Here is a 461,373-nt window from a genome sequence, read left to right as displayed (position 1 = left end):
ACGTTATCGGGTGATTGCCCGCCTTGGGCAGCGTACCGATACGTCCGATGCGGATGGGCAAATCGTTGAAGAGCGTCCATTGACCTTCAGTGCCGAACAACTGGCGACTGCGCTGGACAGTTTTCGCGGTGATACGCAGCAAGTCCCGTCGATGTACTCTGCCCTGAAATATCAGGGAAAGAAGCTCTACGAGTATGCGCGTCAGGGCATTGAGGTTCCGCGTGAAGCCCGCCCGATTACGGTTTACGAACTGTTATTTATCCGCCATGAAGGCAATGAACTTGAGCTGGAAATTCACTGCTCGAAAGGGACTTACATCCGCACCATCATTGATGATTTGGGTGAGAAACTTGGCTGCGGCGCACATGTTATTTATCTGCGTCGCCTGGCGGTGAGCAAGTACCCTATCGAACGTATGGTAACGCTTGAGCAATTGCGTGAACGGGTTGAGCAGGCCGAACAGCAGGGTATCCCGGCGGCACAATTGCTGGATCCGTTATTGATGCCAATGGATAGCCCGGCGTCAGATTTCCCGGCGGTTAATATTCCGTCAGTCGTCGCGGCATACTTCAAAAATGGTCAGCCGGTCCGGGCATCCGATGCGCCAAAAACGGGGCTGGTGCGTGTCACAGAAGGTGATGATGCGACGTTCATTGGTATGGGCGAAATGGACGACGAAGGCCGTGTTGCGCCGCGTCGTCTGGTGGTCGAGTATCCTGCACAATGACGGGCTTACCTTGCGGGAAACCGTGACTACGAGTAGAATATTGCCGCTTAACGCCGGGCTATGTATTTAACATCACCCGGCGTTAATCCTGAGGCCGCTGAATTAGAGATCGGCGCCTTTTCATTTTTTTATCACTGGAGTTTAAAATGTCTCTAAGCGTTGAAGCTAAAGCAAAAATCGTTTCCGAGTTTGGTCGTGGTTCTAACGATAGCGGTTCTACCGAAGTTCAGGTTGCACTGCTGACTGCTCAGATCAACCACCTGCAGGGTCACTTTGCAGAGCACAAAAAAGATCACCACAGCCGTCGTGGTCTGCTGCGTATGGTTTCTCAGCGTCGTAAACTGCTCGACTATCTGAAACGTAAAGACGTTGCACGCTACACCGCGCTGATCGAGCGTCTGGGTCTGCGTCGCTAAGTCTGGCGAGTTTCAAGAAGGGGGCCTACAAGGCCCCTTTTTTCAACCAGGCGGCAGCAATTGGCAGTAAACTAATGTATTGTTGCCAGGTATGATCTTCACTGCAGAGGTTCGCGCGGCTAATGAGAGGCTTTATCCGCAATGGGCGGGTTAGGGTTGTCATTAGTCGCGAGGATGCATGAAGATTCGGTTAAATTGTCAGCATGCCAAAGGTGTGCTGACTTTCATTAAGAAAGGACAGAACTTTGCTGAATCCGATCGTTCGTAAATTCCAGTATGGTCAACATACCGTCACGCTGGAAACCGGCATGATGGCGCGTCAGGCGACTGCTGCCGTTATGGTAAGCATGGATGACACCGCAGTATTCGTGACCGTTGTTGGCCAGAAAAAAGCAAAACCAGGTCAGGATTTCTTCCCGCTGACCGTAAACTATCAAGAGCGTACTTACGCTGCCGGTAAAATCCCTGGCGGTTTCTTCCGTCGTGAAGGCCGTCCGAGCGAAGGCGAAACGCTGATCGCGCGTCTGATTGACCGCCCGGTTCGCCCGCTGTTCCCGGAAGGGTTCGTGAACGAAGTGCAGGTTATCGCTACCGTGGTTTCCGTTAACCCGCAGGTTAACCCGGATATCGTGGCAATGATCGGTGCTTCCGCTGCGCTTTCACTGTCTGGTATTCCGTTCAATGGCCCGATTGGCGCTGCGCGTGTTGGTTATATCAATGACCAGTACGTTCTGAACCCGACTCAGGAAGAGCTGAAAGCAAGTAAGCTGGATCTGGTGGTTGCCGGTACTGAAGCCGCGGTTCTGATGGTGGAATCCGAAGCGGAACTGCTGAGCGAAGATCAGATGCTGGGCGCGGTGGTGTTTGGCCATGACCAGCAGCAGATTGTTATCCAGAACATCAACGACCTGGTGAAAGAAGCTGGCAAACCGCGTTGGGACTGGCAGCCGGAAGCGGTAAACGAAGCGCTGAACGCGCGCGTTGCTGCGCTGGCAGAATCACGTTTGAGCGATGCGTACCGCATCACTGACAAACAAGAACGTTATGCTCAGGTTGACGTGATTAAATCCGAAACCATCGCAACGCTGGTGGCAGAAGATGAAACCCTGGACGCCAACGAACTGGGCGAAATCCTGCACGCTATCGAGAAAAACGTTGTTCGTAGCCGTGTACTGGCAGGTGAACCGCGTATTGATGGCCGCGAAAAAGATATGATCCGTGGTCTGGACGTTCGTACCGGTGTACTGCCGCGTACTCACGGTTCTGCGCTGTTTACCCGTGGCGAAACCCAGGCGCTGGTTACTGCAACGCTGGGGACCGCTCGTGACGCGCAGATCATCGACGAACTGATGGGCGAGCGCACTGACTCTTTCCTGTTCCATTACAACTTCCCTCCGTACTCCGTAGGGGAAACCGGGATGGTTGGTTCGCCGAAACGTCGTGAGATTGGCCACGGCCGTCTGGCAAAACGCGGTGTGCTGGCAGTGATGCCGGATGCAGATAAATTCCCGTACACCGTACGTGTGGTGTCTGAAATCACCGAATCGAACGGTTCTTCTTCTATGGCTTCCGTTTGTGGCGCATCTCTGGCGCTGATGGACGCTGGCGTACCGGTGAAAGCGGCCGTTGCGGGTATCGCAATGGGTCTGGTGAAAGAAGGCGACAACTTTGTTGTTCTGTCTGACATCCTGGGCGACGAAGACCACCTGGGCGATATGGACTTCAAAGTAGCGGGTTCCCGCGACGGTATCTCTGCGCTGCAGATGGATATCAAAATTGAAGGTATCACCAAAGAGATCATGCAGGTTGCGCTGAATCAGGCGAAAGGTGCTCGTCTGCATATTCTGGGCGTTATGGAGCAGGCGATTAACGCGCCGCGTGGTGATATCTCTGAATTTGCGCCGCGTATCCATACCATCAAAATTAATCCAGATAAGATCAAAGACGTGATCGGTAAAGGCGGTTCCGTTATTCGTGCGCTGACCGAAGAAACCGGCACCACCATCGAAATCGAAGATGATGGTACCGTAAAAATCGCAGCAACTGACGGCGATAAAGCGAAACATGCCATTCGCCGTATTGAAGAGATCACGGCTGAGATCGAAGTGGGCCGTGTCTATAGCGGTAAAGTGACCCGCATCGTTGACTTTGGCGCGTTTGTTGCCATCGGCGGCGGTAAAGAAGGTCTGGTACATATTTCTCAGATCGCGGACAAACGCGTTGAGAAAGTGACCGATTATCTGCAGATGGGCCAGGAAGTGCCGGTTAAAGTTCTGGAAGTTGACCGTCAGGGCCGTATTCGTCTGAGCATTAAAGAAGCGACTGAGCAGACTCAGCCTGCTGAAGCGTCGGAAGCGCCGCAAGCAGAGCAGGGCGAGTAAGGTTGCCTTTGCCCTCCGCGAAAGCGGAGGGCTTATTAGCAGGCAGGACGCCATGTTTGCAGCCGGGGGACAGGACGTTCATCCAATTGTTGTCTTCGGGAGTGGGAAATGAAGCCTTTTTTGCGCTGGTGTTTCGTTGCGACAGCTTTAACGCTGGCAGGATGCAGCAACTCTGCCTGGCGTAAGAGCGAAGTCCTCGCGGTGCCATTGCAACCGACTTTGCAGCAAGAAGTGATTCTGGCGCGCATGGAACAAATTCTTGCCAGTCGGGCTTTAACCGATGACGAACGCGCACAGCTTTTATATGAGCGCGGAGTGTTGTATGATAGCCTCGGTTTGAGAGCCTTAGCGCGAAATGATTTCTCGCAAGCGCTGGCAATCCGACCCGATATGCCGGAAGTATTCAATTACTTAGGCATTTATTTAACGCAGGCAGGCAATTTTGATGCTGCCTATGAAGCGTTTGATTCTGTACTTGAGCTTGATCCAACTTACAACTACGCGCACTTGAATCGCGGGATCGCACTGCATTACGGCGGTCGCGACAAGTTAGCGCAAGATGATCTGCTGGCGTTTTATCAAGACGATCCTAATGATCCTTTCCGGAGTCTGTGGCTTTACATCGTTGAGCGGAAGCTTAATGAGAAGCAGGCTAAAGAAGCACTGAAACAGCGCTTCGAAAAATCGGACAAGGAACAGTGGGGATGGAACATTGTCGAGTTCTACCTCGGCGACATTAGCGAAGCAACGCTAATGGATCGCCTGAAGGCAGACGCAACGGATAACACCTCGCTCGCTGAGCATCTCAGTGAAACCAACTTCTATTTAGGTAAGTACTACCTAAGTCTGGGGGATAAGGACAGCGCTACGGCACTGTTCAAACTAGCGGTTGCCAACAACGTCCATAATTTTGTTGAGCATCGTTACGCATTGTTGGAATTAGCGCTCTTGGGCCAGGAGCATGACGACCTGGCAGAATCGGACCAGCAATAGCTGACGAACATATCAGCCCGTAATCTTTTTTTGATTGCCATCACCTTCGCGGGTGAGGGCTTCATTGTTCGTTAATTAACCTACTTTGAGCCGGTTCACACTTTTCAATGAAAATTGCTAATTTTTTTCACGATGAGTTATGTAGACTGGCCGCCAATGACATAGAGGCACTTGTACTACATGGCTGAATTCGAAACCACTTTTGCAGATCTGGGCCTGAAGGCTCCCATCCTTGAAGCTCTTAACGATCTCGGTTACGAAAAACCATCTCCGATCCAGGCTGAGTGCATTCCGCACCTGCTGAACGGTCGTGACGTGCTGGGCATGGCCCAGACTGGTAGCGGTAAAACCGCGGCGTTTTCTCTGCCGCTGCTGAACAACATCGATCCGGACCTGCGTGCACCGCAGATCCTTGTGCTCGCTCCGACCCGCGAACTGGCGGTTCAGGTTGCTGAAGCCATGACCGATTTCTCTAAACATATGCGCGGTGTAAGCGTGGTAGCCCTGTACGGTGGCCAGCGTTATGACGTGCAATTACGCGCTCTGCGCCAGGGGCCACAGATTGTCGTCGGTACGCCGGGCCGTCTGCTGGATCACCTGAAACGCGGCACGCTGGATCTCTCTAAACTGAGCGGTCTGGTGCTGGATGAAGCCGACGAAATGCTGCGCATGGGCTTTATCGAAGACGTAGAAACCATCATGGCACAGATCCCGGAAGGTCATCAGACCGCTCTGTTCTCTGCAACCATGCCGGAAGCAATTCGTCGCATTACTCGTCGCTTTATGAAAGAGCCGCAGGAAGTGCGCATTCAATCCAGCGTGACGACTCGTCCGGATATCAGCCAGAGCTACTGGACTGCATACGGCATGCGTAAAAACGAAGCACTGGTTCGCTTCCTGGAAGCAGAAGATTTTGATGCGGCGATCATCTTCGTTCGTACCAAAAACGCAACGCTGGAAGTGGCTGAAGCACTGGAACGCAGTGGCTATAACAGCGCTGCGCTGAACGGTGATATGAACCAGGCACTGCGTGAGCAGACACTGGAGCGTCTGAAAGACGGTCGTCTGGATATCCTGATCGCAACTGACGTTGCGGCACGTGGTCTGGACGTTGAGCGTATCAGCCTGGTCGTTAACTACGACATCCCGATGGATTCCGAATCCTACGTTCACCGTATCGGTCGTACCGGTCGTGCGGGTCGTGCTGGTCGTGCGCTGCTGTTCGTTGAGAACCGCGAGCGTCGTCTGCTGCGCAACATCGAACGTACGATGAAACTGACCATTCCGGAAGTAGAACTGCCGAACGCAGAGCTGCTGGGCAAACGCCGTCTGGAAAAATTCGCCGCTAAAGTTCAGCAACAGCTGGAAAGCAGCGATCTGGATCAGTACCGCGCGCTGCTGGCAAAAATCCAGCCTTCTGCTGAAGAAGAGATGGATATTGAAACGCTGGCCGCTGCACTGCTGAAAATGGCGCAGGGCGAACGTCCGCTGATCCTGCCGCCGGATGCACCGATGCGCCCGCGTCGCGAATTCCGTGAACGTGATGATCGCTTCGAACGCCGTGGCGATCGTAACGATCGGGGCCCGCGTGGCGAACGTTCTGAACGTGGTGGCGAAGATCGTCCGCGTCGTGAACGTCGCGATGTTGGCGAAATGGAACTGTACCGTATTGAAGTAGGCCGCGATGATGGTGTTGAAGTCCGTCATATCGTTGGTGCTATCGCCAACGAAGGCGACATCAGCAGCCGTTACATCGGTAACATCAAGCTGTTCGGTACTCACTCTACCATTGAGCTGCCGAAAGGCATGCCGGGCGAAGTTCTGCAGCACTTCACCCGCACGCGTATTCTGAACAAGCCGATGAATATGCAACTGCTGGGCGATGCACAGCCGCGTGAGCGTAGCGAACGCCGCGGTGGCGGTGAGCGTCGTGGCGGATTCGGTAGTGAACGCCGTGAAGGTGGTCGTGGTGAAGGTCGTCGTTTCAGCGGTGAGCGTCAGGAAGGTCGTAGTTTTGGTGGCGAACGTCGCGCACCGCGCCGCGATCGTGACGACAGCGCTCCGCGTCGCCGTAACGACGCATAATCTGCGTTACAGCCTGTAAAGAAATAGATACAGCCCCGATCGAAAAGATTGGGGCTTTTTTTATCCGTAATGTACTCCTGTACTGGTACAATGCAGCAGCCTGAACTACTGGCATTGCTCATCACAGGAGAATCACTCAGATGTCGACACTGACAACCACACAAACTTCCCCTTCGCTGTTCGGCGGGGTAGTGATTATTGGCGGCACGATCATTGGCGCAGGCATGTTTTCACTGCCGGTGGTGATGTCCGGCGCGTGGTTTTTCTGGTCATTGCTGGCGCTCGTTTTTACCTGGTTTTGCATGTTGCATTCCGGGCTGATGATCCTTGAAGCCAACCTGAATTACCGTAGCGGCGCGAGCTTCGATACCATTACCAAAGATCTGCTGGGGAAAGGCTGGAATCTGGTTAACGGTATCTCGATTGCTTTCGTGCTCTATATCCTGACTTACGCCTATATTTCGGCAAGCGGCTCTATTTTGCATCACACCTTTGCGGAAATGTCGCTGAATGTCCCGCCGCGCCTGGCCGGGCTGGCCTTTGCGCTGCTGGTGGCGTTTATCGTCTGGCTCTCCACGCACGCTGTCAGCCGAATGACGGCAATTGTTCTGGGGGCGAAGGTCATCACCTTCTTTCTCACCTTTGGCAGCCTGTTGGGGCATGTTGAGCCAGCGACCTTATTTAACGCCGCTCAGCGCGATGCTTCATACACGCCTTATCTGTTGATGACGCTGCCATTCTGTCTGGCTTCGTTTGGCTACCACGGTAATGTGCCGAGCCTGATGAAATACTACGGCAAAGATCCGCGCACTATTATTCGTTGCCTGGTCTACGGCACGCTGCTGGCGCTGGGGTTGTACGTTATTTGGTTGCTGGTCACGATGGGCAATATCTCGCGTCCCGCATTTATTGAGATCGCGGCAAAAGGCGGGAATATTGATGTGCTGGTGCAGGCGCTGAGCGGCGTGCTCAATAGCCGCAGCCTGGATCTGTTGCTGGTTGTCTTTTCAAACTTTGCGGTCGCCAGTTCCTTTCTTGGTGTGACGCTGGGGCTGTTTGACTACCTGGCGGACTTATTCAAGTTTGATGATTCCCCGCTGGGACGCTTTAAAACCGCAGTGTTGACCTTTTTACCGCCGATTGTCGGTGGCTTGCTGTGGCCGAACGGCTTTCTGTACGCGATTGGTTATGCGGGCTTAGCAGCAACAGTATGGGCGGCCATTGTTCCCGCGCTGCTGGCAAATGCCTCGCGTAAGCGCTTTGGCAGCCCGGCGTTTCGCGTATGGGGTGGCAAGCCGATGATTGCGCTGATTCTGCTGTTCGGCATTGGCAACGCGGTGGTGCATCTGCTTTCCAGCTTTAATTTGTTACCTGTCTATCAGTAATCATTTTCTCTCCTCTCCCATATGGGAGAGGAGGATCTCTGCGCTAACCGAGCAGTTCTTCTTTCACCTGCATCGCCAGCTCAAACGAGTAAAGCCGTGCCTGGTGATCAAAAATCTGTCCGTTAACCATAATTTCGTCGGCATCCGTTTCCCGCAGAATTGACTCCAGCCCGTGGCGTACTTTCGCTTTATCACCCACCAGCGACATACTCAGCGCCTGCTGTACGCCATACTGTTCCGCCGGCGACCAGAACTGATCCATATTTGGGATCGGCGGCGGCAACTGCGCACTTTCGCCGCGGCGTAATTTCACAAATGCCTGCTGCATTGATGTAAACAGGAATTCCGCATCGCGGTTGCTGTCGGCGGCGACAATGTTGATGCACACCATTGCGTACGGTTTTTCCAGCCGTTCAGAGGGTTTGAACTGCGTACGATAAAGATGCAACGCCTGGAACAACATATCCGGCGCGAAGTGCGAAGCAAAGGCAAACGGCAAGCCCAGCTGCGCGGCCAGTTGCGCGCTATACAGGCTTGAGCCCAGCAGCCAGACGGGGATTTTCTCACCGTAACCCGGCACCGGTCGTACGTGCGGATTTGGATCGCGGGCATCAAACCAGTCCACCAGTTCAGCGACATCACGCGGGAAATTATCGATATCACCGCTCATATGGCGGCGCAGCGCCATCATGGTGCGCTGGTCACTGCCTGGCGCGCGGCCAAGGCCAAGATCGATACGTCCCGGATAGAGGGTATTGAGCGTGCCGAACTGCTCGGCAATCACCAGCGGCGAGTGGTTTGGCAGCATCACACCGCCGGAACCCAAATGCAAGGTTTGCGTATTCGCCGCCAGATAGCCAATCAACACGGACGTTGCCGCGCTGGCGATACCGGTCATATTGTGGTGTTCTGCCAGCCAGTAGCGATGATAACCGCGCTGTTCGGCCAGTTTCGCCAAATCCAGCGAATGCGTGAACGCCTCGCGGGCGTTAGAGTTTTGTGGGATCGGCGCGAGATCAAGCACCGAAAAAGGGATCGTTTTATCAGACATACACACTCACTTTGCTACAGCATTGTCATCAGATTGAAGGTCTTCTTCCAGCCTGGCGCAATGTGCCGCGCCCGGCCAGAAAAGCTGCAACTTTCATACTGCATTAACTTGTGACAATTCTTGTTAACAAAGTGAGCTTTTTTACGGCTCCAGTACCAGGCCCGGCAGCCTGCGCCAGTAGCCGTTACAATCGCTATTAGACGCCAGCGGCAGCGGTGCATGACCCGTTTCATTCGCCTTAAACGCGTCGAGCATGGCAAACGTCTCGTCACCCATCGGCGACAGACGCACCATATCCACAAGTCCCTCCATTGAGGTCAGCTCATTACCCAGGTTGTAAACATAGCCGCTCATCGTCTGGATACCGTTCAGCACAAAGACTTGCTGGTTCTCTTGCGAAAGGATGCTGCGCCCGTTCGGGTATTTAATGCAGCAGGTTTCGCACTCATCTTTAGGCCTGTCTTCGGAGCGGGCGGTAAAGCAGCGCGCGGAGTAAGCCAGCGGCAGATGACCGTAACTCAGCACTTCCACTTCAAATTGCTGACGAATACCCAGGGAATCACACTGATCGAGTAAGTTTTTCAGCCAGTCGCGCGAAAGCTCAACCGGCATGCACCAGCGCACCATGCCTTGCTTGAGCAGTAAACGCAGCGTCACCGCGTTATAGCAGTTGAGCGCATGCCCGGCGACAAACGGCAGTTTGCGCTCGGCACACATATTCACCACGCCCAGATCGCTGGCTTCGAGTAAAAACTCGCCGTTATCAACATAACGTTTGAGTTCGTTTAATTCGGAAGAGGCCTGCACCAGCGCCAGCGTGGAAAGTACAACCTGTTTGCCGCTGCCCGCCAACGCTTTTGCCATATCCAGCCAGTCGCCCACTTTGGTCGCGCGGCGCTTGCTGCAGACGGCTTCGCCAAGGTAAATCACATCGGCGTGGCTGGTGGCTGCCTGGCGGTAAAAATCTTCCAGCGTCTCTTTTGGCCAGTAATAAAGCACCGGCCCTAATGAATATTTCATGATTTTCCTACTGCCATTTGCGGTGATACGCGCCGAGGGTGGTTTGGGTGCCTTCCGACATCGAACCCAGCGTTTCCATCCACGCCGGTTGCGGCACAAAGTCTTGCGGCGAGGCCATACAGCGGTCGATTGCCTGACGCCATACTTTTGCTACCTGGCTGACATAGGCCGGGCTGCGCTGGCGCCCCTCGATTTTTACCGAGGCAATATTGGCGGCCAGCAGCTCTGGCAGCAGTTCCAGTGTATTGAGGCTGGTGGGTTCTTCCAGCGCGTGATAACGCTCGCCATCCACCAGATAGCGGCCTTTACATAAGGTCGGATAACCGGCGTTTTCGCCATCCTGATAACGATCAATCAGCACGTCGTTGAGGCGGGATTCCAGCCCCTGCGGCGTTTGCTGCCAACGCACAAAACGTGCCGGAGAACAGGCGCCTACGGTATTGGGCGATTCGCCAGTCAGGTAAGAAGAGAGGTAGCAGCGGCCTTCCGCCATAATGCACAAGCTGCCGAAAGCGAACACTTCCAGCGGTACCGGCGTGACGCGCGCCAGCTGCTTAACCTGGTGAATCGATAACACGCGCGGCAGCACCACGCGCGCCACGTCAAAGTGGCGATGGTAAAAACGAATCGCCTCTTCGTTGGTCGCAGAAGCCTGGACGGAGACGTGGCGCTCAATATGCGGATAGCGCTCAGCTGCATATTCCAGCATCGCTAAATCTGCCAGGATCAGCGCATCAGCGCCAATCTGCGCTGCCATATCAACGGCACGCTCCCAGCGTTGATAGCCATCAGGATGCGCAAACGTATTAATGGCGATATGCAGCTTGCGGCGATGTTGGTGAACAAAGCTGACCGCTTCCTGCAGCTTCTTCTCGGTAAAATTGAGACCGGCGAAATGGCGGGCATTGGTATCATCTTTCAGGCCGATATACACAGCGTCGGCACCGTTTTCGATGGCCGCCTTCAGCGCCGGAAGGTTTCCGGCAGGGCAGAGCAACTCCATAGTGTATCCTGCAATCAGGGGCGTTATGGCCCGGATGTACCCCGTGGGGTCGCTAAGTTGTTAATGAACTGGGATTTTAGTTAACCTGTCAGCGACAATTTTTGATTTGAGGCAGTTAAATGCGTATTGATGGCGCCAATAATCCCCGGCTGTTTATTCGTAATTGTTGATTTGTGCCGCTATGCCATTTGGCGATTGTGGCAAAATAACAGTCATTATCATTTCAGGGAGTAAAGCTCGTGTTGGATAAATTGCGCTCACGTCTTGTTCAGGTTGGCCCGTCGTTACTGAGCGTGCCGGTTAAGCTGACGCCTTTCGCCATCAAACGTCAGGTGCTGGAGCAGGTGCTGCGTTGGCAATTCCAACAGGCGCTGGCGGACGGAGAACTTGAGTTTCTGGAAGGCCGCTGGTTAAGTATCCAGGTTCGGGATATTGGCCTGACGTGGTATACCTCTGTTGCAGATGGGCAGATGATTGTGCGTGAATCTGCCGATGCGGATGTCAGCTTCAGCGCGGACGCCAGCGATTTGCTGATGATTGCTGCGCGTAAGCAGGATCCCGATACGCTGTTTTTCCAGCGCCGTCTGGTGATTGAAGGCGATACGGAACTTGGGCTGTACGTGAAAAACCTGATGGACGCCATTGAGCTGGAGCAGATGCCAAAACCCCTGCGGGTGATGCTGCTGCAGCTGGCGGAATTTGTTGAGGCTGGCCTGCAAGCGCCGCCTGCAACGACACAACCTTCTGTAGGTGAGCCATGCTGATTAGAGTTGAAATTCCCATTGATGCTCCCGGTATCGACGCGCTGCTGCGCCGTAGTTTTGACGGCGAAGCGGAAGCGACGCTGGTGCACGATCTGCGCGAAGACGGGCTGATCACGCTGGGATTTGTTGCGACCGATGACGAAGGCCAGGTCATTGGCTACGTGGCGTTTAGCCCGGTTTCGGTCGCCGGTGAAGAGCTGCAATGGGTCGGGCTTGCGCCGCTGGCCGTTGATAAGCAGTACCGCGGGCAGGGTATTGCGCGTCAGTTAGTGTATGAAGGGCTGGATTCACTCAACGAGTTTGGCTATGCGGCGGTGGTCACTTTAGGTGATCCTGCGTTTTATAGTCGTCTCGGGTTTGAGAAGGCGGCGCAGTATGATTTGCACTGCCGTTGGCCAGAAAGCCACGAGGCGTTTTTAGTCCATCGCCTGGCGGATGACGCGTTCAATGGCGTCAGTGGCCGGGTTGAATACAGCGATCATTTCAATCGTTTTTAACGGTCACAGATAACAAGCTTTCCCGCAGCGCCTCGAATGAGCCATCCCCGGCGACGAGGCGCTCTTTCTGGCGTTTGGTTAACTGCTTAATGCGATACTCCAGCCGTAGCGCCAGAGATCTTTCCCCCACCTCGGCCGAAAAAGCCAACGCCAGCGCGCCTTTTCCCCGCAACGCTTTTGCGCCTTTGCCGGATTGATGCTGAATAAAACGCCGTGCGACATCGGTGGTAATGCCGGTGTAGAGCATGTTGTCAGCGGTGCGAATAAGATAAAGAAACCAGGACGTCATGACGATGTTCAGTATGTTAATGTGAAAGAAAAATAACATGGGGAAGGGAAAAAATGGAGACTCTTGCAGCCATTAATCGCTGGCTGGCGAAACAGCATGTTGTCACCTGGTGTGTGGCGAATCGGGGAGAATTATGGTGCGCGAACGCGTTCTATTTTTATGATCCACAAGCGGTCGCGTTTTATATCCTGAGCGAGGATCAAACCCGCCATGCACAGATGACGGGCCTGAAAGCGCAGGTGGCGGGCACGGTAAACGGCCAGCCAAAAACCGTGGCGCTGATTCGCGGCGTGCAGTTCACCGGCGAGATCCGCCGCCTTGACGGCGAGGAGAGCGCGACGCTGCGTGCGAAATATAATCGTCGTTTTCCGGTTGCCCGCATGTTATCCGCCCCGATGTGGGAAATTCGCCTTCATGAACTGAAGTTCACTGATAACACGCTGGGCTTTGGTAAAAAACTGCACTGGATCCGCGACTCAGGCGCCGAGTAAGCGCAGCGCTTCGCGATTAAACGCGGGTAAATCATCGGGAGTTCGGCTGGTGACCAGCTGATCTTTATCGACCACCACTTCCTGGTCGTAGAACTCACCCCCGGCGTTTTTCACATCCACCACAATCGGTTTCACCGCCGTGAGCTTACGCCCGCGTATTGCATCGGCGCTGATCAACAACTGTGGCCCATGGCAAATGGCGAAGACCGGTTTCCCGGTGCTGATGAAGTCCCGCGTGAAAGTCACAAAACGGTCATCGCCGCGCAGATAATCGGGCGAGTGCCCGCCGGGCAGCAGTAGTGCATCAAAGTCTGCCGGGCGCACTTCATCAATGGCTTTATCAATCACCACTTCCGCTTCACCCTTTTTGCCGTGAATGGTTTTCCCGGCCTGTTTCTCAATCGTGATAACCTCATGACCAGCCTTACGAAATTCATGTGCCGGAGAGGTGAATTCTGAATCTTCAAACTCGTCGGTGATCAAGACAGCAATTTTCTTGCTCATACTTCCTCCGTTGTTTTGGCTTCAGAAAGGGAGTTATGCATACTGATAACTCACCAGCACACTAAGCCTGGTTCAGCAGGCTGACATTGCAACACAGATTCATCTGCAAAGGGGGAAACGATGCAGCGTGTATTAATCACCGGTGCCACCGGTCTGGTTGGCGGGCATCTGTTGCGATTGCTGAACAGCGACTCGCGTATTGATTCCATTATTGCCCCCACGCGTCGCCCGTTGTCCGGTGTCTCAGGCGTCGAAAACCCACACGATCCGCAACTGAGTGACGCGCTGGCACTGGTGACGGAACCCGTCGATACGGTTTTTTGTTGCCTCGGCACCACCCGGCGTGAGGCGGGGAGCAAAGAGGCGTTTGTGCTTGCCGATTACACACTGGTGGTGGATACCGCGCTTACCGGCCTGCGGCTTGGCGCCACGCAAATGCTGGTGGTCAGTTCAATGGGCGCAAACGCGCGCTCGCTGTTTTTCTACAATCACGTCAAAGGTGAGATGGAAAACGCGTTGATGGCGCAACAGTGGCCGTCGCTGACTATCGTTCGCCCGTCAATGCTGCTGGGGGATCGGCAGAAAAAACGGGTAAATGAATCTTTGCTGGCACCGCTTTTTCGCCTGTTGCCGGGCAACTGGAAGTCGATTTCCGCACACGACGTTGCCCGCGCCATGCTGGCACTGGCCTTTTCGCCCGCAAGCCAGCCTACGCGTGTCGTGAAATCCGCGCAGCTACGCGCGATTGCAGCAGATAGCACATTGGCAAAATAGTTATCACGGCGTACTATTCTCGGGCTTATAAATATATCCCCGGGGAATGTTATGACTGGTCAGTCTTCATCTCAGGCGGCAACACCTGTTCAATGGTGGAAACCCGCTCTGTTCTTTCTTGTTGTTATCGTTGGTCTTTGGTATGTGAAATGGCAGCCTTATTACGGCAAAGCCTTCACCGCCGCCGAGACACACAGCATCGGTAAATCCATTCTTTCCCAGGCCGATTCCAGCCCGTTTCAGGCGGCGCTTGATTATGCCATGGTCTATTTTCTTGCGGTCTGGAAGGCAGCGGTACTCGGCGTGCTGCTCGGCTCGCTAATTCAGGTGCTTATCCCGCGCGACTGGTTGCTGCGCACGCTGGGGCAAAAGCGCTTTAGCGGTACCCTGTTTGGTACGTTGTTTTCTCTGCCTGGCATGATGTGTTCCTGCTGTGCTGCACCAGTGGCGGCGGGCATGCGGCGTCAGCGCGTTTCCATGGGCGGTGCGCTGGCGTTCTGGATGGGCAACCCGCTGCTGAACCCGGCAACGCTGGTGTTTATGGGATTTGTGCTTGGCTGGCATTTTGCGGCAATCCGCCTGGTTGCGGGGCTGATCACCGTACTCGGCGTGGCAACACTGGTACAGATGCTGGTGAAGGACAGCCCGCAACAATCAGAAGCGGTTGAGATCACCTTACCGGAACCGCAGGGCAGCTTTATGGCGCGCTGGGGTAAGGCGTTATGGCAACTGTTCTGGAGCACCATTCCGGTCTATATCCTCGCGGTGCTGGTGCTCGGCGCGGCGCGTGTCTGGTTGTTCCCGCATGCGGATGGCGCGGTGGATAATACCTTGCTGTGGGTGATCGCGATGGCGATTGTCGGCTGCCTGTTTGTTATCCCTACGGCGGCGGAAATTCCGATTGTGCAGACCATGATGCTGGCGGGAATGGGCATGGCGCCTGCCCTGGCGCTGCTGATTACATTACCGGCGGTTAGCCTGCCATCGCTCGTTATGCTGCGGAAGTCTTTCCCGGCGAAAGCGCTGTGGCTGACCGGCGGCCTGGTGGCACTGTGCGGCATGATCACCGGCATTATCGCCTTGCTGTAAGGTAAGTTTTTGCGCGAAAAAAAGCCCGGTGAGAACCGGGCTTTTTCGTCACGGTGAGGTTATTTCAGAATCGTAAAGGCGGTGGTCACGTGTTTCACCCCGCTGACGCGGCTGGCGATGTCCGCGGCGGCCCGGCCTTCACGTTCAGTGACCAGCCCCATCAGGAACACTTCGCCATTTTCCGTGGTCACTTTTACGTTTGACGATTTCACCTGGTCGCTGCTCAACAATTGCGAGCGAACTTTGGTCGTGATCCAGGTATCGGAAGAGGCCGTACCCAGACCAATCGGCTGGCCCTGACGGATCTCGTTGAAAACTTCAGTTGCCCCTTCCACACCCACGGCAATCTGTTTTGCCCGCGAAGCGAGTTCGGTATTCGGCGCCTGGCCAGTCAGCAGCACTTTCCCCTGGTAGGCGGTGACATTAACACGCGCTTCTTTCTTAATTTGTTCGTCTTTCGACAGCGCGCTATTCACGCGTAGTTCCAGCGTGCCGTCATCCACCTGGGTGCCCACAGTTCGCGGATCCGTCGCGGCTTTTGTGCCTACGGCTGCGGAACCTACCACCACTGCGCCAACACAACCCTGTAACAGCAGCGCGGAAATAAGGACTGCGAGGGGCGTAAATGCCTTCATGTGTACTCCTTAATCATCCTGGTGAGGAAAAAGCGTGTTATCAATCAGATCGCATAAGCAATTTACCGTCAGCATGTGCATTTCCTGGATGCGCGCGCTGCGATGGGAAGGAATACGAATTTCGACATCCTGCGGCCCCAGCAGACCCGCCAGCTCGCCACCGTCGTAGCCCGTCAACGCAATGATCGACATATCGCGCGTCACCGCCGCTTCGACGGCTTTAACGATATCGCGACTGTTACCCCGCGTTGAGATGGCCAACAAAATATCGCCGGTATGGCCGAGCGCCCGAACCTGCTTGGCATAAATTTCATCATGCAGACGGTCATTTGCTATCGCGGTTAAGACCACATTATCGGTATTAAGTGCAATGGCAGGTAAACTAGGACGTTCTGTTTCAAAACGGTTGATCATGCTGGCAGCAAAATGCTGTGCATTGGCGGCAGATGTGCCGTTGCCACAACAGAGGATTTTGTTGCCATTTAGCAGGGAGTGAACCATCGTCATGGCTGCTCGGGAAATGGCATCAGGTAGCGCTTCCGCCGCCGCAATTTGGGTTTGAATGCTTTCCGTAAAGCAGACTTTAATTCGTTCGAGCACGGTAATCCCTATCATTGAGCCAATCATGAGTGGTCGTTAAAGGCGTTGGCTATCCACTCAACATCATTTTCGGTGAAGGCTACCACATCAAACCGGCAATCCACAGTGTCAAAACTCCCATTGTGCCGGGCCAGCCATAAACGCGCGGTATGCAGCAGTTTGACTTGCTTGGCGCGGGTGACGCTGCTTGCCGCACCGCCAAAACGCGCCGATTTTCGATAGCGCACTTCAATAAACACGGTGGTCTTGCCGTGCCGCATTATCAGATCGATTTCGCCGCCGCGCTCGCGCACATTGGCGGCAATAAAGTGCAGTCCTTTGCTTTCAAGCAGGCGACGCGCTTTCGCTTCCCACACGTCGCCGGTCTGCTTACGGCTTAATTCGCCGGGACGATTTGCCCCTGTTGGTATTTGAGCCATGACAACTTCCTGTTGATCACGCAGTCCTGTGTCGCCGTTAAATCGCCGGTATTGCCATTCAGCTCAAAACCCGGCACCTGACGCATTTGCGAGAAGTTATTCGCCAGTGACCACGCATCCGCGCCCATGGCATACAGACGCGCCAGCGAATAGTCGTTATTCACGCTTCTCAGCGCTTGCTGCATCAGCGACGGGTTTGCCCCGGCAAGCATCGGAATTTCGTTGAATTGCAGGCCTTCCATTTCAAGGCGGAAATCCGGCCCTGCGCCGCCCTGCGCGCTGCGTGAGCTGGCGTACAGCATCACGCCGCTCTGGCTGCCGGTCCGCAGGGTGATCATCGGTTTAATCAGCGCGATTTCATCCTGCGTGGCGACGATATAGACCGCATCAACGCTGCCGCTACCGCTAATTTGCGCATCCGTCGGCGGCGCCGGAATATTCAGACCGCCAACCGTCACGCCTTGCTGCTGCGGCAGGCTGGAGGCGACCGGGCTGCCGGTCAGGGCGATACCAGAGCGACCGTTCAGCCCCATGCGCAATTCAGCGGTGGAGCCAAATTTCTGTGCCAGCACAACGCCACCACCCAGTTTTTTCCACTCATCGGCAAACGCAGTACTCACGCGTTCACCCAACGCGCTACGTGGCACCAGCAGCAGCGGCGCGTGACGGCCCTGCTCAAAGATATGGCGTGCGGCATCGTGGGCTTCATCCTCAGGCGAAAGGGCGAAGTAACAAATGTTGGCGCGGTTTTCGACATGCTCCGGCTGGTTGAGCGCCAGCACGTTCAATGATGTGTTGCTGCGCATCAGCTCTTCAACGTTGTTTTTCAGCAGCGGGCCAACCACGATGCTGGCACCGTCCTGTTGAACCTGGTTGAGGATCTGATCCATCGGCTGCGCGCTGGTATCGTAAACTTTCAGCTCAGCGCCAGGGTTCGCCGGCGTGCCTGTCGCAGCAGGTGCGGCGACCGGTTGGGTCGCATTGGCGTCGGTCGGCTGAACGGGCGTAGTGGCCGCCGGATCCGGCTGAGCGGCGGCGGAATCCGTTGTTGCTGCGTCACTTTGCGCTGCGCTATCCGGCGCTTGCGCTTGCTGAGCATCCGGTGCCGCCGCATTTTGCTGCGCCGGGGCGTTCGTCAGATCATTCACGTTAGCGTCTGCCGGGCTGACAACGGCTGCGGTGGCGGCCTGGGCAACTTGCTGTGGAACTGCCGGGCCGGAAACCGGGGCAATACCGTTTTTCGCCGCTTCAAAACCTTGCTGGATAGCGCGGCTAAAGACCGACGCCTGGCCGTTTAACGGCAACAGCAGGGCAATTTTATTCGTCGATGCCGGTTTAAAGTTTTGCAGGTTCGAAAGCTGGGTTGGCAGCATTTTCGCCGCCGGGTTTTGCGGGTAGCGCGTTTGCCAGTCGGTAATGCCCGCTTTCAGCATATTGGGGTCGTTGCGGTTGTCGAACCACATGCGTTGCAGATCGAGCCAGCCTTGCAGCGTCACTTCATCGGCGTTGATCACCAGCGCTCTGGCCTGATCTTGCGTCATGGAGGCCAGCGCTTGCCAGGTGGCGTCGATGTTTTTCTGCTTCTCTTCCGGTTTACTCAACAGCGGTTGCTGAGCAATGTACGCACGCAGCAGCGTCAGTGACGGTTTGCCCTGCGAGGCGGAAATGCCAATTTGCCAGTAACGCGCTTGCTGGTTTTGCTCAAGATCAGCGGGATCGAGTTCGTTGAGTTGCGCTTTCGCACCGGCAAAATCCTTCTGCGCCAGTTTCATTTCGGCAGCGAGCAACGTGCGTTCTTTGCGCTGGTTATCGCTCAGATCCTGCGGCAACTGAGCAAACAGTTCGCCGGCCTGCTGGGTTTTCCCCTCTTTTAGCAGTGCACGAATGGCGAGTAATTGCCAGTTGGTCTTGCTATCATCTGTGCTTTGCTGCATCTGCTGCAGGTAATAGCCAGAATCGGCCTGGGCTTCGCCCTGCATATGCGAGGCGCTTTGGTCTGTCGATTGCGTGCCACAGCCTGCAAACAGCAGGGCGGCGAGCACCACAGGCAGGCAGCGCGTGGCTTTCGAACGTAGAAATCTTGACGGTAGCATACTGTATCCAGTGATAATTTTTACGCAATGCTCAATATTAAATCGGCAATACGGATGAAACAATGAAACAACACGAATCGGCGGAGAATTCTCAAGGTCAGCTCTTTATTGTACCTACTCCTATCGGGAATTTGGCTGATATTACGCAGCGCGCGCTTAACGTGTTACAAGCCGTTGATTTAATTGCCGCTGAAGACACTCGTCATACCGGTTTACTGCTCCAGCATTTCGCCATTAACGCCCGTTTGTTTGCACTTCACGACCATAACGAGCAGCAGAAAGCAGAAACGCTGGTGGCGAAGCTAAAAGAGGGGCAGAACATTGCGCTGGTCTCCGACGCCGGAACGCCGCTGATTAACGATCCGGGCTACCATCTGGTGCGCACCTGCCGCGAGGCCGGTATCCGCGTGGTGCCATTGCCGGGTCCGTGCGCGGCCATCGCCGCGTTAAGCGCCGCCGGGTTGCCGTCGGATCGTTTCTGTTACGAAGGTTTTCTGCCCGCTAAATCAAAAGGGCGTCGCGATACGCTCAAAGCGCTGGAAACCGAAAGCCGTACGCTGATTTTCTATGAATCCACTCACCGCCTGCTGGAAAGCCTGGAAGATATGGTCGCCGTATGGGGCGAATCCCGTTACGTGGTGCTGGCGCGTGAACTGACCAAAACCTGGGAAACCATTCAGGGCGCGCCAGTTGGCGAGCTACTGGCATGGGTGAAAGAGGATGAGAACCGCCGCAAAGGCGAAATGGTGCTGATCGTCGAAGGGCATAAAGCGCAGGAAGAGGAGCTGCCCGCCGACGCGTTGCGTACGCTGGCGTTACTGCAAACCGAGCTGCCGCTAAAAAAAGCGGCGGCGCTGGCGGCGGAAATCCACGGCGTGAAGAAAAATGCGCTGTATAAGTACGCGCTTGATCAGCAAGACTAAGCTGCATTACGAGCGGGGCGCAGTAGTTATGCGCCCCGGCTCCGTCAGAGAATACCCAGTGCGGATGCAAGAATTGACAGCACAAATGTCACCGCAATCAGCACTACCGGGTGAGTCTTTTTCGCACGCAGCAGGTAATACATCAGCAGCGTATAACCCATTGGCAAAATGTTTGGGAACACCTTGTCAAAAAAGTCTTTTTGTAGCGCGACGCTGTGTGTTTCATCAATGGGAAAGGTGGTGATCACATTGATATGCACATATGAGGCAATCAGACCGCCGATAACGGTAATCCCCAGAATTGTCGCCGACCGTGCGATCATTTGTGAGTTTTCACGCACTTTATCAATCGCTTTAACACCCACTGAGTAACCAACGTGGGTCCAGCCGACGCGCAAAAAGAAAATAGCCAGGTAGACTGCGAAGAAAAGTATCGGGCCAAGCAGGTTGCCCTGGCTGGCAAAAGAGGAACAGATACCCGCCATAATCGGTAACAGCGTAAACCAGAAGACGGCATCACCAATCCCTGCAATGGGGCCAAACAGCGCCACTTTTAGCCCCTTAATGGTGCTGCGGTTTTCTCCTTTCTCTTCCATGGAGATAAGCAATCCCATCAAAAAACCAACCAGGTTGGGGTGGGTGTTAATAAATTCCAGATGGTCTTTCATTGCCGCGCTTAAGCCGTCTTTATCATCCTTATAAATCTTTTTCAGCAGCGGCAGCATCGCCCAGGTAAAACCGCCAGCCTGCATCCTTTCATAGTTAAAACTGGCTTGCAGCACGGACGAACGGAAACCTAAACGGGTAATATCTTTCTTACTGATTTCAGATGCCATTGCTGTAATCCTCTTTATCGCTGGGATTGCTTTCGACCTGCGGTTGAGACTGGTTTTTCGCCCGCGCATTGAAGAATTCATAGACTGCGAAACCGGCACCTAAAACGGCAACCGGCAGCAGGTTGCTGACCTGGATATAACAGACGAACAGAAAACCGGCGATCAGGTAAGGAATGTATTGCGCTTTGAACATGACGCGTAAGAGTAAGCCGAAGCCGACTGCTGGCAAAATACCGCCCGCCACTTCAAAGCCGTGTGTCAGCCAGCCAGGCATTGCTTTCACCAGCGCCTGCATCGCGCCCTGTGCCATGTAAGTACACAGAAACGCGATAATGGCGTATGAACAGGCGACAATCAGCGTAGTGAGCCAGTTAAGGCGCGCAAAGGCCCGGGTATCACCTGTACTGGCATAGTTATCCGCTTTCGACATAAATAACGAAAAAGCGGAGTAGAAGAACAGGATGATGTACTGCATTAACAGGCTAAACGGCAGCCCAAGGCCGATTGCCGTTTTGGCGTCGACCCCTGTAGACCAGGCGATGACCGTCGTCATTACGCCCGCCATAATCGGATTTGGCGGTTGTACACCGCCTGCCGGGGTTAAGCCTGCAAAAGCGAGTTCGGTTAAACCGCCGGTGATTAACCCGATATGAATGTCCCCGAGTATTGCGCCAGTCAGGGTACAAACAATGATGGGTCTGAACAGGAATAATGCTTCCAGCCAGAAATCAATACCGAGGATAAAAACCAGAGCAGCCAGGGATAACCCCTGTATTAGCGTTATTTCATGCATTTTTCGGCCTCATCAGAGAGCGTTGCTTACCATCGTTTGCCGACAAAAAAGCTCAGTCGGGAATATCGGTTTTTGTATCGCCGGGAACATCCTGAATGAAAATATGTGCCCCGTGATGTTTGATAAAACGCAGATCGTCCAGGTCCTGTTCATTGACATAGACTTTGCTGCTTATCTGTTTTTTCCCCGCAGAAAAATGCATGTTGCCGACGTTAACTTCGCCAAGCCTCACACCACCTTCAATCAGTTTTCGTACCGTTTCCGGTGTGCGGCAGATGAGAAAAATCTTTTGATGAGGCGCAGCTTTATCGAGGATATTTATCGTTTTTTCCAGCGAAAAGAAGCGGATACCAAAGCCGTAGGTTTCTGCTGTTATCCCCATTAGCTTTTGTTGCAATGTATCTTTTGCGACGTCATCGTCAACGACGACAAGCAAATTGGCACCGATAGCCGACGTCCAGGTAACGCCCACCTGTCCATGGACGAGACGGTTATCGATACGGGTTAGTAAAATATTCGGTGAGCTCATCTTATTGTCCTGTCATTAATTAATACGGATATGTTCCTTTGTAATATTTATTCCAGTAATGCTTTCAACATGGTAATGACGTAAAGGCAGTGTCAGTGCCCCAAAATAGTTTCTTATTTCTCCAGTCTGTCGGCAGAACCGCAGACCGTTACCTTGCTTCTCACAACCTCTTTCATCGCATCCATACCGACCCGCATGTAGTAACGCGGATCGTTACCGTCAGGATTCTCGTCAAACCACTTTCTCACCGCCGCAGCGAACGCAATTTTCAGTTCCGTCGCGACGTTGACCTTACAGATGCCTAATTCAATCGCCCGACGGACAAATTCGTCGGGAACATCACTGGCACCGTGCAGCACCAGAGGAACTTCCACCACGTTACGGATTGCTGCCAGGCGCTGAAAGTCGAGTTTCGGCGGCTTCGTATACAGGCCGTGCGCCGTACCAATAGCGACGGCGAGGCTGTCAACGCCGGTTAAATCGATGAAACGCCGGGCATCCTGTGGCGACGTCAGAAAGGCGCTTTCCTCATCAACATCCATGTCGTCTTCTGCGCCGCCAAGGCGCCCAAGTTCTGCTTCAACGCTGCAATCCTGGCGATGACAGAAATCGACAACGGATTTAACCAGCCGGACATTTTCGTCGAAAGGGAGATGGCTGCCGTCGATCATGGCGCTGCGCACGCCGATATTGACCTTCCGGCGGATATCATCCAGCGATTCATGATGGTCCAGATGGAGCGCCACAGGCATGTGGTAACTGGCAGAGTAGGCCTCGCACAGCGCGTAGATCTCTTCGATGGCGATGTGTTTATAAGTGCCAGGGGTTCCGGCAAGGATCACCGGTGAACGCATCTCCTGGCAAACTTCAAGGATGGCCTGGATGGTCTCTGCATTATGGATATTGAACGCCGGGACGGCGTAGCCTTTCGCCTGCGCGTCCTGCAAAAGATATTTGGTCGAGATAATACTCATTATGCCCCCTGCCACGGATGAATGACGACGCCCTGTACCACCCGGTTAACAGTCCCGCTCTGGGACGGGGTATCAGGGGTGATCCCGGCTTTTATCGATTGAGTAAGTGCAAAGACCTGCGCGTACATCAGGAAACAAAATGCCTGCTCGACATCCAGAAATTCGCGGGCGGGAGGCAGCGTAATATGTGCTTCTGCCGGGATAACATGCTCTTGTGAGGCACTGACAGAGACAATACGCAGTGCCTGGTTCTCACGATGAAGCTCTGCCAGTAGATCGCGATCGTAGAGGCGTGTGTAAGGGTGGCTCGACATAAACACGACAACCAGCGTTTCGTTATCAATCAGTGATTTGGGACCATGGCGAAAGCCAGCAGGGGAATCGTAGAAGGCGACCAGTTTACCGGCGGTTAATTCCAGCACTTTGAGCGCTGACTCTCTCGCGACACCCTGCAACCCGCCGCTACCGAGATAGACAACACGTTTGAAGGGGAAATCCCCGAATACGCTGGTGGAGAAATCCCCGAGCGAGTGGATGATTTGCTGGCAACGTGAGGCAACATCACGAAAACGTGTTGTGCTAAAGAGATCGGGGGCAAAGAGGGCAAGGCAGCTTGCCATCATGGTGGTGATACTGCTGGTCATGGCGAAACCACGATCGTGCGTTTCGGCAGGCATCAACAGCGCCTTGCCGTGGTTGCTGGTTTCAGCATTCTGGTACAGCGCACCGGCTTCATTGCAGGTAATCGCGAGGTGATAGCACTGCTTGACGAACTGGTCTGCCAGCTTAACGGCCGCGACGCTTTCCGGGCTGTTGCCCGAGCGCCCGAAGGAGACCAGTAGAGTCGGTTGCGTTTCCTGCAGGTAGTCCATGGGATTGGTAACCAGGTCGGTAGTCGGTACTGCGGTAATATTTTTCCCGGTGTGGCGCGAAAGCCAGGGGCCAATAATGTCGCCAATAAAGGCGGAAGTCCCTGCGCCTGTAAGAATAATTTTAAGATTTTGTATGGATAAAACGGGCTGCAAAAACGCATCGATCTCATCGCGCTGGCGATCGATATTTTCAAGCGAGGCAATCCAGCACGCCGGTTGTTGACGAATTTCTCGTTCGGTCCAGGTTGACGTTGTTGTTCGCCCGGAAATCATTTCACTCATAGCGTATTCCTTAGTCATGCACGCTCACGAAAGTGAGCAGGAAAGAAATCTTTCATTTCGTTTCATTAAAATAATTTTCTCGTTAAATGAAACCTAACGAAAGTTAAGTGAAAGATCAATGCGAAAATATCAATAAATCGAAAACTGTGATCTTTAAAGCAAAGGAAGTGAAATTTAAAAAAACAAAAAAAGAGTACTGAGAAAGTGAAAGCGGAAACGAAAGAAAAGGCATGGCGTGATAACAGCGTCATGCCCATAAAACAGACAGGAAAAAGGACGACAAGAGGGGAGCCGGGTTAGTGCATTACTCGCGCGCTCATCTGTCAAATTCCTTCTTCGATCTGTTTTTCATCGCGGCAACGCCCCAGTTCATCGGCCAGACTTGTCAGGCCACGATGGCCGCACTCAAGCGCTTGTGAGCGAAACGCTTCACAACTTAATGCATCCCGTTCAAGTGCCATTTCCAGCAGCAGTTGCAGGTTGGTGCCGGTAATGACTTCACGGTTCGGTTGCTGCATGGCTAAAGTGGACGCGACACGAAATGGCGTGCCGCCCAGTAGATCGGTGAGAAATACCAATCCCTCGTTGCCACTCAGCGTATTGACCGCCTCTTCCAGTTGTTCTGTCAGCAAGGCGGTCGTTGAAGTTTCTGGAAAATCGATAGCGATAAATTGCGATTGCTCACCCAGAATTTGGGTCATTGCTCTTGCCATTCCACTGGCGAAACCACCGTGTCCACAAAGAATAATTCCCAGCATCGTGACTCCTTAATTCAGAGAAGGTGTGCAAATTTACCGACAATACCCAGCGCGGCAGACTGCAACAAGCTGATTTCCATAAGCGTGCCTCAAAGTAGGGTGAAGACATCCGGCGCGGGCTCTGTCGGCACACCTTGTACAAGTACCGGGTTCGCCCCGGCAAACCCAGCCCACTTCATGCCTGCCGGGCCGTGGAGTAAGCACTCATCAATACGGCTTAACACAATGTTTGGCATAGTGTTTTCCTGTTAATTGTTATCAAACGAAACGCCCTGACAGGCGGCGTGGTACTGACGCAGCACGTCCTGAATGTGGTCAATAATCAGTGCGTTGGGCGTTGCGCTCAGCCTGTGTTCACGCACTCTCGCGTACTGGAGCGGCAAGTACTGGCTGATGAGCGGAAGCGGAATGATCTGCTCGGCCAGATTACGTACCAGTCGTGCGTAAGATTCATCAATTTGGCTATCCGGCCAGTAGTAACGCACGCGGTCTGAATAACTATAATCCCGCGCCAGGCGGCGGGCATGGCTGTCACCGTGATAATGGCTTTGCCAGTACTCTGGACGGTCAAGCATGACATTTTCCAGCACATGACGAAGATCGGAACAGGCGCGGGCGGGAAGCAGTTCCTCTTCGATCGCCGCCAGGGCGAACAGCGCCTCGCGCAAGGCGAAGGTGAGCGCCGGGCCAACTTTCAAAACAGCAAAGTGATCGTGAACCAACTGACGCAGTGCCTGAGGCGTCTGGTAATCCGTAGAGTGGGCTTCAAACACCAGTGTCGGCTGATCTTCAACCATTTTGCTCAGGGCGCTGGCTTTGTGTGGCTGGTAATCCACGACCTGGCTGTTATCAAATTCAACGCCAGGCTGGACCACCAGCGCGATGATGCGTGGCCAGATGTTGCTTAGCCCCTGGCGTTCAAATGCGATGCGATGTGCCTGTAACGTGGCGCGCGCGGCATCGGGTGAGGTAACGGCAAGTTCGGCCAGCGTTTCGTGGGCACCGCCAGGAACGGGAACTTCAGTGCCGATGACGTAGACCAAATCGCTTTCACCCGATTGCGCGATGCAGGCCGCTTCCGCCACTTGTGCCAGCCTTGCGGCGCGTGTCGCTACAATCTCATCGGTAAGCGGCGTGGGATCGTCGGCGCACGACATGCTGCAATCGAGATGGATTTTTTTGAAACCCGCCGTGACGTAATGCTTAATCAGCTCTTCAGCATGCAACATGGCTTCGGATGCGGGTAACGTTTGCCAGCGATTCGGGCCAAGATGATCGCCCCCCAAAATCAACTGCGCGCGTGGGAAGTTCAGCTTATCGGCAAGCTGGCAAACGAAAGCGTGAAACTGCGCCGGTGTCATGCCGGTGTAGCCGCCAAATTGATCGACCTGATTTGATGTCGCTTCAATGAGTAAGGGATGGTGATGAGTGGCGGCAAAGCGGATTGCGGCTTCTAACACCAGGGGATGGGCAGAACAAACGGCGTAGATCCCTTTCTTGTCGCCCTCTTTGTGGTGCTTTATCAGCGCGGTAAGATGTTTCACTTTCCTCTTCCTCTTAGCGTTATTAGGTTTGTTTCTTTCGTTTTGTTTCCTTTCATCCTGATCGATGTTGTCTTAAAAATAAAATGAAAGATAATGCTTTTCCGATCTGTTTCACAAAACAAACATAATGAAAGGTTCTTGCCGGTGCTTTCCGAAAGCAACTTGCCATATCACGCTTGCATTCCTTCTGAAGTCAGGTTTAATAAGTAAATCGAAATGAAACGAAAGTTCAGTTAAAGGATTACTTATGGCCAGCACCAGTTCCTCACCCGAAAAGCGCACCATCGGTACGAGCGAAAGGCGTGAGCAGATCATCCAGCGGCTACGGCAGCAGGGAAGCGTTCAGGTTAATGATTTATCTCTTCTTTTTGGTGTATCCACCGTCACCATCCGTAACGATCTCGCTTTCCTGGAAAAACAGGGAATTGCCGTGCGTGCGTATGGCGGGGCGCTTATTTGTGATGGCAACGCACCAGCAACCGAGCCTTCTGTTGAAGACAAAAGCGCGTTAAATACCGGGCTGAAGCGGGGGATTGCGCTTGCGGCGGCTGAAATGATAAAGCCAGGGCACCGCGTTATTCTCGACTCGGGAACCACAACCTATGAAATTGCGCGCATGATGAAGCAACATCAGGACGTTATTGTGATGACGAATGGGATGAACGTCGCGAATGCATTGCTCGATGCTGAAGGGGTCGAGTTGCTGATGACAGGAGGACACTTGCGCCGTCAGTCGCAGTCTTTTTATGGCGATCAGGCGGAGCAATCATTACAGAATTACCATTTCGACATCCTTTTTCTCGGCGTCGATGCTATCGATCTTGAACGCGGTGTCAGCACGCATAACGAAGATGAGGCGCGGCTGAACCGACGGATGTGCGAAGTCGCTGAGCGCATTGTCGTAGTAACTGATTCCAGCAAGTTTAACCGTTTGAGTTTGCACAAAATTATTGATACGCAACGGATTGATATGATCATTACGGATGAAGGCATTCCGGCGGAAAGCCTGCACGGGTTGCAGAAAAGCGGGATCGACGTGCTACTGGTGAAACAATAAAAAAAGCATGGCCGCAGCCATGCTTAAGGTTGAGGTTTACTGCTTTCTTATAAAAATCAGGTCACCGGAGCCGGGTTAAACACCGCCAGTTGGTTGTGCAGGCCCCATTGATCCGAGAAGGTTTTCTTACGGCCGCTGGCGACATCCAGAATGAAGTGGAACAGTTTCCAGCCCACATCCTCAATCGTCTCTTCGCCTGTGGCGATCGTCCCGGCGTTGATATCCATTAAGTCATACCAGCGGTTCGCCAGCTCGGTACGCGTCGCCATCTTAATTACCGGCACCGCAACCAGGCCGTAAGGCGTACCGCGACCGGTGGTGAAGACCTGCACAGTAATCCCGGAAGAGACTTGTTGCGTCCCACACACGAAGTCACTCGCCGGGGTTGCCGCGTAAATCAGGCCACGTTTGGTCGGGCGTTGACCTGGAGAGAGCACTTCAGAAATGGCGCTCTTACCGGATTTCGCGATGGAGCCCAGCGCTTTTTCGACCACGTTCGCCAGACCGCCTTTTTTGTTTCCCGGAGATGGGTTGGCGCTGCGGTCGGTTTTGCCCATATCAAGATAGTTATCGTACCAGGCCATCTCTTCCAGCAGGCGTTTGCCCACTTCTTCGTTAATGGCGCGCGGCGTCAGTAAGTGGATCGCATCGCGAACTTCGGTCACTTCAGAGAACATCACCGTGCCGCCGCAGCGAATAATCAGGTCAGATGCAAAGCCAACCGCCGGGTTAGCGGTGACGCCGGAGAAGGCATCGCTGCCGCCGCACTGCATGCCGACAACCAGTTCAGAAGCCGGGCAAGTTTCACGTTTGCGCTGATTAAGCTTCACCAGGTGACGCTCCGCCACCTGCAGAATGTCGTCCACCATGGAGCGGAAACCGACATGGTGCTCATCCTGCAAACGCACGATGCTGGCGCTGTCGACCGGAATGGCCTGCACATCTTCAGTGCCCTGCAGCAGACGCTCCGGTTGTAATTTTTCACAACCGAGACCAATCACCATCACTTCACCGCCAAAGTTCGGGTTCAGCGCGAGGTTGTGAATGGTACGAATCGGGATCACCGCAGCCGGCGCATTAATCGCCACGCCGCAGCCATACAGGTGGTTCAGACCCACAACGCCGTCGACATTCGGGTATTTTGGCAGCAGGTCGCGTTCGATAATCTTCACCACATAATCGACAACACCGGCCACACAATGCACGCTGGTGGTGATGCCCAGCAGGTTCTTGGTGCCGACACTGCCGTCCGCATTGCGGTAGCCTTCAAAGGTGTAACCTTCCAGCGGCGGCAGTGGCTCTGGCACTTTGGTCGCCAGCGGCAGCGTATTCAGCGGCGGTGCTTTCGGCAGCTCAACCATGGATTCATCAATCCAGCTACCGCGTGCAATGTCGCGTACAGCGTAACCAATGACTTCGCCGTAACGTACGATTTCACCGTGCTGGGGAATATCGACCAGCGCCACTTTATGGCCTTGCGGAATATGTTCAATAAGCTCAAGTCCATCCGGAAAACGGGTTCCCGCTTTTAAGCCATTGTCATTAACGATGATCGCGACATTATCCGTGTCGTGTACCTTAATATAAAACGCCCCTGGCGGTTGCTGTCTAATTTCAATGTCGGACATTGTTAAGTAATCTCCAGCTAACTGTACGATGCATTACTCAATAAAAAGAGGAACCATTCTTTATTCTGTAATTAATATCAGAAAGAAAAATCTCATTTGCTGAAATAAGAATGTCAGGAGTTTAAATAATAAAATGTGATCTACATCACTTATTATTGTGATCTCCCGTCTGGCGGGGCTGTCTAATGCAAGATCTGTGCATTAGCGCCCAGGCGTATGTGCATATGCTCAAAATATTCTTTTTGTAAAAGGTTAAAATTGAGCAACTCTCCAGTGTATGACATCATGGCGCTGATTATACTGAGAGCTAATAAAATCGAAGTGCCAATTATCTGATATTAGTTTCGGGTGCTTAAATAAAATCAGATAAGAAACATCACAATAATTATATTTTAAAGTTAGCGGTGCCAGAGGAAATTAAAATGACTGTTGAACATGCCGTTGAAACAAAACGGGGCTTACCCACCCGTTATTTAATTTTGCTGATTATATTTATTGTTACTGCTGTGAATTATGCCGACCGCGCTACGCTGTCGATTGCCGGGACAGAGGTGGCGAAAGAGCTGCAACTTGATTCTGTCTCGATGGGCTATATTATTTCGGCATTCGGTTGGGCGTACCTGCTGATGCAAATCCCTGGCGGCTGGCTGCTTGACCGCTTCGGTTCTAAAAAAGTCTACACATACAGCCTCTTTTTCTGGTCGCTCTTCACCTTCCTGCAAGGCTTTGTTGATGTTTTCCCGATCGCCTGGGCCGGGATTTCGATGTTTTTCATGCGCTTTATGCTCGGCTTCTCCGAAGCGCCCTCATTTCCGGCGAACGCCCGCATTGTTGCGGCCTGGTTCCCGGCAAAAGAGCGCGGTACGGCGTCGGCGATTTTTAACTCCGCGCAATATTTCTCGCTGGCGCTGTTCTCACCGCTGCTGGGCTGGTTGACCTTCGCCTGGGGCTGGGAACATGTGTTTACCGTGATGGGCGCGATCGGTTTTGTGTTGACCTTCGCCTGGGTGAAATTTGTCCACAACCCGACTGACCATCCGCGTATGTCCCGCGAAGAGCTGGAGTACATCGAGCAAAATGGCGCGGTCGTGGATATGGACCACAAAAAAACGGACGACAGTAAAAATGCTGGTCCGAAAATGGATTACATCAAGCAACTGTTGTGCAACCGCATGATGCTTGGCGTGTTTTTTGGTCAGTACTTCCTGAACACGATTACCTGGTTCTTCCTGACCTGGTTCCCGATTTATCTGGTGCAGGAAAAAGGCATGTCGATCCTGAAAGTCGGGTTTGTTGCCTCCATTCCGGCGCTGTGCGGTTTTGTCGGTGGCGTGCTGGGCGGATTTTTCTCTGATTACCTGATTAAGCGCGGTTCCTCGCTGACCGTCGCGCGTAAATTCCCTATCGTGGTCGGCATGTTACTGGCTTCAAGCATCATTCTGTGTAACTACACCGATAACACTGCACTGGTTGTTGCACTGATGGCGCTGGCGTTCTTCGGGAAAGGTTTTGGCGCCCTGGGCTGGCCGGTTATTTCTGATGTCGCGCCGAAAGAGATTGTGGGTTTGTGCGGTGGTGTATTCAACGTGTTCGGTAACGTGGCTTCTATCGTGACGCCGCTGGTTATCGGATACATGGTTAAAGAGTTGCATTCTTTCAACGGTGCGTTGGTGTTCGTAGGCTGTTCAGCGCTGATGATGATGGTCTGCTATCTGTTCGTGGTTGGTGACATCAAACGTATGGAACTGAAGAAATAAGCAACAACTCATTAAGGTACAAAAGATGAATAACGATATCTTCCCAAACAAATTCAAGGCCGCGCTGGCGGCCCAACAGATTCAAATCGGTTGTTGGTCTGCGCTGGGTAGTCATATCAGCACTGAAGTTCTGGGCCTGGCGGGCTTCGACTGGCTGCTGCTGGACGGCGAACACGCCCCAAACGACGTGCTCACTTTTGTACCGCAATTAATGGCATTAAAGGGCAGCGTTAGCGCACCGGTGGTACGGGTTCCGACCAACGATCCGGTGATTATCAAGCGCCTGCTGGATATCGGTTTCTATAACTTCCTGATCCCATTCGTCGAAACCGAAGAAGAAGCGGTGAACGCCGTGGCGGCGACCCGCTATCCGCCGGAAGGCATTCGCGGTGTCTCTGTTTCGCACCGCGCCAATATGTTTGGCACCGTGCCGGATTACTTCCGCCAGTCCAACGCCAACATCACCATTCTGGTACAGATCGAAAGCCAGGCGGGCGTGGATAACCTAGACGCCATTCTGGCGACCGACGGCGTAGACGGGGTGTTTGTTGGCCCGAGCGATCTGGCTGCCACGCTGGGTTATATCGGTAATGCCGCGCACCCGGAAGTGCAGCGCACCATTCAACACATTTTTGCGCGCGCCAAAGCGCACAACAAACCGAGCGGTATTCTGGCGCCGGTTGAAGCCGACGCACGCCGCTACCTCGAATGGGGCGCGACCGTGGTGGCCGTTGGCAGCGACCTTGGTGTGTTCCGTTCCGCCACGCAGAAGCTGGCCGACACCTTTAAGAAATAATCAAACCACCATTAAAGAGAGAGACGCAATTATGACGATGAAAGTTGGTTTCATTGGCCTGGGTATCATGGGTAAACCAATGAGTAAAAACCTCATTAAAGCCGGTTACTCACTGGTGGTCGTGGACCGTAACCAGGACGCCGTGGCTGAAGTGATTGCCGCAGGCGCCGAAGCCGTAACCAGCGCGAAAGCCGTTGCTGAGCAGTGCGATGTGATCATCACCATGCTGCCAAATTCCCCGCACGTAAAAGAGGTGGCATTGGGCGAGGGCGGCATCATTGAAGGCGCGAAACCGGGGACGGTACTGATCGACATGAGCTCTATTGCTCCGCTGGCCAGCCGTGAAATCAGCGACGCGCTGAAAACGAAAGGTATCGACATGCTCGACGCGCCGGTGAGCGGCGGTGAACCGAAGGCCATCGACGGCACGCTGTCCGTGATGGTGGGCGGTGACAAAGCGATTTTCGACAAATATTACGATCTGCTGAAAGCAATGGCGGGTTCTGTGGTGCACACCGGTGACATCGGTGCGGGCAACGTGACCAAACTGGCAAACCAGGTGATCGTGGCGCTGAACATTGCGGCGATGTCCGAAGCGCTGACGCTGGCGACCAAAGCGGGCGTGAACCCGGATCTGGTCTACCAGGCAATTCGCGGTGGTCTGGCGGGCAGCACCGTGCTGGATGCGAAAGCGCCGATGGTGATGGATCGCAACTTCAAACCGGGTTTCCGTATTGATCTGCACATCAAAGATCTCTCCAACGCACTGGATACCTCGCACGGCGTGGGCGCGCAGTTGCCGCTGACCGCCGCCGTGATGGAGATGATGCAGGCGTTGCGTGCTGACGGTCTGGGCAATGCCGACCACAGCGCGCTGGCATGCTACTACGAGAAACTGGCGAAGATCGAAGTGACTCGTTAATCAAAAGGGCGCGGCGCTGCGCCCTTGACTCCTTATTTATCCATCTCTTCAGGCCGCTGTTGGCCTGAAGGGGGAAGTGCGCGGCACTATCAGGCTCACAACTATGAAAATCGTAATCGCCCCAGACTCTTATAAAGAAAGCCTTTCAGCTACCGAAGTAGCGCAGGCGATAGAAAAAGGATTTCGGGAAATTTTCCCGGATGCTCAATACGTTTCCGTTCCGGTCGCGGATGGTGGCGAAGGTACGGTTGAAGCCATGATTGCCGCCACGAATGGCACGGTGCACACCGCGAGCGTCACTGGACCGCTGGGTAAACATGTTGAAGCCTGCTGGGGGATGTCTGGCGACGGAAAAACCGCGTTTATTGAAATGGCGGCGGCGAGCGGACTGATGCTTGTTCCACCTGAATTACGTAACCCTTTGATTACCACTTCGCGCGGCACCGGGGAACTTATTTTGCACGCGCTGGAGCAGGGGGCGACCACGATTATTATTGGCATTGGCGGTAGCGCGACTAACGACGGCGGCGCGGGTATGGTGCAGGCGCTGGGCGCGAAACTGACCGATGCGAACGGGACGGAAATCGGCTACGGCGGCGGTAGCCTGATAAGCCTGAACGGCATTGATATTTCCGGGCTCGATCCGCGTTTGCAGCACTGTACGCTGCGTGTTGCCTGCGATGTCACTAATCCGCTGATCGGTGAGCAGGGCGCATCACGCATTTTTGGCCCGCAAAAAGGGGCGACGGAAGCGTTGATTGTCGAGCTGGATCGCAACCTGAGCCATTTCGCCGATGTCATTAAAAAATCACTGCGCGTGGATGTGAAAAATGTGCCTGGCTCCGGCGCAGCGGGCGGGATGGGCGCGGCATTGATGGCTTTTCTCGGCGCGGAATTGCGCAGCGGCATTGAGATCGTGACGCAGGCGCTCAATCTCGAAGAGCATATTCACGATTGCACACTGGTAGTGACCGGCGAAGGGCGCATCGACAGCCAGAGTATCCACGGCAAAGTGCCGGTGGGCGTGGCGCATGTCGCCAAAAAATATCACAAGCCGGTGATCGGTATCGCCGGGAGTTTGACCAGCGATGTGGGCGTGGTTCACCAGTACGGCATTGACGCGGTATTTAGCGTGCTGAGCAGCATCGGTACGCTGGAAGAGGCGTTTCGCGGCGCATTTGACAATATTTATCGCGCGTCGCGCAATATCGCCGCCACCTTGCAGGTGGGAATGTTGACGGAAGGGTGACAGGCGCAAGCAAACCCTCTATACTGCGCGCCGAAGCTGACCAGACAGTCGCCGCTTCGTCGTCGTCCTCTTCGGGGGAGACGGGCGGAGGGGAGGAAAGTCCGGGCTCCATAGGGCAGGGTGCCAGGTAACGCCTGGGAGGCGCAAGCCTACGACCAGTGCAACAGAGAGCAAACCGCCGATGGCCCGCGCAAGTGGGATCAGGTAAGGGTGAAAGGGTGCGGTAAGAGCGCACCGCGCGTCTGGCAACAGTTCGCGGCACGGTAAACTCCACCCGGAGCAAGGCCAAATAGGGGTTCACAAGGTACGGCCCGTACTGAACCCGGGTAGGCTGCTTGAGCCAGTGAGCGATTGCTGGCCTAGATGAATGACTGTCCACGACAGAACCCGGCTTATCGGTCAGTTTCGACTATTAATAAAACCCCGCTTCGGCGGGGTTTTTGCTTTCTGGTGCAGGCGAGATGAATGACTGTCCACTCCGCTTTCGATGAAAGAACGCGGCTTAGCGGTCAGTTTCGACTATCACGTAAAAACTCACTTCGGCGGGGTTTTTGCTTTCTGGTACAGGCGAGATGAATGCCTGCCCACTCCACTTTCTATGAAGGAATGCGGCTTAGCGGTCAGTTTCGATTCTTCAAGTCCTCCGCAGGCGTAATCTTGCGGGGGTTTTGCGCTCAGAAGCTGACAACGTGCAGGCGTTTTGTTTTTGCGTGCGCCGTACCGTTAAGCACCGGCACTTCTAACCTTATAAATAAATATCCCGTCGGAAGTCTGGCGAAAAGCACTAACATGTTCTTAAACGGTTTTGAAACTAACATCGCGGGAGTCGCTGCCGTCATGGAACAAAAATCATTGATCATTATTCAGATGGGGGATGCCCCGAAACCTTTACGTGATGCCCACGGGGATATTCCGCATTGGTTTTGCCGGGCGATTGGTTGTGATCCTGAAGAGGTGGAAGTGGTTCGCGTCTTTGAAGGCGAAACGCTACCAGCCCCGGATGCGCGGCGGGCAGCGATCATTACTGGTTCATGGGCGATGGTGTCTGACAGGCTGCCGTGGAGCGAGAAGACAGCAGAGTGGATCCGCGAAGCCATTGCGGTTGGGATGTCGCTCTTTGGCGTTTGCTATGGTCATCAATTGATGTCCTGGGCCCTGGGCGGGAATGTTGAATACCATCCGCAGGGCCGTGAAGCGGGGACAAAAACCGTTTATTTGCATGTGGCGGCGGCTAACGATCCGCTACTAAGCCATTTGACAGAGAGCTTCCCTGCGCATTTAACGCACCGACAAACGGTGACACGCTTGCCCATTGGTGCAACGGTACTGGCCTCTTCCGCGCATGATAATCATCAGATTGTTCGCTACGGACCTCGGGCCATTTCGGTGCAGTTCCACCCGGAAATGACGCCGGAAATCGCTACCGATCTGCTGCGTTTGAACCGCGCGCACATCGAAAAAGAGGGCACCGATGCCGACAGCTTAGTGGCCAGCGTGCTGCCCGCCCCAGGCGCGGCGGAGATCCTCCGCCGTTTCGTGCAGGAAGTGACCGAGCGTAACAAAACCCTGTTATCTGACGCTGCCCAGTGAACGGTCTTGCGCCGTGCCCTGCACCAGCCGGGTTAACTCCTCGCAGCGGGTGATTAACCCGTTTTCCAGCGTGAAATGCGCAAACACGTCAATGTGTGCCTGAGTGCCATCTTTCTTACTTACCGCCACACGATGGTGGGTCAATACATTATTGTTTTGCCCGGCAATAGCGACCACAGTCACATCAATGGCGTGCGTCAGGTGTTTGAGCCTGGCCATATGTTCAACAAAGCCAGTGAAGTCAAGCGTCTGTCCGTCGACAATTTGCTGATAATCCGGCGAGAAGAATTCACGGATTTTCGCTTCGTTATGGTCAGGGTGGCAAACGACACTGCGCAATGCCAGGGCGATACGTTGGGTGATATCCATCTTTGTTCTCCTCATTTGTGCTTATAAAGAGGATATCGCCACACCGCGTTGGTATATTAACCGTATCAGGACATTAAATACTGTTTATCAGCCATGTTGATCGTACAAAACCAGCGGCTCACGCATCACAACAAGCACACCACCGAGTGGCACCAGCACGTCACCGGCCAGCTGTTTTGCATTCAGCGGGGGATGATGATTGTGAAAACGGAGCAGGCGCAATGGGCACTAACGCCCGCGACAGTCGGCTGGTTTCCTGCGCATATGCGCCACTGCGCCTGGAGCGTGGGCGACGTGGAAGGGCATAGCCTGCAATTCAACCATGATGATGCCCCCGCTTTCGCGGGCGTGTGGCCTGCCGATCCGTTTATGATGCTGTTGATGGAGCGTATAACGCAGTGCGACCCGGCTCGCCAGGCATCGCTTCTGGCGGTGATGATGGAGGAGATTCGCGTGGCGCCAGGCGCGCCGTTGCAGTTAACGCTGCCGCAGGATCGCCGGGCGAAGCGGGTGGCTGAACTGCTGCTGTCGGAGCCACACAATGCGGCAAATCAGGCGCAACTGGCGTGTTGCTGTGGTTTGAGCGTCAGAACATTAAGCCGCTTGTTCAGTGAACAAACCGGGCTGAGTTTTAGTCAGTGGCGACAGCAGGCAAAGGTCCTTGCATCCATGGCGCATCTGCTGCGCGGGGAGTCGGTGAGTGAGACGGCAGAACGCTGCGGGTACGATAACGTCAGTGCTTTTATCGCCGCATTTAAGCTGCGCTTTGGCAGCACGCCGGGGCAGTTTCAGGCGCGAAACCGCGTGCGCTAAGTGCGCGTAAAACCACAGTATGTTCCGGAGAGATTTGCCCCGGTCTTATGCGCCGGGGCTTATGGGTCAGGCGGTGGCTTCTTCTTCCGCAAGGCGGATTTCGGCTTCTGCGACAATAGCTTCCAGCTCTGTCAGCATCTCTTCATAACCGAATCCAGCCAGGGCGGGGAGTGGGGTTTGCTGTGTAGGGTCTGTCATAAAATTCATTGTGCTGCTCATTTCATTTACTCACTTACGTAACGCAACTATCACACGGGTAAATCTATCAGCAAAGCGCGAAGCGGCGTATCGGCAACGAGTGTTATGTTAGCCTCGTCACGAATAAACGCACCATCACCGCAGGTCAGGGCTTCTTTTGCTTCGCAATGTGTCACGGCGTGCACCGTACCGTGAATCGATTGCAAATAGGCGCGCGGGCCATGCAGTTGAATCTGCAACTCTTCGCCTTTGGCAAGTTCAATATGGTGCAGCCACACTTGCTGGCGGAGTTGCAAACTTCCCTGGCTGCCATCAGGGGACGCCAGCAGTTGCTGCGCCACATCGGCAATGGTCATTTTTTGCACCGGCGGGTTTTCACGCTCGGGGCAGGCATCCAGCCATAACTGCATGCGCGTTAATGATTTGTCTTTGCTCAGGTTATGCTCGCTGTAGCTGATACCGGGCTGGGTGGCAATTAACAACGCTTCACCGGCTTTCGCCTGAACATGGTTGCCCTCGCTATCGCGATATTCCGCTTCGCCTTCCAGAATCAGATTTAAAATATCCACTTTCGGGTAGGTGCGTGGCTGGAACGATGCGCTTGGGGCAAGCACTTCCTGGTTCAACACGCGCAGGGAGGCATAGCCCAGCAATTTCGGGTCGAAGTAATGTCCAAAAGAAAAAGTGTAGCGGGCCTGAAGCCAGCCGAAGTCAGCTTGTCCGCATTGTTTCGCAGTACGCGTAGTAATCATAATTGTTGACCTCTCTTTACTTAAAACAATGTTAAAGGTATGGACGCTGCATTGTTAGCCAGATATTCTGCCCGGTATGTTCAAATTTCCTGAATGAGAACACTCATGGCTAAAGAAAGGGCGCTGACGCTGGAAGCGTTACGTGTGATGGATGCGATTGACCGGCGTGGAAGCTTTGCCGCGGCGGCGGATGAGTTGGGACGCGTGCCTTCTGCGCTCAGCTATACCATGCAAAAACTTGAAGAAGAGCTGGATGTCGTGTTGTTTGACCGCTCCGGGCACCGAACAAAATTCACCAATGTCGGGCGCATGCTGCTGGAGCGCGGTCGCGTGCTGCTGGAAGCCGCCGATAAACTGACGACTGATGCAGAAGCGCTGGCGCGCGGCTGGGAGACGCATCTCACACTGGTCACTGAAGCGCTGGTGCCGACGGTCGAGCTGTTTCCGCTGGTCGACCGGCTGGCGGCAAAAGCCAATACGCAGTTATCGCTCATTACTGAAGTGCTGGCCGGGGCGTGGGAGCGGCTGGAACAGGGGCGCGCCGATATTGTTGTCGCGCCGGATATGCACTTTCGCTCCTCGTCGGAAATCAACTCACGCAAGCTCTACTCGGTGATGAATGTCTACGTCGCTGCGCCGGATCACCCGATCCATCAGGAGGCGGAACCGCTCTCGGAAGTGACGCGCGTGAAATACCGCGGCGTGGCCGTTGCCGATACCGCCCGCGAGCGTCCGGTGCTGACGGTGCAGTTGCTGGATAAGCAGCCAAGGCTGACGGTCAGCACGATTGAAGATAAGCGCCAGGCGCTGCTGTCCGGCCTGGGTGTGGCGACCATGCCTTATCCACTGGTGGAGCAGGATATCGCTGAAGGCCGCTTACGTGTTGTGAGCCCGGAATATACCAGCCAGGTGGATATTATTATGGCCTGGCGTCGCGACAGTATGGGTGAAGCGAAAGCCTGGTGTCTGCGGGAAATTCCCAAGCTGTTTGCCGGTAAATAAGCCATTGCTCCACGTTGGTGGAGCAATGTATTTCAGGGGAACGCTTTCGGTTCGGGGCCAAAGGGGTTTTCTACCGGTGTGCCGCGCTGGCTGTAAAACGCCAGCAGCATCAACCAGCCAATCACCGGAAACAGCAGCAGTAACAGCCAGCGCCAGCTCCGGTTGGTATCATGCAGGCGGCGCACCTGAACCGCCAGGTTTGGCACCAGCACCAGCAGGGCGTAAATCTGGCTTAACAGGTGCCAGCCGATGATCCTGTCGACCACATACAGCACGCCAAAGAGGATAAGGTTGACCAGTGTGAACATCCAGAATTCGCGGCGGTGCGCGCGTCCGTGAAATGTCGCGTAGTTGCTCAGTACCCTAAAATACCAGTCCATTTCCCACCTCGATCAACGGTCAATCCGTTGTTTTCTCAACGATCCCTGTAAGAATAGACGGCAAAAATACAAAGCGAAAACCCGGCGAGAAATAATTTGGGCGCGGTGAAACGCGCCCGGAAGATCAGGAGAAACGCAGGTCGCGTCCGTGTGGCTCATCCAGATCCTGCCACGGCCCGATAGAGATAATTCCGGTCGGGTTAATGGTTTTGTGGCTGCGGTAATAGTGGTTGCGGATATGCGCGAAATCGACCGTTTGCGCAATGCCCGGTATCTGATAAATGTCGCGCAGGAAGCCGTGCAGATTCAGATAGTCGCTGATGCGGTGTTTATCGCACTTGAAATGCGTGACATAGACTGGATCAAAACGTACCAGCGTTGTCCACAGGCGGATATCCGCTTCTGTTAATCGATCGCCCGTCAAATAGCGGTGCTGACCGAGGATCTGTTCAAGGCGTTCCAGCGCATTGAAAACATTGACTACCGCTTCGTCATACGCCTGCTGGCTGGTGGCGAAACCGGCTTTATAGACACCGTTATTCACGTTGTCGTAGATCCAGCCGTTCAGGTCATCGATCTGCTCGCGCAGCTCTGGCGGATAATAGTCCCCCGCTTTGGCACCCAGACCGTCAAAAGCGGTATTGAACATGCGGATGATTTCCGCCGATTCATTGCTGACAATGGTGTGATTCTTTTTATCCCACAGCACAGGCACCGTAACGCGCCCGGTATAGTGCGGGTCGGCATGCAGGTAAAGCTGATAGAGGAATTCGTGTTGGTACAGCGTGTCGCCAGTTGCCGCCGGAAAATCATCGTCAAATGTCCAGCCGTTCTCCAGCATCAATGGGTTGACCACGGAAACAGAGATAAACGATTCAAGGCCTTTTAGCGTACGCAGAATAAGTGTGCGGTGCGCCCACGGGCAGGCGAGTGAAACATATAAGTGATAGCGGTCTTTTTCGGCGGCAAAGCCACCTTCGCCAGAAGGACCTGGTGCGCCATCTGCGGTAAGCCAGTTGCGAAATGCGGATACCGAGCGCTGGAAACGTCCGCCGGTGGATTTGGTGTCATACCAGGTGTCGTGCCAGACGCCGTCTATCAGTTGTCCCATTTTGTCTCCTCCTTCTGAATAGCAAAAGCGAGGAGTGGTCTCCTCGCTTTAATCTCTTCACTCAGTATAGAGCGCTTACCATTTTTTATTCAGGACGCGGTCGATGCTGATTGCACCCGGACCCGTAATACCCAGTAGCAGGTAACCGCCAGCGATGGTCAGGTTTTTCATGAACATCAGCGAGTTCACGCCTTCCGCAAAGTTGCTGTGAAAGATGAACGCGGTCAGCAGCGTGAAGCCTGCGGTGAACAGTGCTGTAGTACGGGTCAGGAAACCAAACAGAATCGCCAGACCGCCGCCAAACTCAAGAAGAATGGTCAGTGGCAGGAAGAACCCCGGCACGCCCATCGCTTCCATATATTGCTGAGTACCTGCATAACCGGTGATTTTGCCCCAGCCTGCGGTAATAAACAGAATCGGCATCAGAATACGAGCAACCAGGAAACCAACATCTTCTAATTTTTTCATCTTTCTCTCCAGGGAACCACAATAGCGGCTTTCAGTAAAAGGTCTGCAATTACGGGCGGATGCCGCGTGCTTGCTGTCGATGGAGAGGATAGTAATCGTGACGGGAAAAGATTGTTAGCAAGGAAAACTGTCGAAATTTTTCAAAAAAACTGAGCAAACAGAAAAGCAAACGGGCGATGGATAACCATCGCCCGCGTAAGCCGTGCTGTGATTGTGTTTCAGTGCGTTGCGTTGAGCGTCGATTTGACCAGCCGCCATAAGCTCCACGCGCCTAAACCGCGTTTAGCCCAGCGCACAAGCATATTGGGGTGGCGAACGGACCATATCGCCATCGCGCTGCTGCCCACCAGCGCCCAGGAACGCAAGCTGAGCAGCGTATTCCAGCCGCGATCGTAGGCTCCGGTTGCTTCCAGCCATTCGCGACGGCTGGCTGTGAGATCCAGACGTTGTTGTTGGATCTCACTGAGCAAACGTGCTTTGCGCTTCAGACGTTCCGCTTTGCCGCTCACTTATCCTCCTCCAGCAAGGCACGGTCGTTTGCCAGCTCCTGGCGAGTATGACGCAGCAGCGTCGAGGCCCGCGCTTTACGCAATGTCCAGATGCCGCCTATTAATGCCAGCACCAGCAACACGACGGTGGTTGCAATCATCGCGTTCAGGCGATATTGCGGATCGATGGCCCAGATAATCAGCACCATCAGACTCATCAGGCCAAATGCGGCGAAAAGCATGGTCAGCCCTACCATAAGCAGCAGCTGGAATAAGTTCGCTTTCTCTTCTTCCAGCTCGACAACCGCCAGCCGCAGGCGGGTCTCAACCATTTCAACAAGAATGGTCACAATGCGTTGACCAATTCCCAGTACGCTTTTGCCCGGCCCTTGCGCGTTTCGCAAATCCGTCATCTTAGCGACGCGACAGCAGTACGCCCAGCACCACGCCGACGGCGGCGCCGATACCTACGCTGGCCCACGGGTTTTCACGTACATACTCATCGGTACGCGCAGCCGCTTCACGGGTTTGGCGGGCGAGCGCATCGCCGGTTTCGCCCAAACGGTGACGGCTGTCGCGCAGCGCCTGTTCCGCTTTGGTGCGTAATTTACTCAGCTCTTCTTTCGACTTATCGCTGGAATTGCTCAGCACTTCTTCCAGCGTATCCGCCAGGGATTTCAACTCAGCGCGCAAATGGTCAGCATTATCTTTCGACATAATTCTCTCCAGGTGAGTGAGTGGTTATTTCCATTAAATCAGTAGTCACGCGCTTCCAGGGCTTTCAGTTCCGCCTGCGCCTCTTTCAGCTTGTGCTCGCGTTTGCTTATTTTGTCCGCATCGCCTTTTTGCCTGGCCTCATTCAGATCGTGGCGGCGCTCGGCCACCTCGTCTTTCATCTCCGCGATTTTTTTGTGATGGGCGGCGCGCAGCTTGCTGTCAGAGCAGTTGGCGCGCACTTCTCGTAGCGCCTTGTTCAGACCGTCAATTCGGCTCTGATTGTTATGCTTTTCGGCATAGCTGATTTCACGCTGGATCTCATGTTCCTTTTCCTGGCAGGGCGAAGCCGCCTGGGAAAATGCGCTCAGCGAAAAAAGGGCCAGCGCCAGTGCGATGCGGTTTTTCATAATCGAGAACCTTCCATTGTTGGCCAGCGAAACGATGGTTACGCCAGCGTCCAGTGACATAAAGCGAACTCTGGTTCCGTGTACTCAAGCATAGTAAGTAAACGGCTAAACACCAAAGTGAGTGAAAAGATTCAGAATCCTGGAAAGGTTAACCGAATCGATGTGTGCTGTTGCGCAGGCGGGTCAGCCACGCGGAAGTTTGGCTGTTATCATCGTCCTGAGCGGCAATGATGTAACCATGAGGTAAGGTGCGATCGAGCACGATTTTCGCCGCCGCGCTCTGCTCACTGGATTCAAACTTGATTAACAGCGTGTCGTCCTGCGGCGTAATACTTTTAAAGTGAATGCCGTTGGCATCGAGGTGGTGCCAGACAGAGAAACCATCCGGCACGCTGACATTTTGCGTAATTGGGCGGATCGCCAGCGTTGATTCACGGTGTTGCAGCGTCGTCCAGGCGAAAAACATCACGCTGAAAACGGCTATCGCCGCGACACCCATCAGTAACCAGCGTAAAAAGGGACGTTGCAATTCCATGGTCTTAACCCCGATTGCGGTATTTTTTCTTCCAGAGCACCACCAGTGAGCCAGCAAGGCCAATCACCAGTAATACTACCGGAAGCAACATCAGGCAGGACATCAGGGCATCTTCGTATTTACGAAACACCGGCGTCTTGCCCAGCAGATAACCCAGCGTGGTCAGTATCAGCACCCACAGCAGGCCGCTCATCCAGTTGAAAAACTGGAAGCGGGCATTACTCAGACCAGAAAGTCCGGCAATAGTTGGTAACAGAGTGCGAACAAATGCAATAAAACGACCAATCAACAGGGCGGAGAGGCCATGTTTGTGGAAAAGATGGTGCGCGCGCTGGTGATAATGCGCGGGAAGATGCGATAACCAGTTTTGCACAATGCGCGTATTACCCAGCCAGCGCCCCTGAATGTAACTGAGCCAGCAACCCAGACTTGCCGCCACGGTCAGCAGCAAAATGGTTTGCGGATATCCCAGCGCGCCTTTTGCAATCAGCACGCCAATCAGTACCAACAGGCTATCACCCGGAAGAAACGCGGCCGGAAGCAGGCCGTTTTCAAGAAATAAAATGACAAATAAAACAAAATAAAGCATGCCGATCATGCCTGGCTGCGAGAGTGTCGCGAAATCCTGGCTCCAGAGGGCATGAAGTAATTGGCTTAAAAGTTCCATTCAGTGTTCCTGGTACATCGGTTTACGTCACGCCCGGAACGGCACGGCGATTATCTTTAATACATTATGGTCGCTCGTGGCACACTCGATACGGCATATTCTGGTAACAGACGTTGTGAGCAAGCACTAACTTATATGATGACAAATGCATCTAATTGTAACAAATGCCGACGTTATGAGTCAGTCAGAAAAATGAGTTTCAGTGATGATTTTGCTTGTCGCGGCAGGGGGAGGCGAGGCTATTTACAAAGGCTGACACTCTAGACGGTTTACTTACCTTAAACCGGGTCAGGCGCAGCGTAAGTGTGCGCCTTGTGGGACATTTTTTACTTACTGCCGGTTGCGGCGGTATCAAGATGCACCACCGGGTTTTCCGCAAACAAATAGCGATCGGCGTTGAATTCGAAATCATCGCTGGTTTCGTTAAACAGCATCTGTTTGGTATTTTCCAGATGTTGCCACATCGCCAGTTTCGCCGCGTGCGGGTCTTTGCGAATCAGCGCGCGCAGGATCTGGTCATGATCGTCACACCAATTGTCCACGGTGCGTAAATCAATGTGATCGTGCAATTTTTTCCAGTACGGGTTGTGCACACGCTGCGTCCACATTTTTTCGACGATGGCCGCAAGTGCCGTGTTCTGCGTAGCCAGCGCAACCTGCACATGGAACTGCAAATCCCACTCAGAATCGCGAAAACACTTCTCTTTACGCGCATTATCCTGAATTTCCATCAGCTTCATGATGTCCTGTTTCGTCACCTGGGTGGCGGCGAATTCAGCAATGTTACTTTCGATAAGCTGACGAGCCTGCAGCAGTTCAAACGGGCCGTAATTGGCGAACTCAAGGTTTTCATCCGGTGCCTGGGTGTGGCGTGCCACGTTGGAGATCACGTGAATGCCGGAGCCTTTGCGAACTTCAACATACCCTTCCACTTCAAGCATGATAATGGCTTCACGAACCACGGTCCGGCTTACGCTTTTTTCATCGGCGATGAAGCGCTCGGCGGGCAGTTTGTCTCCCACCAGATAGACGCCTTGCTCAATACGGCTTTTAAGCTCCGCGGCAAGCTGCTGGTACAAACGTCGTGACTCGGAGATTTCCATATGTGAGCTCCAGGAAAAAGAAGGGCAATAATAGATTTGTTATACCACTTTTACTGCTTTCTCACCATCGCAGATAGTAAAAAAGCCGCACCAGGCGGCTTTTTTAAGTATCAAAATTGAGGTTTAGCTTTGTGCGGCGGGGCCGCCAAGCGAATGCTCTTTCACGACCTCTTCGGCTGATTTGTTTTTCAGCACGGTCCAGATAACCACGGCACCCAGCAGGTCGAACAGCGCCAGCACGGCAAACAGCGGGCTAAAGCCGATGGTATCTGCCAGCGCACCCACCACCAGCGCAAACAGGGTACTTGCTGTCCATGCTGCCATACCGGTCAGACCGTTCGCGGTTGCCACTTCGTTACGACCAAATACGTCAGAAGAGAGGGTAATCAGCGCACCGGACAGAGACTGGTGAGCAAAACCACCGATACACAGCAGGCCGATTGCCACATACGGGCTGGTGAACAGGCCAATCATACCCGGGCCAATCATCAGTACCGCGCCCATGGTCACCACCATTTTACGGGAAACAATCAGGTTCACACCGAAGACGCGCTGGAACAGCGGCGGCAGATAACCACCCACAATGCAACCCAGGTCCGCGAACAGCATCGGCATCCAGGCAAACATGGCGATTTCTTTCAGGTTAAAACCGTAAACCTTGAACATGAACAGCGGGATCCAGGCGTTAAACGTACCCCATGCTGGTTCTGCCAGGAAACGCGGCAGCGCGATACCCCAGAACTGACGGGTGCCCAGAATCTGCCAGACGGACATTTTCTTGCCGTTGTTGGTCTGGTGTTGCGCTTCCTGACCACCAATGATGTACTCGCGCTCTTCTTCGCTCAGTTTTTTCTGATCGCGCGGGTGTTTATAGAAAATCAGCCAGGCCATCGCCCAAGCAAAGCTCAGCACACCAGAGATGATGAACGCCATTTCCCAGCTATGCATGACAATTGCCCACACCACCAGCGGCGGCGCAATCATCGCACCAATAGAAGAACCGACGTTGAAGTAGCCCACCGCGATAGAACGTTCTTTCGCCGGGAACCATTCGGACGCCGCTTTCAGGCCCGCCGGGATCATCGCTGCTTCAGCGGCACCCACCGCGCCACGCGCCAGTGCCAGACCACCCCAGCTTCCCGCCAGCGCAGTCGCGCCGCAGAACACCGCCCAGGTGATCGCAAAGAAGGCATAACCAATTTTGGTGCCCAGAACATCCAGTACATAGCCTGCAACAGGCTGCATAACAGTATAAGCCGCGGAATAAGCCGCAATGATGTAAGAGTATTGCTGAGTGGTAATGTGCAGCTCTTCCATCAAGGTTGGAGCGGCAGCCGCTACGGTGTTACGTGTCAGGTAGCCCAGCACGGTGCCGACCGTCACCAGTGCTATCATGTACCAACGTAATCCTTTGATTTTACGCATGTAAACCTCATCGTTATGTTATTACCGCCTGCGCGGCCATCCTGCGATCGCGTTCGGAGGATGAAACGGGGAGGACGTAACCGGGAGAACTCCCGGTACGGCCCAAACCTTGCCATAAGTAAGCGTGTTTAAGTCGGTATCCGTACCCAAAAAATCCGATTAACTTTTTATCGGGAATGCATTCCGTCGGCTTATGTGTTCGACGGCAGGAAAGATAACTTGTCATACAACTTGAAAAGGTGAGTGACATCACAAAAGTGTTTTTCTTTGTGTGGTCTTTAACTTTGCCGGGATAAGCCAGAAACGGCGCGGGTTAGCGGGATATTCAGGCGCATGGATTGTCAGTTTTTGTCTGCTTTTATTGATCCAACTCACGAAAATATCTTCGGTCTATGGAAATTGGTGTGATAACTTTGTCAGCATTAAAGGTAAGCATCAGACGCACTCGTTTAGAGGAAGACGATAATGACCCCGTTTATGACCGAAGATTTTCTGTTAGATACCGAATTTGCTCGCCGTCTGTACCACGACTACGCAAAAGACCAGCCGATTTTTGACTACCATTGCCACTTGCCGCCACAACAGATCGCAGACAACTACCGCTTTAAGAACTTGTATGACATCTGGTTGAAAGGTGATCACTACAAATGGCGCGCCATGCGTACCAACGGCGTACCTGAGCGCCTGTGTACCGGTGACGCTTCCGATCGTGAGAAGTTTGACGCCTGGGCCGCGACCGTGCCGCACACCATTGGTAACCCGTTATACCACTGGACGCATCTGGAACTGCGTCGTCCCTTTGGTATTACAGGTAAGGTGCTGTCGCCGTCTACCGCCGACGAAATCTGGAACCGGGGTAATGAACTGCTGGCGCAGGATAAATTCTCCGCGCGCGGCATCATGCAGCAGATGAACGTGAAAATGGTCGGCACCACCGACGATCCGATTGACTCGCTGGAACACCACGCTTCGATCGCCAAAGATGGCACTTTCCACATCAAAGTGCTGCCGAGCTGGCGTCCGGATAAGGCGTTCAACATTGAACAAGCCACGTTCAACGATTACATGGCGAAACTGGGCGAAGTGTCTGATACCGACATCCGCCGTTTTGCCGATCTGCAAACTGCGCTGAGCAAACGCCTGGATCACTTCGCGGTTCACGGCTGTAAAGTTTCTGACCACGCGCTGGACGTGGTGCTGTTTGCTGAAGCCAGCGAATCTGAACTGGATAGCATCCTGGCGCGTCGCCTGGCAGGTGAAACGCTTGGTGAGAAAGAGGTGGCGCAGTTTAAAACCGCGGTACTGGTATGGCTGGGCGCGGAATACGCCCGTCGCGGTTGGGTGCAGCAGTACCACATCGGCGCGCTGCGTAACAACAACCTGCGTCAGTTCAAACTGCTGGGGCCGGACGTTGGTTTCGATTCCATCAACGACCGTCCGCTGGCGGAAGAGCTCTCTAAACTGCTGAGCAAGCAGAATGAAGAGAACCTGCTGCCGAAAACTATTCTGTACTGCCTGAACCCGCGTGATAACGAGGTGCTGGGCACCATGATCGGCAACTTCCAGGGCGAAGGTATGCCAGGCAAAATGCAGTTCGGTTCCGGCTGGTGGTTTAACGACCAGAAAGATGGCATGGAACGTCAGATGACACAGCTGGCGCAACTGGGTCTGCTGAGCCGCTTTGTCGGCATGCTGACCGACAGCCGCAGCTTCCTGTCTTACACCCGCCACGAATATTTCCGTCGCATCCTGTGCCAGATGATTGGCCGCTGGGTCGAAGCGGGCGAAGCCCCGGCGGATATTCAACTGCTGGGCGAAATGGTGAAAAACATCTGCTTTAACAATGCGCGTGACTACTTCGCGATTGAACTGAACTAAGGCCGTTTGAGGTTGATATGCAATACATCAAGATCCATTCGCTGGATAACGTTGCGGTAGCACTGGCGGATCTCGCTGAAGGCGCGGAAGTCGTTATCGACAACCAGACCGTTCGGCTGCGCCAGGCGGTGGGGCGCGGGCACAAGTTTGCCCTGCAACCTATCGCCAAAGGTGAAAATGTTGTCAAGTATGGTCTGCCAATTGGTCATGCGACTGCAGATATCGCGTCGGGCGAGTACATCCATTCCCATAATGCCCGTACCAATCTGAGCGATGTGGACGAGTATAGCTATCAACCTGATTTTCAGGAGGAAGGCGCACAGGCGGCGGATCGTGACATTCAGATCTACCGCCGCGCTAACGGCGAAGTCGGGATCCGCAACGAGTTGTGGATCCTGCCGACGGTCGGCTGTGTGAACGGTATTGCCCGTCAGATCCAGAGCCGTTTCCTGAAAGAGACGCAGGACGCCGAAGATATCGACGGCGTTTACCTGTTCAGCCACACCTACGGTTGTTCCCAACTGGGGGATGACCACATTAATACCCGCACCATGCTGCAAAACATGGTGCGTCACCCGAACGCAGGCGCGGTGCTGGTGATTGGTCTGGGCTGTGAAAACAACCAGGTCGACGCCTTCCGTCAGACACTCGGTGAATTCGATCCGGAACGCGTCCACTTTATGGTCTGCCAACACCAGGATGACGAAGTGGAAGCCGGTCTTGAGCATTTGCATGAACTGTATCAGGCGATGCGCAACGACAAGCGTGAGCCGGGCAAACTGAGTGAGCTGAAATTCGGCCTCGAATGCGGCGGCTCTGATGGCCTTTCCGGCATCACCGCCAACCCGATGCTGGGGCGTTTCTCGGATTACGTAATCGGCAACGGTGGCACTACCGTGCTGACCGAAGTCCCAGAGATGTTCGGCGCGGAACGCATTCTGATGAGTCACTGCCGCGACGAAAGTACCTTTGAAAAGACCGTCACCATGGTCAACGACTTCAAACAGTACTTTATCGCGCATAATCAGCCGATTTACGAAAACCCATCACCGGGTAATAAAGCGGGCGGGATCACCACGCTTGAAGAGAAATCACTGGGTTGCACGCAAAAAGCGGGTGCCAGCCAGGTGGTGGACGTGCTGCGTTACGGTGAGCGTCTGAAAACCCACGGTTTAAACCTGCTGAGCGCACCCGGTAACGATGCTGTTGCCACCAGCGCGTTGGCCGGCGCGGGCTGCCATATGGTGCTGTTCAGTACCGGTCGCGGTACGCCATACGGTGGTTTTGTGCCGACGGTGAAAATCGCCACTAACAGCGAACTGGCGGCGAAGAAAAAACACTGGATCGACTATGATGCCGGTCAGTTGATTCACGGCAAAGCGATGCCGCAACTGCTGAGCGAGTTCGTGGATGTGATCGTCGATATCGCGAACGGCAAAAAGACCTGTAACGAGAAAAACGATTTCCGTGAACTGGCTATTTTCAAAAGCGGCGTCACGCTCTGATTGATGATTATCTTTCGCGCCACGCCTGAGTTGGCTGCGTTCATTCACCCCGGTCGCTTACTTGTGTAAACGACCGGGGATTTGTGAGCTTGCCGCTTTGGCTGGCGCGAAATCTTTTGGTAAATGCCTCCCGGCAGGCATTGAGTGATGTGCTGCTTTATCCCAAATCCTACAAGGAATTTTCATGACCACGTATTGGCTTGCCCAGGGCGTTGGTGTCATTGCCTTTCTGATTGGTATTACAACCTTTATCAACCGTGATGAACGGCGCTTCAAAAAACAACTCTCGGTCTACAGCGCCATTATCGGCGTACATTTCTTTCTGATGGGCGCATTTCCTGCCGGCTCCAGCGCCATGCTTAACGCCATTCGCACCCTGATTACTTTGCGTACCCGTAGCGTGTGGATAATGGCGCTGTTTATTGTGCTTACCGGTGGCTTAGGGCTGGCGAAATTTCACCATCCCATGGAGTTGTTACCTGTTGCCGGTACGATCGTCAGCACCTGGGCGCTGTTTCGTTTTAAAGGCCTGCCGATGCGCTGCGTGATTTGGTGCTCAACCGGTTGCTGGGTGATCCACAATATCTGGCTCGGATCGATTGGCGGTTCGCTGATCGAAGGCAGCTTTTTAGTGATGAATGGCCTGAACATTATCCGCTTCTGGCGCATGCAAAAACGCGGCATCGACCCGTTTAAAGTCGAGACCGCGCAGCAAGAGAAACCGGCTGCCCGGTGAAGGCAGCCAAAAAGATTAGTTACGCAGAGGATTATTCACCAGCCGCTCATCTTCCGCCTGGCACACCGCCGCGGTAAACAGCACATCGGTAGAGGAGTTGAGCGCGGTTTCGCAGGAGTCCTGCAATACGCCGATAATAAAGCCGACCGCTACCACCTGCATCGCCACATCGTTGGAAATACCAAACATATTGCAGGCCAGCGGGATCAGTAGCAGCGAGCCGCCCGCCACACCGGACGCGCCACAGGCACAGAGCGACGCCACCACGCTCAGCAACAGCGCCGTCGGCACATCAACCGTAATGCCCAGCGTATGCACTGCCGCCAGCGCCAGCACGGTAATGGTGATTGCCGCGCCCGCCATGTTAATGGTGGCACCCAGCGGGATAGAAACTGAATAGGTATCGCGATCGAGATTCAGCTTCTCGCACAGCGCCATGTTCACGGGAATATTCGCCGCTGAACTGCGGGTGAAAAAGGCGGTGACGCCGCTTTCGCGCAGGCAGGTAAAGACCAGCGGGAAAGGATTGCGGCGGATCTTCCAGTACACCAGCAGCGGGTTAACCACCAGTGCGACAAACGCCATGCAGCCCACCAGCACCACCAGCAGTTGCGCATAGCCTAACAGTGCGCCAAAACCGGATGTCGCAAGGGTAGATGAGACGAGGCCGAAAATGCCGATCGGCGCAAAGCGGATCACGATCCGCACCATAAAGGTCACCGCGCCGGCCATATCCTGTACCAGATTTTTGGTGCTCTCGTTACTGTGGCGCAGCGCGAAGCCCAGCCCCACGGCCCACACCAGAATGCCGATGTAGTTCGCGTCCATGATCGCAGTCACCGGGTTGGCGATCATGCTGGTCAGTAAACCGCGCAACACCTCCACGATGCCGGATGGCGGCGCGACATCATTGGCGCCTGGCACAAGCTGAAGCGTGGAAGGGAAGAGGAAACTGACCAGCACGGCGGTCAGCGCGGCAGTGAACGTGCCTAACAGGTAAAGCACCAGAACCGGGCGCAGATGCGTCTTTTGCCCTTGTTGATGACTGGCGATGGAGGCCATTACCAGCATTAACACCAGAACCGGTGCCACCGCTTTTAACGCGCTGACGAAAAGCGTGCCCAGAATACCTGTCGCAATAGCGGCGGGAGTGGAGATCCACGCCAGTAAAATACCCAGAATTAAGCCAATAAGAATTTGTTTCACCAGGCTGCCATCAATCAAGCGTTGCAGTAACCCGGTGGAGCGGTGCGTTGTCATGCCATGTTCCTTTCGTGTTGTGGAGTCGCATCCCGCATGCCTTTTTAGGGTGGCATTTGTCAGGATGTAACATTTGATTGCAGAAAGGAGTATATGGACTCTGTGGCAACACGGAAGGGGTAACAGCGCACTTTTCCGGCCTGGCGCGGCTTTTTGATTTTTTGTGTTAACGTTTTGTGATAAAGGCGACAAGGCTGATGAAATGGCCGCTCCGCACACTGGCAGAGCGGCCATTTACGGCTTACGCCCTATTTTTCTTGTCGTTCTGGTGGTTAACCCACGCGTTGAGCAGCATGGTTAGCACAAGGATGCCGCCCACCACGCCAAGCGAGATGGCGATCGGAATATGGAAGAAATCGACAATCAGCATCTTAATGCCGATAAACACCAGAATGACCGACAAACCATATTTGAGCATCGAGAAACGCTCCGCTACGCCCGCCAGCAGGAAGTACATCGCACGCAGGCCCAGAATCGCAAACAAGTTTGAAGTCAGCACGATAAACGGATCGGTGGTCACGGCAAAAATCGCCGGGATACTGTCGACCGCGAAAATCACATCACTCAGCTCAACCAGAATCAGCACCAGCAGCAGCGGCGTGGCAAACAGCAGGCCATTTTTACGCACGAAAAAGTGCTCATTTTCGATGGTGTCGGTCATGCGTAAATGGCTGCGCAGCCAGCGCACCAGCGGTTTGTCGCCGATCCCGGTTTCGTCCTCTTTCGCCAGCGCCATTTTCACCCCGGTAAAGAGCAGGAAGGCACCAAAGACATACAGCAGCCACGAGAACTGGGTGATAAGCCAGCTGCCAGCGAAAATCATAATCGTGCGCAGCACAATCGCGCCGAGCACGCCGTAAACCAGCACCCGGCGCTGCAACGCGGCCGGTACAGCGAAGTAGCTAAACAGCATCAGCCAGACGAAGACGTTATCGACCGCCAGCGCTTTTTCAATCAAATACCCGGTGAGAAACGCCAGCGCCTGCGTGTCGGCAACGGCGCGTCCTTCGGTTTGCGTGAGATACCACCAGAAAGCGGCGTTGAATAGCAGGGAGAGGCTGACCCAAACCACAGACCAGGCGGCCGCCTGCTTCATGGTCATCGTATGGACGCCGCGACGCCCCTGAAGCAGAAGGTCGATGGCCAGCATAATCACGACCACAATCGCGAAGCCGCCCCATAACATCGGTGTGCCGACAGTATTCATTGTGTGAATCCTTACCTGAAAACAAAAAAGGCTAACATCGGAAGAGGTTAGCCGTTTGCTTTAGGTGCAATGGATCCTCGCCTTCCGGCAAGGTCTCACTTACGTCTGGAAAGACGCCCGGCGACCGGATGCATATACGCATCGTAATGACGATCCACCGGCAATGAAGTTACTCCCCTTTGCAGGTAACAAAATATGTCAGCACATTGATTCCGTCAATGTGAAACCCTGCAGGCTTTACGAACCTTTACGCCGGAAGCTGTTCGCCAATGTCATCTGCCGGGAACACAACGCCAATCTGGCGGCGAATTTCCGTCAGCAGTTTTGCCGTGACCCGGCTGACATCCAGCCCTGGATGGTTGACTTCGTTCTCTTCCACCAGGCGGGCAAAGGTTTCCGCTTCATACAGCATGGTATTGATGTGCTGCGGCTGTGTCAGTTCCTGCGCTTTGCCGCCGCGCGGCACGAACGAGACTTTCTGGCATTCAGAGATTTTCTCAATCACCAGCGATCCGGCTTCACCCTGAATTTCGCTCGGCAGCACTGAATCACTCACTTTTGAGTGTTGCAGCGTGACGCTGAAATCACCGTAATCCATCACCACTACGCCATGCGCATCCACGCCGCTTTCCAGCAGGCTGGCGGTGGCCTGAACGCTGTGCGGCTCGCCCCACAGCGCCACGGCGGACGCCAGACAGTAAAAGCCGATATCCATAATTGAACCGTTAGAAAACGCCGGATTGAAGGTGTTCGGGTTTTCTCCGTCCAGGTAGCGCTGGTAGCGCGACGAATACTGGCAGTAGTTGATAAAGGCTTTACGGAGCTTACCCACTTTGGCCAGCGTTTGTTTCAGCAATATAAAATTCGGCAGGCTGGCGGTTTTGAACGCTTCAAACAGCACCACCTGATTTTCCCTGGCGCAGGCGATAGCCGCTTCCACTTCACGCAGGTTGGAGGCCAGCGGTTTTTCGCAGATCACATGCTTTTTGTGACGCAGAAAAAGCTGGGTCTGCGGGAAGTGCAGGGAATTCGGGCTGGCAATATAAACCGCGTCAATCGCATCGCTTTGCGCCATATCCTCAAGCGAGGTAAACAGATGTTCGACCGGGTAGTCGTTGGCGAAAGTTTGCGCCTGTTCAAGGCTGCGGGAAAAAACGGCGGTGAGTTTATATTTGCCCGTTTCATGGGCGGCATCGACAAACTGGCGGGTGATCCAGTTCGTACCTATGACAGCGAAACGTATCATACAGGCGCTAATTCTCCGTAAAAGGGATCTTTGGCCACTCTACCACGACGAGATGACAAAACCAGTGCACTGCCCCGCACAAGCACAAAAGGCCATGGTCAAAATGTCACCCGTTGCGATCCAGCGTAAGCTGCGTCAGCCACAACCGCGTATCAAACTCAAGCTGGTGGTACTGCGGCTCCATATAGCAGCACAACTGGTAGAACGCTTTGTTGTGCTCTTTCTCTTTCAGATGCGCAAGCTCGTGAACTACGATCATCCGCAAGAAGGCTTCTGGCGCGTCGCGAAACACCGTGGCGACGCGGATTTCCGCTTTGGCTTTTAACTTGCCGCCCTGCACACGCGAGACCGCCGTATGCAGGCCGAGCGCGTTGTTTAACACATGGATTTTACTGTCATACATCACTTTATTCACCGGCGCGGCGTTACGCAGATACTGATTTTTCAACTCTTGCGTATAGTGATAAAGCGCTTTATCGGTGGTGATGTCGTGGCTTTCCGGGTAGCGCTTTTTCAGCACCTCGCCCTGCCGGTTCTGTTCAATCAGGGCAGTAACCTGCGTCAGCAGGGATTCAGGGTAGCCCTGAAGATAGGTCAGCTTGTTCATGGCGAAATGTGTTTACATCTCCGGATAATTAAGCGATAAAACGCGCGAATTTTAGCATTACGGAGGGGCGATGAGCCAGGTTGAGTTAAACGGACAATCATTCACTTTAGACAGATTCCCTGTCGGCGTGGAAGAGGCGTCGCTACAGGCGTGGGACGCGGCGGATGAGTATCTGCTGCAACAGGTGAATGAGGTCGATGGCCCGGTTCTTATTTTTAACGACAGCTTCGGCGCGCTGGCCTGTGCGCTGGCGTCGCATCGCCCTGTTTCCGTCAACGACTCCTGTATCGCGGAGCTGGCGACGCAGCATAACTTGCGCATTAACGATCTGGACGAAACCGCCGTTACGCTGCAAGACAGCCTGCGTCCGCTGCCTGCAAACCCGTCGTTAGTGCTTATCAAAGTGCCAAAACAGCTGGCGCTGCTTGAGCAGCAACTGCGTGCGCTGCGCAACGTGGTGACACCGCAAACGCGGATTATCGCCGGGGCGAAAGCGCGCGATATCCACAACTCGACGTTAGCGCTGTTTGAAAAAATTCTTGGGCCGACTACCACCACGCTGGCATGGAAAAAAGCGCGGCTTATCAACTGTACGTTTAGCGCGCCTGCGCTTGACGAGAGTGCCATGCTCGCCAGTTGGAAACTGGATGGCACGAACTGGACTATCCATAACCATGCCAACGTCTTTTCCCGCAGCGGGCTGGATATAGGCGCGCGATTTTTCCTGCAACATCTGCCGGAAAACGTTGACGGTGAGATGGTTGATCTGGGCTGTGGTAACGGTGTGATTGGTTTAACACTGCTGGCGCAAAACCCGAACAGCCGTGTGTTGTTCACCGACGAGTCGGCGATGGCGGTAGCTTCCGCGCGGCTTAATGTGGAAACGAACCTGCCGGAAGCGGTGGAGCGCAGCGAATATATGATTAATAACTCGCTGTCCGGCGTGGAGCCGGACAGGTTTGATGCGATAATGTGTAACCCGCCGTTCCACCAGCAGAGCGCGATTACCGATCATATTGCCTGGCAGATGTTTAACGATGCGCGTTACTGCCTGAAATATGGCGGCGAGCTGCGCATTGTCGGCAACCGCCATCTCGACTATTTCCGCAAGCTAAAACGCGTATTTGGCAACTGCGAAACCCTCGCCACCAACAACAAGTTCGTGGTGCTTAAAGCGGTGAAAGTGCGTAAGAAACGCTAACGGAAAGTGGCCCGCTTTGCGGGCCACTTTGTTATCCATAGAAACCCCCCAGCCAGGCTGGGGTCGGAAAGCTTTAAGCCAGTTATTTTAAATTACCAGCGCCAGCTTTGTTCCTTGCGCAATCGCCCGGCGGGCATCCAGCTCCAGCGCCACATCGCAGCCACCGATTAAATGCACTGTTTTACCTGCTTCGCGCAGCGGTTCCGCCAGCTCGCGTTTTGGCTCCTGGCCTGCGCAGATCACCACATGATCGACGGCTAACAGTTGGGGTTCGCCGCCGATCAACAGATGCAAACCGGCATCGTCGATCTTTTGATAACTGACCGACGGGATCATTTTTACCCCGCGCGACAGCAACGTGGCACGGTGGATCCAGCCAGTCGTTTTCCCAAGGCCTTCACCAGGTTTACTGGCTTTACGCTGCAACATCACAATGCGCCGCGGGCTTTTCGGCAACTGCGGCCCTTCCGGGCGCAAACCGCCGACTTCATTCAGGCTGGTATCAATACCCCATTCCACACAAAACTCGGCGATGTTCTGGCTGGTTGGCTCGCCCGGCTGGCTTAAATACATCGCGGTATCAAAGCCAATCCCGCCGCAGCCAATAATGGCCACACTTTCGCCCACCGGCGCTTTATCGCGCAGCACATCGAGGTAGTTCAGCACTTTCGGATGATCGATCCCGTCGATCGGCGGCATTCGCGGTTCAATGCCGCTGGCAAGGATCACCTCGTCAAAGCCCAGCAGGGTGGTCGGATCGACGCGTTGATTCAGGCGCAACGTAACACAGGTCAGATCGATCATCCGCCGGTAGTAACGCAGCGTTTCGTAGAACTCCTCTTTGCCGGGGATCTGTTTGGCGACATTAAACTGCCCGCCAATCTCCGCCTGGGCGTCAAACAGCGTCACGCTGTGCCCGCGCGCGGCGGCATTAATGGCGAACGCCAGCCCGGCGGGGCCTGCGCCGACCACCGCCAGATTTTTCTTTTGCACAGCGGGAAGCACCGGCATCAGCGTTTCATGGCAGGCGCGGGGGTTTACAAGGCAGGAGGTGACGTTGCCAACGAAGATCTGATCCAGGCAGGCCTGGTTACAACCGATGCAGGTGTTGATCTCATCCGCACGGCCAGTCTGCGCTTTCGACATAAACTCGGCATCGGCCAGAAACGGGCGCGCCATCGACACCATATCGGCATCACCGCGCGCGAGGATCTCGTCGGCAACTTGCGGATCGTTAATACGGTTGGTGGTGATAAGCGGCACCTTCACTTTGCCTTTCAGCTTACGTGTGACCCAACTAAACGCGCCGCGCGGCACTGGTGTGGCAATGGTTGGGATGCGCGCTTCGTGCCAGCCAATACCGGTATTAATAATCGTCGCGCCTGCGGCTTCCACTGCCTGCGCCAGCGCGATGGTTTCCTCAAGCGTACCGCCGCCTTCGACCAGATCCAGCATCGACAGGCGATAGATAATGATAAAGTCGCTGCCGACGCGCTCGCGCACGGCGCGTACCACTTCCAGTGCAAAGCGCATGCGTCGGGCATAATCACCGCCCCATTCATCTTCACGATGATTGGTGCGCGCGGCGAGAAATTCGTTAATCAGGTAGCCCTCAGAACCCATCACCTCAACGCCGTCGTAACCGGCCTGCTGCGCCAGCGCGGCGCAACGGGCGAAATCATCAATCAGCGTCAGAATCTCATCATGGCTCAACGCGTGTGGCATAAAGCGGTTGATCGGCGCCTGTAACGCCGACGGCGCAACCAGGTGCGGCTGATAACTGTAGCGCCCGGTGTGCAGAATTTGCAGGGCGATTTTGCCGCCTTCCTCGTGCACTGCGTCGGTGATTTGCCGGTGATGGGGAAGCTGGCTGACATCATGCAGCACCGCGCCGCCCTCCATAGTGACGCCGGAAAGGGCTGGCGCAACACCGCCAGTGACTATCAGCCCGACACCATGACGGGCGCGTTCGGCATAAAATGCCGCCAGCCGCTCTGCGCCGTCCGGACGCTCCTCCAGACCGGTGTGCATTGAACCCATCAGCACACGGTTTTTTAACGTGGTAAAGCCCAGATCGAGTGGGGCGAACAGCGACGGGTAGTGGCTCATGCTCTCTTCCAATGTAAAATTATTGTTATGTGGTCGGATGAGTTCTACTTTAGCCGTCGCGGCAGAAAAGGGAAAAGGCGGAGCGAATGATTGTGATGGGATTCAAATATCCCTCTCCCACGCGGGAGAGGGAAAAGCGCGTCAGGCGCCGGTTGTTAAGCCGGGTGCCTGCCACAAAGAGGTGGTTAAACCGCTGTCGACCAGCCCGAGCTGCTCGGCGTAGACTTTCTGCCACTTCAGCATCATGGTGTCGTACAGCTCGCGATATTCCGGGTTTGGCGTAAATTCCCGACTCCAGCGCACCAGCCGTTCGCCGGTGGCGGCCATATCGTCATACAACCCGGCGCCGACACCCGCGGCGATAGCGCAGCCCAGCGCGGTGGCCTCCTTCACTTCCGGCACGCGTACCGGCAGGCCTGTGACATCACTTAAAATCTGGCTCCACAACGCGCCTTTCGCACCGCCACCGGCGAAGACCAGGCTTGCGAACTGTACGCCGGAAAAGCGCGAAATCTGCGCCAGATTGCAGGCGGAAACAATGGCGGCGTTCTCTTCCAGCGCGCGGAACAGCGTGGCTTTGTTGCATTTTTCCGGGTCGATGGAGAGGTTAATAAACGACGGCGCGGCGTGATACCACTGCTTAAAGTGCATGGCATCGGAGAAAATGGGCATCACGCCCCATGAACCCGCCGGCACCCGGCCAGCCATCTCTTCCAGTAAGGTATAGGCGTCAATGCCCATCCGATCGGCAATCAACTTTTCTTCGGCGCAAAACGCGTCGCGGAACCAGCGCATGGTCAGGCCGGTAAAAAAGCTTATCGACTCGGCTTGCACCATGCCTGGAATAACATGCGGATTGACGCGGATATTCATTTCCGGATCGGTGCGCACCTGCGGCAGGTTCACCACTTGCTGCCAGAATGTGCCGCCGAGCACGGCGGTTTGCCCGGCGCGAACCACGCCAAGCCCAAGGCTGCCGAGCTGTACATCACCGCCGCCCATCACTACCGGTGTGCCTTCCCGCAGGCCGCACTCTTGTGCCGCCAGGTGAGTGACTTCGCCCAACAGGCTGCCGGTCTCTTTCACCGGTGATAACAGATCCGGACGTAACCCGGCCATATCCAGCAAATCAGGTCGCCAGTCGCGGGTAAAGAGATCGAGCATACCGGTGGTTCCGGCATTGGAAGGATCCACCGCTAACCAGCCGGAAAGACGCGAGGCCAGCCAGTCGCTGATCATGGTGATAGTGGCGGTATCGCGGTAAATGTCGGGACGGTGATGCGCCAGCCACAGCAAACGCGGCATGGCGCTGAGCGCCAGTGTCTGCCCGGAAACGCTGTAGACTTCGGCTTCAAACTGCCAGTCATGGATCTCTTTTAACTCGGCAACTTCATGGCTGGCGCGGGAATCCACATTGGCGCACGCCCAGATGGCGTCGCCATTGGCGTTATACAGCACGATGCCTTCGCGCATGGAGCAACAGGCGACTGACTGGATATCCGCGCCGCTCAGACCGGCGTTTTTCAGCGCCTGACGGATGCACTGGCAGGCAAGTTGCCAGTTGGTGTTGAGGTCGAACTCCATTGAGCCGGGGACGTTTTCCACGCTGAGGTGTTTCCACTCGGCCTGGCCGACGGCAATTTGCCGTCCGCTTAAGTCGAAGATCACTGCCCGAATGCTGCCAGTTCCTGCATCTAACGCTAAAAGGTAACTCATGGGTTTTGCCCCCTCGCAAGCATCATAGATAAAACTGTGATCCTCGTACGGTCGTAAATATAGTTCAGCGCCTACGCTTTTGAACATTCTTCAGTCACAAAATCACTTGTTCTATCACAGCTTTTTGCGGGAGGCAGGATGGCGGATGTAGATGACATCAAAGATGGCAAAGACTTTGGACTGGGCACCGCGCAGCAAAATGTGCCTTTCACGCTGAAGGGCTGCGGTGCGCTGGACTGGGGCATGCAATCGCGGCTGGCAAGGATCTTTAACCCACAGAGTAACCGCACGGTGATGCTGGCGTTCGATCACGGCTATTTCCAGGGGCCGACCACCGGGCTTGAGCGTATTGATCTGTCGATTGCACCGCTGTTCGCGCAAACCGATGTGCTGATGTGTACGCGCGGCATTTTGCGCAGTGTGGTGCCGCCCGCCACCAATAAACCGGTGGTGCTGCGCGCCTCCGGTGGCAACTCAATCCTCGCCGAACTCTCTAACGAATGTGTGGCGGTGGCGATGGAAGATGCGCTACGGCTGAACGTCTGCGCGGTAGCGGCGCAAATTTATATTGGCAGCGAGTATGAGCACCAGTCGATCAACAACATCATCAAGCTGGTGGATGCGGGCAACCGTTACGGTATGCCGACGATGGCGGTGACCGGCGTGGGGAAAGAGATGACGCGCGACGCGCGTTACTTTTCGCTGGCCAGCCGTATCGCCGCCGAAATGGGCGCGCAGTTTGTGAAAACCTACTTTGTTGAAGAGGGGTTTGAAAAAGTCACCGCCAGTTGCCCGGTGCCGATCGTGATTGCTGGTGGGAAAAAATTACCCGAGCAGGAGGCGCTGGAGATGTGTTTCCGCGCGATTGATCAGGGCGCGTCGGGCGTGGATATGGGGCGCAATATTTTCCAGTCCAGCGCGCCGCTCGCCATGCTCAAGGCGGTAAAAAAAGTGGTACACGAGCACATGCACGCCCGTGAGGCGTACCAGTTCTGGCTGGAGGAGAAACAAGGAGAGCAACCATGAATGTGACGCTGGTAGAAATCAATATTAAACCGGACAGGGTAGATGAGTTTTTACAGGTGTTTCGCGCCAATCATGAAGGCGCGATCCGCGAGCCGGGGAATCTGCGTTTTGATGTGCTGCAGGATCCGAAAGTGAAAACCCGCTTTTTTATTTATGAAGCGTATTGGGATGAAGCCGCAGTGCTGGCGCATAAAGAGACGCCGCACTACCTGGCGTGTGTGGAGAAGCTGGAAGAACTGATGTCGGAACCGCGCAAAAAACGCAGCTTTATTGGTTTACTGCCGGAGTAACCATCCGCTTTCCTGGCGGCATTGATCGCGCCTGCAAACGATGTTTTAACGTGAGATTCAAATCTCAACACAATAGGGCAGAAAAGCTGAACGTATTGATAACCACTCATTTTCCATAAGCAATAAAAAACCCTCTCCCGGCGGGAGAGGGTTTTATGCGTCTGTTTACGCCAGCTCTTCGGTAACCCGCAGTGCTGCCAGCGCATTGGCTGCCGCTTTCAGCACTTCCTCACACTGCTCGATGGTCAGCGTCAGCGGCGGTTCGATACGAATGGTTTTCGCGTTATTCAATGTTCCGGCGACCAGCACCCGCTGGCGGAACATCTCACTGGCAAAGTTGTAGCCCGTTTCGTTATCGACAAACTCAATCGCCATCAGCATCCCGCGACCGCGCGCATCCTGCACCAGATCCGGATATTGACGTACCAGCGCTCGGAAGCCGTCCAGCAGCATGTCGCCTTTCTGCTCCGCCTGAGCAGGCAGGTTCTCTTCCAACAGCACATTGATGGTTGCCAGCGCTGCCGCACACGCCAGCGGGTTACCGCCAAAGGTGGTGGTGTGCAGGAAGGGGTTATCAAACAGCACCGAGAACACCTCTTCAGTGGCGACAGTGGCACCAATCGGCATCACGCCGCCGCCCAGCGCTTTCGCCAGGCACAAAATGTCTGGCTGCACGTTTTCGTGTTCGCAGGCGAACATTTTGCCTGTACGACCCATGCCGGTTTGCACTTCGTCAAAAATGAGCAGTGCGCCAAACTCATCACACAGCTTACGTACCGCTGGCAGATAACCGGCAGGTGGTAAGATCACGCCACCTTCACCCTGGATCGGCTCCAGGATCACGGCGGCGACATCATCACCGGTTTTCCGGCATTCGCTAAGCAGCGTACGCATCGCTTCTATGTCGCCAAACGGCACATGGCGGAAGCCCGGCAGCAGCGGCATAAAGGGTTTGCGGAAGGTCGATTTCGCCGTTGCCGACAATGCGCCCAGCGACTTACCGTGGAACGCGCCGCTGGTGGCGACAAAGGTGAATTTGCCGCGCGGTGACTGGTACGCTTTGGCCAGTTTCAGCGCCGCTTCGACGGATTCTGTTCCGCTATTGCTAAAGAAGCTGTATTTCAGTTTGCCGGGCGTCAGTGCCGCCAGCGTTTTGGCCAGCATCGCGCGTAATGGATCGAGCAATTCCTGGCTATGCAGAGGTTGTTTCGCGAGTTGATTCTGTACGGCGGAAACCACAACTGGATTACGGTGCCCCACATTGAAAATTCCAAATCCACCCAGGCAATCTAAAAACTCCTGCCCCTGGGTGTCGACAAGCGTGTTCAAACTGCCAGCTTGCCACTCTACGGCTCCGTAATCCCCGCCGGCGGTAACAGATTTTCGATACTCTAAAAACCCCGGATTGACATGCTCTTTAAAGTAATCCACCACCTCTCGGTTTAATGCTTTCATCTCCTCATGGTCGAGCGTTCGCTTTTCAATGAGATTCAGTGCGTGAGCGCTGCACGCTAATGCCGATGCGCTGGAAGGTAACCTGTTCAAAATGGGCTCCAGGGGCTCGCGTATCACATGATACCGATTTAAGTATTGCAGGGATTACGCCACTTCGGTGCGGGAAGCATAAATCGGGATAATTGCCAGGGGAAAATGAAGGTGCGCAAAATTTAATCATGCCGTTACGTTAATATTTTGTATCTTTTGTGATTAAAAATTGTTCGCTTGCAGAGAGGAGATGAGTGGCATTGCGCTCATATGGTGCAATAAATGCGCGATTATAGGGCGTTTGTGTTAGGAAAACTCAGTGATAACATGACGAAATTATTAAAATCATAGGGTTAACGAGCCCACGAAAATCAGGGTTTTATTGCAAATTGCGATCTAAATCAAATTTAACAACTAAAGATAAACCCATTATCGCCGAAATAACATTCGCAGTAATTTTTAACAGCAATATAACCTGCATAGGACGCAATCATGTCTTCTCCTCCTTATGTCAGCCAACAGCGCTTTATGCTGGAGGATGACACCACGCTGATGTCGACAACGGACCAGCAAAGTTACATTACCCACGCCAACGACGCGTTTATCCATGCCAGTGGCTACTCCCACAGTGAGTTGCTCGGCCAACCCCATAACCTTGTTCGCCACCCGGATATGCCTAAAGCGGCATTTGCCGATATGTGGTACACCCTGAAGCAGGGCGAGCCGTGGAGCGGCATCGTCAAAAACCGACGTAAAAATGGCGATCATTACTGGGTGCGGGCCAACGCCGTTCCCATGGTGCGCGATGGCAAAGTCACCGGCTACATGTCGATTCGCACCGAGGCGAAAGATGAGGAGATCGCCGCTGTTGAACCGTTGTACAAAGCGTTAAATGAAGGGCGCTGCAACAAACGTGTCTATAAAGGCCTGGTCATTAGCAAACACTGGTGGGGGAAACTGGCAGGCATGCCGCTACGCTGGCGTGCGCGTGGCGTAATGACGTTGTTGTGGGCTGCGCAATTTATCGGGTTGTGGTTTACCGGCGCAGGCGGCCTGCCGCTGGCGGTGAGCACCCTGGCGATGCTGCTGGGCTGCCTGGCATTTGAGTGGCAAATTGTTCGCCCGGCGGAAAATGTGGCGCGTCAGGCGCTGAGTGTCGCCACCGGGGAGCGCAATAGCGTGCAACCGCTGAACCGCAGCGATGAGCTGGGGCTGACATTGCGGGCGATCGGGCAACTGGGGCTGATGTGCCGTTGGTTGATCAATGACGTTTCAACTCAGGTTCACAGTGTGCGTAGCGGCAGTGAAACGCTGGCGAAAGGTAATGAAGATCTGAATGAACGCACGCGCCAGACGGTGGTAAATGTGCAGCAGACGGTTGCCACCATGAGCCAGATGGCGGCATCGGTACAAAACAACTCGCAAACGGCATCGGCGGCAGATGAGCTCTCCAGCTCCGCCAGTAGCGCCGCGACGCACGGCGGCAAAGCAATGGAGACGGTGGTGAAAACCATGGACGAGATTGCCGACAGCACCGGACGCATTGGATCTATTACCAAGCTGATTAATGACATCGCTTTCCAGACCAATATTCTGGCGCTGAATGCCGCGGTAGAAGCCGCCAGAGCAGGCGAGCAGGGCAAAGGATTTGCGGTGGTGGCGGGGGAAGTGCGTCACCTGGCGAGCCGCAGCGCCAGCGCGGCGAATGATATTCGTAAGCTGATCGACGCCAGCGCCAGTAAAGTGCAGTCTGGTTACGACCAGGTGCATGCCGCAGGCCGGACGATGGAAGATATTGTCAATCAGGTGCAAAACGTCACCGCGCTGATTGGCCAGATTAGCCAGTCGACCTCTGAGCAGGCGACGGGGCTTTCCGAATTGACGCGTGCGGTGGCGGAGCTGGATGCCATCACCCAGAAAAACGCGGGCCTGGTCGAGGAGAGCGCGGCGGTGTCGGCAATGGTTAAACACCGCGCAGACCGCCTGCAGGATGCTGTATCCGTCTTGCACTGATCGCGTTTTAAAGAACAAAAAACCGTCCGTCACCTTACGGGCGGTTTTTTATTAATTAATTTTCCTGCCGCCATCATTTTATGTGATGGTGATGTGTATTATTTGTTAATTTATTATTAAATTAAATTCATTTTGCGAAGTATAATTATATTCCACGTTTGTTTATTTAAATTTTAATTAACTTTAATGTAGTGTCATTAATATCTGTTGTGAATATATATAGCTGAACACATATAACGATCGATAAATAACAATTAATCGTTGCTGGCTATCAGAAGATTCATTAAGTAACTAAAAAAACGATCAAACTCATAAAGTTAGCGCTAACGTTACCGATAACGGCTAGTGGCTGCATTCTTTTAATTTGCGCCAGGGACTTAAGCGTGCCATTTGGGTGAAGGCGCGGAACTTTCGTCAATAAAATAATCAAACCCATGGAGAATATATGTTTTTACACGATGTAAAAATCAGCACGAAATTATTTCTGGCGTTCGGCTTTTTTATTGCGTTAATGGTAGTGAGTTCCTGTCTGTCACTCTTCAGCCTGAACCGCGCGAATAACGGAATGCAAGAGATCGTATACGAAGATTATCCAACCACGGTAAAAGCCAATCAGCTTATTGATAATTTCCAGACCTTTGTCAGCACTCAGCAGTTGATGTTGCTGGATAGCGACGGCAAATGGAGCGGGGAGTCGCAAAAGCAACTTACCGAGATTAGCGCCCATATTACGGCTCTGCTGGAAGACTTATCCAAAAACCTGCGCGATAGCAAATCACAGCAAATCCTCGCGGATATCCGCACTGTTCGTCAGCAGTACCTTGATTCCCGCTTCCGTATCCTCGATCTGGTGAAAAAGGGCGATCGCGGGGGGGCGATTCAGGAGATGATGACCAACACCATTAAAATCCAGAATGCGTATAAAGAGCGTGTACTGGCGCTGATAGCGATTCAGGATGGACAGATGCGCACGGCGGGCACGCAGGTGCAGAACGACTTCGTTTCTAACCGTTTGATGCTGATCCTGCTGGCGGTTGTTAGTATCGGCATGGGCAGCCTGATTGGCTGGTATATCGTACGCATGATCACTCGCCCGTTGAGAGAAGCGGTGACTTTTGCTGAAGCGATTGCCGATGGCGATTTAACCCGCACCATTGATTCCCGCCATCGCGATGAAACCGGCGTGTTGCTGCGTGCGCTGATGGAGATGAAAAACCGCCTTGTCGAGATTGTTCACCAGGTGCAAAACGGCTCTGAGAGTATCTCCAGCGCGGCGGCGCAGATTGTGGCTGGTAACCAGGATCTGGCGGCCCGAACCGAAGAGCAGGCCAGTTCCGTCGAGCAGACGGCGGCGTCTATGGAGCAGATCACCGCAACAGTGAAAAACACCGCCGATCACACCGCCGAAGCGACGCACCTTTCCGCCGATGCCGCAACGGTGGTGAAAAACAATGGCGAAATGATGAAGCAGGTTACCGAGAAGATGCGTGTGATTAACGACACCTCGAACCGGATGTCGGACATCATCAACCTGATTGACGCGATTGCCTTCCAGACTAACATTCTGGCGCTCAACGCGGCGGTCGAAGCGGCGCGCGCCGGTGAGCACGGTCGTGGCTTTGCCGTGGTGGCCGGTGAAGTACGCCAGTTAGCGCAAAAGAGTGCCTCCTCTGCCAACGACATTCGCCATCTGATTGAAAGCTCAACCAGCCAGACCCGCGAAGGTATGGCGCTGGTCGAAGAAGCCAGCGCGCTGATTAACGGCATGGTCAGTAATGTGGAAGAGATGGATGTTATCCTGCGCGAAATTGGCCAGGCAAGCCGCGAGCAGACCGATGGTATTTCGCAGATTAACAGCGCGATTGGCCTGATTGACTCGACTACCCAGCAGAACTCCAGCCTGGTGGAAGAGTCTGTGGCGGCGGCAGCAGCTCTGAACGATCAGGCGTTGCATCTGCGCGAGCTGGTACAGGTATTCCGCCTGCGCGACGTGCCACAGGCAGTTTAATCGAGTTGTGAAATCTCCAGCGCTGCGCGGTCGATAATGCCAATTATCTGTTTAAGCTGCGTGGCGCTGACTTCCCCCTGATTCACCCGTAAATCCAGCACGGCTTTAAAGTTCTCCAGCGCCCGCTTCATCTGCGGGTTTTTGCGTAACTGATAGCCAACGTTGCGCGCTTTAATGCGCTCCTCAATTTGCGTCAGCAACGGCTGATTTTCCGCCAGCCACTGTCTGCCCGGCGGCGTGATGGCGATCATTCTGCGCCCGTTTTCTTCATCGCCAACGGTAATAAATTGCTGCTCTTGCAGGAAATCCAGTGTCGGGTAAATCACGCCTGGGCTGGGTGTGTAGTTGCCTTGCGTCAGCGCTTCAATGGCTTTGATCAGCTCATAGCCGTGGCTGGCGTTCTGGCTGAGCAGATGCAGGATCACCAGGCGTAATTCACCGTGACCAAAAAAGCGCTGGCGGCGGCCGCTTCCGTGCCCGTGATGGTGCTCGCTATCGGCATTGCCGTGATGATGGCGCATAGCTGCTTTCTCATATAATTTGATATATCTAATTTATATCTAAAATACTCTGCTTAAACAATGTTGGCGACATTATTTATATTAATTATTTGATTTATAATTGTTTTAATTGTTCTGTTAGCAACCGGTGCGCTTTCGCGTTGCTATATCATAAAAGATCTTGCCTTCTGTCTAATCAACAATCATTATCATTTGCGCAATATTTAGATATATCGTATTCACGTTCACGAAGGCCGATTATGACTACCAATCCTCAACGCTATCCCCGGCGAGTGCGCAATGAGCTGCGCTTTCGCGAGTTAACTGTTTTGCGCGTCGAACGTGCGGGTTCGGGCTTCCAGCGCATTGTGCTCGGCGGCGAGCAACTGGATGGCTTCACCTCCCGTGGCTTTGACGATCACTGCAAAGTTTTCTTCCCGCAACCGGGCACGCACTTTGTGCCGCCAGTGGTGACCGACGAAGGTATCGTCTGGGGCGATGGCCCGCGACCGGCTTCCCGCGACTATACGCCGCTGTACGATGCCGGCCGCCACGAACTGGCGCTGGATTTTTATATTCACGACGGCGGCGTAGCGAGCAGTTGGGCGATGCAGGCGCAGGTGGGTGATCAATTGACTATCGGTGGGCCTCGCGGTTCGCTGGTGGTGCCGGAAGATTACGCCTGGCAACTGTACGTTTGTGACGAGTCCGGCATGCCCGCGCTGCGCCGCCGCCTGGAGGTACTCAGCTTGCTGGCGGTGCGCCCGCAAGTGACGGCAGTGGTAAGCAGTGCGGATGCTGCTTATAAAGACTATTTCGCGGATGTAAACGGTTTTGATATTCAATGGGTGCAGGGGCATAACCCGCAGGCCGTTGCCGACAAGCTGGTGGCGATAAGCGTGCCGGAAAACGACTATTTTATCTGGCTGACCGGGGAAGGGGAGGTCGTAAAATCGTTGATGACGCGCTTTGAATCGGCTGACATCGATCAACACCTGGTGCGTGCGCAAGCTTACTGGCACAAGAAATAAGCGTTAAGCCCGGTGCGATTACCGGGCTCGTTGCGCTCAGGCCACTTCGTCGTACTCGGCTTCGCTGACCTGCTGTTCCAGCGTCTGGCGGATCTCCGCCAGCGCTTTCTCCTGCTGGCGGAAGTAGGTTTCCCTGTCGCCAAGCGTGGAGATCAACTGCCAGGACTCCTCTTTTTCCAGCGTTGCCAGCTCTTCAATCAGGCTGGCAATATGCTGTTTGACCTCAAGAATACGCTGGCGCAGGCGCTGCAGATCGTTGAGACGATCGCTTGCCATTAAGGGTTCCAGCCCTTTTTGCAGGCGGGTCAAAATCGAGCGAATGGTGCTAAGGTCGCCGCGCTGGCGCGCCTGGTTAAGCTGCACCATCATGCTGTGCGCATCGTTTTTCAGTTCGTTATCCACCAGATCCGGGTGGCAAAGCTTACTGGCCTGACGCCACAGGCGTTTCAGCTCATGACGCTCGTCTTCGCTCATCTTCTGCTCAAAGCTAAAGCGTTTTTCCGCGTCGTGCTGCTGCTCCTGGTAGCTTTCATACTCCTGACGCGCTTCGTCACGCGCCTGGCGCGTGGGCTCTTCTTCCCGCGTGAGGCCACGTTCCAGCTCCTGCGCTTCGGCAAGCAGCGAGGCAATCAATTCGCTTTGTTGTTGCAGATGCTTACGTGCTTCTGCCGCCTGCAATGAGTGGGGCGGCATGCTCTGCCAGCGTTTCGTCAATGTCACTAAGACTTCCACCGCTTGCGACAGGTATTTCTGGCAGCGCAGATAATCCGCCTCGCGACGGCGCGCTTCCGCTTCCTGGCGGCGTACCGCCGCTTCAGCCAGCGTTTTACGCAGCCGCAAGATCTGTGACATCAGCGGCCCAAGGCGGGTTAAATAGAGATCGTTGAACTCATCCAGCAACTGGATACGCGCATTGCGTTTATCAATGAGTTCGCGCATTTGCTCTTCCAGCGCTTTCAGCTCCAGCTTGCTGGCGGCCACTTGTGGATCCTGCCAACTGACCACTGAGCGCTGGTTTTGCAGCCAGACGGTGATGGCGCGCATCGCTTCGCTGTAATTTTTCTCTTCAAGCGCGTGAACGATAAACGCTAACTCCGGGTCCGTAACTTCATTTTTGAGTAAAGGAAGCTGGCTGAGGATGATACCGTCATCCTCCAGTTCAATGGCGTATTTGATGATTTCAAGCCGTTTTATAGGTTTGTTCATGGCGTTTCGTCAAAGCGCGTTGAGTGTGTTAAAGGGAGTTGTTAATTCATCAAATCTGGACCATGGATGCAAATCTCGCAATAGCCCGGAGCCATATTACATGGGACATATTTCAATGCGTTAGTCTTTCTGTGAAAATTGCGTTTATGGCGTCTTTTTGCCGCGAAACGAGCGAAAAGTTGCTTTATGGCGGGGAGTTTGCCCCGCCTGTCACGGTGTATCCGCTTGCAGCATAACGACGCGATTACTCTCCCGATCGCTTGCCGATCATACCGATGCGCTGCTGTCTGGCAGCCCGCGAACCCGGATGGGTTCCTCAATGGCGTTCGCTGCGAGCAAGCGCTGCAGAGCCGAGATCGCGGTGTCGGTCAATTCGTGCCCTTTGGTCAGCACCATCAAGCCATTAGTGGTGCGGATATCTTCATCAACCACCCAACCCGGCATCAGCTCGCGAATACGCGCAGAGCGCACGCCGGTCACATTGGAGCGGAAATCTGACAGGGATTTAATAATGTATTCGGGTAACGGTGGGTGCGCCGCCCGTAAGATTTCCCATGGCCGCTCCAGACTCCATCCCCGCGCCGCATGCCGCTCCAGCTCAAGGGCTGCGCGTAGCAAATGGGCGCCGCGTAAAACCTCAAGCGGTACATTCGGTGCCGGCTCTTTTGCCTGGTGGCGAATGATCCCGGCGACCAGTTCAAGACGGGGAATATTTTCTACCAGTTTTCCCGCGACGTCGGGATGCCCGAGCAACAGCTTTTTCTCCTCCTCGGAGAGTTTGCGTTGAGCGGCATCAGCCTGAACGATATCGGCAGGAATACCGACACACCCAATTTGGCTTAATGATGCGGCAATGGTGTAAATCCACTCATCAGGCCACTCCAGCTTCGGCAGTGCGTGGCGGACGCAAGATTGTGCGAACGCCGCCCGCTGAAAGGCCCACGGTGCGACCATGGCAAGCACTTCCGTCAGCGTTTTGACCGAGGCGGTGAGGGTGGTTGCCAGCAGCTCTTTTTCTGCACAGACGAGACGATACTGGCGCACGGCGTCATTAAGCGCCGCGACCAGTTCGTCTTTCGGACACGGTTTGCAGAGATAGCGGAAAATGGCGCCTTTATTGATGGCGGCAATAGAGGACTCCACATCGGCCTGGCCGGTAAGCAGGATCCGCACGCTATCGGGCGAGAGCTCCCGCGCTTTCGCCAGAAAAGTGGCGCCATCCATACCGGGCATGCGCATATCGGACATGATCACCGCAAAACGTTCTCCCCAACGAACAGCGTCCAGAGCGGCTTCGCCGCCCGGTGCCACGACTACATCAAATTCACCAAACAGGTTTCGTTCCATCGCGGCGAGCACGTTAGGTTCATCATCTACGCACAGCACCCTGGGCAAGGCGGTATCAGTCATGAAGAGTGTCCTGTAGGTTAGCGAGCATCTGTTGCCATAAGGGGAGCTGGTCAAGCACGCCTGCGTTTTCAAGGTAATCGCGATCGGGGGGGCTGTTGTTGGCCAGCGCCACAGCGACATGCACCACACCAGGCGCACCAAATACACCATGTGCGAAACGTGCGGGCTGAGCGTGCCCCGCCACGATGTCGACGATATCCAGCGGTAATCCCCACACCGCCAGCAGGTAAGCGCCCACCGCTGCATGCATGGGAATATCATTACAGGTGGTTGTTTCGCTACCGATCTCGCTCATTTCGGGGATCAGCTTCGCAATATTGGCGAGTAGCGCGGCGGTGGATTCCAGCCCCTGATGGCCCGCAATCCGGGCGGCGAGTGAAGAGGCAAGAAGAGAACGCCGGCGTAACTCGCTGACAAAAGGATCTCTTTTCGCATCGGTAAAACAGTGTGACGCCAGCACCAGCAATTTCACCTGCTCCATGCCGAGCAGCGTAATAGCGCTACCGATATCGTGGATCGGCGAACCTCTGTTGAACCAGACTGAGTTTGCAAGCTGCATGATTTTGGCGCTCAGCGCCGGGTCGCTGCTCAGCAATTCGGCAATCTGTCGGGCATCGCTCTCGGGATTATTGAGATGATGCTGAACGTCAGTAAACACCTTCGGCGCGGCTGGTAATTGATTGATTCGTCCGACCACGTCGAGCACTAACGGATCGTTGAACATCGTGCGCAGAGAAAGCGCGCTTTCAATCATCTCTACTAACTTCGCATTGTCGCAGGGTTTAGAGACAAATCGATGCGCGACTTCGAGCATACGCTGGGTGGCACCTGGTTCTGAGTAGCCGGATAAAATGATGCGTATCGTACCTGGCCAGCGGTTACGCACCTGCGCCAGTAACTCTGCGCCATCCATGAAGGGCATGCGCATATCGGAGACCACGACATCCGCCGGCGTCTCTTCCAGCATGATCAGCGCTTCAGGGCCGCTGTTGGCGAAGCGGCACTCCCATTCGGTATCTTGCATCATGATGGCGCGCTCAATGCCTGAAAGCACCCGGCTTTCGTCATCAACGAACATCACTTGCATGCAGGCTCATCCTCGTTGCGGCAATTGAGCGGAAATTGCAGGATAAATGTGGAACCCACGCCTTCTTCTGACTCGCAGCGAATCTTGCCATTATGTTTGTCCACCACGGTGGAATAGACAATCGCTAAGCCCTGTCCTGTTCCTTTACCCACCGCTTTAGTGGTGAAGAACGGATCGAAAATGCGATCGCGAATGGCGGCGGGTATACCGCTGCCATCATCCTGGACACGGAGTTCTAAATAATCGCCGTTTTGGAATGCTGAGATAACGATGCGGCCTTTCTCTTTCACCCCTTCCTGCAGGGTATCCGCAATGGCGTGGGCGGCATTGACCACCAGGTTGAGAATCGCCTGGCCGACCATGTCACGCAGGCAAGGGAGCTGCGGTAAGTTGTCGGCGACGTTGGTTTCGAGCTCCGCCACATATTTCCATTCGTTGCGGGCCACCGTGACCGTGGTATTAATCACATCGCGCACATCTATCCGCTCCTTCACATTCTTCGAAGGGTGGGAAAATTCCTTCATCGCGGCGACAATCCGCGCAATATGTTCAAGCCCTTCCAGAGACTCGTCCAGTGCGCCTGGAATTTGCCGACGCAGAAAATCAATTTTTGTGCGCTTCAATGTGGTATCGAACTCTGCCATTGCCGGATCGCCGGCCATTTTTTCGCGCGCAACGTCAGCGAGCGCGAGGGCAGCATTCAGCAGTTTTAGCAGCGAGTCCGTGGCTCCCTTTATGAAGCCGACATTATCGGACACATACTGCGTCGGGGTGTTAATTTCGTGGGCGATACCGGCGGCGAGCTGACCGATAGACTCCATTTTTTGCGCCTGAAGTAACTGAGTTTGCGCCAGACGCAATTCGGCCAGCGCTTTTTCCAGCTCATGCCGTTCGTTTTCTAATTCCATTGTCTTGCGCGCGACCACTTTCTCCAGCCCGACGTTTTGTTCGAGAATGGCAAAAGGGGTGGCGTGACTGTGCCGGGCTTCCTGGGCGATGCGGCGTTTCAGCACATCAATGGTTTTATCCCGGGCTGCGAGTTTGCGCTCGTAGTCGGCAGGGGTAAGACCCGGGGTAGAGGCTTCGGAAAACAGCGACATGAGATTTACCCTCCAATGGCGACACCGGTAAATGTCTGGTTGACATGCAACCCGTTGTACTGCTCACCGTAGGTTGAAAAACCCACCACCCGGTTCTGCACCATGATTTCGCCAATCTGTTGCTCCAGCCCCTCTTTTTCGAACTGGAGACGGCGCAGGATACAATCGCAGCCGATGATGACCGCAGGGTTTGGGATCGTCTCGTGCACTTTTTCAAACGCCTGACTAAAGGTCTGGATCGGATCTTCCGCTTTGCCGATCGAAACGATCAGCCCCTCTTCGATAGCGCAATAACAGGTCAGCGAGAGATCGTCATTCATTTTCTGAATGGAACGGACGTAGGGCTCATCTCCGAAGGAGAGCACCAGCGGGTTGCGGGAAAAGACGGTTGGCGTCAGTTCGTCGACGGTAAGACCAAGGGATTCAGCATAGATCTGCGCGGCAGGTTCACCGTTGATCTCCATAATGAGCCGTTTTTCCGCGTCCGCCTCGGTGATAACCAGCTCGATGTCGCTGGGTACGAAATGTTGGATCTTAAACGTGGCGACCGGTGAACTGGTTTCGATAACCGCGAAAACGGCAGCGTCAGATATGAAATTGCCATCCCCATCATAAATAAAGCTTTTTTCGAAACGCAGATCGTCACCGGCGGAGCCGCCAATGAGGGGCACATTACCAATCTGTTGATAGAGATTGGCCACCAGCCGCTCTTCGGCCATCGACAGACCGTCCACCAGCAGCAGACCAAAACGATGCAGGTTGGGTCTCTCTTCGCTGTCGCGGCGAATGGTTTCCGCGATATCGGTAATGACCGAGGTGTAATCAAGCAGCGGGTGAATGATAAATGCGCGGGCGTGAAAACCACGGCTCAGCCCAAGACCCAGCAACCCCGAGTGCTGAAAACCTTCCGTACCAATATGACCGGAGGAGGTACAGCCGATGCAGGTGCAGGAGAAGGTGTTTTTTAATTCGCGGCCTAGCACCTGCAGATCGTAATCCGGAGAGCAAAAGAAAAGAATGGTTTCAACATCTTCATGACCGATTTGGGCTGCAAACTGGGCAACAGCTTCGACCGGATCGGGAGATTCACTGCTGGCATATCTGGGCTGGAAACTCACGGTAAATTCTCCCACTCTGTGCAGCGGTTTTAGCCCCTGCGGTAGCATGGCCCAATGTGTTGCGCATTGGTCTGATGAAGGAAGATTAGGAGTTGGGTGAGTAAATATCAAATCGGCAGGTTGATAATTTGACAGGCTTTTTACTTCTCTTTTCTTTTTGTATCGGCAGGGTTAATTCAGCGCATTTCCGCGGGTACAGACGCGGCTGAAGGGCTAACTTTTTAAGCGCAGAAGTTGCTCGGCGAAGAGATGAGGAACTTGTTGATGAAGTGATTCGGGGCCATGAGTCATGGTCGATATGCTGTGGCGTGTGGGGGCAATTACCCAAAGAAATCATCGCTTAGCTCATTTTGAACGCCACTATTTCATTCCTCACTTACTGCGGCGGGATTATTGGCAACGGGCGATCAGATTATTGTACTGGTCATACGAGACCGCGCATTTCTGCGCCGTTGCCGGAACCATCAACCCAACGGTTTGCCGCGTATTTTTATACCGGCATACAATGTAGAGCGATGTTGTATGCTCCCTGGCTTCGTCCTGGTAATCAGCCAATGTCCAGACCGTGTCTTTATCTGTATCTGGCATCAGTTCGACTAGCTCATTTGGCGGACCGACAAACAAGCTGGCATCCGCCAGGGCATGCTGCTTCATATTCGCGTTCGCGGACGGAAATTGCGGGCACTGTATGCCGTCTGCCTGCGCAATTCTGGCGAATGACAACACGGCGACAGTGAAAAGAGTACGTTTACTCCACAACATAATGATTATCCCCCAGTTTTGCGCACGTGATGGCCTATGAAAACGAATCATACGTTTGCTGACACGATCAGGAGCTGCCACCTTTTCACCAGAGGGTACGTTCGGCGAGAAACTCACTGTAACATCCTGCCCTGGATAAACAGGCACATGAGAGATCTCATCGATCAACATGAGGCGGTAGAAATGAATTATAAATAGGTCGGCTATCCTAATACCATCTATTATACTTAACATAAAAATATGTAACGATAATAATCCATGTAAGGGTTAGTATTCCGAAATAATTAGGTATAAAACGAGCGAATATATAAGCGCCTGCAACAATAAGCACTAAGGGAATATAATAAATATATGATTGTAGAAACCATAATATTGCTTTTTTCATCTTTTTAAAAGCTCATATAAAGCATCGCCAATTATTTCTTCATTATTTCCGCCTGATTCTATTTGGTAAATTATCTTTGTCATTTGCGGCTCAATAAGAAAATAAAGCATCTCAAGGTTTTGTTGATACAAAGCCTGATAATAAGCTGCATCCTGAAATTTGAGTTTGTTAGCAGCCAGAGCCGCTATTTGTGCCTTTGAATATATTATTGCACCGTTAACATACATTGATGACAATGAGTTAACCATCCTGATATGTGATTCGTGAAAGTCACCGCTACTGAGGACAAGCTTTGCGATAGTCATGGACAGAGCTAGTTTGCTGGATTTCTCTGCGTACTCATAAGCCTTGTCGCCTATTTCCTTTTTAAGGAATTCGGCAAGACTTGTGCTCTTTTGTTTACCAAGTTTTTTAAGAGTTTTCCGAAAATAAATCTCGACCATATCCAGAGCGACATCGTTTCGATTATAGATCTCGGCAAGTGCCAGTGCGAGACGGCGGTCTTCATTTATTAGCTCACGACAAGCGTTTCGGTAGTAATCGTCTGGTATTAAGCATGAACCATAGTTGATCATACGCTGCGTGCCAAGCTTCACATTTTCAATAGTGCGCATATTGGTCGCATGTATTTCGCGTAATGCTTTCGTTAACGCTAAAGCTAGCTGTTTGTCAGCCTGAGCCTTCATTTTTAAGTAGCTTTCTGCCATTTTAATTTCCCTTGATATAACATTAGCAATCAATAATTGATCATCATCGTCAGAGGAGGCAAGGAAGATAATGAAAAAAAGCGGTAAGGTGATAATTTATGTTTTTGTAGTGATTATTTTTTTCCTAACTATTCCGGAGATCGTGATTCGTGTCCTGACCCCGGAGCAGTTTGCACGTCTGAGTGATTTTACAAGTCTTGGGGGATTGTTAAGTCATCTCCTGTCAGTACTGATTTTTCTTGGACTTGCATCTATTTTACTAGGTGTGCTCGCAATTTTTTTAACGAAAAAAATTTACCGATATCTCACGCAATCGAGAAGCTAATCGGCATGTCTTGATTGCACCTGCGGGCAGCCGCTCTTCGCAAGCATTTGGTAATTTTTTATCGGTATGGAAGGGAGACTGGCGGAGTAAGAGGTCAGTGCTCTGATGCGGCAAACCCGTCGTCTCACACATCAATGCTACGGTTTTGCGCTTCTGGTTTGTCGTCAGGACTTTCGGCCCAGTGCAGTTTGAAGCGCCTCCTTATTCAGCATCGACTCAGCAAGCAACTTTCTGATCCTGGCATTCTCGTCCTTAGGCGTCTTTAGTTGCTTCACCTCTGCTACCTCCATACAGCCAAACCTCTTACACCATGTATAAAACGTGGCATTACGGCAAAGATCGCGAGCGGAAACACCCGCCTCGGCTTCGTGGAGAATACTGATGTTCTATTCGTCGGAAAAACGCTTCTTCATGTTGCTGATGAATACATTACTGACATCGCGGTGTATTAATCAACGGGGAGCCGGTCACTCCTGAGTATTGCCCATATATGGCTCATAACAGACAATTATTGTTAGTCAGGCCTTAAAGATAGATACAGTCGAAACGGGAAGACGCCAGTAGTTCTCCATTGTTACTATGCCTCAATTACCCGTAACCAATTTGTTTTCAGACATAAGACAAGATTCTGAGAGGTGGTTGGTAAAAGTGATTGCGAGGACGTAAAGCGGATATAGGCAACCAAAAAGGGGACATTGATTATCAAAACAAAAAAGCCACTCGCAGGAGTGGCTTAGATATATGATTTTAAAGCTAAAATTTGGTGGCCCCTGTTGGGTTTGAACCAACGACCAAGCGATTATGAGTCCCAATTTGAAACGAGTAAAATCAGTAACTTACTGATTTTTATGTTTTCTTTAGGCCGAATAGTGATGAAAAGTGGCACATAGCGTTGCGCTCTGCTGCCACTTTGCTGCCAAACCAGTGAGCGTAAAATCTAATGTTCATAGATCCTCCTCATATGGCAGCATGTGCAAATTGCTGGATATTATTATATTATTAACTTCAAAATACCTATTGCAATTCCGCTACCCAAAAGAGTTATATTCCCTTTAGATTTGAAACTTGTTGATTCACCAATACTTTCATTTTCTATTTTTAACTTTTTAAATTGTTGTTTTTGATATTTAGTCACTATATTGAAAGTTATTTCTTTATCATTTGATATGATTTCTGACTTAAGATTCAGTAAGGAATTAATATCTTGCGAAACAATGTCGTTAATAATTGAATTTTTCATCCCGATAAATAAAATGTAATTCTTTCTAAAGAAGAACCAGTCGCCAGATATTTTGTTTTCACCTAACTTAATGGTTGTTTTGTGCAAAAAGAAACTTTTATCAAAGCTTCCACTTTCATTGCTTTTAATATAGTAAGGGAGTTCATTTGCTGTTTTAATATCTACTCTGTTTTCGGATAGATCTATGATCCTATCACGTAATAAATGAAGTAACTTTGACTGAGGAGATAAGAAATTCATTACTTTATAATAAAATCCGAGTCTCTTTGATAACTTTTCTTCTTCTAAATTAATATCAGATGAACCTGAAGGTGGGTCAAGTAGGTAGCATTTCAATTGCTGATTCCTTCCTTCAGGACAATAAGTTATTGTTCCATAATTAAAATCACCGGGATAAGGATGAGTGTGATTAGAAGACATTACTTGCTTTTTTTTACCTATATTGCTTGCGTGAGTATATATGCTGCTACTTTTCGAACTAATATCAATTGAACTGGAGCCTTTCGTCTCAACCTGAACTACTCCTCCGGATGTTACAGCATAACTAAAATCAAAGGCCTTCATTTCTATTTCGGGAATTACGGCCCAGTCTGCTTCATTAACTCCAATTATTCTAGAGATCACAGATAGTCCAATAGATTCACCAACTCTTTTCATTACAATCGCGGCTTCTGGGGTAGCGCCTTCTTGCACGCGCAGCGAGTTGTTAGAAATTTCAAGGTCGTCGATGAAATATTGTGTTGCACAATCTATGGCGTCAATCAAATCATCTCTTGTAGTATATTTTTTTGAGTTAGTGTTTTTTTTATATAATAAGGAGTTTATTAAGTATTCAGCCCCAGTAATTTCTATTCCATTAGATATTACTTTTTTCATGTTATCTATGAAATGTTGGTCATATCTATTTGTATCATTCAGAAGTTGTCGGTGGCTATCATTGTAATATTCCACTGAAACTTTAATCTTTGATGAGGTTAGTTTTTCAAGGTTCAAAACAAATTCCTTTTTTAAGGTTATTGCATTGTGTGATTTTTATTGCAACATTTTAGTTAAATGCCATTGGTGATTTTTTAAAAATGTTGAATGAAAATAGATTAAGTAAAGTATGATTAAGACTTCTCATTTTGTTTAACCAATAAAATTTAATGGATTAAGTGACATTGCTTCAGACAAATGATCTGGTGCAAAGTGTGCATACCGCATTGTGACCTTTATATCTGTATGCCCCAAAATTCGTTGTAGCACAAGGATGTTGCCGCCGTTCATCATAAAATGAGAGGCGAAGGTGTGGCGTAGCACATGCGTCAACTGCCCGGCAGGTGTCTCAATACCGGCGCGTTGCATGGCCTTTCTAAAGGCGGAATAGCATGGTTTAAAGAGCGACTGCGCTTTCCTGCTCATTGGCAGATCAACCTGTAATTTTTCTGTTATCGGCACCGCTCGGTTTTTCTTGCCTTTAGTTTTTACATAGATGATCTGACCAGCACGGATTTGGTTTCCCTTCAACCCTTCCGCTTCACTCCACCGTGCACCAGTTGCGAGACAGATTTTAACAACGACCGTTAAGTCCTTTGACCGGCTTTTCTCACATTCGGCGAGTAGCGTGCGGATTTCTTCAATAGTGAGATACGCCATCTCCGATTCACTGATTTTAAACTCGCGAACGTTTTCAAGCGGGTTTGGGGCGCTCCATTCATCTAACCGCCGCAGCTCATTAAACATCGCCCTGAAGTATGCCAACTCTAAATTAACCGTGCGCGGCGTAACAGTCTTCACTCTACTGGAGCGGGTGATCTTCCCGCTTAAGCGCTGCTCACGATATGCCGCAAAGATTTTCGCGTTGAATTCGGTAGCGAGTGGATTTCCCATCGCCTCACAGGCGAATGCCATTGTGGTTCGCCGCTTCTCACCATCCGCTAACGTGATGCCGTGCGTGTTGAACCAGAGTTCAACCAAGTCAATTACCCGGCGTTTATCCGCTTTCTCACCCAGCCAGGGCTTGTCCTGAGCCTGATCTTTTACGAACTTCTCATAAGATTGTGCTTCGCCTTTGGTGACAAATTGGCGGCGAATCCTTTTGCCGTCGCGGCCATTAGGGAAAACCTGCACCTGCCATTTTCCGTTGGATAATTTGCTTATTGCCATGTTGAGTCTTTAAAGATATTCAGTTCTGGTAATTACTTTGCCTAAAACAACGATATCAGTCGATTGGCATTCAAATGACGCCTTTCCATTCTCGACACGTATTCTTCCACCCGGAAAACGCACTAATTCGCGAATGCTCACCAACTTGTCAATCTCGATAAGCCACAGTCCATCTACGATCTCGCCTTTGTAGGTATCGACCAAGTAAGACTTTCTGTCAGCGTTGATTACAAATGGTGCATTTAAGCCTTCGGGAAGTGAACTTTTATCCAGAATGTAATCTTCCATTGGCTCCAATATCCCATTTGAGATTTTTTTCTGCGTGGTTATCACAACTCGAGATTCTTCTACTTCCATAAAGCGTGCACCTTTACCTGTAGCAAGCCAGGTTATTGATGCTCCTGTTTCCATATGACAGATGATTACCCAATCAGCCGGGAAGGTATCACGCGCTGAACGGTTAGCTAGCGTGCTTTGCGAAACGCCCAGATGCGCGCACAGCGCCTGACGACTGCTGAAACCATACGCGTCAACTAGGCGCTGGATGACTTCTTTTCCACCTCGGTTGCTCTCAACTGATTCACGAACCAGTTTTGAATTATGGTGATTTGTGTTTTCTGTCGTTGACATATCCGATTTGTGATCCTATTCTTCGATCTGTGATGAGATGAATAGCGTTTAATAGTGAGATTTAATACCTAAACCGAGGAATAGTGCATCATGACCCGTAAACTTTCAATGCGCCCTTCAATCAATCTCGTGATTTCAGAACCGTACATTACCGTAGAGGAGTTCTGTCGCCGCACGGGTTACAAGAAAGGCACTGTTCGCCAGATGTACCGCGAAAACCGCTTACCTATCAGGAATAAGGATGGGGTTAACGGCCTCATCGAAATCAATATGCTTGCCCTAATTATCGAAGCAGCAGCAGGTTATGAAATCACAATGCAGGCGTGATGCATCCATATTGAGATAACGTGAGGCATTATTCATGTTTGATTTTCAGGTTTCCAAACATCCCCACTATGACGAAGCGTGCCGGGCTTTTGCGCTGCGTCATAACATGGCGAAGCTTGCCGGGCGTGCGGGTATGAATGTTCAAACGTTACGTAACAAGCTTAACCCGGAACAGCCTCACCAGTTCACGCCTCCTGAGCTATGGATGCTGACTGATCTAACCGAAGACTCAACCCTCGTTGATGGTTTTCTGGCGCAGATTCATTGTCTGCCTTGTGTGCCGGTGAATGAGTTAGCAAAAGACAAATTACAGATATACGTGATGCGTGCCATGAGTGAATTAGGTGAGCTGGCAACAGGTGCTGTATCGGCTGAGCGTATGACCTCCGACCGCAAATACAGCATGGTCGAGAGTGTGAATTCTGGTATACGCATGCTTTCGTTGACAGCTCTGGCACTACAAGCGCGCCTCCAGGCTAACCCGGCAATGTCCAGTGTCGTCGATACCGTTAGCGGCCTCGGCGCGTCATTTGGCCTGATGTGAGGTAATGATGAAAAACGCACCTTCATTTGCGTCATTACTTGTTAAACAAAGCCCTGCCATGCATTACGGACACGGCTGGATTGTCGGCGAGAACGGTAAGCGCTGGCATCCGGTGCGCTCACAAACTCAGGCAAAGCCTGTTTCTTTCAAGGGGGCTACATGGCTATCGAAGCTGTTTCCACAACGGTTCCGCTGAGCACTGGTGCGCGCATGGCTGGCCTGAATCATATCGCTGAAATACGCGGGCGCTTCTGGGGTGATAGCTGGAAAGAGGTCGAGCAATTCGTCGCGAATATGCGCGATACACGCGACCCACAGCATGAAGACAACGAGCGCGCACTGGCCGCTATTTTCTTTCTGGCAAAAATACCGGCAGCTCGTCACGGGCTCAAATTAAGTGAGCTGACTACTGACGAGAAAAAAGCGCTTATTTCAGCAATGAACCATTTTCGCGCAGTCGTGAGCTTATTTCCCAAACGGCTAACCATGCCGAATTAATACCAACAGAAATTTAATGGCGTAAACCCGCCGGGCATTTCTTTGCCCAAATTCAGGAGAAAGCAAAATGCAAAATATCGAAACCCGCAATTTTGAAGCTGATAACGATGTACTGGTCAGCTTGCTTAATAAAGCCAAAAACGAAGAGCGCCGAGACCGCGCTTTAGCCGTGTCCATTCGTCTTGAGGCGCTGGCTATCCATATCACTAAAAAAGGCCTGAGCGGTAAAGAAGCGGCGGAACTGTTGCGCCTTGAAGCCGTTCGCTACGAAAACGAATCTAAGGAGCTCCACTGATGGCCGATGCAATGGATCACATCCAGCAGCGCGAGCAGGAAGAACGAGAGCGCCATATCAACAACGCACGCAGCCGTATAAGCGCGCCATCGCGTTTTCTCTGCGAAGAGTGTGAATCACCAATCCCGGAAGCCCGTCGCATGGCACTTCACGGCGTAACCATGTGCGTTACATGCCAGCAAGTAACTGAGCTCAAATCTAAACACTACAGGGGCGTATAAATGAGCAATTCACAACAAATAATGACTAAATCCGGTATCGGTATTTTGGATAAAGTCCGTCAAAACATCGCGGAGTTTTGGCCGCGTCAGCATGCCACATCCAGACTGGATGAATGTCCCCCGAAAGAATCGAAGCTACAAACTTTGAAAAAACTTCGGGAACGGCAAAAAGTTCCGTCGCCAACGGTAAATGCCGGGGATTTCCAGAGCGATAAAATTCAACAGCCTGGCGAGTACAGCGAGCCGACACATGAATATCTGTCGATACTTCTTCCCAGGTCTGCCAGTCATCCAGTTGAGATACTGGGGTATGCAAATAACGTTGATTTAAAATTTGTAAGGCGTGCTGAACATGTGTTGACCATTCTTCGAGTGGTTTCCAGCTATGTGGACAATTCCACTCAATTTTCCGGCCTAGCTCGTGCCGACCTGCTACTGAAAGAGGTAGCCGGTCTGTTATGTGGCATTGAGTCTCAGCAAGAAAAGCATCGCAAACAACCAGCATGTCGGATGCGGAAATGATCTTCATTGGTTCTTTTTTGGCTTCGAAAGCCGTCATTTCAGTAATCAAATCAACATAGCGGTGTTGGGTGGGATCTTCTTCAGTGAATAAAGTCATAGACACTCCCTTCTCTGCAAAGGCTACGGATGAGACTGATTATGCCTATGTATGGAATTTTCCAAAACAGGCAATAGCCAGCCCATACCCAACCTATGAAGAACAGCATCGCCGCGATCATATGATTGCGGCGTTGCTGCATGCGCGCAAAGCGTTATCGCTTCAGCCTGAATGCGTCCGTTATGACGTGTACCGCACCGCCGCCACTCTGGAACAGCATCACGACAGCCAGCGAGCCAATGCCTTTTTAATCAGCTTTTGCAAAAAAGCATTGCCGCGCCTTGAGCTGGTCGCCAAAAAATATAAGTCCACTGGCATTAGCCGCGATGTCTCTGCCGCTATTTTTAACGGCCATTTCGATACTGGCGTGTTGCAATATCTGGCCTCACGCCTGGTGAATATGGTGGCGCGGTTTAACCGGCTCCCGGATATGTCGAAAGCCGACATTGACCTCCTTGCCGCCGACATTGCGAATTTTATTCGCGGTGAGCTGGCGAATAATGACGATGCTGAAGCCGGAGAGCTTAAGGCGCTTTATCGCTGGTACATGCGCGCCGGTATGATTGCGATGCAATTCAACGTCACTCCGCCGCACTGGGAACGCATTACAAACAAATATGTCGGCCAGGATGAGATTGCACCGGCTGTAATGCGCATGTTTAATGAAACGTGGTGGCGTGGTCGGTTGCGTCGTGTTGCATCGGCATGGCGCGAACATCTGCAAATTGCCGTCGGCAACGTCAGCAAGAAAAAACACGCCTATGCCAGCAAATCATGCGTGACAGACTGGCGCGAGCAAAAGCGCCGAACCCGCGAATTTCTGAAAGGTCTGGAGCTGGAAGACGAAGACGGAAACCGCATCAGCCTCATAGAAAAATACGACGGGTCGGTCGCGAATCCGGCCATTCGCCGCTGCGAGCTGATGACCCGCATTCGTGGGTTCGAAAATATCTGTAATGAGCTTGGTTATGTCGGTGAATTTTATACGCTGACCGCACCGTCGAAATATCACGCCACAACTAAAGCGGGCTACCGTAACCACAAATGGAACGGCGCGAGCCCGTCCGATACGCAGAATTATTTAACCTCTCTCTGGGCGCGCATCCGCGCCAAACTTCACCGCGAAGAAATCCGTATTTTTGGCATCCGCGTCGCCGAGCCACATCACGACGCCACACCACACTGGCACATGTTGATGTTTATGCTGCCGGAAGATGTTGAGCGTGTTCGCAGGGTCATTCGTGATTATGCGTGGCAGGAAGATGAGAGCGAGCTCAGCAGCGATAAAGCCAGAAAAGCCCGTTTTCACGCTGAGGCTATCGACCCGGAGAAAGGCAGCGCTACGGGGTACGTTGCTAAATACATTTCCAAGAATATTGACGGTTATGCGCTCGATGGCGAGAAAGATGACGAAAGCGGCGAGCTGTTGAAAGAGACGGCTCCCTCTGTTTCAGCCTGGGCGGCTCGCTGGCACATCCGGCAATTCCAGTTTATCGGTGGCGCGCCTGTGACGGTATACCGCGAATTGCGTCGTCTGGCTGACACTGAAACCGCCCACGGTCTTAGCGTGGAATTTGCTGCCGTACATGATGCCGCTGACGCCGGTGACTGGGCGGGCTATGTCAACGCACAAGGCGGCGCGTTTGTCCGTCGTGATGATTTACAGGTTCGCACGCTCTATGAGTCTCGCGCCGAGTTTAACCAGTATGGCGAGGAGACTGTCTGCATTCGTGGTGTATACGACGCTACGGTCGGCGCAGGTTCGCCGGTTCTGACCCGCCTCACTCAGTGGAAGATTGTCCCGAAACGCGCCGTTGATTTGGCCGTTGACCTTAAGGGCGCGACCGCGCCCTCTCGGAGTTCTGTCAATAACTGTACGGAAGGCGAAGGTAATCCGCCGGAACTCGATTTATCAAAACCTCTAACGCGGCGCGAAAAACGCGATCTAGCCAACCGGATACGAAAGAAAAAACCAGCTGCGCGGAAAAAGTTCATTCATGGAACGGATAAGCAAGGCGCTGCAATAGTGAAGACGATTAATGAAATATATCTTACAACCGGCATTACCATAAGCCGGGGTGAGGCGCTACACCTGATTTCCGGTGGGCGTGCTAATTACGGCCGAGGATGGGTTAAAGGCTCGGCAAGTGGTGAGCTGTTCTCTGCCGCAGCGCCTAAGGATGAAGAGTATCGGGAGCGTGCAAAAGGGATCATGGCTAGGGTCAGAAATATACAAAGGGCAGGTGTACATCAGATGCATCCCATTGAAACGCAAAAGTAGTTTACAACTTTTTCGGGGTGCTATACTGTATATATAAACAGTGGATATATATACATATCTTTAGCGTTCAATGTAGTGGTGGGAGGATAGATGCAGGATTACTTTTTGGAGTCGTTGAAGCTCCAGCGCATTGATTTTTTTATAAAGCTTGTAGCTGAGAGTGATTGCAGCGAGGAAGAAAAAGGGCTCGCCATTCAGTGGGTTTCTGAGCTTACTGACGAGCTGATGGCTAAAATCCGCAACCATGAGTATGGGCGGAATATGGACGTTATGAACTAACGAGGGAGGGGATATGCGCATTGAAATAATGATCGATAAAGAACAAAAAATCAGCCAGTCCACTCTTGACGCGCTGGAGGCTGAAATTTACCGGAATCTGTCGCCGATTTACTCGAAAACCGCAATCCGGATCAGACAGGCATCGGCCAATGGCCTGCAACTGAGCGGCGTTCGGCTCGATGAAGATAAAAAACGGGTAATGGAAATACTGCAACAGGTCTGGGAGGACTATAACTGGCTACATTAAGTTAACCGTGGTGGCGTTGAAACTTGCTTTCGGTGTTGCCGGGATTGAACAACGAGCATCGCGAGGCATTAGGAATGGGCGGAAAAGACCAGAATTTCCAGGTGGTTTACAGAGGCTAGGTGCTTGAACGTTGGGTTCCGGGTGGGGGGGGATTTTTTCAGCGTCCGAAAAAGTGTGGCGGCGGTTTCTGGTTGGGTAAGGCGGAGGATGGTTTATTTTTATTTGGTATCGATCACCCGGTCTCCCTGGCTGATGGATTAGCGTTTTTAATGGCGTGCGCTGCAGAAGAAAAACGGCGCTCCGCTGAGCCTGAAACTGACCCGAATTATTCCCTTTTTTAGATAAGACGGAACGTGCCTCCTTCTTTTCCCCATAACCCCATAAATAGGAAAATATATTAATCAGTCGGTTGTTGATGTTTTATCCAGCATTTCTAATCATTTGATATAGAGCACACTCTTAAAACTCCACCCTATGATAAGTTGGTCGAGGATGTTTGTTTAGTGGGGCCATGTTAATTCTTAATCACATGCAGCAGTAATACATTCACTGGAGGTAAAATGATAAGTGATAACCTCATAATTACTCATGAAGAACTGGATAGCATAGACTATGACATTTTTCTAAATGTTCCAATTACCTTCCATGAACATGAAATAAGAAAGTACCTTGATGAGCTTGTTGACCCAAAATTGAACCCTAAGGAACACAAGGTCGCTTCTCTTTTATCCTTGCTTTTTATTTTTCACTTGCAAATTAGCGGCACCAATCCTGTTTTTGAGCCTCAAATGATATTAGGTAATAAACGAACTATCTTACCTGAAGATTTTGATGAGAAAATAAATGAGTGCCTTTTGATTTTATCAGGGAAAATAACAAACCCTTTCTTGTTATCAAGGATATGTGATGTAGTATGGTGCAATGATAAAAAAAATAGAGCGATTGCAATTAAAGCTATAGACTCATATGCAAGCATGATTAATGAAGTAATCAACAAGATAATCTTGAAAAACGAGACTGTTACAGAGAATGACTTAAATTCCTTTATATTCATTAGGGAGTATATTTCAAGGTCATTATTTATAACCTCTAGAGTTTACCCAAGAAAATCCCATGGAAATCAGAATATTACTACTGCAATTCATTCTCTCTATAATTTCCAGAATGAAAGGTTGATATTTGAAGGCTTCAACAATCTGACTCATACCATGATGAATTATTATCCAGGGGATAACAGGTTACAATATGCCAAAAATGCTGAGGCAATGGCTAATGCTCATCGAGGGAAGAAATATTATGATGCCGTTAAGGCATTGTATTTTACCAGCGCAAATATATATGAAAAAAACGGCGATCAAGAAAGTGCCAAAAGATGCAGATTGAGTGCAGCGAGCATAACAATTGAGGTGGCTAATGCTCGTTCGGATAAAATGGGCAAGGTTTCTTGGTTGAGAACTGCTATTGGCGAATTAAGACAATTTGGTGGTGATGGGCAATTAATTGAGCGACTTAAAACAGAATTAGCTGATTTAAGAGAAGAGGCAGCGAGTGAGTACGTTACTATAAGTAATGAAGTTGATATTAGTGATTTGATTGAAAATGTAACCGAAAGCTTAACAAACCGCAGTTTGTCCTATATCTTCAAAAAAGTGATAGCCGACACCCCTATAGAGAATATAGATAGCATGAGGGATGAGGTTCGAAGATTCGCGGGCCAAAGTTTTTTTTCAAGTTTCTTCGGGATGGAAGTGCACGATGAGTCAGGGCGAAAGGTGCATAAAGCGCCCCCTTTAGACATTACAAAGGGGATAGATGATGAGGCTGTCATAGATAATTATTTAAGAAATTTTGAAATAGGACATCAAATTTTTGTTAATGGTATTTTTGAACCAGCCAGATACGTTGTTTCTCAAGAGCATAATTTGACTCAATCAACATTCAGTAAACTGGTTGCATATAGTCCACTAATTAAGCCCGAGTTTAGAGATGTTTTCTGTCTGGGGTTTTATAGGTTGTGGTTGGGAGATTACATTGGTGCTAGTTATATTTTAATTCCTCAAATGGAAGGGCTGCTTCGTTGCGGTTATGAACTTAGCGGTAAGGATGCAACACGTTATCTTGATAAGGGGTTGGAGGAATCAACCAGTATCTCGGTGTTACTTGATAAATGCAAAGATGACTTGGAAAGTATTTTTACCAAAGAGTTGATTTTAACTATCGATCTTGTGTTTAACAGAAAAGGTGGCCCAATTCTAAGGCATAAATTAGCGCATGGTAATATGTACACAGGGGTGTGTTACTCTGAAACGACAACCTATGCTTGCCTGCTGGTTTTCTTCCTTTGCGCCTACCCATTGCTACCAAGTTTCGATAATGTTTTTGGACAAGAAATATAAGGCATAGTATGTAAATTATTTAATAGCTCACATGAATACTTAGTTGCATGAGTTTGCATGTAATCCTTCGCCCTGATTTACTGGTGATAAGCTAGTACTGGCGCGACTACTCATCCTTAATGCAACTGCATTAAAACCGACCCGAAAAGCGGGCAGGCGAGGCGGGGAAAGCACTGCGCGCTGAGGGCGTTATTTATTTTATTTTTAGCGCGTCAGCGAGGCGGTGCCGCCATTAAATTGCGATTGCTGAACACAGGGAAGGGAAGAGCAATGCGCGCCGTGTGCGGGCGCTGGCGCGGTCTGGTGAGGGGCATTAAAAAGCCGCCCTGCGGCGGCTGTGGTGGGCTATTCGTTGTCGGGGTCGAGCGAGTATTTCTGGAACCGGATTATTTCCTCGCCCGCCCATTCGTTCAGCTCCAGAAACCGCGATTGCAGCGGTATCAGCTCATTGCGCACAAACACCTTTGCCACCTTCTCAACGTCCCCGATTGAGCCCGCATTCTCAGGTTTGCCGCCCATCAACTGAAACGGAATGCGGTGCGCATCGAGCAGGTCGCCCGCACTGACTTTCTTGATATTAAAAAAATCGTCTTTGGTAGCGACTTCACTCAGCGGCACGATTTTAATGCCGTCGGCTTTTCCGTTCGGCGCGTAGAAAAACAGGTTCTTAAAATTACCGAGCCCTTTCGAATCCCGCATCGCCTTGCGCAGCGCCTCGACGTCCGTGCTGCTTTGCGCGGCATCGGTGACATACATGATGTAACCCGCATGCGCGCCGTTCTGATAATACTTGCGGCGGAATAACGTCGCCGACTCATTCAGCCAAGCCGAGTTAAGTGCGCTGAGATATTCCGGCATCCCGTAAATCTCCTGGTTAATATCGGGCTCCAGCAGGTGGAACACGGAACCGGGCGCAAACTGATGCGGTTTTGTGAAGTTCTGAATATACCAGTAGGTATCCTCCTCCACGCCGCGTCGGGTGTATTTTGCCGGTGAGGTTTCATATTTAACCGGCTTGCCGGTGTAGCTCCGGCGCTCCTCAATAAACGCGTTACCGAACACCATATAATCGAGCGCAAAGCGGCTGAAATCCTGACGTGATAACAGCGGGTGCGGGATATACGTCGACACCAGAATGTTGCGTTTAACGTACACCGGCGAGCTGTGGTGTACGGCGGCGCGCATGCTTTTTGCCAGCCCCGAAAAACTGATTGGCGGCTCGTACCACTGGCCGTTGTGGACGCATTCCACATAATCAAGAATTTCGCGCTTATCGAGCACCGGCACCGGCTCGCCGAAGGTAAATGCCTCCATGCTCTGCGCGGGCGCGGCGCTGTGCTGGCGCGGTTTCGGTGTGTATTTTTGCTTTTTATTTTTGCTCATCAGTTGAAGTCCAGAATGGAGGAGGACGACTGGCCGGTCGCGGCGGTCAGCGGTTCGTTAATCAGTACGTGCATGGTCGCCCAGGCGAGATCCGCGTGGCTGGCTTCCTCGGTGCGGCTGGCCTCATAGGTGGCGCTGCGCCCGCTGCTGGTCATGGTTTTGCGGATGGACATAAACGACTGTGTGATGTCGGTGGCGCTGACGTCGTATTCGAGGCAGCCGCGCGTGATGGTGTCCTTTGCCTTGAGCACCATTGCGGTTTTCATTTCCGGCGTGTAGCGGATGTCACGCGCTGCCGGGTAAAACGAGCGTACAAGCTGGAACACGCCCTGACCGAGGCCGGTTGAGTCGATGCCGATGTATTCCACGTTGTATTTTTGCGTGAGCTCGCGGATGGATTCGGCCTGTGTGGCGAAGTCCATCCCCTTCCACTGGTGGCGCTCCAGAATGCGGAATTTGCCCCCGGCAACCACCGGCGGCGCGATAACCACGCACCCGGCGCTGTCGCCACGGTGTGACGGGTCGTAACCAATCCACACCACGCGATGCCCGAATGGCCGGTCGGCAAAGGGCGTGAAATCCTCCCATTCCTCCATACTGTCGACCATGCAGCGTTGCAGCTCCTCGAACGGAAACACCGACGCCTTGTCATCGACAAACTCGCACATAAACAGGTTACGGAAGTCATCCGCGCTGTTTTCCCGCCGCAGTGCATCCAGGTCAAACAGGGTACAGCCCCCGGCGAGCGCGTCCTCAATGGTGACAATCTGCCGCCACTGCCCGTCTGCGCACGCCACGCCGCGCGCTAACGCCGCGTGACTGATATCGATATCCACCCGCTCGCTGGCACTGGCGCGCCCCCGGTTAAACAGGTCGCCCGACCAGAACGGGTAAGCACCGTGACCGAGTGAGGAGGGCGTCGAAAAATAGGTGGTGCGCAGGTGTTTTTGCGACGCCATGCCCGACGCCACTTTGCGCAGTTTCTGGAAGTTGGGGATCCAGAAAATTTCATCGACATACAGGTCGCCGTTATGGCTCTGCGCGGTGTTTGAGTTGGTGCCGAGAAATAACAGCTCCGCGCCGTTGTTGCCTATCACAATCGGGTCGCCTGACAGGTCAACATCGACAAGGCGGGCAAAGGCGATGATGTATTTGCGGAACACATACGCCTGTGTTTTCGACGCAGATAAAAATATCTGGTTCTGGCCGGTTTGCAGGGCGCGTAACAGCGCCTCGCGGGCAAAATAAAACGTCGCGCCAATCTGGCGGGATTTAAGGATGTGCCTGATGCGGTGCTCCAGTCCGGCCTTGTGCCAGCCGAGCTGATAGGCGAAAGACTGGTCGAAGAAAATTTCCTCCAGTTTTTCGACAGCCTCCTCGCTGAAAAAATTCTTTTTCGGTTTCCTGCGCTCCCCTTTATTACGGTTCGCCACGTTCGGATTCAGGTCGGCCTCGTTGCCGGTCTGGCCGTAACGGTTGATGCGCGCAAAGCGCTCCATCTGGCGCGCCAGAAAATCAGCAACCTTGAAATCGTGCGCGGTCAGCTCCGGTTTGGCGTAAAGCTGGATTAACCGCGCTTCTAAGGTATTTCCCACCCGGTCTAACGGGGCGGTGTCGTCCCATCCGTCGCGCTGTTTCCAGCTCTGCACCGTCGGGCGTTTGGTCTGCAATATTTCCGCGATTTGTGGCACGGAAAACCCCTGCCAGTACAACAGCGCCGCCTGTCGTCGCGGGTCGTTCAAGAGTGTGGTGTCGGTGGTGATGGTCATGCCTGCCTCGCCGTCATGGATACAGGGCAAGGCTACTGAAGCACGACCGGCGATTCGCTAAGGCGCTGATGTGCAGGGGGCAAGCCATCCGTGACTGATGGCGAACCAGCGGACGAGCCGGGAAACTAGCCCCTGAAATCAACGTGACTCCTTCACACACAATCAGGACTGCTGACGATGGCAAAAAAAGTCTCAAAATTCTTTCGTATCGGCGTCGAGGGTGATACCTGCGACGGGCGCATTATCAGCGCGGCCGATATTCAGGAAATGGCCGATTCATTCGACCCGCGTGTTTACGGCTGCCGCATCAACCTCGAACACCTGCGCGGTTTTCTGCCTGACGGCGCTTTCGCCCGTTACGGGGATGTGGTTGAGCTGAAAGCGGAGAAAATCGAGGACGATTCCGCGCTTAACGGCAAGCTGGCGCTGTTCGGCAAAATTGCCCCACTCGACACGCTGGTCGATATGGTGGCGAAAGGCCAGAAAGTTTACACCTCCATGGAAATTCAGCCGAATTTCGCCAACAGCGGCAAATGCTATCTGGTTGGCCTCGCCGTTACCGATGACCCGGCAAGCCTCGGCACCGAATATCTGGAATTCTGCCGCACCGCAAAACACAACCCGTTACAGCGCTTCAAGGCCAGCCCGGAAAATCTGTTCTCTGTTGCCACCCTGGCCGAGCTGGAATTCGAGGACGCCCCCGAAACCCTGCTGAACAAACTGACTGACTCGGTGAAAGCCATTTTCAGCCGCCGCCAGTCCTCTGATGACGCCCGTTTTAATGACGTTCACGAAGCCGTGACCACTATTGCCGAACGTGTCCAGACCAGCCAGGACAACGCCGAAACGCGTTTCGCCTCGCTGGAGACCGAGCTCACCGCACTTAAGAAAAGTGTGGCTGATGAGGCGAGCAAAACCACTGAGCAATTCAGCGCGATCACCGCCACCCTGGACAAAACACCGGGTAACACGCAGCCGCGCCGCAAACTGAGCACCGGCGGCGACGGCGCGACCGCTGCGCTGACCGACTGCTAAGACCGCTGAGCGGCCTCCCTTTTTCATCACAGGACAAACGACACAATGCGTAAAGAAACCCGCTTTAAATTTAATGCCTACCTGACCCGCCTCGCTGAGCTGAACGGCGTCGGCGTGGACGACCTGAGCAAGAAATTCAGCGTTGAGCCGTCAGTGACGCAGACGCTGTTTGACAAGATTCAGCAGTCCTCTTCGTTCCTGCAAAAAATCAACATGGTGGTGGTCGGCGAGCTGACCGAGGAGAAAATCGGCATCGACGTCAACGGCACGATTGCCAGCACCGCCGACACCACGAACGGCGTGGAGCGCAAGACCGCCGATTTTTCGAAAATGGACGCTTACCGCTATTTCTGTCAGCCGGTGAACTTCGATTTTCACATGAAGTACAACAAGCTCGATTTGTGGGCGCGTTTTCAGGATTTTCAGACCCGTATCCGCGACGCCATCGTCAAGCGCCAGGCACTGGACTACATCACCATCGGCTTCAACGGCGTGAGCCGTGCGCCAACCTCAGACCGCCAGAAAAATCCGCTGTTGCAGGATGTGGCCGTCGGCTGGTTGCAGAAGTACCGCAACGACGCACCGGCACGCGTCATGAATAAGGTCGTCGACGACACCGGCGCGGTCATTTCCACGACTATCAAGGTCGGCAAGAAAGGGCATTACAAAAACCTCGACGCGCTGGTGATGGATGCGCATGAAACGCTGATTGCAGAGATTCACCGCGAAAACCCGGAAATGGTGGTCGTGTGCGGGCGTCGCATTCTTACCGACAAATATTTCCCGATGATCAACAAATTCCAGCCGAACACCGAGCAACTGGCCGGTGAGCTGATTATCAGCCAGAAAACCATCGGCCAGTTACAGGCGGTGCGCGCGCCGTTCTTCCCGGCCAACAGCATTCTGATCACCACGCTGGATAACCTCTCGATTTATCTGTACGAGGACGGCCACCGCCGCCACATCATCGAGAATCCGAAGCTCGACCAGGTGGAAAACTACGAGCAGGTGAAAGTCGACTTTGTGATTGAAGATTACGAAGCCGGTTGCCTGATTGAAAACATCGAAATTCTTGAGCCGGAAGAAGAGGAAACCCCGGAAGGCACCACTGCCACCGTGTTTGCAGCGGCAATCGTTGACGCCATGAAAACCCTGATGGCTGATAACGCCACCCCCGCTGGCGGGTCGGAAACCGCCACCACCGGCGAAGGAGCGTAACCGATGGCGAGCCCCGCACAGCGTCACGCGATGCGGGTCTCGGCCATGCTGGCCGCGCAGCGGGATAACGCCCCGCTGCGCCATGCCACCGCTTACGAGCAGATGCTCGTTAAGCTGGCCGCAGACCGCCGGACGCTGAAAGAAATCCATTCGAAAGAGCGTAAAGCCGACAAAAAGCGCGAGCTGCTGCCGTTTTATCTGCCGTGGGTGACGGGCGTGCTGGAAAACGGCACCGGCGCGCAGGATGCCATTTTAATGACGGTCATGCTGTGGCGTCTCGATGCCGGTGATATTCCCGGCGCGCTGGAAATCGCGCGCTATGCGCTGCGCTACAACCTGTCGATGCCGGAAAACCATGTGCGCACCGCGCCTTACATGCTGGCCGAAGAGGTGGCGCTCGCTGCCCTGCGCGCCCGCGATGCCGGTCAGCCGGTCAGTGCGGCGATCCTTCTCGACGTCATCAGCATGACCGCGAAAGCCGACATGCCCGATGAAGTGCGCGCCCGGCTGCATAAGGTCGCCGGTCTGACACTGCGCGATGCCGGTCAGCTCAGTGACGCCATGACGCATCTGCAACGCGCGATCCAGCTCGACCGCAACGCCGGAGTGCGGAAGGACATCGAGCGGCTCACGCGCGAGCTGAATCCGAAGCCTGTTGTCGCAAAACCCGCGCCGAAAGCGCCCGCGAAAGCGGCGACACAGAAAAAAACAGCCACACCGGCGAAACGCGGGCGGGGACGCCCCCGCAAAAACGCCGGTTAACAGAATGCGCCCCGCGCCAGGGCGGCACGCCGGTCAAAGTGGGTATTTCACCTTATCTGCGACCGGCGTCCACCGCCCGCCTTTTCAGAGGTAGTCATGACGACGCTGATTATTAATAAAAACGAAGAGCCGCAGCCAGATAACACCGTGGTCATCCCGCCGCCAGTGGGCGACGAGCCGGTGATTAAAAACACGTTTTTCTTTCCCGACATCGAGCCGAAGCGTGTGCGTGAGCTGATGCGCCTTGAGCAGACCATTGCCCCGGCGCGGCTGCGCCATGCCATCAAAACCGGCATTGCCGAGACGAACGCGGAGCTGTTCGAGTACCGCGAGAGCCAGATTAAGGCGGGCTTTGCGCGCCTTGCTGATGTGCCCTCGGATGATATCGACGGCGAGAGCACGCGGGTTTTTCACTACCAGCGCGCCGTATGTGCAATGGCAACCGCCACCCTGTATGAGCGTTATCGCGGCGTGGATGCGAGCGCGAAAGGCGACAAAAAAGCCGACAGCATCGATACCACGATTGATGAGCTGTGGCGGGATATGCGCTGGTCAGTGGCGCGCATTCAGGACAAACCACGCTGCATCGTGGGGCAAATCTGATGAAGGTCATCGCGCACCAGGGTGACACGCTCGACGTCATCTGCGCCCGCCATTACGGGCGCACGGAGGGGGTCTTCGAGGCGGTGCTCGCTGCGAATCCGGGGCTGGCTGAACTCGGCTCGGTGCTGCCTTACGGCACGGCGATTGAGCTGCCGGACATACAGACCGCGCCCGTACAGGAAACGGTGAATTTATGGGACTGAGTATGGAAAAAATCACCTCCTCGCTCGCCTACTGGATAAGCGTCGCGCTGACCTTCTTTGGTGCCATGACGCCGCAGGACTTTGCCGCGTATTTCGGCGCGCTGGGCGTCGTGGCGACTGTCGGGGTGAACTGGTATTACCGGCGCAAAAGCTATGCGCTGTTAGCGCTACAGCTCGGACAGAACGCCCTGAGCAGTAAGGAGATTAACAATGTCATCAATCGTTAAGCGTTGCAGTGTGGTCGCGGTGCTGGCACTGGCGGCACTGTTGCCTGATTTTCGTTTACTCCGTACCTCCCCGGACGGGCTCGCCCTGCTGGCAGACCTTGAGGGATGCCGTCTGCGTCCCTACCAGTGCAGCGCGGGGGTATGGACATCAGGCATCGGCCACACTGCCGGGGTCGCGCCGAAACGCGATATCACGGAGCAGGACGCGGCAAAAAATCTTGTCGCTGACGTGCTGAATACGGAGCGCCGTCTTGCGGCCTGTGCGCCGGTCGACATGCCGCCGCATGTTTACGACGCCGTGGTCAGTTTCGCCTTTAACGTCGGCACCGGCGCGGCGTGTAAATCCACGCTGGTCTATTTCCTGAACCAGAAAAAGTGGCAACAGGCCTGTGACCAGCTCCCGCGCTGGGTCTATATCGATGGCGTGAGAAATACCGGGCTGGAAAACCGCCGCAAGCGCGAACTGGCCTGGTGCATGAAAGGAGTAAACCCGTGAACACACGTTTAATTTTACCGGCTGTCAAAGCGCTGGCCGGTCTGATGTTACTGCTGGGGTTAAGTTACCCGGACAGTGTGGCGGTGAATTTTATTGTGATCCTCGCGCTGTTTATCTGCCTGGCCTGTTTCGCTGGCGGCCTGACCGGCGCGGCGGTGTCTGAATACTGGCTAAGGCACCGGCGCGACAGGGTTGCCAACAATATTTACGCGGTGCTGATTGTGAGTCTGATTTTCTTTCATCAGTCGCCCGCCCGTCGCAAATTCTGGTCGGTTCTGATTCTGGCATTCACCTTTCCCTGTCTTGTTTCAGGCGGTCATCTCTTTTTAGCGCTGTTTTATCTGGCTTGTCTGGCGGGATTTATGGCGGTGCGCGCCTCGTATTGTCAGCGCATCCGGGAGGCTGGCCTGTGTCAAAACTCATGATGATGTTAATCGCTGTCGTGCTGGCGCTTGCCGGGGGGCAGTGGCTGCGCCATGAAAACGGCAACCTGACCCGCTCGCTGGAAAAGGCTAACCGTGTCGCCAGCGAGCAGAAAACGACGATTGGCATGCTGAAAAACCAGCTCATGGTTGCCCGTGACCGGGCGGATAAAAACGAACGGGCGCAGGTGGATTTACGCCAGAAGCTGAATGCCGCCGGTGAGCGGGAAGCCCGGCGGGAACAAACTATCACGAGGTTGCTCAATGAAAACGAAGCCTTTCGCCGCTGGTACAGCGCTGACTTGCCTGATGCTGTGCGCCGGTTGCACAAGCGCGCCGCCTGCGCCAGTGCCGGTGACTGTTTACAACGGCTGCCCGAAAGTGAGCCTTTGCCCGATGCCGGGAAGTGATCCGCGTACCAACGGCGATTTAAGCGCGGATATACGCAACCTTGAGCGGGCGCTGGAAAGCTGTGCGCTTCAGGTCGAAACCGTCAAACAATGCCAGGATGATATCGATGCTCAAACCCGACAGTCTGCGAAAAGCCCTGATTAATGCCGCGCCGGTGCTGGCGACTAACCCCGATATGCTGCGCCTGTATGTGGACAGCGGCAATATTGCCGCCACGCTGGCGACCTCGTTGTCGTTTGAAAAACAGTACACACTGAATGTGGTGGTGACCGATTTTACCGGCGATTTTGATTTGATCCTCGTGCCGGTGCTGGCCTGGCTGCGTGAACATCAGCCCGATATCCTCAGCACCGACACCGGGCAGAAAAAAGGCTTTGTCTTTGAGGCTGATATCAATAACGACAGCAGTTTCGATATCAGCATCAGCCTGTTACTGACTGAGCGAACGCTCGTTGAGGAAGTCGGCGCGGCGCTGCATGTGCGATGCATCCCGGAGCCACCGCCGCCGGAGCCGGTGACGCGCCCGGTCGAGCTGTATATCAATGGCGAGCTGGCGAGCAAATGGGATGAATGAATTTAAGCCATTCGACGATAAGCTCGCGGGGTTGCTAGCGGCAATGTCGCCCGCTGGCCGTCGGCGTCTGACCGTCGACATTGCGAAGAAGCTGCGCCAGCGCCAGCAACAGCGGATTAAATCGCAAAAAGCGCCCGACGGGACGCCATACGCACCACGAAAAAGCCAGCCACTGCGCGCAAAGCAAGGCCGGATTAAGCGGGAGATGTTCGCGAAGCTGCGCACTAACCGCTATATGAAAGCCAGCGGTAATGACAGTGCAGCAGTGGTGGAATTTACCGGCAAAGTGCAGCGTATTGCGCGGGTTCACCAATTTGGCCTTAAAGAAAAGCCCGGACGAAACGCCCGTGAAGTCCATTATGAAAAACGTGTCCTTTTAGGTTCGAATAATCATGATGAAAAGGATATTGAAGATATAATTATAGATATGTTTCGTGGTTTTGAATAATAAAGCCACAGTGTTGCTGTGGCTTTTGGTGTGTCAGTCGTTTTCAGAGGAAGCTTTATATTCCCTTACCTTGTTGCCTGCTCGTAAATATTGAACTAATGAAAATAACCATATTACACCAAGTGTTAAATAAACATAAGCCAGCATTGCTAAATCGTTTTTGGCTTCGCTGATAGATTTGATTTTATCATCTAACCACCACTGGTATGATTCCCTTTCATCAAGAAACTTAGTGCAGGCTATCGCGAGTATTGATGTTTCATCAATAGCTTTCAACGCATTCCTGCAATCTTCTTTACTGCGAATATCAGGGGGAGTGTCGTAATCATTTGAACTGGTGATAAATAATTTGTCTTTTGAAATATAATAACTAAATTCTTTATAATCAAATTTGGCATAGCCACCAATAATAGGCTTTTGCACATACCATGCTACAGAACCAAGGATAATTAAAGTGAACCCCATCAGGTATGAAAAGATTTTCCTGCGAAGAGGCATTGGGAGTGTTATGTCTCCCCATGAGCTTGTTAGGAAAAATGATGATGTTTTTAAATGACCTTCATTCAGGCCTTTTTGGATTAGTCTCGCATCCTCTATTTTTGTGATGTTGATTCTGTTTATTATTTTAAAAAGCTGAATGTTAAACCATTTCTCATCGAGCGATTTCATCTTCCTGTCTGAGTAGCCAATATTCAGATAGCGAAATAAAAAACGTAATAAGTTGGCTATCCCATAAGCCCGGCTCATTACAAAAAGAAAAACAACGATGTAAAGGATGTAAGTTAATATTTCTTTTTTTTCAACTAATGACTCTGGCATAACTCCCTCTCCAAATGATGTGTGGTTATCCATATAACGGTTTTCAATACCATACCTTTAATGTTTTAGGCAGTCTTTGGTGTATGAACATACCAGCAAACATTAACGAACTTGCCCGCGCCATCCGCAATATGGTACGCACCGGCGTCGTGGTCGAAACCGATCTGGATGCCGGTCGCTGCCGTGTGCAGACCGGCGGCATTATTACCGACTGGCTCCAGTGGCTGACCCAGCGCGCCGGTCGCGCCCGCACATGGTGGGCTCCTTCCGTCGGCGAACAGGTGTTAATTCTGGCCGTCGGCGGCGAGCTCGATACCGCGTTTGTGCTGCCGGGTATTTTTTCCGATGAGAATCCCGCCCCGTCGGCCTCGGCGGATGCCCTGCATATTGCTTTCCCCGATGGTGCGGTTATCCAGTACGAACCCCAGACCAGCGCCCTGACCGTCAGCGGCATCAAAACAGCCGACGTCACCGCATCTGAGTCCCTCACCGCCACCGTGCCGCTGGTAACGGTTAAAGCCGCTACACGTATCACGCTCGATACGCCGGAGGTGGTTTGCACGAATAAGCTCATCACCGGGTCGCTGGAAGTGCAGAGAGGCGGCACGATGCGCGGCGACATCGAGCACAGCGGCGGTGCGCTGTCATCCAACGGCAAAGTGCTGCATACCCACAAACACCCCGGTGATAGCGGCGGCACGACAGGAGCGCCACTATGACAGCCAGTTATATCGGTCTGAGCCGCAGCACCGGCGGGACAATCACCGACGCGGAACACATCAGCCAGAGCCTCAGCGATATCCTGCGAACGCCGGTCGGCTCGCGCATCATGCGCCGGGATTACGGCTCGCTGTTGTCTTCCATGATTGACCAGCCGCAGACCCCGGCGCTGGAGCTGCAAATCAAGGTCGCCTGTTATTTCGCGGTGCTGAAATGGGAGCCGCGCATCACCTTAAGCACGGTGACTACCGAGCGTCAGTCTGATGGCCGCATGATGGTCAGCCTGACCGGCGAGATTACCAGCACCGGCGACGCCCTTTCGTTAACCATCCCTGTGAGCTAACACCATGCCGATTGTTGATTTAAGCCAGCTCCCCGCGCCGGATGTGGTTGAGGCGCTGGATTACGAGAGCATCCTCGCCGAGCGCAAGGCGACACTGGTTTCGCTGTTTCCGGCGGAGCAACAGGACGCGGTAGCCCGTACGCTGGCGCTGGAGTCCGAGCCGCTGACCAAGTTTCTGGAAGAGAACGCCTACCGGGAGGTTATCTGGCGGCAGCGCGTCAACGAAGCCGCCCGTGCGGTGACGCTGGCAAGCGCCGAAGGGAATGACCTTGATGTGATGGCCGCGAACAACAACACCGCACGGCTGACCATCACCCCGGCAGACGATACCGCCATCCCGCCGGTGGCGGCGGTAATGGAGTCCGATGCCGATTTGCGTCTGCGCGCTCAACAGGCGTTTGAGGGGCTGAGCGTGGCCGGTCCGGTCGGCGCCTATGAATACCACGGGCGCAGCGCCGACGGGCGCGTCGCCGATATTTCTGTCGAAAGTCCGACACCGGCCTGTGTGACCATCACCGTACTTGCCCGCGAGGGTGACGGCACGGCTGCCGGTGACCTGCTGGCCGTGGTGGAAAAGGCGCTCAACGCTGATGACGTGCGCCCGGTGGGCGACCGCGTGACGGTGCAGGCGGCGGAGATTGTGCCGTATGAGGTGGCCGCCACACTCTGGTTTTACCCAGGCCCCGAAGCGGAGCCCATTCGCGCCACGGCTGAGCAGAAACTGAAAGCCTATATCACCGCGCAGCACCGGCTGGGGCGTGACGTACGCCGGTCAGCCATTTATGCCGCGCTGCATGTTGAAGGTGTCCAGCGTGTGGAACTGAGCGAGCCGCCAGGCGACATCGTGCTCGGCAAACATCAGGCGTCTTACTGCACCGGGTACAGCATCACCGCCGGGGGTAACGATGAATAGTGACCGGCTGTTACCCGTCGGCTCATCGCCGCTGGAGGTGGCCGCCGCAGCCGCAGCGGCTGAGATTGCCCGCGTTCCGGTGCCGCTGCGCACCCTGTGGGATCCGCAGACCTGCCCGACTGACCTGCTGCCCTATCTGGCGTGGGCGCTGTCTGTCGACCGGTGGGACGCTGACTGGCCGGAAGCCACGAAACGCCGGGTGATAGCAGCCTCGTTTTTCGTCCATCAGCACAAGGGCACCATCAGCGCCCTGCGTCGCGTGGTGGAGCCGCTCGGTTTTCTTATCGAGGTGCGCGAGTGGTGGGAGCTTAACGAGGAGCCCGGCACGTTTCGCCTGGTGGTCGGCGTGCTTGATGGCGGTATCACCGACGAGATGTATCAGGAGCTGGAACGGCTTATCAATGACGCCAAACCGGCCAGCCGCCACCTGACCGGGCTTGCCATCAGCCTGAGCACATCGGGCGAGTGTTATGTCGACGCGGGAAGCTATGCCGGAGACGAGCTGGTCGTTTACCCGTATTTGCCTGAGGACATCACCGGCGGCGGGGAGTATTTCCCGGCCTCGGCCATTCATTTTATCGACAACGTGAGAGTAAGCGCATGACCGCGAAATTCTTTGCCATTCTGACCAACCAGGGCGCGGCACTGCTGGCAAACGCCACCGCGCTCGGGACTAAGCTCAATATCACGCAAATGGCCGTCGGCGATGGCAACGGCACACTGCCGACGCCGGACGCCACGCAAACGAAGCTGGTTAACCAGAGACGCATTGCGCCGCTGAATATGCTGAGCGTTGACGCGAACAACTCAAGCCAGATTATTGCCGAGCAGGTTATCCCCGAAAACGAGGGCGGTTTCTGGATCCGCGAAATCGGGTTATATGACGATAACGGCGTGTTAATCGCGGTCGCCAACTGCCCGGAGACGTACAAACCGCAGCTCCAGGAGGGCAGCGGACGCACCCAGACCATCCGCATGGTACTGATTGTCTCCTCGACCGCTGCCGTCACGCTGAAAATTGACCCGTCGGTCGTGCTGGCGACACGTCAGTATGCTGATGACAAAGCTATCGAGGTAAAAAACTACGCCGACAACCTGATGAAGCAACATGTTGCCGACGCCAACCCGCACAAACAGTATGCGCCGGTTGCCAGCCCGGTTTTCACCGGCATACCGAAAGCGCCGACGGCAGCAAAGACATCAAACGACACCCAACTCGCGAATACGGCGTTTGTTCAGGCTGCCATTGCCGCACTGGCTTCCGGGGAGCTGGCAAAAAAACAGCCACTTGATAAAACGCTGACTGAGCTGTCGGGGAAGAGCGTTGAGGCGATTCTCGAATACCTTGGTCTGGGAGCCGCGGCAAAACTTCCTTCTCCCATATTTACGACCGGGCCGGGTTATACGCTGTTTAAGTCACCTTATTATGATGGTGCAACGGTACGCTGGTTCGCAACTTTGTCTATGACTGTAACACCGCCAGACCTGACCAATAATCAGCCTTTCTCTGTGACGTTCCCGGTTGCTTTCTCCGGTGATGTGAAGGCTGTTTTATCAAGTGCGAGCGGAGAGCTTACCAGCACTGCTGTGGTGCAGGATTTAGGCTGCGCAATATTTTCTTTGAGCACTACTGGCATCGTCATCATATCCAAATGGGGTGCGCGTTCTGCTTTGAATAACGGTGATTTTCAATTTATTGTGACGGGGATTATCAATGTCTAAATTCTTCACAGCAGGAACAACCCCACCTGGGTTTTATGCGACCAGGCCAGCACTTGAGAGTGTAGAAATTACTGATGAATTGTGGCTGGAACTACTGGCCGCACAGTTTGCAGGACAGCAAATTATTGCGGGCGAAGACGGGATGCCAGTTGCTGCTGATTTCCCACCTGTACCTGAAGCCACTATGCATCTGGCCGGGTAGGCCATCCGGGTGCTGCTGTATCAACTCGCATCAGCAGCACAGCCAGGGAAATTCCCCGTAACACGTAGCGCGGCGATGTATGGTATCAGGCATAATCTCTTTTTTGCCGGATTTAAACCATGCATAAGTCTCTGTTTTTCTATGTGAATATTTTTGCCGCGCTAAAGTGAGTGAGCCGCTTTACTCAAATACCGGTAGCCACTCTTTTCGCCAGAAGCGGGGCTTCCCTTCTCCAGTGCTTAAATAGTTGTTGTATCCCTGCCCCAACGCCAATAAATAGCCCCGCGCCCGCACAGCCTGGAAAATACACTCACCCCAACACCACGGAGTTAAACGGATGAGTGATTTTCATCATGGCGTGCAGGTCGTCGAAATCAACGACGGTACGCGCGTCATTTCCACCGTCTCGACCGCCATTGTCGGCATGGTCTGCACCGCCAGCGATGCCGATGCCGCGACCTTTCCCCTTAACGAGCCGGTACTGATTACCAGCGTACAAAGCGCTATTGCAAAAGCCGGTAAAAAAGGAACGCTGGCGGCGTCCTTACAGGCCATCGCTGACCAGGCAAAACCGGTGATTGTCGTTGTGCGTGTCGCGGAGGGCACCGGCGACGATGAAGAGGAGGCGCTTGCGCAGACGATTTCCAACATCATCGGCACCACGGACGAGAACGGCAAATACACCGGCCTTAAGGCACTGCTGACCGCTGAAGCCGTCACCGGCGTGAAGCCGCGCATTCTCGGTGTGCCGGGCTTTGACACGCTGGAAGTGGCGACTGCGCTTGCGCCGGTTTGTCAGAAGCTGCGCGCGTTCGGTTATGTCAGTGCGTGGGGTTGCAAAACGGTATCCGATGCCATCAAGTACCGCGACAATTTCAGCCAGCGCGAGCTGATGGTTATCTGGCCGGATTTTCTCGCCTGGGATACCGTGAAAAATGCGACCGCCACGGCATACGCCACCGCCCGTGCGCTCGGTCTGCGCGCCTACATCGACCAGTCGGTCGGCTGGCACAAAACCCTGTCTAACGTCGGCGTCAATGGCGTCACCGGCATCAGCGCGTCGGTGTTCTGGGATTTGCAGGAGCCCGGCACCGATGCGGATTTGCTTAACGAGGCGGGGGTCACGACGCTGATTCGCAAGGATGGTTTTCGCTTCTGGGGAAACCGCACCTGTTCGGATGACCCGTTATTCCTGTTTGAGAACTACACCCGCACCGCGCAGGTGATTGCCGATACGATGGCCGCCGCGCACATGTGGGCGGTCGACAAGCCCATCACCGCGATGCTTATCCGCGATATCGTCGACGGCATCAACGCCAAATTCCGCGAGCTCAAAACGAATGGTTACATCGTGGATGCGACCTGCTGGTTTGACGAAGAGGCCAACGACAAAGAGACCCTGAAAGCCGGAAAGCTGTATATCGATTATGACTATACGCCGGTTCCCCCACTGGAAAACCTGACCTTACGCCAGCGCATTACTGATAAATATCTGGCGACGCTGGTTTCCTCGGTCAACAGCAAATAAGGAGCCTGACTAAATGGCAATGCCGCGCAAGCTCAAATACATGAATGTGTTCCTGAATGGCTACAGCTATCAGGGTATCGCCAAATCCATCACCCTGCCGAAGCTGACCCGCAAGCTGGAGAACTATCGCGGCGCGGGGATGAACGGCGTCGCGCCGATTGATATGGGGCTCGATGATGATGCCCTGTCGATGGAATGGTCGCTCGGCGGCTTCCCCGATTCCGCTATCTGGGAACTGTACGGCGCAACCGGCGTCGATGCTGTGCCAATTCGTTTTGCGGGCTCCTACCAGCGCGACGACACCGGCGAAACGGTCGCCGTCGAGGTGGTCATGCGTGGCCGCCAGAAAGAGATCGACACCGGCGAAGGTAAACAGGGCGAAGACAGCGAGTCAAAAATCTCGGTTATCTGCACGTACTTCAAACTGACGATGGACGGTAAAGAGCTGGTTGAAATCGACACGCTGAACATGATTGAGAAAGTGAACGGCACCGACCGGCTGGAGCAGCACCGCCGCAATATCGGCCTGTAATTTTCACCCGGTCAGCGGCGCTGGCCGGTTACCCCCATTCCCGATTAAGACGAGAACACCATGACGAACGAAAACGTGATCACCCTGGAAAACCCCATCAAACGCGGCGAGCAGGTCATCGACCAGATTACGCTGATGAAACCCAACGCCGGAACGCTTCGCGGTGTCAGCCTGGCCTCGGTGGCAAACTCCGACGTCGACGCGCTGATTAAAGTGCTGCCACGCGTGACTGCGCCGTCACTGACCGAGCAGGAAGTCGCCGCGCTGGAGCTGCCTGACCTTGTGGCGCTGGCCGGTAAGGTGATTGGTTTTTTGTCGCCGGGTTCGGCGCAGTAACCTTCCCGCCCGACCTGTCAGTCGATGACCTGATGGCGGATATTGCGGTGATATTTCACTGGCCGCCATCGGAGTTATTTCCCCTGAGCCTGACCGAGCTCGTTACATGGCGCGAAAAAGCGCTCCAGCGAAGCGGAAACACCAATGAGTGATGTGAAATTACAGGTATTGCTCAGGGCTGTTGACCAGGCGACCCGCCCGTTAAAATCCATCGAAAAGGCCAGCAAAACGCTGGCCGGCGATATCCGGGCGACGCAAACCACATTACGTGAACTCAACAGCCAGGCATCCAGAATCGAGGGGTTTCGCAAGACCAGCGCACAGCTCGCCGTGACCAGCCAGTCGCTGGCGAAAGCAAAACAGGAAGCCGCCGCGCTGGCCGTGGCGTTTAAACAGACCGAAAACCCGACCCGCGCACAGGCCGCCGCAATGGAAGCCGCGCGCAAAAATGCCGCCGCGCTCCAGCTTAAACATAACAGCCTGCGTGAAGCGGTACAGCGTACACGGCAGGAACTCAGCCAGGCGGGCATCAACACGCGCACGCTGGCCGCTGATGAGCGCCGCCTGAAAACCAGTATTGGTGAAACCACCTCGCAACTTAACCGGCAGCGCGAGGCGCTGGCGCGCGTCAGTGCCCAACAGGCCAAACTGAGCGCGGTTAAGCAGCGCTATCAGGCGGGAAAAGCGCTCGCCGGTCAATCGGCGGCGGTCGGCGCTGCCGGTGTCGGGATTGCCACAACCGCCACGCTGGCCGGTACAGCGCTGTTAAAGCCGGGGTACGATTTTGCGCAGAAAAACTCCGAGCTTCAGGCGGTTCTCGGCGTAGCCAAAGATTCAGCAGAAATGACCGCCCTGCGTAAACAGGCGCGCCAGCTCGGCGATAATACTGCCGCCTCGGCTGATGATGCCGCCGGGGCGCAAATCATCATTGCCAAAGCGGGCGGCGATGCGGCTGCCATTCAGGCAGCGACCCCCGTCACGCTCAATATGTCGCTCGCCAACCGGCAGACGATGGAGGAGAACGCAAAATTACTCCTGGGGACGAAAAGCGCCTTTCAGCTATCCAATGACAAAGTGGGTCACATCGGTGATGTCCTGTCAGCGACGATGAATAAATCAGCCGCCGATTTTCAGGGTCTCAGTGACGCCATGACGTATCTGGCTCCCGTTGCCCGTGCGGCGGGGGTAAGCCTCGAAGAAGCGGCAGCGATGACCGGTGTTCTGCACGATAACAACATCACCGGGTCAATGGCCGGGACGGGCAGCTCGGCGGTTGTCAGTCGTTTACAGGCTCCCACCGGGCAGGCTTTCACCGCCCTGAAAGAGCTTGGCATCAAGACGTCCGACAGCAAAGGCAATATGCGGCCTGTCTTCACCATTCTGAAAGAAATCAGCGCCAGCTTTGCGAAGCACAAGCTGGGTAACGCCCAGCAGGGTGAATACCTGAAAACCATTTTTGGCGAGGAGGCGCTGAAATCAGCCAACGCCCTGTTGCAGGGCGCGGCATCCGGCAGACTTGACGCGCTGACCGCGGCGTTAAAGGCGTCCGATGGCAAGACCGAGGAACTTGTCAAAGTCATGCAGGATAACCTTGGCGGCGACTTCAAAGAGTTCCAGTCAGCTTATGAGGCGGTCGGCACCGACCTTTTTGACCAGCAGGATTCCTCCCTTCGCAAACTGGTGCAGACCGCGACCGGGTATGTGCTTAAGCTCGACGGCTGGATCCAGAAAAATAAGGGACTGGCGCAGACCATCAGCACCATCGCGGCGGTGGCAGTCGGGATTATCGGGGTTGTCGGCGCAATCGGTCTGGTGGCGTTCCCGGTTATCAGCGGTATCAACGCCATCATTGCGATTGCCGGGGTGCTCGGCACTGTCTTCAGCGTCGTGGGTGGCGCGATCATGACGGTACTCGGCGCGCTCACCTGGCCGATTGTCGCGATTGGCGTCGCCATCGTCGCCGGGGCATTGCTGATTCGCAAATACTGGGAGCCGATTTCGGCTTTTTTTGAAGGGGTGATCGAAGGGCTTAAGGCGGCGTTTGCGCCGGTCGGGGAACTGTTCTCACCGCTGAAACCGATGTTTGACTGGCTGGGGGAAAAACTCAAAGCCGCGTGGGACTGGTTTACCAACCTGCTTGAGCCGGTGAAATCGTCTCAGGAGCAACTCAACGCCTGTAAGGATGCCGGGATGCGATTCGGGCAGGGGCTGGCTGATGCGCTGATGTTTCCGCTTAAAGCGTTCAACAAGCTGCGCGCAGGTATCGAGTGGGTGCTGGAAAAACTTGGTGTCATTAACAAGGAATCGGGCGACCTCGATAAAACGGCGGAAAAAGCCGGTGCCGCGCAAGCCGATGCCGCGCAAAATCCGTCAATCAGTAATGGCGGGTATATCCCTGCAACCAGCACTTATGGCGGTTATCAGGCGTATCAGCCCGTTACCGCTCCCGGTGCGGGGAAAGCGTACACCGACAACCGGCAGAGCCATTACAACATCACGGTACAAAACGGCGGCGCACCGGGCGGCGACCTCGGGCGTCAGTTACAGGATGCCGTTGAGAAAGCCGACCGGGACAAGCGCGCCCGCGAACGCGCCAGTATGCGAACCGACGGATAAGGAAACACTGAGATGATGCTTGCACTTGGCTTTTTCGTTTTTATGCGTCAGACGCTGCCGTTTCAGAATATGCAGCGCGACGCGGAATACCGCTGGCCGTCAAACAACCGCGTCGGCAAGCGTGACGCCTTTCAGTTTCTCGGTGTCGGTGAGGAGAAAATCACGCTCAGCGGCGAGCTGTTCCCGGAACTTACCGGCGGACATCTGACGCTGACCGCGCTGCGCCTGATGGCGGAGGAGGGGCGCGCCTGGCCGTTGCTGGCAGGGACTGGCCTGATTTACGGGATGTACGTTATCAACAGCATCAGCGAGACCGGCACCGAGTTTTTCGCGGACGGCTCGCCCCGCAAAATCACCTTCACCATGACACTGACCCGCGTCGATGAGTCGCTCGCGGCGGTGTATGGCGACCTGAATAAACAGGCCGACAGCCTGGTCGGTAAGGCGAAAGAAGCTGCCACGAAATTAACATCAAGCCTGGGGTTCTGATGTCAGAGATACTGTATAGCGAAGCGGGGAGCTCGCTCACCCCCGCGTTTATGCTGAAAATTGACAGCAAAGATATTACCGGCAATATCAGCGACCGCCTGATTAGCCTGACCATGACCGATAACAGGGGGTTTGAAGCCGACCAGCTCGATATCGAGCTCAACGACGCCGACGGGCGTGTCGTCCTGCCGGTGCGCGGGGCGGTGCTGACGCTGTTTCTGGGGTGGAAAGGTTCGGCGCTTATCGGCAAGGGCAGTTTCACCGTGGATGAGGTTGAACACCGGGGCGCACCGGATACCGTGACCATCCGGGCACGGAGCGCCGATTTTCGTGGCTCCCTGAATTCCCGACGCGAGGAGTCATGGCACGATAAAACGCTCGGTATGATTGTCGAGACCATCGCGACACGCAACAAACTGACGGCGGCCATTGCGCCGGAGCTGGCAAAAATCGTGATTCCGCACATCGACCAGTCGCAGGAGTCCGACGCCAAATTCCTGACCCGGCTGGCCGACAGGAACGGCGGCGAGGTGTCTGTTAAAGCGGGAAAACTGCTGTTTCTCAAACCGGGTAACGCGGTCAGCGCCAGCGGTAAACCCATCCCGCAGGTGACCATTATCCGCAGCGATGGCGACCGGCACCAGTTTGCGATTGCCGACCGGGGCGCTTACACCGGCGTAACGGCGCAATGGCTGCATACCAAAGAGCCGAAGCCTAAAAAAGTGAAAGTGAAGCGCAAGCCGAAAGAGCAGCACCTGCGCGCCCTGCAACACCCGAAAGCCAAAGCGAAAAAGAAAGAGGCCAAAGTCCCGGAGGCGCGCGAGGGTGAATACATGGCCGGTGAGGCTGATAACGTATTCGCCCTAACCACGGTCTATTCAACAAAAGCCCAGGCAATGCGCGCGGCTAAAGCAAAGTGGGACAAGCTACAGCGCGGCGTGGCAGAGTTCTCGATAAGTCTTGCGGTCGGTCGTGCTGACCTGTACCCGGAAACGCCGGTTAAAGTGTCGGGCTTTAAAAGCGTCATAGATGAGCAGGCATGGATAATTACCAAAGTGACTCACGCGCTCAGCAACAACGGCTATACGACGGCCTTAGAACTGGAGGTGAAACTATCCGACGTCGAGTATGAGGCCGATGATAACGACGATGATTCAGACGAAAGCGAAGATTAAAAATAACCCGCCTTGCGCGGGTTGTTTATTTCTCAGTCCAGTTTATTTGGCTGGTTTAAATAACCGGGTTTTGGACAGCAACAAAGCTTTTGCTGGCTCGTCCATCAGCTTACCCATTTCACTGCAACTCGCCGCTGGGTTCTCAAATGTGTAACCAGTTGCTTTAAACTGATTAACGATATTGATCTCAGTGATATTTTTTAAGAAAGACGCGGGAACATCTTTTGTCCATATAGGGGAACATATACCTGATGTGGCTAAGGCTTCGTATGCTTCGGAAGGGATACTTTTCTCAGGCAGGACGATTGTTAAGGCTTTCTCAGCCTGCGTGATGGCTGTTGGCTGCCAAAGTTTCAGGCTTTTTTGCAATAGCCTAACCGTATTGTCAGGCGTTCTTGCCATAACTGCAGAAGGTATTAGCAACAATGAACATAGCATGCAATTTTTCAAAACAGACATAGAACATCCTTTTTCGGTTAATCAGAAAACATAGATTACGATTTGTGAATAATAGGGTATGATGCTTTCACGTTTCGTGAATGGGAGTGAATCATGTTCCATTGTCCACAGTGTAAGCACGCTGCGCATGCTCGTACCAGCCGCTATCTTAGTGAGAACACAAAAGAACGCTACCATCAGTGCACCAATATCAATTGCAGTTGCACCTTTGTGACGATGGAGTCGATAGAGCGCTATATTGTGACGCCAGGTAAAATTGACCCTGCACCACCGCACCCAAATCAGACCGGACAGCGCCAATTATGGTTTTAAATTTACCCGCCTTGAGCGGGTTTTTTTATGGGCTTTTCTGCAATCGGGAAAAATTCTGCTGCCATTTTGCTGCCAATTGCGAATCGGAAAATAAAAAAGCCACCGTGAAAGGTGGCTTAATTAGATGATTTTAAAGCTAAAATTTGGTGGCCCCTGTTGGGTTTGAACCAACGACCAAGCGATTATGAGTCGCCTGCTCTAACCACTGAGCTAAGGGGCCGTGGCGGGGAATTATAAAGTAACTTACCCCTGCAATCCAGCATGAATCACCTGGCTGATGTTTTTATAAACAACGCATTTTCAATCTCTTATACTGGAGTTTATCGCTTTTATTCGGGAGTTAAGCATGATCCACGATATTCTGGCGCCGGGGCTGCGGGTGGTATTTTGCGGCATCAATCCGGGTAAATCATCTGCCCATACCGGTTTCCACTTTGCCCATCCGGGTAATCGTTTCTGGAAAGTTATCCACCAGGCCGGTTTTACCGACCAGCAACTGCGCCCGGAAGATGAGCGGCATCTGCTGGACACCCGCTGTGGCATTACCATGCTGGTTGAGCGTCCAACCGTACAGGCCACCGAAGTCGGCTTGCATGAGCTGCGTAGCGGGGGCAGGGAACTGGTCAGGAAAATTGAGGATTATCAGCCAGCTGCGCTGGCAGTTTTAGGAAAGCAAGCCTTTGAGCAGGCGTTTAGCGTACGCGGTGCGAGCTGGGGCAAGCAAAATATGACGATTGGCGTGACGCAGGTTTGGGTGCTGCCAAACCCCAGCGGGCTTAACCGCGCAACGCTGGATAAGCTGGTGGAAGCGTATCGTGAACTGGATGAGGCACTGGTGACGCGCGGCCTGTGATGGCAAATTGCGGGCAAAAAAAAGCTCCCGAGTGGGAGCTTTTTAACGCATAACGAATTAATCGTCGAGGAAGCTACGCAGCACTTCAGAACGGCTCGGATGACGCAGTTTACGCAGCGCCTTCGCTTCGATCTGACGGATACGCTCGCGGGTTACGTCAAACTGTTTACCCACTTCTTCCAGCGTGTGATCGGTGTTCATATCGATACCGAAACGCATACGCAGGACTTTCGCTTCACGAGCGGTCAGGCCTGCCAGAACGTCGTGCGTTGCGGCGCGCAGACTTTCAGTGGTAGCAGAGTCCAGCGGCAACTCGAGGGTGGTATCCTCGATAAAATCACCCAGATGCGAATCTTCATCATCACCGATCGGTGTTTCCATGGAGATCGGCTCTTTGGCAATTTTCAGCACCTTACGGATCTTATCTTCCGGCATCAGCATACGCTCAGCCAGCTCTTCCGGCGTCGGTTCACGGCCCATTTCCTGCAGCATCTGGCGGGAGATACGGTTGAGCTTGTTGATCGTCTCAATCATATGCACCGGAATACGAATGGTGCGCGCCTGATCCGCGATGGAACGGGTGATCGCCTGACGGATCCACCAGGTTGCATAGGTAGAGAATTTGTAACCACGGCGGTATTCGAACTTATCAACCGCTTTCATCAGACCGATGTTGCCTTCCTGAATCAGATCGAGGAACTGCAGACCGCGGTTGGTGTATTTCTTGGCGATAGAAATAACCAGACGCAAGTTCGCTTCCACCATCTCTTTCTTCGCACGACGCGCTTTCGCTTCGCCGATAGACATACGACGGTTGATGTCTTTTACCTGCTCAATGGTCAGGCCGGTTTCTTCTTCAATCTGTTGCAGCTTCATCAGGCCGCGTTGAACTTCTTCTGCCACTTCATGCAGTTTTTCCGACCACGGTTTATTCATGGCCAGCGCAGCGTTGAACCAGGTTTCGTTGGTTTCGTTGCCGGTAAACAGCGTAATGAAGTTTTTCTTCGGCATTTTGCACTGTTCAACGCACAGTTTCATGATGATGCGTTCCTGGGTACGTACGCGATCCATCATGACGCGCATGCTGTTAACCAGGTAATCGAACTGTTTTGGCACCAGACGGAACTGTTTGAACACTTCAGACAGCTTCAGGATCTCTTCCTGCGCGGCAACGTGACTGCGTCCTTTGGCTTTGATAGTGTCGCGAGTCAGTTCGTACTGGGTACGTAGCTCAGCGAATTTTTCACGCGCCAGTTCAGGATCGATGCTGTTGTCATCATCGCTGTCGTCGTCTTCTTCATCTTCTTCGTCTTCGTCATCATCCATCTCTTCGCTGGAGAGTTCAGAACCGACGTGGGTCGCGGTTGGCGCCAGGTCTTCTTCAGCGTTTGGATCGACAAAGCCGGTGATCAGATCAGAGAGGCGAGCCTGCTCAGCTTCAACGCGATCATACTGCTCCAGCAGATAGGTGATCGCTTCCGGGTATTCGGCAACAGAGCACTGAACCTGGTTGATGCCATCTTCGATGCGTTTAGCGATGTCGATTTCGCCTTCGCGGGTCAGCAGCTCAACGGTGCCCATTTCGCGCATGTACATGCGCACCGGGTCAGTGGTTCGCCCGATTTCAGATTCAACGCTGGAAAGCACTTGTGCGGCGGCTTCTTCCGCATCTTCGTCAGTGTTGTTGGAGTTTTCGGCCAGCAACAGATCATCGGCGTCCGGTGCTTCTTCCATCACCTGGATGCCCATGTCGTTGATCATTTGGATGATGTCTTCGATCTGATCGGAGTCGACGATATCTTCCGGCAGATGGTCATTGACCTCGGCATAGGTCAGATAGCCTTGCTCCTTACCACGGGTGACAAGAAGCTTCAGCTGTGACTGCGGGTTTTGCTCCATAAGACGGTATCCACACTTAATTCATGAGGGTTGGTGTCGGTCGGCGAAATAAACCGCCAACATTTAACGCGAGGGTTTATTTATATTTTTGCCGCTGGCCCTCATCGCGGCTGTCGGGATCTTCCCGATCGGTTATCGGCACTTAAGCCGTTGAATTCACTTTTTTGCCAGTTCCTGGTTCAATTGCCAGAGTTCCCGGCGTTCTTCGCTGCTTAAACCATGTGTGCGGTCACGAGCTATTAACTCTTCTTGCCGCCGTTCAAGCATCGAATCAAACATATGATTGAGCGCGTCGGTGAACGTTTTTTCAGCGATGTCTTTATCTGCTATATCGTCCCACATCGACAGTTTTTCAAGGGTTGCGGCCTCTTTTGTGCCGCGATAGTGCTCAAGCAACTGGCCAGTCGTCAGGCCTGGCTGTGACAAACAAGTGTTGACCAGTTCTGTAAATAAGCCAAGCCCGGCAAGCCTTGAGTGATCCAAACCCTCTAACGGCGGCACCTTCGGAGCCAGTTCCGGGTTCTGGATCAATAACCCTATCAGTATACGCATGGTTGTGCGTTTTAGCTGCGGAGCGGGGCGCGTCGTTGCGCTTTCCACCTGTTTTGGCATTAATCGATCAAGTTGCGCATCGTCGAATATGCCAATTTTATTCCCCAACAGCTGGCGCAACTGGATGCGTAGCGTTTCGCCCGGCACCTGGTTGATTAACGGTAACGCTAATGCGGCAAGCTGCGTTGTACCGTCCGGCGTGGTTAAATCCGCTTGCGGCAACAGGCTGTTAAACAGAAACGTGGAGAGCGGCAGTGCCTGCTCCATCCGCGCTTCGAACGCCTCTTTGCCCTCTTTACGCACCAGCGTGTCCGGATCTTCGCCATCCGGTAAAAACATAAAACGCAGCTGACGGCCATCGCTCATATAAGGCAGCGCGGTTTCCAGCGCTCGCCATGCGGCGTCACGACCGGCACGGTCACCGTCGTAACAACAGATAACATTTTTAGTTACGCGAAAAAGTAACTGAATATGATCCGCCGTTGTTGACGTTCCGAGCGAAGCCACCGCGTAGTTGATGCCGTATTGCGCCAGCGCCACCACGTCCATATACCCTTCAACGACCAACAGTCGCTGGGGCTCGTCATTGTCCTGCTGCGCTTCATAAAGGCCATACAGCTGACGGCCTTTATGGAAAATATCTGTTTCCGGGGAGTTCAAGTATTTAGGCGTATCGTTACCCAGAACGCGCCCACCAAAACCAATTACCCGGCCACGTTTGTCGCGAATGGGAAACATGACCCGTTCGCGGAAACGATCGTAACTGCGTCCCTGATCGTTTGTGACCAGCATACCCGCATCAATCAGTGATTTACGGTTTTCGCTGTTGCCGCCAAAACGCTTTAATACGTTGTCCCAGCCGGGGGGCGCGTAACCAATGGCGAACCGCTCAATGATTTCGCTGCTCAGGCCGCGTCTGGACAGATACTGGCGTGCAGGCTCTGCGGCAGGTTGTGTCAACGATTGCTGATAAAACGCGTTTAGCCCATCCATTAATTGATAGAGCGTTTGCCGTTGATGGCGCTCTATCAGGCTGGGTCCACTGCCTGCTTCAAACGGCACTTCAAGGTTGTGCATCGCCGCCAGTTCTTCGACACTTTCCACGAACTCGAGCTTGTCGTAGTTCATCAGGAAGTCGAGAGCGTTACCATGCGCGCCACAGCCAAAGCAGTGGTAAAACTGTTTTTCACCGTTCACGGTGAAAGAGGGGGTTTTCTCGTTATGGAATGGACAACACGCGTGATAATTTTTGCCCTGCTTTTTCAGCTTTACACGCGCGTCGATGAGATCGACGATGTCGGTGCGCGCCAGCAGGTCATTAATAAAGACACGTGGGATTCGTCCAGCCATAAGCCCCGTTTTGATCTTTTATAGCCGTTGTTTTCCAGGCCAACATATATACGACCGAAATCCGCAGGTTATATCAGGTTATAAACGAAAATAAGCCGCGCATTCCTTTCGGAAGCACGGCCTTACAACTACAACTCGGTCTAAACGAAAGGGCGCTTGCCCTGACAGATTAGTACAGACGAGTACGGCGTGCGTTTTCGCGAGCCAGTTTCTTCGCGTGACGTTTCACTGCGGATGCTTTAGCGCGTTTACGTTCGGTAGTCGGTTTTTCATAGAACTCACGACGACGAACTTCCGCCAGAACACCTGCTTTCTCGCAGGAACGTTTGAAGCGACGCAGAGCTACGTCGAACGGCTCGTTTTCACGTACTTTAATTACCGGCATGTGCCTCTCACCTTTGATTAATTCGGTTTGCCGCTGGCGTTCACGCCAGCTTATTTCAAAATGGTGCGGAATTTTACTGCAAGTGCTGCTGCTTTGTAAAGCACCGCCGCCCTTTTTGAAAGGGGACTTTTGTAAGGGTGAGGAGTATACACGAACTCCGCTGCATGAGTGAGCAAAGTTTTACTTCGACCCGCATTCGCCCTACACTGCGCGCTATTGCAAAGAGGTAAACAGAGTCATGCGCATACTGGGCATTGAAACATCCTGCGATGAAACCGGCATCGCAATTTATGACGATCAACAAGGGCTTCTGGCCAACCAACTGTATAGTCAGGTAAAACTCCACGCCGATTATGGCGGTGTTGTGCCAGAGCTGGCTTCGCGCGATCACGTGCGTAAAACCGTGCCGCTGATTCAGGCCGCGTTGAAAGAGTCCGGATTAACCGCGAAAGATATTGATGCAGTGGCTTACACCGCAGGGCCTGGTCTCGTCGGTGCGCTGCTGGTTGGCGCGACGGTTGGCCGCTCGCTCGCCTTCGCCTGGGACGTTCCCGCTATTCCGGTTCACCATATGGAAGGACACTTGCTGGCGCCAATGCTGGAAGAAAACCCACCGGCGTTTCCTTTCGTTGCGCTGCTGGTTTCTGGCGGGCATACGCAGCTCATCAGCGTAACTGGTATTGGTCATTACGAGCTGCTCGGTGAGTCGATTGACGATGCCGCCGGGGAAGCTTTTGATAAAACGGCCAAACTGCTGGGGCTGGATTATCCTGGCGGGCCGATGCTATCGAAACTGGCGGCCCAGGGCACTGAAGGCCGTTTTGTTTTCCCGCGCCCGATGACCGATCGTCCGGGGCTGGACTTTAGCTTCTCCGGTCTGAAAACCTTTGCGGCAAACACCATTCGTAATAATGGTGACGATGAGCAAACCCGCGCTGATATTGCGCGTGCGTTTGAAGATGCCGTGGTTGATACGCTGATGATCAAATGCAAGCGTGCGCTGGATCAAACCGGTTTTACGCGTCTGGTGATGGCGGGCGGTGTGAGCGCCAACCGTACGCTGCGCGCGAAACTGGCGGAAATGATGCACAAGCGTCGTGGCGAAGTGTTCTATGCGCGCCCGGAGTTTTGCACCGATAACGGCGCGATGATCGCTTATGCGGGGATGGTGCGTCTGAAAGCGGGTAATGATGCAGGGCTGGGTGTGACGGTGCGTCCGCGCTGGCCACTGGCGGAGTTGCCTGCGGCGTAAACCGTGATGGCCCGGTAGCACAAGGTGCGCCGGGCACTGTTACGACGTTTTTTCTTTCTCTTCTTTTTTCTTCTTCAGCTTCGACCAGATTTTGCCTTCCTGGTGTCGCCACAGGCGCTGAATATTGTCGTGATGGCGTAGCAGGATCAGGCAGGACAGCATCGCGACCGGGAAAGTGAACTGCGGTTTGAACCACCAGACATAAAAGGGGGCGATCAACGCGCTGACAATCGCTCCCAGCGATGAATAGCCGCTCAGTAGTACCGTTAACAGCCAGGTTCCCGCCATCACGCCCGTTAAATCCCAGCCGATAGGTGCAATAGCGCCAAATGCCGTCGCTACGCCTTTACCGCCCTGGAACTTAAAGAAAACCGGCCAGATATGACCAAGACAGGCGGCAATCGCGATAAGGCCGAGCCAGAACGGCGTTACGCCAAGCGCGTATGCGCCCCAAACCGGCAGCATACCTTTTAAGACGTCAAAAATCAGGACCGTTAGCGCAGCACCTTTGCCGCCAATGCGTAATACGTTGGTCGCTCCGGGATTGCCGGAGCCACTCTCGCGCGGATCGGGCAGACCGGCGATGCGGCAGACCAGAATGGCGCTGGAAATAGAGCCACAAAGGTATGCAAGGAGAATCATCCCAGGCGCGATTGCACTCATAACGCTGTTCCGTTGTGAAAATGTCGTTTTATTCTCTGCATCCATGGATAATACGCATAAATGATGGAAAGTGGTATCCAGGTTTTGCGCAAAATCTGACAGGTAGCCACTAAAGATGCGGCCTGGCGGCGGCAATGGCGTGGCAAATAGCAGGCGAGGTGAGATGGACATTGTATTTATAGAGCAGCTTTCGGTTATCACCACCATTGGTGTTTACGACTGGGAACAGACCATTGAGCAGAAGCTGGTGTTCGATATCGAAATGGCCTGGGATAACCGTGTTGCGGCGAAAAGCGACGATGTGAACGATTGTTTGAGCTACGCGGATATCGCCGATGTGATTATCGGCCATGTCGAAGGCGGGCGTTTTGCGCTGGTTGAACGCGTTGCTGAGGAGGTCGCTGAGTTGTTGCTGACGCGCTTTAACTCGCCCTGGGTGCGTATCAAATTAAGTAAACCAGGCGCGGTTGCGCGGGCGCTGAATGTGGGCGTAACCATTGAGCGTGGCTTAAATCCGAAAGAAAGTATTTAAATTCATAATAGTTAAACCAAGCGCTAGTATTCAGGTCATAGATCTCGGTCTTTCACGGCTTCTCCGCGGGATAAGCCGTTTTTTATATCTTTTTAGGGGTTTATTTGATGGGCGATATGCATTCATTGCTGGTAGCAGCCATTCTGGGTGTCGTTGAAGGTCTGACAGAATTTCTGCCCGTATCCAGTACTGGTCACATGATCATCGTGGGGCATTTATTAGGCTTTGAAGGTGATACAGCAAAAACGTTCGAAGTGGTGATCCAGTTAGGTTCGATCCTCGCGGTAGTGGTGATGTTCTGGCGGCGTTTGTTTGGCCTGATTGGCATTCATTTCGGTAAGCAGCCGCATGAAGGGACGGGTACCGGCCGCCTGACGCTGATTCATATCCTGTTAGGCATGATCCCGGCGGTGGTGTTGGGGCTGGTATTCCACGATACCATCAAATCGCTGTTTAACCCGCTCAATGTGGCTTATGCGCTGGTGGTCGGTGGTTTCTTGCTAATTGCCGCCGAAGTGCTGAAGCCAAAAGTCCCGCGCGCGCAGGGCGTGGATGATATGACTTATCGTCAGGCGTTTATGATTGGTTGCTTTCAGTGTCTGGCGCTGTGGCCGGGTTTTTCCCGCTCCGGGGCGACAATCTCTGGCGGCATGCTGATGGGCGTTAGCCGCTATGCCGCGTCCGAGTTCTCTTTTCTGCTGGCGGTGCCGATGATGTTGGGCGCCACGGTGCTGGATCTCTACAAGAGCATGGGCTTTCTCACCGTGGGTGATATCCCGATGTTCGCCGTCGGTTTTATCACTGCGTTTATCGTTGCACTTATCGCCATCAAAACCTTCCTGGAGCTGATTAAGCACATCTCCTTTATTCCGTTTGCGATTTACCGTTTTGTGGTCGCAGCAGCGGTTTATCTGGTCTTCTTCTAAGACTTGCGCCCTCAGTCTTTTGGCTGAGGGCAACGGTGTTCCTTCCAGACCGCCAGCGCGGCAATCCGCCGACGCGTCAGCTCTTCACGCACTTCCGCTCCCGTAAACCCTGCCTCTATGACGGCTTTCGTCGGCACGGCGCGTGCCACTTCCCAGGCTTCACGCAGTAAGCGCCCCTGCGAATAGTCGCAGGCTTCAAAACCAGTGCGCCCACGCACGTCCGCTTCGCTGGTCAGTGCGATTTGCTCAACACGCTGCGGTTTACGCCATGCGTCGATGGAATCGAACAATTTGACGATGGTTTTCGGCTGCAAAATAGGAAAGGTGTGGATCAGATCGTGGAACTCCGCCACCAGTTTGGCTAAATCGCGGATCTCGTTGGGAACGCGCAGCCGCTGGCACAACCCATCGACCAGTTTGACGCCCGCCGGGCCGTGCCCGTGGTGGCGCGGCCAGAGCGCTTTTGGCGTTAGCGCTTTGCCTAAATCGTGGCACAGCGTGGCGAAGCGCACATCCACTTGCGGGCTGAGCATTGCCGCCATCGAAAGTGTCATCAGCGTGTGTACGCCGGTGTCGATTTCCGGGTGCCATTTCGCCGGTGCCGGGACACCAAACAGAGCGTCGATTTCCGGGAACAGCACTTTCAGCGCACCGCAATCGCGTAGCACCTGGAAATAAACCTGAGGATTGCGGGTTTGCAGCGCGCTTTCGGTCTCTTTCCATACCCGTTCGGGTGTCAGGTGCTCAAGTTCGCCCGCCTCGGTCATCGCGTGCATTAAGGACATCGTTTCATCGGCGATACGGAAACTGAGGTGGGCGTAACGGGCGGCAAAACGCGCGACGCGTAACACGCGCAGCGGATCTTCACCAAACGCCGGCGAGACGTGGCGCAGAATGCGGTTACGCAAATCCTGCTGACCGCCATAGGGATCGATAATCTCGCCCTGGCTATCTTGCGCCAGCGCGTTCACGGTTAAATCACGGCGCAGCAGATCCTGCTCCAGCGTGACGTCTGGCGCGGCATAGCAGGTGAAACCGGTATAGCCGGAGCCTGATTTGCGCTCGGTACGCGCCAGCGCATACTCTTCGTGGCTTTGCGGATGGAGGAACACAGGAAAATCGCGGCCTACCTGCTGGTAACCCGCGTCGAGCATCTCTTGCGGCGTCGCGCCAACAACAACCCAATCTTTGTCTTTGACCGGCAGGCCCAACAACGTATCACGTACTGCACCACCGACCAGATAACTCTTCACGCCGCCACTCTCCTCTACACATTTGCCGACAGATAATACGTAAGTGTAGAGAAGATGGCGAATCTGCTTAGTTCATCCAGCGATCTTTGCGTTTACGGGTGGGGATCATATGCGGTAACAACAGGCCGAGGATCAGGCCCGCGCCCAGCACGCCGCCGCCATACATAAACCACTGCATAATGATGGTGCGCTGTTTGTCATCCAGTTGCAGGTTCGCGGCGTTCACCTTCTTCTGCGCCACGATTAACTCATTTTTAAGCTTTTGATTTTCATCTTTCAGACCGCTAATGACGCTATCGCTCTGGGCGACTTTTTGCTGCATCTCGGCGGTTTTCTGGTTCCAGGTATTGTCGATATTGCTCAGTTTATCGGTCAGCGTTTTTACCTGGTTTTCCAGTTCTGGCACGCGGGTGCGCAGGCTTGGCTGGCTGTTCAGCTCTTTCAGTGGGATCCACGCGGTACGCCCGGTGCTGTCGCGCACCTGGCCGTAATCACTGTTTTCCTGCAACAGCATGACTTCCTCGCCGGCATTCACCGTGCCGACAAGGCGATAATTATCGCCTGGGCCGCTACGTACCCAGGTATTTAATTCATCGGAAACGTAACGTTTTTCTTCGGCGTGGGTACCAACAGACACGCTAAGTGCAAAAAGGGTCAATCCAATCAGGCGTAATTTTGGCATCAGGCAGTCATTATTTTCATTAAACGTGAGTGATAAACAGTGGCAACAGTCTGACGACACCCGGCTGCTGGCATCAATCGGAATCTTCCAGGTCAAACTGCGCACTTACGCGAACTTTTGCACCCGTCAGATTGCGCATTGCATGGCAATTTGACGCAAAATACTATCTACTGACAAACATCGGGCGCGTTAGTTCGCCGAAATTTTCACTGATGTGACATAACCATAAGTGCAAGGCCATGGCTCAGGAAATCGAATTAAAGTTTATCGTGAAGAGCGACAGCGTGGAAACGCTGCGTCAACATCTGCACACGCTGACCGAAGAACATATCGCGTCCAGCCAGTTACTCAACATCTATTACGAGACGCCGGATAACTGGCTGCGCGGCCACGATATGGGGCTGCGCATCCGCGGTTTCGACGGTCAGTACGAGATGACGATGAAAATCGCCGGGCGGGTGATTGGCGGCTTGCATCAGCGGCCTGAATACAATATTCCGCTTACTCAGCCGGAACTCGATCTTGCACGCTTCCCGGCGGAAGTATGGCCTGATGGCATACTGCCTGCGGATTTACAGGCGCGAGTGCAGCCGCTGTTTAGTACGGACTTCTATCGTGAAAAATGGCTGGTTAACGTTGGCGAGAGTCGCATTGAGATTGGCCTTGATTTAGGTGAAGTCAAAGCGGGTGAATTTGCCGAGCCGATTTGCGAACTGGAGCTGGAACTGCTGAGCGGTTCTCCGGCTGATATCCTCAAGCTGGCGCGCCAGCTAGTCAATGTCTCCGGGTTGCGTCAGGGCAGCCTGAGCAAAGCGGCGCGCGGTTATCACCTGGCGCAGGGCAATGCCGTGCGCGAACGTCGCCCAACGGCGATTCTGCAAACCCCTGCTAAGGCCAGCATTGAGCAGGCTTTTGCCGCCGCGCTGGAACTGGCGTTGTCGCAATGGCAATACCATGAAGAGCTGTGGGTGCGTGGCAATGAGAAAGCGAAAGCCGATGTGCTGAGCGCCATTGCGTTGCTGCGCCACACGCTGACGCTGTTTGGCGGTATCGTTCCTCGAAAAGCGAGCGCTCACTTACGTGATCTGTTGACGCAGTCCGAAGCGACCATTACTTCAGCCGTTTCAGCAGATACGGCGGTGTGGAGTGCGCAATCAGCCCTGGCGAAACTGGTGCTCACCGAGTGGTTAGTGACGCAGGGCTGGCGAACCTTCCTTGATGAAAAAGCGCAGGCTAAGTTTGCCGACTCCTTTAAACGCTTTGCTGACGTTCATCTGTCACGCAGCGCCGCCGAGCTGAAAAAAGCCTTTGCCCAGCCGCTGGGCGACAGCTATCGCGACCAGTTACCGCGGCTGGCGCGTGATATCGACAGCGCGTTATTGCTGGCCGGACATTACGATCGCGCGCGCGCCGTGGAGTGGCTGGAAAACTGGCAGGGGCTTCAGCACGCTATTGAAACGCGCCAGAGAGTTGAAATCGAACATTTCCGTAATACCGCCATTACCCAGGAGCCGTTCTGGTTGCACAGCGGAAAACGTTAACGAAAGGATATTTCGCATGCCGCACCACGCAGGATTGTCGCAGCACTGGCAAACGGTTGTTTCTCGTCTGCCGGAAGCGCTCACCGCGCAACCATTGAGCGCGCAGGCGCAGTCAGTGCTCACTTTTAGTGATTTTGTTCAGGACAGCATCATCGCGCATCCTGAGTGGCTGGCAGAGCTTGAAAGCGCACCGCCGCCAGCGAACGAGTGGCAACACTATGCGCAATGGCTGCAAGCGGCGCTGGATGGCGTCACCGATGAAACCTCGCTGATGCGCGCGCTGCGGCTGTTTCGCCGTCGCATCATGGTGCGCATCGCCTGGAGTCAGGCGCTACAGTTGGTGGCGGAAGAGGATATCCTGCAACAGCTCAGCGTGCTGGCGGAAACCCTGATCGTCGCCGCGCGCGACTGGCTCTATGACGCCTGCTGCCGTGAGTGGGGAACGCCGTGCAATCCGCAAGGCGTTGCGCAGCCGATGCTGGTGCTCGGCATGGGCAAACTTGGCGGCGGCGAACTCAATTTCTCATCCGATATCGATTTGATTTTCGCCTGGCCGGAAAATGGCGCCACGCGCGGCGGACGCCGTGAGCTGGATAACGCACAGTTTTTTACCCGCCTTGGTCAACGGCTAATTAAAGTCCTCGACCAGCCAACGCAGGATGGCTTTGTCTACCGTGTCGATATGCGCTTGCGTCCCTTTGGCGACAGCGGCCCGCTGGTGCTGAGTTTTGCCGCGCTGGAAGATTACTACCAGGAGCAGGGGCGCGACTGGGAACGTTACGCGATGGTGAAAGCGCGCATTATGGGGGACAACGACGGCGACCATGCGCGAGAGTTGCGCGCCATGCTGCGCCCGTTCGTTTTCCGGCGCTATATCGACTTCAGCGTGATCCAGTCTCTGCGCAACATGAAAGGCATGATTGCTCGCGAAGTGCGGCGTCGTGGCCTGAAGGACAACATAAAACTCGGCGCGGGCGGTATTCGCGAAATAGAGTTTATCGTGCAGGTTTTCCAGTTAATTCGCGGCGGTCGCGAGCCTGCGCTGCAATCGCGTTCGCTGTTGCCGACGCTTGCTGCCATTGATCAACTGCATCTGCTGCCGGATGGTGATGCCCCCCGGCTGCGCGAGGCGTATTTGTGGCTGCGACGGCTGGAAAACTTGCTGCAAAGCATTAATGACGAACAGACACAGACGCTGCCGGCCGATGATCTGAATCGCGCGCGCCTCGCCTGGGGAATGGGCAAAGAGAGCTGGGAAGCGCTCTGCGAAACGCTGGAAGCGCATATGTCGGCGGTGCGGCAGATTTTCAACGATCTGATTGGCGATGATGAAACGGATTCGCCGGAAGATGCGCTTTCTGAGGGCTGGCGCGAATTGTGGCAGGATGCGTTGCAGGAAGAGGACTCTACGCCCGTGCTGGCGCATCTTTCCGAGGACGATCGCCGCCGCGTGGTGGCGCTGATTGCCGATTTTCGCAAAGAGCTGGATAAACGCACCATTGGTCCGCGCGGGCGACAGGTACTCGATCACTTAATGCCGCATCTGCTCAGCGATGTATGCTCGCGTGACGATGCGCCAGTGCCGCTGTCGCGTCTGACGCCGTTGCTAACCGGGATTATTACCCGCACCACTTACCTTGAGCTGTTGAGTGAATTCCCCGGTGCGCTGAAACACCTCATTTCCCTGTGCGCCGCGTCGCCGATGGTGGCCAGCCAACTGGCGCGCTACCCGATTTTGCTCGATGAACTGCTCGACCCGAACACGCTCTATCAACCAACGGCGATGAACGCCTATCGCGATGAACTGCGACAATACCTGTTGCGCGTGCCGGAAGAGGATGAAGAGCAGCAACTGGAGGCGCTACGGCAGTTTAAGCAGGCGCAGTTGCTGCGCGTGGCGGCGGCGGATATCGCCGGTACGTTACCCGTCATGAAAGTGAGCGATCACTTAACCTGGCTGGCGGAAGCGATTATCGATGCGGTGGTGCAGCAAGCCTGGAACCAGATGGTGGCGCGTTACGGCCAGCCGACGCATCTGCACGATCACGAAGGGCGCGGTTTCGCCGTGGTCGGTTACGGCAAACTTGGCGGCTGGGAATTAGGTTACAGCTCCGATCTGGATCTGGTGTTCCTGCACGACTGCCCGATGGATGTGATGACCGATGGCGAGCGTGAAATCGATGGCCGCCAGTTCTATTTGCGCCTCGCGCAGCGCGTGATGCACCTGTTCAGCACGCGCACGTCGTCCGGCATTCTTTATGAAGTCGATGCGCGTTTGCGCCCGTCCGGCGCGGCCGGAATGTTGGTGACCACTGCGGAAGCGTTCGCCGATTATCAAAAAAATGAAGCCTGGACATGGGAGCATCAGGCGCTGGCGCGTGCGCGCGTGGTATACGGCGATCCGCAACTGACCGCCGAATTTGACGCCATTCGCCGCGATATCCTGATGACCTCCCGCGATGCCGCTACCCTGCAAACCGAAGTGCGGGAAATGCGTGAGAAAATGCGCGCCCATCTTGGTAACAAGCACAAAGACCGTTTCGATCTGAAAGCCGATGAAGGCGGTATTACCGATATTGAGTTTATCGCTCAGTATCTGGTGCTGCGCTTTGCCCATGAGAAGCCGAAACTGACGCGCTGGTCGGATAATGTGCGCATCCTCGAAGGGCTGGCGCAAAACGGCATCATGGATGAGCAGGAAGCGCAGGCATTGACGCTGGCGTACACCACGTTGCGTGATGAGCTGCACCACCTGGCGCTGCAAGAGCTGCCAGGACATGTGGCGCTCTCCTGTTTTGTCGCCGAGCGTGCGCTTATCAAAACCAGCTGGGACAAGTGGCTGGTGGAACCGTGCGCCCCGGCGTAAGTGTGGTATCATCGCGCGCAAATTTTGTATCTCTCAGGAGACAGGAATGAAAGTTACGCTGCCAGAGTTCAATCAAGCCGGTGTCATGGTGGTGGGTGATGTGATGCTGGATCGCTACTGGTACGGCCCAACCAGCCGCATTTCTCCGGAAGCGCCAGTTCCGGTTGTTAAAGTCGATACCATTGAAGAGCGACCGGGTGGTGCGGCAAACGTGGCGATGAACATTGCCTCGCTGGGCGCAACGGCGCGTCTGGTTGGCCTGACTGGCATTGATGATGCGGCGCGCGCGCTGAGCAAAGCGCTGGCGGATGTTAACGTAAAATGTGACTTCGTTTCTGTTCCGACGCACCCCACCATCACTAAGCTGCGTGTGCTGTCGCGCAACCAGCAGCTGATTCGCCTGGATTTTGAAGAGGGCTTTGACGGGGTCGATCCGCAACCGCTGCATGAACGCATCAGCCAGGCGTTGGGCAACATTGGCGCGCTGGTGCTGTCGGATTACGCCAAAGGGGCGCTGGCAAGTGTTCAGCAGATGATCGCGCTGGCGCGCAAAGCGGGCGTGCCGGTGCTTATCGATCCGAAAGGCACTGATTTTGAACGCTATCGCGGCGCCACGCTGCTGACCCCGAACCTTTCTGAGTTTGAAGCGGTAGCCGGGAAGTGCAAAAGCGAAGACGAGATCGTCGAACGCGGCATGAAAGTGATTGCCGATTATGAACTTTCTGCACTGTTAGTCACTCGTTCCGAGCAGGGGATGACGCTGCTGCAGCCGGGCAAAGCGCCACTGCATATGCCGACCCAGGCGCAGGAAGTGTATGACGTCACTGGCGCGGGCGATACGGTGATTGGCGTGCTGGCGGCGACGCTGGCGGCCGGGAATTCACTGGAAGAAGCATGCTATTTCGCCAACGCTGCTGCAGGCGTGGTGGTCGGTAAACTCGGTACCTCAACCGTGTCGCCAATTGAGCTGGAAAACGCGGTGCGTGGTCGTTCAGAAACCGGTTTTGGTGTGATGACGGAAGACGAAATGAAAGTCGCCGTCGCGGCGGCGCGTAAGCGCGGCGAGAAAGTGGTGATGACTAACGGCGTGTTCGACATTCTGCATGCCGGGCATGTCTCTTATCTGGCGAATGCGCGCAAACTGGGCGATCGCCTGATTGTTGCGGTTAACAGTGACGCGTCTACCAAACGCCTGAAAGGGGAAACTCGCCCGGTTAACCCGCTTGAGCAGCGCATGATTGTGCTGAGCGCGCTGGAAGCCGTGGACTGGGTGGTGTCCTTTGAAGAGGATACGCCGCAGCGCCTGATTGCCGGGATCCTGCCGGACCTGCTGGTGAAAGGTGGTGATTACAAACCCGAACAGATCGCCGGTAGCGAAGAAGTCTGGGCGAACGGTGGCGAAGTGCTTGTGCTCAACTTTGAAGACGGTTGCTCAACCACCAACATCATCAAAAAGATCCAGAAAGATAGCCAATAACGGCGCGGCTGGTGAATGGTGAAAAAGAAAAAGCCCTCTTTACGAGGGCTTTTTACTATTGTTCATCAACCGGTGGAATAGCGGGAGCCGGTTTCACTTCAGTGACATTGCCGCTGTTGCGGCTTTCCAGCTCGCTGAGGCGCTGTTCCAGCAACGCCAGCTTTTCGCGGGTGCGCAGCAGAACCTGCGTCTGTACGTCAAACTCTTCGCGGCTGACCAGATCGAGGCGGGTTAACTGCGATTGCAGCGTCTGGCGGATCTTCTTCTCAACGTCTTCCCCAAACTCACGGATCCCTTTCGGCATGGATTCGTGAACCTGACGCGCAATCTGTTCAATTTTCTTCGGATCAATCATGTTGGGGTCCCTGTTCGGATAGGTTCATGGAGTTATTGTAGTGTGATAACCCCAGGTGATAAACCAGAATTGTTTGAAGCTTATGCATTGCCGAAGATTATCAATGGCGTTATAGTTATCGCGCTTATTCTCAGGGCGGGGCGAAATTCCCCACCGGCGGTAAATCAGCGCATGCTGAAAGCCCGCGAGCGCTTCAGGTTACCGCCTGAAGGTCAGCAGATCCGGTGTAATTCCGGGGCCGACGGTTAAAGTCCGGATGGGAGAGAGTAACGAATCTGTCGGGCAATGACGCCCGCTCGCGTTATTTTTTTGCCGCATTGCGACACTCCTAAGACTGCCCTGATTCTGGTAACCATAACTTTATTGAGGTCTTTTACCATGAATCAGACGCTGCTTTCTTCTTTTGGCACGCCTTTCCAACGTATTGAACACGCTCTTGCCGCGCTGCGCGAAGGCCGTGGTGTGATGGTGCTCGATGACGAGAACCGCGAAAACGAAGGCGACATGATTTTCGCCGCTGAAACCATGACCGTTGAGCAGATGGCGCTGACCATTCGCCACGGTAGCGGCATTGTTTGCCTGTGCCTGACCGACGAACGCCGTAAACAACTCGATCTGCCAATGATGGTAGAGAACAACACCAGCGCATTTGGCACTGGTTTTACTGTGACCATTGAAGCGGCACACGGCGTAACCACCGGCGTTTCGGCGGCTGACCGTCTTACCACCGTTCGTGCGGCGATTGCTGATGGCGCTAAACCGTCCGATCTGAACCGTCCTGGTCACGTATTCCCGCTGCGCGCGCAGCCGGGTGGCGTGCTGACTCGTGGTGGTCACACAGAAGCGACTATCGATTTAGTGACGCTGGCGGGCTTCAAACCGGCGGGTGTGCTGTGTGAATTAACCAATGACGATGGTTCGATGGCGCGCGCGCCGGAATGCATCGCCTTTGCGAAACAGCACAATATGGCAGTAGTGACAATTGAAGACCTGGTGGCTTATCGCCAGGAACATGAGCGCAAAGCCAGTTAATTAATCGTTCGCCTTATTCATAAAAATCCGCAGCTTTTAGCTGCGGATTTTTTTTGCCTGTTCTGCGTCAAAGTTTGGCGCGCTTCTGGTCAGCACGCATTGAAAATCTGCTGTTCTACTTATAAAGTGGTAAGCGCTGCGGCGAGTATTAAAACGGACTTGAGATTTTTCTAACTCGTTCAAATTAAGTGGCTTTGTGATTCATTTGTGAAGCAATTTTTGCCGAATATATGACGGAGGCAATGTGTTTATTTCCTGGTATTGGATTGTGGCTATTGTTGTGCTGGTTGTTGGCTATATCCACGTGCTTAAACGTAATTGCAAAGCCTGCCGTCACGATCGCGAAGCGATTTATAAAGGTTATTTACGCGTGCTTGATGAGGTGAAAAAACTGCGGCGCGTTGGGCAGGGCGATTAAAACACCGCTGCCCGCAATCACCTTATTTAACCGCCAAATCCCATTGCCTGTAGCGCCACCAGGCTTAACCCCATCACCGACATGCCGCACAGTACGCCGTAGCTCGGGTTGTTATTCGGATCGATCTCTTTTGCCAGCGGCATTAATTCATCAACCGACAGCGCCACCATGATCCCGGCAACCGCCGCCATAATCGCCGCCATCACTACCGGCGAGACCAGGCTTCCCAGAATCAGCCACGCCAGCACGCCGCCAAGGATTTCCGCCATACCCGAGATGCCCGCCCAGAATACCGCACTGCGTTTTGACCCGGTTGCCGCATACACCGGCCCGGCGACCGCCAGCCCTTCAGGAATATTGTGTAACGCGACCGCGAAGGCAATGCCAAAACCGAGCTCCAGATCATTGCTGGCGGTAACGTAAGTGGCGATCCCTTCCGGAAAGTTATGCAGGCTGATACCGAGCGTCAGCAAAATGGCGGTACGGCGAATACCGCGCGGAAAAGTTTGCTGTGTGCCCTGCATTAAATCTTGCGGATGGGCGTGCGGTAACATGCGATCCAGCGCGAAATAGCCCAGCAAGCCGACGACAAACATGCCATAGCCGAGCATAGGCGACATATTTTCCGTTGCCAGTGCGGCGGGCAACATCTCCATCAGCGAGATAAGCAGCATGATCCCGGCGGCAAAACCGAGCGAAAACGCCAGTACGCGGTTTGAGGGCTTCTGGCCGATAACACCAAGAAGCGCGCCAATAAACGTCGCCGCGCCTGCCAGGATGGTCAGAATCAAAGGTACTGACATAGGTTGCTCCTTTATGATAATCATTCTCATTAATCTACGTTTTTGTTGCACGAAAAGCGAGACGGGTTGGCTGGCTTTACGCATTCCTTACATTCAAAATTACTGATGATCTTCATCACGGTTATCTGAGTTCTTCACCTACCGAAAAAGCGTAATCTACGTTTATCAAATAGACACACTCAGTAAGGATATCACCATGTCAGCACCTCGCATGCCCGCACTGTTTTTGGGCCACGGCAGCCCAATGAATGTGCTGGAAGATAACGTTTATACCCGCGCCTGGCGCGCTCTGGGCGAGACGCTGCCACGCCCGAAAGCGATTGTGGTGGTATCCGCGCACTGGTTTACTCGCGGAACCGGCGTAACCGCCATGGAAGCGCCAAAAACTATCCATGATTTTGGCGGTTTTCCGCAGGCGTTGTACGACACGCATTATCCGGCACCTGGCTCGCCAGAGCTGGCTCAGCGTTTGGTGGAGTTGCTCTCGCCTGTGCCAGTAACGCTGGATAAAGAAGCCTGGGGTTTTGACCACGGTTCATGGGGCGTGTTGATCAAAATGTACCCGAACGCGGATATTCCGATGGTGCAGCTCAGTATCGACAGCACCAAACCGGCGGCATGGCACTTCGAAATGGGCCGCAAGCTGGCGGTGCTTCGCGATGAAGGCATCATGCTAGTTGCCAGCGGTAACGTGGTACATAACCTGCGTACCGCGCGCTGGCATGGCGAAAATACCCCTTATCCGTGGGCAACGGCGTTCAATGATTATGTGAAAGAGAACCTGACCTGGCAGGGGCCAGCCGAGCAGCATCCGTTAGTCAATTATCTTGAGCATGAAGGCGGTTCGCTCTCTAACCCGACGCCGGATCACTTCCTGCCTCTGCTGTATGTGCTTGGCGCATGGGATGGCAAGGAACCGGTGTCGATACCGGTCGAGGGTATCGAGATGGGATCGCTCAGTATGCTTTCGGTCCAGGTTGGCTAAATGAATGGCGCGTTATGCGCCATTTTTTTCGCCTGAAAATAGAAAACTTCGAGGAGGATCGCAAAAAAAAGCACCTGAAATACGGTTTTTTTGAAAATAAAAAGAGCTTCGCTACAAAAATGAAACGCCGTGCTGAATTTCGGCTCTTTTTGTGAACATCATCGTCGCAATAACCCACCTGAGTGACTACGCTTCAGAGTGTCTGGTTTTCAGACATACCCATAAAAACAATCCGGTGTAATGCCACGAACATTCTGTTCGCGGTCGGTCTTTTGCGCCTAAAAATTAAACCCTCTGGAGACACGGAAATATGAACTCAGCGAAAACCTTACAAAAAGTCTGTATTAGTTCCGCTCTGCTGTTTATCTCCCACGCCTCTGTCGCCCAAACCTTTCGCGCTGCCGATGTTCATCCCGCCGACTACCCGAATGTGGTGGCGGTAAAACATATGGGTGAAAAACTCAGCAAGGCGACAGATGGTCGGCTGGATATTAAGACCTTTCCAGGCGGCGTATTAGGCGACGAGAAGCAAGTCATTGAACAGGCACAAATTGGTGCCATTGATATTATTCGTGTCTCGATGACGCCAGTCGCGGCGATATTACCGGAGATCAACGTCTTTACGCTGCCTTATATTTTTCGCGATGAAGACCATATGCATAAAGTTCTGGATGGCATGATTGGCCAGGAAATTGGTAATCGCCTGTCGGAAAGCAGTAAATCGCGGCTGATCTTCCTGGGCTGGATGGACGCCGGAACGCGTAACCTGATCACCAAAGCGCCAGTCACTAAGCCGGAAGATCTTAAAGGCATGAAAATCCGCGTGCAGGGCAGCCCCATTGCGCTCGATACGCTGAAAGCGATGGGCGCTAACTCAGTGGCGATGGGGGTCAGCGAAGTGTTCAGCGGAATGCAAACCGGCGTAATTGATGGCACCGAAAATAACCCGCCCACATTCGTCGCGCATAACTATTTACCGGTCGTCAAAAATTATACCTGGAGTAAGCACTTTATTATTCCCGAGCTGTTTTTGTTCTCAAAAGCCAAATGGGACAAGCTGAAAAAAGAGGATCAGGAATTAATTCTCAAACTGGCGAAAGAGGCTCAAGCTGAGCAGCGCGAATTGTGGAAAACCTATAACGAAAAATCGCTGGAAGCGATGAAAACGGGCGGCGTGCAATTCCATGACATCGATACCAAAGCGTTTTTTGAAGCGACCCAACCGGTGCGCGATAAATACGGCAAAGCGCATCAGGAGCTGATTACCCGTATTCAACAAGTGCAATAACTTTTGCCGGGCAGGCTTGTTTTATCTCCTGCCCATTTGCAACTTTCACCGGGAAAACTGCTATGGCTGAACGCTATTCGTTGTTGATGGATATTCTGTACCGGATATCGATGTGGATTGCTGGTCTGGCGCTGTTAATTATGGTGGCGATTATTCCGGTGGGCATTTTCGCCCGCTATGTCATGAACAGCGCGTTATCGTGGCCGGAGCCGGTCGCGATTATCTGCATGGTGACCTTTACCTTTATTGGCGCCGCCGTGAGCTACCGCGCGGGTTCGCATATTGCGGTCAGTATGGTTACCGATCGTTTAAGTGAACCGCTGCGCAAAGTCTGCTTTGTGTTTGCGGATTTGATGCTGCTGGCGATCAGCGTTTTTATTCTCTGGTATAGCACGGCGCTATGCGCGGAATTATGGGAACAACCGGTCGCCGAATTCCCGCTCTTTACCGCAGGAGAAAGCTATTTACCACTGCCTGTCGGTTCTGCCATTACCATCTTGTTTATTATCGAAAAAATGCTTTTTGGCGCGCAATATCACCGCCCGGTGGTGATGCTGGGTTCATCGAGCTAATCCCCGATCACATCCCGTAAGGAACGTTTATGGATGCATTTATTCTGGTCTTTACGCTGGCCATTATGCTGGCGGTGGGTGTACCGGTGGCTTACGCCGTGGGCATCAGCGCGGTGCTTGGCGCGTGGTATATCGATATTCCGCTGGAAGCGGTGATGATCCAACTGACTAACGGCGTGAACAAGTTCTCGCTGCTGGCGATCCCGTTTTTTATTCTCGCAGGCGCGATCATGGCCGAAGGGGGGATCGCCCGGCGGTTGGTCAATTTCGCCTATATTTTTGTCGGCTTTATTCGCGGCGGGTTGTCGTTAGTCAATATTGTCGCTTCCACATTTTTCGGCGCGATTTCCGGATCGTCCGTGGCAGATACCGCCTCGATCGGTTCGGTGATGATCCCGGAAATGGACAAAAAAGGGTATCCGCGTGATTTTGCCGCCGCGGTTACCGCCAGTGGATCGGTGCAGGCGATCTTAACGCCGCCGAGCCATAATTCGGTGATCTACTCGCTGGCGACGGGCGGTACGGTTTCTATTGCCGCGCTGTTTATTGCCGGGATCCTGCCGGGTTTGTTGCTCAGTTTTACCCTGATGGTGATGTGCGTGGCATTCGCTCATAAACGCGGTTATCCAAAAGGGGAGCGCGTGCCGTTTCGCCAGGCGTTGAAGATCTTCGTGGATACGCTGTGGGGGCTGATGACGGTGGTGATCATCATGGGCGGCATCCTGTCCGGGATTTTCACTGCGACAGAGTCAGCGGCGATCGCCTGCCTGTGGGCCTTTTTCGTCACCATGTTTATTTACCGCGATTACAAATGGTCGGAGCTGCCAAAGCTGATGTACCGCACGGTGAAAACAGTGACGATTGTGATGATCCTGATTGGCTTTGCCGCCGCGTTCGGGGCGGTGATGACCTATATGCAATTACCCGCTCGCATTACGGAAGCCTTCACCCAAATCTCGGATAACAAATACGTTATTTTGATGTGCATTAACATCATGCTGCTCTTGCTCGGCACGCTGATGGACATGGCGCCGCTGATTTTGATCCTGACGCCGGTGCTGCTGCCAGTGACCAATGCGCTGGGCATCGATCCGGTACATTTCGGCATGATCATGCTGGTAAACCTGGGGATTGGCTTGATCACACCGCCTGTCGGATCGGTGCTGTTTGTCGCCAGTGCGGTCAGCAAACAGAAGATCGAACAGGTAGTAAAAGCGATGCTGCCGTTCTACCTGATCCTGTTTTTAGTGCTGATGCTGGTAACCTATATTCCGGCGATCTCGCTGTTCCTGCCGAAACTGTTTGGTGTGTTGTAAGGCAATAAAAAACCCGGCCTGAGTTGCCGGGTTTTCGCTTATTCCACAAAGATGTGCGGATAGAAGCGGGAGAGATCCTGCGTTATCAAGGCGCGATCTTCGCGAATGCCGATCCCGGCAGGTTGATCGTTGATAAGCCAGCTGCCAATCAGCGTATAGCTGTCGCCGAACTTAGGGAGCTGGCAGAACTGCTGCACGATCATGCCTTCTTCGCCGTACGGCCCTTCGACGGCTTCGACCGTTTTGCCGTTCTCAATGATCGACACATTGGCGCCTTCGCGGGAGAAAATAGGTTTAACAACGTATTTTTCCATCTCCGGGTGCGCGTCTTCGGCAAAATAAGCCGGCAGCAAGTTCGGGTGGTCCGGGAACATTTCCCACAACATCGGTAACAGTGCTTTGTTGGAAATAATGCTTTTCCAGGCGGGTTCCAGCCAGCGTACGCCTGCGTCCTCCAGCTTGGTAGAGAACATTTCGCGCAGCATATATTCCCACGGATAGAGCTTAAACAGGTTACCAATCACCTGGTCTTGCAAATCCGTGAACTGACCTTTTTCCCCGAGACCAATATCTTCGATATAAAGGAATTCGGAGGCCAGCTCTGCCTCGGCCGCACAATCCTGCAAATACTGCACCGTACCGCGATCTTCGACCGTATCGCGGCAGCAGGTGAAATGCAGGAGCTGAAAACCGTGCTGCTCACGCAACTCGGCAAAGCGCTCAATCAGCTTCTCTTGCAGACTATTGAACTGATCGCTGCCTTGCGGCAGGTTGCCGGCATTGAGTTGATCTTCCAGCCAGATCCACTGAAAGAAGGCGGCTTCATACAGCGAAGTCGGCGTATCCGCATTGTTTTCCAGCAGCTTCGGTTCGCCAACGCCATCCCAGGCGAGATCGAGGCGCGAATACAAAGAGGGTTGATGCGTGGCCCATGACTGGCGCACAAAACTCCAGGTGTGCTTAGGGATGCGAAACTTCGCCATCAGCTCATCACTGGCGACGACTTTCTCTACCACTTTCAGGCACATCTGGTGCAATTCTGCGGTCACCTCTTCCAGCTTCTCAACCTGCGCAAGCGTCAGCTTGTAATAGGCATCTTCACACCAGTAGGGCTCGCCGTACATGGTGTGAAAATTGAAGCCGTACTCGGTGGCTTTTTCGCGCCAGTCCGGGCGCTCGGTAATACTGATTCTTTCCATGGCGCTTAGCCGCCCATTGAACGGGTGGTTGTACCGCTGGCGCTACGCTGCATGGTGTTCTGCTTCGCCACAGATTCACCAAAGCCGCCGCGCGTTACCGTGGTGGTAGTAGCCGGTTTCGGTGCCATCGCCGTTTTCGGCACGTTGATGGTACGGCCAGGCTGCGCTGCGCCATAGCCTTTTCCGGAAGCATCGGTGTACTGACCATAAGCCGGGCTTGCCGGATTACGCGAGCTGAACAGCGGCTGCTGTGCAAAGCCCGCGCCGCCGCCCATCATACGGCCCATCATGTAACCAGCCATCAGCGGCATCCAGAAGCTGCCGCTGGACTGCGCCTGCGCCTGGTTTTCCGGCGCTACGCCAGCCTGTACCGGTGCGGCCTGGCACTGACCTTCACCGAACTCGGCAACGCAATCTTCACGCGTGGCGTATTTCGGCGCGGTGCGCTCAGCTTCTTTCAGCGCGTTGTTATACGCGGCGGTACATTCCGCGCTTTTCCCCGGGTTCGCCGATGAGCAATCATCCGCGTTTTGATAGAGGGAAACTGTCTCGTCACTTTTTTCACAACCCGCCAGCATAAAAACAGCGGTAACCGCCAGCGCGACAGGCGTCAGATGGCGCGCGCTCCAGCTTTTGCGGAACGTTGCGTGTTGGATGTTTTTTGTCCGTTTCATTGTAATATTCCTGGACCCCAAAGGCATGAGTAAACGCTCAGGATAGAGGATGCGGGGGGGAAGTTAAAGCAAGGAGGGGAGGCCTTTACGTTGCCTTACGTAAAAACGGGGGCTTGATGCCCCCGTTGTCGAAAAGTACTGATTAACGTTTCACGCTGGTGCGTGCTGCGGCAGGTTGTGCGTTGCCGTTGAAGTTATCAACACTTGCTGCCTGCTGCGTATCTTCCGGCGCGACGCTTTCCGGCGCGGTATCGACCGGTTTACCCAGCGTGCTGTTCAACGCCAGCAAATCCTGCTCGTTCAAAGAACCCAGCGCGGATTTGATGTTAAGCTGGTTGATCAAGTAGTTGTAACGCGCGCTGGAGAGCTGCTGCTTGGCGTTATACAGCGTAGTGGTCGCATCCAGCACATCGACGATAGTACGCGTACCCACGGAGTAACCCGCTTCCATCGCATCCAGAGAGCTCTGGGCAGAAACCACCGCCTGTTTGTAGGCGTTGATGCTGCTGATGGAGGCATTCACGTTATTAAAGGAAGAGCGCACGGTCTGCACCACGTTGCGGTGCGCGCTTTCCAGTTGCTCGCTCGCGCCAACAAAGTTGTACTGCGCCTGTTTCACCTGCGAACTCACTTGACCGCCCTGGTACAGCGGCAGGGAGAAGCTCAGGCCCACTTTATTCTGACCGGCGTCAACATCCGGGTTTTGCGCGCTTTTGGAACCGCTGTAAGAGGTGTTAGAAACACCCGTCGAGGCGGTTAAATTCAGCGTTGGCAAATGACCATCTTGCGCCTGGCGAATTTGCTCGCGCGCCAGATCCTGGCTCAGACGCGCCTGCAGCAGGGTCAGGTTACGGTTTTCCGCTTCCTTCAGCAGCGCATTAACGGCTTGCGGTTTCTCGGTCTTGAAATTGTCGACGTTCAGCGAGGCCAGTTGCGGGTAGTAATTACCGGTGACCTGACGTAGCGCTTCCACCATGTTATCGAGATTGTTGCGCGCGGTCACTTCGTTTGCCAGTACGGTGTCATACTGCGAACGGGCGTTTTGCACGTCGGTGATGGCGACCAGGCCAACGTTAAAGCGTTGGGTCGTTTGATCCAACTGGCGGTAGATCGACTGTTTCTGTGCCTCGGTGTAGGAAAGCGTATCAATGGCGCTCAGCACGTTGAAATAGGCGGTGGCCGTATTCAAAATCAACGTTTGCTGATCGGTCTGCCAGGTGACGTCCTGAATACCTGCGGTTTTTTCCTGTAGTGTCAAAGCGCGCCATTTCGACATATCAAAAATGGTTTGCGTTAACTGCAAGGAGGCGCTGGTGACATTCGAATTGACGCCTTTGCTGTCACGGTAGCCATTGGAATAGTCATAATCTGCACCCAAACCAAGCTGAGGCAGTAACGGGCTACGCGCTTCGTTAATCTTTTCAAAAGCAGCATCGCGGTCAGCGGCGGATTTACGCAGATCCGGGTTGCTCAAACGCGCCTGCTGATAAACCTGTAACAGGTTTTCTGCCTGGCTCATGGCGCTGAAGCCGGTCAGGCTCAGGCCGATAAGGAGGGGGAGCAATTTCTTCATTTGCATTCCTTGTTGTGAAGCAGTATTAGCGCTGGTCTAAATTAGAAAAAATAATCGCCGATTCTACCAGATAGAAGCACCGCTTCAGCTTGGCGTAACGTGCCATCGGCGTAAATATGCATCAATCTATCACATAGCACTTGAAACGATAGCTATACAGGCTTGAAATCTACTGCTTTGTCATTATTTCAAAAGAGACGCCGCCCATGAGTAAGCCAGTAGCATCCGCAGTGACTTTCACAAAAAACGATGTAGAAATTATTGCACGGGAAACGCTCTACAGCGGTTTTTTTTCGCTCGATCTATACCGCTTTCGCCACCGGTTATTCAATGGCGAAATGAGCGGTGAAGTCCGCCGTGAAATTTTTGAACGCGGTCACGCCGCAGTCTTGCTACCCTTTGACCCAGTGCGCGACGAAGTTGTGCTGATCGAACAGATCCGCATTGCGGCGTTTGATACCAGCGAAACCCCATGGTTACTCGAAATGGTGGCCGGCATGATTGAAGAAGGCGAAAGCGATGAAGATGTTGTGCGTCGCGAAGCCATCGAAGAGGCCGGTCTGCACGTTGGTCGTGTGAAAAGAATGTTGAGTTATTTGGCAAGCCCTGGCGGCACCAGCGAGCGTTCCGCCGTGTTGGTGGGCGAAGTGGATGCCACGCAGGCCTCGGGTATTCATGGTCTGGTGGATGAAAACGAAGATATTCGTGTTCATGTGGTGAGTCGGGAACAGGCTTACCAGTGGGTAGAAGAGGGGAAAATCGACAACGCAGCGTCTGTCATTGCCCTGCAATGGCTGCAACTGCATCATGAGAGCTTACGAAACGAGTGGAAAAAATGAAGCGTTATACACCTGACTTCCCAGAAATGATGCGCCTGTGCGAAACCAATTTCGCCCAGTTGCGCCGCTTGCTGCCGCGTAATGACGTAGCGGGCGAAACGGTGAGCTATCAGGTGACCAACGCGCAGTACCGGTTAACGATAGTCGAGTCCACCCGCTACACTACGCTTGTGGAAATTGAGCAGACCGCGCCATCGATTAGTTACTGGAGCTTGCCGTCAATGACGGTGCGACTTTATCACGATGCGATGGTGGCCGAAGTGTGTTCGAGTCAGCAGATCTTTCGTTTCAAAGCGCGTTATGATTATCCGAATAAAAAGTTGCATCAACGCGACGAAAAGCATCAAATTAACCAGTTTCTGGCCGATTGGCTGCGTTACTGTTTAGCACATGGAGCAATGGCGATTCCGGTTTGTTAGCGTCGTGAAACCTAAGGACACCATTTGGAAAGCCTGTTAAACCTCTCTCTGGCGGGTGAGCCCAGAGTGAGGGTATTACAAATAACTGATTCTCACCTGTTTGCCGAAAAGCATGAAACGTTGTTAGGGGTGAATACCTGGGAAAGCTATCAGGCGGTACTGGAAGCTATCCGCTCTCAGCAGCGTGAATGCGATCTTATTGTCGCCACCGGCGACCTGGCACAGGACCATACCGCTGCGGCTTATCAGCTTTTCGCTGATGGCATCGCAAGCTTTGACGCGCCTTGCGTTTGGCTGCCGGGCAACCACGATTTCCAGCCCGCCATGTACAGCGCGTTGCAGGATGCGGGGATCTCGCCGGCGAAACGCGTTTTTATCGGCGAGCACTGGCAAATTCTGCTGCTGGACAGCCAGGTGTTTGGCGTACCGCATGGTGAATTGAGCGAGTTCCAGCTCGACTGGCTGGAGAAGAAACTCACCGACAGCCCGCAGCGCCACACCTTATTGCTGCTTCATCATCATCCACTCCCTTCCGGCTGCAGTTGGCTCGATCAACACAGCCTGCGTAACGCGGGTGAGCTGGATAACGTGTTACAGCGTTTTCCGCAGGTGCGGTATCTGTTGTGCGGGCATATTCACCAGGAGCTGGATCTCGACTGGAATGGCCGTCGTCTGCTGGCGACGCCATCGACCTGCGTACAATTTAAACCGCACTGCGCCAACTTTACGCTTGATACCATCGCGCCAGGCTGGCGCTGGCTGGAACTCTACCCGGACGGAACCTTGCACACCGAAGTTTGCCGCCTGGAAAGTACCCGGTTCAGGCCGGACACCGCTTCAGAAGGTTACTGATGTCCACGCTTCTTTATCTGCACGGGTTTAACAGCTCGCCGCGTTCCGCCAAGGCGACGCAGCTTTCGCAATGGCTGGCGCAGCATCACCCGGAGATCAACGTGATTGTGCCCCAGTTACCGCCTTATCCGGCGGCAGCGGCGGAACTGCTGGAATCTCTGGTGCTGGAACAGGGCGGAAAACAGCTCGGGATCGTCGGTTCCTCGCTCGGCGGCTATTACGCCACCTGGCTTTCGCAATGTTTCATGTTGCCAGCGGTGGTGGTGAATCCTGCGGTGCGACCGTTTGAATTGCTGGCAGATTATCTCGGGCATAACGAGAACCCCTACACAGGGCAGCAATATGTGCTAGAGTCTCGCCATATTTACGAGCTCAAAGTGATGCAAGTTGACCCGCTCGAAGCGCCGGATTTAATCTGGCTGCTACAACAAACCGGGGACGAAGTGCTGGATTACCGCCAGGCGGTGGCTTATTACGATGCCTGCCGTCAGACAGTTGAAGAGGGCGGAAACCATGCTTTTGTGGGCTTTGAGAATCATTTCACACAGATTATCGATTTCCTTGGGCTGCATTGAGCCATCAGGGAAACGATGCGGTCACTATCTACGAACAAACCATGACGCAATCCTATAACGCTGATGCCATAGAGGTACTCACCGGGCTTGAGCCGGTTCGCCGCCGTCCGGGGATGTACACCGATACCACGCGCCCTAACCACCTGGGCCAGGAAGTTATTGATAACAGCGTCGATGAAGCGCTGGCCGGCCACGCTAAGCGCGTGGACGTGATCCTGCACGCCGATCAGTCGCTGGAAGTGATCGATGACGGGCGCGGTATGCCGGTGGATATCCACCCGGAAGAGGGCGTTCCGGCCGTTGAGCTGATCCTCTGTCGTCTGCACGCGGGCGGTAAATTCTCCAATAAAAACTACCAGTTCTCTGGTGGTTTGCACGGCGTTGGCATCTCGGTGGTTAACGCCTTGTCCCGCCGCGTGGAAGTGACCGTCAAGCGTGACGGCCAGGTCTATAGCATCGCGTTTGAAAACGGTGAAAAAGTGCAGGATCTGCAAGTGATCGGCACCTGCGGTAAACGCAATACCGGCACCAGCGTGCATTTCTGGCCGGACGAATCCTTCTTTGATAGCCCGCGTTTTTCCGTTTCCCGTTTGACGCATCTGCTGAAAGCCAAAGCCGTGCTTTGCCCGGGCGTCGAGATCACCTTTAAAGATGAGGTGAACAACGCCGAGCAGCGCTGGTGCTACCAGGATGGTCTGAACGATTACCTGAGCGAAGCGGTAAATGGCCTGCCGACGCTGCCGGAGAAACCGTTTATCGGCAATTTCTCCGCGGAAACCGAAGCGGTCGATTGGGCGCTGCTATGGCTGCCGGAAGGCGGCGAGCTGCTGACGGAAAGTTACGTCAACCTGATCCCCACCATGCAGGGCGGCACCCACGTTAACGGTCTGCGTCAGGGGTTGCTGGACGCGATGCGTGAATTCTGCGAATACCGCAATATTCTGCCGCGCGGCGTGAAGCTGTCGGCGGAAGATATCTGGGATCGCTGCGCTTATGTGCTGTCAGTGAAGATGCAGGACCCGCAGTTCGCCGGGCAGACCAAAGAACGATTGTCGTCCCGTCAGTGCGCCGCGTTTGTTTCTGGCGTGGTGAAAGACGCATTCAGCCTGTGGCTGAACCAGAATATTCAAACGGCGGAACTGCTGGCGGAGATGGCCATCTCCAGTGCTCAGCGTCGTATGCGTGCCGCCAAAAAAGTGGTGCGCAAAAAGCTGACCAGCGGCCCGGCGCTGCCTGGTAAGCTGGCGGATTGCACCGCGCAGGATCTGAGCCGCACCGAACTGTTCCTCGTGGAAGGTGACTCGGCGGGCGGCTCCGCGAAACAGGCGCGCGATCGTGAATACCAGGCGATCATGCCGCTAAAAGGCAAGATCCTGAACACCTGGGAAGTCTCTTCCGATGAAGTGCTGGCCTCGCAGGAAGTGCACGACATTTCGGTGGCGATCGGTATCGATCCAGACAGCGACGATCTGAGCCAGCTGCGTTACGGCAAGATCTGTATTCTCGCGGATGCGGATTCCGATGGACTGCACATCGCCACATTGCTGTGCGCATTGTTTGTGAAGCACTTCCGTGCGCTGGTGAAAAATGGCCACGTTCATGTGGCGCTGCCGCCGCTGTACCGTATCGACCTCGGCAAAGAGGTGTATTACGCGCTCACGGAAGAAGAAAAAACCGGTGTGCTGGAGCAGTTAAAACGCAAAAAGGGCAAACCGAACGTGCAGCGCTTTAAAGGGCTGGGCGAAATGAACCCGATGCAGTTGCGCGAAACCACGCTTGATCCGAATACCCGCCGCCTGGTGCAACTGGTGATCGACGACGAAGACGAGCAGCAGACCAACGCGATGATGGACATGTTGCTGGCTAAAAAGCGCTCAGAAGATCGCCGCAACTGGCTACAAGAAAAAGGCGATATGGCGGATATTGAAGCCTGATCCTGTTTAAAGTACAGACCCGGCCTACGTAGGCCGGGTCTGTAAAACGCCACTTCACCAGCAGCCAACCTTCCCGTCAGTTCAGCTTCAGATAATCACTTTTTTCGTAGCGATAGACGTTGACCAATGCGCGACCGCAGTCTGGACTGCCGTGGTGTAATCCATCTGACAGTGCAGTTTTCAACTGCGGAAGCTCATCAATTCTTGCTGAATAAACGGCGGTAATATTTCGGTAATTTGATTCACCGCTTCGTTAAACCCCCTCATTGCGCCGACAGCCCGCCCGGCTTTTCCGGTATTGCAGTGGCGTTTCGCCAATGCCCTTCTTAAACGCGCTGATAAAGTAAGTCACATCGGAAAACCCCACTTCGCTGGCGATATGGTGAATGGCCAGTGCGCTATGCAGTAACAAGTCGCATGCTTTGCGCAAGCGCAGAGTGTTCAGATACTGGTGGATGGGTTCGCCGGTCTCAAAATGGAAACGGCGCGAGACATAGCTGCGGGATTTGCCCAACTCCTGCGCCAGCCGCGCAAGGCTGAATTTCTGCCGGTAATTCTCCTCCAGCCAGAACATCACCGGCGTGGCAATGCCGTTGCGTTCATCCGGTAATTTCTGCTTATCTTCTGGCAACATACTCAACAGATTTAGCAACAAACAGGCGACCTGCTCGCCATTCAGACTGTGGTTTTCGGCAAGCCTCGCGTAGCTGCTAAACAGGTGGTCGATATGCGGGTGAATAGCCGCGACATCCATTACCACCGCCGGGCCACCGCGTAAAGCGAGATGCTGCAATCGCTGGTGATTGTGCGGGAACGCGCGTAGATTTTGCAGCACGGCGTGGTGATCAACGTGAATAATGGTGCGGCGATAGATGGCCTGCGCTTGCTCATCCACCATCACTTTATGGATGGTGAAAGGCGGAAAGAAAAAGAGCCGCCCTGGGCGCATGGTGTACTGGCGGTTATCAACCATCACCACACCAAAACCCTCTTCTACATACAGCACTTCCAGACACTGGTGCCAGTGATGATAACGCACGGTATTGGCGAAAAGTCGGCTAAACGATACCACCGCATCGTTTAACGTGATCAGTTCAAGACGTTCGTTCTGCAATGGTGTCGTCATAGTGCAACCCATCTCAATTTTTACCCCGCAAGGCACATTTATAAACCACGGTTTTAAATTTTCTCAACAGCGGGTTCAGGAAAAGCATGCCGATGTGACAGAGCTAACATTTCCGGCGGTTGTTCATTAACTATCCTTCAGCCACACCATGAGGGAGAGAACGCTATGCAGGCGGCGGAAGTGAAAACATCAAATCCATTGTCATCCCGTGACGATGTAGTCGGCGCGTTGAAGCAGATGCTGGCGGCGCTGGATAAACAGTTTCCTGAAGGGGCGTCGCATTTCTCGCTGGGAGCCACCAGCGCGCATTACAGCGATGCGATTGCCGAAATGGAAGGGCTGTCCCGCGCGTTGTGGGGGCTGTTTCCGTTAATGGCAGGTGACGACGCAGAACCCTTCAGCCACAAATATCTGGCGGCGATCAAGCGCGGCGTCGATCCACAAAGCGCGGGCTACTGGGGGACAACAGAGCCCTACGATCAGCGGCTGGTGGAGATGGCGGCTTATGGTCTGGGGCTGGCGCTGCTGGGCGATAAATTGACCGCGTTGCTGAGCGAAGCGGATGTCCGCAATCTGCACCAGTGGCTGAACCAAATCACCGACGCGCAGATGCCTGACAGCAACTGGAATTTTTTCGCCATCATGGTGCAGCTTGGTTTTAAACGCGCCGGATTACCCTGGGATGCCGCAGCCATTGAACGGCGTTTTCGCATGATGGATGCCTACTACCTTGGCGACGGTTGGTATTCCGATGGCCCAGGACGACCAAAAGATTACTACATCTCAATGGCGTTTCATTTTTACGGGTTGATTTACGCCACGCTGAATGGGGAAGACGATGCATCGCGTGCGGCGACGCTGCGCGAGCGGGCAACGCTTTTTGCCGAAGATTTTATCTATATGTCAGCGGCGCAGGGCGAATCAGTGCCTTTTGGCCGCAGCCTGACGTACCGTTTCGCGATGGTGGCCTTCTGGAGTGCGGTGGCCTTTTCCGGGCTGGCGGTGTTTTCACCTGGCGTGGTGAAAGGGGTTGTCCTGCGCCATTTGCGCTGGTGGTTACAGCAGCCGATTTTCGATCGCGACGGCATTTTAACGCTCGGTTTCGCCTACCCGAACCTCGCGATGTGTGAAGACTACAATTCGCCGGGCTCGCCATACTGGGCGCTGAAAGTTTTCCTGATTCTGGCGTTGCCGTCATCAGACGATTTCTGGCAAGCACCAGAACTGCCGCTGCCTGCGCTAAACACGCAGCGTACGATTGCGCCTGCCGGGCAGATCATTGTCCACAGCGATCGCTCGCGGCATGTCTGGATGCTCACCGCCGGACAACTGGAGCTGAACAACTACGTCAATACCGAGGCGAAGTACACCAAGTTTGCCTACTCCAGCCGTTTTGGTTTCACCATTGAACGCGGGCGGTACGGAATTAAACACGCCGCCTGCGATTCGATGTTGCTGCTCAGTGAAGGAGATAACTATTTTCGTGGTCGCCGTGAGTGCGACGAGGTGGTTGTGACAGAACAGGCGATTTTCTCGCGCTGGTCGCCGTGGGCAGACGTGCATATCGCAAGCTGGCTTATACCGTGCGGTGACTGGCACTTGCGCGTGCATCGCATTGATTCCGCACGTCATTTGCAAAGCGTGGAGGGCGGTTTCGCGGTGCTGAAAGCGCCGCACCGCAACGAGCAGGGCGGTAGCCTGGTTAGCGCGGAAAATGGCGTTAGCGGCATCTTTGAATTAGCGGGCACTGCGCCGCGTGAAGCCGATAGCGTGGTTACACCGCCCAACAGCAGCATTATGTTTTCCCCTTGCGCGTCAATCCCGGTGCTGCGTGGAAATATTGCGCCGGGCAGGCAGTGGCTGGCCTGTGCGGTTCAGGCTGCTATTACGGAGCAGGCTTTTGATTTTGTCTTACCGCAATTGCACATCGAAGAACAGGCGCTGGTAATTAATACACCGGAGCAGGAAAACAATATTGTTATTGCCTTTTAATTCCCGGTTACGGCCGGGCTATGAACTCTGAACCCTACATGCTTTCGTCGAGGATAGTATGGAAAAGATCGCCATAAATAATAAAGCCGAATATTACAAAATCAGTAGCTTTATCTTTCTCTATTTTTTTACCTGGTCGGCAAGTATCGGTCTGCTGGCTATCTGGTTAGGACAAAAAGCCAATCTTAGCGGCACAGTGATTGGTACGGTGTTTGCCATTAATGGCATCTTTTCCGTTATTTTAAAACCGATCTACGGTTATATTCTGGATAAAATCGGCATGAGCAAATATTTGCTCTATTTTGTCGTGCTGATGTCGGCATTAATGGCGCCCTTTTTTATCTACGTTTATCAACCGTTATTAATTTCTAATACTTTGCTGGGCATTATTGTCGGGGCTATCTATTTAAGTTTTGCCTGGTATGCGGGTGTCGCCGCCTGCGAATCTTATACCGACCGCTACAGCCGCTTAAACGGCATGGAGTTTGGCCAAATCAGGATGTGGGGCTCGCTCGGTTGGGCGGTGGCGTCCTCGTTCTCCGGCCTGCTGTTTAACCTCTCTCCGGCGTATAACTTCATCATGGGATCGGTCGCGTCGCTTATTATGCTGGCGGTGTTGCTGAGCCTGAAAGTCAACGTTAACGCCGCCAACGCCAGCGAGGTGCTGACCAAGGAGAAAATCGCCCCGGCAGATGTCTACGCCCTGCTGCGTAACCGCAAATTCTGGGCTTTCTGTCTCTATGTTGCCGGTGTAGCGTGGATGATGTTTATCGCCGAGCAGCAGTTCTCCCGCTATTTCGTCACCTTCTTTGACGACGTTCATCAGGGCAACGCCGTGTTTGGTTACCTGGGCACGGTACAGTCCGGCATGGAATTCGTCATGTATATGGTGATCCCGCTGTTTGTGAATTTCATCGGCGCGAAACGCGGGTTATTGATTGTCGGGCTGGTGGTGGGCGCGCGGTTGATTATTTCCGGGCTGTGCGAATCGCATCTGCTTATTTCAGTATTAAAACCGTTATACGGTCTTGAGATTTGTCTGCTGCTGGTATCGGTATTTAAATATATTGCTGAGCATTTCGATAAACGCGTTAATGCCACCATGTATTTATTAGGCTACCAGGCCATGTTATATGTCGGTAACGTTGTGGTCTCTTCCCCGGCCGGTATTTTGTATGACCGTATTGGTTTTGAAAATACCTATATTATTATGGGCTGCGTGGCGCTGACCTTCACATTAATTTCCCTATTTACGTTATCGGCCTGCCAGAGTAAATGGCGTCAGCATAGCACCCTGGATATTGCGGGAAATAACTAACGCGTTAACGGCTATTTTAAATTATGCACCAACAAGGAACCGAAATATGTTAAGTAAAATCGTTGAGGAAACGTTACGCGATTATCCCGGCGCGCCTGTGGATGCGCAGGTATTTAAAGATGAAATTGCTTCTGCGCGTAGCCATACCCTTGAACTGATTCGCCGTCATTTAACGGAATTCGGAGAATATTTTCCCGCCGAAACCTGCGTGCAGGGTTATTACCCGTTAACCGACAATGTTGAGTGGACCACCAGTTTCTGGACCGGGCAGCTTTGGCTGGCGTGGGAAATGAGTGGTGATGAGCCGTTCCGCGCGCTGGCAGAGCGCCATGTGCGCTCGTTCGGCCTGCGCATTGCCGGGCGCAGCGACACTAACACTCACGATCTCGGCTTCTTATATACGCTTTCGTGCGTGGCAAGCTGGCGGCTGACTGGCAATCGCGATGCGCGCGCTTTCGCCCTGCTGGCGGCAGAAGCGCTGCTGGAGCGCTTTCACCACAAAGCGCAGATTATCCAGGCGTGGGGCGATCTGCGCGATCCCGAACAGGCCGGTCGGATGATCATCGACTGCAATATGAACCTGCCGCTGCTCTACTGGGCAACCGAACAGACCGGCGACCGGCGCTTTGCTGATGCGGCACAAGCCCATGTGCGGCAGGCGGCGAAATACCTGATTCGCGAAGATGCCTCCACGTTTCACACCTACTATATGGATATCGACACCGGTGCGCCGCGTTATGGCAATACGCAGCAGGGCTATGCGGATGATTCCTGCTGGTCGCGCGGGCAGGCGTGGGGGATTTACGGTTTTCTGCTGAGCTTTATCTACACCGGCGATCGGGAGATGGTGGCGCTGTCGAAACGGCTGGCGAACTACTTTCTCAACCGCTTGCCGGAAGATGCGGTGTGCCACTGGGATCTGGCGCTGGTGGGAACCGATGCGCTGCGCGATTCGTCATCGGCGGCGATTGCGGTATGCGGCCTGCTGGAGCTGGTTAAGCATCTGCCCGTGACCGATCCGGACAGAGAACGCTACCAGCAATGGGCAATGCGCATTATGTCGTCGCTTAATAAACACTATCTGGCGGGTAAAAACGAAGCGACCAACGGATTGCTGAAACATTCCGTGTATCACCTGGCGAGCAATAAGGGCGTTGATGAGTGTTGTAGCTGGGGGGATTACTTCTATGTGGAAGCGCTGATGCGCTTTTCGCAGAGCTGGAAACTCTACTGGTGAAAAGCAGTGTCCCTCTCTTTAAACGGAGAGGGACAAACGCTTAGAGACCCGCTTCCAGGATGCGGATATGCGTCTCAAGCACGTCGCCTTTTACTGCTTCACTCCAGGCTTTCATATGCGGTGTTTGCAGGTGCGCTTCAAGATGCGCCACGCTTTCCCACTGTTCCACCATCATGATCGAGTCCGGTGCAGTCGCCTGGAAACTCACATTAGCCGCGTGATCGACCAGCGGCGCGTAGCCATGGCAACCCTCTTCCTGCAATACCACAGGCACAATTTTCGCGAACTCATCGAGTACCGCCTGGCGGTGATGCTGTCCTGGACGGGTACGGATTTCTGCAATTACTGTCAACATGATTAACCTACTCCCTATAAGTCCAGCTTCACAGTTAAGCAAAAATCTCACTGAGATGCTTGCGATATTCTGCGATATAGCGCGGCACGTCCGGCATTTTAATCACGTCGTTAACGATAAAGGTCGGCAGCGCGTCCATACCAAGGAACTGGTTCGCTTTGTGGAACGGCAGGTAAACACCATCAACGCCAACCCCATGGAAGAACTGTTCTTCATCGGTAAAGGCTTCCATCGGCGCGTTCCAGGTCAGCGACAGCATATAGGTTTTGCCCTGAATCAAACCGCCAGAACCGTATTTTTTCGAGGCGTCAGAACGTGTGCGACCATCGCTGGCGTACAGTGAACCGTGGCCTTCAGTAAACACATCGTCCATATATTTTTTAACGGTCCACGGCGCGCCCATCCACCAGCCAGGCATCTGCCAGATAATGGTGTCAGCCCACAGGAAGTTATCCACTTCCGCTTTGATGTCGTAATCGCCGTCGGTACGTACGGTTTTAACATCATGCCCGGCGTCGCGCAGAAAACTTTCCGCGACCTCGGTCAGGGTGTCATTCAGCTGGCCGTTAGAGTGCGCGAATTTCTTCGCACCGTTGATAATTAAGATATTGCTCATGAGAGATCCTCGGTTAAATGCGTTTGACCGCGATTTTAACCGGACCAACGGTGCGGAAAAATTGGCAAAACGTGCAAAGACTTTTGCTTGAGCCGCAATAAACGCCGCTACCAGCTCACCTGCGCGATAAAACCGCCTTGCGGATGATTGCCAAACGCGACGCGCATGTGATGCAGGCGGGCAATACGCTGCACAATCGATAACCCCAGCCCACTGCCGGTTTGCGTTTGTCCCGGCGGGCGGTAAAAACGTTCGCCAATGCGCGCCAGCGCTTCATCGTCAATACCGGGGCCATTATCGCGAACGCTAAATTCGGTGGCGTCCAGCGTCACATCAACCACGCTGCCTGGCGGGCTGTAGCGAATGGCATTATCCAGCAGATTACGCACCAGCAAACTCAACAAAAGCGGTTGCGCCTGGCGGCTGACCGCTGGAGCATTGAGATGCAGGCGTATATCGATACCGGCTTGCTGCGCGGTAGGGTAAATCTCCATCACTGCGGATTGCAGCAGGGAAGCCAGCGAAACCTCTTCCACATCGTCAAGGTTGCTCAGGGAGTCGAGCCTGGAAAGTGTCAGTAATTGATCCACCAGACGCGTGGCGCGATCGATTCCGACGTGCAACTGGGCAAGAGCCTTTTGCTGTGCGGCGGGATCATCATCGGAAAGCTGCGCGACCTCGGTTTGCACTTTCAGCGCCGCCAGCGGGCTGCGTAACTCATGTGCGGCATCGGAAGTAAAGCGCCGTTCACGCTGCATCATATTCTGCGTACGATCAAAGAGCTGGTCCAGCGCATCCACTAACGGGCGCACTTCGTTGGGAACGCCCTCGTTACTGAGCGGATCGGCACGATCCGGCGCCCGTGAGCGCAGCGCCTGCGCCAGTTTTTTCAGCGGCCGCAATTCAAGGCTCAGCAACACGATCAATAGCACCAGCATCAGCGGCAGGGCGATGAGCCACGGCGTGAGCTGCGAGGTGATAATCTCCAGCGCCATCTCGTGGCGATAATCCCACTCCTGGCCGACCACCACACGGAATTTGCCGTTCGGCGCGGTGAGCCACAGAAAACGCCATTGATCGTCGTCATCACGTAGCTGCCCGTTAGCAAATCCTTCCCGCCGGTAGTTGTAAGGGATCTCTTTCCCGTTTTCGCCATCGTGCAGCAGCATGTTGCCGTCGGTTGAGTAGATAGCGAAAGCCAGCGCATCATCATCCAGATGCCCGTGTTTGATCTGCTTTTTAGTGAGCGCCGGCGCGGTGTTTTTTAGCGGCTCAAACTCCATCACGCTGAGTCGTTTGGCGAACAGCGTTTGCTGGGTATCAAAAAGTTTGTCGAGTTTATCGCGGGTTTGCTGCCAGGCAACGAGACTGGCGCTGAGCCAGGCGACCATCGACAGCAGCAAAAACAGCAGTGTCAGGCGCAGGCGTAAACTCAGCGGGCGGGTCAGTTTCATGCGTCTCCCAGCGTATAACCGATGCCATGAACGGTGCGGATAAACGTTGTACCGAGCTTGCGGCGTAAATGGTGTACATGCACTTCCACCGCGTTGCTGGTGACGTCGTCATCCCAGGTATAGAGCTTCTCTTCGATTAATTTACGCGGCAGAACACGCCCGGCATTGCGCAGCAGCAGTTCCAGCAGGGCGAACTCCTTCGGTTTTAGCGCCAGCGTTTCGCCGTCAAGCGTGGCGACCAGATTGCCAGGATCGAGCGTGACATTGCCATGGCGCAGCAAGCTTTGCGTCTGCCCGTGGCGGCGGCGAATAAGCACTTCGAGCCTGGCCGCCACTTCAACCAGCGCGAACGGTTTGCACAGATAATCATCCGCGCCGAGGCGCAACCCCTCAACACGCTGGTCGATGGCATCGCGCGCGGTGAGGATCAACACTGGTTCCGCGCACTTTTGCTCGCGCCAGTCGCGCAGAATATCCAGCCCGTCGATGCCTGGCAGCGTTAAGTCGAGGATCACCGCATCATAAGGCGCGCTAAACAGCGCTTCCCTGCCTTGTTTGCCATCGGTAAACCAGTCGACGCTAAAACCTTTCTTGCCCAGCCCGGCTTTTAACCCGTCGCCGATGAGCGTGTCATCTTCCACCAGTAAAATGCGCATTTTGCCTCCTTTCACTCTGTGTTACTGGCAGTAAAACCGCTGCTGGTCGACAATGTACAGCGGAAAATAATCTTTTTTCCCGTTAAGAAGTCGTTAAGGAGTGACGGGTTAAATGGACGTTAACCATCGTAAGGGAGATAAAACATGAAAAAGATTGCTGCACTTGTCGCTGTTCTCACACTCTGTTCCGCCCCCGCTTTTGCGGCGAATCCTGGCGGCTTTACCGGGCCGGGTGCCACCTCGCAAAGCGGCGGTTTTACCGGGCCGAATGGCAGCAAAGCCACCGTTGAAAGCGCGAAATCACTGCGCGACGACGCCTGGGTGACGCTGCGCGGTAATATTGTCGAGCGCATCTCTGATGATACCTACCTGTTTAAAGATTCGACCGGCACCATCAATATCGATATCAACCACAAGCGCTGGAACGGCGTGACTGTTGGGCCACAAGATACGGTAGAGATCCAGGGCGAAGTCGATAAAGACTGGAATTCAGTCGAAATCGATGTCAAAGAGATCCGCAAAGTCACGCAGTAAGCGCCAGACGCGTGTGAAAAAATCGCTCATCGCTATGACTCCTCGCCGCAGATAAGGTAGTATCTGCGGCAATATTGCCGCCGCACAGGCGGGCGCATACGTTGAGGAATCACGATTAATGAGCGATATGGCAGAGCGCCTTGCGCTGCATGAATTTACGGAAAACGCATACCTGAACTACTCCATGTACGTCATCATGGACAGGGCGTTGCCGTTTATCGGTGATGGCCTGAAACCCGTTCAGCGTCGCATCGTTTACGCAATGTCAGAACTGGGGCTGAACGCCAGCGCGAAGTTCAAAAAATCCGCCCGTACCGTGGGCGACGTGTTGGGTAAATACCATCCGCACGGCGACAGCGCCTGCTATGAAGCGATGGTGCTGATGGCGCAGCCGTTCTCTTACCGTTACCCGCTGGTCGACGGCCAGGGTAACTGGGGGGCGCCGGACGATCCGAAGTCCTTCGCGGCGATGCGTTACACCGAATCCCGTTTATCCAAATACGCCGAGCTGCTGCTGAGCGAACTGGGGCAAGGCACCGTTGACTGGGTGCCGAACTTCGACGGTACGATGCAGGAGCCGAAAATGCTGCCTGCGCGCCTGCCGAATATCCTCCTCAACGGTACGACCGGCATTGCAGTCGGTATGGCGACGGATATTCCGCCGCATAACCTGCGCGAAGTGGCCAACGCGGCGATAACCCTGATTGAGCAGCCGAAAACCACGCTCGATGCGCTGCTGGATATCGTGCAGGGGCCGGACTACCCAACCGAAGCGGAAATCATCACTTCCCGCGCAGAAATCCGCAAAATCTACCAAAATGGTCGCGGTTCGGTGCGTATGCGCGCGGTGTGGAAAAAAGAGGATGGCGCAGTGGTTATTACCGCGCTGCCGCACCAGGTTTCCGGTGCGCGCGTGCTGGAGCAAATCGCCAGCCAGATGCGCAATAAAAAGCTGCCGATGGTCGACGATCTGCGTGACGAGTCGGATCACGAAAACCCGACGCGTCTGGTGATCGTGCCGCGCTCCAACCGCGTGGATATGGAACAGGTGATGAACCACCTGTTCGCCACCACCGATCTGGAAAAAAGCTACCGCATCAACCTGAACATGATCGGCCTGGATGGTCGCCCGGCGGTGAAAAACCTGCTGGAGATCCTCACCGAGTGGCTGGCGTTTCGCCGCGACACCGTACGTCGCCGCCTGAATCACCGGCTGGAGAAAGTGCTCAAACGCCTGCATATCCTCGAAGGTTTGCTGGTGGCGTTTCTCAATATTGATGAAGTCATCGAGATCATCCGTACGGAAGATGAGCCGAAACCGGCGCTGATGTCGCGCTTTGGCATCAGCGAAACGCAGGCGGAAGCGATCCTTGAGTTAAAACTGCGCCATCTCGCCAGACTGGAAGAGATGAAGATCCGCGGTGAGCAGGACGATCTTGCAAAAGAGCGCGATCAATTGCAGGCGATTCTGGCCTCCGAGCGCAAGATGAACAACCTGCTGAAAAAAGAGCTGCAAGCCGATGCCGACGCATTTGGCGACGATCGCCGTTCACCGCTGCACGAGCGCGAAGAAGCGAAAGCGATGAACGAGCACGATATGCAGCCGTCTGAGCCGGTGACCATTGTGCTGTCACAAATGGGCTGGGTGCGGAGCGCCAAAGGCCATGATATCGACGCGCAAGGGCTGAGCTACAAAGCGGGCGATAGCTGGAAGTCTTCCGTGAAAGGCAAGAGCAACCAACCGGTGGTGTTTATTGATAGCACCGGGCGCAGCTACGCTATCGATCCGATTACGCTGCCTTCCGCACGCGGTCAGGGCGAGCCGTTAACCGGTAAGCTGACACTGCCGCCGGGGGCGACCGTTGAGCATATGATGATGAGCAACGAGGATCAAAAACTGCTGATGGCGTCCGATGCGGGTTATGGCTTCGTTTGTACCTTCAATGATTTAGTGGCGCGTAACCGTGCCGGTAAAACTCTGATCAGCCTGCCGGAAAACGCCAAAGTAATGCCGCCGCTGGAGATCGAGAACGACAGCGATATGCTGCTGGCGATCACCGCCGCAGGCCGCATGCTGATGTTCCCGGTCAGCGAGCTGCCGCAGTTGTCGAAAGGTAAAGGTAACAAGATTATCGGTATCCCTTCCGCTGATGCGGCGACTGGCGCAGATAATCTTGCGCATCTCTATCTGTTGCCGCCCCAGAGCACGCTGACCATCCACGTGGGTAAACGCAAAATCAAACTGCGCCCCGAAGAGCTGCAAAAAGTGCAGGGCGAGCGCGGGCGTCGCGGTACGCTGATGCGCGGCCTGCAAAAAATTGATCGCGTCGAGATTGACGCGCCTTCCCGCCAGGGCGCGGGCGACAGCGAAGAGTAATCTTCGCCGTAAGGCTCCCCACCTTCCCGGTGGGGAGATCTTTCTGAGAAAATTTCCCGTAAAAGCGTTGTTAATTCGTGCATTGCGATTAACAATACGTTTTTTTAAAGGCCGCATACCCTACTGCGGCCTTTAAAAAAATAGCCCAGGCCCGTTGCGGGTCGACGGCGACACAGCCAGCTTCAGCGTGAGGGCTCTGGCGTGCATATAATGCTCAAAGGTATGGGCTTCAGAGGTTTGTTATGCTATTCATTTTTCGCGTCATTATTGTCGTCATCTACTCCATTCTGGTGTGCGTATTCGGTTCTCTCTATTGTTTATTCAGTCCGCGTAATCCTAAACACGTTGCTACCTTCGGTCATATGTTCGGCCGCCTTGCGCCGGTCTTTGGGCTGAAAGTCGAAACCCGTCTGCCGCCAGGCGCGGAAAAGTTCGGCAACGCTATCTATATTGCTAATCATCAGAGCAACTACGATATGGTGACCGCCTCCAGCATTGTGCTGCCGCCAACGGTGACTGTCGGTAAGAAAAGCCTGCTGTGGGTGCCATTCTTCGGTCAGCTTTACTGGCTGACCGGCAACCTGCTCATCGATCGCGATAACCGCGCAAAAGCGCACGGCACCATTGCCGAAGTGGTGAAACAGATCCAGAAACGCAATATTTCCATCTGGATGTTTCCGGAAGGCACCCGCAGCCGCGGTCGCGGTTTGCTGCCGTTTAAAACCGGCGCGTTTCATGCGGCGATTGCCGCCGGTGTTCCGATCATCCCGGTGTGTGTTTCCAACAATGCGAACAAAGTTAACCTTAACCGGCTGCGTAACGGGCTGGTGATTGTCGAGATGCTGCCGCCGGTAGATGTTTCGCAATTTGGTAAAGATCAGGTACGCCAGCTGGCGACGCACTGTCGCGAACTGATGGCGGCAAAAATTGCAGAGCTCGATAAAGAAGTTGCAGAACGCGAAGCAACCGGCCGGGTTTAATCTGTTTTATTTCGCAACACCGGAGGAGAGTAAGCCTCCGGCGCATTGAGTTAGTTTTTCACGGAGCAAATATGTCACTCAGTCGGCGTCAGTTTCTTCAGGCATCCGGGGTTGCGCTTTGTGCAGGCGCGGTGCCGCTGAGGGCAAATGCTGCCGGGCCGCAACCGCCGCTGCCCATTCCGCCGCTGCTGGAATCCCGGCGCGGTCAGCCACTGTTTATGACCTTACAACGCGCGCACTGGTCGTTTGCCACCGGCACACGGGCGCAGGTTTCCGGCATCAACGGGCGCTATCTTGGACCGACGATCCGCGTCTGGAACGGCGACGACGTTAAGCTGATTTACAGCAACCGGCTGGCGGAAAACGTGGCCATGACCGTGAGCGGTTTGCAGGTGCCGGGGCCGCTTATCGGCGGCGCGGCGCGCATGATGACCGCCAATAACGACTGGGCGCCGGTACTGCCGATCCGCCAGAGCGCGGGAACGCTGTGGTATCACGCCAATACGCCGAACCGTACCGCACTGCAGGTGTATAACGGCCTGGCGGGAATGTGGCTGGTCGAAGATGATCTCAGCAAATCACTGCCGATCCCTAAGCACTACGGCGTGGATGATTTCCCGGTCATTATTCAGGACAAACGGCTGGATAATTTCGGCACGCCGGAATACAGCGAACCGGGTAGCGGTGGGTTTGTCGGTGATACGCTGATGGTCAATGGCGCGCAAAGCCCGTATGTCGAAGTTTCTCGCGGCTGGGTGCGTCTGCGCCTGTTGAATGCTTCAAACTCTCGCCGTTATCAACTGCAAATGAGTGATGGCCGGGCGTTGCATGTGATTGCTGGCGATCAGGGTTTTTTGCCTGCGCCAGTCTCGGTTAAGCAACTTTCACTGGCACCGGGCGAGCGGCGCGAAGTACTGGTGGATATGACCAACGGCGATGAAGTGTCGATCACCTGCGGTGAAGCGGCGAGCATTATGGATCGCCTGCGCGGTTTCTTTGAGCCGTCGAGCATTTTGATCTCCACGCTGGTGTTGACGCTGCGACCTACCGGCCTGCTGCCGCTGGTTACCGACACGCTGCCGATGCGCCTGTTGCCGTCCGATATTCAGGCCGGTACGCCAACCCGCAACCGCGACATTACCCTGGATAGCGATCCGGGCATTAACGGCCAGCTGTGGGACACGCAGCGTATCGATATTACCGCCCAGCAGGGCACCTGGGAGCGCTGGACGGTGCGTGCGGAGATGCCGCAGTCGTTCCATATTGAAGGCGTCATGTTCCTGGTTCGCAACGTGAATGGCGCGATGCCTTTCCCGGAAGATCGGGGCTGGAAAGATACGGTCTGGATTGATGGGCAGGTGGAGTTGCTGGTGTGGTTTGGTCAGCCTTCGTGGCCGCATTTCCCGTTCCAGTATCACAGCCAGACGCTGGAAATGGCCGATCGCGGTTCGATGGGGCAACTGCTGGTAAACCCCGCGCCATAACTGACCTGGCCTGGTGGCTACGCGCTTATCAGGCCTTGACAAAATCCTCCTTCATTTCGTGCAAGATTACGGCGTATAATCGCCGCCCTTTGATGATTTTTTTACCACTTTTGGAAGCAAGATGAGCGCAATATCCCTGATCCAACCGGATCGTGACCTTTTCTCATGGCCCCAGTACTGGGCGGCCTGCTTCGGCCCCGCGCCGTTTTTGCCGATGTCGCGCGAAGAGATGGATCAACTTGGCTGGGATAGCTGCGACATCATTCTGGTGACGGGTGATGCTTACGTCGACCACCCGAGTTTCGGTATGGCGATTTGCGGCCGTATGCTGGAAGCACAGGGCTTTCGCGTTGGCATCATCGCCCAGCCGGACTGGAGCAGCAAAGACGACTTTATGCGCCTCGGTAAACCGAACCTGTTTTTCGGCGTGACCGCCGGCAACATGGACTCGATGATCAACCGCTACACCGCCGATCGTAAGCTGCGCCATGACGATGCCTACACGCCGGATAACGTTGCCGGTAAACGCCCGGATCGCGCGACGCTGGTTTATACCCAACGCTGTAAAGAAGCGTGGAAAGATGTGCCGGTGATCCTCGGCGGCATCGAAGCCAGCTTGCGCCGCACAGCGCATTACGATTACTGGTCTGACACCGTGCGCCGATCGGTGCTGATCGATGCCAAAGCCGACATGCTGATGTTCGGTAACGGTGAGCGCCCGCTGGTGGAAGTGGCGCACCGCCTCGCTGCCGGTGAACCGATCGGTGAAATCCGCGATGTGCGTAACACCGCGATCATCGTCAAAGAAGCGTTGCCTGGCTGGAGCGGCGTGGATTCCACGCGGCTAGATACGCCGGGCAAAATCGATCCGATTCCGCATCCGTACGGCGACGATCTGCCGTGCGCCGATAACAAACCGGTTGAGCCAAAAGCGCAGGAAGCAAAACGCGTTACCGTTCAGCCACCGCGCCCGAAACCGTGGGAGAAAACCTACGTGCTGCTGCCTTCCTTTGAGAAGGTGAAAGCCGATAAAGTGCTCTACGCGCATGCGTCGCGCATTCTGCACCACGAAACGAACCCCGGTTGCGCCCGTGCGCTGCTGCAAAAGCATGGTGACCGTTATATCTGGATCAACCCACCGGCGATCCCGCTGTCGACTGAAGAGATGGACAGCGTTTTTGCACTGCCGTACAAGCGCGTGCCGCACCCGGCATACGGTAACAGCCGAATTCCGGCTTACGAGATGATCCGCTTCTCGATTAACATCATGCGCGGCTGCTTTGGCGGCTGCTCTTTCTGCTCGATCACCGAGCATGAAGGGCGCATTATCCAGAGCCGTTCCGAAGACTCGATCATCAACGAGATCGAAGCGATTCGCGACACAGTGCCTGGTTTTACCGGCGTTATCTCCGATCTTGGCGGGCCAACCGCCAACATGTATATGCTGCGCTGTAAATCACCGCGCGCCGAGCAGACCTGCCGTCGTCTCTCCTGTGTTTACCCGGATATCTGTCCGCACATGGACACCAACCACCAGCCGACGATCGATCTCTATCGCCGCGCGCGCGATCTGAAAGGCATCAAGAAGATCCTGATCGCTTCCGGCGTGCGTTACGATCTGGCGGTGGAAGATCCGCGTTATGTGAAAGAGCTGGCGACGCACCACGTCGGTGGTTATCTGAAGATTGCCCCGGAGCACACCGAAGAGGGGCCGCTGTCGAAGATGATGAAACCGGGGATGGGCAGTTACGATCGCTTCAAGCAACTGTTCGACACCTACTCGAAAGAGGCGGGTAAAGAGCAGTATCTGATCCCGTACTTTATCTCTGCGCATCCCGGCACGCGTGATGAAGATATGGTGAACCTGGCGCTGTGGCTGAAGCGCCACCGCTTCCGCTTAGACCAGGTGCAGAACTTCTATCCGTCGCCGCTGGCGAACTCGACGACCATGTATTACACCGGGAAAAACCCGCTGTCGAAGATCGATTACAAGAGCGAAGAGGTGGTGGTGCCGAAAGGGGATAAACAGCGCCGCCTGCATAAAGCGCTGCTGCGTTATCACGATCCAGCCAACTGGCCGCTGCTGCGCCAGGCGCTGGAAGCGATGGGTAAAAAGCACCTGATTGGTTCACGCCGTGAATGCCTGGTACCTGCGCCTACGCTTGACGAAATGCGCGAAGCGCGCCGCCAGAACCGCCAGTCACGTCCGGCATTAACCAAACACACGCCGATTGTGCATCAGCGCAGCAACGGTAAAAATGCTGCCGCTGCGCCCGCGAAGAAGAAAGCCTCACGCGTGCGCTAAACACATGAAAATCCCGGCGAGATGCCGGGATTTTTGTTTTCTATAGGCAAAAAAGCGACAACGACAGTGTTGTGGCTTGCTGGAAAAACTTAACCCCCAAACTGATCCGGGTCTGGCCCCAGTCGTTTACCGGCATCCAGTTTGGCGATCTCCGCCAGCTCGTCTTTATCAAGGCGGAAATCCCAGACGTTAAAGTTCTCGGCGATACGCGCCGGCGTCACCGATTTCGGGATCACCACCAGACCGCTATCAAGATGCCAGCGGATCACCACCTGAGCAGGTGTTTTGCCGTATTTATCCGCCAGATCGCGAATAATTTTCTGATCAAATACCCCTTCGCCGCCTTGTGCCAGCGGGCTCCAGGACTCGGTCTGGATTTTATGCGTCGCATTCCAGGCATGCAGTTGCCGCTGCTGCATTAACGGGTGCAGTTCGATCTGGTTGATAACCGGGATCACGTTGGTTTCATCAATGATCTTTTGCAGGTGGTGGATCTCGAAATTACACACGCCGATACTTTTTACCAGCCCCTGTTTTTGCAGCTCTATCATCCCTTGCCAGGCTTCAACGTAATGATCGATAGCCGGAACCGGCCAGTGCATCAGATAGAGATCGACGTAATCCAGTTGTAACTTTTTCAGGCTGGTTTTCAGCGCCTCGGCGGGATGTTTATGATCGTCATTCCACAGCTTGGTGGTAATAAACAACTCTTCACGCGGCACGCCTGCGCTGGCTAAGGCTTTGCCAACGCCCTCTTCGTTCTGATAGGCGGCGGCGGTATCAATGGAGCGATATCCCACCTCCAGCGCCTTTTGGATGGCGGTTACCACTTCCTCGTTGCTCGCTTTCCACACGCCAAGACCCAGTTGCGGCATCAGGTTGCCGTCAGAAAGCTTAATCACGGTTGGATGTGTCATGCATTTCTCCTTTGAATAAGCTTACCGGGACGAGCCCGGTAAGGTGATGTGCATTAAGTGTGGTCGAAAAAACCAAAAACGGAAGGCGGGGCAATACGACCTTAGCGTGCCGCTTCGTAAATACGACGGCTCACATCCAGCGTGATATCCTGGCGTTCGCCCAGTTTCGTCATGCCGTGCTCTTCCAGTTTCGCCAGCAGTGCCGGAATGGAACTGCCATCCAGGCCGTAACCGGAAAGACGGGTCGGAACACCCATGCGTTCGAAGAAGTTGCGTGTGGCTTCGATAGCCGCATCAATGCGCTCACTTTCAGAACCTTCAGTAATGTTCCAGACGCGCTCGGCGTATTGCAGCAGTTTTTCGCGTTTAGTGTCGCGTTTCTCATTCCACAGCGCAGGCAGAACCACCGCCAGCGTCTGTGCGTGATCAAGACCATGCATCGCTGTCAGTTCATGGCCCAGCATATGCGTGGCCCAATCCTGCGGCACACCTGCACCAATCAGGCCGTTCAGCGCTTGTGTCGCCGCCCACATCACGTTGGCGCGTACATCGTAGTTTTCCGGCTCCTGCAACGCTTTCGGGCCTTCTTCAATCAGCGTCAGCAGAATGCCTTCGGCAAAGCGATCCTGAATTTTGCCATTGACCGGATAAGTGACGTACTGCTCAACGGTATGAACAAAGGCATCGACCACGCCGTTCGCCACCTGGCGCGGCGGCAGGGTGTAGGTATAGACCGGATCCAGCACCGCAAAGACCGGCTGAACGAACGGGGAGTGGAACGCCTGCTTGTCGCCGGTCGCTTTACGTGACACCACTGCGCCCGCGTTGGACTCGGAACCGGTCGCCGGTAGTGTCAGCACGGAACCCATCGGGATCGCGCTTTTAATTTCGCCGCCGCGCGTTTGCAGAATGTGCCACGGATCAACGCCCTCGGCATAGTGCGCCGCAGCGGCGATAAATTTGGTGCCGTCCAGCACGGAACCGCCGCCGACCGCCAGCAGGAAGGTGATGTTTTCATCTTTTACAACCTGTACCGCTTTCATCAGCGTTTCGTAGGTTGGGTTCGGTTCGATGCCGCTGAATTCACGCACATCCAGACCTTGCAGCGCGCTGTAAACCTGGTCGAGCACGCCGTTTTTCTTCACGCTGCCGCCGCCGTAGGTGATCAAGACACGAGCGCCAGCCGGGATTTGCTCGCGCAGATTGGCGATGGCACCTTTGCCGAACAGAATGCGGGTCGGGGTATGCAGATTAAAATTGTTCATTGCTCGTTCCCTTCTTAGTGAGGTGAAAAAAAGAGTGCGGCGGTGATTTGCCCAGTGGCGATCATTGTGGGCGCGGGCAACCGCGCTCTCAATGCACATTCCTGCCGATGTCTTGCCTGTTTCTCCATGTGACTGGAGAAAAAGCACAAAAGTTTGCACACTGTACGGGTCGAAATAGCCTGCCGGAGTGGCGAAAAATGAAGCGTGAAGAGATTTGCCTGCAGCTCACTGAAAAGATTAAGCGATTGAAAGTGAATGAAAATAGGCTCAATGCACTGCTGCCGGATATCCGCTTGCTGTACGGTACTCAGCCGGGAACCCGTACGCCAGTGATGTATCAGCCTGGCATCGTTTTTCTCTTTTCCGGTCACAAAATTGGTTATATCAATGAAAGAGTCTTTCGTTATGACACCAATGAATATTTGCTGCTGACCGTGCCGCTGCCGTTTGAGTGTGAAACCTTCGCCACGCCGGACGTGCCACTGGCGGGTATCCGTTTGAATGTCGATATCCTGCAATTGCAGGAACTGTTAATGGATATCGGCGAAGATGAGCATTTTCGCCCGGATGTGGCAGCAAGCGGCATTAATTCGGCGGTGTTGTCGGAAGAGATCCTTTGTGCCGCCGAGCGTCTGCTGGATGTGATGGAGCGCCCGCTGGATGCGCGTATCCTCGGCAAACAGATTATCCGTGAAATGCTCTACCACGTGCTGACTGGGCCGCGCGGTGGGGCGCTGCTGGCGTTAGTCAGCCGACAGACGCATTTCAGCCTGATAAGCCGCGTCCTCAAACGCATCGAAAGCCAGTACACGGAAAACCTCAGCGTTGACCAACTGGCGGCGGAAGCCAATATGAGCGTCTCGGCGTTTCACCATAACTTTAAATCGGTGACCAGCACCTCGCCGCTGCAATACCTGAAAACCTACCGCCTGCATAAAGCACGCATGTTAATGGTGCACGATGGCATGAAAGCCGGGGCGGCGGCCATGCGTGTTGGCTATGAAAGCCCGTCACAATTTAGTCGTGAGTTTAAGCGCTATTTTGGCCTGACGCCGGGAGAAGATGTAGCGAGAATTCGCATGATGCAGGGAATGTAAAACGTCCCCTCTTCATGGCGAAGAGGGGAACGCATTATGCGTTGCAGTACTTTTTCTTCAACACCACCGTGACCGCGCCAACAAGGCCGACAACCAGCAGGAACACCGGCAGCAGCATCAGGAATGTCATCACCTGATCTTCATGGCGTTTCACGAAAGGGATCATGCTGATGGCGTAGCCCAGCGAGGTCACCGCGCCGACCCACAGCAGCCCGCTCAGCCAGTTAAATATCTGGAAACGGCGGTTAGAGAGGCCGGAGATGCCCGCCATCGTCGGCAGCAGAGTGCGGATAAAGGCGAGAAAACGCCCCGCCAGCAGTGCCAGCAGACCGTGACGGTCAAACATATAGGTTGCACGCTCGTGGTATTTCACCGGTAACTGCGATAGCCAGCTTTTCACCACGCGCGTATTACCAAGCCATTTGCCCTGGATATAGCTCAGCCAGCAACCGAGACTGGCGGCGGAAGTGAGGATGGCTAACGTCGCGACGAAATCCATGCAGCCGCGCGCAATCAGCGCACCGGCCAGCAGCAGTAAACTGTCACCGGGTAAAAACGAAGCAGGAAGCAGGCCGTTTTCTAAAAAGAGGGTGGCAAACATTACTAAATAAACAACACCCACAACATGTGGATTTGCCAGCGCAGCAAAGTCGTGATGCCAGAGCGCAGCAATAATATCTTGAATAACAGCCATGGACTTTCCCGTGGAACCGCGTAGAGGAGGCTATTGTACTCCAGTTCGCCTGAAACACCTTGATCGGGGGCGCAAGAAACGAGAATTTTCTGAATACTTACGCCCGTAAGCCTGGTTTACACGATGCGCTGGAAGCCCGCCACTAAATCCTCAATCAGATCGTCAACATTCTCTAAACCAATGTGCACCCGGATTAATGTACCGGTGAAATCCACTTCGCCGTCCGGGCGAATCGCCGCCAGTTGCTCTGGCTGGTTGGCAAGGATCAACGATTCGTAACCGCCCCAGGAATACGCCATGCTGAACAGCGAAAAATGGTCGAGGTAGTTGGCTAATTCTTCATGGCTTAATCGCTTATTGAGCACAAACGAGAACAAGCCGCTGCTGCCGGTAAAATCCCGTTTCCAGAACTCGTGGCCTTTGCTGCCGGGAAGCGCCGGGTGATTCACGCGCGCAACCTGCGGATGTGCGGCCAGCCATTCGGCAATTTTCAGGCTGCTTTCGTGGTGCTGACGCAGACGAACGCCCAGCGTGCGCAGACCGCGGCTGGTCATATATGCCGTGTCGGCATCCACCATTTGCCCCATCAAATAGGCGTTTTCGCGCAGTTGTTCCCAACAACGGGCATTGGATACCGCTGTACCGATCATGCCGTCGGAGTGGCCAATCAGGTATTTGGTCGCCGCCTGAATCGAGATATCAATATCAAATTCCAGCGCCTTGAACAGAACGCCCGCCGCCCAGGTGTTATCGATCATGATAATGGCTTCTGGCGCAATGCTACGCACCGCCTGCACAATCGCCGGAACGTCATGAACTTCCATCGTGATTGAGCCGGGCGATTCCAGGAACACCACTTTGGTGTTTGGCTGAATCAGCCGCACGATGCTGGAACCGATCATCGGGTCGAACCAACTGGTGGTGACGCCCAGTTTGGCGAGAATCTTGGTGCTGAAATCCTGGCTGGGTTCATAGGCGGTGTTGGTCATCAACACATGATCGCCTTGTTCAACAAACGCCAGAATGGTGTTGGCCACCGCCGCAGCGCCACAGGGAAAAAGCGCGCAACCCGCGCCGCCTTCCAGTTCGCACATCGCCTCTTGCAGCGAAAAGTGCGTAAGTGTGCCGCGACGCCCGTAAAACAGCTCGCCGTTGGCGCGGTTACGCGTTGCATGTTTTTTGGCTTCAACGGTGTCGAAGACCAGTGAAGAGGCGCGCTGGATAACGCTATTCACCGACCCTTGCGTGTATTTTTTGCTGCGCCCTGCGTTAACCAGAGCGGTATCAAGATGCTTTGCTGTCATTGTCGCTCAACCTGTTTTTATACGTCTGGATGTCCAGACTACCATGATTGTCGACGGATGCCTCGCAGTGTTATGCCAGTGAGCGAATTTTTTCCAGAAAATGTTCAATGGAGTTTGTTTACTGCGTAAGCGCAAAGAAAATGGCTTTTAATTCAGGCACTATGCAAATACTAATGAGAACTACTATCAATTCGACGACTTTTTGATATCATGACGCACAGATTTTGTGATTTGCGTCTCGGAGATACACTGTGGGTAATAATTTGATGCAGACGGATCTATCCGTGTGGGGCATGTACCAGCATGCCGACATCGTTGTGAAGGTGGTGATGATCGGCCTGATTCTGGCGTCTGTCGTCACGTGGGCGCTTTTTTTCAGCAAAAGCGTTGAAATGATTTCACACAAACGTCGCCTCAAGCGTGAGCAGCAGCAACTGGCTGAAGCCCGCTCTTTGGATCAGGCGAGTGAAATTGCATCCGCTTTCCACGCGCGTAGCCTGAGCACAATGTTGATCAACGAAGCCCAGAACGAACTGGAGTTATCCGCAGGCAGCGAAGATAACGAAGGCATTAAAGAGCGCACCGGTTTTCGTCTGGAACGCCGCGTTGCCGCCACCGGTCGCCATATGGGGCGCGGGAACGGCTATCTGGCAACGATTGGCGCGATCTCGCCGTTTATTGGCCTGTTTGGTACCGTCTGGGGCATCATGAACAGCTTCATCGGTATTGCGCAGACGCAAACAACCAACCTCGCTGTTGTCGCGCCGGGCATCGCAGAAGCGCTGCTGGCCACGGCGATCGGTCTGGTTGCTGCTATCCCGGCGGTGGTGATTTACAACATCTTCGCCCGTATGATCGCCAGCTACAAAGCAACGCTTGGCGATGTTGCCGCGCAGGTTCTGCTGCTGCAAAGCCGCGATCTGGATCTGGCCGCCAGCAACGCTCAGCCGGTTCGCACCGCGCAAAAATTACGAGTAGGTTGATTCGCCATGGCAATGCGTCTTAATGAAAACCTGGACGATAACGGCGAAATGCACGAAATCAACGTCACGCCGTTTATCGACGTGATGTTAGTGCTGCTGATTATCTTTATGGTGGCCGCGCCGCTTGCCACGGTCGATGTGAAAGTTAACCTGCCGGCATCGACCAGTCAGCCGCAACCGCGCCCGGAAAAACCGGTTTATCTGTCGGTAAAAGCAGATAACACCATGTTTATTGGTAACGATCAGGTTACCGATGAAACGATGGTTAACGCGCTAAATACGCTAACCGAAGGGAAAAAAGACACCACCATTTTCTTTCGCGCGGATAAAACCGTGGATTACGAAACGATGATGAAGGTGATGGATACGCTGCATCAGGCGGGATATCTGAAGATCGGTCTGGTGGGCGAAGAAGTCGCGAAAGCGAAGTAATACTGACTCAATAAAAAAGCTGGCGAATGCCAGCTTTTTTTATGCCTGTTATCCGAGGTGTTCGCCGCCCGTCACGCCATGTACTTCGGCCGTGACGTAGCTTGATTCCTGGCTCGCCAGATAGACATAAATAGGCGCCAGTTCCGCAGGCTGCCCGGCACGTTTCATTGGCGTTTGCTGGCCAAACTGCGGCAGTTTCTCCTGCGGCTGACCGCCGGCAATTTGCAGCGCCGTCCAGATTGGTCCTGGTGCGACGATATTAACGCGGATGCCTTTTTCCGCGACCTGCTTCGCCAGTCCGCGGCTGTAATTGAGAATTGCCGCCTTGGTTGAAGCGTAGTCCAGCAGATGCGTGCTGGGTTGATACGCCTGAATAGACGAGGTGGTGATGATGCTCCCGCCCGGTGGCAGCAGCGGTACGGCTTCCTGGGTGATCCAGAACAGCGCAAACACGTTAACGGTGTAGGTTTGGGTAAATTGCTCCGTTGTCAGGTTGGCAATCTCTTCCACGGCAGTTTGTTTGCCTGCTACCAGCGCCAGAATATCCAGCCCGCCAAGCTGCTCTTTTGCCTTATGCGGCAGCGAACGGGCAAAAGATTCATCGGTCAGGTCACCGGGAATTAACACCGCTTTGCGCCCGGCGGCTTCGATTTGCGCCTTCACCTGCTGTGCGTCTTCCTCTTCCGCAGGCAAATAGTTGATGGCGACATCTGCGCCTTCGCGCGCATAGGCAATAGCCGCCGCGCGGCCAATACCGGAATCGCCGCCGGTCACCAGCGCTTTGCGATCTTTTAGCCGCCCGCTACCGACGTAACTGTTCTCGCCGCAGTCGGGAACGGGATCCATCTTCGACTGTACGCCTGGCGTGGGTTGCCGCTGCTTCGGGTATTCGCCAGTGTAATACTGCGTGGTGGGATCCTGCATTTTCGTCTGGTTATTCGCCATTACGTACCCTCCATATCGGTTGTTGAGTACTTAAGGGTAGAAGCCTGAGCTGAAAATGCAGACTAATTCAGGATTATCTTGAGGCGAAATGTATCAGCGTGGGAAAGGTAAAGGGCTATTTGATGTTGGCGGATTGTTTTGCCGCCGCGTCTTCTTCCAGCGCCACGGTCGTTACATTCGAGGTGCGGTATTCGCCATCGCTTAGTTTGCGGCTCAGGCGTAACGTCGCGGTTTCGCGGCTCAGAATGTATTGATAGTTCGCCTCCAGGCGCCCCATGATTTTGTCCCGCAACTCTGGTTTCTGCGCGATGATGGCCTCGATCACCGCACCATAAATCTCTTCTTTCACCTGTAAGGGATAAATTTCGCGACGATTCTGCCATTTCAGGCGCACCAGCGCCGCAGGAATAGAAACCAGTTCACGCGCGATTCGCTCAATAGCCTCGTTTTTACTTAATATCAGGGCTTCTTTATTTTGCTTTAAGATAAATTCATCGCTTTTTTTCTCTTCTAAAGCTAAATAGACGTTATTATTGTCGACCTCTTTCACGTTATTCATCCCCGAACTTATAAAATATGGGCGTATCTTTTTCTCGGGTAATGAGATTAAGCCAAATCTCATTACCGGCTTCATTTATTTGCTGAGTTTTATCCGCAATTATTTGGCTTAATGTTTGGGCATCTATCTCGCCTTCGGCTTGTAAATCATTAAGTAAACGTGCGAAGGTCTCGATTTTTACCACACGCAATAACCGCTCTTTTATATGGCGGTCGCGTTCTTCCAGCAGCATATTTCTCGACTGCCCGGTACGGTTGGCATTCGCTAATATATCGTTAGCATGTTCAGCGAGTGTTCTTTTACCCTGAGTTAAATTAGGCTCTTTTCCTTCTTCTCCAGGCTTGGTTTCAACGGCAGAAATGTGAAATCGTGCCGGGACAAGATTCTCGGGAAGCATTTCCAATGTCCTTTAATATCAACAGGGAAGAGGGTGTTCAGGCGTGAGGTTCGTTGACAATATCATGACGCACTTTTAAAATCAAAAAAAAGGAGCCTGCTCATGAACAGTATTTTTTATTCTGTTATTGCTTTATTGCTGCTGACGGGCGGCGTTCTTTTATTGATGCGCGAGTACAATAAAAAAGCTCCCCTTAGTGAAATTGACAATTTGCCTTTACCACCACAGCCGTTGTCAAAAGAGGAGGGGGAAGATCATTTCTCCGCGTTAATGAATGCGATTACTCCGGTGTGGTACTGGCGCGTTAATCATGAATATATAGATTTTCTTCATGCGACAATTAAGCGCATGAATATGGCGGAATTAAATAGTACGCCTGGGTTATTTGAAGCGCAGCGTCGCTGTAGCGATCTGAATTCTGCGGTGTATAAGTATTACGACAATATAAAAAAGCGCTGCGTAAATGGTGAAAAAGTCCCGCATTCAGATCTGGATGTGCTCAACCTGCGTCAGTGTTTTCGCGAATTCAGTATGGAAGCGTATCCGGCGCTGGTCGTACTGGTGTGGCCCGAGAATCAACGTCCATGGGTCAACCCCGAAGAGGTGTAGCGCCGTGTTGCTTTAGTGTTGCAAATTGTTTGCCTGGCTGGGATATACTGAGCGCCGGTTTAGCAATCTGAAGAGACTTTACGCAACATGGAACGCTTTCTGGAAAACGCAATGTACGCTTCGCGCTGGTTGCTCGCCCCGGTTTACTTCGGCCTCTCTCTTGCCCTGCTTGCGCTGACGGTAAAATTCTTCCAGGAGATTTTTCACGTCCTGCCCAACATCTTCAATCTGGCGGAAGCGGATCTGATCCTGACGCTGCTGTCGCTGGTGGATATGACGCTGGTGGGTGGTTTGCTGGTGATGGTGATGTTTTCCGGCTATGAAAATTTTGTCTCACAACTCGATATCGCAGAGCATAAAGAGAAGTTGAACTGGCTTGGCAAAATGGATGCCACATCGCTGAAAAACAAAGTGGCGGCGTCGATTGTCGCCATTTCGTCGATTCATCTGCTGCGCGTCTTTATGGATGCCAAAAACGTCCCGGATAACAAACTGATGTGGTATGTGATTATTCACCTGACGTTTGTGCTTTCCGCTTTTGTGATGGGCTACCTGGACCGATTAACCCGCCACCAACACTGAGTGCATTGCCGGGCCGCGTTCTGCCGCCCGGCATTACCGTTTTATTTATCTGAAGATGCCTGCCACAGATTCAGCTCGCCATCGGCAACGTGCTTGTCGATCTGCGCTAACTCCTCACTGCTGAAACTCAGGTTGTTCAATGCCTGAACGTTCTCTTCCAGCTGTTCCGGACGGCTTGCGCCAATCAGCACCGACGTGACTCGCGCATCTTTTAACAGCCAGCTCAGCGCCATTTGCGCCATCGACTGACCACGGCGCTGCGCCATGTCATTGAGCAAGCGCAAGCTGCTGAGGTTGCTCTCTGTCAGCATCTTCTCCGTCAGACCTCGCACTTTTTTGCCTTCACGCTGCATGCGAGAACCTTCCGGAATGCCGTTCAGATATTTCCCTGTCAGCAGCCCTTGTGCCAGCGGGGTAAAGGCAATGCAACCCACGCCATTATCTTCCAGCGTATCCAGCAGGCCGGTTTTATCCACCCAGCGGTTCAGCAAGTTGTAAGAGGGTTGATGGATAAGCAGCGGGATTTTCCATTCGCGCAGCAGCGCCGCCATTTGCTGTGTGCGCTCGGTGGAATAGGAAGAGATGCCGACATACAGCGCTTTACCGCTCTGCACCGCCTGCGCCAATGCGGATGCCGTCTCTTCCATGGGCGTTTTTTCATCAACCCGATGCGAATAAAAGATATCAACGTACTCAACGCCCATCCGCTTCAGGCTCTGATCGAGGCTGGCGAGCAGGTACTTGCGTGAACCGCCGGAACCATACGGCCCTGGCCACATATCGTAACCGGCTTTGGTGGAGATAATGATCTCGTCGCGGTATGCGGCAAAATCCTCACGCAGCAAGCGGCCAAAATTCTCCTCCGCGCTACCGGCAGGCGGCCCATAGTTATTGGCTAAATCAAAGTGGGTAATGCCGAGGGAAAATGCTTTGCGCAGCAAGGCGCGCTGTGAGTCCAGGGCGTGCCCGTGACCAAAACTGTGCCACAAACCGAGCGAAAGCGCGGGCAGTTGTAGGCCGCTTTTGCCGCAGTACCGGTACTGCATCTGTTCGTAGCGATTCGGGTTGGCGAAACCAGGCATGATGTCTCCTTTCTTTTTAATCTTATCGATGAAAATTCGAAACAACGTTTCTATCTTACGTCTGTTTTCGGTACATCAAAAGGTGAGGTTGTGTCTGGATATTTTTTGAGCGAAAAGCGGAGCGCTATGCTTTGCTTAGAGAGGCATAAAAAGAGGGGATAACCGATGACGCGTTTAACGGCGAAAGATTTTCCGCAGGAATTGCTCGATTACTACGATTACTACGCGCACGGCAAGATCAATAAGCGTGAATTTTTACAGCTGGCGGGAAAATATGCCGTTGGCGGCATGACGGCGCTGGCGCTGTTCAACTTGCTGAAACCGAACTACGCGCTGGCAACGCAAGTGGAATTCACCGATCCGGACATTCATCCGGAATATATCACTTACCCGTCGCCGAACGGGCACGGCGATGTGCGTGGCTACCTGGTCACACCGACAAAAGCACCGGGTAAAGTTCCGGCAGTGGTGGTCGTGCATGAAAATCGCGGGCTGAACCCGTATATCGAAGATGTGGCTCGCCGCGTCGCCAAAGCAGGCTACATTGCGCTGGCTCCGGACGGTTTAAGTTCTGTGGGCGGCTATCCGGGTAACGATGATGAAGGTCGCGCATTGCAGCAGAAAGTTGACCCGACAAAGCTGATGAATGATTTCTTTGCCGCCATCGAGTTTATGCAAAAGCACCCGCAGGCGACGGGCAAAGTGGGGATCACCGGTTTTTGCTATGGCGGCGGCGTGTCAAACGCGGCGGCGGTGGCTTACCCGGAACTGGCGTGCGCGGTGCCTTTTTATGGCCGGCAACCTCCGGCGGCGGACGTCGCGAAAATCAACGCGCCGCTGTTGCTGCATTACGCTGCGCTGGACAAGAACATCAACGAAGGCTGGCCTGCGTACGAGCAGGCGTTAAAGGCCAGGCAAAAAGTGTACGAGGCGTGGATTTATCCCGGCGTTAACCACGGTTTTCACAACGATTCGACGCCGCGATACGACCAGGCGGCGGCTGAACTGGCATGGCAACGGACACTCGACTGGTTTAAAACCTATTTGCACCCGGTGTGATGAGACGGGCAAGGACGCCGAAAACGCAAAATGGGTCACTATGCTGAATTTTTTGAGTTTATTGATTTAATCGTTTGTTGGTTTGTGTTGCATTGAAATTATTGTTCGGCCAAATAGATAGAAATAGTTAAGTCACGCAGTGTGATTGTTTTTACTTTTTCTTGTTTCAGAAAAAATAGTCGCTTTGATTTACTTTAAAAGCTGACTTTTCTCTACGAAAATTCCTGGAAAAATGCCGATAAAAACGCCGCGGCTGTAATCATTGCGCACTAATCATAATATTTATCAATGTATACAAAAATATCCGGGCGATGATCGTGACTCCCCCACGCTGATGAATGCCATCGCCAAATGCGTATCAGGCAGCATCGCTACAGGCCGCATGAACAAAGGCGTCTCGCCTTTACTCCTTTATGCGTATCTGGCTGGCGACACCTGATTGTTGCATAAAAAACCAACTCCTTTAACCTCGCTTTACAAATATTTAAATAATACTTAACTATGTTTTTTAATGGTTTTTCAGTCAATGTTTAATGATATTTATCGGAATTTTTAAACGTGAAGAGAATAAGCCGATGGATGGCATGGTGATGTCTTGTTTTTGTTATATTCTGGCTGGTTATTTTATTCTTTTAATTCAGGTTTTAATTTTATTGGTCTTTCGTTTTATTCATCTGTGTCTTGTTTTGTAATAACAGTAACTTTATTTTCTAAATAATTAACATAATAAAAATATGTGTAATATCAATGAATTGTTTTTATTTCTTCGTTGGGTTTCATCGTCTTCCAGAAAAGCTTTTATGGCAAATAAGTTAGCAGGGTAACTTTCCCTGATGTGACTTAAATTCCCCTGAAAAATGAAAAGGTAAAAATGGTTTTGGCGCAAAATTTCTAAGCCAGACATTTAATATTTTCCAAACGTTGCCGATAAATGGAGATAACTCTCGCGCGCAGGCGAGAAAGCACCATTACCGCAAGGATAATATTATGAATATGCTTCGCAATTTTACTATACGGGCCGTGATGCTGGTGATCCTTGGGATCTTCGGCGCGCTGTGGTCTGGCGTCGGCCTGTATAGCGTTTTTTCTCTGTCAAAAGTGGCGGAGGGCAATGACGTTGATCGCCAGCTCGTGACACAAATGACCCTTCTTAGCCAGGGCAATGATCAGTACTTCCGATTTGTTACCCGTCTTAGCCGTGTCATGGAAGCCAAAGCTGCGGGTGGCTCGCCGGATATGGCACCGGTACAACAGGCGCTGGATACCATGTCGCGCAAACTGACGGAGTTTAAAGCCGTATCGCCAGGCCCGATGGATCCGAAAGTCTCTGAACAAGTGATTGCCACCTGGCAGGCGCTGCTGGATCAAGGGGTCGCCCCGCAGATGCAGCTTGCGCAGCAAGGCACGCCAGACGCGTACCGCCAGCAGGCGAACAACGTCACGCCGGGGCTGAGCCGCAGTTTTGGCGCCGCAGCGGAAAGCTTTAACAAAGCCGCCAGCAACAGCCTCGACGAGACGCGCGTGATGGTCGATGGGCGCACCAGCACTACGCGCGCCGCGATCATCGTGGCGATGGTGATTGGCCTGCTGATCCTGCTCTTTACCGACCGCTATCTGGTTACCATGCTGGTGAAACCGCTGAACCGCATTCGCGCGCACTTCCGCTTGATGGCGCAGGGCGATCTCAGCCAGCCGCTGGAAGATATGGGGCGTAACTGCGTGGGGCAGGTGATCCCGCTGCTGTTAGCCATGCAGGATAGCCTGCGTGAAGCGGTGAGCAGCATTCGCCACGGCAGCGAGAATATCTGGCGCGGGGCATCTGAGATCTCCACCGGCAATAACGATCTCTCTTCGCGCACGGAAGAGCAGGCCGCGGCGCTGGAACAAACCGCTGCCAGCATGGAAGAGCTGACCTCAACGGTAAAACTGAACGCGGATAACGCCAACCAGGCCAGCGAACTGGCGCAAGTGGCGTCGAACACCGCCAGCAAAGGCGGCGCGCTGGTTAAAGAAGTGATCAGCACGATGGATGGCATCTCTGACAGCTCGAAGAAAATCGCTGAAATCACCAACGTGATTAACAGCATCGCCTTCCAGACCAACATTCTTGCGCTGAACGCCGCCGTGGAAGCCGCGCGTGCGGGTGAGCAAGGGCGCGGCTTTGCGGTGGTAGCCGGTGAAGTTCGCAACCTCGCCAGCCGTAGCGCCGGCGCGGCGAAAGAGATCGAAACGCTGATCGCGGATTCCGTTTCCCGCGTAGAGAAAGGCGCGAAACTGGTCAATGACACCGGCACCACCATGGAAAGCATCCTGCGGGCGGTGAGAGAAGTAACCACCATTATGAAAGAGATTGCTTCTGCGACGGATGAACAGAGCAAAGGCATCTCTCAGGTGGGCGTGGCAATCACCCAGATGGACAGCGTAACGCAGCAGAACGCCGCGCTGGTGGAAGAGATTTCCGCAGCAGCAGCAGCGCTGGAGCGCCAGACCGAAGAGTTGCAGCGTTCCGTTCAGCAGTTCCGCCTTTCCAGTGACGAGCAACAGAAACCTGCTGCCACCGCGCTGGTAAAACCGGATTTATCACGCGGCGCACCGCGTAAAGCGACAGCCTCTTCGGATGAGTGGGTCGCGTTTTAATCAATGCTATCGCCGCCACAAAATATCGCTATATAATTTATTACATAGCGTTTGTGGGGGGGATAACGATGGACAACCATTTTGGTAAGGGCTTGATGGCCGGGCTGAATGCGGCACAGGCGGACAGCGCCAGCAACGTGGCGCATTTCTGCCCGGACTATAAGCGTGGTTTTGTACTCGGGTTTTCGCATCGTATGTTTGAAAAAACGGGCGATCGTCAACTCAGCGCGTGGGAAGCAGGCATTCTTACGCGTCGCTACGGGCTGGATAAGGACATGGTGATGGATTTCTTTCGCGAGAGCCACTCCAGCACTGTGATCCGATTTTTTATGGCGGGTTACCGTCTCGAAATCTAAAAATAAGCTTTGCTCACAATGCCGTTCTCTTTTGTGAAGGTCACTTTTGTCGAGGGTGACTTTCATTTTTTTTGCCGTTTTGTGCCCCTAAGCCCCTCATTTTTCTGTGACTACTGCAACACTCTCCGGCTTTTTGCATAATACCCTTGTTTTTTATGTGATTATTTGTCGGGGCGATCGCAGCATTCATCTGCCAAATAGGTGGAGAATAATCCTAGTCCAGGCTAAGGGATAACAATAAATGGCAGGAGAGAACCAACAATTTGCGTCTCATGGCGTGAGCCGTCGTGATTTTATGAAACTGTGCGCTGCACTGGCGGCGACCATGGGGCTAAGCGGCAAGGCCGCTGCCGAAATGGCCGAAGCGGTCAGCCATCCTCAGCGTCCACCCGTTATCTGGATTGGCGCGCAGGAGTGCACAGGCTGTACCGAATCACTGCTTCGCGCGACCCACCCCACCGTAGAAAACCTTGTGCTGGAAACCATTTCGCTGGAATACCACGAAGTGCTTTCCGCCGCCTTTGGTCACCAGGTTGAAGAGAATAAACACCGGGCGCTGGAGCAGTACAAAGGCCAGTACGTGTTGGTGGTCGATGGCTCGATTCCGATGAAAGACGGCGGGGTTTACTGCATGGTGGCAGGCGAACCGATTGTAGATCATATTCGCAAAGCGGCGGAAAACGCGGCGGCGATTATCGCTATTGGTTCCTGCGCCGCCTGGGGCGGCGTGGCGGCGGCGGGTGTCAACCCGACTGGCGCAGTCAGTCTGCAAGAGGTGCTGCCCGGCAAAACGGTTATCAACATTCCCGGTTGTCCGCCGAACCCACAAAACTTCCTTGCCACGGTGGCGCATATCATCACCTTCGGCAAACCTCCGGCGCTTGACGCCAAAAACCGTCCCCGCTTTGCCTACGGGCGCTTAATTCACGAGCACTGCGAACGTCGGCCGCATTTTGATGCCGGGCGCTTTGCGAAAGCGTACGGCGATCAGGGGCATCGCGAAGGCTGGTGCTTGTACCACTTAGGCTGCAAAGGTCCGGAAACCTGGGGCAACTGCTCAACGTTGCAGTTTTGCGACGTGGGCGGTGTCTGGCCGGTTGCCATTGGTCACCCATGCTATGGCTGCAACGAAGAAGGGGTTGGTTTTCACAAAGGCATCTCCCAGCTTGCGCATGTGGATAACCCTACGCCGCGCGCCGAGAAACCCGACGTCAATCTGAAAGAGGGCGGCACTGTGTCGGCAAGCGCTGTCGGTTTGCTGGGTGGCGTCGTAGGCCTGGTGGCGGGTGTCGGCGTGATGACCGTGCGTGAACTGGGCCGCCAGCAGAAGAAAAACGACACGGATTCACAGGGAGACTAGCCGTGAACAGACGTGATTTTCTCAAAGTGGCGTCCGGCGGGGCGCTGCTGGTGGGGGGATCGTCCGCGAGTTTTGCCGCCGCGCAAAACCGCCCGCCGATCCCCGGCGCGCTGGGGATGTTGTACGACTCCACGCTCTGTGTCGGTTGTCAGGCTTGTGTGACGCGCTGCCAGCAAATTAACACGCCCCGGCGCAATCCACAGGGCGAGCAAACCTGGTCGAATAACGACAAACTTTCGCCTTATACCAACAACATAATTCAGGTCTGGCGCAGCGGCAGCGGGGAAAACAAAGACCAGCTGCGCGACGGCTACGCCTATATCAAAAAACAGTGCATGCACTGCGTAGATGCCAACTGTGTTTCCGTCTGCCCGGTGCAGGCACTGAAAAAAGACGCCAAAACCGGCATCGTTCACTACGACGCCAGCGTTTGTACCGGCTGCCGCTACTGCATGGTTGCCTGTCCGTTCGATGTGCCGAAGTATGACTATGACAACCCCTTCGGTGCGCTGCATAAGTGCGAACTCTGCAACCAGAAAGACGTGGCCCGTCTGGACAACGGCGAGTTGCCCGGTTGTGTGGAGGTGTGCCCGGCGGGCGCGGTGATTTTCGGCACGCGCGAAGAGCTGCTCGCTGAAGCCAAAAAACGCCTTGCGATGAAACCCGGCTCTGAATATCGCTACCCGCGTCAGACATTGAACACCAACGATACCTATCTGCATAACGTGCCCAGCTACTACCCGCATCTGTACGGCGAAAAAGAGGGCGGCGGCACGCAGGTGCTGGTGCTAACCGGCGTTCCTTATCAGGAACTGGGTTTGCCGGAGCTGGATGACCTGGCAACCGGCGCACGTTCCGAGCATGTTCAGCACACGGTATACAAAGGCATGATGTTGCCGCTCGCCGTGCTGGCGGGGTTAACGGCACTGGTGCGCCGCAATACGCGGGACAAGCATGACGGAGGCGATCATGAGTCATGATCCACAAGCGATGGGCGGCAAACTGCTGAGTAAACCGGTGCTGCTGTTCGCCCCGCTGATCGTGCTGTGCGCGATCTTTATCCTTAAGCGTTTGATCTTCGGGCTCGGATCGGTCTCGGATCTGAACGGTGGTTATCCGTGGGGGATCTGGATCGCGTTTGACTTGCTGATTGGCACCGGCTTTGCCTGTGGCGGCTGGGCACTGGCGTGGGCGGTGTATGTCTTTAACCGGGGCGATTATCACCCGCTGGTGCGCCCGGCGCTGCTGTGCAGCCTGTTCGGTTATTCGCTGGGCGGCTTGTCCATCACCATTGATGTCGGGCGTTACTGGAACCTGCCTTACTTCTATATTCCCGGCCATTTCAACGTCAATTCAGTGCTGTTTGAAACCGCGGTCTGCATGACGATTTACATCGGCGTGATGGCGCTGGAGTTTGCGCCGGCGCTGCTGGAAAGGCTCGGCTGGAAAGTCTCGCTGCGCCGTCTCAATAAAGTGATGTTTTTCATCATCGCGCTTGGCGCACTGCTGCCAACCATGCACCAGTCGTCGATGGGCTCGTTGATGATTGCCGCCGGATATAAGGTTTACCCGCTATGGCAGAGCTATGAAATGCTGCCGGTTTTCTCGCTGCTGACCGCGTTTATTATGGGCTTCTCGATTGTGATTTTCGAAGGTTCATTAATGCAGGCCAGCCTGCGCGGCAACGGGCCGGATGAAAAACGTCTGTTTTGCAAACTGATCAACATCCTGAGTGTGCTGTTAGCGCTGTTCCTGGTGCTGCGGTTGGGAGAGATCACGTGGCGCGACAAATGGCATTACGCTTTCGCCGGTGATTTTTACAGCCTGACGTTCTGGCTGGAAATGGCATTGCTGGCCTTGCCGCTGCTGATCCTGCGCGCGCCGCGTCTGCGTCGTGATTCCCGCTTTTTGTTCCTGGGCGCATTAAGCATGCTGCTCGGCTGTGCGCTGTGGCGGCTCTCTTATTCGCTGTTGGCCTTTAATCCCGGCAACGGCTACCACTACTTCCCGACAGCGGAAGAGTTATTGATTTCCATCGGTTTTGTGGCAATTGAAGTCTGTGCGTACATCTTACTGATACGTCTGTTGCCGATTATTCCTCCGTTAAAAACACCTGCGCGACATGAGGCGAGTAAAGCATGAGTCAACGTATCACCATTGATCCGGTCACCCGTATTGAGGGTCATTTACGCATTGATTGCGAAATTGAAAACGGCGTTGTATCAAAGGCCTGGTCGTCAGGAACCATGTGGCGCGGGATGGAAGAGATTGTCAAAAACCGCGACCCGCGCGACGCATGGATAATCATGCAGCGCATTTGCGGCGTTTGTACAACTATCCACGCCATTGCCTCGGTGCGGGCGGTAGAAAGCGCGCTGGCGGTGAAGGTGCCGCGCAACGCCCAGTACATCCGCAACATCATTCTGGCCGCCCATTCGATTCACGATCATATCGTCCATTTCTATCAGCTTTCGGCGCTCGATTGGGTCGATATCACCAGTGCGCTGAATGCCGATCCAGCGAAAGCCGCTGCGCTGTTACAGGGGATTTCCGACTGGCCGCTTAACAGCGAAAACGACTTCAAAGCGGTGCAGGAGAAGATCAAAGCGCTGGTCGCCAGCGGCCAACTGGGTATCTTTGCCAACGGCTACTGGGGACATCCGGCAATGAAGTTGCCGCCGGAAGTGAACCTGATTGCCGTGGCGCACTACCTGCAAGCGCTGGAGTGCCAGCGCGACGCTAACCGCATTGTCGCGCTGCTTGGCGGTAAATCGCCGCACATTCAGAACCTGGCGGTTGGCGGGGTTGCCAACCCGATAAACCTTGATGGCATCGAAGTGCTGAACCTTGAACGCCTGATGTACCTCAAGTCATTTATCGACAAGCTGGAAGGGTTTATCGAGCAGGTTTATAAAGTCGACACGGCGGTGATTGCGGCGTTTTACCCGGAATGGCTCACGCTGGGTAAAGGCGCGGTGAACTACCTGAGCACGCCGGAATTCCCCACCGATGCCAACAACGGCAGCTTCCTGTTCGCTGGCGGATACATCGAAAATGCCGATCTTACGACCTACCGGGAAATCAACACCCACACCGATCCTTTCCTGATCAAAGGTATTCAGGAGAGCGCGAAACATGCCTGGTATAAAGACGACGCGCCGCAGGAGCCGTGGCAGGGTACTACGCTGCCGCAGTACACCGGCTGGCAGGAAGAGGGCAAATATTCCTGGGTTAAATCGCCCACCTTTTACGGCAAAACGGTCGAAGTGGGGCCGCTCGCCAATATGCTCTGCAAGCTGGCGGCAAAACACCCGTCAACGACGGAAAAATTGCACGATATCACCGCCATTTATCAGAAACTCACCGGCAAAACGGTGGCGGTGGAACAACTGCACTCTACGCTGGGGCGCATTATCGGGCGCACGGTACATGCCTGCGAGTTACATCAGGTGTTGCAGCAGCAGTATCAGGCACTGATAGACAATATCGGCAAAGGCGATGTGCAAACCATTACCCATACGGAGATCCCCACCAGCGGCGAGTTTAAAGGTGTCGGCTTCCTTGAAGCGCCGCGCGGCATGCTCTCCCACTGGATTGTTATCAAAGATGGCAAAATCGACAACTACCAGGCGGTAGTGCCGTCCACCTGGAACGCCGGGCCGCGTAACTTTAACGACGACGCCGGGCCATACGAACTGTCGCTGGTGGGTACGCCGATTGCCGATCCGCAAAAACCGCTGGAAGTGGTGCGCACCGTTCACTCGTTCGACCCCTGTATGTCGTGCGCGGTACACGTGGTGGATGCCGACGGCAACGATGTGGTGTCGGTGAAGGTGCTGTGATGTCGATTTTAGTGTTAGGCGTGGGCAACATTTTGCTCACCGATGAAGCGATTGGCGTGCGGGTGGTGGAAGCGCTTGAACAGCGTTACCGCCTGCCGGAGCATGTCGAGGTGCTGGACGGCGGCACGGCGGGCATGGAATTACTTGAAGCAATGGCTAACCGCGATCATTTAATCATCGCCGATGCGGTGGTCAGCCGCAAAAGCGAGCCGGGTGCCGTTATCTGCCTGCGCGATGACGACGTGCCTACGCTGTTCAGCAATAAAATTTCGCCGCACCAGTTGGGGCTATCGGATGTGCTGTCGGCGTTGCGTTTTACCGGGGAGTTTCCGAAAAAACTGACCCTGATTGGCATTATTCCCGCCTCGCTGGAGCCGCATATCGGCATGACGCCGCTGGTGGAGGCGAGCCTGGAAACCGCGCTACGGGCGGTGCTGGAAGCGCTACGTGAATCCGGTGTGGAGCCTGTTTTACGGGAGGTCGAACATGCAGGATGAGGTGATGGGGTTCGACGTTTCGCCGCACCGCGAAGTGCAGGCGGCCTTTGCGGCGATAGCCGAGCAGGAGATGCATGGTCTGCCGTTTGTCCATGCAACGATGCCGGTGTATGTCACGCCGTTCACCCGCTTTGAAGAACAGTGGCTGGGCTGCGTGCTGACGCCGTGGATGCTGAGTCTGCAAATCTACCCCGGCCCGCAGCAGCGTTGGCCTCGCCGCCCGGTGAGCCAGCGGCTGGGGCTGCGATTGCCCTATGGCGATATGACCTTTACCGTCGGAGAACTACCGACGTCAGGGCAATACCTGAGCTGCTCGCTGATGTCGCCGCTCGATCGGGGATTGTCTGTTGATGCGGGGATCGCGCTTGCCGATAACTGCCTGAAAATGGCGCTTTCGTTGCCGGTCACCGATGCCGCGTTAAGCCGTCGCGCGTTGCTGCAAGGGCTGCGGGACAAAGCGCATGCATGAGTTATCCCTGTGCCAGAACGCGGTAGAAATCATTGAACAACAGGCGCGGCAAAACGGCGCGAAGCGCGTGACTGGCGTATGGCTGGAAGTGGGCGCGTTGGCCTGTGTGGAAGAGAGCGCGCTGCGGTTTGGTTTTGATATCGCCTGCCGCGAGACGCTGGCGCAGGGCTGCACACTGCATATCCTGCATAAACCGGCGCAGGCCTGGTGCTGGAATTGCAGCCAGACGGTGGAAATCGAGCGGCATGATGAGTGCCCGCTCTGCCACTGTCCGACGCTGCATATTGAGCGCAGCGACGGCGTGCAGATCAAAAGTATCGAAGTGGAGTAAAGCGAAGATGTGTATAGGCGTACCGGGGCAGGTGGTGGCCGTTGGCGACGATTTTCATCAACTGGCGCAGGTGGATGTGTGCGGCGTGCGTCGCGACGTCAATATCGCGCTGGTGTGCGAGGATTCACCGCGTGAATTACTGGGACAATGGGTGCTGGTGCATGTTGGTTTCGCCATGAGCGTGATTGATGAGCACGAAGCGCTGGCGACGCTGGAAGCGCTGCGCAACATGGAAATAGACGAGTTTGCCCCTCAAAGGTGAGGCGCGTCGATGTTCGCGTCTGTCACCATCTGCGTGACCTGCGCCAGATTGCCGATCTTCGCTTCGCTGGCGCGATAGAATTTACTCTTATCAATCAACAGCAATGATTGCTGCGCCCGGCGTAACAGCTGGGCTTTGAACGCCGCATTGTGGCGGGTGGAATCCCACATATCGCCGCGTGCATCCACGCCTTCGCAGGAGAAGATAAACAGATCAATCTCCAGCGATTTCAGAAGGCTTGCGAGAGCCGGGTTCACATAGCAGCGCTCCGTGCGCGCCAGACGGCCACCCGAGCAGATAAGCTCAATATGTTCGCGGCGCGCCATCTCCTGGCAGACCGGTAAACTGTTGGTCAGCACCGTCAGCGGGATATCCGGTAACTGCCGCGCCAGATGAAAACAGGTGGAGCTGGCATCCAGCGCCAGCGTCATCCCGGCGTCTATCCAGTTCAGTGCATGGCGGGCGATGTCGGCTTTATCCGCATAGTGGCTTTTTAGCCGGGTGCGAAACGGCTCTCCGCCATCATGCAGCGTGCGCGCCAGACCGTGGCGACGCACAATTTTCCCCGCCGTTTGTAGCGCATTCAGATCGCGGCGAATGGTTTCAATACTGACATTCAACTGCGCCGCCAGCGCCTGGGTGGTAATGCTGTGCTGGCGGGTGAGAAGCTGCAGAATCGCTTGCTGGCGCGCCTGCTTCATGGTGTTTCCTCATGCCGTGGCGAGAGCGAAATCAGGATTTTGCCGATAGCCGCGCCGTTTTTACCGGTGTGCTTGATGTGATACATCGCGCGATCGGCGCGCATCAGCGCATTCACGAAATCATCCCCGCCTTGCACTTCATCAATGCCTATTGATGCGCCTACCGACGCTTCGCCATTGTCCAGTTCAAATGGGCTGAGTATGGCGCGCAAACAGCTATGCGCGGTGCTATTAATCAGCAGGCTGCTGAGCGCAAAGGGCAGCAGCAAGACAAACTCATCGCCGCCAAGCCGACCGATGACGGTTCCCTCAGGACAGGCAGCGCGCAGGCGCTGGCTGAGCTGGATCAGCAACTCATCGCCGCTGCGGTGGCCAAACGTATCGTTTACCGCTTTGAAATCATCCAGATCGATAAACGCGACGCACAACGGCCCGGCGAGCGTAAGTTCCGCGAAGTGTTGCAGCAGCGCATGGCGGTTCGCAAGGCCGGTCAGCGGATCGTGGTTTGCAAGCAGCGCCAGTTGCTCTTCGTACTGCTTCTCTTTGGTCATATCGATATGCGTGCCGGTCACTTTCAACGGCGCGCCGCTGGCGTCCCGGTCAGTGACGCGACCGCGATCGAGCACCCAGGTCACGGTGCCGTTTTTATGCTGCATGCGGTGTAATGCTTCGTAAAACAGGGTTTTGCCATGCAAATGGTCATAAAACGCGTCCAGCACCCGTTGCCGGTCATCTTCATGCAGGTGTTCGCGCCAGACATCAAAGTGGGCGCTCAGCGCTTTGGGTTGGTAGCCAAGCATCGAACCCCAGCGGCGGTTAAAGATGATGAGCTTGCCGCTTGGCACATCCAGTTGCCACAAACACAGCCCGGTGCCGTCGAGCGCGGCGCTGAGTTTATTACGCGCATCGCGCGCGATCCGCACCAGCCGGGCGTTGTGCTTTTTCAGATTCTGGATCTGCTGTTTTAACGCGTTTTCAGGCATTTGGCGGGCTACGGGTAAATAAAAGGCATTCTTACGAGTTATTTCGGTTATGTAAATATGGTGTGAAAAAAAGAGCAGAAGGTGTGGTGAATGGCGCGAGAAACCGGGCGGAATGCCGCCCGGTGGGCAAGATTAGGCGTTGCGTTTATCTTCGGTTTTCGTGTCGAAATCGCTGGCGTCGTGGCGCTCATGCAGTTGCTCACTCGGCTCGCCGAAGGTGCGGTTAACCATACGCCCGCGTTTTACCGCCGGACGGTCTGCAATCGCTTTCGCCCAGCGCTGGACATTTTTGTAGCTGCCGGCGTCGAGGAATTCCGCCGCGTTATAGACATTGCCCAGCACCACATTGCCGTACCACGGCCAGATGGCCATATCGGCAATAGTGTATTCATCCCCGGCAACGAACGTGTGCTGCGCCAGTTGTTTATCCAGCACGTCCAGTTGACGTTTGGCTTCCATGGTAAAGCGGTTGATTGCGTATTCGATTTTTACCGGCGCATAGTTATAGAAGTGACCAAAACCGCCGCCGAGGAAAGGCGCGGAACCTTGCAGCCAGAACAGCCAGTTCAGCGTTTCAGTGCGTTTCGCCGGATCTGTTGGCAGGAAGTGACCGAATTTCTCCGCCAGATAGAGCAGGATCGCGCCGGATTCGAACACTCGCGTCGGCGGGTTGGTGCTGTGATCGCGCAGCGCCGGGATTTTGGAGTTCGGGTTAACCTCGACAAAACCGCTGGAGAACTGATCGCCTTCACCGATGCGAATCAACCACGCGTCGTACTCGGCATCACTGACGCCTTTCGCCAGTAACTCTTCGAGCATAATGGTCACTTTCTGGCCGTTCGGCGTACCGAGCGAATAGAGCTGTAACGGGTGTTTGCCGACCGGCAATGCTTTGTCATGTGTTGGGCCGGAAACCGGGCGGTTGATATTGGCAAACGCGCCGCCGCCGGATTTATCCCACGTCCAGACTTTGGGGGGCTGATAGTTGTCTGACATTTTGGCCTGCCTTTTCGTTGATGTGTTGAAGAAGTTAAGCGCTTGCAAAGCAGTGTAGCAGTCGTCTCAGGCGAGAATACGCTGCGCCCAGACCTCGATGTCGTCGCCGCTACCGAGATCGGCCTGCACTAAGCCGTTAACCATAAAGGTTGGCGAAACATGGATGCCATTCTGGCGCGCGTATTTGCAGTGCCATTTGATCTCATTTTGCAGAGCCGGACGGGCAAAAGCCTCTGCCAGCTGCACACCGCTGTACTGTTCGATGCGCTCAATGATTTGCTGCGGTGTGGCGTGCATATTCGGGCCGCTGCAGTGGTCGGTAAATTCAAACTCTTCGCGATGATCGGCAACCGCTTGCAGTACTTTATGTGCGGCGTTTTTGCCGTCTGCAAGCGTCGATGCCGCGAGGATACAGCGGACAATCACACCGGAAAACAGATGCCACGGCTGTGATTGCAGGCGGATTTTGACGGTGACGTTATCTTCGCCGACGTGTTGCAGCAGCGCGTCCAGTTTCTTAAACGCGCGTACAGAAAAAGGGCACGTAGGTTCGATAAATACCTCGAACGTGCGTGGGCCGTGACCCCAACTGAGCGGGGCGGCATGTAGCGGTTGTTGGCTCATTTTCACTCCTGATATTTAATATTTTTTCGCGTTTCAAAGAGTAGCAGCATGCCGCAGCCAGGGGAAAGGCGCTTTGCCGCCGATGCGGTTAAGCACAAAAGCGGTTGCGTTATTTTGCCGATACGGGCGTTAAAACAGTGCGCGCTGCCACAGAAATCTGTTTGTTAAAATTTAGTGATAAAAATGGGCTGTGCTTCTGCTTTTAATTATATGCCCTGACTTAACGTATATTTTTTAATATCCAACTGATTTAAGTAAAATTATTATTTTATTAAATAGTGCGTGCTTATTTAATTTTTGTATGTAAATCATCCTGTTTCAGCGCTATTTGTTATTAATCTGTTTCTTTCGCCTGTCGATAATCGTTATGAGGATCTTTTTTTCGGCTCAGGCAGAGTCATTTGGCGGAATATCTGGTCATTGATAGCGGAGATAATGATGCAGGAGATTCAGGCGATTCAGGCAAGCCCGCACCTTGCCACAACAAAAGAAAATACAAACCATAAATCGGCGGCTCATGCGGATAACGGCGCGGCAAATAGCGCTTCCCATGATGAGAGCACCAAAGTGACGCTCTCCAGCCGCGCGGAAAAACACAAACACAGCAATGAGATAAAAGCCGAGCAGCAGGTTCAGGAAAAGAAAAAGGTGGAAAATCATGAGATTGATTATTCACTGGCGATGACCGGTATTCCGCAATTTGGTGGACGGCTGGTGACCATCGTTAAATATCCTGACGGCAGAACGGAAATGGTTGACGCGTTTTCAGGTAAAAAAGTGACGCAACAAGAGTTAGCCGCAGCGCAGTTACAGAAAGAGAAACGTGTGGCTGAGCAACACAAACTGGACGCGAAAACGGCGGTACAGCAAGAGCCGATAACGGCGGGCGACTCTGAACCGACGGATATGCAATAAAGAACGCAAGTAAATCCTGTCTTATTTCAGGGGTATTATTGTTAGCTGTATTACTCCAGTGTCTATATCTGGATCTTATATTTAGCGGTTGTGGATTACATATATCTTATATTACGCATTCGCTGACCGGAAAATAACATAGCCACAGTCATCTATTTGGCTTAAGGCAGAAATAACACGATATGTTTTCAGCAAAATAGTGGCTGAGGATATCGGCTTTTTGGCGTTTTTATTGGGCTGAATAAAACAGAATGTGCCGCCTGATAGACAGGCGGCAGATCTCATCAGAACAGAACGGAATAATTCAGGCCAAAAGTACGACCGCGGCCTTTATAGGTATATAAACCCGCTGCGCCGTAGGTTGGGCTGTATAAACCCGGTGCGCGTTGTCCCCATGCGGTGGTGTAATCTTCGTCCAGCAGGTTTTCAACGCTAAAACTTAACTTACCGACGGGCAAAAGATAACTGCCGAGCAGGTCAACGGTGTTGTACCCGTCAATATGTTTGCCATCGGCGTCAGAAAGATCAAAGGTCTGGGTGCTTTGCAGGCGTAACGTCCAGTCGCCTGGCGCCCAGTTGATCCACGCGCTCATTTTCGACGGGCTGGCGCTATCCACGGTCAGTTTCTGCCACTTGCCATCGACGCGGGTTTGCGACTTGATGGCGTTAAAGTTCGCGCCGGTGCTCCATTCGCTGTTGCTAAAGAAGTAATCGACCTGGCCTTCCACACCGTAAATACGACGCTGATCATCTTCAATATTGATGGTCATGTCGCTTTTGTTGATGTTGATGGTTTTATCCGAAAGCGAATAGTACGCGGCGATCTGCGTACGCAGGCTATCGCCGGTGTAACGCCAGCCCAGCTCGTAGGCATTCACTTTAATGCCATCCAGCTTCGAATCATTAACGTTGACGCTGTTCACCAGGCGATAGTGGCCGTTTTCCAGCTTGTAGGTGCCGGAACCGTAATATTTCGCGAGGTCCGGGATTTCGAAGCCTTGCGAGAAGTTAAACCACAATTGCTGGCGTTCGCTCAGGTGGCCGAGGATGCCTGCGTTGAACAGCAGATTGTTGTAATCCGTTTTGCCGCCTGGCACCGCATCTGCCGAGGTCGCCTTGCCGGTGGCGATGGCTTGCTGCTGCGCGTAGCCCACAAAGTCGTCGACTCTGTTTTCCGTGTACTGGTAGCGCACGCCACCGCTCAGGGTGATGGCCGCAATGTCATAGCTGCTTTGCAGGAACGGCGCGAGGTTCGTGATGCTGTAGCCGGGATAGCGCCCGACGTTATAAGCGTTATCCAGTTTCATCCCACCGCTGGCGGCGGCGTTGCTGAGATTGAAAAATTGCTGGTTGGCATCGAACGTTTCATGTTCGGCGTCCACGCCCCAGGTTAATGTCAGATCTTCCAGCGGTTTGCTGTTAAGAGTCAGTTTGCCGCCGTAGAAATCGGTTTTTTGCTGCGATGCGCCAATGCTGGTCACCGAGCCGCCGGAAAGCGTCGGGAAGGGGTAATACGTCAGGCTTTCGTCACGGTAGTAAATCTGTGCCAGTAAATCCTGGCCCCAGAAATCGCTGTTGGTGTATTGCAGGTTAATTAAGTGGCGTTCAGTGCCGGGGATGCGGTCGGAATCAAGGTTACTTTTGTTGTACGCGTTGCCGACGCCGCGCACTGCCGAGAAGTTTTCGCCAAGGAAGAGGCCGTGCTTACCGTCAGACTGGCTTTTGTAATACTGCGTAGTGAGCTGCAACTGTTGATGATCGTCGATATTCAGCGTGCCGGTGCCCATGACATCCAGGCGGTCTGAGTACTGCAAACCGGTTTGCGTGTTATCAATAATCACTTCATTGCCTTTGCCGTCATACCAGCCGCCATAACGCTGATAGGCCACAGAAAGACGCCCTGAAGCGTTATCATTACCGCCGCTGACCGCCGCGGCGATGTTCTCGTCGTGATCGTTATGGCTGTTAAAACCGCTTTTTGTGCCGGTCTGGAACTCAACCTGGGTTTCCGGCTGGCCTTTTTTGGTGACGATATTGATTAAACCGCCGGTGCTGCCGCCGCCGTACAGTGATGTCGCGCCGGAAATCACTTCGATGCGCTCAATATTAAACGGATCGATCGCATCAAGCTGACGGCTGTCGCTGCGGGATGAGTTCAGGCGTACCCCGTCGACCATCACCATCATTGACCGGCCGCGCAAATTCATGCCGTAATTGGTGCGTCCCTGGCTGCTGACGTCCATGCCGGGAATCAACTGCGCCAGCACCTCTTTTAACTCTTTGCCGCCCTGAACCTGCTGCTCAATGTCAGCCTGTTCAATGACCCAGGTGGTTTGCGCCATATCCGTAACGCTGTGGTTTGCGCGGCTGGCGGCAACCACCAGCGTCTCTTCTTTTTGACCTTCCGCCGAGGCGTTAACGGAAAACATCATCAATAAACAAGGATTTAATGCCCAAAGATAACGAGATTTCATTGTTATGGTGATCCTGATTTAACAGAAGTACGGCGGCGCTGATCCTCCCGAGCCGCAAGCAGTATCGCCATTTGTTGATAGCGATTATCAAGATGATATGAATTATCGTTACCAAGTAAACGCTTTATGTAAAAAAATGTTGGATTAACCCGGTGATTTCCATGAAGTTTTTAAGGTTTTGGCGCGAGTGACTGAACTGGCAAAGTGCGGGGAGGGCACCGGGTTCGATAATAATACCGCCCGGTATAATAAGGTTGCTGGTATTTATTGCGTGAAGTTTGAACGGTAAATAAAAAGGTATTTTAGCGGGGTTTAGCGCTTCGTTTTGTTATGTTTTTCTTTAAAGTCCGCAATCGCCTGATTGATGTTATCGGTTGCGATGGCATCCACTTTTTCGTCTTCGAAAAAGATTTCATAATGGCCAGAAACATATTTAAAGGTAAATATCTTACCCTGATAGCGCACGCGCTTTTCTTTTACAGACAATCCCCTGCTGCGCATAGCCACTTTTGCCATTGTATCTATCTTTTTATTTTTCATAATTATTTGTCTTACCTGTGCAGGTTGTTTTGCGATGTTTGGTATTAAACCCACTCAATCTGATGTTAATTTGTTATTCACGGAAAAGATAGCCACGGTTGTCTGATTCGCTGGATTGATAATATATGAAACATTTAACCTCATGTTAAGGTTGTCTTAATCTTTAGCGTATCTTGCAATTGCGGGATGGTGGATTAATTCATTTTTTAATTTTTGATGATATTTAATTTCAAACTCGATCGTGTGATAATAATTTTGATTCTCATTTCATTTCCACTACGATTAAAATCCAGCCCGGCTCGTATGTGCTGACGATTACACATAATTTAAAAGGAATGATGATGAAGAACCGCTTTTTGCCGCTCTGTTCACTTGCACTGGTCATCTCTTCAGTTTTTGCTGCTCCTGCGGCGTTCGCCGCTGGTAACAACGACGGTATCGTGGTCTATAACGCGCAGCACGAAAATCTGACAAAATCCTGGGTCGACGAATTCACCAAAGAAACCGGCATCAACGTCACGCTGCGTAACGGTGGCGACACGGAACTGGGTAACCAGCTGGTGCAGGAAGGCAACGTTTCGCCAGCGGATGTGTTTCTGACGGAAAACTCCCCGGCGATGACGCTGGTCGACAACGCCGGGCTTTTTGCGCCGCTTAATGCTGATACGCTGAAACAAGTTCCGGCTCAGTTCCGCCCGGCGCATGGTCGCTGGATTGGCATTGCCGCGCGCAGCACCGTTTTTGTCTATAACCCGGCGAAACTCTCCGCTTCGCAGTTACCTGCATCGATCATGGATTTAGCCAAACCGGAATGGAAAGGTCGCTGGGCGGCATCGCCTTCAGGCGCGGACTTCCAGGCAATTGTCAGCGCGATGCTGACCCTGAAAGGCGAAAAAGCCACGCTGGACTGGCTGAAAGCGATGAAAACCCACTTTGTGCCTTATAAAGGCAATAGCACAGTGATGAAAGCGGTCAATGCCGGGCAAATCGACGGCGGCGTGATTTATCACTACTACTACTTTGTCGACCAGGCTAAAACCGGCGAGAACAGCAAAAATACCCAGCTTCACTACTTTAAACATCAGGATCCGGGTGCGTTTGTCAGCATCTCTGGCGGCGGCGTTTTAGCCTCCAGCAAACACCAGAAACAGGCGCAGGCGTTTATCAAGTGGATAACCGGCAAGCAGGGCCAGGAGATGCTGCGCACCAATACTGCGTTTGAATATGCCGTTGGCGTTGGTGCGGCTTCTAACGAAAAACTGGTTCCGCTGGCGCAATTAGACGCACCGAAAGTGGAACCCTCCGCGCTTAACAGCAAAAAAGTCAGCGAGTTAATGACCGAAGCCGGTCTTTTGTAATCACGCAGGAATGAGTGCCTGATGTCCAGTTTGAGTCTCCCGGCGGCAAGCAATACGGCCAGCCACGCCGCCCGGCACCGCCCTTCGCGGCTGCTGGTGGTATTTGCCCTTTTTGTCGCGGTACTTGCCTTACTGCCCGTTGGTTTTGTCATCGGTGTCGGTATTGATACCGGCTGGGCGACGGTACAGGCGCTCATTTTTCGCCCGCGTGTGGGCGAGTTGCTCGTCAACACCTTCTGGCTCATTGCACTCGCTGTACCCGCCAGCGTCGCGCTTGGCACGTCGCTGGCGTGGCTCACCGAAAGGACGTCGCTGCCTGGGCGGCGCATATGGGCAGTGCTGGCGGTTGCGCCGCTGGCGATCCCGGCGTTTGTGCAAAGCTATGCCTGGGTTAGCGTTTTGCCCGCGTTTCACGGGCTACCCGCGGCGGTGTTTATCGCCGTGCTGGCCTATTTCCCGTTTATTTATATGCCGGTCGCGGCGGTATTGCGCCGCCTCGACCCCAGCCTTGAGGATGTGGCAGCATCGCTTGGCACCCCGCCGTGGCGCATCTTCTTTCGCGTGATCTTACCCCAGCTTCGGCTGGCGCTTTGTGGCGGTGCGTTATTGGTGGCGCTGCACTTGCTGGCGGAATATGGCCTGTTTGTGATGATCCGCTTCGATACCTTCACCACCGCGATTTACGATCAGTTTCAGTCAACGTTCAGCGGCCCGGCCGCCAATATGCTCGCCGGTGTGCTGGCGCTTTGCTGCCTGGCGTTGCTGCTGCTGGAGACAGCGGCGCGCGGAAAAGCGCGCTATGCGCGGGTGGGCTCAGGTTCAGCGCGCAAGCAACAGCGCCGCACGCTTGGGCGCTGGGGAAGCGGGTTAGGGCTATTGCTGGCGGTGTGCACAGTGGTGCTGTCATTCGGTACGCCGATTGCCGTGCTTGGCCGCTGGCTGTGGCTTGGCGGATTCGATAACTGGCATAGCGCCGATCTCTGGCTTTCACTGCGCCAGACTCTTTTTCTGGCCGTTTGCGGGGCGCTGATCACCACCGTGTTCGCCATTCCGACGGCGTGGCTCTCGGTGCGCCATCCGCGGCGCGTATTTCGCTTGCTCGAAGGCTGTAATTACATCACCAGCGCCTTGCCCGGCATTGTGGTGGCGCTGGCGCTGGTCACTGTGACCATTCATTACGCGCGCCCGATTTACCAGACCGAAGTGACGCTGTTTCTCGCCTGGTTGCTGATGTTTATGCCCAGAGCGTTGATCAACTTACGCGCCGGGATTGCGCAAGCGCCGGTAGAGCTTGAACAGGTGGCGCAAAGCCTTGGTACCTCGCCTGGCAGAGCGCTGGTGAGCGTTACACTGCGGCTGGCAGCGCCGGGAGCCTCTACTGCTGCGGCATTAGTCTTTCTGGGTGTGAGTACAGAACTAACCGCCACGCTGCTGCTTTCCCCGCTTGGCACCCGCACGCTGGCGACAGGGTTCTGGGCGCTGACCAGCGAGATCGACTATGTGGCGGCGGCACCCTATGCCTTGCTGATGATTTTGATCTCCTTGCCGTTGACCGGCCTGCTGTATAAGCAATCACAAAAAATTTCGGGTCTTTAAGATGTTAGAACTGGCAACCATTTCGAAAAGCTTTGCCGCCGCGCGCGTGCTGGATGATGTGAATCTGGTGATCCCTGCGGGTAGCCGCACGGCGATTGTCGGCCCATCCGGGTCAGGGAAAACCACGTTGCTGCGTTTGATCGCCGGGTTTGAAGTGCCGGACAGTGGACGCATCGTGTTGCAGGGAAAAACCTTGTTTGGCGACGGCCAGTTTATCCCGGCCCACCAGCGCAACATTGGCTTTGTGCCGCAAGAGGGCGCGCTGTTTCCGCACCTTAGGGTGGGAGAAAACATTGCCTGGGGGCTTAAAGGCTCGCGTCACGAGAAGCAACGCCGTGTCGATGAGTTAATGGCGATGGTGTCGCTGGACAGTAAACTGGCGGCGCGCTGGCCGCATGAGATCTCCGGTGGTCAGCAGCAGCGTGTGGCGCTGGCCAGAGCGCTGGCGCAGAAACCGGCGCTGATGTTGCTTGACGAACCATTTTCAGCGCTGGACACCGGCTTGCGCGCCGCCACGCGTAAGGCCACGGCGGATTTGCTGAGCGAGGCGGGCGTTGCCTCAATTCTGGTTACGCACGATCAGAAAGAAGCGCTCTCTTTCGCCAGCCAGATTGTGGTGATCCGCCACGGCCGCTTTGCGCAGGTGGGATCGCCGTTCGCGGTTTATTCGCAACCGGTTGATGAGGAGACGGCGCTGTTTTTGGGCGATGCGCTGATTTTATCTGCCGATGTGGCGCAAGGGCGTGCGCACTGCCTGCTTGGCGATGTGGCGGTAGATACCCCGGCGCTTTCTGGCACGCATCGCATTATGTTGCGTCCGGAACAGGTGAGTGTGGTGCCGTGCGATGAGCATCAAACCTGCCCGCAGGCACAAATTATCGATATGGATTTTGCTGGCTATCTTTCGTCGTTGACGCTGCGGTTTTCGCAAAGCGGCGAACGCCTGACATTACAAGCCATCACCCGCCCGGACTGGCGACCCGGCATGAACGTGAATCTGCAGGTTAACGGTAGCGCCCGCGTATTCCCCCGCTGAATATACAGCCCGGTTAACGGCGGGCTGATTTATCAATTGTCATATTCTTGAATCCGATCTCAAAACAATGTTTTTACATGTGTAAAACTTCGTTCCGTTTTGTATCAACATAAAAATAAAAGCCTTTATTGATCCGTAACGCCTGCTGGCATTCACGCTTGGCCACTTTTTCCAGAAACAGAAATGCGAAATGACACCGGTGCAGCCTGCCGGGAGAACCTGTTTCAGGAGAATGACCTATGCAATCCCCTCTGGGACTTAGTGTGTTGTTTTGTTGCCTGCCAGTGATGGCGAATGCGGCAACGATACTGGAAGGCGCGGTTTTTGCCGATGCGCCGCTGGCGGGGGCATCGGTAACGGTGACCGACAGTTCAGGCAAGCGCCTTACCACCAAAACGCGTAGCGATGGACGCTATTCGCTGGCGGTTGATGCGCTCACTCCACCGTTAACCCTTTCCACTTTCCAGAGCACGGGAACCGCGCAGTCGTGTTTGCGAAGCGATGAGCCGCGTGCGCGTTGCATGGCCTCTCTGCTCATTACGCTGCAAAAAGAGCGCCGCAATACCGCTAACATCACCCCTTTTACTGACAGGCTGGTCTCCGAAGTGGCCGGTCAGTTGGGCTATATCGGCCCACAGCAGTGGGTTGAACGGGGGGATAACCGCAAGCTGAATGCCGGTTTGTTGGCCGGGCCGCTGGCTAACTTCCGTCATGGCATGGCCGACGCGTTGCGTTTATCTGGTCTGAATGCGAAAACCGCCGATCCGGTACAGACGCCCATTCGCACCGGCAACGGCATGGCGCGGATTTTGTCGGTGATTAACCACAACCGCAATTATGACAACAACAGCGGCGAGGCAGGCGGGACGGTGCTGACCGACAGCGCCTTTCGCCCGATTGTCGGGTTGCAGAACAGCGGGCCGTGGGAACCGTTAGATTTGCCGCGTGCGCTGCGCAATCGGCAGGCGATCAGCAGTGCGAAAACGCGCATTTTGCTGGTCAGCGATTCCACTGCCGCCACCTATGAAGTCGCCCGTTTACCGCGCATGGGGTGGGGACAAGTTTTCCAGCAGGCTTTTCGCGCCGATAGCGGCGTGGTGGTGCTTAACGGCGCGCGTTCCGGGCGCTCCAGCCGGGATTTCTACAACGAAGGCTGGTACCAGCAAATGGCGCGTGATTTACGTCCAGGCGACTATGTTTTTATCGCTCATGGTCATAACGATCAAAACTGCGATGGCGATAAAGCGGTGCGCGGCGCGGCCGACGTGAAAAACCTCTGCACCTATCCCAATGATGCCAGCGGCAATCCGCAGTTTCCGCCGGGGGAACCGTTGTTGTCGTTCCAGCACTCGCTGGAGCGCTATATCACGCTGGCGCGCGCGGCGGGCGCGACGCCAGTGCTGTTGACACCGACCACGCGGGTAAAAAACCGCACGGGGAAAACGGCGTTTCAGCAGGGCACCGACGATGTGGTCGTCAGCAGTCATTACACGGTGAAAAAGCCGGGTTACCGCTTTGCCGGAAACTACATTGACACCATCAAACAGACCGCCCACCGCAACCATGTGCCGCTTATCGATCTGGAAAAAGCGACTATCGATTTCGCCAATGCGCACGCCAGCGACTGGATGGATTACTGGCTGGCCGTGGATGCCAGTGACCCGCGCTACCCCTGGTATAAAACGCAAACTTCCGGGATTCGCAGCAATCCTGATACCACCCATTTCCAGCAACAAGGTGCAGAAGCTGTCGCATCGATGGTGGCTGATCTCATCCGTACCACACCTGAATTGACCTCGCTTGCTGACACATTAAAACCCTAAGGAGAGACTGATGAAAACACTGCACTGTTCACTGCACTATTCCGCGCTGTTGCTGGCGTGTATCAGCGTTTCCGCTCAGGCGAGCGAGTGGAACGCCGTTGTCTCCACCGCGCCGCAAGCCGGTGAGTTCGCCACTATCAGCCAGGCGCTGGCCGCCGCGCCAGACAGCGGTACGCCGTGGCGGATCCTGGTCAAAGAGGGGCGCTGGAACGAACGGCTGGTGATTGAAAAACCGGTCACGCTGGTGGGGCAATCCAGAGAGCAAACGCAGATTGAAGCGAATACGCCCGCCGGTGCATTAGGCAGTGACGGGCAGAAGCTTGGCACCGGGCGCACCAGCACGGTAGAGGTACGTGCCTCGGGCGTGACCATTGAGAACCTGACTATTCGCAATAGTTTTGACTTTCCGGCTAATGCCGCGCTGCCGGATGGTGATGCGAAGAAATTGAAAGACACGCAAGCGGTGGCGCTGATGGTCTCGGAAAACGTTGATAAAGCGCGTTTCCGCCATGTCCGGCTTGAAGGTTACCAGGACACGTTTTACAGCAAGAGCGGGAGCCGCAGCTATTTCACCGACTGTGAAGTGAGTGGGCACGTTGATTTTATCTTTGGCCCCGGCATTGCGGTGTTTGACCGCTGCGAGATTATCGCCCGTAACCGCAATGATATCGCTCCGCCGTATGGCTACATCACCGCGCCGGCGACGCAGGCGGATGAGAAGTTTGGCTTGCTGATCATCAACAGCAAGCTCAGTAAGGAAGCGGGCGTGCCGGCGAAAAGTTTCGCGCTGGGTCGCCCGTGGCACCCGACAACACAGTTCAGCGACGGGCGTTATGCCGATCCGAACGCCATTGGTCTGGCGGCATTTATCAACTGCGAAATCGACGACCATATTTACGGCTGGGATAAAATGTCCGGCAAAGATAAAGCCGGGGAGAAAATCTGGTTTTATCCGGAAGACAGCCGTTTTTATGAGTTTGATAACCGTGGTACGGGCGCAGGGCAAGGCGGTGCGAAATATCAATTAAGCAAGGCAGATGCCGCGCAATATAATCTGGCGGCGATTTTCAGCGGCTGGGATAAAGCGGTGCTCGAGTAAGGGATGTTGCCCCCGTGAGCGGGGGCAATTGATGAGAGTCAGTTGCCGTATTTCACGTTAAACCCGAGCGTATCGCCCACGGTCGTGTATTCGCGGAAATTGAAAATCAGCGGTTTCCATTTGCTTGAATCAACAATACCATTTTCATTTAACAGCGCGTTTTCAACCCATAAGTTCACAATATCGAATTCAGCCAGCATAAAACGGCCTTTGTCGCTGGTGGAGACTAAACGGCACTCCGCCTGGATTGGGCACTCCGCGACGCGCGGTGGTGCGATATCGACAGAGGCTTCTGTGTGTAATCCGGCTTTGGCGAATTTATCGTGGCAGATTTCAACACCCCATTTGGTCTGGTTTTCCGACAGGCTATCGCCACCGGTCAGTTTGCCTATTTGCTCTACCTTTTCCCAAAGTGTGTGATCGGGAATATTGATCACGGCGTCTGAACCGGCCAATAAATTATTGTAGGTTTTCCCGCCTTTACTGATGCCAATAATCAGTTTCTCGCCAAGGGAAATAGACGAGGATGCCGCAGAAATATTTGTGTTGCCGTCTTTATCTTGCGTGGTGACTAAAAAAACGGGAAAGCCATAATAAAAAGAGTTGAGTTTGGATTTGTTTTTCATGGTGCGTTGATTCCTGATTATAAATAATTATCTGTCATTCTTCCCCCGTCGTGGCGTATTTATCAATAACCCTTTCTGAGTAACAAAATTCAACGGAAATAACCCCTAAAAAAAGTAGTCCACAAATTATAAAACAGGTATATCATATGCAACAAATGCTTTTCCCCCTCCCGGCAAACCCGCTTTGCTGAGACACCCAGAGGATGAAACATGCAACGTATTGCGATACCCGCGAATTATGTCCACACCCGTTCAACGCCGTTCTGGACTAAAGAAACCGCCCCGGCGTCCATCTGGAAGCGCCATCTCGACGCCGGAACACGGCAGGGCGTCTACCCGCGTTTAAGTGTGCTGCGAGGGGCGATCCGCTATTACGGTTACGCCGATGAAAACAGCCCGCAACCGGTGGAAACGTTAACGATTAATGCCGGTGAATTTGGCGTTTTCCCACCGGAAAAATGGCACAACATTGAAGCATTAAGCGACGATACGATATTTAGCGTCGATTTCTATGTTGACCCGAAAATTTTGATTGAAGGTTGAGGTAATTCTGATGACAACTGAAAACAAAGGTTATTCTTTAGCAGTTTCTAATGGTGCTAACAATGAAACGCAAGAAAAGATCTTTCTCAAGCCGATGTCGTTATATGTTCCTGATGTTGCTGTACAGGCGGTTGCGGAACTGATTGCGGGTCTTACTGACCCTAAAGAAAGTTCCAGTGAATTTATCCTGACGGTGACCAACAATAATAACGGGGTTTCTGTGGATAAAGCGTTTTCCACGCTTAATGAATTGAAAGATCCGCTAAATGCCGCAGATGCGGTGAAAGAGTTAATTAATATCGTTCGGGGTTATGAATCGGATGAAGAAACTAACGTGTGCGGCTGGTAACCGAACGCTGCCCGAGGAGGTATTATGGCGCATCACATTCCTGTTCATTTCCGTCATACCCGCTCAACGCCTTTCTGGACGAAAGAGACGGTTCCGCAGGCGCTGCTTACTCATCACAACACCAAAAAAGGTGTCTATGGCCGTTTGTCGGTGATGCAGGGGGCGGTGAAATATTTTGGTTTTGCCAGTGAGCACGACACCACGCCGGAAGTGGAAGTGGTAATTGAGGCCGGGAATTTTGGCATCAGCCCGCCGCAATACTGGCACCATATTGAACTGTTAACTGATGACACCTACTTCAATATCGATTTCTTTGCCGATCCCAACGACGCGCTGGAAGGGAAGGGGATTGGCCAGGTGGTGAATACCCACCGCAGCTAACATTTCATGCCCGCGTTGCGGCGGGCGTTTTTAAAAGTTCTCAATAAACCGTTTTACGGCAGGCGAACGCTCGAACTTGCGCCACGCCAGCGCCACATCGGTTTTTAATGTCTGCTCCGCCATCCGGTGAAACGTCACTTGCGGGTGGCTGAAACAGGCCATGGATTGCGGAACGATGGCGAAACCGAAACCGGCGGCTACCATACTCAGCGATGAGGAGAACTGCGAAGCTTGTTGCTGGTTTTCCATATCAATACCCGCGCGCAGACAGGCGTTGTACACCAGTTCATATAGCCCCGGCGCGACTTGCTGAGGGAAAATCACCAGCGGTGTTTGCTGCAGTTCGTTCAGCGAGATATCCGTTTTCGCGGCAAGCGGATGCGAGCGGTGTAGCGCCAGCACCATCGGCTCTTCATCGATCAACTTCAGGTTGAACATTTTGCTGTTTTCACACGGCAGGCGCACAAAGGCAACATCAATCAACCCCTCTTCCAGCTCCTGCATCAGCGTCGCCATATTGTCCTCTTTTTGATACAGCGCCACCTGCGGATAGCGCTGTTGAAACTGGCGAAGCGCTGAAAAAATTTGCGAGTGAAACGCATTGGAGCTGGTCACGCCAAGGTACAATTTTCCGTTAATTCCCCGCGCGATCCCTTTTGCTTTTTCCATTGCTGCATCGCTCAACGCGATGATTTGGCAGGCATCTTCATAAAACGCTTCGCCCGCTTCGGTGAGCTCAACGCCGCGAGTTTGCCGGTAAAAAAGCGGAGTGCCCACTTCCTGCTCAAGACGACGGATTTGCTGACTTAACGGCGGTTGTGACATGCCCAGCATTTCAGCGGCACGGGTGAAGTGTTGCGTCTGCGCAACGGCGACAAAATAGCGTAGATAACGGAGTTCCATATTAAAAACATCTCAAACCCTGATGCTTTGTATATTGGAATCTCTCGCTGAAACGAGTCAATAATTTATCAGCTTTTCTAAACGACTGCTCAGCGAGGTAATGGATAATGAGTCATGTAACCGGTTGTTCTTGCGAGGAAAGTCTGCGGGAAACATTTCGTGCCTTTTCACAAACCCGCCCGGAATGTGTGATATATCAAACATCGCTAATGAGTGCGCTGTTAAGCGGTGTTTACGAAGGAAATACCACGATTGAGGATTTACTTAATCACGGCGACTTTGGACTTGGCACATTTAACGAGCTGGACGGTGAGTTGATTGCGTTCAACAGCGAGGTGTACCAGTTGCGTGCTGATGGCAGCGCACGGGAAGCCAGCCGACAGCAAAAAACCCCTTTCGCGGTCATGACCTGGTTTAAACCAGAACATGAGTTTTACCTGGATAAACCGTCCAGCCGCCAACAGCTGCACGACATTATCGATAAGGCGATCCCCTCCGATAACGTCTTTTGCGCCCTGCGTATCGATGGCCATTTTCGCCATGCGCACACCCGCACCGTTCCGCGCCAGACGCCGCCTTATCGCGCCATGACTGACGTGCTTGACGACCAACCCGTGTTTCGTTTCAACGGGCGCGATGGCGTGCTCGTTGGGTTCCGCACACCACAGCATATGCAGGGGATCAACGTGGCGGGCTACCACGAACACTTTATTACGGATGACCGCCATGGAGGCGGACATTTGCTGGATTACCAGCTCGAAAGCGGCACGCTGACGTTTGGTGAGATCCACCATTTGATGATTGACCTGCCTGCGGATGCGGCGTTTCTCAACGCCGATTTACACCCGGACAATCTGGACGCCGCCATTCGTTCCGTCGAGAACTGATAAACATTTAAAGGAGTAAATGATGAGTAAAGAGAGCCGCACACACCAGTGGGCGCATGGCGCCGATATGGTGGTAGGACAACTGGAAGCGCAGGGAGTGAAACATGTGTTTGGCATTCCCGGTGCCAAAATCGACAAAGTGTTTGATTCGCTTCTTGATTCAACGATTCAAACTATTCCGGTGCGCCACGAAGCGAACGCGGCATTTATGGCCGCGGCGGTCGGGCGCATCACCGGTAAGGCTGGCGTCGCGCTGGTTACGTCCGGCCCCGGCTGTTCCAATTTGATTACCGGTATGGCGACGGCCAACAGCGAAGGCGACCCGGTGGTGGCGCTGGGCGGCGCGGTGAAACGGGCGGATAAAGCCAAGCTGGTGCACCAGAGCATGGACACGGTGGCGATGTTCAACCCCGTCACGAAATACGCGGTAGAGATAACTTCATCCGACGCGATTGCTGAAGTGGTATCCAATGCGTTTCGCGCCGCTGAGCAGGGCCGGCCGGGCAGCGCGTTTGTCAGCCTGCCGCAGGATATTGCCGACCAACCCGCGAGCGGCAATATCCTGCCCGCCAGCGGTGTTCCGCAGTTAGGCGCCGCGCCGGATGCGGCGATTGACGAGGTGGCGAAACTTATCGCGCAGGCGCAAAACCCGGTGTTTTTGCTCGGGCTGATGGCAAGCCGTGAGGAGAATATTTCGGCACTGCATCAGTTGCTGGAAAAAAGCCATATTCCGGTCACCAGCACGTATCAGGCGGCCGGCGCGGTTAATCAGCAGCATTTCACCCGCTTTGCCGGGCGCGTGGGGTTATTTAATAACCAGGCCGGGGATCGGCTGCTGCATCTGGCGGATCTGATTATCTGTATTGGTTACAGCCCGGTGGAATATGAGCCAGCAATGTGGAACACCGGTGACGCGAAACTGGTTCATATCGATGTGCTTCCCGCTTATGAAGAGCGCAATTATGTACCGGATTGCGAGCTGGTTGGTAATATTGCCAGCACGCTCGACAAACTGGCAGCGAAAATCGAAAAGCCGCTGATCCTCACTCCGCGCGCCTCCGAGATCCTGATTGAGCGCCGCAACCAGCGGGAACTGCTCAGCCGTAAGGGTGCGCAACTTAGCCAGTTCGCTATTCACCCGCTGCGCATTGTGCGGGCGATGCAGGACATCGTGAATAACGACGTCACGCTGACCGTTGATATGGGCAGTTTCCATATCTGGATTGCGCGCTATCTCTATAGCTTCCGCGCCCGCCAGGTGATGATTTCCAACGGTCAGCAAACCATGGGCGTCGCGCTGCCATGGGCGATTGGCGCGTGGCTGGTCAACCCGGGGCGCAAAGTGGTGTCGGTTTCCGGCGATGGTGGCTTTTTGCAATCGAGCATGGAACTGGAAACCGCTGTGCGCCTCGGGGCGAATGTGCTGCATATCATCTGGGTCGATAACGCCTACAACATGGTGGCTATTCAGGAAGAGAAAAAATACCAGCGCCTGTCTGGCGTTAATTTTGGCCCGGTCGATTTTAAAGCCTATGCCGAAGCGTTTGGCGCCACAGGGTTCGCTGTTGAAAGCACGGCAGAACTGGAGCCCACGCTGCGAGCGGCAATGGATACGGACGGCCCGGCGGTGGTCGCCATTCCGGTTGATTACAGCGATAACCCGCTGCTGATGGGCCAGCTCAATCTTAACCAGATTCTTTGAAAACCAAGGAGATATGATGAAAAAAGTTGCATTCGTGACCGGTGCAGGTCAGGGCATTGGTAAAGCCATTGCGCTGCGTCTGGCGAAAGATGGCTTTGCCGTCGCTGTTGCCGATTACAACGCCGCAACGGCAAAAGCGGTGGCCGACGAAATTAATCACAACAATGGCAGCGCGATTGCGGTGACGGTGGATGTTTCTGACCGCGACAAAGTGTTTGCGGCGGTAGAGGAGGCCAGAACCAAACTGAATGGATTTGACGTGATTGTGAATAACGCCGGGGTTGCGCCTTCAACACCGATTGAGTCCATCACGCCGGAAGTGGTGGATAAGGTTTATAACATCAACGTAAAAGGCGTGATTTGGGGCATCCAGGCGGCGGTAAAAGCCTTCAAAGCGGAAAAACACGGCGGCAAAATTATCAACGCCTGTTCGCAAGCCGGGCATGTCGGCAACCCGGAGCTGGCTGTGTACAGTTCCAGTAAGTTTGCCGTGCGGGGACTCACGCAAACCGCCGCGCGGGATCTCGCGCCGCTTGGCATTACCGTTAATGGCTACTGCCCTGGCATCGTGAAAACTCCGATGTGGGCAGAGATTGACCGCCAGGTTTCGGAAGCGGCCGGTAAACCGTTGGGGTACGGTACGCAGGAGTTTGCCAAACGCATTACGCTTGGGCGTCTTTCGGAACCTGAAGACGTTGCCGCCTGCGTCTCTTACCTCGCGGGGCCGGATTCTGACTATATGACCGGTCAATCATTGCTGATTGATGGCGGCATGGTCTTTAACTAATTTTTATGGCTCGGACACAGCCTTGCCCTTGCGAAAACGCAGGGGCTTTTTTGTTGATGAAAGTCATTCTCACCTTCATGTTGTTGTGATAAGTTGCATATGAATTGCATGTTATGGTGGGGAGAGTCCGATGGCCGACAGTGATAAAGCAGGGCATACCTTTCTGGCGAGTCTCGGGAAAACGCGTTTGCGTCCCGGCGGGGTGGAAGCGACCGAATGGTTGTTTAGCCAGGCGCAGCTAAATGCGCATAGCCGGGTGCTGGAAGTCGCCTGCAATATGGCCACCACCTCGATTGAACTGGTGCAGCGTTTTGGCTGCATAGTCGACGCCATCGACATGGATAAAAACGCGCTCGCGCAGGCACGGCAGAATGTGATTTCTGCCGGTCTCGAAAGCCACATTCATCTTAGCGAAGCCAATGCGAATAAGCTGCCGTTCGACGATAACACCTTTGATGTGGTGGTTAACGAGGCGATGTTGACCATGTATGTGGACAAAGTGAAAGCGAAGCTTATCAGCGAGTATTATCGCGTGCTGAAACCCGGCGGCCGTTTACTGACGCACGACATTATGTTTATGCGCAGTGGGCTGCCGACAGATAACCAGGCAAAACTGGAGCAGGTGGTGAAATCGAATGTCAGCCCGATGACAGAAGCGGCGTGGAAAACATTGTTTATCGACAATGGCTTTGCCGCAGTAGACACGCGCCACGGGGCAATGTCGCTGATGTCGCCCGTTGGGCTGATTCGTGATGAAGGCTTCGAGCGTGCGCTGCGCATTGTTGTTAATGGTTTGCGTACACGTGATAACCGCACGCGATTTCTGGGGATGTTCCGCTTTTTCCGCGCCAATCGCCGCCAGTTAAATTACATTGCCTGCTGTTCGCGCAAGGCGTAACACATCAGGTTTTGCGCGCCGTCCAGCCGTGAATCAGCAGTGACTGGAAAAAGCGCTGCGGTGGGGTAAAACCAGCCTGTTCAATCAGCGCTTCCGTGGTTTCTGCGGGTAACAGCAGCAGGCGCTGCGACAGTTGCGCTTTTATTTCAGCCTTATCGCGCGGTGCCTGGCTGGCGGTTTCGTGCAGGGTTGTCCACGCTTCAAGCTGTTCATCAAATGCCGGGCTGTGCATATCCCCGGCGATCTCTGCCGTGATCATACGGCCACCGCCTCTTAACTGGTTCGCCATTTGTGAATAGATGCCATCGCGCTGTGGATGCTGAATAAAGTGCGTGACCAGCAGGCAGAGTACTGCATCATAATCGCCGCTGGCGGGAAGCTCATTAAGGTAGCCTTCATGCAATGTGCAACGGTTGGCAATGCCCGCCTGGTCGAGCTTTTGTTGGCAGACAGCCAGCATATCCGGCGAGGGATCAACGCCGGTAAAGCGCCATTGCGGATGGTGCTGCGCAAGGCGAATAATTTCGCTGCCAGTGCCGACACCAACACAGAGAATTCGCGCGTGCTGCGGCATTTTTTTCAGCAACAGAGAGATAAGCAGGTGCAGATTGTTGGCAATTTCGCCCAGCCGCTCGTTGTAAGCATCGTACTGGCGGGAGAATTCGCTGTTAAAAATGTCGTTCGTATTCTGTGCCACGTTATCTCCGGGATTGCTGTAAATCATGTAATTTACGATATTACATGAAGTGGCGCGGTGCAAGACATATGCGTTTTTCGGCAAACCAGCGCAAAAATGATCGTTTTGGTAATGGCTGGCTTTGCGTTTAACTGAGGGCGTCAACCTTTGCTGGAGAACGTGCTGATGAAGACATTGCTGCAACAGTGGCTTAATCGCCTTACCCCGACGCTGCCATTACAGACGGAAGCGGGGGAATATGATTCGGGGCGCCATGTTGCGCTGCTGATCCCGTTCGGCCTGCTTTATGGTCTTGATTATCATCCTTCTGTATGGATTTACGATGAAAAATGAGCGCTTTCATCTGGTGATGCGCTACAGCTACTGGAATGAACTGTGCGCTGAAGCATAAAACCCGTCTGATATCAGGCGGGTTTTTTGTTTGTGCTGCACAAGGTTTTTGTTACTTCACAACCGCCGTTTTTTAACTGTTCTTTCGATCTCATTTCTCACTTTTTTTGAATTTATGAACGTGATTTTTTCTGGCTTATGCCTGAGGTCACATTTTCGACAACGATACTTGTATGGTAGTAGACATAAATTCCATAAGGGATATAACGTGAAGACTGTGATGTTTTCCGGTGGCAACAGGCGTCCGTTATTAGCGGAGCCGTTCTGGCACAAATAATTCTCTTATGGAGTTTTTATGTCCATGATAAATAAACAACAGTTACAGCTTGAGATGCGTATAAAGCTGAGCAATTGCGGGGGGTGGCTATGACCCGTAAAAACAGAAAAGTGACGATTCCTGTCAGCATTGGTTACGGCATGACAGACATAATGGGCGGTGGCGCTTTTACGGTAATTGGTGCCTGGCTGCTGTTTTATTACACCACCTTTGTCGGTTTATCACCGATTCAGGCGGCGTCCATTGTCGCGATCGCGAGGATTGTTGATGCCATCGTGAGCCTGTTTATGGGCAGTTTTACCGATCATTTTTATAAGAATTTTTTAGGCAAGAAATTTGGCCGCCGTCGTTTCTTTTTACTTATCGGCGCGCCGCTAATGCTGGTTTATATTCTGTTATGGCTTAATGGCATGAATTTTTTGTTTTATCTTGCCGTTTACCTGGCTTTTGAAATTATTGCTGCCATGGTTTTAATCCCGTGGGAAACCTTGCCCTCGGAAATGACCAAAGATTTTAACGATCGCACCAAGCTTTCTACTTGTCGTATGTTTCTTTCTGCTTCCGGCACGTTTCTCGCGACCTTTATCCCCGGTGTGCTAATTGGCTGGCTGGGCGAAAAAAACGCCGATGCTTATTTGATTAACGGTGTGGTCTTTGCTGTGTTGTTTATGGTCTGCGTATTTATTTCCTGGAAAGTAAGCTGGGAGCGCGAAATAACACCAGACATGATGCAGGAGATGGAGAAAAAACGTCAAACGGGCAATGCGGCGCAAACGCTCACTGGCGTGATTAAATTATTTAAAGATTATGCCTCGACGCTGAAAATTCGTGCGTTTCGCAAGCATCTGGCTATTTATCTTTTTTCTTTCACGGCGAAAGACATTTATAACACGGTGTTTGTCTTTTTCTGTGTCTATTGCTTGCATGTCTCATCTTCCCTGGCGGGAACCTTGCTGTCGATGAGCATCGTCGGGCTGCCGGTAACGCTCATCGCGGGTTTCGCCATTATCAAATATGGCCCATCCCGTCTTTATGTTTTTGCCTACAGCATGATGCTGCTGTGTCTGGGCGGTTTCTTTCTGGTGTACCAGTTCCCTCCGGAAAACAAAGTGGTGCTGCTGGTGATCCTCGCCGGGTTTTATCAGGTTGGGCGCTGCGTTCTGGAATTCACGCCGTGGAACGTGTTCCCGTTTATTCCGGACATTGACGAAATGGTTACGCGTCAGCGCCGTGAAGGGTTATTTGCCGCCGTGATGACGTTTTCACGTAAGACCACGGTAGCCATTGCGACCTTTGCTGTCGGTTTGCTCTTACAGAGCGGTGGTTTTGTAAAAGGCAGCCTGCAACAGCCCCAGGAAGCAATCACCACCATTGTAATGCTGCTGTTTATCGGCACCGCCGGGCTTTTGCTGGTAGCACTGTGGCAAGCGCTGACCTTTCATCTCAATAAGCGCACGCACCGCATTTTTGTTGATGAACTTGACCGCCTGAAAGCCAACGGAAGTAAACAGAGTGTGACGCCTGAAGCGCGTAAAATTGTCGAAGATTTGACAGGTTACCGTTACGACACGCTTTGGTCTGATGCAACAGTAGATGGCACGGTGATATCAACTGCCGGATTAAGTAAAAGTTATATGCCGAAATAAGATTAATCGCCCGGTGTATATTGTGCTGATGTTTTTAAAAATTGATTGGCTATTTTTCAAGAGCATTTATTGAAGAGTGAATATCATTTTGCGTCAGCGGATTATTCTCGGTGCGTTTAATTTGTGGACGGAAAAAATAACTTACATAATGTTGCACAACTGTCATATGAGGGCTGCGGTTTTCGTGTTTAATAGCCGTGGCTACTGTAACTCAGTGCGTTCCTGCAGAGCGCGCAGAGTTGCAAATTTTAACCGTTAGGTTAATTCATCTTTTTTAAGGTTTGCTTAGACCTCCCGATTGCGATCCGGAGGTCTTTTTTTGCTTGTTGCGCTGCCATTTTTTATTTTTCACCGTTGACACAAAATTGTCATAAATTCGCTCTATGCTGCCCTGGCTCTTAATATTACTCAAAAATTTAATCACTATTTCGATTCGGAGAGACTATGGCAATGCTTAATGCGTCAGTTCGCCTGATGGCTGCTGCTCTTGCACTTTCGACGACTACTGTTTTCGCGGCAACGAATGTGACGGGTGCTGGTGGTACTTTTCCGGCGCCTGTGTATGCAAAATGGGCAGCTGAATACCAGAAACAGACGGGATCTCAGGTGAACTACCAGGGGATTGGTTCTTCCGGCGGCATCAAACAGATTATTGCGAAAACCGTGGATTTCGGCGCATCCGATGCTCCAATGAGTGATGATGATCTGGCGAAAAACGGCCTGTTTCAGTTCCCGACCGTCATTGGCGGTGTGGTGCTGGCGGTTAATATCCCTGGCGTAAAATCCGGTGAACTGACGCTGGACGGCAAAACGCTGGGCGATATCTATCTGGGCACCGTTAAAAAATGGAACGACCCGGAAATCACCAAACTGAACCCGAAAGTCAAACTGCCGGATACGAATATTAACGTCGTGCGCCGCGCGGATGGTTCCGGCACTTCTTTTGTTTTCACCAGTTATTTATCGAAAGTGAATGCTGACTGGGCAAGCAAAGTGGGTAAAGGCTCAACGGTAAACTGGCCGGTTGGCTTAGGCGGTAAAGGTAACGATGGTGTTGCCGCGTTTGTACAGCGTCTGCCGGGTTCCATTGGCTATGTTGAATACGCCTACGCGAAACAGAACAACCTGACCTGGACAAAGCTGTTCGACGCCGATGGTAAAGTGGTTGAGCCGTCGCAGCAGAGCTTCAGCAACAGTGCCAAAGGGGCGGACTGGAGCAAATCTTTCGCGCAGGATCTGACTTTCCAGAAAGGCAAAGATGCATGGCCTATCTCTTCCACCACTTTTATCCTGGTGTATAAAAAACAGGATAATGCGGCGAAAGGTGCCGAAGTGCTGAAATTCTTCGACTGGTCTTATAAAAATGGCAACACCATCGCCAGCGATCTGGATTACGCGCCGCTGCCGGATTCGGTTACCGCTCAGGTTCGCGCTGCATGGAAAGCCAACGTACAGGACACTTCTGGTAAACCGCTGTTCTAATCTCGCTATCTCTTAAAAATAAACCCGGTGCGCTACCGGGTTTATTTATTCGTCCCAGTCTGTTCTCTTACGTAACGTATTATTATTTTATTAAGTTAATCGATGAATGATTGTATTAAGAAGGTTAATAATATTTGAGTTTTTTACGTTAACTTAAAAGATAATTCTGTATCGATATTTCTATCTTCTTAATATTTTAAAGTGCTATTGAAAATGAAGTGACTTGAGTGTTTGTTTTCCACTCGTCAGGTCAAATGAATCATCTGATTTTGAAGTATGGCATATTGTTCTATTACGTAACCCCTGTTAGTTTTCACCCCGGTCTTGGTTTATTCCCCCGCTCGCGGGGCACTGCGATGTTCAATCCTGATGTTAATTCTTTAACAGGCTTTGTAAAAAATCCGCCGTCTCGCGAGATTCCAGGTTTCAATTTTTTATTCTTATCCGGTATGCCTGGTCACATTTACCGATAAATTTATTCGAATAAAAATCGATTCCAGGTTCAGGAAACAAGACTGAGAACGTTTTATTTCAAATGGGTTCTGAAGGTTAATTAAAGGGAAGCAAAAGCGTGATTAATTCGGAAAAGAAAGTTCAACGTCTTGTGAGAACTCAGCTGGCCCCGTTGACGGTAGCAATGATATTGGCATTACCTGCTGTTGCGCATTCCGCTGGTTTAAGTATGAAAAATGGCACGCTATATAATGCGAATGGCGTGCCGGTCGTGGATATTAATAAACCTAACAGCAATGGCTTGTCACATAACGTCTGGGACAACCTCAACGTCGATAAAAATGGCGTTATTTTTAATAACAGCGCTTCAGCATCCGATACGGTGTTGGGCGGCACCATCCAGGGTAACAGCAATCTGACATCCGGGTCGGCAAAAGTTATTCTCAATGAAGTTACCTCCAAAAACGCGTCGACGATCAATGGCATGATGGAAGTGGCAGGTGATAAAGCCGCGTTGATCATCGCCAACCCTAATGGCATTACGGTTAATGGTGGCGGTACGATTAATACCGATAAACTCACCCTGACCACCGGCACGCCAGATATTCAGAATGACAAACTCGCGGGTTATTCCGTAAACGGCGGAACCATTACTATCAGCAAACTGGATAACGCCAGCCCTACTGAAATTTTGTCGCGCAACGTAGTGCTCAGCGGAAAAGTAACCGCAGATGAACTGAATATCGTTGCGGGTAATAACTACGTTAATACTGCCGGTCAGGTGACCGGAACGGTCACGGCGTCGGGTTCACGTAACAGCTATAGCGTTGACGTTGCGCAAGTTGGCGGCATGTACGCGAACAAAATTAATCTTATCAGCACCGAAAGCGGCGTGGGCGTGCGTAACCAGGGCGTCATTGCCGGTGGAGCTGGTGGGATCAGCATTGATGCCAATGGCCAGTTGCTGAACAGCAATGCGCAGATTCAATCAACGGGTTCGACAAAGATTAATACCAACGGCAAGCTGGATAATACAACCGGTCTTATTACTTCCGCTGGTGCTATTTATCTCGATACCAATAAGAACGCTATTGTTAATGCCCGTTCAGGTACGATTTCGACGACGGCAGATATCTACGTTAATAGCGGCGCATTTGATAACACCAACGGCAAAATTGCCGCCAGCGGTGTGCTGGCTGTCGATACCAATAACAATACGTTTACCAACGCGGGTAAAGGAAACGATGTCGGTATCGAAGCAGGTATTGTCACCTTAAAAACCGGGACGCTTAATAACAGTAATGGTCAGATCCATGGCGGCTACCTGGGGCTTGATACCGGCGCGATCAACAACAACAGCGGTATTCTGGAAACATCAGGCGACATGGATATTGCCAGCCTTGGCAACGTTGATAACAACAAAGGCTTAATCCGTTCTGCTGGCGGTCATATCAAGATCACTGCCGGTGGCACGGTTAATAACGGTAGCACCAAAACAGCGGATACCGTCAGTTCCGACTCCTTAGGCATCGCAGCCGATACCGGTGTAGAAATCAACGCAAACAGTATCAATAACAGTGGCGGTCAAATCGCATCGAACGGCGATGTTTCGCTAAACAGCAAGGGGCTGGTCAATAACGATTCCGGCAACCTTCTTTCCAATAACAAAGTGATTGTGAAGGGCGATTCCTATCGTAATGACTACGGTGGCATCGGCGGCAAGAAGGGCGTGGAGGTGTCGGTTAACGGCAACCTGAGTAACTATATTGGCGTTGTAAGCGCGGAAGAAGGTGATATCTCGCTGAGTGCGAATGCGGTGGATACCCACGGCGGTTTCATGATTGGGCAAAATATTTCCATCGACGCGAAAGCCGGCGTAAACACCACCAGATCGCTGGTATTAGCCAATAAAAAGTTGACTATCCATGCGGGCGGGAATGTTGATAACCGCGATGGTAATCGCTTTGGCAATGACTTTGGCCTCTATTTCGGCATGCCGCAACAGACCGGTGGCTTGATCGGTAAAGGTGGCGTTGAGATTTCCGGGCAGAATATTTACAACAACAACAGCCGCATCATTGCCGAAAATGGGCCAATGAGCCTGCAAGCGCAAGGGAACATTGATAACACGCGCGCGCTGATGGTCAGCGGGGCTGATACCGCAATCAAAACGGGCGGGGTTTTCTACAATAACTACGCCACGATTTCCAGCACTGGCAACCTCACACTCGATACCGTTTCCCTGGAAAACTACAGCAGCGGCACGCTTATCGATAATAACGCCACAGGTTTCATCAGCGCAGATAAAGATATTACGCTGAATGTGGACAACAATTTCACTAACTACGGCTGGATCAGCGGTAAAGGCGCTGTGGCGCTGAATGTGGCGAAAGGGGCGTTTTATAACCGTAATACCCTTGCAGCTGATAAGTCGCTTGCGATCAATGCCCTGAACGGTATTGAGAACTTTAAAGATATCTCCGCCGGTGGCAGCCTGACGCTGGATACGCAGCGTCATGTGACAAATAACAGCAACAGCAATATGGTCGGTAACGGGATCACGATTAACGCGGTAAACGATATTAATAACCGCGGTAATATTGTCAGCGACGGCGATATTAACGTTACGACCAAAGGTAATCTGTATAACTACCTCTATATGCTGGGCGCTGGTGATGTCGCTATTACTGCTAACAACGTTACCAACAATAATTCCCTTATTGAAGCAGGTGGTGATCTGACGATTACCGCTAATGGCAATGTGGGTAATAACCATGGCACGCTGCGTTCCCTGACTGGCGATGTAAATGTGGCGGCAAAAGGCACGGTTGATAACTATAGCGGTAAGATCACCTCTGCTGGCGATGTCGGAATCAGCGGGAACTGGTTGCTCAATGACTATGGCCAGATTGCTGGTTTGAGCAATATTAACCTGATGCTGACAGGCAATTTCGACAGCTACAAAGGTTCTGTGACCTCTCAAATGGGCGATATCACGCTGGCTGCGAACTCGGTAGATAACAACAACGGGTTGATCGCGGGTGAAAATATCACCATTGATTCCAAATCAGGTGTCTATAACAACACGGCGCTGATTGCCGCGAATAAAACACTTACCGTCAATGCTGTCGGCAATATTGAAAACAGAGACGGTAATAACTTCAGTCATTACAACGGCGAGTATTTTGGTGTCGAAGGCGATGTAGGCGGCATGGTGGGTAAAACCGGTGTCTCGCTTTCCGCACAAAATATCTACAGCACTAACAGCCGTATTGTGGCAGAAAATGGCCCGCTTAGCGTGCTGTCCCGGGGCGTATTTGATAACACCCGCAGTATGCTGATGAGCGGTGCCAACGCTATCATTAAAGCGGCGGGTGTTTTCTATAATAACTATGCGATGACATATAGCGCCGGTAACCTCAACATCACTTCTGCTTACCTTGAGAACTACAGCAACGGTAAGCTGGAGGATGGAACGGCGACGGGCGTTATCGCGTCGGATAAGAACCTGAACCTGAGCGTGGACAATAGCACCACCAACTATGGCTGGATCAGTGGTAAAGGTGATGTGAATTTCAGCGTGCTGAAAGGTGTGCTGTATAACCGCAACACCATTGCCGCTAATAATGCGCTGGTGATTAGTGCCCTGAATGGTATCGAGAATTTTAAAGATATCCTGGCGGGAACCAGCCTTACCCTGACGACCCAACGGCACGTTACCAACAACAGCAACAGCAATATGCTGGGGCAAAGCATTGCGATTAATGCGGTAAACGATATTAATAACCGTGGCAATATTGTCAGTGATTATGCATTAACCGTAAAAACAGACGGTAACGTGTATAACTACCTCAATATGCTGAGTTATGGCACCGCGAAAGTGACTGCGAATAAAGTCACTAACAGCGGTAAAGACGCGGCTCTGGGCGGTTTTTCCGGCCTTGATCTCGAAGCGAATGCGCTAACCAATACCGGCACCATGATTGGTCTGTAAGTTGTAACACAGGCAGTGGCAATTCGCTGCTGCCTTCCCCGTTTTGTCTCTCGCCACTGCCTTACGCGATCAGCGTAATCACCCGATTTTCCTCGATAAGATACAGGCCATGAAACTGGCATCCTTGTTTGCGTGCAGGCGTCAGCGGTTGTGTTAGCTCAAGGGTAAGGCTTTGTGCCGCCGTATCGATGCTACAGATCCGAGCCGCTTCAAAACCGAAAAAACAGTGCACCTCAGGGTAGAGCGCTTTGAACAGACTCTCTTTGGCGGAAAAGAGTATCAACAACGCCGTTTCATACGCTAAGCCGCAGGCGGCAAGTAACCGTCGTTCATCAAGGCTGGTGAACATCTCCGCCGTTTCTCTCATGGTTTTTGCATCGAACATTTCAATATCAATACCAGGCGTCAGCCCTGCGCTACGCGGGGCAATAACCGCAATAGCGTGACCACGGGTATGAGAAAGGCTGCCGCACCAGCCCGCGGGCCAGACGGGTTCCCGGCTGGGAGACGTATCAACATGACCATCGCAGCCTGCGTTTTGTAATAGTTGCCTGGCGGCATAGCGAGCCGCGAGATACTCCGCGCGCCGTTTTGCTACCGCTTTATCAAGCACCGGGGGAAAAGGGATGGCATATTCGCTAAAAAGCGAATCCTGGTAAGCGGTTACGTCGAATGCGACCTGGCAGTAAGCCATTGCCGGGAATTGCGTGATGAACCCCGTTTCCGAGTGCATCACGAAAGCAGAGGATGAATGGCTTAGTTGTGAAGTAAACATATTATCTATCAATAAGTTAATGAGTTATCTCATCGGTAACGTGTTGCCAGTAAATGCAATCAGTGTAACGCAGGTGCTGTAGCCATCACGCATTTCTTTCTCCGCAAAGGCGCGGTGGTTGAGAATTATTTTGAGGAAATCACACTATTATCATTCATCAACGTTAAGGTTTTCTGTTATATGGTCACTTATCTATCCACCTCATGAATAATTCAAAGAATAATTAAAAACTCTTTTCAGAATTTTTCATTGTGGTGATAAATGGAAATATAAAATATTCTCACCAAATTAAAAATAATAACATCTTTATTATCAAACGCATGGTGCTGTAAATATCACGATGATGGTGTTATGGTGATATATTTTCTTGCCATATAGACTTAAAAGGTATTTATTATAAATTTGTAAGGGTTATTACTCGCGACGGAGGGTTTTAATGAGAAGTAAATAACTTCATAGATAAGAGGATGTGGCTGATTAATCGCGTTTTTTATATGATGTGACGCTGACGTAATGATTTCCCTCGGTATTATTTCCTGCTTTTCAAAATGGATATAGCTGGTGTAGAGAATGGATGGATGCACTAATTGACAGGCTTATCGTTAAAACATGTTGAGTTTTACCTCATTCGGTTCGCAACGTTGGCGACAAGATCTCCTGCGTTTGCAGTGAATAATTAGTTGTTCATTTAAAGGATAAAAACATTCATCAGGAATATTACTTGATAGCACTCTGTTTTCTGAAAAAAATTGTGCTGTCAATTAATTACGACGCTTTGGCTTTCATTCATTAGGTTGGAATATATGGACATATCTCCCAATAATAGCTTTTTAGACAGTGCATCAGTGGCGAAAGAATGTACAGCGCTTCCAGCGTTGCCGTTTCCATTGAGTTCAGATCAGCAAGCAATTTGGTTCGCTCAGACGCTGAATCCTGAATTAACTAACTACAATATAGGGAGCGTCATGATCATTGATGGCAATATCGTTCCCGATATCATGATTAAAGCATTTGACTCTGTCATTAAGCGGCATGATGCATTTCGTTTGCGGATAGTTGCCGGTACGTCGCCAGCACAATATTTTGCCTCTTCCGCTTTGCCATTAATGGAATTTAAGGATTTTTCGGCAACGGATAACCCAATAAATGAAGCTGAACAGTATGTGAAACTAAATTTCACTCAGCCATTTAATTTGGCAGAAAGGTTATGGCGCAGTTCGTTAATCTATGCAGGCAATAACCGCTGGTATTGGCAACTGTGCTGCCATCATATTATCGCCGACGGAACGAGTCTGAGCCTGCTTAACGTGGAGTTGAGCGAAAATTATAGTCGTCTTATTCGCGGGGAGAAATTATCTGCAGGGGCTGCGTTATCTTATGCCGATTTTGTTGCCAGTGATGCGACTTATCTGAGTGCGAAGCAGTGCAACAAAGACCAGGCTTTTTGGCTTGAGCGATATACGACATTGCCGCCGCCATTATTCCCTCCGTTGGCGACAACCCGGACGCCGGCATCATATCTGCCTGATCCCGTGACCTGGATGCTTGAGGAAAATCTTTTTCAGCGCATTGAACAAGTGGCTTCTTTATATGGGCTCTCTATATTGCATTTTATGTATGCCCTTTTTGCCTGTTATTTTAAAAGAATAAAAAACAGTGACGATATTGTTTTTGGTATTCCGCTCCATAATCGAAGAAATGCACAACAAAAAACGGCGGTGGGCATGTATGCCTCTGTTATCCCGGTTCGCATTAGATTAACCGATGAGGATACTTTTTCTGATGTGATGCAAAAAGCAGCCGATGAATTACGTCTTTGCTATAAACATCAGAGGCTGCCGATTACGGAAATTCAGCGGAGAATAAAAAATCAGCAAAAAACCGACAGCGCGAATTTATTTGACATGTCGCTATCTTATGAACCTTACGACGTTAACATTCATCTGGAAGGGGCGTCAGTTCATACCATCAAACCTCATCACCGGGCACAATATCCTTTAGCGATAACCATTAATCATACGCTATTACCAGCAATAATAAACAGAGCCAGTCAGTCTGCGTTGAATTTAATTTCTCCCTCGACTATTTCACCCCTGACGATATTCAGGTAATGCAATCTCGCCTTGCTGTATTACTGGAAGGCGCACTGCAGAATAGTGATACGCCAGTGTCTCACTTACCGATTTTATCGACACATGAACGCCAGAAACTGCTACAGCCTGCTCCCGCTATAGAAAGTGACGCTTCTGACCTATTAATCCACGAAATGTTTGAAGCTCAAGTCCGTCGATCGCCACAGGCTATCGCTGTCGTTTTCGAGGGGGAGTCACTAACCTATGATGCTCTGAACCGCAGAGCAAACACGCTGGCCCATCAGCTCATCAGAATGGGTGTTCATCCGAATGACCGCGTGGCTATTTGCCTGCAACGTGGCCTGGATATGGTGATCGGCATCCTCGGTATCCTCAAGGCGGGCGGGGGCTATGTTCCGTTGGATCCGGTCTATCCGGGCGAACGGCTCAATTACATGCTGGAAGATTCCGCCCCCGTCGCACTGGTCACCCATTCTGGCCTTGTGCAGGCGCTGAATAGCGCTATTCCTGCCGTGTTAATGGATGCGCCGTTTCCAGCCAGTGCTGACGAAGATGATGAGAATAACCCTGTGCCATTATCTCCTGGCCTGGCGGCGCACCATCTGGCTTACGTTATTTATACTTCCGGTTCCACAGGCCAGCCCAAAGGCGTAATGGTCGAACACCGCAATATCACTCGCCTTTTAACCGTCAGCCAGCCTGTTTTTAGCTTTAGTCACAACGATACCTGGTCGCTATGTCACTCTTTCTCTTTTGATTTTTCCGTCTGGGAGTTATTCGGCGCGTTATGTTCAGGTGGGCGGTTGATTATGGTATCAACGGCATGCGCTCGCTCACCCGACTCGCTTTATGCACTGCTATGCCGTGAACAGGTTACGGTGCTCAATCAAACCCCCAGCGCATTCCGCCAGTTGATTGCTGCCCAGGACTCAACTCCACATACCCTGCGTTGCATCATCTTTGGCGGCGAAGCGCTTGAAATGCGCACTCTTGTGCCGTGGATCCACAACGCAGCAAACCGTAATACGCGTCTTATTAACATGTATGGCATCACGGAAATCACCGTACATGCGACCTGGTATGAAATAGCGCCTTCAGATATCACCTCGCAGGGTGCCAGTGTGATTGGCGGCCCGCTCGCCGATTTGCGGATCTACATCCTGGACAATCACCGTCAACTGGTGCCGTCTGGCGTGACGGGCGAACTCTATATCGCGGGCAACGGCGTGGCGCGCGGTTACCTGAACCGACCGGAGCTGACGGCAGAGCGTTTTCTGCCGGACCCGTTCACGCCCGGCCAGCGGATGTACCGGACCGGCGACCTCGGGCGCTGGCTGCCGGACGGCAACATTGAGTTTCTCGGGCGCAATGATTTCCAGGTCAAGCTGCGCGGGTTCCGTATCGAGCCGGGGGAGATTGAGGCCTGCCTGACGGAATGCGACGGCGTGCGCGACGCGGTGGTGATGGTGCGGGAGGACACGCCGGGTGATAAACGGCTGGTCGCCTACCTGCTGGCACAGCCCGGTCAGACGCCGTCGCCCGCCCGGCTGCGTCAGCAGCTGGCACAGTCGCTGGCGGAGTACATGCTGCCCGCCGCGTTCGTCACGCTGGAAAGCTTTCCGCTCACCCCGAACGGCAAGCTGGATCGCCGGGCGCTGCCCGTACCGGATCGCACGGCGGCGGTCACCCGCGGGGATGACGCGCCCGTTGGCGAAGTGGAAAACGCGCTGGCTGCCATCTGGTGCGACCTGCTGGGGCTGTCGCAGGTCGGGCGGCACGACAACTTTTTCGAGCTCGGCGGCCATTCGCTGAGGGTGGTCAGCCTGCTGGAGCGGCTGCGCGGCCGGGGGATGACGCTGGATATCCGCGGGGCGTTCTCCGCCCCGGTGCTGGCTGATATGGCACAGCGCATCACCCTCCGGGAGGCGGATACGCCGGTGCCGCCGCCACGTATCCCGGCTGACTGCCGGGCCATCACGCCCGGTATGCTGCCGCTGGTCAGCCTGTCGCAGGCGGAGACTGATGCGGTGGTGGCGACGGTGGAGGGCGGGGCGGCGAACGTGCAGGACATTTACCCGCTGTCACCACTGCAGGAGGGCATTCTGTTTCACCATCTGCTGCAGGGACAGGGGGATGCCTACCTGCTCAGCAGCCTGCTGGCCTTCGACACCCGCGCGCTGCTGGAGGCATTCCTGGCGGCGCTGCAGCAGGTGATTGACCGCCACGACATCCTGCGCAGCGCGGTGTGCTGGCAGGGCGTGTCCCGGCCGGTGCAGGTGGTCCGGCGTCGCGCCGTCCTGCCGGTGACAGTACTGGTGCCGCAGGCCGGGCAGGATGTCGCCGCACAGCTGCGGGCGCAGGCCAGCCGGCCGCGGCGCATGGACGTCAGCCGCGCGCCGCTGTTCCGCGCACAGACGGCGTACGACCCGGCACAGCCGCGGTGGCTGCTGGCGCTTGAGTTTCATCATCTGGTCTGCGACCACATCTCCATGGCGCTGGTCTGCGACGAAATCACGCAGATTCTGGACGGGAACGCGGCGGCGCTGGCGGCGCCGGTGCCCTACCGCAACTTTATCGCCCGCACGCTGCGGGTGCCGGAGAGTGAGCATGAGGCGTGGTTCCGCGCCCGGCTGGCGGATATCGACACGCCGACCGCCCCGTATGACACGGCCGTCACGCGGGAAAGCGACGGGACGGGCGGGGAAGCGCGGCAGACGCTGGACAGCGCGCTGGCGGGGCACATCCGTGCGCAGGCGCGGCGGCTGGGCGTCAGCCCCGGGGTGCTGTTCCACACGGCGCTGGCCCGCCTGCTGGCGCAGCTGTGCGGCCGGGATGAGGTGGTGTCCGGCACCGTGCTGATGGGGCGTCTGCAGGCCGGTGACAGCGGTGAGTCCGGCCCCGGCATGTTCATCAACACGCTGCCGCTGCGGGTGTCGCTGGCCGGGCTGAGTGCGCGGGAGGCCGTGCTGTCGACGCGGGATGCGCTGGCGGCGCTGTTTGAGCATGAACAGGCGCCGCTGTCGCTGGCGCTGCGCTGCAGCGGGGTGCCGCAGCCGCAGCCGCTGTTCAGCACGCTGCTGAATTACCGTCACAGCCCGGCGCGCAGCGGGCTTATCCGCGAGGGCATCCGGCTGCTGGAGGCGCAGGAGCGGACCCACTACCCGATAGTGTTCTCGGTGGATGACACCGGGGAGGGGTTCATTCTGACGGCGCAGACGGCGGCGGGCATTGACCCGCAGCGCCAGGCGGATTACCTGCGGGCCACGCTGGCGTCGCTGAGTGCGGCGCTGGCGCATGAGCCGCAGCGTCCGGTGCTGAGCCTCCCCGTACTGCCAGAAGGGGAACGCAACCGGCTGCTGGTGGCGTTTAACGCCACGCGGGCGGCGCTTCCGGCTGAGCGCCTGGTCCACCGCCTGTTTGAGGCGCAGGTGGCGCGCACGCCGGATGCGGTGGCGGTGGTGTGTGAAGATATCGTGCTCAGCTACGCTGCGCTGAACCGCCGGGCCAACCGGCTGGCGCACCGGCTGCTGGCGCAGGGGGTACGCCCGGATGACCGGGTGGCGGTGTGCCTGCCGCGCAGCGTCGATGCGCTGGTGGCGATGCTGGGCATTCTGAAAGCGGGCGGCGCGTATGTGCCGCTGGACCCGGCGTACCCGGCGGGACGGCTGGATTATATGCTGACGGATGCCGCGCCGGTGGCGCTGGTGACGCAGCGTGCGCTGGCGCAGAAGCCGGCCACCGCGCTGCCGGTGGTACTGACGGACGCGGAGCCGGAGGAGGGGGCGGCAGAACACAACCCGGAGGCGCAGGGGCTGACACCGGCACATCTGGCGTATGTGATTTACACCTCCGGCTCGACCGGGAAACCCAGGGGGGTGATGGTCGAGCACCGCAATGTCAGCCAGTTTATCCTCAATAACCAGGCCGCCGATCTCAGTGCGCAGGACGGTATTGCGCACTGCGCCAGCATTGCCTTTGATGCCTCGACCTGGGAAATCTGGTCGGCGCTGCTGAACGGCGCGCGGCTGTGCATTATCACGCCATCGGCGTTGCAGGATCCGCAGCAGCTGCGCGACGCGCTGCTGCGCGAAAAAGTCAGTGCGATGTGGCTCACCGTCGGGCTGTTTAACGAATACCTCGAGGTGCTGAAACCGGTGTTCGGGCAGCTGCGCTATCTGCTGACCGGCGGGGATGTGCTTGATCCGGTGAAAATCGGCCATCTGCAGCAGTTGGCACAGCAGCCGGAGCGGCTGATAAACGGCTACGGTCCGACAGAAACCACCACCTTTGTCACCACGTACACCATTGATTCCGCGGTGAGCCGCAACCGGTCAATTCCCATCGGCAAGCCCATCGCTAACACACAGATCTATCTGCTGGATAAGCACGGACTGCCGGTACCGCTGGGGATCTGCGGTGAGATCCATATCGCCGGTGAAAGCGTGGCGCGCGGTTACCTGAACCGACCGGAGCTGACGGCAGAACGTTTTCTGCCGGACCCGTTCACGCCCGGCCAGCGGATGTACCGGACCGGCGACCTCGGGCGCTGGCTGCCGGACGGCAACCTTGAGTTTCTCGGGCGCAATGATTTTCAGGTCAAGCTGCGCGGGTTCCGTATCGAGCCGGGGGAGATTGAGGCCTGCCTGACGGAATGCGACGGCGTGCGCGACGCGGTGGTGATGGTGCGGGAGGACACACCGGGTGATAAACGGCTGGTCGCCTACCTGCTGGCACAGCCCGGTCAGACGCCGTCGCCCGCCCGGCTGCGTCAGCAGCTGGCGCAGTCGCTGGCGGAGTACATGCTGCCCGCCGCGTTCGTCACGCTGGAAAGCTTTCCGCTCACGCCGAACGGCAAGCTGGATCGCCGGGCGCTGCCCGCCCCGGATCGCGCGGCAGTGGTCACCCGCGGGGATGACGCGCCCGTTGGTGACGTGGAAGAAACGCTGGCTGCCATCTGGTGCGACCTGCTGGGGCTGTCGCAGATCGGGCGGCACGACAACTTTTTTGAGCTCGGCGGCCATTCGCTGATGGTGGTGCAGCTGATCAACCGGATTCAGCGTGAGTTTTTCATTGAGGTATCCATTTCCACGCTGTTCCTGTCACCCACCTTACAGGCGCAAGCGGAAGCCATTTTTTCTGCGCAAATAGACGCAATCGCAGAGGATGAAATAGCCGCGATACAGCGCGAACTTGACGGAATGTTACCGGAAGCGTTAGCGAAGATGATAAATGAAGGACACGACAAATGACGAAAAATACAAGGAATGTAGAGGCGCTAAAACGTGCCGTTCTGGAACAAAAAATCAAAGCGCTGTTGCGGGCGCGTAAAGCGGATGAATCTCATCAGGCAAGTGTAATCCCCCTGGTCGATCGGCGAGCACCGCTGCCGCTCTCCTTCGCCCAGCAGCGTTTATGGTTTTTAAGTCAGCTTGATCCTGCCGCCAGCCTGGCATACCACATTCCGGCAACCTTACATCTCAAGGGGGCGCTTAATTATCAGGCCCTGGCTGATGCATTTAACCAGCTTATTGCCCGGCAAGAGAGTTTGCGCACGCGTTTTATTATGGTGGACGGTAAACCCCGGCAGCATATTGATCCCCCTGATACGGGCTTTGTGTTAGCACGCCACGACTTGCGTCATCTGAGTGAAACGGCGCGTTCCCAACGCATTGCTGCGCTGCATGAAGAGGATCGGAAAACCCCGTTTGATTTGAGCAATGACCGCCTTATTCGCGGGGCGTTGTTACAACTTGGCGATGAAGAACACATGCTGCTACTCACTCAGCATCACATTATTTCTGATGGCTGGTCGATTGGCGTATTAGTTCGCGAACTGAGCCATCTTTATGAGGTGGCTTGCGGCAAGCACTCTTATCCTCTGAACGCCTTACCTGTTCAGTATGCTGACTACGCCAGCTGGCAGCAGCGCCATTTTCAGGAAGGCGGCCTGGCAAAAGAGCTCGCCTTCTGGAAACAGTATCTGCAGGATGCGCCAGCGTTACTGACACTTCCCACGGATCGCCCGCGACCGAACGTACAAAGCTTTACGGGGAATAACGTTCCATTGCGGCTTAGTGAACCCTTGGTGGCCTCGCTTAAAGCATTGAGCCAGCGTCATGGTGCCACGCTTTTCATGACGCTGCTCGCAGGTTGGTCGATTGTGCTGAGCAGGCTAAGCGGTCAGCATGACCTGGTGATTGGCAGCCCGGTAGCCAACCGTTCTCACCAACAACTGGAAGGCGTGATTGGCTTTTTTGTTAACACGCTCGCTTTACGTGTGAATCTTGCCGATTGCCCGACAATCAGCCACTTATTGGCTCATGTTCGCCAACAAACGCTTGCGGCTTATGAACATCAAACACTGCCCTTTGATAAAGTTGTCGAAGCCATGCAACCTGCGCGCAGTTTGAGCCACAGCCCGCTCTTTCAGGTGATGCTAGCGCTCAATAATACGCCTGCTGAGCAGTTAGCGCTGGCAGGTGTGAGCCTCTCGTTTATGGAGCAACACCACCATTGCGCCCATTTCGATCTGACTCTTGCGCTCGCTGAAACATCCGGTGTGCTGACAGGCGATCTGGAATACGCCTCCGACCTGTTTGATCACGCAACGGCAGAACGTCTCGTTGGTTACTTTATTAAGGTGCTGACGGAGATGGCTAACGATGAGCACCAGTCTCCGCATGCGCTGCCCATGCTCTCTTCAGCTGAGTATCAGCAACTGGTGGTCAGTTTTAACACTACCCAGGCAGCTTTACCGCACGAGCATCTGCTGCACCGCCTGTTTGAGGCGCAGGTGGCGCGCACGCCGGATGCGGTGGCGGTGGTCTGTGAAGATATCAGGCTCAGCTACGCTGCGCTGAACCGCCGGGCCAACCGGCTGGCGCACCGGCTGCTGGCGCTGGGGGTACGCCCGGATGACCGGGTGGCGGTGTGCCTGCCGCGCAGCGTCGATGCAATAGTGGCGATACTGGGCATTCTGAAAGCGGGCGGCGCGTATGTGCCGCTGGACCCGGCGTACCCGGCGGGACGGCTGGATTACATGCTGGCGGATGCCGCGCCGGTGGCGCTGGCCCCGAAGGGGTGAGCCGCTTGCGGCGAATAATCGAACGTAGTTCGATGGAGAGCCGTATCCCCAAAAGCAAAAACCCGCCTTTTGGGCGGGTTCTCTGAATAAGTGGTGCCCGGACTCGGACTAACGCCGTCAGGCGTTGAACAGCGCGCCTGTCGCGCTGGCCCCGAAGGGGTGAGCCGCTTGCGGCGAATAATCGAACGTAGTTCGATGGAGAGTCCGTATCTCCAAAAGCAAAAACCCGCCTTTTGGGCGGGTTCTCTGAATAAGTGGTGCCCGGACTCGGAATCGAACCAAGGACACGGGGATTTTCAATCCCCTGCTCTACCGACTGAGCTATCCGGGCAACGGGGCGCATTAAACCTGATTCGCCGCGCTCCGTCAACGAAATTTCTTCAATTCGTTGCGGACTGCACAATCTATCACCACTTTGCGCATAATGCACGTTCGCTCAGGCAAAAAATGCTGTCCACAGGGCAGAAATCGGCATCGCAATCACCAGCGCAGGTAGCATATTCGCCACGGCAAACATCTTAATACCGCAGATGCGCAACCCGGTCGCCAGCAACAGAATACCGCCAACGGCGGTGAAATCGCCCATCATTGCGGGCGTGGTCAGCGGCAGGATCAGCGTTGCGCAGGTGGCGAGGGTAAGCTGGATAATCAGCATCGGCACGGAAATCACCGCGACAGCAAAACCGAGAGACGTGGCGAAGATCACGGCGGTAAAGAAATCGAGAAAAGCTTTGGCGATAAGAATACTTGGATCGCCGGTCATCCCTTCACGCATGGCGCCAAAAATCCCGGTACCGCTGGCGCAGAACAGAATGATGATTGCCACCAGGCTCTGAATGAACGACTCGTGAGCGCTGTTGGCATCCCCACCTTTGCGTTTTTGCAGCAGGTTACGTAGCGCATTAACACCGCCGCTGATGCCGCGCTCGACATAACAGAGTTCGCCAATCAGCGTCCCGACCAGCGTAGCGAGCACCATTACCGGCAGATTCACGCATTTAATTACCAGCAAAATACCGATACCCAGCGACGCAAGGCCGAAAATCGAAGGCATGGAGGAACGGATACGCTCGGGCAGGCGGTGGCTGAGCAATGCGCCAAGCGTGCCGCCAATCAGTACTGCGGCAGCGTTAATAAAAGGACCTGTAAGCACGAGTCACTCCTGTGTTTCACATAACTGAATAATATGCCGCGTAGAATAGCATTTTTATGCGCAACCACGTCCGGCCTGGTTGCGCCTCTTTAGGAAAGGTGACATGATTGCGCGAATTTTATTCCACCTTACGGGAGCCGCCAGATGATGCACATGACTGCTGTTTGTCTCGCATTTTGCACCTGCATGCTTTCTCGCGCCCGTGTCATTTTCCCCCATACTTCACTCACCATGCGGTGAGGTTAACGCACGCTCACTGTAGGACAACAGTAAGATCAGAAGCTGTCTGCTTTTACTGATGTCTGGCGGTCGGAGCTGGTTCCAGTCAGACACGTTCGTTGGGCGAAGCAACTGCTTTGTCCGGGGTCTTTTACTCCCCTGAAACGGGTATTCGTGCTTATGAAATCAATGAAAATTGCCGTCAGCCGCGAGCTGATATCCGCGCTTTCCACCCACCGCGAAGTGGTGACGCTGGACAGTACCGATTTTACGGATGTGGCGGCAGTCGTCATGACATTAGCGGAGAGCCGCAGCGGCATTCTTGCGTTACTCAAACGGACGGGGTTTAACCTGCCGGTTTTTTTATTCACTCAAGAGCCGCAGACCGCGCCACAAGGCGTGACAGCGGTGATCGGCGGTAAAGATCAGGACTGGCTGGAGCTGGAAACCGCTGCCTGTGACTATGAAGATAATCTGTTGCCGCCATTTTTCGATACGCTGCGCCAGTATGTCGAAATGGATAACAGCACGTTTGCCTGCCCCGGTCATCAGCACGGCGAGTTCTTTAAAAAGCACCCGGCGGGCCGCCAGTTTTACGAATTCTTCGGCGAGAATGTGTTTCGCGCCGACATGTGCAATGCCGACGTCAAGCTTGGCGATTTGCTGATCCACGAAGGTTCGGCCAAGCACGCGCAGAAGTTTGCCGCGAAGGTATTCAATGCCGATAAAACCTATTTTGTATTGAACGGCACCTCTGCTGCCAACAAAGTGGTGACCAATGCGCTGCTAACGCGGGGCGATCTGGTGCTGTTCGATCGTAATAATCACAAATCCAACCATCACGGCGCCTTGATCCAGGCCGGCGCAACGCCCGTCTACCTGGAGGCCGCGCGTAACCCGTTTGGATTTATTGGCGGCATTGACGATCACTGCTTTGATGAAACTTACCTGCGCGAGCTGATCCGCGAAGTCGCGCCGGAAAAGGCAGATCAGCCGCGCCCGTTCCGTCTGGCGGTGATCCAGCTTGGTACTTACGACGGCACGATCTACAACGCACGGCAGGTGATCGACAAGATCGGCAGCCTGTGCGACTACATTCTGTTTGATTCGGCCTGGGTAGGGTACGAGCAATTTATCCCGATGATGGCCGACTGCTCGCCGCTGCTGCTGGAGCTGAACGAGAACGATCCGGGCATTTTTGTCACCCAGTCGGTGCACAAGCAGCAGGCTGGATTCTCACAAACTTCGCAGATCCACAAAAAAGATAACCATCTGCGCGGGCAGGCACGTTTTTGTCCGCATAAACGGCTGAACAACGCGTTTATGCTGCATGCGTCAACCAGCCCGTTTTACCCGTTGTTTGCCGCGCTGGACGTTAACGCCAAGATCCATCAGGGTGAGAGCGGGCGTCGTCTGTGGGCAGAATGTGTAGCACTGGGTATTGAAGCGCGCAAAGCGATTATCGCTAATTGTAAGATGATCAAACCTTTTGTACCGCCGGAAATCGCCGGGCGACCGTGGCAGGATCACCCGACAGACGTGATCGCCCGTGAGCGGCGTTTCTTCAGCTTTGAGCCGGGCGATAAATGGCACGGTTTTGAAGGTTATGCGCACGAGCAATATTTTGTTGATCCCTGCAAGCTGCTGCTGACCACGCCGGGCATTGATGTGGAAACGGGCGAATATACCGGGTTTGGCATTCCGGCCACCATTCTGGCGCACTACCTGCGTGAAAATGGCATTGTGCCGGAGAAGTGCGATCTCAACTCGATCTTGTTCCTGCTGACGCCGGCCGAAAGTGCCGGGAAGATGGCGCAACTGGTGGCGATGCTCGCCCAGTTCGAACAACATATTGAAGATGACACGCCGCTGGCCGACGTGCTGCCTACCATCTTTAATAAATACCCGGTGCGTTATCGCGACTACACGCTGCGTGAACTGTGCCAGGAGATGCACGATCTGTACGTGAGTTTTGACGTAAAAGATCTGCAAAAAGCGATGTTCCGCAAAGCCAGCCTGCCAGCGGTCGTAATGAACCCGCAGGATGCCAATAGCGAGTTTATTCGCGGCAATGTTGAGCTGGTGCGCATCAGTAAGGCAGAAGGGCGCATTGCCGCCGAAGGCGCGCTACCCTATCCGCCGGGTGTGCTCTGCGTGGTGCCGGGAGAAGTGTGGGGCGGTGCGGTGCAGCGCTATTTCCTCGCGCTGGAAGAGGGCGTCAATCTGCTGCCGGGCTTTTCACCGGAGCTACAGGGCGTTTATTCGGAGACCGACACCGACGGCATCAAACGCCTGTACGGTTATGTACTGAAGTAGTGTTTAGCCCCTCAACCACACGGTGAGGGGCCATCTCACGCGGCCACCCGGCGGTACATGCGTCTCGGGTGGCCAATTTTCCCGTACTGCATCTCCACCGCCAGATAGCCGGCTTCCACACAGTGTTCCAGATAGCGCCGGGTGGTGGTTTTGCTCAACCCCGTTTCGCTCACCACTTCATCGACGGAGAAACAGCGCGCGATCTCATCAGCAAAAAGCTTCTGAATCAGTGCCAGTGTGCTCTCTTCAATGCCTTTACTGCCATTATCCTGGCGGAAATTCTTCGCCTGTAACTGGTAAAGCGAGTCCACGTTCTGTTGGTCGACAATTTTCCACACGCGTTGCTGCTCGGCGAATTGCACAAAGCGCTCCAGCGACTGGCTCAATCGCTTCCACGATACGGGTTTGAGGATATAGTCGAACGCGCCATTGCGGATCGCCTGGCTACAGGTGTCCATATCACTGGCGGCGGTAATAAAAATCACCGAGCAGTTCGCGCGAATAATCTGCGGATCGTTAATAAGCGTGATGCCTTTGCCATCCGGTAAATAGTTATCCAGTAACACTAACTGCGGCTGGGTGTTGCTCAATAACGCGCGCGCTTCGGCAAGCGACGAGGCAATGCCAACCAGCCGCAGGCGCGGGTGTTTGCTGACCAGTTCCGCATTAAGCTGCGCAAGCGTGTTTTCATCTTCTACTATCAGCACGTCTATCAGTTCATGTTGCATAATTCTGATCTTCCAGGGTCGGCACGGGACGCGGTACGTTACCCGTTTCAGGAATAAACAAAGAGAAAATCGTGCCGCGAGGCGTGTTAGCGGAGACTTCAATCGATCCGCCCACCTGCGTTACATAGCTGGCGATCAGGTACAGACCGATACCATGATCGCCACTGCGCTTGGTGGTCATCCCGCGTTCAAAAATATGATCGCGAATCGCCGGATCAATGCCGATACCGCGATCCGCCACTTCAATAATCAACTCCCGTTCGTTCAGCAAAATCAGCACTTCAACCGGTTCGTGAGGCAGCGTTGCGCGCTGGGTTGCTTCAATCGCGTTATCCAACAGGTTACCAATGATTGAGATCAGCTCCGCTTCACCCAACAACCGGCAGGCTCTGTCCATCTGACACAGCGGATCAAAGGCCAGTTCTACCCCTTTTTCACGGGCGCGCGCCGCTTTCCCCAGCAGCAAACCACATAGCGTTGGCGAGCTAAAGCGCGAAGAGATAAAGTCCAGCAGCTCCTGCGCGTGTTCTGATTGCGCCTGAATGTAGCGCACGGCTTCATCGTAGCGTTCCATATGCAGCAGACCAGAGAGCGTGGTCATGCGATTCAGTTGCTCGTGGCGCATAATGCGCAGGTTATCCACATAGCGTTTTACCTGGCTTAGCTGTGCGCTCAGCGTGTCTATTTCGTTGCGATCGCGAAAGGTAATCACCCAGCCCTGCAATTTATCTTCCAGCATGATGCGTACCCGGCTGGCAATCACCGTTAACTGATTAAAACGGCAAATCTCATCGTGCGTGTCGTTTTCCAGCATCATCGAACGGTCAAAAAACGGCACCGGGGAGATCACTTCAGCGATGTTTTGCCCGCGCAGCGCACGCGTTGGCTGGCTCAATCCCAGTAATTTGCGCGCTGCCTGGTTGATCACTTCAATACGCAGTTCGCTGTCAATCGCTATCACCCCTTCATAGATCGATTCCATCATCGCCTTTTGTTGGCGCACCAGCAGGCCAATCTCCCGCGGTTCAAGGGAGAAGATCTGTTTTTTAATGCTGCGGGTAAAGAACCAGGAAAAAATAAACAGCGCAGCCAGCAGCAATACAGCGGCAATAAAAATGTTGATCACTTTACCGAGCGTGATGGTATCGAGATAACTGGTCAGATACCCCACCGACACAATCCCGATCACGCGCCCGGCATCATCAAAAATCGGCGCTTTACTGCGTAACGAAATACCCAGCCCGCCTTTGCGGATAGTGGTGATGCTTTTCCCGTGCAACACCTCGGTATTATCGTCACCCACTAATGTTTTTCCGACCACATCAGAATGGACTGAATGAAATAAATGGATGCCTTTGTCATCGCCAATAACAATAAAGCTTGCATCGCTATGTGCCACCACTTTATGCATAAATTGCGCGATGGCTCGAATATCTTTATCGGCAACCGATTTGCGTAAATTCGGAATGATCGCTATTTCCTCGGCCTGTATTTTTGCCCGTGCGCTCATTTCCTGATATAGCTGGCGGCCGACATCCTTGTAATAATAAACGCCAAGCAGAACGAACAAACCGGAGAAAAAAAGCACCAGTGAAATAAAAAGTTTGATTTGGAACGAGACTTTCATGACGGTTCGCACAGCAGCCAGCAAAGCGCCAATGTAGCATCTTTTTGCGCGCGCGTACGCAGTTTACTGGAAACTTGTGATCCCTTGCACAGCCAGTGCTGAAGCGGAAAAATGGTCTGTTAAATATTCTTTTTTGGAAATGTTATTAACTTGTATTTCTATTTAAAAAAAACCATAAAAACCACGGCAATAATTAAGGCGTAAATCACACAAAATAAAAGAAACCTTAAAAACCATAGGAGCCATTAAAACTCCGGTTTTAATATGCTATTCCTCACATAAAGTACGCATTTAGCCCTTTACTCTACAGACACAAAATAACCAAGGGGCTTAATTATGAGCACAACTGACGATTCATTCTCTGTTACCTCTGAATCGCTGGCGATTCAAAAAACATCACTGAAGGATAAGTGGTGGCACATTATGGATACATGGAAAGTTGGGATTATTCCACTGCCATTATTCCTGCTGGCCGGTGCGTTAATTGCTATCGACTGTCTTGGCGGCAAGTTGCCGAGCGATATCGTCGTGATGGTGGCGACGCTGGCGTTCTTCGGCTTTGCCTGCGGTGAGTTCGGTAAACGTCTGCCGATCGTCGGCAAACTGGGCGCAGCGGCGATTTGCGCCACCTTTATCCCTTCGGCAATGGTTTATTACGGTTTGTTGCCGGACGTGGTGGTTGAGTCCACTACCAAGTTCTACAAATCAACCAACATCCTCTATCTCTACATCTGCTGCATCATTGTCGGCAGTATCATGAGCATGAACCGCACCACCCTGATACAGGGCTTCCTGCGTATCTTCTTCCCAATGGTTTGCGGCGAAGTGGTTGGCATGCTGGTGGGTATGGGCGTTGGCCTGGCGCTGGGTATGGAACCGTTCCAGATCTTCTTCTTTATCATTCTGCCAATCATGGCGGGTGGTGTAGGTGAAGGCGCGATTCCGCTCTCCATTGGTTACGCCACGCTGCTGCACATGGATCAGGGCGTCGCGCTGGGCCGTGTACTGCCGATGGTGATGCTGGGCGGTCTGACCGCAATCATTATTTCTGGCTGCCTGAACCAGTTGGGTAAACGCTTCCCGCATCTGACCGGCGAAGGCCAGCTGATGCCTAACCGTAGCAATGGTGATGAACAAGCGCCGGCTGCTCCCGCGTTTTCCGGTAAAACTGATGTCACCACCATCGCGGCGGGCGCACTGCTGGCAGTGTTGCTGTATATGATCGGTATGCTTGGCCACAAACTGATTGGCCTGCCTGCACCGGTCGGCATGCTGTTTGCCGCCGTGCTGGTTAAGCTGGCGCACGGTGTTTCTCCGCGCCTGCTGGAAGGTTCTCAGGTGGTGTACAAATTCTTCCAGACCTCTGTGACTTACCCAATCCTCTTCGCCGTGGGCGTGGCCATTACGCCGTGGGAAGAGCTGGTTCACGCTTTCACTCTCGATAACCTGCTGGTGATCGTGAGTACCGTTTCCGCGCTGGTTGCCACTGGTTTCTTCGTAGGTAAAAAGATTGGCATGCATCCAATTGATGTCGCCATCGTTTCCTGCTGCCAGAGCGGCCAGGGCGGTACAGGGGACGTTGCCATCCTGACTGCCGGTAACCGTATGAGCCTGATGCCGTTTGCACAGATTGCGACCCGTATTGGTGGTGCGATCAACGTGTCGGTATCGCTGCTGGTTCTTGGCAATTTCCTCGTCTGATTAAGCACTACAGGAACTGATATGAAACTCGCAAGCTTTGTCCATCAGGGGATCCGTAGCTACGGCATCGTGAAGGCTGATGGCGTCATCAATCTGGGCCAGCGCCTGGGCGACCGCTACGGTGATTTGAAATCGTTGCTAGCTGCCGATGCGCTGAGTGAGGCACAACAGCTGAGCGGTGAAGCGACGGATCTGCGCTTTGACGATCTCAACTTTCTGCCGGTTATTGAAAACCCGGGGAAAATTCTCTGTGTCGGCATGAACTACGCCGAGAAACGCAAAGAGTTCGATCAACATAACCCGGCGCCGACGCTGTTTGTGCGCTTCGCCGACTCGCAAACCGGGCATAACGCGCCGGTGCTGAAACCGCGTCACTCCAGCGAATTCGATTACGAAGGTGAGCTGGCAGTAATCATCGGTAAAGGCGGTGAAAACATCTCTCGTGACACAGCGTTAAGCCATGTCGCAGGTTACAGCTGCTATATGGATGGCTCTGCGCGTGACTGGCAGCATACCTGGTTCACTGCCGGTAAAAACTGGCGGCAGACCGGCGCTTTCGGCCCATGGATGACGACGGCAGATGAGATCCCCGATCCGCATCAGCTCACTATCCGCACGTGGTTGAATGGTCGCATGGTGCAGGACGACACCACCGCCAGCATGATCCACAAGGTCGCCGAGCTTATCGAGTACATCAGCACCTTTACCAGTCTGACGCCGGGCGACGTCATCATCACCGGTTCACCGGGCGGTGTTGGTAAAAAGCGCAATCCACCGCTGTTTATGAAAGCAGGCGATCGCATCGAAGTGGAGATCGAAAATATCGGTCACCTCAGCAATGTGATCATCGAAGCGCCAGACCATGCGCTGACGGCAGCACACTAGAGACGAAGGCAATACGATGCAAGCACGACCCTCCATCGACTTCCGCGTTGCGGAAGTCAACGGCAATACTCAACGGCTGGCCTCTATCCGCACGTTGCTCGCAGACAGTGGTTTAGGTATGGACAGCGATATCACCACCTTCGTTGAAGCCTGGTCGGGAAACCGGCTGGTGGGTTGTGCAGGTCTCGCCGCCAACGTTATCAAATGTGTAACGGTTGAAGAACAGTTGCGTGGGGAAAACCTCAGTGCGCGGCTGCTGGCGGAAGTAGAGCACCTGGCGCTGGCGCGTGGACATTTTCATCTGTTCCTGTGCACGCGCCCCTGCAATCGGGAGCGTTTCCAGCACAGCGGTTTTTGGCCGATTGCCCAGAGCGGCAACAACGCGATATTGATGGAGAATACACCGTCTGGCATTCAGCGTTACTGCCGCACTTTGCAGGCGCGCCGCGTTGCCGGAAAGCGCATCGGCTCCATCGTGATGAACGCCAATCCCTTCACGCTGGGCCATCGGCATCTTGTTGAGCAGGCCGCACAGGCCTGCGACTGGCTGCACCTGTTTGTGGTGCGTGAAGATGCCTCGTTTTTTCCTTTCTCCGCACGGCTGAAAATGGTGAAAGCGGGTGTGGCGCACCTGCCCAATGTCACGGTTCACGAAGGCTCTCAGTACATTATTTCCCGCGCTACCTTTCCGGCCTATTTCCTCAAAGAGACCGGCAAAGTGCAGCAGGCGTGGAGTGAAATCGACCTGCTCATCTTCCGTAACCATATTGCTCCGGCGCTCGGTGTTACACACCGCTTTATCGGCAGCGAGCCGTTTTGCGATATCACCCGCCAGTACAACCAGACTATGCATCAGTTGCTGGCAGGTGCGGTCGAGGTGGTGGAAGTTTCGCGCATTAAAGCGACCGGCACCGCCATCTCTGCCTCGGAAGTGCGTCGTTTGCTTAAAACACACCAGTTTTCCCGTATTCGGGAAATTGTACCGGATACCACTTTTGCGCACCTTGAGTCTCATTACAGCGCGGAAGTCGCTTAAAAATCAGGAAAATAATTATGAAAATTGTAAGGGAGGCGCTGGCCGGGACGATGGAGTCCAGCGACCTGATGGTGAAAATCGCCCCCGCAGAAGGCGAGCTGGATATTGTTATCCATAGCGAGGTGATGAAGCAGTTCGGCGATCAAATCCGCAAGGTAGTGGATACCACGCTGCGCGCGATGGAAGTCCGCCAGGGCTTAATCATCATTGAAGATAAAGGCGCACTGGACTGCGTAATCCGTGCCCGTCTGCAAAGCGCCATTCTGCGCGCCGCCGAAGGCACCGAAATCGACTGGGGGAAACTGCTGTGAAAAAACTACGTCGTAGCATGCTGTTCCTGCCGGGCGCTAACGCCGCCATGCTCTCCACCGCTTTTATCTACCGTCCTGATTCGATCATGTTCGACCTGGAAGACGCGGTAGCGTTGCGCGAAAAAGACACTGCGCGTTTGCTGGTGTTCCACGCACTGCAACATCCGATGTATCAGGATATGGAAACCGTGGTGCGTATTAACCCGCTGAACACGCCGTTTGGCCTGCCTGATCTGGAAGCGGTGGTTCGCGCCGGTGTTGATGTGGTGCGTTTACCGAAAACGGATACGCCGGAAGATATCTACGAACTGGAACGCCACCTGGAGCGTATCGAGCTGGCCTGCGGGCGCGAGGTGGGTTCCACCCGCGTGATGGCGGCGATTGAATCGGCGATTGGCGTCATTAATGCCGTCGCGATTGCGCGTAGCTCGCAGCGCTTAATTGGCATCGCGCTCGCCGCGTTTGACTACGTGATGGATATGCAAACCGAGCGTGGCGACGGCACTGAACTGTTCTATGCGCGCTGCGCCGTACTGCACGCTGCGCGCGCCGCCGGGATTGATGCGTTCGACGTAGTGTGGTCAGACGTCAATGATGAAGCCGGTTTCCTGCGCGAAGTCGATCTGGTGCGCAAAATGGGTTTCAACGGCAAGTCACTGATCAACCCGCGTCAAATCGATCTTCTGCATAACGCCTATGCACCAACCCAGCAGGAAGTGGATCACGCGAAAGTGGTTATCGAAGCGGCGGAAGAGGGCGAACGCAATGGCCTCGGCGTGGTTTCGCTGAACGGCAAAATGATTGACGCCCCCATTATTAATCACGCGCAGATGGTGCTGGAACGTGCGGCTGCGTCCGGCGTGCGTCGTTAAGGACAGAACAATGAATCAAACAGAGCTTCTTCACGTTAATTTTCCCCATCTGCGTGATTTAAAACCCTTTGAAAGCGCTCACGCGGCAACACCGTGGCTGGCGGATATCAACACCAAACACACGCGCAAACTCTGCGCGACGCTGGAAGACGCGATTGACCGCAGTGGTCTGAAAGACGGTATGACTATCTCTTTCCACCACGCATTTCGCGAAGGCGATCGCGTGATCAACAACGTTGTGGCAACGCTGGCGCGTCTGGGTTTTAAAAACCTGACGCTGGCTTCCAGTTCGCTGATGACCTGCAACGATGCGCTGATCGAACATATTCAGAACGGTGTAATTTCGCGTATTTACACCTCCGGGATGCGCGGCAAGCTGGCAGATGCGATCTCTCACGGCCTGATGGCGGAGCCCGTTCAGATTCACTCTCACGGCGGCCGCGTGAAGCTGTTGCAGGATGGCGAGCTGAACATCGATGTCGCTTTCCTCGGCGTGCCGTGCAGCGATGAGTTCGGTAACGCCAACGGCACTCAGGGGAAATCCTGTTGTGGCTCGCTGGGTTACGCGATGGTGGACGCGCAGTTCGCCAAAAAAGTGGTGTTATTGACCGAAGAGCTGGTGCCGTTCCCGAACATGCCGGCGAGCCTTGGTCAGGATCAGGTTGATCTGATCGTGCAGGTAGAAAGCGTGGGCGATCCGGCGAAAATCAGCGTCGGTGCGGCGCGCGTCACCAGCAATCCGCGCGAACTGATGATCGCCCGTTACGCAGCGGATGTGATCGAGCACTCCGGTTATTTCAAAGAGGGTTTCTCCATGCAGACCGGCTCCGGCGCAGCAGCGACCGCAGCGACGCGCTTCATGGAAGAAAAAATGGAGCGCCACGGGGTAAAAGCTCGTTTCGCGCTTGGCGGCATCACCGGTAGCCTGGTGGATCTGCATGAGAAAGGGCTTATTGAAAAATTGCTGGATACGCAGTGTTTCGATGGCCAGGCGGCGGCGTCATTGCACCGTAACCCGAACCATGTCGAGATCTCCACCAACGTCTATGCCAACCCGGGCGGTAAAGCGGCCAGTTGCGATCAACTGGATGTGGTGATCCTCAGCGCGCTGGAGATTGATGTCGACTTCAATGTTAACGTCATCACCGGTTCTGATGGCGTGATGCGTGGTGCCTCCGGTGGTCACTGCGATGTTGCGGCAGCGGCAAACCTCACCATTGTCGTAGCCCCCTTGCTGCGTAGCCGCATTCCTACCGTTGTAAAACGCGTGACCACGTTGCTGACACCAGGGGAAAGCATCGACGTGCTGGTCACCGATCACGGCATCGCGGTTAACCCGGCGCGCCCGGATATTCGCGAACGTTTACTGGCGGCAGGGCTGAAAATCGTCGATATCGAAGCGCTTTACCAGCGTGCGATTTCACTGACCGGTGAACCGAAACCGATCGCGTTTACCGACCGCATTGTTGGCGTGATCCGCTATCGCGACGGCAGCGTGATCGATGTGGTTCGTCAGGTTAAAGAGGACAATCTATGACCACACTGACGCCCGTGAGAGCGGGCGTCAGCCTTGAGGCGCTGCTGGCGGCGAAAGATAGCCGCGCGGCGCGTCAGGCTGACTGGCTCACTCACTATCAACAACCGGTTATTTCGCTGACGCTGGTCACCCCTGGCGCGGTAAAAGACAGTATTCGCTACCGCAATACCATGGGCGTGGCACTCCAGGCCTGCGACCAGTTGCTGTGGCAAAACCACTGGCGCGTGCTGGACAGGCAGGTGTTATGGCTGCCAACCGGCGCGGAAGCGCTGTGGTGCGTGGAGCACCCGGCGGTAGAAATCAAAGCGCAGTGCGTGGAGATGGAACAGACTCATCCGCTTGGCAGGCTATGGGATTTTGATGTGTTTTGCCCGAAAGAGGGGCAGGTTGGGCGGCATTCGCTGGATTTAAATACCCGTCGCTGTCTGGTATGTGATGAACCTGCACACGGCTGTGCGCGCTCGCGTCGCCATCCGGTAGAAGACGTCGTCGCTCGCGTGGAGAGGTTAATTGATGGCTGGTTTGCTCGCGACTAAATCCGCCATTGCTGACGTGCCTGAGCTCGCGGCACAGGCGTTGCGCCTTGAGCTGGATTTAACCCCCAAACCGGGGCTGGTGGACAGGGCGAATAACGGTTCGCACCAGGATATGGATCATGCGCTGTTTTTAAAAAGTATTGCGGCGATTACGCCGTGGTTCACGATGTTTGCCGGGGCGGGAAAAGCCCATGCGCAGAAACCGGCCAGTGAGCAGCTACGGCTGCTGCGCCCGATGGGTATTGCCTGCGAGCAAGCGATGTTCACGGCGACAGATGGTGTGAACACACATAAGGGCGGCATTTTTTCTCTTGGCCTGCTCTGTTTTGCGGCCGGGCGTTTGCAAGGACAAGGGCGCATTGTTAGCGCTGACGCGCTTTGCCAGCAGGTAAGTGAAATCTGCTGTGGATTAGTGGCGCGTGAGCTGGATGGCCGCCCACAGGCTATAACGGCGGGTGAAAAACAGTTTCGCCAGTATGGGCTGACGGGCGCACGCGGTGAAGCGGAGCAGGGGTTTATCACCGTGCGCCGCGCGGTGTTGCCGTTCTGGCATCAGGAGCAAGGGGAGCGGCGGTTACACAATGCGCTGCTGCGCCTGATGGCCGCGAACCGTGACAGCAATCTGGTTTCTCGCGGCGGTATTGAAGGGCTGCGCTACGTCCAGGATTATGCGGCGAGATTGCTGGCAACAGGTTGGGATAGCGATGCGCTGCGCGAAATGGATAGTGCGTTAATGGCTCGCCGGTTAAGTCCCGGCGGTAGCGCGGATTTGCTGGCGGTGGCCTGGGTTCTTGGTGAGCTGTAAGCTGGCTATAAAAAACTATCTCATAGCAGATGGCACTGGTTGCACCTCAGAAGGGCGCAATCAGTACCCTAATAAAAAGTCCCTGCCTGTTCTGAACGATTTCACTCAAAAGATAATAAGCTAAAGCCTGCGGCTAACCACCTCCGCTAAAAGAGGGGGAAAATGACCATAAAAAAACCCGGCATTCAGGCCGGGTTTTGTCTTTGCCTCTTTTACCGCCTTCAAAGCGGCGGTGAAGGGGCTCAGGCTTTCTGCGCGACGCCTGCCGGTTCGCGGACGTGTTTGTATTTAAACAGCATTACGAAGGCAAAGGCCAGCACCAGTGAGTAACCCGCGAAAATCAGCCACACGGTTTTCCAGTCGGTGATGCCCGCCGTGGTGTAGATCTCAACCACTTTGCCGCTCACCATCCCGCCGAGAATACAGCCGAAGCCGTTGGTCATCATCAGCAACATACCCTGCGCACTGGCACGGATAGCCGGATTCACCTCTTTCTCCACGAATACCGAGCCGGAGATATTAAAGAAGTCGAACGCGCAACCGTAAACGATCATCGACAGCACCAGCAACACGGTACCGAACGGCGTCGGGTCGCCATAGGCAAACAGACCAAAACGCAGTACCCAGGCGATGATACTGATCAACATGACGTTCTTGATGCCGTAACGGCTCATAAAGAACGGGATCGCCAGAATAAACGCGGTTTCGGAAATCTGCGAAATCGACATCATCACCGAAGCATGGGTCACGATGAAGCTATCGGCAAACAGCGGGTTCGCGTCGAAGCTGTGCAGGAAGGTGTTGCCGAACATGTTGGTGATCTGCAGCTCGGCGCCCAGCAGCATTGAGAAGATAAAGAAGATCGCCATGCGCTTGTTTTTAAACAGCGCGAAAGCGTTCAGGCCCAGCATCTCCACCCAGGTCTGTTTCTCTTTGCTTTTCGCAACCGGCATATGCGGCAGCGTCAGAGAGAACAGGCTCAGCACCAGCGACAGCGCCGCGCCAATGTAGAGCTGCATGTGGCTCAGTTCGAAACCGGAGAAGCTCACCGCCCACATCGCCAGAATAAAGCCGATGGTGCCCCAGATACGAATCGGTGGGAAATCGGTCACAATATCGTGGCCTGCGGATTTCAGGCGGAAGTAAGAAATGGTGTTTACCAGGCCCAGCGTTGGCATGTAGGCCAGCGAGTTAAGCAGGATGATGGCGAACATAGCGCCTGGCGTGGTGACACCCGCGGCGATAAATAACGTAATCGCGCCAACCAGATGACACAGGGCATAAACCCATTTTGCGCTCAGCCACTTATCCGCAACGATACCGAGCAGCGTTGGCATCAGCAGTGATGCAATACCCAGCGAGCTATACACCGCGCCAATTTCCGCGCCCTGGAATTTCAGGGTAACGAACATATAAGAGCCAAGCGTAGTCAGCCAGCTTCCCCACAGGCAGAACTGCAGAAAGATAATGACTTTCAGCTGCAGCTTAAGATTCATGCTAATTTCCTCACAAAGGAGAGTGATAGATGTTGGAATGGGCACAATTGCGTTTGTTATGTGTCAGGATTCTACCATCTACGGGGTGGCGAATTTGTTATGCCCGACATAAAAATGCAAACTTCCTCTGATTGCATTTTTATATGGTGACGGATCTCACACTTTAGCGCAACCGTTTGCATCACTCACATGAATACCTTATGCCTCTTTCGTCGGGACAGACGAAAGAGGCAGCAGATTAGTTGCGACGGTAGGTTTTCTGCGCAGCGTTAACTTTGTAGAGATAGCGGCGAGATTCCGCCGAGGGGTGACGCGTGGTGAGGGTTTGATACACATCTCCCGGCGTCATGGTGTTGATGATATTTGCCGCCTGCACTTTATCGGCGGAAAAGACGCGCAATACGCTTCCGGCACCGCCGTTATAAGCGGTAATGACCGCATAGCGCCGTGATGTTGGGTTAGTAATACCGGCGAGATAAATGTTATTCAACATCGCCAGGTAGGCAGTGCCTGTATCAATGTTACTTTGCGGATCAAATAGATAACTGCGATCGGGCGTACCAGATTTCCCCTGCGCGCGGAATACATCTTTACCCGCGCTGTGCTGCACAACCTGCATTAATCCCAGCGCATCGGAACGGCTCACGGCGTACGGGTTAAAGGACGATTCGGTTTGCATGATCGCCAGAATCAGCGATTCGTCGACGCCATACTTATGCGACGCTTTGCGCACCATCCCGACGTATTTATGTGCGCGTTTATCCAGGTGGTTTGGCACCAGGTTAATCGTCACGCTGTAGATCATGCGTAAACCATTGCTGCGGCTTTTCAGACGCGTTTGCAGCAAATAGTCCGCAAACTGCGCTGCACGCCATTGCCAGCGAATGGCTTCACCATTGTTATCCACCACCTGGCCATACAGGAACGGCTCTTTCGAGATCTGAATATCGTCGACATCGGAGTAAAGATCGATTGAACCCGGATCGTCGCCCATCAGCAATGTTTTGATAATCGCCTGGCGCAGATGCGCCGCAGGTTCGGTGCCGGAGATAGTCTCGACGGTGATCGTCCCCTCATCGAAGTTGATGTGGCTGCGGGTTTGGTACTGATCGGTATATTTAACGTAGTCCTTCGGACCTGCGATCAGAACCTCGTTAAATCCCCATAAATTCTCAATATTATGGGCAAATTGACCCATCAGGATGTCAAAACCGTTGGTGTCTTTAATCCAGGCTTCGTTGTAGTCGTCGCCCGTTTTATTCGAACTGGAACAAGAAATCAGCAACGGCGCAATAATCGCTAGCGCTAAATATTTTTTCATCATTCCGGGATGCAATTGTGTTGGTGTGTTAGCGCCGGTGTCCTCTGCGCACTGGCAATGCCTTCCCATGCTTTCGCGGCATTACCAGCGATTGCGCGTAAACAGCGGCTTATTTTTTTTCTGGCGGCGTATAGCCTTCAATGTGCACATCTTTGCCTTCAAACAGGAAATTAACCATCTCCTCTTCCAGCAATTTACGGTGCTCGGTGTTCATCATGTTGAGTTTTTTCTCGTTGATCAGCATGGTTTGCTTATGCTGCCACTGCTTCCAGGCCTCTTTCGAGATCTCGTTGTAAATGCGTTTTCCGAGTTCGCCCGGATAGAGCTGGAAGTCTTGTCCTTCCGCTTCGCGTTGCAGGAAGGTACAAAAAATAGTTCTGCTCATTAAATAATCCTCTTTGCTTGCGCGCCTAACGGACTTCGGCGCGTAATTGCTGTATCAGGCGTTCCACGGGAGCCGCCAGACCGACGGATGGCGGTTGCGCTAAGTTATACCAAAGACCTGCGCCCTCATCCATGCAAGACGAGAACGAGGACACGCCAAGCCACATAGGCACAATATCCAGATGGAAATGGCTAAATGTATGGCGAAACGCCACAAGTTGGCTGAGATTATCAGCGCTAATCTTCCTCTGCGCCAGCCAGGCCCGCAGGCTGGCCTCATCGCTGAACTGTGGGAAGCAGAATAACCCGCCCCACAGCCCACTTGGTGGGCGCTGCTCAAGATACACCTCGCCTTCGTGCTGCATCAGCAGAAAATACCCGGTGCGTTCTGGCAGCGTCTGTTTCGGTTTTTTCCCCGGATAATGCGCCCAGGTGCCGGAAGCATAAGCTTCACAGCCCGTTTGCAGCGGGCAGAGTTCACATTTCGGTTTCGAACGGGTGCAAACCATCGCGCCGAGATCCATCATCGCCTGGTTAAAGCGCTCGACGCCTTGAGCCGGGGTGACGTCTGTGCTGATCTCCCACAAACGCTTTTCCACCTCTTTTTTACCCGGCCAACCGCCAACCGCGTAGCAACGCGCCAGCACGCGCTTTACGTTGCCATCAAGAATTGGAAAATGTTTGCCCAGCGACAAAGAGAGAATTGCGCCAGCGGTCGAGCGGCCAACGCCCGGCAACGCAGCAACTTCCTCGAACGTTTCCGGAAAACGTCCCGCGTGCTGGTTTGCGACCTGCTGTGCGGCTTTATGTAAGTTGCGGGCGCGGGCGTAATAACCCAGCCCGGTCCATAAATGCAGCACTTCATCCAGCGGCGCGTTCGCCAGATCGGTCACTGTTGGAAAACGCGCCATAAAGCGCTGGAAGTAGGGGATTACGGTTGTCACTTGCGTTTGTTGCAACATCACTTCCGATAGCCATACTTTGTAAGGCGTTTTTTCAATTTGCCAGGGCAGGGTTTTTCGCCCGTATTTGTCGTACCAGCCCAGCACCTGGGCTGAAAATTGAGACGCTTGCATGGTCACCAGAATCACGTAATCAGGGGCGAAGATTGCAGCACAGAGGCGATGAGCTGTAAACCGGAACTTTCCGGTGCTTGCATCGGGCGATGAACTTTGGATAATGCCCGTTTCCTGAACACTCTCACAAGCAGATCACTTTATGAATAACGACGTCATTTCACCGGAATTTGATGAAAACGGCCGCCCGTTGCGCCGCATTCGCAGCTTTGTCCGTCGGCAGGGCCGCCTGACAAAAGGGCAGCAACACGCGCTGGATAATTACTGGCCGGTGATGGGCGTTGAGTTCACAGAACAGCCGCTTGATTTCACCGCGCTGTTTGGCCGCACTTCCCCGGTTACGCTGGAGATTGGTTTTGGTATGGGCGCGTCGCTGGTTGAAATGGCGAAAACGCGACCGGATCAGGATTTCCTCGGCATTGAAGTGCACTCGCCGGGCGTTGGCGCTTGCCTCTCCTCCGCTCATGAAGAGGGCGTGGAAAACCTGCGCGTAATGTGCCACGACGCGGTGGAAGTGTTGCACAAGATGATTCCTGACAATTCTTTGAACATGGTGCAGCTCTTTTTCCCTGACCCGTGGCACAAAGCGCGTCATAATAAACGCCGCATCGTTCAGGTACCCTTTGCTGAACTGGTGAAAAGCAAGCTCAAGCTGGGCGGCGTGTTTCATATGGCGACAGACTGGGAAGCCTACGCACAGCATATGCTGGAAGTGATGACGTCCATCGACGGTTACAAAAACCTGTCGGCGACCAACGACTTTGTGCCGCGTCCAGCGTCGCGCCCGGTAACCAAATTTGAACAGCGTGGCCATCGTCTTGGTCACGGTGTATGGGACTTAATGTTCGAGAGGGTGAAATAATGGCAACAAACCGCAGCCGTCGTTTGCGTAAAAAAATGCACATCGATGAATTTCAGGAACTGGGTTTTTCTGTTGCATGGCGCTTCCCGGAAGGCACCAGCGAAGAGCAGATTGATAAAACGGTTGATGACTTTATTCAGGAAGTGATTGAGCCGAACAAGCTGGCGTTTGACGGTAGCGGTTATCTGGCGTGGGATGGTCTGATCTGCCTGCAAGAGATTGGCAAATGTACTGAAGAGCATCAGGCTATCGTGCGTAAATGGCTTGAAGAACACCAGGTGACCGAGGTGCGCGTCAGCGAACTTTTCGACGTTTGGTGGGACTAACTAAAGCATAAGGGGCCAGCATTTGCTGGCCCGTTTTGTCTCTACAGGAGTTTATATGATGCGCAAAACGCTACTGGCGGCGGCTCTAACGCTTACAGCATTCGCGGCTCAGGCCGACTATCAATGTAGCGTCACGCCGCGTGACGATGTGATCATCAACCCGCAAACCGTGCAGGTGAAAGGGGAGAACGGCAATCTGGTTATCACACCGGATGGCAATGTGATGTTCAACGGCAAACAACCGACACTTACCGCCGCTCAGCGCGAGCAGGCGAAAGATTACCAGGCAGAACTGCGCAGCGCGCTGCCGTGGATTGACAATGGTGCGCGCAGCCGCGTGGAGAAAAACCGCATCGCGCTGGATAAAATCATCGTTAAAGAGGTCGGTGAAAGCAGCAGCATGCGTAATCGCCTGACCAAGCTTGATGCGCAATTAAAAGAGCAGATGAATCGCATTATTGAGCATCGTAGCGATGGTCTGACCTTCCACTATAAAGCGATTGAGCAAGTCCGCGCGGACGGCCAGCAACTGGTGAACCAGGCGATGGGCGGTATTCTGCAGGACAGCATTAATGAAATGGGCGCGAAAGCCGTGCTGAAAAGCGGCGGCAACCCATTACAAAACGTCTTAGGCAGCCTTGGCGGTCTGCAAACCGCTATCCAGAACGAATGGAAAAACCAGGAAGCGGATTTTCAGCAGTTCGGGAAAGATGTCTGTAAGCGAGTAGTGACACTGGAAGAGAGCCGTAAAGCCTTAGCCGCTCAGTTGAAGTAATGCCACGACACAGCCTTCTCTTTTAAGGGATGGCTGTGTGTTTATATATATTCAATTACTCTTTATTATTTTCTTAATTATATACAGATAATCCTTATTTCTTTTTCCCTTAATTATAGACAGGTAATCCTTGTCTCTTTTTCTAACTCACTGTAATTTTTAATATAAATAAAAAATTAGGTGGTCAATTAAAATAAAATCTGCGGAACTACAGAGCCTGGTGGGTTTTGGATAAATAGCGGCAATTTCTGTACCTTAATAGATGTTTGATTTGCTTACGGGAGGTTCCTGTTGATGTTAATATCGTAGCTTCAAATCATGGACTCGATTTTTATGAAAATAATCTTATGTCATCATTAAATACCAAACCTGAACAAGCTCCTTCTTTTTATGAGAATCATCCTGTTCCGTTTAAAGCGAATGAAATTGACCTGCTAAGTTTGGCAGGTATTTTATGGAAAGGTAAAGTTTTCATTATCGCGACGGTGCTGTTGTTTGCTGTTGCTGGCTTTTTGATTGCCGCATTATTGCCACAGAAATGGACCAGTCAGGCAGAGGTGACTGCGGCAGAAAAAATCCAGTGGACGGAATTACAGAAAACGCTGGTTGCGCTGCAAGTACTTGATGTAAAAGTACCTGTTGATGCTAATGAGATATTTAATCTTTTCCTGAAAAAATTTAATTCTCAGTCTTTGAAAGAAGAGTTTCTTGCCTCCTCTCCACTGGTTTTGGGGAAATTACAAGATCAGAATGTTGATCAACACGAATTGCGCCGCGCCGTCGTGTTGTTGTCTGAAAAAATCAAAGCCGTTAATAGTATCAAACCGGGCAGTGTTGACACTTCGCCCTACGCTTTATGGTCGCTGAGTTTCACTGCACCGAGCGCGCCGGAAGCGCAGCAGGTGCTCCAAAACTATATCGACTATGTGTCAGCGCAGGTGGTGAAAGAGACGCTGGATACCCTGCGTAGTGACGTCGAAGTACGTAAAAATTACGAAAAAAACCTGCTGGAAATGGACCGGGTGCGGATTACCACAAAACACGACACCAATATCAAGCGCCTGAATTACTCACTGGAAGTTGCCAATGCAGCTGGAATCAAGCGCCCGGTCTACAGTAATGGGCAATCCGTACAAGATGATCCTGATTTTTCTATCGCGCTGGGTGCGGATGGGATCGCAGAAAAGCTGAGAATTGAAAAGTCGCTCAAAGATGTAACTGAGTTAAACGCGGAATTCCAGAATCGGGAATATACATTGTCGGAGCTGGAAAAGGTGAACATCAAAGATATTGAGTTTTCCCCTATCAAATACCAGCTGACACCCTCCCTTCCAATGAAAAAAGATGGTGCGGGCAAGGCGTTAATTCTGGTATTGGCGGCAATGATCGGCGGGATTATTTCGTGTGGTATTGTGCTGCTGCGCCACGCAATGCATCAGCGTAATATTCTGTAATGACAGGTTGTTCCCAGGCTGGCTGTTCAAATAACCGAACAGCCAGCGTCTTAATTATTCGGCAAGAAATAGTTCCAGCAGGGAATTAAGAAATAACTTACCGTGTTCTGTTATCTGCCAGTTCTCTTCACTTTCCGTCAAATAATTCAGCTTCAGCGCTTCCTCAATTTGCGGACGAATAGCGCGTTCATCCAGCCCGGTATAGCGTGAAAATTCTGCTCGCGGTGCGGGTTCCAGCAGGCGAAAACGGTTCATAAAGAACTCAAACGGTTTATCTTGCGCCTCCACATCGTGCAGCTTATCCCGGTAATTACCCTGCATATAACCGCGTGGATGGCGGGTTTTTGCCGTCCGCAGAATACGCCCATCCGGAAACGTCACTTTCCCGTGAGCGCCACAACCAATCCCCAGATAGTCGCCAAAACGCCAGTAATTAAGATTGTGCTGGCACTGGTAACCGGGCTTCGCGTAAGCCGAGGTTTCATATTGCTGATACCCGGCGGCGGTCAGGATCTGGTGTCCCTGTTCGAAGATATCCCAGAGCGCATCGTCGTCTGGCAGCACCGGAGGCCGTGAGCCAAACAGCGTATTGGGTTCAATGGTGAGCTGGTACCACGACAAATGCGGCGGGTTGAGCGCAATCGCCTGTCGCAAGTCATCCAGCGCTTCTTCCAGCGACTGATCCGGCAACCCGTGCATTAAATCAAGGTTAAAGCTGCGTAGCCCCAGCCCGCTCGCCAGGTTGGCTGCGCGTTTGGCTTCCTGCGGACCGTGAATACGCCCGAGGCGCTGTAACTTCGTTTCGCTAAAACTTTGTACGCCAATAGAAATGCGGTTCATGCCGGCTCGTTGATACTCGACAAAGCGGTCGGCCTCTACGGTGCCGGGGTTGGCCTCCATGGTGATTTCCGCATCAGGCGCGAGCGGCAAACGCGCACGCACGCCATCCAGCAACGTTTGCATTGCCGGGCCAGAGAGCAGGCTCGGCGTACCGCCACCAATAAAAATGGTCTTTATTTCACGTCCCTGCGCCCAGGCGACATCAGCATCGAGATCGTTAAGCAAATGCTGAACATAGTCATCGTGCGGCACTTCGCCCTTCAATGCATGGGAATTGAAATCGCAGTACGGGCATTTCTGCACGCACCACGGAATATGTATATAAAGGCTCAGAGGCGGCAAATCAGCCATTACGCAGTGCTTCCAGTAACAGTTTCAACGCTTGTCCACGGTGGGAGATCGCGCTTTTTTCTTCGCGCGTCAGTTCCGCCGCGGTTTTGCCCTCAGCAGGGACAAAGAAAATCGGATCGTAGCCAAAACCGCCATTACCCGCAGCCTGCCGCGTGATCACGCCTGACCAGCTGCCGTGGCACACCAGTGGGGTCGGGTCATCCGCATGACGCATATAGACCAGTACGCAGTGGAATTGCGCTTTGCGCTCAGCGTCCGGCACATCTTTTAGCGCGTCGAGCAGCTTTTCCAGGTTTTGCTGGTCGCTGGCATCAACCCCAGAATAACGGGCGGAATAAATCCCCGGCGCGCCGCCAAGGGCATCGACAGCGAGGCCGGAATCATCGGCAATGGCAGGAAGTCCAGTGACCTGGGATGCATGGCGCGCTTTGAGGATGGCGTTTTCAATAAACGTCAGGCCGGTCTCTTCTGCAGACTCCACGCCCAACTCAGTTTGTGCGACAACATCAAAGCCAAAATCATTCAGCAGCGAGGCCAGCTCGCGCACTTTACCGGCATTACCGGTAGCGAGGACAACTTTTTGCATAGCGGATCCTAATGTATCAGCGCCGCGACTTCCGTCGGGATCTGTTGCGGATGTGAGATTTTAATCTGTTTGTGGCGGCCCAGTTCGCCTTTTTCAATCACGACCTGGTTTTTTGCCACGCGGAACTGCTTAGCGAGGAATTTTACCAGGTGCGCATTGGCCTGGCCGTCCACTGGCGGGGCGGTGATGGCGACTTTTAGCTCGTCGCCATGCAGCCCGATAATGGTGTCACGGCTGGCTTTGGGCTGAATATACAGCCGCAACACCAGCCCGTCTTCACAGGTAACAACGGCACTCATAGTGCCATCCACAGCCCCGGCAGCAGAATATCGCCGGTAGATTGCAGCAGTTCCGCAATCCCCATATTCAGAACGTACAGCAGCAGCACCAGAATCATCGGTGAAAAATCGATACCGCCCATGGCCGGCAGCAGACTGCGGATCGGCCGCAGCAGCGGTTCGGTCAGCTGCATGAGCACATATTCCACCGGGCTGCGTCCCTGGCTCACCCAACTCATGATGGCCATTACCAGCAGTACCCAGAAAATCATCAAGCCGATGGTTTTCAGTAAAATCAGCAGGGCGGAAATCCAGATGATCGGCTGGAAGGTGATCACCATAAAAATCAGTATCGCTTTAATAAACGACAGAACAAAAGCTATCAGCAGCGAAGCGCTATCCAGCGGCCCCATTGCGGGCAACACGCGGCGCAGCGGTCCGACAATCGGCTGCGTGGCTTTAACCACGAACTGCGAAAACGGGTTGTAAAAATCGCAGCGTGCCCACTGCATCCAGACACGTAACAGCAGAACCATTGTGTAGAGTTCAATCACTGTCGAGAGCAGGAAAGTCAACGTCTTCATGGCGTTCCTCAGTTTTCCTTAATTTTTCGTGTAATCGCGCGCACCAAAAATGGCCGTACCAATGCGCACCATCGTGCTTCCCGCCGCAATGGCGGCGGTCATATCGTCGGACATGCCCAATGACAGGGTATCCACCGTCGGATAGCGTGTTTTTAACGCTTCAAATGCTACAGCCATTTGCCGTGCCACGGCAAACTGGCGTTCGTAATCTGCTTGCGGCGCGGGTATCGCCATCAATCCTCGCAGACAAACGCCGGGTAGCTCGGCCACCTGAGCGGCCAGCGCATCCAGCTCGTTGAGCGCAATCCCGGATTTGCTCTGCTCATCGCTGATGTTGATTTGGATAAGCACATTCAGCGGCGCTAACGTTGCCGGGCGCTGTTCGCTTAAACGGCTGGCAATGCGCAGCCTGTCTATCGTGTGGCACCAGTCGAAGTTCTCCGCCACCAGACGGCTTTTGTTGGACTGTAGCGGGCCAATAAAGTGCCATTGCAGACCCTGAACGCCCAGTTGTCGGAAGTGGTTAATTTTATCCACCCCTTCCTGAACATAGTTTTCGCCAAAAGCATGTTGCCCGGCATTGATCGCTTCTGCGACAGCGCTCGCAGGTTTGGTTTTGCTCACTGCAAGCAGCGTCACTTCTTCTGAAGCCCGGCCGCAGCGTGTTGCGGCGGCTGAGATTTTGTCCCGGACCTGTGCCAGGTTATGCGCAATATCGTTCATGATTCCAGGATGGCTATATGGATATAGAAGAAATAGTGGCGCTTAGTGTAAAGCATAATGTCTCGGATCTACACCTGTGCAGTGGCTCAGTGCCGCGCTGGCGGCAGCAAGGACGGCTGGAACCCGCGCCGTTTGAAATAACCGATCTCGCCGGGCTGATTGAACAGCATCTGAATACTGCTCAGCAGCGTCTGTGGCGAGAGCGGGGGCAGGTGGATTTTGCCCTGACGACAGCCGCAGGACACAGGCTGCGGGCCGGTGCCTTTACGCGTCACGGTGGCGTTTCGCTGGCGTTACGCTTGCTGCCGCAAAGCTGTCCATTGCTGAGTGAACTGGATGCGCCCGTATCGCTGAGTGAATTGCTTGGGCGGGAAAACGGCCTGATCCTGGTGACGGGCGCAACTGGCAGCGGCAAATCCACCACCCTGGCGGCCATGGTGGATTACCTGAATCAACATAACGATGGGCATATTCTCACGCTGGAAGATCCGATCGAGTTTGTTCACACCAGCAATCGCTGCTTAATTCAGCAGCGGGAAGTCGGTCTGCATTGCCTGTCATTTGCTGACGGCCTGCGCGCGGCGCTGCGTGAGGATCCGGATGTGATCCTGCTCGGCGAGCTGCGCGACAGCGAAACCATTCGCCTGGCGCTGACCGCCGCTGAAACCGGGCATCTGGTGCTGGCGACGCTGCATACGCGCGGTGCGGCACAAGCGGTAGAGCGGCTGGTCGATAGCTTTCCGGCGCAAGAAAAAGATCCTGTGCGCAGCCAGCTGGCGGGGAGCCTGCAGGCGGTACTGGCGCAAAAACTTGAGGCGGACAAGCGAGGAGGGCGAGTGGCGTTATTCGAGTTGCTGATTAACTCTCCGGCGGTGGCGAGCCTGATCCGCGAAGGCAAAACGCACCAGTTACCCGGCGTGATGCAAACCGGGCAACAGGCGGGAATGCAAACGTTCGCACAAAGCCACCAACAGCGTGTGCTGCAAGGCTGGCTTTAGCGGATGTTTAGCGAGTAAACCGCAGGCAGCGCGCCTGCTGTTTTCAGGATCTCCAGCCTGACGCTGCGTATCGTCAGCGGCACTGCAAGGCTATGCTGGCACACCGAGTGGTGATTGTTTTCCACGTCAGCCAGAAGCCGTTCGTCGGCCCAAAGGCGGTAGTGCGTGATGCAGTGTGGCGTTACGGCATAGTGATGACCCATCTGGACTGACTCCATCGCGTTATCGAAGTCGTTGTCCTGTACCAGCGTTAAATGCTGCAACGTTTGCGGCTCCGCCCAGCGCCAGATGATTTCCGGCGCGACATCGTCAGCGGCGGGTGTCCATGCATTGATTTGCTGCTCCGGACGCAAGCGGCCATTTAATACATTCTGCGCACACCAGGCATTCAGTGGCTGGCTGAAACGCAGGGCAGGGAAGATCTGCTGCGGGTGACGGCGCGGTAGCCAGAAATCGAACTCGTCGACGCCATAATCGCCGTCTGCGACCTGGCGGGTGTGTTTTGCCACGCGGGCGTTAAGGCTGTTAAAGACCGTCATAATGCCCGGCAGGAGGGTACTCGTGAGCGCAATTTCGATACCTTCCTGCGCGTCGAAAGCGACAAACACGTACTGGTCGCGATCGCTTTGCCAGTTGAAAGCCAGGGTGTACTCGGCTTCACCGGAGACCTGAAGTACGCTTTCGTCGTATTGATAGTCTGGGGTGAAGTTCCCGGCGCGTGCGCTGCCAAGCAGTGAAACCGCCAGTGGTTGCGGTGTTGATGCCCGTAAACGCAGCGTCATCTCGGGTAGTTGCGCGCCCGCGCGTACGGGTAACAGTAACGCCATGCGTTCCGAAAGCGGCTGCCAGGTGCCGTTGGGTTTCAGCTCGCTCAGTTGGTATTCGCTGCTGGCGCTGACGGTGGCGCCAGCAGCCGGGTCGTTCAGCCACTGACGTGGGATATAGCAGCCAGTGGCCTGTAAATGCTGCTGCAAAGCGCTGATATGCTCCCGCTGCGCCAGTTCACGCGGCAGCAGGTTAAGGGCTTTACATTGCGCCGCAGCGCGCCCGACAACTTCGCCCAATAGACCGCAGGTACACATTACGCGAGCGCTGCCGAAGGCGACATGCGAGGCGGAGATGAGCCGCCCGGTAAGCAATAAGTTATCGAGTGAGCGGCTGTAAAGGCTGCGAAACGGAATGGTGTAGGTGCCTTTGCTGTGAAACTGTCGGCAGCCGTCGTGAGTGCTGTAAACGCCATCAGCCGGGTGCAAATCTATCGACCAACCGCCATAACCCACGGCGTCGTAATGATCGCGTTGCTCAATAATGTCCTGCTGGCACAGCATATGATCGCCAAGGAACCGGCGGCTTTCACGCTTGCCGGGGATCGCACCAACCCATTCGATAGTCATATTGGCGGCTTCAGGGAATTCGCCAGAGTTTTTAATATGATCCCAGACGCCCCAGACAATTCTCCACAGTTCCCATTTGATCTCTTCACTTTCGTGCACGGTATCAAGGCGGCCTCCCCACTCCAGCCACCACAAATCGCAGCCGTTCAGCGTTGACGTCAGGCGCTTGTAGCGCGGAATGGTGGTGATATCTTGCAGGGCGAAAGAGGGGGGAACAAAGTTTACCGGCCCGGCGGTTTGCTTAGTGTAGAAATAGATGGAGTGGCCCAGTTTGTGACCAAAATTGTCACCGGGCGCCATTTTTTCGCCCAGCTCTTCAGCTTCTTCCGCGCCTTCACGGTATTCTGCACCGGCCAGAAAACCGAGCACGCCGTCGCCGGTGGCATCGCAGAACTGCGCGGCGCTTATGGTGTAAAAAGTCTCGTTAATCGGGTTGAAGGCTTTTACCCCAGTGAGGGCATTTTCCGTTTTTTCGACCTCAAAGACGGCGGTATTGAGCAGCAATGTCAGCCCAGGCTGGCTTTTGGCAAGATCCAGCAACACCAGGTCGAACATCACCGGGTTTCCCTCTTTGTTCCGCCAGAGGTTCTCTTCCATGATTTCGCCCATGATGCCGCCTTCGCGCGCCCAGCGGTTATTATTGCCCATATGTGAGGTTGCACCGTTGGCCCACAGACGCACTTCGCTGGAGGCATTACCACCGAGCACTGGTCTGTCCTGGACGAGCACCACTTGCAAGCCGTCTCGCGCTGCCGCCAGCGCGGCACAAAGCCCTGCCAGCCCGCCGCCCGCAACTAGCAGATCGGCGTGCAGTTGCTGCGTTGGAAATGTTCTGGCATCGGTTTGAGGAAAGATTTTCATAACCTTGTTTCCTTCTTTACTGGCGGTAGAATCGTTTTTTCGAGCAACCTGAAAAGTGAACCTGCAATGTCTTCACAACCCAATCAAAGCCTGATCGACGGCATTCGCTGCCTGCAATATCTGGTTTCCAGCGATCGCGCCATTGGCTGTCGCGAACTGGCGCGCCTGATGGGCATTAACACAACCCGTGTAAACCGGTTGTTGATGACCATGGCGTCTATTGGCCTGACGATGCAGGATGCACAGCGTCGCTATCTGCCTGGTCCCGGAATCCATGCGCTGGCGGCGCAGGCCATCCGTGGTTCAGCACTCTTCTCCCAGGCGCTGCCGCTACTGGAAAGCCATGCCCCGAAAGATATCGTGGTGGCGATGGGGGTGCTCTGGGAGGATCAGGTGATCTATATCTATCACTCCAGCCCCGGTAGTCAGGTCAGCCAGGCGCTGGCTGGTTTTCATATGCTTCCGGCCTGGCAGTCCGTCATCGGCATGGCGTTACTGGCGGCAGAAAGTGATGAAACCCTGCAACAGCGCTTTAGCGAAGAGCAGTGGCTGCTGCTTGGCCCGCATGTCGCCCGGCAGCGTGAGCACGGTCACGTGGTCTGGCACCATGACGACGGTGAAGTCTCGATGGCAAAACCGCTTGGCGCGCACTCCGCCGCACTCGCCTTTGCCGGAATGTGGCACGTTGACGACACGGTCGTAGAAACACGGCTGCAGGCACTTCACGCGCTGGTTGAACGCCTGACGGAAAAATCCTGATGCTGGCTAACGCTAATATGTTTCTTTTATAGAAACACGCGATGAAATGCAAAAAGCACAGCCGGAAACTGTGAGAACGATCGGCAGAAAGCCGCGAACAGGTCGCGGCTTTCGTCGGGTCAGTAATGGGGAGAGCTGCTGGTCGGGGCAGGTTCAGAAATGTTGTTCGAAGTAGCTCTCAAGGATGATGACGGCGGAAGCGGAATCGACACTTCCCTTGTCGAGCGCGCGAAAACCGCCGCGTTCGAACAGCCCGGCGCGGGCTTCTACGGTGCTTAAGCGCTCATCATGCAGCGTCACCTGCACGCCAAAACGGCCATGAACTTTGTTGGCAAAGTTACGGGCACGAGCGGTAAGTGGTTGCTCGGTGCCGTCCATATTCAACGGCAAACCCACTATCACAGACTCGGGCTGCCACTCTTTTAACAGCTTTTCGATAAGCTTCCAGTCCGGCGTGCCGTCCTGTGCTTTCAGCGCGCTGAGTGGGCGAGCCGTACCTGTGATGCGCTGCCCGATGGCAACGCCAATGCTTTTGGTGCCGAAATCAAAGGCTAACAGGGTTCCGCTCATCAGGCGTGTCCCGCCACGCCAGGCATGGTAGAGATATCGATACCGATAAGTTTGGCCGCGTCACGCCAGCGATCGGCTATCGGCGTTTTAAACAGAATGTTGAGATCCGCAGGCGCAGTGAGCCAGGCGTTATCAAGGATCTCCTCCTCGAGCTGCCCTTTTTCCCACGAGGCATAGCCCAGCGCAACCAGAACTTCGCTCGGTTGCTCTGCCGTGCCAAGGGTCTCCAGTACATCGCGCGAGGTGGTGATGACGGTGTTATCTGACACGCGGATGCTCGACGAGAATGCCGCCGGTGGCGTGTGCAGAATAAAACCGCGATCTTCGGCCAACGGGCCGCCAAGCAGCACCGGTTTATCCAGGCGGATTGCCGGATCGCGTTCTGTGGGCTGGATTTTGAGTTTTTCCAGAACACCTTCCACTTTCAGGTTTTCCAGCGGCTTATTAATAATCAGCCCCATCGCACCTTCATCGTTGTACTCGCAAATGTAAACCACGGAGCGACGAAAGAGAGGATCCTGAAGAGCGGGCATGGCAATAAGAAAGTGATGCTGTAAATTCATTGTCAGAGGTTCTGTTTCCTGGTTCAAAAAAGCGACAGCTTAGTATGGGGGGAAAGCGGAGTGCTGTCACTAGCCAAAGCTGGCGAGGGGCGGGATCCGTCCCGCACCCTTGATATGACAGTTATTTTCCGAGGCGTTTTTCGATAGCGTCCATCAACATACCGGTAATAGAGATCGGGAATTCCGCTTCGATTTCGCGGATGCAAGTCGGGCTGGTGACGTTAATTTCGGTCAGGCGATCGCCGATGATATCCAGGCCGACAAAGATTAACCCTTTCGCTTTCAGCACCGGTGCGACTTTACGTGCGATAGCCCAGTCGCTTTCGCTTAACGGGCGCGGTTCGCCGCGTCCACCTGCGGCGAGGTTTCCTCGAGTTTCACCGCCCTGTGGAATGCGTGCCAGGCAGTAAGGCACCGGTTCGCCATCAACGACCAGCACACGTTTGTCGCCATCTTTGATGGCGGGCAGGTAGTTCTGCGCCATGCAGTAGCGGCTACCCAGCTCGGTCAGCGTTTCAGCGATAACCGAGAGGTTTGGATCGCCCTCTTTAACGCGGAAAATTGAGGTGCCGCCCATGCCGTCCAGCGGCTTAAGAATGATGTCGGTGTGCTTCTGCCAGAAGGCTTTCAGTTGCGCTTTGTTGCGTGTAACCAGTGTTTCCGGGGTTAATTCCGGGAACCAGGCGGTGAACAGCTTTTCGTTGCAGTCGCGCAGGCTCTGCGGTTTGTTCACGATCAGCGTGCCTTTTTCTTCCGCGCGTTCAAGAATGTACGTCGCATAAATATATTCGGTATCGAACGGTGGATCTTTACGCATCAGGATGGTGTCCAGCTCAGCGAGAGCCATATCCTGTTCGCTGCCGAATTCATACCATTTGTCGTAATTATGTTCGACGGACAAGGTGCGGGTACGGGCGCGAGCTTCACCGTTAATCAGATAAAGATCCGCCATCTCCATATAGTGCAGCTCATAGCCGCGGCGCTGAGCTTCCAGCAGCATGGCGAAGCTGGAGTCTTTTTTGATATTGATGTCCGCGATGGGATCCATCACGATGCCGAGCTTGATCATTCTGCTTCTCCTTTCAACCCAGGTCGCCGAAGCGTACCTGAAGCGCGGTGATGGCGGTAAGCGCCGTAGTCTCTGTGCGTAGCACACGGGGGCCTAACAAAATATCGGTGAACTGATAGCGCGCGGTCATCGCAATCTCGTCGGCGGATAACCCACCCTCCGGGCCAATCAGTAAGCGCACGCGTTCAACGGGCAGCGGCAGCGTATTGATGCTCTGGCTGGCGCGCGGGTGCAGGTTCAGCTTTAAGCCTGCTTCCTCTTCGGCGCACCAGGCTTCGAGATCCATGGCCGGGCGAATTTCCGGCACCCGATTGCGACCGCACTGTTCACAAGCGGCAATGGCGATTTTTTGCCACTGCTGAAGCTTCTTATTCAGACGTTCAGCATCCAGTTTAACCCCGCAGCGCTCAGAAAAAAGTGGCGTAATGAGGCTTACCCCAAGCTCAATCGATTTCTGGATAGTGAATTCCATTTTTTCACCACGCGACATCACCTGGCCCAGGTGAATATGCAGCGGCGATTCACGATCGTCCACTTCACTGCCAAGGATTTTCACCACCACGCTTTTTTTATCGGCGCGGACAATTTCGGCCTCAAAAACCTGATTAGAGCCGTCGAAAAGCTGAATGGCCTGGCCTGGCCCCATACGCAGCACGCGTCCGACATGGTTGGCGGCATCGTCGCTGAGGGCGATCTCGTGGCCTGGCTGGATTAGTTCTGGGTGGTGGATGCGGGGAATGCGCATGGTATTTCGAATCCGCTTAGGTTGCAGCCCCGGCCGGGATTGACGGACGGGGCGGACTTTAACAAATGCCGCTAGTGTAGGTTAGCTCTTTCGCGCCATGCAAGCGCGCTGCACGTAAGGGTTATGGTTGCCCTGCACGTTGGCGATGCGCTCATCACGTTTGCACTCCCAGTCTGTGACCGGATAAAGCTTGTCCCAGGCGGTGAAAAGCTGGGTTTGCTGGCGTGAAAGGCTAAGTTGGTACTGGTCACGCATATAGAAATAGGTACGGGCAATTGCGCCACGCGCGCGCGCAGGCGGTTCAGCGAGCTTCGCTTTGAAATCAATTTTCATGCCGCATTGACCGTACTGGCTTTCGCCGCCGTTCCATTGACCGTACATAAAGTTGCCGCGATCGCCGTTTACCTCGCCGACAGCGGGTTGCAGGTTGTGCATATCGCTTTCGATTTTGCGGTACACCGGATCTTTGGCGCAGTTTTTACGCCCGCCATCCTGCCAGCACTGGCGCAGATGGCCGAACTGCCAGGCGGGCATGACATGTTCCCACTCGACCCGGCTGGCGCGGTTTTCGTTTTTACGCACCTGGTAGCCGCAAGACGCGAGGTCGATAACCCCTTTTTTACCCTGCCAGTTGATTTTACAGCCGCAGTAGAAATCGCCCGGCACATCGGCGTTAACTTTGACGCCCGCCGCTTTGGCCTGGGCAAAACTGTTGATGCCGTCCGCTGCGAAGGCGGGAACAGCAATCAGCGCGAAGAAGAGTGAGATAAAACGAAACATGGCGAACTCCCTGTCAAAACGAGTTCGCAACGTAGCGGAAGCTGTTGCCTGATGCAATCAGTTCGCGCGGAAAACTTCTTAATGGATTCAGTTACTCGCGCCAGCAGCCAGTGGCTCGCCGCAGTGTACGCAGCGGTAAACCGCCTCGCCGCGCAGCACGCGATTGTGTCGTCGCACCGTTAACTGGTGCTGCTGACATTTGCAATGGTATAGGAAAGTATTGGATCGCACAGATTCCAGTTCGAACTGATGAGTGCGGCGAGCGGGCACACCGAGCACGCTCTCCATCATCCACTTCCACTCTTTGCCGTGCGGTGCGACACGACCAAAGTGCTTCCACACCAGCAAATGCGCCAGTTCGTGGGGAACCACCTCTTCAATAAAGGCCTGCTGGTTTTCGAGTAGCAGAACGGGATTCAGCCGGATTTCGTAATCGGCCAGCCAGGCGGTGCCTGCCGCCGTGCCGCGCTGCTGATAGACCAGTTTCGGTTCCGGGTAATTACGTCCCAGTTTCAGGTTCGCTTGCGCGAGTTTATCCCGCAGGCTGCGCATCACGGCTTGCTGAAGGGCGATTGGGAGACGGGGTGTTTTCATAAGTGCAGAGAATAGGTGGGGTGGGGCAGGAGTGCAACAGGCAAAAAGTAAAGGCTTCCTCCGCAGAGGAAGCCTTGAAGGTTAGTTGTGGGAGCCAATTTCGCGCAGCGGACGGCCACGCATCAGGTTACGCTCAATGTGCTCGAGCGAAACATGTTTGGTTTCCGGCACCAGCCACAGCGTCAGCACGATGAACAGGACGTTCAGGCCGCCGTAAACCCAGAAGGTGTTGGCGTTGCCCAGCGTGTTGAGCATGGTCAGGAACGTTGCCCCGACAATCATGTTGGCAATCCAGTTGGTGGCGGTGGAGCAGGTGATACCAAAGTCGCGGCCTTTCAGCGGCTGAATTTCGGAACACAGCACCCAAATCAACGGACCGGCGCTCATGGCGAAGCCAACAATAAACATCAGCAGCATGGCGACTGCAAAGTATTGTGCCGACGGCGAATGGATACCCAGATGCAACATCGTGCCGAGGATGCCCATGCCCGCCGCCATGACCAAAAAGCCCAGTACCAACGTCGGCTTACGTCCCCAACGATCCACCAGACCGATGGCGATAAAAGTCGCCAGAACGTTAGTCAGACCCACGATCACCGTGCCCCACATCTGCTCGGTGGTATTGGTGTAGCCCGCCAGTTCAAAGATCTTCGGCGCGTAATACATGATGACGTTCATCCCGGTGAACTGCTGCATTACCTGTAACAATACGCCCAGGAACACCGCGCGGCGGAAGTTGCTGTTCTCTTTGAACAGTGCCCAACCGGTCTGTTTTACCTGCAGGCTTTCGCGGATCTCTTCCAGCTCGTTTTTCGCTTCGGCGCTGGTATCGCGCAGGCGCAACAGCACCCGTTCGGCATCATGGAAGCGGCGCTTGGCGGCAAACCAGCGCGGGCTATCCGGCAGGAAGAACACGCCAATCAGCAACAAAATCGCCGGAATGATGATGACGCCCAGCATCCAGCGCCATGCGCCGCTGTAGCTGAACGCGGTGTCTGAGAGATAAGCGCCCAGAATACCGATAGTGATCATCAACTGATACATGGAAATCATGCTGCCGCGAATTTTTTCCGGCGCGATTTCAGAGAGATAGAGTGGCGCAGTATAAGAGGCAATACCAACCGCCAGACCGAGCAGTACGCGGGAAATAATCAGCACTTCCACGTTTGGCGCGGCCGCAGAACAGAGCGAACCGATGACAAACAAGATAGCGCCAATCATCAGGCTTTTTTTACGCCCAAGGCGCCAGGAGAGCCAGCCGCTGCCGACGGCGCCAACAGCGGCACCGAACATCATTGAGCTGACCACCCACTCCTGCGTGTGTGCGCTAATCTGAAAATCTTTGGTGATAAAGGGCAACGCACCCGCGATTACCCCAATATCCAGGCCAAAAAGCAGTCCTGCCAGTGCAGCGAGGAAGCAAACAAAGAAGGTCATTGCCTTGTTTGAATACCCCTGTTTTTTATTGTCAGGCATTATGCCCTCCATTCATGTCATTGGTTTTTTCGATGTAAAAGGTAGGCCACTCATCGGTAAAAATACGTGATTTACATCACATGAGTGTAATCGGTTACATTGCAGTAAGGCCGTCAATGTAAATAAAAGTGTTAATTATTATAGAATTGTTGGGCGATAAAGGAGAGGGGACGCGATGAGTTTCAGACTAAACCGAAACGGAATGTAACAACTATGTTGTGTTCGTTTTTCAAAAGGAAAAGTCTGAAAAATCAGCGAAGCGCAGCGGTGTAATCGCTTTCAGATAAATGCGGTGCGGGATAAGTGAGTATAGGCGCTGGAAAAAATCGCGGCGAAAGGAACAGGTGTAAAAAATAAAAAGGCCAGCACAAGGCTGGCCTGAATAGCAACGCGGTTAGAGAATTATTCCAGACCGGCGGCTTCACGCAGCAGCGCCGCTTTGTCGGTTTTTTCCCATGGGAAAGTTTCGCGACCAAAGTGACCGTATGCGGCGGTTTGTTTGTAGATCGGATGCAGCAGATCCAGCATCTGAATCAAGCCGTACGGACGCAGATCGAAGAACTCGCGCACCAGCAGCGTCAGCTGTTCGCTGGCAATTTTCTCAGTACCGAACGTTTCCACCATGATGGAGGTCGGTTCAGCAACGCCGATAGCGTAAGAAACCTGGATTTCGCAACGGTCAGCGAGGCCTGCGGCAACGATGTTTTTCGCAACGTAACGCGCGGCATAAGCAGCGGAACGGTCAACTTTCGACGGATCTTTACCAGAGAAAGCGCCGCCGCCGTGGCGAGCCATACCGCCGTAGGTATCAACGATGATTTTACGCCCGGTCAGACCGCAGTCGCCCATTGGTCCACCAATCACGAAACGGCCAGTCGGGTTGATGAAGAATTTGGTCGAGGCATTCAGCCATTCGGTCGGCAGGATCGGTTTGATGATCTCTTCCATCACCGCTTCTTGCAGGGATTTCTGATCGATATCTTCTGCATGCTGGGTAGACAGAACTACCGCGTCGATGCCGACGATTTTGCCGTCGTCATACTGGAACGTTACCTGGCTTTTCGCGTCCGGACGCAGCCACGGCAGCGTGCCGTTTTTACGCACTTCAGCCTGGCGCTCAACCAGACGGTGAGCATAGGTGATCGGCGCAGGCATCAGCACGTCGGTTTCATTGGTCGCATAGCCAAACATCAGGCCCTGGTCGCCAGCGCCCTGTTCCAGCGGGTCTGCACGGTCAACCCCCTGGTTGATATCCGGAGACTGTTTACCAATTGCGCTCAGTACGGCGCAGGAGTTGGCGTCAAAGCCCATGTCAGAATGCACATAGCCGATTTCACGTACGGTGTTACGGGTGATCTCTTCGATATCTACCCACGCGCTGGTGGTAATTTCGCCACCTACCAGCACCATGCCGGTTTTGACATAGGTTTCACAAGCAACGCGTGCTTTCGGATCCTGCTCGAGGATTGCGTCCAGCACGGCATCGGAAATTTGGTCAGCGATTTTGTCAGGATGCCCTTCAGAGACGGACTCGGACGTAAAAAGGTGTTTTGCCATAGTAAGTTTTCACCCTGGAGTAATACGGTTAGCTCGAATTCTGTGTCCGGAGGTCTTCGCGTCTGGCGGACGCGGACTGCAGAAGGTGACACATGAAGTCTGCGTGTTAATCGGTTCTGCGCATACATTCTTCACGTATGGACGGATTAACATCTGGATGGCTATTCTAGGTTAACTCTTGACCTTATTGCCAGCGTTTTTTGATGCTTGCCACATCCTGTCACAAATAGTGACGGAAAATTTTCCTGGCAATGCGGCAAACACAGCTTTTTTATTTTGCATTTTCACCCCGTTATCGGTATAAAACGCCGCGCGCGGCTCATTAAAAAAAGCGCACGGCAGAAACGCTGTGTCGCCACTTCCAGCCGGGTTAAGCAGTGAATTTAATGGCTTTGGCTTGTCGCGGGTCTTAACGGCTTGCGTGGAGGTGATAAGAGATAATGAAGCGCTGTTTTCTACAGGACCTGTCGCGTCGTTCTGACGTGCGTTTATTCCCCGCAACCTGCATTTCGAATCTGCAAACCTGCCGATGTTATACCCATTTCGGCGCTTCTCAGGACTCCAGGGCCGGTAAGGCATTGTGATAACTGAACAAGGGCTCTCCTGTTAACACAGGGGTTTTCTCGTGGTTTCGCCGGGCTGTCATACTCGAGTCCCGATACGTGTTTTACAATGATATGAATAAGAAACCGGTCGCACAGTCGGTGCTTCAGCATATTGCGCTGAAAAGTCAGGCTGTTTATGGGTTGTTATCGCTATGTGTCACTGCGATAGTAGTCAACTATTTTACGCTTATGCATTTGCGCGCCGTAGCCGTTGGGCGTCGTGATATGCACAGGGTATACACTTTCATCTATTGAGGTTCGTTATGTCTGACGACATGTCTTCGTTTTCGCCTTCGTCAGCAGGCGAACAAGGTGTACTACGTTCCATGCAGGAGGTTGCGATGAGCTCCCAGGAAGCCAGCAAGATGCTTCGTACTTATAACATTGCCTGGTGGGGCAATAATTACTACGACGTCAATGAGCTGGGTCATATCAGCGTTTGCCCGGATCCGGACGTTCCAGAAGCCCGTGTCGACCTGGCGCAGCTGGTGAAAGCGCGTGAAGCGCAGGGGCAACGTCTGCCCGCGCTGTTCTGTTTCCCGCAGATCCTGCAACACCGTCTGCGTTCGATTAACGCCGCTTTCAAACGTGCGCGTGAATCCTACGGTTACAACGGTGACTATTTCCTGGTTTACCCGATCAAAGTGAACCAGCATCGCCGCGTGATTGAGTCACTGATCCATTCCGGCGAACCGCTGGGTCTGGAAGCGGGTTCCAAAGCGGAACTGATGGCGGTACTGGCGCACGCAGGTATGACCCGTTCGGTGATCGTGTGTAACGGTTATAAAGACCGTGAATACATTCGCCTCGCGCTGATTGGCGAAAAGATGGGCCATAAGGTCTATCTGGTGATTGAGAAGATGACCGAAATCGCCATCGTGCTAGAAGAAGCCGAACGCCTGAACGTAATACCGCGTCTTGGCGTACGTGCGCGTCTGGCGTCGCAGGGTTCCGGTAAATGGCAGTCCTCCGGCGGTGAGAAATCAAAATTTGGTCTGGCGGCAACCCAGGTTCTGCAACTGGTAGAAATGCTGCGCGAGCGCGGGCGTCTGGATAGCATCCAGTTGCTGCATTTCCACCTCGGTTCGCAGATGGCGAACATTCGCGATATCGCCACCGGCGTGCGTGAATCAGCGCGTTTCTATGTTGAGCTGCATAAGCTTGGCGTGAATATTCAGTGCTTCGACGTGGGCGGCGGCCTGGGCGTGGACTATGAAGGTACGCGTTCCCAGTCAGATTGTTCAGTGAACTATGGCCTGAACGAATACGCCAACAATATCATTTGGGCGATTGGCGATGCGTGTGAAGAGCACGGTCTGCCGCACCCGACGGTGATCACTGAATCTGGCCGTGCCGTAACTGCGCACCATACTGTGCTGGTTTCCAACATTATTGGCGTTGAGCGTAACGAATACACGCCGGCGACGCCGCCGGCAGACGACGCGCCGCGTGCGTTACAGAGCATGTGGGAAACCTGGCAGGAGATGCATGAGCCGGGTACGCGCCGCTCACTGCGCGAATGGCTGCACGACAGCCAGATGGATCTGCATGATATCCATGTCGGTTACTCTTCCGGCACGTTCAGCCTGCAAGAGCGCGCATGGGCCGAGCAGCTTTATCTGAATATGTGCCACGAAGTGCAAAAACAGCTCGATCCGAGCAACCGCGCGCATCGCCCGATTATTGATGAGTTGCAGGAGCGCATGGCGGACAAAATGTACGTCAACTTCTCGCTGTTCCAGTCGATGCCGGATGCGTGGGGGATCGATCAACTGTTCCCGGTTCTGCCGCTGGAAGGGTTGAACCACGCGCCGGAACGCCGCGCAGTGTTGCTGGATATTACGTGTGATTCCGATGGCGCTATCGATCACTACGTGGATGGTGACGGGATTGCGACCACCATGCCGATGCCGGAATACGATCCAGAGAACCCGCCGATGCTGGGCTTCTTTATGGTCGGTGCTTACCAGGAGATCCTCGGTAATATGCATAACCTGTTCGGCGATACCGAAGCGGTTGACGTGTTTGTCTTCCCGGATGGTAGCGTTGAAGTGGAGCTTTCTGATGAAGGCGATACCGTGGCGGATATGTTGCAGTACGTGCAGCTCGATCCGAACACGCTGCTGACGCAGTTCCGCGATCAGGTGAAACAGACCGGGCTTGATGAGACGCTACAACAGCAGTTCCTCGAGGAGTTCGAAGCCGGGCTTTACGGCTACACCTATCTGGAAGACGAATAACGTGTTTTAGTGTCTGACCGGTAACCAACGGAATCCCTTCCTCGCCAGCGCGGTGCGGAAGGGATTTTTTTATCAGTAGAACATGCTGAAGGCAGCTGATATCAGCGGGATAGCGCGCCATCTCACCGCTGACAACATCCTGACGGGGAATCGTGGAATAGAGGTGTTGCCATTTTTCAACGCGTTGCGATCCGCGCGATCAATCTGGTAATTGATGCGTTTTGTTCGCTGTGCATCTTTTTCAGGTGAAACAAAAAGGGAGGCAGATTGCCTCCCTTTGGATTATTTAATGCCATCTGCCGCCATACGGTCACGGATGTGCTGCGCACGTTCAGCCGAGGCGGGGTGATCGTCAAACATTGAACTCTGACGGCCTTCTTCCATCTTCGCCAGTTTTTCGAAGCTGGTGGCTAACCCGGCTGGATTGATGCCGCGTTTGCGCAACAGGTCATAAGAGTAGTCATCCGCTTCGGCTTCCTGACGCTGTGAGAACTGCGAATTAACCAGTTGCTCACCAAGCGCGCCAAGCTGCGACTGCGACAAGCTGCCCACAATCCCGCCGGCGGAGGCCGCCGCCGCGCGCACCGCATTGGTGCCGAGCGCAACCTGCATGCCTTTCTTCACATGTCCAAGCGCCACGTGGCCCATTTCGTGGCCAATCACCGCTTCAACTTCGTTGTCGGTCATCATGTCCATCAGCGCACTGTAAACACGGATGCAGCCATTCGCCATGGCGAAGGCGTTGACGTCTTTCGCCACGTAAACTTTGTAGTTCACTGGCTGGCCATTGATGTTGTCGCCCAGGGCGGCGGCAATTTTATTCAAACGCTGCGTGTACGGGCTGCTCGCCGGCGCGATGGTCGCTTTGCTGTCCATCTGTTTACAGGCGTCATCGCTAAGTGCTTTTACCTGCGCGTCGCTCAGCGTGTAGGCCTGGAACGCTTCCGCTCCTGAGCTGAGAAAACCGTTGGAGTTCATGTTCTGACACCCGGCAAGCAGGGTGGTCATTCCCAGAGCAAGCAGGGCTGGGCGAATTTTCATTTGTTCTCTTCCGCAATGATTGGATAGCTATTCTGTTCATACACCGGTTCAGGCGAACCGGCGGTAAGCCTAAGTATAAGGAACAGAACAGAAGGCGGGCGAGGAGATTGCGCAACATGCGAGCAGCTTCCAGAGATTTCTGAATCGGCAAAAGGATGCTCCATGTACATGACTTGTCGCTTGGGTTACATTGTTGGCACTTTTTTCCGGCGTAGCCCAAAACGCGCTGTCGTCAAGTCGTTACGGGAACAGCCCTTAACAGTCCGATCTGGAGTCAAAATGTCCTCACGTAAAGAGCTTGCTAATGCTATTCGTGCGCTGAGCATGGACGCGGTACAGAAAGCCAAATCCGGTCACCCGGGAGCCCCGATGGGGATGGCCGATATCGCCGAAGTGTTGTGGCGTGATTTTCTGAACCATAACCCGACAAATCCGGCCTGGGCTGACCGTGACCGCTTTGTGCTGTCCAACGGCCACGGCTCGATGCTGATTTATAGCCTGCTGCACCTCACCGGCTACGATCTGCCGATGTCCGAACTGCAGAACTTCCGTCAGCTGCACTCAAAAACCCCGGGTCACCCGGAAGTGGGTTACACCGCAGGTGTTGAAACCACTACCGGCCCACTGGGCCAGGGCATTGCCAATGCGGTAGGTATGGCGATTGCTGAGAAAACCCTCGCAGCGCAGTTTAACCGCCCGGGTCATGACATTGTTGACCACTTCACCTACGCCTTTATGGGCGACGGCTGCATGATGGAAGGCATCTCCCACGAAGCCTGCTCGCTGGCCGGTACGCTGAAGCTGGGCAAACTGGTAGCGTTCTATGATGACAACGGCATCTCGATTGATGGTCACGTAGAAGGCTGGTTTACCGACGATACGGCGAAACGCTTTGAAGCCTATGGCTGGCATGTTGTTCGTGGCATTGACGGCCACAACGCAGACGCCATCAAACGCGCCGTTGAAGAAGCACGCAGCGTAACGGATAAACCGTCTCTGTTGATGTGCAAAACTATCATTGGTTTCGGTTCACCGAACAAAGCCGGTACCCACGACTCCCACGGTGCGCCGCTGGGTGACGCGGAAATCGCGCTGACCCGCGAGCAGCTTGGCTGGAAATATGCACCGTTTGAAATCCCGTCTGAAATCTATGCGCAGTGGGATGCAAAAGAAGCAGGTCAGGCAAAAGAAGCTGCGTGGAACGACAAGTTCGCGGCTTACGCGAAAGCCTTCCCGCAGGAAGCGGCTGAATTCACCCGCCGTATGAAGGGCGAGCTGCCGTCAGACTTCGACGCTAAAGCGCAGGCCTTTGTCGAAAAACTGCAGGCCAATCCGGCGAAAATCGCCAGTCGTAAAGCCTCGCAAAATGCTATCGAAGCCTTCGGCCCGCTGCTGCCGGAGTTCCTCGGCGGTTCCGCTGACCTGGCACCTTCGAACCTGACTATCTGGTCCGGTTCGAAAGCGATTAACGAGGACACTGCCGGTAACTACATTCACTACGGCGTGCGCGAGTTCGGCATGACGGCGATTGCCAACGGTATCGCTTTGCACGGCGGTTTCCTGCCGTATACCTCCACCTTCCTGATGTTTGTCGAATACGCCCGTAATGCGGTGCGTATGGCTGCGCTGATGAAACAGCGTCAGGTGCTGGTCTACACCCACGACTCAATTGGTCTGGGCGAAGATGGCCCGACTCACCAGCCGGTAGAGCAGGTCGCTTCCCTGCGTGTTACCCCGAATGTCAGCACCTGGCGTCCGTGTGACCAGGTGGAATCTGCGGTGGCGTGGAAATACGGTGTTGAGCGCCATGACGGCCCGACAGCGCTGATCCTCTCCCGTCAGAACCTGGCGCAGCAGGAGCGTACCGCGCAGCAACTGGCAGATATCGCCCGCGGTGCGTACGTACTGAAAGATTGCGCAGGTCAGCCGCAGCTGATCCTGATTGCCACCGGCTCAGAAGTAGAGCTGGCTGTTTCAGCGTGGGAAAAACTCTCTGCCGAAGGTGTGAAGGCTCGCGTGGTTTCCATGCCGTCCACCGACACGTTCGACAAACAGGATGCGGCTTACCGTGAGTCCGTACTGCCGAAAGCGGTCTCTGCTCGCGTGGCGATTGAAGCCGGTATTGCTGACTTCTGGTACAAATATGTCGGCCTGAATGGCGCTATTGTCGGTATGACCACCTTTGGTGAATCCGCCCCGGCAGAGCAACTGTTCGAGGAGTTTGGCTTCACCGTCGACAATGTTGTAGCAAAAGCGAAAGCGCTGCTGTAATCATCCTCTGGCCCGGCGGCGCAACGCCTGCCGGGCCAGCATCCCAGTGGGGTCTCTGTTTTATTTAAGGCTACAGGTTTGCAGGCCAGCTAAACATAGCGTCATCCCCCTATAACAATCCCTCAGGCAACCATGCCTCTTTTTAGCTTCTTCAGCCACTTATTACCCATTTAGTCCTCTCTTCACCGCACGGCTTATACACCGTTGAGCTATGTATAAAAATTATACTGGATATTCGTACAGTAACTCGTATAATAATTCTACAAATTATCCAAGGTGAGTATGTGTAAGGAGTGAACCTATGGTAATCCCTGGTGAAAATTTCAATTCGCAACATGCGCTGGCGACGATCAGCAGCCGCGAAATCGCAAAATTGACAGGCCTGACGCACACCGAAGTGAAACGGATGGTGAAAAGCCTGGAGACTGCGCAACGACTCTCCCAGCCTGTAAATGAGCATATGTATGAGCGCGAGGGTGAGATGCGACAGGAGTTCTTGCTCAATAAGCGGGACTCATTGCTGACGGTTTCACGTCTCTCGCCGGGCTTTACCGCAGAAATGCTCGATCGCTGGCAGGAGAAAGAGTCGCTTATCAGCCTGCCCGATTTTACTAATCCGGCAGCCGCTGCGCGCGCGTGGGCCGAACAGTACGAAAAGCGTCAGCGCGCGGAAGCGCTACTTGCCGTTTCTGCCCCAAAGGCGGAGTTCTTTGACCGGTATGTCAGGGTTGAGGAGTCGCTTGGCTTCCGTCAGCTTTGTAAGATGCTTCGGGTGAAGGAATCTCAGTTCCGGAACTTTTTGCTTGAGCGCAACATTATGCAGCGCGTCGACGGGGCGCTGATGCCGCCGCAGTACCATATTGATGCGGGCTACTTTACCGTCCACGGTGGCGTTGGGGAAAACAAGCGTAGCTGGTCTCAGGCGCGTTTTACCGCCAGAGGGGTGAAGTGGGTAGCCGATCTGTGGGCTAAGCAACTCTCCTCGCTGCCGGTTGAGATGCCACGCACAGAGCGTACTGAACCAAAAACGCCGGAACGCAGCTGGTTTTAATCATCCTCAGTAAAGCGTTTGCCGGAATCAACCTTCCTTTATCAACACATCACGCAGGGATGCTTTGTTGCGCTTGTTCCCCTTTCTGTAAATTCTTAACCCCAGCAAAAAGACCTTCGCGCGCGCCAATTATTCCAGTGAAAATGTGATGCAGGTCAGATTACTGGCGAAACCGTCTGGACAATCATTCCTTTTATTCCTGGTTTCGCTTATTCTAGCTGAAGCGTTTCAGTCGGCTAAATGTTCGACAAATAATCAAACAGACGCAGTTTAAGCAGGCGAGGATTCCCCTTCTGTGGTTGCTGGATTACTCTGTCATCCACTTCAGGCTGGCTAGCCTTGCAGGAGAGTTATGACCGTACGCATAGCGATTAATGGTTTCGGTCGCATCGGGCGCAACGTGGTTCGTGCTTTATATGAATCCGGGCGTCGGGCGGAAATCACCGTGGTGGCAATCAACGAACTCGCCGATGCCATGGGCATGGCACATTTGTTGAAATATGACACCAGCCATGGGCGTTTCGCATGGGATGTTCGCCAGGAGCGTGAACAACTGATTGTCGGCGATGACGTTATTCGCATTCTGCACGAGCGCACTATCGATGCGCTGCCGTGGCGCGAATTAGGCGTAGATGTAGTGCTCGACTGTACAGGTGTGTACGGTAACCGTGAGGATGGCGAGGCGCATCTGGCGGCGGGGGCGAAAAAAGTGCTCTTTTCCCATCCTGGTAGCCACGACCTTGATGCAACTATCGTTTTCGGCGTTAACCAAAACACGCTGCGATCCGACGACCTGCTGGTTTCTAACGCGTCCTGTACGACGAACTGTATTATTCCGGTCATAAAACTACTCGACGATGCGTATGGCATTGAGTCAGGAACCGTGACAACGATTCACTCGGCGATGCACGACCAGCAAGTGATTGACGCCTACCATCCCGATTTGCGGCGTACGCGCGCGGCAAGCCAGTCCATCATCCCGGTGGATACCAAACTGGCTGCAGGCATCACGAGAATTTTCCCGCAGTTTAATGACAGATTTGAAGCGATAGCGGTGCGCGTGCCGACAATTAATGTCACCGCTATCGATCTGAGTGTAACGGTGAAGAAACCGGTAAAATCCTGTGAAGTCAATGCGTTGCTGCAAAAAGCAGCGCAGGGAACATTTCATGGTATAGTTGACTATACGGAATTACCGTTGGTTTCAACCGATTTTAACCACGATCCGCACAGTGCCATTGTTGATGGCACGCAGACACGGGTCAGTGGTGCGCACCTGATTAAAACCCTGGTATGGTGCGATAACGAATGGGGCTTTGCTAACCGAATGCTCGACACGACGTTAGCAATGGCGGCTATTGGTTTCAGGTAGGGCGCAACAGCGCTCGCAAAACTTTAAGAATCATTGAGAGGATTCACCATGTCTGTAATTAAGATGACCGATCTGGATCTGGCTGGTAAACGCGTTTTCATCCGTGCTGATCTGAACGTGCCGGTTAAAGATGGCAAAGTGACCAGCGACGCGCGTATCCGTGCTTCTCTGCCGACCATTGAACTGGCACTGAAGCAGGGTGCGAAAGTAATGGTGACTTCCCACCTGGGTCGCCCGACCGAAGGCGAGTACAACGAAGAATTCTCTCTGCTGCCGGTTGTTAACTATCTGAAAGACAAACTGTCCAACCCGGTTCGCCTGGTTAAAGATTACCTGGACGGCGTAGACGTTGCCGCGGGTGAGCTGGTCGTTCTGGAAAACGTTCGCTTCAACAAAGGCGAGAAGAAAGACGACGAAGCACTCTCTAAAAAATACGCCGCACTGTGCGACGTATTCGTAATGGATGCATTCGGTACTGCCCACCGCGCCCAGGCTTCTACGCACGGTATTGGTAAATTTGCTGATGTTGCTTGCGCAGGCCCGCTGCTGGCTGCTGAGCTGGACGCGCTGGGTAAAGCGCTGAAAGAACCGGCTCGTCCGATGGTTGCTATCGTTGGTGGTTCTAAAGTTTCCACTAAACTGACCGTTCTGGATTCTCTGTCAAAAATCGCTGACCAACTGATTGTAGGCGGCGGCATCGCTAACACCTTCGTTGCTGCTCAAGGCCACAATGTTGGTAAATCCCTGTACGAAGCCGACCTGGTTGATGAAGCCAAACGTCTGCTCGGTACTTGCGATATTCCGGTCCCGACGGATGTTCGCGTTGCGACGGAGTTCTCTGAAACCGCCACCGCGACCCTGAAATCTGTTTCTGACATCAAAGATGATGAGCAAATTCTGGATCTGGGCGACGTTTCTGCACAAAAACTGGCTGAAATCCTGAAAAACGCCAAAACTATTTTGTGGAACGGTCCGGTTGGCGTGTTTGAATTCCCGAACTTCCGTAAAGGTACCGAAATTGTGGCTAACGCGATTGCAGACAGCGACGCGTTCTCCATCGCAGGCGGCGGCGACACTCTGGCGGCGATTGACCTGTTTGGTATCTCTGACAAGATTTCCTACATCTCCACTGGCGGTGGCGCGTTCCTCGAATTTGTGGAAGGCAAAGTACTGCCGGCAGTAGCCATGCTCGAAGAGCGCGCTAAGAAGTAAGACATTCAAGGGCAGGGAAACCTGCCCTGTTTTCAGCGCGCTTTCGGGCTCGCTTTAATTCTCTACACAAAATCATTCAGGTTGCATCAAGGCGGCAACGGAGTGAAGCATCGGGAACTGACTGAAATAAGTCTCTGATGTAAGCGAAGGCAGCCAGCGCCGAGTCAGCTTGAAGGATGATGTGTACAACGGCCGAAGATACAGGACTACGTAACATGTCTAAAATTTTTGATTTCGTAAAACCTGGCGTGATCACTGGTGATGACGTTCAGAAAGTGTTCCAGGTAGCTAAAGAAAACAACTTCGCTCTGCCTGCGGTTAACTGCGTGGGTACTGACTCCATTAACGCTGTTCTGGAAGCTGCAGCGAAAGTTAAAGCGCCTGTTATCGTTCAGTTCTCTAACGGCGGCGCTGCGTTCATCGCGGGCAAAGGCGTGAAAACCGACGTTCCTCAGGGCGCGGCAATCCTCGGCGCAATCTCTGGTGCGCATCACGTACACCAGATGGCAGAACATTACGGCGTGCCGGTTATTCTGCATACCGACCACTGCGCGAAAAAACTGCTGCCGTGGATCGACGGCCTACTGGACGCGGGTGAAAAACACTTCGCGGCTACTGGTAAACCGCTGTTCTCTTCTCACATGATTGACCTGTCTGAAGAGTCTTTGGAAGAGAACATCGCCATCAGCTCCAAATACCTGGCGCGTATGGCTAAAATGGGCATGACTCTGGAAATCGAACTGGGTTGCACCGGTGGCGAAGAAGACGGCGTGGACAACAGCCATATGGACGCGTCTGCACTGTACACCCAGCCGGAAGACGTTGATTACGCTTACACCGAGCTGAGCAAAATCAGCCCGCGTTTCACCATCGCCGCTTCCTTCGGTAACGTACACGGCGTGTACAAACCGGGTAACGTGAAACTGACCCCGACTATCCTGCGCGATTCTCAGGAACATGTTTCTAAGAAACATAATCTGCCGCACAACCCCCTGAACTTCGTTTTCCACGGTGGTTCCGGTTCTTCTGCTCAGGAAATCAAAGACTCCGTAAGCTACGGCGTTATTAAAATGAACATCGATACCGACACCCAGTGGGCAACCTGGGAAGGTATTCTGAAGTACTACAACGAAAACGAAGCTTACCTGCAGGGCCAGTTGGGCAACCCGAAAGGCGCAGACCAGCCGAACAAAAAATACTACGATCCGCGTGTATGGCTGCGTGCAGCGCAGTCCAGCATGGTGACTCGTCTGGAACAGGCTTTCAAAGAGCTGAACGCGGTAGACGTTCTGTAATTTGTACTGTTTCTGTCTGAAAAGGCCCGCAAAATGCGGGCCTTTTTTATTGTGAATTCAACAAAATGCCTGCGAAGACAAAATGTGATCAACTTGGCGAAATGGCGGCTTTTTGTTTACCCTTTAGGGATCTCTCCTTGCTGTAAGGGGGGGCCCGTTTTGGAACAACATAAGGAAGCACGAATGGAAGATCTTGACGTTGTCGACAGCATCAACAATGCAGGTTCGTGGCTGGTAAACAACCAGGCGCTGCTGTTGAGCTATGCCGTTAATATCGTGGCGGCCATTGCCATCATCATTGTCGGGATGATTGTGGCGCGCATTGTCTCGAATACCGTTAATCGCCTGATGGTGGCGCGCCACATTGACGCTACGGTGGCGGATTTTCTTTCCGCGCTGGTGCGTTACGGTATTATCGCGTTTACTTTGATTGCTGCTCTGGGCCGCGTTGGCGTGCAAACTGCCTCGGTGATCGCGGTGCTTGGTGCCGCCGGTCTGGCTATCGGTCTGGCGCTGCAAGGTTCACTCTCTAACCTCGCTGCTGGTGTGTTGCTGGTGACTTTCCGCCCGTTCCGCTCAGGCGAGTATGTTGATCTGGGTGGCGTGGCCGGTACGGTATTGCAGGTGCAGATTTTCTCCACCACCATGCGCACTGTCGATGGGCGTATTGTGGTTATTCCGAACGGCAAAATCATTGCCGGGAATATTGTTAACTTCTCTCGTGAACCCGTGCGCCGTAACGAGTTTATTATTGGCGTGGCGTATGATTCAGATATCGATGAGGTGAAACGCATCCTGACTGACATTATTCAGGCTGACGAACGTATTATCAAAGATCGGGAAATGACGGTACGCCTCAATGAATTGGGGCCTTCATCGATTAATTTTGTGGTACGTGTCTGGAGCAAGAGCAGCGATCTGCAAAACGTTTATTGGGATGTGCTGGAACTGATCAAACGCCGTTTTGATGAAAATGGTATCAGTTTCCCGTATCCACAGATGGACGTGAATTTCAAACGCGTGAAAGATTCCACCAGGCAGTAAACATCAGGGCCGGGGTTCCGGCCTTATTTGTATCCTTCATTATTAGCATGACTTATTAACGATAAGTATTATCCATTTCATCTAATGATTATCCCGCGCTATAGTCAGCATTTGAAACGACTCTGATGGAATTACCACGTGCTATCTTATTATTTTCAAGGCCTTATGCTTGGGGCCGCGTTGATCCTGCCGCTTGGACCACAAAATGCTTTTGTCATGAACCAGGGGATCCGCAGGCAGTTCCACATCATGACCGCAGCGCTTTGCACGCTCAGCGACGTATTACTGATTTGCGCGGGCATTTTCGGTGGGAGCGCATTGCTGATGCAGTCGCCGTGGCTGTTGGCAATGGTGACGTGGGGCGGCGTGGCGTTTCTGCTGTGGTACGGCTTTGGCGCACTGAAAACGGCGTTCGGTAGCAAGATTGAACTGGCGAGTGCTGAAGCATTGCGGCAGGGGCGCTGGCGTATCATCGCCACGATGCTGGCGGTTACTTGGTTGAACCCTCACGTTTACCTCGACACGTTTGTGGTGCTCGGCAGTCTGGGTGGTCAGCTTGATGCGGAGCCAAAACGCTGGTTTGCGCTGGGCACGGTGAGCGCCTCCTTCCTGTGGTTTTTCAGCCTTGCTTTACTTGCGGCCTGGCTTGCGCCACGTTTGCGCACGGCGCAAGCACAGCGGGTGATTAACACCCTGGTGGGCCTGGTGATGTGGTTTATCGCTTTCCAGCTGGCACGAGAGGGCGTGCACCATATGCAGGGATTATTCAGTTAAGGTAAGTCCGATGGACAATTCACGCTCAGCCGCTAAGCTTGCTGCCAGGCGTCCTGCAATTCGGGGCGTAACAAAAGCACCATGGAGGAGCAACTGTGAAATATAAAGTGATGGCCCTGGCGGCAATGATCGGTTTCAGCGCGATGGCGGTACAGGCGAGCGAATTGCCGGACGGCCCGCATATTGTCACCTCGGGTACGGCAAGCGTGGACGCGACCCCGGACATCGCCACGCTGGCGATTGAGGTTAATGTCGCCGCGAAAGACGCTGCCTCAGCCAAAAAACAGGCCGATGACCGTGTTGCGCAATATCTTAGCTTTCTTGAGCAAAACGGCATTGCCCGGAAAGACATTAATTCCGCGAACTTACGCACACAGCCCGATTATGACTACCAGAACGGCAAAAGTATTCTGAAAGGCTACCGCGCAGTGCGTACTGTGGAAGTCACGCTGCGAGAGCTGGACAAACTTAATTCACTGCTGGATGGCGCGCTGAAAGCGGGGCTGAACGAAATTCGTTCTGTATCCCTGGGCGTTGCGCAACCGGAGTCTTTCAAAGATAAAGCGCGCAAAGCGGCTATCGATGATGCAACGCACCAGGCACAGCAGTTAGCGGCGGGCTTTAACGCTAAACTCGGCCCGATCTACAGCGTGCGCTACCATGTTTCCAACTATCAGCCGAGCCCAATGGTACGCATGATGAAAGCGGATGCGCCAGAAGCCGCTTCCGCACAGGAAACTTATGAGCAACCGTCGATTCAGTTTGCTGATCAGGTAGATGTCGTGTTCCAGCTGGAACCGACTCAGAGCCAGCCGCAGACTGCGGCACCGGCGAAGTAACCCCTTTCGCCCTCTCCCGGCCGGGAAGAGGGCGTTTTATTAATCCTGCCTTAACACCCGATGCCCATATTCCAGCAATGCGTCCGTGACGTTGCGCATCATCCGGCTTTCTGGCGCAAACCGGTGCCAGTACAGCATCCGGCGCTGTAACAAACCGGGCGTCAGGTCGATCAGATCGCCGCTGTTCAGCTCTTTTTCGATTTGCAGATGCGGGATCATGCAGCAGGTTGTCCCCTGGCGCGCCAGTTGTACAAACGCTTCGGAAGAGTTGACGATATGGCAAGGCACGCTGCCCGGCGGTAAGTCGAAATACTGCTGTAAAAATGCCTGATGCATATCATCGAGATGATCAAACGCGACCGCCGGTGCTTTTAGCAATGCGGAGCGGGTGACGCCGTTCGGGAAATAGCGCTCGGCGAACGCTTTCGAACCGACGAAGAGATAATCCAGCGCGCCGAGTTGGTCGACCAGGCAACTGGGCAGAGCCTGCGGCTGAATACTCACCGCGCCAACAACCTCACCGCGACGCAAACGCTCCTGGGTACGGGTTTCGTCTTCCACCTGCAGATTCAGGCGAATCGGTGAGTCGGCCAGTACCGGGGCCAATGCCGGCAACAGCCAGGTCGCCAGGCTGTCGGCGTTGACCGCCAGCGATAACAGCAGCGGTGTGGAACCGGTTTGTTCGTCGCCAAGCCACTCTTCTTCCAGTAGCTCGACCTGGCGCAGCAACGCCAGCAGTTTTTGCCCTTGCTCGGTGGGACGAGGTGGCACGGTACGCACCAGCAGCGGCTGACCAAACATATTTTCCAGTTGCTTAATGCGCTGCGACACGGCGGACTGGGTAATACACAGCTTTTGTGCGGCACGTTCAAATCCGCGCTCACGAATAACCGCATCAAGCGCCTGTAATGTTCTGTAGTCCGGACGTTTCATTGCTCGGGCATTCTCCTGAAAAAATCGTACTCAGCACTATGACATAAATTTTTGTTCGGTACAGACGAAATTGGACGTCGCGTAATGTGACACTGGTCACAGGGACATTTAGGGTAACGCTGGTCTATAATGCGCCTGAAATTTCACACCACAGGCAAACGACCATGACTCAGGATGAACTCAAAAAAGCAGTGGGCTGGGCAGCGCTGAAGTATGTAAAACCTGGCACCATTGTGGGGGTTGGCACTGGCTCTACCGCGGCACACTTTATTGACGCGCTGGGCACAATGAAAGGCCAGATTGAAGGCGCGGTTTCCAGCTCGGACGCGTCCACCGAGAAACTGAAAAGCCTTGGCATTACCGTGTTCGACCTCAACGAGGTGGACCGCCTGGGCATTTATGTGGACGGCGCGGATGAGATTAACGGCCAGATGCAGATGATCAAAGGCGGCGGCGCGGCGCTGACGCGTGAGAAAATTATCGCCTCGGTGGCGGATAAATTCATCTGTATCGCGGATGCCTCGAAGCAGGTGGATATCCTCGGCAAATTCCCGCTGCCGGTGGAAGTGATTCCGATGGCGCGGAGCGCTGTCGCTCGCGAGCTTGTTAAGCTGGGCGGTCGCCCGGAATACCGGCAGAACGTGGTGACGGATAACGGCAACGTCATCCTGGATGTTTATGGTCTTGAGATCATCGACCCGATTGCACTGGAAAACAGCATCAATGCGCTGCCAGGCGTAGTGACTGTCGGGTTATTTGCTAACCGTGGCGCGGATGTGGCGCTGATCGGCACCGCTGAAGGCGTGAAAACTATCGTGAAATGATCTGACAGGGAGGCGCATGCCTCCCTGTAAAAAATCTGCAATGGGCAAATTTGGTGATATCTGTCACGTTTTTGCCATTGCCATACGTTACCTGCCGCTAGCTTCTTATTTCTTAGCATTTTTCTCTACCATTTCCCGCTGTATGACATTTCTTCAGATGCGCGACGCAAACGTTCATATTGCCGCGATAGTTTTTTTTGATATGTTGACTAACGCGGATTGCAATCTGCACAACATCACAGTCAAGACAAAAAACAGGGTCGGGTAAATGGCAAAGGTATCACTGGAGAAAGACAAGATTAAATTTCTGCTCGTCGAAGGGGTGCACCAGAAAGCTCTGGATAGCCTTCGCGCTGCGGGTTACACCAACATTGAGTTTCACAAAGGCGCGCTGGATAGCGAGCAACTGAAAGAGTCCATCCGTGATGCCCACTTTATCGGCCTGCGATCCCGTACTCAACTGACTGAAGATATCATCGCTGCGGCGGAAAAACTGGTGGCTATCGGCTGTTTCTGTATCGGTACCAACCAGGTGAATCTGGATGCAGCGGCAAAGCGCGGTATTCCGGTATTCAACGCGCCATTCTCCAACACCCGTTCGGTGGCAGAATTAGTGATTGGCGAACTGCTGCTGCTGATGCGCGGTATTCCTGAAGCGAACGCCAAAGCGCACCGTGGTATCTGGAACAAGCTGGCAGTTGGCTCGTATGAAGCGCGCGGTAAAAAACTCGGTATCATCGGTTACGGTCATATTGGTACGCAGCTCGGCATTCTGGCGGAATCGCTGGGGATGCACGTCTATTTCTATGATATCGAAAGCAAATTGCCTCTCGGCAATGCAACCCAGGTGCAACATCTCTCCGACTTGTTGAATATGAGCGATGTGGTGAGCCTGCATGTGCCGGAAAACGCGTCGACCAAAGATATGATTGGCCCGGAAGAGCTGGCGCTGATGAAGCCGGGCGCTCTGCTGATCAACGCCGCACGCGGTACGGTGGTGGATATTCCGGCGCTGTGCGATGCGCTGAAGCGTAAACACCTGGCAGGTGCGGCAATCGACGTGTTCCCGACGGAACCGGCGACTAACAGCGATCCGTTTGACTCTCCGCTGTGTGAATTCGACAACGTCCTGCTGACGCCGCACATTGGCGGTTCCACGCAGGAAGCGCAGGAAAATATCGGTCTGGAAGTGGCCGGAAAATTGATCAAGTACTCCGATAACGGTTCGACGCTGTCTGCGGTGAATTTCCCGGAAGTTTCTCTGCCGCTGCACGGTGGCCGTCGTTTGCTGCACATCCATGAAAACCGTCCTGGTGTGCTGACCGCGCTCAACCAAATTTTCGCCAGCCAGAATATCAACATTGCAGCGCAGTACCTGCAAACCACGCCGTATATGGGTTATGTGGTTATTGATATTGAAGCGGATGAAGATGTGGCGCAGAAAGCGTTGCAGAGCATGAAAGCGATTCCGGGTACCATTCGTTCCCGTCTGTTGTTCTAAACGTTGCTTTTTCCTCTCCCGCAAGGGAGGGGAAAGTTACCACTGCCATATTCTTGATGGCGTAACCACCGCAGGCAGCGGGATATCCCACTCTTCCACTGGTAGTTTTTCCACACCCTGGCAGTCATGCGCGTAACCCACCGGATTCAGGCCATATTCGCGCCAGTTTTGTAACGTGCGATCGTAAAAACCACCGCCCATTCCCAGGCGTTGCCCTTGTTCATCAAAGGCGACCAGCGGCGTAATCAACACGTCGAGCTGGCTCAGCGGCAACACATCACGCACATCCAGCTTCGGTTCCTGAATTTTAAGACGGTTAACCACCAGTTCGCTGTGCGGGTGGTAATGCAGAAACAGCAAATTGCCGGGGCTAAAGGGATGCAACACCGGCAAGTAAACGCGTTTGCCGCTACGCCAGAGTTGTTCAATGAGCGGCTGGGTATCCAGCTCGCCATCAAAAGAGAGAAACAACGCTACGTTATGTGCCATCACCACCGGCGCATACGCCATCATGCGTGCCGCGGCCTGCTGGGCAAAGTGTGTTTGTTGTTCAGGTGTCAGTTCACGCCGGCGCTGGCGAATAACTTTGCGGATTTCTTGTCGTGACGAAAGAAAATCAGGAAGTTGCGTCATGATGGTTGTAAAAAAAGAAGGGAATCTCCGAGATGCCGCCGCTGGCTGTAACCCTTGAACCCTTGGTTCAAGGTGAATGCGTCGTCATAGCTTTAAGGCTTCTCGGACGGACCGAGCATGCTCACCAACCATGGATCGCCACATTCTTGTGGTATGAAATATCGGCTCAGGGGACTGGCCCGCTTGCAAACATCTCAGAGATATTTTTTGGCTTCACGGTCACTCTAACACAAATGACCCTGAAGCGTTATTCAAACTTTGGTCCCGGTCTTTCTGTTATGCGACCTTGATCAAGCAATGCCTGTTCGATGGTCTGCTGTAACATCCGAATACGCTGTTCCATGCTGGCGGCGTATTCGCGGGTCTTTGCTTTTTCCTGAGTCAGCTCGTAACTAATGTTCAACGCGGCGATAAACACCAACTGCTCAGTATTTGTGACTCTAGTGCGAACCTTCAGATCTTGCAACCGCTGATTCAGATCCTCCGCGGCCTGATTCAGAGCATCTCTCTGTTCAGGCGGGCAATTCACTCGCAGTGAACGGCCAAAAATTTGGATATCGACGGGTTGTGCAGACATGCCACCTTCCTGCTGTTTGACTGCGCTCTGCCTTCGCATCCGAGCCCTGGGCTGCGAAGGGGCGACACTATAAGCTACCCCGGCGCGCGCTTTCAAGCTTTTTGCGTCTATACCTTAATGATTCGGAGTGCATGCAAACGCATGGAACGTGAAGCATCACGGGTATATCACCAGGGGCCAAAGTGGTAGCATATCATGAATATTCCCCCCAACGACGACGAATGCGCATGTCTATACAGAACGAAATACCTGGTTACAACGATGTAGCCCAGCTACTCAACCAACAGGGCGTTGGATTACTTCCTGCTGAAATGCACGGGCTTATCGCGGGGATCCTCTGCGGCGGTAACAACGATAGTTCCTGGCAGCCGTTGCTGCATGATTTAACCAATGACGGTCTGGCATTCGGTCACGAACTGGCGCAAGCGCTGCGCAGCATGCATTCAGCAACCAGCGACTCACTGGAAGACGACGGTTTCTTGTTCCAGCTCTATCTGCCGGATGGCGACGATGTTAGCGTTTTCGACCGCGCTGACGCGCTGGCGGGCTGGGTGAACCATTTCCTGCTGGGGCTGGGCGTCACTCAGCCGAAGCTTGATAAAGTGACCGGTGAAACCGGCGAAGCGATTGACGATCTGCGCAACATTGCGCAGCTGGGTTATGACGAAGACGAAGATCAAGAAGAGCTGGAAATGTCGCTCGAAGAGATCGTCGAATACGTCCGTGTCGCGGCGCTGCTGTGCCACGACACTTTCACGCGGCCACAGCCTACCGCGCCGGAAGTGCGTAAACCCACGTTACATTAATTCACCTTGTAGGGAGTCGGTGTCATGACACAGCTTGAGTTTCTCCGTCGTCGCCAGGCATTGCTGGCGCAGATGGTTCCGGGCAGCGCGGCGCTAATTTTTGCTGCACCGGAAGCCACCCGCAGCGCAGACAGTGAATATCCGTATCGTCAGCATAGCGATTTCTGGTATTTCACCGGTTTTAACGAGCCGGAAGCGGTGCTGGTGCTGATCAAAAGTGATGACACCCACAACCACAGTGTGCTGTTTAACCGCGTGCGCGACAAAACCGCCGAAATCTGGTTTGGTCGTCGCCTTGGCCAGGAAGCCGCGCCGGAAAAGCTGGGTGTCGATCGCGCACTGGCTTTTCCGGATATCAACGAACATCTTTATCAATTGCTTAACGGTCTCGACGCCGTGTACCACGCGCAGGGTGAATTCGACTATGCCGACACCATTGTGTTTACCGCGCTGGACAAGTTGCGCAAAGGCTCGCGTCAGAATCTGCTTGCGCCGCCAACGTTAACCGACTGGCGACCGATGGTGCATGAAATGCGCCTGTTAAAATCTGCCGAAGAGATAGACGTGATGCGTCGCGCTGGGGAGATCTCCGCGCTGGCGCATAGCCGCGCGATGCAGGTTTGTCGTCCGGGGATGTTTGAATATCAGCTTGAAGGTGAAATCCAGCACGAATTTAACCGCCACGGCGCGCGTTTTCCCTCCTATAACACCATCGTGGGTTCCGGCGTGAACGGCTGCATCCTGCATTACACGGAAAATGAGAGCCAGATGCGTGATGGCGATCTGGTGCTGATTGATGCCGGTTGTGAATACCAGGGATATGCCGGTGATATCACTCGCACCTTCCCGGTAAACGGCAAATTCAGCCCGGCGCAACGCGAAATCTACGATATCGTGCTGGCCTCGCTGGAACGAGCCCTTGTGCTTTTCCGTCCGGGCACGTCCATCCAGGAAGTGACCGGTGAAGTGGTGCGCATCATGATTACCGGGCTGGTGAAGCTCGGCATTCTGAAAGGTGAAGTCGATGAGCTGGTGGAAAAAAACGCGCATCGCCCGTTTTTCATGCACGGCTTAAGCCACTGGCTCGGATTGGATGTGCACGATGTTGGTGTCTATGGCAAAGATCGCTCGCGTGAACTGGCACCTGGTATGGTGCTGACGGTGGAACCGGGCCTCTATATCGCACCGGATGCCGATGTGCCGGAACAGTATCGCGGTATTGGTATTCGTATTGAAGATGACATCGTCATTACTGAAGACGGCAACGAAAACCTGACCGCCAGCGCCGTGAAAAACGTTGACGAGATTGAGGCGCTGATGGCGGCATCACGTTCATGAGTGTGATTATCGTTGGCGGTGGCATGGCTGGCGCAACGCTTGCGCTGGCTATTTCTCATCTTACTCAGGGCAAATTACCCGTTCATCTGGTAGAAGCCAGCGTACCTGGCGCGTCCACGCATCCGGGATTTGACGCCCGCGCCATTGCGTTAGCGGCAGGCACGTGCCAGCAACTGGCGCGTATCGGCATCTGGCAAGCCATTGCCGCCTGCGCCACGCCGATTTCGACGGTTCATGTCAGCGATCGCGGCCATGCAGGCTTTGTCACGCTGGATGCGCAGGATTACCACCTCGATGCGCTTGGCTACGTTGTCGAACTGCACGACGTTGGGCAGCGGCTGTTCACATTATTGCAAAATGCGCCCGGCGTGACGCTGCATTGCCCGGCGAAAGTTAGCGCGGTTGCCCGTGATGAGCAGCAGGTGAGCGTAACGCTGAAAAGCGGTGAAAGTATTAACGGTCAATTGTTGGTGGCGGCAGACGGCTCCCGTTCACGCATTGGTCAGCAACTGGGTGTGGACTGGCAGCAAGCGCCTTATCACCAGGCGGCGGTTATCGCCAACGTCACCACCTCTGTGGCGCATCAGGGGCGGGCGTTTGAGCGTTTTACCGAGCATGGCCCGCTGGCAATGTTACCGATGTCACAAGGTCGCTGTTCGCTGGTGTGGTGTCATTCGCTGGAAAAACAGCAGCAGGTTGCCGCCTGGTCTGACGAGCTTTTCTGCCTCGAGTTACAAAAGGCCTTTGGCTGGCGGCTCGGGCGCATTCTGCATGTGGGCAAACGCAGCGTTTACCCGCTGACGCTGACCGCGGCCGCTTCGCCTGTCTCGCACCGCGCGGTGCTGGTCGGCAATGCCGCGCAAACGCTGCATCCAATCGCCGGGCAGGGTTTTAACCTCGGCATGCGCGATGTGATGACGCTGGCGGAAACGTTGGCTGAAGCGTGGGCGGCGCAGCGAGATGTTGGTTACTACCCCGTGTTGACGGGCTACCGCGATCGCCGCCATGCGGATAAAAAAGCCACCATCGGCGTTACCGATGGGCTGGTGCATCTGTTTGCCAATCACTGGATACCGTTGGTCGTCGGGCGTAATGCCGGGCTGATGGCGATGGAATTATTTACCCCCGCGCGCGATGCGCTGGCGCAGCGTACCCTCGGTTGGGTTGCCCGTTAAAGACAAAAGGAGCGAAGAGTGCAGAGTGTTGATGTTGCGATTGTCGGCGGCGGTATGGTCGGGTTGGCGCTGGCCTGTGGTTTACAGGGCAGCGGGTTGCGCGTGGCGGTGCTGGAGCAGAATGAACCGACACCGCTGGCGGAAGATGCTCCTCCGGCGCTGCGCGTGTCAGCGATTAATGCTGCCAGTGAAAAGTTACTGACGCACCTTGGCGTCTGGTCAAACATTATTGCCCAACGTGCCGGGCGTTATCACGGCATGGAAGTGTGGGACAAAGACAGTTTTGGCCGCATCGCGTTTGACGACCAGAGCATGGGCTACAGCCATCTTGGTTACATTATTGAAAATGCGGTGATCCACCAGGCGCTGTGGGATAAAGCCCGGCAGTGCAAGGATGTTACCCTCATGGCTCCGGCTGAGTTGCAGCAGGTGGCGTGGGGCGAAAACGAGGCGTTTCTGACTTTAAAAGATGGCACCATGCTCACTGCACGGCTGGTGGTTGGCGCAGATGGCGCAAACTCCTGGCTGCGTAACAAGGCCGACATTCCGCTGACATTCTGGGATTACCATCATCATGCGCTTGTGGCGACCATTCGCACCGATGAGCCGCATCAGGCGGTGGCGCGCCAGGTATTTGGTAACGATGGCATTCTCGCTTTTCTGCCGCTTAACGATCCGCATTTATGCTCAATTGTCTGGTCGCTGCCGCCAGAGCAGGCGAAAGCCATGCAGCAAGCGAGTGAGGAAGCATTCAACCAGGCGCTGTGCGTGGCGTTCGATAATCGTCTTGGGCTGTGCCGCGTTGAGAGCGAACGTCAGGTATATCCACTCACAGGACGCTATGCGCGCCAGTTTGCCGGGCACCGTCTGGCGCTGGTTGGCGATGCTGCGCACACCATTCACCCGCTGGCGGGGCAGGGTGTTAACCTCGGCTTTATGGATGTCGCGGAGTTGATAACCGAGCTGAAGCGCCTGAGCCGCGAAGGTAAAGACATTGGTCAGCATCTCTATTTGCGCCGCTATGAGCGCAGCCGCAAACACAGCGCGGCGTTGATGCTGGCCGGAATGCAGGGTTTTCGCGAACTCTTCTCGGGTGCAAATCCGGCGAAAAAGCTGCTGCGTGATATCGGCCTGAAACTGGCAGATACCCTTCCCGGTGTGAAAACCCGTTTGTTACGCCAGGCGATGGGGCTCAACGATCTGCCTGAGTGGTTACGTTAACTGCGTCACACTTTCCCTTCCCGGTCCCGGGAAGGGATGCCTCCTCCTCATTTGAAATATTCTAATTTCACCTCATTTTTCGGATTAGATTTTCTCATGTCGCGTTTTTTTCTTTTCGGGAAAATCCTCTCTTTTGCAGAGTGAAATGCTGCAATCTCTTCTCCGTTGTCGGTAACACTGATTTTTAATGAAGGGTGAATCGTTATTCACCAGAATAATACTCTGATGGCATTTTGTGCGTGATGGGTCATAAGCTAATGTGATGGACCATTTTTCTTTATGGTTAAGCTCTGCTTTCGATGATAAGTTCAGGCCAAAGAGAACGTTTGCGTCGACGTCGTAAAACGGTGTCGGCACCAGTTGTTTTGGCGCAAATTACGCCGCTGAAAAACGTGATAGCTCAGCTTATTCGACGAGGAAAAGATGGCTCAGCAGACCCCTTTGTATGAACAACACACCCTAAACGGCGCCCGCATGGTGGATTTTCATGGCTGGATGATGCCGCTGCATTACGGCTCACAAATCGATGAACACCACGCGGTGCGCACCGATGCCGGAATGTTTGATGTGTCGCACATGACCATCGTCGATCTCAAAGGCAGCCGCACCCGGGAGTTTCTGCGGTATTTGCTGGCAAACGACGTCGCCAAACTCACGAAGCCCGGTAAAGCGCTCTACACCGGCATGCTAAATGCCTCGGGCGGCGTAATTGATGACTTAATCGTCTACTACTTCACTGAAGATTTCTTCCGCCTCGTTGTAAACTCCGCCACCCGCGAAAAAGACCTCTCCTGGATTTCCCAACACGCTGAACCTTATGCCATCGACATCACTGTACGTGATGATCTGTCGCTGATCGCCGTACAAGGCCCGAACGCGCAGGCGAAAGCCGCCAGCCTGTTTACTGACGAGCAGCGTCACGCCGTTGAAGGTATGAAACCATTCTTTGGCGTGGAAACCGGTGATCTGTTCATTGCGACCACCGGTTATACCGGCGAAGCAGGGTATGAAATTGCGCTGCCCAATGAAAAAGCGGCCAGCTTCTGGCAAGCGCTGGTCAATGCGGGCGTGAAACCTTGCGGCCTTGGCGCACGCGATACGCTGCGTCTGGAAGCGGGTATGAACCTGTACGGTCAGGAGATGGATGAAGGTATCTCTCCGCTGGCCGCCAATATGGGCTGGACGATCGCCTGGGAGCCGCAGGATCGTGAATTTATTGGTCGTGAAGCGCTGGAACTGCAACGCGAAAAAGGCACCGAACAGCTGGTTGGCCTGGTGATGACGGAAAAAGGCGTATTGCGTAATGAACTGCCGGTGCACTTCACCGATGCGCAAGGCAATGTGCAAAAAGGCGTGATCACCAGCGGTACGTTCTCGCCAACGCTCGGCTACAGTATTGCACTGGCACGTGTTCCGGCGGGGATCGGCGAAAATGCTGTTGTACAGATCCGCAACCGCGAAATGCCGGTGAAAGTCACTAAACCTGTTTTTGTACGCGCTGGTAAACCCGTCGCGTAATCTTTTTATCTGGAGAGAATGAAATGAGCAACGTACCAGGCGAACTGAAATACAGCAAAGAACATGAGTGGCTGCGCAAAGAAGCGGACGGCACTTACACCGTTGGCATCACCGAACATGCGCAAGAACTGCTGGGCGATATGGTGTTTGTCGATCTGCCGGAAGCGGGCGCGACCGTCAGCGCGGGCGATGATTGCGCCGTTGCCGAATCGGTAAAAGCGGCTTCTGATATCTACGCGCCAATCAGCGGTGAAATTGTGGCGGTTAATGATCAACTGGCCGATTCGCCGGAGCTGGTCAACAGCGAGCCGTATGGCGAAGGCTGGATTTTCAAAATTAAAGCCAGCGACGAAGCCGAAGTTGCCGCGCTGCTGGATGCGACAGCGTACGCCGCGCTGCTCGAAGACGAGTAAATACGCCTCATCCTTCGCGTGGCAGGCGCGTTGGCTTCCACGCATTCCCGGGCGCTTACTGATGTCAGCGGCCGGGGATGTGCTGCGTCGCCGCCTTCCTGCAATGCGAAGGGCTTAGCATATTCAGGCAATTTCTAAATACGATTCACTGCACGTTTCAGGAACCATCGCTCATGACACAGACTTTAAGCCAGCTTGAAAACCGTGGCGCTTTCATTGGACGTCACATTGGGCCGGATGCTCAGCAACAGCAGGAGATGCTGAACACAGTTGGCGCGGATTCGTTAAACGCACTGATTGGCCAGATCGTGCCAAAAGACATCCAGCTTGCCACTCCGCCGCAGGTTGGGGAATCGACCACTGAGTTCGCAGCCCTGGCCGAGCTGAAAGCGATTGCCAGCCGCAACAAGCGCTTTAAGTCTTACATTGGCATGGGCTACACCGCCGTGCAGTTGCCGCCGGTTATTCTGCGCAACATGCTGGAAAATCCAGGCTGGTACACCGCCTACACCCCGTATCAGCCGGAAGTGTCGCAGGGCCGCCTTGAAGCGCTGCTCAACTTCCAGCAGGTTACGCTCGATCTCACCGGGCTGGATATCGCTTCCGCGTCGTTGCTGGATGAAGCCACCGCAGCGGCTGAAGCGATGGCCATGGCGAAGCGCGTCAGCAAACTGAAAGGTGCCAACCGCTTCTTCGTCGCGGCCGATGTGCATCCGCAAACGCTCGATGTCGTGCGCACTCGCGCCGAAACCTTCGGTTTTGACGTGATTGTTGATGACGCGGCTAAAGTTCTCGATCACCAGGATGTGTTCGGCGTACTGCTCCAGCAGGTCGGCACGACGGGTGAAGTGCATGATTACAGCGCGCTGATTAACCAACTGAAATCCCGCAAAATCGTGGTCAGCGTTGCCGCCGATTTGTTGACGCTGGTGCAACTGACTGCGCCAGGTAAACAGGGGGCCGACATTGTGTTTGGCTCCGCGCAACGCTTTGGCGTGCCGATGGGCTACGGTGGCCCGCACGCGGCATTCTTTGCCGCAAAAGATGAATACAAACGCTCCATGCCAGGCCGCATTATCGGTGTGTCGAAAGATGCCGCCGGTAACACCGCGCTGCGCATGGCGATGCAGACGCGCGAGCAGCATATTCGCCGCGAGAAAGCCAACTCCAACATCTGTACTTCGCAGGTTCTGCTGGCCAACATCGCCAGCTTGTACGCGGTGTTCCACGGTCCGGCCGGGCTGAAACGCATTGCCGGACGTATTCATCGCCTGACCGATATCCTTGCTGCTGGTTTGCAGCGCGGTGGCCTGAAACTGCGCCACGCGCACTACTTTGACACCCTGTGTGTTGATGTTGCGGACAAAGCCGCCGTGCTGGCTCGCGCCGAAGCGCAGGAAATTAATCTGCGTAGCGACATTCTTAACGCCGTTGGCATCACGCTGGATGAAACCACCACGCGTGAAGATGTGCAGGTGCTGTTTAACGTGCTGCTGGGCGACAAACATGGTCTGGATATTGATGCGCTGGATAAAGAGGTCGCGCTTGATAGCCGTTCCATCCCGCAGAGTATGCTGCGTGAAGACGCTTTCCTGACGCACCCGGTGTTTAATCGCTATCACAGCGAAACCGAGATGATGCGTTATATGCATTCGCTGGAGCGTAAAGATCTGGCGCTCAACCAGGCGATGATCCCACTGGGCTCCTGCACCATGAAACTGAACGCGGCGGCGGAAATGATCCCAATCACCTGGCCGGAATTCGCTGAACTGCACCCGTTCTGCCCGCCGGAACAGGCTGAGGGTTATCACCAGATGATCGCTCAGCTCTCTGACTGGCTGGTAAAACTGACCGGTTATGATGCGCTCTGCATGCAGCCGAACTCAGGCGCGCAAGGCGAATACGCCGGTTTGCTGGCGATTCGTCACTACCATGAAAGCCGCAACGAAGGTCACCGCGACATCTGTCTGATCCCAAGTTCTGCGCACGGTACTAACCCGGCATCGGCACAGATGGCGGGGATGCAGGTTGTGGTGGTTGCTTGTGATAAAAACGGCAATATCGATCTGGCCGATTTGCGCGCGAAAGCGGAGCAAGCGGGCGATAACCTCTCCTGCATCATGGTGACGTACCCGTCCACCCACGGTGTGTATGAAGAGACCATTCGCGAAGTGTGTGAAGTGGTGCATCAGTTTGGCGGCCAGGTTTACCTGGATGGCGCGAACATGAATGCGCAGGTGGGTATCACGTCGCCGGGCTTTATCGGCGCGGATGTGTCGCACCTCAACCTGCATAAAACCTTCTGCATTCCGCACGGCGGTGGCGGTCCGGGCATGGGGCCGATTGGCGTGAAAGCGCATCTTGCACCATTTGTGCCGGGTCACAGCGTGGTGCAGATTGAAGGGATGCTCACCCGTCAGGGCGCGGTCTCTGCGGCGCCGTTTGGCAGCGCGTCGATTCTGCCGATCAGCTGGATGTATATCCGCATGATGGGCGCGGAAGGGCTGAAACAAGCGAGCCAGGTGGCGATCCTTAATGCCAACTATATCGCCAGCCGTCTGAAAGAGGCTTTCCCGGTGCTGTATACCGGTCGCGATGGTCGCGTTGCGCACGAGTGTATTCTCGACATTCGCCCGTTGAAAGAAGAGACCGGCATCAGCGAACTGGATATCGCTAAGCGCCTGATCGATTACGGTTTCCATGCGCCAACCATGTCTTTCCCGGTGGCCGGTACGTTGATGGTGGAACCGACCGAATCGGAGAGCAAAGTCGAACTGGATCGCTTTATCGATGCCATGCTGGCGATTCGTGCGGAAATCGAACGTGTGAAACAGGGTGAGTGGACGCTGGAAGATAACCCGCTGGTTAACGCACCGCACACGCAGAATGAGCTGGTGGCTGAGTGGAATCACGGTTACACCCGCGAACTGGCGGTGTTCCCGGCAGGTTTTGCCAACAAATACTGGCCGACCGTGAAGCGTCTGGACGATGTGTACGGCGACCGTAACCTGTTCTGTTCCTGCGTGCCGATGAGCGAATATCAGTAATGCGCTGATTCGACTATCTTTTAAGGGCGCTTCGGCGCCCTTTTACTTTTCAGGAGAACCAGATGGCGATTGCATTAGTGACCGGTGGCAGCCGGGGAATTGGCCGCGCAACCGCGCTGCTGCTGGCACAAGAAGGCTACACCGTTGCCGTCAATTATCACCGCAACAAGTCTGCTGCCGACGACGTGGTGGCGGAAATCAGCGCGCAGGGTGGGCATGCGTTCGCAGTACAGGCCGATATCAGCGATGAAGCGCAGGTACAGGCTATGTTCGCGTCTCTTGATGAAAAACCGGAACCGCTTACCGCGTTGGTCAATAATGCCGGGATCCTATTTCAGCAGAGCCGGGTTGAGCAACTGAGCGCAGAACGCATTAATCGCGTGCTGGCGACCAACGTGACGGGCTATTTCCTCTGCTGTCGCGAAGCGGTAAAACGGATGTCCACCCAACACGGTGGGCACGGCGGCGCGATTGTTAATGTTTCCTCGGCGGCGGCGCGTCTCGGCTCGCCCGGCGAATACGTCGATTATGCGGCGTCAAAAGGGGCCGTCGATACGCTCACAACCGGGCTGGCGCTGGAAGTTGCGGCGAACGGTATCCGCGTGAATGGTGTGCGTCCGGGTTTTATCTACACAGAAATGCATGCCAGCGGCGGTGAGCCCGGGCGTGTGGACCGGGTGAGCAGCGCGATCCCGATGCGGCGCGGTGGGCAACCGGAAGAAGTGGCGCAGGGCATTGTCTGGCTGTTGAGCGACAAAGCGTCGTATGTTACCGGCAGTTTTCTCGATTTAGCCGGCGGCAGATAAGCACTCCTCTCCCGTCAGGGAGAGGAGTTTACTGCGTCAAAGATTTTCGCCGTTGCTGGCAATCACTTCTTTGTACCAGTTAAAGCTCTTTTTACGGGAGCGCGACATATCGCCGGTGCCGTCATCGTGCTTGTTCACGTAGATAAAGCCGTAGCGTTTGCTGTACTGGCCGGTGGTAAAAGAGACGCAGTCGATACAGCCCCACGGGGTGTAACCCATCAGATCCACGCCGTCGTGGGTCACTGCTTTGATCATCTCTTTGACGTGCGCGCGCAGGTAATCGATGCGGTAATCGTCATTGATGCTGCCGTCGGCTTCGACTTTGTCGTACGCGCCAAAACCGTTTTCGACGATAAACAACGGTTTCTGGTAGCGTTCATACAGCTCGCATAACGCATAGCGCAGGCCAACCGGATCAATCTGCCAGCCCCAGTCAGACGCTTTAACATGCGGGTTAGGGACGCTGCCCTGGAAACCGGAGAGTGCATCGCCAGCGCCGCCCTCCGCTTTCACCGCGTTGGTCATGTAATAGCTAAAGCCGAGGTAATCGCAGCAACCTTCGCGCAAAATCGCCTCGTCACCGGCTTCCATGCGGATGGTAAAACCACGGCGTTCCCATTCGTTCAGCACATAAGAAGGGTAGTAGCCGCGCAGTTGGACATCGGTAAAGACATAACGCTCACGCATTGACTCTTGCGCGTACATCACATCGTCCGGCTTACAGGAGAAGGGGTACAGCGGCACCATGGCCAGCATGCAGCCAATTTTCATTTCCGGGTTAATACGATGGCCGATTTTCACCGCCATGGCACTGGCAACAAACTGATGGTGCAGCACCTGATACATGGTCTCTTCGGGGTTTTCATGTTCGGTGTAGACCACGCCGGAACAGCAGTAACCAAACAGCGGCGCGCGCCAGTTGCGCTGGTTGTTGATTTCGTTAAAGGTCATCCAGTATTTGACTTTATTCTTGTAGCGCTCGAAAACCACTTCGGCGAAGCGTACAAAAAAATCGACTACTTTACGGTTGGTCCAGCCGCCATATTCCTGCACCAGGTGCAGCGGCATTTCGAAGTGGGACAGCGTGATGACCGGCTCGATATTGTATTTGAGCAACTCATCAAACATGTCGTCGTAAAATTTCAGCCCTTCTTCATTCGGCTGTTGCTCATCGCCCAGCGGGAAGATGCGGGTCCAGGCGATGGAGGTGCGAAAACATTTGAAGCCCATTTCGGCGAACAGCTTGATGTCTTCTTTATAGTGACCATAAAAATCAACGGCTTCGTGGTTCGGGTAATATTTGCCCGCGACGACTTCCTGCGTGATTTCACGCGGAACACCGTGCGCGCCGCCTGTCAGGACATCGCAGATGCTCGGGCCTTTGCCGCCTTTATTCCAGCCGCCTTCAACCTGGTGTGCGGCAACCGCGCCACCCCATAAAAAGTCTTTCGGTAAGGTCAATTTTTTCATTGTTACTATTCCCGTTATATTGGCTGATAACGAGTCTAACAAAGGCGAATTAAATGTCACGATATAACAAATTGCCGCTGGGGTAATTTGTTACACCGAAAAAACACACTGTTTTTTTATGCTATTTTCTTCGCCAGTTTACGTCCCAGCGATTCGAGAATATAAATAACAGGAATTTGCGTAGTAATATCGTAGCCGCCGCTAATGCGCATTTGCGGCACATGCCAGGAGATATTAAAGTCCGCCAGTTTTGCCAGTCGCGAGTGTTCGTGGCTGGTGATCGACAGTACTTTGCAATGGTGCAGGCTGAACTGGCTGGCGAAGCGCAGGATCTCTTCCGTCTCACCTGAAACCGAAAGGACAATTGCCAGTGCGTTTTTAGCCATATCATTGGTGACCGGGAAATAAGGATCATCGATATGGTTACTGAATTTACCGATATTTGAGAAGAATCTTGCGCCATATTTCGCCAGCGCACCCGATGTGCCAGCACCGACAAATATAATGCGCTCGGAAGATAATATGATATCAACAGTGTTATCTAATAACTTATCAAACTCGTCATTGTTAACGCTTTTAAAAAAACTGATCACTTCGCTGGCGCCGAAATTCGCTTGCGGCGGCTCATTCTGCTCTAAATATAATTTAAAACGCACACGGAATTCCGAGTAGCCTTCACAGTTGAGCTTGCGGCAAAAGCGCAACACGGTCGTGGTGGAGACGCCCGCCGCATCGGCCAGCTCACGAATGGTCATGTACATCACTTTGTCGCGATTTTTGATGACAAAGTTGTAAACCAACATCTCCAGAGTATTCAGGCTGGCGATGGCGGAGTGAGTAAACATTGTCACGGCGATATCCTTTGCTTGCGGTAAACGTAGCCCAATGCCACCCGGCAGGCTTTTTGCGTGCTCACATGCTGCCATAACTCCGGCACTGTTTCCCTGACTTTCGCATTCATGGCATGCAGCCTACGTCATGAAACATTCATCAACGATATTTATTTTAGCGTACAGGTGTGCACTGGAATCATTCTCAGTTACTCTAGTGTTGCGACGTTTTTTTGAGTTTTCCCGGAGTTACCATGGTTAAGAAACCTTTATTCGCACAGGGATACACACTGGCAGAGGAAATTGCTAACAGCATCAGCCACGGTATCGGGCTGGTGTTCGGTATTGTCGGCCTGGTATTGTTGCTGGTTCAGGCGGTAGACAGCAACGCCAGTATGACGGCGATTACCAGCTACTCGCTTTATGGCGGCAGTATGATCCTACTGTTTCTCGCCTCCACGCTGTACCATGCGATTCCGCACCAGCGCGCAAAAAGATGGTTAAAGAAATTTGACCACTGCGCCATTTATCTGCTGATTGCCGGAACTTATACGCCTTTTTTACTGGTCGGGCTGGATTCACCGCTGGCGCGTGGGCTGATGATTGTTATCTGGAGCCTCGCCTTATTGGGGATCCTGTTTAAGCTCACCATTGCGCACCGGTTCAAGGTGTTGTCGCTGGTGACATACCTGACAATGGGCTGGCTGTCATTGATTGTGATTTATCAGCTTGCGACACGGTTATCGGTGGGCGGCGTGACGCTGCTGGCTGTCGGCGGGCTGGTGTACTCGTTGGGCGTCATTTTCTACGTCTGTAAACGTATTCCCTATAATCACGCGATCTGGCACGGCTTTGTGCTGGGTGGCAGCGTGTGTCACTTCCTGGCGATCTATTTGTATGTCGGACAAGTTTAAGCAGTAGTGCCGGGCGGCTTTTGCCAGCCCGGCTATAGCATGGCAGTTGTTTTAACGCGGATTATTCTTCTTCCAGCGAGTAGGGCAGCGGCTCGATGCTTAATGTATTGGCATCGTCGCGTACGCGGAACACGCTGTTTGGTTCCATGTCATTATTCATCACGACCTGAACCAGCACGCGGCCGTCATCTAACTGAGTGGATGCCAGCACCGTACCGGTGCGACGCCAGTTTTCACCCATTTTTAGCTCAAGATCTTCACCCGCTTCCGGCGTGCGGCTGGCAGCGCCTGCCAGGTACCACAGCGCACGCTTGTTGGCACCACGGAATTTCGCGCGAGCAACCATTTCTTGCCCGGTATAACACCCTTTTTTGAAGCTGATGCCGCCCAACGCCTGCAGGTTGGTTGCCTGCGGAATGAATTGCGCGCTGTTTGGCTCGTCAATCACGGGTAACCCGGCTTCGATATTTAGCGCCAGCCACTGTTGGCTGTTGTTAAGCTGCGCTTCACCGCGTAGTTTTTCCGTCACCTGTTCTGCCGTTGCGACATCAGTAACCAGCAGGAAACGCTCGCCCGGATGTTCAAACCACAGGAGAGTTGTTTCCCCTTCCTGCACAACCTGCTTTTCGCTGTCCGGCAGCGTTGTGAAGAGATTAGCCAGCGCGGCGCGAGCCTGAAAACCGGCAACGCCCAGCAGCACATGTTCGTCATCTGCGGCGATAGTGACTTTGGAAAATACGGCGTACTTTTTCAGTTCGCGAAGCTGCGATTCACGCACGCTGCGGCGCAAAATCCAGGCAAATCCTTCCTGATAGTGAAACAACCGCATATTGCTCCACATTTTGCCTTTAGAATCGCAATGCGCCGCCAGCAGATGCTGATCTGCTGCCATTTTCGACACGTCAGCAGTGACCTGGCCCTGCAGGTATTTCTCGCTATCCGCACCGGTAATGGTTGCCAGCGCCCAGTCATCGAGCGTCATAAGCGTCAGCGGCAGACGGGTAGATGCGGTCGGCTGGCGCGGAGGAAATGGAGTAAAAGCCATAATAATGTCCTGATTAGCTTAACGCTGTGTTGGTACTTAATGGTAAAAGAGCCATTGTTCAATGCAAGCGATAAAGCATGCGATTTGTGCCATTGTGCGAGCATTGCGAGGCGCTACGCAGCACTGTGATAATTTTGCAGACGATGCGATTTATTCTGGAAGCAGGTCCGGGAAGCTAAATATTCCGCAAAAGGAATATTAAAAACACGTTACAATAGGCCCTCATGCCTATGAAGGGAGAAGAACATGGATATTAATAATAAAGCCCGTATCCATTGGGCCTGTCGCCGCGGAATGCGCGAACTCGATATCTCCATCATGCCTTTTTTTGAACACGAGTACGACTCGCTCAGTGACCACGACAAACAGGTGTTTGTGCGTCTGCTGGAGAGTGATGATCCGGATTTATTCAACTGGTTGATGAATCATGGCAAACCCCAGGACGCGGAGTTGCAGCGAATGGTGCAGTTAATTCAGACACGGAATCGGGATCGTGGTCCTGTGGCAATCTGATTTACGCGTCTCATGGCGCGCACAATGGATTTCGTTATTACTGCACGGGCTGGTGGCGGCGTTCATTCTTTTTATGCCCTGGCCGTTGAGCTATACGCCGCTATGGCTTTTGCTGCTGTCGCTGGTGGTTTTTGATTGCGTGCGCAGCCAGCGGCGGATCAACGCCTGCCACGGAGAGATCAAACTGCTGATGGATTCCCGCCTGCGCTGGCAAGGTGTGGAGTGGGATATTATCGGTACACCCTGGATGATCCGCGGCGGTATGATGTTGCGATTACGCCGTGCGGAAGACGGGCGGCGCCAGCATTTATGGCTGGCGGCAGACAGTATGGATTCGCAGGAGTGGCGCGATCTACGCCGGATGATCACCCAAAATCCGGCGCAGGGGCTACATTAAGGCGGGGATGGCTCAGCCGAGCCGTTCCGCCATTTCCGTCAGTATTTGCTCGCACCAGCCTTGAATACGTTCATCGCTTAAATCGTACTGATTGGTTTCATCCAGCGCCAGCCCTACAAAGAGCTGCCCATCGGCAATGACCGGTTTTTTACTGGTAAATTCATAGCCTTCTGTCGGCCAGTAACCAATGAATGTCGCCCCTTTGGGGGCCAGTTTGTCGTGGAGCATGCCGAGTGCGTCGAGGAACCATTCGCCGTAACCGAGCTGATCGCCCATCCCGTACAACGCGATGATTTTTCCGTCGAGATTGAGGTTATCAAGCTGATCCCAAACCGCTTCCCAGTCTTCCTGCAGCTCGCCGAAATCCCAGGTTGGAATACCCAGAATAAGCGCGTCGTACTGTTCCATCAGGGCGGGAGCATCATCTTTCAGGTTGTGCAGCGTCACCAGTTCCGGGCCGATAATATCGCGGATTTTTTCTGCCGCCATTTCGGTGTAGCAGGTGCTGGAACCGTAAAACAGACCGATATTCATAACGTAAACTTCTCGACTCTTGATGTGTCTTTTCACGCAGTGTACCAGAATCGTACATCAATCAGGCATAATGCAGCGTTTGAGTAAAGGAGACGCTGGATGGAACAGGATCTCGCACGTATCGAACAGTTTCTCGATGCTCTCTGGCTTGAGAACAATCTGGCGGAAAATACGCTAAACGCTTACCGCCGTGATTTGAAAAGTGTGGTGGAGTGGTTGCACCACCACGCCAGCAGTCTGGAAAAAGCGCAAGGTGATGATTTACAAGCGCTGTTAGCTGAAAGGGTGAGCGGTGGTTATAAGGCCACCAGCTCGGCGCGCTTGCTTAGCGCCGTGCGGCGTTTCTTTCAGTACCTTTATCGGGAAAAAGTACGCAGCGACGATCCCAGCGCATTGCTCGCATCACCTAAATTGCCGCAACGTTTACCGAAAGACTTAAGTGAAACGCAGGTGAGCAGGCTTTTGCAGGCTCCGGTGGTTGACCAACCGCTGGAGTTACGCGATAAAGCGATGCTTGAGGTGTTGTATGCGACCGGCCTTCGCGTCTCTGAACTGGTTGGCCTGACGATGAGTGATATCAGCCTGCGTCAGGGCGTGGTGCGAGTGATTGGTAAAGGCAATAAAGAGCGCCTGGTGCCGCTGGGCGAAGAGGCGGTGTACTGGGTCGAAAACTATCTGGAACATGGTCGCCCCTGGCTGCTCAACGGTGCTTCAATTGATGTGCTGTTTCCAAGCCAGCGCGCGCAGCAGATGACGCGCCAGACTTTCTGGCATCGCATCAAACACTATGCGGCGCTTGCGGGCATCGACAGTGAAAAGCTCTCGCCCCACGTTTTGCGCCATGCGTTTGCCACCCATCTGCTCAACCATGGCGCGGATCTGCGCGTGGTACAAATGCTTTTAGGCCACCAGGATTTATCGACCACGCAAATTTATACGCATGTCGCTACCGAGCGACTGCGCAAGCTTCATCAACAGCATCACCCGCGGGCGTGAATGCTGACAATCTAAGGATGTGTTATGAAAAAAGGTTTAGTGATGTTCACCCTAATGGCGGCGGCGTTTAGCGGCGCGGCACATGCCGATGACGCGGCAATTAAACAGTCGCTGGCTAAATTGGGTGTACAGAGTGGCGAAGTGCTGCCCGCGCCGGTTGCCGGAATGAAGGCCGTATTGACCAACAGCGGCGTGCTGTATGTGACCGAAGACGGCAAACATATCATCCAGGGCCCGATGTACGATGTCAGCGGCGCGCAGCCTGTAAACGTCACCACGAAGATGCTGTTACCGCATCTGAACGCGCTGGAAAAAGAGATGATTGTCTACAAAGCGCCGCAGGAAAAACATGTCATCACCGTGTTCACCGATATCACATGTGGTTACTGCCAGAAGCTGCACAGCGAGATGGCAGACTACAACGCGCTCGGCATCACCGTGCGTTACCTTGCCTTCCCGCGCCAGGGGGTGCCAAGCGAAGTTGAAAACCAGATGAAGGCTATCTGGTGTGCAAAAGATCCTAAAAAAGCCTTCGATAATGCGATGGAAGGTAAAGAGGTGAAACCGGCCAGCTGTGATATCGACATTGCCAACCATTACGCGCTGGGCGTGCAGTTTGGCGTCAACGGCACGCCAGCGATCGTGCTGAATGACGGCTACCTCGTTCCGGGGTATCAGGCTCCGGCCGAAATGAAAGCCTTCCTCGACCAACATCAAAAAGCGACCGGCGGTAAATAATTCGCGTGAAAGCTCAGATACAACTTCGCCGCCGTGAGGTGGATGACGCAGCAGAACTGGCCGAAGACTTGCCGCCGCTGCTGCGTCGCTTATACGCCAGCCGCGGTGTGCGCACGGCCAGTGAACTGGAGCGCAGCGTTAAAGGCATGCTGCCGTGGCAACAACTTACCGGTATCGATGAAGCTGTGGCGCAGCTTTACAACGCTTTGCGTGAAGGGCTGCGCATTATTGTGGTGGGCGATTTCGATGCGGATGGCGCCACCAGTACCGCCCTCAGCGTGCTGGCCTTGCGTGCGCTCGGTTGTGAAAATGTCAGTTACCTGGTGCCGAACCGTTTTGATGACGGCTATGGGCTTAGCCCGGAAGTGGTCGATCAAGCGCATGCGCGCGGCGCGCAGCTCATCCTGACGGTGGATAACGGCATCTCTTCACATGCAGGCGTGGCGCGGGCTCATGAACTGGGGATCCCGGTGGTGGTAACCGATCACCACCTGCCAGGTGACACGTTGCCCGATGCCGAAGCGATTGTTAACCCTAATTTGCGCGACTGCGATTTTCCGTCGAAGTCGCTGGCCGGGGTTGGTGTTGCGTTCTATCTGATGCTGGCGCTGCGCGCTTTTCTGCGTGACAGCGGCTGGTTTGAGGCGCGCGGCCTGGCGATGCCAAATCTGGCGGAACTGCTTGATTTGGTGGCGCTGGGAACGGTGGCGGACGTGGTGCCACTGGATGCCAATAACCGCATTCTGACCTGGCAAGGGCTCAGCCGCATTCGCGCCGGGCGCTGCCGTCCGGGCATCAAGGCGCTGCTGGAAATTGCCAACCGCGATGCGCAAAAGCTGGCAGCAAGCGATCTCGGTTTTGCGCTCGGGCCGCGCCTTAACGCGGCGGGCAGGCTGGACGATATGTCGGTGGGGGTTGCGCTGTTACTGTGCGATAACCTTGGCGAAGCGCGTCAGTTAGCCAGCGATCTCGACGCGTTGAACCAGACGCGCAAAGAGATTGAGCAGGGGATGCAGGCCGAAGCCCTGACGCTGTGCGAGCAGCTTGAGCGCAGCGGTGAAACGCTGCCCGGTGGCTTAGCGATGTACCATCCCGAGTGGCACCAGGGGGTGGTCGGTATCCTCGCTTCGCGCATTAAAGAGCGCTTTCACCGCCCGGTGATCGCCTTTGCGCCAGCCGGAGACGGCGTGCTGAAAGGTTCGGGGCGTTCGATTCAGGGGCTGCATATGCGCGATGCGCTGGAGCGTCTGGATATGCTGTTTCCGGGCATGATGCTCAAATTCGGCGGTCACGCAATGGCGGCCGGTTTGACGCTGGAAGAAAACCGTTTTGACGAGTTCCGCCAGCGTTTTGGCGAGCTGGTGACAGAATGGCTGGATCCGGCGTTATTACAAGGTGAGATTGTCTCTGACGGCCCGTTGTCGGCGCAGGAGATGACGCTGGAAGTCGCGGAGATGCTGCGAGAAGCGGGTCCCTGGGGACAAATGTTCCCGGAACCGCTGTTTGACGGCGAGTTTCGCCTGCTGCAGCAGCGGCTGGTGGGTGAGCGTCATCTCAAGGTGATGCTGGAGCCGGTTGGCGGCGGTCCACTGCTTGATGGAATCGCTTTTAACGTCGATACCACCTGCTGGCCGGATAACGGTGTGCGGCAGGTAAATATTGCTTATAAACTGGATGTGAACGAGTTTCGCGGCAATCGTAGCGTACAGCTGATCATCGAGCATCTCTGGCCACTTTAGCGCCAGTATTCGCTATAAAACAGGGCGGGAATCCGGTAAACTTCCGCCCTTATCACCGCCTTTTGACTAGTCCATTAAAAGAAATCAGACCATGTTTGAAATTAACCCGGTAAAAAATCGTATTCAGGACCTCACGGAGCGCTCCGACGTTCTTAGGGGGTATCTTTGACTATGACGCCAAGAAAGAGCGTCTGGAAGAAGTAAACGCCGAGCTGGAACAGCCGGACGTGTGGAACGAACCTGAGCGCGCACAGGCGCTGGGCAAAGAGCGTTCCTCACTCGAAGCTATCGTTGATACGCTGGATCAAATGCGCCAAGGGCTGGAAGATGTCAGCGGCCTGCTGGATCTGGCGGTTGAAGCCGAAGACGAAGAGACCTTTAACGAAGCGGTCGCTGAACTGGATGTGCTGGAAGAGAAACTGGCGCAGCTGGAGTTCCGCCGCATGTTCTCTGGCGAGTACGACAGCGCCGACTGCTACCTGGATATTCAGGCAGGTTCCGGCGGCACCGAAGCGCAGGACTGGGCGAGCATGTTAATGCGCATGTACCTGCGCTGGGCGGAAGCTCGTGGCTTTAAAACCGAGATCATCGAAGAGTCCGAAGGTGAAGTTGCCGGCATTAAATCCGTCACCATTAAGATCATCGGTGATTACGCCTACGGCTGGCTGCGCACCGAAACCGGCGTTCATCGCCTGGTGCGTAAGAGCCCGTTCGATTCAGGCGGCCGTCGCCACACCTCCTTTAGCTCCGCCTTTGTCTACCCGGAAGTGGACGACGATATTGATATCGAAATCAACCCGGCGGACCTGCGCATTGACGTTTATCGCGCATCCGGCGCGGGCGGTCAGCACGTAAACCGTACGGAATCCGCGGTGCGTATTACCCACATTCCAACCGGACTGGTCACACAGTGCCAGAACGACCGCTCCCAGCATAAGAACAAAGACCAGGCCATGAAGCAGATGAAAGCGAAGCTTTATGAACTGGAAATGCAGAAGAAAAATGCTGAGAAACAGGCGATGGAAGACACCAAGTCGGACATCGGCTGGGGCAGCCAGATCCGCTCTTATGTCCTGGATGATTCCCGCATTAAAGATCTGCGCACCGGGGTTGAAACCCGTAACACGCAGGCGGTGCTGGACGGCAGCCTGGATCAATTTATCGAAGCAAGTTTGAAAGCAGGGTTATGAGGAACCAACATGTCTGAACAACAAGCACAAGGCGCTGACGCGGCAGTCGATCTTAATAATGAACTGAAAACTCGCCGCGAGAAGCTGGCGCAACTGCGTGAGCATGGCGTGGCGTTCCCGAACGATTTCCGTCGCGACCATACCTCTGACAAGCTGCACGCACAATTCGATGCCAAAGAGAACGAAGAGCTGGAAGCGCTGGGCATCGAAGTTGCCGTTGCGGGCCGTATGATGACCCGCCGCATCATGGGTAAAGCCTCTTTCGTAACCCTGCAGGACATGGGGGGGCGCATTCAGTTGTATGTTTCTCGTGACGATCTGGCGGAAGGCATCTACAACGAGCAGTTCAAAAAATGGGATCTCGGCGATATCCTCGGCGCGCGCGGCAAGCTGTTCAAGACCAAGACCGGCGAACTCTCTATCCATTGCACCGAGCTGCGTCTGCTGACCAAAGCGCTGCGCCCGCTGCCGGACAAATTCCACGGTTTGCAGGATCAGGAAGCGCGCTATCGTCAGCGTTACCTGGATCTCATCTCGAATGATGAATCCCGCAACACTTTCAAAGTGCGTTCGCAGATCCTGGCCGGTATTCGCCAGTTCATGGTCGGCCGCGACTTTATGGAAGTGGAAACGCCGATGATGCAGGTGATCCCGGGCGGTGCCTCTGCGCGTCCGTTTATCACTCACCATAACGCGCTGGATCTCGATATGTACCTGCGTATCGCGCCGGAACTGTACCTCAAACGTCTGGTGGTTGGCGGTTTCGAGCGCGTGTTCGAAATCAACCGTAACTTCCGTAACGAAGGTATCTCCGTTCGTCACAACCCTGAGTTCACCATGATGGAACTCTATATGGCGTACGCGGATTATAAAGATCTGATCGAGCTGACCGAATCGCTGTTCCGTACGCTGGCGCAGGATATTCTCGGCAAAACCGAAGTGCCGTACGGCGACGAGGTGTTTGATTTTGGCAAGCCGTTCGAAAAACTGACCATGCGCGAAGCGATCAAGAAATACCGCCCGGAAACCAACATGGCGGATCTGGATAACTTCGACAGCGCGAAAGCGATTGCTGAAAGCATTGGTATCAAGGTTGAGAAGAGCTGGGGTCTGGGCCGTATCGTCACGGAGATCTTCGAAGAAGTGGCTGAAGCGCACTTGATCCAGCCGACTTTCATTACCGAATACCCGGCGGAAGTTTCGCCGCTGGCGCGTCGCAACGATCAGAACCCGGAAATCACCGATCGCTTTGAGTTCTTCATTGGCGGACGTGAAATCGGTAATGGCTTTAGCGAGCTGAATGACGCAGAAGATCAGGCGCAGCGCTTCCAGGATCAGGTTGATGCGAAAGCAGCGGGCGACGACGAAGCCATGTTCTTCGACGAAGACTACGTAACCGCGCTGGAACACGGCTTACCGCCGACTGCTGGTCTGGGTATCGGTATCGACCGTATGGTGATGCTGTTCACCAACAGCCACACTATTCGTGATGTGATCCTGTTCCCGGCGATGCGTCCGGTGAAATAATCGCTCAGCGATAAAAAAAGCCCCGGCGTTTGTCGCGTCGGGGCTTTTTTATTGCGCTAATTCTGCGGCAAATTGCCGTAACTGCTGCGCCGCGCTTGCGGCTTCTGCCGCCATCCACGGGCTGAAAGCCCAGGGCGCGGCGTTGAGCGCGTGCAACAACGCGTCCAGTTTAACCCACTGATACTCCATCACTTCATCACTGTTTATTTCAAGCGGCGATACGATCTCTGCGGCAAAAACCGGGCAGATCTCATTTTCGACAATGCCCGAAGGATCGGTTTCGCGATAGCGAAAACCCGGTGCGATGGCGGTGATAGTGGTGATGTCGGCACCCACTTCGTAGCGGCAGCGGCGGACAATCGCCTGCTCAATAGTTTCACCCATTTGCGGATGGCCGCAAACTGAGTTGGTCCAGACGCCAGGCCAGGCTTTTTTACTCATTGCGCGGCGGGTGACCAGACATTCGCCTGTCGGACGAAAAAGCCAGGAGGAGAAAGCCAGATGCAGCGGTGTATGTGATGTGTGCGCGGCGTACTTTTCCTGCGTGCCGAGAACCTCTCCCTGGTCGTTAAGCAAAATAACGTGTTCTTGAATAACCATAACGACTCCCGAACCTAACAACGCCGGGTGGCGCTATGCGTGACTTACCGGGAGAATGTGATCTCACGGACCTGCCAGGCACAGCGCCACCGGGCAAACGCTAGTATATCCGAGGCTCAGGCAAAAAGAGTGGCCCAGAGAGCGGAAAAGGGCATCACCAGCACCAGACCGGGAAGCATGTTCGCCACCGGAAAGGGCTTGATATTACAAATTCGCAGCCCGGTCGCCACCATGATTAAACCGCCCGCACAGGAGAAGTCGCCCATCATATCCGGGGTGATCCTATGCAGGATAAAGACCGCGAGCGCGGTGCCTGCCAGTCTGTTTCGTAAAGCGATCGGTAACCCGAAGGTGATTATGCGCATCACCCAGCCGGGGGTGATCCTGGAGTAGCTGGAGTCCGGTCTCGCCGCCGCAACGCTGCTGCCCTCATCGGAAGTCGACGCCCGTAAACTCAGTTATTGTCATATGGTGGATGTGTTTCCCTCACCGCAAGTGTTTTACCCGGCGTTGGTGAAGATGCCCTCCACTCCTTATCTGCCGGAGATAATGGAAATTATCGCGCAGGGCTATCCGATTCCGCGCAAGTCCGTTTGAAGGGTTTAGCAACCGGCGAGTGGCTGGTATGATATGTCGCCATTTATTCTATTCGAGGATCTGTTTTGCGCGCAGGATGCCTGACGAAAAGCCCGTTTCGTATTGTCATTTGCCTGGCAATCAGTTTGCTGCTGGCGAGCTGCGCCGGAAATAACGCTACTTATTCCGGCTCCGTGTATACGGTGAAGCGGGGCGATACGCTGTATCGCATATCCCGTCTTACCGGTACCAGCGTAAAAGATCTCGCCAGCATGAACGGTATTTCGCCGCCGTACACCATTGAAGTGGGGCAGCGACTGAAAGTGAATGGCGCGTCGAAAACCGCCTCATCCTCGACAAAATCCGGTACAAAAACCGCGAAAGTGGTGCCTTCCTCACAGGTTCCGCTCTCATCGTGGCCGCCGGTAGGGCAGCGCTGCTGGCGCTGGCCGACCACCGGGAAAGTCATCATGACCTATTCCACGTCGGATGGCGGGAACAAAGGCATTGATATTGCCGGCACACGCGGCCAACCGGTTTATGCCTCCGGCGCCGGGAAGGTGGTCTATGTCGGCAATCAGCTGCGCGGCTACGGTAACCTGATCATGATTAAGCACAGCGAAGAGTACATTACCGCTTACGCGCACAACGACACGCTGCTGGTCAATAACGGGCAGAGTGTGAAAGCCGGTCAGAAGATCGCCACTATGGGCAGCAGCGACGCGGATTCCGTGCGCTTACACTTCCAGTTGCGCTATAAGGCGACGGCTATCGATCCGCTGCGTTATTTACCGCCTCAGGGCAGCCCGCCGAAATGCTGATGAGAAAGCTAACAGGCAGTCGCCCGGCCTGTTAGCTTGAGAGTAAGTCTGGAACTAATTGTTGTGCGTATCCTGGCCGCCGAAGATATTCGCGCGGCTGGTTGTAGACTTGCCGTTGCTGTAGTCCGTATCCTGGCCGTCGAAAATGTTGGCCCGGCTGCTCGAATGACTACCGTCGCTGTAATCGGTGTCCTGGCCGCCAAAGATATTCGCTCTACTGCTGGAAGATTTACCGTCACTGGAAGTTGTGTCTTGCCCACCAAAGATATTGGCTCGGCTGGTTGTCGTTCTTCCGTCGCTGTACCTGGTATCCTGCCCGCCGAAAATATTGGCCCGGCTGCTGGAAGTTGTGCCATCGTCATAGCGGCAATCTTGCCCGCCAAAAATGTTGGATTGGCAACTATCCGCCAGTGCAGAATTCAACGAGCCCACAAAAATAATCAATCCCAAAACCAACGGCTTAGCGTTCATAGCGATTCTCTGAAATGAGTGGGAACAACGGGGCTATGCTATGCCTGAAAACGTAACGCGGGAGGTTATTTTGTCCTAATTTTCACAACAAAATGAGGGCGCTACATCGGTGAAGATTAATTGCTTAAAACTCCAGCAGTTACCCACAAACTCGCCTTGCTCTCACGCGCTAAGAGGTTATAATGCCTGTCGCATCTCAATGCGGGCGTAGTTCAATGGTAGAACGAGAGCTTCCCAAGCTCTATACGAGGGTTCGATTCCCTTCGCCCGCTCCAGAATTCCCTCCTTGTTACAAAACACCGCCAACATTGCTTTGAATGTATTTAGCTGTCAAAAAAATGACTAAGCGTAAGTTGTTTTTGATCGCCCTGGCTGAATAACGCACCACCAACTGGCATTAAGCTTGTAGTGTCTAAATTCAGTAAGAAAGGGAAAGGCTGGATCTCTCCAGCCGTTGGCGGTCATCTCACTTTCTTGAAGATGAGCAGGATAAGCGGGACACAGATTGCAAAGCCATAAATTGCTGCACCAAAAACTATGCCTGTGGCTTGAAGGATAGAATCAATGGAAGCATGGTGCTCATTCAATGGTACAGGATTAGAAAACTGCATACTTTCACTCTCGCTGAATGCAGAAAATGAGAATGTAGCCAGCGCCAAACCAATAAAATAGCAAAACGATACAATGCTGATTCCGCTCCACCGGAGAATGGTTTTAGTTCTACTCTTCATTGTCATAATATCCCCTTAATACACCACCCACAGTACCGCCGGAGTACGGAGATAATGAATCTCCAGTGGCTGCACCTTCTGCTAAAACATGCTCAACCATACCGCCTGAAGTTTCCTGGAATGATTGCAAGTGACCTGAATTTGGATACTGTTCTTTAACTCAAACGTCATCTCAACGACAAGCATTGAGGACATCTCAGTCTCACTTTCTTGAAGATGAGAAAGGACAACGAGATGCAGACAGCGAAACCCACAATAAAGGCTAACGCCATATCATGGGGATTTTGCGATAGCCCCATAACAAACCTGGCCAACTGAGACGGTGTAAAATCCCACCCCTGGCTTACTGTTTCTGAAAAGCTAACGGAGAAGACAAGATCGAAATAAAGCACGATAACGTAATAAGCAACGCAAATAAGCGCGATACTCGCCCACCTGATCCGGTACTTCTTATTCATCATCGTACCTTTTTAAATATAAGTAAGATCAGCGGGACACAGATTGCAAAGCCAAAAAAGGAGGCGTTATAAACGACGTTTGTAGCATGCATAAGTGAATCAATCGCCTGGTAATGCTCTTTTAATGGAACAGGGTTTGAAACAAGAGTCTGATTTTCAGAGAAAATAGTGAATGCTTGTGAGGCGACAAACAACCCAAGGAAGTAACCCAGGCAGACAATACAAATCCCTCCCCACCGGAGAATGGTTTTAGTTCTACTCGTCACTGTCATAAGATCCCCTTAATACACCACCCACAGTACCGCCGGAATAAGGAGATAATGAATCTCCAGTGGCTGCACCATCTGCTAAAACATGTTCAACCATACCGCCGGAAGTTTCCTGGCATGTTTGCAAATGACCCGAGTTTGGATACTGTTCTTTGAACACAACTGTCATCTCAACGACAAGCATTAAGGGCATCTCAGTCTCACTTTCCTGAAGATGAGAAAGGACAACGAGATACAGACAGCGAAACCCACAATAAAGGCTAACGTCACATCTTGGGGATTTTGCGATAGCCCCATAACAAACCTGGCCAACTGAGACGGTGTAAAATCCCACCCCTGGCCTACTGTTTCTGAAAAGTTAACGGCGAAGACAATCTCGAAGTAAAGCACGATAACGTAATAGCAACGCAAATAGGCGCGATACTCGCCCACCTGATCCAGTACTTCTTATTCATCATCGTACCTTTTTAAATATAAGTAAGATCAGCGGGACACAGATCGCAAAGCCAAAGAGGGCGACACTAAAAACGCCATCAGTGGCTTGCATGAGCGAGTCTATTGATGCTTTGTATTCTTTTAATGGGATTGGGCCATAAAACTGCACACTTTCTCGTTCACTGAATGCACTGTAAGCGAAGGTTGATGCTATCAGTGTAATAAAGTAGCAAAGTGATACTGCGACTATCCCGCCCCATCGAAGAATGGTTTTCGTTAAATTACTCATCCTATTCTCCAAGAATTCCACCAACATTCGCGCCTGAGTATGGGGAAATCGAGCCTATTGAAGACAATGTTTCTGCGGCGAAGCGTTTAGCTTTACCTTTGATTCCTTCTGGAGATACATGTTGTCCGTTTATGTTCGGATACTGTTTTTTAAACTCGTCAGTAACTTCAACAACTGCCATAGACTTTAGGTTTCGGCTTTTAGCGAGAAGATGATTTTGTAATGATACGGGTATGGCAAAATACTCTTCTGCTTCAATAGGGAGCTGAGTGCTCTTTGAGTTGTAGCTTGTATCAAAGATCGTCGAGCCCGCTGCTTTTATGCCAGCTACTGTGTGGGTTGTGCAGTTTCTTCCTGTTACATCGTAGGAGTCAATTGAGCGACCTGTTCGATCTGTAACACTGTTTTTCTTTATCCCCACAGGCTTTGTCCCTTTTTCCCACAAATTTTCAAAGAAAGCGCGGGTTTTCGATATGCTTGCGTCATTGATGTTAAAAACGCGGGCATTATTTTCGTAAAGTTCCTTTCTATAGTACTCCCTCGCATCTTCGCCTTTCATAAAATCGAGAATGCCGTCACCTGTCGTTTCAATTGGCCCGCCAGTTCTTCCGTATCTGCCATAGGTGTAAAGGTAAACAACATTATTTTCATGCACGGAAACAAAAGCGTGCCCGGTTTCAGTGATTTCAGTCCAGATATAAACGCCGTTCAATAGCGGGTTATTTTCGGGTTCACAGGTGTCAGCAAACTTATTTTTCTTCTTCACCGCTTGTGCAAATTGTTCAGGTTCTGCAATTTTTGCAGGCTGAGGAGGCGTGACTGCAGCCAGCGGAACAGCATCAGCTTTAACTGGTTTTGCTTCTTCAAGCCAATAAGAGGCATTTGGAAATGATGAAATAAATCTTGCTCTACAGGGGCATGTGCTTCGGCTATGCAAAGTCCCTGCTGCTGCAACGCCATAAATCCAGTAATCGGGTATACCACCCGCGATGTGGTAGATCTTTCCATCTTTACCACAGGATACGGAATCGCCATTCCTCGCGGTCGCCATTCCGCCAAAACTATGATGCGGAGAGCCTGAAAGAATATGACCGCCGCATGTTGTCTTATCGCCAATACGTAGAAAATAACCCGTTGGCATAGCATCATCCTTAATGAAATTTGTTAGCAGGGATATTTATAAAAGCATTGCAACTCACTTGTTCATTTCATAAAAAACATTCAGATAATCATTCATCGTGCCGCTAAAATAACTGGCTGATGAATCTACCATAGAAGCGCCTATTGCCAGTTATTGCTTCATGATATTTCTCTCGTCTGAATTTAGTTTTTTCACCATTCTGACGGGTGATTATTCTACAAACACTTACCCTCAATTTTATAGAGATAATGCTTACGTCAAATTCCGATTTTTAAATCCCATCAGAAGAGGCATTTCAGGCGTTGCGTTAGGTTCTCTGGTAGAGCATAAACGCCTGTTATCACGTTTTACGCATAAAGTTTTATTTCCTGCTGCCGTTAATATGAGCAATGGACTTCAGGAGTATTGCGCATGCTTCGCCCCACGTTTACTGGTTCTCTCGACCTTTACGCATCCTCTTCCGCCAAAGGCGGAACGGCTCGTACTCAGGAGGCTCCCCGCACCCATGAAACCGTTAATCCCACGCCTGCCAGCATCGTAACGCTCAGCCCCCAGGCGAAAGAGTATTACGATAATTTGCAGGAAAACCTCAACACGCTTAATCGCTTTACGCAGGAAAATGCCCAGAGCAGCAAAGCGAATGCGCGCGCGAAACTTGAGGCATTAAAACGGGAAATCGCCCGCCTGAAAGCGCTGGCCATGTTATTTGGCGGCTCCGGGGGCTACATTATGAAACAGCTCAAACAGCTCTCCTCTCAGCTTGGGCAACTCGCTTCCCAACTTGGACAGAGCGATAACACCGGCGCAGGAAACAGTGCCGATGCTGCCGCTTCCAGCGCAGCACAGGCTGCCGCCGGGGAAAGTGATGAGTCTGCCGCAAAAGCGCAGGCGCAGGCCGCCCCAGACTCTGACGTCAGCGACGAAGAAAATCCGACCGAAAAAGAAAAGTCAGCCCAGACCGCGGGCGTACAATCTACTATCGATAACGTTATCAATACGTTACAAAAATCCAGCCAACGGCAGGAAGACGCGCGTTCGCTGAAAGAAGCGCTCCGGGAGCTCAAGTCGCTGCTGTCGCTGCTGAAAAGCAAAATGCGGGAAGAGGAGAAAGCGTCTGGCAATGAGCGCAACGATATTGCCGCTGTTGAGCAGAATCTTAACGACAGTGGAAATGTGATTTCGCAGATGGAGTTAACTCCGGGATTTTAAGCGCGCGGATCCATGTCGTGAAATGCTGAATGTAGTGCGCGCTTATGCAACTATAGATATTCACTTTTGTCGTGTAACTTTCTGCTTTTCATTTATAAAGAATGTATTATGCGACACCATAAAACAGTGACTCCTGTTTTCTTTGATAAATTCAAATGCGTTGGCCCGGATTGTTTAATTTCCTGCTGCCGTAGCTGGAAAATAAATATTGATAAGAAAACGCATCAACGCTATCTGTCCTCATCCAATCCTGTTATTGCGGCCATTGCGAAAGAGAATTTAATCCCGGTTCATAACGGCAAAAATGAATATTCGGTCATTAAATTAAATGAGGATAAGCAGTGCCCGTTTGTTGATGAAAACCGGCTTTGCATGGTGCATCGTGATTTAGGTGAAAAAGCCTTATCCCGTACCTGCTCAACCTACCCGCGTGGTTCACGCAAATACGCCGATGAAGTGCGTTTAAGCATGACGCTCTCCTGCCCGGAAGTGGTGCGTCAGGTGCTTTTCGACCCGCAAAGCATGCTGCTGCAAGAGAAGACCACGCTGGTTGCCCGCTCAAAAGTAAAATTACTGGAGCAGCAAAAGCCGCGTGACCAGGTGAGCCATCTGGTGCATCTTTTCGCCTGGAATCTTGTTCAGGCGCAGAGCAACAATATTGAAGAGAATTTAATGGCGCTGGCGCAGTTTATTCTCTATCTGCAAATGCTCAATTTTGATCTGCAGAATAACCTGGCTGAAGTGGAAAACTTTTATGCAGGGCTGATCGATGAATTACAGAATGGTCGAACGCTGCTTCGTGCGCAAAATAGCGCTCGTGCGGCCAGTATGAAGGTCGATGCGTTAACCGTGATGGGCAAACTCGTGGCGAAATATGCTTCGCGCGATCCGCTGATTTCACAAGGGCACCTGCAAATCGCTGACTATCTGGCCATTACACCAGAGACGAAAGCGCCTGCGCTGAGTGAAAAATTTGCTGCTCTTGATCAGCAGTGGGAACAGTTGTGCAAGAATTCCTGTCTGAGTGAACCGCATGTGCTGCGAAACTACTTGCTGTATAAGCTCTATGAGAGCGATTTTCCCGGCACGAATACGGCGACCATCTTGCGCCAGTTTTATCGCATTGTTATGGACTATTTTTATCTCAAAACGTTCCTCAGCGTACAGTCGCTGCATGTTGAGATAGACCAGCCGCTGGTGATGAAAACGATCGCCAGTTTTTCTGAAAAAACCATGCATAACAGCACCCTCAACCAACGCATGGATACCGCGATCGATGCGATCAACGGCGGCGACGATCTCTCTTCTCTGCTGCTGATCGGCTAACAACGCGCAAAGACAAAACCGCTGGCAACGGAGCAGGTTTGCTGCTACGTTGCCAGCATGCCTGTTAAATATTCATCCCCTTTATTTATTGCGAGCATTATTCGCACCGTCAATCGACCGGTGGGATAACGTTCGCCTTTCTTCCCGCCAGCACGGCGGGGCCTTGCTGGCAGCAACCTGCGAGGTCATTGTATGAATGTTGGTTCCGCTTCTCCTGCAACACTCCATCTTCTGTGCGGCAAAATCGCATCGGGTAAATCGACGCTTGCCAGTGAGCTGGCAAAGACGCCGTGCACTGTGGTACTGAGCGAAGATAGCTGGCTGGCGCTGCTATTTAAGGACGCGATGACCACCATTGAAGACTACGTTTTCTACTCGGCTAAATTAAAAGCCGCCATCAAACCGCACGCCATCGCGCTGCTGCGTGCAGGCGTCAATGTAGTTCTCGATTTTCCTGCTAACACGCTGGCCAGCCGCCAGTGGATGATGTCGATCATTAACGAATCCGGCGCGCCGCATTTGTTGCACTATCTGCCGGTGAGCGATGAGCTTTGCAAAGCCCGTTTACGCCAGCGAAATGCCGCCGGCGATCATGATTTTGCTGCTACCGACGAGCAGTTTGCGCTTATTACCCGTTACTTTGTCGAACCGACTGAACAAGAAGGATTCCATATCGTTCGTTATTGATAAATCGCCGGAGGGTGCGTAAAAGTAGAGCGGCTATGCTTACTTTTCCAGCACAAAAAAGAACAGAGGCAATGTCATGGATAAAGAACTGCTGGACGCGGGTTACCGCGTCTATACAGGTGAAAAGATTGACGTTTATTTCAATACGGCGGTCTGTCAGCACGCGGGAAACTGCGTACGCGGCAGCGCGAAGCTTTTTAACCTGAAACGCAAACCGTGGATCATTCCCGACGAAGTGGATGTCGCAACGGTAGTGAAAGTCATTGATACCTGCCCGAGCGGTGCGCTGAAGTACCGCCACAACTGAGTGAGAAAACCATGGAAATTCTGGAAGGCCACAACAAGTTTTATGTTAACGACGCCCAGGGAACGCAGGTTGCCGAAATCGTCTTCGTTCCCACCGGGGAGCATTTAAGCATTATTGAACATACGGACGTTGACCCAAGCCTTAAAGGACAAGGCGTAGGTAAGCAACTGGTCGCACGGGTGGTGGAAAAGATGCGTGCGGAAAACCGTAAAATCATCCCGTTGTGCCCCTTTGCCAAACACGAATTTGACACTACACGCGAATATGACGATATCCGGGCGTAAATATAAATACCGGCAGTGCCGGTATTTTTAAGTGCATCATTGCGCCATCACTTCCTGCGCATTACCAGGGCAATCAAAAAGCGTCGTCATAGAATATCAAGAGGATTTGCATCATGACGCTGAAGATGGTGGTCATGCTAGTCATGGGCGCGCCCTGCACCTGGTGGCATAAGCGAAAATGTCCCTTTTACACAGCGGTGGTGCTGTCAGTTTCCTGACCGTACAGGCGTTTGTGCAAACCCGTATTCACATACCCGCGTAAACCAGAGCGCGAAATTCAGGCGTCGCCAAAGCGTTTATCCAGGGGAACGACAATGGCCTGCGGCGCGTTGTCTGTGCGCTTTATCCACGCATTCTCTTTTGATGGTTGCTCTGCCAGAACGATGCCTTGCTCGCGTAAAAAAGCCACAAATTCGCTGAATTCATGTGCATTAACCGCTCTGGGTTGCCAGAAGGTTTGCAGGTTATCGGAAAATATCGGTTGCAGCGTCAGCGTTGGCTGCTTGCCGCCTAATTGCAGCAGGCTTGCTACCAGGCTATAGGGTGGAACGTTGCGCGCCTGGTATTCGCCGTTGCTGTTAAACACCGCGTTTCCCAGACTTTAAATGACCCAGCTTTCGCCAACGCGCTCCATATCGCCCGCCATATGCGCGCCCGCGCCGATAATCAGGTCGGCACCGGCGCGGACTAACTGTTCGGCCAACCGGCGTTGTTGAGCCACCGTCCATTGATAATCCAGCCCCCAGTGCGCCAGCACGATAAGTGTGGCGGGATCTTCACGCGCTTTTTCACGGCGCAATTGGCCGATAAGCCCACCGCTGATACACGCTACCCCGGCGCGGCGTGGCAGGGCGTAATAGGCGCAATCCTGCTCCATATAGCGGCGAAACCAGTAGGCGCTATAAAACATAAACCGCCTGCCGCCCAGCGTCAGTAACAGCGGAGCCTCTGCCTGGGACGCATTCATGCCGGCACCGAAGGTGAGTATTCCCTGTTGGCGAAACGCCGCAAGCGTAGTCGCAAGCCCGCTTACCCCGGCATCCAGGGCATGGTTGTTTGCCAGCGTTACGGCATGAATACCGTGGCGTTTCAGGGCGGCCGTTGTTGCCGCTGGATCGCCCGTCAGGCAAAACGGTTTACGACCGCCAAGCGTGATATCCGCGGCTGGTGCCAGCGCCGCTTCCATATTGGCAATGGTCAAATCGCTGCCCGCCAGCAATGGGGTGAGACGTTGAAAACTGTGGTCATAACCATAGCGCTGCAAAGCATCATCCATGCCTTTGCGTTGCCGCCGCCTGGTATACCACTCGCCAAAATAGGTATCACCCAGCAGGGTTATCGTGGCGTGGGTTTTCGCCAGGCTTACCTGCGGTATTTCAGGCGCTGAGTCTGCCGTCACGCCCTCAGCTTTTGCCAGCAATCCATCCAACAGATAATCGAGATGGAAAGCATCTGCCGCCCCTGCGGCGCACGCCAGCCAGAGTTGATTATTGCTGCGTTGCAGCGCAAACCCCCAGCATGGCGCGCCGCCAGCGCTATAACTGTAGCTGGCCCGTCCGTCGGCCTGAATATTGCTGGCTTTACGATAGCGGTGTCCTGCCAGCACCATTTCACTTTCGGCAAACCAGTGCAGCAAATGGGGAAAACGCTGGTAGAAGTGGTTCAGCAGCGTTGCGATATCGTGCAGCGAGGTGTGTTGTCCGTGGCGCAGACGACCCGACACATTGTTGATCTGCGTCTGCGTCAGGCCGATTGTTCGGGCGAGGTGATTTAAGTGAACCGCATCGGTGCCCAGAAGGTGCGCCAGGTTGACGGCGGCATCTCTGGCATTATGGATGAGTAACCCCTGGAGCAGCGTTTTCACACTGACCTGTTGCCCGGTATTGAGCCCCAGCGTCGCGCCATTTTGCACTATGTTTTTCGCAACGTCGTTCACCGTTGCCATCTCTTCAAGCCGCAAGGTTTTATCCTGCAACTGGCTTGCCAGCAGCGTTATCAGTAATAAATGGCTGAGGTTACGTGGCGCGAACGTGGCCTGAGCGTGGCGTAACGCCTGGCGTTCACCGGTTGTGAGATTCATCAGCAGGGTGGCGGTTTGGTCCTGTTTTAACGCTGTGGCGCGGCGCTGAGCGAGGGTTTTCATTAGACCGACAATACGATGAAAATCGGAGTCGCTGACGCTGCCTTTCACCAGTACGATATCACCTGCTTTCAGGGTCGCCATAACCGCATCCGCCAGGGCATCAATCTGCGAAAAGTGGCCGCCAACCCGCCCGGCGGGCAGCACATCTTTGAGATACTGCATCTCCTCCCCATGCAGCCAGACAGTATCAAACCCCGCGTCGAGCAACGGTTTTGCCAGCGCGATGTGGCTCTCTTTGGCTATCTCACCAAGGGTTGCCAGCCGGCCAAGCACAGCGATGCGGCGCTGACCGGGAGCCAGCGGGTAAAGTGCTGCGACCGCAATGGCATTGCGCATCGAAATCAGTGTCGCGTTGTAGTTATCATCGATGAGTGTCGCGCTGCCCCCATCGGGCAGCGGAAGTTGTGACGTCTGCAGTTTGCCGGGTTTATTGCGAAAATCCGCCAGCCGTTGGGCAGCCTGGCGCGTATCAAGGCCGAGCAAATCAAGTGCAATCAGTGCCGCCACAGCGTTTCCCGCCATGCCTTTGCCTGGCGTATTGAGCCGGCAGTGAAGGGGCGCGCCGTTCAGCAGAATGCTCAGGTTGGTGTGGTCAGGTGCGGGCTGATACTCGGCAATGCGCACATCAGCCTGCGGGTGAAACCCATAGCTCACCACGTTCGCACCGTAGCGCAGCGCCTCCTGATGGACGAACGCATACTCATCCATATCGCGGTTAATTATCGCGTAGCCGCCCGGCAGGATGCCGTCGCACAGCCGAACTTTAAAACGTGCGGTATCGCGCGGCGTTTTCACGTCACCGCCAACTTGTGTCATGCCGATTTCGGTGATCACCACGATATGTGGTTTGATGCGTGGCCCCACGCCGCCGGCGCGCATCCAGAGTGCGGAAATCGCCACTTCCAGCGCCACATAATCCGGGTCGGTAACGCAGCGGGCAAGGCTGACCAGCGTGCCTGTGCGTGTGTTGTGGTTACCCTGCGTGCTAACCGTTGTGCCTTCTGCGGCCAGCAGCATATGCAACAGATCTTTAGTCGAGGATTTTCCCACCGTACCGGTGATAGCGATGATTTTGCCATTCATCCGGCGGCGGGCTTCATCGGCGAGCAGCGGCAAGACGTGATAACTGTTTTCCACCACCAGTTGCGGAAAATCGGGCGGGAGATCGGGAAGGTATCGCTGAACAATCGCGCCACAAAAAAGGCGGTAGTGTTTCGTTAACACCGCATGAGTATCCTGCCACCCGGCATAAATGCCCCGGTTTCCTGAACCCTGGTGCCAGGTCTTTTCATCCATGGCGATAAACAAACACGGTGCATCATCGTTTTGTTTATCGTGGAGCGTAAGCGCGATGTGCTCCGCCTGCCAGCCTGGCGGCGGAGCGACACGCCATTTGACGCCCAACAACGCTTCCAGCTCGGCGCTGCGCCAGCCGCGCCGCCTGTTATTGTTTTGCGCATCTGTTGACATAGCGGATCCCCGGATTGCCTTGCAGATTGTGGTACTCAGGCGGATAAGCGGGGGATTCAACCAACATCACGCGATGGCCTTTTTCGCGTAATGCCCGCGCAAATTTCACCTGCAGTTCAAAAGGCGTGTTGCTATCGAGCAAATTGCCGATCACGACGATCAGACGCTGCGAGTCTGCCGGGATGCCGTCGAGGTGATACAGCGGATCGTATGGTGCCGTCAGCCCGGTGACATCTTTGTTCGCATCGCTTTTTTCGCCGCGCGCCCGGCGTAACGCCTCGGCGCGATTAAGCAGATCCCAGGCGCCCGACGTAAGAATGGCGCAGCGAATATCGCGGCGACCGAGCGTAAGCAGTGCCGAGGCTGCCGTCGCGCCGCCGCTGTGGCCGGTCAGAATAAATTGTTGCATGTGGTAGCGCGCGCGTAGTGAATCCAGCGTCGCATTCAGCGCGTTGAACTCTTCCGGCTGCCGTCGGCGATAGTGATTACCGCTGGAGCCGTAGGTGCCAGGGCGGGCGACAATCACCACCGGCAGGGTTGTCTTTCGCGCGAGCTTTTGCGCCTGTTTGCGCTGTGCCGTGGCGGTATTCGCGGGAATGTTTTGCGGCGCGCGTTTGATAAACGTTTCACGATCGCCGCTGAAAACCACCACCACGACTGGCGCATTTTGCAGATCGCCGGCCGAAAAATAGCGCATGCATGCCTGGCCGCCAGCGTACTCCACCCACTGCTGATCCGGCGTCGACGGGCAATTTGCCGCCACCGCTTTTTGATTCCACAACAGGGGTGCATCCGCGCGGGCAAACAGCGCCAGCAGCGAAAAAAAGAGTATACCTATGCGTAATATCACCGACATTGCCTGCTCCACGGTCACAGGATTGATCGACCGAATGTGCGGTTCTGTAATCAGCGATTATTCTGATGAGAGAATCTGTCTGCCGGGATGTCGCTGGTCTGAAGGAGCCAACATGTCACTCAGTCATCTGCTTTTGCAGCTACGCCACGCTGCCGAACAGTTGGATCGTAGTCCGCTTTCCGCGCCGCTGCCTGGCTGGATCATCTTTTTTAGCGTCTGTGATGGTAAGACGCGCGCTTACACCTGCCAGGGGCGCGGCGCCCGTTTTGATGACGCCTGGCAACATGGGGCGCAGGCGCTGCAACACTGGCAGCAAAAACATACGGCAAAGGCTTGCTGGCTGCGGGTTGATATTGTCGATCGGGTTGAAGCGCTACGCTTTGGCGAACTGATGGAAAAACTTAAAGTGACCAAGCGCAATTACTTCCGTTACGGGCTGAGTTTTGATGCTGCGTTTCACTACGCTGCGCTGGAGCAGGAGATTGCCGCTAACGCCTTGTTGTATGACGGTACACAAGGCGTCGCCACGCCGAATGCGACCAATCTGACGCACTTTTCCCGCCGACGTTTTGGCGCGCGCATTGCGTGGCCGCAAACGGCGGAACAGCCGATTTGGCGTTTCAAGACTCGCGCCTGGTTTTGCGACGGGACGATGACATGGCCTGTCGAGTCTGCCGGGCGCAATGCCGGTTATCGCCAGCTTGCACACTGGCAGGATCAACTGGAACCGATGATCGTCTCGGCGACCGATTACCTGGCGCGGCAGGTCACATCTTCCGGGCGGTATGAGTATGGCTGGTTCCCCTGTTTTGACCGCCCGATTCCCACTTACAACGCGTTACGCCACGCCAGTTCAACCTATGCGTTGCTGGAAGGGTGGGAAGTGACGCGCAATGAAAAACAGTGGCAGGCTATTGAGCGCGCGCTGGCGTACCTTAGCAGCGAGTTGATTCGCCGCTACACATTGCCGGACGGCAGCGAGGCGGATTTCCTGGTCGATACCGGCGATGAAATCAAACTCGGCGGTAACGCGGTGTGTATCCTGGCGATGGCAAAATACCATGAACTGACGGGCAGCGATCGCGACATGGCGCAAATGAACCGGCTGGCAAACGGCATTGCCTCAATGCAGAACGCGCAAAGCGGCGGGTTTGTACACGTCCTGCATGCCGCCGATCTCTCGGTGAAAGCGGAGCAGCGTATTATTTACTATGACGGCGAAGCGGCGTTTGCACTGATGCGTTTGTACAGCATCACCCAGGAGCCGCGCTGGCTTACGTGTGTTGAACGTGCGCTGGAGAACTTTATCGCCCGACAACACTGGCAGGCGCATGACCACTGGTTAGGTTACTGTGTTAATGAGCTGACGCGCTATCAACCGCGCAGGCGTTATTACCAGTTTGGCCTCGACAATGTGCGCGGCCACCTTGATTTTGTACTTAACCGGGTAACCACCTACCCGACGCTGCTGGAGTTGATGATGGCGGCCGCACAAATGATCGAAAGGCTTGCTGGCTCTGAACACCGTGATTTGCTCGACAGTTTTGATCTGGCGCGGTTTAACCTGGCACTGGAAACCCGCGCCCGTTATCTGACCAACGGTTTTTTCTGGCCGGAACTGGCGATGTTTTTTAAAAACCCGGCGCGTATCGTCGGCAGCTTTTTTATTCGCCATCACAGTTATCGTGTCCGGATCGATGACGTTGAACACTATCTTTCCGGCTATATCGCTTATCGTAAAGCGTGGCTGCAACAGAGGCCGAACTATACTCGTTAGCACACTACTCCCGGAACCGTAACACATGAACAGGCGTTCTGGCGCAACACTCACAGGCTTCTGTCGACAGCGGTGGTTTTCGTGCTGGCTACTGGTGTTGCTGGTTATTGTTCCCGGGTCTGGCGCCGGGTGGGATTTTAACGCCATCGGTTCCAGAACCCGGCAACTGTACGGCGCATCAACCCCCGCTGCGCAGCAAAGAATCGATCAATGGGTCGCGTTAGTGAATAACCCGCCGCAGGGAACCACCTTGCAAAAGCTGGAGCGTGTGAATCAGTTTTTTAATCAGCGCATGGCGTTTCGCGACGACTCGCGGGTCTGGGGAGAGAAAGATTACTGGGCTACGCCGATAGAGTTTCTGCGCAAAGGCGCGGGCGATTGTGAGGATTTCGCGCTGGCGAAATATTTCACGCTGCGCGAAATAGGCATCCCGGCAAGCCAGTTACGCATTACCTATGTTAAAGCGTTGCAGTTAAATCAGGCGCATATGGTCGTGACATGGTATGCCACGCCGGAAGCGATCCCGCTGGTGCTCGATAATCTAAAAAACGTGATTTTACCCGCGACACAGCGCGCCGATCTGCTGCCCGTGTACGCCTTTAACGGCGAAGGATTGTGGCTACCGCAGGCGGGCGGCAATAAACGTGTTGGCGACAGCAAGCGGCTTTCCCGCTGGCAGGATCTTCTCACCCGCATGCGTGCGGAAGGGTTTGTTATTAACGAATAGGACGCAGCCATGTCTCTGTATAAACAGTTACTGCTCGGCATCTGTCTGTTCACGCTCGTGCTTTTTTGCGGCAATTTTTTTATTACGCTGGACAGTTCGCGTGAACAGTACAGCGCCCAATTGAGCGCGCACTCGCAGGATGCCGCCACGGCGTTGGGCGTTTCGTTAACCGGAAATATTGACGACCCGGCGATGGTCGAATTGATGGTGAACGCCATTTTCGACAGCGGATATTTCTACAGTATCCGCGTCGTGGATATGAACAGCGGCAAGCCATTAATCGAACGGCAAAGCGACCCGCAGAGCGGCAATGTTCCGCAGTGGTTTGAACGCCTGGTGCATCTGAAACCCGGTACCGGGGAAGCGATCATTATGCGCGGCTGGATCCAGGCGGCACGTGTTGAAGTGGTGAGCCACCCGATGTTTGCGCTGACGCGCCTGTGGCGGAGCATGATCGCCAGTTTCCTGTGGCTCACCGGTTGTAGCTTGCTGTGTCTTATCTGCGCCATGCTGCTGCTGCGCCGGAGCCTGCGACCGTTAGATCATATTGCCGTGCAGGCGGCGTCTATCACCCGCCGCGAGTTCCGACACGTTCCCAATGTGCCAAAAACGCCGGAGCTCAGGCGCGTGGTGGAAGCCAGCAATATGATGGTTTCGCAACTGCAAATGCTGTTTAGCGAACAGGCACAGCGCACGGATGCGCTGCGAGAAGCCGCTTACCACGACAGCCTGACAGGATTAAACAACCGCCGCGCGTTCGATATCCATTTACAGTCTATTTTGCGCGATGACGAGATGGCTTTCGGCTATGTGATTCTGCTGCGTGTGCGTGATTTAGCCGGGCTTAACCTGCGCATGGGCGGCGAAAAGACCGATGCGCTGTTGCGGGAGGTGGCGACGATTTTGCGCGAAACTAAGCAAATTTACCTGCATCAGGATGGATTTATTGCACGTATTCGTGGCGGCGAGTTCGCCATCGTGACGGCGGACATGTTGCCGCAGGAACACCAGGTGTTCATGAACGCATTAACGGCGCGTGTGAGTGCACTTTACAAAACCGGCATGAGCGATCGGTCGCCACTGGCCTATTTTGCCAGCCTGACTTTCCAGCCGGGTGACACTTTGCAAAATATTATGGCGCAGGCCGATCAGGCGCTCACGGCGGCGGAAACGAATGCGCATTATGTGTTACAACCCGGCGTAAACCCGGCGGCGGGTAGCCATGACGATCACCACCGCTGGCTTACCCGGCTGGAAAACGTGCTGCAGGCGGAAAATTTTGTTCTGTTTGGGCAGCCGGTAGTGACTTGTGACAGCACACGCCAGGTATTGCATCACAAAATTCTGGCGCGTATCAAAACCGAAGAGGGAGAGATGATCCCGGCCGGGCGCTTTATGCCCTGGTTTCTGCGTTTCTCGTTAAGCGCGCGTATGGACGCGGTAATGCTCAAACAGACGCTTCGGTTTATGAGCACTTCGCATCTGGCGCTGGCGCTCAGTATTAGTGGCGAGAGTATCGCTAGCGATGAGAACCTGGCGGTTTTACTTCAGCTTTTAAAAAATGCGCCACAGCAGGCAAAGCAATTGACGCTGGAGCTCGATGAAAATGAACTGCCGGATCCGGAACGCGTCAGCGTCGTGGTCAATAAACTTAACGCGGTAGGGTGTCGGTTAGGTATTCAACATTTCGGCGGGCGTTTTCATCTGATTGGTAATTTGCCACAGTGGGGCCTGGCGTGGATAAAAATAGATGGCAGCTATATTCACCATATTGATAAAGAAGAAGATAAGCGCTTTTTTATTGAGGCAATGTATTGGGCGGCCAGACAAATTAATTTGCCACTTATTGCGGAACAAGTGGAAACCTCAGAAGAATTAGCAATACTCAATAAAATAGGAATTTATGGCGCAATGGGCCGTTATTTTGGCGATCCTTCATCCTTAGTGAATTAATAATTAAGGCGATCCTGTATAGCAAAGGGGGGGTAATTATGCACTACATTGAACGTGACGCTGAAGGGCGAATTACGCGGGTTGAGTCTACGCCTTTTGCCGGTATGGTTGAGCAATACGCGGAAGATACCGACGAGATCACCGAGTGGTTGCGGGTCCAGGCGATGCGCGAAGCCACGCTCCGGCAGCTTCAGCAGAGCGATCTCGAGATGGTGCGCGTACTGGAAGATCTCATCGACGTGTTAATGAGTAAAGGCGTGATCAGTATTACCGACCTGCCGCAGGCGGCGCAAAGCAAGCTGATAAACCGCACACAGGCGCGTTTGACGTTAAGCGGGCTGGAACGTTTAATTGATGACGAAGATGAGGGTATTTTTTAATTTTATGCGGAAAAAATTAAATGTGATAAAAAATATAACCTTAGTATTGTGAATGTTCTGATATTTAATATTGCCCACCGTATATATATTACTGTTTATTTTAGCGAATCCTCGAAGTTTCTCACTGCGCGTTCTTATAATTCTGCGAACCACTGTGTGATGAATTAATCCGTTATTGCTAGTGCATTGAAAATATTCTTTTTTGCTGTTTTATGCCACTTCCCGTCGGCAGGGTGGGTGGCGATTTCTCAGAGGCAAACATTATGAGTGGCGTTGCCGGGGTAATTAAAGCGGTAATAGGACAAGTCTTCGCAACCTCTCCTGACGGGAGCAGGCATCTTTTAGTGGAAGGCGATACCATCCAGGATGGCGATCAGATCGACACCGGTGCTGCAGGCGCTATCTCTATTTTATTGCCTGATGGACAAACCCTCGATCTGGGCCGCGACAGCCACTGGGATAGCACCGGTTACTCGTTAACTACCGGGACGGAAGCACAGCAAAGCGACGTTGAAGCCGCACAGCAGGCCATTGCCGCAGGGCAAGACCCGACGCAAACCCTTGAAGCTCCGGCGGCGGGCCCCCAGCAACCCACCGCTGGCCAACCCGGCGACCCCGACAGCGGCGGCGGTCACACGAATGTTACCGTTGATCTGACCGCCGAGATCCTCGATCCCACCGCGGGTTACCCCACAACCGGGCTTGACCCCCTGGACGATGACCGACGTGAGGAGCCCTCTTTCCTGACCCCCGCTGAAAACAACGCACCGACTGGGTTGGATTCTGATGCTGACTCAGACGCGGACGCGGACACCGACGCAGATGCAGATTCAGACGCTGATGCTGATGCCGATGCAGACGCTGATGCAGATTCGGACACCGATTCGGATACTGATTCCGATGCAGACTCTGATGCGGATTCCGACACAGACGCGGATGCGGATTCAGATTCCGACACTGATTCGGACGCAGACGCCGATGCGGACGCAGATTCGGATACTGATTCCGATGCAGACTCTGACTCGGATGCAGATGCCGATTCCGACACTGACGCGGATGCGGATGCGGACACCGACGCAGACTCAGATACCGATGCAGATTCAGATTCAGATTCAGATTCAGATTCAGATTCAGATGCCGATTCAGACACTGATGCTGATGCCGACGCTGATGCCGACGCGGATTCAGACTCTGACTCTGACTCGGACGCAGACGCAGATACCGATGCAGACGCAGATACCGATGCGGATGCAGACTCAGACTCAGATGCAGACGCCGATGCAGATTCAGACTCTGACTCTGACTCTGACTCGGATGCTGATGCCGATGCAGATTCGGACACCGATTCGGATGCTGATTCAGACGCTGATGCAGATGCCGATGTGGATTCCGACACTGACGCGGATGCGGACGCTGATGCCGATTCGGACACCGATTCGGACGCTGACTCAGATGCGGATGCGGACACTGACGCGGACGCTGATGCAGATGCCGATGCAGACTCGGACACCGATTCGGATGCTGATTCAGACGCGGATTCGGATGCTGATGCAGACGCTGATGCAGACGCCGATGCTGATTCAGATACCGACTCTGATGCAGACGCAGACTCCGATTCGGATGCGGATTCGGACACCGATTCGGATGCAGACACTGACGCGGACGCCGATGCGGATTCAGATGCCGATTCAGACACTGATGCTGATGCCGATGCCGACGCAGATTCCGACACTGACGCGGACGCTGATGCAGACGCCGATGCTGATTCAGACACTGATGCAGATTCAGACTCTGACTCGGATGCTGATACAGATTCCGACACCGACTCAGATACGGATTCGGATACTGACGCGGATTCAGATACCGATGCAGATGCAGACGCGGATTCGGATGCTGATGCAGACGCAGATACAGACGCCGATGCTGATTCAGATACCGACTCTGATGCAGACTCGGACACCGATTCGGATGCTGATTCAGACGCTGATGCGGATGCGGATTCAGACACTGATGCTGATGCTGATACAGATTCCGACACCGACTCAGATGCGGATTCCGACACTGACGCAGATGCAGACGCGGATTCGGATGCTGATGCAGACGCAGATACAGACGCCGATGCTGATTCAGATACCGACTCTGATGCAGACTCGGACACCGATTCGGATGCTGATTCAGACGCTGATGCGGATGCGGATTCAGACACTGATGCTGATGCTGATACAGATTCCGACACCGACTCAGATGCGGATGCGGATTCCGACACTGACGCAGATGCAGACGCGGATTCGGATGCTGATGCAGACGCAGATACAGACGCCGATGCTGATTCAGATACCGACTCTGATGCAGACTCGGACACCGATTCGGATGCTGATTCAGACGCTAATGCCGACGCGGATTCAGACTCTGACTCTGACTCGGACGCAGACACTGACGCCGACGCAGATGCCGATTCCGATACTGACGCGGATGCGGACGCTGATGCAGATTCGGACACCGATTCGGACACTGACTCAGATGCGGATGCGGATTCGGACACCGACGCAGATGCTGATGCAGATGCCGATTCAGATTCCGACACTGACTCGGATTCGGATGCCGACGCTGATGCAGACGCAGATTCCGACACTGACGCAGATACAGATGCAGATGCAGATGCAGACTCCGATTCAGACACTGACTCGGATTCAGATGCGGATGCGGACGCGGATTCAGATGCTGACTCAGACGCAGATGCCGATTCGGACCTCGATATTCACGAATCAGACGCCGATGCCGATTCAGATGCCGACACCGGCAGCGGTAAAAGTTCTGATGTGCATTTGACGGTGACCTTAACGCCGGGAGCCAGTACGCCGGAGACGTCGGATGACAATATCCTTCACATCAATGGCGGCAGCGACGATCCTAACGGTTATGACATCCAGAACGGTGTCATTGTCGCTATTGGCGATAACGTGCAGATCTGGCTTACGCCAGACAGCCCGGACGGTGCGATCCAGGGCGATCATGTGCCTGAATGCAGTAACCCCAATCAGATCCACTATTACGACAGTAACGGCAACGCCAACGCCAGCGGCAGTTCTGCGGGCAGCACAGATATCTTTGTGGTCGGCGATCATACCGGCGGGTATTACCAGCAAGGGGATTGGTCCAACGATCACTATGATTTCAGACCGGTGAATGGCATCACCGGCAATCAGGGCGTGCCAGAAGGCGAGACCGGCAAAGATTATATTTTTGTCACCGGCGACAGCGCGAACTACTCCGTTTCGGGCGTCGATCACCCGGCGAACCACCAGAATAACTCCATCGATAATTTGCAGGTCACCAACACGGAAAACGGTTCGCACCCCTTCGGGAATGCCAACGGCATTGAGGGCGTTATCTTTGGCGATGGCCCGTCGTCAACGCTGGGCGGCGATACCCATGTGACCACAACGGTAACGCTGAATCTGGATGTTAACCTCGAAAGTTCCGACAGCAGCGATCATCTGACTTCATTAACGCTAAGCGGCCTGCCCGAAGGGGCGGAGTTCAGCGGCGACCACATCAGCGTGAGTTATGACGCTGAACACGGCACTTACACGCTCACATTTGATGACAACACCTCCCATTATGACGGGCAGATTTCGGTGACGTTGCCGGAGGGGCAAACGGCAATTGGCGATGTCTCTATTGAAGTGAACTCCACCGCTGACGAACTCCACGATACGGACTTTACCTTGAACGGCGAAGAGGGCGGTCAGTTGGTGAGCGGTTCGGAAACGTCCAGCGCCGGGGAGCATACGGCCGACAGCCCGGACGATACGTCGCATACCGAAGCGACCAGTCTGACCACGGATGACTCCGCCCACGCAGATACGCAAAGTGCCGATCACACCGCAGACAGCACGCAGCACGCTGCGGATATCTCCGATGATCACACCTCTGATGCGTCCGGCGAAGAGAGCGCCAATTCCCTGTTGCTGGTGGAGGACAACAGCCTCCAGCTCGGCAATCTCGATCCGGGCAGCGCCGAGGCGCAGGGACAGACGGTTGTTGAGAATGATGCCTCGCTGAACAATTTGTTGGGTGACGAGAACGACAGCGAATCGGCGGAAAACAGCGGTAACGCTTCGCATCACGGCTCCGCATCGCATGGCGCAGACCCGCATGCCGGGGAGCATCATGAGGGAAATCATTATGGTTGGGAGCATCAGGATAGCGATCGCCACGACGGAGATCACCAGGACACAGAGCATGCAGATAGCGATGCCTCCGCGCTCAGCCTGAGCCATGACGAACCGGTCAATTTCAGCGACATCATTCAGGATGACGATGCGCATCAGGATCTCAGCAGCCTTATCAAAGGCCATACACCGGATGCCGGGCACGCCGATCATGACGCGGATAACGATCACCCTGCGCCGGTGGAACCCCCGGATGGCGGAGAGGATCACGGCGGCGAAGGTGGGCACGACGATATGGATCACTTAATTGCCAAACCCGATGCCGACTCAGGCGGTTAACCGAGCCGGTTTGTTTAGACATCCATATAAGTTCCAGACTACAGCAGGAGGCCAACATGTTATCTCGCAAGCCGCTGTTATGGGGGATTTCCCTCCCGCTGCTGCTGGCCAGCGGCGCGCACGCCACGACGCTTGAGCAGGCGGTGAAGGAGGCGATTCTCTGGCACCCCGAAGTCAGCGCATCTATTAACCGACGTTATTCGGCGGATGAGGATCTGCGGGCGGCGAAAGGCGGGTATTTACCGTCGCTGGATGTCACGGCAGGCACCGGCTGGGAGCAATCGGATAACAGCACCACGTGTGCGGCCGGGGATCATCAGCGCAATTTACACCGCAGCGAATCGAGCATTACGGTGACGCAAAATCTGTTTAGCGGCTATGCCACCCGCAACGAAGTTGCCCGCCAGACCGCGACGGTGAACTCCCGGGCATGGACGGTGCTGGACACCAGCGAAACCACCGCGCTGCAGGCGATTCAGTATTACCTCGATGTGCTGATGCGCCGGCAACTGGTTGCGCTGGCGGAAGAGAACCTGAAAAACCACCAGCGGGTATTCGATCAGATTACGCTGCGCACCGAACAGGGCGTAGGCCGCCAGGCTGATTATGAGCAGGCGGAAGCCCGCCTGGCGCAGGCGCGAAACAACCTGCTGACGGAGCAAACCAACCTGGAGGATTCGCTGGCGAACTACCAGAGCATAACCGGGAAGGAAGCTAATGATCTCACGCTGCCGGAGAAATTTAAGGTACCCGCTTCACTGGAAGAGGCCCGTCAGTCGATGTTGAAAAACAGCCCGTTATTAAAACAAGCCGCTGCCGATGTTGAAGCGACGCGCCAGCAATATGAAGCGGCGAAGTCGCGGTTTTACCCCAACGTCAGTGTGGAAGTGGGGCGCACCATGGATAACAACGTTGACGGTACGCGCGGCCACAACCAGGAGTGGCAGGCCATGTTGCGCATGCGCTACAACCTCTACAACGGCGGCAGCGACAGCGCCACGCTCTCCTCTTTCGCCTACAAAATGCGCGAAGCGCAGGATGTCAGAAATAACGCGTTACGCCAGTTAAACGAAGAGCTGCGGCTGGCCTGGAACGCGTTGCAAAACGCCCAAAAACAGGTGCCGATCGCGAAAGATTATGCCGATCGCAGTGTGACGGTGCGCAGCGCATATCAGGAGCAGTTCAGCCTCGGAGATCGCTCGTTGCTGGATATGCTGGACAGTGAAAATGAAGTCTTCACCGCGCAGCAGCGCTATGTGGAGATGCAGTTCACAGAGATGTTTTCGACGTATCGCATTAACGCGCGCACCGGCGAGTTGCTGAAAGCGCTTAATATCCAGCCGCCTTCTTCTGCACAACCGCTGGATGACACACCCACAACGAAAGTGGAATTGCCTGAGCTCAAATAACAGGTTCAGGCAGGGCAGAGGGTATTTCAGTCCACTGCGCTGAAAAACGCCTCTGGGGTCTTCGCCATCGCGGAATTCCGCGAACCTGCAAGGTCAGATTATGACGTCGACGAATGATGACATTCAGGCGCTACCGGTTTCCTCTAACGAAGAGGTAGCCAGAAGCGATCCCCGACAGACGCACGATGATCCACTGCTGGATTGTCTGATGATCGTGTGCAAATTGCATAATATCGCCACCACACGCTACTCGCTGACATCCGGGTTGCCGCTAAAAAACCATTCACTGACGCTGAGTATTTTTCCGCGTGCGGCGCAGCGTGCGGGGCTGAAAGCCAGAACGCTCCAGCGCCCGCTTGCGACGATTTCGTCAATATCGCTGCCGGCGATAGTGCTGCTGGAAAATAACCAGGTCGCGGTACTGATTGGCTGGGACGGGCAACAGGCGCGGTTGCTGCCGAGTGAAACCGAAGGCGGAGAAATCACGCTGGCGGGCGATGCGCTGGCGGAGCGGTACAGCGGCACGGCGATTTTTCTCCAGCGGGAACACGAATTTGATACCCAGCCCACGGCTACGATCCCGCGCACGCGAAACTGGTTCCAGGATACGCTGCGGCTGTCGAAGTTCCTCTATGCCGATGCGATTATCGCCAGTCTGCTGGTCAATATCATCGCGCTGGCGGCTCCGCTGTTTGTGATGAATGTCTATGACCGGGTGGTGCCCAACCAGGCGACGGCCACGCTCTGGGTGCTGGCGATTGGCATTACCATTGCCTATTTGTTTGATTTTATTTTGAAAACGCTGCGTGGCATGTGCCTCGATCTGGCCGGGAAAAAGACCGACTTGATTGTCTCCGCCGCGCTGTTTGAGCGCCTGTTGGGGATGAAAATGAAGCTGCGTCCCAGCCGCGTAGGCAGTTTTTCGCAGAACTTTCAGGAGTACCAGTCGGTGCGGGATTTCCTCTCGTCACTGACGCTGACCGGGCTGATTGATTTCCCCTTTACGCTGCTGATCGTGCTGGTGATTGGCGTTATCGGCGGCCCGCTGGTGTTTATTCCGCTCATCTCTTACCCGATTGCGCTCATCGGTAACTGGCTGCTCCAGCGCCCGCTGATGTCGCAGGTGCAAAAAACTTACCGCTTATCCAGCGAACGCCAGGCAATGCTGGTTGAAACGCTCACCGGGCTGGACGCCATTAAAGTGAACAACGCGCAGAGCGAGCGCCAGTATCAGTGGGAGCAGATTATCGGTCAGCTCAGCAAGCTGGAGATGAAAGTTAAATCGCTCTCTTTTGTGGCGGTGAACTTCACGTCGTGGATCCAGCAGGCGAGCGGTGTGGCGATCATTGTCGCCGGGGTTTACATCATTATTGGTGGCTCGCTCAGTATGGGTGGGCTGGTGGCCTGCTATTTGTTGCACCGGCGCGCCATGATGCCGGTGGGCCAACTTTGTAGCCTGATAACCCGTTATCAGCGGGCCAAAATGACCAAAGCTACCGTCGATCGCATGCTGGATCTGGAGCAGGAAATTCATGAAGAGGATGTGCCGCTCAGGCGCGAGAAACTCTCCGGCGCGCTGGAGTTTCGCGATGTCACGTTTCGTTATCCGAACAACCAGTACACCTCGCTCAATAACATTACGCTGACCGTTAAACCGGGCGAAAAAATCGGCATTATCGGCCGCAGTGGTTCCGGAAAAAGCTCGCTGGCGAAGCTGCTGGTAGGGTTTTATCAGCCGGATGCCGGTAGTGTGCTGATTGACGATATCGACTCCCGCCAGATTGATGTTCACGATTTGCGCCACAACATTGGCTACGCCCCGCAGGATATCCATCTGTTTAGCGGCACGCTGCGGGAAAACCTGCTGTATGGCGCAAGTTACGTTGGCGAAGAGGCGATGCTGCGGGTGGCCATCATCACGGGTGTACACGATTTCGCCCGCCGCCACCCTTCGGGCTACAACATGCGGATTGGCGAGCGGGGCATGAACCTCTCCGGCGGTCAGCGCCAGGCGGTTACGCTCGCGCGGGCGTTGCTGCTTGATCCGCCGATTTTGCTGATGGATGAACCCACAAGCTCAATGGATAACACCAGCGAGGAGCTGATCAAAAAGGCGCTGATCCCGGTCGTCGCCGACAAGACGTTGCTGCTGGTGACGCATCGCGCTTCGTTACTCTCACTGGTTGAGCGTCTGATTATTCTCGATAACGGCAAAATCATCGCCGATGGCCCGAAAGAGAGCGTCATGAGCGCACTGAAAAAGGGGCAAATCCATGCGAATCGTTGATCTGCTTAGCCGCCTGATGAGCTGGCTGTTCGGTGACAAAAAAACGTCGCCTTTGGCCATCAATGAAGTGAATCAGGCGTTACTTGATGACTCGCCGCGTGTGATCCGTATTACGCTGTGGGCGATTTTTATCTTTTTTATCCTGATGATTGGCTGGGCGTCGTTTGCCGACATTGATGAGGTGACGCGGGGAGAAGGCCGGGCGATCCCCTCTTCACGTCTGCAAAAAATTCAGAATCTGGAAGGGGGAATTGTCGCCCAGGTGTATGTTCACGAGGGCGAAGTGGTGAATGCTGGCGCGCCGCTGATCCGGCTCGACGATACCCGTTTTCGCTCCAACGCCGGGGAAACCCAGGCCGACCGTATGGCGTTACAGGCGCGTATTGAGCGCTTAACGGCGCAGGTGAATGGGGCGACGACGCTGACACTCTCGCCGGAGATAATCCAGCAGGCACCGGATATCGCCAAAGGTGAAATGGCTCTGTTCCTCAGTATTAACAGCAAGTTACAAAGCACGGTTGCCGGGCTGAATGAGCAACTGGTGCAGAAAAAGCAGGAGCTTATCGACCTGCAAACCAAAGCGGCGCAGTACAAACAGAGCCTTGGGCTTTTGCAGCAGGAGATTAACCTCTCTGAGCCGCTGATCGCCAAAGGGGCGATTTCCCGGGTGGAAGTGCTGCGTTTACGGCGCACCGAGGTGGAAACGCGCGGGCAACTGGATTCAATGACGGTCGCCGTTCCCGGCGCTGTCGCGGCGGTGAACGAGATCACCAATAAAATTAACGAAACGCTGGATGGCAACCGCAGCGAGGCGTTGACGCAACTCAACCAGGCGCGGACTGATCTGAGTAAAGCGGAAGCAACCGGTAAGGCGATTGAAGACCGGGTGAACCGTACGATGGTGACCTCGCCGGTCAGAGGGATTGTGCAGCAACTGATGGTGAACACCATTGGTGGGGTGATCCAACCCGGCAGCGATATGGTGGAAATTGTGCCGCTGGATGACCGCTTGCTGGTGGAAGCCAAAATTCGCCCGCAGGATATTGCTTTTTTACACCCCGGCCAGCAGGCGATTGTGAAGTTTTCCGCGTATGACTACACCATTTATGGCGGGCTGGCGGGCGAACTGGTGCAAATCAGCCCGGATACGGTGACCGACAAAGATGGCAACAGCTTTTACGTGATCCGTTTGCGCACGGATAAAAATCATCTAGGGCCGGATGATAAACCGTTATTGATCATTCCAGGCATGGTGGCCTCGGTGGATATTATTACCGGCCAGCGCACCATTCTGCACTACCTGCTCAAACCGATACTGCGCGCCAAAGCGGAAGCGCTGCGTGAACGGTAGCAGCGAAAGGGAGGCATGGGTTGCCTCCCTTTGCGCTTAGCGGCGATAGCGCAAAAGCACCATCATCACCAGCGCCAGTGTGCTGAACGAAACCATATATAACGCCTGCGCGGCTCCCCATTCTGCCGCCAGTAAGGCGGCAATCAGTGTCGCCACAGCGGCGCAGCACGATTGCCAGCGCCACACTTTTGCCGTGGCGGCGGGAACGGCGTCGGCATGGAAATTATGCAGCAGGCCGAATGTCCCGACGGCAAAGACCATATTTGACGCCAGATGAGCGGCAAAGATGATCAGTAGCGCGGTTTCAGGATAGGAGGTTAAACCCGGCAGCACACAGTACGCCGCCAGAAAGGCCAGTAAACAGCCAACGAGATAACGGTTGTGGCTGGCATAGCGCTTGAGGTTATCGGCGTTTAGCAGCAGCGGGCCGCAAAGCTGGCCCAGGCTGCGCGCAAAGATAAGTGGCAGGGCGAGGTCGGTGGCTTCAGCGGGCCGCATTTGTTGTATCAGCGCCGGGAGCAGCGCCATTGCCGGCGCGCCAACAGCGGCAAGGGCCGGTAACAACAGCAGGCTGCGTTTTTGTATGACCGGTAAATCAAGCCAGCGCAGTGTCATGCTCTTTTCGGGGCGATCCTCATGGCTTACCGGCGGAAGGTAACGTGCCGTGGCGCATAGCAACACCGTAGAGAACATGAAACTGATGGCATCAATGGAAAGCAGCGTTACCGGCGATACCCGGTCAAAAAGAACAACACCGGCACCTGCGCCCAGCAGCACCTGAGAGGCGAAGATCACGGTTTCCATGCTGGTCGCCGCAGGCAGCTCGGTTGCGCTTAAACCTCGTTTAAAAACCAGGCTCATGGCAGGCCAGGATAACCCGGCGGCAAATGCTTCGAGTGATTGGACAGCAAGCAGCGCGGGAATGCTGTGCGCCAGTAAGCCGTAAAGAGGGAAAAGCAGCCCGGCGAGGCCAATAAGCTCACACAGCAACAGTAAACGCAGCGGCGAGACACGCCGACAGCCGTATTCGCCTAATAAACTGCCAAAAAAACCGGGCAGCGTAGCCAGCATATAGCTCAGCGTGAGCGTTGCCGGAGAGGCATGCCAGCGTAACAATTGGCCAAGGATCAGGGTTTGCGTTAACCCATTGCCGATAGAAGAAAAAAGATAGGCACTACCAAACAAGCACAGCCAGCGGTGCTGGCGCAGCGCGCGCACCAGTACCATCAATAATGTGTTCATTGTCGACATTCTCAAGTAAACAGAAAACCGCGTGCGGCATACAGCGCACGGTGCAAAAGTGTGTTCACAGAGAGAGTGTCGTTACATTGGCGAGCCTGATGAATTACAGAGATTTATAAACGTAGCATCCCTTTTCGCGAAAGAGAAGGGGCGGGGACATCCGTGTTCCCGTTGGTTTTCGTCAGTTAAGCGATAAACAGGCTGAGTAGCAGAACCATACCTAAGCCGACCACCGAGTTAATTAACTCCAGCAGCCCCCAGGTTTTGAAGGTGTCTTTCATCGAAATGCCGAACGTCTCTTTAAAAAGCAGGAAACCGCCGTCGTACATCAGCGTAATGGTGTTGCTGCCGCAGGCTACGGCCAGGCACATCAGCGCAGGGTTGAGGTGAAACGCGCTGACCATCGGCGCAACGATACCCGCCGAAGTGATAGCGGCGACGGCGCCCTGTCCGGTGAGAATGCGGATTATCGCTGTGATTATCCACGCCACGATGAACGGCGACAGCGGGACGTGACTCATAATGTCCACAATATGGTTCCCCACACCGGAAACCACAATCACCTGTTTCAGAATGCCGCCGGCGCTGATGACAAACAGCACATTGGCGATTTTCGCGATCGCGTCGCTGGCGCAGTGGGTGACGCCTTCAGCCGACATCCCACGCCTGATGCCCAGCAACCAGACTGCCGCCAGCGTGGCTAACAGCATGCTGATTTCCGCGCTGCCAAAGAAGGTGCAGACTTTTACCAGCTCCGAACCTGCGGGCATTAACCCTTTGATAATCGATGCGACAATCATCAGCACCGCCGGGATCAGCGGGATCAGAATGCTGATGCTAAACGGGGGCAGATCCTGAGCGGTTTTCTCTTCGACCGGTTTCAGCAGCGAATTCAACGGAATGGCGTTAATGCCCGGCAGGTATTTTGGCAGCAGAATGCCCGCGCAAAACAGCGCCGGGATAATGACTAAAATGCCGTACAGATAGACCTGCACGATGTCGGCGTTGAACGCACTGATGAGCGCTACCGGGCCGGGCTGCGGCGGGAAAAGGCTGTGCCCCATGGTTGCGCCAACCACGGTAGGCACCACTAATTTCATATACGGGATATTGGCTTTTTTAGCGATATTCAGCACCAGCGGCATGGCAATCAGAAATGCCACTTCATAAAACATGGCGATGCCAAATATAACGCCAATAAACATCAGCCCGACCGAAAGAAAACGCGTACCGCAGCGTTCAATGACGCTATCTGCAATACTCTGGCTGGCACCGGATTCCGTCATGAACTTTCCGATGATAGCGCCAAATATAATAATCAACGCAAGATGGCCGAGAATACTTCCCAGACCGTCCTGAATAACCGTAACAATTTTATCCAGCGGAATACCTTCCATGATCGCAACAAATATCCCTGCGATCAGTAAGGCGAAAATATTATGAAATTTATATTTAAGATTCATAACGACTAAGAGTGCAATACCAACCAGCACCCAAAATAATGCTAACAGCGGGGACATAGAGAATACCTTACGGATTTGCCTGAAATAAAAGCCGGTGGAGCCACCGGCCTGAATGACATTTAATTAATGTTGTTTTTCGAGCGCTTCCCACAGGCCGTGCAGGTAGGTGACACCGAGGGCGCGGTCATAAAGTCCGTAGCCCGGACGCCCGGTTTCGCCCCAGATAAAGCGGCCGTGATCGGGGCGAATATAACCATCAAAGCCGTTATCGTAGAGGGATTTCATTATCTGAAACATATCCAGCGAGCCGTAGCGGGATAAATGTGCCGACTCATAAAAATCTTTATCTTTAATGAGTTTAATATTTCTTACGTGAGCAAAGTGAATACGTTTGCGGCGGGTAAATTCTGCGAGGATTTGGTAGACATTATTATCCGGATCTTCAGCAATGGAACCGGTGCATAAAGTAATGCCATTGGCTTGCGAATCCACGGCATTACAAATCCAGTCGAGATCGTCGCGGTTTTTTACAATACGCGGCAGGCCAAAAATAGAGTATGGCGGATCGTCCGGATGAATGGCCATTTTTATGCCCACTTCTTCACACACCGGAATAATGCGCTCAAGAAAATACACCAGGTTTGCGCGCAATTTCGTGTCGTCGACATCTTTATATTTGGCAAACAGCTCCTGCACTTTTGCCAGACGTTCTGGCTCCCAGCCGGGCAGGGCGAAACCGTTGGAATTCTCCAGCACCTCTTTTACGACTTCATCGAGCGTTTTATCGATACCTTTTTTCTCGAATGCCATGGTGAGTGAACCGTCTGGCAGAACGTAGTTCATGTCGGTTTTCATCCAGTCGAAAACCGGCATGAAGTTATAGCAAATCACCTTCACGCCGACTTCCGCCAGGTTGCGGATGGTCTGCTGGTAGTTGGCAATGAGCTGCTCGCGGCTGGGCAGGCCAATTTTGATATCATCATGAATATTAACGCTTTCAATGACTTCCATCTTTAATCCGGCCTGATGTACCTGATCGGCAAGCGCGCGGATTTTCTCTTTTGGCCACACATCGCCAACCGGAACATCATAAAGCGCGCCAACGACACCTTCGACGCCGGGAACTTGCCGGATGTGCTCCAGCGGGATTTTGTCTTCAACTGGACCAAACCAGCGCATTGTCATTTGCATGCTCATTACCACCCTTAAACGTTTTGCTTAACTACCATACTAGTATTGATAATAGCCGGATGGTAAGCGCATTTGTGCGATCCACTTCACACAAACCCCTTTGCCGGGAGTGAATCCCTAAGAAGCAAACAGAACAGCGCGTTAATCTGCTGATAACGTTTTACTGACAAATATTTTTAAAATAGTGCTTGCGCTGCCAAAGCAACCGTGCGTTAATGCGTCGTCGGTTTGATAAATCATTATCTCCAGCAGTTCACTAAAGTCTTTCTCATCTCTAAGTACCTCCTTGCTACTTCTTTTTGGGTCTTCGCTTTACACTCTGATAAAAATAATGTCTCAGACCATTACTGCCGCATTCGGCGAAAAAAAAGAAGGTAACAAGCATGTCTACTAAAATGAACGGTATCGTTAAATGGTTCAACGCTGAGAAAGGCTTCGGTTTCATTACTCCGAAAGATGGCAGCAAAGATGTATTCGTACATTTCTCCGCTATCCAGAGCAATGCATTCCGTACTCTTGAAGAAAATCAAGAGGTTGAGTTTACTATTGAGAACGGCCCGAAAGGTCCGGCTGCGGCGAACGTGATTCCGCGCTAAGGATTTAGAATTATTAACCATATTCATTTTCGCTGCCCGTGCTGCCACGGGTCGCAATACCGAACTTCCTGTTTCGATATGACTGAGAAAAATCCGGCAGGTGCCAAATGTATTTTTTGCAAATCAGCAATGATCACATTTGATAATATCACCGCATTTGTTCAGGCCAGCCAGGCACCACGGGAATTCCGTAAATAATAAAAAACAGGTCAGTTTTCTGGCCTGTTTTTTTTATGTTGAGCAATTAACGCCATTTGTTTCTGCGATATACCTAACCCGCACGCGAATTACTCGTCCATTAACATAATCATTTTGATCGACCGGTTGCTGGTTAGCTGCCAGGTCATCTGCCGGTAGTGCAACTCGCCTTGCTGCGGATGATGAAAAACGCGCTCGCCCCCCTCACGCACCACCACTTGCTGGCGCGACCAGAACGCGCGAAACAGTTCGCTATCGTTGCTCAAGCTTTGCACAAACTGGTTTAGCTCTTTGTCGTGCGGGTAGTGCATCGCGTCCGCGCGTAACTCGGCGACAATCCGGCTGGCGCGCGTTTCCCAGTTGGCAACCAGCGTTTGCGCCAGCGGATGGCGAAACATAAAGCTCATCATATTCGGCTGGGCGTCGTTATCCAGCCAGCCGCTGAACAGTGCCTCAGCGGGTTTATTCCACGCCAGCATATTCCACGTCAAATCTAACAAATAGCAGGGGCAGGCCATCTGATTCACCGTGGCCAGCACCGAAGATTCAACAGTGATGACGTGCTCTTCCTGCGGATCGTTTTGCAATGCCAGGTGAAACAAATACTTGCGTTCTGCGGCGGTCATTTTTAACACGCTGGCGATATTCGACAGGGTTTGCGGCGAAACGACAATATCCCGTCCCTGTTCAATCCATGTATACCAGGTGGTACTGATACCGCTAAGTTGCGCCACTTCTTCCCGCCGCAATCCGCGCGTGCGCCGCCGCCCTTGAGCCGGCAAGCCAATATCCGCAGGCGCGGTGTTTTCCCGCTGCGATCGCAAAAAAGCGCCAAGGGTTTTCGGCCCGGCAAATAAAGTGCTTTGCATGGGTGGTACTCACTAATACCAGTATAAGTACACATATTGTACCCCTATAAAGGCGGTCGTATAGTCGCCAAAGAGCAACTTTTTGTCGTGCTAAAAAAGGAAGAAGAGAATGGCGATTAATCATCATGAGTTAACAAAAAAGCAGTTTGGCGATCAGGCCCAGGCGTACCTGACCAGCCAGGTGCATGCGCAAGGCGCAGATTTAGTGCGTCTGGTCGAGTGGCTGCATACTGATGCGGATGCCTCGCTGCTGGATTTAGGCTGCGGTGCCGGCCACGCCAGTTTTGCCGCCGCAGGCGTGGTGCGCGAAGTGACAGCGTATGATTTGTCGGAAAAAATGCTGGCGGTCGTGCGCCAGGCGGCGAGCGATCGTCAGTTAAATAACCTCACCACCGCACACGGCGCGGCGGAAAAGCTGCCCTTCGCCGACAATACCTTTGACGTGGTGATCAGCCGCTACTCGGCACATCACTGGCATGATGTCGCACTCGCGCTGCGCGAAGTAAAACGTGTGCTGAAACCCGGCGGGAAATTTATTCTGATGGATATTGCCTCGCCCGGCCGCCCGGTGCTGGATATCTGGCTGCAAACCATTGAAGTGCTGCGCGATCCGTCCCACGTACGCAACTACTCCCCGGCCGAGTGGCTGCAAATGACCCAGCAAAGCGGCATGCTGGTTGAGAAGATGGTTTCTGATCGGCTGGCGCTGGAATATCACGCCTGGGTGGAACGCATGAACACGCCGGAAGTATTACGCGCGGCGATCCGCTATCTGCAAAATCAAAGCTCGGATGAGGTGAAAGCGCACTTTCTCATTGGCGACGATGGCTCATTTACGTCCGACACGCTGATGTTTCAGACGCGCGCGTAAGCAAAGCTGGTGCGCCCACCACGCGGGGCGCACCGGTTTCTTAGCCAATCGCGTTACCGATCACATCACGAATGCGCTGGGCAATGTAGCCGACATGGGTTTCCAGTGCGAAATGGCCAGTATCAAGCAACTCGACCACCGCATTTGGGTTATCGCGTTTATAAGCGTGCGCGCCTGGCGGGATAAAAAACGGATCGTGCTCGCCCCAGATTATCAGGGCGGGTGGCTGATGAGCGCGGAAAAAGGCCTGAAACTCCGGGTAGCGCTTCAGATTGTTGGCGTAATCGAGAAACAGATCCAGCTGGATCGCTTTATTCCCGGGGCGCTCCATCAATAATGTATCCAGTTGATAACCTTCCGGTGCGACAGTTTCCGGGTCGCGCACGCCGTGCAGATACTGCCATTTTGTCCCTTCCAGATTGAGGATCGCGTCGTGAACGACCTGGCGGTTTTCCGCTGTCGGCGCGTGCCAGTAAGCCTGAACTGGCGCCCATGCGTCGCCTAAACCCTCCAGATAGGCATTGCCATTTTGCGAAATAAACCCGCTCACCCGCTGCGGATAATGCAGCGCCAGCCGCAATCCGGTCGGTGCGCCGTAATCGAAAACATACATCGCGAAATGTTGCAAATTCAGCGCATCGACAAAGGCAATCAGCGTGTTTGCCAGCCCATCAAAGCTATAGGTGTAATGGCGTTCAGCGGGGACTTCAGTAAAGCCGAAGCCGGGCAGATCCGGGGCGATAAGGTGAAACTTATCTGCCAGCAGGGGAATCAGTTCGCGAAACTGATGCGAAGAGCTGGGAAAACCGTGCAGCAGCAGTAATACCGGGTTTTCCGGGTTACCGGCTTCACGATAAAACACATTGACGCCATCGGCGTCTGCATACTGATAGCGAACCGGGAAATGCGTGTTGGCAGCCATATCGTCACCTCTTTTGAAACCATTAAAAGTTAATTTATAGGGTTACTTCGACGCTGAGTATGGCGAAAGAATGTAACTGTGTAAAATCTATTTTATCGGTTACAATGTTCGCATTAAAAACCAGGGGAGAGAAAAACCATGACAGCAGCCACATTACCCGGCGCGGAAGGCCCGTGGTTTATTGCCGAAGATCACGCGCTGGATTTCATTAACACGCTGGCGATGGCGGAAAAATCGCCGCATGACTTTTGGCAATCCGATGACGATGTGTGCCAGTGGTTACGGCACATCGGTTTGCAGGTTAACGCGATGGCAAAGCCGGGAGAGTTGCTGACTGAAGCGCGTAAGTTGCGCGCAGTGCTCCGCCAGCTTGTCGAAGAGAAAAAGCACGGGCGCGAACTGTCGCTGGATGCGCTGAATGGCTGGCTGGCGCAGGCGCAAAGCCACTTATGCCTCGACGTTGATGAGCAGGGCGCACTGCAAACGCAGCGCGTTTATCGCCTTGATACACCGCAGCAAGCGCTGGCACCGGTCGCCGAGCAGGCGGCGGCGTTACTGGCAAACGGGCAGTTTGACTATGTCCGCCAGTGCGAGCACCCGGATTGCACCCTGTGGTTTTACGATAAAACCAAAGCGCATCGCCGCCGCTGGTGCAGTATGGCGCTGTGCGGCAACCGGGCGAAAGTTGCCCGGTTTCGGGCCAAAAACAATTAATACGTGGGCAGCATGCATCACTCGCGCTGAAATAAGCGCTTTGCACGTAGTCCTCGCGCAACGTCTGCCTTAACACCGAAAATCAACGGCGTCGATATTTCATATCTCACCGCGACCAATGCCAGCCACGCGGTGATCGTCAGCGGTTTGCCGGAATTGACCGCGCAAAATGTCACTTTGCGGCACAGTAATATCGCCGCCAAATACGGTATGTGAATGGGCAGGGGAAAACGGTGCATATTGAGGCGCAGCAAGGGGCAATCCCGGAACTATGCCCGCAGTCGGCGTTGAAAATGAACTGAGGGAGTACCCGGCATAGCTAACTGCCGGGCAAAATGATGGCTTAGCGCGGGATAATATTCTCCGCTTTCAGGCGGTCAAACAGCGCGGTGAAGGAGTCCAGCGTGCTGCGATAACCGGTAAACCCGGCTTTGCGGCTCTTGCTCATGTCGGCAAAGGCTTCCATCGGGCGACCGAGATCGGCATCAGTGTGCCACCAGGAGGCCAGCTTACCGATGTCCGCTTCTGCCAGTTGATACTTGTCCGCGATCTCTGTCCACGCGGCTTGCGCTTCTTGCATGCGCCCTTCCAGCGGCATCATGCTCGCCGGGAACGCGGCCGCTTCAATGCCGAAATAGGCCGCCAGCCGTGGCCATAGCCAGTTCCAGCGAAACACATCGCCATTTACCGCGTTAAAATCTTCGTTCGCGCCGCCGTCACTCACCGCCGCCCAGATCAGTTGTTCTGCCAGTAAACCGGCGTCGGTCACATCGGAAACACCGTTCCACTGCTCCGGTGAGCCGGGGAAGATAAACGGCCAGCCTTTTTCGCGGCACAACGTGGCATAAACCGCCAGCGTCAGGCCCATGTTCATTGCATTGCCGAGCGCATACCCGATGATGCTGTGCGGGCGATGTACGCTCCAGCGATAACCGTATTTTTTCGCCCCGGCGAACACTTCATCTTCCTGGGCATAGTAGAAGTTATCCACGTCCTGGCGGCCCTGCTCTTCGCGAAAAGGCGTCACCGGCACATTACCTTTGCCGTAGGCTTCGAACGGGCCGAGATAGTGTTTCATACCGGTGACCAACGCGACATGCGCCCCGGCCAGGCGCTCGCCCAGCGCCTCAATGACGTTTTTCACCATCGCGCCATTGACGCGAATATTGGCTTTTTCATTCTCCTGGCGCGCCCAGACGCTAAAGAACAGCGCATCGGGTTTCTCATTTTTCAGCGCCTCGTTGACCGCCGCCGCGTCGGTTAAATCCGCCGTCAGGCTGGTACAGCCCGCTGGAACCGCGCCGCGTCCGCGTGATAAACCTGCAACCTGCCAGCCTTCTGCCAGCAGTTTTTCTGCCAGCGCTCGCCCAATCACGCCGCTGATGCCGACAATTAATGCTTTTTTCTGCACGAGATGTTCCTCTACGTTATGTCTACCTCACAGGCTAATAGAGAATTAATTTCTTATCTCTGGTATTAATTCACACCATTCGTAACGTAAATTCACTAATGCCATGAGCGATCAACGTCTGAAAGATATCGTCCCCTTTGTTGCCAGCGTCGAAGAGGGGAGTTTTACCGCTGCGGCGGCGCGTCTGCATCTGACCGGCTCGGCGGTGAGTAAAAGTGTCGCCCGCCTCGAAGCGCGGCTGGGTTCGCGTTTGCTGGAGCGCACCACGCGCCGCCTTGAAGTCACCGATGCCGGGAACGCGTATTACCAGACCTGCATTCGTATCCTGGAGGAGCTGGCGGAAGCCGAATCCGTGCTGGCGGCACATCGCACCATTCCCTCCGGGCGGTTGCGCCTCGCTGTGCCGAATACCTACGGGCGGCTGGGCGTGATGCCGCTGCTGATCCCGTTTTGTCAGCAGCACCCGGAAATTGATCTTAGCCTGACTTTCTCCGATCGTTTTGTCGATCTGTTCGATGAGGGGATCGACGTTGCTGTACGCATCGGGCAAACCGTCGATCTGCCCGCGTCGCTGGGGTGCAGGCAAATTGGTCGTGAAAGGATGGTGTTCTGCGCCGCGCCCGATTACCTGCAACGCACCGGAATACCACAAAGCGAGGCGGAGCTGATGCAGCACAGGGCCATTCTTTATGAGCGGGTGGATGGCAGTACCAAACCGTGGCTATTTACCACCGCCGACGGGCACCCGGAGTGGCGCAGCGTGCCATATCGCATGGCACTCGGCGATGTTGATGCGCAGGTACAGGCGCTTTGCGCCGGGTTAGGCGTTGGGCAGATGCCGACCTGGCTGGTGCATGCGCACGTGCAGCGTGGCGAGTTGCAGGTGATTATGCCGCAATGCCAGCCGCACGGGCTGGCGCTCACGCTGGTGTGGCCGCGCCGCAAACAGCTGTTGCCAAAGGTGGACGCGTTACTGATAGCGCTCAGCGCGCTGGAGATATCTCCGCCGCTTGCCGCACCCGCACTTGACCAATGACAAGGCGCCAGGGAGCCAACTCTCTTTATAATCAGCCCCGTTTCCCTTCTCACTGGTGTGATTTATGGCTTACCAACTCAACCTCAACTGGCCGGAATTTCTTGAAAAATACTGGCAAAAGAAACCCGTTGTCCTGAAACGCGCGTTCGCGGATTTTGTCGACCCGATTACGCCAGACGAACTGGCAGGGCTGGCGATGGAGCCGGAAGTCGACAGCCGCATTGTCAGCCATGTGAATGGTCAGTGGCAGGCGTGGAATGGCCCGTTTGAATCGTTTGATCATTTAGGCGAAAAAGACTGGTCGCTGCTGGCGCAGGCGGTCAACCACTGGCATATGCCGTCTGCCGAGCTGGTGAAGCCGTTTCGCGTGCTGCCGGAGTGGCGTTTTGACGATCTGATGATCTCCTACTCCGTGCCGGGCGGCGGCGTTGGCCCGCATATTGACCAGTATGATGTGTTTATTATTCAGGGGATGGGCAGCCGCCGCTGGCGTGTGGGCGATAAACTGCCGATGCGCCAGTTCTGTCCGCACCCGGCGTTGCTGCATGTTGATCCGTTCCCGCCGATCATTGATGAAGATCTGGAGCCGGGCGACATTCTCTATATCCCGCCAGGATTCCCGCATGACGGTTTTACTCACCAGGAAGCGTTCAACTACTCAATTGGTTTTCGTGGGCCGAACGGCCGCGATCTGATCAGCAGTTTTGCTGACTACGCACTGGAAAACGACCTCGGAAACGAGCATTACAGTGACCCGGATTTAACCTGCCGCGAACATCCCGGCCGGGTAGAAGCGTACGAGCTGGAGCGCGTGCGCAATATGATGATTGAGTTGATTAGCCAGCCGGAACATTTCAAACAGTGGTTTGGTAGCTTTATTTCCACGCCGCGCCACGAACTGGATGTCGCACCGGAGCCAGACGATTATCGCGTTGAGGAAATTGTCGATGCGTTAAAAGAGGGGCAGGTGCTGACGCGTCTCAGCGGTTTGCGTGTGCTAAACGTAGACGGCAGCGTCTTTATCAATAGCGAATATCTGGACACGGCCGATGCGCAAGCCGCCGATGCGCTGTGCCGCTACACCATTATCGGCCTCAAAGAGCTGGGCAACGCGCTGGATAACCCGGCTTTCGCCCAGGAGCTGACCGATCTGGTGAATCAGGGTTACTGGTACTTCGACGAGTAAACTTGCTATTCCGCGCCTGCTCTGGCGCGGAACGCTTCATATTCGATGCAATTTAAAGGTAACGCCACAGGCGTGAGCGTAGCGTAATAGCGTTTCATAGCTCATTCTGGTGGCGTTTTTTTCCATTCTGGAAACGGTTGGCGGCTTAACGCCCATGCGCTCTGCAACCTGCGCCGACGTGAGCCCAGCTTCAGTACGCCACTCTTTTAATGCTTGCTGAAGGCGTTCGCGTTCTTCTTCATATTCATAAGCTTCCTGATATGCCGGATCGCGCATCGCTTCAGCGTGAACTTGCGAAAGTGATTTATATTTCATTTTTCATCTCCTCCAGTCTGCGAACTGCGAGTTCCATTTCACCGGTTGGTATTTTTTGCGACTTCTTGATGAAAATACGCAGTAAAAAAATGCGCTCTCCCGTTTGATATACCCACAAGCCGCGGGCAATGTCTGTCCCCTGGGTTCGGATCTCAAACAACCCGTTCCCTAAGGGTTTGCTATCGGGCTCTCTTAGCATGCGAGGATTGTGTTCAAGCTTATGCAGCAGCCTGGACATTTTGGCCCGAATGGGGGCAGGTAGAGCGATGAACTCTGCTTCCGCTTCATCATGAAAAATAACCGTGAACATGCTTATCCTCCTTGATGGCATGTTTTTAGGTTAAATTAGCATATGGGCTAATTAAATGAAAGGCGTTATTGACCCGCTACATTGCCCGCTCAGCGGGCAACATCTTTATCTCGCGACGATAAAGCGCTTATCGTCGTCGATATAGCTCTTTTCATCGGCGGCCGCGACAATCGAACCAAAATTCATCTCTGCGCGCAGCTTCCAGCTTTCCGGGATCTGCCACGCGGCGCGAACATCAAGATCAATTAACGGGTTGTAGTGTTGCAGATTCGCGCCAATGCTCTTTTCTGCCAGCGCCAGCCACACCGCGTACTGGGCGATACCGCTGCTCTGTTCTGACCAGACGGGGAAATTATCGGCATAAGCGATGTACTGACGTTGTAAGTGAGTGACCACTTCCTGATCTTCAAAAAACAGCACGGAACCGGCAGCGGCGGCAAAACCATCGAGTTTATCGGAGGTGGCGTGAAAGCTTTCTGCCGGGATCACTTTACGCAATTGGTCGCGCACCATCTCCCAGAAACGATCGTGCTCTTTACCGAGCAGGATCAGCGCCCGCGAACTTTGCGAGTTAAACGCCGACGGCGCCTGGCGGATGGCCTCTTTAATGATGTCAACCACCTCATCTTCGGCGATGGGTAAATCTTTGCCGAGGGTATAAATAGTTCTGCGCGCTTTGGCGAGCGAGAGGAAGTCGTCCACGGCAACGTGGGCAATCCTCGGTTTTAACTCCGCTTCCAGCAATGCCTGGGGCTTGATGGCCGGTGGGGCGTCATCGGTGCGGGCGAGTGTCGATTTCAATATTTGCTGAAACGGATCCATCAGGTGCGGCTCCTGTCATGCGCGTCAGTGGGGGTAAAAGTGTCATTATCAGAGCATAAGCCAGAGCATTTCCATCCTTCAAATAGATGAAGGAAAGCGTGGTATTTGGCGCATAAAAAAGAGGTGTCACGGCACCACTCTCGTGATGATATGGAAAAGGACGAGGCTGTTGAGATAATCCTGAAGGTCCCATTCATCTCTTATGTGATAGATTTTCAACTTACAGGTGAAATAAGCTCAATAATATTCAACAATAATCGGAATGCGTTAATTCATCTTTATATGCAGTCATTGTTTCGAATAAAAATATCAATGACGAAAATCGGCGAAGTAAAAATATATTAACCGGGAAATTCAAAAAGAGGATTAATTTCACTTAAGGTAAATTGACTTATTTGGACAGGCCTTCTCTATGATTTTTAATGGAATAAAGTATCCCATAAATCAATCGCGCGTTCTGGCCACGCTGCCGCGAGATAAATAATACGCCGCATGAAAAAGCCTGATGAAATCGTGTACAGTGTGGTTATTATTACTTCTGGTGATAAAAGATCTTGTAAGCAGGCGCAAAACCAGCTCTCTGAGTTAAGAGTGTGGGTAAAAAACCGCCCCAAAATGCGCGTTAATCTTATTCACTTTCATCGGGTTAGCGCGCACCTTAGCGAATTAGATAGATGTATTTTTGTGGTGAATATTTCTTGCCTTCACCACGCTGACCAGGCAAGTTGTTGCGCGCGTAGCGGGCCATGCGGAACAGAAACCATGAATAATGAAAAAAAAACGGCTGGATCACCGGGAAGAAGATGCGAAACATCTCTTCGAATTGCTGCACAACAATTCTGACTGGGTGTGGGAAGTCGACGCGCAGGGACGCTATACGTGGTCTTCCGATGTCGTCACGGAACTGCTCGGCGTACCGCCCAACGAAGTGATTGGCAAAACCCCTTTTGATTTCATGCCGCCGGGCGAAGCGGAACGCGTGGCGGGCGCGTTTGGTGCCATTGTGGCAGAGAAGCGTGCGTTTTCTGGCCTGGTCAACCGCAATCAGCGTGCCGATGGCAGCATTGTGGTGCTGGAAACCAGTGGTATCCCGCTGTTTGATGAGCAGGGCGAGCTGCGCGGTTATCGCGGCATTGATCGCAATATCTCCAACCTGGGCGAGCGGGTGCTGCAACTGGAGACCATTTACGAAACCACGCCGGTGGCGCTGTGCATGATTGATCGCCACGGGCGTCTGGTGATGTCCAACAAGGCGATGGCGAAATTGCTGGGTGAGGCGCTGGAAACAGAGGATCACTTTCAGCGTTTAATGCCCGATTACTGGCCCTTTTTCCTGGCGGATTTCGCACTGGCGGATAAAGGCGAGGCGCTGCCGTCACGCGAGTTGGGCTGGCGCGATCGCTGTTACGATATTCAGGCCGTACCGGTACATGACGCCATGGATATGGTGGTGGGGTTGTCGGTGACGTGGGTCGATATCACCGAACGTCGCCAGGCGGAGCACAAGCTCGCCAGCGCGAACAAAGTGTTACAACAGTACGCGCAGCACGATCATCTGACCGGGTTGTTCAACCGGCGCTATATGGATGAGTGTCTGCTGAGCGAGATTTCCCGCGCCTTGCAGGATGATTTCCCGCTGTCGGTGTGTCTGGCGGATATCGACTATTTCAAAAACTACAACGATACCCAGGGGCATCAGGCCGGGGACGATTGTCTGCGCCTGGTCGCCCGCACGCTCACCTCGTCACCCTTGCGCAGTGGCGATAATGTCAGCCGTTACGGTGGCGAAGAGTTTCTGATTATCCTGCCGGGAACGAACCTGATGCAGGCGATGAATGTCGCCGAAGATGTGCGTGGCAATATCAACGCGCTTAGCGTGCCACACGCGGCCAGCCCGACCGGTTTTTTGACCATCAGTATCGGCGTGGCGACATTGCAAGGCGGACAAGTGCCCTTTGAAGATAAACCGCTGCATATGATTGCCAGCGGTCTTATTCACCGGGCCGATACGGCGCTGTATGCCGCGAAAAAACAGGGCCGCAACCAGGTGGTATCCGCGTGGGACAGCCCGTTCACGTCGCAGGGAGCCTGATGACTCCCCGGTTGATGTGATTACGCCAGCGCGTTTTTCCAGTCGGCAATCAGATCGTGTTCATCTTCAATGCCCACCGACAGGCGGATCAACTGCGGTGTGATGCCGTTTGCCAGCCGCTGTTCAAGCGGAATTGACGCATGAGTCATGCTAAACGGCTGGCTGACCAGGCTCTCCACACCGCCGAGGCTTTCCGCCAGCGTGAACAGTTTCAGCTTATTGATAATCTCTGTTGCCCGCGCGTCATCGCCTTTGATGACCACCGAAATCATGCCGCCCGGCAGCGCCATCTGTTTGCGCGCCAGCTGATATTGCGGGTGCGATTCCAGCCACGGAAACCACACTTTCTCCACCTGCGGTTGCTGTTCCAGCCAGCGGGCAAGCGCCAGCGCGTTGCTGCTGTGGCGTTCCACGCGCAGGGAAAGCGTGCGAATGCCGCGCAACGTGAGGAAACTGCTGAACGGATCGAGCACGCCGCCCACGGCGTTTTGCAGATAACCGAGTTTTTCGGCCAGCGCCGGGTTATCACCGACCACGGCCAGACCGGCCACCACATCGGAGTGCCCGTTCAGGTATTTCGTGGCGGAGTGCACCACGATATCAAACCCTAACTCCAGCGGGCGGTGGATAACCGGCGACGCGAAGGTGTTATCCGCCACGCTGAGAATATTGTGACGTTTGGCGATAGCGGCAATCGCCGCCAGATCTGCCAGTTTCAGCAACGGGTTAGTGGGCGTTTCCACCCAGATCATTCGTGTATCGGGGCGAATCGCGGCGTCGAGGCCAGCGAGATCGTCCGGTTTTACCCAGCTCACCTGTAACCCGGCGCTGCGGCGGCGCACATTTTCAATCAGGCGGTAAGTGCCGCCGTAAACATCATCAATCGCCACCAGATGGCTGTCTTTATCCAGCAGTTCCAGCACCGTGGAGATACTGGCGAGGCCGGAAGCAAACGCGTACCCGCGCGTGCCGCCTTCCAGCTCGGCAATCGCCGTTTCCAGCGCGTGGCGTGTCGGGTTGCCGCTGCGCGAATATTCGTAGCCGGTGTGTTGCCCCGGCGCAGGCTGCGCGAAGGTGGAGGTGGCGTAAATCGGCGGCATCACCGCGCCGTGTTGGTCGTTGAATGCGCCGCTGTGGACGCTCTGCGTTGCCAGTGTTTTCATTTTATTTCCCTTATTGTTCAAGACGGTTGCGCCAGGTGGTTAGCACATCGCTACGGGTTATCAGGCCGATAAAGCGGCCGTTGTCGGCGATCACCGCGACCAGGCCGCGATCGAAAATGGCGTACAGCGCGCTTTCCGGCGCGTGTTTATCGAGGATTTCCACGTTGCGGGTCATTGCCGCTTTCACCGGCAACGCGAACCGCGCACTGTCGCCGCGCACGTGGCTTATCAGATCCCACTCGTCGACAATCCCCACCACCTGGCCGTTTTCCAGCACCGGCAGTTGCGAAATATCGTACAGACGCATGCGCGCCAGCACGGCGGCGAGGCTATCCTCTGGCGCCGCAGTGACGGTTGCTCCTTCGTCGTGGCGCAGGGCGATAAAATCGGTGAGATCGCCGCTGGAAGGGCGCGTGAGCAAACCTTGCTGGCGCATCCAGTCATCGTTGAACATTTTCGACAGGTATTTGTTGCCGCTATCGCAGGCGAACGTCACCACCCGTTTCGGCGTGGTTTGCGCCTGGCAGTAACGCAGGGCAGCGCTGAGCAGCGTTCCGGTGGACGATCCCGCCAGAATTCCTTCCTGTTGCAGCAGTTCTCTGGCGGTGGCGAAGGCTTCGCGATCGGTCACGCGAAAGGCTTTGCGCACGCCGTCGATGTGCGCCAGCGGTGGAATGAAATCTTCACCAATGCCTTCAACCAGCCAGGAACCTGGCGTGCTGTAGCGGCCATGCTCAACCTGATCGGCGAGGATCGAACCTGCGGGATCGGCAAGAACAAACTCGGTGTGCGGCGAGTGCTTAGCAAACCAGGCTTGCAGCCCGCCAAGTGTGCCGCCAGAACCCACGCCAACAACGATGGCGTCGATGTTGCCGTCCAGTTGTTGAAACAGTTCGGGCGCGGTCGTCGAGGCGTGCGCCAGCGGGTTGGCCTCGTTATTGAACTGGTCGATGTAAAACGCGCCCGGTGTCTCTTGCGCCAGGCGGCGCGCGTAATCCTGATAGTAAGCCGGGTGGCCTTTGTTAACGTCTGAGCGGGTGAGCACCACTTTTGCGCCCAGCGCGCGCAGGTGGAAAATCTTCTCGCGGCTCATTTTGTCCGGCACCACCAGCACCAGCGAATAGCCCTTTTGCGCAGCGATCAGCGCTAATCCCAGACCGGTATTACCGGCAGTGGCTTCAATAATTGTCCCGCCAGGGGCGAGCAAACCACGGCGTTCGGCTTCGTTAATCATCGACAGCGCCACCCGGTCTTTTATCGAGCCGCCAGGGTTCTGGTTTTCCAGTTTGAGAAATAATTCGCACGGCCCGCTCGCCAGTTTATGCAACTGTAACAGCGGTGTTTGACCGATCAATTCGGTTACTGAATGGAAGACTGACATTGTGGATTCACCCGTAAAGATTCGTAATGAGCGGATGATAGGTCTGTCATTTTGCCTGTTTAAAGAACCTTTATTCGGCGTTTAGAACGAATAGAAATATAAAACGCTGTTTAGCCGTCAGGATGGCAAGACATGCAGTCGTCCGGATGGATTGATTGCCAGAAAAGCGGGTTTTTGCGCTGATTTCATGCACTTTTCCCCTTACGTTCGCCGCAGTTATGCAATTTTCGGCAATGCATTGCGAAATAAAGTCTTATCGTCAAAACCCCTGTTCCACCTCCGTTAGCTTTTTTAGTTATAAGTAATGTCCATTTGGTTATTTGAATTATCACTGCGGCTGATTATTATCGTCTGGACATCCATACCGCTAAACTGCCAAACGGAAACAGCAACGAATGATCGTCCTCAGGAATATCTCCAAGATTTTCGACCAGGGAAAGGCATCGATTACCGCCGTCGACAGCGTCAATCTGACGGTTGAGCAGGGGCAGATTTACGGCATTATCGGCTACAGCGGCGCCGGGAAAAGTACGCTGATTCGCTTGCTGAACGGGCTGGAAAAACCCACTTCCGGCAGCGTGGTGATTAATGGCCAGGACATCGCCGCCGCGCGCGGAGAAGCGCTGCGCCAGGCGCGGCTGAAGATCAGCATGGTCTTTCAGCACTTCAATTTATTGTGGTCGCGCACGGTAAGCGAAAACATCGCGTTTTCGATGCAAATTGCCGGTGCGCCAAAAGCGCAGATTAACGCCCGCGTGGCGGAACTGATTGAGCTGGTGGGGCTGAAAGGGCGCGAAAAGGCTTACCCGTCGCAACTGAGCGGCGGGCAGAAGCAGCGTGTGGGCATTGCCCGCGCGCTGGCGAATAACCCGGATGTGCTGCTGTGCGATGAAGCGACCTCGGCGCTGGATCCGCAGACTACCGATCAGATCCTCGATCTGCTGCTCGATATTAATCGCCGTTTCAAACTGACCATTGTGCTCATCACCCATGAAATGCATGTGGTACGCAAGATTTGCGATCGCGTGGCGGTGATGGAGAACGGCAAAGTGGTGGAAGAGGGCGATGTGCTGAGCGTCTTTACTCATCCGCAGCAGCCGATCACCAAACAGTTTGTGCGCCAGGTGAGCCAGTATAAAGAAGAAGAGACGTTCAACCCGGAGCTGAACAGCGATCTGGACGGTACGGTGATCAAGCTGACGTTTACCGGACACAGCACGCACCAGCCGATCGTCGGTGAACTGACGCTGCGCTATGGTCTGCCGTTTAACATTTTGCACGGCAAGATGTCGCAAACCGCGCACGGCGTATTTGGACAATTATGGGTGAACGTGAAGGCGACCCCGGAACAACTGAACAATATCCTGGCTGATCTGAGCAAAACGGATATTGAAAGCGAGGTCGTGACACATGGCTGAATCTCTTTTTCCGCACCTGAAATGGGCGCAACTCTGGGCGGCGACGCAAGAGACACTGTATATGACAGCGCTGTCGGGCGCGGCGACTTTTGTACTGGGGATTGTGCTCGGTCTGGCGCTATTTTTGACTGCTCGCGGCGGCCTGTTCCAGAACCGTACGCTGTATAGCGTGATTTCGATTGTGGTGAACGTTTTCCGTTCTATTCCGTTCATCATTTTGATTGTGCTGCTGATCCCGTTTACCAAAACCCTCGTTGGCACCATTCTTGGCGCGAACGCCGCGCTGCCTGCGCTTATCGTCGGTGCTGCGCCGTTTTATGCGCGTCTGGTCGAGATTGCGCTGCGCGAAGTGGATAAAGGGGTGATTGAGGCGACGCGTTCGATGGGCGCGCGGTTGAGCACACTGGTATTTCGGGTGTTACTGCCCGAATCATCACCCGCGCTGGTGTCCGGTATTACCGTGACGCTGATTGCGCTGGTGAGCTACAGCGCCATGGCCGGGGTTATCGGCGCTGGCGGGTTGGGCAATCTTGCTTATCTGGAAGGATTCCAGCGGAACCATAACGACGTCACGCTGGTGGCGACGGTGACCATTCTTATCATCGTCTTCATCATCCAGTTCTGCGGCGACGTGATTACTTCTCTGTTAGATAAACGATAATTATTGGAAACCAACATCATGAAAAAAACACTGACACTGATTGCCGCAGCCACCCTCAGCGTGCTGAGCTTCTCCTCCTGGGCGGATACGCTGACCGTGGGCGCGTCTAACGTGCCACACGCCGAAATCCTTGAGCAGGCGAAACCAATTCTGGCGAAACAGGGTATTGATCTGGAAATTAAACCGTTCCAGGACTACATCCTGCCGAACACGGCGCTGGCCAGCCGTGAACTGGATGCCAACTACTTCCAGCACATTCCGTACCTGAACAGCGTTATCAAAGATCACGCGGGCGATAAAACCTATGATTTCGTCAGCGCAGGCGCGATCCATATTGAGCCGATTGGTATTTACTCCAAAAAATACAAATCGCTGAAAGATCTGCCGCAGGGCGGCAAAATCATCATGCGTGACGCGGTATCAGAAGAGGGGCGCATTCTCTCTATCTTCGAAAAAGAGGGCGTGATCAAGCTGAAACCAGGCATCGACAAAGTGACGGCGCGTATCGATGACATCGTCGATAACCCGAAAAAACTGCAGTTCCTGCCGAACGTCGAAGCAGCGCTGCTGCCGCAGATGTATAACAACGATGAAGGCGATGCGGTGGTGATCAACGCCAACTATGCGATTGATGCCGGTCTGGATCCGGTTCACGATCCGATCGCGGTGGAAAGCGGTGAAAACAACCCGTATGCCAACATCATCACCGTGCACCGTGGCGACGAGAAGAAAAAAGATATCGTGGCGCTGGTGAACGTGCTGCACTCCAAAGAGATTCAGGACTGGATCCGCACCAAATATAAAGGTGCGGTGATCCCGGTTAACAACTGATTTTCCCCTTCTGCGCGGTCTTGCTGGCCGCGCAGCTCGCTGTTGATTTCCCGCCTTAGATTTTCGCTGTGACTAATCTCACCAATTTTAAACAATCGCGTTAATACTCATTAACAATGCACTACTATTGCCGGGTTGACCAACTGCGGGGGTAGAGATGAAAGATGTCGTGATAGTCGGCGCGGTTCGCACGCCTATCGGCTGTTTTCAGGGCGCGTTGTCACGCCTCTCTGCCGTTGAACTGGGCAGCCAGGTGGTGCGCGCATTGATTGAGCGTAGCGGCGTGCAGCCACAAGATATCGACGAAGTGATTTTAGGCCAGGTGCTGACAGCGGGCGCCGGGCAAAATCCTGCGCGGCAGTCGGCGATCAAAGGCGGCCTGCCGAATACGGTTTCAGCGATCACCATTAATGATGTCTGCGGCTCCGGGCTGAAAGCCTTGCACCTGGCTTCGCAGGCGATCCAGTGCGGCGAAGCCGATGTGGTGATCGCCGGTGGGCAGGAGAACATGAGCCGTGCGCCGCATGTGCTGACCGACAGCCGCACCGGTGCGCAGCTCGGCAACAGCCAGCTTATCGATAGCCTGGTGCATGACGGTTTGTGGGATGCCTTCAACGATTATCATATGGGCGTAACGGCGGAAAACCTGGCGCGTGAATATGGCATCAGCCGCGAGCGTCAGGATGAATGGGCGTTAAGCTCGCAGCATAAAGCGCGTGTCGCTATCGATTCCGGGCGTTTTCGCGATGAAATTGTGCCGGTAAGCGCGGTGGATGCGGCAGGTCAGACGCAGGTTATCGACACGGATGAACAACCGCGCACCGATCCCAGCGCGGAAGCGCTGGCGAAACTAGCGCCCGCGTTTGAACAAAGCGGCTCAGTCACTGCCGGTAACGCCTCACCTATTAATGACGGCGCAGCGGCGGTGATGGTAATGAGCGAAGCAAAAGCGCAGGAACTGAATTTACCGGTGCTGGCGCGTATCCGCGCCTTTGCCAGTGTTGGCGTCGATCCGGCGTTAATGGGCATTGCGCCGGTTTATGCCATGCGCCGCTGCCTTGAGCGCGCGGGCTGGCAGCTTGATGATGTCGATCTGATTGAAGCGAACGAAGCCTATGCCGCGCAGGCGTTGTCGGTTGGTAAAATTCTTGAATGGGATGAGAAGCGAGTGAATGTCAATGGCGGGGCGATAGCGCTGGGCCACCCGATTGGCGCGTCCGGCTGCCGTATTCTGGTTTCGCTGGTGCATGAAATGCAAAAACGTCATGCCCGTAAAGGGCTGGCAACGTTATGTATCGGCGGCGGCCAGGGCGTGGCGCTGGCAATCGAACGCGATTAATCTTACTTTAAGTTAAATAAAGCCTTCCACCCGGAAGGCTTTATTGTTTGTGACTAACGCTTCAGCCATCGTTTCAATTAAATTAAAACTTCGATGCCTCGCACTAATAATTATCCCACGCAATTAAAAAACACTTCTGCAAAAGTCAAATTTACGATTATTCCCTCCGTTACAATTTGAAATGTAAGCGATAAGCCTGCTTATTATTTGCTGATCTATTTTGTAGATCTCTGTTTTACTTTGTGTTTTTTATTTGTATTTAACTTTGTAAGTTAACCGTTAATAGAAAATTGGTGTGATCTTTATCATATTAATCTGGCGGTAAAGGGAAAATATATTGATATTCATCACGCCGTTATACATAGTTCCGCTCCATACAAATATTTACGATCGCGATCACTAAAATAAAGTTATCAAAAAAATAAAATAGAATTCCATAAAAATGGAACATAATTTTAATTATTGAGGTAATCTCATGTTTAAGAAAACTCTGGCTCTTGCTTCACTCCTTGGCGCTTCCTTTGCTTCACAAGCCGTCACCGTGGATTTACGTCACGAATACATCGACAGCGGTTCCAACGCCGATCGCGTAGCGGTTTCTCACCGCTTTGAGAATGGCGTGGGTTTCGGTGTTGAAGCGAAATGGAAATCTGGCGGCGATGAGGCCGACAAACCGTTAACGGAAATCGTGGGTAACGGCCACGAAGAGTCCATTAACTGGCGCTGGGCTGCGACCAAGAATTTTGCGTTAACACCGGGCTTTAATATCGAAAGTAAAGATACCAACTCCATCTATAAACCGTATCTTCACGCGCAATACAGCTTTGATAACGGTGTTTATATTGCAGGCCGTTACCGTTATGAATACACACGTAACCCGGATTCAAGCACCGTTGATAACAAGGTCAACAAATTTGATACCTGGGTAGGCTGGGCGATGGGCGACTACCGCATTGAGCTGAACTATGTTTACGCGAAGAGCACAGAAGATGTTATTCGTGAAAACAACAAAACTTATTCCAACGAATATAACGCCAAAGTGGCGTACAAACTGGATAAAAACTGGTCCCCGTATGTGGAAGTGGGCAACGTGGGTGTGAAAAATACCGACGAACGCCAGACCCGTTTCCGCCTCGGTGTGGCTTACTCTTTCTGATTGTCTGCATTACCCTCAAGTCAAAATCCCCGGAGCCGTTGGCCGGGGATTTTTATATTTCTACCCGTCAGACTTTTAGCTACAGGTTCGTTACTTACCTTCTTTGGACTTTTGGACAGTGCTTTTGCATTTGCTCAGGTCCGCCCTGAATAATGTGAGTGACAGGAAGGCGGCAACGCAGCGAGTTCCGTGAAGTAAGTGACTGGGGCGAGTAAGGCCGGCAACACACCTGTCGCTCAAAGTATGACGGGCAAGAACGGCACAAAAAAAAGCCCCCCAGGAGGAGGGCAAGGCCAGTTACAGAAACACTAACTCAATGTTTACGCTTGCAACATGACGCGTTGCTCAGGAAGTTTCGCGATATAAAGCGCCGGCTTACCGTCTTTATCGGAACTAAACAGAATCGCACTGTCGTCCGGTGTGAACGAGGGATGCGGATGCGTTACCTGGCGGCTGTTGGCAACCGTTGCCCAGGAAGTATCGTGGCGCGCCACGCGGAAGTAGGCTTTTTTCGCCACATCGAAAACATACAAATAGGGATCGTTATCAATGGTGTAACCGCTGGTATCTTTCACATCTACTGGCGTGCCGGAACCATCGCCAACCAGCAATGTGCCGTCAAAGTTGCTCATCAGGTGAGAGCACGCCGGCATCGGCATGACCGCGTCGTTCACGCCGGTATCCGGGTTGAAGCTGTAAATCATGCGCCCCTGTTTACCTTTCAGGTAAGAGACGTACACCAGCGCGGAACCGTTCGGCACCCAGAATTCGTGGGTACAGCTTTCGCCTTCGGCGTGATCTTTTACTTTGCGTACATGGCTGCCGTCTTCATTGACCAGCCACATCCGCGCATCCACCAGATCGTGTGGGCCTTCGTGGCAAAACGCCACCGTGTTGTCGTCGAACGGGCGATAGATCGGATGACCCAGCCAGTTCTTCTCTTCATGGATCACGCTGCTCTCGCCGCTTTGCAGATCTACGCGCAGCAGACGGCAGTGCGGGCCTTTATGGAAGAAATCGTGGAACAGTTTCCAGTCATTGAGCGGCGTCCAGTCGCTGGCGGCGATCTCAATCCCAACCAGTTTGCTGCAATCACTGTTCGCCACCCAGGTGCCGTAGCCGACCCACTCATCCGGTACGCGATAAATTTCGCGCTCGGCGAGCGTCTGCAAATTCACTTCGCGCAGCGTGCGATCGTTCTTCACATAATATAAAGCGCTGTCATCCGGCGAGAGGAAACCACCAAAGGTGTTATCGCCCGCGCCTTCCGTTAACTGCACGGCTTCGGCTTTCGCGATATCCAGCAGGTAATAATTCCAGTGGCCATCAAATTCACCGGCAAACAACAGGTGGCTGCCATCATTGAAAAAACACTTCTGATAGAAGTAGTTCCGGTGGCAGGTTACTTCCGGTGGTGTTAAGCGGGTGACTTCCGCGCCGGTATCCGGATCGCGGCTGATTGCGTAATTGAGTTTTACCCGCATGCCTTTCGCCATATTTCACTCCTTTAGATGGTCCGGTGGGAAAGTTGCGCCCCCAATGATGACCACAGATGATTACAAGTTTAAAAATAGAGTGTTAATTTATCAAAACAACGTTTCAATATATGTGATTGCTGACGCACTTTATAAGAAAACAACGGCTGCTAGCAGGATTAACGCGAGGTGAAAAAGCGTTCGCGCTGGCGGGCTTTGATTTTAAACACAAAAACTGCCGATTGGCGGTCAAAACTCAAAGACGAACTTAACTTCTTGTTTGCTATGATTTATTTAAAATTATTCTCCAGGGCTAACCGGTGATGATGCGCTGTCAACGCCAAACAATCGTGATCACACTTACAGATTTAATAATATATGGCAGAAAAATTGAAACGTTGTTTTATTCAAGATTGAAAACATGTTTTAGCCGGGATAAGATGCGCGTAATGAAGAAACGGAACACTGTTTCTGCGTTCCACTGAGTGACGTTTCGGTCAAAATTTACTTCGGAGGTTATTGTGGAAGTCAGACAAAGCATCCACAGTGCGCATGCGAAAACGCTGGATACCCAGGGCCTGCGCAATGAGTTTTTAGTCGAAAAAGTATTCGCTGATGACGAATACACCATGGTGTACAGCCATATCGATCGCATTATCGTCGGCGGTATTAAACCGGTGAACAAAACCGTTTCTGTTGGCGGCGAAGTGGGTAAACAGCTGGGCGTGACCTATTTTCTTGAGCGTCGCGAACTGGGCGTGATTAATATCGGCGGCCCGGGCACCATTACCGTTGACGGTCAATGTTATGAAATTGATCATCGTGATGCGTTATATGTCGGAAAAGGCGCCAAAGAGGTGGTTTTTGCCAGCATCGATAGCGCGAAACCAGCCAAGTTTTACTACAACTGCGCACCCGCACACACCACCTTCCCAACGAAAAAAGTGACGCCAGCCGATGTGGCGCCAGTGACGCTTGGCGATCCGCTGACCAGCAACCGTCGCACCATCAACAAATATTTCGTGCCGGACGTGCTGGAAACCTGCCAGTTAAGCATGGGGCTGACCGAGCTTGCGCCGGGCAACCTGTGGAACACGATGCCGTGCCATACCCATGAGCGCCGCATGGAAGTGTACTTCTATTTCAATATGGAAGAAGACGCCTGCGTATTCCATATGATGGGGCAGCCGCAGGAGACGCGTCACATTGTGATGCATAACGAGCAGGCGGTCATTTCTCCCAGCTGGTCAATCCATTCAGGCGTGGGTACGCGTGCGTATACCTTCATCTGGGGGATGGTGGGTGAGAACCAGGTCTTTGATGACATGGATCACGTCGCTGTAAAAGATCTGCGCTAATAGCGGGCAGCATAAAACCATGCCTGTCCGGTACAGGCGCTAATAGATTAAGGAATAAACATGATTCTGGATGCATTTTCTCTTCAAGGTAAGGTTGCGGTAGTCAGCGGTTGTGACACTGGTCTGGGCCAGGGTATGGCGCTGGGCCTGGCGGAAGCGGGCTGCGATATTGTCGGTATCAACATTGTTGAACCAACAGAAACCATTGAGCGCGTGACCGCGCTGGGCCGTCGTTTTCTCAGCCTGACGGCCGATCTGCGTCAGATCGACGGCATTCCGGCGCTGCTGGAGCGCGCGGTCGCCGAGTTTGGCAAAATCGACATTCTGGTGAACAACGCCGGTTTGATCCGCCGCGAAGACGCGATCAATTTCAGCGAGAAAGACTGGGACGACGTAATGAACCTGAACATCAAGAGCGTGTTCTTTATGTCCCAGGCGGCGGCAAAACACTTCATCGCGCAGGGTAATGGCGGCAAGATCATCAACATCGCGTCGATGCTCTCATTCCAGGGTGGCATCCGCGTACCGTCTTACACCGCGTCCAAAAGCGGCGTCATGGGCGTCACGCGTCTGCTGGCGAACGAATGGGCGAAACACAACATCAACGTTAACGCTATCGCGCCGGGTTATATGGCGACCAACAACACCCAGCAGTTGCGTGCCGACGAGCAGCGTAGCGCCGAGATCCTCGACCGTATCCCGGCAGGCCGCTGGGGGCTGCCGAGCGATCTGATGGGGCCGGTGGTGTTCCTGTCTTCGAAAGCCTCTGATTACATCAATGGCTACACCATTGCGGTGGACGGCGGCTGGCTGGCGCGTTAATTCGCCTCGCATTGCCTGCATAAAAAACCTGCCTGCGGGCAGGTTTTTTTATCGCTGCGTATTAATTGTCCATATCTTGTGAATAGAAAAATCCATATCCTTTTATCTTAATTCGCAGGCTATTGATTAAAAATCTTTAAAAATAAATAAGTTAAAATTAGTTTAGTGCTTAAACTATATTTTCAAAATTGTAAACTCCATCACAAAACACCATGCCATAGCGTATTTATCCATATCTTCGCGTTTTCAGCACTGACGCTTTGCCCCGTCGCTGACTTACTTTCATAGGACGTCTTATTCTGTGTAGGCAGGAAAAAATGACTTCTATCAGTAATGATTCCGTAGCTTTACCACGCGCGCTGCGTGATACCCGGCGTATGAATCTGTTTGTCTCGGTGTCGGCCGCGGTCGCCGGGCTGTTGTTTGGTCTCGATATTGGGGTGATTTCCGGTGCGCTGCCGTTTATCACCGACCATTTCACCTTATCCAGCCGTTTGCAGGAGTGGGTGGTGAGCAGCATGATGCTGGGCGCGGCGCTGGGGGCGCTGTTTAACGGCTGGCTCTCTTTTCGCCTTGGGCGCAAATACAGCTTAATGGCGGGCGCGGTGTTATTTGTCGCCGGTTCGCTCGGTTCCGCGTTTGCCGCCAGTGTGGAAGTGCTGCTGCTTTCCCGCGTGCTGCTGGGGGTTGCGGTCGGCATTGCGTCGTATACCGCGCCGTTGTATCTCTCTGAAATGGCAAGCGAAAATGTGCGCGGGAAGATGATAAGCATGTACCAGTTGATGGTCACGCTGGGCATTGTGCTGGCGTTCCTCTCGGACACGGCGTTTAGCTATAGCGGCAACTGGCGGGCAATGCTCGGTGTACTGGCGCTGCCGGCGGTATTACTGATTGTTCTGGTGGTATTCCTGCCCAACAGCCCGCGCTGGCTGGCGCAAAAAGGGCGGCATATTGAAGCGGAAGAGGTGCTGCGTATGCTGCGTGATACCTCGGAAAAGGCGCGCGAAGAGCTGAATGAGATCCGCGAAAGCCTGAAACTGAAACAGGGTGGTTTCCAGCTGTTTAAAGCTAACCGCAATGTGCGCCGCGCCGTTTTCCTCGGCATGTTATTGCAGGCGATGCAGCAGTTTACCGGCATGAACATCATCATGTATTACGCGCCACGCATTTTTAAAATGGCCGGGTTTACCACCACGGAACAGCAAATGATCGCCACGCTGGTGGTGGGGCTGACCTTTATGTTTGCCACCTTTATTGCGGTGTTTACGGTAGATAAAGCGGGGCGCAAACCGGCGCTGAAAATTGGTTTCAGCGTGATGGCAATTGGCACGTTGATCCTTGGTTACTGCCTGATGCAGTTTGATAACGGCACCGCGTCGAGCGGGTTATCCTGGCTTTCGGTGGGCATGACGATGATCTGTATCGCCGGGTATGCGATGAGCGCCGCGCCGGTGGTGTGGATCCTGTGTTCCGAGATCCAGCCACTGAAATGCCGCGATTTCGGCATCACCTGTTCGACCACCACTAACTGGGTGTCGAACATGATTATCGGTGCGACCTTCCTGACGTTGCTGGACGCGATTGGCGCGGCAGGCACGTTCTGGCTCTACACCGCGCTGAATCTGGCGTTTGTCGGTGTCACTTTCTGGCTGATCCCGGAAACCAAAAACGTCACGCTGGAACATATTGAACGCCGTCTGATGGCGGGTGAAAAACTGCGTAATATCGGCGTGTAACAATAGCCCTCTCCCCGGCGGGAGAGGGCAGAATTACACCCGCGCCAGGTAGAGCGCGGGCATGCCTTCGGCATCGGAAGTGTAGAGTACCCACTGGTTATCTGGCGAGAAAGAGGGGTGCGGGTGCGTGACCTGGCGGTCGCCATCCAGCACTTTCCAGCTACTGTTATGCTGGCAAATCGCCTTCTGTTCGCCGCTTTTGATATTAAATACCCAGATAAACGGATCGTTAAGGTGGATATCCCCGGTGTGATGCGGCGCGCCGTCGCCGACCACCAGGCTGCCGTCTTGATTACTCATCAGATGCGAGCAGGGCGGGATCGCCATCAACTGCTGGTTTTCCAGCGTGTTCGGATCCGCGCTGTAGAGATAACGGCGCGGATCGTTTTCCTGGTGCGCCACGTAATAGAGCGCGGATCCGTCCGGCACCCAGAATTCATGGGTAAAACTTTCTCCCGGCTTGTGCTGGCGCACTTTGCGCAGGTTGCTGCCATCTTCATTAATCAGCCACATGCGTGCATCAATGACATCGCGCGGGCCTTCGTGGCAAAACGCCACGGTCTGATCGTCGAAGGGGCGATAAATCGGGTGGCCCAGCCAGCGTTTTTCCTGCAACAGGGTGTCGCGTTTACCGCTTTGCAGATCAATGCGGATCAAGCGGCATTCGGGGTTGGTGAAGTAGAAATCGCGGAATTTTTGCCAGTCGGTAAGTGGTCGCCAGTCGCTTTTTTTAATTTCAATGCCGACCAGTTTGGTACAGCTGGAGTTCGCGACCCAGGTGCCATACGCCACCCACTCATCGTCAACCTCGTAGACGATATGCTCTTCGAGGGAGTGCAGATCAACGCGACGCAGTTCGCGGGTGTTTTTCACATACCACAGCGCGCTGTCATCGGCGGACAAAAAACCGCCAAACGTGTTGTCTCCCGCGCCTTCGGTGAGCTGTGTCGCTTCGCGGTTCGCGAGATCCAGTAAGTAGTAATTCCAGTGGCCTTCAAACGCGCCGCCGAAAATCAGTTTCCCGCCGTCCCGGGTAAAGCATTTCTGATAGAAGTAGTTACGGTGACAAATAATATGCGGCGGCGTCAGCCGGATAACCTCATGCCCGGTTTTGTCGTCTTTCTGGCTGCGGAAGGTGAGAGAGACGTTTTTCCCCTTTGCCATTACCTGCTCCTTAGATAAAAAAATACCCTGCCGCAAACGGGCAGGGTATGTCATTGCGGTAAAACCTTAGCGCATGGCGCGTTTCAGAATACGTTCAGCCTGACGCTGGAAGTCGGCTGCGGTTTCTTCAACGGATTTCTGGCCATAGTCGATGTACTGAATTGCGGTACCGAACTGGGCAACAATCTGCGGATCGTCAAAGTAAGGCGATACCGAAAGTTTGGTCGGCAAAGACTGCGCCAGACGCAGACCCGCAACCGCCGGATCGCCCTCTTTGATAGCACCATTGGCGGTCAGCGTTTGCACCGCGGCTTTGCTCAGCGGCACACCGCGCTCCAGGCCCAGCGTTTCTGCACCCTCTTTGCTGTTCAGCAGGAAGTTGATCACCTGGGCCGCCTCTTTCGGATGCTTGGTGGATTTACCAATCGACAGCATCTGCGCAGGTTTGAAGAACAAGCCCGCGTCTTTCGCGCCCGGCAGCATCGGGTAGTCACCCAGCACCAGTTTAGCTGGCGGCTTCAGGTTGTCGGAGTATTTGGTGATGGTGGAGTTCCACATGTAAGTACCCGCCCATTCACCTTCGATCCACGGCTTCATTTCATACATGTTGCTCTTACCGAACGACGCGTAATATTTGGCGTCCGGCATCACGTGGCTATCGACCAGTTTTTTATACATCTGGAAGAATTCCACCCACTGCTCGTTGGTGTAGCTGAATTTCTTCGCTTTCTCATCCACGGCAGGAATGTTGTATTTCTGCACCATGTAGGAGTTCAGCAGCGCCAGCGTATCCTGGTGCTCCAGCACCACCGGGTAGTACTGTTTGCCGAGCTTGCTTTCAAAGGTTTTGCCCGCGGCTAACAGCTCATCCCAGGTTTTCGGGAAGGCGACGCCCGCTTTTTTCCACTGCTCGTCGTTGAAGTAGAACACGCGCGCGGTGACGGAGATCGGAATGCCGTTCAACTTGCCGTCAACGGTGGTGGATTGCAGCTCTTTGGCATCGAACTGGCTTAAATCAATAATGTCTTTGACCTGGTTGAGGTCATAAAAACCCTCGCCGTTTTTGGAGAAAATCGGCAGCCAGTTCCAGTTAGTCTGCATCACGTCCGGCTCGGTGCCGCCCGCGATTTGCGTGGTCAGACGGGAGAGGTGACCGTCCCAACCGGTGTATTCAGATTTAACGGTAATGTCAGGATGCTGTTTGTGAAACTCTTCCAGCGCCTTTAAGGTGACCTGATGACGACCGTTGCCCCCCCACCAGGACATACGCAGATCAACATTATCAGCGGCGGTTGCGGGTACAGCGCACATGCCCAGAGTTGCGGAGATGATGGCGCCGGTAAGCACTTTTTTCATTTTTATACTCCAACGTTTGTTTAAATTTCACTCTTCCGGTGCCCCTTCGGTGGCGGCGTTGATGTCTCCCGGCTACTTGCTTTGTAAGCGCCGGGATACACCGACTTGCCACCTCGGGGCATCGCGAATGATTTCGTCGTTATAAGGAAATGTTCTGTTCTGTTTTCGCGTCAAAAATATGACACTTATTCATATCAAACTTAAAGTACACCTTCCGGTGAAGCCCCTTTGCAATCATTGGCTTAGCTTCATCAGAAGGGATTCGGGCGGTCAGTTCGTAGTCGCCAACTTTCAGGTAAACAAAGAACTCGTGACCCATGTTCTCGACGCGCACCAGGTCACCGGCGCCGCAGTCGTCGCTAAAAGGCTCATCTGAAACGGAGACAAACTCCGGACGCACGCCAAAGAACACCTCTTTATCGGCGTAATCGGCGACTTTCTCCTGCTGGCGAGCGTTCAGCGCCAGCGTTTCATGACCGACGGTGATGTGCAGCTGGTCGGCTTTTTTCACAATCTTCGCCGGTTTGATGTTCATCTCCGGCGCACCGATAAAGCCCGCCACGAACATATTTTTCGGGAAGTGGTAGAGGTTATCCGGGGTATCCACCTGCATGATATGGCCGAGTTTCATCACGCAGATGCGGTCGCCCATGGTCATTGCTTCGGTCTGATCGTGCGTGACGTAGACGGTGGTCGCCGGTTTCCCGGATTTCTTCAACTGCTTGTGCAGGTCGGAAATACGGATACGCATTGAGGCGCGCAGTTTGGCGTCCAGGTTCGACAGCGGTTCGTCAAACAGGAACACATCCGGCTTTTTCACAATCGCGCGGCCAACCGCTACGCGCTGTGCCTGACCACCGGAAAGCTGGCGCGGCAGGCGATCCATCAGCTCTTCGAGCTCAAGGATTTTCGCCGCTTCATCGACCTGTTTGTTGATCTCTTCTTTCGGCATTTTGCTGAGCTTCAGGCCGAACGCGAGGTTTTCCCGCACCGTCATGTGCGGGTAGAGCGCGTAGTTCTGGAACACCATCGCAATACCGCGTGATTTTGGCGCAAGATTGTTGACGATCTTCTCACCGATGCGCACTTCGCCGCCGCTGATGGTTTCAAGGCCTGCCAGCATGCGCAGGGTGGTGGATTTCGCGCAGCCACTTGGGCCGACAATCACCATAAATTCGCCATCGGCAATTTTCAGGTCGATACCATGTACCGCTTTGAAGCCGTTGGAATAAACCTTTTCCAGTTTGTTGAAAATCACTTCAGCCATGATACTTCCCTCTTAACCTTTAATTCCGCTGCTGGTCACGCCCTGTACGAAGTAGCGCTGTGCCAGGAAGAAGACAATGATGGACGGCAGAATGGAGATACTCGCCATTGCCAGAATTTCGTTCCACGGCGCACCTTCGGTGACGTCGATGGACATTTTCAGCGCCAGTGCGATCGGGTATTTATCCACGCTGTAGACATAAATCAGCGGCCCGATAAAGTCGTTCATTGACCACATGAACTGGAACAGCGCCACGGAGATAATCGCCGGTTTCAGGATTGGCACCACCACGTACCACAGCACCTGCCAGGAGTTACAGCCATCGATTTGCGCCGCTTCTTCCATGTCGCGCGGCACGCCGCGTAAGAACTGAATCAGCATAAAGACGAAGAAACCGTGGGTAGCGAACGCCGTGGGCAGATACAGCGGCATATAGCTGTTGAGCATGCCCATTTCACGGAACATCAGGTATTGCGGGATCAGCAGCACGGTGCTTGGCAGCAGCATGGTGGCGATAAGCGTACCGAACCAGAAGTTCTTCCACGGGATCTCAAAGCGGGCAAAGCCGTAAGCCACAATCGTTGAAGAGATAATGGTCAGGATCACTTTCGGGATCACATACTTAAACGTGTTCAGCATGTAGTGGCCGAAGGTGTATTCCGTGCCGGTTTTCCAGCCGTTGATAAAGCCATCCCAGGTGGCGTGGTTTGGCCACAGCCCCAGCGTGGTGAAGATCTCGTGATTCGGTTTGAACGACGCCGAGAACATCCACGCCAGCGGGTAGAGCATTAGCAGGCCGACAAAGAGCAGGATCGTATAGCGGATCCATGCGCTGATTTTCTCGCGGCGCAGCGTGCGCGCCACTTCACGTTCGGCTTCTTTCATGCCCGGCGTGAGATGTTGGATATCAGCCATTTTTGCCTCCCTTATCGGCAGAGTAGAACACCCAGTATTTCGAAGACTTAAAGGCGATGGAGGCAAAGACCGCCACGACCAGGAACAGAACCCAGGCCAGCGCCGCACCGTAACCCATGTCGAAATACTTGAAGGCGGTGTCGTAGATGTAGAGCGAGAACAGATAGGTGTAGTAGGTCGGGCCGCCGCCAGTAATGACATACGGGCCGGTAAATTCCTGGAATGCCTGGGTGGTCTGCATGATGAAGTTGAAGAAAATAACCGGCGTAATCAGCGGCACGGTGACTTTCATAAACATCTGCCATTTGCTGGCGCCATCGATCATCGCTGCTTCGTACTGGGATTGCGGTACGTTTTGCAGCGCGGCAAGGAAGATGACCATCGCGGAGCCGAACTGCCAGACGCGCAGCAAGGTGACGGACATCAGCGCCAGCGACGGTTCGCCGAGCCAGTTAATTGGATCCAGACCAAACACGCCGATAAAGCTGTTCAGCAGGCCATCGATAGCGAACAGTGCGCGCCACAGTACGGCGATCGCCACGGAGCTACCAAGGATGGATGGAATGTAGTAAGCCGTACGGAAAAAACCGATGCCCCGAAGTTTAAAGTTGAGCACAAAGGCAATCCCCAGCGCGAAAGCAAGCTTCAGCGGGATTGTCAAAAATACATACGCGAACGTTACGCCCATTGATTTCCAGAAGAGCGTGTCTTCGGTAAACATGTAGCGATAATTCTCAATGCCATTAAATACCGGCGGGCTCATCAGGTCATACTCAGTAAAACTGAGAAAGAACGATGAGATGAATGGGAAAGCCGTAAAGACTATCAACCCAATAACGTAGGGCGATATCCAGGCCAATCCCAGTAGTCTGTTTTCATTCATACATACCTACCTGGCGAACAATGTGTAATACGGATTCGGAGAGTAACTTTTTTCCTCCGCCGCATGGGCGTCAGAGGGTTAAAACAGGTTCTGTGCGTGCACTTGATCACAATAATCAATTGAATCAATGCGTTTTGAAACTTTAACCAGCGGAAATTACTCACAATATTCCGGGTTTTAAAATCCTGCGAACTTGCGTTCTCGGTTTGTGAAACGTCGTTTTAAAATATTTTATTGTGTTTTGAATTGGCGTCATTCGATTAATTCGTGAAATGTGATCGAAGTCGAAACGATGTTTCAATAAAGTGAGGTGGGTGTCATTTTTGCCGGAAAACAGCGGGCTTATCGCCAATAAGCGCAACGATTTAGGTAATAGCCTAAGGCGTTAAATAGGGTGAAATGAAATTATTGAAAATTTAAACGATTATCCGGCGAACTATTTTTAGTGGCCTATAAATAAAAACGCCCCCCTAATTATGGGAGGCGTTAAATAATTTAGGGCGCGATCAACGTTTTAAAAAATCTTCACGTACTGGCGTAAAGGTGTCGAGCAGCGTTCCGGCCTTTAAACACACACATCCGTGCATAATGTGCGGTTCCTTATAAAGTGTATCGCCTGCGGTGACGATATGTTTCTCATCACCAATGGTAAATTCGAACTCGCCGGATAAAACGTACGTAAGTTGTTCATGAGGATGGTTGTGCATTGGGCCGATGGCGCCTTGTTCGAACATAACTTCGACCGCCATCATTTTGCCGTCATGGGCAAGAATACGGCGGCTAACGCCGTTGCCCAGGTCTTCAAGCTGAGTGTCTTTATGGAAGATAAACATCGGAGTGTCCTGTAGTAGGTATCGTTAGTGATTACGATAGAGTAAATGATGAAACGTTGTTTCAAAATAACTTATCTCAGCGTTCTATAAAAATAAACGCGAGGCCAGAGAAGTTGAAAGTCGATCACAACTTTGATTGACTGAGCGCTAAACCAGACGGAGACAAGCGATGAAAACGATAGGACTGCTGGGCGGTATGAGCTGGGAATCAACCGTTCCTTATTACCGCCTGATTAATGAGGGCGTGAAAGCTCGTCTCGGCGGCTTGCACTCCGCCAGCTTGCTTCTGCACAGCCTGGATTTCCATGAAATTGAGACCTGCCAGGCCACCGCGCAATGGCACAAAGCCGGTGAGATCTTAGCCCAGGCTGCCGCCGGGCTGGAACAGGCGGGCGCGCAGGCGATTGTGCTGTGTACCAACACCATGCACAAAGTCGCCGGGCAAATAGAAGAGCGCTGCCATATTCCGTTCCTGCATATTGCCGACGCCACCGGGCGGGCGATTGAAAACGCGGGCATGCGTAATGTCGCGCTGCTGGGTACGCGCTACACCATGGAGCAGGATTTTTACCGTGGCCGCCTGGAAAAACAGTTTGGCATCGAAACTTCTGTACCGGGCCCGGAAGATCGCGAACGCATTAACGACATCATCTTTAGTGAGCTCTGTCTGGGGACGTTTACCGATGAGTCACGCTACTATTTTGTCAATTTAATCAAAAAACTGGCAGGTGAAGGCGCGGAAGGGGTGATTTTCGGTTGTACCGAGATCGGCCTGCTGCTGCCAGAAACTCATTGCCCGATTAAGGTGTTTGATACGGCGGCGCTGCATGCCGCTGATGCGGTGGACTTTATGCTCTCTTAGTGTTCGCCCAGCATGGCAGCCAGCGGCCCGCTAACCAGCGGTATGGCTGTCTGTAAATGGGCGGTAAAGGCCTCGACCAGCGCGGAAGCGGGACGATGCAGGGGGCGGATCAGGCTCACCGTAAACGGCACATCAATACTGAAGCGACGCACCGCCACGCCGCTGGACGCGTAATCCAGCGCGGTGAGCGGGTTAACCACCGAAATACCCACGCCGGCGCGGACCATCGCGCACACCGAGGCGGCGCTGTGCGTTTCCAGCACCATGCGCCGCTTCACATGATGTTCATTAAACAGCGCATCCAGCAACTGCCGGTAACTGTCGGAGCGCGACAAACTGATGTAATTCTCACCCTGAAAATCTGCTGGCGTTAACACCGCTTTGCGCGCCAGCGGGTGATCCTGCGGCATGACGCAAACTTCATTGCAGGTGAGCAGCGGCGTACGTTCGGTGCCTGCCGGGGTGTTGAGTGTTTCGGTTAACCCCAGATCGTGACGTTGCGCCGACAACCACTCCTCAAGCAATGGCGACTCCTGCGGCACGATATTCAGGCTGACATCCGGGTAGCGCGCCAGAAATGGTTGCAGCAGCAATGGTAGAAAAGACTGCGAGAACACCGGCAGACAGGCGATGGACAGTTCGCCCTGGCGGAATTCACGCAGGCTTTCGGCGGCGCTGACAATCCGGTCCAGCCCGTACCAGGAACGCTGCACCTCTTCGAATAACCGCAAACCTTGCACTGTGGGCTGTAAACGCCCGCGCGTGCGCTCGAACAGTTTCAGCCCCAGCACTTTTTCAAAGCGCGCCAGTTCACGGCTCACCGTCGGTTGCGAGGTATGCAGCAGCGCGGCGGCCTCGGTCAGATTGCCGGTGGTCATCACGGCGTGAAAGATTTCGATATGGCGCAGATTGACAGCGGGCATGGGTGAGATCCGGTTTAGTCACGTTATCCATATCATTTTTGCATAGAGTCCAGATAAAACGATATTTTTTATTCTCTTCCCGCTGTGGCGTAATCACTAAAAATTTTGTTGCCCGGAGTCACCATGCCACGCTCATTACACCAGACTGAAACCGATCTTAACGCCGCTAATCTGCTGCGTTTACCTGCTGAATTTGGCTGCCCGGTATGGGTTTATGACGCGCAAATCATTCGCGCGCAAATCGCTAAACTTCGCGCCTTCGACGTGGTGCGCTTTGCGCAAAAAGCCTGCTCGAATATTCATATTCTGCGTCTGATGCGTGAGCAGGGCGTGAAGGTCGATTCCGTTTCGCTCGGTGAGATCGAACGTGCGCTGGCGGCGGGTTACGATCCGCACACGCACCCGGACGATATCGTCTTCACCGCCGATGTGCTGGACGAGGCGACTATCGCGCGGGTGAGCGAACTGGGTATCGCAGTGAACGCCGGTTCGGTGGATATGCTGGAACAGCTTGGCGCGGTTTCGCCGGGCCATCGCGTCTGGTTACGCGTTAACCCTGGTTTTGGTCACGGCCACAGCCAGAAAACCAACACCGGCGGCGAAAACAGTAAGCACGGTATCTGGTACAGCGACATGGCGGATGCGCTGGCGGTAATGCAGCGCTACCAGTTGAAACTGGCGGGCATTCATATGCACATCGGTTCCGGCGTGGATTATGGCCATCTGGAGCAGGTGTGCGGCGCGATGGTGCGCCAGGTGGTCGATTTCGGCCAGGATCTGCAGGCGATTTCCGCAGGCGGTGGTTTGTCGATTCCCTATCACGAAGGGGAAGAGCCGGTGGATACCGCACATTATTACGGGCTGTGGAACGCGGCGCGCGAGCAAATCGCTAAACATCTCGGGCACGCGGTGAAACTGGAGATCGAACCGGGTCGCTTCCTGGTGGCGGAATCTGGCGTACTGGTTTCCCAGGTGCGCAGCGTGAAAAACATGGGCAGCCGCCACTTTGTGCTGATCGACGCCGGTTTTAACGATCTGATGCGCCCGGCGATGTACGGCAGCTACCACCACATTACGGCGCTGGCCGCCGATGGCCGCGATCTTCGTCATGCGCCACTGATTGATACTGTGGTTGCCGGGCCGCTGTGTGAATCCGGGGATGTCTTTACCCAGCAAGAGGGCGGAAAGGTGGAAACCCGCGCGTTGCCGGAAGTGAAAGCCGGGGATTATCTGGTGCTGCATGATACAGGAGCGTATGGCGCGTCAATGTCATCGAACTACAACAGCCGCCCGCTGCTGCCGGAAGTGTTATTCGATAACGGCGTCGCGCGTTTGATCCGCCGCCGCCAGACCATCGAAGAACTGATCGGTCTTGAGCGGCTCTAAGCCTTGCAGCCCGGTCCCACCGCTACCGATTCACGCAACACCAGCGTGCCGGTAAACGGTGGGATCGCGGCGATCTGTTCGTTGTTCACCAGCTTTATCGCCTGATCGATCGCGGTGGTGATCATGTTGTCGATGGGCAAATAGACCGTCGACAGGCCCGGCTCCAGCCAGCGTGCGCTCGGCGCGTCATCAAAGCCGAACAGCGAAATATCCTGCGGAATACGCAAACCCGCCTGCCAGATGGCCTTTGAAGCACCCAGCGCCATATCGTCGTTACAGGCGAACAGCGCGCTGAATTTTACCCCTTCCTGCAACATCTGCTGGCACAGCTCATAGCCGCGCGTCATCGTCGAGTCACCGTATTTTACTTTGTCGGGATCCCAGCGAATGCCGTGCTTTTCCAGCGCCTTGCGATAGCCCATCAGCCGCGCCTTACCGGTTGGCGTGTGGATTGGCGCGGTAATACAGGCGATATCCCGGTGATGTTGTGTAATCAGGTAATCCACCGCCTGGAACGCCGCGTCCTGCTGCTCGAAGAAGACGCATTTATCGTGCGCCTGGAATAACTCGCGGTTGATGACAATCAGCGGCATTGGCGTGGCGTCAATCAGCGCTAAGATCGCCTTTTCACTCATAAACCGGGTGTAAAGAATAATGGCGTCGCAGCGCCTGTCCGCCAGCATCTGCACCGCCAGCTCTTCGCGCTCGGGCGTATCGTGACCATCGGTGACAATCAGCTGTTTGCCGTGCAATTCCGCCTGGCGCGACGCTTGCTGCAATAAGCGGCCGAAATAGAAACCATCAAAGCTGGAGACCACCAGGCCAATGCTGTTGCTGGTGCGGTTTGCCAGCGAGCGGGCAAGAAAATTGGGGCGATAGTCCAGCTCCTCCATCGCCTTAAAAACCTGATTGCGGGTACTCTCTTTTACCTGACCCGTACCATTCAGCACGCGGGAAACCGTTGCTTTCGAAACGCCCGCGCGCAGTGAGACATCCAGCATTGTGACCATGACGAGTTCTCGTTTCGCGTAATGAAACGCAGTTTACCACACTCACTTCACGGGTTAAGGCCAGCCGTTACGGTTTGCGCTAAGTGCAGGAAATCCCTGCGAAGCGTAAGGTGGTATGCCAATGTCGTTATCCGTCTCGTTTTGGAATACCAGTAAGCGGGTTGGGAGGCTCGTCACAGAACTTTCAGCCATGCATAGCTATTTTTGGTATGCCAAATGGGACTGTGCTGTATCCCTGCATCGATAAAAAGCCCCTTACTGAGGTGTTAACTCATGGCCCTACAAGAAAAGCTCATCGATTCTCTGGGTAGTTTTGCGACAAAGTTCAACAGCTATCGCTATATCATGGCGATCAAAGCCTCGTTTATTACCCTGATGCCGGTGATCATCGTCGGCGCATTTTCCGTCCTGATCTCCAACATGGTGCTGGATCCGAAAAACGGCCTCGCCAGCTTCCAGTCGCTCTCCTTTCTCGCGGCGTTAAAGCCGATCACCAGTGCGATTAACTACGCCACGCTGAACTTTCTCAACATTGGCGCGGTGTTCTTAATCGGTATTGAACTTGGGCGTATCAACGGTATTAAGACGCTGTTTCCCGGTTTGCTGGCGGTGATCTGTTTTATCTGCGTCACGCCAACCACTGTGGAAATGCTGGTCGACGGGCAGATGCATGTGGTGAAAGACGTGCTGCTGCGCCAGTTTTCCGATACCCGTAGCCTGTTCCTCGGCATGTTTATCGCTATTTTGTCGGTGGAAATTTACTGCTGGCTGGAAAACCGCGACGGGCTGAAGATCAAAATGCCGGACACCGTGCCGCCTAACGTTTCGGCTTCGTTTTCCGCGCTGATCCCGGCGATCATCACCACCACCGTGATTGCCACCTTCGGTTTTGTTTTCCACCAGGTGACCGGCATGTACCTGTATGACGCCGTTTATCAGGTGGTGCAGCAGCCGCTGGAGCGCGTGGTGCAAAGCCTGCCGGGCATTTTATTGCTGATGTTTGTAGCGCAGCTGTTCTGGGTTATCGGTATTCACGGCAACCAGATGATTAAGCCTATCCGCGAACCGCTGCTGCTGGGCGCGATCACCGTCAATATGAGCGCCTTTGAGCAGGGCAAAGAGGTGCCGAACATCATCACCATGCCGTTCTGGGATGTTTATATGAGCATCGGTGGCTCGGGTTTAACCATCGGCCTGCTGATCGCGGTGATGATCGCCACCAAGCGCAAAGAGATGAAAGAGATCGCCAAACTCTCTATTGGGCCCGGGGTATTTAACATTAACGAACCGGTGATTTTCGGCATGCCGATCATGCTCAACCCGATCCTCGCGATCCCGTTCATCATCACCCCGCTGGTGACCGGCTCGATCGGTTATTTCGCCACGGTGACCGGTTTTGCCGGGAAAGCAGTGGTGATGGTGCCGTGGACGACACCGCCGTTGATCAACGCCTGGCTGTCAACCGCCGGTTCAATGGGCGCGGTAGTGACGCAACTTATCTGCATTATCACTTCCGTCATTATCTATCTGCCGTTTGTGAAAATTGCTTCTCGTCGCGCCGAACAAGCGCAATTGCAAGCCGAAGCCACTAACAACGCCTGAGGATGGAATGAGCACGAAAACAATTGCGATACCGCCGTCGTTTATCCTGGGCGCGGCGGCCTCAGCCTGGCAAACCGAAGGCTGGACAGATAAGCGTGAGGGCCAGGATTCCTGGCCCGATCTCTGGTACAAAAACGATCGTCATGTCTGGCACGACGGCTACGGCCCGGCGGTGGCGACCAACTTCTACCAGCGCTTTCGTGAAGATGTGCAACTGATGAAACAGGCGGGGCTGACCCACTATCGCACCTCGATCAACTGGTCGCGCTTTCTCACCGATTATGAAAACGGCGTGGTCGATGAACGCTATGCCGCGTATTACGACGAACTGTTTGACGAGATGCAGCGCCACGGCATTGTGCCGATGATCTGCCTGGAGCATTACGAACTGCCGGGTTATTTGCTGGAAACCTATGGCGGCTGGGCGTCAAAAAAAGTGGTTGAGCTGTACCTGTTGTATGTCGAAAAGGTGTTTGCGCGTTTTCACCATAAAGTGACCCGCTGGTTCACCTTCAACGAGCCGATTGTGGTGCAAACCCGCGTCTACCTTGACGCGCTGCGCTGGCCTTATGAGCAGAACACCGGCACCTGGATGCAGTGGAATCACCACAAAAACCTGGCCACCGCGAAAGTGGTGAAGCTGTTTCGCGAGAAGGGTTATCAGGGCACCGTGGGCTGTATTCTCAACCCGGAAGTCACCTACCCGCGTTCGCGCGCGCCGCACGATGTACTGGCCGCCGAACGCTACGATCTGTTCTATAACCGCGTGTTTCTTGATCCGATGGTGAAAGGCCACTATCCGCCGGAGTTGTTCCGGTTGCTGGAAAAACACCAGGTCGCGTGGGATTACAACGAGGAAGAGCTGGCGATCATCCGCGATAACACGGTGGATGAGCTGGGCATTAACCTTTACTACCCGCACCGTGTAAAAGCGCCGTCGCGCGCCTGGCACACGGAAACGCCTTTCCACCCGGCGTACTACTACGAGCCTTTTGAGTTGCCGGGTAGAAAAATGAACACATCTCGAGGCTGGGAGATCTTGCCGGAAATCATCTACGACATGGCGATGCGCCTCAAAAATGACTACGGCAACATTCCTTGGTTTGTTGCTGAAAGCGGCATGGGTATTGAGAACGAAGGGCAGTTTCGCAACGCGGCGGGCACAATTGAGGATGATTACCGCATTGATTTTATTGCCGCGCATTTATACCAGACGCTACGCGCCAGAGAAGCGGGTGCGAACTGCCAGGGGTACATGCTGTGGGCGTTTACCGATAACGTCTCGCCAATGAACGCATTTAAAAACCGCTATGGCCTGATTGAGATTGACCTGCAAAACAACCGCGACCGCCGGCCGAAAAAGTCTGCTGGCTGGTTTCGCAAGCTGCGCGACGAACGCCAGCTGACCCTGACTATTGATGACGAATGGAAATAAGGAGCCACCATGAAACGTATTGTGTTGTGCTGCTCTGCCGGGATGTCCACATCGCTGGTGGTGACCAAAATGGAAAAAGCGGCGGCCGAGCGCGGCCTTGAGCTGAAGATCTACGCCATTGCTGAGCAATCCCTGCGCGATGAGCTGCAAAGTTATGCCGCCGAGATCACCGCCGTGCTGTTGGGGCCGCAGGTGCGTTTTAAGCTGGCGGAAAATAAAAAATTAACCGACGAATATGGCATTCCGATTGATGTGATCGATTCGGTGGCGTACGGCACCTTAAACGGCGCGAAGGTTCTCGATCAGGCGTTGGCTTTGGTAAGATAGCGCCGACAGGCCGGGGCGCCCGGCCTGCGCGATAACTCAGACTTGCAGGTGATATTGTGGAGAAGGCCGTCGTCCCGCCGGAAAAAAAACAGTACCAGGAGATTGGCGAAGATTTACGCGAGCAGATAATCCAGGGGCATTACCCCGTGGGCTCCCGCCTGCCGCCGGAGCGCAATATCGCCGAAAAATATGGCGTTAGCCGTACCATCGTGCGTGAAGCGCTGTTGATGCTTGAATTGCAAGGCACGGTGGATATTCGCCAGGGCTCCGGCGTTTATGTGATGCGTATTCCGCAGGAGCATGAAAACGAAGAGGAGCGCTTTTTAAGTAGCGATGTAGGCCCGTTTGAGATCTTACAGGCGCGTCAATTACTGGAGAGCAATATCGCCGCCTTTGCCGCCAAAATGGCGACACGCGCGGATATCGATAATCTTCGGCGCATTCTTGAGCAGGAGCAGCGCGCCATCGCGATGAACGACACGTCGCAGGACAACAGCAAAATGTTCCACCTTGTGCTGGCGGGCGCCTCGCAGAACCAGATGTTGCTGGCGACGGTGGAAAGTATCTGGCACCACATGGACAGCAGCCCGCTGTGGCAACAATTCAATGTGCATATTGCCAGCCGCCCCTATCGCCTGAAATGGCTGGGCGACCGGCAGACCCTGCTGGCGGCGCTACGTCGCCGCGATGTGATGGGCGCATGGCAGGCGATGTGGCAGCATCTGGAAAATGTCAAAAAGAGCCTGCTGGAGCTTTCCGACGAGGATGCGCCTGACTTTGACGGCTACCTGTTTGAATCAGTACCGATTTTTCAGGGCAAGATCGTATGAAGATTATTCCTCTGTACGACGCGCCACACTTTGCAGACCAGGTGGTGGACTGGTTATGGCGTGAGTTTGGCGACTCGCTACCGCGTGATTTCTTCGCCAGTATCATTGCCCACAGCCAGCGGCCCGGGCAGTTGCCGCTTACTTTTGTGCTGGTGGATGAGGATCAACTGCTGGGGACTGTTGGGCTGTGGCGCTGCGATTTGATCAGCCGCCAGGATCTGTTCCCGTGGCTGGCGGCGCTGTATGTGAAAGAGAGCGCGCGCGGGCAGGGGCTGGCCGGGCAGTTACAGCGCCATGTTATCGAGCAGGCGAAAGCGATGGGTTTTCAGGAGCTGCACCTTTACTCGGCGTGTCGCGATTTTTACGAACGTTTTGGCTGGCGCTACATTGGCGACGGTCTCGACTATCCGGACAAGACCGTGCACCTTTATCGCTACTCTTGCGGCGCAATCACCGAATGACGACGCACCAGCGTTGGATTAAACAGGTGCGTGATTTCCGGCAGCGGACGGTTTTCCGCCAGCGCCAGCGCCAGCTCGGCGGCCTGTGTTGCCATGGTGACAATCGGGTAGCGCACGGTGGTTAAGCGCGGGCGCACATAGCGCGACACCAGCACATCATCGAAACCAATCAGGGAAATCTCACGCGGCACCTCAATGCCGTTGTCATTCAGCACACCCATCGCGCCAGCGGCCATCGAATCGTTATAACAGGCGACGGCGGTAAAGTTACGCCCACGACCGAGCAGCTCGGTCATCGCCTGTTCACCACCGCTTTCATCCGGCTCGGCAAACGTCACCAACCGGTCGTTGCAGGGCAAACCGTTCTCTTTCAGCGCATCGTAATAGCCCTGTAGTCGGTCTTCTGCATCAGAAATCGCGTGGTTGGAGCAGAGATAGCCAATTTTCGTGTGGCCCTGCTGGATCAAATGGCGAGTCGCCAGCCAGGCACCGTAACGGTCATCAAGCGCGACACAGCGTTGTTCAAAACCCGGCAAAATACGGTTGATTAATACCATGCCCGGCATCTGTTGCATTAACGAGGCAAGTTCATCGTCCGGAAGGGTTTTGGCATGAACGACCAGCGCCGCGCAGCGGTGGCGAATCAGTTGCTCGATGGCTTTACGCTCTTTCTCTTCGTTATGGTAGCCATTACCAATTAATAAGAAATTGCCTGTGGCCGAAGCCACTTGTTCCACGGCTTTCACCATGGCGCCGAAAAAGGGATCGGAAACATCGCCCACCACCAGACCTACGGTTTCGGTGGACTGTTGCGCCAGCGCGCGGGCATTGGCATTCGGGTGGTAATTGAGCGCATCCATTGCGCTTTGCACCGCCTGGCGCGAGGATTCGCTCGCTTTTGGCGAGTCGTTTATCACGCGGGAAACTGTTGCGACCGAAACTCCTGCCAGCCGCGCGACATCTTTAATAGTCGCCATTACGCACCTTCCTTTGGGTAAGCGTTTACACGCTGCATAGTGTTACGGAAAAGAGACGCCTAATCAAGGAAGCTGCCCGGCAGGTATCTGCAAACGTGAGCTGACGCGAAGGAAATCAGTGAAAGCGTTACACGCGGGAAATTGCAGAGTAATTCAGGCACAACCTTTAGTTACACTTTGCGAAGGGCTGTTTCGATTGTCTGCTGGTGGCGGGTATCCCCCCGTGACAGAGTAGAACTCCCAGAGGTATTGATAGGTGAACGTAGCCCCCAGGGTTGCACACTCGAATTACACCAACCTGCGCAGATGCGCAGGTTTTTTTTACCTTCAGTCTGTAACAGTAATCGCGAATGGACACACCTCGTTTCACTTCGGCTCACTCTCTTGCTTTTTCCTGCTGGTGAGGCGCGGTGGCGCACGCGACAATCAAAGTCCCAGAGGTATTGATTGGTGATTTATTCGGTACGCTTTTCGTACTCATTTCTTGCACCAACCTGCGCGGACGCGCAGGTTTTTTTTCGCCCGCGTTTTAACCCGCCGCACTTCTCATGTAATCTGCCACAATTTGGTAACGTACTTAATTGACTGGCAAAAGGAGTTGAAATGCTACTGGGCTTTTTCCGCGGCCTGTTCCGTGTGTTGTTTCGCGTACAACTGACCGGCAACACGCAGGCGCTGCACGGTGAACGTGTGCTCATTACCCCCAACCACGTCTCTTTTATTGATGGCATTTTACTGGCGTTATTCCTGCCTGTTCGCCCGGTTTTCGCGGTCTACACCTCCATCAGCACCCAGTGGTATATGCGCTGGATAAGCTCAATTATTGATTTTGTGCCGCTGGATCCGACCAAACCGATGTCGATTAAACATCTGGTGCGACTGGTGGAACAGGGCCGTCCGGTGGTGATTTTCCCGGAAGGACGCATTTCGGTTTCCGGCTCATTGATGAAAATTTACGACGGCGCAGGGTTCGTGGCGGCAAAATCCGGCGCGACGGTGATCCCACTGCGCATTGACGGCGCGGAGCTAACCTACTTCAGCCGCCTGAAAGGGCTGGTGAAGCAGCGCCTGTTCCCACGTATTACCATGCATATTCTGCCGCCTACACATCTGCCGATGCCGGATGCGCCGCGTGCGCGTGACCGTCGTAAGCTGGCGGGCGAAATGCTGCACCAAATCATGATGGAAGCGCGCATGGCCGTGCGCCCGCGCGAAACGCTGTTCGAAGCGTTGCTTTCCGCGCAGTATCGCTATGGTGCGAATAAGCCCTGTGTTGAAGACATCAATTTCACACCGGATAGCTATCGCAAGCTGCTGACTAAATCGCTGTTTGTTGCCCGTATTCTGGATAAATACAGCGCGCCAGGCGAGAAAATCGGCCTGATGTTGCCAAACGCCGGGATCAGCGCGGCGGTGATTTTCGGCGCGATTGCGCGTGCGCGCATCCCGGCGATGATGAACTACACCGCCGGCGTGAAAGGGTTGAGTAGCGCCATTACAGCGGCGCAGATCAACACCATCTTCACTTCCCGTACTTTTATGGATAAAGGCAAGCTGTGGCATCTGCCGGAGCAGCTCACGCAAGTGCGCTGGGTTTACCTGGAAGATCTGAAAGGCGATGTCAGCTGGGAAGACAAGCTGTGGATTTTCCGCCATTTACTGACGCCATTAAAAGCGCAACTGCCGCAAAAACCGGAAGATCCGGCGCTGATCCTCTTTACCTCTGGTTCTGAAGGCAACCCGAAGGGCGTGGTGCACAGCCACAAAAGTTTGCTGGCGAACGTTGAGCAGATCAAAACCATCGCCGATTTCACCGCCAACGACCGCTTTATGTCGGCGCTGCCGCTGTTCCACTCGTTCGGCCTGACGGTGGGGTTATTCACGCCGTTATTTACCGGCGCGGAGGTGTTTCTTTACCCGAGCCCGTTGCACTACCGCATTGTCCCTGAACTGGTGTATGACCGTAACTGCACCGTGCTGTTTGGCACCTCGACGTTCCTTGGCAATTATGCGCGTTTTGCCAACCCGTATGATTTCTTCCGCTTACGTTACGTGGTTGCCGGTGCTGAAAAATTGCAGGACAGTACCCGCCAGCTGTGGCAGGACAAATTTGGTCTGCGCATTCTCGAAGGTTACGGCGTGACCGAGTGCGCGCCAGTGGTATCCATCAACGTGCCGATGGCGGCGAAACCGGGCACCGTCGGGCGGATCTTACCGGGGATGGATGCGCGGCTAATGGCCGTGCCGGGCATTGAAGACGGTGGTCGCCTGCAACTGAAAGGGCCCAACGTGATGACCGGCTATCTGCGGGTGGAAAACCCTGGCGTGCTGGAAGCGCCCGCTGCGGAAAATATCAATGGCGACATGGAAGCGGGCTGGTATGACACCGGCGATATCGTGCGTTTTGATGAACAGGGCTTTGTGCAGATTCAGGGGCGCGCGAAGCGTTTTGCCAAAATCGCCGGGGAGATGATCTCGCTGGAGATTGTCGAACAACTGGCGCTGGCGGTTTCGCCGGAGAAACTGCATGCCACGGTGGTGAAGAGCGATGCCAGCAAAGGCGAAGCGCTGGTGATGTTCACCACCGACAGTGAGCTGACGCGCGATAAGCTGCAACAGCAGGCGCGGGCGCAGGGCGTGCCGGAGCTTGCCGTGCCGCGCGATATTCGCTTCCTGAAACAGTTGCCGGTGCTGGGCAGCGGCAAACCTGATTTTGTGACGTTGAAAGGCATGGTTGAAGAGGATGAACCCGCGCATGCGTGAGTCAGTAAGCACTAACTCCTCGCTGTGGTCGCGGGGGATGATGGCGGTGATTGCCGCGCAGTTTCTCTCGGCGTTTGGCGACAACGCGCTGCTGTTCGCCACGCTGGCACTGCTGAAAGCAGAGTTTTATCCCGACTGGAGCCAGCCGATTTTGCAGATGGTGTTTGTGGGCGCTTACATTCTTTTCGCGCCCTTTGTCGGGCAGGTCGCCGACAGCTTCGCCAAAGGCCGGGTGATGATGTTCGCCAACGGTCTGAAACTGATTGGCGCGGCGAGTATTTGCGTCGGCATCAATCCGTTTGTCGGTTATCTGTTAGTCGGCATTGGCGCGGCCGCCTATTCCCCGGCGAAGTACGGCATCCTCGGTGAAATCACCACCGGCGATAAGCTGGTGAAAGCCAACGGTTTGATGGAGTCGTCGACCATCGCCGCCATTTTACTCGGCTCTGTCGCGGGCGGCGTGCTGGCCGACTGGCATGTGCTGGCGGCGCTTGGTGTTTGTGCGCTGGTGTATGCGGGGGCGGTGGGCGCGAACCTGATGATCCCAAAATTGCCGGCGGCGCGTCCGGGGCAATCCTGGCGCTTTGCCCCGATGACCTCCAGCTTTTTCAGCGCCTGTAAAAGCCTGTGGCGCAACGGTGAAACACGCTTTTCGCTGGTCGGCACTAGCCTGTTCTGGGGCGCGGGCGTGACGCTGCGTTTCCTGCTGGTGCTGTGGGTGCCGGTGGCGCTCGGGATCACGGATAACGCGACGCCAACGTATCTTAACGCGATGGTCGCCGTCGGGATTGTGGCCGGTGCCGGGCTGGCGGCGAAGCTGGTGACGCTGGAAACTGTGGCGCGTTGTATGCCTGCTGGCATTCTCATTGGCGTGGCAGTGGTGCTGTTTTCATTGCAACACGCATTACTGCCAGCGTACGGCGTGCTGATGCTGATCGGCATGTTGGGCGGTTTCTTTGTGGTGCCGTTGAATGCGCTGTTGCAAGCTATTGGCAAAGAGTCCGTTGGCGCGGGGAATGCGATTGCGGTGCAGAACCTCGGCGAAAACATGGCCATGCTGCTGATGCTGGGCCTGTACTCGCTGGCGGTGAAAGCGGGTGTGCCGGTGATTGGCACTGGCGTTGGCTTTGGGGTAATTTTTGCGCTGGCAATTGCGGCGCTGTGGATCTGGCAGCGCCGCCGTTAACCGTTACGGTGCCGGGTAGGTGTAAACCTGATGCACCGCTTCGATCTCAGCCAGAACGTCTGCGCTGAGATCGAGATGCAAACTTTCCACGTTGGTTTTGAGTTGCTCCATCGTCGTCGCGCCCAGCAGGGTGCTGGCGACGAAGGGCTGACGCCGCACAAAAGCCAATGCCATTTGCGCCGGATCCAGATTGTGGCGCTTCGCAATATCCACATACGCCGCGACCGCTTTTTGCGCCTGCTCACCGCTGTAACGCGTAAAGCGGCTAAACAATGTATTGCGTGCGCCAGCGGGTTTCGCGCCGTTGAGATATTTGCCGGTCAGCGTGCCGAACGCCAGACAGGAGTAAGCCAACAGCTCGACACCTTCATACTGGCTCACTTCCGCCAGACCCACTTCAAAGCTGCGGTTTAACAGGCTATACGGGTTCTGAATGGTCACAATGCGCGGCAATTCATGTTTTTCCGCCAGTTGCAAATAACGCATGACGCCAAACGCGGTCTCATTCGAGACACCGATATAGCGGATTTTCCCGGCGCGCTGGCACTCGGTCAGCGCCTCCAGCGTTTCCAGCAGCGTCACGACCGGCGCGCTATCAACTCAACTGTAACCCAACTTGCCAAAGCAGTTGGTTGGGCGCTGCGGCCAGTGTACCTGGTAAAGATCCAGATAATCGGTTTGCAGGCGCTTTAAGCTGTCATCGAGCGCGACGCGGATGTTTTTGCGATCCAACGCCTGGTTCGGGCGAATACCGCTGTCGTTATTACGGCTTGGGCCGCTGACTTTGGAGGCGATAACCAGCTTTTCACGGTTGCCGCGTTTCGCCAGCCAGTTGCCGACATAGGTTTCCGTCAAACCCTGCGTTTCCGGACGTGGCGGAACAGGGTACATCTCTGCAACGTCAATCAGGTTGATACCCTGGCTGACGGCGTAATCGAGCTGTGCATGGGCGTCGGCTTCGCTGTTTTGTTCACCAAACGTCATTGTGCCCAGCCCCAGGGTGCTTATTTCAAGCGAACTGTGGGGGATACGGTGATACTGCATAGCCGGCTTCCTTAAAAGTACAACGTCAGTTGAGCTGACAAAGGAATATAAACATGGCAGAGGGGAGGAAAAAGGGAAAGAGAAAAATCAAATAAAGGCCAGCAGGTGACTGACCTTTATAGCAATTTCTTAGCGTTCAATAATCTGGGATACGTCATCGCGGTTAATCTGCATTTTATTACCCTGCTGATCGCGGTAGCTGACCAGCCCGGTATCATCGTCAATTTCCGGTTTACCGTCCGTCAGGATCATCCTGCCGTCTTTTGTCGCCATCACGTAATCACTGCTGCATCCGGAAACGGCGAAAGCCAACCCCACTGCGGAAATAATCACTGCCCATTTCTTCATCGTTCTGATCCTCTGGTGGCATGCATCTGACAACAAGTTTAGTAATAACGTGCTGTCTGGAGACGAAAAAGCAGGATAATCTGAAAAAAGTCGTTAAAGGCAGATCAAAGATAAAAAACGCTCCCCCTGTTGAGGAAGCGTTTTGTTTACAGCGGATTCTTCTTGTTTCGCATCAGGTTGAGCGTTTCAACCGCGATGGAGAAGAACATAGCGAAGTAGATGTAACCTTTCGGCACATGGATGGAGACGCTTTCCAGAATCAGCGTAAAGCCGACGAGGATCAAAAACGACAGCGCCAGCATTTTGACCGACGGGTGGCGATCAACAAACTCGCCAATCGGACGCGCGGCAAACATCATCACGCCAACGGCGATAACCACGGCCGCCATCATAATGAACAGATGATCGGACAGCCCCACCGCCGTGATCACCGAGTCGAGACTGAAGATAATATCCAGCAGCATAATCTGCACAATCGCGCCAAAGAACGAATGCACATTGGTCTTCAGTCCTTCCTCTTCCCCTTCGATTGATTCGTGGATCTCTTTACTCGCTTTCCAGATAAGGAACAGGCCGCCGAGGAACAAGATCAAATCGCGGGCGGAAACGCTGTGATCAAACACGCTGAACAGCGGGTGTGTCAGCCTTGTTACCCAGGCAATGGATGCCAGCAGCAACAGCCGCATGATCATCGCCGCAGCCAGACCTAACCGACGTGCGTGATTACGCTGCGCGGTAGGCAGCTTCGCAACCACCAGAGAGAGGAAGATAATATTGTCGATCCCTAAAACGATCTCCAGCAGCGTCAGCGTACCGAGCGCGAGCCAGGCGTTGGGATCGGTTACCCATGCAAATAACATCTCTATAAAGTCCTGCCAAAAAAAGAAGCGCTAATTATAAGCACCGCTGTGGCTTAGGCAAAAATTTAATGCGGTGAGAGCAAAAAGTGGCGCGCCAGCAGTGCACCGGTGAAGTTCTTTTTCAGGTAAAAGCCGCGCGGCAAGGTGAGAATGGTTTCGCCATGTTCACCAATAGCTTCCGTCAGCGCTTTACTATTGGCCGCCTTCGGCCGCAGTTGCAGAACTTCACCGTGGCGAGCGGTAATGCGGGTAACCTGGCCTAACACAATCAAGTCCATCAACTCTTCCCAGTCGAGCCGTAACTGCTGCTCTTCTTCTGCATTTGGGCTCCAGAGCAACGGCGATCCGACGCGACGATCCGCGACCGGGATCTCGCGTGAACCCTCAATCGGAATCCATAAGACGCGCTTGAGCTTATGCCGCACATGGCTGGTTTCCCACACGACGCCACTGTTGCCGGTAAGGGGAGCCACGCAAACAAACGTGGTCTCCAGCGGGCGTCCGTGGTTATCCACCGGAATGGTTTTTAGCTCAACGCCCAGCGCGGCAAAATCCTGCTCGGGTTTACTGCCTGCGCTGGCACCGAGCCACAGCTCCAGCAGGACACCTGTCCAGCCTTTATCACGCTTTAAATCACGCGGAACGGGCAAGCCGGCAAGCGCGGCCAGTTCTCCGAGCGTATAGCCCGCCAGGCGCTGCGCCTGGGCAAGCAATTGCGTTTCTGATTCAGGCGGTGAAGTGAAAGGGGCCAACGCGAACATGTCAAAAACCTTTTGTCTAAAAAGTAACCGCTAGTTTTGCACCGTAGCCAGGCAGTGTACCTTTTTCTGCGGGGTATGAGCAATTTGATGATTTATAAGATAATTTTGAGAGGATTTTGATGTGTTGCGCAACTACGTGTCGGGTTTTCCAAATCTGGTCACTGACAATAAACAGGATCTTACACCATGTTATCCACAGAAAAGTGGGATAACTGGGGAAAAGTGTCACTACTGTTTCGATTTACAGCCTTGACGTGCGATGAAAATCGAAATTCTGCACAAAATGTGCCTAACTTATTGGCATAATCTGTGGATAAATTCGGCTCTGTTCGATCTTTCATCAGCGCCTGGATCCTTAAGGTGATGATCGTCACATTCTGGTGCTATTAACGGTTGGAAACCTGTTTAACTTCATGAATTACTGTATGTTATTTCTTTCATATCAAACAGGGCTATTCAGACTGTTCCGGGTTTTCCCGGGGTAATTCCATACTTTTTCACAACTCTATCCACAGAAAAGGTGAATAAAAACCGTCGTCAGCCTCGCTTTCTGTTTATAACTTTGATGATTACTGTGAGTTATTCAAATGTTATTCGTTCGTATCCCTGTCATAGAGTGGTTTACCGTTTTCCGGGAGTGTGAAACAATCGCTTTATTCAGACTTTTTTTGAGGTAGTCCGGTGATTGATGACGATGGCTACCGCCCAAATGTGGGAATCGTAATCTGTAATCGACAAGGTCAGGTCATGTGGGCCAGGCGCTTTGGACAGCACTCATGGCAGTTCCCCCAGGGGGGAATTAACCCTGGCGAGTCCCCGGAACAAGCAATGTACCGGGAACTGTTCGAGGAAGTGGGCTTAAGTCGTAAAGATGTTCGTATCCTTGCTTCTACGCGTAACTGGTTGCGTTACAAGTTACCGAAACGTTTGGTGCGTTGGGACACAAAGCCGGTTTGTATCGGCCAGAAACAAAAATGGTTTCTTTTGCAGTTGATAGGCAACGACAGTGAGATCAACATGCAGACCAGTAGTACGCCCGAGTTTGATGGCTGGCGTTGGGTGAGCTACTGGTATCCTGTTCGCCAGGTAGTGTCGTTTAAACGCGATGTCTACCGGCGGGTGATGAAAGAGTTTGCAAGCGCGGTGATGTCGCTTCAGGAAACGCCTCCGAAGCCGCAAAGCGCGCCTGCCTGGCGACGTAAACGAGGTTAAGCCACCCATATTATGCTCACCCGACTGCGAGAAATAGTTGAGAAAGTCGCCAGCGCGCCACGCCTTAACGAAGCGCTGGAAATATTGGTTACCGACGTTTGTCTGGCGATGGAAACCGAAGTTTGCTCGGTCTATCTCGCAGATCACGACCGGCGTTGTTATTACCTGATGGCGACGCGCGGTTTAAAAAAGCCGCGCGGTCGCACCGTCACGCTCGCATTCGATCAGGGGATTGTCGGACTGGTAGGCAGGCTGGCGGAACCCATCAACCTGGCGGATGCGCAAAAACATCCCAGTTTTAAATACATTCCCTCTGTTAAAGAAGAGCGCTTTCGCGCTTTTCTTGGCGTACCTATTATTCAGCGCCGTCAATTGCTTGGCGTGCTGGTGGTACAACAGCGCGAGCTACGCCAGTATGATGAAAGCGAAGAGTCCTTTCTGGTCACGCTTGCCACCCAGATGGCGGCCATTCTCTCCCAGTCACAATTAAACGCGCTGTTTGGCCAGTATCGGCAGACGCGAATTCGCGCCTTGCCGGCAGCGCCGGGGGTTGCTATCGCTGAAGGATGGGTCGACGAAACGCTGCCGTTAATGGAGCAGGTTTATCCGGCCTCGACGCTTGATACCTCGCTTGAGCGCGAAAGGCTAACGGCGGCGCTTGAAGAAGCCGCCAACGAATTTCGCCGTTACAGCAAACGTTTCGCCGCCGGGGCGCAAAAAGAGACGGCGGCAATTTTCGATCTCTATTCGCACCTGCTTTCCGATGCACGCCTGCGCCGTGATCTGTTTGAAGAAGTCGACCGCGGCGTGGTGGCAGAATGGGCAGTCAAAACCGTTATTGAACGTTTTGCCGAACAGTTTGCTGCGCTCAACGATGGCTACCTGAAAGAGCGTTCAGGTGATTTGCGCACGCTGGGCCAGCGTTTGTTATTCCACCTCGATGATTCTATTTCCGGGCCAAACAGCTGGCCGGAGCGCTTTATCCTCGTTGCCGAGGAACTCTCCGCCACCACCCTTGCAGAGCTGCCGCACGACAGGCTGGCGGGGGTGGTGGTGCGAGATGGTGCGTCAAACTCGCATGCGGCAATTATGGTACGTGCGCTTGGCATCCCGACGGTAATGGGGGCGGATATTCAGCCCGCCGTGCTGCAACGTCGCATGTTGGTGGTGGACGGTTATCGCGGCGAGTTGTTGGTGGATCCTGAACCGGTGCTGTTGCAGGAATATCAGCGGCTTATCAGCGAAGAGAATGAACTCAGCCGCCTTGCTGAAGATGATGTGAACCTGGCCGCACAGCTTAAAAGCGGCGAGCGGGTGAAGGTGATGCTTAACGCGGGTTTAAGCCCGGAACATGAAGAGAAACTTGGCAGCCGCATCGACGGCATTGGGCTTTATCGCACCGAAATTCCGTTTATGTTGCAAAGCGGTTTCCCGTCCGAAGAGGAGCAGGTCGCGCAATACCAGGGCATGTTGCAGATGTTTAACGACAAGCCCGTGACGCTGCGTACGCTGGATGTCGGCGCGGATAAGCAATTGCCCTATATGCCCATCAGCGAAGAGAATCCTTGCCTTGGCTGGCGCGGCATTCGCATTACGCTCGACCAGCCGGAAATCTTTCTGGTGCAGGTGCGCGCCATGCTGCGCGCCAATGCGGCAACCGGGAATCTCAGCATTCTGTTGCCGATGATCACCAGCATCGACGAAATCGATGAAGCGCGCAGATTGATCGAGCGCGCCGGCCGCGAAGTCGAAGAGATGATTGGTTACGCAATTCCTAAACCGCGAATTGGTGTGATGCTGGAAGTGCCGTCGATGGTGTTTATGTTGTCGCACCTGGCGAACCGCGTCGATTTTATCTCAATTGGTACCAACGATCTGACGCAATACATCCTGGCGGTTGATCGTAACAATACCCGCGTGGCAAATATGTACGACAGCTTGCACCCGGCGGTACTGCGGGCGCTGGCGATGGTTGCCGATGAAGCAGAACGGTTAGGCATTGATATCCGCTTGTGCGGTGAAATGGCCGGTGATCCGATGTGTGTTGCCGTGCTGATTGGCCTGGGTTATCGCCATCTTTCCATGAATGGACGCTCAGTAGCGCGCATTAAATATTTGCTGCGTCGCATTGATTGTGAAGAGGCGCAAACGCTGGCGAGACGTACGCTGGATGCGCAACTGGCGACCGAAGTGCGTCATCAAATTGCCGCATTTATGGAACGGCGTGGTTTGGGCGGCCTGATTCGCGGCGGAATTTAGCCGGTTCAGGGATATACATAACTTTTACAACTTCGCCGCCACCCGCTCGCGGTGCCTTATGCTATGATTCGCAGCTTTGGAGCGACCGGCAATTGCGGTCGCGTAGGTGAACCGCTGTCCACTTTCGGCGGAATAACAACAAGTTGTGGTGACAGATGAACAGTGGCTATCTGCATTTCCCGGACTTTGATCCGGTGATTTTTTCCATTGGACCGGTTTCTCTCCACTGGTACGGATTAATGTACCTGGTGGGCTTCGTCTTTGCGATGTGGCTGGCAACGCGCCGGGCGAATCGTCCGGGCAGTGGCTGGACAAAAAACGAAGTTGAAAACCTGCTTTACGCGGGCTTTCTCGGTGTTTTCCTTGGCGGCCGCCTCGGCTATGTGCTGTTCTACAACTTCCCGGTTTTCCTGGACGACCCGCTTTATCTGTTCCGCGTATGGGACGGAGGCATGTCCTTCCATGGCGGTTTGATCGGCGTGATTGTGGTGATGATTATTTTCGCCAGACGCACCAAACGCAGCTTCTTCCAGGTTTCTGATTTTATTGCTCCGCTGATCCCGTTTGGCCTTGGCGCAGGGCGGCTGGGTAACTTTATCAACGGTGAACTGTGGGGACGCGTTGATCCGTCATTCCCCTATACCATGCTGTTCCCTGGCTCACGCGCGGAAGATATGGCGCTGCTGCCCGCGCACCCTGAATGGCAGTCAATTTTTGACACCTATGGCATGTTGCCGCGTCATATGTCACAGCTGTATGAACTGGCGCTGGAAGGCGTTGTGCTGTTTATCATCCTTAACTTGTTTATTCGCAAACCTCGCCCGACGGGCGCGGTCTCCGGCTTGTTCCTGATTGGCTACGGCGCGTTCCGTATCATCGTTGAATTCTTCCGCCAGCCTGATGCCCAGTTTACCGGCGAGTGGGTGCAATACATCAGTATGGGGCAGATCCTCTCCATTCCGATGATCGTTGCAGGCGCCATCATGATGATTTGGGCGTACCGCCATCGTTCGCCGCAACACGTTTCCTGAGGAACCATGAAACAGTATTTAGAGTTGATGCAAAAGGTGCTGAATGAAGGCACCCCGAAAAACGACCGCACAGGGACAGGCACGCTGTCTATTTTTGGCCATCAGATGCGTTTTAATCTGCAGGACGGCTTTCCGCTGGTGACCACCAAGCGCTGCCATTTGCGTTCAATTATTCATGAGTTGCTGTGGTTCCTGCAGGGCGACACCAATATTGCCTATCTTCGCGAAAACAAAGTCACCATTTGGGACGAATGGGCCGACGAAGAGGGCAATCTTGGCCCGGTTTACGGCAAACAGTGGCGCGCATGGCCTACGCCTGATGGCCGCCATATCGACCAGATCACGACGGTTATTAATCAGCTGAAAAACGACCCGGACTCACGCCGCATTATTGTTTCCGCGTGGAATGTGGGTGAGCTGGACAAAATGGCGCTGGCTCCTTGTCACGCGTTCTTCCAGTTCTATGTGGCGGACGGCAAGCTCTCCTGCCAGCTCTACCAACGCTCCTGCGATGTGTTCCTTGGTCTGCCGTTCAACATCGCCAGCTATGCGCTGCTGGTGCATATGATGGCTCAACAGTGCGATTTGCAACCGGGCGATTTTGTCTGGACCGGTGGCGACACCCACCTTTACAGCAATCATCTGGAACAAACGCGTCTGCAATTAAGCCGTGAACCGCGTGCGCTGCCGAAACTGGTTATCAAGCGTAAGCCTGACTCGTTGTTTGACTACCGTTTTGAAGACTTCGAAATCGAAGGCTACGATCCGCATCCGGCCATCAAAGCGCCTGTCGCAATCTGATTGCTAACAACATGTCATAACCGGTGCGGCAACGTACCGGTTTTTTTTATCTGATAATCGCTTCTTCGGCCCTCCTTCCACCCCGCCTGCAACTCACTGCAACATGACGTATTTCTTTCGTACGACCTCGTAACCTCTCTGTTTGCCTCTCGACCTGAATGTCTGGTGACGACACACTGCCGCCATGAAAAAAGAAGATGGCTTCACCCTGATTGAAACCCTCGTCGCAATGGTGCTGATCGTTATTCTGAGCGGAGCGGGCATTTCTGGCTGGCAGAGCTGGCAGGCACAACAGCGGCTGTGGCAAACCGCGTTGCAGGTGCGGCATTTGCTGGAACGTCTGCGCGATGATGCCAACTGGCACAACCGTTCTCAGCTGGTGTATGGCATTCGTGAAGGTGAACGCTGGTGTCTGGTGAATTCGCCGTCGCAAAACTGCGCTGTGCAGAATGTTTTCTCACTGCAGCCCCGCTGGCCTGACGTCATGCTCGTTGATGTGACACCTTCGCTAGGGTTCTTTGGTCTGCGCAACAGCGCCTGGCCGGGCAATATTCGGCTACGTAGCAGTGCAGGGGAGTGGCGGGTGGTGGTTTCGGCATGGGGCAGAATCAGAATGTGTCAGCCATCGGCGGAGAATCTATGTTAGACAGACAAAAAGGGTTTTCACTGTTGGAAACCGTGCTGGCGATGGCAATCGGCAGCGTGCTGTTACTGGCGTCTGCCCGTTTTTTACCGGCGCTACAGCTGGCGGTAACACAGCATACACGTATCCAGACGGTGGAAGATGATGTGTGGCTGCAACTGCGTGGTATCGCAAAACATCTCCAGCGAGCGGGATATTGCAATGGTAGCTGTAGCGGCCAGCCGCTGGTTATCAGTAGTAGTGGAGATTGCGTCATTGCTCAGTGGGACGCCAACAGCAATGGGCGCTGGGAGTCAGCGGGAAGCGGCGAACCGGAACAAACCGGCTTTCGGCTACAAAGTGGCGCACTCGAAATCATGCGTGGGGCAACATCTTGCAGTGGCCGGGGCTGGGAAAAAATCACCGATCCTGCCCAAATGAGCATTGAGCGGTTTCATGTCGCTCAGCGTCAGGCGCCGGGGTTTGCACCGCAGCTTTCGATCACACTCTCGGCGCGTGTTCCGGGTAATGTCGGGCAACCTTTTACCGCTGATTTAAGCGTGACCGGGTACAACTTATGAACCGGCAACGAGGGATGTCGTCACTGGCGCTGGTATTGTTGTTATTGCTATTAGGTAGCCTGATGTTGCACGGCTTAAACCTGCAATTGAGCAGTCATATCTGGCGCGTGAACAATGAAAATCAGGGGATTCGTAACGCTGCGGAAATCACTTCAGCCATGGAGTGGGCGCGTCATCAAACCTGGCCTGCACAACCCCCGCTGCAGTGCCAGCAAAGTACCGGGCAAAATGTTCGAAGTTGCTTACGCGTTTTTACCGATGGGGCCGCGCTGCTGATTGTTGCGAACGCTGAAACATCGCTGTGGCATCTGGGACGTGTGGAGGGGACGCAGGTGCATTTTTTGCCTCATGGCTGGAGTGATTTTTGTCCCCTAAAAGAGGAAGCGCTATGCCGCTTGCCGTAAACAAACAACGAGGCTTTAGCCTTACCGAAGTTCTGCTGGCTATGGTGTTAATGGTGATGGTTGTTACCGCGCTTGGCGGTTATCATCGTGCGCTGGCCTCGGGGTTTGTATCCACCAGCCAGTGGCGACAGCTATGGCGCTACGCCTGGGAACAGGCGCAACCAGAAGTATCATCGTTACCGCCAGGCTGGCAGGTTCAGCGGGGGCAGACAACCACCGGGGGATGTGTCAGCATCAACGTTACCGTTAGTTCGCCAGTGGGCAGGCAGGGGCAAATGACACGATTATTTTGCCCGAACAGTCAGTAGTCAGGAGCGCTTATGTTAAGGGTTTACCACTCCAATCGTCTGGATGTGCTGGAAGCATTGATGGAGTTCATTGTTGAGCATAACAGGCTCGACGATCCCTTTGAGCCCGAAGTAGTGCTGGTGCAGAGCACCGGCATGGCGCAATGGCTGCAAATGACGCTCGCGCAGAAGTTTAGTATTGCTGCGAATATTACCTTCCCGCTGCCCGCGAGCTTTATCTGGGAGATGTTCGTCACCGTACTGGACGGAATCCCCAAAGAGAGCGCGTTTAACAAACAGAGCATGAGCTGGAAGCTGATGTCGCTACTGCCCGGCATGCTGGAGCAAGAAGCCTTCACCATGCTGCGCCATTATCTGAATGACGACGATGACAAGCGTAAACTCTTTCAGCTCTCTTCACGCGTGGCAGATCTCTACGACCAATATCTGGTTTACCGCCCGGAGTGGCTGACGCGATGGGAAGCGGGTGAACAGATCGACGGGCTGGATGAAGCCCAGCGCTGGCAAGCACCGCTGTGGCGTGCGTTGGTGGAACATACCGCCGCGCTGGGGCAGCCACACTGGCACCGCGCCAACCTCTACCAGCGTTTTATCGATAAGCTTGAATCGGCTACGCAGCGGCCAGCCGGTTTGCCTTCGCGCGTCTTTATTTGTGGGATCTCCGCGCTGCCGCCCATTTATCTACAGGCGCTTCAGGCGCTGGGTAAGCACATTGATGTCCATCTTTTGTTTACGAATCCCTGTCGCTACTACTGGGGCGATATCAAAGATCCGGCGTTTCTGGCGAAACTGATCACCCGTAATCGTCGACATCACCGGGAAAACCGACAGTTTCCACTGTTCCGTGATACACAAAACGCCGAAGGGCTGTTCAATGCTGATGGCGAGCAGGATGTTGGCAACCCCTTGCTGGCTTCGTGGGGCAAGCTGGGGCGGGACAACATTTTCCTGCTGGCGGGCATGGAGCGTTATGAAGAGCTGGATGCTTTCGTCGACATTACGCCCGGCTCGCTGCTGCAAAATCTGAAGTACGATATCCTGGAACTGCAAAATGGTGCGGTAGCGGGCGTAACGGCAGAAGAGTTTTCCCGCAGTGATAAAAAACGGCTGCTTGATCCCAACGATCGCAGCGTAACGGTACATATCTGCCACAGCCCGCAACGAGAAGTCGAGATCCTGCATGACCGGCTGCTAACGATGCTGGAAGAGGATCCTGAACTAACGCCTCGCGATATCGTGGTTATGGTCGCCGATATCGACAGTTACAGCCCGTATATTCAGGCGGTTTTCGGTAGCGCCACCGGTGAGCGTTATCTTCCCTATGCTATTTCCGACCGACGCGCGCGGCAGGCTCACCCGGCGCTGCAGGCCTTTATCAGTTTGCTCTCGCTGCCTGACAGCCGCTTTGTCAGTGAAGATGTGCTGGCGCTGCTGGATGTTCCGGTGCTGGCGGCGCGTTTTAACATCAACGAAGAGGGGCTGCGTTACCTGCGCTTATGGGTCAATGAGTCGGGCATTCGCTGGGGAATGGACGACGATAACGTTCGCGAGCTTGAATTACCGCCGACCGGGCAGCACACCTGGCAATTTGGCCTGACGCGAATGCTGCTCGGTTATGCGATGGAAAGCCGCCAGGGGGAGTGGCAGTCGATTTTACCGTATGACGAATCCAGCGGGCTTATCGCGGAGTTAGTCGGCCACCTGGCGGAACTGCTGATGCAGCTTAATATCTGGCGTCGCGGCCTGGCTGAGGCACGGCCACTGGAAGAGTGGCTCCCGGTTTGTCGCGACATGCTCAATGACTTTTTCCTGCCAGACCAGGACACAGAAGCCGCTCTGGCGCTGATTGAACAGCAGTGGCAGGACATCATCGCGCAGGGACTTGGCGCGAATTACCACGAAGCGATCCCGCTTTCGCTACTGCGTGACGAGCTGGCTCAGCGCCTCGATCAGGAACGTATCAGTCAGCGTTTCCTCGCGGGGCCTGTGAATATCTGCACCCTTATGCCGATGCGTTCTATTCCTTTTAAAGTTGTCTGCCTGCTGGGCATGAATGATGGCGTCTACCCACGCGCACTGCCTCCGCTGGGGTTTGATCTGATGAGTCAGAAGCCGCAGCGTGGTGACCGCAGCCGTCGGGATGATGACCGCTACTTGTTCCTCGAAGCACTTAACTCTGCACAACAGCAGCTCTATATCAGCTATATCGGCCGGTCTATCCAGGATAACAAAGAGCGCTTTCCCTCGGTGTTGGTGCAGGAGCTGGTGGATTACATTGGACAGAGCCACTACTTGCCTGGCGATGCATTGCGTAATTGCGATGAAAGCGAGCAGCGGGTAAAGGCACATATTACGCATCTGCATACGCGTATGCCGTTTGATCCGGCAAACTATACGGCTGACGAGTGGCAAAGTTATGTTCGCGACTGGCTACCTGCCGCGAGTTCGCAGGGCCAGGCGCATGCCGAGTTTATTCAATCGCTGGATGAGGTGCCGCTCGAAACGCTCACGTTTGACCAGCTGCAGCGTTTTTGGGCGCATCCGGTGCGCGCCTTTTTCCAGATGCGTCTGCGCGTGAATTTCCGCCCTGAAGAGAGTGAAATTCCGGATGCTGAGCCGTTTATCCTTGATGGCCTGAGCCGTTATCAGCTCAATCAGGAGATAGTAAATACGCTGGTTGAAGAGCAGGACGCAGAGAAGCTGTTTCGCCGCTACCGCGCGGCTGGCGTACTGCCTTATGGAGCGTTTGGTGAAATCATCTGGGAAACCCAATGTCAGGAGATGCAGGAGCTGGCTAACCGCGTTATTGAATATCGCCAGCCTTCTGACAGCCTCGAAATTGACTTGCATTGTGCAGGCGTTCATCTTACCGGCTGGCTGCCGCGTGTGCAGCCAGACGGACTGCTGCGCTGGCGTCCGGCCTTGTTGAGCGTTTCGCAAGGCTTGCAACTTTGGCTGGAACATCTTGTCTATTGTGCCAGCGGTGGCACCGGCACCAGCCGCTTGTTCGTCCGCAAAGAGGGCGAATGGTGTTTCCCCCCGTTGCCTGCTGATAAGGCGCGGGAGTATCTGGCAACGCTGATTGAAGGCTACCGGGAAGGCATGATGAAACCGCTCCTGCTATTGCCGGAAAGCGGCGGTGCATGGATAAAAGTCTGTTATGACGTGGCAAATGATGCCATGGTAAAGGACGAAGAGACGTTACAAAAAGCGCAGAGTAAATTTCTGCAGGCGTACGAAGGCAATATGGTGGTGCGCGGTGAAGGCGATGATGTCTGGTATCAGCGCCTGTGGCGAACCCTTGAACCTGAGTATTACGCTGAAATTACCGAACAAGCGCAGCGTTTTCTGTTACCGCTTTATCGACACAACCAGTCCGATTGATTGTATAAAAATTGCGCGAAGTGGTTGCATCCATTATCATGCGCGACGGTCACGGACTGATATAACAAGAGTGCAGGCTCAGCCAGCACAGGTTTACCCGGCTTTCTCGATTCTCCCTGGGCGAGCCGGAAAAGTTAATGATGAGGTTCGTGAATGCCCCGCAGCACCTGGTTAAAAGCTTTCGTCCTGTTTTTTGCCCTCTGGGCTTCATTCAGTCAGGCAGACAACGGTTGGCAACCTGTTCAGGAAACTATCCGTAAGAGCGACAAAGATACCCGGCAATATCAGGCGATACGCCTTGATAACGGTATGGTCGTGTTGCTGGTATCCGACGCGCAGGCGGTAAAATCGCTCTCCGCGCTGGTGGTGCCGGTCGGCTCGCTTGAAGATCCGGATGCGCACCCCGGCCTTGCTCACTATCTTGAGCACATGACACTGATGGGTTCGAAAAAATATCCGCAACCCGATAGCCTGGCTGAATTCCTTAAACTGCATGGCGGCAGCCACAATGCCAGCACCGCGCCATATCGCACCGCTTATTATCTCGAAGTGGAGAACAATGCGCTGGAAGGGGCGGTTGACCGTTTAGCCGATGCCATTGCCGCACCCATGCTGGATAAAAAATATGGTGAACGTGAGCGCAACGCGGTCAATGCCGAGCTGACAATGGCCCGCACCCGCGACGGTATGCGCATGGCGCAGGTGAGCGCGGAAACCATCAACCCGGCACACCCCGGCGCGCGCTTCTCCGGCGGTAACCTTGAGACCCTCAGCGATAAGCCGGGCAGCCCTGTTCATGCCGCGCTGCTGGCGTTTCGCGATAAATATTATTCGGCCAACCTGATGAAGGCGGTGATCTACAGTAACCGCCCTTTAGCGGATCTGGCGAAAATTGCCGTCGAAACGTATGGTCGAGTGCCGAATAAGAATATCGACAAGCCGGACATCACGGTTCCCGTGGTGACCGATGAGCAGAAAGGCATCATTATTCACTATGTCCCGGCGGTGCCGCGTAAAGTGCTACGTGTGGAGTTTCGTATTGATAACAATACCGCCGCTTTTCGCAGCAAAACGGACGAGCTTATTACCTATTTGATTGGCAACCGCAGCCCGGGCACGCTCTCGGACTGGCTGCAAAGCCAGGGGCTGGTAGAGGGAATTCGCGGTGATTCCGATCCGGTGGTGAACGGCAACAGTGGTGTGCTGGCCATATCCGCAACGTTGACCGATAAAGGCCAGGCCAATCGTGATGAAGTCGTGGCCGCCATTTTCAGCTACCTGAAACTGCTGCGCGAAAATGGCGTTGATAAGCGCTACTTCGACGAGCTGGCACATATTCTCGATCTTGATTTCCGCTATCCCTCTATTACCCGCGATATGGACTACGTCGAGTGGCTGGCAGATACCATGATCCGCGTGCCTGTCGCCCATACGCTGGACTCGGTGAACATTGCCGATCGGTTCGATGCCAAAGCGGTTCAGGCGCGTCTTGATGAGATGACGCCGCAAAATGCGCGTATCTGGTACATCAGCCCGAATGAGCCGCACAATAAAACGGCCTATTTCGTTGACGCTCCTTATCAGGTGAATAAGATCACGCCGGAAACCTATGCCGACTGGCAGACGCGCGAGAGCCGTATCGCGCTGAAATTTCCGGAGTTGAACCCCTACATTCCGGACGACTTCACGCTGATCAAACCGACAAAGCAGTACGAACACCCTGAACTGATTGTCGATGAGCCAACGCTGCGCGTGGTGTATATGCCAAGCCACTATTTCGCCAGCGAACCCAAAGCGGATGTCAGCGTGGTGCTGCGTAACCCGCAGGCGATGGATAGCGCGAAAAACCAGGTGATATTTGCTCTTAATGATTATCTGGCGGGGCTGGCACTTGATCAGCTCAGCAATCAGGCGGCGGTTGGTGGCATCAGTTTTTCCACGAATGCCAATAATGGTTTGATGCTTAACGCCAACGGTTATACCCAGCGTTTGCCGCAGCTTTTCCAGGCGCTGCTGGCGGGGTATTTCAGCTATACGCCGACGGAAGAGCAGCTTGCCCAGGCTAAATCCTGGTATGCACAGATGATGGACTCCGCCGAAAAAGGTAAAGCGTTCGATCAGGCAATCATGCCGATCCAGATGTTGTCACAGGTGCCTTACTTCCAGCGTGAAGAGCGCCGGGCATTGCTGCCGTCTATTACTTTGCAGGATATCTTGCACTACCGCGATGCGTTGAAAAGTAATGCGCGTCCGGAATTCCTGGTGGTGGGTAACCTGAGCGAACAGCAGACGAAAGACCTCGCTCATGACGTACAAAAACAGCTTGGCGCGAACGGTACGGTATGGTGTCGAAACCAGAACGTCGTGGTGGATAAGCAGCAGAATGTGAGCTTTGAAAAAGCGGGCAACAGCACGGACTCCGCACTCGCGGCAGTGTTTGTACCCACCGGTTTTGATGAGTTCAGCAGTTCGGCGTATAGCGCTATGTTGGGCCAAATCGTGCAGCCGTGGTTCTATAACCAACTTCGCACAGAAGAACAGCTGGGTTATGCCGTGTTCGCCTTCCCAATGAGCATCGGTCGCCAGTGGGGCATGGGATTTTTGTTACAAAGCAACGACAAGCAGCCCGCCTATCTCTGGGAGCGCTACAAGGCTTTCTTCCCTACCGCCGAGGCGAAACTGCGGGCAATGAAGCCGGAAGAGTTTGCCCAGCTTCAGCAGGGCGTCATCGCGCAACTTACGCAAGCGCCGCAGACATTAAGTGAAGAAGCATCCAAACTCAGCAAAGATTTCGATCGCGGCAATATGCGCTTCGATTCGCGTGATAAAGTAGTCGCTCAGATAAAACTGCTGACGCCGCAAAAACTTGCCGATTTCTTCCATCAGGCGGTGGTAGAGCCGCAAGGTATGGCGATCCTGTCGCAGATCTCCGGTAGCCAGAGCGGGAAAGCAGATTATGCTCGCCCGCAGGGTTGGAAGGTCTGGGATAGCACCAGCGCTTTGCAGCAAACCTTACCGAAGATGACCGAGAAAGATGAGAGAAACGACCGCTGAGACCCTTGATCCCCTGCGCTTGCCGCTCACCGGCGAGCGCTTGATTGAAGCCTCGGCGGGCACTGGTAAAACTTTTACCATTGCCGCGCTCTATTTACGGCTGCTATTAGGGTTAGGCGGTAGCGCCGCCTACCCGCGCCCGCTCAGCGTTGAAGAACTGCTGGTGGTGACTTTCACCGAGGCCGCGACAGAAGAGCTGCGCGGCCGCATTCGCAGTAACATCCATGAGTTGCGCATTGCTTGCCTGCGCGAAACAACCGATAACCCGCTGTACGCACGTCTGCTGGATGAGATTGCCGATAAGCAACAGGCGGCGCACTGGTTGTTGCTGGCCGAGCGGCAAATGGACGAAGCGGCAATCTTTACGATCCACGGTTTTTGCCAGCGCATGCTGAGCCTGAATGCCTTTGAATCCGGCATGCTGTTTGAACTGCAACTGCTGGAAGATGAGTCGCTGTTGCGTTACCAGGCCTGTGCGGATTTCTGGCGTCGCCACTGCTACCCGCTGACGCGTGAAATTGCTGAAGTCATCCATGCTTCGTGGAAGGGGCCGCAGGATCTGCTGAAAGCGATCGATCGTTATCTGCAAGGGGAAACGCCGCAAATAAAAGCGCCGCCAGCGGCGGACGAAACGCTGGCCTCGCGCCATCAGCAAATTATTGCGCAGATTGACGAGGTGAAGCGTCAGTGGAGCGCTGGCGTCAATGAAATCGAGCCACTGCTCGAAAATTCCGGTATTGATCGGCGTAAATTCAATCGCGGCAACCAGGCGAAGTGGATCGAAAAAATCTCCACCTGGGCGCAGGAAGAGACCCGCAGCTACCTGTTGCCGGACGCGCTGGAAAAATTCACTCAGTCCTTTCTTATTGAACGTACTAAACCCGACGGCGTGGTACCGGAACACCCGCTTTTTGTCGCCATCGAAAACTTACTGGCGCAGTCATTAACGCTTAACGATCTGGTGTTGACCAGCGCAATGCGTGAGATTCGTGAAACGGTGGCAAAAGAGAAACGCCGGCGCGGCGAACTGGGCTTTGACGATATGCTCAGCCGTCTTGATGATGCCCTGAGAAGCCCGAACGGCGAAGCGTTAGCCGCGGCAATCCGCAGCCGTTTCCCGGTCGCGATGATCGATGAGTTTCAGGATACCGACCCGCAACAGTACCGTATTTTTAGCCGCATCTGGTTGAAACAGCCGGATTGCGGTTTATTGCTGATTGGCGATCCAAAACAGGCCATTTACGCGTTTCGCGGCGCGGATATTTTCACCTATATGAAAGCGCGCGATGAAGTGAGCGCCCGCTATACGCTGGATACCAACTGGCGCTCGTCGCCTGGCATGATTGCCAGCGTCAACCAGCTCTTCAGCCGGATGGACGATGCCTTTATGTTTCGTCAGATCCCGTTTCTGCCGGTAAAACCCGCCGCCAAAAACGCAGGCTTACGCTTTGCGTATCAAGGGGAAACGCAGCCGGCGATGAAGCTGTGGCTGATGGAAGGTGATGGTGTAAGCGTCGGGGATTATCAGGGTTTTATGGCGCAGTTATGCGCAGCACAAATCCGCGACTGGCTGAGCGCCGGGCTGCGGGGCGAAGCACTGCTGTATGAAGGGGAAAATGCGCGACCGGTAAAAGCGTCGGATATTACCGTGCTGGTGCGCAGCCGCCATGAAGCCTCGCTTATCCGCGATGCGTTGACGTTACTGAATATTCCATCTGTGTACCTTTCCAACCGCGACAGCGTTTTTGAAACACCGGAAGCACAGGAGTTGCTGTGGCTATTGCAGGCGGTGCTTGCACCAGAGCGCGAAAGTACGCTGCGCAGTGCGCTGGCGACATCCTTGCTGGGGCTTACCGCGCTGGATATTGATGCGCTCAACCAGAATGAGCTGGCGTGGGATGAGATCGTCGAAGAGTTTTCCGGCTATCGCGAGCTGTGGCAAAAACGTGGTGTGATGGCGATGCTGCGCATGCTGATGAGTGCGCGACACGTGGCAGAAAACTTACTGGCAACCCCCGGCGGTGAACGACGGCTGACAGATATCCTGCACATCAGCGAGTTGTTGCAGGAAGCAGGTACGCAACTGGAAAGTGAACACGCGCTTACCCGCTGGCTGGCGCAGCGTATCGCCGAACCGAATGCCAATGCATCAAGCGAGCAACTGCGGCTGGAGAGCGATAAACACCTGGTGCAGATTGTCACCATCCACAAATCGAAAGGGCTGGAGTATCCGCTGGTCTGGCTGCCGTTTATCGCTAATTTCCGCATTCAGGATCAGGGCTTTTACCACGATCGCGACTCTTTTGCCGCCGTGCTCGATCTCAGCCATGCCGAAGAGAGCGTCGCGCTGGCGGAAGCGGAGCGTCTGGCTGAAGACCTGCGTTTACTGTACGTGGCGTTGACGCGTTCGGTCTGGCATTGCAGTTTAGGGGTTGCGCCGCTGTTTCGTCGCCGTGGCGAAAAAACCGGAGCCAGTGATTTTCACCAGAGCGCGCTGGGGCGGCTTCTGCAAAAGGGCGAAGCGCTGGATGCCGCCGCGTTGCGTAACGTTTTGCAGCAACTGTGCAATGACGATATCGACCTTTGTATTCCTTCCATGCCGGACGCCGAGCGCTGGCAGCTGCCGCAAACAGAATCACCGACGCTGAGCGTGCGTGAAATCACGCGGTGCATCAGCGATGACTGGCGTGTCACCAGTTATTCCGGGTTGCAGCAGCGTGCTCATGGCATCGCTCAGGATCTGCTGCCGCGTCTGGATATTGACGCAGCCGGAGAGCGAGAGGCGTTGCAAGAGCCGGTATTAACGCCGCACCAGTTCCCACGCGGCGCGGCGCCGGGAACATTTTTGCATAGCTTGTTTGAGGACCTGGATTTTACGCAGCCGGTGGCTGACGCCTGGGTTGAAGAAAAATTACTGGCGGGCGGTTACGAAGCACACTGGCAGCCGGTGCTAAGCCGCTGGCTGGAAACCGTGCTACATGTGCCGCTGGCGCAAACGGGCATCTCCCTGAGCCAACTGACGAACAAAGAGAAACAGGTGGAGATGGAGTTTTACCTGCCGATTAGCGCCACGCTGAGCGCGGAGGCGCTGGATGAACTCATCCGGCGTTATGATCCGCTGTCGGCTGGCTGCCCACCGCTCGATTTTCGCGATGTGCGTGGCATGTTGAAAGGGTTTATCGACCTGGTGTTTCGCCACAACGGGCGTTATTACCTACTGGATTATAAATCCAACTGGCTGGGCGAAAGCGCCGAAGCTTACACGCAAGCCGCCATGGCGGCGGCAATGCAGTCGCACCGCTACGACTTGCAGTACCAGCTTTACAGCCTGGCGCTGCACCGCTTTTTGCGCCATCGCATTGCCGGCTACGATTACGAACACCATTTTGGCGGCGTGATTTATCTGTTCCTGCGTGGTGTGGATGCGCAAAATCCGCAGCAGGGGATTTTCACTATCCGGCCTGATGTTGAATTGATTACACAAATGGACGACCTGTTCGCAGGCGTTGCGCCGGAGGTTGCGCCATGAGTATGCAAAGTTTGCTACAGGTTGCGGTGGAGCAGAAGTTGCTGCGCGCGCTGGATGTGCAGTTTGCGCTGACGGTCGCCACAGAGCAGGAACCTGCCGTGATGCTGGCTGCAGCGTTACTCAGCCATGACACCGGTGAAGGGCACGTATGCCTGCCGCTCGCGCGTCTTACGCCGGAGACATACGGTAATGACTCGCCGCTGTTTAGCGAGTTATTCGCGCTCGCGGGTAACCCGGATGACTGGCGTAACGTCTTACTAAGCTCGCCCGCAGTAAGCGAAAGCGAAGCCGCTACGCCAATGATCCTCACTGATTCTCGCCTCTACCTGAACCGCATGTGGTGTCATGAGCGGCGGGTTGCCGCGTTTTTTGCCGCACAAGCGCCACTGCAGGATATTGATGAAGCGCGAATGGCACAGACGCTGGAGAGGCTATTTCCATCCTCGCCGGGAAGTGAAATCAACTGGCAAAAAGTGGCTGCCGCCGTGGCGCTTACCCGAAGGATTTCGGTGATTTCCGGTGGGCCAGGAACCGGCAAAACCACGACCGTGGCGAAACTGCTCGCGGCGCTGGTGCAGATGGTGGACGGCGACAAGTGCCGTATTTGCCTTGCCGCGCCAACCGGGAAAGCCGCCGCGCGCCTGACTGAATCGCTGGGCAGTGCGCTACGCCAGTTGCAGCTGGATGCACGCCAAAAAGCGATGCTGCCGGATGAAGCCAGTACGCTGCACCGGTTGCTTGGCGCGCAGCCCGGCAGCCAGCGCATGCGTCACCACGCTGGTAACCCGTTGCATCTGGATGTGCTGGTCGTCGATGAAGCGTCCATGATTGATTTACCCATGATGTCGCGGTTAATCGATGCGCTGCCGTCGCGGGCCCGGGTGATTTTCCTTGGCGATCGCGATCAACTGGCCTCGGTGGAAGCCGGCGCGGTGCTGGGTGATATCTGCGCGTGGGTCAATGCCGGATATAGCGCTGAACGCGCAGCGCAATTGTCGCGTCTGACGGGGACTCAGGTTCCCGAAGGTATCGCCGATGCAGGCAGCTTGCGCGACAGCCTGTGCCTGCTGCAAAAAAGCTACCGCTTTGGCAGTGATTCCGGGATTGGCCAACTCGCCGCCGCCGTCAACCGGGGCGATAAACGCGCGATGCAGGCGGTATTCAGCCAGGGCTTTACGGATATTGAGCGTAAGCCCCTGAATAGCGCTGAGGAGTACCAGGGCATGATTGACGATGCGCTTGCGGGTTATGCGCGCTTTCTCTCATTGGTGCAAAACCATGCCGGGCCGAAAGAGGTGATTGCCGCCTTTGGCGAATACCAGCTGCTCTGCGCCTTGCGTGAAGGGCCGTTTGGCGTCAGCGGGCTGAATGAGCGGCTTGAGCTGGCGCTGGTTCGTCAGCGGCAGATTTCCCGGCTGGCGCATTCGCGCTGGTATCACGGGCGACCAGTGATGATTTCGCGCAACGATTCGGCGCTGGGGTTGTTTAACGGCGATATCGGTATCGCGCTGGATCAAGGGCAGGGGATCCGCGTCTGGTTCCCGATGCCGGACGGCGAGATCAAACCGGTGTTGCCAAGCCGCTTGCCGGAGCATGACACCGCGTGGGCGATGACGGTACATAAATCGCAGGGTTCGGAGTTTGATCATGCCGCGCTGATCCTGCCGGGGCAGATTGCACCGGTGGTGACGCGTGAACTGGTTTACACCGCGATCACCCGCGCCCGTAATCGCTTGTCGGTGTATGCCGATGAACGCGTACTGGGGCAGGCGATTGCTACGCGCACTGAACGGCGCAGCGGGCTGGATTCACTCTTTCGTTCCTGGATGTAAAAAGCCCCCGCACAAGGCGGGGGAGAAAGCTCAGGTGAGATCGGCCATCAGCACTTTTGACCGGCGCTGGTAGTTGTACATCTCTTTTTTGGTTTCCGGCAGGGAATCAATATCCACTGGCGTGAAACCGCGCTCCTGAAACCAGTGAATACTGCGGGTGGTCAGCACAAACAGTTTGCTCAGGCCCATTTGTCTTGCCTGGGCCGCAATGCGCTCCAGCAGTACTTCCCCGCGCGATGAGCTGCGGTAATCGGGATGAACCGCGACACAGGCCATCTCACCGATTTTCTCTTCGGGGAAGGGATAAAGCGCCGCACAGGCGATGGTCAGATTATCGCGCTCAATAATCGTGAACTTGTCGATCTCCATCTCCAGTTGTTCGCGCGAGCGGCGCACCAGGATCCCTTGCTGTTCCAGCGGGCGGATAAGCTCCAGGATCCCGCCGATATCGTTGATAGTGGCGCGGCGGATCTGCTCGGCGCTCTCCATCACAATTTGCGTACCAATACCGTCGCGCGAGAAGAGTTCCTGCAACAGCGCGCCATCTTCCTGATAGCTGATTAAATGGCTGCGGCGCACACCGCTGCGGCAGGCTTTGACGGCGCCACGCAGGAAACGCACGGTGCCGGAGTGGTAATCGCCACGCGCTTCCAGCGTCTCGACGCGCGCCTGCGCTTCATTCGGGAATAGCTCAGAAACAATCTCGCCCTCATCGTTCATCACGCCTTGCGATGAACAAAAGCCGATCATCTTTTCCGCTTTCAGTTTGATAGCAAGCTGCGTGGCGATCTCTTCTGAGGTCAGGTTAAAACTTTCGCCTGTGACCGAAACCGCCACCGGCCCCATCAGCACAATCGCGCCGCTGGCAAGCTGGCGGTGAATCGCCTCTTCATCAATACGACGGATACGGCCGCTGTGGCAGTAGTCGACACCATCATCCACGCCCAACGGCTGAGAGATAATAAAATTGCCGCTAACGACATTAATATGCGCGCCTTGCAGCGGGGTATTGTTGAGGCTCATCGACAAACGCGCGGTGATGTCCAGTTGCAACAACCCGGCGGCTTGCTTAACCAGTTCAAGCGTTTTCGCGTCGGTAACGCGGGTATGTTTGTGGTAAATCGGCTCATGGTTGTGTTCGGCGAGATTCGCGTCAATCTGCGGACGTGCGCCGTAGACCACCACCAGCCGGATACCCAGGCTGTGCAGCAGGCCGATGTCATTGACAATACTGGAAAAGTTTTCATGCTCAATGGCTTCACCGCCGAGCATAATGACAAATGTCTTGCCACGGTGGGCATTAATATAGGGAACGGAGTGGCGAAATCCCTGCACCAGTTCGGTTCTACGCTCTTTTACCACGGCCTGTCCTCAATGCATTATTATTCGTAAATTGTGTATTTTTATTCTTTTCTGCCGTCGCGTGCAAGTGCAAATTTTGTGGTCGTGTAACAAATATTCCTCGCCGCAGCCCGCAGTCAGACATATGTTTACCCTTTAATAGATGACAGTTTATGCATCATTGGTTAAAGTTTTCGGTCAATTTTGACGAATATTATTACGTAGATAAAAATTGCTCGGGAGAAGCATGTCGGGAAGTCAATCAGCGCTGAGTCGCCGCAGATTTTTAAAAGGCGCGGGGGCCATGTGGTTATTAAGCGTGAGCCAAATTGGTCTGGCTGCAGTCAGCCAGGTGGTGGCGGTTCGCGTCTGGCCAGCGTCAAGCTATACGCGCGTGACGGTGGAATCGAACCATGTCGTCAAATATAAGCAGTTCGCGTTGAGTAACCCCGACCGGCTGGTGGTGGATCTTGAAGGTGTGCATCTTAACTCCGTGTTAAAAGGCATGGGCGCGCAGATCCGTGGCGACGATCCTTATATCAAATCCGCGCGGGTAGGGCAGTTCGATCCGCAGACCGTGCGCATGGTGTTTGAGCTGAAACAGGACGTAAAGCCGCAGCTGTTTGCGCTGGCGCCGGTGGCTGGTTTTAAAGAACGACTGGTGATGGATCTCTACCCGGCGAATGCGAAAGATGTGCAGGACCCGCTGCTGGCGCTGCTTGAAGAGTACAACAAAGGCGATCTTGAGCAGCAGGTGCCGCCCGCAGAGAGCGGCCCGAAGCCGGGGAAAGCCGGGCGTGACAGGCCGATTGTGATCATGCTCGATCCCGGTCACGGCGGTGAAGATCCGGGAGCGATGGGGAAATATCGCACCCGGGAAAAAGATGTGGTGCTGCAAATCGCGCGTCGGCTTCATGCGCTGATCGAGAAAGAGAGCAATATGAAAGCCTATATGACGCGCAACGAGGATGTATTTATTCCGTTGAAAGTGCGCGTTGCCAAGGCGCAAAAACAGCGCGCTGACCTGTTTGTGTCGATTCACGCTGATGCTTTCAGCAGCCGCCAGCCGAGCGGTTCTTCCGTCTTTGCGCTATCGACCAAAGGGGCGACCAGTACCGCCGCGAAATATCTGGCGGAAACGCAGAACGCGTCGGACTTAATCGGCGGGGTGAGCAAAAGCGGCGATCGCTATCTGGATCACACCATGTTCGATATGGTGCAGTCGCTAACCATTAACGACAGCCTGAAGTTTGGCAAAGCAGTGCTCAATAAGCTTGGCAATATCAACAACCTGCATAAAAATCAGGTTGAGCAGGCCGGCTTCGCGGTGCTGAAAGCGCCGGATATTCCGTCGATTCTGGTAGAAACTGCCTTTATCAGTAACGTGGAAGAGGAGCGTAAGCTGAAGACGGCGAAATTCCAGCAGGAAGTGGCAGAGTCGATTCTGGCAGGGATTAAAGCCTACTTCGCAGATGGCGCGACGCTGGCGAGAAGGGGATAACAGAATGGCGCTGAAAAGCGCCATTTTCTTTTGCGAACCGCAGAAACAAAAAAACACCCGTTAAGGTGTTTATTGTGTTGGTTGCGGGGGCCGGATTTGAACCGACGACCTTCGGGTTATGAGCCCGACGAGCTACCAGGCTGCTCCACCCCGCGTCCGTCTTGTTTACACTTCCGTCATGTAAACTTTTTTCTTCACATTTTAATTGGTTGCGGGGGCCGGATTTGAACCGACGACCTTCGGGTTATGAGCCCGACGAGCTACCAGGCTGCTCCACCCCGCGTCCGTGGATGCGCACTATACTCTGCAAACGTATTGATGCAACCTTTTTTTTGCCTGGATCGCATAATTGGCGGGATTATGTGTAAAAACAATACAATCCGTTTATTTTTTGCACTAAATTAGCGCCGAGTCGTGCTGGCGCATTTCATTAGCGGGTGGGGTTTGTTATCTTCACCCCGCTCCGGGTTAATCAGAAGATGAGAGATAATGAAAGGACGTTGGGTTAAGTTCGCACTCACAGGCGCAATGGTGGCAATTCTCGCGGCCTGCTCTTCAAAACCGACCGATCGCGGTCAACAATATAAAGACGGAAAATTTTCCCAGCCTTTTTCCCTGGTCAATCAACCTGACGCCGTAGGTGCGCCAATCAACGCCGGAGACTTCTCCGAGCAGGTTAATCAAATTCGCAGCGCCTCACCGCGCCTCTATGGCAGCCAGAGCGGCGTCTATAACGCGATTCAGTCGTGGCTGATGTCCGGTGGCGATACGCGTAATTTGCGCCAGTTTGGCCTCGACGCCTGGCAAATGGAAGGCACGGATAACTATGGCAACGTGCAGTTCACCGGTTACTACACGCCGGTTGTGCAGGCGCGCCATACACGCCAGGGCGAGTTCCAGTACCCGATCTACCGTATGCCGCCTAAACGCGGCCGTCTGCCGTCACGCGCGGAAATTTACGCTGGCGCGCTCAGCGACAGCTATGTGCTGGCCTACAGCAACTCGCTGATGGATAACTTTATTATGGATGTGCAGGGCAGCGGCTACATCGATTTTGGCGACGGCAGCCCGCTTAACTTCTTCAGCTATGCCGGGAAAAACGGTCACGCTTATCGCAGCATCGGTAAGGTGCTGATCGACCGTGGTGAAGTGAAGCGCGAAGATATGTCGATGCAGGCGATTCGTGAATGGGGCGAAAAACACAGTGAAGCAGAAGTGCGCGCGTTGCTGGAAGAGAACGCCTCATTCGTCTTCTTTAAACCGCAATCCTGGGCGCCGGTAAAAGGTGCCAGCGCGGTGCCGCTGATCGGCCGTGCTTCTGTCGCTTCCGACCGGTCGATTATTCCGCCGGGCACTACGCTGCTGGCGGAAGTGCCGCAGCTTGATAACAACGGCAAATTCAACGGCAAATATGAGCTGCGCCTGATGGTGGCGCTGGATGTCGGCGGCGCAATCAAAGGCCAGCACTTCGATATTTATCAGGGCATTGGCCCGGATGCGGGGCACCGCGCCGGATGGTACAACCATTATGGCCGCGTATGGGTGTTGAAAAACGCCCCAGGTACCGGCGCGGGCGGCGGCGTGTTCAGCGGCTGAGTGTGCTACACTCGCACCCTCTTCCGGTTCCGGAAGAGGGTCCTTCGTTTCATCTTGAGGTTTGTTTATGTCAGCAGTAATCAGTGACGCCTGGCGCCAGCGCTTTGGCGGCACCGCGCGGTTGTATGGTGAAAAAGCGCTGCAGTGGTTTGCCGACGCGCACATTTGTGTGGTGGGCATTGGCGGTGTCGGCTCGTGGGCGGCGGAAGCGCTGGCGCGCACCGGCATTGGTGCTATCACGCTGATTGATATGGATGATGTCTGTGTGACCAATACCAACCGGCAAATCCACGCCCTGCGTGACAATGTGGGGCTGGCGAAAGCCGAAGTCATGGCGGAACGTATTCGCCAGATCAACCCGGAGTGCCTGGTCACCGTGGTTGATGATTTTGTTACTGCCGATAACGTCGCACAGTTAATGCGCCGTGACTACAGCTATGTGATTGACGCGATTGACAGTGTGCGCCCCAAAGCGGCGCTTATTGCTTACTGCCGGCGCAATAAGATCCCACTGGTAACGACCGGCGGCGCGGGTGGGCAGATCGATCCGACACAGATCCAGGTGAGCGATCTGGCGAAAACCATTCAGGATCCGCTGGCGGCGAAACTGCGCGAGCGGTTAAAAAGCGATTTTGGCGTGGTCAAGAACAGCAAAGGCAAGCTGGGTGTGGATTGTGTATTTTCCACCGAAGCGCTGGTTTATCCGCAGGCGGATGGCTCTGTGTGTGCCATGAAAAGCACGGCGGAAGGGCCAAAACGCATGGATTGCGCTGCTGGTTTTGGCGCGGCGACCATGGTCACCGCGACGTTTGGCTTTATCGCGGTTTCCCATGCGCTGAAAAAACTGATGGCGAAAGCCGAACGTCAGGCCAGCGCCTGACGGGCTGCTTCCTGCACGGCGGCGGCCAGCGCCGCCAGCCCCTGGCTACGCGAGGCGCTAAGCTGGCCACGTAACCCCAGCTCATCAAACAGCGCCAGCGGATCGTTTTCCACCAGCGCTTGCGGGTGCTTGCCTTCTACCGCGGTGAGCAGGATGGCCAGCAACCCGCGCACGATGCGGCCTTCACTGTCGCCAAAAAAGTGCATTTTCCCGTCCGCGCCGAGCGTGGAACCCAGCCAGACACGGTTTTCGCAGCCGGGAATTTCCCGTGCCTGCGCTTTTAGTTCATCTGTTGCGGCGGGTAACTGCTTACCAAGCAGGATTAACTGACGATACTTCTCTTCCCACTGGTTCAGTGCGCCAAATGTCTGGCGCAGTGTCTCTTCGGTTACCACCGTGCCGAACGGATGTCCGGCAAAAGCTGGGCTGGTCATGCATCCCCCAGAATGTCGAGCGCGCGATCAACGGCACCGATCAGCGCATCAACATCGTGTTGCGTATTATAAGGAGCAAATGAAGCGCGCAGCGTACCACTGACTCCCAGCGCCGCCAGCAACGGCTGTGCGCAGTGCTGACCGGCACGTAGCGCAATACCGTAACCGGCAAGGAGCGTCACCATATCGCTATGGTGAATGCCGTCGAAATCGAAAGCCAACAGACTCGAATCCTGGCAGCGGAAAGAGCGGAAACCCGGGCGCTGTGCCAGTTGCTCCTCCGCAAGCGTGGCTAACCCACGGCTGTAGCTCTCCGCCTGGACAATATCCAGCGTATCCAGCCACTCGAGCGCGGCGCTTAAACCAATCACCCCCGCAACGTTAGGTGTCCCGGCTTCCAGCTTGTACGGCACCGGTTGCGTGGTGAAACCATCAAATGTCACTTCGGTAATCATCTTTCCGCCGCCGAGCCACGGTGTCATTTCATTGAGCAGTTCCGCTTTGCCGTACAGCACGCCGATGCCGTTTGGCCCATAGAGCTTGTGGCCGGAGAAAGCATAGAAGTCGATATCCAGACGCTGCACGTTCGCCGGGAAATGCACCACGCCTTGTGCGCCGTCAACTACCACGACCATGCCTGCCGCATGTGCCAGGGTAATGGCGCGTTCCAGATCCGGGCAGCCGCCGGTGACGTTGGACATCTGCCCAAGCGCCAGAATTCGGCTACGTGGGGTAATGAGCTGCGGTAATTGCGCGATATCCGGTAAGTGGTTGGCTCCCAATGGTAATTTCACCACTTTTGCGCCGGTTTGCTGCGCGACCATCAGCCACGGTACCAGGTTCGCGTGGTGTTCCGCTTCACTGACGAGGATTTCATCCCCGGCTTGCAAACGCGGGCGGGCGTAGCATTGCGCGACCATATTGATGGCTTCTGTGGTGCCGCGCGTCCAGACGATATTTTTCCCGGACGGCGCGTTAAGGAGGGCGGCGACCTGTTCGCGAGCCGCTTCATAGCGGGCGGTGAGCTGTTGCGCCTGCGCGAACTGGCTGCGATGCACATTGCCAGCGCTCAGGCTGTAGAACTGTTGCGTGGCATCAATCACGGCCTGCGGCTTCAGGGCGGTAGCGGCGCTGTCGAGATAGACGCCCGCATCGGCAAGCGCCGGAAACTGCGCGCGAAAGTGCGCTGGGTTAAATGCGTTCATGCGATTCCTCATCTAATTACGCAGATCGTCGCGCAATTTTTCGGTCGTAGCAAGGCAGTTGATAACCATCAGAATTGTCTGTTTGTCCTGGCAGAGTCCGGTAAGCAGGTTATGCTGAATAGTGTTAGTTAATCGTTCGAGACTCTTCCGTGAAGAGTATTTCACAGCATTAATTGCCAGAAGGAGAAGAAGATGAAAAAGGCTGCCGCAATTATTTCTGCATGTGCTTTTGCTTTTGCCCTGAGCGCCTGTTCCAGCCCGAACTATGCGTTACACACCAACGATGGTCGTACGATTATTTCGGAAGGTAAGCCGAAAACCGACGATCAGACCGGCATGATCTCTTATAAAGATGCCAACGGTAATGAGCAACAGATCAACCGTACCGACGTCAAAGAGATGGTCGCGCTGGATAAATAACCCTGATTTCAGGTAAAAAAAAGCACCGCAATCTTGCGGTGCTACATTAATCACTATGGACAGACAGGGTAAATGTACAGGAAGTGAAAAAGGGGTAGCGTCGCTACCGGGGTCTGAATCGCAGACCAAATTGCAAACACAACAACACAACATCACAACCGTAAGCCAAAAGCCCTTCAGAACACGCATTCCAAAAAAAGCTTCTCGTTCCGGCTCAGGAAGTGCCGCCACTATAGGTATTTGCTGGTAGAAGCTCAACGGACAATTTATAATGGCTCAGATAAAAAAAACTAATAGGTTAAACACTGTTTCCTGTTTGTTAAATTGCCTTTACATCTAAGCCTGATAACCATGTCCAAGCGATTACCACCACTGAATGCATTACGTGTTTTTGATGCCGCTGCCCGCCATCTGAGTTTTACTCGCGCCGCCGATGAGCTTTTTGTGACACAGGCCGCAGTAAGCCACCAAATCAAGTCTCTCGAGGATTTTCTCGGCCTGAAATTGTTCCGTCGACGCAACCGTTCGCTGCTGCTTACCGAGGAAGGTCAGAGTTATTTTCAGGATATCAAAGAGATATTTTCCCAGCTCAATGAGGCCACGCGCAAACTGCAAGCACGCAGTGCAAAAGGCGCGCTCACGGTCAGTTTATTACCCAGTTTTGCCATTCAATGGTTAGTGCCGAGGCTTTCTAGCTTTAACTCAGCTTATCCGGGAATTGACGTGCGTATCCAGGCGGTTGACCGGGAAGAGGACAAACTGGCAGACGATGTCGACGTGGCGATTTTTTACGGTCGAGGCAACTGGCCTGGACTGCGTGTTGAAAAATTGTACGCGGAATACTTGCTACCGGTCTGCTCGCCATTATTACTCACCGGTGATAAGGCATTGAAAAAGCCTGAAGATCTGGCGCATCACACTTTGCTGCATGATGCTTCTCGTCGCGACTGGCAAACTTATACGCGCCAGTTAGGTCTTAATCTTAATGTTCAGCAGGGACCGATTTTCAGCCACAGCTCGATGGTGCTGCAGGCAGCTATCCACGGACAGGGGATCGCGCTGGCCAACAATGTAATGGCACAGTCCGAAATTGAGGCAGGCCGTCTGGTCTGTCCGTTTAATGATGTTCTGGTCAGTAAGAATGCGTTTTATCTGGTTTGTCATGACAGCCAGGCAGAACTGGGTAAAATAGCCGCCTTTCGTCAGTGGATCCTGGCAAAAGCGGCCAGCGAACAGGAAAAGTTCCGTTTCCGTTACGAACAATAAATTCGCGCGCGTACGGCGCGTATGACTTTTAGGGTACTCACATGACCAGCCGTTTTATGCTGATTTTTGCCGCGGTAAGCGGTTTTGTTTTTGTCGCGCTGGGGGCTTTCGGCGCGCACGTGTTACGCAAATCTTTGGGCGTGGTGGAGATGAGCTGGATCCAGACCGGGCTCGAATATCAGGCGTTCCACACGCTCGCGGTGCTTGGGCTGGCGGTGGCGATGCAGCGCCGCATCAGCATCTGGTTTTACTGGAGCAGTGTTTTTTTGGCGTTCGGCACCGTGTTGTTTAGCGGCAGCCTTTATTGCCTGGCGCTCTCACATTTACGCCTGTGGGCGTTTGTTACGCCGGTCGGTGGTGTCTGTTTTCTCATCGGCTGGGCATTAATGTTAGTTGGCGCAATTCGTCTGAAACGTAGGGGCGTTGTTCATGAATAAAGTGGTATTGCTGTGCCGCCCGGGTTTTGAGAAAGAGTGCGCAGCAGAAATTACCGATAAAGCCGGTCGCCTTGAGGTGTTCGGTTTCGCGCGTGTGAAAGAGAACGCGGGCTATGTGGTGTTTGAATGCTATCAGCAAGACGACGCTGACAAACTGGCGCGCGAGTTGCCGTTCAGTTCGCTGATTTTTGCCCGCCAGATGTTTGTCGTTGGCGAACTGCTGCGCGACCTACCGCCGGAAGATCGCATTACGCCGATCGTTGGCATGTTGCAGGGCGTCGTGGATAAAGGCGGCGATTTGCGTGTCGAAGTGGCCGATACCAACGAAAGCAAAGAGCTGATGAAGTTCTGTCGCAAGTTTACCGTTCCGTTGCGCAGTGCGCTGCGTGAAGCGGGCATCCTGGCGCGGAGTGATTCAGCGAAGCGCCCGGTGGTTCACGTGTTCTTTATTGCGCCGGGTTGTTGCTATACCGGTTATTCGTACTCCTTTAACAACTCACCGTTTTATATGGGCATTCCGCGTCTGAAGTTCCCGTCCGATGCGCCAAGCCGATCAACATTGAAACTGGAAGAGGCATTCCACGTCTTTATTCCGGCAGATGAGTGGGACGAACGACTGGCAAACGGAATGTACGCGGTGGATCTCGGTGCGTGTCCGGGCGGTTGGACCTATCAGCTGGTGAAACGCAACATGTGGGTAGCGTCAGTGGATAACGGCCCGATGGCGCAAAGCCTGATGGATACCGGCCAGGTGACCTGGCTGCGTGAAGATGGTTTCCGCTACCGACCGAACCGCAATAACATCTCATGGATGGTGTGTGACATGGTGGAGAAACCGGCGAAAGTTGCAGCCCTGATGGCGCAGTGGCTGACCAATGGCTGGTGTCGGGAAACCATTTTCAACCTCAAGCTGCCGATGAAAAAGCGTTACGAAGAGGTGTCGAACAACCTGGCGTATATCCAGGCGCAACTGGATGAGCATAACGTCGCCGCGCAGATTCAGGCGCGTCAGCTCTATCATGACCGTGAAGAAGTGACGGTGCATGTGCGCAGAATGTGGGCTGCGGTAGGCGGGCGTCGCGACGAGCGCTAGCCGCCGGTTCATCACTTTCTTCTGAACCCGGACGTGCGCAAAAATCTTTTTGTTTCGGTTTTTGCACACAGGGCGGGTTCAGGGGATCAGCAAGATAACGCCAGCAATGCTGGCGTTAATTTTTGGTGGTTTTCGCCAGTTCGCTCACCAGCGGCAGCATGATGCGCACCACGTCGCGGCTACGGCGCTCAATGCGCCCCGGTAGTGCCTGGTCGATATACTGCTGGTTATCCAGCCGGGCATTATGGTGGCTTACGCCTTCTGGGAAGGTTTTAGATTTAGCGCGCTGCTGGTTGCCGTCTTTCAGGCCCAGCGACCAGTTTGTCGCTTCCACCGACAGCACTGGAATAGACGCCTGATCAAACACTTGCGCATCATTAGCGCTATGGTTGCTTTTGGTGGCTGTGACCGGGGCGCTTAACGCCTGAATACCGTGCGAGCGGGCAATAGCCAGTGCCCGATCCCGCGTCAGTTTGCGCACAGAAGCTGGTGTGTTTTTCCCGCTGCTAAAGTAGAGCTTGTCGCCGACGATCAGGTTATTCATGTTGATCACCAGTAACGTGTTTTTGCGCTCTTTGTCGCTCATTCGCGCAAGGTAGCTCTCTGCGCCAAGCTGGCCTTCCTCTTCGCCGCTGGTGGCGACGAAACGAATACCGTATTGCGTTGGCGTCTGCTTCAGCGCTTGCGCCAGCTCCAGCATTACGCCCACAGCCGCTGCGTTATCATCGATCCCCTGCAGCGTTAAACCGCCAAGGTTGTTGTCGACATCCGCGTCGCTGCGCGGCGCATAAGTGTCGAGGTGCGCCATAATGATGATCTGTTGCGGCAGTTTGCCCTCATGCGCGGCAATCACCGTGCTGCCGGTAACGTTTTGCCAGTTCTGCTGGTTATCTTTCGCCGTATAGCGGTAGCGGGTTTTGAATTTACGGATATCGCTCTGGTAGCCCATTTGTTCAAATTGTTGCTGAACATAATCCGCAGAGAGCATTTCAGCGGGGGTGCCGGTCATACGTCCCGGGAACAGGGTGGCAATGTGACGGGCCTGCTCAGTAGCAAAGTCGCCGGGTTGAGATGTCCGGGCAGAAACCGGGAGGATAAAGCATACGCCGAGCGCCAGGGCAGCGGTACGGAGGCGCAATGCGGAAAACATAGTGAGTCCTTTAAGCAGCAGAATTTTTACCGCGCTTAGTATGAAACTGTGACCCGCTTTACACAATTTCATTTCTGCTTAACCTTCCGAAAATGTTGATGTTAAGCACTTTTTGATATTTGCTTTGCACAAGCGTTATTCCTTTGCGGAACTACTCATTCCAATTCGTAATTTCATTCGTTCTAAACCGCCCCCTATAGTCCCTCTATTGCTGGCTGTGAGTGAGTTACCGCGTTGTGGATTACCTGCCGTTATTTGCTGCTGTAAAAGACCGCCCCGTTTTAGTGATTGGCGGCGGCGAAATCGCCGCGCGCAAGATTGCCTTTTTGCGTCGCGCTGGCGCGCATGTGCAAGTAGTGGCGAAACGGCTGGAACCACAGTTGCAGCAACTTGCCGATGCGCAATCGCTTCACTGGCTGGCTACCGAGTTTGACGAATCGCAACTGGACGCGGTTTTTCTGGTGATTGCCGCGACCAACGATTCGGCGCTGAACCGCCGGGTGTTCGATGCCGCTAATGCGCGTCATCGGCTGGTGAATGTGGTGGATGACCAACCGCTATGCTCCTTTATTTTCCCGTCGATTGTGGATCGTTCACCGTTACTGGTGGCCATCTCTTCCGGCGGTAACGCGCCGGTACTGGCGCGGTTACTGCGTGAAAAGATTGAAGCGCTGCTACCGGGCAATCTCGGGCGCATGGCAGAGGTCGCCGGGCGCTGGCGGACGCGCATCAAAGCGTTTCGCCGCACTACCGACGAGCGGCGTCGTTTTTGGGAAAACGCTTTTCGCGGGCGTTTCGCCAGCCTGATGGCGGCGGGTGACGAACCGGCAGCGGAAAAAGCGCTGGAAGCGGAACTGGCGCAGCCTGGCTCAAGCGGCGGTGAAATCATTCTGGTTGGTGCCGGGCCTGGCGATGCCGGACTGCTGACGTTGCGGGGCTTGCAGATTATCCAGCAGGCAGACGTGGTGTTTTATGACCACCTCGTGAGCGATGCGGTGCTGGAACTGGTGCGGCGAGATGCAGAGAAGGTCTGCGTCGGTAAACGTGCCGGTTCGCACGCTGTCGCGCAGCATGATACCAACCGCATGTTAGTGGACGCGGCGCGTGAGGGGAAAACGGTGGTGCGCCTGAAAGGCGGCGATCCGTTTATCTTCGGACGCGGTGGCGAAGAGCTACAGGCGGCGGCTGAGGCGGGCATTCCTTTCCAGGTGGTGCCGGGCGTTACGGCAGCATCGGGTGCGACAGCCTATGCGGGCATCCCGCTGACGCACCGGGATTTTGCCCAGAGCGTCACCTTTGTGACTGGCCACTATAAAGCCGACAGCGCGCCGTTTGACTGGTCGCAACTGGCGCAGAGCCGCCAGACGCTGGCTATTTATATGGGCACGATGAAGGCAGCCGAAATCAGCGAACAACTGATTACCCATGGGCGGGACAAAACCACGCCAGTGGCGGTGATTTCCCGCGGTACGCGTGCGGATCAGCACGTCGCTACCGGCACATTAGAACAACTTGAGGAACTGGCGAAAGCCGCCCCGATGCCTGCCCTGCTGGTGGTGGGCGAGGTGGTTGGGCTACATCGCGAACTCGCCTGGTTCCGGCATACGACAGCGACGGACGCGTTCGACGCCTCCGTGATTAATCTGGCTTAAGGAATGGTTATGGATCAAAAACGACTCACTCATCTGCGACAACTGGAGGCGGAAAGCATCCATATTATCCGCGAAGTGGCCGCCGAATTTTCCAACCCGGTGATGATGTACTCCATCGGCAAAGATTCCAGCGTGATGCTGCATCTGGCACGCAAAGCCTTCTACCCAGGTACGCTGCCGTTCCCGCTGCTGCATGTGGATACCGGCTGGAAATTCCGTGAGATGTACGAATTCCGTGATCGCACTGCAAAGGCCTATGGCTGTGAGCTGCTGGTGCATAAAAACCCGGAAGGGGTGGCGATGGGCATTAACCCGTTCGTACACGGCAGCGCCAAACACACCGATATCATGAAAACCGAAGGGCTGAAGCAGGCGCTGAATAAATACGGTTTTGACGCGGCCTTTGGCGGCGCGCGCCGTGACGAAGAGAAATCGCGCGCCAAAGAGCGCATTTACTCCTTCCGCGACCGTTTTCACCGCTGGGATCCGAAAAACCAGCGCCCGGAGCTGTGGCATAACTACAACGGCCAGATCAACAAAGGCGAAAGTATTCGCGTGTTCCCGCTCTCTAACTGGACCGAGCTGGATATCTGGCAGTATATCTTCCTGGAAAATATTGAAATCGTGCCGCTCTACCTGGCGGCGGAACGCCCGGTGCTGGAGCGCGACGGCATGCTGATGATGATCGACGATGACCGTATCGATCTGCAGCCGGGCGAAGTGATTGAGCAGCGGATGGTGCGTTTCCGCACACTTGGCTGCTGGCCGTTGACTGGCGCGGTGGAGTCGAGCGCACAGACGCTGCCGGAAATTATTGAAGAGATGCTGGTTTCCACCACCAGTGAACGTCAGGGGCGCGTGATCGACCGCGACCAGGCCGGCTCCATGGAGCTGAAAAAACGTCAGGGATACTTCTAAGGAGCCGCCATGAACACCACGATTGCACAACAGATTGCCAATGAAGGCGGCGTCGAAGCGTATCTGCATGCCCAGCAGCATAAAAGCCTGCTGCGCTTTTTAACCTGCGGCAGCGTCGATGACGGCAAAAGTACACTGATTGGTCGTCTGCTGCACGATACCCGTCAGATCTACGAAGATCAGCTCTCTACGCTGCACAACGACAGTAAACGTCACGGCACCCAGGGTGAAAAGCTCGATCTGGCGCTGCTGGTGGATGGCCTGCAAGCGGAGCGCGAGCAGGGCATTACCATTGATGTGGCGTACCGCTATTTCTCCACGGAGAAGCGCAAATTTATCATCGCCGATACGCCGGGGCATGAGCAGTACACCCGAAATATGGCGACCGGCGCCTCGACCTGCGATCTGGCGATTTTGTTGATCGATGCGCGCAAAGGCGTGCTGGATCAGACTCGCCGCCACAGCTTTATCTCTACCTTGCTGGGTATCAAACATCTGGTGGTGGCGGTGAACAAAATGGACCTGGTGGATTTCAGCGAAGAGACGTTCGACAACATTCGTCAGGATTACCTCACCTTTGCCGGACAACTACCGGGCAATCTCGATATCCGCTTTGTACCGCTTTCGGCGCTGGAAGGGGATAACGTTGCCAGCCAGAGCGAGAAAATGCCGTGGTATAGCGGCCCGACACTGCTGGAAGTGCTGGAAACCGTAGAAATCCAGCGCGTGGTGGATACGCAACCAATGCGCTTCCCGGTGCAGTACGTTAACCGTCCAAACCTCGATTTCCGTGGTTTCTCCGGTACGCTCGCCTCCGGCGTGGTGAAAGTCGGCCAGCGTATCAAAGTGCTGCCGTCCGGCGTGGAGTCGTCCATTGCCCGTATCGTCACATTTGATGGCGATTTACAGGAGGCGGGGGCTGGTGAAGCGATTACGCTGGTACTGAAAGATGAGATCGATATCAGCCGTGGCGACTTGATTCTGGATGCGCAAGAGACGCTGCCTGCCGTACAGAGCGCATCGCTCGATGTCGTGTGGATGGCGGAACAGCCACTGCAACCGGGTCAGAGCTATGACATCAAAGTGGCCGGCAAAAAAACGCGCGCCCGCGTTGATGGTATCCACTATCAGGTGGACATCAATAACCTGACGCAACGCCAGGTCGAAACCTTGCCGCTGAATGGCATAGGCCTGGTGGATCTGACGTTTGACGAACCGCTGACGCTGGATGCTTATCAACAGAACCCGGTCACCGGCGGCATTATCTTTATCGATCGCCTGAGTAACGTGACCGTTGGCGCAGGGATGGTACGTGAGGTTCATATCCAGCAGCAGGCCAGCACATCCGAGTTCAGCGCATTCGAACTGGAACTGAATCAGCTGATTCGTAAGCATTTCCCGCACTGGGGCGCGCGCGATCTGCTGGGAGGCAAGTAATGGCGCAGCATGACGAAAATGTCGTCTGGCACGCGCACCCGGTGACGCCTGCAGCGCGCGAGCAACTCCACGGTCACCGTGGAGTTGTGTTGTGGTTTACCGGCCTTTCCGGCTCGGGAAAATCGACCGTCGCGGGGGCGCTGGAAGAGGCGCTGCACCGTGCGGGCGTTAGCACTTATTTGCTGGATGGCGACAATGTGCGCCATGGTTTGTGCAGCGATTTAGGCTTTAGCGACGCCGATCGCAAAGAGAATATCCGTCGCGTGGGCGAAGTGGCTAAATTGATGGTTGAAGCCGGGCTGGTCGTGCTCACCGCCTTTATTTCGCCGCACCGCGCCGAGCGGCAAATGGTGCGCGACCGCCTGGGAGAAGGGCGGTTTATCGAGGTGTTTGTTGATACGCCGCTGGCTATCTGTGAAGCGCGCGATCCTAAGGGGTTGTATAAGAAAGCGCGTGCGGGTGAACTTCGCAACTTCACCGGCATCGATTCGGTTTACGAAGCGCCGCAATCGCCGGAAGTGCATCTGGACGGCGAACAATTGGTAACAAATTTGGTCAGCCAATTATTAGACCTCCTCCGGCAGGGCGATATTATCAGATCCTGAGACGGTACTGGTGATACACGCCATCTTCAGGTTTTCCGGCGTTGATGTCTGCGCCGCCTGAATGATGGTGTGTATTTCCGTTACCGGTCGTACAGGCAACAGGATCAGATATGCGCAACAGTCAGAACATCACCATTCCACGGTCGCAGTCGATGACGACCACCACCGATGAAGCCACTACATGGTCGTTCCCTGGAGCGGTTGTGGGCTTTGTCGCATGGCTGCTGGCGCTCGGCATCCCGTTCATGATTTACGGTTCCAATACGCTGTTTTTCTTTCTCTACACCTGGCCTTTTTTTCTCGCCCTGATGCCCGTATCCGTCGTGGTCGGCATTGCGCTGCATTCGCTCCTCGATGGCAAGCTGCTTTACAGCAGTGTGGCGACACTGTTGACGGTGATCGCGATGTTCGGCGTGCTGTTTATGTGGCTGATGGGTTAACGCAATCCCTACGTCAAACCGTAACGCTCATTAAGGCAATGTGTCCGGCTACGGATCGACAGACATTTATGGTAAAGTCTGGCGCTTGCGCGGCATCACCCGGCTGGAGTGGAGTCTGACGAAAAGTTATGGGATGATGATGCCGTTTTTCAGGGGGCAGGATGGGTAAACTAACGCTGCTATTGCTGGCTTTGCTGGTCTGGCTACAGTATTCGCTGTGGTTCGGCAAGAATGGTCTGCATGATTACGGCCGCGTCAGCGAAGATGTGGCGGCACAGCAGGCGACAAACGCCAAATTAAAATCGCGTAACGATCAGCTTTTCGCCGAAATTGACGATCTCAATGGCGGTCAGGAAGCGATTGAGGAACGCGCTCGCAACGAATTAACGATGACCAGGCCGGGCGAAACATTTTATCGTCTGGTGCCGGACGCCTCAAAGCGCGCGTCGGGCTCAGCGCAAAATACACAAAATACGCAGAACAGACCTTAAATAATCCCGGACTCACGACATGTCAGCAATGATCCCGGACGTCTGTGCCGTGGTGCCGGCCGCCGGATTTGGCCGCCGCATGCAAACGGAATGTCCTAAGCAGTATCTCTCCATCGGTGATAAAACCATTCTTGAGCACGCGGTCGCCGCGTTGCTCGCCCATCCGCGCGTTAGCCGCGTGATTATTGCGGTCAGCCCAGGCGATGAACGTTTCGCGCAGTTACCCCTTGCCAGCCATCCGCAAATCACCGTGGTGAACGGTGGCGCAGAGCGCGCGGATTCCGTACTGGCGGGCTTGAAGGCCGCCTCGGGTGCGCAGTGGGTGCTGGTGCATGATGCCGCGCGGCCTTGTCTGCATCAGGATGATTTGAACCGCCTGCTTGCGCTGAGTGAAACCAGCCGCGTGGGCGGGATTCTTGCTGCCCCGGTGCGTGACACCATGAAGCGCGCCGAACCCGGTAAGACCGCGATTGCTCATACCGTTGAGCGCAACGATTTATGGCATGCGCTAACGCCGCAGTTTTTCCCGCTGCCGCTGTTGCACGACTGCCTGACCCGCGCGCTGAACGAAGGCGCTGTAATTACTGATGAAGCTTCAGCGCTGGAGTATTGTGGTTTTCACCCGGAGCTGGTCGCCGGACGCGCGGATAACATTAAAGTCACCCGACCCGAAGATTTACGACTCGCAGAATTCTACTTGACCCATGCAGACCTCCAGGAGAAAGCATAATGCGCATTGGACACGGTTTTGACGTACACGCCTTTGGAGGCGTTGGCCCGATTATCATTGGTGGTGTGCGCATTCCCTTCGAAAAAGGCCTGCTGGCTCACTCCGATGGTGATGTCGCGCTGCATGCGTTGACCGACGCGCTGCTGGGCGCGGCGGCGCTGGGCGATATTGGTAAATTGTTCCCGGACACCGATCCGGCGTTCAAAGGCGCAGACAGCCGCGAGCTGCTGCGTGAAGCCTGGCGGCGCATTCAGGCGAAAGGCTACACGCTTGGCAACGTCGATGTCACTATCATCGCCCAGGCACCGAAAATGCTGCCACATATTCCGCAGATGCGCGTGTTTATCGCTGAAGATCTCGGTTGCCATATGGATGATGTCAACGTCAAAGCCACCACCACCGAGAAACTCGGCTTTACCGGCCGTGGCGAAGGTATCGCTTGTGAAGCGGTGGCGCTGCTGGTGAAGGCGGCGAAATGACAGATTTTGATAACCTGACATTTTTGCACGGCAAACCGGTGGCAAGCGGCGTTCTGAAAGCCAATCCGGAAGATTTCGTGGTGGTGGAAGATCTTGGCTTTGAACCTGATGGCGAAGGCGAACATATTCTGGTGCGCATCCTGAAAAATGGCTGCAATACGCGTTTTGTGGCTGATGCGCTGGCAAAATTCCTTAAAATCCATGCGCGTGAAGTGAGCTTCGCCGGGCAAAAAGATAAACACGCTGTCACTGAGCAGTGGCTGTGTGCCCGCGTGCCGGGTAATGCGATGCCCGATCTCAGCGCATTTCAGCTGGAAGGCTGCAAAGTGCTGGAGTACGCCCGCCACAAGCGCAAGCTGCGCCTCGGTGCGCTGCAGGGCAATGCGTTTACGCTGGTGCTGCGCGAAATCAGCGACTGTGCGGATGTTGAGGCGCGTTTGCAGGCCATCGCACAGAAAGGTGTACCGAATTATTTCGGCGCTCAGCGCTTTGGCATCGGCGGCAGCAACCTGCAAGGCGCGCTTCGCTGGGCGCAGAGCGATGCACCGGTGCGCGATCGTAACAAGCGCAGTTTTTGGTTGTCGGCAGCGCGCAGCGCGTTGTTTAATCAAATCGTCAGCACGCGATTGAAAAAAACAGACTTTAATCAAGTTGTTGACGGCGATGCGCTACAATTAGCGGGGCGCGGCAGCTGGTTTGTGGCAACCCGTGAAGAGCAGGCGGAACTGCAAACGCGCGTTGAGGCGAAAACGCTGATGATTACCGCATCGCTGCCAGGCTGCGGTGAGTGGGGCACACAGCGTGACGCGCTGGCGTTTGAACAACAGGCGGTTGCTGATGCGCCTGAGCTACAGGCGCTGCTGGTGCGGGAGAAAGTCGAAGCCGCGCGCCGCGCGATGCTGCTCTACCCGCAAAAATTAAGCTGGAACTGGTGGGATGACGTCACCGTCGAATTACGGTTCTGGCTTCCGGCGGGCAGTTTTGCTACCAGTGTCGTCAGGGAACTTATTAACACATCGGGTGATTATGCGAATATTGCTGAGTAACGATGACGGGATCCACGCGCCGGGTATCCAGACGCTGGCAAAGGCTCTTCGAGAGTTTGCCGACGTTCAGGTCGTCGCTCCCGATCGTAACCGCAGCGGCGCGTCTAATTCGCTGACGCTTGAATCCTCGCTTCGTACTTTTACCTTTGAAAACGGCGATATCGCCGTCCAGATGGGCACGCCGACCGATTGCGTTTACCTGGGCGTGAATGCGCTGATGCGCCCGCGCCCGGATGTGGTGGTGTCTGGTATTAATGCCGGGCCGAACCTTGGCGATGATGTTATCTACTCCGGTACGGTTGCCGCCGCGATGGAGGGGCGCCACCTGGGATTCCCGGCGCTGGCGGTGTCGCTTAACGGGCATACGCATTATGACACCGCCGCAGCGGTCACCTGTTCTCTCTTACGCGCGTTAAGTCGCGAACCTCTGCGAACCGGACGTATTTTGAATATAAACGTCCCGGATCTGCCGCTGGATGAGATCAAAGGCATTCGCGTGACGCGTTGTGGCAGCCGCCATCCAGCGGATCAGGTGATTCCACAGCAAGATCCGCGCGGTAACACGCTGTACTGGATTGGCCCGCCCGGCGAGAAATGCGATGCCGGGCCGGATACCGATTTCGCCGCCATTGATGAAGGCTATGTTTCCGTGACGCCGCTGCATGTGGATTTAACCGCTTACAGCGCGCATGATGTGGTGTCGGGTTGGTTGGATCGTGCCGGGGTGAACAGGCAATGGTAAGCAAACGCGTACAGGATCTTCTCAATCAATTACGCGCGCAGGGCATTAAAAACGAGCAGGTGCTTGAGGCGTTGTCACAAGTGCCGCGCGAGAAATTCATCGACGAGGCGTTTGAACACAAAGCGTGGGATAACGTCGCGTTACCTATTGGTCAAGGGCAAACCATTTCTCAACCCTATATGGTGGCGCGAATGACCGAGCTGCTGGAGTTGACGCCGGCCTCGCGGGTGCTGGAAATTGGCACCGGTTCGGGGTATCAGACCGCCATTCTGGCGCGCCTGGTGCAACATGTTTGCTCGGTTGAACGCATCAAAGGGTTGCAATGGCAGGCGCGTCGCCGCCTGAAGCAGCTTGATTTACATAATGTTTCTACTCGTCATGGCGATGGCTGGCAGGGGTGGCAGGCTCGTGCGCCGTTTGACGCCATTATCGTGACCGCTGCACCGCCGGAAATCCCGGCTGCGCTGATGTCGCAGCTTGATGACGGCGGTATTCTCGTTTTGCCCGTGGGCGATGAACTCCAGCATTTAAAGCGGGTTCGTCGGCGGGGAAGCGAATTCATTATCGATACCGTTGAAGCCGTACGCTTTGTTCCGCTGGTGAAAGGCGAACTGGCCTGAGAAACAGAGTTTTCCTGGGTTTTTCAGGCAATAACAGCGTATGGTGAGCACATTTGCCGTAAACGTTCGCGGTTATCTTTAAGTCATTGGTAATTTACATATTGTTGGGGGATAAATGAGCGCGGGAAGCCCAAAATTAACCGTAAGCCGTGTTGCGGCATTATCGCTGGTTTCACTTTGGCTGGCAGGGTGTTCAAATTCCACTAATGCTCCTGCCCCGGTCAGTTCCGTTGGCGGTATGAAGAGCGCCAGCAGTAATAATTCCAGTTCCGGTATGTTAATCACGCCGCCGCCAAAACTTGGCACGTCCGCGCAGCAACCGCAAATTCAGCCGGTACAGCGTCCTGCCGTTCAGCCGACGCAGATCCAGCCTGTCGCACAGCAGCCCGTTCAGACGGTGAATGGCCATATCGTCTATAACCGCCAGTATGGCAATATTCCTAAAGGTAGCTACACCGGCGGCAGCACCTACACCGTTAAGCGTGGCGATACGCTGTTTTATATCGCGTGGATCACCGGGAACGATTTCCGTGACCTCGCGCAGCGTAATCACGTTGCCGCGCCGTATAGTCTTGAAGTCGGACAAACCTTACAGGTTGGCAACGCATCCGGTACGCCAATTACCGGTGGTAACGCCATAACTCAGGCTGATGCTTCTGCGCAAGGAATCGTCTCAAAACCTGCACAAAATTCAACCGTAGTGGTTGCTTCGAAACCGACAATTACGTATTCTGAAGATTCAGGTGAACAAAGTGCTAACAAAATGTTGCCGAATAATAAGCCTGCGACTATCGTCACAGCGCCTGTTACGGCTCCTTCTGTAAGCTCAACCGAACCGACTGCCAGCAGTACATCAACCAGCGCGCCGATTGCTTCATGGCGCTGGCCGACTGAGGGCAACGTTATCGACAACTTCTCTGCGACCGAAGGTGGCAATAAAGGTGTCGATATTGCGGGCAGTAAAGGACAGGCTATCGTCGCGACCGCAGATGGGCGCGTTGTATATGCCGGTAACGCACTGCGCGGTTACGGTAATTTGATCATCATAAAACACAACGATGATTACCTGAGTGCCTACGCCCATAACGACACAATGCTGGTCCGGGAACAACAAGAAGTTAAGGCGGGGCAGAAAATCGCTACCATGGGTAGCACCGGAACCAGTTCTACACGCTTGCATTTTGAAATTCGTTACAAGGGGAAATCCGTAAACCCGCTGCGTTATTTGCCGCAGCGATAAATCGGTGCAAAGTGGATGAAGTACTCCCCATTTGAGTCGTTGCAGCGTGCGCAGATGCCGCTGTAGCCGGCGAAATGAGTAGTCTTCAGGTGCTTTGCCCAGGGATCACGGGTAGGAGCCACCTTATGAGTCAGAATACGCTGAAAGTTCATGATTTAAATGAAGACGCGGAATTTGATGAGAACGGAGTAGAGGCTTTTGATGAGAAAGCCTTAGTAGAAGAGGAACCCAGTGATAACGACCTGGCTGAAGAGGAGCTGTTGTCGCAGGGCGCTACCCAGCGTGTTTTAGACGCTACTCAGCTGTACCTTGGGGAAATTGGGTACTCCCCGCTCTTAACGGCCGAAGAAGAAGTCTATTTCGCACGCCGTGCGTTACGTGGTGACGTAGCCTCTCGCCGCCGCATGATCGAAAGTAACCTGCGTCTGGTGGTGAAAATTGCCCGTCGTTATAGCAATCGTGGTCTGGCGCTGTTGGATCTGATTGAAGAGGGTAATCTGGGGCTGATCCGCGCCGTTGAGAAATTTGACCCGGAACGCGGGTTCCGTTTCTCAACGTATGCCACCTGGTGGATCCGTCAGACCATTGAACGGGCAATCATGAACCAAACCCGTACTATTCGTCTGCCAATCCACATTGTTAAAGAGCTGAACGTCTATCTGCGTACTGCGCGCGAGTTGTCCCATAAACTGGACCACGAGCCGAGCGCGGAAGAGATTGCCGAACAGCTGGATAGACCTGTTGATGATGTCAGCCGCATGCTGCGTCTCAACGAGCGCATTACCTCAGTTGATACACCGCTGGGCGGTGATTCTGAAAAAGCGCTGCTGGATATCCTGGCCGATGAGAAAGACAACGGCCCGGAAGACACCACGCAAGACGATGATATGAAACAAAGCATCGTTAAATGGCTGTTCGAACTGAACGCCAAACAGCGTGAAGTGCTGGCGCGTCGTTTCGGTCTGCTGGGTTATGAAGCTGCGACACTGGAAGATGTGGGCCGCGAAATTGGTCTCACTCGTGAACGTGTTCGCCAGATTCAGGTTGAAGGTCTGCGTCGTCTGCGTGAAATCCTGCAAACGCAAGGGCTGAATATCGAAGCGCTGTTCCGCGAATAAGCATCATTTCACGACAAAAAGGCCGCTCGCAGATGACGCGGCCTTTTTCTTTGCCTGCAATTTACCGTTACGCTGCCTGTGCCGTTTCATGCAAATGACGCCACAACACGCGCCCTTGCTGAAATTGAAACACCACCGTTGACCAGCGTACATGCTCACCCTGCGTTTCCCGGTAGCCTATTACCGCGCCACCGTCCCACTCCGCCAGCGATTCAATGTTATCGACAACAATCTTCAACCCCGCGCGACTGCCGCGTTGCGCCTGGAAAAAACCGGCAAGGGCTGAGTAGTCCAGAGATGCGCCGGAAAGCGTTACCATGGAAAAGTTTTTCGCAAAGCGCGCCATCAATGCTTCCAGTTCGCCTTCACCCCGGCTGAGCCAGTTTTCGATGGCGACATGTGCGTCAATAATTTCTGTGACATAGGGCTTCATGGTTTCTCCTGATGCAGATAGTGCAGTGTTTGTTGGTTATTCAGCCGCAGGGCGGCCACCAGCGATAACAAGGAAAAGGCGGCAGCGGTAATAAACGTTCCGCGCCAGGCCAGTATGGGGGGAAACAGCTGCTGTAACGCGCTCAATACGAACGCCAGCAACGTTGTCCCGAGGAAGAAGCTCAGTTGCCGGTTAAGATTCCACAACGCGCTGGCATCGGGCATCTCATGATGGGTAATCGTCAAAAAGGCGCTGCTTTGCGCGGTGCTGCTGCACAAACTTCCACCCGCGCCCATCAACGTAAATGCCACGATAACGATGCTGGCAGGCGTCTCTGGCGAAACGCCCGTTAACAGCAATATCCCGACAGCCTGTAATAAACAGCCAGTGATGATGAATGGTCGGGGGCCAAGATGGTTGAAATAGCGACCGCTAAAACAGATCGCGGCAAAAGAAGCCAGCGACCACGGGATCATCAACGCGCCGGTCATTGCCGGCGACATCCCGGCGATGCGCTGCAAATAAAACATGCCCACCACACTCACACCGATGAACATCCCCGGCACGCAGAGATAAATCAGCATGGCGAAGCGCAACAGCGAGTTACGTAGCAAGGGCAAATGCAGCAGGCGCGACGATCCGCTTGCCACAGGCTCGTCTTTTAGCCAGAGGATCGCGAGTAGCAGCGTTATCAGCGCAACAGGCAGCGTGGCGAAGAAAATCCAGCGCCAGCTAAAAGACGCTACCAGCACGCCGCCGATCGCGGGTGAGCAGGCGGGGGCCAGCAGCGCGACCAGCATCACGGCGGATGAGACTCTGGCACGTTCATGGGGTTTATATTGCTGCCAGGTTAACGCCTGGCCCACCGGGATCAGTAGCCCGCCGCCCATGCCTTGCAGTACGCGGCAGAAAATCAGACCGCCAGCGGAGCTGGCACAGCCTGCCGCCATTGCCGCGGCGCTGAATACCATCAGCGAAAAGATAAAGATCCGTCGTGCACCAAAACGTCTGGTGAGCCTTGCACTAAACGGGATCGCCAGCGTTAAACCGGCGATATAGCCGTTGCTGACCCATGCCAGCGTGGCAACGGAAGCCTGCAAGCTCACCGCCATCGCCGGAAACGCCACGCTGGCAATAAACATATTGATTAGATCGAGAAAAAAGCCCAGCAGATAAACCACCGCGACCTTGTTGCGATACACCATTTTCTGCCCTCCTGTGTGGAGGCGTAATGTAGCGGGGCGATGGGGCGGGATAAACAGCGTAGCGGGCGATATACTGTCAAAATTATTTTTACAATGATGGAACCCCGATGCTCAATTTATCGCGTATGGCTATCTTTGTTGCCGTGGTCGATACCGGCAGTTTCACCGCGGCTGCCGTTGCACTTGGGCAAACCAAAGCGGTGGTCAGCTTTAATATCCGCCAACTGGAAAACGAACTCGGCGTCACGTTATTGCTGCGCTCAACGCGGCGGTTAACGCTAACCGATGCGGGACGTGTGTTTTATCAGCGTGGTGTTGAGCTGCTTCATGCCGCAGAGACGTTGCAAGATGAGGTCCGGGCGAGCCATGTAGGTTTATGCGGTGAGCTGCGGATCACCAGCACACCGGAGTATGGCGCACTGGTTGTGGTGCCGGCGCTGGCGGCGTTTGGTAAAGATCACCCCGGTTTACGCATCCGCCATGTCGCATCGTCGCAGCATAATGATTTGATTTCAGAGCGTTTTGATGTGGCGATCCGCTTAGGATCGCTGGCGGATTCGCGCTATCACGCAGCATTGATTTCACGCTTCCTGATTGTGCCAGTGGCAACGCCCGAATGGTTGAGCGCCCATCCGGTGACCTCGCTGCAAGCGCTGGCGCAGGCGGAGTGGATTATTCACGAGCGCTTAAGCGCACCGCTGCGCTGGCAGGTTACCGATGCCAGTGGGCGCAGTGAAACGCTGGAAATCACCGCGCCTGCACGATTATCCGCTGATAGTGCGCAAGCGTTAATGGCATTCGCGCTGGCTAGTTGCGGTGTGGCGTTGTTACCGCTGTGGCTGGTGCAAACGGCGCTGGACAGCCACCGGCTTGTTCATCTGTTACCCCAATACCGCTTCGCGCAGCAGGGGGTTTATGCCGTCTATGCGGATGCGCAGCATCAGCCGGCCAAAGTCCGCGCGTTTGTGGATTTTTTGCGTGCTCGTCTGGCGTAGCGCTTAAGCCATCGCTGCACACTTAAAACGGTTTGAAAACTGCCCGGCATCGTCACTAAAGGGGAAACATCCTCAGTACATGTATGGCTTGAGCATCAGCCCGTCCCGGTAAAAAGTGCCAGAACAGCGGTTCTGGCTGGTCATCACGAACCGCTGCGCTGTTCCGGACGCGCGTTTTATATGGTGTCGCAAGGTTTTGGTTCTGCACCGTAAGTGTCGTAGATATTTCCGTGGCTGGCGCATCAATGAAAATCCCTCTCCCGTTCAGGGAGAGGGAAGAGGGGTTACAGCAGGTTTTTCAGACGGTAGATCCACTCCAGCGCCTGGCGCGGCGTGAGGCTATCCGGATCGAGGTTTTCCAGCGCTTCAACCGCCGGGTTTGTCTCTTCTGGTGCCGCCAGCAGCGACATTTGTGTGCCGTCGATCTGTGTGGCTGCAGCACTCGGCGACAGGCTTTCCAGTTCGCGCAATTTACCGCGCGCGCGCTTGATCACCTCTTTGGGGACACCCGCCAGCGCCGCGACCGCCAGGCCGTAGCTCTTACTGGCCGCGCCATCCTGCACGCTGTGCATAAAGGCGATGGTATCGCCATGCTCCAGCGCATCGAGATGCACATTCGCCACGCCTTCCATTTTTTCCGGCAGTTGCGTCAGCTCGAAATAGTGGGTGGCAAACAGCGTCAGCGCTTTGATCTTATTCGCCAGATTTTCCGCGCACGCCCACGCCAGCGACAGGCCATCATACGTTGATGTGCCGCGACCGATTTCGTCCATCAGCACCAGGCTGTTTTCCGTGGCGTTATGCAGAATATTGGCGGTTTCGGTCATCTCCACCATAAACGTGGAGCGCCCGCTGGCCAGATCGTCCGCCGCGCCGACGCGGGTAAAGATGCGATCGATAGGCCCGATCTCCACTTTTTGCGCCGGAACATAGCTGCCGATATAGGCCAGCAGAGCAATCAGCGCGGTCTGGCGCATATAGGTACTTTTACCGCCCATATTCGGGCCGGTGATGATTAACATCCGGCGCTGCGGTGACAGGTTCAGCGGGTTGGCGATAAACGGCTCTTTCAGCACTTGCTCCACCACCGGATGGCGGCCTTCGCTAATGCGGATGCCCGGTTTTTCGCTAAAGGTCGGGCAGCAATAATTCAGGGTATAAGCACGTTCCGCCAGGTTGACCAGCACATCCAGCTCCGCCAGCGCGGCGGCGCTCTGCTGCAAATCCGCCAGATGCGGCATCAGCAGATCAAACAGTTCCTCATAAAGCTGTTTTTCCAGCGCCAGCGCTTTACCTTTGGAGGTCAGAACTTTGTCTTCGTACTCTTTCAGTTCCGGAATAATGTAACGCTCAGCGTTTTTCAGTGTCTGGCGGCGCACATAGTGAATTGGTGCCAGATGGCTTTGCCCACGGCTGATCTGAATGAAATAGCCGTGTACCGCGTTATAGCCCACTTTCAGCGTATCCAGCCCCAGCCGCTCACGTTCGCGGATCTCGAGGCGGTCGAGATAATCGGTCGCGCCATCCGCCAGCCCACGCCACTCATCCAGCTCGGCGTTATACCCCGGCGCAATCACGCCGCCGTCGCGCACCAGCACCGGTGGTGCTTCAATGATGGCGCGCTCCAGTAGTTCGCGTAATTCGCCAAATTCACCCATTTTTTCGCGCAGCGCCTGTACCGGTGCGCTGTCGATATCCGCCAGTTGGCTGCGCAGTTCCGGTAATTGCTGAAAAGCGTAACGCATGCGCGCCAGATCGCGCGGACGGGCGGTGCGCAGCGCCATACGTGCCAGAATACGCTCCAGATCGCCCACCTGGCGCAGCACCGGTTGCAGCTCGCTGGTATGTTCCTGCAACGCGCTGATGGTTTGCTGACGCTCGGTCAGCACTTTTGTATCGCGCACCGGCATATGCAGCCAGCGTTTGAGCATACGGCTGCCCATTGGCGTGACGGTGCAGTCGAGCACCGATGCCAGCGTGTTTTCGACGCCGCCCGCCAGGTTCTGGGTGATCTCCAGATTCCGGCGCGTCGCGGCATCCATAATGATGGTGTCCTGCTGGCGCTCCATGGTGATGGAGCGAATATGCGGCAGGGCGGTGCGCTGCGTGTCTTTTACATATTGCAGCAGGCAACCGGCGGCGCACAGGCCGCGCGGCGCGTTCTCTACGCCAAAACCGACCAGGTCGCGCGTGCCGAACTGCATATTTAATTGTTGGCGCGCGGTGTCAATTTCAAACTCCCACAGCGGGCGGCGGCGCAAACCGCGACGGCCTTCAATCAGCGCGGTTTCCGCGAAATCTTCCGCATAGAGCAATTCCGCCGGATTGGTGCGTTGCAGCTCAGCCGCCATGGTGTCGCGATCCGCCGGTTCGCTAACGCGAAAACGTCCGGAACTGATATCCAGCGTTGCGTAGCCAAACCCTTTGCTGTCCTGCCAGACGGCGGCGAGCAGGTTGTCCTGGCGCTCCTGCAACAGCGCTTCATCGCTGATAGTGCCTGGCGTGACAATGCGCACCACTTTACGTTCCACCGGCCCTTTACTGGTGGCCGGATCGCCAATCTGCTCGCAAATCGCCACCGATTCACCAAGGCTCACCAGCTTCGCCAGATAGTTTTCCACCGCATGATGCGGTACACCCGCCATCGGAATCGGCTCACCGGCAGACGCGCCGCGTTTGGTCAGCGAAATGTCCATCAGCTGCGAAGCGCGTTTGGCGTCGTCGTAAAACAGCTCGTAGAAGTCGCCCATACGGTAGAACAGCAGAATATCCGGATGCTGCGCTTTCAGCTTCAGATACTGCTGCATCATTGGCGTATGTGCGTCGAAATTGTCGATAGTACTCATCGGTCAGTGATGTCCATTATCGTGAAATGTATGAGTGGATCTTTTGTTGTTCTGGTTAGCGATCACTCTGCCAGGGCAGCATGATAACGAAGTCTGAGGAGCGGGGAAACAGGAAGGAAAAACCTGGCTTGCCACCCTGCGGGAAGCCAGGCGAAGCGTTACAGTGCGGCGGCTTTCGGGAAATCCACAACCGTGTCATTGACGCGGTTAATCATATTGGTAAACAGAATGGCGCTGATGGCGCTGATTATCTCGACAATCTGGCGATCCGCGAAACCAGCGTCGCGCAGTGATTCAACTTTTTCTGCCGGCAGCGTCCCGTGCGTGGTGACCACGGTTTTTACGAATTTCAGCAGCGCGTCAATGTGCGCATCTTCAGGGAATTCACCCCGGCGCAGTTGTTGCGTTTGCTCCACGCTATAACCCGCCATTTTGCCCGTTAACGTATGCGCGGCCAGGCAGTAGTCACAGCCGGAAATTTCACTGACCAGTAAGTTGATCGCTTCCAGCTCTTTTTTATTCAGCGAACTTTTTGCCAGTGCGGCATTATGTTGTAACGCCTGAGCAAGCATCTCCGGGGCAATGCCAATGGTCTGGTAGGCATTAGGTACTTTACCCATTGCTTTCTTAATGGCACCGAAAAGATCGGCGGTTTTATCGGTGGCGTTTTCGGGTTGAATGGATGTTAAACGGCTCATGATTATCTCCTGTCAGTGTATGGGGTCCGCCGTATCGGCGATGTACTCATAGTAGGGAGAAAGCGTTCGGGTAACGGTTATACATCGTCTCTATTTTTTGTCTTATCGTCTCAGAGGGAAATGTGGATAGCCTCAGCCAACTGCTTGCGATGCTGGCGCCAACATGCGCTGTGAACCTCCATTGCCGCTTTGCCGGGCGGTGGGAAGCCGACCATCAACAACTTGCGCCTGGCGTGGTGCCCTGGCATGTGGTTTTGCACGGCGAAGCGAGGCTGGTGGTAGAAGGTCGACATGTGGATGTGTGCGCAGGCGATGTGCTCCTGTTGCCTCACGGAACGCCGCATCTGCTCCAGAGCCTGGTCGAGTGGGGGCAGATGGTTCCGGCGTTAAAGCATGATAACGGTATCCTGACAGAAGTCCGCAGCCCGGCAAAAGGCGCGGCGGTGGAAGTGCTGTGCGGTGAATTTGATTTTGGCCCGCACAGCGGCTGGTTGTTCGCCCATGAAAACCATCTTATTCATCTGCAAACCAACCACTGGCAAGCCTGTCCTGAACTGGAAATGTTGCTGATGATGCTGGTGCGGGAAAGCCTCGGTTCGCTGCCGGGGAATGCGACGATTGCCAAAGGGCTGGCCGATACGCTGCTGGCGCTGATCTTGCGCCTGCTGCTCTCATTACATGAGCCGCCCGCTGGCCTGCTCAGGCTGATGAGCAATAAACGGCTTGCTCCCGCGTTGCTGGCCGTTATCGCCGATCCTGCGCACCCGTGGACGCTGGAAACGCTGGCCGAACGCTGCTTTTTGTCCCGGGCGACCTTTGCCCGCTATTTTGCCCGCAGCTATCCACTTACGCCGCAGGCGTGGCTTTCCCAACTGCGCATGGCGATGGCCTCGCAGTTACTCATTACGCAAGCGGGTTTAACTATCGACGCTGTTGCCGAACGATGCGGGTTCCTTTCGCTGTCCTCGTTTTCGAAAGGGTTTAAACGGCTGTATGGTGTGAGCCCCGCGCAATACCGCAAACGCCGAACCCATCTGCAAACGCCTCAGCCATAGCGATGGTGAATGCAAAAACGGGCTGGTAACTGGCACCAGCCCGTTTTGCTAGCGGAAAACCTTCTACGATTAAGCACCACTGCTCAGTGTCATGACGTTAAGGTCGGCGAGCCCGTCAATGGCGCTGACTAACGCTTTGAATGGCGCGGCCTGGCTGTGTTGCTCCAGCATTTTTGCCGATGCCCAGCGCTCAATCATCACGAACTGGTGGTCGTTTTCACGGTTGACATGTAGCTGATAAGAGAGACAACCTGGCTCGCCCTGCACATCGCGTTCAACGGTTTTAAGCGCCCCGGCCACTTTTTCACGGCTACCGGCATGGGCGGTGATGGTCGCAACAACTGTTACGGTATCGTTCATTTTATGCTCCTGATTTCATGAGAAAGTTCAGGTCAGTCTACGCCGCCTGCCAGCACAAAAAACCCGTTTTTGCCATTAGCTCTTTCACCGCAGGAATGAAAATCGGTATGCAACCTTAACGGCCGGTGCGTAGCGACTGTGGCGGAATACCGTAACCACGCACGAACACTTCCCGCATATGGCGACGATCGCGAAAACCGGCTTCACGGGCAATCGTGTCCAGCGAAAGCCGGCTTTGCTCAATCATGAGCCGCGCCGCTTCCAGCCGTAATCCTTCAATCGCTTTCGCTGGCGACTTACCCGTCTCCTGGCGAAACAGGCGGCTGAGCTGGCGGGCGCTCACATGCACCGCATCGGCCAGCAGCTCTACCGTCAGCGCTTTTTTCAGATTATTGCGGGCGTATTCCAGCGCACTTTGCAGCCGATCTGAGCGCGGTGCCAGCGCCAGCATTTCCGAGTGTTGCGTCTGCCCGCCGGAGCGGCGTTGATTCATCACCAGCCGGTGGGCGACAACACGGGCTGCCTCGGCACCCAGATCTTTTTCCACCATGCCGAGCGCCATATCCAGCCCGGCTGTCATCCCGGCGGATGTCCAGATGCGATCATCAATGATAAAAATACGATCGTCTTCAAGCTGAACGTCCGGATGTTGCAGCAGCAGGCTGCGGGCGTGTGCCCAGTGCGTCGTGGCGCGCTTTTTCTCCAGCAAACCCGCTTGTGCCAGCACAAAGGCACCGGTGCAGATCCCCGCGATGCGGCGCGCCTGTAACGCCGTGGTTTGCAGAAAGTGAACGATGCCGGCACTGGCCGGTTCATCCACGGGCGACAGCACACCTGCCACCAGCCAGGTGTCGATTTGCGTGACGCTTTCCAGCGGCCGGGACTCGACGCCAATGCCGGATGAGGAATAAACGGTGCCGCCAAATTCTGAGTAGACCGTTGGCTGATAAAGCGTCTCACCAGCCACAAGGTTGGCGAACTCAAACACCGTCAATGTGGACAACGCCAGCATCTGAAAATGGTCGGAAATCAGTAATCCAATTTTGTGCATCGCGACACCCTTTAACATGCGCTGGCGGCCTGCAAATCCCGGCTCCGGACGCGTAATCGTTCAGAGATCCACAAACTGCTAAGCGCCAATAGTAAAAACAGGACTGCGCTTAGCATCACACCATAAAAGCCGAACAGCGGATAGAGCCATGACGCGACCGCCGAACCAAAACCAATGCCGCAAAACATAAACGCGCTGGTCAGGGCGAGCGAGATACCGCGTGTCGTCTCAGACGCGATCTCCACGATCCGCCGTTGCTGGGTTGGCCACAGAAGATCGGTGGAAAACGCCCACAGCACCAGTAACAAATAGAGCAGCGCCAGCGTACCGGGCAGGATCATCAGCAGCAGCATATCCAGCACCAGCAGGGTAATGCCAGCGACCAGCAGCCGTTCGGCGCTATAACGGCGTGCGGCGCGGCCAACAAACAAGTTACCCAAAATCCCGGCAACACCAATCACCGTCAGCGCCACCGAAACGCTGGTGGTATCGCCTTGCCAGCGATCGCGGATTATTGGCGATATAAAGGCATACATGTCATACACGCCGGAGGTAATGAAAAAGACCACCAAAAACGCCGCCAGCGATTTGCCATCCATTAAAACCTGTCCTACCTGGCGTAAACGGATGTCCACCCCTTTAACGATGTTCGGCACCGAGAACCAGACGGCCAGCGCGGTCAGCACACTCACCAGCGCGACAAGCGCAAACAACGGTCTTGCACCCCAACTATTCGCGATCCACGCCGCCAGCGGAATGCCAACCATGCTCGCCATGGAGACGCCGAGCAGGATCGTGGCAATGGCGCTGCCGCGTTCATGTTGTGTGACAAGCTCCGCGCCGAGCGCCACCAGCACCGGGCCAATCAGCGATGCACCAAGCCCCATCACCACTCGGGAGATAACCAGCGCGGTGTAACCGGGCGCGATGGCGAAAATAAACGCCCCGAGGCCGAACACCAGCATCCCGGCCAGCACCTGGTATTTGCGCATCATCTGCCCCAAAAACACCTGCGCCAGCGGTGCGCTGATGGCAAAGGTCAGGCCGAAAATCGCGAGCAAACGCGCGCTTTGACCATCGCTCAACCCCCATTCATGGGAGATGGCGGTCAGGCTGCCCGCTACCGATAGCGCCCCCGTTGCCTGAATAAAATAGGCCAGGCTCAGCGCCCACAGCGCGCGTCGTTGCGCCAGAGATAACCGATTTTTCATCATTCACTCCCGCAGCGGGGCCGACGCCCCGCAGTTCGATCACGCCACAGGGATCGGGTTGTCGACCATCGCCTGGTTAAAGGCGTTGATCATCTCATGTTCGTTTGCGCCCGCGTTGGCGCGCGCGGGCAGTACGCTGTCGACAATGGCTTCAATGGTGTCGGTGCCCAGCTTGTCGAAGGTCTGCTGGATAAAGTCCTGCAACGGCATCGCACGGCTGTCGCCACTTTTATAGATCAGGTCGGTATCCACCCACGGCGGCGAAATTTCGATAACCTTGACGCCAAAATCCTTCAGCAAAAAGCGCTGGGACAGGGTGTAAGAGTGGATAGCGGCTTTGGTCGCCGAATAGAGCGCGTTACTGACGAGAGGTAAAAACGCCAGAATCGAACTGTTATTGATAAGCACCGCGTCCGGCTGCTGCTTCAGGTGCTCAACAAACGCCGCGCTTACCCGCACCGGGCCTAATAAATTGGTATCTAACAGCGTGGTGGCCATTGCGTCATCAAGCTCACCGGCGGGGTTGTCGAACGGCATAATGCCCGCATTGTTGATAACCACGTTGAGCGCCGGGTAGCGCGACAGCACCTCCTGCGCTGCCGCTTTGATGCTCGCGGCCTGTGTGACGTCCAGCACCACGGAATCCATGCCTGGGTTGGCTTCTGTGACGCTATCCAGCAGCGCTTTTCGCCGCCCGGAGATGATCACTTTATTGCCCAACTGATGAAATTTTTCCGCCATCGCGCGGCCAATGCCTGACGTGCCGCCGGTAATAAAAATCGTATTGCCTGTCAGTTTCATAAAGAAAGCCCTCTGTTTGAAATGGATGTTCAGTGTGTGGTTGCCGGGCGGTAGCGCTCAGCCGGTACGTTACTGGAGAGATTGGGCAGCATGGCCTGTCGGCGCTGTTCCATTGCCAGCCAGTCCGCGTCGTTGTGCAGTGAAGGGATAGTGACGAGTTCGCCTTGCGCGAAACCAACCAGTGCGGCGTCGACCAGGTCGTAAGCACTCATCACAATGGATTTATCCAGCTGTTCCAGCGGCAAGCCGCCGTTGTCCCAGAATGGTGTTGCCGTTGCTCCCGGTAACACCGCTTGGATCTGAATGCCTTTATCAGCCAGTTCATGATGCAGCGACTGGCTAAACGCCAGCACAAAGGCTTTTGTTCCGCCATAGACTCCATTCAGCAGTTCCGGCGCGATGCCGACAATCGAAGAGATATTGATAATGGCGCCCGCGCCGCGCGCCACAAAACCGGGAACGACGGCGTATGTGAGGCGAGTCAGCGCAGTGACGTTGAGGTTAATCATCGCTTCCATTTGATCAACATCGCTGGATAACAGCGGTGTGTGCGTCCCGACGCCGGCGTTGTTCACCAGCAGCGTGATGCTGGCATCCTCACGCAGCTTCGCTTCCAGCGCCCGCAGTTGTTGGGCGTCGTTTAAATCGGCGGCGACGGCTTCCACATTGCGGGCGGTATCTGCCGTGATGTGGCTGGCCATCTGGTTCAGACGGTTTTGGTTACGGGCGACGATAATCAGGTCATAGCCCATTCTGGCCAGGCGGTTGGCGTAAATCGCGCCAATACCGGTTGATGCGCCGGTGATAACAGCCGTGCCTTTGTGAGGTTGTGTAGCGATGGTCATGCGAGACTCCTTAGGTCAGCAATGAATGCGATGGAAGAATCATAAGCAAACCTTCAGTGTCTTAAATGACGTTTATAGGCGTGATTTGGGACATGTGGTAACACATGTCGTCGTGGTGTTTTCTTAGCAAGGAGGCCTGGCGACTGCGCTTTTCAAAGGACGGGCGGAGAGTTGTCTACGCTTAAAAGAAACAGCATGGTGAGGAGCGCGGATGAGCAAGAAGATTATGCAGGAGTACCTGGTGCTGGGCGGCAAGCATCATGGCGAGGTGTGGCGCGGGGTTTACCCGGCCATGGGGTTGAACTTATCAAAGCATGATGAGCGTTACGGGCAATTTTTCGACCGGGAAGGGCAGCAGAAAATTGAGCTGTCACGCAAGGAGCAATATTTCATCTCTGAGTGGATCTCCCCGCAAGGCCAGACTTTTTTGTTAGCCACGGCGGAGGATCTCACGGAATTTGATATTGAAGAGGAGATTGAGCGGATTACGCCGCCGCTGCGTCCGCTCGATGGCGCGGTAGAGGACTGGATTTAAGCGTTGGCGAAAAATCCACGGTGGCCCGTGGATTTTTTTAGCATGGATGTGCTGACGACTTTCCGGATATCACTATTATTTATTCCAATACTCTGGTTATATTTTCCAGGTAATTCATAAAACACACTTTAAATCCTTCGCGTTACGTAATGCATTTATCAATATTATTAGGTGAGCCTTTAAAGTGGTGAGTTAATAATGAAATTGAAATTTAGGATTATATTATTTTTTATTAGGAATACAGATTACAGAACAATGTAATATCGATCTGTTTTCGTATTAATTCTGCGAGATAGATCAAATAGAGGGCAATTCCTGATGGACACAAATATTCGCTCTGCACGACTATTGTTGTCGATGTAGAGCCTCTGCGTCATCTCCAGGGAATAATTGAGATAATAATTAGAACTTTGCTTATTAAGCATTCTCCCGCTTCTTCATAGTTTTTATTTATGAAGAAGCGGATTTCTTCACGTAACGCACGCCACTAACTTATTTGCTTTCTATTTACAAAGGGAATTTTCAATGAAGAAAACATTGCTTGTACTGTTTATCTCGGCCGTTTGCGGTAATGCCTGGTCGCAAAACCTGACGGTTGAACAGCGCCTGGCTCAGCTGGAAAAACAGTTACAGGAAAATGCTAACGAACTTGCACAGACCAAAGCGGCATTAAAAAAGTATCAACAAACCGAATCTGAAAATAAAAGCAATAAGCCTGTAACGACTGTCGTTAATAAACAAATCACAAACAATGCGGTAGCGGGGAAAACAGCGCCAACGCTGAAAGAGATTAGCGATTTCGTCAAAGACGATATCGGTTTTAGCTATTCCGGCTATCTTCGTTCCGGTTGGGGCGCTGCCAGCCATGGATCGCCACAGCCATATGCCGTGGGATCCGTCGGGCGTTTTGGTAATGAATATTCCTCGTGGTTTGATCTGCAATTCACCCAACGCGTCTATGATCACAACGGAAAAACGGCCCATGCGGTGGTGCTGTTCGACGGCAATGTGGGCGAGCAGTATGGCGACGCCTGGTTTGATAAAGATGCTGAAAGCCGATTGCAATTTTCTGATATTTACCTGACCACCAAAGGGTTTCTTCCCTTTGCGCCGGAAGCCGATTTTTGGGTTGGTAAACACAACTTACCGAAATATGAAATCCAGATGCTGGACTGGAAAAGCCACCTCACCGAGAGCGGCGCAGGCGTGGGCATTGAAAACTGGCAACTCGGCGTAGGGCAGATCAATGCCGCGCTGGTGCGCCAGGATTTGAATGCCCATGCGGTGAGCTATCCTGCCGCCAGCGAGGCGATGCAGGTGAATACCAATACGCTCGATGTGCGCTACAACAATATCCCCCTGTGGGATAACGCGACGCTTGCTCTGCTTGGCCGTTATTCGGTGGCGAATAAATCCGACACCTATAAAAGCCGCGAGGATAATGGCAGTTACTACAGCATTAAAGACGCGTGGCTGGCCGGTGTCGTTGTTCGTCAGACGCTTAGCGCGGGCGGTTTTGAGGAGTTTACCGTACAGGCGGCGGATAACTCGCTGGCCAGCGGCTTTGCTCAGCCATTTGGCCCCAGCCCAACGTATGGTTATGGCGACAACTACTACGGCGAGCACAGCTATGGCAAAGCGTTTCGTCTGATCTCGCAGGGCGAAGCGTACCCGTTCTCACAAGTGGTAATGGCGCATGCGCTGATCTACTCGGCAGGTCACGATATTTACAGTTACGATACCGGCGCGCATACGGATTATCAGAGCTTCCGTGCGGTGGTGCGCCCGGCGTGGATTTGGGACAGCTACAATCAGACCGGGGTTGAGCTGGGATGGTTTACGCAGACCAACAAACAGCAGGGCGTGAATTACCATGAACAGGGTTATAAAACCACGCTCTACCACGCGCTGAAAGTCGATACCAGTCTGCTGGCCTCGCGACCGGAGATCCGTTTTTATACGACGTATCTGCGCGCGCAGGATAACGGCATCAGCCATTTCCAGTTTGGCGACCAGAAAAAAGATCAGTTAGCGGTGGGTGTTCAGGCTGAAGTGTGGTGGTAATAGCTAAGGGTTGCGGCGCAAAGGCGCGCCGCAACGCCGGTGTTAAATATCCAGAAAGCTTCCCAGCCGGTAGCCGCGTTCGGCAATCGCATATTTCAACGACAGCGAAGTCAGCACGTCCAGTTCCGTTAAGCGCGGGTAACAGTAGCTGCTCTGGCGCACGGTATTATCGATAAACGCCGGGTGGCACATGATCTCCAGCGAGGTTTCTCCCCGTGCAGTCGAAGCATCCAGTGCCTGTAAAAAGAGCGCTTCGGAAATCGCGTCGCCGTAAAACTCGCTGCTAAAACCCTGGGGTGTGCGCAGGGTATCGGGTAGCGCGAAGTCGGGCGGCAACGCGGGACGATCGATGCGTAGCGCCACGCCGCGCTCTGTGGCGAACGCTGCAACGACAGGCAGGAGCTGCGGGATCATATGCACATGGTGATGGCTATCCAGATGCGTCGGTTCCCGGCCAAACAGGGCGATAAACCGCTGATACTGCGCTTCCAGTTCACCGGCTATCTCTTCCAGCGGCAGCGTATCTTCCTGCGCCATCTGCCAGATCCATTTCCCCAGTTGCCCGTCACGCGCAAGGCCTGGCATGGGCGTCAGCGGTTTACCTAACGTCAGTACAAAGTGCATGCCGACACCGAGCGAGGGTTCTCGCTCGCACAGCCCGGCGGCGTGTTCCACGGCATCACCGTTGACCAGCGCAGTCGTTGAGGTGACAACACCATGACGAAAGCTGTCGATAATGCCGTAGTTCTGCCCTTTGCTGAGGCCAAAATCATCCGCGTTAACAATCAGTAAGCATTCCATAGCTTGCCCCGGTTAGTGATGTTCCGCTTTCAGTTGCGCAAGGGTAGTGGCAAAGTTTGGCAGCCACTTTTCGTGAGCGAGGAGCATTTCACGCGCCAGAATTTCCGCGTCGCGATCGGAGTGGATCAGCGGACTCAGGCTTAGCGCCAGCAGGACATCGTTCAGTTCGCCGCTGAGCGCCGCTTTGCTGGCTGCCACTTCAAAGCCTTTAATGGTGTAGATAAGCCCCAACACTTTCTCATCAAAGTGGGTGACTCGCGGGTGCGGTGTCGCGCCGTTGCGCCCCAGCGTACAGGTCATCTCTACCGCCCAGTCCGCCGGGATATTATCGATATGTCCATGATGCGGAATATTCACATAGTGCTCGGTTTGCTTATCGTTATAGATAGCGTTAATCACTTCGCAGGCCGCATCGGAATAGTACGCGCCGCCGCGCTGCTCAAGCTCTTTCGGTTTCACCTTCAGCTCAGGATCTTTGTACAGCTCAAACAGCTGTTTTTCGACTTTCTGTACCACCTGCGCCCGCGCGCCGCCTTTGTAGTACTCGCCCATTTCAATTGCCAGCATCTCTTTTTGCTTAACGTAATAGAGCAGATAAGAGCAGGGCAGCAGATTAAGCGAGCGGATCAATCCTTCGCTAAACGGCAGGTCGAAAATGTTCTTCACCGAGGAGGCTTTCAGCCTGCCGGAGGCCACACCGTCGAGCAGTTCCGCAAAGCGCGACTCACCATTAACCAGCACATCTTTAATAAACACCATGTGGTTAAGGCCAAACAGATCCATGGCAACATCATCGCTGCTGCTTAAGCCCAACACGTCATGAATAAACATCTTCATGCCGACAGGAATATTGCATACGCCGATAAACTTTTTAAAACCGGTATGGCGATACACCGCTTCTGTCACCATTCCCGCCGGGTTGGTGAAATTAATCACCCACGCATCCGGACAGATCTCTTCCACATCTTTGATGATGTCGAAAATAACCGGAATGGTGCGCAACCCTTTAAACAAGCCGCCCGCGCCGTTGGTTTCCTGACCCAGATAACCGTGGCTAAGCGGAATACGTTCATCCAGTTCGCGGGCTTTCAACTGGCCAACGCGCAGTTGCGTGGTGACAAAGTTCGCCTCGTGCAGCGCTTCGCGGCGGTCCAGCGTTTTAAAAAGTTTTAGCGGAATACCGGCTTTATCAATCATGCGCTGGCAAAGATCGAAAATAATATCCAGCTTCTCTTTTCCGTCCTCAACATCGACCAGCCATAATTCGGTGACCGGCAGTTCGTGGTAGCGCTTAATAAACCCTTCCAGTAACTCCGGGGTGTAGCTACTACCGCCGCCGATGGTGACGACTTTTAATTTCTGCTTCATGATTTCTCCCTTCGTGTCAGACACGGTGGTGTAAAACGTTCAGCCCGCTCGCCGTTACTGGTTGATTTCCGTTAACCTTTTTCGGTAGCTATTGGGGGTGAATGAGGTCATTTTCTTAAATGTTTTAATAAACAGGCTTGGGCTGCTGTAACCCGACTCATAAGCAATATCGGTGACCGAATAGTTGGTCATTTCCAGCTGCTTTTTCGCGAAATCGATGCGAATTTCATTAATGATCTGCATCGGCGTTTTACGGTAATAGCGGCGGGTGGCGCGGGTCAGATACTCCTGCGATTTCGCCGCCAGCTGCACCATATTTTCCATCGCGTTTTCGCCAAACTGCGTTTTATCGTGCATTGCCTCAATAGTGGTTTTTAACCACTGCGGTGTGTCATCCACTACCTGCTCTTCGCGGTAATGGCGCAGGCGGTTAATGACATAAAAAGTCACCGCTTCGATAAACTCGTCCAGCCCGGTTTCGCGGAAATTGAGTGAGGCGATAACGGTTTCCACATAGCTCAGAAACGCGCTGCTGGCGCGGTAGGCCTGCGAGGCGACAAAACAAAAGGGCAGCAGGGCGAGATAATGCTGTTCAAAAAAGCGTTTGCTGATCCCCACATTGAGAATACGCGTCGCGCCAAATTCATAAAAACTTTGGTGGTGCGAACCGAGCGGGATAAAAACGAAATCGCCGCGTTCAAGCAGCACGCGCTTACCGTTAATCTCCTGGTAATAGCGGCCGGTTAATACCAGCGTGAACTCGTAGTAGTCGTGCTGATGCAGCCCGCTGGCGCTCTCCGTCTTGTTGTAGATAAACACATGGAAATTTTTACCGTTAAACAACTGCTGTTCGTGAACGGTTTTGATTCCCAGCGTGTTAATCGAAGGCTGCATTATTGACTCCTTGTTATTTCCGTTTTTCGTGAAGCTCAATCAGTTCCGTTATCAGCTCGCGCGCCAGCATTGACGTCATCAGATGATCCTGCGCATGCACCAGCACCAGGCTCACTTTCATCCGGCCTTCGCCCTGATCGCTTTCAATCAGTTTAGTCTGCACCAGGTGTGCCTCATTGAGCGCCAGTTTTGATTGCTCCATCAGCGCTTTTGCGCCGTCAAAATCACCCTGTTTCGCCTGCTTCAGCGCGGTGTACGCCAGGCTGCGCGCGTGACCCGCGTTGATGATTAAGCCCATTACCACTTCTTCAAGCTCATCGGCTGGGGTGGTGCTCTCCTGCACGGTATCGAAATCGAACATCGTTGCTCCTCACGTGGTTTCCGGCGGGTAAAACCCGCCGGGTTCGGTCAGAATTTCAGTGCATTAGCGATATCTTCTTCGCTCTCTTCCTGCTCAATGGCGTTCTGCGCTTTGTTGGCGACCATCACGAACGGCAGGTAAACCAGCGTTGCAATGCCTAAGTTGAACAGCGCGAGCAACAGCGCGGCGATGCTGCCGTTGGTGTTAAAGAAGGCGCCCAGGCCGGTTGGCATTGTCCACGGTGCAATGTTGGTAATCGGTGGAATAACGCCGGTGTAGTAGGCCAGCAGCGTAATGGCGGCAAGAATTGGCTGCACCAGAATGAAAGGAATAAACATCACCGGGTTCATGATGATCGGCAGACCGAACAAAATCGGTTCGTTAATCTGGAACAAGCCGGAAGGCAGCCCCAGTTTCGCCACCTGGCGGTAATCCGCGCGGCGTGAAGCGAGGAAGATGGCAATAATCAGCCCCAGCGTTGCGCCGCTGCCCCCCAGGAAGATGTAGGAGTCGAGCATCGGTTTCGCCCAGACATGGAACGTTTTACCCGCAGCCAGCGCCGCCTCAACCGAGCCATATTGTTGATAGACAGAAATATTTTCCAGCGCCCACGGCGTCATGATGCCGCTATCCAGCGCGGTCAGCGCCAGCGAACCATGGATGCCGAAAAACCACAGCAGCGGCACAAACAGTACATATGCCCAGCCTACCACGCTGCCCAGCGACGCCAGCGGCGTGGAGATGGTGTCCATGATGATTTGATGAAAATTGGTGCCGTAGTGATTCAGCGCCCAGGCGATAATCCCCATAATCGACAGAATAATAAAACCGGGGATCAGCGCGGAGAACGAACGCGCCACCGACGCCGGCACGCTGTCTGGCAGGGTAATCACCCAGTTGCGGCGCACAATAAAGGTGAACATTTCCGCCACCGCCAGGCCAATAATAATCCCGGAAATAATATTCGCCCCGCCTAACCAGTTTGCGCCAACGGCGTAAGATTCACCGACGCTATACGGGGTGACGGTCATAAACGCGGCTATTGATAACAACCCGGCGGCCAGTGCATCCACTTTGCGCTCTTCAGCAAGCGACATGCCGATAAAAAAAGGTGCCATCAGCGACATAATGCCCAGCGTACCGTTATACACATTGCCGCCGATGCCTTTAAAACTGTTCAGCGTGTCAATGGTCGAGGCATCCAGCCGAATACCCAACGAATAAAAAAACGATCCTTCGCCAAAACTCAGGAACACGTTATTAATTAAGACAAACATCGCCCCGGCGAGGGTCAATGGCATTAAGCGGATAAAGCCGTTTTTAATGGCGTTAACATGTGGCTGTTTGCCGATTTTTACCGCAAAAGGCACCAGTATCTTTTCAAGTGAAGCAATGGCATTACTCATAGAAAAATACCCTTAAATACCGCAATGCAACATTGCGGTGAATGTGTGGGATCACTGTGTGATAAGCGAACGCAAAACGTTTAATTGGCGGCGGCTTTTTTTATTGCCGCCACGGCGGCCTTCAGAACACCTAAACCATCGACTTTGCCGTACAGCGAGGCGTCAATCACTTCGACAGGCTTATTGGGAAGCAGACGCTGGATATCCGGTAACATCCAGGCGATTTGTGGACCTAATAAAACAACATCGGCCTGCGGGCCTTTTTCGCTGGCGAGCGTCTCAGGAAATGCTTCAATAATGACCGGGACTTCATATTTTTCCGCCTGGGTGCGCATCTTCGACACCAGCAATGACGTCGACATGCCCGCAGAACAAAACAGGTAAATATGTTTCTTTTCCATAAAAACGACCCTCATTGTCCGATGATCCGCCAGCCTGACTCGTTTATCTCTCTTGCGGCTGGCGGTGCGCTTAACCTAAATGACTTTTTTCTTCGGTTGAAACAAGTATACGGGAGGGTTATCGGTGCGGGTATTTCATAAGGCTCCAAAATTGTCTCTGGTTGACCTGGTGCTTTGCGGACCTTCACATTTTGGGCAATTTATCGCTAAAGAGGTGGGTCAGGCGGGAATAAGTACGGCTCAACTATTTCTGGATTGCGCTGCACAGCCGCGTTTAAAGAGGCGGTGAGGCGCCGCCATCACGCGGCTGGCAATGGCGGCAACACGCATTATCTCTGCAGGGCGACTAAGGCTTTCGCCACGGCTTCGGAACTGGCCGGGTTTTGCCCGGTGATGAGCTTCCCGTCTTCGACGACAAACGGTGCCCAGTTTGGCCCTTTGGCATACTTCGCGCCGAGTGCTATCAATTCGTCTTCCACCAGAAACGGCACTACGTTGGTCAGCTCAACATCCGCTTCTTCGCCGTTGGTAAAGCCGGTTACTTTACGGCCTTTTACCAGCGGATCGCCGGAAGGGGTTTTCACATGACGCAACACGCCCGGCGCGTGGCAGACAAAACTCACCGGTTTACCGGCACGTTCAAATGCTTCAATCAGCGCAATCGACGTGTCGGATTCCGCCAGATCCCACAGCGGGCCGTGACCACCGGGGTAAAAGACAGCGTCAAAATCCGCGGCGCGTATGCTATCGAGTTTAACGGTGTTAGCCAGCGCCTGCTGGGCTGCCGGATCGGCTTTAAAACGATGGGTCAGTTCGGTTTGAAAATCCGGCAGATCGCTTTTCGGATCCAGCGGTGGCTGGCCACCGGCGGGCGAGGCGAGCACAATCTCTGCGCCCGCGTCTTTGAACACGTAATAAGGGGCGGCGAACTCTTCAAGCCAGAAGCCGGTTTTTTTACCGGTATTACCCAGTTCGCTGTGGGATGTCAGCACCATTACTATTTTCATGTAACCTCCGTGGTGATGCGTTATCAGCGGCATTACCGTTGCCATACTGAATGAAAACGTCGTTCAGTAAGCATAGCGATGAATATTGGCTTTACCGGGATTGTCGGAAAACTCCGGCGATAAGCCTTATCGCATTCACACTTTATTACACGTTGCTACATCGATAATTATTTTCTTTAATGCACGCCATCGCTGAAAAATATTTTTACCCAGTATTATTGCCCATTTTTTCTTTTATTCAAAGAAATGTCTAATCCTGTAAATAAAGCCAGTCTGACAAAGTTGTTATTAAACTGTCAGCCGCTGGTCAGCATGCGCTGCGTAATATTGCTTACGTTGAAACATGATGAGTAAAACCTCTTTTATGCGGAGCTTTATTATGAAAACCATTATGAATACTATGCTTGCTGCAACACTGTTTAGTGCCATCTCTTTCGGCGCGTTTGCCGCGCAACCCGTCACTGACGCTAGCGGCCTGGTGCCGATGGGCACCATTTCAATTGCTAAAGCGGGTACGGTCGCGGATCTCGAAGCGCAAGTTCAGCAAGCGGCTGAAAAAGATAACGCGAAATACTATAAAATCATCTCCGCCGGTGGCGATGAATATATTTATGGCAATGCGATTCTGTATAAATAATGCATTGCAATTCACCCCGGTCTTTCATTCGCTAAAGACCAGGGTGAATTATTGAGACATTGAAAAGGGCGCCGCGCAGGGCGCCTTTTTGCTGGCTATGATTTTCGTTGTTCGCGCGCCAGCAGGTAGAAACAGAGTAGACCGGCGCAAATACTCATGTTTTTGGTGAATTGAATCACTTGCCCGGCTTGCTGGGGGCCGCTTGCCGCCCAGAATTGATGGAACATAATACTGGTGAGCAAAATATAGAAGATCCACAACAGTGATATTTCTTTAACCCGATAACCCATAATAAATGCAATGCTGCCACCCAGCTCAATGGCAATGGCAAAAATGATCATCAGTTTGCCAATTAACATATCGCCAAACGGCGTTTTTAACACGTTATCGGTGAAGTTGATTATCTTTCCGCTGCCGCTATATAGAAACAGCGGCGTAATTAAGATACGGGCAATGATAATAATTGTGTGGCTGTTCATGCGCGGTTCCTTGAATAAGAAAAAACCAATGAGTGGGCATGAGCAGTATATTGGCGCAACCCTGACGGCCGAATGACGCCACTCTGTCAAAGCTGTCAGGGATAATGGCTGGCGCTATTTTTTAAGCGCCAGCGTGAAGCCAAAGGTATTTTCGCCGTTCAGGCTGGTGGCAAAGACATCACCACCGTGCATTTGCGCCACCGCTTTGACAATCGACAGGCCAAGCCCGTGGTTGGTATCGCTTTGCGTTCTGGCGTGATCGGCGCGGTAAAAGCGCTCAAACAATCTTTCCAGGTGGTGGCTTTCAATGGCATCGCCGTAATTTTTAACGCTCACCGTCGCATGCTGGTCATTGCTGGTTAAGGTGACCGTAACCTGGCTGTTTTCATAGGCGTAGCGGGCGCTGTTTTCCAGCAAATTAGCGAGTGAGCGGGTAAACAGTCGCCTGTCGACGCAGATCTGAACATCACCTTCGATCAGCAACTGCAAATGGCGATCGGTGAACGACGGTTCGGTATATTCGGCCGTTTTTAACGCTTCCTCACGCAGCGATACTTCCGAAAGCTGCGCCGGATGCTTACCGGTTTGCGCATGGGACAAGAACAGCATGTCGTTGACGATCGACGTCATGCGGTTCACCTCCTCAAGATTTGATTCGAGGCAGGCTTCGAGTTCCTCATGGCTGCGCTTGCGCGAAAGGGCTAATTGCGTCTGGCCGAGAATGCTTGAGAGCGGCGTTCTCAACTCGTGCGCCACATCGGCGTTAAAACTTTCCAGTTGTCGCCATGCGGTTTGCTGGCGGGCGAGCACGCCGTTAAAGGCTTCCGCCAGGCCCTGCAACTCCTGCGGCAGCGCGGTGGCATCCAGCCGCTGACCGTCAATCCCCGGCGCCAGTTCACGCGCCTGCTGGCTGAGGAGTTCCACCGGCTGCATCCCCTGGCGGGAGATGACAAAGCCTAAAAAGGTCACAAACAGCACGCCCATGGTGGTGATAAAAATCAGCACCTGGGTAAATTCATTCAGCGTGCCCATATACGGCGTGGAGTCGATAGAAACCACAAAATGCAACGGCGTCACGCCATCGCGGTAGCGAATGGTTTTCGTCAGAATAAACAACGGACACTGGTCGGTTTTGTCCCGGTTAACGCGGCTGAAGCCATCGGTAAGGGCATTAAGATCGATCTCTTTTGGCGGCTCGCCACCGACTTGCAGCGCCGGATCGCTGCTTAAAATCCAGTAGTGAACGCGCCCGCCTTCCGAGTTACTCAGGCTCATCAGCTTGGTTTTGAGTTCATCCAGTTCATGGTGATTAAACTTGGAAACGATCAATGGCTCCACCAGCGAGTAGCGGAACATCAACTCGTTATGCATCTGTTTATTCAGCGATTCGCGCAGCGACTCCCGCAGGCAAAGCGCATAGGCGAGGGCAATACATAAGGTGACCACCGCAAACGTTAGCGCCAGTTTGCGGGAAATAGAACGGTTAAACATACGCACTCATTTTGCCGGGATCGTCGTCGCGATACTCAAGGATGTAACCCATTCCGCGCACGGTGTGCAGCAGCTTCTCTTCAAACGGGGAGTCGATTTTGGCGCGTAAACGTTTGATCGCGACTTCGACAATATTGGCGTCGCTTTCAAAGTTCATATCCCAGACCTGCTCGGCAATCATCATTTTCGACAGCACTTCCCCCTGGTGCCTGGCGAGCAGACTTAACAGGGCAAACTCCTTTTGCGTCAGGTCGATGCGCATACCGTTGCGGTAAACTTTGCGCGCGAGCAGATCGAGTTGCAGGTTGTGGACCTGCAACTGAGAAATATCGAGCCCATCGGTTGGTCGGCGGCGCAGCAGCGCCTGAATGCGGGCCACCAGCTCAATCAGCGAAAACGGTTTGGTCAGGTAATCATCCGCGCCCAGCCGCAGCCCTTTTACCCGTTCATCAAGCGAACCGCGCGCGGAAAGCATCAGCACTGGCGTCTGTTTCAGCTTGCGCAGGCTGGTGATAACGGTATACCCGTCCATCGATGGCAGCATGACATCAAGGATAATGGCGTCGTAATCCATCTCTGTTGCCAGAAATAACCCTTCGCGCCCGTCTGCGCAGACATCGACGTTGTAACCTTGCTCGCGAAGCGCGGTGTTGATGTAAGACGAAATTTTCTCTTCATCTTCGATTAAAAGGAGTTTCATGACGCTGGCCCTGATGAGTACCCATAACTGACGCCAATAATATAAAGCGTTGCCGCTAACAATTGCCTGACCGTTAACTGACAATTTTGTAAGCAAAAGATGTTGCAACGAATAAAATTCCCGCCTGGTGCGTTTACGGGGTATCTGCAATCGGGAGAATCCATTTATGAAACGCATCATTCCGACCATGATGATTGGCCTTTTAAGCGCGCCGGGATCACAGGCAATGCCGCTCAGCTACCGCATCGCCACGCCGGCAACCACGGTCGCGCTCTCCTGGCACGCCTTTGGCGGCGTGTCACAGGCGCATCTTGACGGCGTAAGTGGCGACGTAACGCTGAATCCGGCACAGGAGAGGGAGGATCGCATCAGCGTGACGATCCCCGTTGCGACACTTATCGCCTCTAACAGCCTGTTGACCTACCAACTAAAAAGCAGCCTGTTCTTTGATGCGGAACGCTATCCGACCATCGCCTTTAGCAGTAGCCGGGTGGTGGATTTAGGCGACGGCCATTTCCGGGTTTTTGGTTCGCTGGCGGTAAAAAATGTTCGCCGCCCGGTGATCCTCGACGCCACGCTGCAAAAACAGGGCAGGGAGGATTCGGGGCAACTTTCGCTGCATGCCACCACCGCTATCTCCCGTTCGGCATTTAACATGGATAAGTTCGCCATGCTGGTGGACGACACGGTAACGATAAATATTGAAATCCATGCGCAAGCCCGCCAGCCAGCGTAAGCCGTGGCGGGCAGGATTTATGACAGCGCGGTCTGCAGCGCCTGCGCGTGCTGTGACAATTGCGGCGGTGGATTTCGGCCTATCAGCACAAATTGATAGCCGCGCTGATGCCACCAGACGAGGTGCATATCGTGGCGATTTTCAGGCGTTAAGGCGCGCGTTTCAGCATGTCGTTCAGGCGAAATACACAGCGCCATCGGGCCATATTCCGCATCCATCCAGGCGATTTGCGCAATCGAGGTGCTGTCATAGCGCAGCATGCGCACCATTTTGAGTTCTGCGCCGGTCAGGGCAAGCTGCGCCACCTTCACGTTTAAGCCAATATCCTCCGCCGTGCGCGCCAGCCCGCGCTGCAAAGCAATGGGCGAGCTGTCTGCATCCAGCAGCGTTTCCGCGCTATACAGCGACATGTATTGCGCTTCAAGATCGCGGATTTTCTCACTCTCATCACGCGCTGCCGCCAGGGGTTTTGCGAAGTAGCCTAATCCGCTGCCGATAACTAAAAAACTGAGCGATGCGGCAATCAGTGAACGGCGGCTGACGCCCGCGGAAGGGCGGGGCGAAGCCAGCAGCGCGTTTAATCGCGCCTGCATTCGCGCTTCGGGGGCAGCATTTAGCAGCGGTGCGAACGCTTCGGCGAAATCCGCCCGATCCTGTTTTAGCGCCCCGGTACGGCTGGCGAGCTGGTCGTCTTGTGCAAGCTGGCTTGCAAATTGTTGCGCATCCGCTTCGCTCATCTCGCCATCGAGCCAGGCGACAATCGCGTCATCCTGGTAGGGCGGTGTAAATGTTCTGGGGTTCATGAGCGTTTCTCCTCGGCTTTGGCCGGCATAGTGGCTTTTTTCGCCAGCGTCGCGCGTGCGCTCGCCAGACGGCTCATGATGGTGCCAATCGGCACGGCGAGCGTGTCTGCCGCTTCCTGATAGGTAAACCCTTCGACATAAACCAGAAATACGGTATTGCGCTGCGCCTCCGGTAGGGCGCTGACGTGCTGCATAATTTTCGCGTAATGCCGCCGCGCGTCATGCTGGGCGTGGGTATCCGCCGCCAGCAGTTCGTCGCTCTCCACAAAGCCTTGCCCCATCCGCACGCGACGGGCGCGCAAATCAGAGATCCAGATCGAGTGCAGTATGGCGAACAACCAGCTGTCTATGCGCGTGCCGGGGGTAAATTGCGCACTCTTTTCGAGTGCGCGAACGCAGGTCGACTGCACCAGTTCTTCGGCAACCTCGCGGTTGCGCGACAGAACCAGCCCGTAGCGCCACAGGCGTGTCAGATGTGCAGCAAGTTGCTGGCGAACGTCACTGGTGGTGATTTTGCGCTCCTCGCAGCGGTAGTCAGGATTCAGGGTGACCATTAATCGCCGCCTGCAAATCGCGATACTCTTCGCATTGCACGCCGCATAGCGTGGCGATGGTCTTCAGTTGCTCTTTTGCCAGATCCGGGCGGCCTTTCACCAGCCACGCTTCACCGAGATATTCACGCACTTTCGCATACTGCGGGTTGAGCGCCAGCGAACGCTGATAATAGCCAATGCCTTCATCGGTGCGACCCAGTTTGCGCGTGGCGTAACCCCGGTAGTTCCAGGCTTCGGCGGTATTGGCGTTTTTCAGCGTATCCAGCAGATTCAGCGCCGCCTGATACTCCCCCTTTTTCGCCAGATGGTAAGCATAACGGGTTTTATCGTCGTCACTAAGGCGGCTGCTTTTTTCCGCCACACACTGTTTGAGCGTGCTGTCATAAACCTGCCCGCTCGGGCAGTCTGGCGTTTTACTGTTGGTATTATCGTCTCCGGCGGCAAAAACCTGCGCGGCAGGCAGCAAAAATAGCGACAGCAACAGCGGGGCGAGCGTTCTCATGTGAAGTTCCTTCGGTAGCGTGAGTAGTGAGTTAACGCCGCAATAGCTATTTCTATTCGAAAAAAATCACCTTTCCCGCAAAGCACGACTGAGGCTGGCGACATCACCGTTACGTCATACATCCGGTTTATACTTTCATACGGCTTGTCGCGGTAATGTGAATCTCTGATTCGGCGGAGGGGAAACCATGCGTGTTAGCGGGCAGCAAGGCGAATTAACGGCGTTAGCGGTGGCGGGCAGCTATGTGGTGTTGCTGGGCTGGGATATGCCAGAACAGCACATCCTCGCCGGTAATATTCTCGGTTTCGCCATTCAGCGCACGCGAAAAAGCGACGGGGAAGTTATCTGGTTAAGCGGCATGAAAACTTTCGCCAGTGTCGAGCCGACGCCCGCGCCGGGCGTGCCGGTCTCCTCGTTCAGACACCCTTTCCAGACCTTTCAATGGTCTGATTACAGCGTTGCGCCCAACGCTGAATATCGCTACAGGATTGTCGCCATGCGCGGGCCTGCCGGGGCGTTAACGCCGGGCGAAGCGGTGGAACTTTCGCTATTAACCGAGCCGGTGGATAACGGCGAGCACGCGATCTTCTTCAACCGTGGGGCGATCGCCTCCCAGGAGTATGCCCGCCGCTTTCACAATGCCAGCCCGGCGGAGATTGGCGATGCGGCCTGGAAGTGGCTGTCGCGCGGCCTGCTGGAAGGGCTGGAGCGGTTTATCGGCCAGGCGGATAAAGGTGATGAGCTGCACGGTGCCATTTTTGAATTCAAAAACAGCCACATCTATGAAGCGTTAAAAAGCGCTGCCGCGCGCGGCGCGACCGTGAGCGTGATTTACGATGGCGACTCGCAGCGCGAGTCCAATGAAAAACATCTGGCGCACAGCGGCATCGAGGCGCTGACGCATGCCCGCAAACACTCCGGGCGTTATATGCATAACAAATTCTTTGTTTTTCGGCGCAACGGTGTATCGCAGCAGGTGTGGACCGGCTCCACTAATCTCAGCGAAAACGGCATTTTTGGTCACTCGAATAATGCCCATATCGTTCGCGATCCGCGCGTGGCTGAGCAGTATGAAACCTACTGGCAATTGCTGTTGCAGGATTTAACCCGCTCGCCAATGGCGAAAAAAGTCGAAACGATCACCGCTGCGCCGCCGGTTCCCTGGCGGGATGAAGTCAGCACCGTCTTTTCGCCGCGCACTTCGCTCACCGCGCTGGAGTGGTACGCCCAACTGGCGGCGGGCGCGCAACGGGCGCTTTTCGGCACCTTCGCTTTCGGCATGAACAAACTGTTTGTTCCCGCCTGGGATCGCACCGATGAGGTGTTGCGCTTCGCCCTGCTGGAGAAAAAAGGTTCCGGCAGCCAGTACAAGCAACAAGCGGCGGAAATTGACCGTATCCGCAAACACCCTAATGTCACCATCGCCGTTGGGCAGAATCTGGTGCTGAACGCCTTTGACCGCTGGCTGAAAGAGATCGAAAGCCCGGTTGAAGAGACGCACGTTACTTACATTCACACCAAATATTTGCTGATCGACCCGCTTGGCCCGGAGCCGATTGTGATAGTTGGGTCGGCAAACTTCTCCGCCGCGTCCACCGACACCAATGATGAAAACATGCTGGTGATCAAGGGCAACGCCGCCGTGGCGGACGTTTATCTTGGCGAGTTTATGCGCCTCTTTACCCACTACGCGTTTCGCGAATCGGTGGCGCGTTCGCAACAGCGCATCGTTGCGGGCGCGGTGTCGCCAAAATATCTGTACGAAACCACACAGTGGATTGATGCCGCATCCGGCTATTTTGTCGCCGGTAGCGATCGCGCCCTGCGTCGTCGCTACTTTTCCGGCCAGTAAGCGGCGACAAAATAGCGATGGCCGGAAATAATTGCCGGTGGCGATAGTTTCGCCACCGGTCTTTTCTTCTGCCTTTGTTCGGCCTGATAAAAAGTGAAATAACCGCTATTAAAGCGCACCGGCATGGAGATTTTGTTTAAGTTCGGTGAAATGCAAACAATGTCTGGCGTTACTGTTTTCCGCGCGAACAATAATGAGCACAAAAACCCGCCTGCGTGGCGGGTTCTCGCGCATTCAGTGAGCGGTTTATTGCTGGTGAGTAAATATCCGCTCGCCAATTTTTTGTGCCTCATGTAATAACGCCTCCGGCGTGCCGAAATCAGGCAGCATCAGCGTGGCATTGGTGCGGACCGGCGCACCACAATAATCAAAAATCCCGTGGGCGATTTGCGTGTGCCACGCTTGCGCATAACCATGTTTTTCAAACGTTTTCATATCTGAACCACCGAGCGCAAGCAGATGCACAGGCAAATGCCCGAGTTTGCCGGACACTTTGCCGTTTGCGCCCTCTTCATAGGCCCAGCCGTTAGAAAAGACCCGATCAATCCAGCCTTTTAACAGACCCGGCATCGTCCACCAGTAAATGGGAAATACCAGTACCAGCGCATCGGCTCTCGCAATGCGCGCCTGCTCGGCCAGCACATCGGCAGGCAGCGGCGCGCCTTCACTGAAAGCAGCGTGATCGGCTGCAGAAAACAGGGGATTAAAACCTTCTTGCGCAAGATCGGCAAACTCCACGCTGTTTTCCGGCGTTTCGCCCGTTATTCCCGCCGCAACCGCCTGCGCCGCACGATGGGTTAACGAGCTTGTTAAAGGGTGAGAAACCACGATTAACGCATGCATCTGAACCTCCTCGATTGCCATCCGCCGTTAACGGACGTAGTCTTATATACGAACAGTAACCTACCATTGGTAAGTTACTTTTAGTATATAAGCCTGTCAAGGGAGAAACATCATGGCGGAAACGCGTGTGCGTCAGCGCTTGTCGCGGGAAGAGCGTTATTCGCAGCTTGTCGATGTCGCGTGGCACATTATTCGTGAAGAGGGCACCGAAGCGCTGACGCTCGGCCATCTGGCGGACTTAGCCGGTGTCACAAAGCCGGTGGTGTACGATCATTTCACCAGCCGTTCCGGGCTGCTGGCGGCGCTGTATCGCGAATATGACCAACGCCAGAACCGCAAAATGGATGACGCGCTGGCAAAGACCGCGCCGGAACTCGCCGCGCGCGCCACGGTTATCGCCACTGCTTATATTGAGTGCGTGCTGTTTCAGGGGCGCGAAATGCCAAGTTTACTGGCGGCGCTCGCCGGTACGCCGGAACTGGAGACTATCCGCCGCGAATACGCCGTCGATTTCATTGGTAAATGCCGCACGCTGTTCGCGCCATTTTGCGGCGAACCGCTGCGTGATGCGCCGCTGTGGGCCATGCTGGGTGCCGCCGAAGGGCTCTCCTGGGCAGCGGTGCAGGGCGCTATCAGCGAGTCGCAGGCGAAAGAGGAGCTTTGTGCGGTCATCATCGCCATGGTTCGGGCGACACTGCCGCGCAGCTAAAGCGGTTCTACCTGGCGCGCGCCTTGCATCAGGGAAGCAGGACTTCCCTGGAGCATACGCATGATAGCCAATTCATCGACCACCATCCGTTTCCTGCTCGCCTCGCGCCAGTGTGAGCTCAACAGCCTGCGTTATCTGCTGCAAAGCGGCGAGCTGGTGGGCAAGATCAGCCAACTGGTACACATGCTGCAACGCGAGCGGGGAACCTCCAATATGTTCCTCTGCTCAAGCAAGGGGCAATTTGCTGATGAGCTGATCCTGCGCGAACAAGAGGTGGCGCAGGCACAAGCACCGCTGATGGCGCAGCTCGACACGCTGGAGCAGCAAATTGCCGCGCTGCCGCAGGCCAGCCGCCTGTTCAGCCACGTCGCGAGCGTGGTGTACGCCCTGAGTGTGTTACCTGCGTTACGCCAGCAAATCCGCCAGCGCACGCTGCGTTTACCGCAGGCGATGAGCTTCTTTAATGACATCATCCGCCACCTGCTGTCGCTGGTGTTTGAGCTGTCTGACACCGCCGCCGAACCGGCCATCTCCCGGCACTTAATCGCCATGTTCAGCTTTATGCAGGGCAAAGAGTACGCAGGCCAGGAGCGGGCGACCGGCGCGGCGGCCTTTGCCGCTGGCACCTTCAGCGAAGAGACTCAGCAGAAATTGCTCAGCCTGATTGAACGCCAGGAGCGCTGTTTCGCCACCTTCGCCGATTTCGCCGACGATGAACACCGCCTGCGCTGGCAGCAGATGGCGGCCGACAGCCAGTTTGAACGCCTGCGGCGCATTGCCTGCACCGGGCGTGAGCTCTACGAAACCGACAGTTGCCTGCGCTGGTTTGCCCTTGCCACGCAGCGCATTGACGAGATGAAAACGCTGGAAGATGCGCTGGCGCAAACGCTGATGGCGCACTGCCGCGCACGCATTGCCGCCACCGAGCAGGCGAATAATGAGCAACTCGCCGATATCGAAAGCCTGATGCCCGCATACGAAAGCGAAGAGAGCAGTTACTCGGTCTTTAGCGATGCGCACGGCTGGCTGGAGAGCGGCGGTGTTCGCCCGCAGCTTGGCCGTTCACTGCTGGTGCTGGTGCAGCAGCAGTCGCGGCGCTTGCAGGCGCTGGACACTGAGCTTGCGGCGCTGCGCGAAACGCTCAACGAGCGCAAACAGATTGAGCGCGCGAAAAGCATGTTGATGCAGCACCGGCAAATCAGCGAAGAGGAGGCCTATAAAACCCTGCGCCGCATGGCGATGAACCAGAATAAAAAGCTGATTGAAATCGCCAGCGCCATGCTGGCGGTAGCCGATGTTTTTCAGGCTAACCCTTAAGGAGTAGCTGCACATTGCCTGTGCAAAATCTGCCCTTCCGCAGTGCGCCGCGTTGAGTTGTTAGCGGTAATATGCCGCGAAAACTGCGGTTTTCGATCCTGGCATAGCCTTTGCTTTAACCTTCTCAGGTAGAAAAAATCACAACGCGCACCCGGCCAACGGCGGTCGGTTTAGCGTTAAGCGGACAACGGCGTCCATAAGCGTGCAGCTTTGCACGGGCTTATGGGCGCCGTTTTTTTTTTGCATCCCACAACGGTGAGCAGCGCGAGGATGGCATGAGTGAGAACAACACGAAAGGTATGACGGTTTCCCGCCGTCAGTTTTTACTGGGCAGCGCGGCGCTGGGCGGCAGCCTGCTGGTGCCGGGTGTCATCAACCGCGCCTGGGCTGCCGGTTCCGACGCACCGGAGCTTAAAGAGATCCGCGTGGGCTTTATTCCGCTCACCGATTGCGCCTCGGTGGTGATGGCGGCGGTGAAAGGTTTCGACAAAAAATATGGCATCACCATTTTGCCGAGCAAAGAGGCCAACTGGGCATCGGTGCGCGACAAATTGCTTTCTGGCGAGCTGAACGCCTCGCACATTCTCTATGGCCAGCTTTACGGTCTGCAGATGGGGCTTTCCGGGCCGCAAACCAATATGGCGGCGCTGATGACTCTCAACCAGAACGGGCAGGGGATCACGCTGGCAAACGCACTGCACGAGGCGGGCGTCACGGATTTACCCGCGCTGGCGAAACATCTCGCCGCCAACCCTGCGGGCACGTACACCTTTGCGCAAACCTTCCCGACCGGCACTCACGCCATGTGGCTCAACTACTGGCTGGCGAGCGCGGGTATTAACCCGCTCAACGACATCCGCAGCGTGGTGGTGCCGCCACCGCAAATGGTGATGAACATGAAAATTGGCAACATGGTCGGCTACTGCGTTGGCGAGCCCTGGAACCAGCGCGCTATCAGCGATGGCATCGGTTTTACCGCCGCGACCAGCCAGGATATCTGGCCGGATCATCCGGAAAAAGTGCTCGGTACGCGCGCCGATTGGGTGGAGAAAAACCCCAACAGCGCCCGCGCGCTGACCGCCGCGATTCTGGAGGCCTCGCGCTGGATCGACGCCTCGGACGACAACCGCCGTGAAACGGCAAAAGTGATCGCCGGACGCGCTTATCTCAACACCAAAGAAGAGACCATCGTTGGCCGCATGCTCGGCCAGTATGACAACGGCATTGGCAAAAGCTGGAAAGATCAGCACGCGATGCGCTTCTTCCACGATGGCTCGGTCAACTACCCGTGGCTCTCCGATGGCATGTGGTTTCTCACCCAGCACAAACGCTGGGGGCTGCTCGACAGCGATCCGGACTACCTCGCCATCGCCCGCCAGGTGAACCGCATTGATATCTACAAACAGGCCGCCGCCAGCGTGGGCAATGTTCCGCTGCCGGGTAGCGATATGCGCAGCAGCGTGTTGATGGATGGCGTTCGCTGGGACGGCAGTAACCCTGCCGCCTACGCCAACGGCTTTAGCGTAAAAAAATGAGAGGTCGCTAATGAAAAACCAGGCGCAAGTTATCCCTATTCCGCTCGACGAGGTGGCGAAAACCCCACAACAGGCAGAGATCGTGACGCTGCCCGCCAAAGTGCGCGTGCGTCGTCGCCCGTCGCTGTTACGCCCGCTGATGCAGCGCGTGGTGCCTGCGCTGCTCGGTATCGGTCTGCTGCTCTGCCTGTGGCAGGTGGCGGCGCTGAACAGCAAAAACTTTCCCACGCCGTGGCAAACATGGCTGGCGGCGCTGGAGATTTTCGCCGATCCCTTTTATGTCGCCGGGCCTAACGATCAGGGCATTGGCTGGAACGTGCTGGCGTCATTAGAGCGCGTGGCGACCGGTTTTGGCCTCGCCGCCCTGGTCGGTATTCCCACCGGTTTTTTGATTGGCCGCTTTCGTTTTGTCGCCAACATGCTCAACCCGCTTATCTCCCTGCTGCGCCCGGTCAGCCCGCTCGCCTGGTTACCGATTGGTCTGCTGCTGTTCCAGCGCGCGGAACCGGCGTCAAGCTGGACGATTTTTATCTGCTCCATCTGGCCGATGATCCTCAACACCGCCGAAGGTGTGCGACAGATCCCGCAGGATTACCTGAATGTCGCGCGGGTTCTGAAACTTTCCGAGTTCGCCATCATGCGCAAAATCCTGCTGCCCGCCGCACTCCCCGGCATTCTCACCGGTATGCGGTTATCGATTGGCATTGCCTGGCTGGTGATTGTGGCCGCAGAAATGCTGACCGGCGGTATCGGCATCGGTTTCTGGATCTGGAACGAGTGGAACAACCTGAATGTGGAACACATCATCATCGCCATTGTGGTGATTGGCGTGGTCGGCCTGTTGCTGGAGCAGGCGCTGATGTGGATTGCTAACCGTTTTAACTACACCAACCGCTAGGGGGCTCTGATGCGTACCAATCCGATTATCCAGGTTCAGCAGGTGAGCCAGCGTTTTAACACCAGCAGCGGTGAGTTTCTGGCGCTTGACAACGTCAGCTTCGATATTCACCCCGGCGAAACCCTCAGCCTGATTGGTCACTCCGGCTGCGGCAAATCCACGCTGCTGAATTTGATTGCCGGGCTGACGCTGCCCACCAGCGGCGGCCTGCTGTGCAACAACCGCGAAATCGACGGCCCGGGGCCGGAGCGCGGCGTGGTGTTTCAGAACCATTCGCTGCTGCCGTGGCTGACGGCGTATGACAACGTAGGTCTCGCGGTGCGCCAGGTGTTTCGCGGCGAGATGAGCAAAGCGGAGATGCATGAATGGATCATGCACAACCTCGATCTGGTGCATATGTCCCACGCGTGGAATAAGCGCCCGCACGAGATCTCCGGCGGTATGAAGCAGCGTGTCGGCATCGCCCGCGCACTGGCGATGAAACCGAGCGTACTGCTGATGGACGAGCCTTTCGGCGCGCTCGACGCCTTAACCCGCGCCCATTTACAGGATGCGGTGATGGAGATCCAACAGCGTCTGCACACCACCATTGTGCTGATCACCCACGACGTGGATGAAGCGGTGCTGCTCTCTGACCGCGTGTTGATGATGACCAACGGCCCGGCGGCAAGCATTGGCGAAATGATGGCGGTGGAGCTGGAGCGCCCGCGCTCGCGCGTTTCACTCGCCGACGACGCGCAGTATCAGCGCTATCGCCAGCAAGTGCTGCATTTCCTGTATGAGAAACAGCCCAAAGCGGCCTGACCTCTCTTTCTCTTTTGCCTTTAAGGATTCAGGTTATGAAAAAGCCCGTTTTAGCGGTGATCGGCCACGGCATGGTGAGCCACTACTTTTTGCAACAGCTTGTGGAGCGCGAACTGCACCAGCATTACGACATTGTGGTGTTTGGCGAAGAACGGCTACCCGCTTATGACCGCGTGCATCTTTCGGAATATTTCGCCGGGCGCAGCGCCGAGTCATTGTCGCTGGTAAGCGATGGCTTCTTTGCCGACAACGGCATTACGCTGCACTGCGCGAGCAAAATTGTCGCCATCGACAGCCAGCAACGCTACGTGCGCGATGCGCAAGGCGTGGAAACCCATTACGACACGCTGGTGCTCGCTACCGGCTCGTATGCTTTTGTGCCGCCGATCAGCGGCAATACGCGCCCCGGTTGCCTGGTCTATCGCACGCTCGACGATCTGGACGCCATTGCCGCGCAGGCGAAGAACGCGAAACGCGGCGTGGTGATTGGTGGCGGTTTGCTGGGGCTTGAGGCCGCCAACGCTCTGCGTCAGTTGGGGCTGGAAACCCACGTCGTCGAGTTTGCGCCGCGTTTGATGGCGGTGCAGCTCGACGAAGGCGGCGCCATGATGCTGCAACGCAAAATCGAAGCGCTGGGCGTGCAGGTACATACGCGCAAAGAGACGCGGGAAATCATTGACGGCGAGCAGGCGCGCCACCGCCTCTGCTTTGCCGACGGCAGTTTTCTGGAAACCGATCTGCTGCTGTTTTCGGCGGGTATTCGCCCGCGCGATGAACTGGCGGAAAGCGCCGGGCTGCAAAAAGGGCCGCGCGGCGGCATTGTGATTGATGATCATTGCCAGACCTCCGACGAGGCCATTTACGCCATCGGCGAGTGCGCCTTGTGGAACGGGCAGATTTTTGGCCTTGTCGCGCCCGGTTACCAGATGGCGCGTAGCGTGGCGGATAAACTTGCCGCCCGCGACACGCCGTTTACCGGTGCGGATATGAGCACCAAACTGAAATTGCTTGGCGTTGAGGTCGCTTCTATTGGCGACGCGCACGGCAAAACCGCTGGCAGCCAGAGTTACCAGTGGACCGATGGCCCGCGCGAAATCTACAAGAAAATCGTTGTCTCCGCTGATGGCAAACGGCTGCTCGGCGCAGTGCTGATTGGTGATAGCGCCGATTACAGCCTGCTGCTGCAAATGATGCTTAACGACATGCCGCTGCCTGCTCAGCCGCAAACGCTGATCCTGCCTGCGCTTTTCGGCGACGCGCCAAAAGGGCTGGGCGTGGCGGCGCTCGCTGCCAGCGCGCAAATCTGCTCCTGTCATAACGTCAGCAAGGGCGATATCGCGGCGGCCGTGGCGGGTGGTTGCAGCGAGCTTGGAGCACTGAAAAGCTGCACCAAAGCGGGCACTGGTTGCGGTGGTTGCGTACCGCTGCTGAAACAGGTGATGGAGCACGAGCTGCAACAGCTTGGTGTGGAGGTGAAAAAAGATATCTGCGAGCATTTTGCCTGGTCGCGTCAGGAGCTGTATCACCTGATCCGCCTGCACGATATCCGCACGTTTGACGCGCTGATTGCGCAGTTTGGTCAGGGGCACGGCTGCGAAGTGTGCAAACCGCTGGTCGGGTCCATGCTCGCTTCGTGCTGGAATGATTACCTGCTTAAACCGCAGCACCTGCCATTGCAGGACACCAACGATCGCTTCTTCGCCAACATACAAAAAGATGGCACCTACTCGGTGGTGCCGCGCATCCCGGCGGGCGAAATCACCCCGCAGGGGCTTATCGCCATCGGCGAAGTGGCGCAGCGCTATAACCTCTACTCCAAAATCACCGGCGGGCAGCGGGTGGATCTGTTTGGTGCGCGGCTTGAGCAGTTGCCCGCCATTTGGGAGGAGCTTATCGCCGCCGGGTTTGAAACCGGCCACGCTTACGGCAAATCCCTGCGCACGGTGAAATCCTGTGTCGGTTCCACCTGGTGCCGCTATGGCGTGCAGGACTCCACCGGCATGGCTATCGCGCTGGAGAACCGTTACAAGGGGCTGCGCTCGCCGCACAAAATCAAGATGGCGGTCTCCGGCTGTACCCGTGAATGCGCCGAAGCGCAGGGCAAAGACATTGGCGTGATTGCCACCGATAAAGGCTGGAACCTGTATGTCTGCGGCAACGGCGGCATGAAGCCACGTCACGCGGATCTGTTTGCCAGCGATCTCGACAGCGAAACGCTGATCCGCACCATCGACCGGGTGTTGATGTTCTATATCCGCACCGCCGACCGGCTACAGCGCACCAGCACCTGGCTGGACAACATGGAAGGCGGCCTGGACTACCTCAAACAGGTGGTACTGGAAGACAGCCTCAACATTGGCGCGGAACTGGAGCGCGACATGCAGCAGGTGGTCGACAGCTATCAGTGCGAGTGGAAAACCACCCTTGATAACCCGCAAAACCGCCTGCTGTTCCGGGGCTTCCTCAATAGCGATCAACCCGATGAAGCGGTGGTGATGGTGCCGGAGCGTGGGCAGATCCGCCCGGCCACCGCGCAGGAAAAACCACCGGTGCAGAACCACTCGCATTCGGGGGATGGCGAGTGGCAGCAGATTGCCGCACTGGCCGATATTCCGGTTAACGCCGGGATGGCTGCGCGTCTTGGTCAGCAGCAGATTGCCCTGTTTCACCTGGCTGGCAGTGAGCCGCAGGTTTTCGCACTCGAAAACCACGAGCCGGGGAGCCAGGCGAATGTGCTGGCGCGCGGGCTGGTGGGCGATGCGGGCGGCGAACCGATGGTTATCTCGCCGCTGTATAAAAAACGCTTTCGTCTGCGCGACGGGCAGAGCCTGGACGATGCCGGGCTGCGTCTGCGCGTCTGGCCGGTGAAAGTCCTGCACGGGCAAATCTGGGTGCAGCGTGCGCCCGCCGCGCAGAACACCTTCCCGGCCATTGCCGAAGCGTCTTAAACAAACCCGGGGGCGAAATGGAGCAGATCAAAAGCGTGTGCCCCTACTGCGGGGTGGGCTGCGGGCTGGTGATGCAGGTGGAAAACCAGCGCATCATCAGTGTGGAGGGCGATAAAAGCCATCCGACCAACCAGGGGCGGCTGTGTACCAAAGGTAAAAGCTGCGCGGAGGCGATAACGGCGACGGACCGTCTGGAGAGTGCCTGGCTGCGCACATCGCGTCAGCATGAGCCGGTGCGTACGGCGATGGATGACGCCATCCGCGAAACGGCGCGGCGACTACGTGGCATTATCGATAAGCATGGCCCGGATGCGCTGGCGCTGTATGTTTCCGGCCAGATGTCGTTAGAAGCGCAATATCTGGCGAACAAGCTGGCGAAAGGGTTTATTGGCACCAACAACATCGAGTCCAACTCGCGTCTGTGCATGGCCAGCGCCGCCAGTGGTTACAAACTCTCGCTCGGCGCGGACGGGCCGCCGGGCTCTTATGACGACTTTGACCACGCCGACCTGTTTTTGGTGACTGGCGCCAACATGGCCGACTGCCACCCGATCCTGTTCCTGCGCATGATGGAGCGCGTCAATGCCGGGGCGAAACTGATTGTCGTTGATCCCCGGCGCACCGCCACGGCGGAGAAAGCCTCGCTCTTTTTGCAGATCAAACCCGGCACCGATCTCGCCTTACTGAACGGTTTGCTGGCATTGTTGGTGCAAAACGGTCAACTGGATAACGATTTTATTGCCCAACACACCGACGGCTGGCAAACGATGCCGGATTTCCTGCTGGACTATACGCCACAGCAGGTAGCGGAGCGCACCGGGCTGCGTGAAGCCGATATTCGCCAGGCGGCGCAGTGGATTGGCGAGTCAGGCAACTGGATGAGCTGCTGGACGATGGGGCTAAACCAGAGTACGCACGGCACCTGGAGCACCAACGCGTTATGTAATTTGCACCTGGCGACTGGCGCGATTTGCCGTCCCGGCAGCGGGCCGTTTTCGCTTACCGGCCAGCCAAACGCGATGGGCGGGCGGGAAATGGGCTACATGGGCGGCGGGTTGCCGGGCCAGCGATCGGTGCTGGCGGCAGAAGACCGCGCTTTCGTCGAACACCTGTGGCAACGCCCGCCAGGTACGCTGCGCGACGAGGTCGGCGGCGGTACGGTCGCGCTGTTTGAGGCGATGAGCGCGGGCGAGATCAAAGCCTGCTGGATAATCTGCACCAACCCGGTCGCTACTGTGCCAAATCGCAAAAAAGTGATTGCCGGCCTGGAACGCGCCGAACTGGTGATTGCGCAGGATGCGTTTCTGGATACCGAAACCAACCGTTATGCCGATATCCTGCTGCCGGGCGCGTTGTGGGCGGAAGCTGAAGGGGTGATGGTCAACTCCGAGCGCACCATGACACTGATGCAGCAGGCCGTCTCCCCGCCGGGCGATGCGCTTGCCGACTGGCAAATTATCGCCAGAGTGGCGTGCGAAATGGGATATGCAGACGGTTTTTGCTACGCCAGCGCCGCTGAGGTGTTTGATGAAATCCGCGCCGCTTACAACCCGGCAACCGGCTACGACATTCGCGGTGCGAGCTACGCGCGGCTGCGCCAGACGCCGTTGCAGTGGCCCTGTGCGCCGGATGATGATCAAACGCGTCACCCCATTCGCTATTTGCAGGATAACGGGCGCGTGCGTTTTGCCACTGCCAGCGGCAGGGGGCAATTTTTTGCCCGCCCGGATCTCGCGCCTGCCGAAATGCCGGATGACGACTACCCGCTGGTGCTCAACACCGGGCGCGTGCAGCACCAGTGGCACACGCTCACCAAGACCGGCAAAATCCCGCTGCTCAATACGCTCAACCCCGGCCCGTTTATCGAAATCTCCCCTGTGGACGCACAACGCCTGGCGATAAGCGAGGGGGACTGGGTGGATATCCGCTCGCGGCGCGGTATGGCGCGGCTGCCTGCGGTGGTGACTGACCGTGTACGGCCCGGCAACAGTTTTGCGCCCTTTCACTGGAACGATCGGTTTGGCGACAATCTGGCGATTAACGCCCTGACCAGCGATGCGCTGGATCCGGTTTCGCTGCAACCCGAGCTGAAACACTGCGCCATCGCGCTGGTGCGCAGCGAGCAGCAGCCCGCGCCCGCCGCGGCACCCGCAACGGATGAGGACTGCGGGTTAGTGCTGGTGCTGTGGGCCTCCACCACCGGCAATGCGCAGGCGTTTGCCCGCCGCTGCGCCGAACAGCTTCTGCATGCCGGGCTGACGGTAAAATTGCGCGCCATGGATAACGTTAGCATGAGCGATATTGCCGCCGCGCCGCGCGTGTTACTGCTCGCCAGCACCTTTGGCGATGGCGATCCGCCCGCGAATGGCGCGGCGTTGTGGGCGGGGTTGAGCGCCGAAAACGCGCCTGCGCTGAGCGGGACGGCATTTTCGGTGCTGGCATTTGGCGATGCCAGTTACGCGCAGTTTTGCGGTTTTGGCCGCAACCTGGATGCCCGGCTGGCCGCACTGGGCGCACAGCGGCTGCTGGCGTGCCAGACGTGCGACGCGGGGGATATTGACGCGGCGCAGCAGTGGCTGACGGCGATCCACACTGACATTCTGCGCCTCGGCGCGCCGTCGCAACGCGCGGCGCAACTCATGGCAAAACCTGGTTTCAGCCGCCACGCTCCTGTTAGCGTGCCGCTGGTCACCAACCAACTGCTGAGCGCGCCGGGGGCGGAAAAAGAGATCCGTCAGTTCGCGTTTGATCTGCAGGGGAGCGGCCTGCACTACGAAGTGGGCGATGCGCTCGGCGTCTGGCCGCGCAACTGCCCGCAGCGGGTGGCGGAAATTCTCGATCTGCTGGCGCTGGACGGGCAACGCGTGGTGCAGGTGAGTGGCGTGGGCGAGATGACATTGCAGGCTGCGCTCTGCGACTGTTTCGACATTACGCGGATCACCCCGGAGATACTGCGCCTGGTGGCTGACCATGCGCAAAGCGAAACGCTGGATAATCTGCTCGCCAGTGAAAACAGTACCGAACTTACGCAGTGGCTGTGGGGGCGGCAGATCATCGATCTGTTGCAGAGCTTCCCGGTACATCTGGCGGCGGAACAGTGGCTCTCCGCGCTGCGCCGCTTGCAGCCACGGCTCTATTCCATCTCCTCCAGCCCGAAAGTCTCCCCGCAGCGCGTGGAACTGACAATCTCCACCGTGCGTTATGGCGACAGCAAGCAACGCGGCGGCGTCTGTTCGACCTTTCTGGCGGATCGCGCCGGGCTCGTGGCGATCTTTATTCAGCCCGCGCCGCATTTTCGCCTGCCAGCAGACCCGAACACGGCAGCGATCATGGTCGGTGCTGGCACCGGCATTGCGCCGTTTCGCGGTTTCCTGCAGGAGCGCGAGGCCACAGGGGCGAGAGGGGATAACTGGCTGTTCTTTGGCGAGCAACATGCGGCGACGGATTTTTATTACCGTGAGGAGCTGGAGGCCTGGCAGCGCGACGGCGTTTTGCAGCGTTTCACCTGCGCGTTTTCCCGCGATCAGGCGCAGAAAATCTACGTTCAGCACCGCATGCTGGAGCAGGGCGAAGAACTGTGGCGCTGGTTAGCCGCCGGGGCGCATTTTTATGTTTGCGGCGATGCGAGCCAGATGGCGAAAGATGTTGAAAACGCCTTAAAACAGGTGGCGCAAACTTTTGGCGGCATGAGCGCTGACGAGGCCAACGCCTGGCTGGCGGCAATGGCGCGGGAAAATCGCTATCAGCGCGATGTCTATTAAGCACTGTACAGTGTGATACAAAGCCAACACCCGGGCCGTGCGTAACCAGGATACACTCATTTTACCGTTACCCGCCGCCAGGGCTTTTTGGATGGAACATATTGACCATATTTTGGTTGTTGATGATGACCGGGAAATTCGCACGCTACTTGCTGATTACCTGACCCAATCCGGCCTGCGCGCAAGCGTTGCCGCCAATGGCAAACAGATGCGCCAGTTGCTCGAAACCACGCCAGTGGATTTGATTGTGCTGGATATCATGATGCCCGGCACGGACGGGCTGACGCTGTGCCGCGAGCTGCGCAGCAGTGCGCATAAAAACGTGCCGGTGCTGATGCTGACCGCGCGCAGCGAAGATACCGATCGCATTGTCGGTCTGGAGATGGGGGCGGATGACTACCTGGTCAAACCCTTTGTTGCCCGCGAACTGCTGGCGCGTATTAAAGCCATTTTGCGCCGTACGCGCATGTTGCCGCCGAACCTGCAAATCACCGAAGCAGGGCGCTGCCTGGCGTTTGGCGACTGGCAGCTTGACACCTCGGCGCGCCATCTGGTGGATGCGCAAGGTACAGTAGTGGCGCTGAGCGGCGCGGAGTATCGCCTGATGCGCGTATTTCTCGATCACCCTCAGCGCGTACTCAACCGCGACCAGCTTCTGAACCTTACTCAGGGGCGCGACGCGGAGCTTTTCGAACGATCTATTGATCTGCTGGTGAGCCGTCTGCGCCAGCGTCTGAACGACGACGCGCGTGAACCGGCTTATATCAAAACCGTGCGCAGCGAAGGCTATGTTTTCTCAATGCCGGTAGTGATTACAGAGGCGCGGGAATGAGGCTGTGGCCGCGCTCGCTGCTGTCACGTTTAGTGGTGATTGTGCTGGTGGGGTTGCTGCTGGCGAACGCGTTAACCCTTAGCCTGCTGCTGTATGAACGTATCAGTACCGCGCGTTCGGTGATGCTGGGCAATCTTGAATACGATGTGGCGACCAGCGTGGCGATCCTCGACCGCTTGCCCGCCAGTGAGCGCCCTGCGTGGCTGGCGCGTATCGATCGCGGTAACTATCGCTACTTGCTGAGCGCAGGCGAAGACGGGCGCTATCCCACCAGCTGGCGTTCGAAAGATACCGCGCGTTCGCTTGAACAGGCGCTGGGCAGCCAATATGCCCTGAAAATCAATGCCATCTCTGGCTCGCAGGAACATTTGCAGGCGCATTTGCGCCTGCATGATGGCGCGCCGCTGACCATTGATATCACCCCGCGTCCGACGCCCATCGCCCGTTGGCTGCCTGCGGTGCTGGCCGCACAACTGCTGCTGTTGCTTATCTGCTGCTGGCTGGCGGTACGTCTGGCGGTGAAGCCGCTGACCCGCTTTACCCGCGCGCTTGATGCGCTCACCCCGTCGCCCGAACCGCCGCCGGTGATGGAAGAGAGCGGCCCAACGGAGGTGCAGCACGCGGTGCGTGCTTTCAACGCGATGCAGGCACGTATTGCTCACCACCTGAGTTCGCGCGCGCAGATCCTCGCCGCGATTTCGCACGACCTGCAAACGCCGATCACCCGGATGCGGTTGCGCAGTGAAATGGCTGCCGATGAAGCGCTACGCGACAAACTGCTGGCGGATCTGGACGAAATGTCCCGGCTGGTGCGCGAAGGGATCGCTTATGCCCGCACGCAGGATGCGCCGCCGCTCGCACCGCAGCGGCTGGCGCTGCACCCGTTTATTGACAGCCTGGTGTGTGATTATGTCGACGTTGGCAAACCGGTGACGCTGCTGCGTTGCCCGCCGGATATCACGCTGCAAATTGATGTGCAGGCGCTGCGGCGCATATTAACCAATCTGCTGGATAACGCGCTGAAATTCGCCGGCAAAGCGGAGATCGATATTGTACTTACGCCAGATACGCAACTGGCGATCCATGTGCTTGATAACGGCCCTGGCATTCCTGACGAAGCGCTGGCAGCGGTGCTGGAGCCTTTCTACCGGCTGGAAACCTCGCGTAATCGCGGCACCGGCGGCACCGGTCTGGGGCTGGCGATTGCCCAGCAACTGGTGTCGCAACTCGGTGGGCAACTGCATCTGAGCAACCGCCCCGAAGGGGGGCTGGATGTCTGCGTGTTACTGCCGCGCTAAGTTTGTATCTCTGCGTATCTTTTCTCAGGCCTGCAACACCGGCTGACAAAACCCGCCATCACCGACACCGCCGCGATACACAGCGGCGGTGTAATGCGCCTGTTTCCTCAACGAATCAAGGAGCCTGTTATGGTGATCATTGCTTTTTTAGGCGGTTGTTTGACGCTGCTCAGCCCCTGTACGCTGCCGGTGATTCCGCTGCTGTTCGCAAGCTTTGGCCGGGATAAACGTCATCTTGCCGCACTGCTGGCGGGAATGGTGGCGATGTTTACGCTGGTGGCGCTGCTGGCGAGCGCCACGCAGCAGTGGATAATCCAGGCCAACGCCTGGGGGCGCTGGCTGGCGCTCGGTCTGCTGGCGGTGATGGCGTTGTCGCTGATTTCACCGCGCATTGCCAGCACAGTAATGCACTTTGCTGTGCGCGCCGGTGAGCGGCTTGATAACCGCAGTCGCCGTACGGGCGGCGTGCTTTCAGCACTGCTGGCGGGCTTATCCGTCGGGCTGCTGTGGGCACCGTGCGCCGGGCCGATCCTCGGCGCGGTATTGAGTACCACCATGCTAAACGGCGCAAACGGGCAGACGGCGCTGGTGCTGGCGGCCTACGGTAGCGGTGCGGCGGCGATGCTGGCGCTGCTCTGGCTGTGTGGCGATAGACTTTTTTCTCGTCTGCGTGCCAGCCTGCCCTTCAGCGAGCGACTGCGCCAGGGAGCGGGTGTCGCTATGCTGGGGGCGGTCGTGCTGATTGGCAGCGGGGCGAGCTCCGCGTTGCAGGGGGCGGGTACATGGACAACGCGGCTGGAACAACAGCTTCTGAGTTGGCGGGCGTTGCCGCAACCAGCCGTCATGCTGCAG

433 protein-coding genes, 5 tRNA genes, 2 other RNA genes, 8 pseudogenes and 1 riboswitch (2 of these 449 cut by a window edge) are annotated in these 461,373 nt (G+C 54.3%); of the genes and pseudogenes, 263 read left to right on the top strand and 185 right to left on the bottom strand.

Annotated elements, in window-relative coordinates; all coding sequences use genetic code 11:
- The 7 genes from truB to mtr form a co-directional block, all read left to right on the top strand.
- A protein-coding gene (gene truB, locus IP581_RS20460; RefSeq protein ID WP_193821263.1) for a tRNA pseudouridine(55) synthase TruB crosses the window boundary here: on the top strand, positions 1-727 show its 3' portion. 221 nt of this gene lie to the left of the window's left edge; only the last 727 of its 948 coding nucleotides appear in the window; the start codon falls outside the window, past its left edge; its stop codon occupies positions 725-727.
- 146 nt (positions 728-873) lie between these two features.
- Complete coding sequence (gene rpsO, locus IP581_RS20455) at positions 874-1,143, top strand: 30S ribosomal protein S15 (RefSeq protein ID WP_017457357.1); 270 nt, start codon at positions 874-876, stop codon at positions 1,141-1,143.
- A gap of 245 nt (positions 1,144-1,388) precedes the next feature.
- Positions 1,389-3,524, top strand: a complete 2,136-nt coding sequence (pnp, locus tag IP581_RS20450) for a polyribonucleotide nucleotidyltransferase (protein ID WP_017457358.1) — start codon at positions 1,389-1,391, stop codon at positions 3,522-3,524.
- Between the two features lie 108 nt (positions 3,525-3,632).
- A complete protein-coding gene (gene nlpI / locus IP581_RS20445) occupies positions 3,633-4,517 on the top strand; it encodes a lipoprotein NlpI (protein WP_020455412.1) in 885 nt (294 codons plus the stop codon).
- Between the two features lie 107 nt (positions 4,518-4,624).
- On the top strand, positions 4,625-4,705 hold the full coding sequence (gene yrbN, locus IP581_RS24155; protein WP_097400725.1) for a protein YrbN: 81 nt from the start codon (positions 4,625-4,627) through the stop codon (positions 4,703-4,705).
- Positions 4,698-6,602, top strand: coding sequence for a DEAD/DEAH family ATP-dependent RNA helicase (locus tag IP581_RS20435; protein WP_193821262.1), 1,905 nt, complete (start codon positions 4,698-4,700; stop codon positions 6,600-6,602). The genes yrbN and IP581_RS20435 overlap by 8 nt, the downstream gene beginning before the upstream one ends.
- A gap of 140 nt (positions 6,603-6,742) precedes the next feature.
- The gene (gene mtr / locus IP581_RS20430) at positions 6,743-7,987 is read left to right on the top strand and encodes a tryptophan permease (RefSeq protein WP_193821261.1); all 1,245 of its coding nucleotides are present in this window, start codon (positions 6,743-6,745) and stop codon (positions 7,985-7,987) included.
- Between the two features lie 43 nt (positions 7,988-8,030).
- Here the strand turns inward: mtr and IP581_RS20425 are convergent, their stop codons facing one another.
- From IP581_RS20425 to ubiU, 3 genes are all read right to left on the bottom strand, one after another.
- A complete protein-coding gene (locus IP581_RS20425; protein WP_086870119.1) occupies positions 8,031-9,038 on the bottom strand; it encodes a luciferase-like monooxygenase in 1,008 nt (335 codons plus the stop codon).
- A 141-nt stretch (positions 9,039-9,179) separates the two neighbouring features.
- The gene (locus IP581_RS20420) at positions 9,180-10,058 is read right to left on the bottom strand and encodes a U32 family peptidase (RefSeq protein ID WP_193821260.1); all 879 of its coding nucleotides are present in this window, start codon (positions 10,056-10,058) and stop codon (positions 9,180-9,182) included.
- 7 nt (positions 10,059-10,065) lie between these two features.
- The gene (gene ubiU, locus IP581_RS20415) at positions 10,066-11,061 is read right to left on the bottom strand and encodes a ubiquinone anaerobic biosynthesis protein UbiU (RefSeq protein WP_086870123.1); all 996 of its coding nucleotides are present in this window, start codon (positions 11,059-11,061) and stop codon (positions 10,066-10,068) included.
- Positions 11,062-11,300: 239 nt separating this feature from the next.
- Between ubiU and ubiT the strand changes: the two genes are divergently transcribed.
- The gene (gene ubiT, locus IP581_RS20410) at positions 11,301-11,825 is read left to right on the top strand and encodes a ubiquinone anaerobic biosynthesis accessory factor UbiT (protein ID WP_193821259.1); all 525 of its coding nucleotides are present in this window, start codon (positions 11,301-11,303) and stop codon (positions 11,823-11,825) included.
- A complete protein-coding gene (locus IP581_RS20405) occupies positions 11,819-12,322 on the top strand; it encodes a GNAT family N-acetyltransferase (protein ID WP_193821258.1) in 504 nt (167 codons plus the stop codon). Before ubiT ends, IP581_RS20405 begins: the two co-directional genes overlap by 7 nt.
- On the opposite strand, the gene IP581_RS20400 is transcribed toward IP581_RS20405, so the two are convergent.
- Entirely contained in the window at positions 12,309-12,650 is a 342-nt protein-coding gene (locus tag IP581_RS20400; RefSeq protein WP_407659111.1) for a GIY-YIG nuclease family protein, read from the bottom strand. The two genes, IP581_RS20405 and IP581_RS20400, sit on opposite strands and share 14 nt — an antisense overlap.
- 14 nt (positions 12,651-12,664) lie before the next feature.
- Between IP581_RS20400 and IP581_RS20395 the strand changes: the two genes are divergently transcribed.
- Entirely contained in the window at positions 12,665-13,102 is a 438-nt protein-coding gene (locus IP581_RS20395) for a YhbP family protein (RefSeq protein ID WP_193821256.1), read from the top strand.
- On the opposite strand, the gene IP581_RS20390 is transcribed toward IP581_RS20395, so the two are convergent.
- Positions 13,088-13,606, bottom strand: coding sequence for a type 1 glutamine amidotransferase (locus tag IP581_RS20390; RefSeq protein WP_020455402.1), 519 nt, complete (start codon positions 13,604-13,606; stop codon positions 13,088-13,090). The two genes, IP581_RS20395 and IP581_RS20390, sit on opposite strands and share 15 nt — an antisense overlap.
- Before the next feature lie 120 nt (positions 13,607-13,726).
- Between IP581_RS20390 and IP581_RS20385 the strand changes: the two genes are divergently transcribed.
- Together IP581_RS20385 and IP581_RS20380 are read left to right on the top strand one after the other, a co-directional pair.
- Positions 13,727-14,380, top strand: coding sequence for an NAD(P)H-binding protein (locus tag IP581_RS20385; protein ID WP_086870132.1), 654 nt, complete (start codon positions 13,727-13,729; stop codon positions 14,378-14,380).
- 51 nt (positions 14,381-14,431) lie between these two features.
- A complete protein-coding gene (locus IP581_RS20380) occupies positions 14,432-15,469 on the top strand; it encodes a permease (RefSeq protein WP_193821255.1) in 1,038 nt (345 codons plus the stop codon).
- A 59-nt stretch (positions 15,470-15,528) separates the two neighbouring features.
- Here IP581_RS20380 and dolP read toward each other — a convergent pair whose 3' ends face one another.
- From dolP to IP581_RS20360, 4 genes are read right to left on the bottom strand one after another with little or no spacing between them, the layout of a single operon-like run.
- Entirely contained in the window at positions 15,529-16,104 is a 576-nt protein-coding gene (gene dolP / locus IP581_RS20375) for a division/outer membrane stress-associated lipid-binding lipoprotein (RefSeq protein WP_086870137.1), read from the bottom strand.
- A gap of 9 nt (positions 16,105-16,113) precedes the next feature.
- Positions 16,114-16,704: a DnaA initiator-associating protein DiaA gene (gene diaA, locus IP581_RS20370; protein ID WP_040016590.1), complete on the bottom strand. Its 591-nt coding sequence runs from the start codon at positions 16,702-16,704 to the stop codon at positions 16,114-16,116.
- 23 nt (positions 16,705-16,727) lie between these two features.
- Positions 16,728-17,123, bottom strand: coding sequence for a YraN family protein (locus IP581_RS20365; protein WP_097400735.1), 396 nt, complete (start codon positions 17,121-17,123; stop codon positions 16,728-16,730).
- On the bottom strand, positions 17,081-19,216 hold the full coding sequence (locus tag IP581_RS20360; protein ID WP_193821254.1) for a penicillin-binding protein activator: 2,136 nt from the start codon (positions 19,214-19,216) through the stop codon (positions 17,081-17,083). Before IP581_RS20360 ends, IP581_RS20365 begins: the two co-directional genes overlap by 43 nt.
- A gap of 62 nt (positions 19,217-19,278) precedes the next feature.
- Between IP581_RS20360 and rsmI the strand changes: the two genes are divergently transcribed.
- Entirely contained in the window at positions 19,279-20,139 is an 861-nt protein-coding gene (rsmI, locus tag IP581_RS20355) for a 16S rRNA (cytidine(1402)-2'-O)-methyltransferase (RefSeq protein WP_097400737.1), read from the top strand.
- Between the two features lie 44 nt (positions 20,140-20,183).
- Here the strand turns inward: rsmI and agaD are convergent, their stop codons facing one another.
- The 8 genes and pseudogenes from agaD to kbaZ form a co-directional block, all read right to left on the bottom strand.
- On the bottom strand, positions 20,184-20,975 hold the full coding sequence (gene agaD, locus IP581_RS20350) for a PTS galactosamine transporter subunit IID (RefSeq protein WP_086870147.1): 792 nt from the start codon (positions 20,973-20,975) through the stop codon (positions 20,184-20,186).
- Entirely contained in the window at positions 20,965-21,768 is an 804-nt protein-coding gene (gene agaC / locus IP581_RS20345; protein WP_086870149.1) for a PTS galactosamine transporter subunit IIC, read from the bottom strand. The genes agaD and agaC overlap by 11 nt, the downstream gene beginning before the upstream one ends.
- 52 nt (positions 21,769-21,820) lie before the next feature.
- Positions 21,821-22,297 (bottom strand): PTS galactosamine transporter subunit IIB, encoded by a 477-nt coding sequence (gene agaB / locus IP581_RS20340; RefSeq protein ID WP_097400738.1) that lies wholly within the window; start codon positions 22,295-22,297, stop codon positions 21,821-21,823.
- Positions 22,298-22,410: 113 nt separating this feature from the next.
- Positions 22,411-23,271: a tagatose-bisphosphate aldolase subunit KbaY gene (gene kbaY / locus IP581_RS20335; RefSeq protein WP_193821253.1), complete on the bottom strand. Its 861-nt coding sequence runs from the start codon at positions 23,269-23,271 to the stop codon at positions 22,411-22,413.
- Complete coding sequence (locus tag IP581_RS20330) at positions 23,271-24,425, bottom strand: SIS domain-containing protein (protein WP_193821252.1); 1,155 nt, start codon at positions 24,423-24,425, stop codon at positions 23,271-23,273. The genes kbaY and IP581_RS20330 overlap by 1 nt, the downstream gene beginning before the upstream one ends.
- A 323-nt stretch (positions 24,426-24,748) precedes the next feature.
- Entirely contained in the window at positions 24,749-25,183 is a 435-nt protein-coding gene (gene agaF / locus IP581_RS20325) for a PTS galactosamine/N-acetylgalactosamine transporter subunit IIA (protein ID WP_086870158.1), read from the bottom strand.
- Between the two features lie 137 nt (positions 25,184-25,320).
- Positions 25,321-25,419, bottom strand: a pseudogene (locus IP581_RS20320) (PTS N-acetylgalactosamine transporter subunit IIB); the annotation flags it as partial.
- 12 nt (positions 25,420-25,431) lie between these two features.
- The gene (kbaZ, locus tag IP581_RS20315; RefSeq protein WP_193821251.1) at positions 25,432-26,727 is read right to left on the bottom strand and encodes a tagatose-bisphosphate aldolase subunit KbaZ; all 1,296 of its coding nucleotides are present in this window, start codon (positions 26,725-26,727) and stop codon (positions 25,432-25,434) included.
- A gap of 247 nt (positions 26,728-26,974) precedes the next feature.
- Between kbaZ and IP581_RS20310 the strand changes: the two genes are divergently transcribed.
- Entirely contained in the window at positions 26,975-27,784 is an 810-nt protein-coding gene (locus IP581_RS20310) for a DeoR family transcriptional regulator (RefSeq protein ID WP_086870162.1), read from the top strand.
- Positions 27,785-27,840: 56 nt separating this feature from the next.
- On the opposite strand, the gene garD is transcribed toward IP581_RS20310, so the two are convergent.
- A complete protein-coding gene (garD, locus tag IP581_RS20305; RefSeq protein WP_086870164.1) occupies positions 27,841-29,412 on the bottom strand; it encodes a galactarate dehydratase in 1,572 nt (523 codons plus the stop codon).
- Positions 29,413-29,834: 422 nt separating this feature from the next.
- Between garD and IP581_RS20300 the strand changes: the two genes are divergently transcribed.
- From IP581_RS20300 to IP581_RS20275, 6 genes are all read left to right on the top strand, one after another.
- Positions 29,835-31,169 (top strand): MFS transporter, encoded by a 1,335-nt coding sequence (locus IP581_RS20300; RefSeq protein WP_193821250.1) that lies wholly within the window; start codon positions 29,835-29,837, stop codon positions 31,167-31,169.
- A 25-nt stretch (positions 31,170-31,194) separates the two neighbouring features.
- On the top strand, positions 31,195-31,965 hold the full coding sequence (gene garL, locus IP581_RS20295) for a 2-dehydro-3-deoxyglucarate aldolase (protein ID WP_020455394.1): 771 nt from the start codon (positions 31,195-31,197) through the stop codon (positions 31,963-31,965).
- Positions 31,966-31,996: 31 nt separating this feature from the next.
- Positions 31,997-32,887: a 2-hydroxy-3-oxopropionate reductase gene (gene garR, locus IP581_RS20290; RefSeq protein ID WP_193821249.1), complete on the top strand. Its 891-nt coding sequence runs from the start codon at positions 31,997-31,999 to the stop codon at positions 32,885-32,887.
- A gap of 103 nt (positions 32,888-32,990) precedes the next feature.
- Positions 32,991-34,136, top strand: a complete 1,146-nt coding sequence (gene garK / locus IP581_RS20285; RefSeq protein ID WP_086870169.1) for a glycerate 2-kinase — start codon at positions 32,991-32,993, stop codon at positions 34,134-34,136.
- Between the two features lie 32 nt (positions 34,137-34,168).
- Positions 34,169-34,547, top strand: an RNA gene (rnpB, locus tag IP581_RS20280) — RNase P RNA component class A.
- 426 nt (positions 34,548-34,973) lie between these two features.
- Complete coding sequence (locus IP581_RS20275) at positions 34,974-35,726, top strand: glutamine amidotransferase (RefSeq protein WP_097400748.1); 753 nt, start codon at positions 34,974-34,976, stop codon at positions 35,724-35,726.
- On the opposite strand, the gene IP581_RS20270 is transcribed toward IP581_RS20275, so the two are convergent.
- A complete protein-coding gene (locus tag IP581_RS20270; protein ID WP_193821248.1) occupies positions 35,706-36,095 on the bottom strand; it encodes a nuclear transport factor 2 family protein in 390 nt (129 codons plus the stop codon). The two genes, IP581_RS20275 and IP581_RS20270, sit on opposite strands and share 21 nt — an antisense overlap.
- A 93-nt stretch (positions 36,096-36,188) precedes the next feature.
- Between IP581_RS20270 and IP581_RS20265 the strand changes: the two genes are divergently transcribed.
- Entirely contained in the window at positions 36,189-36,908 is a 720-nt protein-coding gene (locus IP581_RS20265) for a helix-turn-helix domain-containing protein (protein ID WP_017457392.1), read from the top strand.
- A 66-nt stretch (positions 36,909-36,974) separates the two neighbouring features.
- Here IP581_RS20265 and yhaL read toward each other — a convergent pair.
- Together yhaL and IP581_RS20260 are read right to left on the bottom strand one after the other, a co-directional pair.
- A pseudogene (gene yhaL, locus IP581_RS24055) lies at positions 36,975-37,064 on the bottom strand (protein YhaL); the annotation flags it as partial.
- A 92-nt stretch (positions 37,065-37,156) separates the two neighbouring features.
- Positions 37,157-37,858, bottom strand: coding sequence for a pirin family protein (locus tag IP581_RS20260; RefSeq protein ID WP_193821247.1), 702 nt, complete (start codon positions 37,856-37,858; stop codon positions 37,157-37,159).
- A 105-nt stretch (positions 37,859-37,963) separates the two neighbouring features.
- Between IP581_RS20260 and IP581_RS20255 the strand changes: the two genes are divergently transcribed.
- Positions 37,964-38,860: a LysR family transcriptional regulator gene (locus IP581_RS20255; RefSeq protein ID WP_017457395.1), complete on the top strand. Its 897-nt coding sequence runs from the start codon at positions 37,964-37,966 to the stop codon at positions 38,858-38,860.
- Between the two features lie 32 nt (positions 38,861-38,892).
- On the opposite strand, the gene IP581_RS20250 is transcribed toward IP581_RS20255, so the two are convergent.
- The 11 genes from IP581_RS20250 to IP581_RS20200 form a co-directional block, all read right to left on the bottom strand.
- The gene (locus IP581_RS20250) at positions 38,893-39,240 is read right to left on the bottom strand and encodes a DUF805 domain-containing protein (protein ID WP_017457396.1); all 348 of its coding nucleotides are present in this window, start codon (positions 39,238-39,240) and stop codon (positions 38,893-38,895) included.
- Positions 39,241-39,364: 124 nt separating this feature from the next.
- Complete coding sequence (locus IP581_RS20245) at positions 39,365-40,351, bottom strand: glutathione S-transferase family protein (protein ID WP_193821246.1); 987 nt, start codon at positions 40,349-40,351, stop codon at positions 39,365-39,367.
- A 75-nt stretch (positions 40,352-40,426) separates the two neighbouring features.
- A complete protein-coding gene (locus IP581_RS20240) occupies positions 40,427-40,819 on the bottom strand; it encodes a DoxX family protein (RefSeq protein ID WP_020455382.1) in 393 nt (130 codons plus the stop codon).
- 218 nt (positions 40,820-41,037) lie between these two features.
- Positions 41,038-41,328, bottom strand: coding sequence for a YqjK-like family protein (locus IP581_RS20235; protein WP_017457399.1), 291 nt, complete (start codon positions 41,326-41,328; stop codon positions 41,038-41,040).
- Positions 41,325-41,720: a phage holin family protein gene (locus tag IP581_RS20230; RefSeq protein WP_017457400.1), complete on the bottom strand. Its 396-nt coding sequence runs from the start codon at positions 41,718-41,720 to the stop codon at positions 41,325-41,327. The genes IP581_RS20235 and IP581_RS20230 overlap by 4 nt, the downstream gene beginning before the upstream one ends.
- A gap of 1 nt (position 41,721) precedes the next feature.
- Complete coding sequence (locus IP581_RS20225; RefSeq protein WP_086870186.1) at positions 41,722-42,024, bottom strand: DUF883 family protein; 303 nt, start codon at positions 42,022-42,024, stop codon at positions 41,722-41,724.
- Between the two features lie 38 nt (positions 42,025-42,062).
- Positions 42,063-42,431, bottom strand: coding sequence for a DUF1090 domain-containing protein (locus IP581_RS20220; RefSeq protein ID WP_193822733.1), 369 nt, complete (start codon positions 42,429-42,431; stop codon positions 42,063-42,065).
- Between the two features lie 148 nt (positions 42,432-42,579).
- Positions 42,580-42,966 (bottom strand): EnvZ/OmpR regulon moderator MzrA, encoded by a 387-nt coding sequence (gene mzrA, locus IP581_RS20215; protein WP_086870187.1) that lies wholly within the window; start codon positions 42,964-42,966, stop codon positions 42,580-42,582.
- 4 nt (positions 42,967-42,970) lie between these two features.
- A complete protein-coding gene (gene yqjA / locus IP581_RS20210) occupies positions 42,971-43,633 on the bottom strand; it encodes a DedA family general envelope maintenance protein YqjA (protein ID WP_017457404.1) in 663 nt (220 codons plus the stop codon).
- A 326-nt stretch (positions 43,634-43,959) separates the two neighbouring features.
- A complete protein-coding gene (gene exuR / locus IP581_RS20205; protein WP_020455378.1) occupies positions 43,960-44,736 on the bottom strand; it encodes a transcriptional regulator ExuR in 777 nt (258 codons plus the stop codon).
- A gap of 123 nt (positions 44,737-44,859) precedes the next feature.
- A complete protein-coding gene (locus IP581_RS20200) occupies positions 44,860-46,161 on the bottom strand; it encodes an MFS transporter (RefSeq protein ID WP_017457406.1) in 1,302 nt (433 codons plus the stop codon).
- Positions 46,162-46,626: 465 nt separating this feature from the next.
- Between IP581_RS20200 and uxaC the strand changes: the two genes are divergently transcribed.
- The 3 genes from uxaC (at position 46,627) to IP581_RS20185 (ending at position 50,280) form a co-directional block, all read left to right on the top strand.
- Positions 46,627-48,039, top strand: coding sequence for a glucuronate isomerase (gene uxaC / locus IP581_RS20195; RefSeq protein WP_193821245.1), 1,413 nt, complete (start codon positions 46,627-46,629; stop codon positions 48,037-48,039).
- Positions 48,040-48,056: 17 nt separating this feature from the next.
- A complete protein-coding gene (locus IP581_RS20190; RefSeq protein WP_065369434.1) occupies positions 48,057-49,544 on the top strand; it encodes a UxaA family hydrolase in 1,488 nt (495 codons plus the stop codon).
- A 184-nt stretch (positions 49,545-49,728) separates the two neighbouring features.
- Positions 49,729-50,280 carry a YgjV family protein gene (locus IP581_RS20185; RefSeq protein ID WP_193821244.1) on the top strand — a complete coding sequence of 184 codons (552 nt, stop codon included), beginning with the start codon at positions 49,729-49,731 and terminating at the stop codon, positions 50,278-50,280.
- A gap of 15 nt (positions 50,281-50,295) precedes the next feature.
- On the opposite strand, the gene sstT is transcribed toward IP581_RS20185, so the two are convergent.
- The 4 genes from sstT to IP581_RS20165 all read right to left on the bottom strand — a co-directional run bounded on the left by sstT (position 50,296) and on the right by IP581_RS20165 (position 54,600).
- The gene (gene sstT, locus IP581_RS20180; protein WP_086870197.1) at positions 50,296-51,540 is read right to left on the bottom strand and encodes a serine/threonine transporter SstT; all 1,245 of its coding nucleotides are present in this window, start codon (positions 51,538-51,540) and stop codon (positions 50,296-50,298) included.
- A 241-nt stretch (positions 51,541-51,781) separates the two neighbouring features.
- Positions 51,782-52,747, bottom strand: coding sequence for a TerC family protein (locus IP581_RS20175; RefSeq protein WP_086870199.1), 966 nt, complete (start codon positions 52,745-52,747; stop codon positions 51,782-51,784).
- Positions 52,748-52,994: 247 nt separating this feature from the next.
- Positions 52,995-53,993 carry a Gfo/Idh/MocA family protein gene (locus tag IP581_RS20170; RefSeq protein WP_097400756.1) on the bottom strand — a complete coding sequence of 333 codons (999 nt, stop codon included), beginning with the start codon at positions 53,991-53,993 and terminating at the stop codon, positions 52,995-52,997.
- A 106-nt stretch (positions 53,994-54,099) separates the two neighbouring features.
- Positions 54,100-54,600 (bottom strand): M48 metallopeptidase family protein, encoded by a 501-nt coding sequence (locus tag IP581_RS20165; RefSeq protein WP_193821243.1) that lies wholly within the window; start codon positions 54,598-54,600, stop codon positions 54,100-54,102.
- Positions 54,601-54,670: 70 nt separating this feature from the next.
- On the opposite strand from IP581_RS20165, the gene rlmG reads away from it, so the two are divergent.
- Entirely contained in the window at positions 54,671-55,801 is a 1,131-nt protein-coding gene (gene rlmG, locus IP581_RS20160; protein WP_097400758.1) for a 23S rRNA (guanine(1835)-N(2))-methyltransferase RlmG, read from the top strand.
- An 87-nt stretch (positions 55,802-55,888) separates the two neighbouring features.
- Here the strand turns inward: rlmG and IP581_RS20155 are convergent, their stop codons facing one another.
- Both IP581_RS20155 and lsrK read right to left on the bottom strand, forming a co-directional pair.
- On the bottom strand, positions 55,889-57,910 hold the full coding sequence (locus IP581_RS20155; protein WP_193821242.1) for an NADPH-dependent 2,4-dienoyl-CoA reductase: 2,022 nt from the start codon (positions 57,908-57,910) through the stop codon (positions 55,889-55,891).
- 141 nt (positions 57,911-58,051) lie between these two features.
- A complete protein-coding gene (gene lsrK, locus IP581_RS20150) occupies positions 58,052-59,626 on the bottom strand; it encodes an autoinducer-2 kinase (protein ID WP_193821241.1) in 1,575 nt (524 codons plus the stop codon).
- A 138-nt stretch (positions 59,627-59,764) separates the two neighbouring features.
- Here lsrK and lsrF point away from each other — a divergent pair, with 138 nt between their 5' ends.
- Together lsrF and lsrG are read left to right on the top strand one after the other, a co-directional pair.
- Positions 59,765-60,652 (top strand): 3-hydroxy-5-phosphonooxypentane-2,4-dione thiolase, encoded by an 888-nt coding sequence (gene lsrF, locus IP581_RS20145; protein WP_193821240.1) that lies wholly within the window; start codon positions 59,765-59,767, stop codon positions 60,650-60,652.
- Entirely contained in the window at positions 60,649-60,942 is a 294-nt protein-coding gene (lsrG, locus tag IP581_RS20140; protein ID WP_193821239.1) for a (4S)-4-hydroxy-5-phosphonooxypentane-2,3-dione isomerase, read from the top strand. The genes lsrF and lsrG overlap by 4 nt, the downstream gene beginning before the upstream one ends.
- Positions 60,943-61,107: 165 nt before the next feature.
- Here the strand turns inward: lsrG and ygjG are convergent, their stop codons facing one another.
- Entirely contained in the window at positions 61,108-62,487 is a 1,380-nt protein-coding gene (ygjG, locus tag IP581_RS20135) for a putrescine aminotransferase (protein ID WP_167372801.1), read from the bottom strand.
- A 432-nt stretch (positions 62,488-62,919) separates the two neighbouring features.
- Between ygjG and IP581_RS20130 the strand changes: the two genes are divergently transcribed.
- Together IP581_RS20130 and IP581_RS20125 are read left to right on the top strand one after the other, a co-directional pair.
- On the top strand, positions 62,920-64,440 hold the full coding sequence (locus IP581_RS20130) for a methyl-accepting chemotaxis protein (RefSeq protein WP_086870218.1): 1,521 nt from the start codon (positions 62,920-62,922) through the stop codon (positions 64,438-64,440).
- A gap of 445 nt (positions 64,441-64,885) precedes the next feature.
- The gene (locus IP581_RS20125) at positions 64,886-66,448 is read left to right on the top strand and encodes a methyl-accepting chemotaxis protein (RefSeq protein ID WP_193821238.1); all 1,563 of its coding nucleotides are present in this window, start codon (positions 64,886-64,888) and stop codon (positions 66,446-66,448) included.
- Here IP581_RS20125 and IP581_RS20120 read toward each other — a convergent pair.
- A complete protein-coding gene (locus IP581_RS20120; RefSeq protein ID WP_086870223.1) occupies positions 66,445-66,969 on the bottom strand; it encodes a PadR family transcriptional regulator in 525 nt (174 codons plus the stop codon). The genes IP581_RS20125 and IP581_RS20120 overlap by 4 nt on opposite strands.
- Before the next feature lie 239 nt (positions 66,970-67,208).
- Here IP581_RS20120 and IP581_RS20115 point away from each other — a divergent pair, with 239 nt between their 5' ends.
- The gene (locus IP581_RS20115; RefSeq protein ID WP_193821237.1) at positions 67,209-67,979 is read left to right on the top strand and encodes a siderophore-interacting protein; all 771 of its coding nucleotides are present in this window, start codon (positions 67,209-67,211) and stop codon (positions 67,977-67,979) included.
- A gap of 36 nt (positions 67,980-68,015) precedes the next feature.
- Here the strand turns inward: IP581_RS20115 and IP581_RS20110 are convergent, their stop codons facing one another.
- From IP581_RS20110 to IP581_RS20060, 11 genes and pseudogenes are all read right to left on the bottom strand, one after another.
- A complete protein-coding gene (locus IP581_RS20110) occupies positions 68,016-69,185 on the bottom strand; it encodes a coiled-coil domain-containing protein (protein WP_086870229.1) in 1,170 nt (389 codons plus the stop codon).
- A gap of 267 nt (positions 69,186-69,452) precedes the next feature.
- The gene (locus IP581_RS20105) at positions 69,453-70,595 is read right to left on the bottom strand and encodes a response regulator (protein WP_097400766.1); all 1,143 of its coding nucleotides are present in this window, start codon (positions 70,593-70,595) and stop codon (positions 69,453-69,455) included.
- A complete protein-coding gene (locus IP581_RS20100) occupies positions 70,588-71,682 on the bottom strand; it encodes an HDOD domain-containing protein (RefSeq protein WP_193821236.1) in 1,095 nt (364 codons plus the stop codon). The genes IP581_RS20105 and IP581_RS20100 overlap by 8 nt, the downstream gene beginning before the upstream one ends.
- Positions 71,673-72,782 (bottom strand): sensor histidine kinase, encoded by a 1,110-nt coding sequence (locus IP581_RS20095; protein ID WP_193821235.1) that lies wholly within the window; start codon positions 72,780-72,782, stop codon positions 71,673-71,675. The genes IP581_RS20100 and IP581_RS20095 overlap by 10 nt, the downstream gene beginning before the upstream one ends.
- Before the next feature lie 5 nt (positions 72,783-72,787).
- On the bottom strand, positions 72,788-73,900 hold the full coding sequence (locus tag IP581_RS20090) for an FIST N-terminal domain-containing protein (RefSeq protein WP_193821234.1): 1,113 nt from the start codon (positions 73,898-73,900) through the stop codon (positions 72,788-72,790).
- 390 nt (positions 73,901-74,290) lie between these two features.
- Positions 74,291-74,779 (bottom strand): STY0301 family protein, encoded by a 489-nt coding sequence (locus IP581_RS20085; protein ID WP_228007789.1) that lies wholly within the window; start codon positions 74,777-74,779, stop codon positions 74,291-74,293.
- A 264-nt stretch (positions 74,780-75,043) separates the two neighbouring features.
- Entirely contained in the window at positions 75,044-75,754 is a 711-nt protein-coding gene (locus IP581_RS20080) for a hypothetical protein (protein ID WP_193821233.1), read from the bottom strand.
- A 436-nt stretch (positions 75,755-76,190) separates the two neighbouring features.
- Positions 76,191-76,462 (bottom strand): annotated as a pseudogene (locus IP581_RS20075) (IS3 family transposase); the annotation flags it as partial.
- A gap of 608 nt (positions 76,463-77,070) precedes the next feature.
- On the bottom strand, positions 77,071-78,312 hold the full coding sequence (locus IP581_RS20070) for a hypothetical protein (protein ID WP_193821232.1): 1,242 nt from the start codon (positions 78,310-78,312) through the stop codon (positions 77,071-77,073).
- 135 nt (positions 78,313-78,447) lie between these two features.
- Entirely contained in the window at positions 78,448-79,464 is a 1,017-nt protein-coding gene (locus IP581_RS20065; RefSeq protein ID WP_193821231.1) for a phage integrase, read from the bottom strand.
- A 9-nt stretch (positions 79,465-79,473) separates the two neighbouring features.
- Positions 79,474-80,094, bottom strand: coding sequence for a phage repressor protein CI (locus IP581_RS20060; RefSeq protein WP_193821230.1), 621 nt, complete (start codon positions 80,092-80,094; stop codon positions 79,474-79,476).
- 90 nt (positions 80,095-80,184) lie between these two features.
- Here IP581_RS20060 and IP581_RS20055 point away from each other — a divergent pair, with 90 nt between their 5' ends.
- The 6 genes from IP581_RS20055 to IP581_RS20030 all read left to right on the top strand — a co-directional run bounded on the left by IP581_RS20055 (position 80,185) and on the right by IP581_RS20030 (position 81,979).
- Positions 80,185-80,421, top strand: a complete 237-nt coding sequence (locus IP581_RS20055) for a regulator (protein WP_193821229.1) — start codon at positions 80,185-80,187, stop codon at positions 80,419-80,421.
- 34 nt (positions 80,422-80,455) lie between these two features.
- Positions 80,456-80,965 (top strand): phage regulatory CII family protein, encoded by a 510-nt coding sequence (locus IP581_RS20050; RefSeq protein ID WP_193821228.1) that lies wholly within the window; start codon positions 80,456-80,458, stop codon positions 80,963-80,965.
- A 4-nt stretch (positions 80,966-80,969) separates the two neighbouring features.
- Positions 80,970-81,161 (top strand): phage filamentation protein Fil family protein, encoded by a 192-nt coding sequence (locus tag IP581_RS20045; RefSeq protein ID WP_193821227.1) that lies wholly within the window; start codon positions 80,970-80,972, stop codon positions 81,159-81,161.
- Positions 81,125-81,463 carry a DUF5347 domain-containing protein gene (locus IP581_RS20040; protein ID WP_193821226.1) on the top strand — a complete coding sequence of 113 codons (339 nt, stop codon included), beginning with the start codon at positions 81,125-81,127 and terminating at the stop codon, positions 81,461-81,463. Before IP581_RS20045 ends, IP581_RS20040 begins: the two co-directional genes overlap by 37 nt.
- A gap of 67 nt (positions 81,464-81,530) precedes the next feature.
- The gene (locus IP581_RS20035; protein ID WP_193821225.1) at positions 81,531-81,758 is read left to right on the top strand and encodes a DUF2732 family protein; all 228 of its coding nucleotides are present in this window, start codon (positions 81,531-81,533) and stop codon (positions 81,756-81,758) included.
- Positions 81,758-81,979 carry a TraR/DksA family transcriptional regulator gene (locus IP581_RS20030; protein WP_193821224.1) on the top strand — a complete coding sequence of 74 codons (222 nt, stop codon included), beginning with the start codon at positions 81,758-81,760 and terminating at the stop codon, positions 81,977-81,979. The genes IP581_RS20035 and IP581_RS20030 overlap by 1 nt, the downstream gene beginning before the upstream one ends.
- A gap of 25 nt (positions 81,980-82,004) precedes the next feature.
- Here IP581_RS20030 and IP581_RS20025 read toward each other — a convergent pair whose 3' ends face one another.
- Entirely contained in the window at positions 82,005-82,598 is a 594-nt protein-coding gene (locus tag IP581_RS20025) for a hypothetical protein (protein WP_193821223.1), read from the bottom strand.
- Between IP581_RS20025 and IP581_RS20020 the strand changes: the two genes are divergently transcribed.
- The 5 genes from IP581_RS20020 to IP581_RS20000 all read left to right on the top strand — a co-directional run bounded on the left by IP581_RS20020 (position 82,585) and on the right by IP581_RS20000 (position 87,801).
- Positions 82,585-84,879 (top strand): replication endonuclease, encoded by a 2,295-nt coding sequence (locus tag IP581_RS20020; protein ID WP_228007788.1) that lies wholly within the window; start codon positions 82,585-82,587, stop codon positions 84,877-84,879. The two genes, IP581_RS20025 and IP581_RS20020, sit on opposite strands and share 14 nt — an antisense overlap.
- Before the next feature lie 90 nt (positions 84,880-84,969).
- Positions 84,970-85,158, top strand: coding sequence for a hypothetical protein (locus tag IP581_RS20015; RefSeq protein ID WP_193821222.1), 189 nt, complete (start codon positions 84,970-84,972; stop codon positions 85,156-85,158).
- A 13-nt stretch (positions 85,159-85,171) separates the two neighbouring features.
- A complete protein-coding gene (locus tag IP581_RS20010) occupies positions 85,172-85,405 on the top strand; it encodes a DinI-like family protein (RefSeq protein ID WP_193821221.1) in 234 nt (77 codons plus the stop codon).
- Positions 85,406-85,524: 119 nt separating this feature from the next.
- Positions 85,525-85,746, top strand: a complete 222-nt coding sequence (locus IP581_RS20005) for a hypothetical protein (protein WP_228007787.1) — start codon at positions 85,525-85,527, stop codon at positions 85,744-85,746.
- Positions 85,747-85,965: 219 nt separating this feature from the next.
- On the top strand, positions 85,966-87,801 hold the full coding sequence (locus tag IP581_RS20000; protein WP_228007786.1) for a DUF7380 domain-containing protein: 1,836 nt from the start codon (positions 85,966-85,968) through the stop codon (positions 87,799-87,801).
- A 345-nt stretch (positions 87,802-88,146) separates the two neighbouring features.
- Here the strand turns inward: IP581_RS20000 and IP581_RS19995 are convergent, their stop codons facing one another.
- Together IP581_RS19995 and IP581_RS19990 are read right to left on the bottom strand one after the other, a co-directional pair.
- Positions 88,147-89,184, bottom strand: coding sequence for a phage portal protein (locus IP581_RS19995; protein ID WP_193821220.1), 1,038 nt, complete (start codon positions 89,182-89,184; stop codon positions 88,147-88,149).
- Entirely contained in the window at positions 89,184-90,953 is a 1,770-nt protein-coding gene (locus IP581_RS19990) for a terminase ATPase subunit family protein (protein ID WP_193821219.1), read from the bottom strand. The genes IP581_RS19995 and IP581_RS19990 overlap by 1 nt, the downstream gene beginning before the upstream one ends.
- 177 nt (positions 90,954-91,130) lie before the next feature.
- Here IP581_RS19990 and IP581_RS19985 point away from each other — a divergent pair, with 177 nt between their 5' ends.
- From IP581_RS19985 to IP581_RS19935, 12 genes are all read left to right on the top strand, one after another.
- Positions 91,131-91,988, top strand: coding sequence for a GPO family capsid scaffolding protein (locus IP581_RS19985; RefSeq protein WP_193821218.1), 858 nt, complete (start codon positions 91,131-91,133; stop codon positions 91,986-91,988).
- 45 nt (positions 91,989-92,033) lie between these two features.
- On the top strand, positions 92,034-93,206 hold the full coding sequence (locus IP581_RS19980) for a phage major capsid protein, P2 family (protein ID WP_193821217.1): 1,173 nt from the start codon (positions 92,034-92,036) through the stop codon (positions 93,204-93,206).
- Between the two features lie 3 nt (positions 93,207-93,209).
- Positions 93,210-93,968, top strand: a complete 759-nt coding sequence (locus IP581_RS19975) for a phage terminase small subunit (RefSeq protein ID WP_193821216.1) — start codon at positions 93,210-93,212, stop codon at positions 93,966-93,968.
- A gap of 96 nt (positions 93,969-94,064) precedes the next feature.
- The gene (locus tag IP581_RS19970) at positions 94,065-94,571 is read left to right on the top strand and encodes a head completion/stabilization protein (RefSeq protein WP_193821215.1); all 507 of its coding nucleotides are present in this window, start codon (positions 94,065-94,067) and stop codon (positions 94,569-94,571) included.
- Positions 94,571-94,774: a tail protein X gene (locus IP581_RS19965; protein ID WP_193821214.1), complete on the top strand. Its 204-nt coding sequence runs from the start codon at positions 94,571-94,573 to the stop codon at positions 94,772-94,774. The genes IP581_RS19970 and IP581_RS19965 overlap by 1 nt, the downstream gene beginning before the upstream one ends.
- On the top strand, positions 94,765-95,001 hold the full coding sequence (locus IP581_RS19960; RefSeq protein WP_020455331.1) for an HP1 family phage holin: 237 nt from the start codon (positions 94,765-94,767) through the stop codon (positions 94,999-95,001). The genes IP581_RS19965 and IP581_RS19960 overlap by 10 nt, the downstream gene beginning before the upstream one ends.
- Positions 94,985-95,497 (top strand): lysozyme, encoded by a 513-nt coding sequence (locus IP581_RS19955; protein ID WP_193821213.1) that lies wholly within the window; start codon positions 94,985-94,987, stop codon positions 95,495-95,497. Before IP581_RS19960 ends, IP581_RS19955 begins: the two co-directional genes overlap by 17 nt.
- A complete protein-coding gene (locus tag IP581_RS19950) occupies positions 95,494-95,922 on the top strand; it encodes a DNZ54_00345 family protein (RefSeq protein ID WP_193821212.1) in 429 nt (142 codons plus the stop codon). Before IP581_RS19955 ends, IP581_RS19950 begins: the two co-directional genes overlap by 4 nt.
- Positions 95,919-96,329, top strand: coding sequence for an Rz-like lysis system protein LysB (lysB, locus tag IP581_RS19945; RefSeq protein WP_193822729.1), 411 nt, complete (start codon positions 95,919-95,921; stop codon positions 96,327-96,329). Before IP581_RS19950 ends, lysB begins: the two co-directional genes overlap by 4 nt.
- On the top strand, positions 96,229-96,474 hold the full coding sequence (lysC, locus tag IP581_RS23950) for an Rz1-like lysis system protein LysC (RefSeq protein ID WP_265579983.1): 246 nt from the start codon (positions 96,229-96,231) through the stop codon (positions 96,472-96,474). The genes lysB and lysC overlap by 101 nt, the downstream gene beginning before the upstream one ends.
- A complete protein-coding gene (locus IP581_RS19940; protein ID WP_193821211.1) occupies positions 96,437-96,904 on the top strand; it encodes a phage tail protein in 468 nt (155 codons plus the stop codon). Before lysC ends, IP581_RS19940 begins: the two co-directional genes overlap by 38 nt.
- Positions 96,897-97,352 carry a phage virion morphogenesis protein gene (locus IP581_RS19935; RefSeq protein ID WP_193821210.1) on the top strand — a complete coding sequence of 152 codons (456 nt, stop codon included), beginning with the start codon at positions 96,897-96,899 and terminating at the stop codon, positions 97,350-97,352. The genes IP581_RS19940 and IP581_RS19935 overlap by 8 nt, the downstream gene beginning before the upstream one ends.
- A 33-nt stretch (positions 97,353-97,385) precedes the next feature.
- Here the strand turns inward: IP581_RS19935 and IP581_RS19930 are convergent, their stop codons facing one another.
- Positions 97,386-98,204 carry a hypothetical protein gene (locus IP581_RS19930; protein WP_193821209.1) on the bottom strand — a complete coding sequence of 273 codons (819 nt, stop codon included), beginning with the start codon at positions 98,202-98,204 and terminating at the stop codon, positions 97,386-97,388.
- Between the two features lie 50 nt (positions 98,205-98,254).
- Here IP581_RS19930 and IP581_RS19925 point away from each other — a divergent pair, with 50 nt between their 5' ends.
- The 13 genes from IP581_RS19925 to IP581_RS19865 all read left to right on the top strand — a co-directional run bounded on the left by IP581_RS19925 (position 98,255) and on the right by IP581_RS19865 (position 108,747).
- The gene (locus IP581_RS19925; protein WP_193821208.1) at positions 98,255-98,890 is read left to right on the top strand and encodes a phage baseplate assembly protein V; all 636 of its coding nucleotides are present in this window, start codon (positions 98,255-98,257) and stop codon (positions 98,888-98,890) included.
- A complete protein-coding gene (locus tag IP581_RS19920; protein ID WP_193821207.1) occupies positions 98,887-99,234 on the top strand; it encodes a GPW/gp25 family protein in 348 nt (115 codons plus the stop codon). The genes IP581_RS19925 and IP581_RS19920 overlap by 4 nt, the downstream gene beginning before the upstream one ends.
- Positions 99,235-99,238: 4 nt before the next feature.
- Entirely contained in the window at positions 99,239-100,147 is a 909-nt protein-coding gene (locus tag IP581_RS19915) for a baseplate assembly protein (protein WP_193821206.1), read from the top strand.
- On the top strand, positions 100,140-100,751 hold the full coding sequence (locus IP581_RS19910; RefSeq protein ID WP_193821205.1) for a phage tail protein I: 612 nt from the start codon (positions 100,140-100,142) through the stop codon (positions 100,749-100,751). The genes IP581_RS19915 and IP581_RS19910 overlap by 8 nt, the downstream gene beginning before the upstream one ends.
- Positions 100,748-101,869 carry a phage tail protein gene (locus tag IP581_RS19905; protein ID WP_228007785.1) on the top strand — a complete coding sequence of 374 codons (1,122 nt, stop codon included), beginning with the start codon at positions 100,748-100,750 and terminating at the stop codon, positions 101,867-101,869. Before IP581_RS19910 ends, IP581_RS19905 begins: the two co-directional genes overlap by 4 nt.
- Positions 101,862-102,071, top strand: a complete 210-nt coding sequence (locus IP581_RS19900) for a hypothetical protein (protein WP_193821204.1) — start codon at positions 101,862-101,864, stop codon at positions 102,069-102,071. The genes IP581_RS19905 and IP581_RS19900 overlap by 8 nt, the downstream gene beginning before the upstream one ends.
- Before the next feature lie 337 nt (positions 102,072-102,408).
- Positions 102,409-103,599 (top strand): phage tail sheath protein, encoded by a 1,191-nt coding sequence (locus tag IP581_RS19895; RefSeq protein ID WP_193821203.1) that lies wholly within the window; start codon positions 102,409-102,411, stop codon positions 103,597-103,599.
- 13 nt (positions 103,600-103,612) lie between these two features.
- Positions 103,613-104,131: a phage major tail tube protein gene (locus IP581_RS19890; protein ID WP_065370021.1), complete on the top strand. Its 519-nt coding sequence runs from the start codon at positions 103,613-103,615 to the stop codon at positions 104,129-104,131.
- Between the two features lie 60 nt (positions 104,132-104,191).
- Complete coding sequence (locus IP581_RS19885) at positions 104,192-104,467, top strand: phage tail assembly protein (RefSeq protein ID WP_193821202.1); 276 nt, start codon at positions 104,192-104,194, stop codon at positions 104,465-104,467.
- A gap of 32 nt (positions 104,468-104,499) precedes the next feature.
- A complete protein-coding gene (locus IP581_RS19880; protein WP_020455315.1) occupies positions 104,500-104,619 on the top strand; it encodes a GpE family phage tail protein in 120 nt (39 codons plus the stop codon).
- Positions 104,612-107,083, top strand: coding sequence for a phage tail tape measure protein (locus IP581_RS19875; protein ID WP_193821201.1), 2,472 nt, complete (start codon positions 104,612-104,614; stop codon positions 107,081-107,083). Before IP581_RS19880 ends, IP581_RS19875 begins: the two co-directional genes overlap by 8 nt.
- A 12-nt stretch (positions 107,084-107,095) precedes the next feature.
- Positions 107,096-107,572: a phage tail protein gene (locus IP581_RS19870; protein WP_045514275.1), complete on the top strand. Its 477-nt coding sequence runs from the start codon at positions 107,096-107,098 to the stop codon at positions 107,570-107,572.
- A complete protein-coding gene (locus tag IP581_RS19865) occupies positions 107,572-108,747 on the top strand; it encodes a phage late control D family protein (RefSeq protein ID WP_193821200.1) in 1,176 nt (391 codons plus the stop codon). The genes IP581_RS19870 and IP581_RS19865 overlap by 1 nt, the downstream gene beginning before the upstream one ends.
- Before the next feature lie 42 nt (positions 108,748-108,789).
- Here the strand turns inward: IP581_RS19865 and IP581_RS19860 are convergent, their stop codons facing one another.
- Positions 108,790-109,206 carry a hypothetical protein gene (locus tag IP581_RS19860; protein ID WP_228007784.1) on the bottom strand — a complete coding sequence of 139 codons (417 nt, stop codon included), beginning with the start codon at positions 109,204-109,206 and terminating at the stop codon, positions 108,790-108,792.
- 93 nt (positions 109,207-109,299) lie between these two features.
- Here IP581_RS19860 and IP581_RS19855 point away from each other — a divergent pair, with 93 nt between their 5' ends.
- Complete coding sequence (locus IP581_RS19855) at positions 109,300-109,518, top strand: DNA-binding transcriptional regulator (protein ID WP_020455311.1); 219 nt, start codon at positions 109,300-109,302, stop codon at positions 109,516-109,518.
- Between the two features lie 144 nt (positions 109,519-109,662).
- Here the strand turns inward: IP581_RS19855 and IP581_RS19850 are convergent.
- A tRNA-Ile gene (locus IP581_RS19850) sits at positions 109,663-109,738 on the bottom strand.
- 126 nt (positions 109,739-109,864) lie between these two features.
- Here IP581_RS19850 and mug point away from each other — a divergent pair.
- Positions 109,865-110,371, top strand: coding sequence for a G/U mismatch-specific DNA glycosylase (mug, locus tag IP581_RS19845; RefSeq protein ID WP_086873367.1), 507 nt, complete (start codon positions 109,865-109,867; stop codon positions 110,369-110,371).
- Between the two features lie 57 nt (positions 110,372-110,428).
- Here the strand turns inward: mug and rpoD are convergent, their stop codons facing one another.
- From rpoD to rpsU, 3 genes are all read right to left on the bottom strand, one after another.
- The gene (gene rpoD / locus IP581_RS19840; RefSeq protein ID WP_097400770.1) at positions 110,429-112,270 is read right to left on the bottom strand and encodes an RNA polymerase sigma factor RpoD; all 1,842 of its coding nucleotides are present in this window, start codon (positions 112,268-112,270) and stop codon (positions 110,429-110,431) included.
- A gap of 156 nt (positions 112,271-112,426) precedes the next feature.
- Positions 112,427-114,172: a DNA primase gene (dnaG, locus tag IP581_RS19835; RefSeq protein ID WP_097400771.1), complete on the bottom strand. Its 1,746-nt coding sequence runs from the start codon at positions 114,170-114,172 to the stop codon at positions 112,427-112,429.
- Positions 114,173-114,341: 169 nt separating this feature from the next.
- Entirely contained in the window at positions 114,342-114,557 is a 216-nt protein-coding gene (rpsU, locus tag IP581_RS19830; RefSeq protein WP_001144069.1) for a 30S ribosomal protein S21, read from the bottom strand.
- A gap of 238 nt (positions 114,558-114,795) precedes the next feature.
- Here rpsU and tsaD point away from each other — a divergent pair, with 238 nt between their 5' ends.
- Entirely contained in the window at positions 114,796-115,809 is a 1,014-nt protein-coding gene (gene tsaD, locus IP581_RS19825; protein ID WP_097400772.1) for a tRNA (adenosine(37)-N6)-threonylcarbamoyltransferase complex transferase subunit TsaD, read from the top strand.
- Between the two features lie 39 nt (positions 115,810-115,848).
- Here the strand turns inward: tsaD and plsY are convergent, their stop codons facing one another.
- The gene (gene plsY, locus IP581_RS19820; RefSeq protein WP_193821199.1) at positions 115,849-116,472 is read right to left on the bottom strand and encodes a glycerol-3-phosphate 1-O-acyltransferase PlsY; all 624 of its coding nucleotides are present in this window, start codon (positions 116,470-116,472) and stop codon (positions 115,849-115,851) included.
- Positions 116,473-116,635: 163 nt separating this feature from the next.
- Between plsY and folB the strand changes: the two genes are divergently transcribed.
- Positions 116,636-117,004, top strand: coding sequence for a bifunctional dihydroneopterin aldolase/7,8-dihydroneopterin epimerase (gene folB / locus IP581_RS19815; protein ID WP_193821198.1), 369 nt, complete (start codon positions 116,636-116,638; stop codon positions 117,002-117,004).
- A 107-nt stretch (positions 117,005-117,111) separates the two neighbouring features.
- Positions 117,112-117,930: an undecaprenyl-diphosphate phosphatase gene (bacA, locus tag IP581_RS19810; RefSeq protein WP_193821197.1), complete on the top strand. Its 819-nt coding sequence runs from the start codon at positions 117,112-117,114 to the stop codon at positions 117,928-117,930.
- Positions 117,931-117,941: 11 nt separating this feature from the next.
- Here the strand turns inward: bacA and IP581_RS19805 are convergent, their stop codons facing one another.
- Positions 117,942-119,183, bottom strand: a complete 1,242-nt coding sequence (locus tag IP581_RS19805; RefSeq protein ID WP_193821196.1) for a multifunctional CCA addition/repair protein — start codon at positions 119,181-119,183, stop codon at positions 117,942-117,944.
- 67 nt (positions 119,184-119,250) lie between these two features.
- Positions 119,251-119,865: a TIGR04211 family SH3 domain-containing protein gene (locus tag IP581_RS19800; protein ID WP_193821195.1), complete on the bottom strand. Its 615-nt coding sequence runs from the start codon at positions 119,863-119,865 to the stop codon at positions 119,251-119,253.
- 239 nt (positions 119,866-120,104) lie between these two features.
- On the opposite strand from IP581_RS19800, the gene IP581_RS19795 reads away from it, so the two are divergent.
- Genes IP581_RS19795 through hldE form a run of 3 tightly spaced genes read left to right on the top strand, consistent with a single transcriptional unit; the run spans position 120,105 to position 125,749 of the window.
- Complete coding sequence (locus tag IP581_RS19795; protein ID WP_193821194.1) at positions 120,105-121,406, top strand: CYTH domain-containing protein; 1,302 nt, start codon at positions 120,105-120,107, stop codon at positions 121,404-121,406.
- A 16-nt stretch (positions 121,407-121,422) separates the two neighbouring features.
- Positions 121,423-124,272: a bifunctional [glutamate--ammonia ligase]-adenylyl-L-tyrosine phosphorylase/[glutamate--ammonia-ligase] adenylyltransferase gene (glnE, locus tag IP581_RS19790; protein ID WP_193821193.1), complete on the top strand. Its 2,850-nt coding sequence runs from the start codon at positions 121,423-121,425 to the stop codon at positions 124,270-124,272.
- 46 nt (positions 124,273-124,318) lie between these two features.
- Entirely contained in the window at positions 124,319-125,749 is a 1,431-nt protein-coding gene (gene hldE / locus IP581_RS19785; protein WP_193821192.1) for a bifunctional D-glycero-beta-D-manno-heptose-7-phosphate kinase/D-glycero-beta-D-manno-heptose 1-phosphate adenylyltransferase HldE, read from the top strand.
- Positions 125,750-125,804: 55 nt separating this feature from the next.
- Here the strand turns inward: hldE and ubiK are convergent, their stop codons facing one another.
- Positions 125,805-126,104, bottom strand: a complete 300-nt coding sequence (gene ubiK, locus IP581_RS19780) for a ubiquinone biosynthesis accessory factor UbiK (RefSeq protein ID WP_086873374.1) — start codon at positions 126,102-126,104, stop codon at positions 125,805-125,807.
- A gap of 122 nt (positions 126,105-126,226) precedes the next feature.
- A riboswitch (FMN riboswitch) is annotated at positions 126,227-126,376 on the top strand.
- 106 nt (positions 126,377-126,482) lie between these two features.
- On the opposite strand from ubiK, the gene ribB reads away from it, so the two are divergent.
- Both ribB and IP581_RS19770 read left to right on the top strand, forming a co-directional pair.
- Positions 126,483-127,136: a 3,4-dihydroxy-2-butanone-4-phosphate synthase gene (gene ribB, locus IP581_RS19775; RefSeq protein ID WP_017457444.1), complete on the top strand. Its 654-nt coding sequence runs from the start codon at positions 126,483-126,485 to the stop codon at positions 127,134-127,136.
- Between the two features lie 244 nt (positions 127,137-127,380).
- Positions 127,381-127,554 (top strand): hypothetical protein, encoded by a 174-nt coding sequence (locus IP581_RS19770; protein ID WP_017457445.1) that lies wholly within the window; start codon positions 127,381-127,383, stop codon positions 127,552-127,554.
- Between the two features lie 26 nt (positions 127,555-127,580).
- On the opposite strand, the gene zupT is transcribed toward IP581_RS19770, so the two are convergent.
- The gene (gene zupT / locus IP581_RS19765; RefSeq protein WP_017457446.1) at positions 127,581-128,357 is read right to left on the bottom strand and encodes a zinc transporter ZupT; all 777 of its coding nucleotides are present in this window, start codon (positions 128,355-128,357) and stop codon (positions 127,581-127,583) included.
- A gap of 196 nt (positions 128,358-128,553) precedes the next feature.
- Between zupT and ygiD the strand changes: the two genes are divergently transcribed.
- The 4 genes from ygiD to IP581_RS19745 all read left to right on the top strand — a co-directional run bounded on the left by ygiD (position 128,554) and on the right by IP581_RS19745 (position 132,518).
- Positions 128,554-129,342: a 4,5-DOPA-extradiol-dioxygenase gene (gene ygiD, locus IP581_RS19760; RefSeq protein ID WP_097400780.1), complete on the top strand. Its 789-nt coding sequence runs from the start codon at positions 128,554-128,556 to the stop codon at positions 129,340-129,342.
- Positions 129,343-129,652: 310 nt separating this feature from the next.
- Positions 129,653-130,630, top strand: a complete 978-nt coding sequence (locus tag IP581_RS19755) for a TRAP transporter substrate-binding protein (protein ID WP_086873376.1) — start codon at positions 129,653-129,655, stop codon at positions 130,628-130,630.
- 62 nt (positions 130,631-130,692) lie between these two features.
- Entirely contained in the window at positions 130,693-131,202 is a 510-nt protein-coding gene (locus IP581_RS19750; protein WP_097400782.1) for a TRAP transporter small permease, read from the top strand.
- Positions 131,203-131,231: 29 nt separating this feature from the next.
- The gene (locus IP581_RS19745; protein ID WP_017457451.1) at positions 131,232-132,518 is read left to right on the top strand and encodes a TRAP transporter large permease; all 1,287 of its coding nucleotides are present in this window, start codon (positions 131,232-131,234) and stop codon (positions 132,516-132,518) included.
- Between the two features lie 38 nt (positions 132,519-132,556).
- On the opposite strand, the gene IP581_RS19740 is transcribed toward IP581_RS19745, so the two are convergent.
- The 3 genes from IP581_RS19740 to tolC all read right to left on the bottom strand — a co-directional run bounded on the left by IP581_RS19740 (position 132,557) and on the right by tolC (position 135,964).
- A complete protein-coding gene (locus tag IP581_RS19740) occupies positions 132,557-133,717 on the bottom strand; it encodes a glutathionylspermidine synthase family protein (protein ID WP_097400783.1) in 1,161 nt (386 codons plus the stop codon).
- Positions 133,718-133,722: 5 nt separating this feature from the next.
- Positions 133,723-134,391: a DUF1190 family protein gene (locus IP581_RS19735; protein ID WP_020455288.1), complete on the bottom strand. Its 669-nt coding sequence runs from the start codon at positions 134,389-134,391 to the stop codon at positions 133,723-133,725.
- Between the two features lie 142 nt (positions 134,392-134,533).
- Positions 134,534-135,964: an outer membrane channel protein TolC gene (gene tolC / locus IP581_RS19730; RefSeq protein ID WP_097400784.1), complete on the bottom strand. Its 1,431-nt coding sequence runs from the start codon at positions 135,962-135,964 to the stop codon at positions 134,534-134,536.
- Positions 135,965-136,170: 206 nt separating this feature from the next.
- Between tolC and nudF the strand changes: the two genes are divergently transcribed.
- From nudF to parE, 5 genes are read left to right on the top strand one after another with little or no spacing between them, the layout of a single operon-like run.
- On the top strand, positions 136,171-136,803 hold the full coding sequence (nudF, locus tag IP581_RS19725) for an ADP-ribose diphosphatase (RefSeq protein WP_086873380.1): 633 nt from the start codon (positions 136,171-136,173) through the stop codon (positions 136,801-136,803).
- A complete protein-coding gene (locus IP581_RS19720) occupies positions 136,800-137,222 on the top strand; it encodes a DUF1249 family protein (RefSeq protein ID WP_017457456.1) in 423 nt (140 codons plus the stop codon). The genes nudF and IP581_RS19720 overlap by 4 nt, the downstream gene beginning before the upstream one ends.
- Before the next feature lie 24 nt (positions 137,223-137,246).
- Positions 137,247-138,074, top strand: coding sequence for a 3',5'-cyclic-AMP phosphodiesterase (gene cpdA / locus IP581_RS19715; RefSeq protein WP_086873381.1), 828 nt, complete (start codon positions 137,247-137,249; stop codon positions 138,072-138,074).
- Positions 138,074-138,649, top strand: a complete 576-nt coding sequence (yqiA, locus tag IP581_RS19710) for an esterase YqiA (protein ID WP_086873382.1) — start codon at positions 138,074-138,076, stop codon at positions 138,647-138,649. The genes cpdA and yqiA overlap by 1 nt, the downstream gene beginning before the upstream one ends.
- A gap of 41 nt (positions 138,650-138,690) precedes the next feature.
- Entirely contained in the window at positions 138,691-140,583 is a 1,893-nt protein-coding gene (gene parE, locus IP581_RS19705; RefSeq protein WP_193822727.1) for a DNA topoisomerase IV subunit B, read from the top strand.
- Positions 140,584-140,836: 253 nt separating this feature from the next.
- Here the strand turns inward: parE and IP581_RS19700 are convergent, their stop codons facing one another.
- Complete coding sequence (locus IP581_RS19700) at positions 140,837-141,709, bottom strand: helix-turn-helix transcriptional regulator (protein WP_097400787.1); 873 nt, start codon at positions 141,707-141,709, stop codon at positions 140,837-140,839.
- 165 nt (positions 141,710-141,874) lie between these two features.
- Here IP581_RS19700 and IP581_RS19695 point away from each other — a divergent pair, with 165 nt between their 5' ends.
- From IP581_RS19695 to IP581_RS19685, 3 genes are read left to right on the top strand one after another with little or no spacing between them, the layout of a single operon-like run.
- Positions 141,875-143,701, top strand: a complete 1,827-nt coding sequence (locus IP581_RS19695) for a DUF2264 domain-containing protein (RefSeq protein WP_193821191.1) — start codon at positions 141,875-141,877, stop codon at positions 143,699-143,701.
- A gap of 58 nt (positions 143,702-143,759) precedes the next feature.
- A complete protein-coding gene (locus IP581_RS19690) occupies positions 143,760-145,019 on the top strand; it encodes an oligosaccharide MFS transporter (protein WP_193821190.1) in 1,260 nt (419 codons plus the stop codon).
- Between the two features lie 46 nt (positions 145,020-145,065).
- Positions 145,066-146,256, top strand: coding sequence for a glycoside hydrolase family 88 protein (locus tag IP581_RS19685; protein ID WP_193821189.1), 1,191 nt, complete (start codon positions 145,066-145,068; stop codon positions 146,254-146,256).
- 40 nt (positions 146,257-146,296) lie between these two features.
- On the opposite strand, the gene IP581_RS19680 is transcribed toward IP581_RS19685, so the two are convergent.
- The 4 genes from IP581_RS19680 to qseB form a co-directional block, all read right to left on the bottom strand.
- On the bottom strand, positions 146,297-146,611 hold the full coding sequence (locus tag IP581_RS19680) for a putative quinol monooxygenase (protein ID WP_086873390.1): 315 nt from the start codon (positions 146,609-146,611) through the stop codon (positions 146,297-146,299).
- 34 nt (positions 146,612-146,645) lie between these two features.
- A complete protein-coding gene (locus tag IP581_RS19675; RefSeq protein WP_193821188.1) occupies positions 146,646-147,227 on the bottom strand; it encodes an NAD(P)H-dependent oxidoreductase in 582 nt (193 codons plus the stop codon).
- 107 nt (positions 147,228-147,334) lie between these two features.
- Complete coding sequence (gene qseC / locus IP581_RS19670) at positions 147,335-148,681, bottom strand: quorum sensing histidine kinase QseC (RefSeq protein ID WP_193821187.1); 1,347 nt, start codon at positions 148,679-148,681, stop codon at positions 147,335-147,337.
- Positions 148,678-149,337, bottom strand: a complete 660-nt coding sequence (gene qseB / locus IP581_RS19665) for a quorum sensing response regulator transcription factor QseB (RefSeq protein WP_193821186.1) — start codon at positions 149,335-149,337, stop codon at positions 148,678-148,680. The genes qseC and qseB overlap by 4 nt, the downstream gene beginning before the upstream one ends.
- Positions 149,338-149,481: 144 nt before the next feature.
- Between qseB and IP581_RS19660 the strand changes: the two genes are divergently transcribed.
- From IP581_RS19660 to IP581_RS19640, 5 genes and pseudogenes are all read left to right on the top strand, one after another.
- Positions 149,482-149,871, top strand: a complete 390-nt coding sequence (locus IP581_RS19660; protein WP_097400792.1) for a YgiW/YdeI family stress tolerance OB fold protein — start codon at positions 149,482-149,484, stop codon at positions 149,869-149,871.
- A 118-nt stretch (positions 149,872-149,989) separates the two neighbouring features.
- Positions 149,990-152,248, top strand: a complete 2,259-nt coding sequence (gene parC, locus IP581_RS19655) for a DNA topoisomerase IV subunit A (protein ID WP_097400793.1) — start codon at positions 149,990-149,992, stop codon at positions 152,246-152,248.
- Between the two features lie 242 nt (positions 152,249-152,490).
- Positions 152,491-153,228, top strand: a complete 738-nt coding sequence (gene plsC, locus IP581_RS19650) for a 1-acylglycerol-3-phosphate O-acyltransferase (RefSeq protein WP_086873395.1) — start codon at positions 152,491-152,493, stop codon at positions 153,226-153,228.
- 71 nt (positions 153,229-153,299) lie between these two features.
- The gene (gene ftsP, locus IP581_RS19645) at positions 153,300-154,712 is read left to right on the top strand and encodes a cell division protein FtsP (protein ID WP_193821185.1); all 1,413 of its coding nucleotides are present in this window, start codon (positions 153,300-153,302) and stop codon (positions 154,710-154,712) included.
- 35 nt (positions 154,713-154,747) lie between these two features.
- Positions 154,748-157,017, top strand: a pseudogene (locus IP581_RS19640) (YgiQ family radical SAM protein).
- A gap of 89 nt (positions 157,018-157,106) precedes the next feature.
- Here IP581_RS19640 and dkgA read toward each other — a convergent pair.
- Entirely contained in the window at positions 157,107-157,934 is an 828-nt protein-coding gene (gene dkgA / locus IP581_RS19635; protein WP_193821184.1) for a 2,5-didehydrogluconate reductase DkgA, read from the bottom strand.
- 101 nt (positions 157,935-158,035) lie between these two features.
- Positions 158,036-159,199 (bottom strand): alcohol dehydrogenase, encoded by a 1,164-nt coding sequence (gene yqhD / locus IP581_RS19630; RefSeq protein WP_193821183.1) that lies wholly within the window; start codon positions 159,197-159,199, stop codon positions 158,036-158,038.
- A 197-nt stretch (positions 159,200-159,396) separates the two neighbouring features.
- On the opposite strand from yqhD, the gene IP581_RS19625 reads away from it, so the two are divergent.
- The gene (locus IP581_RS19625) at positions 159,397-160,296 is read left to right on the top strand and encodes an AraC family transcriptional regulator (protein WP_086873400.1); all 900 of its coding nucleotides are present in this window, start codon (positions 159,397-159,399) and stop codon (positions 160,294-160,296) included.
- 34 nt (positions 160,297-160,330) lie between these two features.
- Here the strand turns inward: IP581_RS19625 and IP581_RS19620 are convergent, their stop codons facing one another.
- Together IP581_RS19620 and metC are read right to left on the bottom strand one after the other, a co-directional pair.
- The gene (locus IP581_RS19620) at positions 160,331-160,990 is read right to left on the bottom strand and encodes a DedA family protein (protein ID WP_017457478.1); all 660 of its coding nucleotides are present in this window, start codon (positions 160,988-160,990) and stop codon (positions 160,331-160,333) included.
- Positions 160,991-161,106: 116 nt separating this feature from the next.
- The gene (gene metC / locus IP581_RS19615) at positions 161,107-162,294 is read right to left on the bottom strand and encodes a cystathionine beta-lyase (RefSeq protein ID WP_193821182.1); all 1,188 of its coding nucleotides are present in this window, start codon (positions 162,292-162,294) and stop codon (positions 161,107-161,109) included.
- Positions 162,295-162,545: 251 nt separating this feature from the next.
- Between metC and exbB the strand changes: the two genes are divergently transcribed.
- Positions 162,546-163,277 (top strand): tol-pal system-associated acyl-CoA thioesterase, encoded by a 732-nt coding sequence (gene exbB, locus IP581_RS19610; protein WP_086873402.1) that lies wholly within the window; start codon positions 162,546-162,548, stop codon positions 163,275-163,277.
- Between the two features lie 6 nt (positions 163,278-163,283).
- Positions 163,284-163,709 (top strand): TonB system transport protein ExbD, encoded by a 426-nt coding sequence (gene exbD, locus IP581_RS19605; RefSeq protein WP_017457481.1) that lies wholly within the window; start codon positions 163,284-163,286, stop codon positions 163,707-163,709.
- Between the two features lie 48 nt (positions 163,710-163,757).
- Here exbD and IP581_RS19600 read toward each other — a convergent pair whose 3' ends face one another.
- From IP581_RS19600 to IP581_RS19590, 3 genes are all read right to left on the bottom strand, one after another.
- Positions 163,758-164,654, bottom strand: coding sequence for an SDR family oxidoreductase (locus IP581_RS19600; protein ID WP_020455261.1), 897 nt, complete (start codon positions 164,652-164,654; stop codon positions 163,758-163,760).
- A 115-nt stretch (positions 164,655-164,769) separates the two neighbouring features.
- Positions 164,770-165,213 carry a cytoplasmic protein gene (locus IP581_RS19595; RefSeq protein WP_193822726.1) on the bottom strand — a complete coding sequence of 148 codons (444 nt, stop codon included), beginning with the start codon at positions 165,211-165,213 and terminating at the stop codon, positions 164,770-164,772.
- Positions 165,206-165,610: a hypothetical protein gene (locus tag IP581_RS19590; RefSeq protein WP_086873404.1), complete on the bottom strand. Its 405-nt coding sequence runs from the start codon at positions 165,608-165,610 to the stop codon at positions 165,206-165,208. The genes IP581_RS19595 and IP581_RS19590 overlap by 8 nt, the downstream gene beginning before the upstream one ends.
- A gap of 102 nt (positions 165,611-165,712) precedes the next feature.
- Here IP581_RS19590 and IP581_RS19585 point away from each other — a divergent pair, with 102 nt between their 5' ends.
- Both IP581_RS19585 and IP581_RS19580 read left to right on the top strand, forming a co-directional pair.
- Positions 165,713-166,219: an ESA_00282 family adhesion-associated protein gene (locus tag IP581_RS19585; protein WP_193821181.1), complete on the top strand. Its 507-nt coding sequence runs from the start codon at positions 165,713-165,715 to the stop codon at positions 166,217-166,219.
- Positions 166,220-166,306: 87 nt separating this feature from the next.
- Entirely contained in the window at positions 166,307-166,801 is a 495-nt protein-coding gene (locus tag IP581_RS19580) for a TIGR00645 family protein (RefSeq protein WP_017457486.1), read from the top strand.
- A gap of 41 nt (positions 166,802-166,842) precedes the next feature.
- On the opposite strand, the gene IP581_RS19575 is transcribed toward IP581_RS19580, so the two are convergent.
- Positions 166,843-167,883 (bottom strand): aldo/keto reductase, encoded by a 1,041-nt coding sequence (locus IP581_RS19575; protein ID WP_097400799.1) that lies wholly within the window; start codon positions 167,881-167,883, stop codon positions 166,843-166,845.
- A gap of 165 nt (positions 167,884-168,048) precedes the next feature.
- On the opposite strand from IP581_RS19575, the gene yghX reads away from it, so the two are divergent.
- From yghX to hybG, 11 genes are all read left to right on the top strand, one after another.
- Positions 168,049-168,942 (top strand): YghX family hydrolase, encoded by an 894-nt coding sequence (gene yghX, locus IP581_RS19570; RefSeq protein WP_193821180.1) that lies wholly within the window; start codon positions 168,049-168,051, stop codon positions 168,940-168,942.
- Positions 168,943-169,929: 987 nt separating this feature from the next.
- The gene (locus IP581_RS19565; RefSeq protein WP_193821179.1) at positions 169,930-171,579 is read left to right on the top strand and encodes a methyl-accepting chemotaxis protein; all 1,650 of its coding nucleotides are present in this window, start codon (positions 169,930-169,932) and stop codon (positions 171,577-171,579) included.
- Positions 171,580-171,647: 68 nt separating this feature from the next.
- Entirely contained in the window at positions 171,648-171,935 is a 288-nt protein-coding gene (locus IP581_RS19560) for a DUF2623 family protein (RefSeq protein WP_025263833.1), read from the top strand.
- 241 nt (positions 171,936-172,176) lie between these two features.
- Entirely contained in the window at positions 172,177-173,295 is a 1,119-nt protein-coding gene (gene hybO, locus IP581_RS19555) for a hydrogenase 2 small subunit (RefSeq protein ID WP_086873409.1), read from the top strand.
- A 2-nt stretch (positions 173,296-173,297) separates the two neighbouring features.
- Positions 173,298-174,275: a hydrogenase 2 operon protein HybA gene (gene hybA, locus IP581_RS19550; protein ID WP_193821178.1), complete on the top strand. Its 978-nt coding sequence runs from the start codon at positions 173,298-173,300 to the stop codon at positions 174,273-174,275.
- The gene (hybB, locus tag IP581_RS19545; protein ID WP_193821177.1) at positions 174,265-175,437 is read left to right on the top strand and encodes a Ni/Fe-hydrogenase cytochrome b subunit; all 1,173 of its coding nucleotides are present in this window, start codon (positions 174,265-174,267) and stop codon (positions 175,435-175,437) included. Before hybA ends, hybB begins: the two co-directional genes overlap by 11 nt.
- On the top strand, positions 175,434-177,137 hold the full coding sequence (gene hybC / locus IP581_RS19540) for a hydrogenase 2 large subunit (RefSeq protein WP_193821176.1): 1,704 nt from the start codon (positions 175,434-175,436) through the stop codon (positions 177,135-177,137). Before hybB ends, hybC begins: the two co-directional genes overlap by 4 nt.
- Positions 177,137-177,634, top strand: coding sequence for a HyaD/HybD family hydrogenase maturation endopeptidase (locus tag IP581_RS19535; RefSeq protein WP_097400805.1), 498 nt, complete (start codon positions 177,137-177,139; stop codon positions 177,632-177,634). The genes hybC and IP581_RS19535 overlap by 1 nt, the downstream gene beginning before the upstream one ends.
- Positions 177,624-178,103 (top strand): hydrogenase-2 assembly chaperone, encoded by a 480-nt coding sequence (hybE, locus tag IP581_RS19530; RefSeq protein WP_193821175.1) that lies wholly within the window; start codon positions 177,624-177,626, stop codon positions 178,101-178,103. The genes IP581_RS19535 and hybE overlap by 11 nt, the downstream gene beginning before the upstream one ends.
- Positions 178,096-178,434: a hydrogenase maturation nickel metallochaperone HypA gene (gene hypA / locus IP581_RS19525; protein ID WP_086873415.1), complete on the top strand. Its 339-nt coding sequence runs from the start codon at positions 178,096-178,098 to the stop codon at positions 178,432-178,434. Before hybE ends, hypA begins: the two co-directional genes overlap by 8 nt.
- Before the next feature lie 7 nt (positions 178,435-178,441).
- Complete coding sequence (gene hybG / locus IP581_RS19520; protein ID WP_086873416.1) at positions 178,442-178,696, top strand: hydrogenase maturation factor HybG; 255 nt, start codon at positions 178,442-178,444, stop codon at positions 178,694-178,696.
- On the opposite strand, the gene fucR is transcribed toward hybG, so the two are convergent.
- The 4 genes from fucR to IP581_RS19500 form a co-directional block, all read right to left on the bottom strand.
- On the bottom strand, positions 178,687-179,397 hold the full coding sequence (gene fucR, locus IP581_RS19515; protein WP_193821174.1) for an L-fucose operon activator: 711 nt from the start codon (positions 179,395-179,397) through the stop codon (positions 178,687-178,689). The two genes, hybG and fucR, sit on opposite strands and share 10 nt — an antisense overlap.
- Complete coding sequence (locus IP581_RS19510; RefSeq protein WP_193821173.1) at positions 179,394-180,380, bottom strand: sensor domain-containing diguanylate cyclase; 987 nt, start codon at positions 180,378-180,380, stop codon at positions 179,394-179,396. The genes fucR and IP581_RS19510 overlap by 4 nt, the downstream gene beginning before the upstream one ends.
- A gap of 132 nt (positions 180,381-180,512) precedes the next feature.
- Entirely contained in the window at positions 180,513-181,376 is an 864-nt protein-coding gene (yghU, locus tag IP581_RS19505) for a glutathione-dependent disulfide-bond oxidoreductase (RefSeq protein ID WP_193821172.1), read from the bottom strand.
- A gap of 66 nt (positions 181,377-181,442) precedes the next feature.
- Positions 181,443-182,000: a DsbA family protein gene (locus IP581_RS19500; protein WP_086873420.1), complete on the bottom strand. Its 558-nt coding sequence runs from the start codon at positions 181,998-182,000 to the stop codon at positions 181,443-181,445.
- A gap of 435 nt (positions 182,001-182,435) precedes the next feature.
- On the opposite strand from IP581_RS19500, the gene IP581_RS19495 reads away from it, so the two are divergent.
- On the top strand, positions 182,436-182,915 hold the full coding sequence (locus tag IP581_RS19495; protein WP_228007783.1) for a hypothetical protein: 480 nt from the start codon (positions 182,436-182,438) through the stop codon (positions 182,913-182,915).
- Positions 182,916-183,199: 284 nt separating this feature from the next.
- Here IP581_RS19495 and IP581_RS19490 read toward each other — a convergent pair whose 3' ends face one another.
- On the bottom strand, positions 183,200-185,389 hold the full coding sequence (locus tag IP581_RS19490) for a TonB-dependent siderophore receptor (RefSeq protein WP_193821171.1): 2,190 nt from the start codon (positions 185,387-185,389) through the stop codon (positions 183,200-183,202).
- Positions 185,390-185,701: 312 nt separating this feature from the next.
- A complete protein-coding gene (locus IP581_RS19485; protein ID WP_086873423.1) occupies positions 185,702-185,929 on the bottom strand; it encodes a hypothetical protein in 228 nt (75 codons plus the stop codon).
- A gap of 341 nt (positions 185,930-186,270) precedes the next feature.
- Between IP581_RS19485 and IP581_RS19480 the strand changes: the two genes are divergently transcribed.
- From IP581_RS19480 to IP581_RS19460, 5 genes are all read left to right on the top strand, one after another.
- Positions 186,271-187,287 carry an iron ABC transporter substrate-binding protein gene (locus IP581_RS19480; RefSeq protein ID WP_193821170.1) on the top strand — a complete coding sequence of 339 codons (1,017 nt, stop codon included), beginning with the start codon at positions 186,271-186,273 and terminating at the stop codon, positions 187,285-187,287.
- Positions 187,288-187,308: 21 nt separating this feature from the next.
- The gene (locus tag IP581_RS19475; protein ID WP_193821169.1) at positions 187,309-188,883 is read left to right on the top strand and encodes an ABC transporter permease; all 1,575 of its coding nucleotides are present in this window, start codon (positions 187,309-187,311) and stop codon (positions 188,881-188,883) included.
- Position 188,884: 1 nt separating this feature from the next.
- Positions 188,885-189,919 carry an ABC transporter ATP-binding protein gene (locus tag IP581_RS19470; RefSeq protein ID WP_086873425.1) on the top strand — a complete coding sequence of 345 codons (1,035 nt, stop codon included), beginning with the start codon at positions 188,885-188,887 and terminating at the stop codon, positions 189,917-189,919.
- A gap of 239 nt (positions 189,920-190,158) precedes the next feature.
- Positions 190,159-191,742, top strand: a complete 1,584-nt coding sequence (locus IP581_RS19465) for a GDSL-type esterase/lipase family protein (protein WP_193821168.1) — start codon at positions 190,159-190,161, stop codon at positions 191,740-191,742.
- A 10-nt stretch (positions 191,743-191,752) separates the two neighbouring features.
- On the top strand, positions 191,753-192,841 hold the full coding sequence (locus tag IP581_RS19460) for a pectinesterase family protein (protein WP_193821167.1): 1,089 nt from the start codon (positions 191,753-191,755) through the stop codon (positions 192,839-192,841).
- A 38-nt stretch (positions 192,842-192,879) separates the two neighbouring features.
- On the opposite strand, the gene IP581_RS19455 is transcribed toward IP581_RS19460, so the two are convergent.
- On the bottom strand, positions 192,880-193,467 hold the full coding sequence (locus IP581_RS19455) for a flavin reductase family protein (RefSeq protein ID WP_097400815.1): 588 nt from the start codon (positions 193,465-193,467) through the stop codon (positions 192,880-192,882).
- 210 nt (positions 193,468-193,677) lie between these two features.
- Here IP581_RS19455 and IP581_RS19450 point away from each other — a divergent pair, with 210 nt between their 5' ends.
- From IP581_RS19450 to IP581_RS19440, 3 genes are read left to right on the top strand one after another with little or no spacing between them, the layout of a single operon-like run.
- Positions 193,678-194,010 (top strand): DUF1971 domain-containing protein, encoded by a 333-nt coding sequence (locus IP581_RS19450; RefSeq protein ID WP_086873429.1) that lies wholly within the window; start codon positions 193,678-193,680, stop codon positions 194,008-194,010.
- A gap of 10 nt (positions 194,011-194,020) precedes the next feature.
- The gene (locus IP581_RS19445; RefSeq protein WP_086873430.1) at positions 194,021-194,359 is read left to right on the top strand and encodes a DUF1869 domain-containing protein; all 339 of its coding nucleotides are present in this window, start codon (positions 194,021-194,023) and stop codon (positions 194,357-194,359) included.
- A 24-nt stretch (positions 194,360-194,383) separates the two neighbouring features.
- A complete protein-coding gene (locus tag IP581_RS19440) occupies positions 194,384-194,740 on the top strand; it encodes a DUF1971 domain-containing protein (RefSeq protein ID WP_086873431.1) in 357 nt (118 codons plus the stop codon).
- Positions 194,741-194,770: 30 nt separating this feature from the next.
- On the opposite strand, the gene IP581_RS19435 is transcribed toward IP581_RS19440, so the two are convergent.
- Entirely contained in the window at positions 194,771-195,643 is an 873-nt protein-coding gene (locus IP581_RS19435) for a LysR family transcriptional regulator (RefSeq protein WP_193821166.1), read from the bottom strand.
- 107 nt (positions 195,644-195,750) lie between these two features.
- Between IP581_RS19435 and budA the strand changes: the two genes are divergently transcribed.
- The 4 genes from budA (at position 195,751) to IP581_RS19415 (ending at position 199,917) form a co-directional block, all read left to right on the top strand.
- Complete coding sequence (gene budA / locus IP581_RS19430; protein ID WP_017457517.1) at positions 195,751-196,530, top strand: acetolactate decarboxylase; 780 nt, start codon at positions 195,751-195,753, stop codon at positions 196,528-196,530.
- A 22-nt stretch (positions 196,531-196,552) separates the two neighbouring features.
- Positions 196,553-198,232, top strand: a complete 1,680-nt coding sequence (gene alsS, locus IP581_RS19425) for an acetolactate synthase AlsS (protein ID WP_193822725.1) — start codon at positions 196,553-196,555, stop codon at positions 198,230-198,232.
- A 16-nt stretch (positions 198,233-198,248) separates the two neighbouring features.
- The gene (locus IP581_RS19420) at positions 198,249-199,019 is read left to right on the top strand and encodes a (S)-acetoin forming diacetyl reductase (RefSeq protein WP_017457519.1); all 771 of its coding nucleotides are present in this window, start codon (positions 198,249-198,251) and stop codon (positions 199,017-199,019) included.
- Positions 199,020-199,149: 130 nt separating this feature from the next.
- Positions 199,150-199,917, top strand: a complete 768-nt coding sequence (locus IP581_RS19415) for a class I SAM-dependent methyltransferase (RefSeq protein WP_193821165.1) — start codon at positions 199,150-199,152, stop codon at positions 199,915-199,917.
- A gap of 4 nt (positions 199,918-199,921) precedes the next feature.
- On the opposite strand, the gene IP581_RS19410 is transcribed toward IP581_RS19415, so the two are convergent.
- Positions 199,922-200,614, bottom strand: coding sequence for a class I SAM-dependent methyltransferase (locus IP581_RS19410; protein ID WP_193821164.1), 693 nt, complete (start codon positions 200,612-200,614; stop codon positions 199,922-199,924).
- Positions 200,615-200,779: 165 nt separating this feature from the next.
- Between IP581_RS19410 and IP581_RS19405 the strand changes: the two genes are divergently transcribed.
- The 4 genes from IP581_RS19405 to IP581_RS19390 all read left to right on the top strand — a co-directional run bounded on the left by IP581_RS19405 (position 200,780) and on the right by IP581_RS19390 (position 208,856).
- Positions 200,780-200,947, top strand: a complete 168-nt coding sequence (locus tag IP581_RS19405) for a hypothetical protein (protein ID WP_162842164.1) — start codon at positions 200,780-200,782, stop codon at positions 200,945-200,947.
- Between the two features lie 423 nt (positions 200,948-201,370).
- Positions 201,371-202,927, top strand: a complete 1,557-nt coding sequence (locus IP581_RS19400) for an MFS transporter (protein ID WP_193821163.1) — start codon at positions 201,371-201,373, stop codon at positions 202,925-202,927.
- 450 nt (positions 202,928-203,377) lie between these two features.
- Positions 203,378-204,409 carry a phosphate ABC transporter substrate-binding protein PstS gene (gene pstS / locus IP581_RS19395; RefSeq protein WP_407659161.1) on the top strand — a complete coding sequence of 344 codons (1,032 nt, stop codon included), beginning with the start codon at positions 203,378-203,380 and terminating at the stop codon, positions 204,407-204,409.
- 682 nt (positions 204,410-205,091) lie between these two features.
- A complete protein-coding gene (locus IP581_RS19390) occupies positions 205,092-208,856 on the top strand; it encodes a two-partner secretion domain-containing protein (protein ID WP_193821162.1) in 3,765 nt (1,254 codons plus the stop codon).
- Positions 208,857-208,917: 61 nt separating this feature from the next.
- Here the strand turns inward: IP581_RS19390 and IP581_RS19385 are convergent, their stop codons facing one another.
- Positions 208,918-209,631: a 4'-phosphopantetheinyl transferase family protein gene (locus IP581_RS19385; RefSeq protein ID WP_193821161.1), complete on the bottom strand. Its 714-nt coding sequence runs from the start codon at positions 209,629-209,631 to the stop codon at positions 208,918-208,920.
- An 803-nt stretch (positions 209,632-210,434) separates the two neighbouring features.
- On the opposite strand from IP581_RS19385, the gene IP581_RS19380 reads away from it, so the two are divergent.
- The 3 genes and pseudogenes from IP581_RS19380 (at position 210,435) to IP581_RS19370 (ending at position 218,808) form a co-directional block, all read left to right on the top strand.
- Complete coding sequence (locus IP581_RS19380; protein WP_193821160.1) at positions 210,435-211,742, top strand: condensation domain-containing protein; 1,308 nt, start codon at positions 210,435-210,437, stop codon at positions 211,740-211,742.
- A gap of 89 nt (positions 211,743-211,831) precedes the next feature.
- Positions 211,832-216,973, top strand: a pseudogene (locus IP581_RS19375) (amino acid adenylation domain-containing protein); the annotation flags it as partial.
- Positions 216,970-218,808 carry a condensation domain-containing protein gene (locus IP581_RS19370; protein WP_193821159.1) on the top strand — a complete coding sequence of 613 codons (1,839 nt, stop codon included), beginning with the start codon at positions 216,970-216,972 and terminating at the stop codon, positions 218,806-218,808. The pseudogene IP581_RS19375 and the gene IP581_RS19370, both read left to right, overlap by 4 nt.
- Before the next feature lie 255 nt (positions 218,809-219,063).
- On the opposite strand, the gene IP581_RS19365 is transcribed toward IP581_RS19370, so the two are convergent.
- Together IP581_RS19365 and IP581_RS19360 are read right to left on the bottom strand one after the other, a co-directional pair.
- A tRNA-Phe gene (locus IP581_RS19365) sits at positions 219,064-219,139 on the bottom strand.
- A 105-nt stretch (positions 219,140-219,244) separates the two neighbouring features.
- Positions 219,245-219,961 (bottom strand): DUF554 domain-containing protein, encoded by a 717-nt coding sequence (locus IP581_RS19360; RefSeq protein ID WP_086873475.1) that lies wholly within the window; start codon positions 219,959-219,961, stop codon positions 219,245-219,247.
- 399 nt (positions 219,962-220,360) lie between these two features.
- Between IP581_RS19360 and IP581_RS19355 the strand changes: the two genes are divergently transcribed.
- Positions 220,361-222,496: an ornithine decarboxylase gene (locus IP581_RS19355; protein WP_097400826.1), complete on the top strand. Its 2,136-nt coding sequence runs from the start codon at positions 220,361-220,363 to the stop codon at positions 222,494-222,496.
- Positions 222,497-222,531: 35 nt separating this feature from the next.
- Here the strand turns inward: IP581_RS19355 and IP581_RS19350 are convergent, their stop codons facing one another.
- Both IP581_RS19350 and IP581_RS19345 read right to left on the bottom strand, forming a co-directional pair.
- The gene (locus tag IP581_RS19350) at positions 222,532-223,224 is read right to left on the bottom strand and encodes a response regulator (protein WP_086873477.1); all 693 of its coding nucleotides are present in this window, start codon (positions 223,222-223,224) and stop codon (positions 222,532-222,534) included.
- Positions 223,214-224,851: an ATP-binding protein gene (locus IP581_RS19345; protein ID WP_086873478.1), complete on the bottom strand. Its 1,638-nt coding sequence runs from the start codon at positions 224,849-224,851 to the stop codon at positions 223,214-223,216. Before IP581_RS19345 ends, IP581_RS19350 begins: the two co-directional genes overlap by 11 nt.
- 336 nt (positions 224,852-225,187) lie before the next feature.
- On the opposite strand from IP581_RS19345, the gene IP581_RS19340 reads away from it, so the two are divergent.
- From IP581_RS19340 to citG, 8 genes are read left to right on the top strand one after another with little or no spacing between them, the layout of a single operon-like run.
- Positions 225,188-226,552 carry a 2-hydroxycarboxylate transporter family protein gene (locus IP581_RS19340; protein ID WP_086873479.1) on the top strand — a complete coding sequence of 455 codons (1,365 nt, stop codon included), beginning with the start codon at positions 225,188-225,190 and terminating at the stop codon, positions 226,550-226,552.
- Between the two features lie 21 nt (positions 226,553-226,573).
- Positions 226,574-227,437 (top strand): fumarylacetoacetate hydrolase family protein, encoded by an 864-nt coding sequence (locus tag IP581_RS19335; RefSeq protein ID WP_086873480.1) that lies wholly within the window; start codon positions 226,574-226,576, stop codon positions 227,435-227,437.
- Between the two features lie 16 nt (positions 227,438-227,453).
- Positions 227,454-228,473 carry a [citrate (pro-3S)-lyase] ligase gene (citC, locus tag IP581_RS19330; RefSeq protein WP_193821158.1) on the top strand — a complete coding sequence of 340 codons (1,020 nt, stop codon included), beginning with the start codon at positions 227,454-227,456 and terminating at the stop codon, positions 228,471-228,473.
- 17 nt (positions 228,474-228,490) lie between these two features.
- Positions 228,491-228,784 (top strand): citrate lyase acyl carrier protein, encoded by a 294-nt coding sequence (gene citD, locus IP581_RS19325; RefSeq protein WP_086873482.1) that lies wholly within the window; start codon positions 228,491-228,493, stop codon positions 228,782-228,784.
- Entirely contained in the window at positions 228,781-229,656 is an 876-nt protein-coding gene (gene citE, locus IP581_RS19320) for a citrate (pro-3S)-lyase subunit beta (protein WP_086873483.1), read from the top strand. The genes citD and citE overlap by 4 nt, the downstream gene beginning before the upstream one ends.
- Positions 229,657-229,666: 10 nt before the next feature.
- Positions 229,667-231,193, top strand: coding sequence for a citrate lyase subunit alpha (gene citF / locus IP581_RS19315; RefSeq protein WP_193821157.1), 1,527 nt, complete (start codon positions 229,667-229,669; stop codon positions 231,191-231,193).
- The gene (gene citX / locus IP581_RS19310) at positions 231,190-231,729 is read left to right on the top strand and encodes a citrate lyase holo-[acyl-carrier protein] synthase (RefSeq protein WP_097400828.1); all 540 of its coding nucleotides are present in this window, start codon (positions 231,190-231,192) and stop codon (positions 231,727-231,729) included. The genes citF and citX overlap by 4 nt, the downstream gene beginning before the upstream one ends.
- On the top strand, positions 231,707-232,534 hold the full coding sequence (gene citG / locus IP581_RS19305) for a triphosphoribosyl-dephospho-CoA synthase CitG (RefSeq protein ID WP_193821156.1): 828 nt from the start codon (positions 231,707-231,709) through the stop codon (positions 232,532-232,534). The genes citX and citG overlap by 23 nt, the downstream gene beginning before the upstream one ends.
- A gap of 242 nt (positions 232,535-232,776) precedes the next feature.
- On the opposite strand, the gene IP581_RS19300 is transcribed toward citG, so the two are convergent.
- The 4 genes from IP581_RS19300 to mutY all read right to left on the bottom strand — a co-directional run bounded on the left by IP581_RS19300 (position 232,777) and on the right by mutY (position 236,811).
- Positions 232,777-234,030 (bottom strand): nucleoside permease, encoded by a 1,254-nt coding sequence (locus IP581_RS19300; protein ID WP_086873485.1) that lies wholly within the window; start codon positions 234,028-234,030, stop codon positions 232,777-232,779.
- 238 nt (positions 234,031-234,268) lie between these two features.
- Positions 234,269-235,351 (bottom strand): membrane-bound lytic murein transglycosylase MltC, encoded by a 1,083-nt coding sequence (gene mltC / locus IP581_RS19295; RefSeq protein ID WP_086873486.1) that lies wholly within the window; start codon positions 235,349-235,351, stop codon positions 234,269-234,271.
- A gap of 109 nt (positions 235,352-235,460) precedes the next feature.
- The gene (locus IP581_RS19290; RefSeq protein WP_017457565.1) at positions 235,461-235,736 is read right to left on the bottom strand and encodes an oxidative damage protection protein; all 276 of its coding nucleotides are present in this window, start codon (positions 235,734-235,736) and stop codon (positions 235,461-235,463) included.
- Between the two features lie 25 nt (positions 235,737-235,761).
- Positions 235,762-236,811, bottom strand: a complete 1,050-nt coding sequence (mutY, locus tag IP581_RS19285) for an A/G-specific adenine glycosylase (protein WP_193821155.1) — start codon at positions 236,809-236,811, stop codon at positions 235,762-235,764.
- A gap of 142 nt (positions 236,812-236,953) precedes the next feature.
- Between mutY and trmB the strand changes: the two genes are divergently transcribed.
- The 4 genes from trmB (at position 236,954) to wzz(fepE) (ending at position 240,228) form a co-directional block, all read left to right on the top strand.
- On the top strand, positions 236,954-237,673 hold the full coding sequence (gene trmB, locus IP581_RS19280; protein ID WP_097400833.1) for a tRNA (guanosine(46)-N7)-methyltransferase TrmB: 720 nt from the start codon (positions 236,954-236,956) through the stop codon (positions 237,671-237,673).
- Positions 237,673-237,999, top strand: coding sequence for a YggL family protein (locus IP581_RS19275; protein WP_086873489.1), 327 nt, complete (start codon positions 237,673-237,675; stop codon positions 237,997-237,999). Before trmB ends, IP581_RS19275 begins: the two co-directional genes overlap by 1 nt.
- 55 nt (positions 238,000-238,054) lie before the next feature.
- Positions 238,055-238,774: a YggN family protein gene (locus IP581_RS19270; protein WP_193821154.1), complete on the top strand. Its 720-nt coding sequence runs from the start codon at positions 238,055-238,057 to the stop codon at positions 238,772-238,774.
- A 347-nt stretch (positions 238,775-239,121) separates the two neighbouring features.
- Positions 239,122-240,228 (top strand): LPS O-antigen length regulator Wzz(fepE), encoded by a 1,107-nt coding sequence (gene wzz(fepE), locus IP581_RS19265; RefSeq protein ID WP_193821153.1) that lies wholly within the window; start codon positions 239,122-239,124, stop codon positions 240,226-240,228.
- Positions 240,229-240,282: 54 nt separating this feature from the next.
- Here wzz(fepE) and hemW read toward each other — a convergent pair whose 3' ends face one another.
- From hemW to IP581_RS19240, 5 genes are read right to left on the bottom strand one after another with little or no spacing between them, the layout of a single operon-like run.
- Positions 240,283-241,419, bottom strand: a complete 1,137-nt coding sequence (hemW, locus tag IP581_RS19260) for a radical SAM family heme chaperone HemW (RefSeq protein WP_193821152.1) — start codon at positions 241,417-241,419, stop codon at positions 240,283-240,285.
- Entirely contained in the window at positions 241,412-242,005 is a 594-nt protein-coding gene (locus IP581_RS19255) for an XTP/dITP diphosphatase (RefSeq protein WP_097400837.1), read from the bottom strand. Before IP581_RS19255 ends, hemW begins: the two co-directional genes overlap by 8 nt.
- 8 nt (positions 242,006-242,013) lie before the next feature.
- The gene (yggU, locus tag IP581_RS19250; RefSeq protein ID WP_193821151.1) at positions 242,014-242,304 is read right to left on the bottom strand and encodes a DUF167 family protein YggU; all 291 of its coding nucleotides are present in this window, start codon (positions 242,302-242,304) and stop codon (positions 242,014-242,016) included.
- Entirely contained in the window at positions 242,301-242,867 is a 567-nt protein-coding gene (locus IP581_RS19245) for a YggT family protein (protein WP_065370092.1), read from the bottom strand. Before IP581_RS19245 ends, yggU begins: the two co-directional genes overlap by 4 nt.
- 18 nt (positions 242,868-242,885) lie before the next feature.
- Positions 242,886-243,590 (bottom strand): YggS family pyridoxal phosphate-dependent enzyme, encoded by a 705-nt coding sequence (locus IP581_RS19240; RefSeq protein ID WP_086873495.1) that lies wholly within the window; start codon positions 243,588-243,590, stop codon positions 242,886-242,888.
- A 17-nt stretch (positions 243,591-243,607) separates the two neighbouring features.
- Here IP581_RS19240 and IP581_RS19235 point away from each other — a divergent pair, with 17 nt between their 5' ends.
- Complete coding sequence (locus tag IP581_RS19235) at positions 243,608-244,588, top strand: type IV pilus twitching motility protein PilT (protein ID WP_097400838.1); 981 nt, start codon at positions 243,608-243,610, stop codon at positions 244,586-244,588.
- Here the strand turns inward: IP581_RS19235 and IP581_RS19230 are convergent.
- Complete coding sequence (locus tag IP581_RS19230; protein WP_193821150.1) at positions 244,585-246,843, bottom strand: FAD-dependent oxidoreductase; 2,259 nt, start codon at positions 246,841-246,843, stop codon at positions 244,585-244,587. The genes IP581_RS19235 and IP581_RS19230 overlap by 4 nt on opposite strands.
- Before the next feature lie 66 nt (positions 246,844-246,909).
- Between IP581_RS19230 and IP581_RS19225 the strand changes: the two genes are divergently transcribed.
- Positions 246,910-247,602 (top strand): IclR family transcriptional regulator domain-containing protein, encoded by a 693-nt coding sequence (locus IP581_RS19225; RefSeq protein ID WP_086873498.1) that lies wholly within the window; start codon positions 246,910-246,912, stop codon positions 247,600-247,602.
- Positions 247,603-247,755: 153 nt separating this feature from the next.
- Here the strand turns inward: IP581_RS19225 and ruvX are convergent, their stop codons facing one another.
- The 8 genes from ruvX to metK form a co-directional block, all read right to left on the bottom strand.
- Positions 247,756-248,172 carry a Holliday junction resolvase RuvX gene (ruvX, locus tag IP581_RS19220; RefSeq protein ID WP_017457579.1) on the bottom strand — a complete coding sequence of 139 codons (417 nt, stop codon included), beginning with the start codon at positions 248,170-248,172 and terminating at the stop codon, positions 247,756-247,758.
- Positions 248,172-248,735: a YqgE/AlgH family protein gene (locus tag IP581_RS19215; RefSeq protein ID WP_193821149.1), complete on the bottom strand. Its 564-nt coding sequence runs from the start codon at positions 248,733-248,735 to the stop codon at positions 248,172-248,174. The genes ruvX and IP581_RS19215 overlap by 1 nt, the downstream gene beginning before the upstream one ends.
- A 121-nt stretch (positions 248,736-248,856) precedes the next feature.
- Positions 248,857-249,804, bottom strand: coding sequence for a glutathione synthase (gene gshB, locus IP581_RS19210; RefSeq protein ID WP_086873499.1), 948 nt, complete (start codon positions 249,802-249,804; stop codon positions 248,857-248,859).
- A 13-nt stretch (positions 249,805-249,817) separates the two neighbouring features.
- A complete protein-coding gene (gene rsmE / locus IP581_RS19205) occupies positions 249,818-250,549 on the bottom strand; it encodes a 16S rRNA (uracil(1498)-N(3))-methyltransferase (RefSeq protein WP_086873500.1) in 732 nt (243 codons plus the stop codon).
- 81 nt (positions 250,550-250,630) lie between these two features.
- The gene (gene endA, locus IP581_RS19200) at positions 250,631-251,329 is read right to left on the bottom strand and encodes a deoxyribonuclease I (RefSeq protein WP_193821148.1); all 699 of its coding nucleotides are present in this window, start codon (positions 251,327-251,329) and stop codon (positions 250,631-250,633) included.
- Positions 251,330-251,416: 87 nt separating this feature from the next.
- Positions 251,417-251,923: a SprT family zinc-dependent metalloprotease gene (locus tag IP581_RS19195; protein ID WP_193821147.1), complete on the bottom strand. Its 507-nt coding sequence runs from the start codon at positions 251,921-251,923 to the stop codon at positions 251,417-251,419.
- A gap of 81 nt (positions 251,924-252,004) precedes the next feature.
- Complete coding sequence (locus tag IP581_RS19190; protein ID WP_020455160.1) at positions 252,005-253,399, bottom strand: sugar porter family MFS transporter; 1,395 nt, start codon at positions 253,397-253,399, stop codon at positions 252,005-252,007.
- Positions 253,400-253,801: 402 nt separating this feature from the next.
- Complete coding sequence (gene metK, locus IP581_RS19185) at positions 253,802-254,956, bottom strand: methionine adenosyltransferase (RefSeq protein WP_086873503.1); 1,155 nt, start codon at positions 254,954-254,956, stop codon at positions 253,802-253,804.
- A gap of 440 nt (positions 254,957-255,396) precedes the next feature.
- Here metK and IP581_RS24195 point away from each other — a divergent pair, with 440 nt between their 5' ends.
- The 3 genes from IP581_RS24195 (at position 255,397) to speA (ending at position 257,801) form a co-directional block, all read left to right on the top strand.
- Positions 255,397-255,540 carry a hypothetical protein gene (locus tag IP581_RS24195; RefSeq protein WP_419177757.1) on the top strand — a complete coding sequence of 48 codons (144 nt, stop codon included), beginning with the start codon at positions 255,397-255,399 and terminating at the stop codon, positions 255,538-255,540.
- Positions 255,541-255,633: 93 nt separating this feature from the next.
- On the top strand, positions 255,634-255,816 hold the full coding sequence (yqgB, locus tag IP581_RS24145) for an acid stress response protein YqgB (RefSeq protein ID WP_141399354.1): 183 nt from the start codon (positions 255,634-255,636) through the stop codon (positions 255,814-255,816).
- An 8-nt stretch (positions 255,817-255,824) separates the two neighbouring features.
- On the top strand, positions 255,825-257,801 hold the full coding sequence (speA, locus tag IP581_RS19170) for a biosynthetic arginine decarboxylase (RefSeq protein WP_097400843.1): 1,977 nt from the start codon (positions 255,825-255,827) through the stop codon (positions 257,799-257,801).
- A gap of 282 nt (positions 257,802-258,083) precedes the next feature.
- Here speA and loiP read toward each other — a convergent pair whose 3' ends face one another.
- Positions 258,084-258,842, bottom strand: coding sequence for a metalloprotease LoiP (loiP, locus tag IP581_RS19165; protein ID WP_193821145.1), 759 nt, complete (start codon positions 258,840-258,842; stop codon positions 258,084-258,086).
- Between the two features lie 279 nt (positions 258,843-259,121).
- Between loiP and tkt the strand changes: the two genes are divergently transcribed.
- The 8 genes from tkt to IP581_RS19125 all read left to right on the top strand — a co-directional run bounded on the left by tkt (position 259,122) and on the right by IP581_RS19125 (position 268,700).
- Complete coding sequence (gene tkt, locus IP581_RS19160) at positions 259,122-261,113, top strand: transketolase (RefSeq protein WP_086873507.1); 1,992 nt, start codon at positions 259,122-259,124, stop codon at positions 261,111-261,113.
- A gap of 301 nt (positions 261,114-261,414) precedes the next feature.
- Positions 261,415-262,164, top strand: coding sequence for a phage antirepressor KilAC domain-containing protein (locus IP581_RS19155; protein WP_086873508.1), 750 nt, complete (start codon positions 261,415-261,417; stop codon positions 262,162-262,164).
- 352 nt (positions 262,165-262,516) lie between these two features.
- The gene (gene epd, locus IP581_RS19150) at positions 262,517-263,536 is read left to right on the top strand and encodes an erythrose-4-phosphate dehydrogenase (protein ID WP_193821144.1); all 1,020 of its coding nucleotides are present in this window, start codon (positions 262,517-262,519) and stop codon (positions 263,534-263,536) included.
- 48 nt (positions 263,537-263,584) lie between these two features.
- Positions 263,585-264,748, top strand: coding sequence for a phosphoglycerate kinase (gene pgk, locus IP581_RS19145; RefSeq protein WP_193821143.1), 1,164 nt, complete (start codon positions 263,585-263,587; stop codon positions 264,746-264,748).
- Positions 264,749-264,963: 215 nt separating this feature from the next.
- Positions 264,964-266,043: a class II fructose-bisphosphate aldolase gene (gene fbaA / locus IP581_RS19140; RefSeq protein WP_193821142.1), complete on the top strand. Its 1,080-nt coding sequence runs from the start codon at positions 264,964-264,966 to the stop codon at positions 266,041-266,043.
- Positions 266,044-266,226: 183 nt separating this feature from the next.
- Positions 266,227-267,087, top strand: a complete 861-nt coding sequence (gene mscS, locus IP581_RS19135) for a small-conductance mechanosensitive channel MscS (RefSeq protein ID WP_086873512.1) — start codon at positions 266,227-266,229, stop codon at positions 267,085-267,087.
- 138 nt (positions 267,088-267,225) lie between these two features.
- Positions 267,226-267,861: an arginine exporter ArgO gene (gene argO / locus IP581_RS19130; RefSeq protein ID WP_193821141.1), complete on the top strand. Its 636-nt coding sequence runs from the start codon at positions 267,226-267,228 to the stop codon at positions 267,859-267,861.
- 95 nt (positions 267,862-267,956) lie between these two features.
- Complete coding sequence (locus tag IP581_RS19125; protein WP_086873514.1) at positions 267,957-268,700, top strand: oxidative stress defense protein; 744 nt, start codon at positions 267,957-267,959, stop codon at positions 268,698-268,700.
- 39 nt (positions 268,701-268,739) lie between these two features.
- Here the strand turns inward: IP581_RS19125 and argP are convergent, their stop codons facing one another.
- Positions 268,740-269,633 (bottom strand): DNA-binding transcriptional regulator ArgP, encoded by an 894-nt coding sequence (argP, locus tag IP581_RS19120; RefSeq protein WP_017457598.1) that lies wholly within the window; start codon positions 269,631-269,633, stop codon positions 268,740-268,742.
- Between the two features lie 164 nt (positions 269,634-269,797).
- Here argP and rpiA point away from each other — a divergent pair, with 164 nt between their 5' ends.
- Positions 269,798-270,457 (top strand): ribose-5-phosphate isomerase RpiA, encoded by a 660-nt coding sequence (gene rpiA / locus IP581_RS19115; RefSeq protein ID WP_193821140.1) that lies wholly within the window; start codon positions 269,798-269,800, stop codon positions 270,455-270,457.
- Between the two features lie 268 nt (positions 270,458-270,725).
- The gene (gene serA / locus IP581_RS19110) at positions 270,726-271,958 is read left to right on the top strand and encodes a phosphoglycerate dehydrogenase (RefSeq protein ID WP_017457601.1); all 1,233 of its coding nucleotides are present in this window, start codon (positions 270,726-270,728) and stop codon (positions 271,956-271,958) included.
- A gap of 36 nt (positions 271,959-271,994) precedes the next feature.
- Here the strand turns inward: serA and IP581_RS19105 are convergent, their stop codons facing one another.
- From IP581_RS19105 to zapA, 3 genes are all read right to left on the bottom strand, one after another.
- Complete coding sequence (locus IP581_RS19105; RefSeq protein ID WP_193821139.1) at positions 271,995-272,591, bottom strand: 5-formyltetrahydrofolate cyclo-ligase; 597 nt, start codon at positions 272,589-272,591, stop codon at positions 271,995-271,997.
- Positions 272,592-272,611: 20 nt separating this feature from the next.
- Positions 272,612-272,795: non-coding RNA, 6S RNA (ssrS, locus tag IP581_RS19100), on the bottom strand.
- Between the two features lie 43 nt (positions 272,796-272,838).
- A complete protein-coding gene (zapA, locus tag IP581_RS19095) occupies positions 272,839-273,168 on the bottom strand; it encodes a cell division protein ZapA (RefSeq protein ID WP_017457603.1) in 330 nt (109 codons plus the stop codon).
- Between the two features lie 227 nt (positions 273,169-273,395).
- Between zapA and IP581_RS19090 the strand changes: the two genes are divergently transcribed.
- The 8 genes from IP581_RS19090 (at position 273,396) to IP581_RS19055 (ending at position 283,492) form a co-directional block, all read left to right on the top strand.
- Positions 273,396-273,974, top strand: coding sequence for a YecA/YgfB family protein (locus IP581_RS19090; RefSeq protein ID WP_086873856.1), 579 nt, complete (start codon positions 273,396-273,398; stop codon positions 273,972-273,974).
- 24 nt (positions 273,975-273,998) lie between these two features.
- Positions 273,999-275,312: a Xaa-Pro aminopeptidase gene (gene pepP, locus IP581_RS19085; protein WP_193821138.1), complete on the top strand. Its 1,314-nt coding sequence runs from the start codon at positions 273,999-274,001 to the stop codon at positions 275,310-275,312.
- Positions 275,309-276,487: a 2-octaprenyl-6-methoxyphenyl hydroxylase gene (gene ubiH, locus IP581_RS19080; RefSeq protein WP_193821137.1), complete on the top strand. Its 1,179-nt coding sequence runs from the start codon at positions 275,309-275,311 to the stop codon at positions 276,485-276,487. Before pepP ends, ubiH begins: the two co-directional genes overlap by 4 nt.
- An 18-nt stretch (positions 276,488-276,505) precedes the next feature.
- On the top strand, positions 276,506-277,708 hold the full coding sequence (gene ubiI / locus IP581_RS19075) for an FAD-dependent 2-octaprenylphenol hydroxylase (RefSeq protein WP_193821136.1): 1,203 nt from the start codon (positions 276,506-276,508) through the stop codon (positions 277,706-277,708).
- Positions 277,709-278,131: 423 nt separating this feature from the next.
- Positions 278,132-279,226: a glycine cleavage system aminomethyltransferase GcvT gene (gene gcvT, locus IP581_RS19070; protein ID WP_017457608.1), complete on the top strand. Its 1,095-nt coding sequence runs from the start codon at positions 278,132-278,134 to the stop codon at positions 279,224-279,226.
- A gap of 23 nt (positions 279,227-279,249) precedes the next feature.
- Positions 279,250-279,639 (top strand): glycine cleavage system protein GcvH, encoded by a 390-nt coding sequence (gene gcvH / locus IP581_RS19065; RefSeq protein ID WP_086873521.1) that lies wholly within the window; start codon positions 279,250-279,252, stop codon positions 279,637-279,639.
- Between the two features lie 173 nt (positions 279,640-279,812).
- Positions 279,813-282,686 (top strand): aminomethyl-transferring glycine dehydrogenase, encoded by a 2,874-nt coding sequence (gene gcvP / locus IP581_RS19060; RefSeq protein WP_193821135.1) that lies wholly within the window; start codon positions 279,813-279,815, stop codon positions 282,684-282,686.
- Positions 282,687-282,748: 62 nt separating this feature from the next.
- Entirely contained in the window at positions 282,749-283,492 is a 744-nt protein-coding gene (locus IP581_RS19055) for an SDR family oxidoreductase (protein ID WP_086873523.1), read from the top strand.
- A 36-nt stretch (positions 283,493-283,528) separates the two neighbouring features.
- Here the strand turns inward: IP581_RS19055 and IP581_RS19050 are convergent, their stop codons facing one another.
- Complete coding sequence (locus IP581_RS19050; protein ID WP_193821134.1) at positions 283,529-284,962, bottom strand: 6-phospho-beta-glucosidase; 1,434 nt, start codon at positions 284,960-284,962, stop codon at positions 283,529-283,531.
- A gap of 116 nt (positions 284,963-285,078) precedes the next feature.
- Positions 285,079-285,807 carry a MurR/RpiR family transcriptional regulator gene (locus IP581_RS19045; protein WP_086873857.1) on the bottom strand — a complete coding sequence of 243 codons (729 nt, stop codon included), beginning with the start codon at positions 285,805-285,807 and terminating at the stop codon, positions 285,079-285,081.
- A gap of 239 nt (positions 285,808-286,046) precedes the next feature.
- On the opposite strand from IP581_RS19045, the gene trhA reads away from it, so the two are divergent.
- Entirely contained in the window at positions 286,047-286,706 is a 660-nt protein-coding gene (trhA, locus tag IP581_RS19040; RefSeq protein WP_193821133.1) for a PAQR family membrane homeostasis protein TrhA, read from the top strand.
- A 61-nt stretch (positions 286,707-286,767) separates the two neighbouring features.
- Here trhA and ygfZ read toward each other — a convergent pair whose 3' ends face one another.
- Positions 286,768-287,751, bottom strand: coding sequence for a tRNA-modifying protein YgfZ (gene ygfZ / locus IP581_RS19035; RefSeq protein ID WP_097400859.1), 984 nt, complete (start codon positions 287,749-287,751; stop codon positions 286,768-286,770).
- Positions 287,752-287,997: 246 nt separating this feature from the next.
- Between ygfZ and sdhE the strand changes: the two genes are divergently transcribed.
- Together sdhE and IP581_RS19025 are read left to right on the top strand one after the other, a co-directional pair.
- The gene (sdhE, locus tag IP581_RS19030) at positions 287,998-288,264 is read left to right on the top strand and encodes an FAD assembly factor SdhE (RefSeq protein ID WP_017457616.1); all 267 of its coding nucleotides are present in this window, start codon (positions 287,998-288,000) and stop codon (positions 288,262-288,264) included.
- The gene (locus IP581_RS19025) at positions 288,245-288,661 is read left to right on the top strand and encodes a protein YgfX (protein ID WP_086873527.1); all 417 of its coding nucleotides are present in this window, start codon (positions 288,245-288,247) and stop codon (positions 288,659-288,661) included. The genes sdhE and IP581_RS19025 overlap by 20 nt, the downstream gene beginning before the upstream one ends.
- A 12-nt stretch (positions 288,662-288,673) precedes the next feature.
- Here IP581_RS19025 and fldB read toward each other — a convergent pair whose 3' ends face one another.
- Positions 288,674-289,195, bottom strand: a complete 522-nt coding sequence (fldB, locus tag IP581_RS19020) for a flavodoxin FldB (protein ID WP_086873528.1) — start codon at positions 289,193-289,195, stop codon at positions 288,674-288,676.
- A gap of 99 nt (positions 289,196-289,294) precedes the next feature.
- Here fldB and xerD point away from each other — a divergent pair, with 99 nt between their 5' ends.
- The 5 genes from xerD (at position 289,295) to lysS (ending at position 295,385) form a co-directional block, all read left to right on the top strand.
- On the top strand, positions 289,295-290,191 hold the full coding sequence (gene xerD / locus IP581_RS19015; protein WP_193821132.1) for a site-specific tyrosine recombinase XerD: 897 nt from the start codon (positions 289,295-289,297) through the stop codon (positions 290,189-290,191).
- 24 nt (positions 290,192-290,215) lie between these two features.
- Positions 290,216-290,929, top strand: a complete 714-nt coding sequence (gene dsbC, locus IP581_RS19010) for a bifunctional protein-disulfide isomerase/oxidoreductase DsbC (protein WP_193821131.1) — start codon at positions 290,216-290,218, stop codon at positions 290,927-290,929.
- Positions 290,930-290,934: 5 nt separating this feature from the next.
- Entirely contained in the window at positions 290,935-292,668 is a 1,734-nt protein-coding gene (recJ, locus tag IP581_RS19005) for a single-stranded-DNA-specific exonuclease RecJ (protein ID WP_193821130.1), read from the top strand.
- Positions 292,669-292,759: 91 nt separating this feature from the next.
- Positions 292,760-293,858, top strand: a protein-coding gene (gene prfB, locus IP581_RS19000) for a peptide chain release factor 2 (protein ID WP_096325398.1) whose coding sequence is annotated in 2 segments (ribosomal slippage) — positions 292,760-292,834 and positions 292,836-293,858 — 1,098 coding nt in all. Because the reading frame shifts where the segments join, the coding sequence is not laid out codon by codon here.
- Positions 293,859-293,867: 9 nt separating this feature from the next.
- On the top strand, positions 293,868-295,385 hold the full coding sequence (gene lysS / locus IP581_RS18995; RefSeq protein ID WP_193821129.1) for a lysine--tRNA ligase: 1,518 nt from the start codon (positions 293,868-293,870) through the stop codon (positions 295,383-295,385).
- A 48-nt stretch (positions 295,386-295,433) separates the two neighbouring features.
- Here the strand turns inward: lysS and idi are convergent, their stop codons facing one another.
- Positions 295,434-295,985: an isopentenyl-diphosphate Delta-isomerase gene (gene idi / locus IP581_RS18990; RefSeq protein ID WP_193821128.1), complete on the bottom strand. Its 552-nt coding sequence runs from the start codon at positions 295,983-295,985 to the stop codon at positions 295,434-295,436.
- Positions 295,986-296,101: 116 nt separating this feature from the next.
- Positions 296,102-296,293 (bottom strand): annotated as a pseudogene (locus IP581_RS18985) (DUF554 family protein); the annotation flags it as partial.
- 13 nt (positions 296,294-296,306) lie between these two features.
- Here IP581_RS18985 and IP581_RS23940 point away from each other — a divergent pair.
- A pseudogene (locus IP581_RS23940) lies at positions 296,307-296,582 on the top strand (LysR family transcriptional regulator); the annotation flags it as partial.
- Positions 296,583-296,647: 65 nt separating this feature from the next.
- Positions 296,648-297,382, top strand: a complete 735-nt coding sequence (gene actS / locus IP581_RS18980) for an amidase activator ActS (RefSeq protein WP_193821127.1) — start codon at positions 296,648-296,650, stop codon at positions 297,380-297,382.
- Positions 297,383-297,436: 54 nt separating this feature from the next.
- On the opposite strand, the gene IP581_RS18975 is transcribed toward actS, so the two are convergent.
- A complete protein-coding gene (locus IP581_RS18975) occupies positions 297,437-297,853 on the bottom strand; it encodes a hypothetical protein (protein ID WP_193821126.1) in 417 nt (138 codons plus the stop codon).
- Between the two features lie 201 nt (positions 297,854-298,054).
- Here IP581_RS18975 and IP581_RS18970 point away from each other — a divergent pair.
- Positions 298,055-298,128, top strand: a tRNA-Gly gene (locus tag IP581_RS18970).
- Between the two features lie 186 nt (positions 298,129-298,314).
- Here IP581_RS18970 and IP581_RS18965 read toward each other — a convergent pair.
- From IP581_RS18965 to IP581_RS18955, 3 genes are all read right to left on the bottom strand, one after another.
- A complete protein-coding gene (locus tag IP581_RS18965) occupies positions 298,315-298,590 on the bottom strand; it encodes a hypothetical protein (protein ID WP_097400866.1) in 276 nt (91 codons plus the stop codon).
- 451 nt (positions 298,591-299,041) lie between these two features.
- Positions 299,042-299,314: a hypothetical protein gene (locus tag IP581_RS18960; RefSeq protein WP_193821125.1), complete on the bottom strand. Its 273-nt coding sequence runs from the start codon at positions 299,312-299,314 to the stop codon at positions 299,042-299,044.
- Positions 299,315-300,036: 722 nt separating this feature from the next.
- Positions 300,037-301,176 carry a PAAR domain-containing protein gene (locus IP581_RS18955; RefSeq protein WP_193821124.1) on the bottom strand — a complete coding sequence of 380 codons (1,140 nt, stop codon included), beginning with the start codon at positions 301,174-301,176 and terminating at the stop codon, positions 300,037-300,039.
- 411 nt (positions 301,177-301,587) lie between these two features.
- On the opposite strand from IP581_RS18955, the gene IP581_RS18950 reads away from it, so the two are divergent.
- The 5 genes from IP581_RS18950 (at position 301,588) to IP581_RS18930 (ending at position 304,989) form a co-directional block, all read left to right on the top strand.
- Positions 301,588-302,385, top strand: a complete 798-nt coding sequence (locus IP581_RS18950; RefSeq protein ID WP_193821123.1) for a hypothetical protein — start codon at positions 301,588-301,590, stop codon at positions 302,383-302,385.
- 108 nt (positions 302,386-302,493) lie between these two features.
- On the top strand, positions 302,494-303,711 hold the full coding sequence (gene fliB, locus IP581_RS18945) for a flagellin lysine-N-methylase (RefSeq protein WP_193821122.1): 1,218 nt from the start codon (positions 302,494-302,496) through the stop codon (positions 303,709-303,711).
- 192 nt (positions 303,712-303,903) lie between these two features.
- Positions 303,904-304,398, top strand: a complete 495-nt coding sequence (locus IP581_RS18940; protein ID WP_097400874.1) for an AAA family ATPase — start codon at positions 303,904-303,906, stop codon at positions 304,396-304,398.
- 76 nt (positions 304,399-304,474) lie between these two features.
- A complete protein-coding gene (gene yjdI, locus IP581_RS18935) occupies positions 304,475-304,705 on the top strand; it encodes a 4Fe-4S mono-cluster protein YjdI (RefSeq protein ID WP_017457634.1) in 231 nt (76 codons plus the stop codon).
- An 11-nt stretch (positions 304,706-304,716) separates the two neighbouring features.
- The gene (locus tag IP581_RS18930; protein WP_086873548.1) at positions 304,717-304,989 is read left to right on the top strand and encodes a GNAT family N-acetyltransferase; all 273 of its coding nucleotides are present in this window, start codon (positions 304,717-304,719) and stop codon (positions 304,987-304,989) included.
- A gap of 277 nt (positions 304,990-305,266) precedes the next feature.
- On the opposite strand, the gene IP581_RS18925 is transcribed toward IP581_RS18930, so the two are convergent.
- Genes IP581_RS18925 through IP581_RS18915 form a run of 3 tightly spaced genes read right to left on the bottom strand, consistent with a single transcriptional unit; the run spans position 305,267 to position 309,458 of the window.
- Positions 305,267-305,575 carry a hypothetical protein gene (locus IP581_RS18925; RefSeq protein ID WP_193821121.1) on the bottom strand — a complete coding sequence of 103 codons (309 nt, stop codon included), beginning with the start codon at positions 305,573-305,575 and terminating at the stop codon, positions 305,267-305,269.
- A 15-nt stretch (positions 305,576-305,590) separates the two neighbouring features.
- Complete coding sequence (locus IP581_RS18920) at positions 305,591-308,602, bottom strand: CapA family protein (protein ID WP_193821120.1); 3,012 nt, start codon at positions 308,600-308,602, stop codon at positions 305,591-305,593.
- Positions 308,577-309,458, bottom strand: coding sequence for an alpha/beta hydrolase family protein (locus IP581_RS18915; protein WP_228007781.1), 882 nt, complete (start codon positions 309,456-309,458; stop codon positions 308,577-308,579). Before IP581_RS18915 ends, IP581_RS18920 begins: the two co-directional genes overlap by 26 nt.
- Positions 309,459-309,570: 112 nt before the next feature.
- Between IP581_RS18915 and IP581_RS18910 the strand changes: the two genes are divergently transcribed.
- The 8 genes from IP581_RS18910 (at position 309,571) to IP581_RS18875 (ending at position 323,856) form a co-directional block, all read left to right on the top strand.
- The gene (locus IP581_RS18910; RefSeq protein ID WP_193821119.1) at positions 309,571-311,235 is read left to right on the top strand and encodes a Mur ligase; all 1,665 of its coding nucleotides are present in this window, start codon (positions 309,571-309,573) and stop codon (positions 311,233-311,235) included.
- Between the two features lie 25 nt (positions 311,236-311,260).
- Positions 311,261-311,962 carry a cysteine protease LapG gene (lapG, locus tag IP581_RS18905; RefSeq protein ID WP_086873551.1) on the top strand — a complete coding sequence of 234 codons (702 nt, stop codon included), beginning with the start codon at positions 311,261-311,263 and terminating at the stop codon, positions 311,960-311,962.
- Between the two features lie 9 nt (positions 311,963-311,971).
- A complete protein-coding gene (locus IP581_RS18900; protein WP_193821118.1) occupies positions 311,972-313,915 on the top strand; it encodes a bifunctional diguanylate cyclase/phosphodiesterase in 1,944 nt (647 codons plus the stop codon).
- 38 nt (positions 313,916-313,953) lie between these two features.
- On the top strand, positions 313,954-314,295 hold the full coding sequence (locus IP581_RS18895) for a tryptophan synthase subunit beta (protein ID WP_086873553.1): 342 nt from the start codon (positions 313,954-313,956) through the stop codon (positions 314,293-314,295).
- 263 nt (positions 314,296-314,558) lie between these two features.
- Complete coding sequence (locus IP581_RS18890; protein ID WP_193821117.1) at positions 314,559-318,809, top strand: retention module-containing protein; 4,251 nt, start codon at positions 314,559-314,561, stop codon at positions 318,807-318,809.
- A gap of 56 nt (positions 318,810-318,865) precedes the next feature.
- Positions 318,866-320,218: a TolC family outer membrane protein gene (locus tag IP581_RS18885; protein WP_193821116.1), complete on the top strand. Its 1,353-nt coding sequence runs from the start codon at positions 318,866-318,868 to the stop codon at positions 320,216-320,218.
- Between the two features lie 100 nt (positions 320,219-320,318).
- Positions 320,319-322,505, top strand: a complete 2,187-nt coding sequence (locus tag IP581_RS18880; protein ID WP_097401600.1) for a type I secretion system permease/ATPase — start codon at positions 320,319-320,321, stop codon at positions 322,503-322,505.
- Positions 322,492-323,856, top strand: coding sequence for an HlyD family type I secretion periplasmic adaptor subunit (locus IP581_RS18875; protein ID WP_086873556.1), 1,365 nt, complete (start codon positions 322,492-322,494; stop codon positions 323,854-323,856). Before IP581_RS18880 ends, IP581_RS18875 begins: the two co-directional genes overlap by 14 nt.
- Positions 323,857-323,892: 36 nt before the next feature.
- On the opposite strand, the gene IP581_RS18870 is transcribed toward IP581_RS18875, so the two are convergent.
- The 3 genes from IP581_RS18870 to uxuA form a co-directional block, all read right to left on the bottom strand.
- Positions 323,893-325,098: an MFS transporter gene (locus tag IP581_RS18870; RefSeq protein WP_193821115.1), complete on the bottom strand. Its 1,206-nt coding sequence runs from the start codon at positions 325,096-325,098 to the stop codon at positions 323,893-323,895.
- 185 nt (positions 325,099-325,283) lie between these two features.
- Positions 325,284-326,618: a gluconate:H+ symporter gene (locus IP581_RS18865; protein ID WP_193821114.1), complete on the bottom strand. Its 1,335-nt coding sequence runs from the start codon at positions 326,616-326,618 to the stop codon at positions 325,284-325,286.
- A 66-nt stretch (positions 326,619-326,684) separates the two neighbouring features.
- Positions 326,685-327,752 carry a mannonate dehydratase gene (gene uxuA / locus IP581_RS18860; RefSeq protein ID WP_086873859.1) on the bottom strand — a complete coding sequence of 356 codons (1,068 nt, stop codon included), beginning with the start codon at positions 327,750-327,752 and terminating at the stop codon, positions 326,685-326,687.
- Between the two features lie 383 nt (positions 327,753-328,135).
- Between uxuA and cspE the strand changes: the two genes are divergently transcribed.
- Complete coding sequence (gene cspE, locus IP581_RS18855) at positions 328,136-328,348, top strand: transcription antiterminator/RNA stability regulator CspE (RefSeq protein ID WP_086873559.1); 213 nt, start codon at positions 328,136-328,138, stop codon at positions 328,346-328,348.
- Between the two features lie 9 nt (positions 328,349-328,357).
- Positions 328,358-328,546, top strand: a complete 189-nt coding sequence (gene ymcF / locus IP581_RS18850; RefSeq protein WP_086873560.1) for a cold shock small protein YmcF — start codon at positions 328,358-328,360, stop codon at positions 328,544-328,546.
- A gap of 89 nt (positions 328,547-328,635) precedes the next feature.
- Here the strand turns inward: ymcF and IP581_RS18845 are convergent, their stop codons facing one another.
- On the bottom strand, positions 328,636-329,415 hold the full coding sequence (locus IP581_RS18845; protein WP_193821113.1) for a helix-turn-helix transcriptional regulator: 780 nt from the start codon (positions 329,413-329,415) through the stop codon (positions 328,636-328,638).
- A 109-nt stretch (positions 329,416-329,524) separates the two neighbouring features.
- Here IP581_RS18845 and IP581_RS18840 point away from each other — a divergent pair, with 109 nt between their 5' ends.
- Entirely contained in the window at positions 329,525-330,286 is a 762-nt protein-coding gene (locus tag IP581_RS18840) for a class I SAM-dependent methyltransferase (protein WP_193821112.1), read from the top strand.
- 40 nt (positions 330,287-330,326) lie between these two features.
- Here the strand turns inward: IP581_RS18840 and IP581_RS18835 are convergent, their stop codons facing one another.
- On the bottom strand, positions 330,327-331,208 hold the full coding sequence (locus tag IP581_RS18835; RefSeq protein ID WP_193821111.1) for an alpha/beta fold hydrolase: 882 nt from the start codon (positions 331,206-331,208) through the stop codon (positions 330,327-330,329).
- A gap of 138 nt (positions 331,209-331,346) precedes the next feature.
- Between IP581_RS18835 and IP581_RS18830 the strand changes: the two genes are divergently transcribed.
- Positions 331,347-331,922: a CGNR zinc finger domain-containing protein gene (locus tag IP581_RS18830; RefSeq protein WP_193821110.1), complete on the top strand. Its 576-nt coding sequence runs from the start codon at positions 331,347-331,349 to the stop codon at positions 331,920-331,922.
- A 343-nt stretch (positions 331,923-332,265) separates the two neighbouring features.
- On the opposite strand, the gene IP581_RS18825 is transcribed toward IP581_RS18830, so the two are convergent.
- Positions 332,266-333,333 carry an SDR family oxidoreductase gene (locus tag IP581_RS18825; protein WP_193821109.1) on the bottom strand — a complete coding sequence of 356 codons (1,068 nt, stop codon included), beginning with the start codon at positions 333,331-333,333 and terminating at the stop codon, positions 332,266-332,268.
- 103 nt (positions 333,334-333,436) lie between these two features.
- Between IP581_RS18825 and IP581_RS18820 the strand changes: the two genes are divergently transcribed.
- Both IP581_RS18820 and IP581_RS18815 read left to right on the top strand, forming a co-directional pair.
- A complete protein-coding gene (locus tag IP581_RS18820; protein WP_097401592.1) occupies positions 333,437-334,369 on the top strand; it encodes a LysR family transcriptional regulator in 933 nt (310 codons plus the stop codon).
- 64 nt (positions 334,370-334,433) lie between these two features.
- Entirely contained in the window at positions 334,434-335,555 is a 1,122-nt protein-coding gene (locus IP581_RS18815; RefSeq protein ID WP_097401591.1) for a ribosomal protein uL16 3-hydroxylase, read from the top strand.
- A 36-nt stretch (positions 335,556-335,591) separates the two neighbouring features.
- Here IP581_RS18815 and IP581_RS18810 read toward each other — a convergent pair whose 3' ends face one another.
- The 3 genes from IP581_RS18810 to IP581_RS18800 form a co-directional block, all read right to left on the bottom strand.
- Positions 335,592-335,870 carry a helix-turn-helix domain-containing protein gene (locus tag IP581_RS18810; protein ID WP_176519704.1) on the bottom strand — a complete coding sequence of 93 codons (279 nt, stop codon included), beginning with the start codon at positions 335,868-335,870 and terminating at the stop codon, positions 335,592-335,594.
- Positions 335,860-336,180: a type II toxin-antitoxin system RelE/ParE family toxin gene (locus IP581_RS18805; protein ID WP_097401590.1), complete on the bottom strand. Its 321-nt coding sequence runs from the start codon at positions 336,178-336,180 to the stop codon at positions 335,860-335,862. The genes IP581_RS18810 and IP581_RS18805 overlap by 11 nt, the downstream gene beginning before the upstream one ends.
- A 105-nt stretch (positions 336,181-336,285) precedes the next feature.
- Positions 336,286-337,002 (bottom strand): nitroreductase family protein, encoded by a 717-nt coding sequence (locus IP581_RS18800; protein ID WP_086873570.1) that lies wholly within the window; start codon positions 337,000-337,002, stop codon positions 336,286-336,288.
- Between the two features lie 769 nt (positions 337,003-337,771).
- Here IP581_RS18800 and IP581_RS18795 point away from each other — a divergent pair.
- Complete coding sequence (locus IP581_RS18795; RefSeq protein ID WP_193821108.1) at positions 337,772-339,094, top strand: sensor domain-containing diguanylate cyclase; 1,323 nt, start codon at positions 337,772-337,774, stop codon at positions 339,092-339,094.
- Positions 339,095-339,114: 20 nt separating this feature from the next.
- Here IP581_RS18795 and IP581_RS18790 read toward each other — a convergent pair whose 3' ends face one another.
- Positions 339,115-340,257, bottom strand: a complete 1,143-nt coding sequence (locus IP581_RS18790) for a trans-sulfuration enzyme family protein (protein WP_086873573.1) — start codon at positions 340,255-340,257, stop codon at positions 339,115-339,117.
- Positions 340,258-340,267: 10 nt separating this feature from the next.
- Positions 340,268-341,638, bottom strand: coding sequence for a pyridoxal-phosphate dependent enzyme (locus tag IP581_RS18785; protein WP_086873574.1), 1,371 nt, complete (start codon positions 341,636-341,638; stop codon positions 340,268-340,270).
- A gap of 395 nt (positions 341,639-342,033) precedes the next feature.
- On the opposite strand from IP581_RS18785, the gene IP581_RS18780 reads away from it, so the two are divergent.
- The 5 genes from IP581_RS18780 (at position 342,034) to IP581_RS18760 (ending at position 347,043) form a co-directional block, all read left to right on the top strand.
- On the top strand, positions 342,034-343,056 hold the full coding sequence (locus IP581_RS18780; RefSeq protein ID WP_193821107.1) for a methionine ABC transporter ATP-binding protein: 1,023 nt from the start codon (positions 342,034-342,036) through the stop codon (positions 343,054-343,056).
- Positions 343,049-343,717, top strand: coding sequence for a methionine ABC transporter permease (locus tag IP581_RS18775; protein ID WP_020455079.1), 669 nt, complete (start codon positions 343,049-343,051; stop codon positions 343,715-343,717). Before IP581_RS18780 ends, IP581_RS18775 begins: the two co-directional genes overlap by 8 nt.
- 18 nt (positions 343,718-343,735) lie before the next feature.
- Positions 343,736-344,548: a MetQ/NlpA family ABC transporter substrate-binding protein gene (locus IP581_RS18770; RefSeq protein WP_025263848.1), complete on the top strand. Its 813-nt coding sequence runs from the start codon at positions 343,736-343,738 to the stop codon at positions 344,546-344,548.
- A 157-nt stretch (positions 344,549-344,705) separates the two neighbouring features.
- Entirely contained in the window at positions 344,706-345,887 is a 1,182-nt protein-coding gene (locus IP581_RS18765) for an acetyl-CoA C-acetyltransferase (RefSeq protein WP_086873577.1), read from the top strand.
- A gap of 475 nt (positions 345,888-346,362) precedes the next feature.
- Positions 346,363-347,043: an oligogalacturonate-specific porin KdgM family protein gene (locus IP581_RS18760; protein ID WP_086873578.1), complete on the top strand. Its 681-nt coding sequence runs from the start codon at positions 346,363-346,365 to the stop codon at positions 347,041-347,043.
- A gap of 320 nt (positions 347,044-347,363) precedes the next feature.
- On the opposite strand, the gene IP581_RS18755 is transcribed toward IP581_RS18760, so the two are convergent.
- Positions 347,364-348,539, bottom strand: a complete 1,176-nt coding sequence (locus tag IP581_RS18755; RefSeq protein WP_020455076.1) for an oligogalacturonate lyase family protein — start codon at positions 348,537-348,539, stop codon at positions 347,364-347,366.
- Between the two features lie 500 nt (positions 348,540-349,039).
- Between IP581_RS18755 and kduI the strand changes: the two genes are divergently transcribed.
- The 3 genes from kduI (at position 349,040) to araE (ending at position 352,434) form a co-directional block, all read left to right on the top strand.
- Positions 349,040-349,876 (top strand): 5-dehydro-4-deoxy-D-glucuronate isomerase, encoded by an 837-nt coding sequence (gene kduI, locus IP581_RS18750; RefSeq protein WP_193821106.1) that lies wholly within the window; start codon positions 349,040-349,042, stop codon positions 349,874-349,876.
- 60 nt (positions 349,877-349,936) lie between these two features.
- Entirely contained in the window at positions 349,937-350,698 is a 762-nt protein-coding gene (kduD, locus tag IP581_RS18745) for a 2-dehydro-3-deoxy-D-gluconate 5-dehydrogenase KduD (RefSeq protein ID WP_086873579.1), read from the top strand.
- A gap of 317 nt (positions 350,699-351,015) precedes the next feature.
- Positions 351,016-352,434: an arabinose-proton symporter AraE gene (gene araE, locus IP581_RS18740; RefSeq protein ID WP_097401584.1), complete on the top strand. Its 1,419-nt coding sequence runs from the start codon at positions 351,016-351,018 to the stop codon at positions 352,432-352,434.
- Positions 352,435-352,467: 33 nt separating this feature from the next.
- On the opposite strand, the gene IP581_RS18735 is transcribed toward araE, so the two are convergent.
- From IP581_RS18735 to IP581_RS18710, 6 genes are all read right to left on the bottom strand, one after another.
- Positions 352,468-353,598, bottom strand: coding sequence for an oligogalacturonate lyase family protein (locus IP581_RS18735; protein ID WP_193821105.1), 1,131 nt, complete (start codon positions 353,596-353,598; stop codon positions 352,468-352,470).
- A gap of 66 nt (positions 353,599-353,664) precedes the next feature.
- Entirely contained in the window at positions 353,665-354,954 is a 1,290-nt protein-coding gene (locus IP581_RS18730) for an ABC transporter substrate-binding protein (protein ID WP_097401582.1), read from the bottom strand.
- Positions 354,955-355,093: 139 nt separating this feature from the next.
- On the bottom strand, positions 355,094-356,221 hold the full coding sequence (locus IP581_RS18725) for an ABC transporter ATP-binding protein (RefSeq protein ID WP_086873583.1): 1,128 nt from the start codon (positions 356,219-356,221) through the stop codon (positions 355,094-355,096).
- Between the two features lie 12 nt (positions 356,222-356,233).
- Complete coding sequence (locus tag IP581_RS18720) at positions 356,234-357,136, bottom strand: carbohydrate ABC transporter permease (RefSeq protein WP_086873584.1); 903 nt, start codon at positions 357,134-357,136, stop codon at positions 356,234-356,236.
- On the bottom strand, positions 357,129-358,019 hold the full coding sequence (locus IP581_RS18715) for a carbohydrate ABC transporter permease (RefSeq protein WP_025263850.1): 891 nt from the start codon (positions 358,017-358,019) through the stop codon (positions 357,129-357,131). Before IP581_RS18715 ends, IP581_RS18720 begins: the two co-directional genes overlap by 8 nt.
- Positions 358,020-358,525: 506 nt before the next feature.
- Positions 358,526-358,852: a cupin domain-containing protein gene (locus IP581_RS18710; protein ID WP_086873585.1), complete on the bottom strand. Its 327-nt coding sequence runs from the start codon at positions 358,850-358,852 to the stop codon at positions 358,526-358,528.
- 169 nt (positions 358,853-359,021) lie between these two features.
- On the opposite strand from IP581_RS18710, the gene IP581_RS18705 reads away from it, so the two are divergent.
- Positions 359,022-359,714 carry an aspartate/glutamate racemase gene (locus IP581_RS18705; protein WP_086873586.1) on the top strand — a complete coding sequence of 231 codons (693 nt, stop codon included), beginning with the start codon at positions 359,022-359,024 and terminating at the stop codon, positions 359,712-359,714.
- On the opposite strand, the gene IP581_RS18700 is transcribed toward IP581_RS18705, so the two are convergent.
- A complete protein-coding gene (locus tag IP581_RS18700; RefSeq protein ID WP_193821104.1) occupies positions 359,711-360,637 on the bottom strand; it encodes a LysR family transcriptional regulator in 927 nt (308 codons plus the stop codon). The genes IP581_RS18705 and IP581_RS18700 overlap by 4 nt on opposite strands.
- Before the next feature lie 123 nt (positions 360,638-360,760).
- On the opposite strand from IP581_RS18700, the gene lysA reads away from it, so the two are divergent.
- Positions 360,761-362,023, top strand: a complete 1,263-nt coding sequence (lysA, locus tag IP581_RS18695) for a diaminopimelate decarboxylase (protein WP_086873588.1) — start codon at positions 360,761-360,763, stop codon at positions 362,021-362,023.
- On the opposite strand, the gene IP581_RS18690 is transcribed toward lysA, so the two are convergent.
- Entirely contained in the window at positions 362,020-363,033 is a 1,014-nt protein-coding gene (locus tag IP581_RS18690; RefSeq protein ID WP_193821103.1) for a LacI family DNA-binding transcriptional regulator, read from the bottom strand. The genes lysA and IP581_RS18690 overlap by 4 nt on opposite strands.
- Positions 363,034-363,306: 273 nt before the next feature.
- Here IP581_RS18690 and IP581_RS18685 point away from each other — a divergent pair, with 273 nt between their 5' ends.
- The 5 genes from IP581_RS18685 to IP581_RS18665 are packed head-to-tail and all read left to right on the top strand — an operon-like array spanning position 363,307 to position 367,688.
- The gene (locus tag IP581_RS18685) at positions 363,307-364,635 is read left to right on the top strand and encodes a PTS sugar transporter subunit IIC (protein ID WP_017457673.1); all 1,329 of its coding nucleotides are present in this window, start codon (positions 363,307-363,309) and stop codon (positions 364,633-364,635) included.
- Between the two features lie 7 nt (positions 364,636-364,642).
- Positions 364,643-366,070 carry a glycoside hydrolase family 1 protein gene (locus IP581_RS18680; protein ID WP_193821102.1) on the top strand — a complete coding sequence of 476 codons (1,428 nt, stop codon included), beginning with the start codon at positions 364,643-364,645 and terminating at the stop codon, positions 366,068-366,070.
- A 9-nt stretch (positions 366,071-366,079) separates the two neighbouring features.
- Positions 366,080-366,397, top strand: a complete 318-nt coding sequence (locus tag IP581_RS18675) for a PTS sugar transporter subunit IIB (protein WP_086873591.1) — start codon at positions 366,080-366,082, stop codon at positions 366,395-366,397.
- A gap of 56 nt (positions 366,398-366,453) precedes the next feature.
- Positions 366,454-367,227: a GntR family transcriptional regulator gene (locus tag IP581_RS18670; protein WP_065370137.1), complete on the top strand. Its 774-nt coding sequence runs from the start codon at positions 366,454-366,456 to the stop codon at positions 367,225-367,227.
- Positions 367,224-367,688: a GNAT family N-acetyltransferase gene (locus tag IP581_RS18665; protein ID WP_086873592.1), complete on the top strand. Its 465-nt coding sequence runs from the start codon at positions 367,224-367,226 to the stop codon at positions 367,686-367,688. The genes IP581_RS18670 and IP581_RS18665 overlap by 4 nt, the downstream gene beginning before the upstream one ends.
- On the opposite strand, the gene galR is transcribed toward IP581_RS18665, so the two are convergent.
- Positions 367,661-368,665, bottom strand: coding sequence for an HTH-type transcriptional regulator GalR (galR, locus tag IP581_RS18660; protein WP_097401577.1), 1,005 nt, complete (start codon positions 368,663-368,665; stop codon positions 367,661-367,663). The genes IP581_RS18665 and galR overlap by 28 nt on opposite strands.
- Before the next feature lie 603 nt (positions 368,666-369,268).
- On the opposite strand from galR, the gene aas reads away from it, so the two are divergent.
- Complete coding sequence (gene aas / locus IP581_RS18655; RefSeq protein WP_193821101.1) at positions 369,269-371,428, top strand: bifunctional acyl-ACP--phospholipid O-acyltransferase/long-chain-fatty-acid--ACP ligase; 2,160 nt, start codon at positions 369,269-369,271, stop codon at positions 371,426-371,428.
- A complete protein-coding gene (gene lplT / locus IP581_RS18650; protein ID WP_193821100.1) occupies positions 371,421-372,614 on the top strand; it encodes a lysophospholipid transporter LplT in 1,194 nt (397 codons plus the stop codon). Before aas ends, lplT begins: the two co-directional genes overlap by 8 nt.
- 3 nt (positions 372,615-372,617) lie before the next feature.
- On the opposite strand, the pseudogene IP581_RS18645 reads toward lplT, so the two are convergent.
- The 4 genes and pseudogenes from IP581_RS18645 to mutH all read right to left on the bottom strand — a co-directional run bounded on the left by IP581_RS18645 (position 372,618) and on the right by mutH (position 375,627).
- A pseudogene (locus tag IP581_RS18645) lies at positions 372,618-373,658 on the bottom strand (NADP(H)-dependent aldo-keto reductase).
- 129 nt (positions 373,659-373,787) lie between these two features.
- Positions 373,788-374,006, bottom strand: coding sequence for a lipoprotein YgdR (ygdR, locus tag IP581_RS18640; protein WP_007370351.1), 219 nt, complete (start codon positions 374,004-374,006; stop codon positions 373,788-373,790).
- 146 nt (positions 374,007-374,152) lie between these two features.
- The gene (locus IP581_RS18635) at positions 374,153-374,866 is read right to left on the bottom strand and encodes a TerC family protein (protein WP_017457682.1); all 714 of its coding nucleotides are present in this window, start codon (positions 374,864-374,866) and stop codon (positions 374,153-374,155) included.
- Positions 374,867-374,931: 65 nt separating this feature from the next.
- A complete protein-coding gene (gene mutH / locus IP581_RS18630; protein ID WP_086873596.1) occupies positions 374,932-375,627 on the bottom strand; it encodes a DNA mismatch repair endonuclease MutH in 696 nt (231 codons plus the stop codon).
- A 681-nt stretch (positions 375,628-376,308) separates the two neighbouring features.
- Between mutH and rppH the strand changes: the two genes are divergently transcribed.
- The 12 genes from rppH to recD all read left to right on the top strand — a co-directional run bounded on the left by rppH (position 376,309) and on the right by recD (position 394,644).
- On the top strand, positions 376,309-376,839 hold the full coding sequence (gene rppH / locus IP581_RS18625; RefSeq protein WP_017457684.1) for an RNA pyrophosphohydrolase: 531 nt from the start codon (positions 376,309-376,311) through the stop codon (positions 376,837-376,839).
- A 12-nt stretch (positions 376,840-376,851) separates the two neighbouring features.
- Positions 376,852-379,098 (top strand): phosphoenolpyruvate--protein phosphotransferase, encoded by a 2,247-nt coding sequence (ptsP, locus tag IP581_RS18620; protein ID WP_086873597.1) that lies wholly within the window; start codon positions 376,852-376,854, stop codon positions 379,096-379,098.
- 155 nt (positions 379,099-379,253) lie between these two features.
- Complete coding sequence (gene lgt / locus IP581_RS18615; protein ID WP_097401574.1) at positions 379,254-380,129, top strand: prolipoprotein diacylglyceryl transferase; 876 nt, start codon at positions 379,254-379,256, stop codon at positions 380,127-380,129.
- Between the two features lie 6 nt (positions 380,130-380,135).
- Positions 380,136-380,930, top strand: a complete 795-nt coding sequence (gene thyA / locus IP581_RS18610) for a thymidylate synthase (RefSeq protein ID WP_017457687.1) — start codon at positions 380,136-380,138, stop codon at positions 380,928-380,930.
- A 184-nt stretch (positions 380,931-381,114) separates the two neighbouring features.
- Positions 381,115-381,576 carry a prepilin peptidase-dependent protein gene (locus tag IP581_RS18605; RefSeq protein WP_086873600.1) on the top strand — a complete coding sequence of 154 codons (462 nt, stop codon included), beginning with the start codon at positions 381,115-381,117 and terminating at the stop codon, positions 381,574-381,576.
- Positions 381,570-382,133, top strand: coding sequence for a prepilin peptidase-dependent protein (locus tag IP581_RS18600; protein ID WP_193821099.1), 564 nt, complete (start codon positions 381,570-381,572; stop codon positions 382,131-382,133). The genes IP581_RS18605 and IP581_RS18600 overlap by 7 nt, the downstream gene beginning before the upstream one ends.
- Positions 382,130-382,537, top strand: a complete 408-nt coding sequence (locus tag IP581_RS18595) for a DUF2509 family protein (RefSeq protein ID WP_097401571.1) — start codon at positions 382,130-382,132, stop codon at positions 382,535-382,537. The genes IP581_RS18600 and IP581_RS18595 overlap by 4 nt, the downstream gene beginning before the upstream one ends.
- Positions 382,522-382,845: a prepilin-type N-terminal cleavage/methylation domain-containing protein gene (locus tag IP581_RS18590; RefSeq protein ID WP_193821098.1), complete on the top strand. Its 324-nt coding sequence runs from the start codon at positions 382,522-382,524 to the stop codon at positions 382,843-382,845. The genes IP581_RS18595 and IP581_RS18590 overlap by 16 nt, the downstream gene beginning before the upstream one ends.
- Positions 382,846-382,857: 12 nt before the next feature.
- A complete protein-coding gene (recC, locus tag IP581_RS18585; RefSeq protein WP_193821097.1) occupies positions 382,858-386,229 on the top strand; it encodes an exodeoxyribonuclease V subunit gamma in 3,372 nt (1,123 codons plus the stop codon).
- Between the two features lie 153 nt (positions 386,230-386,382).
- Entirely contained in the window at positions 386,383-389,283 is a 2,901-nt protein-coding gene (ptrA, locus tag IP581_RS18580; RefSeq protein ID WP_193821096.1) for a pitrilysin, read from the top strand.
- On the top strand, positions 389,264-392,812 hold the full coding sequence (gene recB, locus IP581_RS18575) for an exodeoxyribonuclease V subunit beta (RefSeq protein ID WP_193821095.1): 3,549 nt from the start codon (positions 389,264-389,266) through the stop codon (positions 392,810-392,812). Before ptrA ends, recB begins: the two co-directional genes overlap by 20 nt.
- Positions 392,809-394,644 (top strand): exodeoxyribonuclease V subunit alpha, encoded by a 1,836-nt coding sequence (recD, locus tag IP581_RS18570; RefSeq protein ID WP_193821094.1) that lies wholly within the window; start codon positions 392,809-392,811, stop codon positions 394,642-394,644. Before recB ends, recD begins: the two co-directional genes overlap by 4 nt.
- A 30-nt stretch (positions 394,645-394,674) precedes the next feature.
- Here recD and argA read toward each other — a convergent pair whose 3' ends face one another.
- On the bottom strand, positions 394,675-396,006 hold the full coding sequence (argA, locus tag IP581_RS18565) for an amino-acid N-acetyltransferase (protein ID WP_086873608.1): 1,332 nt from the start codon (positions 396,004-396,006) through the stop codon (positions 394,675-394,677).
- Between the two features lie 226 nt (positions 396,007-396,232).
- Here argA and amiC point away from each other — a divergent pair, with 226 nt between their 5' ends.
- Entirely contained in the window at positions 396,233-397,486 is a 1,254-nt protein-coding gene (gene amiC, locus IP581_RS18560) for an N-acetylmuramoyl-L-alanine amidase AmiC (protein WP_017457697.1), read from the top strand.
- Between the two features lie 78 nt (positions 397,487-397,564).
- Here amiC and IP581_RS18555 read toward each other — a convergent pair.
- Together IP581_RS18555 and IP581_RS18550 are read right to left on the bottom strand one after the other, a co-directional pair.
- Positions 397,565-397,641, bottom strand: a tRNA-Met gene (locus tag IP581_RS18555).
- Positions 397,642-397,692: 51 nt separating this feature from the next.
- Positions 397,693-397,769, bottom strand: a tRNA-Met gene (locus IP581_RS18550).
- Positions 397,770-397,975: 206 nt separating this feature from the next.
- Here IP581_RS18550 and mltA point away from each other — a divergent pair.
- Together mltA and tcdA are read left to right on the top strand one after the other, a co-directional pair.
- A complete protein-coding gene (gene mltA / locus IP581_RS18545; protein ID WP_086873609.1) occupies positions 397,976-399,082 on the top strand; it encodes a murein transglycosylase A in 1,107 nt (368 codons plus the stop codon).
- Between the two features lie 67 nt (positions 399,083-399,149).
- Entirely contained in the window at positions 399,150-399,962 is an 813-nt protein-coding gene (gene tcdA, locus IP581_RS18540) for a tRNA cyclic N6-threonylcarbamoyladenosine(37) synthase TcdA (RefSeq protein ID WP_086873610.1), read from the top strand.
- Here the strand turns inward: tcdA and csdE are convergent.
- The gene (gene csdE, locus IP581_RS18535; protein ID WP_193821093.1) at positions 399,947-400,396 is read right to left on the bottom strand and encodes a cysteine desulfurase sulfur acceptor subunit CsdE; all 450 of its coding nucleotides are present in this window, start codon (positions 400,394-400,396) and stop codon (positions 399,947-399,949) included. The two genes, tcdA and csdE, sit on opposite strands and share 16 nt — an antisense overlap.
- A complete protein-coding gene (gene csdA, locus IP581_RS18530; RefSeq protein WP_193821092.1) occupies positions 400,393-401,601 on the bottom strand; it encodes a cysteine desulfurase CsdA in 1,209 nt (402 codons plus the stop codon). Before csdA ends, csdE begins: the two co-directional genes overlap by 4 nt.
- Positions 401,602-401,793: 192 nt before the next feature.
- Here csdA and IP581_RS18525 point away from each other — a divergent pair, with 192 nt between their 5' ends.
- The 4 genes from IP581_RS18525 (at position 401,794) to rlmM (ending at position 404,817) form a co-directional block, all read left to right on the top strand.
- The gene (locus tag IP581_RS18525; protein ID WP_020455037.1) at positions 401,794-402,021 is read left to right on the top strand and encodes a YgdI/YgdR family lipoprotein; all 228 of its coding nucleotides are present in this window, start codon (positions 401,794-401,796) and stop codon (positions 402,019-402,021) included.
- Positions 402,022-402,372: 351 nt separating this feature from the next.
- Entirely contained in the window at positions 402,373-403,287 is a 915-nt protein-coding gene (gcvA, locus tag IP581_RS18520; RefSeq protein ID WP_017457703.1) for a glycine cleavage system transcriptional regulator GcvA, read from the top strand.
- A gap of 41 nt (positions 403,288-403,328) precedes the next feature.
- The gene (locus IP581_RS18515; RefSeq protein WP_020455036.1) at positions 403,329-403,724 is read left to right on the top strand and encodes a DUF423 domain-containing protein; all 396 of its coding nucleotides are present in this window, start codon (positions 403,329-403,331) and stop codon (positions 403,722-403,724) included.
- Positions 403,717-404,817 (top strand): 23S rRNA (cytidine(2498)-2'-O)-methyltransferase RlmM, encoded by a 1,101-nt coding sequence (gene rlmM / locus IP581_RS18510; RefSeq protein WP_086873613.1) that lies wholly within the window; start codon positions 403,717-403,719, stop codon positions 404,815-404,817. Before IP581_RS18515 ends, rlmM begins: the two co-directional genes overlap by 8 nt.
- A 115-nt stretch (positions 404,818-404,932) precedes the next feature.
- On the opposite strand, the gene IP581_RS18505 is transcribed toward rlmM, so the two are convergent.
- Positions 404,933-405,967, bottom strand: a complete 1,035-nt coding sequence (locus IP581_RS18505; protein WP_086873863.1) for an aminopeptidase — start codon at positions 405,965-405,967, stop codon at positions 404,933-404,935.
- 236 nt (positions 405,968-406,203) lie between these two features.
- Here IP581_RS18505 and cysG point away from each other — a divergent pair, with 236 nt between their 5' ends.
- The 13 genes from cysG (at position 406,204) to rpoS (ending at position 417,485) form a co-directional block, all read left to right on the top strand.
- Positions 406,204-407,619 (top strand): siroheme synthase CysG, encoded by a 1,416-nt coding sequence (cysG, locus tag IP581_RS18500; RefSeq protein ID WP_193822722.1) that lies wholly within the window; start codon positions 406,204-406,206, stop codon positions 407,617-407,619.
- A 9-nt stretch (positions 407,620-407,628) separates the two neighbouring features.
- The gene (gene cysD, locus IP581_RS18495; RefSeq protein WP_007370382.1) at positions 407,629-408,537 is read left to right on the top strand and encodes a sulfate adenylyltransferase subunit CysD; all 909 of its coding nucleotides are present in this window, start codon (positions 407,629-407,631) and stop codon (positions 408,535-408,537) included.
- Between the two features lie 9 nt (positions 408,538-408,546).
- Positions 408,547-409,974 (top strand): sulfate adenylyltransferase subunit CysN, encoded by a 1,428-nt coding sequence (cysN, locus tag IP581_RS18490; protein ID WP_086873614.1) that lies wholly within the window; start codon positions 408,547-408,549, stop codon positions 409,972-409,974.
- Entirely contained in the window at positions 409,974-410,579 is a 606-nt protein-coding gene (cysC, locus tag IP581_RS18485) for an adenylyl-sulfate kinase (protein ID WP_193821091.1), read from the top strand. Before cysN ends, cysC begins: the two co-directional genes overlap by 1 nt.
- Before the next feature lie 110 nt (positions 410,580-410,689).
- Positions 410,690-411,019: a DUF3561 family protein gene (locus tag IP581_RS18480; RefSeq protein ID WP_086873616.1), complete on the top strand. Its 330-nt coding sequence runs from the start codon at positions 410,690-410,692 to the stop codon at positions 411,017-411,019.
- Between the two features lie 161 nt (positions 411,020-411,180).
- Complete coding sequence (gene ftsB / locus IP581_RS18475) at positions 411,181-411,510, top strand: cell division protein FtsB (RefSeq protein WP_193821090.1); 330 nt, start codon at positions 411,181-411,183, stop codon at positions 411,508-411,510.
- Positions 411,511-411,529: 19 nt separating this feature from the next.
- Positions 411,530-412,240, top strand: coding sequence for a 2-C-methyl-D-erythritol 4-phosphate cytidylyltransferase (gene ispD / locus IP581_RS18470; RefSeq protein ID WP_193821089.1), 711 nt, complete (start codon positions 411,530-411,532; stop codon positions 412,238-412,240).
- On the top strand, positions 412,240-412,719 hold the full coding sequence (gene ispF / locus IP581_RS18465) for a 2-C-methyl-D-erythritol 2,4-cyclodiphosphate synthase (RefSeq protein WP_017457714.1): 480 nt from the start codon (positions 412,240-412,242) through the stop codon (positions 412,717-412,719). The genes ispD and ispF overlap by 1 nt, the downstream gene beginning before the upstream one ends.
- Positions 412,716-413,765 carry a tRNA pseudouridine(13) synthase TruD gene (gene truD / locus IP581_RS18460; RefSeq protein ID WP_193821088.1) on the top strand — a complete coding sequence of 350 codons (1,050 nt, stop codon included), beginning with the start codon at positions 412,716-412,718 and terminating at the stop codon, positions 413,763-413,765. The genes ispF and truD overlap by 4 nt, the downstream gene beginning before the upstream one ends.
- Positions 413,746-414,507 (top strand): 5'/3'-nucleotidase SurE, encoded by a 762-nt coding sequence (surE, locus tag IP581_RS18455; protein WP_193821087.1) that lies wholly within the window; start codon positions 413,746-413,748, stop codon positions 414,505-414,507. Before truD ends, surE begins: the two co-directional genes overlap by 20 nt.
- Positions 414,501-415,127 carry a protein-L-isoaspartate(D-aspartate) O-methyltransferase gene (locus tag IP581_RS18450; RefSeq protein WP_086873621.1) on the top strand — a complete coding sequence of 209 codons (627 nt, stop codon included), beginning with the start codon at positions 414,501-414,503 and terminating at the stop codon, positions 415,125-415,127. Before surE ends, IP581_RS18450 begins: the two co-directional genes overlap by 7 nt.
- 166 nt (positions 415,128-415,293) lie before the next feature.
- The gene (nlpD, locus tag IP581_RS18445; protein WP_228007867.1) at positions 415,294-416,367 is read left to right on the top strand and encodes a murein hydrolase activator NlpD; all 1,074 of its coding nucleotides are present in this window, start codon (positions 415,294-415,296) and stop codon (positions 416,365-416,367) included.
- A gap of 125 nt (positions 416,368-416,492) precedes the next feature.
- The gene (gene rpoS, locus IP581_RS18440) at positions 416,493-417,485 is read left to right on the top strand and encodes an RNA polymerase sigma factor RpoS (protein WP_086873623.1); all 993 of its coding nucleotides are present in this window, start codon (positions 416,493-416,495) and stop codon (positions 417,483-417,485) included.
- Positions 417,486-417,552: 67 nt separating this feature from the next.
- On the opposite strand, the gene IP581_RS18435 is transcribed toward rpoS, so the two are convergent.
- Together IP581_RS18435 and IP581_RS18430 are read right to left on the bottom strand one after the other, a co-directional pair.
- Entirely contained in the window at positions 417,553-417,918 is a 366-nt protein-coding gene (locus IP581_RS18435) for a DUF4440 domain-containing protein (protein ID WP_193821086.1), read from the bottom strand.
- Positions 417,915-419,123: an MFS transporter gene (locus IP581_RS18430; protein WP_193821085.1), complete on the bottom strand. Its 1,209-nt coding sequence runs from the start codon at positions 419,121-419,123 to the stop codon at positions 417,915-417,917. The genes IP581_RS18435 and IP581_RS18430 overlap by 4 nt, the downstream gene beginning before the upstream one ends.
- Positions 419,124-419,230: 107 nt before the next feature.
- On the opposite strand from IP581_RS18430, the gene IP581_RS18425 reads away from it, so the two are divergent.
- Positions 419,231-420,118: a LysR family transcriptional regulator gene (locus IP581_RS18425; protein ID WP_193821084.1), complete on the top strand. Its 888-nt coding sequence runs from the start codon at positions 419,231-419,233 to the stop codon at positions 420,116-420,118.
- A 284-nt stretch (positions 420,119-420,402) separates the two neighbouring features.
- Here IP581_RS18425 and mutS read toward each other — a convergent pair whose 3' ends face one another.
- Both mutS and IP581_RS18415 read right to left on the bottom strand, forming a co-directional pair.
- Positions 420,403-422,964, bottom strand: a complete 2,562-nt coding sequence (gene mutS, locus IP581_RS18420; protein ID WP_193821083.1) for a DNA mismatch repair protein MutS — start codon at positions 422,962-422,964, stop codon at positions 420,403-420,405.
- 158 nt (positions 422,965-423,122) lie between these two features.
- A complete protein-coding gene (locus IP581_RS18415; RefSeq protein WP_086873628.1) occupies positions 423,123-423,662 on the bottom strand; it encodes a carboxymuconolactone decarboxylase family protein in 540 nt (179 codons plus the stop codon).
- A 122-nt stretch (positions 423,663-423,784) separates the two neighbouring features.
- Here IP581_RS18415 and IP581_RS18410 point away from each other — a divergent pair, with 122 nt between their 5' ends.
- The gene (locus tag IP581_RS18410) at positions 423,785-424,717 is read left to right on the top strand and encodes an AraC family transcriptional regulator (RefSeq protein ID WP_193821082.1); all 933 of its coding nucleotides are present in this window, start codon (positions 423,785-423,787) and stop codon (positions 424,715-424,717) included.
- A 69-nt stretch (positions 424,718-424,786) separates the two neighbouring features.
- Here the strand turns inward: IP581_RS18410 and IP581_RS18405 are convergent, their stop codons facing one another.
- The 5 genes from IP581_RS18405 to IP581_RS18385 all read right to left on the bottom strand — a co-directional run bounded on the left by IP581_RS18405 (position 424,787) and on the right by IP581_RS18385 (position 428,985).
- The gene (locus IP581_RS18405; RefSeq protein WP_086873630.1) at positions 424,787-425,077 is read right to left on the bottom strand and encodes a putative quinol monooxygenase; all 291 of its coding nucleotides are present in this window, start codon (positions 425,075-425,077) and stop codon (positions 424,787-424,789) included.
- Positions 425,078-425,192: 115 nt separating this feature from the next.
- Complete coding sequence (locus IP581_RS18400) at positions 425,193-426,128, bottom strand: GlxA family transcriptional regulator (protein WP_086873865.1); 936 nt, start codon at positions 426,126-426,128, stop codon at positions 425,193-425,195.
- A gap of 11 nt (positions 426,129-426,139) precedes the next feature.
- Positions 426,140-427,339, bottom strand: coding sequence for an MFS transporter (locus tag IP581_RS18395; RefSeq protein WP_193821081.1), 1,200 nt, complete (start codon positions 427,337-427,339; stop codon positions 426,140-426,142).
- Positions 427,340-427,378: 39 nt separating this feature from the next.
- Entirely contained in the window at positions 427,379-428,140 is a 762-nt protein-coding gene (locus tag IP581_RS18390) for an SDR family oxidoreductase (RefSeq protein WP_086873632.1), read from the bottom strand.
- 29 nt (positions 428,141-428,169) lie between these two features.
- Positions 428,170-428,985 carry an SDR family NAD(P)-dependent oxidoreductase gene (locus IP581_RS18385; protein WP_086873633.1) on the bottom strand — a complete coding sequence of 272 codons (816 nt, stop codon included), beginning with the start codon at positions 428,983-428,985 and terminating at the stop codon, positions 428,170-428,172.
- A 211-nt stretch (positions 428,986-429,196) separates the two neighbouring features.
- Here IP581_RS18385 and IP581_RS18380 point away from each other — a divergent pair, with 211 nt between their 5' ends.
- The gene (locus tag IP581_RS18380) at positions 429,197-429,520 is read left to right on the top strand and encodes a hypothetical protein (RefSeq protein ID WP_017459235.1); all 324 of its coding nucleotides are present in this window, start codon (positions 429,197-429,199) and stop codon (positions 429,518-429,520) included.
- A gap of 525 nt (positions 429,521-430,045) precedes the next feature.
- Entirely contained in the window at positions 430,046-431,584 is a 1,539-nt protein-coding gene (locus IP581_RS18375) for a carbohydrate porin (protein ID WP_193821080.1), read from the top strand.
- A gap of 42 nt (positions 431,585-431,626) precedes the next feature.
- On the opposite strand, the gene chbG is transcribed toward IP581_RS18375, so the two are convergent.
- The 7 genes from chbG to IP581_RS18340 all read right to left on the bottom strand — a co-directional run bounded on the left by chbG (position 431,627) and on the right by IP581_RS18340 (position 437,822).
- Positions 431,627-432,385, bottom strand: a complete 759-nt coding sequence (chbG, locus tag IP581_RS18370; RefSeq protein ID WP_193821079.1) for a chitin disaccharide deacetylase — start codon at positions 432,383-432,385, stop codon at positions 431,627-431,629.
- A gap of 12 nt (positions 432,386-432,397) precedes the next feature.
- A complete protein-coding gene (locus IP581_RS18365; RefSeq protein ID WP_086873637.1) occupies positions 432,398-433,753 on the bottom strand; it encodes a 6-phospho-beta-glucosidase in 1,356 nt (451 codons plus the stop codon).
- A 54-nt stretch (positions 433,754-433,807) separates the two neighbouring features.
- Positions 433,808-434,647 (bottom strand): transcriptional regulator ChbR, encoded by an 840-nt coding sequence (gene chbR / locus IP581_RS18360; protein WP_086873638.1) that lies wholly within the window; start codon positions 434,645-434,647, stop codon positions 433,808-433,810.
- 13 nt (positions 434,648-434,660) lie between these two features.
- Positions 434,661-435,008, bottom strand: coding sequence for a PTS N,N'-diacetylchitobiose transporter subunit IIA (gene chbA / locus IP581_RS18355; RefSeq protein WP_097401538.1), 348 nt, complete (start codon positions 435,006-435,008; stop codon positions 434,661-434,663).
- A gap of 47 nt (positions 435,009-435,055) precedes the next feature.
- The gene (chbC, locus tag IP581_RS18350) at positions 435,056-436,414 is read right to left on the bottom strand and encodes a PTS N,N'-diacetylchitobiose transporter subunit IIC (protein WP_193821078.1); all 1,359 of its coding nucleotides are present in this window, start codon (positions 436,412-436,414) and stop codon (positions 435,056-435,058) included.
- 80 nt (positions 436,415-436,494) lie between these two features.
- On the bottom strand, positions 436,495-436,815 hold the full coding sequence (locus IP581_RS18345) for a PTS sugar transporter subunit IIB (protein WP_017459242.1): 321 nt from the start codon (positions 436,813-436,815) through the stop codon (positions 436,495-436,497).
- Positions 436,816-437,144: 329 nt separating this feature from the next.
- The gene (locus IP581_RS18340) at positions 437,145-437,822 is read right to left on the bottom strand and encodes a type 1 glutamine amidotransferase domain-containing protein (RefSeq protein ID WP_193821077.1); all 678 of its coding nucleotides are present in this window, start codon (positions 437,820-437,822) and stop codon (positions 437,145-437,147) included.
- Between the two features lie 379 nt (positions 437,823-438,201).
- Between IP581_RS18340 and IP581_RS18335 the strand changes: the two genes are divergently transcribed.
- Complete coding sequence (locus IP581_RS18335) at positions 438,202-438,459, top strand: YdgH/BhsA/McbA-like domain containing protein (RefSeq protein ID WP_086873642.1); 258 nt, start codon at positions 438,202-438,204, stop codon at positions 438,457-438,459.
- 95 nt (positions 438,460-438,554) lie between these two features.
- Here IP581_RS18335 and IP581_RS18330 read toward each other — a convergent pair whose 3' ends face one another.
- The 3 genes from IP581_RS18330 to IP581_RS18320 form a co-directional block, all read right to left on the bottom strand.
- Positions 438,555-438,938 carry a DoxX family protein gene (locus IP581_RS18330; RefSeq protein ID WP_193821076.1) on the bottom strand — a complete coding sequence of 128 codons (384 nt, stop codon included), beginning with the start codon at positions 438,936-438,938 and terminating at the stop codon, positions 438,555-438,557.
- A 114-nt stretch (positions 438,939-439,052) separates the two neighbouring features.
- Positions 439,053-440,429 (bottom strand): heavy metal sensor histidine kinase, encoded by a 1,377-nt coding sequence (locus IP581_RS18325; protein ID WP_193821075.1) that lies wholly within the window; start codon positions 440,427-440,429, stop codon positions 439,053-439,055.
- Positions 440,422-441,129, bottom strand: coding sequence for a heavy metal response regulator transcription factor (locus IP581_RS18320; RefSeq protein ID WP_097401532.1), 708 nt, complete (start codon positions 441,127-441,129; stop codon positions 440,422-440,424). The genes IP581_RS18325 and IP581_RS18320 overlap by 8 nt, the downstream gene beginning before the upstream one ends.
- A gap of 166 nt (positions 441,130-441,295) precedes the next feature.
- Here IP581_RS18320 and IP581_RS18315 point away from each other — a divergent pair, with 166 nt between their 5' ends.
- Positions 441,296-441,865 (top strand): YceI family protein, encoded by a 570-nt coding sequence (locus tag IP581_RS18315; protein ID WP_193821074.1) that lies wholly within the window; start codon positions 441,296-441,298, stop codon positions 441,863-441,865.
- A gap of 17 nt (positions 441,866-441,882) precedes the next feature.
- Here IP581_RS18315 and IP581_RS18310 read toward each other — a convergent pair whose 3' ends face one another.
- Genes IP581_RS18310 through IP581_RS18300 form a run of 3 tightly spaced genes read right to left on the bottom strand, consistent with a single transcriptional unit; the run spans position 441,883 to position 443,724 of the window.
- Positions 441,883-442,668, bottom strand: coding sequence for an anti-sigma factor family protein (locus tag IP581_RS18310; RefSeq protein WP_193821073.1), 786 nt, complete (start codon positions 442,666-442,668; stop codon positions 441,883-441,885).
- Positions 442,665-443,222 (bottom strand): sigma-70 family RNA polymerase sigma factor, encoded by a 558-nt coding sequence (locus IP581_RS18305; RefSeq protein ID WP_193821072.1) that lies wholly within the window; start codon positions 443,220-443,222, stop codon positions 442,665-442,667. Before IP581_RS18305 ends, IP581_RS18310 begins: the two co-directional genes overlap by 4 nt.
- Complete coding sequence (locus IP581_RS18300) at positions 443,203-443,724, bottom strand: tetratricopeptide repeat protein (protein ID WP_193821071.1); 522 nt, start codon at positions 443,722-443,724, stop codon at positions 443,203-443,205. Before IP581_RS18300 ends, IP581_RS18305 begins: the two co-directional genes overlap by 20 nt.
- Before the next feature lie 187 nt (positions 443,725-443,911).
- Here IP581_RS18300 and IP581_RS18295 point away from each other — a divergent pair, with 187 nt between their 5' ends.
- Complete coding sequence (locus IP581_RS18295; RefSeq protein ID WP_193821070.1) at positions 443,912-445,576, top strand: phospholipase D-like domain-containing protein; 1,665 nt, start codon at positions 443,912-443,914, stop codon at positions 445,574-445,576.
- Positions 445,577-445,822: 246 nt separating this feature from the next.
- Here the strand turns inward: IP581_RS18295 and IP581_RS18290 are convergent, their stop codons facing one another.
- On the bottom strand, positions 445,823-446,419 hold the full coding sequence (locus IP581_RS18290; protein WP_193821069.1) for an NAD(P)H-dependent oxidoreductase: 597 nt from the start codon (positions 446,417-446,419) through the stop codon (positions 445,823-445,825).
- A gap of 112 nt (positions 446,420-446,531) precedes the next feature.
- On the opposite strand from IP581_RS18290, the gene IP581_RS18285 reads away from it, so the two are divergent.
- The 10 genes from IP581_RS18285 to IP581_RS18240 form a co-directional block, all read left to right on the top strand.
- Positions 446,532-447,128: a TetR/AcrR family transcriptional regulator gene (locus IP581_RS18285; RefSeq protein WP_193821068.1), complete on the top strand. Its 597-nt coding sequence runs from the start codon at positions 446,532-446,534 to the stop codon at positions 447,126-447,128.
- A 60-nt stretch (positions 447,129-447,188) separates the two neighbouring features.
- The gene (locus IP581_RS18280) at positions 447,189-448,445 is read left to right on the top strand and encodes a nitrate regulatory protein (RefSeq protein WP_193821067.1); all 1,257 of its coding nucleotides are present in this window, start codon (positions 447,189-447,191) and stop codon (positions 448,443-448,445) included.
- 275 nt (positions 448,446-448,720) lie between these two features.
- Positions 448,721-449,980, top strand: coding sequence for a CmpA/NrtA family ABC transporter substrate-binding protein (locus IP581_RS18275; RefSeq protein WP_193821066.1), 1,260 nt, complete (start codon positions 448,721-448,723; stop codon positions 449,978-449,980).
- A 10-nt stretch (positions 449,981-449,990) separates the two neighbouring features.
- Positions 449,991-450,878, top strand: a complete 888-nt coding sequence (ntrB, locus tag IP581_RS18270) for a nitrate ABC transporter permease (RefSeq protein WP_086873654.1) — start codon at positions 449,991-449,993, stop codon at positions 450,876-450,878.
- Positions 450,879-450,887: 9 nt separating this feature from the next.
- Positions 450,888-451,682, top strand: coding sequence for an ABC transporter ATP-binding protein (locus IP581_RS18265; protein ID WP_065370199.1), 795 nt, complete (start codon positions 450,888-450,890; stop codon positions 451,680-451,682).
- A 35-nt stretch (positions 451,683-451,717) separates the two neighbouring features.
- Positions 451,718-454,630, top strand: coding sequence for a nitrite reductase large subunit NirB (gene nirB, locus IP581_RS18260; protein ID WP_193821065.1), 2,913 nt, complete (start codon positions 451,718-451,720; stop codon positions 454,628-454,630).
- A gap of 17 nt (positions 454,631-454,647) precedes the next feature.
- Entirely contained in the window at positions 454,648-458,391 is a 3,744-nt protein-coding gene (locus tag IP581_RS18255) for a bifunctional nitrate reductase/sulfite reductase flavoprotein subunit alpha (protein ID WP_193821064.1), read from the top strand.
- Between the two features lie 91 nt (positions 458,392-458,482).
- On the top strand, positions 458,483-459,223 hold the full coding sequence (locus IP581_RS18250; RefSeq protein WP_193821063.1) for a response regulator: 741 nt from the start codon (positions 458,483-458,485) through the stop codon (positions 459,221-459,223).
- Positions 459,220-460,521 carry an ATP-binding protein gene (locus IP581_RS18245; protein ID WP_193821062.1) on the top strand — a complete coding sequence of 434 codons (1,302 nt, stop codon included), beginning with the start codon at positions 459,220-459,222 and terminating at the stop codon, positions 460,519-460,521. Before IP581_RS18250 ends, IP581_RS18245 begins: the two co-directional genes overlap by 4 nt.
- Positions 460,522-460,650: 129 nt before the next feature.
- Positions 460,651-461,373 carry the 5' portion of a cytochrome c biogenesis protein DipZ gene (locus IP581_RS18240; RefSeq protein WP_193821061.1) on the top strand. Its footprint extends 465 nt past the window's final position, so 723 of the gene's 1,188 nt are visible here — the first part of the coding sequence; the start codon lies at positions 460,651-460,653; its stop codon lies beyond the right edge, outside the window.

The sequence above is a fragment of the Kosakonia pseudosacchari genome (assembly GCF_015167415.1).
GTDB lineage: Bacteria > Pseudomonadota > Gammaproteobacteria > Enterobacterales > Enterobacteriaceae > Kosakonia > Kosakonia pseudosacchari.
Note: the sequence above shows the minus strand (reverse complement) of the source record. Positions and strands in the feature narration are given on the sequence as shown.

Coding starts and splice junctions, on each gene's coding strand:
- IP581_RS20170 (WP_097400756.1), bottom strand. CDS start 53,993: ATGATACGTTTCGCTGTCATAGGTACGAACTGGATCACCCGCCAGTTT.
- parE (WP_193822727.1), top strand. CDS start 138,691: ATGACGCAATCCTATAACGCTGATGCCATAGAGGTACTCACCGGGCTT.
- IP581_RS18450 (WP_086873621.1), top strand. CDS start 414,501: ATGGTAAGCAAACGCGTACAGGATCTTCTCAATCAATTACGCGCGCAG.
- IP581_RS18305 (WP_193821072.1), bottom strand. CDS start 443,222: ATGGTCACCCTGAATCCTGACTACCGCTGCGAGGAGCGCAAAATCACC.
- fliB (WP_193821122.1), top strand. CDS start 302,494: ATGCGACACCATAAAACAGTGACTCCTGTTTTCTTTGATAAATTCAAA.
- IP581_RS20165 (WP_193821243.1), bottom strand. CDS start 54,600: ATGAACAAGCTGACCTATCTTCAGGGCTACCCTGAATCCCTGCTGACG.
- cysN (WP_086873614.1), top strand. CDS start 408,547: ATGAACACCACGATTGCACAACAGATTGCCAATGAAGGCGGCGTCGAA.
- IP581_RS19890 (WP_065370021.1), top strand. CDS start 103,613: ATGGCAATGCCGCGCAAGCTCAAATACATGAATGTGTTCCTGAATGGC.
- IP581_RS19990 (WP_193821219.1), bottom strand. CDS start 90,953: ATGACCATCACCACCGACACCACACTCTTGAACGACCCGCGACGACAG.
- gshB (WP_086873499.1), bottom strand. CDS start 249,804: ATGATCAAGCTCGGCATCGTGATGGATCCCATCGCGGACATCAATATC.
- yrbN (WP_097400725.1), top strand. CDS start 4,625: ATGAAAATTGCTAATTTTTTTCACGATGAGTTATGTAGACTGGCCGCC.
- IP581_RS20260 (WP_193821247.1), bottom strand. CDS start 37,858: ATGATTACTACGCGTACTGCGAAACAATGCGGACAAGCTGACTTCGGC.
- IP581_RS19510 (WP_193821173.1), bottom strand. CDS start 180,380: ATGCCTGAAAACGCGTTAAAACAGCAGATCCAGAATCTGAAAAAGCAC.
- IP581_RS18265 (WP_065370199.1), top strand. CDS start 450,888: ATGCGTACCAATCCGATTATCCAGGTTCAGCAGGTGAGCCAGCGTTTT.
- IP581_RS18755 (WP_020455076.1), bottom strand. CDS start 348,539: ATGGCGAAAGGCATGCGGGTAAAACTCAATTACGCAATCAGCCGCGAT.
- IP581_RS19380 (WP_193821160.1), top strand. CDS start 210,435: ATGGACATATCTCCCAATAATAGCTTTTTAGACAGTGCATCAGTGGCG.
- IP581_RS20220 (WP_193822733.1), bottom strand. CDS start 42,431: ATGAAAAACCGCATCGCACTGGCGCTGGCCCTTTTTTCGCTGAGCGCA.
- IP581_RS18775 (WP_020455079.1), top strand. CDS start 343,049: ATGGCTGAATCTCTTTTTCCGCACCTGAAATGGGCGCAACTCTGGGCG.
- IP581_RS18890 (WP_193821117.1), top strand. CDS start 314,559: ATGAGTGGCGTTGCCGGGGTAATTAAAGCGGTAATAGGACAAGTCTTC.
- rsmE (WP_086873500.1), bottom strand. CDS start 250,549: ATGCGCATTCCCCGCATCCACCACCCAGAACTAATCCAGCCAGGCCAC.
- IP581_RS18525 (WP_020455037.1), top strand. CDS start 401,794: ATGAAAAAGGCTGCCGCAATTATTTCTGCATGTGCTTTTGCTTTTGCC.
- ruvX (WP_017457579.1), bottom strand. CDS start 248,172: ATGAGCGGAACCCTGTTAGCCTTTGATTTCGGCACCAAAAGCATTGGC.
- IP581_RS18790 (WP_086873573.1), bottom strand. CDS start 340,257: ATGAAAACACTGGCAACGCAGAGCGTCCACAGCGGCGCATTCAACGAC.
- IP581_RS19700 (WP_097400787.1), bottom strand. CDS start 141,709: ATGACGACACCATTGCAGAACGAACGTCTTGAACTGATCACGTTAAAC.
- uxuA (WP_086873859.1), bottom strand. CDS start 327,752: ATGCAAATGACAATGCGCTGGTTTGGTCCAGTTGAAGACAAAATCCCG.
- IP581_RS20300 (WP_193821250.1), top strand. CDS start 29,835: ATGACTGTTGAACATGCCGTTGAAACAAAACGGGGCTTACCCACCCGT.
- IP581_RS18435 (WP_193821086.1), bottom strand. CDS start 417,918: ATGAAGCCCTATGTCACAGAAATTATTGACGCACATGTCGCCATCGAA.
- IP581_RS19585 (WP_193821181.1), top strand. CDS start 165,713: ATGAACAGTATTTTTTATTCTGTTATTGCTTTATTGCTGCTGACGGGC.
- IP581_RS18960 (WP_193821125.1), bottom strand. CDS start 299,314: ATGACAGTGACGAGTAGAACTAAAACCATTCTCCGGTGGGGAGGGATT.
- IP581_RS19740 (WP_097400783.1), bottom strand. CDS start 133,717: ATGGAAAGAATCAGTATTACCGAGCGCCCGGACTGGCGCGAAAAAGCC.
- IP581_RS19695 (WP_193821191.1), top strand. CDS start 141,875: ATGCAGGCGGCGGAAGTGAAAACATCAAATCCATTGTCATCCCGTGAC.
- yqjA (WP_017457404.1), bottom strand. CDS start 43,633: ATGGAACTTTTAAGCCAATTACTTCATGCCCTCTGGAGCCAGGATTTC.
- IP581_RS19960 (WP_020455331.1), top strand. CDS start 94,765: ATGGGACTGAGTATGGAAAAAATCACCTCCTCGCTCGCCTACTGGATA.
- IP581_RS20045 (WP_193821227.1), top strand. CDS start 80,970: ATGATGAAAAACGCACCTTCATTTGCGTCATTACTTGTTAAACAAAGC.
- IP581_RS19105 (WP_193821139.1), bottom strand. CDS start 272,591: ATGACGCAACTTCCTGATTTTCTTTCGTCACGACAAGAAATCCGCAAA.
- yggU (WP_193821151.1), bottom strand. CDS start 242,304: ATGAGTGCCGTTGTTACCTGTGAAGACGGGCTGGTGTTGCGGCTGTAT.
- IP581_RS19195 (WP_193821147.1), bottom strand. CDS start 251,923: ATGAAAACACCCCGTCTCCCAATCGCCCTTCAGCAAGCCGTGATGCGC.
- IP581_RS19675 (WP_193821188.1), bottom strand. CDS start 147,227: ATGAGCAATATCTTAATTATCAACGGTGCGAAGAAATTCGCGCACTCT.
- rpoD (WP_097400770.1), bottom strand. CDS start 112,270: ATGGAGCAAAACCCGCAGTCACAGCTGAAGCTTCTTGTCACCCGTGGT.
- dkgA (WP_193821184.1), bottom strand. CDS start 157,934: ATGACACATCCAACCGTGATTAAGCTTTCTGACGGCAACCTGATGCCG.
- IP581_RS18865 (WP_193821114.1), bottom strand. CDS start 326,618: ATGTCCCCGCTGTTAGCATTATTTTGGGTGCTGGTTGGTATTGCACTC.
- ispF (WP_017457714.1), top strand. CDS start 412,240: ATGCGCATTGGACACGGTTTTGACGTACACGCCTTTGGAGGCGTTGGC.
- IP581_RS19355 (WP_097400826.1), top strand. CDS start 220,361: ATGAAATCAATGAAAATTGCCGTCAGCCGCGAGCTGATATCCGCGCTT.
- IP581_RS19905 (WP_228007785.1), top strand. CDS start 100,748: ATGACCGCGAAATTCTTTGCCATTCTGACCAACCAGGGCGCGGCACTG.
- IP581_RS20230 (WP_017457400.1), bottom strand. CDS start 41,720: ATGACGGATTTGCGAAACGCGCAAGGGCCGGGCAAAAGCGTACTGGGA.
- mutY (WP_193821155.1), bottom strand. CDS start 236,811: ATGCAAGCGTCTCAATTTTCAGCCCAGGTGCTGGGCTGGTACGACAAA.
- IP581_RS20405 (WP_193821258.1), top strand. CDS start 11,819: ATGCTGATTAGAGTTGAAATTCCCATTGATGCTCCCGGTATCGACGCG.
- gcvT (WP_017457608.1), top strand. CDS start 278,132: ATGGCTCAGCAGACCCCTTTGTATGAACAACACACCCTAAACGGCGCC.
- garD (WP_086870164.1), bottom strand. CDS start 29,412: ATGTCCGACATTGAAATTAGACAGCAACCGCCAGGGGCGTTTTATATT.
- IP581_RS19495 (WP_228007783.1), top strand. CDS start 182,436: ATGATGCAGGAGATTCAGGCGATTCAGGCAAGCCCGCACCTTGCCACA.
- sstT (WP_086870197.1), bottom strand. CDS start 51,540: ATGACAACGCACCGCTCCACCGGGTTACTGCAACGCTTGATTGATGGC.
- IP581_RS18895 (WP_086873553.1), top strand. CDS start 313,954: ATGCACTACATTGAACGTGACGCTGAAGGGCGAATTACGCGGGTTGAG.
- IP581_RS20425 (WP_086870119.1), bottom strand. CDS start 9,038: ATGTCTGATAAAACGATCCCTTTTTCGGTGCTTGATCTCGCGCCGATC.
- IP581_RS18250 (WP_193821063.1), top strand. CDS start 458,483: ATGGAACATATTGACCATATTTTGGTTGTTGATGATGACCGGGAAATT.
- mzrA (WP_086870187.1), bottom strand. CDS start 42,966: ATGGAATTGCAACGTCCCTTTTTACGCTGGTTACTGATGGGTGTCGCG.
- budA (WP_017457517.1), top strand. CDS start 195,751: ATGAGTCATGTAACCGGTTGTTCTTGCGAGGAAAGTCTGCGGGAAACA.
- IP581_RS18275 (WP_193821066.1), top strand. CDS start 448,721: ATGAGTGAGAACAACACGAAAGGTATGACGGTTTCCCGCCGTCAGTTT.
- IP581_RS19900 (WP_193821204.1), top strand. CDS start 101,862: ATGTCTAAATTCTTCACAGCAGGAACAACCCCACCTGGGTTTTATGCG.
- IP581_RS18295 (WP_193821070.1), top strand. CDS start 443,912: ATGCGTGTTAGCGGGCAGCAAGGCGAATTAACGGCGTTAGCGGTGGCG.
- exuR (WP_020455378.1), bottom strand. CDS start 44,736: ATGGAAATCTCCGAGTCACGACGTTTGTACCAGCAGCTTGCCGCGGAG.
- idi (WP_193821128.1), bottom strand. CDS start 295,985: ATGGTTATTCAAGAACACGTTATTTTGCTTAACGACCAGGGAGAGGTT.
- yqhD (WP_193821183.1), bottom strand. CDS start 159,199: ATGAACAATTTTAATCTGCATACCCCGACCCGCATTCTGTTCGGCAAA.
- IP581_RS18765 (WP_086873577.1), top strand. CDS start 344,706: ATGAAAGATGTCGTGATAGTCGGCGCGGTTCGCACGCCTATCGGCTGT.
- IP581_RS18950 (WP_193821123.1), top strand. CDS start 301,588: ATGCTTCGCCCCACGTTTACTGGTTCTCTCGACCTTTACGCATCCTCT.
- parC (WP_097400793.1), top strand. CDS start 149,990: ATGAGCGATATGGCAGAGCGCCTTGCGCTGCATGAATTTACGGAAAAC.
- IP581_RS19300 (WP_086873485.1), bottom strand. CDS start 234,030: ATGAATCTTAAGCTGCAGCTGAAAGTCATTATCTTTCTGCAGTTCTGC.
- IP581_RS20360 (WP_193821254.1), bottom strand. CDS start 19,216: ATGCTACCGTCAAGATTTCTACGTTCGAAAGCCACGCGCTGCCTGCCT.
- IP581_RS19155 (WP_086873508.1), top strand. CDS start 261,415: ATGGTAATCCCTGGTGAAAATTTCAATTCGCAACATGCGCTGGCGACG.
- rpiA (WP_193821140.1), top strand. CDS start 269,798: ATGACTCAGGATGAACTCAAAAAAGCAGTGGGCTGGGCAGCGCTGAAG.
- lysB (WP_193822729.1), top strand. CDS start 95,919: ATGATGATGTTAATCGCTGTCGTGCTGGCGCTTGCCGGGGGGCAGTGG.
- IP581_RS18330 (WP_193821076.1), bottom strand. CDS start 438,938: ATGAACAGCCACACAATTATTATCATTGCCCGTATCTTAATTACGCCG.
- plsC (WP_086873395.1), top strand. CDS start 152,491: ATGCTATTCATTTTTCGCGTCATTATTGTCGTCATCTACTCCATTCTG.
- IP581_RS19390 (WP_193821162.1), top strand. CDS start 205,092: ATGAAAAATGGCACGCTATATAATGCGAATGGCGTGCCGGTCGTGGAT.
- fbaA (WP_193821142.1), top strand. CDS start 264,964: ATGTCTAAAATTTTTGATTTCGTAAAACCTGGCGTGATCACTGGTGAT.
- IP581_RS19335 (WP_086873480.1), top strand. CDS start 226,574: ATGAAACTCGCAAGCTTTGTCCATCAGGGGATCCGTAGCTACGGCATC.
- cspE (WP_086873559.1), top strand. CDS start 328,136: ATGTCTACTAAAATGAACGGTATCGTTAAATGGTTCAACGCTGAGAAA.
- IP581_RS19735 (WP_020455288.1), bottom strand. CDS start 134,391: ATGAAACGGACAAAAAACATCCAACACGCAACGTTCCGCAAAAGCTGG.
- gcvP (WP_193821135.1), top strand. CDS start 279,813: ATGACACAGACTTTAAGCCAGCTTGAAAACCGTGGCGCTTTCATTGGA.
- IP581_RS20365 (WP_097400735.1), bottom strand. CDS start 17,123: ATGGCTCAAATACCAACAGGGGCAAATCGTCCCGGCGAATTAAGCCGT.
- IP581_RS19935 (WP_193821210.1), top strand. CDS start 96,897: ATGAATGAATTTAAGCCATTCGACGATAAGCTCGCGGGGTTGCTAGCG.
- IP581_RS20155 (WP_193821242.1), bottom strand. CDS start 57,910: ATGAGCCACTACCCGTCGCTGTTCGCCCCACTCGATCTGGGCTTTACC.
- IP581_RS19865 (WP_193821200.1), top strand. CDS start 107,572: ATGTCAGAGATACTGTATAGCGAAGCGGGGAGCTCGCTCACCCCCGCG.
- IP581_RS19560 (WP_025263833.1), top strand. CDS start 171,648: ATGGACAACCATTTTGGTAAGGGCTTGATGGCCGGGCTGAATGCGGCA.
- IP581_RS18400 (WP_086873865.1), bottom strand. CDS start 426,128: ATGCACAAAATTGGATTACTGATTTCCGACCATTTTCAGATGCTGGCG.
- IP581_RS18815 (WP_097401591.1), top strand. CDS start 334,434: ATGGCTTACCAACTCAACCTCAACTGGCCGGAATTTCTTGAAAAATAC.
- gcvA (WP_017457703.1), top strand. CDS start 402,373: ATGTCCAAGCGATTACCACCACTGAATGCATTACGTGTTTTTGATGCC.
- rlmM (WP_086873613.1), top strand. CDS start 403,717: ATGAATAAAGTGGTATTGCTGTGCCGCCCGGGTTTTGAGAAAGAGTGC.
- IP581_RS19685 (WP_193821189.1), top strand. CDS start 145,066: ATGTTAAGTAAAATCGTTGAGGAAACGTTACGCGATTATCCCGGCGCG.
- IP581_RS19275 (WP_086873489.1), top strand. CDS start 237,673: ATGGCAACAAACCGCAGCCGTCGTTTGCGTAAAAAAATGCACATCGAT.
- araE (WP_097401584.1), top strand. CDS start 351,016: ATGACTTCTATCAGTAATGATTCCGTAGCTTTACCACGCGCGCTGCGT.
- IP581_RS19235 (WP_097400838.1), top strand. CDS start 243,608: ATGGATATAGAAGAAATAGTGGCGCTTAGTGTAAAGCATAATGTCTCG.
- IP581_RS18590 (WP_193821098.1), top strand. CDS start 382,522: ATGCCGCTTGCCGTAAACAAACAACGAGGCTTTAGCCTTACCGAAGTT.
- IP581_RS18715 (WP_025263850.1), bottom strand. CDS start 358,019: ATGAATGAAAACAGACTACTGGGATTGGCCTGGATATCGCCCTACGTT.
- ubiU (WP_086870123.1), bottom strand. CDS start 11,061: ATGGAGTTGCTCTGCCCTGCCGGAAACCTTCCGGCGCTGAAGGCGGCC.
- agaC (WP_086870149.1), bottom strand. CDS start 21,768: ATGCATGAAATAACGCTAATACAGGGGTTATCCCTGGCTGCTCTGGTT.
- IP581_RS19575 (WP_097400799.1), bottom strand. CDS start 167,883: ATGCCTGGTTTCGCCAACCCGAATCGCTACGAACAGATGCAGTACCGG.
- truD (WP_193821088.1), top strand. CDS start 412,716: ATGACAGATTTTGATAACCTGACATTTTTGCACGGCAAACCGGTGGCA.
- tsaD (WP_097400772.1), top strand. CDS start 114,796: ATGCGCATACTGGGCATTGAAACATCCTGCGATGAAACCGGCATCGCA.
- csdE (WP_193821093.1), bottom strand. CDS start 400,396: ATGACCAGCCCAGCTTTTGCCGGACATCCGTTCGGCACGGTGGTAACC.
- IP581_RS19995 (WP_193821220.1), bottom strand. CDS start 89,184: ATGAGCAAAAATAAAAAGCAAAAATACACACCGAAACCGCGCCAGCAC.
- IP581_RS19270 (WP_193821154.1), top strand. CDS start 238,055: ATGATGCGCAAAACGCTACTGGCGGCGGCTCTAACGCTTACAGCATTC.
- IP581_RS20275 (WP_097400748.1), top strand. CDS start 34,974: ATGGAACAAAAATCATTGATCATTATTCAGATGGGGGATGCCCCGAAA.
- hemW (WP_193821152.1), bottom strand. CDS start 241,419: ATGGCTGATTTGCCGCCTCTGAGCCTTTATATACATATTCCGTGGTGC.
- citG (WP_193821156.1), top strand. CDS start 231,707: ATGGCTGGTTTGCTCGCGACTAAATCCGCCATTGCTGACGTGCCTGAG.
- IP581_RS20330 (WP_193821252.1), bottom strand. CDS start 24,425: ATGAGTGAAATGATTTCCGGGCGAACAACAACGTCAACCTGGACCGAA.
- IP581_RS18395 (WP_193821081.1), bottom strand. CDS start 427,339: ATGAAAAATCGGTTATCTCTGGCGCAACGACGCGCGCTGTGGGCGCTG.
- IP581_RS19620 (WP_017457478.1), bottom strand. CDS start 160,990: ATGGCTGTTATTCAAGATATTATTGCTGCGCTCTGGCATCACGACTTT.
- IP581_RS19925 (WP_193821208.1), top strand. CDS start 98,255: ATGAACATACCAGCAAACATTAACGAACTTGCCCGCGCCATCCGCAAT.
- IP581_RS20390 (WP_020455402.1), bottom strand. CDS start 13,606: ATGAGCAAGAAAATTGCTGTCTTGATCACCGACGAGTTTGAAGATTCA.
- IP581_RS18845 (WP_193821113.1), bottom strand. CDS start 329,415: ATGCAAAGCACTTTATTTGCCGGGCCGAAAACCCTTGGCGCTTTTTTG.
- epd (WP_193821144.1), top strand. CDS start 262,517: ATGACCGTACGCATAGCGATTAATGGTTTCGGTCGCATCGGGCGCAAC.
- IP581_RS20115 (WP_193821237.1), top strand. CDS start 67,209: ATGACTACCAATCCTCAACGCTATCCCCGGCGAGTGCGCAATGAGCTG.
- IP581_RS19875 (WP_193821201.1), top strand. CDS start 104,612: ATGAGTGATGTGAAATTACAGGTATTGCTCAGGGCTGTTGACCAGGCG.
- nirB (WP_193821065.1), top strand. CDS start 451,718: ATGAAAAAGCCCGTTTTAGCGGTGATCGGCCACGGCATGGTGAGCCAC.
- IP581_RS19400 (WP_193821163.1), top strand. CDS start 201,371: ATGACCCGTAAAAACAGAAAAGTGACGATTCCTGTCAGCATTGGTTAC.
- hybC (WP_193821176.1), top strand. CDS start 175,434: ATGAGTCAACGTATCACCATTGATCCGGTCACCCGTATTGAGGGTCAT.
- IP581_RS20100 (WP_193821236.1), bottom strand. CDS start 71,682: ATGCAAGTGATGTTCGTTGATGACGAAAGCCGGGTGCTTTCAGGCATT.
- IP581_RS20010 (WP_193821221.1), top strand. CDS start 85,172: ATGCGCATTGAAATAATGATCGATAAAGAACAAAAAATCAGCCAGTCC.
- rsmI (WP_097400737.1), top strand. CDS start 19,279: ATGAAACAACACGAATCGGCGGAGAATTCTCAAGGTCAGCTCTTTATT.
- IP581_RS19985 (WP_193821218.1), top strand. CDS start 91,131: ATGGCAAAAAAAGTCTCAAAATTCTTTCGTATCGGCGTCGAGGGTGAT.
- IP581_RS18310 (WP_193821073.1), bottom strand. CDS start 442,668: ATGAACCCCAGAACATTTACACCGCCCTACCAGGATGACGCGATTGTC.
- IP581_RS19240 (WP_086873495.1), bottom strand. CDS start 243,590: ATGAACGATATTGCGCATAACCTGGCACAGGTCCGGGACAAAATCTCA.
- IP581_RS18345 (WP_017459242.1), bottom strand. CDS start 436,815: ATGGAAAAGAAACATATTTACCTGTTTTGTTCTGCGGGCATGTCGACG.
- IP581_RS19225 (WP_086873498.1), top strand. CDS start 246,910: ATGTCTTCACAACCCAATCAAAGCCTGATCGACGGCATTCGCTGCCTG.
- IP581_RS19755 (WP_086873376.1), top strand. CDS start 129,653: ATGAACTCAGCGAAAACCTTACAAAAAGTCTGTATTAGTTCCGCTCTG.
- IP581_RS18720 (WP_086873584.1), bottom strand. CDS start 357,136: ATGGCTGATATCCAACATCTCACGCCGGGCATGAAAGAAGCCGAACGT.
- IP581_RS18705 (WP_086873586.1), top strand. CDS start 359,022: ATGAAAACGATAGGACTGCTGGGCGGTATGAGCTGGGAATCAACCGTT.
- yqiA (WP_086873382.1), top strand. CDS start 138,074: ATGTCCACGCTTCTTTATCTGCACGGGTTTAACAGCTCGCCGCGTTCC.
- glnE (WP_193821193.1), top strand. CDS start 121,423: ATGCCGCACCACGCAGGATTGTCGCAGCACTGGCAAACGGTTGTTTCT.
- IP581_RS19720 (WP_017457456.1), top strand. CDS start 136,800: ATGAAGCGTTATACACCTGACTTCCCAGAAATGATGCGCCTGTGCGAA.
- IP581_RS19050 (WP_193821134.1), bottom strand. CDS start 284,962: ATGAAAAAATTGACCTTACCGAAAGACTTTTTATGGGGTGGCGCGGTT.
- yghX (WP_193821180.1), top strand. CDS start 168,049: ATGACGCGTTTAACGGCGAAAGATTTTCCGCAGGAATTGCTCGATTAC.
- IP581_RS19920 (WP_193821207.1), top strand. CDS start 98,887: ATGACAGCCAGTTATATCGGTCTGAGCCGCAGCACCGGCGGGACAATC.
- IP581_RS20095 (WP_193821235.1), bottom strand. CDS start 72,782: ATGTCGCTGTTTTCCGAAGCCTCTACCCCGGGTCTTACCCCTGCCGAC.
- IP581_RS19290 (WP_017457565.1), bottom strand. CDS start 235,736: ATGAGCAGAACTATTTTTTGTACCTTCCTGCAACGCGAAGCGGAAGGA.
- IP581_RS20270 (WP_193821248.1), bottom strand. CDS start 36,095: ATGGATATCACCCAACGTATCGCCCTGGCATTGCGCAGTGTCGTTTGC.
- IP581_RS20395 (WP_193821256.1), top strand. CDS start 12,665: ATGGAGACTCTTGCAGCCATTAATCGCTGGCTGGCGAAACAGCATGTT.
- IP581_RS24195 (WP_419177757.1), top strand. CDS start 255,397: ATGAAGCGCTGTTTTCTACAGGACCTGTCGCGTCGTTCTGACGTGCGT.
- tkt (WP_086873507.1), top strand. CDS start 259,122: ATGTCCTCACGTAAAGAGCTTGCTAATGCTATTCGTGCGCTGAGCATG.
- IP581_RS20050 (WP_193821228.1), top strand. CDS start 80,456: ATGTTTGATTTTCAGGTTTCCAAACATCCCCACTATGACGAAGCGTGC.
- citD (WP_086873482.1), top strand. CDS start 228,491: ATGAAAATTGTAAGGGAGGCGCTGGCCGGGACGATGGAGTCCAGCGAC.
- IP581_RS19580 (WP_017457486.1), top strand. CDS start 166,307: ATGGAACGCTTTCTGGAAAACGCAATGTACGCTTCGCGCTGGTTGCTC.
- ygdR (WP_007370351.1), bottom strand. CDS start 374,006: ATGAAGAAATGGGCAGTGATTATTTCCGCAGTGGGGTTGGCTTTCGCC.
- IP581_RS20055 (WP_193821229.1), top strand. CDS start 80,185: ATGACCCGTAAACTTTCAATGCGCCCTTCAATCAATCTCGTGATTTCA.
- IP581_RS18880 (WP_097401600.1), top strand. CDS start 320,319: ATGACGTCGACGAATGATGACATTCAGGCGCTACCGGTTTCCTCTAAC.
- endA (WP_193821148.1), bottom strand. CDS start 251,329: ATGTTTCGTTTTATCTCACTCTTCTTCGCGCTGATTGCTGTTCCCGCC.
- IP581_RS20200 (WP_017457406.1), bottom strand. CDS start 46,161: ATGCGTAAAATCAAAGGATTACGTTGGTACATGATAGCACTGGTGACG.
- IP581_RS18735 (WP_193821105.1), bottom strand. CDS start 353,598: ATGGCAAAGGGGAAAAACGTCTCTCTCACCTTCCGCAGCCAGAAAGAC.
- IP581_RS18930 (WP_086873548.1), top strand. CDS start 304,717: ATGGAAATTCTGGAAGGCCACAACAAGTTTTATGTTAACGACGCCCAG.
- IP581_RS19910 (WP_193821205.1), top strand. CDS start 100,140: ATGAATAGTGACCGGCTGTTACCCGTCGGCTCATCGCCGCTGGAGGTG.
- ptsP (WP_086873597.1), top strand. CDS start 376,852: ATGCTCACCCGACTGCGAGAAATAGTTGAGAAAGTCGCCAGCGCGCCA.
- lysS (WP_193821129.1), top strand. CDS start 293,868: ATGTCTGAACAACAAGCACAAGGCGCTGACGCGGCAGTCGATCTTAAT.
- IP581_RS20175 (WP_086870199.1), bottom strand. CDS start 52,747: ATGAATACTGTCGGCACACCGATGTTATGGGGCGGCTTCGCGATTGTG.
- mutS (WP_193821083.1), bottom strand. CDS start 422,964: ATGAGTACTATCGACAATTTCGACGCACATACGCCAATGATGCAGCAG.
- thyA (WP_017457687.1), top strand. CDS start 380,136: ATGAAACAGTATTTAGAGTTGATGCAAAAGGTGCTGAATGAAGGCACC.
- bacA (WP_193821197.1), top strand. CDS start 117,112: ATGGGCGATATGCATTCATTGCTGGTAGCAGCCATTCTGGGTGTCGTT.
- IP581_RS18770 (WP_025263848.1), top strand. CDS start 343,736: ATGAAAAAAACACTGACACTGATTGCCGCAGCCACCCTCAGCGTGCTG.
- IP581_RS19955 (WP_193821213.1), top strand. CDS start 94,985: ATGTCATCAATCGTTAAGCGTTGCAGTGTGGTCGCGGTGCTGGCACTG.
- loiP (WP_193821145.1), bottom strand. CDS start 258,842: ATGAAAATTCGCCCAGCCCTGCTTGCTCTGGGAATGACCACCCTGCTT.
- qseB (WP_193821186.1), bottom strand. CDS start 149,337: ATGCGCATTTTACTGGTGGAAGATGACACGCTCATCGGCGACGGGTTA.
- IP581_RS20420 (WP_193821260.1), bottom strand. CDS start 10,058: ATGAAATATTCATTAGGGCCGGTGCTTTATTACTGGCCAAAAGAGACG.
- IP581_RS18940 (WP_097400874.1), top strand. CDS start 303,904: ATGAATGTTGGTTCCGCTTCTCCTGCAACACTCCATCTTCTGTGCGGC.
- IP581_RS19470 (WP_086873425.1), top strand. CDS start 188,885: ATGTTAGAACTGGCAACCATTTCGAAAAGCTTTGCCGCCGCGCGCGTG.
- mltA (WP_086873609.1), top strand. CDS start 397,976: ATGAAAGGACGTTGGGTTAAGTTCGCACTCACAGGCGCAATGGTGGCA.
- hybG (WP_086873416.1), top strand. CDS start 178,442: ATGTGTATAGGCGTACCGGGGCAGGTGGTGGCCGTTGGCGACGATTTT.
- recB (WP_193821095.1), top strand. CDS start 389,264: ATGAGAGAAACGACCGCTGAGACCCTTGATCCCCTGCGCTTGCCGCTC.
- IP581_RS19475 (WP_193821169.1), top strand. CDS start 187,309: ATGTCCAGTTTGAGTCTCCCGGCGGCAAGCAATACGGCCAGCCACGCC.
- citX (WP_097400828.1), top strand. CDS start 231,190: ATGACCACACTGACGCCCGTGAGAGCGGGCGTCAGCCTTGAGGCGCTG.
- IP581_RS20310 (WP_086870162.1), top strand. CDS start 26,975: ATGGCCAGCACCAGTTCCTCACCCGAAAAGCGCACCATCGGTACGAGC.
- IP581_RS18730 (WP_097401582.1), bottom strand. CDS start 354,954: ATGAAAAAAGTGCTTACCGGCGCCATCATCTCCGCAACTCTGGGCATG.
- agaB (WP_097400738.1), bottom strand. CDS start 22,297: ATGAGCTCACCGAATATTTTACTAACCCGTATCGATAACCGTCTCGTC.
- IP581_RS19385 (WP_193821161.1), bottom strand. CDS start 209,631: ATGTTTACTTCACAACTAAGCCATTCATCCTCTGCTTTCGTGATGCAC.
- IP581_RS18600 (WP_193821099.1), top strand. CDS start 381,570: ATGTTAGACAGACAAAAAGGGTTTTCACTGTTGGAAACCGTGCTGGCG.
- IP581_RS19940 (WP_193821211.1), top strand. CDS start 96,437: ATGCTCAAACCCGACAGTCTGCGAAAAGCCCTGATTAATGCCGCGCCG.
- IP581_RS19600 (WP_020455261.1), bottom strand. CDS start 164,654: ATGGCGAATAACCAGACGAAAATGCAGGATCCCACCACGCAGTATTAC.
- hldE (WP_193821192.1), top strand. CDS start 124,319: ATGAAAGTTACGCTGCCAGAGTTCAATCAAGCCGGTGTCATGGTGGTG.
- garL (WP_020455394.1), top strand. CDS start 31,195: ATGAATAACGATATCTTCCCAAACAAATTCAAGGCCGCGCTGGCGGCC.
- kduD (WP_086873579.1), top strand. CDS start 349,937: ATGATTCTGGATGCATTTTCTCTTCAAGGTAAGGTTGCGGTAGTCAGC.
- fldB (WP_086873528.1), bottom strand. CDS start 289,195: ATGAATATCGGTCTGTTTTACGGTTCCAGCACCTGCTACACCGAAATG.
- mltC (WP_086873486.1), bottom strand. CDS start 235,351: ATGAAAAAATATTTAGCGCTAGCGATTATTGCGCCGTTGCTGATTTCT.
- IP581_RS19090 (WP_086873856.1), top strand. CDS start 273,396: ATGTCTATACAGAACGAAATACCTGGTTACAACGATGTAGCCCAGCTA.
- IP581_RS19450 (WP_086873429.1), top strand. CDS start 193,678: ATGCAACGTATTGCGATACCCGCGAATTATGTCCACACCCGTTCAACG.
- IP581_RS19795 (WP_193821194.1), top strand. CDS start 120,105: ATGGCTCAGGAAATCGAATTAAAGTTTATCGTGAAGAGCGACAGCGTG.
- IP581_RS18605 (WP_086873600.1), top strand. CDS start 381,115: ATGAAAAAAGAAGATGGCTTCACCCTGATTGAAACCCTCGTCGCAATG.
- mug (WP_086873367.1), top strand. CDS start 109,865: ATGATCCACGATATTCTGGCGCCGGGGCTGCGGGTGGTATTTTGCGGC.
- IP581_RS18280 (WP_193821067.1), top strand. CDS start 447,189: ATGATAGCCAATTCATCGACCACCATCCGTTTCCTGCTCGCCTCGCGC.
- csdA (WP_193821092.1), bottom strand. CDS start 401,601: ATGAACGCATTTAACCCAGCGCACTTTCGCGCGCAGTTTCCGGCGCTT.
- ubiH (WP_193821137.1), top strand. CDS start 275,309: ATGAGTGTGATTATCGTTGGCGGTGGCATGGCTGGCGCAACGCTTGCG.
- zupT (WP_017457446.1), bottom strand. CDS start 128,357: ATGTCAGTACCTTTGATTCTGACCATCCTGGCAGGCGCGGCGACGTTT.
- hypA (WP_086873415.1), top strand. CDS start 178,096: ATGCATGAGTTATCCCTGTGCCAGAACGCGGTAGAAATCATTGAACAA.
- trmB (WP_097400833.1), top strand. CDS start 236,954: ATGAATAACGACGTCATTTCACCGGAATTTGATGAAAACGGCCGCCCG.
- IP581_RS19680 (WP_086873390.1), bottom strand. CDS start 146,611: ATGTTGACAGTAATTGCAGAAATCCGTACCCGTCCAGGACAGCATCAC.
- lsrF (WP_193821240.1), top strand. CDS start 59,765: ATGGCGGATGTAGATGACATCAAAGATGGCAAAGACTTTGGACTGGGC.
- IP581_RS18375 (WP_193821080.1), top strand. CDS start 430,046: ATGAAGAAAACATTGCTTGTACTGTTTATCTCGGCCGTTTGCGGTAAT.
- agaF (WP_086870158.1), bottom strand. CDS start 25,183: ATGCTGGGAATTATTCTTTGTGGACACGGTGGTTTCGCCAGTGGAATG.
- ftsP (WP_193821185.1), top strand. CDS start 153,300: ATGTCACTCAGTCGGCGTCAGTTTCTTCAGGCATCCGGGGTTGCGCTT.
- IP581_RS19975 (WP_193821216.1), top strand. CDS start 93,210: ATGGCGAGCCCCGCACAGCGTCACGCGATGCGGGTCTCGGCCATGCTG.
- IP581_RS18835 (WP_193821111.1), bottom strand. CDS start 331,208: ATGGCTGCCAACACGCATTTCCCGGTTCGCTATCAGTATGCAGACGCC.
- IP581_RS18415 (WP_086873628.1), bottom strand. CDS start 423,662: ATGAGCCGTTTAACATCCATTCAACCCGAAAACGCCACCGATAAAACC.
- IP581_RS20250 (WP_017457396.1), bottom strand. CDS start 39,240: ATGGACTGGTATTTTAGGGTACTGAGCAACTACGCGACATTTCACGGA.
- IP581_RS19860 (WP_228007784.1), bottom strand. CDS start 109,206: ATGTCTGTTTTGAAAAATTGCATGCTATGTTCATTGTTGCTAATACCT.
- IP581_RS19420 (WP_017457519.1), top strand. CDS start 198,249: ATGAAAAAAGTTGCATTCGTGACCGGTGCAGGTCAGGGCATTGGTAAA.
- IP581_RS18875 (WP_086873556.1), top strand. CDS start 322,492: ATGCGAATCGTTGATCTGCTTAGCCGCCTGATGAGCTGGCTGTTCGGT.
- IP581_RS18805 (WP_097401590.1), bottom strand. CDS start 336,180: ATGTTCACGGTTATTTTTCATGATGAAGCGGAAGCAGAGTTCATCGCT.
- surE (WP_193821087.1), top strand. CDS start 413,746: ATGCGAATATTGCTGAGTAACGATGACGGGATCCACGCGCCGGGTATC.
- metC (WP_193821182.1), bottom strand. CDS start 162,294: ATGACAGCAAAGCATCTTGATACCGCTCTGGTTAACGCAGGGCGCAGC.
- IP581_RS18785 (WP_086873574.1), bottom strand. CDS start 341,638: ATGTCAGTCTTCCATTCAGTAACCGAATTGATCGGTCAAACACCGCTG.
- IP581_RS20435 (WP_193821262.1), top strand. CDS start 4,698: ATGGCTGAATTCGAAACCACTTTTGCAGATCTGGGCCTGAAGGCTCCC.
- IP581_RS18665 (WP_086873592.1), top strand. CDS start 367,224: ATGAAGATTATTCCTCTGTACGACGCGCCACACTTTGCAGACCAGGTG.
- IP581_RS20125 (WP_193821238.1), top strand. CDS start 64,886: ATGTTTTTACACGATGTAAAAATCAGCACGAAATTATTTCTGGCGTTC.
- IP581_RS18900 (WP_193821118.1), top strand. CDS start 311,972: ATGTCTCTGTATAAACAGTTACTGCTCGGCATCTGTCTGTTCACGCTC.
- IP581_RS18315 (WP_193821074.1), top strand. CDS start 441,296: ATGAAACGCATCATTCCGACCATGATGATTGGCCTTTTAAGCGCGCCG.
- gcvH (WP_086873521.1), top strand. CDS start 279,250: ATGAGCAACGTACCAGGCGAACTGAAATACAGCAAAGAACATGAGTGG.
- cysD (WP_007370382.1), top strand. CDS start 407,629: ATGGATCAAAAACGACTCACTCATCTGCGACAACTGGAGGCGGAAAGC.
- IP581_RS18800 (WP_086873570.1), bottom strand. CDS start 337,002: ATGGATCCGTTTCAGCAAATATTGAAATCGACACTCGCCCGCACCGAT.
- IP581_RS18700 (WP_193821104.1), bottom strand. CDS start 360,637: ATGCCCGCTGTCAATCTGCGCCATATCGAAATCTTTCACGCCGTGATG.
- kbaY (WP_193821253.1), bottom strand. CDS start 23,271: ATGAGTATTATCTCGACCAAATATCTTTTGCAGGACGCGCAGGCGAAA.
- ptrA (WP_193821096.1), top strand. CDS start 386,383: ATGCCCCGCAGCACCTGGTTAAAAGCTTTCGTCCTGTTTTTTGCCCTC.
- IP581_RS20130 (WP_086870218.1), top strand. CDS start 62,920: ATGTCTTCTCCTCCTTATGTCAGCCAACAGCGCTTTATGCTGGAGGAT.
- alsS (WP_193822725.1), top strand. CDS start 196,553: ATGAGTAAAGAGAGCCGCACACACCAGTGGGCGCATGGCGCCGATATG.
- lapG (WP_086873551.1), top strand. CDS start 311,261: ATGAACAGGCGTTCTGGCGCAACACTCACAGGCTTCTGTCGACAGCGG.
- IP581_RS20120 (WP_086870223.1), bottom strand. CDS start 66,969: ATGCGCCATCATCACGGCAATGCCGATAGCGAGCACCATCACGGGCAC.
- IP581_RS18325 (WP_193821075.1), bottom strand. CDS start 440,429: ATGTTTAACCGTTCTATTTCCCGCAAACTGGCGCTAACGTTTGCGGTG.
- chbR (WP_086873638.1), bottom strand. CDS start 434,647: ATGCAGCCTTCGATTAACACGCTGGGAATCAAAACCGTTCACGAACAG.
- galR (WP_097401577.1), bottom strand. CDS start 368,665: ATGGCGACTATTAAAGATGTCGCGCGGCTGGCAGGAGTTTCGGTCGCA.
- IP581_RS18515 (WP_020455036.1), top strand. CDS start 403,329: ATGACCAGCCGTTTTATGCTGATTTTTGCCGCGGTAAGCGGTTTTGTT.
- IP581_RS19590 (WP_086873404.1), bottom strand. CDS start 165,610: ATGCTTCCCGAGAATCTTGTCCCGGCACGATTTCACATTTCTGCCGTT.
- nudF (WP_086873380.1), top strand. CDS start 136,171: ATGAGTAAGCCAGTAGCATCCGCAGTGACTTTCACAAAAAACGATGTA.
- IP581_RS20380 (WP_193821255.1), top strand. CDS start 14,432: ATGACTGGTCAGTCTTCATCTCAGGCGGCAACACCTGTTCAATGGTGG.
- pstS (WP_407659161.1), top strand. CDS start 203,378: ATGCTTAATGCGTCAGTTCGCCTGATGGCTGCTGCTCTTGCACTTTCG.
- folB (WP_193821198.1), top strand. CDS start 116,636: ATGGACATTGTATTTATAGAGCAGCTTTCGGTTATCACCACCATTGGT.
- IP581_RS19370 (WP_193821159.1), top strand. CDS start 216,970: ATGACGAAAAATACAAGGAATGTAGAGGCGCTAAAACGTGCCGTTCTG.
- IP581_RS20080 (WP_193821233.1), bottom strand. CDS start 75,754: ATGGCAGAAAGCTACTTAAAAATGAAGGCTCAGGCTGACAAACAGCTA.
- IP581_RS19535 (WP_097400805.1), top strand. CDS start 177,137: ATGTCGATTTTAGTGTTAGGCGTGGGCAACATTTTGCTCACCGATGAA.
- nlpI (WP_020455412.1), top strand. CDS start 3,633: ATGAAGCCTTTTTTGCGCTGGTGTTTCGTTGCGACAGCTTTAACGCTG.
- IP581_RS20060 (WP_193821230.1), bottom strand. CDS start 80,094: ATGTCAACGACAGAAAACACAAATCACCATAATTCAAAACTGGTTCGT.
- IP581_RS20015 (WP_193821222.1), top strand. CDS start 84,970: ATGCAGGATTACTTTTTGGAGTCGTTGAAGCTCCAGCGCATTGATTTT.
- IP581_RS20065 (WP_193821231.1), bottom strand. CDS start 79,464: ATGGCAATAAGCAAATTATCCAACGGAAAATGGCAGGTGCAGGTTTTC.
- IP581_RS19215 (WP_193821149.1), bottom strand. CDS start 248,735: ATGAATTTACAGCATCACTTTCTTATTGCCATGCCCGCTCTTCAGGAT.
- sdhE (WP_017457616.1), top strand. CDS start 287,998: ATGGATATTAATAATAAAGCCCGTATCCATTGGGCCTGTCGCCGCGGA.
- IP581_RS18285 (WP_193821068.1), top strand. CDS start 446,532: ATGGCGGAAACGCGTGTGCGTCAGCGCTTGTCGCGGGAAGAGCGTTAT.
- rlmG (WP_097400758.1), top strand. CDS start 54,671: ATGAGCCAGGTTGAGTTAAACGGACAATCATTCACTTTAGACAGATTC.
- IP581_RS18290 (WP_193821069.1), bottom strand. CDS start 446,419: ATGCATGCGTTAATCGTGGTTTCTCACCCTTTAACAAGCTCGTTAACC.
- IP581_RS20225 (WP_086870186.1), bottom strand. CDS start 42,024: ATGTCGAAAGATAATGCTGACCATTTGCGCGCTGAGTTGAAATCCCTG.
- rpoS (WP_086873623.1), top strand. CDS start 416,493: ATGAGTCAGAATACGCTGAAAGTTCATGATTTAAATGAAGACGCGGAA.
- IP581_RS19480 (WP_193821170.1), top strand. CDS start 186,271: ATGAAGAACCGCTTTTTGCCGCTCTGTTCACTTGCACTGGTCATCTCT.
- tcdA (WP_086873610.1), top strand. CDS start 399,150: ATGTCAGCAGTAATCAGTGACGCCTGGCGCCAGCGCTTTGGCGGCACC.
- IP581_RS19855 (WP_020455311.1), top strand. CDS start 109,300: ATGTTCCATTGTCCACAGTGTAAGCACGCTGCGCATGCTCGTACCAGC.
- ispD (WP_193821089.1), top strand. CDS start 411,530: ATGTCAGCAATGATCCCGGACGTCTGTGCCGTGGTGCCGGCCGCCGGA.
- IP581_RS18405 (WP_086873630.1), bottom strand. CDS start 425,077: ATGAACGATACCGTAACAGTTGTTGCGACCATCACCGCCCATGCCGGT.
- recD (WP_193821094.1), top strand. CDS start 392,809: ATGAGTATGCAAAGTTTGCTACAGGTTGCGGTGGAGCAGAAGTTGCTG.
- IP581_RS19500 (WP_086873420.1), bottom strand. CDS start 182,000: ATGAGCCAACAACCGCTACATGCCGCCCCGCTCAGTTGGGGTCACGGC.
- amiC (WP_017457697.1), top strand. CDS start 396,233: ATGTCGGGAAGTCAATCAGCGCTGAGTCGCCGCAGATTTTTAAAAGGC.
- IP581_RS18300 (WP_193821071.1), bottom strand. CDS start 443,724: ATGAGAACGCTCGCCCCGCTGTTGCTGTCGCTATTTTTGCTGCCTGCC.
- cysC (WP_193821091.1), top strand. CDS start 409,974: ATGGCGCAGCATGACGAAAATGTCGTCTGGCACGCGCACCCGGTGACG.
- IP581_RS19415 (WP_193821165.1), top strand. CDS start 199,150: ATGGCCGACAGTGATAAAGCAGGGCATACCTTTCTGGCGAGTCTCGGG.
- IP581_RS19465 (WP_193821168.1), top strand. CDS start 190,159: ATGCAATCCCCTCTGGGACTTAGTGTGTTGTTTTGTTGCCTGCCAGTG.
- rpsO (WP_017457357.1), top strand. CDS start 874: ATGTCTCTAAGCGTTGAAGCTAAAGCAAAAATCGTTTCCGAGTTTGGT.
- exbD (WP_017457481.1), top strand. CDS start 163,284: ATGGCAATGCGTCTTAATGAAAACCTGGACGATAACGGCGAAATGCAC.
- IP581_RS18680 (WP_193821102.1), top strand. CDS start 364,643: ATGAGCACGAAAACAATTGCGATACCGCCGTCGTTTATCCTGGGCGCG.
- IP581_RS19045 (WP_086873857.1), bottom strand. CDS start 285,807: ATGTTTACTCACTCCGCCATCGCCAGCCTGAATACTCTGGAGATGTTG.
- IP581_RS18335 (WP_086873642.1), top strand. CDS start 438,202: ATGAAAACCATTATGAATACTATGCTTGCTGCAACACTGTTTAGTGCC.
- IP581_RS19625 (WP_086873400.1), top strand. CDS start 159,397: ATGAAGCGTGAAGAGATTTGCCTGCAGCTCACTGAAAAGATTAAGCGA.
- dnaG (WP_097400771.1), bottom strand. CDS start 114,172: ATGGCTGGACGAATCCCACGTGTCTTTATTAATGACCTGCTGGCGCGC.
- IP581_RS20025 (WP_193821223.1), bottom strand. CDS start 82,598: ATGACTTTATTCACTGAAGAAGATCCCACCCAACACCGCTATGTTGAT.
- qseC (WP_193821187.1), bottom strand. CDS start 148,681: ATGAAACTGACCCGCCCGCTGAGTTTACGCCTGCGCCTGACACTGCTG.
- IP581_RS18365 (WP_086873637.1), bottom strand. CDS start 433,753: ATGAAGCAGAAATTAAAAGTCGTCACCATCGGCGGCGGTAGTAGCTAC.
- IP581_RS20265 (WP_017457392.1), top strand. CDS start 36,189: ATGTTGATCGTACAAAACCAGCGGCTCACGCATCACAACAAGCACACC.
- IP581_RS19055 (WP_086873523.1), top strand. CDS start 282,749: ATGGCGATTGCATTAGTGACCGGTGGCAGCCGGGGAATTGGCCGCGCA.
- garR (WP_193821249.1), top strand. CDS start 31,997: ATGACGATGAAAGTTGGTTTCATTGGCCTGGGTATCATGGGTAAACCA.
- xerD (WP_193821132.1), top strand. CDS start 289,295: ATGGAACAGGATCTCGCACGTATCGAACAGTTTCTCGATGCTCTCTGG.
- IP581_RS19445 (WP_086873430.1), top strand. CDS start 194,021: ATGACAACTGAAAACAAAGGTTATTCTTTAGCAGTTTCTAATGGTGCT.
- IP581_RS19965 (WP_193821214.1), top strand. CDS start 94,571: ATGAAGGTCATCGCGCACCAGGGTGACACGCTCGACGTCATCTGCGCC.
- IP581_RS19460 (WP_193821167.1), top strand. CDS start 191,753: ATGAAAACACTGCACTGTTCACTGCACTATTCCGCGCTGTTGCTGGCG.
- IP581_RS19455 (WP_097400815.1), bottom strand. CDS start 193,467: ATGAAAAACAAATCCAAACTCAACTCTTTTTATTATGGCTTTCCCGTT.
- lplT (WP_193821100.1), top strand. CDS start 371,421: ATGCGTGAGTCAGTAAGCACTAACTCCTCGCTGTGGTCGCGGGGGATG.
- IP581_RS18870 (WP_193821115.1), bottom strand. CDS start 325,098: ATGAACACATTATTGATGGTACTGGTGCGCGCGCTGCGCCAGCACCGC.
- recC (WP_193821097.1), top strand. CDS start 382,858: ATGTTAAGGGTTTACCACTCCAATCGTCTGGATGTGCTGGAAGCATTG.
- IP581_RS19980 (WP_193821217.1), top strand. CDS start 92,034: ATGCGTAAAGAAACCCGCTTTAAATTTAATGCCTACCTGACCCGCCTC.
- IP581_RS20110 (WP_086870229.1), bottom strand. CDS start 69,185: ATGAACAAACCTATAAAACGGCTTGAAATCATCAAATACGCCATTGAA.
- IP581_RS20190 (WP_065369434.1), top strand. CDS start 48,057: ATGCAATACATCAAGATCCATTCGCTGGATAACGTTGCGGTAGCACTG.
- IP581_RS19230 (WP_193821150.1), bottom strand. CDS start 246,843: ATGAAAATCTTTCCTCAAACCGATGCCAGAACATTTCCAACGCAGCAA.
- speA (WP_097400843.1), top strand. CDS start 255,825: ATGTCTGACGACATGTCTTCGTTTTCGCCTTCGTCAGCAGGCGAACAA.
- dsbC (WP_193821131.1), top strand. CDS start 290,216: ATGAAAAAAGGTTTAGTGATGTTCACCCTAATGGCGGCGGCGTTTAGC.
- chbC (WP_193821078.1), bottom strand. CDS start 436,414: ATGAGTAATGCCATTGCTTCACTTGAAAAGATACTGGTGCCTTTTGCG.
- IP581_RS19660 (WP_097400792.1), top strand. CDS start 149,482: ATGAAAAAGATTGCTGCACTTGTCGCTGTTCTCACACTCTGTTCCGCC.
- IP581_RS18425 (WP_193821084.1), top strand. CDS start 419,231: ATGCTCAATTTATCGCGTATGGCTATCTTTGTTGCCGTGGTCGATACC.
- IP581_RS18635 (WP_017457682.1), bottom strand. CDS start 374,866: ATGTTATTTGCATGGGTAACCGATCCCAACGCCTGGCTCGCGCTCGGT.
- IP581_RS19340 (WP_086873479.1), top strand. CDS start 225,188: ATGAGCACAACTGACGATTCATTCTCTGTTACCTCTGAATCGCTGGCG.
- IP581_RS18505 (WP_086873863.1), bottom strand. CDS start 405,967: ATGTTTTCCGCATTGCGCCTCCGTACCGCTGCCCTGGCGCTCGGCGTA.
- ftsB (WP_193821090.1), top strand. CDS start 411,181: ATGGGTAAACTAACGCTGCTATTGCTGGCTTTGCTGGTCTGGCTACAG.
- IP581_RS18810 (WP_176519704.1), bottom strand. CDS start 335,870: ATGAAATATAAATCACTTTCGCAAGTTCACGCTGAAGCGATGCGCGAT.
- argP (WP_017457598.1), bottom strand. CDS start 269,633: ATGAAACGTCCGGACTACAGAACATTACAGGCGCTTGATGCGGTTATT.
- chbA (WP_097401538.1), bottom strand. CDS start 435,008: ATGTTCGATTTCGATACCGTGCAGGAGAGCACCACCCCAGCCGATGAG.
- IP581_RS20185 (WP_193821244.1), top strand. CDS start 49,729: ATGACCACGTATTGGCTTGCCCAGGGCGTTGGTGTCATTGCCTTTCTG.
- IP581_RS19190 (WP_020455160.1), bottom strand. CDS start 253,399: ATGCCTGACAATAAAAAACAGGGGTATTCAAACAAGGCAATGACCTTC.
- citC (WP_193821158.1), top strand. CDS start 227,454: ATGCAAGCACGACCCTCCATCGACTTCCGCGTTGCGGAAGTCAACGGC.
- yjdI (WP_017457634.1), top strand. CDS start 304,475: ATGGATAAAGAACTGCTGGACGCGGGTTACCGCGTCTATACAGGTGAA.
- IP581_RS19870 (WP_045514275.1), top strand. CDS start 107,096: ATGATGCTTGCACTTGGCTTTTTCGTTTTTATGCGTCAGACGCTGCCG.
- IP581_RS18965 (WP_097400866.1), bottom strand. CDS start 298,590: ATGACAATGAAGAGTAGAACTAAAACCATTCTCCGGTGGAGCGGAATC.
- IP581_RS20105 (WP_097400766.1), bottom strand. CDS start 70,595: ATGACTGATACCGCCTTGCCCAGGGTGCTGTGCGTAGATGATGAACCT.
- IP581_RS18830 (WP_193821110.1), top strand. CDS start 331,347: ATGACAGCAGCCACATTACCCGGCGCGGAAGGCCCGTGGTTTATTGCC.
- yqgB (WP_141399354.1), top strand. CDS start 255,634: ATGAATAAGAAACCGGTCGCACAGTCGGTGCTTCAGCATATTGCGCTG.
- IP581_RS18480 (WP_086873616.1), top strand. CDS start 410,690: ATGCGCAACAGTCAGAACATCACCATTCCACGGTCGCAGTCGATGACG.
- IP581_RS18725 (WP_086873583.1), bottom strand. CDS start 356,221: ATGGCTGAAGTGATTTTCAACAAACTGGAAAAGGTTTATTCCAACGGC.
- IP581_RS18245 (WP_193821062.1), top strand. CDS start 459,220: ATGAGGCTGTGGCCGCGCTCGCTGCTGTCACGTTTAGTGGTGATTGTG.
- ribB (WP_017457444.1), top strand. CDS start 126,483: ATGAATCAGACGCTGCTTTCTTCTTTTGGCACGCCTTTCCAACGTATT.
- serA (WP_017457601.1), top strand. CDS start 270,726: ATGGCAAAGGTATCACTGGAGAAAGACAAGATTAAATTTCTGCTCGTC.
- IP581_RS18710 (WP_086873585.1), bottom strand. CDS start 358,852: ATGTTTATCTTCCATAAAGACACTCAGCTTGAAGACCTGGGCAACGGC.
- IP581_RS20040 (WP_193821226.1), top strand. CDS start 81,125: ATGGCTATCGAAGCTGTTTCCACAACGGTTCCGCTGAGCACTGGTGCG.
- aas (WP_193821101.1), top strand. CDS start 369,269: ATGCTACTGGGCTTTTTCCGCGGCCTGTTCCGTGTGTTGTTTCGCGTA.
- metK (WP_086873503.1), bottom strand. CDS start 254,956: ATGGCAAAACACCTTTTTACGTCCGAGTCCGTCTCTGAAGGGCATCCT.
- lysC (WP_265579983.1), top strand. CDS start 96,229: ATGCTGTGCGCCGGTTGCACAAGCGCGCCGCCTGCGCCAGTGCCGGTG.
- rpsU (WP_001144069.1), bottom strand. CDS start 114,557: ATGCCGGTAATTAAAGTACGTGAAAACGAGCCGTTCGACGTAGCTCTG.
- plsY (WP_193821199.1), bottom strand. CDS start 116,472: ATGAGTGCAATCGCGCCTGGGATGATTCTCCTTGCATACCTTTGTGGC.
- pgk (WP_193821143.1), top strand. CDS start 263,585: ATGTCTGTAATTAAGATGACCGATCTGGATCTGGCTGGTAAACGCGTT.
- IP581_RS19970 (WP_193821215.1), top strand. CDS start 94,065: ATGACGACGCTGATTATTAATAAAAACGAAGAGCCGCAGCCAGATAAC.
- mtr (WP_193821261.1), top strand. CDS start 6,743: ATGTCGACACTGACAACCACACAAACTTCCCCTTCGCTGTTCGGCGGG.
- IP581_RS19440 (WP_086873431.1), top strand. CDS start 194,384: ATGGCGCATCACATTCCTGTTCATTTCCGTCATACCCGCTCAACGCCT.
- hybB (WP_193821177.1), top strand. CDS start 174,265: ATGAGTCATGATCCACAAGCGATGGGCGGCAAACTGCTGAGTAAACCG.
- IP581_RS18820 (WP_097401592.1), top strand. CDS start 333,437: ATGAGCGATCAACGTCTGAAAGATATCGTCCCCTTTGTTGCCAGCGTC.
- IP581_RS20245 (WP_193821246.1), bottom strand. CDS start 40,351: ATGGGACAACTGATAGACGGCGTCTGGCACGACACCTGGTATGACACC.
- IP581_RS20035 (WP_193821225.1), top strand. CDS start 81,531: ATGCAAAATATCGAAACCCGCAATTTTGAAGCTGATAACGATGTACTG.
- lgt (WP_097401574.1), top strand. CDS start 379,254: ATGAACAGTGGCTATCTGCATTTCCCGGACTTTGATCCGGTGATTTTT.
- IP581_RS18385 (WP_086873633.1), bottom strand. CDS start 428,985: ATGACCATCGCTACACAACCTCACAAAGGCACGGCTGTTATCACCGGC.
- zapA (WP_017457603.1), bottom strand. CDS start 273,168: ATGTCTGCACAACCCGTCGATATCCAAATTTTTGGCCGTTCACTGCGA.
- IP581_RS18685 (WP_017457673.1), top strand. CDS start 363,307: ATGGCCCTACAAGAAAAGCTCATCGATTCTCTGGGTAGTTTTGCGACA.
- IP581_RS18595 (WP_097401571.1), top strand. CDS start 382,130: ATGAACCGGCAACGAGGGATGTCGTCACTGGCGCTGGTATTGTTGTTA.
- ubiK (WP_086873374.1), bottom strand. CDS start 126,104: ATGATTGATCCGAAGAAAATTGAACAGATTGCGCGTCAGGTTCACGAA.
- ntrB (WP_086873654.1), top strand. CDS start 449,991: ATGAAAAACCAGGCGCAAGTTATCCCTATTCCGCTCGACGAGGTGGCG.
- IP581_RS20240 (WP_020455382.1), bottom strand. CDS start 40,819: ATGAAAAAATTAGAAGATGTTGGTTTCCTGGTTGCTCGTATTCTGATG.
- IP581_RS19690 (WP_193821190.1), top strand. CDS start 143,760: ATGGAAAAGATCGCCATAAATAATAAAGCCGAATATTACAAAATCAGT.
- fucR (WP_193821174.1), bottom strand. CDS start 179,397: ATGAAGCAGGCGCGCCAGCAAGCGATTCTGCAGCTTCTCACCCGCCAG.
- ygiD (WP_097400780.1), top strand. CDS start 128,554: ATGTCAGCACCTCGCATGCCCGCACTGTTTTTGGGCCACGGCAGCCCA.
- garK (WP_086870169.1), top strand. CDS start 32,991: ATGAAAATCGTAATCGCCCCAGACTCTTATAAAGAAAGCCTTTCAGCT.
- chbG (WP_193821079.1), bottom strand. CDS start 432,385: ATGGAATGCTTACTGATTGTTAACGCGGATGATTTTGGCCTCAGCAAA.
- IP581_RS18690 (WP_193821103.1), bottom strand. CDS start 363,033: ATGGTCACAATGCTGGATGTCTCACTGCGCGCGGGCGTTTCGAAAGCA.
- IP581_RS19885 (WP_193821202.1), top strand. CDS start 104,192: ATGACGAACGAAAACGTGATCACCCTGGAAAACCCCATCAAACGCGGC.
- yghU (WP_193821172.1), bottom strand. CDS start 181,376: ATGTCAGACAACTATCAGCCCCCCAAAGTCTGGACGTGGGATAAATCC.
- IP581_RS19255 (WP_097400837.1), bottom strand. CDS start 242,005: ATGCAAAAAGTTGTCCTCGCTACCGGTAATGCCGGTAAAGTGCGCGAG.
- IP581_RS19345 (WP_086873478.1), bottom strand. CDS start 224,851: ATGAAAGTCTCGTTCCAAATCAAACTTTTTATTTCACTGGTGCTTTTT.
- IP581_RS19745 (WP_017457451.1), top strand. CDS start 131,232: ATGGATGCATTTATTCTGGTCTTTACGCTGGCCATTATGCTGGCGGTG.
- IP581_RS18910 (WP_193821119.1), top strand. CDS start 309,571: ATGTCACTCAGTCATCTGCTTTTGCAGCTACGCCACGCTGCCGAACAG.
- IP581_RS18840 (WP_193821112.1), top strand. CDS start 329,525: ATGGCGATTAATCATCATGAGTTAACAAAAAAGCAGTTTGGCGATCAG.
- IP581_RS18340 (WP_193821077.1), bottom strand. CDS start 437,822: ATGAAAATAGTAATGGTGCTGACATCCCACAGCGAACTGGGTAATACC.
- IP581_RS18780 (WP_193821107.1), top strand. CDS start 342,034: ATGATCGTCCTCAGGAATATCTCCAAGATTTTCGACCAGGGAAAGGCA.
- IP581_RS20385 (WP_086870132.1), top strand. CDS start 13,727: ATGCAGCGTGTATTAATCACCGGTGCCACCGGTCTGGTTGGCGGGCAT.
- IP581_RS18255 (WP_193821064.1), top strand. CDS start 454,648: ATGGAGCAGATCAAAAGCGTGTGCCCCTACTGCGGGGTGGGCTGCGGG.
- tolC (WP_097400784.1), bottom strand. CDS start 135,964: ATGAAGAAATTGCTCCCCCTCCTTATCGGCCTGAGCCTGACCGGCTTC.
- IP581_RS18675 (WP_086873591.1), top strand. CDS start 366,080: ATGAAACGTATTGTGTTGTGCTGCTCTGCCGGGATGTCCACATCGCTG.
- IP581_RS18390 (WP_086873632.1), bottom strand. CDS start 428,140: ATGAAACTGACAGGCAATACGATTTTTATTACCGGCGGCACGTCAGGC.
- IP581_RS18885 (WP_193821116.1), top strand. CDS start 318,866: ATGTTATCTCGCAAGCCGCTGTTATGGGGGATTTCCCTCCCGCTGCTG.
- IP581_RS19405 (WP_162842164.1), top strand. CDS start 200,780: ATGAAGACATTGCTGCAACAGTGGCTTAATCGCCTTACCCCGACGCTG.
- mutH (WP_086873596.1), bottom strand. CDS start 375,627: ATGTTCGCGTTGGCCCCTTTCACTTCACCGCCTGAATCAGAAACGCAA.
- IP581_RS19800 (WP_193821195.1), bottom strand. CDS start 119,865: ATGCCAAAATTACGCCTGATTGGATTGACCCTTTTTGCACTTAGCGTG.
- IP581_RS19880 (WP_020455315.1), top strand. CDS start 104,500: ATGGCGGATATTGCGGTGATATTTCACTGGCCGCCATCGGAGTTATTT.
- ygfZ (WP_097400859.1), bottom strand. CDS start 287,751: ATGGCTTTTACTCCATTTCCTCCGCGCCAGCCGACCGCATCTACCCGT.
- IP581_RS19895 (WP_193821203.1), top strand. CDS start 102,409: ATGAGTGATTTTCATCATGGCGTGCAGGTCGTCGAAATCAACGACGGT.
- IP581_RS19490 (WP_193821171.1), bottom strand. CDS start 185,389: ATGAAATCTCGTTATCTTTGGGCATTAAATCCTTGTTTATTGATGATG.
- IP581_RS20400 (WP_407659111.1), bottom strand. CDS start 12,650: ATGTTATTTTTCTTTCACATTAACATACTGAACATCGTCATGACGTCC.
- IP581_RS19485 (WP_086873423.1), bottom strand. CDS start 185,929: ATGAAAAATAAAAAGATAGATACAATGGCAAAAGTGGCTATGCGCAGC.
- IP581_RS18380 (WP_017459235.1), top strand. CDS start 429,197: ATGAGCAAGAAGATTATGCAGGAGTACCTGGTGCTGGGCGGCAAGCAT.
- IP581_RS19245 (WP_065370092.1), bottom strand. CDS start 242,867: ATGAAGACGTTGACTTTCCTGCTCTCGACAGTGATTGAACTCTACACA.
- lsrG (WP_193821239.1), top strand. CDS start 60,649: ATGAATGTGACGCTGGTAGAAATCAATATTAAACCGGACAGGGTAGAT.
- IP581_RS19435 (WP_193821166.1), bottom strand. CDS start 195,643: ATGGAACTCCGTTATCTACGCTATTTTGTCGCCGTTGCGCAGACGCAA.
- IP581_RS18320 (WP_097401532.1), bottom strand. CDS start 441,129: ATGAAACTCCTTTTAATCGAAGATGAAGAGAAAATTTCGTCTTACATC.
- IP581_RS19350 (WP_086873477.1), bottom strand. CDS start 223,224: ATGCAACATGAACTGATAGACGTGCTGATAGTAGAAGATGAAAACACG.
- uxaC (WP_193821245.1), top strand. CDS start 46,627: ATGACCCCGTTTATGACCGAAGATTTTCTGTTAGATACCGAATTTGCT.
- dolP (WP_086870137.1), bottom strand. CDS start 16,104: ATGAAGGCATTTACGCCCCTCGCAGTCCTTATTTCCGCGCTGCTGTTA.
- IP581_RS18760 (WP_086873578.1), top strand. CDS start 346,363: ATGTTTAAGAAAACTCTGGCTCTTGCTTCACTCCTTGGCGCTTCCTTT.
- IP581_RS18915 (WP_228007781.1), bottom strand. CDS start 309,458: ATGTCGGTGATATTACGCATAGGTATACTCTTTTTTTCGCTGCTGGCG.
- IP581_RS19565 (WP_193821179.1), top strand. CDS start 169,930: ATGAATATGCTTCGCAATTTTACTATACGGGCCGTGATGCTGGTGATC.
- IP581_RS18920 (WP_193821120.1), bottom strand. CDS start 308,602: ATGTCAACAGATGCGCAAAACAATAACAGGCGGCGCGGCTGGCGCAGC.
- pepP (WP_193821138.1), top strand. CDS start 273,999: ATGACACAGCTTGAGTTTCTCCGTCGTCGCCAGGCATTGCTGGCGCAG.
- IP581_RS19930 (WP_193821209.1), bottom strand. CDS start 98,204: ATGGATAACCACACATCATTTGGAGAGGGAGTTATGCCAGAGTCATTA.
- hybO (WP_086873409.1), top strand. CDS start 172,177: ATGGCAGGAGAGAACCAACAATTTGCGTCTCATGGCGTGAGCCGTCGT.
- IP581_RS20030 (WP_193821224.1), top strand. CDS start 81,758: ATGGCCGATGCAATGGATCACATCCAGCAGCGCGAGCAGGAAGAACGA.
- IP581_RS18430 (WP_193821085.1), bottom strand. CDS start 419,123: ATGGTGTATCGCAACAAGGTCGCGGTGGTTTATCTGCTGGGCTTTTTT.
- IP581_RS18955 (WP_193821124.1), bottom strand. CDS start 301,176: ATGCCAACGGGTTATTTTCTACGTATTGGCGATAAGACAACATGCGGC.
- IP581_RS20255 (WP_017457395.1), top strand. CDS start 37,964: ATGGCTAAAGAAAGGGCGCTGACGCTGGAAGCGTTACGTGTGATGGAT.
- IP581_RS19750 (WP_097400782.1), top strand. CDS start 130,693: ATGGCTGAACGCTATTCGTTGTTGATGGATATTCTGTACCGGATATCG.
- lsrK (WP_193821241.1), bottom strand. CDS start 59,626: ATGAGTTACCTTTTAGCGTTAGATGCAGGAACTGGCAGCATTCGGGCA.
- IP581_RS20000 (WP_228007786.1), top strand. CDS start 85,966: ATGATAAGTGATAACCTCATAATTACTCATGAAGAACTGGATAGCATA.
- trhA (WP_193821133.1), top strand. CDS start 286,047: ATGGTTAAGAAACCTTTATTCGCACAGGGATACACACTGGCAGAGGAA.
- mscS (WP_086873512.1), top strand. CDS start 266,227: ATGGAAGATCTTGACGTTGTCGACAGCATCAACAATGCAGGTTCGTGG.
- IP581_RS19915 (WP_193821206.1), top strand. CDS start 99,239: ATGCCGATTGTTGATTTAAGCCAGCTCCCCGCGCCGGATGTGGTTGAG.
- hybE (WP_193821175.1), top strand. CDS start 177,624: ATGCAGGATGAGGTGATGGGGTTCGACGTTTCGCCGCACCGCGAAGTG.
- IP581_RS18795 (WP_193821108.1), top strand. CDS start 337,772: ATGAAAAAAAAACGGCTGGATCACCGGGAAGAAGATGCGAAACATCTC.
- IP581_RS19595 (WP_193822726.1), bottom strand. CDS start 165,213: ATGAATAACGTGAAAGAGGTCGACAATAATAACGTCTATTTAGCTTTA.
- IP581_RS18975 (WP_193821126.1), bottom strand. CDS start 297,853: ATGAACGCTAAGCCGTTGGTTTTGGGATTGATTATTTTTGTGGGCTCG.
- citF (WP_193821157.1), top strand. CDS start 229,667: ATGAATCAAACAGAGCTTCTTCACGTTAATTTTCCCCATCTGCGTGAT.
- lysA (WP_086873588.1), top strand. CDS start 360,761: ATGCCACGCTCATTACACCAGACTGAAACCGATCTTAACGCCGCTAAT.
- agaD (WP_086870147.1), bottom strand. CDS start 20,975: ATGGCATCTGAAATCAGTAAGAAAGATATTACCCGTTTAGGTTTCCGT.